The following is a 413,331-nucleotide window of genomic DNA, read 5'->3' on the forward strand; positions in this document are numbered from 1 at the left end:
GCCGTCCAGTACTGGAAGAACATCGACAAGAAGACCGGCGACAAGATCGAGAAGGCCGTGCACGACGCGCGGGGCTGACCAGCATCTTTTGCGTCCCGGGCCGGAGCCACGTCGGGGTGGCTTCGGCCCTCGGCGCGCGCGAGGTCCGGTCGTGGTCAGCGGTGAGACGGACGTGATCGATATGCCCCTGGCGGGAGCCGGTGCCGGATTCGCTTCCCCTCCTTGGTAGCCCAAGGAGCATGCCGCTCGCAGGGCTCCGGCCGAGGCTGTCGCGCATGAGCGCGGTCACCGGAATGCGGTATCTGATCGCTACGGTCCGCACCCGCAGCGTCGACGCCGCTCCGATCCCCCACCGCTCGCCCGCCAGGGTCGCCGGTGTGTCACACCGATACCGACGCGCGCCCAACGGCGCCCTGCCCAGGGATACGACCGGGGACGACACGGACGCGACCAGCGCCGCGCCGCGCGACAGTCGGTGTGCGTTCCCGACCCGCGGCATCAAAGGAGACGAACGATGATCTGCGGCCGCTGTGGATGGTTCACCCCCCTGGCCGCCGCGGACAACGCCCGGCAACACATCGAACGCGACCTTCACGACGGCATCCAGCAGCACCTGGTGGCGCTCTCGCTGCGCGTGGCGATCGAGCGTGGGACTCATTTGGAGAAGACAACATGACTCTGCTCGCACCAAAGCCGGAAGATCTGAGGCCGGAGGAGACCGAGGGACCAGCGCAGGGCAGGGTTCCGGACAATCGGGCCGCCGGCACACCAGAGTCCCTGCGGAGGGACCTCAGTCGGATCCTCGGCGACAGCAAAGTGCTGCACACAATCGCCGACCTCGTGAAGTATGCGTCGGATGCCAGTCCATACCGATTCGTCCCACAGGTTGTCGTGATCGCCGAAGACGTAGCGGATGTTTCCGCAGTCCTCGAGTATGCTCACGAAAACCAGAGGCAGGTAGTATTCCGCGCTGCGGGAACTTCCCTGAATGGCCAGGCACAGGGTGAGGACATCCTCGTCGATGTACGCCGTCACTGGGCCGGCATGGCAGTACTGAACGGTGGCGCTCGGGCGCGGATCAAGCCCGGTACCACAATCGGACGGACTAATGCAACACTCTCTCACTATCGGCGCCTGATGGGACCTGACCCCGCTAGCTCGAGTGTTTGCTGCGTTGGGGGAGTCGTCGCCAACAACGCCTCTGGGATGACCGCCGGAGTCACCCGCAACTCGTACAAGCTGCTGTCTTCTGTCACATTGGTGCTCCCGTCGGGCACGGTTGTGGACACTGCCGACCCGCAAGTGGATGAGAAACTGCTACGCGCCGAGCCCGAACTGTGTGCCGGCTTGCTGGATCTCAAGCACGAGATCGAACAAAACCAAGAACTCGTTTCGCGAATCCGGTCGAAGTATCAGCTGAAAAACACCAGTGGCTATCGACTCGATTCCTTTCTGGATGGTGGTACGCCGGCGGCCATTCTGCGAGGCTTGACGGTCGGCTCAGAAGGGACCCTGGGCTTCATCGCAGAGACAGTGTTCGACACTGTTCCACTCGACCGTTACAAGCACACTGCGATGCTCTTCTTCCCCACGCTGCGGGACGCGGGAGCGGCAGTGCCCCCATTCGCTGAAGCTGGCGCCCGCGCGATCGAGATCATGGACGGCAATACGCTCCGCGCCTGCGCGAGCGTCGAAGGCGTTCCGAGCGACTGGGCGGATCTTCCGCAAGATGTCACTGCCCTGCTCGTGGAGTTCCGCGCACCAGACGAAGACGCCCAGCGGCGGAATGTTGCGGCGGCGCACCGCGTGCTTGCCGAGCTGGATCTCGTGACTCCTGTCGACTCAGTCACCAACGAATTCATCAACGACGCTTCAGTGATCAGTACGTATTGGCATGCTCGTGAAGCATTCATGACGGCCGTCGGCAAGGCTCGCCCCACGGGCACGACGCTGATTACCGAGGACTTCGCTGTTTCGCCCTCGCAGTTGGCGGACGCTTGCGTGGCGCTCAAGGACTTGCAACGTAAGCACGGATTTGATGCCGCAGTGGCCGGCCATGCTGCGCACGGCAACCTGCATTTCCTCCTCGCCTTTGACGCGGCGAATCCTCGAGATGTCGTGCGGTACGCAGAGTTCATGAACGAATTCTGCGACATGGTGGTACGTCGCTTCGACGGTTCACTCAAGGCCGAGCACGCTACCGGCCGTAACATGACACCTTTCCTCCAGATGGAGTGGGGTCCAGACGCCACAGATCTGATGTGGCGAATCAAACAGCTCTTTGATCCGGCCGGCGTGCTTGCGCCGGGCGTTGTGCTCAACCGCGATCCCAACGCACATCTGCGCGGTCTCAAGTCCATCCCCAGCATCGAAGCGATCGCCGATCCCTGCATCGAGTGTGGCTTCTGCGAAGCAGTATGTCCGAGTCGTGATCTCACCACCACTCCGCGGCAGCGGATCGTCCTGCGACGCGAAATGCTTCGCCAACCCATCGGCTCGACAGTGCTGGAGAGCCTTCTCGACTCTTACGGTTACGACGCGGTCGACACCTGCGCCGGAGACTCGACGTGCAAGATCGCTTGTCCGGTCGGCATCGACACGGGGGCCATGATGAAGGGCTTCCGCCATCAGCGGCACTCCGCGCGAGAAGAGCGAAGCGCAGCTCGGGTGGCGAAATCCTATTCGGCAATCGAGTCCGCGGTGCGAGTAGCCCTGGGAGCTGCGGATCATCTCCCGGATCGACTCCTCGAAGATGTAACACAGCTCATCCGAAAGGTGGTCTCTCCAGACCTGATGCCCGAATGGCTGCCCGAGATCCCCGGGCCGGCGAGCCGCCGGCTACCGCAGACGGACCGAACCACAGCGACAGCGGTGTACTACGTTGCCTGCGTCAACCGGATTTTTGCCGGTCCGGACGGTGAAGCCCAGCTTTCGTTGCCGAAAGCGATGGTCGCGCTATCTAACCGAGCCGGAAGGCCGGTATGGATCCCTTCGGACATGGGAGGATCGTGCTGCGCGACCATCTGGCACTCCAAGGGGTACGACGAGGGCAACCGCGTGATGGCGAACCGTATTGTGGAGAAAGCATGGGAGTGGACCGACGAGGGACGGCTTCCGTTCATCTTGGACGCGTCCTCATGCACCCTCGGCGTCAAGGAAGAAGTCAAGCCATACCTGACTCCGAAGAATCGGCGAAAGCACGAGCAACTTGAGGTTCTGGATTCGCTCAGGTGGGCTACGACCGAACTGTTGCCCAATCTCGAAATTACCCAGAAGTCCGCGAGTGCAGTGCTTCATCCCTCTTGCTCGATGCGGCATCTGGGCGACGTCGAGGACTTGCAGCGCCTGGCCGCGGCCTGTGCAGAGGACGTGCAGGTACCGGTCTACGCGGAGTGTTGCGGTTTCGCAGGCGACCGAGGAATGCTGCACAAGGAACTGACGGAAACGGCGACAGTACACGAAGCAGAGGAAGTGCGGTCGCGGGAGTTCAGTGCACACTTGTCGGCAAATCGCACCTGCGAGATCGGCATGCAGCATGCTACGGGTCGTCCGTATTACTCGGTCCTGATTGAGTTGGAACGCGCGAGCAGGCCGCGCCGAGACGCATCGTGAAGAGTGGAGCGTCGCACGCTTCGCAGGTCGAGACCCATAAGTGGAAGCGAGGAACACCATGACGAATAATGTGTCGGCCGACGATATCCGGGCGCGCGCCTTCGCCATGCCGTTCGCAAGCCCCGCGTACACGGCTCCGCCGGACAGGTTCCTGGACCGGAGCTCACTCACGATCAGCTACAGGTCCGATCTCGACGCCGCCGCTGCGCTGGTACCAGAACCCCTGGTCGTCTCGGACCCTATCGTCAGCATCGCCTTCCTCTACATGCGCGCGCCTAAACTGGGCAACTACTATGAGGTCGCACAAAGCATCAAGACTGAACTCAACGGAGAGACGATCAGTTTCCGCCCAGCGATGTTCGCCGGCAGTGTGGCAGCCATTCTGGATGGCCGCGAGATATGGGGACTGCCCAAAAAGTTTGGGCAGCCGATGCTCCGCATCGATCACGATGCTGTCGTGGGCACACTTGAGTACAGCGGGTCGCTGGTGGCGCAAGCAACAATGGGCTACGGGTATGAGCAGATGGGGCGCGAAGAGGCGCTTCAGGCAGCAGCCTCGCCCGGGGCTGTCCTCAAGATAATTCCGCATGTAGACGGGAGTCCGCGCGTCCTAGAACTTGTGCGCTTCGATTACGGAGATGTCGAAGTAAAGGAGGCCTATAAGGGCCCCGCAACCCTTCAACTCTTTGCGCATGCCTTGGCACCCCTGGCGGCGCTGCCAGTGCGCGAGATCATCTCAGCGAACCACACACTATCCGACGTCACGCTCCTGGAAGGTAAAGTTGTGCACGATTACCTCGCATAACGTAATTTATAGTGAGCAGCTGCTGATCAATCTGATCCGACACTTGCTCGATCATCTCGATCATTGCTGGTCGTTCCCCCGAGCTACCCGGCGTGTCGGACCGGTTGCACCGCTCGTCAGATTGTCCCCGGGGAACCCGGGGGTGGTTGCTCGGATTTGGCGACTCGGATCGCCCCGGTGGGTCGACGAAGGCCTGCGCGGGTGGTGTTGTTGCTAGGTGTTGTTGGGCCGGGGTAGCGAGTGTGAGGCGCTCGACCGGCTGCTCGAGGCCGTCCAGTCGGGTGAGAGCCGCGCGCTGGTGGTGCGGGGCGAGCCAGGCGTAGGCAAGACGGCGCTACTTGAGTACCTGGTCGAGCAGGCGTCGCTGTGTCGAGTGGCGCGCGCCGCGGGCGTCCAGTCGGAGATGGAACTGGCGTTCGCCGGCCTGCATCAGCTGTGCGCCCCGATGCTGGACCAGGTCGAGCAGCTCCCCACTCCGCAGCGCGACGCGGTACGCATGGCGTTCGGGCTCAGCGACGGACATGCGCCGGATCGCTTCCTGGTCGGTCTGGCGGTGCTGGGCCTGTTGGCAGAGGCGGCGCGAGAGCGGCCGCTGGTCTGTGTCGTGGACGACGCGCAGTGGCTAGATCGGGCCTCCGTGCAGGCGCTGGCGTTCGTGGCACGCCGCCTGATGGCCGAATCGGTGGCGATGGTCTTCGCGGCACGGGGGCCCGGTGGGGTGGCGGAGCTAGCGGGCCTGCCGGAGCTGCTGGTGGCCGGGTTGCCGGACGATGATGCGCGCGCGTTGCTGGGGTCGGTGCTGCGTGGGCCGGTGGACGAGCGGGTGCTCGACCGGATCCTCGCCGAGACGCGGGGCAACCCGCTGGCGCTGTTGGAGCTGCCGCGTGGGTTGACGCACGCGGAGCTGACCGGCGGCTTCGGGCCGGCAGGCGCGGTGGCGCTGCCGAGGCAGATCGAGGACAGCTTCCGACGGCAGCTTGCGCCGCTCGAGGCCGGCACCCGGCAGCTGGTGCTGGTCGCCGCGGCGGAGCCGGTCGGTGATCCGGTGCTGGTGTGGCGGGCGGCCGAGCGGCTCGGGATCGGCATCGAAGCGGCAGCCCCCGCAGCCGCGGCGGGATTGCTGGAGATCGGTGCCCGAGTGCGGTTTCGGCATCCGCTGGTGCGCTCGGCGATCTACCGGGCGGCCTCGCCGGAGGAGCGGCGGAGCGTGCATCGGGTGCTGGCCGCGGTCACCGATCCCGAAGCGGATCCCGATCGCCGCGCCTGGCACGCCGCCCAGGCGGCACCCGGGCCGGACGAGGACGTCGCCGCGGATCTCGAGCGCTCCGCCGGGCGGGCGCAGGCGCGCGGCGGACTCGCCGCAGCCGCCGCGTTCCTGGAGCGCGCGGCGGAGCTCACCATCGATCCGGCGCGCCGGGGGCAGCGCGCGCTGGCCGCGGCCCACGACATGCACCAGGCCGGCTCCCCCAACGCCGCCCTGAAACTGCTGTCCCTCGCGGAGGCGAGCTCGCTGGACGAACTCCAGCGCGCCCGAGCGGACATGCTGCGCGCCCAGATCGCCTTCACCGTCAACCGCGGCAGCGATGCGCCCCCGTTGCTGCTCAAAGCCGCAAAACGACTGCAACCCCTCGATGTGCGGCTGGCCCGCGAAACCTACCTGGACGCCCTCTACGCGGCGATGTTCGCCGGCCGCCTGGCCACGGGAGGCAGTGTGCGGGAAGTGGCCGAGGCCGCGCTTGCCGCGCCCCCCTCGCCGCAGCCTCCCCGCGCGGCCGACCTACTCCTCGACGGCTTGGCGGTGCGGTACACGGACGGGTACGCCGCCGCTATGCCGATGTTGAGCCGGGCGCTGAGTGCCTTCCGCGCCCCCGACCTCTCCGCTGAGGAAGGTCTCCGCTGGCTCTGGCACGCCCACAGCACCGCCGTGCACCTGTGGGACGACGAGACCTGGGAGGTGCTCGCCACCCGCCATCTCCAGCTCGCCCGGGATGCCGGCGCGCTCACCACACTTCCCGTTGCCCTGAACTCACGCATCGCCGCGCACGTATTCGCCGGTGAGCTGACTGCGGCCGCGGCGCTGGTCGAGGAGCTGCGGGCGGTCACCGAGGCGACCGGGAGCCGCCTCGCGCCGTATGGCGCCCTGCTGCTCGCCGGCTGGCGGGGCGCCGTCTCCGAGGCCGTCGAGCTGATCGAGGCCACTACGACCAAGGTGCTGCGCCGGGGCGAGGGGATCGGGCTGACCGTCGCGGAGTGGGCGAATGCGTTGCTCTGCAACGGCCTCGGCCGGTATGAGGACGCGCTGGCGGCGGCCCGGCAGGCCGGCGAGCACCCGCCGGGGCTGGGCCTGTCAACGTGGGCGGCGCTGGTCGAGCTCATCGAGGCGGCCACCCGCAGCGGACAGCCAGAACACGCCGTCGACGCCCTCGCGCGGCTCTCGGAGACGACCCGCGCCAGCGGCACCGACTGGGCGCTGGGCATCGAGGCCCGCTCCCGCGCGCTGCTGAGCGACGCCGAGGCCGCCGAGAGCGCCTATCGCGAGGCGATCGACCGGCTCGGCCGCACCCGCATCCGCGGCGAGCTCGCACGCGCCCGCCTCCTGTACGGCGAGTGGTTGCGCCGTGCGCGCCGCAGGCTGGATGCACGCGAGCAGCTGCGCACCGCCCACGAGATGTTCACCGAGATGGGAGCGGCGGCGTTCGCCCAGCGCGCCGCGCGCGAGTTGCAGGCCACCGGCGAACGCGTCCGCAAACGCACAACAGAGACCGCCACCGGTCAGCTCACCGCACAGGAGGCCCAGATCGCACGCCTCGCAAGCGAGGGCCTGTCCAATCCCGAGATCGCCGCACGGCTCTTCCTCAGCCCCCGCACCGTCGAGTATCACCTGCGCAAGGTCTTCGGCAAGCTCGGCATCAGCTCGCGGCGACAACTCTCCTGACCCGAAATCAAGCCGGGGACGGGCAGCCGGGTAGTCCGCGCCGAGGTGTGTCCTGCGGATCGTCGGTCGCACCCCCCACCGCCCGCCTCGCCAGGTGACCGGTGTGTCACACCGATACCGACGCGCGCCCGACGCCCTTCTCCCACGTGCTCATGGCGTGCTGCCCAGGGCATGTGACCGGGGACGACACGGACGCGACCGCCGCTGCGCCACGCAACAGTCGGTGTGCGTCCCGACCCGCGGCATCAAAGGAGACGAGCGATGATCTGCGGCCGCTGTGGATGGATCACCCCACCTGACCGCGAAGCGCCGTCCGACAACACACCACCCACAACGCCGGCCACCGTCCCCAGCACAGACTGCTCACCCGACTTCAACGCCAAGGTGAGCAACTCACCAGACAAAAGCCCCGAACGGCTCGCCGCGTCACGCGCCCGGATCCTGGCCGCAGCGGACGACACCCGGCAACGCATCGAACGCGACCTCCACGACGGCGTCCAGCAGCACCTGGTCGCGCTCGAGTTAGGCCTGCGCGCCGCAGAGGCGATCCTGCCGCCCGAGCTGACGCAGGTCCGGACGCAGCTGGCGCACGTGGTCACCGAGCTGGGGCATGTGAGCGAGGACCTGCGGGAGATCTCCAGGGGCATCCACCCGGCGATCCTGTCCGAGGGCGGCCTCGGTCCCGCGCTCAGGACCCTCGCCCGCCGCTCGGTCACTCCGGTGGGACTCGACGTCGACGTCCCGGAACGGCTGCCCCAGCAAATCGAGGCAGCGGCGTACTACGTCGCGTCCGAGGCACTCACCAACGTGGCCAAGCACGCCCGAGCGTCATCGGTCTACATCCATGCGGCCGTGCGTGACGGCAGCCTGTACCTGTCGATTCGTGACGACGGTGCCGGCGGCGCCACGCCGGGCGCGGGCACGGGACTCGTCGGCCTCACCGATCGGGTCGAGGCGCTCCGCGGAAGCATCTCGATCTCCAGCCCTCGCAACGGGGGCACAACGCTGCGGGCCGACCTGCCGGTCGGCCGGTCGCAGGCCGCTGACTGACAGTGATCACCTGACCCGCCCCTGGCAAATCGCAATACGTGTGGAGGCACATCGAGTATGGACTCAGTCGAGGGTGTAACCCACCACAGCGCACAGCTGAATGGAATTAAGCAGCATTGGGTCAGTATCGGGTCAGGCGCGCCGGTCTACCTGCTGCACGGATTTCCCGAAACCTGGTACGCGTGGCGAAAGCAGATCCCCGTTCTTGCCGAACGCTTCACTGTCGTCGCTCCGGACCTGCGCGGCTATGGTGACACCGAAAAGCCGGCCGCTGGATACGACAAGCGGACAATGGCGAACGATGTGCTTGCACTGATGGATCATCTAGGCCACGAGAAGATCGCACTGGTCGGCCACGACCGCGGAGCACGGGTAGGAACACGCTTCGCCAAAGACCACCCCGACCGCATCGACCGGTTCGTGGCGATGGACAACATCCCCACTCGAGTGATCGCCGAGACCTACAACGCAACGCTCGCACGCAAAGGCTACTGGTTCTTCTCCTTCCTTGGCGTACCCGACCTGCCCGAAGCTCTGATTGCCGGACGGGAGGAGTTGTGGCTCACATACTTCTACCGGACCTGGTCTTACAACCCTGACATGCTCTCGCCGGAAGAAATCGCAGTCTACGTTCGCGCCTTCCAGCAACCGGGTGCGGTGCGTGGGTCCTGCATGGACTATCGAGCGGCACCAGAGGACACGGCGCAGGACCTCAAAGATGTCGATAATCTGATCGACTGTCCCACTTTGGCGCTGTGGGGAGCGGACTTCGAAATCGTCGGGAAGGCGTACGACGTGCTCGGCGTTTGGAAGGGACTCGCGCGATATGTTCGCGGCCGCGCAATCTCTGAATGTGGTCACTTGTGCCAGGAAGAACAACCCGCCGTGGTCAACCGAGAGCTCCTCCAATTCCTGGACGACTGGGCCGGCTGAAAGTAGCCGTATCCCGCCGATCACCTGTAGCCCAAACCAACGCGAAAGGACCATGCCATGCGCTTTGCCAGAGTGGGGTCTATCGGCTCCGAAGTACCTGTAGTGCTCCCATCGAACGGCAGCGACGAGGCCTTCGATCTTCGCCCCTTGACACCCGACATCAACGGTGCTTTTTTGGCGGACAACGGGCTTTTGCGTTCCGTCCAGGCTCTCGAGGCAGGGACGCTCGCTCCCATTAAGCTATCCGGCCAGCGGTTGGGTTCGCCCATCGCTCAGCCTCAGTCCATTTACGCCATCGGCCTCAACTATCGAGACCACGCCGCGGAAACGGGCATGGATCTACCTACCGAGCCCCTGGTGTTCCACAAATCTCCCAACAGTATCAGTGGCCCCAACGACGACATCTTGTTCCCACCCGGAACCGAAAAGGGTGACTGGGAAGTCGAGCTCGGTGTTGTGATTGGGCGCCGGGCTGTGCACCTCCGTGACGTCCAGGCAGCCGAATCCGTGATCGCGGGCTATCTGACCCTCAACGATGTCTCGGAACGAACGCTCCAGTTCGATCGCGGCGGCCAGTGGACCAAGGGCAAGTCCTACCCCACCTGGAATCCGGCCGGGCCCTACCTCGTGACCCCGGAAGGGATCCCGAACATCAACTCGGTAAGCCTGACGCTGCGTGTGAACGGCGAGACCATGCAGCACGGAACCACCGCGGACATGGTCTTCGATCCGGCCTCCATCGTGTGCTACCTGAGCCAATTCCTACGGCTGGAGCCTGGCGATCTGATCAACACGGGGACACCAGCAGGTGTGGGGCTAGGCATGTTGCCTCCACGTTTCCTGCACGATGGCGACGTCATTGACGTGGAGGTGGGACAACTTGGGCGGCAGCGGTCTCGGGTGTGCATCCCGGCCGCAGGCGCACGACCCCTGCTCCGCGGAGCCGAAACAGCTCCAATGCAGGGTCTCGGTTCGTAGTGATCACCTCGCAAACCGCAAGAATGGTTCGCACGTGACTAGGTTTCGGTAATCCAGGCTGGCCGCAGAAGAACGAGTCGGAGGAAACGAGTCTCCTCTGCAGTTCGCGCCAAGGATGAGTCATGCACCTGAGGAGACCGTGTGACCTTCAATTCTGCCGGGGAGCACTGGGAGAGATTTTCCCGATCACCGTTCCTTCCAGCGGCGGTGATCGGGATCGTCGCCGCCCTGGCGGCAGGCCTGTTCGCAGGTTCATACGCGTACGCGATGGCCGATCCGACCCCGCGCGATATTCCAATCGCCGTTACCGGCGCCTCGCCCTCCGACGCCACGCAGGTGGCCTTCGTCGCCGGCATGGATCGGGCGATAGATGCGTCGCTGCACCTACACCGGTACGACTCCTACGCCGAGGCCCGCGAGGCGGTCGACCAGCAGCGGGAGTTCGCCATCCTGCAGTTGCCTGCGGGCAGTCCCGAACTGGATGTCTCCAGCGCCTCCGGCTCCTCCGTTGCGCAGCTGCTGACCCAAGTCGCCCCGCAGGTGAGCGCGTCGCTCGGCGTGGCCGTGACAATGCGCGACATCAATCCCTTGCAGGCAGGAGACCCACACGGACTGGCGATCTTCTACATCACGATTGCGTCAGTGGTGGTGGGGTTCGTGGGGGCCGCCCAACTCAGCGTGAACGCAAAAGACCTACGATTCGGGCAGACGCTGGGCTTCACCGCGGGCTACGCAGCGCTGGGCGGATTGACGATCATTGCGGCCGTCGAATGGGGGTTGGGAGCGCTGCGGCTGCCGCTCGCCGAGTCGTGGCTGATCCTGTCGCTGACCATGTTCACCTGCGGCGCGGTCTTCCATATGTTCAACTCCCTGTTCGGGCGATGGGCGCTCGCGCCGACGTGGATTCTCTTGGTGATGCTCGGCAATCCCTCGTCCGGCGGTGCGGTGTCCTGGCCCCTGCTGCCGTCGCTGCTCAGCACAGTAGGCCAGTGGCTGCCACCGGGTGCCGCAGTGAATGCACAGCACACGGCCAGAACCAGAACGCGTTCCCGTTCGTGGTCCTTCTTGCATGGGCAGCGGTCGCATGTGCGGTCTTCGGGTTTCGCCGGCGAACGAGACGCCTTCCGGGCTCCAGGTAGTGCGTTCGGACGCATTCCCCCGCCCTATCAGGTCGCTGTGGCCTACATCTCGATCCGACGCCCGTCTCATCAATCCGCGCCAACCACACTCGGCCGTGCTATTGATCCTAGATCAATTCCAGCGAAGGAGAAATACATGACGCTTGTTGACGCCAACCCGGACGGGCTGCACGCACTGCCCGGAGTGGTGACCCACGTCGTAACCCTGCCTGACCTGGGGCTCGTCTATACGTCCGGGCAGGTGGCCTGGGACAGGGACGGTAACCTGGTGGGCGGGCCCGACTATGCCAAACAGGCAGAGCAGATCGTGCGCAACCTCGACATCGCGCTCGCGTCGGCGGGCGCGACCCGCGACGATCTGATCAAGCAGACGATCTTTGTCGTCGACTACCGTCCGGAACTCGTGCCGCTGATCATGGGCCCGCTCCACGCGGGGGTGCGACGGTGCGCGGCGAGTTCGCTAGTCGGCGTCCAGACCCTTTTCGCCCCGGGCTTCCTCATCGAGATCGAGGCCGTGGCCCGTATTCCCGCGGCGTGATCCGACGCCGGCCCGGCCGGTCTGGGGATGGCTGATTAGATGGTGATCTACCCGATCCGCAACGACGTCGACGGCAACGGGAACCAGCTGATCAACTGGGTCGCGGAACTGGAGACCCCGCAGCGCAGTGGTCGGGACTGGACCCGGGACGGATCGGTCGACGACATGATTGGGCCCTTCGCGGAGGGGGACTTCGACTGGCTGGACGTCCCCGGCCTCATCAGGTCGGCCACCCAGGTCCTGGAGTACCCGATGGTCGACCAGATCCCGGTTGATCGCCTGCATGATCGACGTGGCCGTCTGGTGCCCGTGTCCGGGCACGAGGGCGAGGAACGCGTGCAGTGCCTGCGCGTGCAGCGGCGTGTAGGTGCGGTAGCCGTGCGAGGTGCGTGCGGCGGCCGGAAGGATGCCGGCCGCCTCGTAGTTCCTGACCGCCTGTGTGGACAGACCGTGCGCTCGCGCCAGGTCAACCGGCCTGAGCTGTCCGCTGCTTTGAAGGTTCCGTGTCATCGCTCTGCTGATATCGACGAGAAGTTTCCGCGCTGGTTCAACGATACCGTTTAGCGGTATGACTGCTGGTATCTCAGACGCCGCCCATGTCGTCGAGCCTGCTACCGCCATGGGCTTGCTGCCGGCCAGGCCGCGGCTACTCGCCCTGGGCGAGCCCACCCACGGCGAGGACGATCTGCTCGACATGCGAAACGATCTCTTCCGGCAACTCGTCGAGCAGGAGCGCTACCGGACGATCGCGATCGAGAGCGACTGCATGATGGGCCTGATCGTGGACGACTACGTCACCTCGGGCACCGGCATCCTCGTCGACGTCATGGAGCGCGGCTTCAGCCACGGGTTCGGCGCGTCCGCGGCCAACCGCGAGTTGGTGCTCTGGATGCGCGCGTACAACGACGGCCGGCCCGCGTCGGAGCAACTGCGCTTCGCCGGTTTCGACGGCCCATTGGAGATCACCGGCGCCGCGAGCCCTCGGCAGGCCCTCACCGCACTCCACGGCTACCTCACCGCCTGGGTTGACGCCGACCTGCTTCCCTGCACCGCGGAAACGCTCGACCGCCTGCTCGGCGCTGACGACCGATGGACGAATCCCGCCGCGATGATGGACCCGTCCCAGTCCGTGGGGCAGACGCCCGGCGCCGAACAGCTGCGTCTGCTCGCCGATGATCTGGTGGCCCTGCTCGACGCGCAGACGCCACACCTGATCGCGGCGTCCTCACGGGAGGACTGGCACCGAGCACGCCTGTACGGGCGTACCGCCACCGGGCTGCTGAGCTACCACTTCTGGATGGCCGACACGTCACCGAGCCGCATGGCGAGGCTGCTGGGCCTGCGGGCTTCGATGATGGCCACCAACCTGCTCGCCATCGCCGAACGAGGGCCTGCGCTGGTGTACGCCCACAACGCGCATCTGCAGCGGGACAAGAGCTCGATGCGGCTGGGTGACCTGCCGGTGGAATGGTGGAGCGCCGGCGCGATCGTCAGCGCCCACCTGGGCGCGGAGTACGCCTTCCTCGCCACAGCCCTCGGCACGATTCGCCACCAGGGAGTAGACGCTCCGCCTCCGGACACCATCGAGGGGCTGCTGTACGCGCTCCCGGAGGAGCGTTACATCGTCGACCCCCTCCGACTTGCCCCTGCCCTCGCCAACGTGACGCCCGCTGCCCGGGTGTCCCCCTGGTTCGGTTACTCCCCGCTTGATCCGGCGCACGTGGCCAGCACCGACGGGATCGTGTTCGTCAAGGACGCCCGGCGGAGCTAGCCTCGGGCTTTCACCGAGGTTGATCTTGTGAGCGACACACTGTCCCTCGATGCGCGAACCTGATCCCGTTGTCCGGGTGGCCTCCCGGCACACGGTTGATCCTGCGCAAGGAACGCCCGCACCCCGGGGCGCAGCTGCGCACCACCGACGCCGACGGCATGCGGCTCACCGGGTTCCTCCTCGGCAACCAGGTCGAACTCAACCGCTACCTGGAACTGGCGGAGACACTCATCTCCACGGTGGCGGGCGTGGATGAATTCTGCATCACGAACGTCATGTGGCACCGCGAGCAGCAGCGAACCCGAAGCTGACTGCGGTGTCCGTTCATGCCGCATTGAGTGCGCAATCCCAGCGGCGAGTTGGCTCCTGGTAGGAGGTGCTGTAGGCGCGGGCTGCTGCGTGGAGTTCGGATCGTGCCACATCACCGCTGTTCGGCGCGCCGGCGCGGGCCGCGAGCGATGGGTTGTCATCAGGATCTCGTCCACCGCCGCTACCATGATCCACACGATGCGGCAAACAAGGCGATGCCGACGGAGGGCTGAGCAACCGATGAGCGACCGCGCCGAGCGGCCGGAGGGCCGACGGGGCCTCCGCAATCGGATCCTGCTCACGCTGCTGGTGATCGTGGTGTTTCGTCTCGGGCAGAACCTGCCAACCCCTAATGTGAACGTCCGGGCGCTGGCGGAAGTCCCCAAGGCGGACAACCAACTGCACTGGGTGCTCGATCTGCTCACCGGCGGCGCACTGCTCACGCTGTCGGTCTTCGCGTTCGGCATCTTCCCTTGTCTGGCAGCCACGATGGTCCTGCGCACGCTGATCAACCTGATCCCGCGACTGGCCGCCCTCAAGGCGGAAGGTGAGGCCGGCGCACGTCTGCTCACGCAGTACCGGCGGCGGCTCACAGTCGGGCTCGGCCTCCTCGGGGCCGTCGGCGTGGTGGCGGCCGTCGCCGGCCACACGTCCCCCGGTGCGGCCGGCCAAGGCCGGGACATCCTCGACGACCATGGCGTCCTCCCCCTCGCCGTCATGGTGGTCTGCATTACGGCCGGCACCGCAGTGGTCATGTGGCTGGCCGAGGCTATAACCGACCGAGGATTCGGCGACGGCGTCCGGATCCTGTTGCTCGCCCAGGTCGTGGCGGTGCTACCGGCGGAGTTCCTGCGCCTCGGCCAAGCCAAGGGCGGTGCCGCCATCGCGGTCATGACCGTCGTGGCGCTGTCGGTCGTGGTGGTCACGATCTTCGTGGCGCAGGCGCAGCGCCGCATTCCCGTGCAGTACGCCAGGGAGATGGTCGGCAGGCGGCCGTACGGCGGAGCCTCGTCCTACGTTCCGTTGCGGATCCCCCAGTCGAACGGCCCCGCCGTCCTCGCCTCGATCCTGCTGTACCTGCCGGTGTTGGCGACTCAGTTCTGGCCCGACGCGGCCTGGCTCAAGTGGGCCACCTCCGGGCTGCGCGACGAGGGAACTCCCTGGCGGATGGCGGCCTACTTCGTGCTCGTCTGCCTCTTCGCCTTACTCAGGACCGCGGGCACGATCGATCCCGACCGGTTGGCTCACGAAATAGCCAGGGTGGGCGGATTCGTCCCCGGCGTCCGTCCCGGCAGGCCGACGGCCCAATACCTCGGCTACGTGCACCACCGGATCACCGCCGTCGGATCAGTCTATCTGGGGGGCGTCGCCCTTATTTCCGCCCTGGGGTTGGCACTGCTGGACGCCGGCCCGCGATTCCCCTTCGGCGGTGTGACCATTCTGGTGGTCCTCGTCTTCCTCGTCGGTGTCACGTTGGACACCGCGCAGCAGATCGACGTGCGGCGCGCGCAAAGCGATTATGAAAGGCTCCTGCACTGATCGAAAAACAGTCTGGTGGGAGCGCCGGATCAGAGGAACCGGAAGCGTCTGCCCGCGTCGTCGAGGTCCATCGTGTGATCGCGTCGAGGTGGAAAACGTCGCAGGCCAGGATCGCGTGGGCTACCCGTAGGACGTGCGTCATCCTCCGCGTCAACCGTTGAGGATGTCGGCCTCGTGGTTGTCGTAGACCTGGTTGTCCCCCACCGCGACCGACGAGCTCCTCAGCATGACGCCCGCGCGGCTGCCGAAGATCGTGTTCTCTGCCATGTCGACGGCGCCGTCGCTGTCGACGTAGACGCCGTACCGGCCGTTCTCCCCGATCACGTTTCCGCGCAGGGTGCTCTGCGTGGCCTCGCTGACCACCCGGATGCCGTCCTGCTTGTTGCCGCGGATCTGGTTCTGCTCCACCACGTTGTCCGCGGCGGTCTGGGCGACGCCGATGCCGGACTCTCCGTTGTCATAGACGCGGTTGCCCCGCACGGTGTTGCCGGACGATTCGTTGAGGTTGATGCCCTGCGCGGCATTGCCGAAAGTGTCGTTGCCTTCGATGACGTTCCGATCCGAGCGCAGGTAGAGCACGATCCCGTGGTGCTGGTTGGCGTACACGATGTTGTTGCGGATCACGCTGTCGGCGCAGTCCTCGGCGAGGATGATCCCGTGCTTGCCGTTGTGATGGACCCTGTTGCCCTCGATCACCATCCCGTGGGAATGAGTGTGCGGGTCGACGCCGTACAGGACGTTGTCGTGGAACTCGTTGTCCTGCACCACGAGCCCGCCGACCTCGAAGCTGTAGAGCCCGTAGTAGAGGTGTGACACCACGCTGTTGGTGATCTTGCCGGTGGTGCCCTCGGTGCGCCACGACAGCCCGTAGGACTCCACCTCCCCGTAGCCGAGGTACCGCAGCTCGGCCCGGTCGATGGTCATCGTCGCGCCGTCGCGGGCGAGCAGGAAGCCGCGGCCGTCGGCGTACTCGGTGTCGACCCGTCCCTGCGCGTTATCCCACGAGGTGACGCAGGCGCCGGTGATGTCGATGCTCCCGCCGAACGCCTTCACCGACGCGAACTGGGGCCCGCTGCTGCTCAGCTTCAGCCAGTGCACCGTGGGCGCCGCGATCTGCAGCGACGCCCCGGCCTGCACCACGATGTTCGCCGCCAGCAGCCACTCGCCGGGGGCGACCTCCCGCAGTGCGTCCGGGTCGTTCACGGCCCTGGCCAGCGCCGGCAGCGTCACACCCTCACCGGAGTTGATCTCGATCGTGTTCGTGGGGCGGTCGAAGCGGAAGCCCGGCCGTACGTCCGGGCGCTGCTCGGCAGGGGCGTCCGACGAGATCCGGCTGCATGGCTTGGCGGGGTCCGTCACCGCGTTCGGGGGCGCGTCCTGCCGGACGAGGGCGGGCGGCTCCGGAACCGAGCACGCGCTTGCCAACAGTGCCGCCACTGCGGCCAGCACGGCGAGCGTCATCCAGCGGAGGCCGCGACGGGCCGGGTTCTGCACGTTCATGGGATCTCCGCCCAGCCGTCGTCGCGGCCGGTTGATCGCAGGCATCGTCACGATGCACCGGTTGTGCCGCAGTCGCTGTCGTCGCGGTCCGCCGCGTCCGGCCCGCCCGGCGGCAGCGCATCGGTTCCCGGCGCAAGCGTGAACGCGGCGTAGTCGGCGTGCTGGTCCACCGGGCTCGCCCACGAGCTGTCGTCGCCGCCGAAGAAGGTGGAGAAGAACAGGCCGTCGATGCGCAGCTCGTCGGTGGTGCGGAACTCCAGGCCGGGCCGGTCCAGTACGAGTTGGTCGTCCTGCCACACGGTGATCCGGCCGTCCCTCTCACCGGGGGTGTTCAGCTGGACGCGCTGGCGGATCGTGTTCCACGAACCCGAATCGAACATCCAGCAGCCACGGCCGAGCGAGGTGCCGTGCTCCTCGGACGTCGGGAGGTAGGCGTAGACCTCGCCGTCGCCGTCCGCACGCCACATGTAGCGGGTGGAGAAGCCGTTGGTGCCGTCGGGGATGCGCTTGCCGCTGGTGACGGTGCCGCCGTAGAGGCCGGGGAGCTTCCCACCCTTGACGAAGTCGAAGTCCGCGGGGAACCGGACCTGGTAGCTGAGGTCGAGCACGTCGACCGGCTCGGGGAGCTGCATGTACGCCTGCATCCCCCCTTCCGGGCCGTCGGTTCCGCGGCTCGCCGACCCCGCCGGGTAGGGCACCCGCAGGAGCGTGCCGCCCGGAGCCTCCGGGTCTGTGACGAGCTGGGCGATGTCGAGCCCGAAGTCACCGTCGCTGGAGAACCGGAGCCCGCCGCCGAGGAAGCGCTCCAGGTCAGCGGGCTCGATGCCCGGCCCCACCGCAGACACGGACCCGCCCGGCTGGGCGTCGCCTACCGGCGGCTCCGCGCTGCACCCGGCAGCACCGACGATCAGCACACCGAGCACGGCCGTGGCCGCGCGGCGGGCGAGCGCCTGCCTTTTCGCACGGGTCACGTTCACGGCCGTCACCCCCCTCCCACCGGGATGGGCGGCAGGTGCCGCCTGCGGGTGCCGCCGAACCGGCGCTGCCGGAAGGCGTGCACCTGCTCCAGCACGAGGGCCAGCAGAATCAGCGGCACACCGATTGCCCCGAGGATGTTGAGCGGCGGCAGGCTGAAGTCGTTGACCCCTTGCTGCTCGATCACGCCACGCAGGGCCTCCAACGCGTGGACACTGGAGTTGCTCAGCCGGAACGGGCTGCCCGGCAGGGCGTTGACGCCCACGTCGGTCGCGTCCACCTGGACCTTGTCGGCGTGCACGAGTTCCGGCGAGCGCGAGTGGATGCCCTCGTTGGATCCGGCGATGGTGGTGCCGACGATCGTGGCGGCTGCCGCGACGTCGATCCCGGTGGCGCCGCCGTTGATGGTGCCGCCGACGATCTGGGCACCGGGGCTGGCGCTGCGCACCGCGTCGTACCCGACGTTGTTGGCGACCAGGTCGGTGACGACAACGCCCGTGGTGCCCGCGGAGGCGACGATCCCGTCCCTGCCACCCTCGACCGTCAGCTTCGTGAGCTGGACGTCGCCTGCGCCGCGCTCGACGCGCACGCCTGCCCTCGAGTCGGCGACCTGCACGTCGGTGAGCCGGACTTCCTTGCCGCCGATGGCGACCCCGGCCACCCGGGCGTCCGCGATCGTCGAGGCCCTGAGCTCCAGCCCGTGGGTGCTCTTCTCGACGACGAGACCGCGGCGGCCGCCGGTGGTGCTGAGGCCCTCGATCAGGACGCCGCTGCTGTTGACGTGCGTGAACACGCCGATCGGTTGTTCGGTGGCGGTGAAGTCGGTGACGACCACGTCGGTGACCCGGCTCAGGCGCAGGCCGCCCGCCTTGTCGCCCTCGGTGACGATCCCGGTGACCCGCGCCCCGGTCTGCCCGACGACGGCGAGGCCGTAGACCCCGTTTCCGCTGGTCGAGAACCCGGTGATGGGGCGGTCGGAGTTCTCCCCGGTGACGAGCACGCCGTTGCCGCCGTTGCCCTCGGCGCGCACCCGGTCCATCGTGGTGCCGCGGTCGCCGCTCAGCACGAGGCCGTCGCCCGTCGACTCGCTGACGGTGACCTCTTCGAGGCGCACGTCCGTCGACGCCGAGAGCACGAGCCCGATGGTGTTGCGCTGCACGGTGGTGCGGACGAGGGACCCGGTGCTCCCGGTGTTGAACCGCAGCCCGGCGTTGCCCTCACCGGCACCCACCGCGGGGCTTCCGAGGTCGCTGAACCCCGAGTCGGTGGCGTTGAGCCTGCCGCCGGCCGAGACCTCGACGAAGGGGCGTCCGGCCGCCGTGTCCGGTAGCGGGGCCTTGGTCTCCCGGTCGGCCGAGGTGATCGTGACGCCTGTGAGAGTGAGCCTGCCGCCGCCCGTGAAGATGGACGCGGCGTCACCGGGCTCCGGGCCGCCCGCGAGCTGGATGGTCTTGGTGTCCTCGTCGATCTGGAGGTTGGTGCCGGTGGAGAGCACAACCATGGCGTCGACGAACGCGGTGTCGCCGTCGACCGTGATCCAGTCGTCCGGCAGGTAGCGGTCCAGCGCACCGAACGTCACCGCGCCCGGCGTCCGGGGGACGTTCCGGACGAGCCGTCCCTCGGTGATCACCTCGACGCGGTCGGCCCGGACGATCGCCAGCTTCGCCGGCCGCCCACGGGAATCCCATGACGCCCTGGCCTCCTGGACCGCCGCGGCCTGCTCGGCCTGCGCGGCCGCGAGCTCCTGGGCCCGCTGGATCGCCTCGGCCTGCTCCCGAGCGGCCTGCTCGGCGTGCTTGGCCTGCTCGGCCAGCTCACGGGCGACCTGCTCGGCGTGCTTGGCCGCCTCGGCCTGCTCCCTGGCGATCTGGGCAGGGTCGGGTGACGCCGGTGGCCTGGTGAAGCCGGGGAAGCCGGGGCGGGGCTGGGTGGGGTTCGGAGCCGGAGTCGAGCCGGGCGGATTCGTTCCCGGCGGGTCGTTTCCGGTCGGCGGGTCGGTGGCGGGAGGCGGGTCGTTGCCCGGCGGCGGGTCGGTGGCGGGAGGCGGGTCGTTGCCCGGCGGCGGGTCGGTGCCCGGAGGCTGTGCGGGCAGCGCGCCCGCCGTGCCCGTTGCCACGGCCGGGCCGTCCGCCGAAGCGGCTGCCGCCACACCGGGCGCGGCGAGAGCGAACACCGTCGCGATCGCACATCCCGCGAGCAGCCGCCGGACCAGGGGCCGTCGTGTACGCGAGGCCGTCATGCCGACACCCGCACGATCGGAATCGTGTCGTCCGGTCCCGGACCGCCGGCGGAGCCGGGACCCGGCATCCCCCGCTGGGGGCCTCCTCGACCAGGTGGCCTGCTGCCTGCGGGAACGCCGCGGGCCGAACCTGCATGCGCCGGAACCCGCCGATCGGGAACCGGAGCCCCGTGAACAGGGGCGACCGGGCCGCGTGGGCCCGCCGGAGGCAGGTCGGCAGGCGCGGCGCCGTCGGCCGCCGACGCGGTGCGGACGACCTGGCCGTTCTCGACGGCGACCTGCCGGGTGAGCCAGCGCTGCTTGCGGATCGTGAGCAGGGCCTGCAGCTTGATCAACGCCATGATCCAGGACACGAACACGTAGCCCGGGATGAAGAAGAACGACGAGGGCCGCCGCCGCAGGTGCGGCAGCAGCTTGGCCGAGCGGCTGATCTGCCACCACAGCGCCAGCACACCGGCGAAGATCCAGTTCTGGTTGATCAGCGAGATCGTCATGAAGATCGGGCCGAGCAGCAGCGTGAACGAGCTGATGCCCTTGTCGATCATGGTGAAGGCGAGGAACGGATGCCGCCAGACCCACTTGCGCGAGAGCGCGCGCAGGTCGGAGCGCCAGGTGTTGCGGGCCCAGCGCAGCCGCTGCCGGAAGAAGATCTTCCACGTGTCCGGGAAGGTCGACCACACCTCGGCGGTGCGCTGCATGTAGGTCAGGTGGCCGCGTTCGAGGATGAGCGTGGTGAGGCGCTTGTCGTCGCCGGAGAGGCACTGGACGCCCCAGAACGTCTCGTGCATGAAGTCGTCCTCGATCTCCAGCAGCAGCGCACGCCGGTAGACGGCGGTGCGGCCGGAGAGACACGAGACGGCCTTGCCGAGGAGGCTCTGGCTCGCGTTCTCGTCGAAGTACCGGTGGTCGAGGAACATGTCGGTGATGCGGGCGAGGAAGCCCTTCGAACCGTAGACGCTCTGCCGGGTGCCGACACCGCCGATCCGCGGGTCGGCGAACGGCTTGCACACCTCGGCGGCGACGTCCGGCGCCCAGATCGTGTCCGAGTCCACCAGCGCGACCAACTCGGTGCGCGATGCGCGCCAGCCCTTGCGCAGGGCGTCGCGTTTACCGGGGACGTCGGTGATGACGACCTCGACGGGGTAGCGGCGCGCGATCTCCTGGCAGACGGTGTCCGACTCGTCGATGACGAGGATGACCTGTTCGACCCCGTTGGCCAGCCAGGACTCGATCGCGGTGGCGAAGACCTCCGGATCCTCCTGGTAGGTCGGCACCACCACGCTCATCGACAATCGGTGGTTGTTGACCACCGGCCGGTATAGCACTGCCGGGATGCGCCGTACCAGCCAGAATCCCCAGCGGATCAGGCCGAGCACGCCGAGCGGCGTGCCCAGCACGTAGTAGTAAAGCGGGAGGGTCATGCCAGTTCGACATCCGAGGTCGTCCGCTCCGAAACCGCCTCGACCTCACGCTTGACCACTGCTTCGAGTCGGTCGTTGGTTTCGACCACGGCACGCAGCAGCGGCATGTCGACGCCGACGCCGTCCGCGTAGCCGAGGAACCCGTTGGTGTCCTTGGGCAGGCACACACCGCCGTACGGGGCACCGCCGCGGATGCCGTATTGGGGGTTGATCGAGCCCTCGGCCGATAGCGCGACGGTGGCCGCGATCGGGTCGAGGTCGAGCCTGACCTCCTGGGCGACGAGCCACATCTCGTTCCAGAAGCTGATCTTGGTGGCGTTGAAGATGTTGTGCGCGCACTTGATGAACTCGGCCTCGGCCGGCTCGGAGAACGTGCGCAGCTCACCCCCGAACGGCGACAGCAGGTCCTGCAGCAGGGCCACCGTCTGCGGATCACGGCTCGCTATCACCGTCATCCACGGGTTGGCGAAGTCCTGCGCCGCCGAGACCGCGCGCAGGAACTCCGGGTTGGACGCCAGCCCGAACCCCTCCCCTGCGGTCAGCCCCGAGCTCTCCTCCAGAACGGAGCGCACCAGCCCCTCGGTGGTGCCCGGCGACACCGTGGACCGCACCACAACCGTGTGCCGGGCAGGCGAGGCGGCCAGCGCCCGGCCGACGGACGCCGTGCCGGCGGTGAACGCCGATAGGTCGTAACGCCGCCCGTCGTTCGGCGTGGGGAGAGTCAGGAACACGAACGAGTCCCGCTCGGCGGAGAGGTCCAACTCGGTCCGCGCGTCCAGACCGCGCTCAACCAGCTCGTGTACGCGCGCCACGGACGTGTCGATGAAGGTCACGTGGTGCCCGGCGCCGACGAAACCCTCGCCCGTGGCCGCGCCGACCACGCCAGAACCGATGATGAAGATCCTTGACGGCTGCATGGACTGACCTCCCCCATTTCGGGCAATCCCCCTGATCGCCCCACAAGGGAATGTTCGCGCAGTCCCAGACGGACGGGAGCGCAGGTCCGATTGGTGACATTCCGTAATGGGTGCAACCCCTGTTGCGCCCCGGGCGGAGCTCGTTCGCAGGTCAGCGCGTCGTAAGAACCGCTCGCGGCGGCGCCGCCACCGCTGTGAACGTCCGCCAATCAGGAGCCAGAAGACTTGCAGTCACTGTGGGTAATCGTCTGATTTCACTCGCACGGAGCATTTTCTGGAACTTCTCGCTAAAATGCGTAACCTTTTCGAGAGGACCGTTTATCGCTCCAATCTCGCCGCTAGGCGTGGCCCGCGGGTTGCTCGGCGCAGACGAAAGGCGGCCCGGCGACAAATCGTTCCGAGCGCGCAACCTGAGGTGGCTCCGTTCGCTGGACCGGTCCAGCGGACGATCACAAAGAGTGCTCCACCCTCAGCGCGTAGAGGACGACAGCGGCCGTGGCATCGGGAGCGTCACCCCGAGTCGGGTTGGACTGGACGTAGCTGCCGCTCTTGAAGTACCAGCCCGACCCGCGCTCGGGGATGTTCGCCGCGAGCCGCCCGTTGTAGAAGATCTCGACGCTTCCGCCGGCCGCGGTGATCCTCAGGTCGTACGGCGTGCCGAGCTCGTACGCGGGGTCGATGACCACCTCGCCGTCGCCGTCGTCGTACTCGGCGATCAGGCGAACGCCTTCGAGGCGCACCTCGACGACGTCGTCCTCGGCATCGTGGATCTGTGCCGTCACGACGTGCGGCTTCATGTCAGGCAGGCGCGTCACGGCCTGCCGGACGTCGAGGGTGTGGGTGCCGCGCGTGTTCGACCAGCTCGCAAGCTCACCGTTCGCCATCTCACGCAGTTCGGAGCGCGGATAGTTGCTGCCCTCCGTGGTCACCCCGCCCGCGTTGGCCGTGAAGACCACGCCGTCGCCTGCGTCGGTCAGGCGGAACCAGGGGTCACTGAATGTGTCGAGGTCCGGCGGGTAGACGTCGTCCGGGTCGCCCTCGCGGCCGGTGGGGAGCGTGAGGTACCAGTTGTCCAGGTCGAGCACCTCTGCCGGGTACTGGGCACCACTCGTGGGCGGAGCACTCGGCGCCGCACTCGGCGCCGGCTCCGGTGTGGGCGCGACGGTCGGCTGTGGCGGGGGCGGGCCTCCGCAGGCGGTGAGCGCCAGCGCAAGGGCGCCGGCGAACAGGGCTATCCGGCGCACGGTTCCGTCCACGTTCACCTTTCGGCAAGCGCCGGTCGCGCGAAAGCCGTCTGCGCGAACGGCCACGGGACGTCCCCGCGGGCGCGTCAGAGTAGCCGTGCGTCTCCAAGCCCTGCGACCCGCGATCTTCATCGGGGCATGCCGCCCGAGCGGCACGGGTGGTCCGCCGGATCGTCTCGGGCTCGTTCACCGTGCGCAGGGGCCTATTTTGATCAGGCCGTGGTGCGCAGGCATGAACTCACGGACGAGCACTGGCAGGTGATCGAGCGTAGGGGTGCGGCCACAACGGGACCTTCCCGCCAACCACGGGATTCACCGCGAGCCCCCAGGCCAGGTAGCAGGCGGCCACACCGTCGGCGATCAGGACCCAACCACCTGCGGTGCTGAGTGCCTGCGAAGCCGGCGAGCCGACGAAGTTGGCGAGGCCGAAGAACAAGTAACCCACGGCCAACAACACGAACGCGAGAAACGCCGGCATGTTGATGTACCAGGCCGCCCACGACAGCATGAACGTGAAGACGCACCATAGGAGCAGCCACGTCCCGAACGCCGCGGCGAACGCCGCGGGGGCCATCTCGACGGCAAGGAACCTGAGCATGAGGGCGGTGGTCAGGAGGAACGCCGAGTAGAACAGTGCGAAACTACCGCCGAAGACGTTGTTCGCACGGAGCTCCATGAGTCCGCCGATGAGCAGCCCGAACGCACCTGTGCCGAACGCGACCGCTGCGAAGACCCCAACCGCGTCGGCAGTGATGAGTCCCGAGTTGGGGATGCCGAGCATCAGGACGGAGAACCCGAAGGTCCCGACTGCGAGCGGTATCCCCACACCGGCTTCGGGCTTGAAACCGACTATCCGTTCTTCCGGCGGCGCGCTTACCGCGGTGGTCTGCGTCGACATCCCGAAACCTCCTACCTTGCGAGAAGCTCCTTGAGAGCCTGATCGATGAACGCGGTATCGGTGGGATTCACGCCACCCCCGGCGAAGTGCCCCCACACACCCGGGATGACCCGCAACTCGGCGTTGGGCATGTGCGAGACCGCGAACTCCTCGTCCTCGGGCGGGAAGTACAGGTCCTTCTCTGCCGGCATTACGATGGCCTTCGCTCGGATCGAGGCCAGCGCGCGCAGATGGTCTCCCGCGAACCCCGGCGTCCGACCGATGTCGCCGTTCTGCCAGGTCCATAACATCGTCAACAGGTTGTTGGCGTCCTTTGCCAGGAAGAGACCCTCCCAGAACCCGACGAGGAAATCCTCCAGCGTGGCGAAGTCGAAAGGATCCTTCTTATAGAGCTGCTGCCAGTAGAAGGCCTGCGAGAGACCCCAGCCGGCGTAGACTCGCCCCACGGCGCGCAGCCCCTTGACGGGCTGCTTGTCGTACATGCCCTCCTGCCAGGCCGCGTCGGTTATGATCGCGTACTTGACGCCTTCGAGGAACACGATGTTGTGCTCGGCAGTCTTCGAGGAGCCGCAGAAGGGAAGAATCCGCTGCACCATGTCGGGATAGCTGACCGCCCACTGGTAGGTCTGGCCAGCGCCCATGGACCAACCAGTGACGAGAGCGAGCGACTCGATACCGAAGTGATTCGCCACCAGTCGGCGCTGCTGCTCGACATTGTCGTAGAATGTGACTTTGGGGAAACGACTCCCCTGGTGCGGCGGGGGAGTGTTGCTCGGCGACGTCGACAAGCCATTGCCAAGCATGTTGGGGACGATGATGAAGTACCTCGAGGGATCGAGCGCCATGCCCTCACCGATCAGCCATTCATTGTCGTAGTGCTGTCCCGAGTACCATGTCGGGTAGACGATGGCGTTCGACTTGTCCTCGTTCAGCGTCCCGTACGTCTTGTACGCGAGTTTGGCATCGCGCAGTGTCTGTCCGGTACTGAGCCGGACGTCACCCAACTCGTAGATCTCGTAATCCACCATCTGAATCTCCTGTCTGCCTCCAGCCGATGGCAAAACGTCGGACGGCACGAGCCACCCTCTGAGACATGAACACGGACTACCCCGCAGGCGATGGACTCCTATAGCACCTTGGAGGCCAGTTGTCAAGGCTCATCTGTCTCGGACGCAGGCCGGGACCGAGGGGCGCTGTACTTCAAGCTCTTCTTCGAGGAGGTTCGCGACAGGGGTGGTGGACAGCGGCGGATCCGCCGGCCGACTTGATTTCCTTGGCAACACCTCCCACGGCCGCCCGCTGCCGCCCGGTAAGAAAACCGCGGCCCCTTCGCACGCAAGGGCCGCCGAGGACGCCCTACAGGACGCGCTGCTGGCCGCGTGGCAAGGTCTCGGAGGATTCGAGGGGCGCGCCTCGATCCGCAAATGGCTCTACCGCATCGCCATCAACCGGTGCCTCAACGTGCTTCGCTCAGCCGACCGACGCCCGGCCAAGGCGTGGGACATGCCCGCGGTTGAACCGCCCGAGCCGACCTGGCTGGGCGAAGTCGCGTGGCTCGAGCCGTTTCCCGACGCCCTGCTCAAAGGAGCGATCGACATGCCGCTCGGACCCGAGGCCCGGATAGAAGCCTGATCTAGGACTCGGCGCGATACTCGGCCAGCGCACGCAGCACCGGGATAGCGTCAAGCTGCCCCGGCTCCAAAGCGCGCCAGTCCACGCCGCCCGGCGGCTTTCGGGGCGGGCAGGCAATGACCCGTTCCGGTGACACGATGTAGTCCACCGTGAAGTCGTGCGGCCGTTGCGGCAACGGTTCGTCAAGCAGCTGGAGCTCGTGGACTGTAGTGACGATGATCGTCTGCGGCCGCAACAAGCCATGTTCGACGAGCAAGGCTACTTCGATATCGGTAGCCGCTCCTTTGCCAATCCGGACGCCGTCACGGTTAACTGCCAGGCTGCCACAAATCACGAAGTCGATCGGCGGCATGGTGTCGACAGCCACCGTCGGCGCAACTTCAGCGGCGCGGTAGCGGTCGGCCAGACGCTCCGGGCTGACTTTAAACACGGCCGGGTCAAGGCGATAGAACGGCTTCGACCGCGCCAGTTTCGGCACCGCCATAAACAGCAACTTACCATCCCGAAGCGCATGCGCCCGTACTGGCTGCTGCGCTCGGTCGGGGTTGGCTTTGACGCTACGTGCCCGTCGCCAGCCTGGCAGATTCCGCACCCGATCAGCCGCCGCGTCGCTGCCGACGAAATTGGGAATACGGCCACGCGCCCCACCCGGTGAGGCTCCGGCCGCGTCAAGCGCCGACCAAACCCGTTCCCGAAGCTCAGCCTTCTGCGCCCGTTCGTCTGGCACTTGGTACCGCACCTCGTTTCAAGCTCGAACCATCAGGCCAAGCAACCGGTCATGGACGTCTTGGACGGCGGCCGTGTCGCGCCACGGATACAACTCTCGAGCCGCACCGAACACCACTGACATACCGCCACCACCCCGGCTCTGTTCCAGCAGGTCAATCGCCCGGTGCAACGTCGGGCCGGCCGCGTCAAGCTGCCGTTGCCGGATGTAGCTGAGCGCCAAGTTGCCAAGCACCAGCGAACGGGTCTTCTGTCGGTCGTGCAGCAGGCCGACCGTGCCCGCCAGCAAGGATTCGGCCCGTTCCGGGTGGCCAAGGAAAAGGTAGCAGGAACCGGCCAGACGGCCGAACTGCGCCGGAGAGAACACGTCGGCGGCCACGTCATCCGGCCGCATTTTGCCGAACGCGGTTTCTGCCGAGCTCAGGGCTTGTTCGCACTGGCGGTACTCGCCAAGCATGGCGAACGCCTCGCCGATGTGGAGCTGGGCCAAGCCATACAGGGCATAGCTAACCGGCTGACTCTGGTAGGCGGCGGCCTGCGCCCCGATGAGGCCTGCCCGGGGGTCACGGCGCTCCTCCAAGCCGTACAAGTGGACGTAGGCCTTGCGCAGTTCGGCGTGCGCGATGGCGACCGGGTCACCGCACTCCGTCGCGTGCCCGATTGCGGCCTCACAGTAAGTCGTGGCCGCCGCACCATCCCGGCGGCCGGAGGCGTCCCAGACCAGTTGGCTGAGCCAACTGCCGTTGCGTGTGCTCGTTGCCGCCCTGCGCCAGCAGGAACATCGCCGAATCGTGGCTCTGCCCGGCTTCGGCCACGAGCGCGGTGGACGGCTCGGTTTCGTAGCGCTTGGCGATAGCGGCTACCTGGGTCGTCAGCGAGCGGATGGCCGCCGGGTCAACCCGGCCGGAACCCGGGCGCACGAACCCGCGGGACGCCACGTCGATCGGTTCCGGTACCAACAGTTCGGCGAGCCGGTCAGCGGACACGCCGAGCATGCGAGCCAGCTTCGGACCTATCCAGGCCTCCGGCTCAGTGACGCCGGACTCCCAACGGGCGACGGTCGTCCGATCATTGCCCAAGGCGTAGGACAGCGACTCTTGCGTGAAGCCAGCCGCTTTGCGTTGCGCTTGCAAGCGCGGACGTCGACCATACATCCCCGCTCAGCCCCCAAGATCGGACGAAGTTCCGAAAGCCCACGGTAGCGGACCCCCTGGCCAGACGGGTTGATGCGACGGCCGCGCAACAAACTCGCGACACGCGTGCCATGTCACCCATGGCCTGCCGCCGGTTGGCTGAGGCCATGGCTCCGGAAGCGGCCGACGGCAACCAGCAGAGCCAGCCGCCGGAGCAATTGACACCGACCAGCGCGGGATGCCCCGACTGCCCGCGCTGGTCGGTTCCAGGTCGGCACGACGTCGCCAGGTACGGGGATAGCGGCATGGGCAAGGCTCCCGAGATAGACCCGATCGTGGCATTTATGGCCAGCGATGGAGGTATCGTTACCCGCATCCTGACGGAACACGTCAGCGACCGTTCCGGCCGTTGCAGGGTTTGCGGCTTGGGCGCGCAAAGTGGAAACCAGGAATGGCCGTGCCGGTTGCACGGCTACGCTTCGCTGGCGTCGAAACTGCTGCCAGCCACGAAGCGGCAGAAGCCCGAAAGCGCCCGGCCTGCCAAGCGGGTTGAGGCTACGGCGCCAGTGCCTCCCTTAGGCGGCGACTTCGCGTGGCGTCGTGACGCTGACGCGACGTCGACCAACCGTTCATCCGGCGGATAGCCGTGTACGGCCCGTTCACGACTCCGGTCACTGACCAGTTTGACGAAGGATGGGCGCACCAGGTGCCCGACCTCTACGCCACCAACCCTTTGCCGGGTTATCGCGTCCGCACCCTGTGCAGCCGGTCGATTACCCCGGCTTCGATGACAACGCCCGAAGGCAAGCCGTGTCCTTACTGCGCCGCCAAACTCGGCGGTGTGCGGCAAGATAATTCTCGGCACCGCTAGATCAGACCAGTTCTATCCAACCCTCTACGACAGTAAGCCTTCCCAGTAGTAGCAGGTCTGGGTGGCTCGGGCGACACGCCTAGGACGCGAAGATGATCAGGATGGGCGTAGGATCTCGGTAGAAGAGGCGGTCCGGCTGCGTCGGGTCACCCTCTGTCCCTGCCGCATCGGCATGATCACCACCGCGGCGGCCTTGGTCCTGCTCCACCACGAGCACGACCGGAAAACGTGATCAACACAGCAGAACGCCAGCTACTGAGAATGGTTCTGTGAGCACTGTCCGTCCCTGCTGGAACAGCGTGGGGAGCCGCTCCCGTGTCGTCGTTCCCTGGGTGGCCGGGACTGGTGCCGAGCCGACCGCCACGCCCTTGCCTCCGCAGCCCCCGGGCGAGAGCACCTGTCACACCCAGCTCTCGCACGAGCGCCCGTCACCCGTTGGCGACTCCTCCTCTACAGTGGATCACGCCTGCGCTACGTTTTGCGCAGCACTCGCCTGCCGGAGGTTGACATGGCCGAGCCCAGCTGGCTCGAAAAGAAGATCGCTGAGAACGCGCAAGCCGGCGAGAGTCAGCCTTGGACTCTCGACCTCAGCAAGCCTTCGGTAGCGCGCGTCTACGACTACCTGCTCGGCGGCCACAACTACTTCGAGGTCGACCGGGCCGCAGCCGACGCGCTGAACGCGAAGTACGACAACGGGGCCACCGAAGTCTGTGTAACCAATCGGCGGGCCCTCCAGCGGGCCGTGCGCTACCTCGCCGCCGAGGCCGGCATCCGGCAGTTCATCGACATCGGGTCAGGTCTGCCGACACAGGAGAACGTGCACGAGATCGCGCACCAGCTGGACCCGACCGCGCGGGTCGTCTACGTCGACAAGGACCCGATCGTCCTCGCCCACGGCCGCGCCCTGCTGGCGGACAACCGCACCACGTCAGTGGCCCAGGCAGACGCCACCGACCCGGACTCGATCCTCGACTCCCCGGACACCACCGACCTGGTCGACCTCGACAAGCCGTGGGCAGTGCTCATGGCGAGCGTCCTGCACCACCTCACGGACAGCGAAGACCCGGCCGGGGTCACGCGGCGCCTCATCGAGAGGATGCCGTCAGGGTCCTACCTGTTCACGGTCAACCTGCTGCGCGAGGACCATCCGCAGGCCGACGCGCAACTGGAGGCCGAGGTCGTCTCGCAGGTCGGTAGCGGATACATGCGCACCTGGGATCAGCTCCGCGCCTACTACGAGGGCCTGGAGATGGTCGAACCCGGCCTCGTGTACGCGAACGAGTGGCGCCCCACCGATCCCACCAAGGCCGAAGGGCCGTGGGCCACGGTGCTCGTGGCCGGACTGGGCAAGAAGCCCTGACGGCCTCCGCGCCGTTTTCGTCTTCGGGTGAGCACACGGCGCCGGAGGTGGGGTCTCCCCCGGCCGAAATGCGACGACTCGGCCGATGATCAGTTATTCGAGATGTTCGCGCGGGTCCACTCGATGGCCTTCTCGAAGAAGACATGACCGTTGGGATGCAGGTTGATGTTGTGGCCGGTCTCGCGGACGATCAGGCTGTCGTAGCTGGAGACCTGCGGAAAGAGCAGCGGCTCCGCATTCCACGGGCTGAGCGGCGATGAGCACGGGATGAGCTGGCAGAAGACGAGGTCGTTCTCGCCCATCACGTTGAGCACCGGCTTGCGGAAGTTGAGTGTGGAGAGCAGTGGCAGGCCGATGGTGGCCAGATCCGTCGTACTCTGCACGTCCTTGGTCGCCTCATCGATCGCGACGACCTGGGGATCGACCGATGGGCCGTAATAGAAGTCGCCGCGTTGCCCTGGGATGGTGGTCAGATAGCCAGGGTCCAGCCCGCTGAAACGCCCCCCTTCCAACCACGCCGGGTGGGAGAACGTCACCAAGATCTCGACCAGGCCAGGTAGGTCGGGGCCTCGGGAAACGCCGGTGGCGATGACGCCGTCAACGAGATTCGGATCGGCCCCCACCGCGGCGTAGGTGACCAGTGTTCCGTAGCTGTGCCCGACGAGCACTACCTTCTCGAAGGACTGCCCCAGCGATCCGGTGCGCAGCGCCTGGGCGACTTGGCGCACGACCTCGGCGTGCGAGAGCAGTGACATCTCCAGCGAGGCGGGGCGATTGCTGCCGCCTGTCCCCAACTTGTCGAGCCTGAACGTGGAGATTCCGGCATCGCGCATCGCGCGGACGTAGGAATAGCGCTCCGGCTGGTAGGGAAAGTCCCAATAGCTGCTGTTGTAGGTGGCCCCGGGAACAAGCAGATGCACGACCCTGTCGCCTGCGGCGGCGCACAGTTCGCCGGAGACACGGGCCGGGCTGCTGACGACGAGCGGAACGTTGGTGGCGGTGAACGCGGTGCGGCGGCAGTCCTGTTCATCCTCGACAGTGGGGACGGCGACCGCGGCCAGCGACGCACCTGCCAAGCCGACCGAGCAGAACGCAACGGCTAATCCGATCACAGCCGCTCTGAATTTGTGGCGCACGGAAACCTCGCAGGATCAGCGTTGGTGGGCGGGTCACGACGTGGCAGGGACGCGGCGTCTCATGCGGGCCCGCGCAGCGCGCAACAGCACACCCGGTTGGGCAAGGGAGTTGGGGTGGGCGAGCATCGTCGTGACCATGCTCAGTCGCCGGTTGAGCTCCCGGTCGTCCGCCGACGTCATGAAGATCAGGTCGGCGATGCCGGCGAGGAGCCGGTACCCGGGCGGGTAGGGCCCGTCGATGTGGGGAAGCGCGAGGTCGGCTGTGGTGGAGATCTGCCACGCTGCATCGATGACGACTCGGATCGCCGTGAAGTAGTCGGTGGCGGGCTCGTCGAGGCGCGGATCGCGGCGCAGGTATGCCGACAGCGCCGAGGCGTGCAGTGCGGCCGCGGCCATACCCTGGCCGTAGACCGGGTTGAACGACGCCACGGCATCGCCGACCGCGATCAAGCCGGCGGGCAGCCGGTCGAAAGCGTGGAAGTCTCGGCGTCTGCTGTCGGCCTGGTGGTAGGTCACGACGTCGCTGATTCGCTCGCCGTTTTCTGCGAGGTCGCCGAACACGGCCGGGAAGTCCCGGCGGCACCGGGTGGTGAAATCGGCCGGGTCGCGGCTGGGCCGGTCATCGCCGTACCCGGCCACCAGCATGATCCAGCGGTCGCCCTCGACGGCGGTGATCCCGCCGATCCGCGCGGCGCGCCCGGGCGCCGGCAGGGTCTGCGAGAACGCGACGTCGATGTCGCTGATCTGTGGGTCGCGGCGGAACAGCGCGGTTGCGTAGGTGAGCTTGATGGGCATCCGACGCATGGGCGGGGTGGGCAGTCCATGCTCGGTAAGCCAGTCTCCGAGCCTGCTGGAACGGCCCATGGCGTCGACCACCAGGTCAGCGGGCTCGGTCAGCGTCTCGTCGGCCCGGTCGGTGTCGGAGGGCGTGTCGGGGGCGGGGTCGGCGGCGCCCGGGTGGTAGCGCACACCGGACACCCGGCCCCCGGTCATCACGAGCCCGGCCGCCCGCCCACGCACAATCTGCACGTTCGGAATCCGCGCGACCCGCGCGCGTACGAGCCCTTCCAGGAACGGTCGCGTGGTCGAGAGCGCCCTGCCGCGGATGGTCAGATCGTTCGCGTACCGCCGCAGGGTCCCGTTGACGTAGTGGCGGACAGCGGAGTGATCAGGGACCAGGGCGCCGGCGGCGACGGCGTCGTCGGCGAAGCCAGGAAACCACCGCTCCAGCTGCAGCTGCCCCGACGGGAGCAGGGCGTGCACGTGGGCGCCCTGCGGCACGCCCGGTCGCGCCTCGACGCCACCCGCTGCTCCGATGTCGTCGCGTTCGATGATGACGACCTCGTCGGCGTGGTCGCTCAGGACCCTGGCGGCCAGCAGCCCCGCCATGCTTCCGCCGAGAACCACCGCGCGGCCCATCACCTGTCGCGGATGATCCGGCACGTGCGTCGTGCTGAGCTCTGCAAAGGCGCGGGACGGATTCGGCACCGGTTTCCTCTTCACAGACGGATTGCGAGTGGTCGAAGTAGCGTGCGGTGCAGCCGCAGCGGGACGGCGCCCCGCCCAGCGGACGTGAGGTCGCGCCGGGTGGGGTGATTGTCCAGGTACCGACTGTGATGGTGATTTGATCACATGGAGCCCCTGACGGGTGACCCAGGTCTCCACCAGACACCGGTAGTGGTTGGGCTGGTCGGCGTACGCCAGGTTGCTCTCGGCGTCGGCGGCGAGATCGTCAGCGTTCAGTCAGGAAGACCGTCTCACCATCGCCCTCACGATGCCTCGGCCTGCCGCACCAACGCCCCCAACGCCGACCGGTCGGGCACATCGAGCTTCGTGCAGGCCCGGTAGATGTGGCCCTCCACGGTGCGGACGGAGACCACCAGACGCTTCGCGATCTCCAGGTTCGACAGCCCGGTCGCCACGAGCGCCGCGATCTCCCGCTCCCGCGCGGTAATGGGCAGCCGTCGGGCCGTCGCCCGCAGCGCGGGGGTGCGGGCCGGGCCGCAACTGTTAACCCACCGCTGTGCCCGGCCCGCCGCAACGTGCGCCGAGCCCTTGAGCCCGGCGCGCTGGTAGACCTCGGCGGCCTGCGCAGCGGCGTCGGCGGCGAGCAGCAAGGCGCCCAGCTCGCCCCACCGCACGGACACGTCGTCCAGGCGCCCGCCGTCCGCCGCGGCGAGTGCCGCACTGTGAAGCGCGGCCAGCTCGCAGCGGGGGCCCTCGACCTGGCAGGCGAGCTCGGCGAGCCTGCCCGCGACGTCCCGGGCACCGAACCGCACCGCGGTGTGCAGCGCTTCCACCTCGGCGGCCAGCCGTCCAGATCCGCGGGCGAGGGATGCCGCCTCGTGCGCCGCGGCGACGGCCTCGGTGAGAACGCCCTCCGCCGCCGCCCCCCACGCCGCGGCCAGCGCGAGCTCAGGGGCGAACAGCGCGACCGTGGGCCCGTATCGGGCCCGGGCCTGCTCCAGCGCCACCTGAGCGGCCTCGGCGTCGCCCGCCATGCCGTGCGCCGCGGCCATCGCGACGAATGCCCGGAACCCCCAGTTGTCGGGGTCGTTGCCGTGCAGCCCCGCTGCCGCCTCGCGCAGCAGGTCCACCGCGGACGTCAGCTCCCCCCGGTCGAGCGCCACCACGGCTTCGATCAGCGTGCCCTTCTCGCGGAGCACGGGCACCGACCCCGCGGCGGCACGGTACCGGCGCGCAGCATCGGCGGCCTCGGTGATCAGCCCGGCCTGCCGCAGTGCATGAACGTGGCCGAACCACACCATCGGACGCAGGTGGGCCGCGTCGGGCGACCGCGCTGCCGCGTCGAGCGCGACGGGCAGCACCGCCCGCACCTCCTCCGCCCTGCCCAGCGATCCGAGTGCGCCGACGAGTGCGGCCGCCGCCCGCGCGCCCATCGGGGTGCCGCGGCCGGCGACCCGGCGGGCGGTCCGCTCCGCCTCCACGGGCCGACCGGCGAGCAGGGCGAACGCGGCGCCGGTCGTCTCGGCCTCGTCCTCGCCTGCCACCCGGTGCAGCGCCCGTTCGGCTTCCTCGGGGCGCCCGACCCCGAACCGGTGGGTGGCGGTCGCGATCGCGGCGTCGAGCCGCTGTGCGCCGGTCGCCGCCGAGGCGCTGGCCGCGGCGGCCAGCGCCTCGGCCGCCCCCGCACGCCCCTGCCCGGCAAGGGCCTTCCCCAGCGTCAGCTCGGCATCGACACCTACCCCTGCCCTGGCCAGCCGGTCAGCGAGGGGCAGCTCGCCCCTGCGGAGCGCCTCGGCGGCCGCAGCGGCGAACAGGTCCGGGTCCGGGGCGACGTCGCTGTCGAGCACGAGCCCGGCGCGCCGGACGATGTCACCGCCTGCCGGCGAGAAGGCCAGCACGCCACGCAGGCGACGCGCCCGCACTGACTGCATCGCTGACCGGAGCACGTACCCGTGCAGTGGAACAGTCAGCCGGGCCCGCAGCCTGCCGTCGGAACCGGCGGCGACGCTGACCAGCTGCCGCTGCTCCACCTCCTCCCACGCTGCCGGTTCGACCAGCCCGTCGAGCAGGCCGACGTCCAGCGGCTCGGCCAGCGCCAGCAGCTCCAACACATGCCGGACCGGCGCGCTCAATGGCCCCATCCGCACCGCGACGAGCTCCATCAGTGACGCGGCCGGCTGCGGCTCGCCCTGCCACCGCCACACCCCGAGGGTCGTGGCGAGCCTGCCGGCAGCACGCTCGTCCTCGACGAGATGGCGCAGGTACTGGGCGTTGCCTGCCGTCGTCTCCCAGAGCCGGGCCGCGGTGTGGCTCTCCACGGGCCCCTCGAGCACGGCGGTCAGCAGCTCGGTGACGTCGTCGAGTGACAGCGCCACCAGATCGAGCCGGGCCAGCAGACCGTCCTTCCACAGGGCGGTGATCGCATCCGGGGCCGGCACGCCGGCGCGCAGGGTGACAACCAGCCGGGCCGCGGACCTCGTGGCGATGCCGTGCACGAAGGCGGCCGACCAGTCGTCGAGCAGGTGCGCGTCGTCGATCCCGAGCACCATCCCGGCCTGTCCGGCGGCGAGCAACTGCTCGACGGCGGCGTGGGGCGCGGGGGCCGATCCGATGGAGATCAGGTGCGCGAACGGGCCAAGCGGTACGTTGCTCGCCGCCGCCGTCGCGACGGCCCAGCCGGTCGTCGCGCCCCGCCGGGACGCTGCGTCGAGCACCTCCAATGCGAGCCTCGTCCGGCCGACCCCAGCGCCTCCGGCCACGACCACACCGGCCCGCCCGCCGTCCGGGTCGATCGCCGTGGCGGCGCTGCCGAGCTCGCCGCTGCGGCCGACTATCGGCCAGCGCCCCGCGACATCCACACCCCATGCGGTGCCGGCACGAATTCTCGACGTCGATCTCGGCGTACATGTCGCTGCGCGTGACACAGCCACCCCTCCCCCTCGAATGGCCCCCGCCCACGCAATAGAGGGGATCCGGTCGCCGCGGATACATCGTTTGGCGGCACGACCGGTGGAGGGATTTCGGCCGCGGCTCAGCGGCAGTCGTAGGTGAACCCCCCTGCCGCCTCGACCGGGTTCGGAGCCAGCACCCGGAGCGTGGCGGTCGCGGCGTAGCGCCCTGTGCCACTGAGGGTCCACAGGAGGTGGACGTCGCTCGTCGAGGTCCCATCCGGAACCGTCTGGGTCAGCATCGCGGTGCTTTCGCCGTCGCTGCGGAACCACTGGTAGGTGATCGTCCCGGCGCGCCCGTTCGTCTGGACCTTTCCAACGACGTCGACGGTCACGTCGCACGCCGGTCCCGGCTCGGCGGCAGGCGCGACGGCCGCCTCCAGCACCGCCAGCTCATCGGGTTGGCGCTGAAGCAGATAGAAGAGGACAGCGGCGACGATGACGAGGACGGTGCCGAGCACCCCGCCCAGCGAGCGGCGCGCGCGGCGGCGCGGCGCGCGAGTCCGGGTCCCGGGCGGCTGTGGCGGGGTCGGCGACGTGGTGGCCACGCCGGGACCGAACCGGACGGTCACGCCGTCGGCGCCCGCCGGTGGCTGTGCCGGTGCCGGTGCCGGTGCCGGTGCCGGTGGCGGTGGCCGCCGACCGCCCGCAGCGACCGTGACGGCGGTGTCGGGGCTGGTGATCCCCAGCACCGAGCGCGCCGAGGCGGCGAGCTCGCCCACGGTCGGGTAGCGCTCTCCCGGATCCTTGGCCATCCCCGTCGCGACGACCGCGTCGAAGCCGGCCGGCACGCCCGGGCGTCCGGTGCTCGGCTGCGGTGGCGGTCTGTGCAGGTGGGCACCCATCAGGGCGGGCAGGTCACCGGTGAACGGCGGGCCCGCCGTCAGCGCCTCGTAGAGCACGCAGGCGAGCGAGTACACGTCCGACCGTGGATCGCCCTCAACCCCGTCGAGGCGTTCCGGGGCGATGTAGCTCGGCGAACCCGGCAGAGCGCCCTTCCGCGTCAGCACCGCGGCTTCCGGGCCGACGGCTCCGGTGCGCGGCCGAGCGATCCCGAAGTCGAGCAAGGAGACGAAGACCGTCGAGGGATCGACCACCGAGCCGTCGGTGTTGCTCAGCATCATGTTCGACGGCTTGACGTCGCGGTGCACGAGCCCGTGGTGGTGTGCGGCGTCGAGCGCCTGGGCGACCTGGCCGATCACCGCCACGGCGGCATCGGGCGGCATCGGGCCGTACTCGCGCAGCCAGGCACCGAGGTCGACGCCCTCGACCAGCCGCATGTCCAGGTACAGCTGCCCGTCGATCTCACCGAAGCCGTGGATCGGGACGACGTGCGCCTCGTTGATCCGCGCCGCGCTGCGGCATTCGCGGCGGAACCGCGCTGCGTACTCCTCGTCGGCGCTGAGGTTCGCCCGCAGCACCTTGAGCGCGACGACCCGATCTGTCACGGAGTCGTGCGCGCGATACACCTCGCCCATCCCGCCCCGGCCCAGCAACCTGTCGATCCGGTACGGGCCGAACGCCTCCTGGGTCATCGGGCCGGCTCCGCGACGCGGATCCGGGCCACGACCTGGTCCAGCTCGTCGTCCTGGTCGGCGTCGTCGGCGTGCACGCGCAGCAGGGTCACCGACTCGTCGGTCCCGCCGGTCGGCTCTGAGTCCGCCGCGGTGACGAGGACGGCGGCCGCACTCTCGGCGTCCTCGTCCGCGGCCTCGACGGGTACGCCGGCCCTCCGCAAGGCCGCGATCGCGGCGGCGGCCTGGCGCGCCGCCCGCTTGCCGGCCGCGCCGCCGACGACGAGCTCGTCCTCGCGCGCGAGCGCGAGCTGCGACCCCAGCCGTACCGCCGCGCGGCCGCCCACGTCCCCGTCGACCAGCACGACGACCCTGGGGGCCGCCGGCGATCCGGTGCCCAACCGCACCTCCACGCCGGCCACACCGGCAGGCCTCGGCAACCCGGTGCCGGTGCCGGTTCGCCCCGGCGGGGCCGCCGCGACGACGAGGTCCGCGCCGATCGTCCCGGCGAGCGCGGCGAGCTCCGCCGCCGGATCGGCGGCGAACCGGACGATCACCGAGGCGCGGATCCGACCGTCGGACTCGAGTCTGGTGACGAGCCCGCGCAGCTCGTCACCGGCGGCCGCGATCACCGCGAGCTCGCCGGTCACCCCGCTGCCGACCTCGAGCCGCGGCGGAGCCGGCAGCAGCCGGCAGAGCACGACGCGGACGGGGTCCTCACGGCCGGCCAGCTGGGTGGCCAGTTCGGCGAACTCGGCCGCGCGTTCACCGGGCAACGCGACGAGCACGGTGTAGGCCTCGGCGTCGCCCGCCTCGGCCCGGTCGGCGGCGTCGATCTCCCGCTGGATCACCCGGTCCGGGTAGGTGATCCGCACGAGCGGGCCGGTCATTGCCGTCGTGATCAGCGCCATGATCACCATGAGGGTGAACATCGTCTGGTCGAGCAGCCCGAGCTGGACCCCGACCTGGAGGATCACGATCTCGGTCAGCCCACGGGTGTTCATCAGCAGGCCGATCGTCGTGGCCTGCCGCCGGGGCATCCGCTGGGTGCGGGCGGCGACCATGGCGGCGAGGAACTTGCCGGCGATCGCGGCGGCCATGATCAGGCCGAGCTGCCAGAGGCCGGCGACGCCGACCCTCGCGACGTCGACCTGCAGGCCCGCGACGACGAAGAAGACCGGCAGCAGCAACAGCAGGCTCACCTGCTCCAGGCGTTCGAGGATCTCCCTCGTGAGCCCGGCAGCCCCGCGGCGCGGCATGATCGCGCCGAACACGAACGCCCCGAAGATGGCGTGCACGCCGATCTCCTCGGTGACGAAGGCGCTGAGCAGCAGCCCGACCAACACCGCGGCGAGCATGTCCGGGGTGAGCCTGCCCGCGCGGTCGTACCACCCCGTCATGCGGGCGAGCAACGGCCGCAGCACGAGGAACGCCAGCACCGCGAACACCACCGTGAGACCGAGGATCCGGGCCACCCCCGCGACGTCGCCGCCCGCGGCCACGGCGACCACCACCGCGAGCAGCACCCACCCCATGACGTCGTCGATCACAGCGCAGGCCAGCGCGAGCACGCCCACCTGAGTCCGATGCATGCCGCGCTCGGCGAGGATGCGCGCGAGCACGGGCAACGCCGTGATCGACATGGCGACCCCGAGGAAGAGCACGAACCCGAGCATCGGAACCGGCCGGTCCCCCACGGTGTCGTGGAGCGGGTACAACACGACCGCGACCCCTGCGCCGAGCGCGAACGGCACGACCATCGAGCTCACGGCCACCGCGCTCGCCGCGCGCCCCCGCCCCCGGATCAGCGACATGTCGACCTCGAGGCCGACGATGAACATGAAGAGCACGAGCCCGAGTTGGGCGATCACCGCGAGGGCGCCGCGCACCTCCATCGGGAACAGCAGCATGTCGAGATCGCCCGGCAACAACCCGAGGAGGGTGGGCCCCAGCGCGATCCCGGCAGCGATCTCGCCGAGCACCGCAGGCTGGCCGAACCTGCGGAACAGCCGGCCCGCGAGCCGCGCGGCCGCGACGACGACGGCGACGTCGAGCAGCACGAACGCAATGACGACCTTCGTATCCATGACGGCGCCCCCTCCGGCTAGCGTGGGCGTCGATCACGAGCCCGCCGCCGACTCTCCGGTAATCAGGGCAGCAGGAAACGAGTAGTCGACTACGCTAGATCGTCCCGCCGGGCCGTCCGAGTCTTGCCGCATGATCGAGCATGCGACGCCTGACGGCGCGGTGCGCCGTGCGTGAGGACACCATCCTCCTCCCGGGCGCGGACCGCGCCGCCGCGTCCGACCCCACCGGAGCATCACAGCCGGGCGACCTCACGACCGAACTGATCGAGACCGACTGGTGGTCCGACGAGGCCGTAGCGCGTGCCGGGATCCCGGTGGTCGACGTCCCGTTCGTGTCGGTCGGCGGCGGCATCGGGTCGTTCGTCACTGCGGACTACCTGCGCATCTGCGGGGTGCCCACATCGGCGATCCGCGTGCTCACCCAGCTCGAACACCCGTGGGAGAGCTACGAGTACCTCACCAGGGTCTCCCAGATCCCTCGCGGGGAGCGGCTGCGCTCCGACTCCGCGTCCTGCCCTGACAACATCTGGGGCTTCCCGAGCTACGCCGTCCGCGAGGCGATCGCGGACCGGTCGCTGCGCCCACTCCTGCAGGTGGCGGTCGAGCCGATCTTCGCCGACTACTACACGCCGCGGGCCGGGCATGCGTTTGCGTCGATGGAGAAGGAGTACCACCGGATCTCCTACCCCGACATGGTCGTCAAGGGCCAGGTGCGGATGGTGCGCCGCCGGATCGGCGGCGGGTACTTCACGATCCTCACGCCGCCGGAGAACACCAGCCGCACCCGTCGCATCGCGTATCGCAGCACGTACGTGCACGTGGCGGTCGGCTATCCCGGCCTGAAGTTCCTGCCCGACCTGATGGAGTACCGGGAACGCCACCGCGACTACGGCAGCGTGGTCAACGCCTACGAACCGCACGAGCAGATCTACGGCAGGCTACGAGCCAAGCCCGGGGTCGTCCTCGTGCGCGGGGGCGGGATCGTGGCTTCGCGAGTCCTGCAGCGACTGATCGACGACCGCGACGCGCATGGCCTGCAGACCCAGATCCAGCACGTCTTCCGCACCTTCGTCACCGGCTCGCACGGCCCGAACATCTGGATGCGCCGCCGCGGTCGTGACGGCTGGGCCTACCAGGGCTTCAACTACCCGAAGTCCGTGTGGGGTGGGCAGCTCAAGTCGCGGGTGCGCAAGCTGGAGGGCAAGGAACGCGCGGACCTCTACAAGATCTTCGGCGGCACCAACACTCCGGTCCGCAGGTCATGGCAGGAGCAGCTGAGACGGGGCCGCCGCGAAGGGTGGTACCGCGCGTTCCAGGGCGAGATCACCGCGATGGAGCCGCACGGTTCCGGCCAGGTCAGGGTCGAGCTCAAGACGGAGAACGGCCCCCAGCAGATGACGGTGCTCGGGGTCATCGACTGCACCGGCCTCGAAGCCGACATCGCTGAGCACCGGGTACTCGCCGACCTGCTCGACCACGGCGGCGCTGGACGCAACCCGCTGGACCGACTGGACGTCGACCGCACGTTCGAGGTCCGTGGCACCCGCAGCGATCCCGGCCGGTGCTACGCCTCGGGAACCGCCACGCTGGGCGGCTATTTCCCCGGCGTGGACACGTTCCTCGGCCTGCAGATCGCGGCCCAGGAGATCGCGGACGACCTGGCGCGGGACGGCTTCTGCAAGCGTCTCGGCCCGTTGCGGTCCACCCGCCAGTGGTGGCGGTGGGCACGCGGAAAGCACATCTGAAGGGACACGACGATGCTTCCCACGCTGAACGGGCGAATCCAGACCCGCATATTCCTGCTGACCGTCATCGGCGGTCTCTGGACCCTGCTGATCAGCCCGGTGCTGCCGGGCATCGGCGGTGGCCTTCCCGAGATCTACCGGATGACCTTCACCGTCCTGCTTACCACCCTCGTCCTCGGCGTCGGTTGGGAGTTCATCTACCACTTCATCCAGCAGTTCCGCTGGGAGAAGGACTGGCCGACGTTCTTCGGGCTGATCACCGTCCTCAACGAGGGGGCGCTGGTGTGGGTCCTGCTGGTGCTCGGCGTCGTGCCGGGGCTTGCCGGCGGCGTTCCCTTCGCCGCGTTCGCGATCCTGTTCGCGACGACCTGGGTTCTGGTGTGGCTCGTCGCGAACGGGCCGATGCGGGTGCCGTTCGTGCACTGGCGGTTCCGCGGCGGAAGGTTGGTGTGATGACCGACTTCGACGGGCTCCGCTGCGCGGTGCGGCCAGGGGCGGGCCTCGTCGCTCGCTTCCCCGGAATCGTGTGCGTCGCCCAGGTCGCCGACGACCAGCAGGCGCTGAGCCACCTGGGCGCGCTGGTCGAGCTGTGCCGCGAGACCGCGGGCAGCTCACCGGGACGCGTGCTGGCCAGGCGGCTCGCGAGTTGGCTCGGCGGCATCGGTGACGGCATCGAGCAGCTCCGGTTCGGCGCGGTGTCGGCCACCGCCGACGACGGGCTGGCTGTGTTCCTCGTCGGCGGGGTACGCCTGCTGATCCCCGAGCTGGACACCGAGATCTCCGGAACGGACGCGGCATCGTGGACCGACCGGCTGCTGGTGCGGCCCGAAGCCCCGGTGCAGCTGACGCTCGACGGTGCCGCGCAACCGGCCGGCCCCGGTTCCGAGATGTACGACCTGCGGGCGGGTGTCGTGCCCGGCGCCGGCGTCGTGCTGCGGCACGCGGACACGCTGCCCGGTCACGACGTCGTGGTGCCGGCATTGGCCGCGTTGCGGCAGGCGGAGGCGCCCTCACCGGTGCATCCGCCCCCACCGCTGTCCCCGCCGCCGGCCCCGCCCGTGACGACGGCCCCGCCCGTGACGACGGCCCCGCCCGTGACCACGGCTCCGCCCGTCGCACCGGCGGCGCGGCCGATGCTCGCGCCTCCGCTGCGTGCCGAGCAGATCCTCGGGGCCACCGAAGATGAGCCACGGCCACCTCTTGCGTCCGGCCACAGCGGGATCCATCACCACGAGCCGGCCGGCCCGGGTGGCGACGGCGCGGCCGAGGCTCCCCAGGCGCAGGGCCATCTCTGCTCGCGAGGACATCTGAACGACCCGCGGTCACATTTCTGCGTGCTGTGCGGCATCCGGATGAACGAGCGCACCGGCCTGCTGGTGATCGGCGACCGCCCGCCTCTCGGGCTGCTGGTGTTCGACAGCGGAACGACCTACACGGTCGACGCCGAGTACCTGATCGGCCGAATGCCCGACGCCGACGAACGGGTGCGCAGCGGTGCGCTGCGGCCGATCGCGGTGGACGACCACACCGGCTCGATGTCACGGGTGCATGCCGAGATACGGCTCGAGGGGTGGGACATCATGATCGTCGACAGCGGGTCCAGCAACGGCACGTTCGTCGCGCCGCCAGGAGAGGGCTTCGAGCAACTCGCCCCGGGCGAGTCGCGCCGGCTTGTGCCCGGCACGAAGGTCCGGCTCGGGGAAGCCACGTTCGTGTTCGAGTCGCCGTCGGGTGTCCGGTGACCGCCGCGAGCGCGACGCCGGCCGCGATCGCCGACTACGAGATCGTCCGGATGCTCGCGGAGGGCAACAACGGCCGCTTCTACCTCGCCCGGCCACCGGCCCGGCTGGGCCTGGCCGAGGAGTTCGTCGCGCTGAAGGTCTTCGGGGACCGGATCGGCGAGCAGGCCTACGAGCGTGGCGTCCGGGAGCTGCGGGCGTTCGCCGCGGTCCGGTCCCCGCACCTGGTGCGGGTCTTCGACGCCGTCCTCGACGACCGGTTCGCCTACGCGATGGAGTACCTGCCGCTCGGCTCCCTCGCCGCGCCTGCCCAGCCGCTGCCGATGCCCACGGTGATGGTCGTGCTGGAGCACGCCGCGCGCGCGGCGCACGCGCTGCACGAGGCCGGCCTCGCCCACGGCGACATCACACCGACGAACGTCCTGCTGGCCGACGAGGGCGACGGCCGCATCGGGGGCAGGTTGTCCGACCTCGGGCTCGCCCGGCTGCTCAGCCCGGGCAACACGCTCACCGGGCTGGGCCGGGCGACCTCGGTCGAGTTCATGGACCCCGACCTGCTCGCCGGTGCACGCCCGTCGCGGCGGACCGAGATCTGGGCCCTCGGCGCCACCGTGCACCGTGCCCTGTCCGGGGCCGGGCTGTTCGGGGAGCTGCCCGACGCGCAACCCCTGCTGGCCATCCGCAAGGTGCTCGCAGGCGCGCCCCAGCTGCACCCAGGGCTGCCGCCCGAGGTCGCCGAGCTCGTCGGCGAGTGCCTCGCCGCCGGCGACGCCCGGATCACCAGCGCACGCGAGGTAGCCGACCGGCTCGCTCAGATGAGCAGCACGTAACCGGCCACCAGGGCGGCGAGCACCAGCAGGACGATCACGAGCAGCCAGATCCGTCCACCCCCGGACCGGTCCTTCCGTGCCTCGGCCACCCGCCAGTTCGGGGGAGGCGGGGGCGGCGCGCTCGGGGGGTTCGGGGGCTGGGCCGGGTGTGGCACCGGGTGCCTCCCGGGCAGAGGGGTGGCGCGAGATCCCGTCGACCCGGCCCCGCGCACCGTGGGGTGTTCCTGGAGCGACGGTGGCGGGGCTGCGACCGGCCGACCGGCCGGACGGACGGGAGGTGCCTGCCGCACCGTCTGCTGGTCGGCCTGCTCCGGGACGCGGTGCGGTACAGGCGGTGGCGGCGGGAGCGAGGATGGCGCTCCCGGTCGAATCGTGCGCATGTCGGGCGGGACCGGCACCCGCGACGGCGCGGCCTGCGCAGCCGGGCCGGGCGCCGATGGCGCTCCCGGTCGAATCGTGCGCATGTCAGGCGGGACCGGCACCCGCGACGGCGCGGCCTGCGCAGCCAGGCCGGGCGTCGATGGTCTGGCGCTCAGCGCACGGCGGGCGGCCTCGGCGAGCGCGCCCGCCGTTGGGTAGCGATCGGCCGAGCGCTTCGCCATGGCGGTCGCGATGACCTCGTCGAACGACCCGGGCACGCCCCCGCGGCGGGTGGAGGGTCCGGGTGGCGGGCTGTTCAGGTGGGCGGTCATGCGCGGCGCCAGGCCGTCGAGAGGGAACGGCCGCTCACCGGTGAGGCACTCGTACAACATGCACCCGAGGGAGTAAACGTCCGCGCGGCCGTCCACTGGCATCTCGAGGAACCGCTCCGGCGCCATGTAGTCGAGGCTGCCCAGCGTGGTGCCGGCCCGGGTCAGCGCAGCGGCCGTCTCGCCGGACGTCGCTCTCGCGATCCCGAAGTCGACGAGGTAGGCGAACCGGGCCGGGCCGGCGACGTCCGTACTCAGCAACACGTTCGACGGCTTGACGTCGCGGTGCACCAGGCCGGAGCGGTGCGCGGCGTCGAGCGCGCCGGCCACCTGGGAGACGACGTCGACGGCCTCCGCCGGCGTCATCGGCCCGCTGCGATCGATCAGGTCGCCGAGGTCCTCGCCCTCGACGTAGCGCATGTCGAGGTAGAGCCGCCCGTCGATCTGACCCCAGTTGTGGATCGGGATGACGTGCGGATCGGTCAGACGAGCCGTCACCCGGGACTCGCGGAGGAACCGCTCCCGGAACGCCGGGTCGTCCCCCAACTCCTCGAGCAGCAGTTTCAGCGCTACGACGCGGTCCTGCTCGACGTGGTAGGCCCGGAAGACCTCCCCCATCCCGCCGCGACCGAGAAGCTGGTCGAGTCGGTAGGGTCCGAACAGCCGACCGGCCTCGGCCTCGACGTTCACGGTGGTCGCTCCTTCTCCTGGTGATCTACGGGCCCGCGTCAGTCGTCGACGGGCGCGCCGTCGTCCCCGTTGTCCTCGTCGGCGGGCGCGCCGTCGTCCCCGTTGTCCTCGTCGGCGGGCGCGCCGTCGTCCCCGTTGTCCTCGTCGGCGGGCGCGCCGTCGTCCCCGTCGTCGGACGAGGTGTCCGGCTCGGGCTCGTCGGCCTCTTCTCTGCGCAAGATCGGGTCGGGCTCCGGCTCGGTCGTGGGCTCCGGCTCGGGCTCGTCGCCCACATCGAGGTCGGCCCGGTCGTCCAGCCCATCGGACACGTCGGTCTCCACGCTGCGCACGATCGGGCCGGGCGGGGACGTGGGCGGGGACGTGGGCGGGGACGTAGGCGGCTCCGACGTAGGCGGCTCCGACGTAGGCGGCTCCGACGTAGGCGGCTCCGACGTAGGCGGCTCCGACGTAGGCGGCTCCGACGTAGGCGGCTCCGACGTAGGCGGCTCCGACGTAGGCGGCTCCGACGTAGGCGGCTCCGACTCCGACCCGGAATCCGACCCCGACTCCGACCCCGACTCGGAATCAGACCCGGAATCCGACTCCGACACGAAATCCGACTCGGGTTCCGGCTCCGGCTCCGGCTCGGGCTCCGGCTCCGGCTCCGGCTCCGGCTCCGGCTCCGGCTCCGGGCCGGGGCCTGGGTCGGTCCCGCCACCGGCGGGGGCCGGGGCCGGCGGGACAACCGCGGCGCCACCGGGATCTGCTCCGGCACCGGGGTTGGGCTCGGGCTCGGCCGCGACCTGCGGTTCGGCGGGAGCCGGCTCCGGCACCGGCACCGGGGCGGCGACCTCGTCCGCGGGGACGGGCAGCGGAGCGGCGGAAGTCGGCGCGACCGGGGGGAGCGCGGCGGCCTCCGCATTCACGACGCGGCTGTCCTGCATGAGGCCGATGCCGGCGATCACACCGCCCGCAATGAGGAGCCCCAGCGTGGTGGCCGCGACCGTCAACCGCACCCGCCCGCCGCGGCCCAGCACCGTCGCTCCGATCGCGGTCCCGCCGACCGCCCCGGCAGCCACCGGAAGCAGCAAGGCCAGCAGGGCGGCGCGGCGGGCCAGGCGGCCCGTGCCCCGCTCCTCCCAGTCCTCGCCGTACCCGGCCACCGCCGCGGCCTCCAACTCGGCGAGGAACACCTCCGCATCCGGGGGACGGTCGGCCGGGTTCTTCGCCAGGCCACGAAGCGCGAGGTCCCGCAGCGGCTCGGGAACCTGCTCGATCGGGACCGGTGACTGCTCGTGCATGTGGCGCAGCGTCGCCATGTCCTGAGCCGCGAACGGTGGCCGCGCGGTGAGGCATTCGATGAACGTCGCGGTGGCGGAATAGATGTCCCCCGTCGGGCTGGCAGCTCCGCCTGCCCACTGCTCCGGAGGCATGTAGGCGGGGGTGCCGGACCCGTCACCTGCTCCGCCGGCCCTGGTCCCTACTCCGAAGTCGACCAGCTTGCTCTCGCCGTTCAAGTCGACCAGCACGTTCTCCGGCTTGTAGTCCCGGTGCACCACGCCCGCCGCGTGCGCCGCGCCGAGGCCGAGCAACGAGCCCTTCAGTACCGACAGCGCCGATTCCGGCTCGGTGGGGCCGTGCGCGACAAGGGTGGACCGCAGCGACGTCCCCGGAACCAACTCCATCACGATCGCCGCTCCGTCGCGGCTCTCCACGTACTGGTAGAGCCGGACGACGTGCCGGGAGTCGAGCCCGGCGAGCAGCCGCGCCTCGGCGCGGAACGCCTCCCGGAACGCCTCGTCGGCCAGCAGATCGTCACCCAGGTACTTGATCGCGACGTTCGCGCCGGTGCCGTCGTCGGTCGCATGCACCACCGTGCCGCCTCCGCCGCGCCCCAACTCGCGCACGTAGGTGAACCCAGGAACGCTCCAGATCGCAGGCATGGTGTACGACTCCAGGTGAGAAAGGCCTGGGCCGAGTGTTGAAGGGCGCTCCTCCGTTAGCACGCGTAGTGCGCTACTCGTTCCGCGCACAGCGCACCCGCACATGCGCAACGGCACGATCAACTCAATGCCGAGTCCTGGCTCTCCTCGGTCATGCCTGCGGCCTGCGAGTCGGGCGCAGGTCCCCGTCCTGACGCCACGCTGTCGACGGCGCCGGCCCGGTCAGCGGCTGGCGAGGAGTGCGGCCAGTTTGGCCTGCGCCACCTCGAGCAGCGGGCCGAGCGCTTCCGGCTCGATGCTCAGGCACTCGGCGATGAGCGGGTCGGGCAGATGCGCGTCACGCAACCGCAGGGCGAGCGAGTGCACCGGGGTCAACAGCTGCATCGCCTCGTCCCGGGGCAGGCCGCCTGCTGGTGGATCGGGTGGCATCCCTTGAGGGTGTACCCGCAGTCAAGGTGCAGCGCAGGTAGCTGCCTACTCATGCTCGCGACGGCGGGAGGTACCACCAAGGCGAGCATGGTTCTTCCCGCCGTGAGCCGCCGATCGATTTGGCCGAGGGCACCGGCCCTCCGCACTTCGCCCTCGGCATGCGGTCCGGGCTGACGGTAACCCGACCGGCGCGGTACCGGTCAGCTCTGCCCAGACCCGCCCGGGCTACGCTCCGCGCTGTGCCCGGGGACTGGCCGCTCGTCGGTCGCACCGAGGAGTTGCGGCTGCTCGCCGAGCGCCCCGCCGGCGCCGTTCTCGCCGGGGCGGCCGGGGTCGGCAAGACCCGTCTGGCCAGGGAGATGGTGGCCAACGCAGGCGCGAGCGTCGTCACCCGCTGGGTGACGGCCACGGCTTCCGCTCGGGATCTGCCGTTCGGTGCGTTCGGTGCCGTGCTCGACGGTGTACTGCCACCGGCGGCCAACCTGCTGGGCCACGCGGTCGAGGCCGTCCGGACCGGCGCCCGGCCGTCCGGGACGCTGGTCGCCGTCGACGACGCGCACCTGCTCGACGATCACTCGGCCGCCGTGGTGCACCAGCTAGTGGTGCGCGGCGTAGCGACCGTCGTGCTGACGCTGCGCAGCGGCGAGCCGACACCCGACGCGATCACGGCCCTGTGGAAGGACGGCCATCTGCCTCGCCTGGAGCTGCAGCCGCTCTCCGCGGTCGAGACCACCGTGCTGCTGGAGGCGGTGCTGCAGGGTGCGGTGGAACGGTCCGTCGCCCGCCGGCTCTGGGAACTCACCCAGGGCAACGCCCTGTACCTGCGGGAGCTGGTCGCCGGGGAGCAGGAGGCCGGCCGGCTGCGCCCGCTGGACGGGCTATGGCTCTGGTCGGGCCGCCCGACGCTCTCCCCGGGCCTGGCCGAACTGGTGCAAGCCAGGATCGGCTCGCTTTCGGACGCCGAGCGTGACGTCGTGGAACTGCTGGCATTTGGCGAGCCGCTGGACCCGGCCCTCCTCTGCAAGCTCGCCGGTAACGACGCCGTGGAGCGTGCCGAGGTCCGTGGGCTGGTCGTCGTGGACGTCGTGCGTGACGAGGTCCGACTGGCCCACCCGCTGTTCGGCGAGGTGCAGCGGGCCCGGTGCGGGGTGCTGCGAGCCCGGCGGCTGCGCGGGCGGATCGCCGAAGCGCTCGCGGGCGCGGGCGGTGCGCAGGCCGAGGTGCTGCGCCGGGGCGTTCTCGCCATGGAGTCCGATCTGACACCGGACCCCGACCTGCTCACCGTCGCCGCCAGGACGGCGGCTGGGCGTGCCGACGCGCGGCTCGCCGAGCGGCTGGCGCGCGCGGCCATCGCTGCCGGTGGCGGCTTCGCACCCCGGCTCACTCTGGCTTCCGTGATCGTCGGGCACGCGGGCGGGGCCGACGAGGAGCTTGCCGAACTCACCGCGAACGCACGCACCGACACCGAGCACGTCCAGGCGGCCGCATTGCAGGTCGACGCCTACGCCTTCATGACCGGTCGGCCCGAGCTGGCCGGTGCCGTGCTGGCCCGCGCTCAGGGCGCCGTGGCCGGGCGGGCCGCCTCGACCGAGCTGGACGCGCTGCGCGCCGCCGTCGACGCCTTCCGCAATGGCGGCGCCGCGACCGCTGCGCTGGCCGCCGCCACCCTCGCCGAACCAGGGCTCTCCGACTCCGGGGTCGCCCACGCGAGCTGGGCGCTGGTGGCTGCACACGGGCTGCGCGGCCGGCTCGACGGGCTCGAACTGGCTGAGCAGAGCGGCGTGGCCGCCGCGCGGCGCTCGCTGGACCTGGGCTGGATGGAGATTCCGATACGGGCATGGCACGGGATGGCGCTGCTCCTGGCCGGACGGCTGGCCGAGGTGGAGCTGATCGGCCGGGAGCTCACGGAGCGGTTCGGTGAGATGCCACTCGCCAACGGTGCGTGCAGCCTGGTCAACGGCCGCGTGGCGCTGACCCGTGGCCACGTCGCCGAAGCGCTCCGGCTGCTGAGGGAAGCCCGCGCCGGGCTCGCCCCGTTCGGCCCCGCAGGCGGCTGGATGTTCGCATGCCTGGCCGACATGACGATCGCACTGGCCCAGTCCGGCAGCCGCGGGCCGGCCCGGCAGACGTTTGCCGAACTCGCAGCGCTCCCACCCACCGGGCTGGCAGCGCTCGCTGTGGAAGGTGCGCTCGCGGCCGCATGGGTGGAGGCCGCTGACGGCGCGCTCAGCACCGCGGTTGCCCACACCCGGCACGCCGCCGAGCTGGCCGCGGACCGCGGCGCCCAGGAGGTCATGGCGCTGCACACCGCGGTGCGCTTCGGTGACCGCACATCGGCCGAACGCCTCGCAGCGCTCGCCACCAGGGTGGACGGCCCGTTCGCCGCCGTTGCCGCCGCGCACGCGGCGGGCCTCGCCACCGACAACGGTGCCGCTCTGACCGCGGCCTCCCGTGAGTTCGAGGAGATCGGGGTGCTGCAGCACGCCGCGGACGCCGCCGCGCACGCCGCCGCTGCCTACACCCGAAAGGGGCTGCGGGGCTCGGCACGCACCGCCGCCGCCAGAGCCACCGCGCTGGCCGAACGGTGCCCTGGCGCGTCCAGCCCGGCGCTACGCGGGGCTGCAACTCCGCTGCCGTTCACCGAGCGCGAGCGCGAGATCGCCATGCTGGTCGCCGCCGGCCTGACGAACCAGGCGATCGCCACGCGGCTGACCGTCTCCGTGCGCACGGTCGAAGGACACATCTACCGGGCCTGTGGCAAGGTCGGGGTCAACGACCGGGCCGCACTCGCCGCGCTTCTGCGGGACGGTTCCGAACGCTGACCCGATCCCGGAGTCCTCGCCGACCGCCAGCCCAACCACGACCGTTCCGCAGGCGAGACGCATCAGGGGGTGACGTCGCCCGTCCACTCGCCCAGGCCCTCCAGGTCGCGCACCCGAGCCACGAGCCCCAAGAGCGTCTGGATACTTTCCGGGGAGAGGTCGGCGGCGGCCATGGCGACGGCGCGCACCTCGGGACGGTTCAGCGCCGCGATCAGCTCGAGGTTCCGCTCCAGCTGTGCGGCCACCTGGTCGTTGAAGAAGTAGGCGACCGAGACTCCGAACGCCGCCGCGATGGCCTCCAGCGCCCGCACCTGAGGGCTCTTTCCGGGCGTGCGGCGCAGCGCATGCACGTACGAGGCGGAGATCGTGTGGCCTGCCGCCTTGGCGCGCTCGGCGATCTCCTCGTGCGTGTACTCCCGGTACTGCCCGGGCGGGCGCACGGTGGCGAACAGGTAGTCGATCTTCTCCGGGAGGGTGCGCCTGGCCGGAGGGACGGGGCCGTCGGTGCTCACCGCGCCATCAGTCCCCTCCCCGTCCGCAGCGGCCGCTCCACGGGAACCACCGCCCTCAACCGCCTCAGTCGATAAGGATGAACTACTTCATCCTCTACTGTGACTGGGGCAAGGCTAGCAACCCGCCGGGCCGGATCGCGTCACGACGGCGCCTGCGTGAGCGCCGCGGCGGCACCGAGGGCGAGGGCCATGAGCGCGACCTCGTAGCCGGCCCAGCGCAGCAGCGGAGTGCGCGACGCCGCCATCCGACGGCGGGTGAGCCAGCCGAGCGCGCCGATCGCGGCGAGCGCGGCGGTTTTGGCCAGCACGATCTGCCCCCAGCCGGTGCCGGGAAGCATCTCCCAGCCGGCCTCCCAGCCACCGTGTCCTGCCCAGTGCCCTGCGGCGACGTGGACCGCTGTGGTCAGCCCGCCAGTGGCCGCCACGCCGACGATGCAGGCCGTGGCGACCTGCGAGTACCGGGGCAGCACGGCAACGAGAAGCCCGCGGTGTGGCGCGACCAGCACCAGCAGCGCGCCGAGTCCGCCCACCCATGCCGCGGCGGCGGCGACGTGGACTCCGACGCCGATCACGCTGACGAGCTGATACCGATCGGCAGCGGCAGCATGCCCGGTGACGGCGGGCGTGATCATCGCGAACGCGGATCCGGACAGGAGGGCCCGTGGCGGGACCAGCGCTGGTCGGCGCAACCGGACGACCGCACCGGCGAGCACGATCGCCGCCGCGACGGCGGTCAGGAGCATCCCCTGCCCCGCGCCGATGCCCGTCGACCACGCCGCCAGCTCGGCCACGCCGACCGCGGTGACCGGGCCGGCGGCGGCATCCGCCACTTGAAGAACGATCAGCAGGACGGTGGCGGCCAGCCAGCAGGCGGCGGCGATCACGGTCAGCCGGTCGACCCGGGCGAGCACCGCGGGGGCCCGCTTGTGGCCGGCCGGGAGCATCACGCCGAGCAGGGCGAGCCCGACAACCGCCACCCCGGCCACGACCATGACCGAGCGCGACACCGCGAGCCCTCCCCCGGCGCCGGCCGCTCCCGGGGAAGCGGTGAGCACGCCGGCAGCCAGGGTCGTGGTCACCGCGAGCCCGGTCCACAGGGCCGGCAGCGCCGGGACCGGCCGGGCCGGCACGAACTGCCCCTTCAGCACTGCAACCCCTCGTTGATGCACTCGACCACCTCCGCCATCAGTCCGGGTGGCATGCCGTTGACGAAGTCGCCGTGGTCGGTGGCCGGGTTGTGCTGCTGGTCCGGGAAGGAGTCGAGGGCGAAGGTGCGGCCAGGGGGCTGGTCGTAGGCGAGGATCATCCGCAGTTGCGGGACCGCCACCGTGTCGTTCTGGCAGGCGCCGGTCTGCTCGTCGGGGAACTCGATGTGGCTGCGGTGGTCCTCGGAGTCGAGGCGCTCCCCATCCCAGCAGGACGGGAAGTCGAGCACTCGCAGCAACCGGCTCCCGCTGGGGCAGAGCGGGTACTGCGTGCTGGCCCGGTCCTCGAAACCGCGGCACGTCCACTGCGCGCGGATATTCGCGTCGCCGTTGGTGACCGCCTTCGCGTCGCCGGTGATCACCCGCAGCAGCTGGGGCATGGGCTCCACCGAGCCGGACGCGCTGCCCAGGAACTGCAGGACGACGTTCGCGGGCTGCAGGATCTCCCCTTCGTTGCCGTCCAGGCCGCCCCCGTCATCGTTCGCGTCGGGACCGACTCCGGTCGTGTCCCGCAACACCGGCCAGAAGAACGTGGAGCGGTCGTCGAACGAGCAAGTGGTCGTGGACTCCAGCAGGTCCCCGCCCGAGGTGAACGCATCGGTGGCGACTGAGCCTACGTAGTCGTGCATGTGCTGCGCGCCGTTGACCTTCCCCGGTGCGACGATCCAGTTGTCACTGTTGCGCAGGCCGGGCTCCGGCGTCCCGCACTGGGCAACGTAGCTCCCGGTGGAGGCGGCAGCCCGCGCCACGGGCTCGGCGAGGACGTCGGTGACGTCGCCGATGTCGGCGAAATCGTTGCGCCCGGGAGGCGCAGCGTCCTCCCGGCCAGGGAACTGCTCTGCATCCCCGTTCCCGTCGTTGTTGTTCCCGTCGTTGTTGTTCCCGTCGCCGTTGTCTCCATTATTGTTTCCGTTGTCGTTATTGTTCCCATTCCCGTTGTCGTTGTTGTTTCCGTTGTCATTGTTGTTATTGCTACTGCCGCTACCCTGCTCGTTGTCGGCATTCTTGTTGTCGGCGCCATCTTGCCCGTTCGCGTCGGCTCCGCTGTTCCTGTCGCCCCTGTTGTCCCCGCTGTCTCCGTCGTCGCGGCTGACGGCGGCCAGGGCTAGGACGTGGTCGGGGGCGGGATCGAGCGCCGCGAAGCCGGCCGCGACGGCTGTGGACCGGGACGGCGACTCCGGCGGGGTCGCGGTCGTGGCGCGCGTCAGGATCGGAGGCAGGACCACAACCGCGACCAGGAGGATCGCGAAGGCCACCGGGCCGGTGGCCCGGCCCGGCGCACGACTGCGCGGGTGCGGGCCGCGTGGGCGTGCGCGCGGCGGCGGAGGTGGGCCGGGAAACGGCGGCGGTGCGGGGTAGCGCCGGGCGGGGTGCCCCGCGGCCGGGCCGGCCGGCGCCGGGCGGGAGCGGCCCCGCACGACCATGTCGAGCAGGGTGCCGGCGCCGATCACCGCGGCGAACGCCACCACGGCCGCGAGGTACGACGAGAGCGATGCGTCCCGGACCGCCGCCACCACAGCACCGAACGCCCCGGCGGAGGCCGGCGCGGCGCTCGTGTTCGCGGCGGGCGCTGGAGATGACGGCGGGGTGGGAGTACCGGGAGGTGCCGGGAGCGCCGCGAAGTCCACCATGCCAGTGCTCTCGAGGTACTCGTGGTGGCGGGTCACGAAGGTGGCCGCGGTGGTGGCGAACTCGCGGACGAGATCGTTGCGGGTGCCGGAGCGCACCTGCGCGACGACCGGGAGCACGTTGCCGTGCGCGAGCCGCAGGAGGTTGACCGCGGTGCGGTCGTAGTCCGGGCCACTCGCTGCGGTGATCTGCTCCATCCAGGTCTGCTGCTGGGACGAGGGTTGGCTGGGCAGTGTGACGCCGAGCTGGTCGGCGGTCTGACGCACGATCGCGTCCAGCTCGGTGTGCTCGGTGGCCAGCCGCCGTCCCACGTCGGCCACTACGGCCCGGCCGGCCCGCTGCTGCATCTGCTGCCCGGTCGGGATCTCCCACAGGCCGGCCTGGCGCACCTTGACCAGCAGATCGACGTCCGACGGCGCGAGCGGACCGAACTCGGTCTGTGCCACGTCCGGGGTCACCGGTCGGGTCTCGTTCGGCCTCGACCCGCCGGAGCTGAACACGGCGACCGCCACGATGACGGCCAGCACGAGCGCACCGGCCCACCGGACCGCTCGTGAGACAGGTGGTCGCACGGCTTCCCTTCTCCTCTGCGTCTGTATCAGCTGCTGAGAGCTGGCGTCCTAGAACTGCTCGGTGCCTTAGAACTGCTCCGTGTGGAGTCGGTGATCCGGCACGCCCAGATCGCCGAGGTCGCGGGCGACACGCTCGACGAAGGTGGGGGGACCGCAGACGAAGCAGTCGACGCCGGCCCGGTGCGCCGCGGACGGTAGGACGGCCTGCAGCAATGGCGCGTCGACGTCGCCGGCGGCGCCCGTCCAGCCGGGCGGCGGCCGCCGGACGACCTCGAGCACCGCGAGATCCAACCGGGTGGCGAGGTGGGCCAGCTCGCCGCGGAAGAACAGCTCGCCCGGCTCGCGGGCGCCGCGGACGAGCAGCAGAGGGCGTCGGTCGCGGCGGTCGGCGAGCGTGCGGAGCATGCTCATCATCGGTGTGATGCCGACGCCCGAGGCGATCATCACCGCACCGGCGCCCGGCTGCGGGAGCAGGTCGACGCTGCACGATCCGTACGGGCCGTCGATCCACGCCGGGGTGCCCGGGGTCAACCGCCGCAGCATCGTGCCGAAGTCGCCGGTGGAGCGGACGGTGAACTCGCACGCACCGCTCTCCGCCGACGAGGCGATGGTGAACGGATGCTCCTCCGCGTCGGGGGTGCCGCGACGCGACAGGCGTAGCCACGCGAACTGGCCAGGGGCAAATTGCAGTGGGGCGCCGCGTGGGTCGAGCACCACCGTGCAGACACTGTCGGACTCCAGGCGCACCTCGCGTACGACGTGCTCGCTCGAACGCGTTGCCATGCCGTGCCAGCGGTGCACCAGCGAGGCGACAAGTGCGGCCGCGAGCCATGCCAGCACCCACTGCATGACGGGGTCCTGCACAAGGTCGTCGATCAGCAAGACGTGCAGTGCGGACAACATGGCAGCGGCCACGGCCAGCACCAGGTGCGCCCACCGCCACAGCTCGTAGTCCCGTCGCACCTTCGCGCGGTGGACGCCGAGTGCGATCACCCCTGCGAGCGCGAGGGACGCGCCGACCGCCGCGCGGGCGCGCGGCGGCGCGTCCACCCAGCCCAGCAAGGCCAGGTTCCGCGGATTTGCGGCGATGACCACCGCGATGTGGACCAGGACGCTCACCGCGGACAGGACACCCAGGGCGCGGTGGGCGCTCAGCAATGCCGTGATGCCCGTCGCTCTCGACAGCGCCCGCAGCCGCGACACCAGGACGAACGTGCCGACCAGCGCCGACAATGCGAACAGGCCGGTCAGATCGACCAGCTGGGCCCACGTCGGGCCGCCGATCATCACGCGCACCAGCAACGGCGTGAGCAGCAGCACCGCGAACCCGGCCAGCCACCGGCGCACCAGCTGCGCCGAGTCGAGGGCGGCAGCCACCGAACCGGGCGGCGCCGCCATCCGGCGAGACCGGCCATGGCGGAACCCCATCGTGCTGGTCACCAGGGCTCACCCCTCCGCGCGAGGCCGCCGCGCCGACCGATGGCCGTCCCAGTAGCCACCCCAGTAGCCATCTCAGTAGCCATCGCCGGACCCGTAACCAGAACCCGGGCTCGGCGCCCGGCTCGGCTGGACGTTGCCAGCGGCTCCACCCTGAGGAGCGCGAGTCGCGCTGCCACCGCTCTGCGTGTCCTGCGGCGGCGAGCCGCTCGACCCGTTCGACCGGGCGGTGCCCGCGCCGGCACCGGTCGGAGCGTCACTGCCGGCGCCAGTGCCGGTAGCGGCCTCGGCCTGCACGATCAGGGTTCCGGTCATCTCGGGGTGCAGCGTGCAGCTGTACGCGTAACGCCCAGGCTTCGTGGGCGCAACGAAGGTGGTCGTCTGATTCTGGGCGATGTTGTCGGTGGCGAAGGAGCCGTCGTCGGCGGTGACGTTGTGGGGCGCAGTGTCGGTGTTCTGCACCTCGACAGTGGCGCCCGGCGCCACGGTGACCGGCTGCCCGAACGCGAAGTTGGCGATCGTGATCGATGCGTTGGCAGCCGTTGCAGCGGGCTCTTCCACCTGCACGCCGTTGTCGCGGGCCGCCCCGGAGCCGGCGCCGGCTGCGCTGTCGGAGTTGCTGTTGGCGTTGTTGTTGGAGTTGTTGCTGCTTGCGGCGAGTTCCTCCGGGCTGATCCCGAGTGCGTCGAGCAGCTGGCGCAGAAAGTCGAGGACCGCGTTCCGCTCCACAGCCCCTGCGCTGTCGTCGGCCACGCTGTCGTCGGCCGCACCGTTGCCAGCCGCACCGTTGCCAGCCGCACCGTTGCCAGCCGCACCGTTGCCAGCCGCACCGTTGGTGGAGACACCGGTGTCGGCGGAGGCACTGTCGTGGCCCGCGGAGGCGCCGTTGTGGCCGGCGGAGGCACCGCCTCCGGAGTTGCTGGGCGAAGCGCTGCTGGTGGACGGAGCACTGTCGCCGGAGGACGCGCCGGTGCCGGACGAACTCCCGGTGCCGGACGCCAGCACCGCATTCGCAGTGGTCGGCGCGGCCCCCGGCCCCGCCGTCGGCACCTCGCCGCCGGCCATGACGAGGAACACCACGGCTGCGGCGGCCAGGGCGGCCATCACCCACCGTCGGTTCTTCTTCGGATCCATCGCATCGGCCCCAGGTCCTCGGGCTCAAGGTGGCCCGCAGTAGAGGATGTGAAGATCTAAGCCGTACATTATCAAGGATAATGGTGAATCGGTAGAGGTCAGGGCGGAGCCGGCGGCGGGGTGGTCGGTCGAGGCGCACCGAACCCGTCGGCGACGAGGGCCGCGAGGAAGTACCAGGCGTCTCGGGTACTGCCCTGCCACAGCGCCGGGTCGATCCGGCCACCGGTCGCGAGATGCGGGTCCGGAGGGATGTCGACCACGGCCCGGCACCGGGCCGCGAAGTGCGACCGGATGCGGTCGTGGGCGACGTCGGGGCTGTACCGGTCTCCGCACAGCGCGACCACGGCCTGCTCCGCCACGGCCTGATATCCGGAGTCGGCCAGGAAGTCGAGCGTCCGGCTGGCCCGGTTCGCACCGTCGACGGTCGGTGAGCCGACGATCACCAGGCTGTCCGCGGTGGCCAGGGTGGCCTCCATGGCCGAGTGGACCATCCCGGTGCCCGAGTCGGTGATGATGATGTTGTAGTAGCGGACCAGCAGGTCGGTGACCTCGAGGTACTCCTCGGCCGAGAACGCCTCGCCCATCATCGGTTCCTGCTCGCTGCCCAGCACGTGCAGCCGGCCGGCGGACCGGACGTATCGGGTGAGCTCGCCGACCGAGCCGAGACGCGGCATGTCCTCGTACAGGTCGCGCACGGTCGGACCGCCGGGCCCGGTCAGGCGCTCGGACAGCGTGCCGGCGTCCGGGTTGGCGTCGAGCGCGACGACGCGGTCGCCGCGCACCTCGGCGAACCCCAGACCCAGGCAGGCCGCGACGGTGGTTTTGCCGACTCCGCCCTTGACCGAAACCACGGCGACCCGGTGCGGGGCGAGCAGCGGCCGCCGGATGCGGTGGATCAGTTCGAGCCGGGCCGCCTCCTGCGGGCTCTGCCCGGGGTTGATCCGCCCGCCCGTCAACGCGAACAGCGCGGACCGCCACCCCGGATCGGTCGGGGCCGGACGCAGCCGGCGGATGAGCGTCGAGTCGGTGAGCTCGTCCGTGACCGGGCCGAACGCGGCTGCGGTACCGAACCCCGAGCCCGGTGCGAGGCCGGACGGCGGGGGGAGCCGGCTCCAGCCCGGCACCGCGACGCCCGGAGGCGGAGCGGGAGCCCACCCGCCGCCCGCACCGGGGGCGGCCGGGACCACGGGGATGGGCTGCGTGGGGGGATCCTCCTCGACGTGGTGGTGGGGCCAGAACGGACGCGACAACCGCGGTCCGGGCGCGGCGGTAGGCACCCCGCCTTCCCGTTCCCGCTGGTCGGCCCGGATGGTCGGACGGTGCACGGGCACACGGAGGGCTGCTGCCGGACCGAAAGCGGGGCCCGCAGCCGCATCCATGGCCGGGTCCGGGGTGGGGATGCGCGCACTCGAGCCGGCTCTCGTGTCCATCACGAGCCCTGCTCGCCGGCGTCGGCGCTCAGGTCGTCGGGCTCATCGCCGTCCGGAAGAGGCGGGACGACGATGACGGCACCGATGTCCACACGCCACCGGTCTCGGCCGGCCAGCAGCGGGATCAGCAGCTCGTACCAGTAGGAGTCGAGGCCCTCCCACTGCGGGTGAGCAGGCGCCGGCGCGCCTGCCGGGAACGGGAGGAGGTCCCGAGAGGTGTGGGTGCGCGATCCTGCTGGCACGTCAGCCCGCCGTCGGAACGGGGTGACCCGCACCCGGACGTGCACCAGCACCCCGTTCGGGCCCAGGCGGACGATCGTGCCCGGCAACGCGAGCTCGGCCCGCTGCCGGCCGCGGCCCGCCCAGCCTGCGACGGCCAGATCCTCCTCACGTGCGGACGGGGCCGCGTACGACGAGAGCGCCCGTCCTCGGCGTGCCGGGTCCGCCTCGTCCCAGGACAGGAAGTCCGCGGCGAACGCCGCCGCCAGCGCACCGGCGTCGGCGATCTCGCCTCGACTTCGCTGCGCGGACGTGGCGTGCGGTTCCCCCGTCAACCCGTCAGGACGCGCCTGCCGGTATCCGGCCGCTCGCGGCGGGGCGCCGGCTCGGTACGCCGACTGCCCCGGGTACAGCGGCGGGACCGGGCGCGGCCGGGCCGGCAGCGCGGGGTTCTGCGGCGGTGGTGCCGGGGGCTCCGGTGGCCGCGGGCGGTGCCGCGCCCGTGGCCACCGCCAGGGACCCGGCTCGCCCTGACCGGACCCCATTCCGGTACTCATCCCCGCGTGCCATCACCACGTCCGGCGGTGGCGCCCACGCGCTCCAGCACCGCCGCGATGCTCTCGATGGCGCGGTCGTCGGCGCCCGATCCGGCACGGTCGGCGGGACCGGTGCTCTCACCCGGACGCCGCCCGCTCAGCACGGACTGCTGACCCCGCACACTCTCCTGCGCGCTGTCGTCGACGCCTGTCGAGCCGGCTCCGTCGAGGCGGCCGCCGGCCTGAGCGCCGGAGTCGTCCGGCTGCGCCTGTGAATCCGTGCAGCTCGCCTGCGCGCCCCCGACCTGGCTGCCCTGACTCGAACGAGCCGATCCGGTGCCCAGCCCGGCGTTGCCGGATGCTTCGCCCGTCGCGTCCGCCTGCGAGGCACCCACGCCGTCGGACGGTACGAACCCCTCGTCGGCCAGCGCCGCAGCGAGACGGCGGCCCGCAGCGTTGGTGTTCCCGGCCAGCGCATCCGCCAGCGCCTGCGCCAGCTCGTCGGCCGATGCAGTGGCCGTGTCGCTGCCGGACCGCGACACACCGCCCGTCGCCGCATCGCCCACGCGCTGCTCGGCATTGGAGCCCGCGGAGGCGGCGCCGTCCTGCGCCGCGGCGCGAGCCCGGGACGCGAGCGTGCCGGACCCGGACGACTCGCCCGACCCATTGGCCTCAGCGCTGTCCAGCACGCTGCTCAACGATGTCGATGTACGCGGCGCCGCGGCGGCGTCCACGCAGTTCACCGGCGACACACTGACGACAGGGGGTGCCGCGACAACAGGCGGTGCCCCGATCGTCGAAAGGCCGCCCACCGCGGCCCCGGCCGCTGCCAGAGCGACGACCACGAAGCTCCTTGTGGCCAAACTCAGCACCCCCTCGCGGTATCCTCAGTGATGGACATAATGATCTTTTTCATCCTCTATCCAGGATCTCGTGGGTGTCAACGGGCGCGGCAGAATCCGCTGTTGCGCTACAGGGTCGGTGGCCGCCGGCGGTCGGCCGCGGCGTAGCGCTCGATCATCCCGGCCACGACGGCCGCGGCCACCGGATCGAGCCGGGCGAGGCCGATCACCAGAGCGGCCACCGGGTCGGCCAGCCTGGCCGCGAGGTCGAGGTCCGCGCGCACCTTCGCCTGGGCCGGCCCGCGCAGCAGGGACGACGGGTCCACCCCCCGCGCCTCCGCGGCATCGGCCAGCTCGCTCACCGTCAGGCTCCCGACGTCGCTGATGCCCGCGTCCGCACCCGGCGGGTCGCCTGTTGCGGTGCCGTGCTCCGGGACGGGCGACGGCGCGCGGCGCACCGGCGGAGTCATGGTGGTCCAGACGGCGCTGTGATCTCCGGTGTCGTCGCCGACCGATCGATGCGCCCTGGTCATGGTCCTCCCCGCCGGTCTGTGCCGTCGTGCGCTCCTGCTCGAACGAGCCGACCCAACATCACCGCGGCCGACGCCTGAGCGGGCGGCTGCGACACTCGGTGACGCTACGACTTCCCGCCGTGGGGTGGGCCCGATTCGGATAATTGGCAGTGGTGGTGGCAGCCGGGCCTCCTTGCTGAGGCGTCCGCGCACGCGCCTGCCGCCCGACGGCGCAACTTCCCCCAGATCCACCAACCGTGCATTGACCAGGACCCGCGGCAGCCGTAGGACATGCGCCGGGACGGGTGTCCCGTCGGCGTTCGGCCTACCCTGGCGGGCGCCGACTCCAGGGCGGCCCCGTCCCGGGATCCCCTATGCGACCAGCGGCGGAGCAGGGCGGTACCTCGGAGGACGGCACCGACGTGCCGCCCGCTGTAGACATGCGCGTGGTAGGAACCGCGCGGATGGCCGGCTGGTCCGGAGTGCTCTTCGCGCTGTTGTTCGTCGTGGCGCTCGTCCTTGTGCAGCAGGCGCCCGGCCTTGCCGCTCCGGACGGCGACTACCAGGCGTTCTACGCGCGGGGCTCCGGCAGCGTGCTCGTGGCACTCGGCCTGTACGTCGTCCCGTTCGCCGGGATCGCCTGCCTCTGGCACATGATCGCGACGCGGACGCTGCTGCAGGTGCTCCGTCCGCGGTCGTGGTCGGAGATCCCGCACTGGCTGAACCTCGCCTCCGGCATCACGTTCGTGTGCATGCTGTTCGGCGGCACCGCCGCTGTGGGGGCGATCGCGCTGCTGACCGAGTTCTCCGCCGCGCCGCTGCCGCCGCCCGACGTGGCGCGGGCCCTCAATTCCGTCGGCTACGCGCTGGTCTTCGTCTTCGGGGTGCGCGCAGCGGGCATGTACATGATCACGGCGACCGGGCTTGCGCGTTCCGCCAAGATCCTGCCGCGCTGGCTTGCGCTGGTGAGCTATCTCGTAGCGGCGTTCCTGCTGGTCAGCGTCACCTTCCATCCCGCGATCCTGCTGGTGTTCCCGGCGTGGGTGCTGCTGATGAGCGGCCTGCTGCTGGTGCGCCCGCCGACAGGGAGAACACCATGACCGCACTCATCGGCCTCGACGAGATCCCCGGCCCCCGCGGGCTGCCGCTGCTCGGGAACCTCTTCGACATCGATGCCCACAGCCCCTTGGAGCAGATGGCGCGGATGGCCGGGGAGTACGGCCCGCTGTACAAGATCACGATCCCCAGCGGGGTCCGCTTGCTCGTCTCCGGCGCGGAGCTCGTCGACGAGGTCTGCGACGACACCCGCTTCGACAAGCTCGTCAGCGGTGGACTGGCGAACCTGCGCAGTAGCGCGGTCGGCGTCGGGCTGTTCACCTCCGACACCGACGACCCGCTGTGGCACCGGGCGCACAACATCCTGATATCGCCGTTCAGTCTGCAGTCGATGCGCGACTACATGCCGAAGATGCTCGACATCGCCGAGCAGCTGATGGAGAAGTGGGCGCGGCTCAACCCGGACGAGGACGTCGACGTCCCGGCCGACATGACGCGGCTGACGCTCGACACGATCGCGCTCTGCGGGTTCGGCTACCGGTTCAACTCGTTCTACCGCGACACGCCGCACCCGTTCGTCGACGCGATGGTGCGCACCCTCCTCGAGGCGCAGAACCGAGCCCGGAGGCTGCCGATCCAGAACCGGCTCAACATCCGCGCACAGCGGCAGGTGGAGGAGGACCAGGCGTTCATGGACGACCTGGTCGGCAAGCTGATCGTCGAACGCCGGGAGCAGGGCGACACGGCCGACAACACCGACATGCTCGGCCGCATGCTCACCGGCGTCGACAAGCAGTCCGGGGAGAAGCTGCCGGACGAGAACATCCGGGCCCAGTGCGTCACGTTCCTCATCGCCGGGCACGAGACGACGTCCGGTCTGCTGTCGTTCGCCGTCTACTACCTGATGAAGAACCCGGCCTTCCTGCAGCGGGCGCGCGCCGAGGTCGACGAGGTGCTCGGCAACACCGCGACGCCGACGTTCGAGCAGGTGCACCGGCTGCGCTACATCAGGCAGGTGCTCGACGAGTCACTGCGGCTCTGGCCAACGGCTCCCGGCTTCACCCGCTACCCCTTGGAAGACACGGTCATCGGCGGCCGGTACACGATCCCCGCCCGCACGCCGCTCACCGTGCTCAGCATGGCGCTGCACCGCCAGACCTCGGTCTGGGGACCGGACGCCGAGGACTTCAACCCGGACCACATGGCCGCGGAGCGGGTGGCGGCCCTGCCCCCGAACGCCTACAAGCCCTTCGGCACGGGGCAACGGGCGTGCATCGGCCGGCAGTTCGCGCTGCAGGAGGCAGCGCTCGTGCTCGGGATGCTCGTGCAGCGCTTCGAGCTGATCGACCACCTCGACTACCAGCTCAAGACCAAGACGACACTCACCATCAAGCCCGACGAGTTCCGGATCCAGGTGCGGCCGCGGCCGGACGTGTGGCTCGACACCACGGCGGCGCCGGCTCAGACCGACGGCGCGGCGACCCGCGCTGCCGAACCGGCCGCCCCGAGCGCGCCGCTGGTCGCCGCGCACGGGACGCCACTCTCGGTGTTGTTCGGGTCGAACCTCGGCGCGGCGGAGGCGATCGCCACCCGGCTGGCCCAGGAGGGCACCGAGCGCGGGTTCCGCGTCACGCTCGGCGCGCTCGACGACCACGTCGACGACCTCCCGGAGGGGGCCGCGATCGTGGTGTCCTCGTCCTACAACGGGACCCCGCCCGACAACGCGGCAGCGTTCTGCCGGTGGATCCGCACCGCCGACCCGAGGGCCGCCGCTGGCCTCGCGTACACGGTGTTCGGCTGCGGCAGCACGGAGTGGGCCAGCACCTACCAGGCCGTGCCCGCGCTGCTCGACGCCGAGCTGGATGCGCACGGCGGCCGCCGCGTGCACCCCCGGGGCGCCGGCGACGCCGCCGGGGACTTCGACGCCCAGTACCGCGACTGGCACGGTGGCCTCTGGCCCGACCTCGCCGCTGCGCTGGGCCTCCCGGCCGAGGTCGGCGCCACCGTCGACGCGGGGCCGCGGCTGTCGGTCACGCTGACGAACCGGCAGCTGACCAACCCGGTGATCACCTCCTACCGGGCCCGCCCCGGCCGGGTCACCGCCAACCACGAGCTGCTCATGGGCAGCAACGGGAAACCCGCCGAGCGATCCACCCGGCACATCGAGATCGCGCTGCCCGCGGACACGGCCTACGAAGCGGGCGACCATCTCGGAGTGCTACCGCGCAACAGCATCGACCTGCTCCGCCGGGTCATGACCCGGTTCGGGCTCGACGCAGGCCAGTACGCCACGATCATCCCGCGCAGCGGTTCGCACACCCACCTGCCGATCGACGAGCCGACGCCGCTCCTGGGGGTGCTGGGCTGCTGCGTGGAGCTGCAGGACGTCGCGACGCGCGGCGACATCGAGACGCTGGCGCGCTACACCGACGACCCCGCCCAGAAGGCGATGCTCGAGTCGCTGACGGGCGACGACGAGCACAGCCGCGCCCGCTACGCCGAGCAGGTGGGCAGCGTGAACCGCTCGGTGCTCGACCTGCTCGAGGAGTTCCCGGCCTGCGCGGTGCCGTTCGAGATCTACCTCGACATGCTGTCCCCGCTGCGCCCACGCTATTACTCGATCTCGTCGTCGCCGCTGGTGGATCCAGGGGTCTGCAGCGTCACCGCCGGGGTGCTCACCGCCCCGGCCCGGTCCGGGGTCGGCGCGTTCACCGGCGTCTGCTCGGGCTACCTCGCCCTCCTCCCAGAGGACGCGACGGCGTTCGTGTTCGTCCGCAAGCCCACGATCCCGTTCAAACCCCCGGAGAACCCGCACATCCCGATGATCATGATCGGGGCAGGGACCGGGGTCGCCCCGTTCCGCGGGTTCCTGCAGGAACGGGCCGCGCAGCGCGCGCAGGGCGTGCCCGTCGCGCGGTCGCTGCTGTTCTTCGGCTGCCGCCACCCGGACAGCGACGTCCTCTACGCCGACGAGCTGCGCAGCTTCGAGGAGATGGGCGTGGTGCGGGTGGAGAACGCGTTCTCCCGCGCGGACACGCGGTGCCGCTACGTGCAGGACGCGATCCTCGACTGCGCCGACGAGGTGTGGCAGCTCCTGCAGGAGGACGCCGTGGTCATGGTGTGCGGCAACGCCAACACGATGGCACCGCCCACGCGGTCGGCGATCCAGCAGATCTTCCGCGAGCACACGGGAACGAGCGAGTCCGACGCGGCCGCATGGTTCGCCGGGCTGCGCAGCGCAGACAGGTTCCTCGAGGACATCTGGGGCGGCTGACCCCGGTCTAGAGGAGCGCCGGCGGCGGGTCAGGCGTTCTTGGGCGGCACCACTGGAATCGGCGCCGTCGGCGCGTCGGCGGTGCCGGGCTGCGCAGGCGTCGCGCGGTTCGGAGCGCGGTACGCCAGCCGGGACGGGAGATCGAACAGCCACGGGGCGCCGGCCGCCACGAGCACCCGGCGGGTCAACAGGCACACCGGCGCCACCACCACAGCTATCACCAGCGGGGCCGCGTACTGGGCCGCGACCGGGAGGGCGAGGTGCTGCACGCCGGTCATGATCGCGGCCACGAAGAAGATGTGGATCAGGTAGACGGGCAGTGTATGCCGCCCGAGGAGGGTCAGCGGGCGCCCGATCCGGTACCGGGCGATCCACGCGGCGAACAGCACGCCGAAGGTCACCGCGAGGACATTGAGGGCGAGGGCGACCCCGGGGATCCCGCGGACGTTCAGCACGACCGAGGCCGCGGCGCCCCCGGCAGCGGCGACGGCCGCGAGGACCACCTTCAGGCCGCTGCTCGACCGGGCCACGCTCTCGATCCGGTGACGGGCGTGGTAGCCGAGGAGGAAGAAGAACAGGTAGCGGGCCATGAACGTCCACGAGAAGCTCTCGAACTGCACGATCTCGGCTCCCACCAGCGCCGACAGCACTCCCGAGGCGCCGAGCTGCAGCCACATCGGAGCGCGCCGGATCAGCTTGCCGACCACCGAGAACACCGCGAGCGCGTAGAGGAACCACATGCCCGGCCCGGGGAGCACCAGCGCCCAGGCAAGCCCCATCGGGTTCGCCGAGTCGTAGGGGTCCGTGACACCGGGCAGCGCCAGCCAGAACAGGAACCGGATGAACGTCCACAGGACGTAGAGGTAGACGAAGAGCGCGACGCGCTTGTGCAGCACCGTGCGCCACGGGGCCGCGAGCGGGGCGGCGGCGAACAGCCCGGACGCGACGAAGAACAGCGGCATGCGAAACGAGGCGAGTGCGGTGTTCGCCGCGACCAGAGGCGCCGGGGCCAGGCCCGCGTTGTCGAGGAACCACATGGTGTGGTGGACCACCACGAGCAGGATGGAAATGGCTTTCGCCGCGTCGACCCACTCCACACGGGAGCCCACCGGCCGCAGCCGGTCCGTCGCAACTGCCTGTGTCATCGTCCACCCATCGGTTGGCGATCAACGGCGCCCGCGCGTCCAGCCCACGTTCAGCCGCCTGCGTTCCAGGCGGCGTGATCGCCGCGGGTGGGGAGTCCCGCGACGGCGTCCGCTGCCGTTGTTGGAGGGAACCGTGCCATGCGCTTCCTGTGACACCGCTGAAAGCCCTCGTGGCACCGCTCCAGAGCGTAGGGGCCGCGCCGACGGCCGCGGGCACCGGTGGCGAGCGGCGTCCAGGCGCCCAGTAGGGCCGAGTTGTTCAGGGCGCTTTAGACCTAGCTTCTGTCTCGCAGCGCGGGGAGCGTCTCGTCGAGCCAGTCACGCAGCTCGGGCGCGGGCGCCACCCCGTAGCGGCGGGCGACGATCTCCCCGCGTCGCAGCATCAGGAGCGTGGGGACCGAACGCACCGCGAGTCGCTCCGTCTCCCCCGGCGCGCCGAGCACATCCACCTCCACCAGCTTGAGCTCGCCAGGCCGCGTGAGGGCAAACTCCTCGACGACAGGGCGCGCCAGCCAGCTGAGCCCGCACCAGGGGGCCCACACCTCGACGAGTACAGGCAGCGAGGACTGCTCGGCCACCGCTGCGAAGTCGTCGTCGCGCGCGGCGGCGATCCAGGGAAGGGCGTGCCGGCATCTCCCGCACACCGGCACGCCCGTCCCCGCTGCGGGTACCCGGTTGCGCCGTCCGCAGCGGGGGCACCCGACGACGCCAGAGCGTGTCTCGGCCGTCGCGACGCTCGCAGCCAACCGTCGGAAGATCTGCTCCAGCACCGCCAGGCACTCGTCCCACGTCACCTCGACGACGACGAGCGGATCGCGTGCCGGCGCGGTGACGACGGGGCCCTCCGGAGTCATTCGCCCGGGTGCGGTGGCAGGGGGAAGCGGAGGGTCGCGGCGGTGACGTGCTCGCGCAGCGGCGTGCCCGCCGCGACGTGCTCAAGGCTCAGGACCGGCAGCCCGTCAGCGTCCAGCCGCAGGATCCGGTCGACCGTCTCGGTTTCCAGCATCGGGGTCCTTTCAGCTGACCGGCAGCTCGCCGAGGGTGATCGTCAACGTGTGCGGCTCGGCGGTCGGTGGGCGGGTGATGGTGAGCCGGATGACGTCACCCGGCTGGTGGGTGGCGACCGCGCTCTGCAGGTCCTGCGCCGTCCGGACCGGCGTGTCGTCGACCTGGATGATCAGGTCGCCCACCTGCACACCCGCGCGGGCGGCCGGGCCGTTCGGGTCGGGCGCGGCAACTCCGGCCCCGACCGGCTGCCGCTGCTGGTCGGTCACGGTGACGGCTCTGATCCCCAGCGAGGCCCGCCCGGAGTGCACCACCCGGCCGTGGTCGACGATCTGTTGGGCCAGGTTCTGGACGATGTCGCCCGGAATAGCGAAGCCGAGCCCGGGCGCCGCCCCGCCGATCCCCTGGTTCACCGCGGCGAGGGTGGGCATGCCCACGACCTCACGGCTGAGGTTCACAAGGGCGCCGCCGCTGTTGCCCGGGTTGATCGGAGCGCTGGTCTGGATGGTCTGGCGCAGGACGGTGCCGGGGATGCCGTTCTCCGGATCCGGCGGCTCGGCGACGGTGCGGCCCAGCGCCGACACGATGCCCTGGGTCACGCTGCTCTCCAGCCCGAGCGGGCTGCCCATCGCCATCACGATCTGGCCGACCCTCAGGTCAGCGGTCTTGCCGAACCGCGCCGGGACCAGCCCAGTCGGGTCCTGCACGCGGATCACCGCGACGTCCTCGATCGGGTAGGAGTACACGAGTGTGGCTTGGCGGACCCTGCTGCTGTTGGCCAGCCGGACCTCAAATGCCGTCGCCTTCCCCACAACGTGGGCATTGGTGACGATGTGCCCCTGGTTGTCGAACACCACCCCGGAGCCGACGCCCCCGGGCTGGCTGATCTCCACGACCGAGGGGAGAACGTCCGAGACGACCGAGGTGAACTCCGCCTCGACCGCCTCGGCCGCTCCGGGCAGCCGAGGTGCCGGTGTGTCCTGGGCAGTGGTGCACCCTGCCAATCCCATCGCAACCACCAGCATCGCTAGCATGGTGCGGCGCGCGGGGGTTCGTCGTGCAGGCCTCATCGGTCCGCCTCCGGTTCCGGGCAACAGAAGACCGGCGCCCTGCACCGGCGGCCCTCACCGTGCCAGCGCGATGCGCCCCGCTGCTCGGCCCCGCGTGGCCGAACTACCGGTCCGCTGTCGACCCGGCGGGTCGAGGATGTGGCGGCGGGGCCTCAAGAGCATCCCCAGCGCCCACCCCGTGGGGTGCCGCGGGAGCATTCCGGCGAATGGCCACGCAAATGTCGCGCGTCGCGCATTCCGTTACGCGTGAAATTGTTGTCGGCAATTTCGCTGGCAGTGCCCAGCTGGCAAATGTCCGGACCGACCCCCCAATTTAGGGGGCCGGCCCCCCTGGCTGGGGCTACCGGCTAGTCCGCACGTCTCGGAATGGTGGGGCCCGTCTGTCCGGCTCGAGGAGGATTTCCATGCCGCTCGGCTCCGAGCTGTGCCGACGCCTTGCCGCGGCCATGCTATTCATGCTGAGCGGTCTCGTGCCGGTACTGGGTCTCACACCCGAGGCGGCAGCCTGCCAAGAGGCGCGGGCCGCCGCGGGCGACCCGCGCTGCACGCCTGCCGGGCCAACGCCTCTCCTCCCCGTCGCGGAACCCGGAACCGCAGGTGGCGATGTAGATGGCGGGGCGGACGGCGGTGCGGACGGCGGTGCGGGCACAGCACAGACCAACGCTCCGTCAGGCGGCGAGACCGAGCCCACCACCACCTCGCCGACCACGTCGCCGCCGACCACCTCGCCGAGCACATCGGCCACTGCGCCCGGCGACAGCTCCGACGGCAACACTTCGCCGGACCCCACGGCCTCCTCGAGCCCGACAGGTTCGACAGGTTCGACGGGCAACAGCGTCGTCGGCGCGGACGGCGGAACCACGGCCGCCGAAACCCACGGCTGGGGTCTGCCCAGCCGCGTCGAAGGGTTTGACGGCCCGCTCGGGCCGGAGTGGAACCTCTACAACGGCCCCGGTCACGCAGGCAAGGGCCGCCGGTCCCCCGACGCCGTCAGCATGGCCAACGGCATCATGACGATCACTGGCGATTCATCGGGCAAAACCGAGGGTATGGGCTGGGAGCCGGGCGCGAAGTACGGCCGCTGGGAGGGCCGTGTGCAGGCCCCGGCCTCCGATCCCAGCTACAACGCGCTGTTGCTGCTGTGGCCCGACGCCGAGGACTTCCCCGTCGGCGGCGAGGTCGACTTCATGGAGATGATGGACCACACCCGGCAGGAGACACATCTGTTCCTGCACTACGGAGCCAACAACTCGCAGGTCAGCGGCAAGGTGAAGATCGACGCCACGAAGTGGCACAACTGGGCCGTCGAGTGGGCTCCCACCCACATCGCCGCGTTCGTCGACGGCGTCGAGTGGTGGCGCACGACGAACACCTCGATCCTCCCGCCGCGCCCGATGCACCTGTGCATCCAGCTCGACTGGTTCCCCAAGGGGGGATCGGTGCGGCAGTCGTACATGCACGTGGACTGGGTGAAGTACTACCCGCTGGACGGCTCCGGGACGGTCACCGCCAGCGGGACCGAGGGGGGCACGACAGTCGGCGGCACCGGTGCCGGCGTGACGACGACTCCACCGACAGGAAGCGGGAAGACCACCCGCACGACGACGCCTCCCACCGCCACGCCCACGACGACACCCACCACGCCCACGCCGACACCCACCACGACCCCGACCACAACCCCGACCACAACCCAGCCAGCAGTGACCCCGCAGACCACGACCCCGCGAGTCGCGCCATAAATGCGAGCGAGTCGCGGGATCCGTGCGCGCGAGTCGTGCTCTGCGTGCGCGCGAGTCGGGGCCTGAGTGCGCGCGAGTCGGGGCCTGAGTGCGCGCGAGTCGGGGCCTGAGTGCGCGCGACTCGCGGTGTGAGAGCACCTCTGTCTCCGACCGGGCGGCAGGGTTCCGCCGGGATCCCTCAGCCGGATTCGCGCTGATCGACTACCCGGCGGGACCCTGGGGCCTGCTGCGCGGGAGCGCCCGGAACTGCGGGGGCTCAGGAACTCACGGGACTACGAGCCGGCCGTTCAGGCTGACGAGCGGCGCCGCAGTTCCGGCCGGGGGTGCCCCGGCACCGCTCGTCGGAGCGACCGCCCCGCCTGCGGGTCCGGCCTGTGTCGTGGCAGCCGGCGGTGACGTGGTGGTCTGTGCAGGCGGGGACGTCGGTGGCGGCGGAGACGACGGGGGCGGTGATGGCGGCGGCGACTGAGGGGGTGGCGCCTGGCTAGGAGGCGGTGCCTGGCTGGACGGGGCCTGGCTGGACGGGGCCTGGCTGGACGGGGCCTGGCTGGGCGGCACCTGGCTGGACGGGGCCTGCGTGGGCGGCGCCTGGCTCGGCCGGGGCACCTCAGCAGGTGGTGGCACCGGGCTGGTCGGCAGTTCCGCCGCCGGCGGCGCGGGCGCACCCTCGCCGAGGGGCGCGGGGAGAAGATCCGGTGCCGCGGCGGCGGGCAACGGCGGGTTCGCCGCGACGATCGCGGGTGTCAGGTCGGCAGGCGGAGCGCGGAACTCCTCGTCCGGCGGTGGCTTGTCGACGGACGCGCCGGGTGGCGGGGCCGGAGGGACCGGCACGATCCCGGGACGCATGCTGCCGGGCAGGGCGGTCGGCCGCGTCGCACCGAGGTAGTCGTCGCCGCTCCACCGGGAATGGGCCACCTGGACGGGCTTGCCGCGCCTCGGTGCGTTCACCATCCGCCCGTCGCCGAGGTAGAGCCCGACGTGGTGCACGTCGCTCGGCACGCCGTAGAAGACGAGGTCGCCGGGCTGGAGTTCCGCGTCCGACGGCACGTGCGGCCCGGCCCAGAACTGGGTGTGCGCGGTGCGGGGCAGCGGGACACCCGCCTCCTTGTAGGACTCGGTGGTGAGCCCCGAGCAGTCGAAGCCGCGCTCGCCGTTCGCCGGCCCGTCCCCACCCCACACGTAGGGCAGTCCGATCTGCGCCATGGCGAACGCGATCGCGACCCGCACCCGGACGAGGTTGGGCGCGGCGTCGGTGAAGACGGCTTGGGTGCCCGCGGCAGTGCCGGCGTCGGCGCCGGCGGTCCCGTCCTCCCCTGCGGGCGTGAGCCGCACGGGCCCCTCGGCGGAACCTGGCTGCTGGGCGGCCTGTGCGGACTGCGCGAGGGCCGGGACGAACGCCGGGTTCGCGTGCGCTCCGAGCACCCCGCCGACGACTGCGCTCAGCACTGATCCGCAGACGAGCCAGATCCGCCAACCGGGGCTTTGCTGTCGCCGCCCGCCATGCTGATCGGTCACGGCCCGTCCACCGGGACGACCGGGGGCGGCAGGTCAGCCTTGACGACCGTCACGCTGTTCGGGGTCGATGCCAGCAAGAACACGACCGGCGCCTTTTCCTCCGCGAGCAGGGCCACCGGATCGGTGCCGGTGCGCTCTAGGGGGCTGTCGGCGAGCACGTATTCACTGCGCCAGGGGCTGTTCGCGTGGATGACGATGAGCGATCGGGGAGGATCTTGCTGCGACCGCTCGCCGGCTAGGGCGACGCGGGCCGGGTGCTGGGCCCCGAGCACGAGCACGAGCACGCCAGGTGTTCGGCTGCTATCGGTCCACAACCCGATCTCCGGGCCCGCCGGGATCGCCGGCAGACCGCCGCCCACCGGCGTGCCGACAGGCACGAGGAGCTCCGGAGGCTGGTTCAGCACCATGGCGGCGAACGGCAACGGCGGGGGTGGCGGTGGGGCTGGCGTTGTTGTCGTCGTTGTCGTCGTTGTCGTCGTTGTTGGCGGCTGTGTTGTCGTCGACGAGGGGACGACCTGCGGGTCGGGTTCGTTCGAGACAGGTTCGTTCGGGGCGGTCTCGATCGGAACGGGATCGACCGGCCCCGGATCCACCAGGCCCGGATCCACAGGCACCGGCTCCACCGGCAGCGGCTCCACCGGCTGTGGATCCAACGGCACCGGCTCCAGCAGCGGCTCGCCGAACGAGCCCGGCTCAGGCAGTAGCTGCGGAGCCGGGTCGGCCGGCGGGTACACGAACTCCATCGTCGGGAGCCCAGGCAGGAGACCCGCGCGGGCGCCGTCGACGCCGGACGCGGCAGCCGCCGGGTCCGGCGTCTGGACGGCCGCGGCCAGCCCGAACCCGACGATGAGGGTGGACATGGCCAGGCCAACCGCGGCGATCCGCCGCTGCAGGCGCAGTCCGTGGCGTGCGCGGTGGGGAGACGGGATGGCCGTCCCCGGGTACTGGAAGCGGACCCACGAGCGGCCGGCGACGGTGTTGCGGCCCCGATCGAGCGCCGCGGGCGGGGGTGGGGCTGCGGCGCGGACGATGTCGCCGTTCGCGGCGACCCACCAGAGCCGGGCCGGGAAGCTCCCGAGGCTCGGGACGGGGCAGTCGCGACCCGCCGCTCGGGGCTGCACGACGTCCGGGGCCGACGGCGCCCGGAGCTGAAGGGGACGGGGACGCAGGGGAACGAGCGCACCGGACGCCGGATCCTGCGGACCGGGCGGCGGAGACGCCGAGGTCCCCGGCCGCGGGCGCGGCGATGACCCCATCGGCCCCCCTTGCAGTGTCGGCTAGCTCGTACGGAGAGCCTCACGCGGGGACGACCGCGGGTCGAGCTTCATCAGAGGGGGCCGGGGGCCCCCAAAACTGGGGGTACCAGCCACGCGGCAGGGCGGCCGTCAGGTCGCGTGGCGCACTGCCTCGGTGGCGGGCTCGCACCACCACTGGCCACCTGCGACCGCCAAGAACACCGCCGAGACCAGCTCTTCCGGCTCGCCGGACTTCAGCAGGTAGCCCACCGCGCCGACCCTCTTCGCTTCGCGCACCACCGGCCCGTCGACGGAGCTGCTGAGGATGAGTACCCGGAGCTCGGGCGCCAGCGCCAGCAGCGCCGCCGTCGCGGCGATGCCGTCCACGTGGGGCATCCGCACGTCCATCAGCACGACGTCGGGAAGCAGCTCAAGGACGGCCGCCGCGGCCTGAAGAGCGCCGCTGCACGTGCCCACGACCGCCAGCTCCGGGACCGACGCGAGGAGGGCGGCCAGGGCGAGCCGGATGGCTTCGACATCGTCGACGACGAGTATGCGGATCACGGGGGCTCCGGTCGGGAGAGCTGTCTGCCGGCGAACCGCGGCGGGATTTTTGCAAGCATGATCGTCACCCCGGCGGACCAACAGTACCGAAAGCTGGGCGTCCGCAGTAGCGGCCCCTGCGCTTTTCCCAAACACAAGGCAAGGGACGCGAACGCATTCTCGAAATGGGTTTCGACGAACCCGCATCGAATGCTTCCGGCCCCAGCGGAACCCCCAAGTCGCGGGGTAGGAGATCCCCCCACTCGCGGCTGCGTCCTTGCTGCGCGCCGCCATCACAGTTGCCGGCACTGCCACAGGTCGGCTTGGACGGCATCCAGGGGAGCCCGATGTTCGAGATTTTCGGAACGACGACGCCACCGGCCCCCGCACGTGTCCTCCGGGTCGAGAACCGCCGGGTGATCGAGGCTCGCGCACCCGACTGACCGCCACGGCAAGGGACGCCGCACGCCACGAGCAGCACTACGAAGCCGCGCCCCTCGATCGCAGTCCCGGGGGCCATGTCCGGCCCAACCAGCCAACCGGAGCCCGTGTCTCGGTCATCGCGAGCCGAGTCCTCGTCCCCGGCCATCCCCGACTCCACCACCGAATCGACAGCCGGCTCCGAAAGGCCGGCAGGAGGCAGCGGAACATGTCCAGATCGAGTCTCATGCACTTCCGGGTGCACCAGGCCCGCCGGCGCCCACCACGGGCGACCGCACCTCCGGCCGGAGTGTTCTACGGACGGCACCGGGCGCATCGCAACGGTGCACACTCGTTCGCGCGCGGTGGCAAGCGCGTGCTCGCGGCGCTCACGGCGCTGCTCCTGCCCCTCGGGGTGATGGCGGCGACCGCGGGCACCGCAGCCGCGCAGGCACCGGTCGGCGCCGGCTTCACGGTCACTGCGTCCGACCTCGCGTTCATCCTCAAGCAGATCAAGATCGCGGAGAACCACTCCGCAACGCTGGCGTCGCTCGCCGGCAACCCCGATCCCTGCGCCGGTCTCCTCGGCAACGGGGCGAACCAGGTCCCGGGCCCGCTGGTGTCCTACGGCCTCCGCACGCTGGACGGGACCTGCAACAACCTGCAGCCCGGCCGCAACAAGTTCGGCGCGGCGGACCAGTTCTTCCCGCGCGCCGGCATCGCGACGTTCCAGGGCGCCGAGCCGGTTCCCCCGGGCTTCCCCGGCGCCGGATCACCGACCTCCTACACCCAGAAGAAGGGTCTCGTCTTCGACAGCGAGCCCCGCGTGGTCAGCAACCTGATCGTGGACCAGACCTCGACGAACCCGGCAGCCGTCTCGGCCGCCGGGTTCCCTGTGCGCACGCAGGGCAGCGAGGGCGTGTTCGTCTGCGGTGCGCCGGGAGCCCCGCCACCGCCGGACTGCGTGCCTGAGCACGAGACACTGTTCATCCCCAACGTCACCACCGACGTCGGCCTGTCCCCGCCGTTCAACGGCCTGTTCACGCTGTTCGGGCAGTTCTTCGACCACGGCCTGGACTTCGTGCGGAAGTCCGGCGGCCAGGTGTTCGTCCCGCTCCGCAATGACGACCCGCTCGTCGCCGGCCCCGACCACATCTTCGGCAACGGCGACGACCTGCCGCCCGACCTGCGGTTCATGGTGGTCACCAGGGCGACCAACGGGCCCGGCCCGGACGGGCGCGTCGGGGACGACCCGGCCACACCCGCCGACGAGAGCGCCGACGACGTGCAGAACGGGTCGAACGGCGTGTCGCCGTTCGTCGACCAGAACCAGACCTACTCCTCTCACCCCTCGCACCAGGTCTTCCTGCGCGAGTACGTGAACAACACCGCGACCCCGTCGGTGCCGGTCTCGACCGGCTCGCTGCTCCACCAGCCCGACGGCGGTATGGGGACGTGGGGCCAGCTCAAGCAGCAGGCCGCCACCCTGCTGGGCCTGCGGCTCGCGGACCAGGACGTGGCGAACGTCCCGATGCTCGCCGCCGACCCCTACGGCAAGTTCATCCCCGGCCCGAACGGGCTGCCGCAGTACGTGACCGCAACCGGTCTCGTGGAGGGCAACAAGGCGGCCCCGGTTCCGGTGCCGGCAAACGCGCTGCGGATCAACGCGGCGTTCCTCGACGACATCGCCCACCACGCGGTTCCGGGCGTGAACCGGGCCACCGGCCTGCCGCAGACCCCTGACGGCGACCCGGGCACCGGGGACGACGGCAACCCCGCCACCTACGACGACGAGATGCTGAACGCGCACTTCGTCGCCGGTGACGGGCGGGTGAACGAGAACATCGGCCTGACCGCCGTCCACCAGATCTTCCACTCCGAGCACGACCGGCTCATCGGCGACATCAAGAACACGCTGTCGAACGATACGTCGCCGGCAGGCGTCGCGGCGCTCGCCGAGTGGAAGTCGCTCACCGGCGCCGCCGGCTGGAACGGCGAGCGGCTGTTCCAGGCGGCGAAGTTCGTGACCGAGATGGAGTACCAGCACCTCGTGTTCGAGGAGTTCGGCCGCAAGGTGCAGCCCCTCATCGAGCCCTTCAGCGGGTACCACGACGACGTCGACCCGGCGATCACGGCCGAGTTCGCGCACGCCGTCTACCGGTTCGGCCACTCGATGCTGACCGACGCCATCGACCGCTTCACCGAGAACCCGGACGGGAGCAAGAACAGGTTCGACATCTCACTGCTCGACGGGTTCCTCAACCCGCCTGCTTACGGTCAGGGCCCGGGTGGCACGCCGCTCACCTCGCAGCAGGCAGGCGGCGCGGTCCTCATGGGCATGTCGGACCAGGTCGGCAACGAGATCGACGAGTTCGTCACCGACACCCTCCGCAACAACCTGCTCGGCCTGCCGCTGGACCTGCCGACCGTCAACATCACCAGGGCCCGCGACACCGGCATTCCGAGCCTGAACAACCTGCGCAAGCAGGTGTTCGCGGCCACCAACGACTCAGCAATGCAGCCCTACGCAAGCTGGACCGACTTCGGGCTCGGGATCAAGCACCCCGAGTCTCTGGTCAACTTCGTGGCCGCGTACGGCAACCACCCGACGATCGTCGCCGCCCCGGACCTCGCGGCGAAGCGGGCCGCGGCTCAGCTGATCGTCGACCCGCCGATCGGAACCGACCCGGCGCTGATCCCGTCCGACCGCTTCGCGTTCATGGACAGCGCGCTGCAGCCGGACAACCCGCAGACGCCCGAGGTCGAGAACGTCGACTGGCGCAACTCCGGCGGCAACTCCATCACCGGTGTCGGCGACATCGACCTGTGGATGGGCGGGCTCGCGGAGAAGACCAACCTGTTCGGCGGTCTGCTCGGAAGCACGTTCAACTATGTGTTCGAGCGCCAGCTCACCGACCTGCAGAACGGTGACCGGCTCTACTACCTCGCCCGCACGCCCGGCATGAGCCTGCGGGCGACTCTCGAGGCCAACTCGTTCGCTGAGATGATCATGCGCAACACGACGGCGCACACCCTGAAGGCCGACGCGTTCGCCACGGCGGACTGCAAGTTCGAGCTCTCGAACCTGAAGAACAACCCGGCGGGCTACGCCACTGACGGTTCGACGGTCGCGGACGACCCGAACTCCGAGTGCGAGGAGCAGAAGCTGCTCATCCGCTCGCCGGACGGGACCATCCGCTATCGCACCACCAACACCGTCGACCCTCCTGGCATCAACGGCCAGGCGGTGTTCAACGGCACGGCGGACGCGAACCCCGTCTACGGCGGGGTCGACAACGACACCTTCCTCGGCAACGCCGGCAACGACCGGATCGAGGGTGGTGACGGCGCCGATGTCGCGATCGGCGGCGACGGCAACGACATCATCACCGACCTCGCGGGCGACGACGTCCCCAAGGGTGGTCCCGGCAACGACGCGATCGACTCGGGTCCTGGCCTGGACATCATCCTCGCGGGCGACGGGAAGGACTTCACCAACGGTGGCCTCAACACCAACGAGACGTTCGGCGGCAACGGCGACGACTTCGTGCGGGCCGGTGAAGGTGCCGACACCGTGTTCGGCGACGCAGGAGAAGACTGGATCCAGGGCGGCGCGGGCGCCGACCTGTTGCAGGGTGACAGCGGCGCGCCGTTCTTCGACGACCCGAACACACCCGGCAACGACGTGATCAACGGTCAGGACGGCGACGACGACTACGACGCCGAGGGCGGCGACGACATCATGCTCGCCGGCCCCGGGATCGAGCGGAACGCCGGTGCCGGTGGGTACGACTGGGCGGCCTTCCAGTACGACCAGCTCCCCGCCGACGCCGATTTGAACCTGAAGATCGTCGCGGAGCCGCTCCCGGTCGACGTCCTGCGGGACCGCAACCAGGAGAACGAGGCGCTCTCGGGCGCGGGCCTGAACGACACCCTCCGTGGTGACGACCTACCCCCGGCCGACGTCGCAGGCGGCGGCTTCACCGGTTGCAACGTGCTCGACCAGGCCGGTGTGAACCGGATCGCCGGGCTGTCCGCCTTGGTCACGTCGTTCCCCCGGGACGCGGCAACCATCATCGCCTCATCCCAGGCCCACAACTGCCCGATCACCGGCACGGTGTGGGGTGAGGGCAACATCCTGCTCGGCGGTGGCGGCAGCGACCTGCTCGAGGGGCGTGGCGCCGACGACATCCTCGACGGCGACCGGTACCTGACGGTGCGCCTATCCGTCCGGACGAATCCGGCCGACCCGGCCACCGAGATCGGCACCACCGACCTCATGGAGCACACCTTCCAGACAGGAAACCCGAAGACCCTGCAGCAGGCCGTGTTCGCCGGGGAGATCGATCCCGGCAACATCGTGATCGTGCGCGAGATCCTGGTCGGCCCCGCCGCCATCGACACCGCGCTGTTCTCCGGCCCGGCCGCCGACTACGACGTCACGGTCAGCCCGGACAACACCGTCGTGACGGTCGCGCACACGCGCGGCACCGCCACCGACGGTGTGGACACGCTGCGGAACGTCGACAGGCTGCAGTTCGCCGATGGCACCATCAGCGCGTTCCCGAACCGGCCCGCCACAGCCGGTCCGACGCTGCTCAACCTCGGGACGAACCCGGCAGTGCCGGGCAACCCGGCGCGGCTCACGCCGCAGGAGAACGCTCCGGTGATCGTGAACACGGCGGGGATCATCGACCCCGACGGGACCGCGGGTGCCACGTTCACCTTCCAGTGGCAGCAGCGCGCGGCCGGCTCGACCGCGGCCTTCGTGAACGTCTCGCCGCACGCCAGTGTCGCCAACCGCGGTACCGCTGCGACGTTCACGCCGCTGCAGACCGCGACCGGCTTCGTCGGCGAGGTCGGACGCGAGCTTCGGGTTGTCATCAGCTACACCGACAACCTGGGGAACCCGGAAACGGTCACCACCGCGCCGATGATCGTCGGCGATGTCTACGCCGGCACTGCAGGCAACGACACGTTCACCGGGACGGCCGCGGAGGACCAGGCGCGTGGCCAGGCCGGCGCAGACACCCTGAACACGGGTGACGGCAACGACCTCGTCTCCGGCGACGCGGGTGACGACAACATCAACACCGGCAACGGTGACGACGTCATCGAGTTCACCGGTGCGGGCGACGGATTCGACATCATCGCCGGGGCCGCGGGGACGGACAAGGTCGTGGCGAAGGCCAACGGCACGGTCATCGGTGTCCGCGGAGCGAACGCGCTGACGGGCGTCGAGCAGGTGAACGCGAACGGCTTCACCGGAGTCCGGATCCAGGGTTCGGCCGCGGTCGACACCCTGAGCCTTTCGACGGTGACGCTCACCGGAATCACCAGCATCGACGGTGGTGGCGGGAACGACACGATCACTGGCAGCGCCGGAAACGACACGTTCCGCTTCACGACGGGGATGGCGACAGACCAGATCAACGGGTTCGACGCCAACCCGGACGCCGGCCAGGACAAGCTCGACATCTCCGGGCTCGGAGTCACGGGCGCGAACTTCACCCAGCGGGTGACGATCGGTCCTTCCGGCGCCGACACAGGGATCATCATTCGCAACGCCGGCGGCACGACCATCGGCACCATCAGGCTTAACGGCGTCAGTCCAGGAAACGGGGTGAACCAGGTCAACCAGAGTGACTTCGTCCTGGCCCCGTAGGACCCGGCGTAGTCGAGACCCCGTGGGGGCCGCGGTTCGCCGCGGCCCCCACGGCCGTACGCGCAGTCGGCCGTCGAAATGTGGAGGTCCCGGCCATGACATGTCCAGGTAGGAGCCGCCCGGCGGTCCCTCCCGGTCGGGTGACGGGGATAGCCTCCGCCGCTATGCAACACCTCTGTGCAGCCCGGAACGCGTCGTCGCGGCGGACGTTTCTGGGGCTGCTGGGGGTCGGCGCGGCGGCCGTGCTGTCCGGGTGCGCCGGGGACCCGCCCGGTCCACCGCCACCCCCTCCCCTGCCACCGGTGCCCGCCCCACGTCCGGGGCCGTCCCAGCTGCTGGACCGCGGGCCCGCCGATGGTCCTCGGGCGCGGATCGCGCTGACCATCGACGACGGGACGTGCGCCGACTGCGTCGCCGGGTACGGCGAGTTCGCCCAGCGCTCCGGGACGCACCTCACGTTCAGCCCGAACGGCGTGCTCGACGGGGCGTGGCGCCCCCAGGCGCGGGCGTTGGCCCCCTTGATCGCAACCGGCCACGTCCAGATGATCAACCACACGTGGAGTCACCCGAGACTGAGCACGCTTCCCGAGGCGAAGGTCCGTGAGGAGCTCGAGCGCAACGACGAGTGGGTCGTGAAGCTGTTCGGGGTCACCACCCGGCCGTACTACCGGCCGCCCTTCGGGGAGCGCGACACCGCTGTGGACACGATCGCCGGGAGCCTGGGCTACACGCGCTCCGTGCAGTGGAGCGGGTCCTACGGCGACTCCCTGGACGTCACACCCGAGTTCCTCATGGAACAGGCGCGGAAGAGCTTCTGGCCCGGAGCGATCGTGCTCGGGCACGCCAACCGGCCGACGGTGCTGGGTCTGTTCGACGAACTCCTGTCGCTGTTGCGACAGCGCCGGCTCGAACCGGTGACCCTCGACGAGATGTTCGGCACGAGCCGCGCCGTGGGGGCGTGAGCCCGCGGCACCGGCCGGCATGACCGGCCGCGGTTGTATGGGAGCGAGAGTTCTGTCGCTCCCACGCCACTCCCCGCGATCACGCACGGGCCCCGGCCTGATCTCAGGAAGGCCCCTAGCCCCCGGCCAGGCTCTGTTCGCCGACGCTGTCGAACAGCGGGGCCATCATCGGCGTCAGCCACGCGCTGTAGGCGGTCGAGATGTGGCTCTCGTCGCGGTACACGAGTATCCCGTTCACGATCGCGGGACAGTCCTCTATCGTGCAGAACCAGGGAGTCGGCTCTACTGCCGTGACCCCGGCCGCGGAGAGCGTCTCCGCCATCGTCTCGTGCCTGCCCTGGTAGGGCCAGACGAGACGGCGCTCGGCAGTGCACGCCCCGACGTCGTCGAGGTTGTTCGCCACGCACTCTGGCATGTTCCGTCCCGGATAGGGCGTGTCGAGGATGTACACCACCCGGATCGGCTGAGCCTGCAGCCGCCTGATGGTCACCACGGTGTCCTCGGCCCAGCGCATGTTGTTGACCGTGCTCCCCGGGACGCTGTCGCTCTGTCCGATCACGACCGCGTCGGGGCGCAGGTCGGTGATTCTGCCTACGACCTTCTCGCGCCACTGCGAGCACTCCGTGTACGGACGGCGGAGCACTGAGCTCTCGACGTCGTACGCGGCGAGCGGGCAGGCTGCCTTCGTCCACGTGACGAGCCGCCAGTTCTTCTGCTTCGCCGCGCTGTGGAGGGCCGGGAACCACTGCTGGGCGTGGGAGTCCCCGGCGAGGACCATCGTGCGCGACCCCTCGGGGTCGCCGTAGATGCAAGGCTTCAGCTCGGTCTCAAGGTAGCCGAGGTGGCAGCCATCCTCGCTGGTCCGGGGATGGTCCGTCGGGACGTCCGCGAGCGGGGGCGTGAGGTTGCTGGGCACGGACGTCGCCACCGTTGCAGCGGCGATGGCATCCTGCACGGCACTGGTGTCCGCCTCCGGGAGCGCGAGGGTGGGCGCCGCGGCGCCGCCGCCGACGAGCGAGGGGAGCGTCGCGAGGATGAGGGCGGCGATGCTGCCTACCGCCGTCGAAAGGACGGCTCCGGTGCGCATCCAGATCGACACGCGCAGCCGCCGGAACCGGACGGGCGACTCCACGACCCAGTAGGTCAGCACGGCGAGCCACAGCCCGAGGACCATGAGCTCGGCCTTCTCCCACCACTCGAACCGCCGGCCGTACATCACTGGAACGAGGACGACCAGTGGCCAGTGCCAGAGGTACCAGCCGTAGGAGACTCGGCCGATGCCCTGCATCGGGCGCCTGCGAAGCACGACCTCGGCGGTACCCGCGGCCGTCCGGCAACCGGCGGCGATGACCGCCGCCGCGCCGAGCACCGGGACGAGGGCCGCGGTCCCGGGGAAGGGTGTCTCGTTGGAGTACGCGAACCCTGACCAGAGGATCGCCCCGAGCCCCGCCCACGACAGCACGACCGCGGCCCACCCGGGTATCGCGACGAGGCGCGCGCCCGCGACGGCCAGCAGGGCGCCGAGCCCCAGCTCCCACGCCCGGGTGTGCAGCGAGAAGTAGGCCAGTGGCGCGTTGGCGGCCGTCTCGACGATCGACCAGTTCAGCGAGGCCGCGCAGACCACCACCAGGACGCAGGCGAGCAGCACCCGCAGCCGGCGCCGGGCGGCGAGCCCGCAGAGAACGACGAGGACCGGCCACAGGAAGTAGAACTGCTCCTCCACTGCCAGGCTCCAGAAATGCTGGAGCGGCGACTCGGGGCCGCCTGCCTGCTGGTAGTTCACGCCCTCAGCCGCCAGTCGGTAGTTGATGGCGTAGATCGCCGTGAACACAGCTGCCCACGCGGTGTCCGCGAGCTGGAAGATCGAACCCCACAGCCGGGCCACGACCAGGGTGACCACCAGGACCAGCGCCGCCGGTGGCAGCAACCGGCGGATGCGGCCGGCGTAGAACGCGCCGAGCCGGATCCGGCCGCCCCGCGCGAGCTCGCGCAGCAGGCCTCCGTTGATGAGGAACCCCGAGATCACGAAGAACACGTCGACCCCGACGTAGCCGCCGGTCACCCCCGGGAGCTCGGCGTGGTAGAGCACCACGAGGAGCACGGCGACCGCCCGAAGCCCCTGGATGTCCGGGCGGAACTCGCGCAGCCCGAGCACTGCCGCGGCAGGTCGCGGTGCTCGGGCCGCCTTTGCCTTCTGGGGCACTCTCCGGTGCAGGACGGGCGCTGGTGTCGGGCCGGGACCCCACCCCACACCGCCCGCCGGGGGAACCCGGAACGCGGCCGGGATGCTCATGCGTTCGCGGGTGGCGCGATGGCCGGGCGCGGGTCCGTCCTCGGTCTGCGGCTCTTGGCGGTACCGAGGGACATGAACAACAGCGGCAGGTGCACGTACGCCCCGAGGACGGCGAGGCCGATCATGGCCCAGTACTCGGAGAAGCCGTAGGTGAGGGTGCCGCGCACCAGGCCGACGTAGATCAGCACCTGGGTGGCGCCGACGTAGATCTGCATGGTTCGTCTGATCGTGACCGCCACCGGGGTGGCCTTGCCGCTGGTCGAGCCGGTCGCGACCCACTCCCTGGTGCGGCCGGTGAGCAGGTGCAGGATCGCCACCGCGTGCGCGTAGGAGTACATCAGCTGCACCCGCAGAACGTCGATGCGCCAGTGGCCCTTCATCACCGAGGGCAGGATCACGAACCACAGGCACAGCGCGCCGAGGAGCCAGATGCTGTTCATCGGCTCGATCCACTGTGGCAGCAGGTAGAGCATCGCGAGCGCCGGCAGCGGCGCCATGAATGCGTTCAGCGCCGTCGAGATGTAGTAGAGGAAGCCCGACCAGAAGCAGGCGCGCTGACGGAAGCTGATCTGGTCGGCGGCGTGGAACGACTGGTTGGCCAGCAAGCTCATCGCCCCGGTGCACCAGCGGTACTGCTGGTTGAGGAAGCCTCCGAGGGTGTCGGGGCACAGACCCTTCGACACGATGATCGGCACGTACCGCACGTAGTAGCCGGCCTTCATGAGGTTGACGCCCGTGTGCACGTCCTCGGAATGGCCGATCTGCGCGAAACCACCCGCGTCCACAAGTGCCGAGCGGCGGTAGAGGGCGCAGGTGCCGACGCAGATCGCGGCGCGCGAACGGTCCCGCGCGGGCTGGATCCAGCGGTAGAACAGCTCCTGGGTCGCCCCGGCGCAGCGCCGGAACCAGTGCATTCCCGGCTTGGCGTCGAAGAACTGCGGGGACTGCACGATCCCGACGTCGGGCTCGGCGAAGTACGGAATGAGCTCCGACAAATAGTCGGGACGCGGCACGAAGTCCGCGTCGAAGATCGCGATGATCTCCCCGTCGCTCTGCTCGTATCCGAACCGCAGGTTGCCCGCCTTCTTCAGCCGGCCCGCGTCCGGCCGGGTGCTGTACTCGAACCCGAAACGCTCGGCGAGCTGGCGTACGTCGGCCCTGACGCCGTCGTCGAGGACGAGGACGCGCAGCGGTCCCGGCCACTCCAGCTTGCTGACGTGCGTGTAGGTGTTGCGGAGCACCTCCAGCGGCTCGCCTGCGGTCGGGAGGAAGACGTCGATGGCGGGGTGCCACGCGGGCGCGTATTCGAGCACTCGGAGGTCGTGGTCGAGGAGCGAAATGCGTTTCTTACGTCCGTTGCTGGCCAGCGACACAATGAGCGTCACTGTGTACAGCGACATCGGGAGCAGGAACAGCAGCAACCGCGTGTCAGCGGTGGCGAAACGCGCGATGCTCCACGCGATCAGCGAGAAGGACAGTGCCTGCGCCACCAGCAGCCAGCGGTGCTGGCGGCCCATGTACCAGTACTTCTCCTTGTCCGTGGGCGGCGCGGGCAGCGTGTAGGGCGGACGGTTGCGCCGGGGCGCGGACCACAGCCGCGTCACCGTTCACCTCCTCTGCCGGGGGCACCGACACCGAGGGTGTGCACCGTCCAACCGGCTGCGCGCCAGGCACTGCGGTCAAGGCCGTGGGGGTCAAGGCCGTGGGGGTCAAGGCCGTGGGGGTCAAGGCCGTGGCGGGCGTCGAGGAGGCGGGGCGTGCGCACCGCCGTCGCGAGCCGGATGGGATCGAGCTCGCGGTCCTCCGCCCATTCGGTGAGATGCAGGACGACGTCGGCGTGCTCACACGCCTTCACCACGTCGATCGCGTACTCCTGGGTCGGGAAACGCGGCCCTGGCGTTCTCCAGGACGGCCGGGTCGTGCACCCGCACCAGGCCACCCTCGAGTTGGATGGCAGCGGCGACGTGCAGCGGCAGGGGAATCGCGCACGTCGTCGCTGCCGGGCTCGAACGCGGCGCCTAGTACGCCCACGCGCCGGCCCCCGAAGGTGCCGGCGACCAGGGTGCAGCCGGGGCTTTCATGGGGTTCACCTCCTGCTCAGTGGGAGGCAGGGCATGTCTCACGACGCGTCCCGCGGGACCGTGACGCTGCCCCGCATGCGTCGTGGAGTCGTCGCCGAGCGAGGCGTCCAGCCTGCCGCCCGTGATTCGCGAGCGCGCCCCCCAAAATTGGGGTGTGCGCATCGTGATCCGGGGAGTAACGAACCCGGCACGCATCGCGAACCTGCGGCTGCTACGGGACACACAGTGGACGAAGGACGGTGGCTCCGAATGCGTGCAGCCATGAGTGCAGCCGTTGGTTCAACGACCTCTTTGGACGAAATCCGGATCATGGTTGTGGATGACCATCGAGCCTTTGCTGATCTTCTGTCGTTCGCTGTGTCCACACAACCCAAAATGACGTGCGTCGGCACCGCGACGAGCGCGGCGGAGGGCGTGGCCATGGCTGTCGACCTGCGCCCCGACGTAATCGTGATGGACATCGAGATGCCCCGGCAGGACGGCCTCGCCGCCACCCGGCGGATCCGGGAGATCGCACCCGACACGGTGATCGTCGTCGTGTCCGCCCACCGCGATCCACAATGGGTGGTCCGGGCGGCCCAGGCCGGCGCCTCCGCGTTCGTCCCGAAGGACGGCTCCCTGGACGAGATGCTCGACGTCCTCCGGCGTGTCCGGCACGGATCGATGCTGGTCGCGCCGTCGGCGTTCGGCGGCAACGCACCACCCCCCCGTTGGGCGGCGGCCGGGGAGCGCCATTTGGTCCCGGCGCTCACCCACCGGGAGAGCGAGGTGCTGGCCTGTCTCGGCAAGGGGCTGGCCCCGAAGGCGATCGCGCGGGTGCTGGGAATCAGCGTCCACACGTGCCGGGGATACGTGAAGGCACTGCTCGGAAAGCTCGGGGTGCGCTCTCAGCTCGAGGCGGTCGTGAAGGCCCAGCAGCTGGGCCTCCTCGACGCCGCTGATGGATAGGCAGACCTTGCCCGGCGCGAGCCGGGTGCGCCGCGAGCTCATGGCGTTCGTCGGGGTCGGGTTACTGGTCCTGATCATAATCTCGAGCGGCGCGGCGCTGATTATCAAACAGGTGGCCGAGCGCCACGCACTGCGTGAGGACGAAAAGATCACGCAACAGCTGGCCGAGTTCGTCGTCGCCCCCGCACTCGACGCGGTGCTGAATGGGAATGCCGCGCAGCGGGGCGAGCTGGACCGAATGTTGGACAGCCGGATGCGCGACGGCTCGATCACCGAGATGAACGTCTGGACCGCCGAGGGCCGCGTCGTGTACTCCGACAACCCGGCGGTGATCGGCAGGCTGTACGAGCCTCCCGCCGAGGTCGTCGCCGCCGTCCTGTTCGGCGAGACCCGCTCCACCCTCGATTGGACGCCGGAGGCGGGCCCACCGCCGTCGGGGCCCCAGGTCGAGGTTTACGTGCCTTTGCGCATACCCGGCCGCGTCCTGGCCTTCGAGGTGTATTTCGACTACCGGACCGCGGAGCAACAGTCGGCCCAGCTCACGGCGCAGGTCGTGCCGCTGGTCGTCGGCGCGCTGGTGCTGCTGCAGCTGGTGCAGATCCCGATCGCGGTGTCGCTGGCCCGCCGGGTGCGCCGGCACGAGGCGGACCGGACGCTGTTGCTGGAACGGGCCCTCTCAGCGTCGGAGTGGGAGCGCAAGGAGATCGCCTCGGGCATCCATGACGGGGTGGTCCAGGACCTGGCCGGGGTCGGCTACGCCATGGGGGCGTTGAGCCGGTACGTGCCACCGGAGCGCCAGGAGATGGCGGACCGGCTGGGCGCGACGGTGCGGGCTTCGGTGGCGGCGCTGCGCCGGCTGATGGTGGACATCTACCCGCCCGATCTCACCGGCTCCGGGCTGGCTGCCGCGGTCACGCAGCTCGCGGAGCCGTTGCGCGGGGCCGGGATGACCGTGCACGTGGAGATCGAGCCGCTTCCCGCGGTCGATCCGGAAGCGGCCGCGGCGTTGTACCGGACCGCGCGGGAGACGCTGACCAACGTCGTGAAGCACGCGGGGGCGTCGGTCGTGCACGTGTGGCTGGGCGTGGACGACGAGCAGCGGTGGCGCGGGGGCGACACGGTCCGGTTGCGCGTGACCGACGACGGGACAGGGCCGCCGCCGCGGCCGTTGGAGCGGCGCGAAGACGGCCACATGGGGCTGAAGATGCTCTATGACCGGCTGGTCGAGATGGGCGGTGACCTGACGCTGCGGCCGGGGCCCGGCGGCGGAACCGTGGCCGAGGCGCGCGTGCCGACGCGGGTCGCTGGGTACCCGATCCCGGCAGTCGCACACCCGCGCGGCTCGCAGAAGCCCCGCAATCTGGGGGGTGACCTGTCCCCCAGGAGCGGCTCCTCCGCCGCGGCGGACAACGGCAATCTCGACCCCGTCACGGCTTCAGCCAGCGCCAACGTCAGGATTCCCATGCCGCGCAGTTCTCCCGAGGCTCCCGCCCCCGGCGGGAACGTCGACGACGCGCAATCGGCGCGGTCGGGCCGCCGCTCGTGGCCGGGCTGGAAGGGGACCGCCCTCTTCGCCGGTGTGCTCGCGCTGTCCGCGGCGACGGGCGCGAAGCTCACCAGCCCCGCGCCGCCCGAGGAAGCCCCTCCTGCGTCGATCACCCAGGTGGTCCTCCAGGCCGGCGAGGACCCGGCAGCAGCTCTCGCGGCCGAGGCCGTCCCCGTACCGGCACCCGGCTCGGCAGCAGCAACGGCAGCCGCACCGGCACCGGAAGCCGGGCGCACCCCGATCGGGACCATGGGCATTCCGGCGCCGATCCTCGCGGCGTACCAGAAGGCAGCGGGGGCAGCGCAGCTCTCCGACCCCGACTGCGGGATCACGTGGCCGTTGCTGGCCGCGATCGGGCGGATCGAGTCCGGGCACTCCCGCGGCGGCCAGGTGGACACCGCGGGGTCCACGCTCTCCCCGATTCTGGGGCCGGTGCTCGCAGGCGGGCCCGGTGTGGCCGCCATCGGTGACAGCGACGGCGGCCGGCTGGACGGCGACGACCGCTGGGACCGAGCCGTGGGGCCGATGCAGTTCATCCCGTCCACCTGGGCGGGGTACGCCACGGACGGCAACGCCGACGGCGTGGCCAGTCCGCACAACGTGTACGACGCCGCCGCCACGGCCGGCCGCTATCTGTGTGCGGGCGGATCGGACCTGCGTACCTCGTCCGGAGCCGCCGAGGCGGTGTACCGGTACAACCACTCCTCCGAGTACGTGCGGTGGGTGCTGGCATACGCCGCCGGGTACGCCCGAGGCGTCTTCTCCCTCCCGGTCGCCCCGACGCCTTCAGACATCTCGGTGAGCCCGCCCACCGTCGCTCCGCAGGCACCGGCCGCTGTTGCCATGTTCGTCCCCGGACCACCGGTGCCTCCCCCGGCCGCTCTTGCCCCGGCCGCTCCTGCCCCGGCCGCCCCTGCCCCGGCCGCCCCTGCCCCGGCCGGCGCCCCGGATGCGCCCGATCCGGCCGCCGCCGCACCGGGTGCCCCGGCCCCGGTTGCCCCGGCCGACCCGGCCGCGCCCGGGCCCGAGGTCCAGACCCCGCCCGTGGCGGCGGGCCCACCCAACCCGGCCCCGCCGCCCGTCACCAACCCGCCCGCCGCGGTGCCGCCGGAGACCGACGGTGGGCCGTTGACATCGACTCCGCCTGCCACCCCGACCACCCCTCCGGAACAGCCGGCGCCACCGACGTCCACACCGCCGCCCGCCTCGCCGAACCCGGCACCGCCTCAGCCCTCCGCGGGGACCGATCCCGCCGTCGTGCCGCCCGCTGCCCCTGGGCTCGCGCCGGTCTGCGCCTCGGCCGCCCCCTCCGACCCGGCATCGATCGCGCCCGATACCTGCCCCTTGACAGGAACGGGCCCCACGACAGGAACAGACCCCACGACAGGAACAGCCCCATGACCGCGCACAGCTTGAACCGCCGGGAACTCGTCAAAGTCTCCCTGCTCGGCGCCGCCGCACTCGCGCTTCCGCTCGAGCGGGTTGTGCGCGCCAAGTCGATCTCGACCATCCCCAGGGACAAGCTGCCGAGACCGTTCACGGTGCCCTTCGCCAAGCCACCGGTGCTGGCTCCGGTCAGCTCTGACGCGACCACCGACTACTACGAGATCACCCAGCGCCAGGAGACCCTGCAGATCCTGCCCGGCTTCCAGACCCCGGTGTTCACCTACAACGGGACGCTGCCGGGGCCGACGATCATCGTGCCGAAGGGCCGCGAGACCGTGGTGCGCCAGATCAACGAACTGCCGGCCACCCACCCCACCCTGGCCTACGTCCCGTCGACCTCCACGCACCTGCACGGGTCGGCGTCGCTCCCGCAGTTCGACGGCTACGCCAACGACGTCACTCTGCCCGGCCAGTGGAAGGACTACCGCTACCCGAACAACCAGGCGGCGCGCACGCTCTGGTACCACGACCACGGGGTGCACCACACCAGCGAGAACGTCTACTCCGGACTCGCCGCCCAGTACCACCTCATCGACCCGGCGGAGACGCTCCCCCTCCCCACGGGGGAGTTCGACGTCCCGCTCATCATCAGCGACGCGATGTTCGCCGCCGACGGCTCGCTGAAGTACGACGACAAGCTCCACTCCGGACTCTGGGGCGACGTGATCCTGGTAAACGGGCGACCGTGGCCCGTTATGAAGGTCAAGCGGCGCAAGTACCGCTTCCGGATCCTCAACGCGTCGACCTCCCGGGGCTACCGCCTCGCGCTCTCGACCGGCGATCCGCTCACCGTGATCGCCACGGACGGCGGGCTGATGCCGGCGCCCCAACAGGTCGCCCAGCTGCGCCATGGCATGGCCGAGCGCTACGAGGTCGTGATCGACTTCGCGAACTACGCGGTCGGGCAGCTTGTCACCCTGCGCAACCTGGGCGTGGAGAACTCGATCGACTACGACGATACGAACAAGGTGATGGCCTTCGATGTCACCGCCGACCCGTTCGACCCGGCCGGCAACGAGGTGCCTGCCGTGCTCAGCCCCAACGACCCGACGATGTTGCTCACCCCGGCGATGTCCACGAGAACCCGGAGGTTCCGGGTCAAGAAGGACGGCGAGATCTGGGAGATCGGCGACATGACGTGGGCGGACGTCGTCGCCTCCGACTTCCGCGCGACGTTCGCCAATCCGGCGGCGAACGCCGTGGAGATCTGGGAGATCGAGAACAGCTCGGGCGGCTGGTTCCACCCGGTGCACATCCACCTGGTCGACTTCCAGATCCTCGCCCGCAACGGGCTTCCCCCGCGGCCCGAGGAAAAGGGGCCGAAGGACGTGGTCTACGTCGGCGAGGGCGAGACGGTGCGGCTGATCATGAAGTTCGAGCACCAGACCGGCCGCTACATGATGCATTGCCACAATCTGCCGCACGAGGACCACGACATGATGACCCAGTTCGAGGTCGGCATGAACGGTCCGAGCCCGTTCGCTGCGCCGGCGCAGCCGCTGCCTGCGCCGCCGTTGCCTGGGACGGCGGCCCTGTGAGCGCCCTCGCGGACGTCCGCCCGGCCGCGCATCCCGCCTCCCGCAGTAGATGGGCCGACGCCGCTGCCCTCGGCATGGTGCTGGCCGGCGCGGGCCACGTCGTCGCGGCGCTGGAGCACCTCGACCACGGGCTGGTGTTCGCCGCGTTCTTCCTCACGGTCGGCGTGGCCCAGCTCGGACTCGGCCCGGCGCTGCGCAAGGGTCCCCGCCCGGCGACCGTCGGGGTGGTGCTCGCCGGCACGATCGGGCTCCTGCTCCTCTACGTCGTGAGCCGGACGGTCGTCCTCGACCTCGGGCCGCACAGCGACCGCCCCGAGGACCCGGACGCCCTGGGCACCGCAGTGGTGATCGTCGAGCTCGTCACGGTCACCGCATTGCCCACTCTGTTGCCGGCGCCATGGCGCCGGGCCGCGGTCGACACGATCCTCGCGGTCGGGGCGGCGGTGTGGCTCGCATGGTTCACGGGCCTGATCGGCTGAACGGAGGCGGTCGGATCACGCCGTTCCGGGTCGTCGCGGTCGTGGCCGTCGTCCTGGCGGGGCTGCTCGTCACCGGGCTGCTCCCGGTCGAGCTGGTCCGGGTCAGCTCGGTCAGCATGGCGCCCACCCTGCACGCAGGCGATCGGGTGCTGCTCGTCCACGACACCGGGGGGCTCCGGCGCGGCGACCTCGTCGCCCTCTCCGATCCGGACGGATCCGGGCTGCTGGTCAAGCGGGTCCTGGCCCTGGGCGGCGACCGGTTCGCGATCGAGGACGGGGTGGTCGTGGTCAACGGCGCCGCCGTCGTCGAGCCCTACGCCGACCAGTCCCGGATCGACGGTGTTTATGCCGGCCCGCTGCCGGTGCCCCGGGGAAGCGTGTACGTGCTGGGCGACAACCGCGGCGAGTCGGTGGACTCGCTGACGTTCGGGCCCGCGCCGGAGGACTCGGTGGTCGGTCGGGTCACGTTCCGGCTCTGGCCGTCACCGGGCCGGCTCTGACGCCTGCCGCCTGGGCAGCCGGTCAGGCGAGGTAGACCGGGACGCCGGTGTGGCGTGCGTTCACCGCGACGAGCGCGCGCGTGGCCCGCTCCACGACGATCTCCAGCGACTCCCCGATGTGCGCGTGCAGGAGCTTCTGCGCCGTCTCCAGCCGGCCTTCCACGAGCCGCTCGGCGATCTCGACGTGCTCGGCGATCGAGGTCTCGATGCGCCCGGGGATGATGAAGTCGTACATCCGGACCCGCCGGATACGTCGGCTGACGTCCACCAGCACCGCCACGAGTTCGGCGTTTCCCGAGGCTCGCAGCAGGGCCGCGTGGTACCGCTCGTCCTCGAGCACGAACTCCGCCGACGGGTCGGGCGGGGCGGCCCGCAGCCCGTACCAGTGCTCCAGCTCGGCACCCAGCACGGCCGCGTCGTGCCGGACGCCGGGGTTCTCGATGCTGCGGCTGATCCCGCGCAGCTCGACGGCGATCCGGACCTCGTAGAGGTCCCGCACCCGCGACATGCTGGGCACCACAACCGAGTAGCCGTAGTCCTCGCGCTGCACGAGGCCGTCGGCCACCAGCCGCGTCAGTGCGTCGCGTACCGGGGTGCGGGACACGCCGAACCGCTTCGACAGCTTCGGCTCGGTGAGCCGCTCCGCGGGCGGCACCCGGCCGTCGAGGAGCGCGTCACGCAGCGAGGTGTACACCTGCTCCCGCAGCGGGACGACACGCCCTGCGCCCGGGCGGCCCGAGGGGATACCTGTCAAATGACGTTCCCCCGTGGCTCAGATGGCCATCGCGGAACGGACGTCGGTGACCGAGCCGGTGCCACCCGTGCCCTCCGCCGTGACGCGCCCCGACGCGAGCACGTAGTAATGGCCCGCGGCGTCGAGGGCGAACCCGACGTGCTGCTCGACGAGCAGGACCGACAGCCCGCCCCGGCGGGTGAGGTCGAGGATCGCCTGTTCGATCTCGGCCACCACCGACGGCTGGATGCCCTCGGTCGGCTCGTCGAGGATCAGCATCCGCGGTCGTGTGATCAGCGCCCTGGCGATCGCGAGTTGCTGGCGTTGCCCTCCGGAGAGCAGGCCGGCCCTCCTGCCGAGGAGGCTGCGCAGCGCGGGGAACAGGTCGAGCGCCTCGTCGACGAGCGCCCCGCCGCCCGTCCGCCCGTCGGCGACGACCTGGAGGTTCTCCATCGTCGTCATCTGCCCGAAGGACTGCTGTCCCTGGGGGACGTACGCGAGTCCGCGCCGCACCCGCTTGTGCGGCGCCGTGCCGGTGACGTCCTCGCCGTCCAGGAGGATCCGGCCGGAGCGGGTGGGCAGCAGCCCGACGGCGGCGCGAAGCAGGGTGGTCTTCCCGGCGCCGTTGTGGCCCATCACCGCCACCACGCCGTCGGGCGGCACCTCGATCGTGACGCCGTGGATCACGGAGGTGCGGCCGTAACCGACCTCCACATCGGACATGGTGAGCACTAAACGCCCTCCCCGAGCACGGTCTCCAGCTCGGCCTTGCTTACCCGCCCCGCCGGCTGCCATCCCTCAGCGGTGTGGCGGCCGGGCCCGAGGTAGACCTCCTGCACACGCGGGTCGGCCTGCACCTGCTTGACGCTCCCCTCGGCGAGCACCGTGCCGGCGTGCAGCACGGTGACCGACGAGGCGAACGAGCGCATGAAGTCCATGTCGTGCTCGACCACCACAACCGTCCGGTCTGCGCCGATCCGCTGCAGGAGCTTTCCGGTTTGTTCCTTCTCCTCGGCGCTCATGCCGGCCACCGGCTCGTCGAGCATGAGCAGCCGGGCGTCCTGCACCAGCAGCATCCCGATCTCCAGCCACTGCTTCTGCCCGTGGGCGAGGATCCCGGCCGGGGCGTCGAGGAGATCGGTGAGCCCGATCGTCTCCAGTGTCTCCGCCACCTCGTCGGGGATGCCGCGCCTACGCCGCATCAGGGTGAGCGGGCCGCGCCGGTGGCCCGCGGCGATGTCGAGGTTCTGCAGCACCGAGAGCTCCTCGAACACCGTGGCCGTCTGGAAGGTGCGCCCCACCCCGAGCCGCGCGATGCGGTGGACCTTCCGCCCGACGAGCTCGTGCCCGGCGTAACGGGCCGACCCCGTGGCCGGAGTAAGGCCGGAGACCGCGTCGATGAGCGTGGTCTTGCCTGCCCCGTTCGGTCCGATGAGGAATCGCAGGTCGCCGGGAAGCACGGACAGGTCCACGGAGTCGACGGCGACGAACCCGTCGAAGCTCACGCTGAGGCCCGTGACCTCCAGGTAGTCGGCTTCCATCAATCCCCTCCCGTCGCGGCCGGGACCGCGGGTGTGGCGGTTACGGGCTGCGCCCGCCCTCCCGGCGTGACGCGGCGGCGCCACAGCCCGCCGAGCGAGGCGAGCCCACCCGGCAGGAACGCGATCACCAGCATGAACAGCAGGCCCTGGATGTAGGTCCAGCCCGACGGGAGCTGCTCCGAGAGCGTGCTGCCCGCCCACGCGACCGCGATGGCACCGAGCGCGGGCCCGAACAGGGTGGTACGGCCCCCGATCGCGACACCGATGAGCATCCCGATCGAGGGGACGATGCCGACGTCGTTGGGCGAGACGATGCCGACGATCGGCACGAACAGCGCACCCGCGACGCCCGCCATCAGCGCGGCGACGACGAACGCCACGGTCTTGACGGTGGCCGGGTCGTAGCCGAGGAAGCGCACCCGCTCCTCGGCGTCGCGGCAGGCGACGAGCAGCTCCCCGTAGCGGCTGACCATCAGCTGGCGGGCGATCACCAGCATCAGGAGCAGCACTGCCGCCGCGATGAAGAACAGCATCATCCGGTTCGCGGGGTCGGCGAGGGCGAACCCGAAGAACCCACGGAAGCCGGAGAGCCCGGTCGACCCGCCGGTGCCGGTCGGGTTGCCGATCAGCAGGATCGCGAAGGCTGCCGCAAGCGCCTGCGACAGGATCGCGAAGTACGCGCCGCGCACCCTCCGGCGGAATGTCGCGAGCCCCAGTATGGCGGCGAGCGCGGCGGGGAGCATCAGGATCGCCAGCAGCGTGACCATTTCGGAGCGCATCGGCTCCCACCACCAGGGCACGCCGTCCGACGAGATCAGCGCCATGAAGTCGGGCACCTTGCCCGGCCCCGCGTCGGCGAGCTTGAGGTGCATCGCCATCAGGTACGCGCCGAGGCCGAAGAACACGCCCTGGCCCAGCGTCAGCATCCCGCCGCGGCCCCAGGCGAGCCCGATTCCCACCGCCACGATGGCGAAACAGAGGTAGCGCCCGAGTTGGTCGAGCCGGAACGGCGACAGCGCGAGTGGCGCCACCACGAACAGCAGCAGCGCGCCGACGGCGAAACCGCCGAGCACCGCCCATCGGGAGGTAAGGAGCCTGCTCACGCCAGGCTCCTTGTCCGGACGGTGAATATGCCCTGCGGGCGGGCTTGGAGGAACGCGACGATCAGCGCGAACACCAGCACTTTCGCGATCGATGCCGTCGTCGAGTACTCGAGGAAGCTCTGCACGATTCCCAGCAGGAACGCGGCGATGACCGCCCCCTTGATCTGCCCGATGCCGCCGACGACCACCACCAGGAACGCGTCGACGATGTAGGACGTGCCGAGGTTGGGTGAGATCGAACCCATCAGCGTCAGGGCCACCCCGGCGACCCCGGCGAGACCGGAGCCGATGAAGAAGGTGAGCCGGTCGGTGGCGCGGGTGGAGATGCCGGCCGTCTCGGCGAGCGGCCGGTTCTGGACGGTCGCCCTGATCCGGCGGCCCAGCGGCGTGAACCGCAGCGCCGCCGCGAGCGCGACGAACGCGGCGATCGCGAGCGCCAGGATGAACAGCCGCGTCCGCGGGAAGGAGAACCCGAGGACCTCCACCGGGCCCGACAACCACGTCGGCGCGGGCACGTCGACGCCTGCGGTGCCGAACACGTCCCTGGCCAGTTGCTGCAGCACCAGCGAGACGCCCCAGGTGACCAGCAGGGTGTCGAGCGGGCGGTGGTACATGCGGCGCAGCAGCGTGGCCTCCAGTACCACCCCGAGCAGGCCACCGACGACGAACGCGATCGGCAGCGACACGAACAGCGAGAGCCCTGCCGAGCCCAGCACGTTCTGGGTGACGTAGGCGGTGTAGGCGCCGGCCATGATGAACTCGCCGTGCGCCATGTTGATCACGCCCATCTGGCCGAACGTGAGCGCCAGGCCGAGGGCGGCGAGCAGCAGAATCGAGCCTCCGGAGAGGCCGTTGAACACCTGGGTGACGATGATCTCCACGTCGGGCTCCCTTCCGGACACGCCCTCGACCTAAGGAGCGTCCTGAACAACTCCGGCCGGGAGACGTCCCGGCCGGCCAGGTGGCACGACGGTCAGCCGGACAGGCTGCCGGCCCAGGGGTAGGTCGCCAGGTACGGATCGGGCTCGATCGGGTTGCCGGAGGACCACTCGGTGTAGATCAGCCCGTCGGGGCCGATCTTGCCGATGAGCGCGGTCTTGGCGATGTGGTGGTTCTCCCCGTTCACCGTGACCGTGCCTTCCGGGGCGTCGTAGCTGACGCCGTCGGCCGCGGTGCGCACGGCGTCCACCTCGAACGACCCGGCCTTCTCGACCATGCCCTTCCACAGCCACAGCGACGTGTAGGCCGCCTCCATCGGGTCGGAGGTGACCCGGCCGGCCCCGTACTCGGCCTTGAAGGCCTGCACGAACTGCTGGTTCGTGGGCGAGTCGAGGGTTTGGTAGTAGTTCCAGGCCACCGGCTGGCCGACGATGTTGTCGACGCCGATGCCGCCGACCTCCTCCTCGGCGATCGACACGCTGACCACGGGCATCGCGGCCGGCGTGAGGCCGAGGTTCTTGTACTCCTTGAAGAAGGCCACGTTCGAGTCGCCGTTGAGGGTGTTGAACACCGCGTCGGCCCCGGCGTCGCGGACCTTGGCGACGATCGTGGCGAAGTCGGTATGGCCCAGCGGGGCGTACTCCTCGCCGCGGATCTCCATGCCGTTGGCCGCCGCGTACGCCTTGATGATCTTGTTGGCGGTCTGCGGGAAGACGTAGTCGCTGCCGACCAGGAACAGGCTCGTCGCGCCCTGCTGCTTGAGGTAGTCGAGCGCCGGGATGATCTGCTGGTTGGTGGTCGCGCCGGTGTAGAAGATGTTCTTCGACGCCTCTAGTCCCTCGTACTGCACCGGGTAGAAGAGCAGCGCGTTGTTGCTCTCGAACACCGGCAGCATCGCCTTGCGCGACGAGGACGTCCAGCCTCCGAACACCGCGGCTACGCAGTCGCTGCGGATCAGCTTCTGCGCCTTCTCGGCGAAGATCGTCGGCTCCGACGCGCCGTCCTCCGCGACAACGGTCAACTGCTTGCCCATCACCCCGCCCGCGGCGTTGATCTGCTGGGCGGCGAGCGACAGCGAGTCGAACACCGTGTTCTCGCTGATCGCCATCGTGCCCGAGCGCGAGTTCAGGAAGCCGATCTTCACCTCGCTGCCCGACGTGTCCACACAGGACGCCGCGGCAGGCGCCCCGGCGCCCCCGGAGTCACCGACGCGCGCTCCGCACGCGGTGAGGGCGAGGCAGCTGGCCAGGAGCGCCACGGCAGCGGCCCTCCGACTGGCACGAACAGGACTCATCACGAATGCCTTCCACGTCGTCGCCGACTGCGGCAGCGTCGAGGCTTTGCCCGCGCGCTCAGGCCCCGAACTGAGCAGCAAATTGGCCTCTGATCTGCTGGATACGCTCTTGTATCCACGGCGGCGTACACTATGGACAGTGTGTTTCCGGCTTCCGCGGCCCACGTAACCGTGAGGTTGCGGGCTTGCCGCGAGGCCGGTCGTCGAGTTGCCGGCCGGACCCGCCCGCCATCCCAGGCTCTGCACACAGATACGCACCGGCCGGGGTCGTGAGAAGGACATGAGAGCTGCTCAGGCAAGATCGAACAGCTCTGGTGCAACTCTGACGCCCCGCCCACGCCCAGCCGGTCGACCGTGACCATCGTGCAGCACTCGATGTCTCGGACGTAGCGGAGGAACGTGTCGGCGATCGAGGAGAACGAGGAGACGCGGGCGGCCATAACCCGATCCTCGGGCCGGGCGCCGGATCACGGAAGTACGCACCTTCGGATCACCGAGTTACCGCGGCGGAACCAGGTGCCCGGTCTCGCGGTCCCGGTCAGCAGCCGCGCAAGTCGCCACGGCCCCGGCTCGCGTCGAACGAGATGTGGACGTGGTCGAAGTGGTTGGCGGTGACGCCGCCGCGGTCCTCCATGGCCGACCAGCCGCTGCCGTAGTTGATCCGCTGCTCCCAGATCACGTACTTGATCCCGAGCTCGTCCATGTTCTTCAGCGCGCAGTTGGCGAGGGAATCACCGGTGGCGCGGTTGACCATGAAGTCGACGGCGAGTCCGCCGGGGTGGTCGGAGGTGCCCGCCCGGCCCGCGACGCCGTACATGTCCGGCTCGCCGTAGCGGCAGCCGAGAAACTGGGCGGCCGTGCGGACGTGTGACCTCACGGCGCCGAGGCCGGGCGTCTTGATTCCGCAGTCCCCGCCGACCGCGGCCCGCGCCGCGTCGGCGCGCTGCCGCGCCTCAGCCTCGGCGCGCTGCTGCGCCGCGCGCTCCTCGGCGGCGGCGCGCTCGGCGTCGATCCGCGCGATGATCTGCTCCGCGAGCTGAACGGCCTTGACGAGGTCGCTCGCGTCGACGACGTCCGGGTCCGGGTCCACCGGCTCGACGGCCGACCGGACCCGGACGCCGTCGGCTGCGGCGGCAAGCACCGCCTGGGCGGCGAGGATGTCGGTGGGCGCCGGGGCCTGCGCGGCCGGGACGACGGGTGCGTCCACCAGCGCTGCGGACGACGCTGGGGACGCCGCCCCGACCAGGGCGAAGGCGCCGCCGGTGACGGCGACGACGGCGGCACCCCGCCGTAGCGGGGTCTCGACGGACCGGTGCGCACCTGCGCCCGTGCGCCGGCGGCCGACAGCCACCGGAATCGGGCCCTGGTGCGCGCCTCGGCCCCGGGGGGAGCGATGCCGAGCCACGACCAACCTTCCGGACCGACGGCCAGGTAGGACGTCCGGCTTCGGGGAGCCGGCGAGTGGGAAGTCCCGTGTCCTGTTCGTGACCTTGCCGTCATCTATCCGAGAGGGAACGTAAGCAACCGACGGCCGGTTCGCGCGTCCTAGGCGGTTCCGATGGGACGAGAGTGCACTGAGGAGCGACGAGCGGCAGGACGGCTCGCCCGTTCGGGGGAAATCGGCTACACCGCTGCGACCAGCGGCGATGCCGGTTCAGCGACCGAACAGGCGGGCCCGTCTAGCCGGACGATGCGCCGACCGCCCCGCGTCACCCGCGTCCACGCAGATGTCCTTGACCGCGGTGATCGGCGCGTCAGTCATGGCTTGTCCCTAGGATCGATCTCCCGGCTCCCCGGGTGGGGCCGTCAGCGCTGCTCCCGGTACCGCACAACGCGCCCGTTCAGCGGCTGCACGTCACGCGAGTTGCCGTCCGGGAAGAAGGCCTGGTGGCGCTCGACGGTCTCCTGGGCCACCCGCACGGGCTCCTTCAGCACCAGCCACGAGACGCCCTCGGTGAACGGCGCGGTGGTGAGCGAGCCGTCGTAGCGGAAGGTGGACAGGTCGGAGGGCAATGCGGCGGCGAGGTCACCGCTCACCTCGAACTCCTCGCCGCATTCCTGCGGCATCTCGCGCAGCACGGCGTCCTGATACGTGCCGCCGCTCCCGCCGCCCGCGAGGAATAGGCCGAGCACGAGCGTCTGGCCGTCCGGGCCGCGGTGCACGAAGTGCTGCTCGATGGGGAACCGGCGGTCGTCGAGCACGTGCTCGGACTGGGAGTGGAAGTGGAACTGGAGCAGTTCGTAGCGCACGCCGTCGAGCTCGACGGCTGCCGCGCCCGCCGGGACCTCGGCCTCCACGACCTCCTCGTGGTGGCGGAGGTTGCAGCCGTTCGGGTCGTCCTGGTCCTTGCGCACGTAGTGGACGTGGACGTCGACGTGGTCGGGGTAGTCGACGACCAGCTCGGGGAGATCGGGGGCGGAGACCGCCTTGTGGGAGCGGATGTGGATCGGACTCTGGCGAGGTGTCGTCGCGAGTGCCGCAGCCCCGGTCGGCACCACCATGGCGGCCGCGACGACCGCGGGAACGCCGATCAGGAACCTTCGTCTCGTTTGCACTGTCTGTCGCCTCCATACTGTATGCACGGACTTGTCCTGAGGCGACGCTACATCGAGTGATGGGCGGAACGCGAGTGCGGGCGGCGATCACCGAACCCGGAGACCCTCAGTCGCGGATATATTCGCAGGTAGAAGCGATCAGCTACGCAGGGGGCCGAACCGCCGAAGGGCCAGTTGGTCGAGTTGCAAAGAGACGAATGGAGGTAGCTCGACAGGGCCATGTGCGCCGGGCTCGGTGACGCTCCGCAGCGGCGCCGGGGACTCACATGAACTGCGGGGCTTCGGCCCGGACGCCGCGTCCACGCGCAGCCGAGCTGACCGCCCCAGGCGAGACGCCGACCACTCGCTTGAACGCGCGGCTGAACGCGGCCTCCGACTGGTAGCCGAGCCGGCCGGCGACCTCGGCGACGGTGGCCCCGTCCTCCGTGAGCCAGGTGCGGGCCACCTGCATGCGCCAGCGCGTCACGTAGTGCATGGCGGGCTCGTCCACGAGTTCGGTGAAGCGGGCGGCGAACGCCGAGCGCGACATCGCGAGCTCGCTCGCCAGCGACGCGACCGTCCAGTCGCGGGCGGGGTCGCGGTGGATCAGGGAGATCGCGCGCCCGATCTGCCGGTCGCGCAGCGCGCCGAGCCACCCGCGCTGGGCCGCGGGGTCGAGCTCGATCCAGGCGCGCAGCGTCTGGATGACGAGAATGTCCGACAGCCGCGTGATGACGGCCTCGCCGCCCGGACGCACCTCGGCCGCCTCGGCCGCGACGAGCCGCAGCGTGCTCTGCATCCACTCCGCGTGCGGCCCCCTCGTGGGTTCGACGTGGATCACCTCGGGCAGCAGCGGGATGATGTGATGCGCGGCCGGGTGATCGAGGCGCACCGCCCCGCAGACCACGGTGGTCGGCGCGCCCCCGCCGCCGTAGCGCAGCACCGCGTACTTGTTGTGGAACTCGTGGTCGATGCTCAGCACGTCGGGCGCGACCGTGCCAGGCGCGCTGCGCAGGGTGTGGCCCTGGCCGTGCGTGACGAGCGCGAGGTCACCGGGCTGCAGCACCCGCGGCTCGTCCCCCGCCACCTCCAGAAGGAGGCGGCCCACGGTGACGATGTGGAACCAGAGGCAGTCCGGCCAGTCCGGCATGGTCAGTCCCCACGGCGCCGTCAGCTCGGAACGGCAGTAGAAGCTGCCGGTCACGCGCAGGAAGTGCAGCGCCTCCCCGAGCGGGTCCTCCGAGTCGAGCGGGTTGAAGTCCATCATGGCTCCGAGTGTGCGGCTCGCCTGCCAGCCCGTCCATGACTCCTGGACGAATGAGCAAGAAACCGCGATATGCGGGTATGGAGAGTCCGATCCGGGGCCGCCAAAGTGGACGCCAGCACAGAGAACCGAAACCACTCCAGGAGGACGAGATGATCGCAGTCATGGGTGCCACCGGCCAGGTCGGGCGGCAGATCGTGGAGAGCCTGCTCGCGCAGGGCCGGCCGGTCCGCGCCATCGGGCGCAACCCCAAGGCGCTGGCCGAGCTGGCCGAGGCCGGCGCCGAGATCGCCGCGGGCGACGCGGGCGACGCCGGCTTCCTCGCCGAGGCCTTCCGCGGCGCGGACGTGGTGCACACGCTGCAGCCCTACAACCCGGCTTCGTCCGACTTCCGCGGCGAGCAGGCGCGGCTGGGCGAGGCGATCGTCACCGCGGTGCAGAAGTCCGGCGTGCGCCGGGTCGTGGTGCTCAGCAGCCTCGGCGCGGACCTCCCGGAGGGCACGGGGTTCATCGCGGCGAGCCTGCACGCGCAGGAGCAGCGCCTCGGCCGGCTCACCGGCGTCGACCTGCTGCTGCTTCGGCCCACGCTGTTCCTCGAGAGCATCCTCGCCGGCCTGCCGTTCGTGGAGGCGATGGGGGTCAACGCCGACGCGGTCGACCCGGACGTCCCCGTGCCGATGATCGCCACCAAGGACGTCGCCGCGGCCGCCGTCGATGCGCTGCTGTCGGACGAGTGGCACGGCGTGGAGGTGCGTGAGCTGCTCGGCGCGCGCGACTACACCTACTCCGAGGCCACCCGCATCCTCGGCGCCGCGATCGGCCGGCCCGACCTGCAGTACGTCCGGCTGCCCGACGAGGACATGATCGGCGCGCTCATGGAGGCGGGTTTCTCACCGGACACCGCCGCGCTCCACGTCGAAATGGGACGAGCGCTGTCGAATGGGATCATCGTGCGGCCCGGGGGGCGCACCCCCGCGAACACGACGCCCACCCGCTTCGAGGATGTCGTGTCCGAGCTCCTCCCCACCCCTTCGGAGGCGTCGTGATCGCGAGTGTGCTACCCGTCCTGACCGTGCTCGGCATCGTGGGCAGCGGACTGATCGCCGGTGCGTTCTTCGCCTTCTCCACATCGGTGATGCCGGGCCTGGCACGGCTCCCGAAGCCCATGGGCGCGCTGGCCATGCAGGAGGCCAACCGCGCGATCCTCAACCCGTTGTTCCTCGCCGTCTTCGCCGGCACGGCGCTGGTCTGCGTGCTCGTTGCGGTTGCCGCGATCGTGACGGGAGCGAGCGGCACGATCTGGCTGGTGCTGGGCGCCGTGGTCTTCGTCGTCGGGGCGTTCATCGAGACCCTCGCGATCAACGTGCCGATGAACAACCGGCTCGACGTCTCCGACCCGGACTCGCCCGAGGGCGCCGCGATCTGGACCGAATACCTCTCCCGCTGGACGGCCTGGAACCACTTCCGGACCGTGACCGCGGCCCTCGCCACCGCGTTGCTCGCCATCGGGCTCATCTGACCGCGAGCCCAGAGATCCACGAGCGTAGGTGCGACGAAACTCGTCGCACCTACGCTCGACGTATTGTCATGCGACATGTGGCTGGTGAGCGGTGTGGACGAGGAGCACCGGTTCCGCGAGTGGAGCGAGGCCGTCGGTTACTACCGCCAGATGGTCGGCGACTGGATCGGCACCCACGGCGACACCGGCGGCGTCGCCCGTTCCCTCGACGGGCTCGCTACTGGCGAGTCCCACCAGGCGGTGTTCGCAGATCCCGAAGGCGGCACCGTGGAGTTCCGGATGGGCTGGGAGACCGCACAGGTGGGTCTGGACCACTACACCGCCTGCTGACACTCCTCTCGCGCACGACCCGACGGCCGCGCAACCGCGGCGGCCTGCTGGGATGTCGGTGATGCTCGACGTGTTCGTACTGGCCTTCGGTCTGGGCCTGGTCTTCAACGCCGCGCCGGGCGCGGTGTCCACCGAGTCGCTGCGCCGCGGTGTGCGCGGGGGTTTCCGCCCCGCGTTCGGCGTCCAAGTCGGGTCGCTCGTCGGGGACGCCACCTGGGCGGTGCTCGGACTGGCCGGGCTCGGTGCGCTGTTCGCCGTGCCCGCCCTGCGAGTGCCGCTGACCGTCGGCGGCTGCCTCCTGCTCGCGTGGCTGGGTGTATCCGGGGTGCGCGACGGCCTGCGGAGCACTGCGGGACCCGATATGGCAACCGTCGATCCGCGGGGCCGCGGCGCGCTGGGCACCGGCGTGAGCATGTCGCTGAGCAACCCGCTCAACGTCGTCTACTGGTCCGGCGCCGCGGGTGCGGTGAGCGGCGCGCTCGGGGACGACGCAACGACCGGCAGCCTGCTCGTCTTCTTCGCTGGGTTCATGGCGTCGTCGCTGCTCTGGTGCTTCGTCTGCGCGGGCGCGATCGCGTTGCTGCGCCGGGTGCTGCCGCCGCTCGCCGTACGGATCGTGGACCTGGCGTGCGGCGCCGCGCTACTCGCCTTCGCCGCGCTCCTGCTGCAGAGACTCGTCACCGACGGCTGATCACTCGGCAGGGACGGCCGTGCAGCCGGGATCGTCCGGCTGCACGGCCGAGCGGCTACGCCTTCGTGCTGTCGGAGCGCGCCCCCGTGGTCGCGACGCTCTGGCAACGAAAACTCGAACGCTTCCGCAGATGCTCTGATCCGTTTTGTTGATCACTGCGTCGGGGGCGTCTCACGCGTCCACCTCCGCGGCGAGCCGCTGCAGGTAGGTGGCGAATCGGGCGCGGTCCTCGACCTCCCAGGACGCCGTTAGCCGGGTGAACGTCTCCTGCTGCACCCGCGCGCCGCCTCGATCAGCTCGCGGCCGGACTCGGTGAGCCGCAGGACGCTGCGCCGGGCGTCGCCGCTGCCCCGCGCACGCTCGACGTATCCGCGTTCCGCCGCCGCCGCGACCAGGTTCGACGCCCTCCTGCGGCGGCTCCGCGACCGCCCGGACGTCCGGTTCGGCTCCGGGCTCGAGCACGGATGGGACCGCGAGATCAACCAGTTCACTGGAGGTCGGGCGTTTACGTCGGCGACCGCGACGGCCACAGGTACGAGTTCTTCACGGCCGTGTCCGACTGACCGCAGCTCAGTGCCGAGTGGGCGGCGTTCGTCACGGGCGTCAAGCGGCGAGTTCGCCCTCGGCTGGCAGACCCGCCGAGTACGGTGTCGGCGTGGCTGCTGACGTGCTGACCGAGGAGGACGACCCCATCGCGGGGCCGCACGCGTGCACCCGGTGCTCGGCCGAATCGCTGCTGAGCGTCGTCGGGTTCTGCGCGGCGTGCGTGGCCGACATGGGCCTGCGGCACCCCGACGAGTACCAGGCCTTCAAGACCGACGTCGCGAAGACATACGGCCGGAAGTAACCGCAAGCTAGCCGTCAAGCTAGCCGTCGCGGCGCCGTCGCCGGAGCAATCCGTAGAGGTGCTCCAGCAACACCCGCGTGTCCCTGCCCGCCGCGGCGGCGAGCCAGCGTTCGTGAATCGCGCGCTCCACAGGGTCTGTCTCGGGCTCCTCAAGTGGGCCCGAATGGCCTTCCCATGCCTTCAGCAGCATTCGAACCCCCAGGTTTCGAATGCCATCGATTGTGCAGTTCGGTCGGCGCTGCCGCGTCCGCCGCCAGGAGGCACCGCGCCTAGTCCTCCCGGACCAGCTAGCTTCGCTAGAAGGCGTAACGCAGGATCCGGCCGACGTCCCGGAAGCCGGGCAGGTGCGCCATCATCCGCATCGCCAGCCGGCCCTTCAGCGGAAGCTCGTCGTTGCCGGGGAGTGCCACGCTGCGCAGGTCGTCGAGGAGCACCAGGCCGTCGTGCGAGCTCTCCAGCGAGCGCGGGTCGCCGATTCCCCAATGCAGGGTCGCACCCGAGTTCCGCACCGCGGGCACGAGCTTCTGCAGCCGGATACCCAGCGGCCCGTAACAGTCGAAAAGCAACTGGCCGCGGGGGAACCGGGCCGTGATCCGCTGGATCAGCGCCTTCCCGTCCTCCTCACGGAGGTACATCGTCAGGCCCTCGAAGACCGCGACGGTCGGCCGGTCGGCGGGCACGGCGTCGAGCCAGCCGTCGTCGGTGACGGACGCCCCGATCGTCCGGTAGTCGGCGGCGGCGGGGGGCGGCAGGAGCCGCTCGCGCAGGGCGATGACCTCGGGGTAGTCGACGTCGACCCAGCGCACCGACGGTGCCGGGGCGAGCCGGTGCGCCCGCGTGTCGAGGCCGCACGCGAGGTGCAACACGGTGGCCTCCGGCTCGGCGGCCAGGAACTCGCTGGTCCAGTTGTCGAGCGTGCGGGCACGCAGCGCCACGCCGGCGGCCGTGCTGTCGTCGATCCCGGCCTTGCGGAAGTCGTAGTCGATGCCCTCCACGGCGCGGTCCGCCTCGACGTCGCCGAGGATGGGACGCCGGGCGCGACTGTCGATCGCCCGCGACCAGAGCGTCGCCAGCAAGGTCTCCTGCGCGCCGGTGAGGGTGATCTTCTCGCGGCTCATGATGCATAGCATGGCGACTCACTTACGGTGACCAGACACGACAGGCCGTGACCGTTCCGCTATCTTGTCCGGCGGATCCCAAATGCGCCCCGGCTCCCCGCCGGCCCCGACTCCCCGCCCGGCACGGGGCGCAGATCCGGAAGGCAGGTCGTGTCTCGGCACCGCTCCCCCGGCGGCCGGTACGCGCCCCCGCGCCCAGAGACGAGCGCGGTCGCGCTGTCCGGCGTGCGCGGCACCCAGCCGGCGCGGCACCGCGCCCTGAGCGAGTCCGCCGTACGCAACGGCATGTCGGCGGCCGCAGCGGCGGGCGGGGTGCTCGCCGTGGTGGTGCCCGCCGTCGCCGTCACTACCCCTGCCGCCGCCCCGCCCGCCGCCGAGGACGCCACCGTGCTGCGGCTCGCCGCAGAGGAGGAGGCCACCGCGAGCGCGGCGGAGGTGCAAGCGGCGACCGGGGTGCGGATGATCACGAGCATCGTGCCGGTCGCGGACATGCCGGAGCCGGACCCGCCGGAGGTCGACGTCTCCGAACTGCTGAAAGCGGTGGGCCTGGCCGACGTCGCCCGCCAGGCCGACGAGCAGCGCCTCGCCCGCGAAGCCGCGGCACGCTGCGACGCCGATCTCGACGGCCTCGGGCGCGTCAAGCCATGGGTGCGGGACGCCGCGCGCTTCTTGAGCTGCCAGTTCGACGAGCCGACGCTGATCGGGGTGAGCCGCCGCAGCCGCGACTCCGACCACCCGACGGGACTGGCGCTCGACCTCATGGTCCGCGGCGAGCGGGGCGACCGGATCGCCCAGTGCGCGCTGTCCAACCAGGAGGCGCTCGGGATCAGCTACGTGATCTGGAAGCAGCGCGTCAACTACGGCGACGGCTGGGAGCGCATGGAAGACCGCGGCAGCGCCACCGAGAACCACTTCGACCACGTGCACATCTCGTTCGAGCGTCGAGCCCCCCGCGGAATCCCCCTCGCGGAGCTCTGCGACTAGCGATCCGGCCGTGCCACACGGACTGTGAGCCACGCCGCACGCTCGGCCTGTCACGCCCGCATCGCGTCCGTCGTCCTATGGCTGACGCTCTTGAGTGTGGCTTTCCAGGCGTCCGGGGATCGCTACTCGCCGATCCGGCCTGGGCTCCCGTTGCGGCCCACGCGCCAGATGTTCACCACTGACGGGCGCGGCTGGGTGCCGGGGCCATCGGGGAAGGTGGTCTTCGGCGTCTCGGGGCTGGCGTCGTCGAGGTCGCCGGGGTGCTGCGGCGAGATGAGCACGAAGTCGGACGTGATCACCGGCCCGCAGCACTCGGCACCCGCGGGCACACTCGCGAACAGCGTGGTGCGCCCGCGCGTCTCACCCTCCAGCGAGACGCCGTACAGGCCGTCGTTGATGTTCAGCGCCAGGCCGGAGTCCGTGGAGATCCACAGGTTGCCGTGGCCGTCGAACGCGATGTTGTCCGGCGAGGTGATCGGGCTGACCTGGCTCTTGTCGTACCCGCCGAAGTAGGTGCTCGGGTCGTTGGGGTCGCCGCAGACCAGCAGGATCGACCAGCGGAAGCCGGTGGCGGTGGGGTCGTTGTCGTCCTCCACCAGCTCAAGCACGTGCCCGTGCGCGTTGTTGTTGCGCGGGTTGGCCTCGTCGGCCGGGGCGGTGCGAGTGGCACCCGCCTTGCCGCGGTCGGTGTTGTTGGTGAGCGCGATGAACACGTGACCCGAGTGCGGGTTCGCCTCGACGTCCTCGGGGCGGTCCATCTTCGTGGCGCCTGCCTTGTCGGCGGCCTGGCGCGTGAAGACGTACACCTCCTGCGCCGTCATACCGTCGACGAAGGAGCGGTCGCCCGCCGCGAGCGGGATCCACTCGCCACCGCCGTCGAACGCGCCGTCGGCAGGAAGGCGGCCGCTGCCGTCGATCTCGGCGGCCGGGCTGTCGCCGTTGAACCGCGCCACGTAGAGCGTGCCCTGCGTGAGCAGCGTGCGGTTGTGCTCGCGGGCGCGGCTGCTCTCACCCTTCATCATCTTGGCGTCGGAGACGAACTTGTAGACGTAGTCGAACCGCTCGTCGTCGCCCATGTACGCGACCGCACGCCCGTCCCGGGCGAGGCGGATGGTGGCGCCCTCGTGCTTGAACCGGCCGAGGGCCGTGTGCTTGACGGGCGTCGCGTCGGGGTCGTGCGGGTCGACCTCGACGATCCAGCCGAAGCGGTTGGGCTCGTTCGGTTCCTGCGTCATGTCGAACCGCGATTCGAGGCGCTCCCACTTGCGGTCGGATGCCTCCTCGGTGATGCCGTAGCGCTGCGCCCTCCCGGCGACGGTCGGGTCAGCGACGGCCGCGTTGGCGAAGTACTGGTTGAAGTTCTCCTCACCGGACAGGAACGTGCCCCACGGCGTGACGCCACCGGCGCAGTTGTTGAGCGTGCCGAGCACGCGGGTGCCGCTCTCGTCGGCAGAGGTCTTGAGCAGGTCCGAGCCGGCAGCTGGGCCGTCGAGCACGAACTCCGACGTCGCCGTGTAGCGGCGGTTGTACTTCTCGTCGAGCACGGCTGCCATCCGGCCGGTCTTGCGGTCACGCTCCACCACGACCACCGACAGCCCGTGCGCGGCGAGGCCGATGCGGATCTGCTCGTCGGTGGGGTCGTCCTCGTCGTAGCCGCGGAACATCAGCGGCTCGATCGTGTACTCGTGGCTCGAGAACATGAGGTAGCGCTCGCCCGAGCCACGCAGGGGCACGAGCCCGCAGAAGTCGTTGTTGTAGCCGAACTGGCCGGCCTGCGCCTCCGCGGTCTGGTTCTCGAAGTCGAACGCAGGCGCGCCGGGGACGACCGGGTCGCCCCAGCGGATCACGACGTTGTGGTCATATCCGGGAGCCAGGGTGATCGCGTCAGTGGTGTTCGCCGCGACGGGCTCATAGTTCAGCCCACGGGGGCGCCGAGCGCCGGCGGCGGCAGGTGCGACCGGGGACGCGGCCGCCTGGCCGGCGAACGCGGTGGTGGCCCCGGCGGCGATGCTCAGCACGGCGCCCGCGCGCAGCACGCCGCGGCGGCTGACGGCCCTGGCGAGGACGTCGCCGAAGTACTCGTTGTCCGAGCGGTTCGGCTCCTCGTGCGCGCACGCGTTGCCGCAGCGGTAGCGGCAGGTGAGCCCCTGCCGTCCCGCGTGTCGCTCGGTCAGCAGCGGCAACGGGACGGGGCCGGAACGGCGGTCGGCTTCATCCGGGCAGGGCTGACTCACGATCTTCCTCCTGGGGGAGCTCGGGAAACGGGGTCACCCCAAGGAGTGATGGGGTTCGGCCGGGTGGCGTCGAGATGGATCCGGGATGAACGACGCAGAAGGACCCTATGCGACAAATCACCCGCCCTCCAGATGCGCCGGCGTCGCCTCGTGACCCTTCCGGCCACCGGTCGTCCTGGTCTGCTTCATCTCCGCCTCGTAGACATGCCTTCGCCCGTCCATCGTCTTGTCGCGGACCCGCTTCTCCATCTCCTTGAACGCGGCGTAGTAGCCCTCATCGAACTCCTCGACGATCTGGAACGTCCAGCGCCCCGGCAGGACGTTGGCGCCGAGCAGTTCCTCCTCGACCTGCTGGGCCAGCTCCTCGTAACCGGCGACGCGGAGCCCCTCGACGACCTCGTCGAGCAGCAGGTCGGCACGCCCGACGAGCTGGTGGAGCGAGTAGAGGTGACCGCGGACGCGCTCGATGTACTCGAGCGCCTCCGAGAGCTTGCCGTTGGCCTCCACCAGTTCGTCGCTCGCACCGTCCGGGCGGGAGTGGGCGGCGTCGACGGAGCGGGGATCGTTCTGCACGGCGGCTGCTTCCCCAACGACCGCGCCGCCAAACCCGCCGCATCGCCCACAGCGAACACCTACCGCCAGCAGCGAACAACCCTCGGCGACGGGCGGCGCCGCCCCTAGCGTCGGACGGACCACAAGGAGAGGAACCGCCGTGATCACCGTCCGCGTGCCGTCCGGGCCCGAACCACACCTGAGCCGTCCCGTGCCGGAACCGCCGTACCGGCCGCAGCCGCTGCCGCCCGCCGTCCGTGCACCCGTGCTGCACACGCCTGTCCCGGGGCCGGGGGCCGATCCGGTCATCGACCGGCTGCTCCAGGAGCGCATCGTCTTCCTCGGCCGCGAGGTCGACGACGAGATCGCCAACCGGATCAGCGCCCAGCTCCTGCTGCTCGCCGCGCAGGACCCCGACGCCGACATCACCATGTACATCAACTCGCCGGGCGGCTCCGTCACAGCGGGCATGGCCATCTACGACACCATGCACCTGATCAGGCCCGACGTCGCCACCTGGGCCGTCGGGTTCGCGGCGTCGATGGGGCAGTTCCTGCTCTCGGCAGGCACGCCGGGCAAGCGCTATGCGCTGCCGCACGCGCGCATCCTCATGCACCAGCCGTCCGCCGGGATGGGCGGCAACGCCACCGACATCGCGATCCGCGCCGGGGTCTACGGAGACATGAAACGCGAGATCGCCGAGCTGATCGCCCGCCATTCCGGGCAGCCGTTCGAGACGATCACCGCGGACTCCGACCGCGACCGCTGGTTCACTGCCGAGCAAGCACGCGAGTACGGCCTCGTGGACCACGTCGCGCAGGGCTGAAAGTCCCATTCGCCAGGGAACGTACCTCGGGGTCGCCTACCACCTCGGCCTCCCGCACACCGAGCTGCCGGCACGGCGGCCACGGCAGACACGACCACCGAGGTCGGCCTGATCACCCCGTTCGACCAGCTGGAGAAGGCCGACCAGATGGCCAAGTGACGCGCATCTCTCGGGGCGGCTAGCGTTGCGGTCTCGCGAACTTCTGCATCGATGGAGAGGGTGCGATCATGCGCGTCGGCGTGCTCACCGGTGGTGGCGACTGCCCCGGACTCAACGCGGTCATCAGGGCGATCGTCCGCAAGGGCGTCCCGGAGTACGGATACTCGTTCCTCGGCTTCCGGGACGGCTGGCGGGGACCGCTCGAGGCGCTCACCAAGCCGCTCGACATCCCCGCCGTGCGCGGCCTGCTCCCGCGTGGCGGCACGATCCTCGGCTCGTCGCGCACCAACCCGTTCGCCGTGGAAGGGGGCGTCGAGAGGATCAAGCGCAACCTGCAGAACCTGGGAGTCGACGCCCTGATAGCGATCGGCGGCGAGGACACCCTCGGCGTCGCCACCAAGCTGCACGAGATGGGCGTCAACGTCATCGGGGTGCCGAAGACGATCGACAACGACCTCGCCGGCACCGACTACACCTTCGGCTTCGACACAGCGGTGAACATCGCGACCGAGGCCATCGACCGGCTCCACACGACCGCCGAGTCGCACCACCGCGTCTTGATCGTCGAGGTCATGGGGCGGCACGCGGGCTGGATCGCCCTGCACTCCGGCATGGCGGGCGGCGCCAATGCCATCCTCATCCCCGAGGTGCGCTTCGACATCGACCAGGTGTGCCAGTGGGTCGAGTCGCGGTTCCGGCTCGACTACGCGCCGATCATCGTCGTCGCCGAGGGCGCGATGCCGAAGGAGGGCGACGAGGTGCTGCGCAGCGGCGAGAAGGACGCCTTCGGGCACGTCCGGCTGGGTGGGATCGGCGACTGGCTGGCCCGCGAGATCGAGTCGCGCACCGGCAAGGAGGCTCGTACCACGGTGCTCGGGCACGTCCAGCGCGGCGGCACCCCGACCGCCCGTGACCGCTGGCTCGCCACCCGCTTCGGCCTGCACGCCATCGACGCGGTCCACGACGGCAACTGGGGGCATATGACAGCCCTGCGCGGCACCGACGTCGTGACCGTGCCGCTCGCGGAGGCGACGAAGGCGCTCAAGCTCGTCGATCCGGGCCTGTACGCGGAGGCCGAGGTCTTCTTCGGCTGAGGTCTTCTTCGGCTGACGTCTTCTTCGGCTGAGTGTCGCCGAGCGACTTCATCCGGCCGCAACAACCGCGCAACAGTGCCGTCCGGCGAGGTCCTCACCATCGATGCATGCGGCGACCTCTCACGCGGCTGGCATGCCACGGCCAGTGCCGGTCAGGCGGGGCGCGTCAGCCCCACCACAACGAGCTGCTCCGGGTCGAGACCGACCCGGAGGCGCTCGTCGACCTTTTCGAGATGGCCGTGACCTGGGCGGAGCTGGAGTACTCGGCGGAGACGACGATCCCCCCGCACGAGTGGCTCGACTTCGCCGAACGGCACCGCTGGCAGAACCCGGAGCGAATGCAGCGCGTCTTCGGCCTGGCCACGGACATCGCGATGCGGGCCACCCCCGGCCCGATGGCACCGGCGGCACTGGAGATGGCGGCAGGCTCAGGCATCTGCCCGACCCTCGACCCAGTCGACCCACCCCGCCCCCGCCTCCGCCTGGCCGGCGGGTAAACCCTTCCGCGAGTTGCTGGAAAAGTGCGCGCGAGTCGCGCGAAAAATGAGCGCGAGTCGGGGCGTGAGTGCGCGCGAGTCGGGGCGTGAGTGCGCGCGAGTCGGGGCGTGAGTGCGCGCGAGTCGAGCCCATGAATCTCCTGGCACGACCAGGACTGTCCTGCTCAGCGTGCGGTTCGCATGCGGTCCTGCCGCGACTCGGACGCATCCAGACCCCGACTCGCGCGCACCCAGACCCCGACTCGCGCGCATTTATCTAGCGACTCGCGGGTGTGTGGGTGGGGGTTAGTGTGGGAGGCCGGTTACTCGGAAGTCGGGTAGGCGCAGGGCCACCTCGCGGGTTGAGCCTGCGCTCAGGGCCAGTTCGCCCGTGTCGTCCAGCACCCCCACCACCGCGGCGGCCAGGTCGCGCTCGGCGAACGCCGTGAGGCATTCGCTCTCGCGGCCGGGCGGCACGCACAGCAGGAAGCCGAAGCTCGGGAAGCAGTTCAGCCACCGTGTGAGCGGCACACCTGCCGGCGTGGGCACGGCGTCGAGGTCGACCGTCACACCCAGGTCGTCGCACTCCAGCAGCATCGCGAGCGACCCGACGAGCCCGGCCATGCTGATGTCCTTCGCCGCCACGCACACCCCGGCGCGAGCCAGCGCTCCGAGGAGCCGGACGTCGCCTGCACAGCGCTCGCCGCGGCTGCGGAAGGCGGGGAAGAACGGGAAATCCGCGCGCATCTCGCCGTCCAGCGCCGCCGCGACCACCAGCGACTGGCCCGGCGCCGCGTGCGTCACGGACAGTGGGGCGGGCGCGTGCCCCACCCCGAACGCCGAGACGGCCGGCGGGCCGTCGTGCACGGTGAGGTGCCCCCCGACGATCGGCACCCGGTAGATCAGCGCGGCCTCGCGCATCCCGGCGAGCACCTCGCGGGCCACCGCCTCGGACGCCACCACGGTGTCGACGATGCCGAGCGGCTCGGCGCCCATCGCGGCGAGGTCGTTGACGTTCGTGAGGACCGCGGCGAAGCCCGCGCCGTGCGGGTCGGCGGCCACGAAAGGCGGGAAGATCGCCTCCCCGCACGCCACCACCCGGGTACCGGCCGCCTCGACGACCGCGCCGTCGTCGCCAGGGCCGCCGAGCCAGTCGGTGCCGCCGGTGGCATCGGGCCCGAGCACATCGCCGACCAGCCCGATCTCGGCCTTGGCGCGCAGCCCGGAGTTCGCGAGCACCGATTCGACGATCGTGGAGAGCGACTCCGGGGCGGCCACATCGGTCATGCGCGCACCGTGAACCACACGGCGCGGGCCTGGGCGGGGCCGGCGTTGTGCCACTCGTGCGGGCGGTCGGTGGGGTAATGCAACGCGTCGCCCGCGTGCAGCCGGTAGTCCTCCCCGGCCACCTCCACCTCCAACGCTCCCTCCAGAACGAGCAGCACCTCCTCGCCGGGGCGCAGCGCGCGCAGTTCGCCGCTGCCGCCGCCCGGCTCGACCACGCCCATCACGCCGGCCGCCCGCAGCACGCCCGTCGGGTACGCGACCGACTCGGCCACCACCCCGTCGGCCGCGGGCGCCCACTCCGGCGGAGGCTCCGGACGTTCGTCGGCCCGGATCAGTGTGGCGACGCGCACGGGCGGGCCGCCCTCGTCGACGAAATGCCCGATGGGCATACGGAGCGCGCCGGCGAGCTTCAGGAGTGTGGTGATGGTGGGGACCATGTCGCCGCGCTCCACCTTGTGGATCGCAGCCGCCGAGACGTCCGCCCGCGCCGAGAGCTGCTGCAGCGACAGCCCTTGCTGCTGACGCGCTTCCCTGACCTTGGGCCCGATGGCGCCGACGATGGGTTCCCACGCACCTCGCTCCGCCGCCGCCATGTCCACCATCTTAAACGGGGTCTCCCCTATCGTGGAGACGAGGCGATCAAAGGAGCTGGAGCCGGCTAGACGATGCCCTGACGGGTCGCGGTGTAGACGATCTCAGTGCGGCGGCGGACGTCGAGCTTGTCGCGCAGGTTGCGCACGTGGAACTTCACCGTGGCCTCGCTGATGACGAGCCTGCGCCCGATCTCGCGGTTCGACATGCCCACCGCCAGCAGCCGCAGCACCTGATTCTCCCGCTCGGTCAGCATCGCGCCGCCGAGGCCGCGGACCGGCGGGCGGTCCTCGTCGCGGATCGGGTCGAGCGCGGGGCCGGGCGCCTGCGCTCCCGAGTCGAACACGCTCTCACCGCGCAGCAACGCGTGGACCGCCCTGACGATGTCGGCCGTGTCGGCGCCCTTGCGCACGTAACCGTGCACGCCGAGGCGGACGGTGCGCATCATGACGTCCCGGTCGCGGCACCCCGTCAGCACGAGCACTCGCACGCCCCGGTGGCGCTCCAGCAGCATCCGCGCGAGCTCGACGCCCGCGGCGTCGCCGCGGCCGAGATCGACGTCGAGGATGACCAGGTCGGGCGGGCAGCGGTCGGCGATCACCAGCGCGTCACGGGGGGTGGCGGCCTCGCCGACCACGGCGAGGTGCGGGTCGGAGGCGAAGAGCTGGCGCAGGCCGAACCGGACGATGGCCTCCCCGTCCACGACCAGGAGGCGCGCCGTCCGGCGCGGCGCGGATGAGGCTGTCGTGGGATCGAGAACGCTACGGGCGTCGAGCAGCGCTTCCGCAGTCATCGGACAACCTCCCTGACATCGTCGGCGGTGGTAGGGCGAAGTTATGGACGGCCACGTTGCGTGGACGTTGCACGCGCAAGGGGCCTGTCTTGCTGCATGTGGAGCACGTGGGTGATGATGGGCCGCCGTCCTGGGCCGATCACGCTCGGAGTGCCGATGACGACTCATGATGCACGCGGCGCGAGCGGGCCGCCAGACTCCCGCCACCCCGTCGAGCACGCCCACCTGCTCCACCAGGTGTTCGACGCCGTGCTGGCGGGCGAACCCGGCCCGATGATGCCGCGCGCGCTCGTGTCCGAGTCGTGGCAGCGGAGCCTCGCAGCGCAGATCGACCCCGACCAGCGCACCCCGCCCGTGGTCGTGCAGGACGCCGAGCTGCCCGATCTGCGCACGGCGCACCCGCTCAACGCGGTGATGCCGCTCCTGCGCAGCACACTCGTCAGCATCGCGGACGAGGCGATGCACGTCATGCTCGTCACCGACGCCGACGGCATCATCCTCTGGCGCGAGGGCGCCGCCCGGCTGTTGGTCTCTGCCGACCAGGTCGGGCTGCAGCCGGGCACCCGCTGGACCGAGGACGCCATCGGCACCAACGCGATGGGCACCACCCTGGCCGTCGACGCGCCGGTGACGATCCACTCGGCCGAGCACCTCGTGCGCACCTACCACGCGTGGACCTGCGCCGCCGCGCCCGTGCACGACCCCGACACCGGCGACATCCTCGGTGCCATCGACATCAGCGGCCCCCTGCACACGGTGCACCCGGCGATGGTCCAGCTCGTGTCCGCGACGGCCCAGCTCGCCGAGAACCAGCTCCGCGTGCGCCTCGCCATCGCCGACGAGCGGCTGCGCGTGCGGAACATGCCGCACCTCACGAGCCTGCGCGGAAAGGCCGGCGCGCTCGTCACGGCGAGCGGGCGGATCATCGCGGGCGAGCCGTACGGCGCCTGGCCGGAGCGGGTGGCGCTGCTGCCGGGCGCCGACCGGGTCCGGCTCGAGGACGGCCGCGAGATGATGGTCGAGCCGCTGGCCGAGGGCTTCCTGCTGCACGCTCCGCGCAAGGGCGCGGCCGCCCCGAATCGGTCGGCGCTGTCGTTGCGCTTCATGACCGACGGCGCCCCGAGCGTCCTGCTGAACGGCACGGCGATACCGGTCACGCTGCGCCCCGCCGAGCTGCTCACGGCGCTCGCGCTGAACCCCGACGGCCTCAGCGCAGAGCAGCTCGCCCTCCTGCTCTACGGCGACGACGGCAACCCGACGACCGTGCGCGGCGAGGTGCTGCGGCTGCGCACGCTCATCGGCTCCGACGTGCTGCGCACCCGGCCCTACCGGCTCGCCGCGACCGTCGACGCCGACTTCCATGCCGTCCGGCGGGCGCTGCGCGCGCGGCAGCCCGCCGAGGCGCTGCGCGCGTGCGGTGGGCAGCTGCTCCCCCGCTCCGACGCCCCTGCAATCCGCGACCTGCGTGACGAGCTGGAAGCCGGGTTGCGCCGCGCTGTGCTCGATATCTACGACCCCGACCTGATGGGGGAGTTCATCGCCCACCCGCTCGGGCGCGGCGACATCGAGGCGCACGACCGGCTGCTCGACATGCTCCCCGCGAGCGACAGCAGACGCCCGGAGATCAGAACCCGATTGAGCCGCCTGCTCTCGGAGGCTTGACCCGTCATCGCTCCGGGGCGCGCTGGGGTGCCGGCGTCCAGCCATCCTCCGCGACGCCACCGGGGACCGGGGCGTTCCCGTCGTACGGCGTGCGGGTGAAGACGAACGTCGCCAGGTTCAGCGCCACCTCGTCCAGGCGGAGCGTCTCGCCCGCGAAGTAGCCGTCCATGCCCACCCACGTGCCGTCCGGCCCCGGGCGGAAGCGGCTGCTGCGGCCCGGCCTGCCCAGGCCACCCAGATGCAGCAGCCCGCCCGGCACGGCCCGCAGCACGTACGGGGCCGGGCCCCAGAACCACGGGCCGAGCAGCTCCACCGGCACCGGAGGCGGGCTGGGCGCCCACGCCGCAGCGATGCGGGGTTCGGCGGCCCTGACGTCGGCGAGCAGGCCTGCGGCCAGCCCGTTGTCCAGCCCGGAGGTGGTATTGGCGAGCATGAGTGCGCCCGTGCCCTCGGTGCGGTCCACCCACAGGCCGGCGAGGAACCCCGGCATCGAGCCGCCGTGCCCGACGAGCACGGTGCCAACCGGGGCGTCCGGGGGCCGCTGGACCTGCACCCCCAGCCCGTAGGCCATCCACGCCGGTGCCGACGAGTCGACGCCGGCGGGGACCGTCATCTCCTCGACGGTGTCGGGCGAGAGCACCCCGCCGGTGTCGCCGAGCAGGAAGACGCCGAGCCGGGCCAGGTCGTCCGCGGTCGCCCAGAGCTGGCCCGCCGGCGCCATCGCGACGGCGTCGTGCTCCGGCTCGACCTGCACGACGTCGGCCCACGGGTGCACGGCGTAACCCTGCGCGGCGCGGCCTGACGGGCGCGGGGTCGTGCGCCGCATGCCGAGCGGGACGAGCACCTCGTCCCTCGCGACCTCGGCCCACGCCCGCCCGCGCGCCGTGGCGACGAGTTCACCGAGCACCCCGAACCCGAGGTTCGAGTAATGGAAGCGCCGCGCCGCCGGCAGCACGACGTCGGCCTCGGAGAGCCCCAGCTCGTCCAATGTGGTGCCGGGAGTGCGCTCCCACCACTGCCCCGGGCTCTCCGCGCCGGCGCCCGCGAGGTGCGACAGGAGCTGGCCGATCGTCCTGTCACCGAACGGGGTGCCGGTGAGGTGCTTCTCGAGGGGGTCGTCGAGATCGAGCCGGCCCTCGTCGCGCAGGCGCAGCACAGTGATGGCGGTGATCGTCTTGCTGATCGAGCCCAGCCGGTACTGGACGTCCCGGTGCGGCTCGCTGACCGCACCGCGGCCTGCCGACCAGACCAGCTCCCCGTCCCTCACGACACCCGCGACGAGCGACGGCGCGCGGCCCTCGGCCTGGACGCGGGCGGTGCGGGCGAGCAGGGTGCGGGTGGTGGTGGGGAGCAGCGGAGCCATGGGCAAACGCTAGCTCCAGGGCTGCGAAGATCGAGCGCCACACTTGACATTGGACCTCCGCCGGGTTTCCTATGGGATACAAGCAAACACTCTAGTGAACGCCGGGGGTTTCCGCGCATGATCGCCGTGGCGAGCTTGATCATGGAGCTGCAGAGCGTCGGCCTCCGGATCGAGACGGAGCTCGAGACATCGCGCAAGGGCGGCGCCGGCCCGACCGACTCGGGGATGCTCTGGATCGAGGGCGTCCCGGTCACCGTTCCGCCCAGCGACTCGTCGCCGTACTCGCTCCGCGCGGAGGACGACGGCCAGGGCGTCTACCGTGACGGCGTCAAGATCGCCTCCGTGGCAGGCACCGCCCGGCCCCGGTTCTACGACCTCACCACGGCCGACGGGATCCCGTACAACCACATCGCGCTGTTGCACCTCGACTCACTGGCGTCCACGGTGGTGCAGGCCTGCAACTACTGGGGCAACTCCGACCAGTGCGGCTTCTGCGGCATCGGCCTCTCCCTGGCCGCCGGGCACACCATCGCGAAGAAGACGCCCGAGATGCTCGCCGAGGTGGCCGTCGCCGCGAAGGAGCTCGACGGCGCGGTCGACGCCACCCTGACCACCGGCTCGTCCGTGGCACCCGACCGCGGCGCGCTCTACGTGGCCCGCTGCGGGCAGGCCGTCAAGGAGGCCGCCGGGCTGCCGGTCGAGGTGCAGTTCGAGCCGCCGCGGGACCTGTCGGTGATCGACCAGGTGCACGACATGGGCGTGGACGCGCTCGGCATCCACGTGGAGTCGTTCGACCCCGCAGTGCTCGCCCGCGTGGCGCCCGGCAAGTTCCGCACCGGCATCGAGACGTACTTCCGCACGTGGGAGCACGCCGTGTCGCTGTTCGGCGAGGGTCGGGTGTCCACCTACGTGATCCTCGGGATGGGCGAGGACCCCGGCCTGACCGTCGAGATGTGCCGGCGCGCGGTCGACATCGGCGTGTACCCCTTCGTCGTGCCGCTACGGCCGGTGTCCGGCTCGCTGATGGCGGACGTCCCGGCGCCGTCGCGGGAGTACACGGAGCCGATCTACCGGCAGGTCGCGCATTTCCTCGCCGAGCGCGGGCTCGGCGCCGACACGGCCGTAGCGGGCTGCGCCCGGTGCCAGGCGTGCTCGTCGCTGAACCTCGTGCAGCAGTCGAGCTCGCCCTGCGGAAGCACGGCCTCGGCGGCCGCTCCGCTCCTGCAGATCGGGAAGCGGCCCACATGAGCGAGCTTGCGAGCCAGTCATCGGCACAGCGCTCGCGCGAAGCGCCGCCGGAGCGCAGCGGTGGCGAGCGGTGAGCGCCCCCGCGCGGATACGACCGACCCGGCCTGTGAACGCGCTGGTCGGAGTCGACCCCGTGCACTGCCGCCCCGCCTTCGACGCCGCCGGGCGCGCGGAGCACCACCGCATCCGGCACGAGGTGTTCGTGACCGAGCAGCGCCTGTTCCCCGACTCCGACGTCGACGCCAACGACGCGCGCACCGACGTCGTGCACGTCCTCGGGCTGCACGACGGACGCCCCGCGGGGACCGTCCGGTTGTATCCGATCGGCCCGGGCGAGTGGCTGGGCGACCGCCTCGCCGTGCTGCCCGAGTACCGCACCGCCGGGATCGGGGCGCCGCTCGTGCGGTTCGCCGTCGCCGCCGCGGAGGCCCGGGGTGGGCGGCTGATGGGCGCGCACGTGCAGGTGGCCAACGAGCGGTTCTTCCACCGGCTGGGCTGGCGCACCGACGGCCCGGTGGAGACCTACGTCGGCCACTCGCACGTGCCGATGAGCATCGACCTGGGCGCGGGGTTGTGCCCGTGGCTCACCGGATGATCACGCACTGGAGCGTCGTTCCACACTGACGCTCCCCTCCGATCCCGCGACTCGCTCGCACTTTTCCAGCGACTCGCGCGGGAGAGCTTTGCCCCCCTCCCCGCGAGTCGCTGCATTCGTGCGTGTGAGTTGCTGCGCTCGTTATTCCACCGTCACGCTCTTCGCCAGGTTGCGGGGCTTGTCGACGTCGCGGTTCAGGGCCACCGCGGCGTGGTAGGCCAGGATCTGCAGCGGGATCGACATCAGGATCGGGTCCAGCTCCGGCTCGCTCTGCGGGATCACGATCGTCCGGTCGGCGAGGTCGGCGGGCAGCTCCCGGTGCGCCACCGCGACCACCGGGCCCTTGCGGGCCTTGATCTCCGAGAGCGTCGAGGTGTTCTTGTCGAGCAGGTCGTCGTCGGGGACGATCGCGACCGTCGGCATCTCCGGGCTGATCAGCGCCAGCGGGCCGTGCTTGAGCTCGGCCGACGGATAGGCCTCGGCGTGCACGTAGGAGATCTCCTTGAGCTTCTGCGCGCCCTCCCGCGCCACTGGCCAGCCCCGGCGGCGGCCGACGAACATCACGCTGTGGCTGCCCGCGATCCCCTTCGCGACCTCGGCGATCGCGTCCGACTGGCCGAGGATCTCGGTGATCTGGCCGGGCAGGGCGTTGAGGCCGGCGATGATGCGCCGGCCCTGTGCGGGCGAGAGGTCCCTGATCCGGCCCAGGTGCAGGGCCAGCAGCGCGAACGCCGCGACGGTCGAGGTGAACGACTTGGTGGCCGCCACCGACATCTCGGGGCCGGCGTGCAGGTAGATCCCGCCGTCCACCTGGCGCGCGATCGTCGAGCCCACCACGTTGACGATGCCGATCACGCGGCCGCCCTTACGCTGCAGCTCCTGCACCGCGGCGAGCGTGTCGATGGTCTCGCCGGACTGACTGACCGCGACGTACAGCGTGTCCGGCTCGACCACCGGGTTGCGGTAGCGGAACTCCGAGGCGGCCTCGGCGGACGCGGGGACGCGCGCGAGGTCCTCGATCAGCTGCGCGCCCAGCTCACCGGCGTAGCAGGCGGAGCCACACCCGAGGATCTTCACGCGTTTGATCTCACGGGCCTCGCGCACGGTCAGGTTGAGCCCGCCGAGGTGCGCGGTGTCGAACCGCTCGTCGATGCGCCCCATGAGCGCGCGCTCGATGGTGCGCGGCTGCTCCTGGATCTCCTTGATCAGGTAATGCGCGTGGTCGCCGATCTCCGCCCCGACGACGTCCCAGTCGATGGTGGACGGGCTCTTGGCCGTGGAGCGGTCGTCGAGGGTGTAGGTGCGGTAGCCGCCGGCGGTGATCGTCGCGAGCTCGCCGTCGTCGAGGTAGACGACCTGGCGGGTGTAGCCGATCAGCGCCGCGACGTCGGACGCCACGAACATCTCCCGCTCGCCGACACCCAGCAGCACCGGGCTGCCATTGCGGGCGACGACGATCCGGTCGGGGTGCTCGGCGTCGAGCACGGCGAGCCCGTACGCGCCCACGACCTGACGCAGCGCCTGCCGCACCGCCTGCTCGAGGTCGCCCGCACCGGCCGTGAACGCCGCCGCGACCAGGTGCGCGACGACCTCGGTGTCGGTCTGCGAGACGAACTCGACGCCGTCCGCGCTGAGCTTGGCGCGCAGCTCGTCGGCGTTCTCGATGATGCCGTTGTGCACCACGGCGATCCGGCCGGCGGCGTCGACGTGCGGGTGCGCGTTGGTCTCGTTGGGCTCACCGTGGGTGGCCCAGCGGGTGTGCCCGATCCCGGGCGAGCCCTTGAACCGGGCGGGCAGGTCAGCTGCCAGCTCCGCGACCCGGCCGCTGACCTTGCGCACCTTCAGCCCGGCCTTGGTGCTCACCGCCAGCCCGGCGCTGTCGTAGCCGCGGTACTCCAGCCGTCCCAGTCCCTCGAGCAGGATCGGGGCGGCGTCCTGGGGCCCCACGTATCCGACGATGCCGCACACAAGCGTTCCTCTCAGCCGTAGACCATCCGCCGCAACTGGCGCTCCGACAACGCCGGCGGGGCGACCCGCCGCGTCGCCAGCTCTGCGCTCAGCGCCGCGAATATCTGCTCGTTCCTGAGCCCGCGACGTTTCAGCTCCGCGTGCCTTCGCCGGACGAACGCCGGGAGGTCCTCGGAGAAGTAGCCCACGACCTCCGCGACCACGCGGGCCGCTTCACCCGCATTGAGTGGGGTGCTGCGGACGAGATGCGCGACGAGGTCGTCGTAGGGGCCTGCGGGCACGAGACGAGATAGTGCCCCCGCCGGGCCGTGAGTTTCAAATTTCCTGCCCGATATCGGGCAGAAACAGACCGGACTACGGGCTTCCGGTGGTCCTGCGGAGCACCACGTCGTAGCCGTTCTGGTAGGTGATCTCGTACCGCCCGGACGCCACCAGCTGCTGCACCACCTGCAGTGACCAGCCCGGCGGCCTCAGGTCGAGGTACCGGCCCTGCGCCTCCACGGCGTCGAACGAGAGCAGGACGTCGGGATCCTCGGCGTAGATGCAGCGGATCGGGTCGTCCGCGAGCTGCCTGCAGCCCGGGATCGAGGAGCGACGGTTGTGGCTGGTGATGCCCTCGACGCCGTAAGGACCGACGTTGATCAGCGGCACGACCTCCAGCCCGGGTGGGGCGGTGGCGTAGACCTGGCGCACCATGGCCACCTCGTCCGGGTAGACGATCATATAGGCGTCGTTGCCGCCGCGGATCAGGACGATCGAGCCGAACAGCAGGGCCATCCCCGCCGCGAGCAGGTACTTCATCCGGGGCCGCCAGCGCACCAGCGCGCGGAGGGCGTCGACGCCGAGGATCGCGAGGATCGGCAACCCGTACAGGACGATGCGCAGGAACAGCTCACCGCCGTAGCTCTGCGGTGTCGCCGCAAACGCCATGGGCACGGCGGCGAGCGCGATCGGCACGAGGTCACGCTTGCGCCGCCAGTACACCCACGCCCCGGCGATCGCGAGCAGCCAGGTGAGCGAGGGGACGACGACTCGGAGCACCTTGACCGCGACCTGGCCGAAGTCGCCCTCGATGCGGCTGATGACGTTCTGCTCGAAGGCGCCGCCGGTGTCGTCGCTGCCGGTGACGAGGCTGAGTTGGGTCATCCAGACCTCGCGCGCACCGATGACGAAGTACACGGTGACGGCCAGGACTGCGACGAGCACCAACCCGCGACCGCGGAACCGGCCGACGAGGGCCAGCACCACGAGCTGGCCGATGATCGCGAACGGGGTCAGCTGGTGCTCTGGCGCAACCGCGATCACGCACAGCGAGGCGCAGAAGTAGATCAGCAGCAACTGCCGGGGCGGCAGGTCCGGCCGGTTCGGTGGCGTCATCGCCGCCACCACCCATCTTCGCCACAACGGCAGTTGCCGCGTGTCCGGGGGCCGGGCGGGCCAGCCCGGCACAGCGGCCAGGTCGACGCGGCGGGTGGCGAGCGGCCCCAGCACCTGTGACAGCACCGTCAGCATCAGCACGATGCCGATCGCCTGCGGGGAGAAGTAGTCCTGCTCGATCCAGTTCAGGCCCAGGAACAGCCACGCGGCGACCCAGGGAGCGCGGGTGCCCCCGAGCATCGACTGCGCCAGCGCGTACACCCCGATCGCCCACACTCCGACGATCACCGGCGGGAACCACCGCAGCACATCGTCGAGCTGCGTCGCGCCGCTTGCGTCGCGGAAGAACGCCCACTGCGCGAAGAACGCAGGCCAGGAGAACCGTGCGTCGACATCCGTCGGTGGATGGCCGCCGGTGACCGAGACAGCGTCGACGAACCCGGCGATCAGCCACGCCGTGGTGAAGCGGGCGGCGGGCTCCACGACGGACGGCATCCCGAACGAGCACAGGATCAGCACCGCGGTTGCCCCGCCGAGCATCGGGACGCGCGGGCGCGGCGACCACAGCTCGACGACACAGGCGCCGACGGCGCACAGCAGCGACGCCCAGGCCGCCGGCCCAAGCACCCGCGCGAGCCCCCAGCCGTCCAGTGCCGCCAGGTTCGTGGTGGCCGCGGCCAGCGGCAGCAGCGCGACGGCCGCGACCGCGAGTACCGGCGAGAGCCAGCCGAAGAACCCCAGCCCACGAGCGGGCGCTGCTATCGCAGAAGGTGCGGCGGCGACGTGCTGATCCGTCATCCGATCGCGGGCCGGGGCTCGTTCACACCTCGACATTAGCGGGGAGCGCCGGGTCGGCTTTCAGCGCGACGCCGGAGAGCCCGAGCCGCCGCGCCTCCGCCATGAGCATCACCAGCGTCGTGGCCGCTGCCGCGTACCCGGTGCCGTGCGGCGGGCGAATGTTGGACAGGCAGTTGCGCTCCGAGTCCCGCCGCCCCCGCCGCGCGTCGAACGTGAAGTAGATGCCCAGTGAGTCGGTCGAGCTCATGCCCGGCCGTTCCCCCACCAGCACGACCACGCTCCGCGCGCCGACCGCGGCCGTGATCTCGTCGCCCAGCGCCACCCTGGCCTGGGTGGCGACGACGACAGGTGCCACCCGCCACCCGTCGAGGCGGGCGAGCACCTCGCGCAGCATCGGCACGCCGTGGGTCTGCAGCGCGAGTGGCGAGAGGCCGTCGGCCAGCACGAGCACGACGTCGTACGCACCCGCGGGGAGGTCGTCGTCAGCGAGGCGCCTGCCCAGGTCGGGTCGGGTCAGGTACTCCGCGCGGTCGCGGGCCAGGCTCGTCGCGTGCAGCACCTCGACGCCCAGCTCACGCGCCTGGGCGGTGACGGCGTCGACGTCGAGAGGGAGGTGCACGGCGTCGCGGGCGGCGGCGTGCGCGGCACGCAGCTCCAGCAGATCGGCGGTGGGCAGCGCGTCACCGGCGCGGCCGAGCGCAACACGGGCGCGCGTGGCCGCCCGGAGCGCGGCGAGCGGGTCGCCGCTCATCGCACTCCCTCGCTGCCCTCGGTCGGCTTCGCCGGGCGCAGTCATGATGGCGCGCTCGCAAACTCACGCGCTGGGCGCAGGCGCTGTGTCGATGATTCGCGCGCAAGCTCGTTCACCGGACGCCCGCCGTGAGCGCCCGCAGCGCTGCCGAATCGGTGCCCAGCTCCCGGATCCGGCCGTCGCCGCTCATCAGCTCCATGCGGGTCAACCAGTCGGCGAACTCCGGGGCGGGGGTCAGCCCGAGCACCTGGCGGGCGTAGAGCGCGTCGTGGAAGGACAGGGACTGGTAGTGCAGCATCACGTCGTCGCCGCCGGGCACGCAGATCACGAACGAGCAGCCCGCCACGCCGAGCAGGGTGAGCAGCGTGTCGGTGTCGTCCGCGTCGGCCTCGGCGTGGTTCGTGTAGCAGACGTCCACGCCCATCGGCACGCCGAGCAGCTTCCCGCAGAAGTGGTCCTCCAGGCCCGCCCGGGTGATCTGCTTGCCGTCGTACAAGTACTCCGGCCCGATGAACCCCACCACGGTGTTGACCAGCAGCGGGTCGAACGCCCTGGCCACGGCGTAGGCCCGGGCCTCGAGGGTCTGCTGGTCCACCCCGTGGTGGGCGTCGGCCGACAGCGCGGCACCCTGCCCGGTCTCGAAGTAGGTGCAGTTCGTGCCGACGGTGCCGCGGTCCAGCGCCAGCGCGGCCTCGTGGGCCTCCCGCAGCAGCGCCAGCGTGACCCCGAACCCCGCGTTCGCGGCCTCGGTGCCGGCGATCGACTGGAAGACCAGGTCGACCGGCGCACCCCGCTCCATGATCTCGATCGACGTCGTGACGTGCGCGAGCACGCAGCTCTGCGTCGGGATGTCGTAGCGGGCTCGCACGTCGTCGACGAGCTGCAACAGCTCGGTCGTGCGTGCGGGGCTGTCGGTGGCCGGGTTGATCCCGATCACGGCGTCGCCGCAGCCCAGCAGCAGCCCGTCGACGATCGAGGCCGTGATGCCGGCGGGGTCGTCGGTGGGGTGGTTGGGCTGCAGCCGCGTGGCCATCGTGCCCGGCCGCCCGAGCGTCGACCGGAACGCCGTGACCACCGGGGTGCGCCGCGCCACCGCGATCAGGTCCTGCACGCGCATCAGCTTCGACACCGCCGCGACCATCTCCGGCGTGAGCCCGGGCGCGAGCACTGTGGTGTCGGTGCCGGGACGCAGGATGTGGTCGCGGAACTCGCCGACGGTCATCGCCGCGACCGGCGCGAACGCACCGGCGTCGTGCGAGTCGACGATCAGGCGCGTGACTTCGTCGTCGTCGTACGGGACGACCTGCTCCTCCAGAAAGGTGGCGAGCGGCAGGCCGGCCAGCACCATCTGCGCCGCCACCCGCTCCTGCTCCGACGCCGCCGCCACCCCGGCCAGCACGTCCCCCGACCGCTGCGGGGTGGCAGCCGCCAGAAGTGCCTTCAGGTCCGCGAACTCGTAGGTGTGGCCGCCGAGGGTGCTGCGGCGTCTCGTCATCGCTGGCCTCCCATGACGCGAACGGTAGGAACGGCCCGTTACCGCTGCGTTTCGTGCGGCTTGGAGGGTGCTCCTAGGCCGCCGGTTCGAGCTCCCCCGCCTGCCACAGCCGCGCGTACTGCCCGCCCGCGGCGAGCAGCTCCTCGTGCGGGCCGACCTCGACGATCCGGCCGCCGTCGAGCACGACGATGCGGTCGGCCCGCGCCGCCGTGGCGAGCCGGTGGGCCACGACGAACGCCGTGCGTCGCGAGGTGACCCGGTCGCCCGCGGCGAGCACGGCGGCCTCCGTGGCCGGGTCGAGCGCGGCCGTGGCCTCGTCGAACAGGAGGATGTCGGGGTCGGCCAGCTCGGCGCGGGCAAGCGCCACGAGCTGCCGCTGCCCGGCCGAGAGCCCCTGCCCCCGCTCGCCGACCGGGTGGCGGAAGCCGCCCGGCAGCCCGCGCACCAGGTCCAGCGCCCCGACGGCCCGCGCGGCCGCCTCGATCTCAGCAGGGGTGGCTCCCGGCCGCGCGTAGGCGATGTTGGCGGCGACGTCGCCGGTGAACAGGTGCGGCTCCTGCGGCACGATCCCGAGCCTGCGGCGGTACTCGGCGAGCGGGAAGCGCCGGACGTCCACGCCGTCGACGAGCACCGTGCCCGACCCGGCGTCGTAGAACCTCGCGAGCAGCTTGACCATGGTGGACTTGCCCGCGCCCGTGGCACCGACGAACGCGACGGTCTCGCCAGGCGCCACCCGCAGCGACACGTGCTCCAGCGCCGGGCCGGCGGCGCCGTCGTAGCTGAACCCGACGTCGCGCAGCTCCACCTCCCCGCGCAGCCGCGCCGGGACGTGCACCGGCTCGCCGAGCGGCTCCGGCGGCACGGAGGTCGGAGTGCGCAGCAGGTCGGAGATGCGGCTCAGGCCCACCCTCGCCTGCTGGTAGCCGTCGAAGACCTGCGAGAGCTGCTGCACCGGCAAGAAGAACAGGCCCAGGTACAGCAGGAACGCCGTGAGCACACCGGGCGTGAGGTCGCCTGCTGCGACCCGCGCCGCCCCGACGCCGAGCACCGCGGCCTGCGCGACGTCCGACAGCAGCGCGACGAACGGGAAGTAGGTGGCGATGTAGCGTTGCGCGCGCAGCCGCGACATGCGGTAGGCGAGGCTCCGCTCGCCGAACGCGCTGGCGCTGTGCTGCTCGCGCACGTACACCTGCGCGACGCGGACGCCGGTGACGTTCTCCTGCAGGTCGGCGTTGACGACGCTGACCCGCTCCCGTGCCTCCGCGTACGCGACGGACGAGACGCGCCGGAAGATCACCGTGGCCGCCACCAGCACCGGCAGCACGGCGAGCGCCACCAGCGCCAGCGCCGCGTCGGTGACGAGCAGCGCCACCGCAACCCCGACGATCGTCAGCAGGCTGACCACGGCCTGCGCGAGCCCCGTCTGCAGGAACGTCGAGAGCGCGTCGACGTCGGTGGTCATCCGGGTCATGATCCGGCCGGACAGCTCGCGCTCGTAGTAGTCGAGCCCCAGCCGCTGGAGATGGGCGTAGCTGCGCACCCGCAGCAGGTAGAGCAGGCTCTCGCCGCCCCGCGCCGTGACGACGGTCTGCGCGGCCACGACGAACCAGCCCACCGCCACCAGCCCCAGGCCGAGCAGCGCTGCCGTGAGCAGCACCTCGGACATCCCGGCGGTGATGCCCCCGTCGACTGCCATCCGCACGACGCTCGGGAAGGCGAGGGTGCCGAGCGCGTCGAGCGCCACGAGCACGATGCCCAGCGCCAGCAGCGCGCGCACCGGCCGCAGCAGGCGGGCGAGGCGGAAGCCGGGATCGGGGGCCGTGGGGTCCTCTCCGCCAAGGCGAGGCTGTTCCGTGGCCGGCGGGAGCGCCTCCACGGCGGCGAGCAACTCCGGGGTCGGGGCCATCGCGCCCGCCATCGATCCCGGCCCACCTCGACCGATCGCCGCCCCGGCCGCCGCCCGCGCCGCGGACCCCGGGGCCGCTTCCACGGACACCTCGTCGGGTTCCTGCCACAGCTCCGGCGTGGCCCCGCTCCCCACCAGGGGCAGCGGGGTCCGCAGCGGACCGTCGCCGACAGCCAGTAGCTCCCGGAACAGCGGCGAGCGGGCCGTCAGCTCCGCCTCGGTGCCGACGTCGACCACCTGTCCGGCGTCGAGCACGGCGATGCGGTCGGCCAGCGCGAGTGTGGAGCGGCGGTGCGCGATCAGGAGCGTGGTGCGGCCCGCCGTGAGCTCGCGCAGCGTCTGGTGGATCGCCGCCTCGGTGGTGTTGTCGACCGCGGAGGTGGCGTCGTCGAGCACGAGCACCCGCGGGTCGGTGAGCACCGCCCGCGCGAGGGCGACCCGCTGGCGCTGGCCACCCGACAGCGTCAGCCCGCGCTCACCGACGACCGTGTCGTAGCCGTCGGGGAGGATCTCGACGAACGCGTCGACCTGCGCCGCCCGCGCCGCCGCCCGCACGTCCTCGTCGCTCGCGCCGGGGCGGCCGTAGGCGATGTTGGCGCGGATGGTGTCGGAGAACAGGAACGCCTCCTCGAACACCACCCCCAGCTCCCTGCGCAGGTCGGCGAGCCGGAGCTGGGGCAGCGGCACCCCGCCGAGGCGCAGCTCGCCGTCCTGCGGGTCGTAGAAGCGTGGGAGCAGCAGCGCCACCGTGGACTTGCCGGACCCCGCCGTGCCGACCAGCGCGAGCGTCTCCCCCGGCTCGATGCGCAGCGAGACGCCGTCGAGCACCGGCTCCCGGCGCGAGTAGCCGAACGTGACCTGGTTCAGCTCGATCGAGAGCGGCCCCTGCGGGAGCGTGCTCGGTTCGGCGGGGTCGACGACATCCGGCTGGGAGTCGATCAGGTCGTGCACCCGCTCGACGCCCGCCCTGGCCAGCTGCGCGCTCACCACCAGCGATCCGAGCAGCCGGGCGGGCCCCACGAGCTGAGCGACGTAGGTGGTGAACGCGAGGAACGTGCCGAGGCTGATCGAGCCGGTGAGGGCGAGCCAGCCGCCGAAGCCGATCACGCCGACCTGGCCGAGCGTGGGCAGCGCCAGCAGCGTGGGGTTGAGGCGGGCGGTGAGCCGCGCCGCCCGCATCCGCTCCGCGAACAGCCGCGCGGCGCCGCGCTCCAGCGTGGCCGTCTCGCGGGCCTCCTGGCCGAACCCCTTCACGACCCGGACGCCCGTGACGGTCTCCTCGACCTGCTGCGCGATGTCGGCCGCCCGCTGCTGCGCCGACCAGGTGGCCGGGAAGAGTGTGCCCCTCGTGCGCAGCGTGATCCAGCCCGCCGCCGGCAGCATCACCAGCGCAACCACCGTGAGCAGCGGCGAGAGCCACAGCATCGCCCCGACGGAGACGACCACCAGCACGACGGCGCCGAGCGTCAGCGGCGCCATCGAGAGCAGCTGCTGCACGAGCTGCAGGTCGGTGATGGCCCGCGAGACGACCTGCCCGGTGCGCAGGGCGTCCTGGCGCTGGCCGTCGAGGCGCTGGACGGCGGCGAACACCTGCTGCCGCAGGTCGTGCTGGACGTCGAGGGCCAGCCGGCCCGCGAGGTAGCGCCGCCCGAACGCCGCGCCGAAGCGCACCAGCGCGAGCCCGACGACGGCGATGACGATCGCCCCGAGCACGGCCGTGGACCCGGCGACCGCGTCGTCGACGGCCACGCGGGTGAGCAGCGGCCCGATCGCCTCCAGGCTGACCCCGAACACCGACGCCGCCAGCGCCCCGACGGCCACCCAGCGGTGGCGCATGCAGGCGTGGACGAGCCGGCGGATCCAACCGGGGGAAGGGGAGTCGGGCACGGCATACACCGTATGCCGATCCTCCGACACCCACCCGCCGGTTCAGGAGCCCTACGTCACGTCGCGGCGGTCTGCCACCACCCATGCCGTCGCCGCCACCGCCGCCGTCCACGCCGTGAGCACCAGCAGCGCGCCCCACCACGGCGGTGGGGCCGTGACGTTCGCCAGCGTCTCGACGACGACCGTGCCGATGTCGGGGCCGGCCAGCACCCGCGCCGGGATGTCGTAGATCGCGACGTCGCCCGCGTTGCCCGGGAGGTACGCCGAGAGGCGCCGCACGTCCAGTGAGTCCGCGTTGCGCAGCAGCGTCGAGATGAGCAGCTCCCCGAGGAGCACGTACACCAGCGCGCCGACCAGCGCGCTCACCTGGTTGCTCACCGCGGTGCCGAGCGCGGCGCCGAGGGCGCCCCAGAGGGCGGAGACGGCCATCCCGATCAGCGTGACGGCCAGCAGCGCGCCCGTCGTCGGGAACGCGGAGCCCGCCTCGCCCACCAGCCCGGCCAGCACGCCGAGCACCACGGTGGCCAGGGCGTAGACCATCCCCACGACGGCCGACGTCGCCATCTTCGCGAGCAGCACCAGCGAGCGCCGCGCCGACGTCACGTACGTCGTGGTGATCGTCCGGTGCCGGAACTCCGAAGCGGCGCTCACGATCCCCTGCACCATCGAGAACACGGTGGTCAGCCCGAGCGCGTACGCCAGCGAGCCGATCAGCAACGGGAGCCTGCCATCCTCGGCGGGGATCGCCGCGGTGAACAGCCCGCCGAACACGTTGATCAGCACCGACAGCAGCCCCGCGGGGATGAACAGGCCCCACCAGAGCCGGGTCGACGTGGTCTTGCGCAGCTCGGCGCGCAGCAGCCCCATCACCGGTGCGCCACCTCCCACGGCTGGGCGGTGAGCTGGAAGAAGAGCTGCTCCAGGTCGATCTTCTCGTGCACCATCCCGTAGATCGCCACCCCGGCGCCGAGCGCGACGTCGCCGACGTGCACGGGGTCGGCTCCCGCGATGCCGAGCCAGCCCTCCGGCAGAGTGTCGATCTCCAGGACGCCGGTGCGCGCCAGCGCGTCGGCCAGCCGATCCGGGGCCGCGCAGCGCACCAGAACCCGCGCCCGCCGCGAGCTCTGCAACTGCGCGAGCGACCCCTGGAAGACACACCGCCCCCGGCTGATCACCACCAGGTGGTCGGCCGTCTGCTCCACCTCCGCGAGCAGGTGGCTCGAGACGAGCACACTGCGGCCCTGCCGGGCGAAGCCGCGCAGGAACGCCCGCATCCAGGCGATGCCCTCCGGGTCGAGGCCGTTGCCTGGCTCGTCGAGGACGAGTACCTGCGGGTCGCCCAGCAGCGCCACCGCCAGCGCGAGTCGCTGCCGCATGCCGAGTGAGTACCCGCCGACCTTGCGGTCGCCCGCGTCGAGGAGCCCTACCGTGCCGAGCACGTGGTCGGCCGACGCGTCCGGCACGCCGATCGCCGCCGCGCACGCCAGCAGGTGCTTGCGCGCCGTGCGGGCCGGGTGGAAGCCCTGGGCCTCCAGCACCGCCCCCACCACCCGCGCCGGGTTCGCCAGCTCGGCGAACGGCATCCCGTTGATCCTCGCCTCACCCGCGGTGGGTGTGACGAGCCCGAGCACCATCCGCAGGGTCGTGGTCTTGCCGGACCCGTTCGGCCCGAGGAACCCGGTGACCGCCCCGGGCTCGACGGTGAACGTCAGCCCGTCGACCGCGTTGACCGGCCCGAAGCTCTTGCTCAGCTCGCTGACGGTGACGCGGCCGTTGGGCTCATTCACCCCGCCGGCTGCCGTCGCCCATGGGTCGTTCACAGGTCCTAGTGTCGGTCCTCGGCCGTCTCGACCGCGGCCGCGGGGGCGGCCTCCTCGGTCTCGGCGGGCTCGGTCTTCTCGGCGGGCTCGGTCGTCTCTCCGGGCTCGGTCTTCTCGGCGGGCTCGGCCTTCTCGGCGGGCTCAGCCTTCTCGGCGGGCTCGGCCTTCCCTGCCCGCTCAGCCTCGACCGCCGGCTCAGCCTTCTCGGCCGACCCAGCCTTCTCCGCCGGGGCAGCGGCAGCGACGGGCGGGACGATCGGCAGCTCCGGGTCCGTCGACGGCGCGATCTCCGCGGGCGGCCCGTCGATCGCCGCGATCACGGCCTTCGCCCACGCCGCATGCTCGACGTCGTTGAGCACGGCGGCGCCGCGGCCGCGGCCCCCCGGCCCGAAGCGGGGCGGCAGCTCGGCGATGCGCATCCGGTGCCGGGCGGCCTCCTCGCGCACCACGGCGTCGAGCGCGGCGGCCGGGCCGGTCTTGGCGCCGCGGGCGAGCGTGCCCACGACAGCGCCGGACGGCAGCGCGGCCATCAGCTGCCGTAGCGCGATGTCCAGTCCCGGGGTGCGACGGGCGATGTCCTCGACCCCGACCAGGCAGCTGACGAGCGCGGCGGGCTCCTCCTCGGTGAGCGCGGCCAGCTCGGGAAGCTGGCGGGCGAGCACGTCGGAGATGCCCGCCCCGGCCCGGGAGAGGTTGATGACGCGCCACGCCTCGCGGCGGCGCAGCATCTCGTGCACGACCCCGACGTAGCCGACGTCGCGGGTGGTGGCGCCGATGCCCTGGCTCGCGGAGTCGCCGAGGACGATCCACAGCGGACCGGTGGCCTGCTTCGCGTCCAGATTGGCCGCGGCCCAGTCGTCGGCGAAGGCGCGGATCTGAAGCCTGCGCGCCGACGCTCCCGGGAGCACTCCACCGAGGAACCGCTCGCCACCGGCCTTCACGCGCCGCGCGGCCGCGCGCATCCGGGGAACCTGCAGGGATGAGCTCATGGGGGACTCCGGCGGTCGGCGATGCCGTTGCGGCACGGGAAGATCGGGGGGCCGCCACCGTAGCCAGCCCGGGCCACCGGCGGCCGACCGGGGGGATCACCGTAGCCGATTGATCGAAGAGGTTCTCCGGCTCGTCATCGATCGTTAGTATTCGATCGCCCGGGTGTGCTCCGGGACACAATTGACTGGATCGCCGGGAGGCCAGATGCCCAGCCAGCTCGCCGACTTCACCGCGATTCTGACCCGCTGGGAGCACGAGCACCCCGACGCGCCCGCGCTCACCTACGCGGGCACCACCCGCTCGTGGTCGGAGCTGGCCCGCCGGGTGCGGCAGAACGCCGCCGCTCAACGAGCGGCCGGGCTCGTCCCGGGCGACCGCGTCGCCGTGCTCGACCTCAACCACCCGTCCTGTTTGGAGCTCACGCTCGCCTGCGCGCAGGTGGGCACAGCCAATGCCGTGGTCAACTTCCGGCTGGCCCCTCCGGAGATCGTCTACGTCGTCAACGACGCCAAGGCCCGCGTGCTGTTCGTCGGTCCGGAGTTCGCCGCGGCCGTCGCGCAGGTGCGCGAGAAGCTGCCGTCGGTCGAGCAGGTGATCCACGTCGGCGGAGAGGCCGACGAGTACGAGGCCTGGCTGGCGGCACACGAGCCCGACCCCGAGGTCCACCCCGCCGCCCCCGACGACTCCTTCGTGCAGCTCTACACGTCGGGCACCACCGGCTTCCCCAAGGGCGCGATGCTCACCCACCGCAGCATGCTGGCGCACTCCGCCAACGTCGCCGTCGACTTCCACCTCGACGGCGATTCGCGCGTGCAGGTCGCGATGCCGCTGTTCCACGTCGGCGGCACGAGCTACGCCCTGCTCGCGATCAGCTACGGCGCCCACATCTTCATGCTGCGGATGCCCGACCCCGCGGCGATCGCCGAGGGGCTCGAGTCGCAGCGGATCACCCACACTTTCCTCGTGCCGGCGCTCCTGGCGGCGATCACGCAGGTGCCGGGCGTGGCCGAGCGCGACTTCTCCTCGCTGCAGGCCCTGTCCTACGGCGCCTCACCCATGCCGCTACCCGTGATGCGCGCCTGCCTGAAGCTCTTCCCCGGCGTGATGCACCAGGTGTACGGCATGACTGAGGCGTCCGGCATGGTCACCGCGCTCGGCCCCGCCGACCACGACGACCCGGCCGTCGCGCACCGGCTCGTCTCGGCGGGCACGCCGATCCACGGCGTCGAGATCGAGATCCGCGACCCCGCCACCGGGGCACCCGTGCCCACGGGCGAACCCGGCGAGATCTGGGTGCGCGGCGAACAGCTCATGGGCGGGTACTGGGGCAAACCCGACGCCACGGCCGCGGCCATCACCCCGGACGGCTGGCTGCGCAGCGGCGACGGCGCGCACATGGACGCCGACGGGTACGTCTACATCACCGACCGCATCAAGGACATGGTCATCAGCGGCGGCGAGAACATCTATCCGGCCGAGATCGAGCGCGTGCTCGCAGAGCACCCGAGCATCGTCGACGTCGCCGTGATCGGCGTGCCGGACGAGCGCTGGGGCGAGGTGCCGAAGGCGATCGTGGTGCCCGCCGACGGGGCGACGGTCGACGCCGACGCGCTGATCGCGTACTGCCGCGAGCACCTGGCCGCGTTCAAGTGCCCCAAGTCCGTGGACGTGCTCGACGAGCTGCCGCGCAACCTCACGGGCAAGGTGCTCAAGAAGCAGCTGCGCGCCCCGTACTGGGAGGGCAAGGAACGCCGCGTGGTGTGACGGGACCCAGAAGTCAGAAGCCCCACGCCGTGATGGGCGGCAGGGTGCCGGTACGCACGCCGTCCATCACGTAGTTCTCGTGCGGCACCATGGGGTCGGGCAGGTCGTGCAGCGGGAACCACCGCACGTCTGCCGCCTTGGCCGCCTCCATCAACCTGGGCTCGCCCGACCAGCTCCGGCAGCCGAAGAAGAAGTCCACCCGCTCGTCGATCGGCTGGTGGTTGCCGTGCGTCCGGTGCATCACGGTGAGCGGCTCCAGGTCGGCCGGGGTGATCTCCACGCCGATCTCCTCCGCGGCCTCCCGGCACGCGGCCGCGTGCACCGACTCGTCGGCCTCGACGTGCCCGGCGGCCGCCACGGCCCAGTACCCGTCGCGGTAGCCGGTGCCCTGGCGCAATTGCAGGAGCACCTCGTCACCCCGGTCGACGGTGCGGAGCAGGAGCACGTACGCGGCTGGGACGACGCAGAACCTCACGGGCGCGGAGCTTAAGCGGCGCTCACGCACCAGCTCGCGTTCCCGCGCATCGGTTGTGGCCGGTGCGTCGGTGTGGCAACTGGTGCGTGAGCGGTCCGGCCGGTGTGGGGCTGCCGCAGTCGGTGGTGGAGTCAACGCCCGGTCTCGCCGTCGATCAACTCGCGGAGGATGTCGGCGTGGCCCGCGTGCCTGCCGGTCTCGATCGTGTGGGTGAGTGCCCAGCGGACGCTGGGAGCGGGACGCCCCGGCCGCGGTCGAGGGACTGGGCCGGCGAGATCGACGCAGCCGTCGAGCACGTCGTTCGCGCGCTCGACCGTCTCCCGATAGCGGGCCACAACGGCGGCGATGCCGTCCGCCGGTGCGGCCCGGAACGTCGCCTGCCAGTCGGTGACATCGTCACCGAGGAAGATCGAGCGCTCGACGAAGGTCAGGTGGTTGAGCAGACCGAGCAGGTTCGTGCCCGACGGCACCGCGGCCGTCCGGGCCTGCGATTCGCGTGCGCCGTCGACCTTCGCGGCGATCGAAGTGCGGAGGTAGTCAAGGAATCCGCGCAGGACCTCGGTCTCGCTGCTTCCGGTCCGGGTCGGTGGGGTATCACGGCGGCGGTTGCGGCGCGCGGTAGTGGGCACGGCGGGGTCCTTCCAGCGTCCGGTGGCTTCTGACGGACGGGTCAGACGGTGCGGCGGACGACCAGGACATGGTCGATCACCTCGGCGGTGCGCCCGCCCGGTCCGGTCGCGATCCTGCGGGGTGTGTCGGCCCGCTCGACCGTCCATGTCGCCGAGTCCAGATCGATGCCCGCGGCGACCTCCCCGCGGGCGCGGGTACCGGACGTCGGGATCCTGGTTCCACGACCACGGCGCAGTCTGGCCCCGTGGACCGCGAAACGGACGACGTGCTCGACGCGGTAGGCCGCGGCTTCGCGCGCTGCGCCGACACCGCGGCATCACCCTCGCGACCTCGCAACGACGACCGGCGTGTCGGAGAGCACCCTGTCCCGGCTGGAGAGCGGGCAGCGCCGCGCGACCCCTGGAGCTGCTGCTGCCGTTGGCGCGCATCTACAACATTCCGTTGGACGACCTCGTCGGCGCCCCGCGCACCGGCGACCCCCGCATCCACCTCACGCCGATCCAGAGGTTCGGGATGACCTTCGTGCCGCTTTCCCGGCGGCCAGGCGGGGTACAGGCGTTCAAAATGATCATCCCCGCCCAGCCGGAACCGCTCGAACCGACCCCACAGACCCACGACGGCTTCGAATGGCTGTACGTGCTCAACGGACACCTGCGGCTGGCCCTCGGCGACCGCGACCTGACACTGCCGCCCGGCGAGGCAGCCGAATTCGACACGTCCTTGCCACATTGGCTGGGCAGCGCCGACGGCGGCGTGGTCGAGCTACTCATCCTGTTCGACCCGCACGGGATGCGCACACACATTCACGCCGACCCACACCGGCCGTCTCACAGCGGAAGCCTGCGGTGAACTCAGCGAAAGACTAGCGACAGATTTCAGCGTTCGCGGCCGACAGCGAGCGTTGCGCAAGAAGTCTTTAACAAGAACTCATGAGCAAGGTTCCTTGTGCACAACTCCACGAGAACTTGACTCGCGAGTAACCCTGCGTTAGACCCAGCCCATGCTGCTGTCGACTCAGCTCCAGTACGGCGACGACCCCGTCCAGAACGCGGAGCAGGTGGTCGCCATGGAAGCGGCCGGGCTCGACGTCGTCTGGGTCGCGGAGGCGTACAGCTTCGACGCGGTCTCGCTGATGGGCTACCTGGCCGCGCGCACCGAGCGGGTGCAGATCGGTTCCGGGATCCTGCCGATCTACACCCGCACCCCCACCCTCACCGCGATGACGGCCGCCGGCCTCGACGCGCTGTCGGGCGGGCGCGCGATCCTCGGGCTCGGCGCATCCGGACCGCAGGTCATCGAGGGCTTCCACGGCGTCCCGTACGACAAGCCGATCGCCAGGACGCGCGAGATCATCCAGATCTGCCGCAAAGTCTGGCGCCGGGAGCGGGTCACCAACGAGGGCATCTACCCGATTCCGGTGCCGGAGGGCCGGGGCACCGGGCTCGGCAAGCCGCTCAAGCTGATCAACCACCCCCGCCGGGCCGACATCCCGATCTGGGTGGCGTCGCTGGGCGTCAAGAACGTCGAGATGACGGCCGAGCTGGCAGACGGCTGGCTGCCGCACGTGCTCATGCCGGAGAACATGCGCGCGGTCTTCGGGCCCGCGCTCGACGCCGGGTTCGCGAAGCGTTCCCCCGAGCTGGGCCCGCTGCAGATCACCGGCGGCGGCATCCTCGCGCTCGACGAGGAGATGTTCGAGCCGGCCCGCCAGCTCGCGCGCGCCATGTACGCGCTCTACATCGGCGGGATGGGCGCGCGCGGCCGCAACTTCTACAACACCGTCTTCGCCCGCCAGGGCTACGCCGACGAGGCGAAACTCGTGCAGGACCTGTACCTCGACGGCAAGAAGGAGGAGGCCGCCGCCGCGCTGCCCGAGGACTTCATCGATCGGGCCACGCTGATCGGCCCGGCGGGGCACGTGCAGGAGCGGATCGCCGCCCTGCGGGAGGCAGGCGTCACCCACCTGCACGTCAACCCGGTCGGCAACGACGTGCCGAAGCTGCTCAGCCAGGTCAAGGAGTGGGCGTAGGCGCGCCTCAGGCGACCTCCCCCGATGCCCGGAAAGCCACGTACAGGTCACCTGACGCCCTGATGCGGCTTTCCGGGCGTTCGAGGTATGCGCGCAGCGGCGCTCAGGGGGACCCCGTGCACACCACGGATCGTCACCACATCACACTCTAAGGTGACTACCTCCCCGACCCCGAGGAGCGCCCGTTGTCCGAACCCGCCATCGCCGTGTCCGACCGACCGGTGGCGCCGCACCAGTACCGGTACGTGGAGACGCACGCGTGGTGGCTGGGCACGTTCGGACCGCACCAGCACCTGAGCGAGCACCGGCTGCGCCACTGGGTCCCCGCCCGGGCGGAATGCCCGTGGGTGCTGGAGCGGGAACTGACGGGCGCGCAGACCTGGCTGACGGGTTCGGCCGAGGAAGCCATCGCCGACGGCTTCGACCTGCGCGACATCGCCCCAGTCGGCCGGTTCACCGCCCCGTACGGCGAGTTCGACACCGACCTCGGCTCCGACTTCGACGACTTCGAGACCGTGTTCCACGGTGCCATGCACGGCGTCTCCTACGAGAGCCCGTGTGCGCCCGCACCGCGGCCGCCGCGACGCGGGAGCTGGCAGTCGCCCACCGTCGGATTCCTCCAGGGGCTGCCGCGCGACGCGGATGCGCTCCTCGCCCGTCTCCGCGAGGACAACCCGGGCAGCTGGTTCGGCCCCTTCAACGCCGCCGTCACCGCGCTGCGCACGACGCTCGTGCCTGCCGAGCTGCGGGCCGCCTTCTACCGCGCGCTCACCGCATTGCCCGGCGTCAGCCTCGACGAGGACGCGGTGAACGTCGACGGGCACGCCTGCCTCGCGATCGTCCACGACGCCGGCCGCACGCGCACCGAGCTCATGATCGACCCGGCCGACGGTCAGTTCGCCGGAGAGCGCGACACGCTCCGCGACGACTCCCGCTGCGGGCTGCGAGCCGGAACGGTGATCAGCACCACGGCCGTGCGCACGGATGTCGTCGATCACCCAGGGGCCCGTCCGGCGGCCTGACCGGCTCCATACCAGCTGTGTCCGGTGCCTGAACCGGTGCAGCAGCGTGCCGCCTGTGCGCGATACCCGGCTCGCAACCGCGAGGACTAACCTGGCGAGCAGTCCTCGGCGAAGACGATGCGATCCGATCAAGGCGGTTTTCAGCGTGTCCAGCAGCAGTACGTCCAGTCCCGCAGGCCAGTTCGGCCCCAACGAATGGCTCGTCGAGGAGATGTACCAACGCTTCCTCGACGACCCCTCCGCTGTCGACCCGGCATGGCACGAGTTCTTCGCCGACTACCGTTCCGCCGACACGACCGACACGACCGACACCACCCGCACGACCGAGACGACTCGCACGACCGAGACCACCGCCGCCCGCGCCGACACCGGCACCGGGTCCGCGCGTTCGTCCGCTCCCACCGCGCCCGCGCCCAGCCCGTCGGCTGACCCGGCCGAGGCCACCGGGCGGCGCCGGGCCGCCGACCGCGCCGCGATGACGCCGCCCCCCGCTACCGAGAGCGGGACCAACGGCTCCGGTAGGTCCGCCACGTTGAGTACCAGCGACAAGCCCGCCGCCGGCAGCACCTCCCGGGCGGCCCGCCCCACCCAGGCGGCGCCCACCGCGGCCGAGGGCGTGTCGAGCCCGCTGCGCGGCGCCGCGGGCGCCGTCGTCAAGAACATGAACGCCTCGCTCACCGTGCCGACGGCCACGAGCGTGCGCGCGGTGCCGGCGAAGCTGCTCGCCGACAACCGCGTCGTGATCAACAACCAGCTCAAGCGCACCCGCGGTGGGAAGATCTCCTTCACCCACCTCATCGGGTTCGCGGTGGTCAAGGCGCTCGCCGAGTTCCCGGTGATGAACCGCCACTTCGTGGAGGAGGACGGCAAGCCCACTGTCGTCCAGCCCGAGCACGTCAACCTCGGGCTCGCGATCGACCTGCCGAGCAAGAACGGCCAGCGCTCGCTGGTGGTCGTGTCGATCAAGGGCTCCGAGGCGATGAACTTCGCGCAGTTCTGGTCGTCCTATGAGGACATCGTGCGCAAGGCCCGGGCCGGCAACCTCCAGGCCGACGACTTCGCAGGCACCACCATCAGCCTCACCAACCCGGGCACGCTCGGCACCAATCACTCGGTGCCGCGGCTGATGCAGGGCCAGGGCGCGATCATCGGTGTCGGCGCGATGGAGTACCCGGCCGCGTTCCAGGGCGCGAGCGAGGAGCGGCTCGCCGAGCTGGGCGTCAGCAAGATCATCACCCTCACGTCCACATACGACCACCGCATCATCCAGGGCGCCGAGTCCGGCGACTTCCTGCGCCGCGTCCATGCGCTGCTGCTCGGCGAGGACGGCTTCTACGACCAGATCTTCGCCTCGCTGCGGGTGCCCTACGAGCCCGTCCGCTGGGTCAAGGACATCCCCGAGGGCGCGGTCGACAAGACCGCCCGCGTCATCGAGCTGATCGACGCCTACCGCACCCGCGGCCACCTGATGGCCGACACCGACCCGCTCAACTACCGCCAGCGACGCCACCCCGACCTCGACGTCCTCTCCCACGGGCTCACTCTGTGGGACCTCGACCGCGAGTTCGCCGTCGGCGGGTTCGCCGGGTCCGAGCGGATGAAGCTGCGTGACGTGCTGGGCGTGCTGCGTGACGCCTACTGCCGCACCATCGGCACCGAGTACATGCACATCGCCGACCCCGCGCAGCGCGCCTGGCTCCAGCAACGCATCGAGGTGACGCACCAGAAGCCGAACTCGGCCGAGCAGAAGTACATCCTCTCCAAGCTCAACGCGGCCGAGGCGTTCGAGACGTTCTTGCAGACCAAGTACGTCGGACAGAAGCGCTTCTCCCTGGAGGGCGGCGAGACCGTCATCCCCCTGCTCGACGCCGTGCTGGACAAGGCCGCCGAGCACGAACTCGACGAGGTCGTCATCGGCATGCCGCACCGCGGGCGGCTCAACGTGCTGGCCAACATCGTCGGCAAGCCGATCAGCCAGATCTTCCGCGAGTTCGAGGGCAACCTCGACCCGGGCCAGGCCCACGGCTCCGGCGACGTGAAGTACCACCTCGGCGCCGAGGGCAAGTACTTCCGGATGTTCGGCGACGGCGAGACGGTTGTGTCGCTCGCGTCCAACCCGTCGCACCTGGAGGCCGTCGACCCCGTGCTCGAGGGCATCGTGCGGGCCAAGCAGGACCTGATCGACAAGGGCGACGGCGGCTTCACCGTGCTGCCGCTGATGCTGCACGGCGACGCAGCGTTCGCGGGCCAGGGTGTGGTGGCCGAGACGCTCAACCTCGCCAAGCTGCGCGGCTACCGCACCGGCGGCACGGTCCACGTGGTCATCAACAACCAGGTCGGGTTCACCACCGCGCCCGAGCACTCGCGCTCGTCGCAATACTCCACCGACGTCGCGAAGATGATCGACGCCCCGGTCTTCCATGTGAACGGCGACGACCCGGAGGCCTGCGTCTGGGTGGCCAAGCTGGCCGTCGAGTACCGCGAGCGCTGGAAGAACGACGTCGTGATCGACATGATCTGCTACCGCCGCCGCGGCCACAACGAGGGCGACGACCCCTCGATGACCCAGCCGGCGATGTACGACATCATCGACGCGAAGCGGAGCGTCCGGAAGATCTACACCGAGTCGCTGATCGGCCGCGGGGACATCACCGTGGAAGAGGCCGAGCACGCGCTCAGGGACTTCTCCAACCAGCTCGAACACGTCTTCAACGAGGTCCGGGAGCTGGAGCGCACCCCGCCCGCACCGAGCCCGTCGGTCGAGAAGGAGCAGTCGGTCCCCATCGACCTCGACACCTCGGTGCCGCTCGAGGTCGTCCACCGCATCGGCGACGTGCACGTCGACCTGCCCGATGGCTTCTCCGTGCACCAGCGCGTCAAGCCGGTGCTCCAGCGGCGCTACCAGATGTCGCGAGAAGGCAACGTCGACTGGGCGTTCGGCGAGCTGCTCGCGCTCGGCTCGCTGCTGATGGACGGCAAGCTCGTCCGGCTCTCCGGACAGGACACCCGGCGCGGCACGTTCGTGCAACGGCACTCCGTGGTGATCGACCGAAAGACGGGCGCCGAGTACTACCCCCTGCGCAACCTCAGCCAGGACCAGGAGCGCTTCCTGCCCTACGACTCCGCGCTCTCGGAGTTCGCGGCCGTCGGCTTCGAGTACGGCTACTCGGTGGCCAACCTCAACGCGTTCGTCGCGTGGGAAGCCCAGTTCGGTGACTTCGTCAACGGTGCGCAGTCGATCATCGACGAGTTCATCTCGTCCGGTGAGGCGAAGTGGGGCCAGACGGCCGACCTCGCGCTGCTGCTGCCGCACGGCCTGGAGGGCCAGGGCCCGGACCACTCCTCGGGTCGCATCGAGCGGTTCCTCCAGCTGTGCGCCGAGGGTTCGATGACGGTCGCGCTGCCGACGGAGCCTGCCAACTACTTCCACCTGCTGCGACGCCACGCCATGGACGGGGTGCGCCGCCCGCTCGTGGTGTTCACGCCGAAGTGGATGCTGCGCGCCCGGCAGGCGGTCAGCCAGCTCAACGACTTCACCGGGGGGCGCTTCCGGCCTGTCATCGACGACCCGCATTTCCGGGAGCAGGACGGGCCCGCCGCCGGCGTGCGCAAGGTGCTCCTGTGCAGCGGCAAGGTGTACTACGAGCTGGCCGCCGCCCGCGACAAGCGGGAGATCGCGGACACCGCGATCGTCCGCATCGAGCAGCTGTACCCGGTCCCGGACCGCCAGCTCTCGTCGGTACTCGACCGCTACCCCAACGCGGAGGACATCCGCTGGGTGCAGGAGGAGCCGGCCAACCAGGGCGCATGGCCGTTCTTCGGGCTGGAGCTGCCGGAGAAGCTGCCGCGGCTCGCCGGGTTCAAGCGGGTGTCGCGGCGCCGGATGGCCGCGCCGGCACCGGGCTCGTCCAAGGTGCACGAGGTGGAGCAGGCGGCCCTGATCGACGCGGCCTTCGCGGGCTAGAGCGGGCAGCGTGTACTTCACCGACCGCGGCATCGAGGAGCTCGCCGAGCGGCGGGGCGAGGAGCAGGTCAGCGTCGAGTGGCTCGCTGACCGGCTCCGCACCTTCGTCGACCTCAATCCGGCGTTCGAGGACGCCGTCGAGCGCCTGGCGAGCTTCCTCGCGCGCGACGACTCGGACGACCCGGACGCCTGACCCGGCGAGGGCGCTCAGGCGACGGAGCATTACCTAGCCCGCAGCAACTCACGCGCACGAATCCAGCGACTCGCGCGCAGCACCGGTCCTGAATGCGGCTTTGCTGACGTTACGGGACCGCCGACGCGGAAGATCGGCACGTGAACGATCACCTCGAAGCGGTGGCGTCGGTCAGCCTTTCCGGGCACGATCGGGGCGGTGCGGGGCCGACCGACCGGGGGGGAGGTTCCGAACGGGCGTGAGCGGCGCTCGTTCGGACAGCTCACGCTCGCCATTTTCGCCGCCTTCACGGGGTTCATGACGGTCGTGCCGGCGAGTGGGGTGGTCGGCCCGGCCGGCTCCGAGCAGGCAGGCCCGAGCCCGCCGAGCGACGTCGTGCCGCTGCTGCGGCTCGCCCACGGCCCACGTGTGATGCCACCCCTCCTGCGGCAACCGCCGCTCGCCGCGTTCGCGGTGCGTCCGGCTCCAGCGGTCTCCCCCGCGCCGGCGCTGCCACCGATTCTCGTGCTGCCCCCGATTCCTGCCGTGCCGCCGGTACCTGCGGTGCTCGACGAGTCGATGGTCGACACCACCGCGCTGCCCAGCATGGCCGCCCGGGCGGCGATCGCGTTCGCCCTGGCCCAGCGCGGCCTGCCGTACGTGTGGGGCGGGGACGGCCCGCAGAGAGGGGAGGCGGGCTTCGACTGCTCCGGCCTGACCACAGCCGCCTACGCCTACGCGGGCGTGATCCTGCCGCGCACGGCGCACACGCAGTTCTACGCGGGGCCGCACGTACCGGCGGGGGCGCCGCTGCTGCCCGGCGACCTGGTGTTCTACGGCGTGCCGGAGCGCGTGCATCACGTCGGGCTGTACGTGGGGTACGGCCGGATGGTGAATGCGCCGACCTTCGGGCAGCCAGTGCGGCTCGCATGGGTCCGCTACCCCGGCGACGACTACCTCGGCGCCACCCGCCCTGGCGTCGGACGGAACGGCCCCGGCCTGCTGCCCCGCGCGGACCTGCCCCGCGAGGTGCCACCCGTGCCGGCACCGGAGGTGCCGCCCGGGCCCACCGAGTTCCCGGCGCCACCGGCCCCCGACCCGCCGCCGCGCGCCAGCACCACGACGACCATCACGACCACCACCACAACCACGGCGGGTCAGAGCGCGCCGGCCGCGCCCGAACCGGGTCGGAGCGGACTCACCAGCGCGACCCCGGGCAGCACGCCCAGCAGCCAGGGCGGAAGGCCCATCACCACCCGGGAAGCCACGCCGACCGGGACAACCGGCCCAGCTCCGGCGCCCACCAGCGCCGCTCCGAGCAGCACCACCGCCCCCGCCTCGCCGCCGAGCACCACCACAAATGCGACGGCGAAGGCAGCGCCCACCCCCGACACAGCGCCCAAGTCAGCCACGGCGCCCACGTCCGACACAGCGCCCACGTCAGACACAGCGCCGTCAAGCACAGCGCCCACCCGGTCACCCACCCCGGCCCCCACGAGCACCGCGGCGAACAGCGGCACATCGGCGAAGGCAGCACCGACCTCGCCGGGCTCGACCGCCCCGAAACCCACCACCACACCCACCACCACACCCACCACAACGGCGCCGAGCCGGCCCGCCGGAGCCCTCGCGGCACCCGGCGACCGGCTCACCCTCCCCGGCGAGCGGAAACTGCGACTCGTGCGCGTCGAACCCGGCCCCCACGGGCTGCCGGCCGCACCCGCGGATCCCGGCGCCGCCGGCGTCACCGGCGGCCGCGCCGTCACGCTGCCCCCGGGCGAACCGGACGACGAGCTCGTCGCCGGAGCAGCCCTGCAGATCGACCGGGGTGGCAAGCCCGTGACGCTGACCGTCACCTCCCGCCGCACGGTCGATGCCGCCACCGCACAGGGCATCGCGACCGCCGACCCCAACCGGCTCGTCCTCCTCAGGACCGACGGGGACGGCAGCGTACTGGTGGTCGTGGCGCAGTAGGCCCGGTCAGCGCCGCGGCAGTCCGAAGCGGCGCCTGCGCACGGCCTCCTGCAGCTCCGCCGCGCGCAGCTCGACCTCGGCGTCGTACCGCTCGAGGTCGGCAGGGTCGGCGCTCGGGTCGGGCTCGGGGCGGCGGCGCAGCGTCATCCACGACTCCACCCAGAGGGCCTCGAGCGCCGCCTCCCAGTGCAGCTCGACAGCGACGCGGGTGAGGGCGGCGCGCTCGACCGCCCGGACCATGTCCTCCTCCAACCCGACCAGCTCGCGGTTGAGCCGGGTCGCGCGTTCGCGGTCGCGCTCCTGGAGGGCGTTGGCGGCGGCAGTGATGCCCGCGATGATCTCCTTGTACTCGCGGGCTGCGGTGTAGTCGCGGGGCGCGCTGTAGTAGGGAGCGTCGGTCACGACGGCTCCTCCAGCGACGGCACGATGACCACCTCCGGGATCGAATGCTGCGCGCGGTCGAAGAACAACCCGCGCCCTGCGCGCGACGACCAGTTCAACAGCATCCCCGGCACCAGCGCCTGCAACTCGGAGCCCTGGACGTCGAGCGCGACCCAGGCGCCGAGGTCGTCGATCGACGCGCTCATCATCAGCAGCGCCCGCAACCGCGGAACGCTGCGCCACCAGCCCAGCACGTGCACACCGGTCTCGGGGCCGAAGCGCATCAGCTTGCGCATGGCCTCGGTGCCGTCGCGTTCCAGGACGGTGTCAGCTGCGTCGGCCGCGTAGAGCACAAGGGCCACGGGTCTGCGGGGCGCGGCACCGCTGAGGCGATCCGTGACGTCCCTGGCCATCGCCTCGATGCGGGCGCGCAGGCGATTGAGCGACACGGTCTCCACCGGCTGCCCGGCCGCGGCGACGACCTCGGCCAGCTGCGCGGCGGGCTCCACCGCCTCGGCGACCAACGGGGCGATCACCACGTCCACGTCGCCCGGCGGGAACTGGCCGGCCAGCGACCCGGCGGCGGCGCCGAGCACCTGCATCGCCGCCTGCCCCACGGAGGCGAGGACCCCGACGTTGCGACCGGGCGCGTCGGGCAGCCCGACGGCGGCCGCGCTCCCGGCGACGTCGATGCACTGCCCGACGAGTGCCTTGGGCGCGCCGTCGCGGGGCAGGTCGGCGGCGAGGTCGATGAAGCGCGGCGACCGGCTCCCGTCGAACAGCCGCGGTTCGGAGGCGCCGTCGGGCTGCGAGGCGTACCTCTCGTGGAGGAGGCGCTGCACCTCGTTGACGGAGCCGCGGGCGGTGGCGTCCGGGATGCGCACGATCTCGTTGCCGTGTTTGATGCCGGATTCGTGGTTGAGCACGGCGTGCCAGCGCGGCAGGTCAAGGGTGGCGTCGTTCAGCTCGACGAGCACCCGCCGTGCCCGCGGCAGCGCGATCCGCAGCACGAACTGCTCGAAGATCGCCGGACGCCCCCAGAACGCCTCGATGCCGGAGACGTCCTGGCTGGCCAGCACCAGGTGGATGCCCTGGGACCGGCCGCGGCGGGCGACGTCCTCCAGCAGCAGGGTGGCCGCGCGCGTCACGGCGTCGCGTTCGCTGAAGAGGTACTGGAACTCGTCGATCACCGCGACGATCCGCGGCCAGCGCTCATCCGGCGCCTCGCGGCGCAGCTCCTCCAGCTTCGTGACCTCGTGTGATTTGGCGGCCTCGGCGCGGCGGCGCATCTCGTCGGCGAGGAACTGCAGGAGGGCGAGGCCGAACTCGCGGTCGGTGTTGATGTTGACCCCGACGAGGCGGGCGTGCGGGAGCCACGTGGGGTCCCGGCGCCCGGGCGCGAACTGCGCGAACGACACGCCCTCCTTGAAGTCGAGGAGATAGAACTCCAGCTCGTCAGGGCTGTACCGGGTGGCCATCGAACTGATCATGGTGAGCAACAGGTTCGTCTTGCCCGACCCGCTGGGCCCGCCGATCAGCGCGTGCGGCGAGGAGTCGGCCAGTATCATCTGGACCGGCTTCCCGTCGGAGAACCCGACCGGCGCGCTCAAGCCGCTGATCGAGTTCTGCTGGCCCCACTGCCCCTGCGGGGGGAGGAGGTCGGCAAACGTGCCGATCCGGCTGCGCAAGCGTTCGTGCTCGTCGGCGATGGCATGCGCGGCCCGGGTGACGTCGGCAGCGGCCAGCGGTGGGTCCGGGTGCACCGTGACATACCGCCCGGTCATGGACGAGCTGCCGGTGCCGTCGTCGCCGACGTGCACCGTCTCGACGGGGGCGTTCACGGTCATCGGCACGTCGAGCAGCACGAGCTGCACACCGCAGGCCAGCCCGCCCCGGGCAACCCGCTGGAGCTGGCGGTGGTCGTCCTCCTTGAGAGCCTGCCGGTTCCCGACGAGCACCGCGACAATCCACGGCTCCGTGCGTTCACCCGTGGCCTGGGCGAGCGCGCGCAGCGACGGGTGGCCGTCGACGAGCACTCGCGTGTGGACCCGGCGGATGCGGTCCGACAGCCCCTCGAGCAGCTGCGCCAGCCGCGCGGGGTCGTGCACGGTCAACAGCCCGGTGCGGGTGAGCGGGTAGAGCCCCGGCAGCGCGCCGGTGAACTGCCCGACGTCCCAGACGTGCAACTGCACCATGCCCGGCCGGAAATGAGTCATGACGCGCAGCAGCAGGCTCTCCACGAGCCCCTCGGCGCGCTCGCGGCCGTCGTGGGTGGAGGTGATCTGCAGGTGCGACTCGTCGAGCAGAGGCACCGCGACGGGGAACGCGGGTTCGGCCGACCCGATCCGCCCGGTCCCGATCGACCAGAGCCCCGGGATCGGCTCGGAGCCGTCGGCCTTGCCGACCTGCCCCAGCCAGTGGGCCGGCGGGCGCCCGGCGGCGTCGGGGGCTGCATCGGCGACGATGTCGGCGAGCAGGTCCGGTTGGCTGGCCAGCCACCTCCGGAACGCTGCCGTGCGGTCGGCCCGCATCCGTTCCAGCGGCCCGGCGAGGTGCGGGTTGGCGAATACCCTCGTCATCTCCGGGTCTGCCTGCGCGGCGTCGAGCCCTTGGGCCCGCAGCCAGCTCTCCACCATGGCCTCGGCGTGCGCGCGCACGGCCGCGTCACGGGCGCCCTCGGCTGCACCCAACGCCCGCGCGACGGCAGCGCAGAGCGCCTCGAACGCCTCGCTGATCCGCTCCTGCCTGCGACCCCGCCCCTGCGCCATGACCAGTGCCCTTAGATCCGCGCGCTGATGTCGGCGACGGCTGCGACCCCGCCGGTGATGAACGCGAGCCCACGCTCCAGCTCGTCGGCCGCCCGGACCAGCTCGGGGGGCAGCAGCGGCGTGGTGTGCTGCTCCCCCAGCCCGTCGAGGACGGCGACCGCATCGGCGATTCGGTCTCGCGCCGCCTCCGCATGCTGGTAGGCGCTGCCGAGCTGCTCGGTGACACCTGCGAGCACCTCCCGGATCTCTCCGAGATCACTCACGGGGGATCACAGCCGGTTCGCCACGTTCTCGGAGGCCTGGATCGCCGCCTGCACCGCTTGCTGCACCTCGCTGATGCTCCCCACGGCCTGGGCCAGCAGCCCGTTGGCCTCCGACACGTCCGCCTGCGCGCTGCCCTCGGTGACTCGCAACAACGCCCCCTGCGCCTGCTCCAGTGACGAGTACGCCTGCTGCAGTGCCCCTAGGCTCTCCGAGGCCTTGTCGTTGGCCAGCGCGATGCCGGCCCGGACCTCTTCGATGCTCGCCATTCGCGGATACTCCTGATCGTTCCGTGCCCATTACACCCTGCGCTGTTACGCCCCAACAGTGCGAAGACGAATCTAGCGTCCCTTCACTCGACCGGACGCAGCGGTGACGATCCGTTATCGATGCTGCGAGCCCAGGTCATCACCCTTATGGTCGACGGACCAAGATCTCCGGCGCGACGAGGAGCGGGGGAAGCCGATGACGATGTCGAGGGCCGAGGAGGCCACTCCACCGGTCGGGCTCAGGGCCAGACTGAAGCAGGTAGGACCGGGGCTGCTCGCCGCCGCAGCGGGCGTCGGGTCGGGCGACCTGGTGGCCACAATGGTCGCGGGCTCGCAGTACGGCTACGCGCTGCTGTGGGCGGCGGTGGTCGGCGCCGCCCTCAAGCTCGCGCTCGCCGAGGGCGTGGGACGCTGGCACCTCGCGTCCGGCTCGACCCTCCTCGACGGCTGGCGCCGCCTCGGTTACTGGGCCACCGTCTTCTTCGGTGTCTACATCGTCATCTGGGGGTTCATCTACGGCGCCACGGCGATGTCGGCCGTCGGGCTCCCGCTCAACGCCCTGTTCGGCGGGCTGGACGTCCGCTACTGGGCGATGATCGCCGGCGTCCTCGGCCTGGCGCTGGTCTGGGTGCAGCGCTACCAGGTCTTCGAGAAGCTCGTGACCGTGCTGGTGCTGATCAAGTTCGTCACCGTCGTCTCCGTGGCGATCCTGGTGGCACCCGACCTGGCCGCGCTCGCCAACGGGCTCGTGCCGCAGCTGCCCGACGGCTCGGTGGTCTACGTGCTCGGGCTGATCGGCGGTGTCGGCGGCACGATCACGATGGCGGCCTACGGCTACTGGATGATCGCGAAGGGCTGGAAGGGCACCGGCTGGCTCTCGGTCATGCGGCTGGACAACGCCGTCGGCTACATCATGACCGCGATCTTCGTGATCGCGATGCTCATAGTCGGCGCCGAGATGCTCTTCGGCCAGGACATCGTCTCCGGTGACAAGGGTTTGCTCGTGCTGGGCACCGAGCTCGGCACGCGGTACGGCGAGTGGGCCCGGATCCTCTTCCTCGTCGGGTTCCTCGCGGTGACGACCACGTCGCTGCTCGGCGTCTGGAACGGCGTCAGCCTGCTCTTCACGGACTGGACCCGGATCATCCGGCTCCCGCACGGGAAGAAGGCCGAGGTCGGTGCGGGCGAGAACGCGGCCGACGTCACCCACACCGGCGTCACCCACACCGACGTCACCCACACCGACGTCACCCTCCCGGATGCCACCGAGACCGGCTACACGGCCACGGCAGCCGAGCGCAGCCTCCCGTTCCGGGCGTACCTGCTGTGGCTGACGATCCCGCCGATGTCGCTGCTGTTCTTCGACTCGCCATTCGTGCTCACGCTCGTCTACGGCGTGCTGGGCGCGGCGTTCATGCCGTTCCTCGGCATCACGCTGCTCCTGCTACTGAACTCGCGGCGGGTGGCCCGCGAGGGGCGGTCCGGCTGGCTCTCCAACGTGCTGCTGGTCGCGGCTTCGTCGCTGTTCGTCGTGCTGCTGGTGACGGAGCTGGTCAGACGCTTCGGCTGAGCGCGAGCCTTGCGCTCAGACCATGGTCATGAGCATCGCTGACATCGCCACCGCCGCCACCAGGTGGCCCACGGCTCCGGCCTGCGGTGTGTGCACGGCCAGCGCGCGCTGCACCAGCACCACGCCGCGTGCGTTGTGCCCGTCGCACGGCTCCTGCTCCCGGCGGCAGCGGTCGGCGCAGCGCAGGGCGTGCCAGGCGAAGTAGCCGGTGAACGCCATCGCCGTCACCGCGACGAGCCCCGACGCCGGGCCGCCGCCGTGCGACATGTGGCCCGTTGAGTGGTCGGCGGCGAGCATGAACAGCATCGCCCCGCTGCCGACCACGTGGTGCACGGCGTCACCGCCCGTCGAGCGGGTGCGTAGGACGAGCATGGCGAACCACACCGCGATGACCACGTAGACGGCCATCCACACCGGTTCGGGGACCGGGTCGCCGAGCGGGGAGGCCATGGCCGCCATCCCGAGCGCCATCGCCGCGTGCGACGCCTCGCCGACGACGTCGCGACGGCGCACCGCGAGACGGACGAGGTGCAGGCCTGCCGCAGCGAGGCAGGCGAGCGCGAGCGCGGCCGACCCCCAGTTCATGCGTCCTCCCGGCGGGCGACGTGATCGATCGAGACGATAGGTCAGGAGCAGGCCGCAGCTCCATACCGTGCGGGGGTAGCACGGTCCGCAGCGGCTTCGGGAGACCGTGTGACGAGCAGGTGTCTCTGCCGGGTTGGGTCTTGCGACGGGGCGGTCGGACGGTCGAAGGTGTGCCCTTCCCCGTGTGTGGGCGAGATCGGCGGAGGTTGGGCGATGACGGACTCGCGGGTGGTGCGCGCGGCGCTGCTCCAGGCGAAGTGGACTGGTGACACGGCCTCGATGATCGAGGTGCACGAGTCCTACGCGCGGGCGGCGGCCGAGCAGGGTGCACAGATCATGGGCTTCCAGGAGGTCTTCAACGCGCCGTACTTCTGCCAGGTGCAGGAGGCGGAGCACTACCGCTGGGCCGAGCCCGTGCCGGACGGGCCCACCGTGGAGCGCATGCAGGCGCTCGCCCGGGAGACCGGGATGGTGCTCGTGGTGCCGGTCTTCGAGATCGAGAGCGCGGGCAACTACTACAACACCGCCGCGGTGATCGACGCCGACGGCAGCTACCTCGGCAAGTACCGCAAGCACCACATCCCGCAGGTGAAGGGCTTCTGGGAGAAGTACTACTTCAAGCCGGGCAACCTCGGCTGGCCGGTGTTCGACACCGCTGTCGGCAAGGTGGGCGTCTACATCTGCTACGACCGGCACTTCCCCGAAGGCTGGCGGGCGCTGGGCCTGGCCGGCGCGGAGATCGTCTACAACCCCAGCGCCACCAGCCGCGGGCTCTCGTCCTACCTCTGGAAGCTGGAGCAGCCCGCCTCCGCCGTGGCCAACGAGTACTTCGTCGCGGCGATCAACCGGGTGGGTGTGGAGGAGTACGGCGACAACGACTTCTACGGCACCAGCTACTTCGTCGACCCGCGCGGGCAGTTCGTCGGCGAGGTCGCGAGTGGCTCGGAAGAGGAGCTGGTGGTCCGCGACCTCGATCTCGCGATGATCGACGAGGTGCGCCAGCAGTGGGCGTTCTACCGCGACCGCCGCCCCGACGCCTACGGCCCGCTGGTGGAGTCGTGAGCGAGCTTGCGAGCTCACCATCGGACGCAGCAGCGCCGCGAACGCGGCCGACGAGCGCCAGCGAGGAGGATTCGTGAGCGACCTGCTGGCCCGCACACGGGCGGTGCTCCCGTCGTGGCTCGCGCTCTACTACGCCGAGCCGATCGAGATCGACCGAGGCGAGGGCCGCCGCGTCTGGGACGCCGACGGCAACTGCTACCTGGACTTCTTCGGCGGCATCCTCACCACGATGACCGCGCACGCGCTGCCGGAGGTCACGAAGGCCGTCAGCGACCAGGCCGGGCGCATCATCCACAGCTCTACGCTCTACCTGAACCGCCCGATGGTGGAGCTGGCCGAGCAGATCGCCGCGGTGTCGGATATCCCGGACGCGAAGGTCTTCCTGACGACCAGCGGCACCGAGGCCAACGACACGGCGCTACTGCTGGCCAGCTCGCTGCGCGGGTCCAACCAGATCCTTGCGCTGCGCAACAGCTACCACGGACGGTCGTTCTCCACCGTCGCGATCACGGGCAACCGGTCGTGGTCGCCGACGTCGCTCTCGCCGTTCCAGGTCTACTACGTGCACGGCGGGCAGCAGTACCGCTCGCCCTTCGCCGGCCTCTCCGACGGCGAGTACATCGCCGCGTGCGTCGCGGACCTGAAGGAGCTGCTCGACCACGCGGGCGGCGACATCGCGGCGCTCATCGCGGAGCCGATCCAGGGTGTCGGCGGGTTCACCTCAGGCCCGGACGGGCTGCTTGGCGCGTTCGCCGAGGTGCTGCGCGAGCGGGGCATCCTGTGGATCTCCGACGAGGTGCAGACCGGCTGGGGTCGCACCGGGGAACACTTCTGGGGCTGGCAGGCGCACCGTGACGATCGACACAGGGCAACGCCGGACATCGTCACGTTCGCGAAGGGCGTCGGGAACGGGCTGTCGATGGGCGGCGTGATCGCCCGCCCCGAGGTGATGGACTGCCTGCACGCCAACTCGATCTCGACGTTCGGCGGCTCGCCGCTCACCGCCGCGGGGGCGCTCGCGAACCTGCGCTACCTGCTCGACCACAAGCTGCAGGACAACGCCGCCCGCCAGGGCCCCACGCTGCTCGCCGGCCTGCGCGAGATGGGCTCCCCGATCGTGGGGGACGTCCGCGGCAAGGGCCTGATGATCGGCGTCGAGTTGGTGCGGCCGGACACGGGATCTCCCGGCGAACCCGCCCCCGAACTGGCGAGCGCCGTGCTGGAGGCGGCCAAGCGGCGCGGCCTGCTCGTCGGCAAGGGCGGGCTGCACGGCAACGTGCTGCGCATCGCGCCGCCGCTCACGCTCACCACCGACGAGGCCCTCGAAGGCCTCGAGGCGCTGGTGGCATCGATCGAGGAGGTCACCCCGTGACGACGACAATCATCCGCAACGGGCTGGTGATCACCGCGTCCGACGAGATCGGCGCGGACGTCCTGGTCGACGGGGAGCAGGTGGTCGCGCTGGCGGCCACCGGGTCGGCCGTCGCGCAAGGCTGGTCCGCCGACACCGAGCTCGACGCCACCGGCATGTACGTGGTGCCGGGCGGGGTGGACGGGCACACGCACATGGAGATGCCGTTCGGCGGCACCTACGCTGCCGACACGTTCGAGACCGGCACCCGCGCCGCGGCATGGGGCGGCACCACGACGATCGTCGACTTCGCGATCCAGCAGGTGGGTGGCTCGCTGCGCGAGGGCCTCGACGCGTGGCACGCGAAGGCCGACGGCAACTGCGCGATCGACTACTCGTTCCACATGATCCTCGCGGACGTCAACGAGGGCTCGCTCAAGGAGATGGAGGCCCTCGTCGGTGAGGGCGTGACCAGCTTCAAGCTGTTCATGGCCTACCCGGGTGTGTTCTACAGCGACGACGGCAAGATCCTGCGCGCGCTGCAGAAGGGCGCCGAGACCGGCGGACTGATCATGATGCACGCCGAGAACGGCATCGCGATCGACGTGCTGGTGGAGCAGGCGCTTGCCAAGGGCCACACCGATCCGCGCTTCCACGGCGAGGTGCGCCACGCGCTGCTCGAAGCCGAGGCCACCCACCGGGCGATCAAGCTCGCGCAGGTGGCGGGCGCGCCGATCTACATCGTCCACCTCTCGGCTGCGCAGGCCCTGGCCCAGGTGACCGCGGCCCGCGACGAGGGCTACAACGCGTTCGCCGAGACCTGCCCGCAGTACCTGTTCCTCTCCACCGACGACCTCGCGAAGCCCGGCTTCGAGGGCGCGAAGTACGTCTGCTCCACACCCCTGCGCCCCGCCGAGCACCAGGCGGCGCTCTGGCGCGGGCTGCGCACCGACGACCTCTCCGTGGTGTCCACCGACCACTGCCCGTTCTGCTTCAAGGGACAGAAGGAGATGGGCATCGGGGACTTCTCGAAGATCCCCAACGGCCTGCCCGGCGTCGAGACGCGGATGGACCTGCTGCACCAGGGTGTGGTCGAGGGGCACATCTCGCGGAAGCGCTGGATCGAGATCGCCTGCGCCACTCCCGCGAAGATGTTCGGGCTCTACCCGCGCAAGGGCACGATCGCCCCGGGCGCCGACGCCGACATCGTGATCTACGACCCGGCCGCGAAGCAGGTGCACTCGGCCGAGACGCACCACATGGCCGTCGACTACTCCTGCTACGAGGGCCGGGAGACCACCGGCAAGGTGCGCACGGTGCTCTCTCGGGGCCGCGTGATCGTCGACGCCGGGGAGTACCGCGGCGCGGCGGGTGACGGCCAGTTCCTCAAGCGCGACACCTGCCAGTACCTGCGGTGACGGGCATGGACATCGGCCTGGTCCTGCAGACCGACCCGCCCGCGCAGAAGGTCGTCGACCTGATGGTGCGGGCGGAGGAGCTCGGGTTCAGCCACGGCTGGACGTTCGACTCGCACGTGCTGTGGCAGGAGCCCTACGTCATCTACCCGCGGATCCTGGAGCGGACGTCCCGGATGATCGTCGGGCCGATGGTGACCAACCCGGGCACCCGCGACTGGACTGTCATCGCCTCGCTGCACGCCACGCTGGGCGACATGTTCGGCAACCGGACGATCTGCGGCATCGGCAGGGGCGACTCCGCTGTGCGCGTGCAGGGCCGCCCGCCGACGACGCTGGCGCGGCTCGAGGCGTCGATCCATGTGATCCGCGAGCTGGCAGAGGGTCGTGCCGTCGACATGGACGGCACGACCGTGCAGATCCCGTGGGTGCCCGACGGCGCAGCGCTGCCCGTCTGGATGGCCGGATACGGGCCCAAGGCGCTCGACCTCGTCGGGCGGGCTGCCGACGGGTTCATCCTCCAGCTCGCCGACCCCTATCTCGTCGAGTGGACGATAAAGACCGTGCGCGCGTCGGCAGCGGCAGCAGGCCGTGACCCGGCGGCGATCACGATGTGCGTGGCGGCGCCGGCCTACGTGGGCGATGGCAGCGCCGAGTTCTGGGCACACGCACGGGACCAGTGCCGCTGGTTCGGCGGGATGGTCGGCAACCACGTGGCCGACCTCGTGACGCGCTACGGGGAGACCTCGGCCGCCGTCCCGGCGGAGCTGACCGGCTACATCAAGGACCGCGACGGGTACGACTACTCCCACCACGGCCGCGCCGGGAACCGCTCCACCGACTTCGTGCCGGACGAGGTGGTCGACCGGTTCTGCCTCCTCGGCCCACCCGCCGCGCAGCTGGAGAAGCTGGCCGTGCTCCGCGAGCTGGGCGTGGACCAGTTCGCGATCTACGCGATGCACGACGCTCGAGAGGAGACGATCGAGGCGTACGGGGCGGCGGTGATCCCGGCGCTCTGAGCACTGAGTCGGTGGAACTGTGGCTGAGGCCCGGATGGCTGAGCGACAGAACGACCGGATCGCCGGCGAGCAGGTGACGCTGCGACGAGCGACGAGTTGGTCGCGGCCCTACTGCCCGCACAGAGGCAGGGCCAGGGGCCGGGCCAGCGGGGTGACGCACGCCCGCGAACACCTCGCCCAGCGCATATGTGCCGGGCTCTCACACCGTGCGGATCGTCCCCATCATCGCCATGTCCTCGTGCTCGAGGTTGTGGCAGTGGAAGACGAACCGCCCGGCGTGGTCGGAGAACCGCACGGCCACCTCGACCACCTCGGCGGGCCGCAGGTCCACTGTGTCCTTCCACCCGGAGTCGTAGGGTCCGGCGCCGCCTGAGCCGCGGCGCAGTACCTGGAACGGGTCGAGGTGGACGTGCACGGGGTGGTGCACGTCGGTGACGAACCGCCAGAGCTCCACCTCCCCCAGGGGGATGTCGGCGAGCGACGCGCTCGGGTCGAAGGAGGTGCCGTTGATCGTCCAGCCGCGGTGGTCGCGGACGGCGCCGCGGGTGAACCGGAACGTCCGCTCGGTCGCGCCTGGCGGCGGCACGAGCGGCTCGATCTCCGAGAGCCGCTCCGGCACCCGGCTGTCGTCGGGGGCGGTGCGGACCACGCGGAACCGCATGACATCGGCGGTGGGTCCCGCGCCTAGGCCGTTGATCATCGTCACCTCGGCGCCCACCGGGAGCACCGAGAAGTCCACGACCACGTCGAACCGCTCTCCCGCCGCGACCTCGATCGCCTGGTGCTCGACGGGTGCGGCGAGCAACCCGCTGTCGGAGCCGATCTGCACGAGCGGCAGGTCCGGCGCCCCGGGCACGGTGAGCGCCAGCCGGAAGCGGCGGGCGTTGGCCGAATTGAGCAGCCGGAGGCGATAGCGCGCGGCATCCACCTCGTGCACCGGCCACGGTGCCCCGTTGACCAGCACGACGTCGCCGAGCACACCCTCCATCCAGTCGTCCTCGACGCCCGGGAGCGAGCGCATGCCCTGGTCGAGCCCCGGATAGCGGAAGGAGGCGTCGTCGGCGAACGAGCGGTCGCAGATCATCAGCGGCAGCTCCCGGTCGCCGCGGGGCAGCGGGAGCGCATCCTCCTCGTCGTCGCGCACGATGTGGAAGCCGGCGAGCCCGCGGTAGACGGCCGGGGCGGTGAAGTCCATTCGGTGGTCGTGGTACCAGAGCGTCGCCGCCCGCTGGTCGGTCGGGTAGTGGTGCTCCCGCACGCCCGCGGCCTGCTTCGCCGCGGGGTCCCCGACCATGCCGTGGCCCGACCAGTCGCTCGAGTCGCCGACCGGCAGCACGAGGTCGAGCGGCCAGCCGTCGGAGTCGGCCGGGGTGTGCCCGCCGTGCAGGTGCACGACCGTCGGCACGGGCAACTCGTTGCGGTGCTGCACGACGACCGGGCGGCCTCGGCGCGTCTCGAACGTCGGGCCGGGGAAAATCCCGTCGTAGCCCAGGATCGGCGTGCGCGTTCCGGGGATGATCTCCACCTCGGCGACGCGCTGCGTCACGCGGTAGAGATCGGCACCGCTGGGGTGGACGCCGACGGGCCGCGCGGTCGGCGGCACCGGCAGCGGCACCCGGAACGGTTCGGGCAACGGCATCCGGCTCACCAGCTGCTCCCCGGTCGAGCCCGTGGCGGAGCCGAGGCTGCAGCCGGAGAGCGCCGTGAGGGCGGCGGCGCCGCCGAGGATGCCGAGGAAGCCGCGACGGGAGAGCCGTGGCGCGCTCATTTGGTGCCCCGCGGCCGGGCCGCCAGCGGCGACCACGCCCAGCCCGCCAGCAGCACCGACGTCGTCACGATCACAACCCCGAGCGGGACGTGCAGCTCGAGCTGGCGCGCGAAGCCCGCGGCGATCTGAAACCCGACGGCCAGGAACAACAGCACGGACACCGGCAGTATCCAGATTCTGCCGCGCCCACCCAGCACGTAGGCCAAGGCCACCCCGATCAGGACCAGCGCGCCGAGCGCGAGCAGCTCCCCGACGAGGCCGTGCGCGGTGATCGCGTCGATGTCACCGGTGAGGAATAGGCCGGCCAGCACGGGTTGCGCGAGCACGGCCAGCACGAAGACGAGGGTCACGATCCGCAGCGCCCAGAGCGAGGCCCGGGGGCTGCGGACGCGGGCTACCGGAGGGACGAGTGTATCCACGGGCCTGACGCTATAGGTAGACAACCTACATATGTATCAGGGATGTCCCTGATCCGGAACCTGATGTGCGGGGCCATGGGGTAGGTAGGATCCCTACACGTGAGACCCGACGCCGTCCGCGGCCATCTCGACGGGCTGATCCTTGCCGTGCTGGAGGACGAGCCCCGGCACGGCTACGCGATCATCGAGGCGCTGCAGGCCCGCAGCGGTGGCGCGCTCGACCTGCCCACCGGCACCGTCTACCCCGCGCTCCGGCGGTTGGAGCGCGCGGCGCTGCTCTCCGGCACGTGGAGCACGGTCGCCGGCCGCGAGCGCCGCACCTACACGCTCACCCGCGCGGGTCGCCACGCGCTCGCGGGCCAGCGCGCGGAGTGGCACGAGTTCAGCGCCGTCATGGACGCCGTGCTGCGGCCCGTCCGCGCGGCCGGTGAGGCGTCATGACCGTCACTGTCACCGACCCCGTCACGGCCCACGTCGCCGAACTGGAACGCGTGCTGCGCGGCCCCGGCCGGGTGCGCCGGAGCATGATCCGCGAGGTGCGCGACGGGCTGCACGACGCCGTCGCCGCCTACCGGGACGGCGGCCTCGACCATGAGCGGGCGGCCCGGCGGGCCGTGCGCGACTTCGGGCCGATCCGCGAGATCGCCCCGCAGTTCCAGGCCGAGCTCGCCGCCCGGCAGGGCCGGTGGACGGCCGTGCTGATCATGGTTGTGTTCCCCGGCATGGTGCTCGGGTGGGACCTTGTCTGGCGCAGCAGCGCCGGCGCGCACGTCGAACCGACCCCGTTGCTCACCCTGGTGCTGGCCCGCGTGCAGGACGCCTCGGCCATGCTGGTCGCGGCCGCCGCCGTCGCCCTGCTCGCAGCGAGCTTCCACCGCACCGCCCCGCCCCGGCTGGTCACGTCGCTTGTCGGCATGGTCGCCTGCGCCGGGGCGGTCGTGTGCGGTAGCACCGGTGTCGTGATGAACCTCTTCAAAGCGCCTTCGGCCGCCGAGATGGCCGCCGCCAACCAGTACACGGTGCCGGCGGCCGTCGTGAGCGGTCTGGTGTTCACGGTCGTCATCTGGAGCGCTGTGCGGACCCTACGGGTGGCCCGGGCCATCTGATCGGGAAACCCGGACACCACGTGTCAGGTTCAGGGTTGATGGTGGTGCCATGACTACCGAGAACAAGCCCCTCGCCGGACGCGTCGCACTGGTCGCGGGAGCGACGCGCGGCGCGGGCCGGGGCATCGCGGTGGAGCTGGGCGCGGCGGGCGCCACCGTCTACGTGACCGGCCGGACCACCCGGGAGGAGCGCAGCGACTACAACCGCCCCGAGACGATCGAGGAGACCGCCGAGCTCGTCACCGCGGCGGGCGGCACCGGGATCGCGGTGCAAACCGACCACCTCGTGCCCGAGCAGGTCGACTCGCTGGTGCAGCGGATCGACGCCGAGCAGGGCCACCTCGACATTTTGGTGAACGACATCTTCGGCGGCGACTTCCTCGCCGAGTGGAACGCGCCGGTCTGGAAGCACTCGCTCGAGGACGGCATGAAGCTCCTGCGGCTCGCGATCGACACCCACATCATCACGTCGAAGTACGCGTTCCCGCTGCTCATCCGCAACCCTGGCGCAATCGTTGTCGAGATCACCGACGGCACCGCGGAGTACAACGCGGAGAACTACCGCCTCAACGTCTACTACGACCTGGCCAAGGTCACGCCGATCCGGCTCGCCCGCAGCTGGGCGCACGAGCTGCGCGACCACGAGGCCACCGCTGTCGCCGTGACGCCGGGCTGGCTGCGCTCCGAGGTGATGCTCGATGTCTACGAGGTGACGGAGGAGAACTGGCGCGATGCGCTGGCAAAGGTGCCCCACTTCGCCATCTCCGAGACGCCGCGGTTCATCGGGCGCGGGCTCGCCGCTCTCGCCGCCGACCCCGACCGGGCACGCTGGAACGGCAAGTCGACCTCCAGTGGCGAGCTGGGGAAGGTCTACAACGTCACGGACCTCGACGGCTCGCAGCCGGACGCCTGGCCGTACGTGGTGGAGGTGCAGGACGCCGGGAAGCCGGCGGACACCACGGGCTACCGCTGACCGCTAGGGCGTGTCCGGTGGATCTTGTTCGATGAGAGCCGTGATGCAGGTGGTTCCTGGCGGCGCCGCCGGATCGCTCTCATACCGGGCGTATCCGGGCGATCCGGCGGTGTCGACAGGGGCCGCCTGGGCGCGGCTATCACGGACGAAGATCCGCCGGACACGCCCTAGTGTCCGAGCAGCACTTTCGTCGCATTTTGGCGCACGAAAGTGCCGCTCGAACAGAGGCGGGTGAACTCAGCCCAGGTTGTTCTGCTGGAGCCAGGCCGTGGCAACCGACTCAACCGTGTTGTTGGCCGCGTCGTTGAGCTTCCGGTTCATCTCGATCAGGCCCTCGGTGGTGAGCTTCGCGGAGATCGCGTTCAGCGTCTGCTGCACGCCGTCGCTGGCCTTCTGCTTGTTGATCAGCGGGAGCACTCGCTGCGCGGCGAAGTTGTTCTGCGGGTCCTCCAGAGCCACCCAGCCGCGGTCGGCGATGGTGGGGTCGGTGGTGAAGAGGTCGGCCGCCTGAATGGTGCCGTCGGCGAGCGCCGCCACGGTGGTCGGTCCGCCCGCATCGAGCGAGCGGAAGTCGGAGAACTTGCAGTTGTAGATCCGCTCCAGGCCGGGGAGCCCGTAGGGGCGCTCGGTGAACTCCGGCGGCCCACCGAAGACGAGCTGACCGCAGTTCGGGGCGAGATCGGCGATCGAGCGGGCGTTGTACTGCTGAGCCGTCTCCGAGGTCACCACCACCGCGTCCTTGTTCTCGGCCTGCGACTGCTCGAGAACGGTGAGGCTGGGCGGCATGTGCTGCTGGAGCTCGGCGTACACGGCGTCGGCCGAGGTGGCCGTGGTCTGCGGGTTGACCTCCTGCAGGAGGTTGCCCGAGTACTCGGGAATCAGGTCGATCGAGCCGTCCTCCAGCGCCGGGAAGTACAGCTCGCGGCTGCCGATCCCGAACTGCCGCTCGACGGTGACGCCCTTGGCCGTCAGCGCCTGTGCGTAGATCTCGGCGAGGACCCGGCTCTCCGGGAAGTTGGCCGAGCCGACGCGAATGGTTTCGGCCGCGGCGGGCGGCTGGGCGGCCGAGCCGCCGGACGAACCGGCGAGCGGATCGCCGCCGCCACCGCATGCCGTGACGACCAGGGCCATCGCTCCGGCCAGTACGGCGAGTGTGCGCTTCATGCGGTTCCTCCTGCGACTACGGGGGTGGGTCGACGGGATCCTGTGCGCATGGGAGCTGTGCGCAGGCCCGGCGAGACGATCAACCGCTGCAGGCCGGCGAGCAGTCCTTCGACCACCAGTGCCAGTGCGGCGATGAGGACAGCGCCCGCGACCATGCGCGGGTAGTCGTTGAGCGCGAGGCCGTCGATCAGGAAGCGGCCGAGGCCGCCCAGAGAGATGTAGGCCCCGATCGCCGCGGTGGCGATGACCTGCAGCGTGGCGGTGCGGAGGCCGCCGATGATCAGCGGCAGCGCGATGGGCAGCTCGACCTTCAGCAGGACCTCGCGCTCGCGCATGCCGACTCCGCGGGCGGCGTCGACGACGGCCGGATCGGCGTTGCGCACCCCGGCGTACGTGCCGGCCAAGAGCGGCGGAACCCCGAGGATCAGCAGCGTGACCGTGAGCGGCAGGAGCCCGATGCCGGTGAGCAGCACCAGGAGGATCAGCAGGCCCAGCTCGGGCAGCGCCCGCAGGCCGTTGGCGATGCCGACCAGCAGGAAGCTCCCGCGGCCGGTGTGGCCGATCACGGCGCCGAGTGGGATCGCGATGACCGCCGCGAGCACCAACGCGAGCGCGGTGTAGCGCAGGTGCTCGGCGAGCCGGGCCGGGACGCCGCTGCTGCCCTGCCAATGCTGGGGGTCGGCAAACCAGGCGAGCACTTCCGCGAAGAGGTTCACGCGCGGGTCCCCGCTCCGGCCCTGCTCCAGGGTGTGGCGATGCGGCCCAACCCGAGCAGGAGCGCGTCACCGATCAGGGCGAGCAGCATGATCAGCACGATCCCGGTGACGATCTCGGTGGGGAAGTTGAGCTGGAACCCCTCGGTGAACAGCTCGCCGAGACCCCCGACGCCGATCAGTGCACCCACGCTCACCAGGCTGATGTTCGAGACCGTCGCCACCCGCAGCCCGGCGATCAGCACCGGCACCGCGAGCGGGAGCTCCACGTCGATGAACCTCCGGACCGGCTTGTAGCCGAGCGCGGTGGCAGCGGCCACCACGAGCCCTGGCACGGCGGCCAGCGCGTCGGCGACCGTGCGCACGAGCAGCGCGACAGTGTAGATCGTGAGCGCGACGATGATGTTGACCTCGGACAGGATCCGGGTGCCGAGGATGCCGGGCAGCACGACGAACAGCGCCAGCGACGGCACCGTGTAGAGCACCCCGGCCGCCGGGATGAGCACCGCCCGCGCCGGCCGGTACCGGCTGGCCAGCCACCCGAGCGGGACGGCGAGCAGCAGACCGACGACAACCGGGATCAACGCCAGCCGCAGATGCTCGACGAGGAGGAGGATGATCCGCTCGCTGTTACGCGGGATCCATTGCCAGACCACGAAGACCGGTTCCCCTCAGGCCGCGGCCTCGTCGCGCCGCACGTCGTCCAGCGCGCGCAGCACGTCGTCCGCGGTGATGGCGCCCGCGACCCGCCCGTCGGCGTCGACCGCGACTCCGCGCCCGGACGGGGACGAGAGCGCCGCGTCGAGCGCGCTGCGCAGCGAGCCGGAGCCCACGTCGTACAGCGAGCCGCCGGGCACCAGGTGCTCGGTGTCGACGGTGACGGCGCCGTTGACGTGCGCGCCGTGCAGCCACCCCTGCGGATGCTGCTCCGCGTCGACGACGAGCACCCACTCGTCCTGCGGCGGCACCGGGTCGCCGACTGCGACCGTGGACAGCTGGCCGAGCGGGATCGTGTCGGACGAGAGGAAGCCGAGCCCGCGGTAGCCGCGGTCGCGGCCCACGAAGTTGTCGACGAAGTCGTCGACCGGTCGTGCGAGCAGCTGGCCGGGCTCGTCGTACTGGGCGAGCACACCGCCGACGCGCAGCACCGCGACCTTGTCGCCCAGCTTGACCGCCTCGTCGATGTCGTGGGTGACGAACAGGATCGTCTTGCCCAGCTCCGACTGCAGCCGCAGGAGCTCGTCCTGCAGGTTCTCCCGCACCACGGGGTCGACGGCGCTGAACGGCTCGTCCATCAGCAAGATCGGCGGGTCGGCAGCGAGCGCCCGCGCCACCCCGACGCGCTGCTGCTGACCCCCCGAGAGCTGCGACGGGTAGCGCTTCGCCATCTCCGGCGCCAGCCCGACCAGCTCCATGAGTTCGGCCGCCCGCTTGCGGGCCTTCGCCTTGCTCCAGCCCAGCAGCATCGGGACGGTGGCGATGTTGTCGAGGATGGTGCGGTGCGGGAAGAGCCCGGCCTGCTGGATGACGTAGCCGATGCCGCGCCGCAGCTCCGCGGCGTCGCTGGACATGATGTCGCGACCGTCGACCGTGATGGTGCCCTCGCTCGGCTCGATCATGCGGTTCACCATCCGCAACGACGTGGTCTTGCCGCAGCCGGACGGTCCGACGAGGACGGTGATCCGCCCGGCATCGACGGTGAGGTCGAGGTTGTCGACCGCGACTGTGCCGTCGGGGAAGCGCTTGGTCACGCCCCGGAACTCGATCATCCGGGAGACCTCCGTGTTCACCGACGACCCCTTGCCGGTCGTCGCATCGCAGCGAGGCTAACCCGACGCACCGACAGTTGCGACTGATGTGATCTGAACGCGATACCCGGGCGTTGCCGGATGTCCTCGTGGGGCGCCACTTTGAGGGTCCTAGGGCCCCCCGGCGGACGAGGCGGGGGTGGCCAGGCGCCCACCGGCCAGTATCTCGCGCAATCGGCCGGCCGGCACCGGACGGGAGAAGAGCCAGCCCTGGTAGGCGTCCACCCCGATGCCGCGCAGCACGTGGAACTGCTCGGCGGTCTCGACGCCCTCCGCCACCGTCGTGCGGCCCATCGCCCGCGCCATGTCCACGACCGCACGGGCCACGGCGAAGTCGGCGGGGTCGTCCGCGATGCCCGTGACGAAGGCGCGGTCGATCTTGACGGTCTGAGCAGGCAGCTCCTTGAGCCGGGCGAGCGAGGAGTACCCGGTGCCGAAGTCGTCCACAGCGAACCGGACGCCGCGCTCGGTGAGCTCGGCCATGGCGGCGAGCGCATGCGCGGGCAACGCGACGAGGCTCGTCTCGACGAGCTCCAGCACGAGCTGGTCCCACGGCAGCCCGGCCTCGGCCACGGCATCGCTGACCACGGAGAGGAAGTCGGCATCACCTGGCAGCAGCCCGGCGAGGTTGACGGCGAGGGCGGGCCTGCGGCCACGATGCTCCGGCCAGCCCGCCGCCTCGCGCACCGCCGTGCGCAGGACCCAGAGGTCGAGGTCCCGCAGGAGCCCGCTGCGCTGCGCGACGGGCAGGAAGTCGCCGGGCGGGATGAGCCCGCGCTCCGGGTGCCGCCACCTCACCAGCGCCTCCGCCGAGAGCACCGTGCCGTCCGGGCCGACGACCGGCTGGTAGTCGAGCACGAGCCCGTCGCCTGCGATCGCGGCGCGCAGCTCGGCCTCCACCTCGAGCACCCTCGTCGCCGAAGAGACGACGCCGTCGGTGGCCATCCCGATGCCGCCGCGGCTTTGGCGGCGCTTGGCGTCGAGCATGGCGGCCTCGGCGAACCGCAGCAGGTCGGCGGCCCGCACGTCGCCGGTCGGCACCGGGGTGGCGAGACCGACGGTCGCTGTCATCTGCACGGGCCTCCCGTGCACGGTGAGCGTGGTCCGCAGCAGGTCGGCGACGGTGCGCGCGAGCAGGTCGGGGCCGCCGACCTCGGTGTGGTCGATGCAGATCACCACGAACTCGTCGGCGCCCAGCCGGGCGGCGGTGCACCCCACGGGCAGCTCGCGCTGCAGCCGCCCGGCCAGCGACACCAGCAGATCGTCGCCCGCGTCGTGGCCGAGGGAGGAGTTGACGCGCGCGAAGTCGTCGAGGTCGCCGCAGACCACCGCGACGCGGTCGCCCGTCGGTCCGGCAAGCAGCCGGTCCACCATCTCCAGGCAGGCCGCGCGGTTGGGGAGCCGGGTCAGCTCGTCCACCGTCCCCGCGCTGCGCAGCAGCTCCGCCGCACGACGGCGGTCGGAGATGTCGGTGCAGACGACGAGCCAGAACCAGCCGCCGTCGTCGGCCGACGTGGCCGACACCGCGACCTCGCACCACACGGTCGTGCCGTCCCCGCGCAGCAGCGGCACCGCGTCCACCCGGTAGCCGTGCCGTGCGCCGGGCGGCACCGGCCGCAGCCATCCCGGCAACTTCGCGGGGCCACCCAGGCCTGCCATGTCGAGCTGCGGGACCGAGAGCACCTCAGCCGCCATGCCCCGCAACCGCTCCAGCGGGATGTCCAGCAACCGGCACAGGCCGGCGTTCGCGTCGACGACACGGCCGGTCGGGTCCAGCAGCGCGACGCCGCCCGGCAGGAGCGCCATGAGGTCCGCGAAGCGCTGGCCGGAGCGTTCGACCATGCGCTGTGCGATGCGGTCCGCGCTGATGTCGTGGACGACGCCGACGAGCCGCACCGGGGTGCCGTCCTCGGCGCGTTCCACCTCGGCCCGGCAGCTCAGCATCCGGTCGCCGGGCAGCTGCAGCTCGATGTGGTGGTCGCCGACGGGCGCGCCGATGCGCAGGTCGTCGGAGAGCTGGGCGACCTGGTGGCCCTCCAGGGGCACCCGTCCGCTGCCGTCGGGGTCGACGCCAACGGATCGGTACAGCTCGTCGAGGGTCTCGCTGCGTTTGAGCGTGGCCGTCGCGAGGTCGTAGGTCCACGTGCCCACACGGGCCAGGCGCTCCAGCTCGCACGTCCAGCCGGGGTCGACGACCGGGGCCGCACTCGGCGCAGGTGCGGAGTCCAGTTCGACCAGCACGACCGCGGTCAGCTCGGCGGCCGCGAGCGGCCAGCGCACGACGCGCACGCGCACCGCGCTTCCGTCGGGCCGCATCAGCCGGGCGTCGGTGTCCGGGCCTGCGACCAGATGCGGGATCCGCAGGCCGAGCACGGGCCGGTCGCCGTTCTCGCGCCCGGCGAGCCGCACGAAGGCGGCGTTGACGCGCACCACTCGCTCCTCGCGGTCGCACACGAGCGCGGGCACGGCGGGCAGCGGGAAGGCATCAGGCGCCTGGCGCGGCGCGACCGGCTGGGGCGCGCGGTAGGGCGGCGGGTGGACACCGTTGCCGAGCAAGGCGTCCCGGAACGCGGTCGGGACACGCGGCCCCTGCCCCACGGCGTCCGGCGGGCCGGCTGCCGGAGCCGTCCGCTCCCCGTCGACGGGTGCGGCCGTCTCCGACACCGCCCTGGCCACCCGGCTGGCGAACAGCGCGGCCTGCGGGTGCACGTCGGCGCCGAACACCGCCTGCCGGGAACGCCGCAGGTCCGTGCGGATCACCGCGTCGGCTATGGGGGGCCGGCCACCCGCCGGCTCGGAAACCGAGTCACCGGCACGCCCCTCGCCCAAGCGGTGTCCGACCTCTCCCACGAGCTTCTCCCCAGCGTGTGGCGACGTCCCTCACACCTTCAACGACGCTCGTCGCCACACGATCTGGGTGCTCCCCCCGAACGGCCTATACCTCGCCCCGCGGACGCTAACCCGCAGGTCAGCACGCTGCGTGACGAACGTGGCCACCCAAGGACGAAGGCGCAGGCCGGAGCGTCGCAATTGCGTTACCCCGCGTCAGATGTCCGTCCCGCAGCTGCGGCGACCGCCGCCGACACGGCGGGCGCGACACGCGGGTCGAACGGGCTCGGCACGATCTTGTCGGCGCTCAGGTCGTCGCTCGCGACCGAGAAGATGGCTTCGGCGGCGGCGAGCTTCATGGCCTCGGTGATGCGCCGGGCGCCCGCGTCGAGCGCTCCGCGGAAGACCCCGGGGAACGCGAGCACGTTGTTGATCTGGTTCGGGAAGTCGCTGCGCCCCGTCGCCACGATCGCCGCATGCCGCGCAGCGACGTCCGGGTGCACCTCGGGGTCGGGGTTCGAGAGGGCGAACACGAACGCGCCCGGCGCTATCGCGGTGAGCAGCTCCTCCGGCAGGAGCGCGCAGGAGAGCCCGATGAACACGTCGGCGCCGTCGAGTGCCTCGGCGACCCCACCGGAGACGCCACGCGGGTTGGTGACAGCAGCGAGCGCGGCCTTCTCGCCCGTGAGGCCCTCCCGGCCTGCGACGAGCACGCCGCGCGAGTCGAGCACGGTGACGTCCGGGACGCCCGCGGCCAGCAGGATGCGCGCGCACGCGACACCGGCGGCGCCCGCGCCCGAGATGACGACCCGCAGCCCGCTGAGCTCCCGGCCCTGGACGGCGGCGGCACCGCGCAGCGCCGCCAGCACCACGATCGCGGTGCCGTGCTGGTCGTCGTGCATGACGGGGCAGTCGAGCGCGTCGACGAGCCTTCGCTCCAGCTCGAAGCAGCGCGGGGCGGCGATGTCCTCCAGGTTCACCGCGCCGAAGCTCGGGCGCAGCCGCACCAGCGTCTCGACGATCTCGTCGACGTCGGTGGTGTCGAGCACGAGCGGGATGGAGTCGAGGCCGGCGAACGACTTGAAGAGCGCGGACTTGCCCTCCATCACCGGGAGCGCGGCCCGCGGGCCGATGTCGCCGAGCCCGAGCACCGCCGTGCCGTCGCTCACGACGGCGACCAGCCGGTTCGTCCACGTGTAGCGGGCGGCGAGCGAGGAGTCGGCGGCGATGGCGCGGCTGACCTCGGCGACCCCCGGCGTGTAGGCGACGGCCAGGTCGCGGGCGTTCTCCAGTGGCACGGTGAGGCCGGTGGCCAGCTTCCCGCCGTCGTGGGCGGCGAAGATCTCCTCACGGCTCGGGGCGGCAGCAGGCATGGTGCGGTCAGGGACGATCGTCATGCGGGGATCCACTTCTCGTGCGGGCTCAGGTGGGCGCTCGCTCGCCGCGCACCGGAGCCCGCGGCTGTGGGCCGCGTCGCGGTGCCGGACGGCCTCTCGCGGGCGCCGGCAGGATGAGGCAGGCGCTCCGACGAGGTTCGGCTGTCGGGTTCCTGACATGGTAACCCAGTCCCGATCACCGGAAGATCGCGATCCCGTCACCCGGCCGGCGCCCTGGTCATTCCGGACGAGCAGGATCCGCCGATCACCCCTGTCGGCGAATTCCATTTGGACCATCCGGAAGCTTGACCACGCACCGGCCGCCGGATTCAGCGAGTTCGCCAAGACAACTAGATGGCAGTCATCCAATGCGCCTACACTGACCCGCCCAAGAGCCAATCGTTCGGCCCTGAAAGTCGAGCCGACGTGACAAAATGGGCAGCTCATGTCCAATGTGACATCATCGGCGCGTCCGACGCAGCCGTATCCGGCCGGGCCCGCCTCACGTCGACCTCATCCAAGGGCTGCCGCGGCCCGAGAATCGAGGTGGATTCGTGACCTGGTCGGTCTGCGCACCGGGAGCCGTCGCTACGAACCGCAACCGGTGGCTCGGGGTGAGCGATGGCTGACGCGCCGGCGATGCCCTTGTCGGGCACGCCACTGAAAGACCGGTTCCTCGGCGTCGACGTGGCACGGGGAGTAGCCCTGCTGAGCATGCTCGCGGCGAACATCTTCGTCGTCGTCTACGACGACGGCGCCGACACACCGACACTCGCAGGGATGACGGTGACCGGGCGCTCCGCGACCATGTTCGTGACGGTGGCCGGCATCAGCCTGGCATTCCTCACCGGCGGCCGGCACCCGATGGATGGCCGTAGTCGCCGGGCGGCCGCTGTGGGCATCGCGGTGCGGGCCTTGGCGATCGGGGCCATCGGTCTCGCGGTCGGCTACGTCGCCGGGAGCAACCTCAACGTGATCCTCCCCTACTACGCGCTGTTCTTCCTGCTGGCGATCCCGTTCGTCGACCTCCGGCCGCGGACGCTGGCGATCATCGCCGGCGGGCTGGCCGTGATCGGCCCGCTCATCCTCCTGTGGGCGTCCTACCTGGGCTTCGAAGGAACCGACGGCCGAAGCGTGACGTTCACCGATGCCGTCACCAATCCGACCGGCTTCGTCCTGGAGCTCTTCCTCGGCTCCTATCCGGCCGTCGTCTACATGGTCTACGTCCTTGCAGGCATGGCGATCGGGCGACTCGATCTGTCCTCCACGGTGGTGGCAACCCGGCTTATGGTCGGCGGGCTCGTCATGGCGGTCGTCGCGTGGGTCGTGTCCTCGGTGATACTTTTCAAACTGGGCGGCCTGCAGCAATTGATCGACGCGGCCGGGCCGGAAACGGATCCGAAGACGATCACCAATGACACGCTCTGGGATGCGGGCCGCGTGGATTCGTGGTGGTGGCTGGCAATTCGAAGCCATCACGCGGCGACGCCGATCGACGCCGTGCACAGCCTCGGCTGCGCAATCGCCGTCCTCGGTATCGTGTTGCTCGTCACCAAACTGCCCATCGGTCGACACCTCTTGTGGCCGGTGGGCGTGGCCGGCGCCATGACCCTGACGATCTACTCCACACACGCTCTGGTCCAGGGCTCGGGTTGGCTGCTGGACGATCACCCGATCGTTCTGTACGTCCTGTCCGTAGCCGGTGCGCTCGTCTTCGCCGTGCTATGGCGCCACTTCTTCGGCCAAGGACCGCTGGAGCGGGTCGTCTCGTTGGTGTCGGGCCGAGCACGCCGCGCAGCGATGGGATGGCGCTGGACCGACCGGAGCGATTCGAACACGCGGGCGGGGGGCCGGTGAGCGCCCGAGGCCTCGGCCTCAGCGGGGGCCGATCCGGCGGGGCTCCGGCCAGAGCCGCCACCGCACCACGGCCAGCACCTCCGCGGGGCCGAGCCTGCGCGAGTCGGTGGACCCGAACGGGTTGTCCCCGACCACCCACCACCCGGCGCCTGCCGGGCGGGCGGCCCGCTTGACCGAGAGCTGCCCCGGGCGCGCGGCCCACCGGACCAGCACCACGTCCCCTACCTGGACAAGTGCCCCGAACCGGACGATCACCACGTCCCCGTCGTGGAGAGTGGGCGACATCGACGGCCCCCTGACCGCGACCCTCCGCCAGCGCACATGACCTCCGTCTCCCCGGTTCCCCCGCTGTGACCAATGCCCAGCGCGAGTAGTGTCGGGACAGCCAGAACGATCACTCAGGGAGGACCCCATGCGGCTGCTGTCCCGCATCATCCGCCCGCGGCTGGAGGCCACCGCGCACTGCGACCTCCCGTGCGGCGTGTACGACCCGGCGCAGGCCCGTATCGAGGCCGAGTCGGTGAAGGCGATCCAGGAGAAGTACCAGGGCAACGAGGACCCGGAGTTCCGTGCACGGGCGCTCGACATCAAGGAGCAGCGCGCGGACCTGGTCAAGCACCACCTCTGGGTGCTGTGGACCGACTACTTCAAGCCCCCGCACTTCGAGAAGTACCCGGACCTTCACGAGCTGTTCAACAAGGCCACCAAGAAGGCGGGTGGTGGTCCCGGTGGCGCCAAGTCCTCCACGGACCCGGCCACCGGGCAGGAGCTGCTGGACCTCATCGCCCAGATCGACAAGATCTTCTGGGAGACCAAGGCGGCTGCCTGATCACAGGCCCAAAAGCGGCGCTGACCAGCGGGAACGACCTCCCGTCGGTCAGCGTCGTTTCTCGTTGTCGGGTGCCCTTCCACGCCGGCAGCGGCGGGCGGCAAACAACGCGGGGATCGCTCACGCGCCCGCTCTCGTGAGCGCGCCCGGGCGCTAAGCGCCCGCGCCGATCAACCGCATCGCCGAGCTCAGGCGGTGCTCCCCCCGTTCCGCGGCGCGGGCGGCGCCCTCCTTGCGCACCCGGGCCAGCTCGCCCGGGTCCGCGAGCAGCTCGACCGTCCGCTCGCGGATCGGGCGGAGCGTCTCGATCACCGCGTCCGCCACGGCCTCCTTCAGCGCGCCGTACGACGTGAACTCGCCGGCCAGATCCGCCGGACGGCAACCGCGGCAGCCGGCCAGGATCTCCAGCAGGTTGGCCACCCTGGGACGCTCCTCCGGCGCGTACGCGACGTCGGTGAACCCGTCCGTCACCGCCCGCCGCACCTTGCGCCGGATCAGGTCGGGCTCGTCCAGCATGAACACCACCCCGGCCGCGTCCCGCGCCGACTTCGACATCTTGCGCGCCGGGTCGGCCAGGTCGCGCACCCGCGCGCCAGTCAGCGGGAGCACCGCCCGCGGCACCGTGAACACCTCGCCGTAGATGCTGTTGAACCGCCGGGCCAGCGCCCGCGCAAGCTCGACGTGCTGGTTCTGGTCCTCGCCCACCGGGACCTCCTCGGCGCCCTGCAGCAGGATGTCCGCGGCCATCAGCACCGGATACGTCAGCAGGCTCAGCCGCACGCCCGGCTGCCCGCTGCCCTTCTCCTTGAACTGGATCATCCGCGCGGCCTCGCCGTAGCTGCAGGTGCACTCCAGGATCCAGGTCAGCGAACCCAGTTCGCGCGCCAGATCCGACTGCACGAACACCTGCTCGGCCGGAATCCCGGACGCCACCAGCACGGCCAGCATCTCGCTGGTCCGCGCCCGCAGCCGGCCCGGGTTGTGGGTCGTCGTCATCGCGTGCAGGTCGGACACGAAGTACCGGTCGTCCGGGCCGCCGTCGGACACCCAACGCTGGATCGCGCCCAGGTGGTTGCCGAGCTGAGTGTGGCCGGACGGGGTGATCCCGGAGAGGCGCATCGATGTTTCCTCGGGTCGGTGGCCACCCCGCCACGGGGCCCCCGGACACGACGAAGGCCGCCTACGCGGGCGGCCTTGGAGGGTTGCTGGATGTCAGCGCACGTCGGAGGAGCCGCCTGCCGACGGCCACCAGGAGTTCCCGATCAAGCGCACCGCGACAGCCTAGCAGCGGACACCTGACGACTCCGCCGATGAGTGCGCGGCCCTCGATCACGCGGTCGAACTGCGCATGGACCTCTCGCCCGCGTCGGGCTGGTCGAAGACCGTGCGCAGCAAGGGATCGCGCGCAGCAAGGTCAGAACCCAGGGCTGTGCCGACCTCGGCACCCGGGTGGCCAGATTCCCGGCCGTCTCACATCCCGACGCCACGCCGCTGACCAGCAACAACGCGGTACAACACGTCTGTGGACGCAACCGGCGCCCGCTTCTCGTTTCAACCCGCGACGGGATGTGGCAGGGGTCTGCTCCGGGGTCTTCGCTCCGGGTCGATCCACGCGGGCGGGATGAACTCCGGCAGCCCATCCCGGATGCGCACGATCCACTCCGAGTGATGGAGCAACCGATGATGCGCCCGGCACGCCATTACGAGGTTCTGCAGCGCGGTCGGCCCACCCTCCTGCCAGGGCAGCACATGATGCACCTCGCTCCACGAGGGCGGCCGCCCGCAGCCGGGGAACTCACACCCCGCGCCACGCGCGGCCACCGCCCGGCGCAGCCCGTCGGGGATGGTGCGGGTCAGCCGACCGACATCCAGCGGCTGGCCCTTCCCGCCCATCACCACCGGAACCACCGCGGCGTCACAGGCCAGCATCCGCAACGACTCCGGGGCGACGGTGCCACCGAAGTCGAGCACCGCGGCCCGGCACCGGTTCTCCAAGTCCTCCAACCGCACCAACACGTTCAGATGCGGCCGAGTGCCGCCGGTGTGCGGCAGGTCGCCGCGGTCCAGCACATGCCCACAAACCTCGGCCAGCGCTTCGGCCTGCCGCTCCGCCGGACTCCGGAGATCATCGCCGGTCAGCGGCTTGGCCGCCGCCGGGCCTCGAACCGCTCCCACCCCAGCAGATCACCCAGCGCCCCGGCCGCCGACTTGTAACCGCGCTCGGCGAACACACCCTGTCGATTTACAGCGGCCACCAGAGCGACCGCGGCCCGATCCATCCGCCGCGCCATCCGCTCCGACGCCGCCAGCGCCGCGATCAACTCATCCGCCCCGGCACCCGGCCCGAGCGCGTCCAGCGCGTCAGCCGCCTCGTCGAGGAGGCGCTTCACGGCGGCGACCGACCCGCAACCCGGCCGCGCTCCGCCGTCACAACACCGCAACACGATGGCGGTGAGGATGATCTCGGCCGGGCGCCGTCGCCGGACCTCTCTAGCCGTTGACGGAACCGGCGGCGAGAAGCAGCACCCGACCACGCGTGACCGGCATGGGTGGCGACAGCCATCCAGGACATGCCCTAGCAGGCCGACGCCCTGACGTCCGGGCGGCGCGCGAACTCCGGCGCATGCTCAGGCCGCAACCCCACGCCGATCAGATAGGCCGGCACGAACGACGCCTTCGGCACCTTCCGCATCAGCGTGACCAGCGGCTTCGGCGGTCCCATCCGTCGCCCGTCCAGCATCGGCATCACGATGCCGCGATGCATGATCCGCTGGAGGGTCTGCACGGCGATGGTGGGCAGGAGCCTGCGGGTGCGGACCCGCGCCAGCTCCCGTGGCGTCGCCGCGCCCCGCAGCAGCGGCGCCGCCAGGAGGGTCGCGGCGGCCACCGCGTCCTGAACAGCGAGGTTGATGCCGACGCCGCCGATCGGCGACATCGCGTGCGCGGCGTCGCCGATGCACAGCAGCCCGTCGACGTGCCACCGCGGCAGCCGGTTGAGCCGCACGTCGAGGTGCTTTACGTCGTCCATCGACGCGAGCTCGTCGACGCGGTCGCCCAGCCAGGGGATGAGCGTGGCGATGTCCTTCCGGAACGCCTCGAGCCCCCGCGCGCGCAGCGCCCCATCGGTGCCCTTCTGCTGGAACCACCCGATCTGGAGGAAGTCCTCGCGGGGGATCACCAGCCCGAACTGGCTCCGACCCGTGGCAGGGGTCAGTGCGCCGAGGTCGTCGCCCGCGCGGCCCGGGAGCCGGAGCCACCAGGCGTCCAGGGGCACCGGGAGCTCCCTGGGCCGCAGGCCGCTCTCGCGGCGGGCGACCGACCAGCGCCCGTCGCAGGCCACGGTGAGGTCGGCGCGGATCTCGCCGGTCTCGCCGTCCTCCGTGCGGTAGCGGACGCCGCTGACGCGCCCACCCTCCCGGAGCAGGCCGGTCACCTCCGTGCGCATCCGCAGGGTGTACGTGGGCTCCTCGGCCCCTGCGGCCGCCAGCAGGTTGAGCAGGTCCCATTGCGGCACCATCGCGATGTATGGATGGCGCACCTGCAGCCTGCGTACGCCCTCGCCAGCAGCAACCCCAGCACGAGCCCCGCCGGTCCGCCGCCGACGACAACGCACGTCGTGCGCTCCCCCATGGCCCCTCCCCGTATTTCATCGTTTGCTGAATAAATCTACGGTAGCCCTCCTTGCGCACGGTGTCGAGGTCCGCGGGCCGTCCGCGCGCGGGTTAGGGTCTCCGTGTGACTACCGGCCGAGTGTTCCTGCTCCGCCATGGCGAGACGGAGTGGTCGCGGACCGGCCGACATACCGGCCGAACCGACGTCCCGCTCACCGAGCACGGCCGCGAGCTGGCGAAAGCCGCCGGCCAGCTGCTGCGAGACCTGCTCGGGGACAGACCACCGGCCCTCGTCCTGACCAGCCCGCGCAGACGGGCGCGCGACACGGCCGAGCTGGCCGGGCTCACGGTGGACGCCGTCGACGAGCGACTCGTCGAGTGGGACTACGGCGACAACGAGGGCCTGACCACACCGGAGATCCAGGAGACGACACCCGGCTGGACGGTCTGGACCCATCCCAGTCCCGGCGGGGAGACGGTCGAGCAGGTGGCTGCCCGCGCGGACGCCGTGCTCGCCGACGTCCAGGCCAGGCTCGGCGACGGCGACGCGGTGTTCATCGGGCACGGGCACTTCAGCCGTGTGCTCGTCGCCCGCTGGATCGACCTCCCCGCCACCGCGGGCGTCCGGTTCTCGATGGAGCCCGCCGCGCTGGCGGTGCTCGGCCACGAGCGGAGTGTGCCGCGGATCGACCACCTCAACCTGCGGTCGGTCGCGTGACCGTCCAGCGCGTGCGCCGCGTGCAGCTGGAGGACGTCCCGGCCGTCGTCGCACTGGTGCACGAGCTCGCCGACTACGAGCGCGAGCCCGCCTCCTGCACCCTCACCGACGAGCAGCTGCGTGCTGCCCTCTTCGGTCCGGAGCCCGCGCTCTTCGGGCACGTGGCAGAGGTCGACGGGGCCGACGGCCCCGAGGTCGTCGGGTGCGCGCTCTGGTTTCTGAACTTCTCCACATGGCGCGGCGTGCACGGCGTGTACCTCGAGGACCTCTACGTCCGCCCTGAGCACCGCGGAACGGGCCTGGGGAAGGCGCTGCTGGCCGCGCTGGCCGCCGTCTGCATCGAGCGCGGCTACGCCCGCCTGGAGTGGGCGGTGCTCGACTGGAACGAGCCCTCGATCCGCTTCTACCGCTCCATCGGGGCCGCACCGAACGACGGGTGGACCACGTTCCGCCTCGACGACGAGCCGCTGGCGGCGCTGGGAGCGCTCAGCGCGCTCCTTGTCCCATCGACCACACCCGGGACTGCTCACTGATCAGCAGCATGAACGTGCCGCCGACGAACACGCCGGCGACGATGCCGGCCACGAGTTGGTGGGACGGGCCCAGCAGGCTGTAGACGACCGGGAGCAGTAACAGTTGGGTGACGATCGCGGGCGTGCGCGCCCAGCGCTTCCCAACGACCAGCCCGACGCCGACGGCGACGAGCCCCGCGCCGACGATCAGGAAGTAGCCGGCCTGACCGAACAGGTTGCCAGGATGTTCGGCGCTCAGCGCCCCGACGATGAGCACCACCGCGAACCCGATGGCCACCAGGGCCTCCACGCCCACCAGCACACCGGCCAGCCGGACCTGCGGTGGCGGTCCCGCCTGCCGCGGCTCCTCGGATGTCACACGGCCAGGATAGGCCGCGGGCCGTACTCCCCCGGACGGCCGACGGCGTTGCCCGGTACGCGGGCACACCACTCGGGTGGATGCCAGCCACGGGCGGTTCCGCAGGGTGCCAAAAGCGCTACGGGTCGTCGTGCGAGACGCGCAGCTCGTCGCAGCCGAGCGGCAGCCGTCACCCAGATTGGTGACGCTCTGCGGCCATTCACCGCTGCTCGTGGACCGTCGAGCCGATAAGGGCTCGCACCAGGGCAAACGTTGGCCCATGGTTGGTCACGGACAAGCGAGCGATCGCGAGGGACTTCTCGCATGGTCCGTCAGGACCCGGGTAATCCGGGGCCTGTCGGGCGGGACGAGGTTGATCGCTCATCGTGATGATTCCGACGGTCGGTAGGCGGGTAGTAACTCGACGTGTTGGAGATCGTTTGCGATGAGTGGGTGAGAGCACTCACTCGAGTCAGCCTTGTCCCTTGAAGATCGAGCGCGCTCGTGAAATCCTTCACAAGCGCGGAAACACCGTGATGGACGACGATCGGCGCGACCCCGATCGCGCAAGTACTAAGGAGCCGAGAGACCATGGATTGGCGTCACCGCGCTATCTGCCGCGACGAGGACCCCGAGCTGTTCTTCCCCGTGGGGACGAGCGGCCCTGCGTTGCTGCAGATCGCCGAGGCCAAGACCGTCTGCCGGCGCTGCCCCGTGGTCACCGAGTGCCTCACCTGGGCGCTTGAGAGTGGCCAGGACGCAGGCGTCTGGGGCGGCATGAGCGAGGACGAGCGGCGGGCGCTCAAGCGCCGCAATGCACGCACCCGCGCCCGCACGGCCTGAGCATTTAGACGGTCTGAGCATTTCAGACGGCCTCAGCGTTTCATACGTCCTGAGCATCTTCAGCTAGCGCCTCACTCCCCAACCCGCACCCTCCAACCGAACACATGCTCCCCAACCACGGGCCCGAAGCCGGACTGCACCCGGCTCCGGGCCCGCGGTCGTTCCACCGGGCGCGCTCGAGGGCAGCACCGGAGGGGGCGGGCCTGCCGACCCGGACGGCGACCACGCAACCGGAACGGCGACCTCTACCCGGAGAGGTTAGCGCCCCTTTAACGAGAGCCTGATGACGGCCTCCGTTCCCCCGCCTGGGCGGTGCCGCACCTCCAGCGCGGAGTTGAGCTCCGAGTCGAGCAGCGTGCGCACGATCTGCAGCCCGAGCCCGGGTGAGCGCTCCAGGTCGGCCAAGGACGCGATCCCCCGCCCGTCGTCAGCCACCACCACGTCCAGCGTGCTCGCCGAGCGCTGCGCCGACACCACGACCTCACCGGCGCGGCCCGGCTCGAAGGCGTGGGCCAGTGCGTTGTGCACCAGTTCCGTGAGCACGAGCACCAGCGGAGTAGCGAGCGCGGCCGAGAGGGTGCCGAAGGTGCCCTCTCGGCGCACCTTGGCTCGCGACTCCGCGGTGGCGCCGTCTCCGATCGCGGGCAGCACCTTGTCGACCAGCTCGTCGAGGTCGACCCGCTCGGCCACCGAGGTCGACAGCGCCTCGTGCACGAGTGCGATGGAGTTGACACGTCGCATGCTCTCCGCGAGCGCCCGGCGGGCTTCCGGGATCGCCGTACGGCGAGCCTGCAGGCGCAGCAGCGCCGCCACCGTTTGGAGGTTGTTCTTGACCCGGTGGTGGATCTCCCGGATCGTCGCGTCCTTCGACAGTAGCGCCATGTCCCGGCGGCGCAGGTCGGTGACGTCACGCACCAGCACGAGCGCGCCCGCAGCGTCGCCGCGGGGACGCAGCGGGAGGGCGCGCACCAGCATCACGGCGCCGCGCGCGTGCACCTCCATCCGCAGCGAGTGCCGCCCGTCCAGCGCGGCTCCGATCCGGCCGGCCACCTCGGCGGCGTCGAACGGGTCGGCCACCAGCTCCCGCGTGGTGAGCGAGAGCGCCACGCCGACGAGGTCGCTCGCGTGACCCATGCGGTGGTAGGCCGAGAGCGCGTTGGGGCTCGCGTAGGCCACCAGGCCGTGCGCGTCGAGGCGGATCAGGCCGTCGCCGGCGCGCGGGCTCGTGTCGGCACCTACTACGGACGCCCGCGGCGGGAACGTGCCGTCGGCCACCATCTGGCACAGGTCCGAGGCGCTGCCGAGGTAGGCGATCTCCAGCGGGCTCGGCACCCGCGGCATGGCGAGGTTGGTGTCGCGCGACAGCACGGCGACGACGGAACGCCCGTGGCGCACCGGGATCGTCTCCCGGCGCACCGGCACCTCCAGGTGCCACCGCGGGTTCTCCTCGCGGCAGATGCGGCCCTCGACGACCGCCCGGCGCAGCTGGGGGTTGTCGGCCGCCGTGACGCGGGCGGCGACGATGTCCTCCGGATGTGCCGTCGGCGCGGTGGTGGGCCGGGCTTGCGCCACACACAGGAACTCGGTGTTGCCGACCAGCGGGATCCACAGCAGGAAGTCGGCGAACGACATGTCGGCGAGCAGTTGCCACTCCGCGACCACGCGCTGGAGGTGCTCGACGGCGCCGCCGGTCAGCTCCGTGTGCTCCGCGAGCAACTCACTCAGCGTGGACACCCGATGCCTCCCAGTCCGTGCCCGTACGAATCTCATCCAACCACGTGGGAGGATCGAGCCATCCCTGGACGCATGAGGAGGTAGCCATGTCCAAGCGCGCACGCAAGCGCCGCGACCGCAGCAAGAAGGGCGCGAACCACGGCAAGAAGCCCAACACCTGAGACGTGACGCGCGAAGCCGCTGCGGGAACGGCGCCTCCCGGTGCCGTTCCCCGGCGGTCAGCCGCGCTGCTCGATGCGCGCGCTGCGCACCTCGACTGTTGTGGTGCCCTCGGGGCCCATCTCCACCGTGACCTCGGCCTGCTCCAGCACCGCTACTCGGATTTGCTGGCGCAGCCGGTCCTTCAGCCCGGCGGGCGCGTGCTCCCCGCCGCACTTCGCGGCCAGCAACCGCTTGAGCTTCTCGTCGATGCCGTACTCCGACAGGCACGGCCCACACTCGTCCAGGTGCTGGGCGAGCAGCCGCCTGCGGCCCTCGTCGCACTCGTTGTCGAGGAAGACCCACACCTCGGCGAGGACCTCGGAGCAGTCGGTCTCGTGGTGGTTTCCGCAGCTCATCGTTGGCCCTCGCTAGCGCTCTGTAGACGCTTCGCGCCACGGCTCGTAGCCGACTCGCTCGCAATCTCGCTCATGAGGAGACCTCCTCGTCCTGCCGTCCACGCAGGAACCCACGGTCACGTGCGGTGTCGGTGAGCATGTCCCGCAGCTGGCGCCTGCCCCGGTGCAGCCGGGACATCACCGTGCCTATGGGAGTGCCCATGATGTCAGCGATCTCCTTGTAGGCGAAGCCCTCGACATCGGCGAGGTACACCGCCATCCGGAAGTCGTCCGGCAGCTGCTGCAGCGCCGCCTTCACGTCGTTGTCCGGCAGCCGGTCGAGCGCTTCCATCTCGGCGGACGGCAGCCCCTGCGAGGTGTGCTCACCGGCCTGGGCGATCTGCCAGTCCGTGATTTCCTCGGTGGGCGCCTGCACCGGCTGGCGCTGACGCTTGCGGTAGCCGTTGATGTAGGTGTTGGTGAGGATGCGGTAGAGCCACGCCTTGAGGTTCGTGCCCGCGCGGAACGTCCGAAAAGCCGAGTAGGCCTTCAGGTAGGTCTCCTGCACCAGGTCCTCGGCGTCGGACGGGTTGCGGGTCATCCGCAACGCGGCACCGTAGAGCTGGTCGATCAGCGGCATCGCGTCGCGCTCGAAGCGCGCCGCGCGATCCTCCGCCGTCTCGTGCGACTCCTCTACCTGGCCTGCTTCGCCCGGGGCAGCGTCGACCTGACCATCGACATGACCGTCCGTGGCCGCGTCGGCCTGCTCGAACTCGGTCCGGGCAGCCCCCGCCGCATTCTGCTCGGTGCCGGGCACCGCGCTCCTCTCGCGCCGGGCCGCGCGCCTGGCGACCTCGGGGACGGCCACCGCTGCGGCGGCCGCATGATGCGACGAGCCTACGCCGCCCGGCCTCCCCCGGCCCGCGGGACGCCGCCTCGAAGCAGGACGCCGGGGGTCAATCAGTGCCTGTACCACGGACGCTTCAACGCGGGACCCCGCCGGGTGATTCCCCTTGCAACCGTTGCGGGAGACTAACGTCCGCCCCGTGGCAGGGAAGGGGACGCCGGCGACCGCGCTCCTCGTCAAGAAGGGTGTGGCGCACCGCGTGCACAGCTACACCCATGGCGACGGGCAGGCGTACGGCCCTGAGGCGGCCGAGCGGCTGGGGCTCGATCCCGAGCGGGTGTTCAAGACCCTCGTCGCGGACGTGGACGGCGCGCTCACCGTCGGGGTGGTCCCGGTGGCCGCGACGCTCGACCTCAAGGCGCTCGCCGCCGCCGTCGGGGGCAAGCGGGCGAAGATGGCGGACGTGACAGCAGCCGAGCGCGCCACCGGCTACGTAGCAGGCGGAATCTCGCCGTTGGGCCAGCGCAAACACCTCCCCACCGTCGTCGACGCGTCGGCGGAGCGGTTCGAGACGGTGTTCTGCAGCGGGGGCAGGCGCGGGCTGGAGATCGAGTTGGCGCCCGCCGACCTGGTGCTTCTGGCGGGCGCTCGGGTGGCCCCCATCGCCGGCTGACCCATGGCCGGCTGACCCCCGGCGCGGGAAGTCACCCCGCCGGCGCTAGGAGGGTCCTGAACAACTCCGCCCGTAGCGAGCGGCGTCCAGGTGGGTGCATCGCAAGGCGGGCGATCGGGCCGATACCGCTGTTGTATCGGGCCGATCGTCCAACGCCGCGAGGTGCCCGCCTGGGCGGCGCGCAGTAGGGCCGAGTTGTTCAGGGCGCTCCTAGCACGAGCCCGGCGAGCCAGTCGGTCACCGCCGCCCGCAGCCCGGGGGTGTCGGACTTCAGGGAGTGGTCGCCGCGCAGCAGCACCACGTCGCGGCCGGGGGCGGGCTCGGGGCGGCCGAACGGGTCGGTCAGCCCCTGCACCACGAGCACGGGGACCGTCGGGGCGGCCAGCTCCGGGAGTCGGTCCTTCTCCGGCTTCCCCGGCGGGTGGACAGGGAACGCGAGGCAGAGCACACCGACCGCCCCGCCGTCCGCGGCGGTGCGGCAGGCTACCCGGGCTCCAGAGCTGCGCCCGCCGAAGACCAGCGGGAGCGGCCACTCCGCGCGCACGTGCTCGACGACCGCTAGCCACGCGGCGTCCAGCTGTGCCGCGGGGGCGGGCGCGCGGCGGCCCGCGACGCGGTATGGCTGCTCCACCAGCACGACGTGCAGCCCGGCGGCGACCGCAGCGCCGGCGGCCGTGACGAGGTCAGGTGCGCTCACCCCGCCGCCGGCGCCGTGCCCGAGGATCAGGGTGGCCCGCGCGTCCCCGTCGGCCTCCCGGCGGATGATCCGGGCGGCCCCGTGGGGTGTGGCGACCTCGGTGCCCGCGCTCATTTCGGGTTCGGCCCGGCGAGCAGGTCGAGCTGCAAGGGCTCCCGGACCTCCTCGGGTGGCAGCTCCGCGACCAGCTGCGGGCCGTTGTTGCGCACGCTGTTGACCAGCGGCGACACCGGGCGCAGCTCCAGCGCCGACACCAGGTCGAGGGACGGCGGGCGCAGCAGCTCGGTCACGGCGTCGGCGTCGGCGCGCGTGTCCGGGTCGAGCCAGGCGTCCCACGCGGACGGCGGGAGCACCAGCGGCATCCGGTCGTGCACCTGCGCCAGCGGCCCGACGGCTGCGGTCGTGAGGACCGTCGCGGTCACGAGCCCGTCCGGGTACTCGTTGTCGGGATCGTCCTTGGGCTTCCAGTACTCCCACAGCCCGGCCATCGCGAGCGAGCTGCCGTCGGCGTAGTGGGTGTAGTACGGCTGCTTGTGCCCTGCTGTTGAGGTCTGGGGCCCGCGCTGCCACTCGAACCAGCCGTCGGCGGGGATGAGGCAGCGCCGGGAGTTCAGCGCGCGCTTGAAGGCGGGCTTCTCGGCCGCCGACTCGGAGCGCGCGTTGATCATGCGGGCCCCGCTCTTGGGATCCTTCGCCCATGACGGAACGAGCCCCCAGCGCACCATCCGCAGTGTGCGCTCGGTGCGGTCCGGGTCGGGCGTGCCCTCCTCGTCGCGGGGGTGGCGCTCGACGACCGTGATGATCTGCTTGGTTGGCGCGACGTTGTAGTCGGTCTTCGCCGCGCCGTCGGTGACGTCGACCGCGCGGAACTCGTCGGCGAGGTCGGCTGGAGCCTTGATCGAGGCGTATCGGCCGCACATGCGTCCATCGTCCCAGCCGGGCGGCCGCTCGGCACACAGCCCGCGCTCGGTCGTCGCGGAACGGCTCTGGCAGCGCCTGGTGGCGGCTACCCTCAAGGCATGCCCGAGCCGGACGAGGAGAGCCTCGAGTCCCGCGTCCGCAACCTCGAGGACGAGGTCCGCGTCTCCCGATCCGACGCCGCCGCAGCCCGTGTACTGGCAGGTGGCGCCGACCGCGAGGTGTCGGACGTGCGTTCGGAGCTGCGAGCCCACAACCAGGTGCTCAACGCGCTGCGTGAGACCCAGCTGGAGCAGGGGCAACAGATCGCCGAGCTGCGATCGGAGCTGCGCTTGGAGGTCGGGCAGCTGCGTTCGGAGATGCAGCAGGGCTTCGGGACGCTGCACACCGGGATGGCGCAGATCACGGCCCTCCTCACGACTCGTGACGACGGCGAGTCCGGCTGAGCGCTGGTCAGCGCTCCAGCTCCGCGTGCCGCTCCAGGAACTTCGCGATGTCGTCGGGCTCGTCCGCGAGCCGCGCCAGCCGGACCGTCACCTCCGGCGCCGCCGCGGCCCTGGCGTTCAGCCCCTGCACTCCAAGGTTCAATCGGCGTCATCCGATCTCCAGCACGGCCTTGCCCGGCACCCGCCGCTCCAGCAGGGCCTGCGCGACGTCGACGACGTGGTGCCAGTCCTCGCGGAGCCCGATCTGCGGGTCCAGCTCGCCGCGAGCGACCAGGTCCAGCAGGACATCCAGTTCGGGTCCAACGCCCTCTCCGCACGGCCTGCAACGCGGTGATCCCCGCCGCCGGCAGCGCCGCCAGCGTCGGGGCGAATGGCGGTACCGTCCAAGACCTGTTCCCATAACCTCTGGTTGTGGATGTGCGGGTGCTGGACCTGCGGTACTTCGTCGCCGTCGCTGAGGAGCTGAGCTTCACGCGCGCGGCCGAGCGCCTCTTCGTCTCGCAGCCCGCGCTGAGCAAGCAGATCCGCCAGCTGGAGACCCAGCTGCGGGCCGAGCTCTTCACCCGCGGCCACCGCCAGGTGGCGCTCACAGCGGCGGGCGCGGCGCTCCTGCCACGCGCCAGGGCTCTCATCGCGGAGTGGAAGAACGCAGTCGAGGACGTTCACACGGCGGCAGCGGCCGACCAGCACGTGCTCACGGTCGGGTTCCACACCCGGATCGGCCGCGGGCTCGTCCCGGCCATCACCGCGACGATGCAGGAGCGGCTCCCGGGGTGGGCGCTGAAGTTCCGGCAGGTGCCCTGGGACGACCCCGCGGTGGGGCTCGCGGGCGGCGGCGTCGACGTGGCGGTGGCGTGGCTGCCGGTGCCCGCCGGGTTGTCGAGCCGCACGATCGCCACGGAGGAGCGCTGGGTTGCGATGGCAACATGGCATCCGCTCGCCGAGCGTCCGAGTGTGACCTTCGCCGACATCCAGGACGAGGTCTTCGTCGCGCTGCCGGCGTCGGCGGGCGGGATGCGGGACTTCTGGCTCGCCGCCGACCAGCGCACGTCCCCACCCAGGGTCGCTGCCGAGGCGACCACGGCCGACGAGGCGTTCGAGATCGTTGCGGCCGGTCGAGCGATGGTGCTGCTGTCGGAGGGGAACTCCGAGCTGTACGGCCGGGACGACGTCGTGCACCGCCCGGTGACCGACCTGCCGCCCGCCGAGCTGGCCGTCATCTGGCGCACAGGCGACCGGCGTACTGCCGTGCGGGTGGTCGCCGACACCTGTTTCGCGTGCGCGACGGCTGCCGGTGCGACAGCTTCGTGACCGGATGCGGGACTATTGGCCCGTGACCGACACCTGGGCCGCCCCGATCGCCTCCGGACCCGTCCGCGGTCGTGTGTCCGTGCCCGGCTCCAAGTCCGTGACGAACCGCGCTCTCCTGCTGGCCGCGCTGTCCGGCGGCGCCGCCACCGTGTCCGGGGCTCCGGCGTCCCGCGACACCGCGCTGATGGTCGGTGCCCTGCGCGCGCTCGGCGTCCCGGTCCAGGTGGACGGCGAGCAGGTCTCGTTCGGCGCTCACGACGGGCTGCGCGGCGGCGGCCCAGCACACCCGAGCCGGATCGACTGCGGCCTCGCGGGCACCGTGATGCGGTTCGTTCCCCCGGCCGCGGCGCTGGCCGACGGGCTTGTGGGCTTCGACGGCGACCCGCGCGCCCGGGAGCGCCCGATGGGCACGGTGCTCGACGCGCTGCGTGCGCTCGGGGCGGGCGTCGACGGCGACAGCCTGCCGTTCGTGCTGCACGGCACCGGCGTCGTGCCCGGCGGTGACGTCGTCATCGACGCTTCGGCGTCGTCGCAGTTCGTGTCCGGCCTGCTGCTGTCCGGCGCGCGCTACGACAAGGGAGTCACGGTGCACCACGACGGCAAGCCGGTGCCGTCGCTCCCGCACATCGAGATGACGGTGGCGATGCTGCGCGAGGCGGGCGTCCAGGTCGACGACAGCGAACCCGACACCTGGCGCGTGACGCCGGGCCCGATCGCCGCGCGCGACTGGGCGGTGGAGCCGGACCTGTCGAACGCCGGAGTCTTCCTCGCCGCTGCGGCAGTCACGGGGGGCGAGGTGACCGTGATCGGCTGGCCTGAGGACTCCACGCAGCCCGGCACCGAGATCCTGTCCGTGCTGGCCCAGGCCGGGTGCGAGGTCACCGCAGGCCCGGACGGGATGACCGTGCGCGGCCCCGCGGAGCTGGCAGGAGTCGACGTCGACCTGCATGACGCGAGCGAGCTGACGCCCACGGTCGCCGCCGTCGCCGCGCTCGCCGGCGGCCCGTCTCACATCCGCGGCGTGGCACACATCAGGGGCCATGAGACCGACCGGCTGGCCGCGCTCGCCACCGAGCTGAACGCGCTCGGCGGCGAGGTGACCGAGACCCCGGACGGGCTGGAGATCCGGCCCGTGCCGCTCACCGGGCGCTCCGACCGGCCGTGGGGCGCCTACGCCGACCACCGGATGGCCACGGCGGGCGCGCTCGTCGGCCTGGTCGTGCCCGGTGTCGAGGTGGACGACATCGGCTCCACGGGCAAGACCATGCCGGACTTCCCTGCACGCTGGGCGGCGCTGCTCGGGTGAGTCGCTGCCGGTGAGTTCGCGCGAGTACGACGAGTCCGACGTCCGGGTCCGCCCTGGCCGCCGGGGGTCGCGGCCACGCACCAAACGCCGCCCCGACCACGCCGACGCGGCCGAGGCGATGGTCACCACGGTCGACCGCGGCCGCTGGACGTGTGCGCCCGACGGCGACTCGACCCGCCCGCCCGTCACGGCCATGCGGGCCCGGGAGCTGGGCCGCACGCCGATCGTCGTGGGCGACCGGGTCGGTCTCGTCGGCGACCTGTCCGGCGCCCCGGACACCATCGCCCGGATCGTGCGGGTGGAGGAGCGCAGCACCGTGCTGCGCCGCACGGCGGACGACACCGACCCGTTCGAGCGGGTGGTGGTCGCCAACGCCGAGCAGCTCGTGATCGTCACGGCCGTGGCCGACCCGGTGCCGCGCACCGGCTTCGTCGACCGCTGCCTCGTCGCCGCCTACGCGGGCGGCCTCGCGCCGGTGCTCTGCCTGACTAAGACCGACCTCGCCGACCCGGAGCCGTTCGCCGCGCAGTACCGCGAACTGGACATCCCCGTGCTCGTCACCCGCCGCGACCGCGAGCCGACGGAGCTCGCCGAGGTGCTCGCCGGGCGCGTCTCGGCTCTGGTCGGGCATTCGGGCGTGGGCAAGTCCACGCTGGTCAACGCGCTGGTGCCGGACGCCGAGCGGGCCGTCGGCGCCGTGTCGGCCGTCGGGAAGGGCCGGCACACCACCACCGCCGCGCTCGCCCTCCCGCTCCCCGAGGACTGCGGCGGCGGGTGGGTCGTCGACACGCCGGGCATCCGCTCGTTCGGGCTCGCGCACGTCACCCCGGACGACATCCCTGCCGCGTTCGACGACCTCGCTGCCGCGATCGAGGACTGCCCCAGAGGCTGTGGCCACCTCGGCCCGCCCGCGGACCCCGAATGCGCACTCGACAGCCTCGTGGAGAAGGGGCAGCTGCGTCCGGCGCGGCTCGCCGCGCTGCGGAGGGTCCTGGTAGCCCTCCGACCAGGCTGATGAGAGGCTCGACGTCATGACCACCGGGGAGGGATCGTCGCCGCTGCGGATCGGCAACACCGAACGCACAGCCGCGATGAAGGCACTGGACGAGCACCTCGAGGCAGGACGGCTCGGTGTCGAGGAGTACGCGGACCGGTCCGCCAAAGCCGCCAACGCAGTCGTCGCCGGTGAACTCGCCGATCTCTTCACCGACCTACCGGAACCGCACCCGGCGCTACCCGGCACACCCGCCGCTCCGCCGCCGACCGCGCCGCTGCCCGTGACGCCGCCGACAGGCGAGGTCGCGCCTGCGGCGGGGAGCGCGCTCGACACGTGGGGCCCGCGGCTCGTCGCCGTCGCGCCGCTGGTGGCGATCGCGCTGTTCTTCATCACCCGGCAGTGGGTGTTCTTCCTGCTGATCCCGGTGGCGGGGGCGCTGTTCTACGGCCGGCGACGGTAAGGGCTCACTCCCCAGACGGGCCCGTACGCCACAGGCTCTGCACACATCCACGCGCCGGGCGCGTATGTGTGTGCAGAGCCTGGCGCAGCGTCAGGGCCGGTCGACGAGGAACGCCACCTCGGACGGGTCGTACCAGGCCAGGTCATGATCCTCGGCCTCGCCGATCAGGAACTCCGCGTCCAGGTCGCCCATGTCGGCCGCGTCCACCGCGCCGGCCGCCTGACGCACGGCGTACTCGGCCTCCTCCGTGTCGATGTGCACCGAGGCGATCACCTCGAACGGCACGGAGCCCGCGATCCGTACGGCGCCGTCGTCGAGGTCGGGCCGCAGCGTCACGTCCAGGTCGGCCGCAACCACCACCCGCCGCGCGGGCGTGCCTTCCTCGCCGAGGCCGAACTCCACCGACAGCAGCCGCAGCGAGGCCCGCGCGGCCTCGTTCATGGCGGCGTACTCGAGCTCCTCGTCGTCGCCGCTGGTGTATGCCTCGCGCAGGGCAGGCGTGAGCGCGAACGCCGTGCCGCCGATGGGGTCCAGCCGGCCGGTCTTGACCAGCGTCCGGAGCATCGGCCAGGTCGCCGGGACGTAGACCCTCATCGCAGGACCTCGCTGCACTCGGCCCGCGGTGAGGGCAGGCACTGTGTCGATGATTCGCTCGCAAGCTCGCTCACGTGGGTCATGACGGCACCGTCGACAGGAGCTCGTCGAGCGACTCGTCCACCATGCCTGCGAGCACGTCGAGGTCGGGCATCGCGTCGCGGTCGCCGTTGAAGCCGTAGTAGACGCCGCCGTCGTAAGAGGTGAGCCCGATTGCGAGAGCCTGGCCCTTCGCCAGCGGCACCACCGGGAACATCTCGAGCATCCGGGCGCCCGCTGCGTAGAGCGGGAACTGGGGTCCCGGCACGTTCGTCACCACCAAGTTGAAGAGCCGCTTCGAGAACCCGCTCGCCGCGCGCGCCCCCAGTGCATGCAGCGTAGGCGGGGCGAACCCGCCAATCCGGACCAGGGTGTCGGCCCCGACCGACTGGCCGTTCGAGGTGTGCTCGCGCATCGCGTGTGAGACCTGGTGCAGCCGGACCACCGGGCTGGGCTCACCGACCGGCAGGTCGACCAGGAAGGAGGAGACCCGGTTGCCCAGCGAGCCCGACGTGGCCGAGCTGGGCACGTCGGCCTCGCCGCGCACCGAGAGCGGCACCATCGCCCGCACCGTCGACGACGGCGTGACCGGCTCCCCGCGCGAGAGCAGCCAGCTGCGCAGGGCCCCGGAGACGACGCTCAGCACCACGTCGTTGACGGTGCAGCCGTGCGCGGCGCGGACCCGCCGGTAGGCCTCCAGCTGCGTGCGGGCGACCGCGAATCGGCGCTGTGTGGAGATGTCGACGTTGAGCGGGGAGCCGGGGGCGCCCATGCTGGCCGTCCACGCGATCGAGAACAGCTTGCCGGCAGCGCCCGCGACCTTGCCGACCGTGGCCATCGCGTCGCCCGCCGCCACGCGGGCGTTCTCCACGATCTCCCCCGGCCGGGACACCGCCTCTGCGACAGCGCCGAGCACCAGCTCCGCGGGGCTCGGCTCCGGCCGCGGCATCCACAGCTCCTCGGGCCGCACCCGGACCTCGGTGGAGACGTCGAGGATGACCTGGCCGATGTCGATCGCGCTGATGCCGTCGACCATGGCCTGGTGGGTCTTGGTGATTACGGCGGCGCGCCCGCGCGCGAGCCCCTCGACCAGGTACATCTCCCACAGCGGCCGGGTGTGGTCGAGCGGGCGGGACATCAGGCGGGCCACCAGCTCGGTGAGCTGCTCGTCCGAACCGGGCTTGGGGAGCCCGGAGCGACGGACGTGGTAGGCCACGTCGAATTCGGGATCGTCGATCCACACCGGCCGCGCGAGGTTGCCCGGCACGTACCGCACCTTCTGCCGGTAGCGCGGCACCAGCGCGATCCGTTGCTCGACCAGCTCGACCAGCCGGTCGTAGTCGAACCCCCCGCCCCGCGGCCGACGGAAGATCGACACCGCTCCGACGTGCATCGGAGTGGTGGGTTGCTCAAGGTAGAGGAACGAGGCGTCGAGGGCGGAGAGCCGGGGCGGCATGGACCGATCCTAAGCTGGGGAGGTGGGTGACGACCGGACGAAGCAGTCGACGCAGGTGGGAGGGCGCTCACCCAAGGACACCTTCATCACCGTGTACGGGCGCAAGCCCGTGCTGGAGGCGCTCGACGACGGCGCGCTGCGCGTCGACAAGGTCGTGGTAGCCGAGGGCCTGCGGGGCGAGCCCGTTCAGGCCATCCTCGCGGCGGCCCGCGACCGTGGCGTGACTGTGCAGCGGGCCTCGGCGCACCGGGTGAAGGTGCTCGCCGGCAACGGGCGGCACGACCAGGGAGTGCTCGCCGACGTCGTCGCGCCGCGCATGGCGCCGGTCGCCGAGTTCCTCGACGGCCTCGCCCCCGGCGCACCATCGGCCGTGCTCGTGCTGGACCGGCTCACCAACCCCGCCAACGTCGGCATGATCCTGCGCAGCGCCACCGCCGCAGGGCTCGACGGGGTGCTGCTCCCCCGCCGCGGCCTGCCCGCGATCGACCCGCTCGTGGTGAAGGCGTCGGCAGGTGTCGCGTTCCGGGCGCCCGTCCTTCGGTCAGGCACGGTCGAGGAGGGCTGTTCCGCCCTCGCCGACGCCGGTTTCGCCCTGTTCGGCCTGGACGCGAGCGGCTCGTCGCTGATGGACGCCGACCTGCCACCACGCGTCGCGCTCGTGCTCGGCAACGAGACCGACGGGCTGACCGACTCGGTGCGCCCCCTGCTCGACGGCCTGCTGGCCATCCCGATGCACGGCGGTGTCGAGTCGCTGGGGGTGGCGAGCGCCGGAGCGGTGGCGGCGTTCGAGCTGTCCCGCCGCCGCCACCCGTGAGCCGGCCCGGACCCGCCCTAGGCTCGGGTCATGGTGCAGCGCCGGTTCCCCCGCCCGTCCGAGCTGAGGCCGCTGTTGCGGCCCGCGCCGTACGTCCGCGACTCCGACGAGCGGCGGCTGCTGCGCGCGGCGAGCATCGCCGACCTGCGCCGCATCGCCCGGCGCCGCACCCCGCGGGCGGTGTTCGACTACACCGACGGGGCCGCCGACGGCGAGCTGTCGCTCCACCGCGCCATGGATGCCTACGCACGCGTCGAGTTCACGCCCACCGTGCTGCGAGACGTCTCCGCCACCGACACGAGCCGGGAGATCCTCGGGAAGCGCGCGAACCTGCCCTTCGCGTTCGCCCCGACCGGCTTCACGCGGATGATGCACCACGAGGGCGAGCGGGCCGTCGCGTCCGTCGCGCAGCAGGTCGGCATCCCGTACACACTCTCGACGATGGGCACCACCACCATCGAGGAGGTCGCCGCGGCCGCGCCCGACGCGCGCCGGTGGTTTCAGCTCTACCTATGGCGTGACCGGGCCGTGGCCAAGGACCTCGTGCAGCGCGCGGCGGACGCCGGCTACGACACGCTCCTGCTCACCGTCGACACCCCGGTCGGCGGGGCGCGGTTGCGCGACGTCCGCAACGGGCTGACGATCCCGCCTGCGCTCTCGCTGCGCACGTTCGTGGACGGGGCGCGGCACCCGCACTGGTGGTTCAACCTGCTCACCACGGAGCCGCTGCGGTTCGCGAGCCTCGAATCGACCGACGGCACGGTCGCCGACATGGTCAACCGCGTCTTCGACCCCGCGCTCACGATGGACGATGTCGACTGGCTGCGCGGCGCATGGGCGGGGAAGCTCGTGATCAAGGGCGTGCAGAACGTCGACGACGCCGTGCGGGTCGTCGACGCCGGTGCCGACGCCGTGGTGCTGTCCAACCACGGCGGCCGCCAGCTCGACCGGGCGCCCGTTCCGCTGGAGCTGGTCGAGCCCACCGTGCAGGCCCTCGGCGACCGCGCCGAAGTGCTCGTCGACACCGGCATCACCCATGGCGCCGACGTCCTGGCCGCCGTCGCGCTCGGGGCGCGGGGGGCGTTGATCGGGCGCGCCTACCTGTACGGGCTGATGGCGGCCGGGCGCCTCGGCGTGGAGAAGGCGGTGACGATCCTCGCGGGCGAGATCGTGCGGACGCTGCAGCTCATCGGCGTGGGCAGCGTCGACGAGCTGCGGCCCGAGCACGTCCGGCTCCGCCCGAATGGATGACGGCGGGCTGGTGTGAGGCGCGCGGGACCGGGGACTCCGATGACATGGGTTTCATGGACAAAATCAAGCAAGCGCTGAACCAGCATGACGACAAGGTCGATCAGGGACTCGACAAGGCAGGTGAGGCGGCCAAGGGCCGGTTCGCCGGGCACGACGAGCAGATCGACCAGGGTGTCGACCGGCTGCAGGGGATGACCGGCGAGGGCGACACGACGGAGACGCTCGGCGGCGGGGACGCCGACGACAACAAGAACACCGAGACCGACGCCCGCCGGGACTGATCAGAGCTGATCAGGCGGTAGGCAGGTCGAGCAGGACCTCCAACTCGGAGACGGTGCCGTCGATCGTGCGGTGGCGCACGACGACCGCGCCCGCCAGCCGGGCGCCGCGCACGTTGCGGTCGGCGTCGTCCACGACGACACACTCCGCCACCGGCACCCCGAGCCGCTCCGCGACCCGCCGGTAGATCTCCGGGTCCGGCTTGCGCACGCCGAGCGCCGGCCCGAGCACCACGAGGTCGAACACCGCCCGGCACTCGTCCGGGACGGAGGGCGAGTCGGACACGAGCGCGGTGGCGACCCCGGCCCCGGCGGCGCGCCGGACCGCGTCCAGCACCTCAGGCCCCTCGGTGATCACCCCGGCGTAGTCCATCAGCAACCCACGCAGCGGCACCGGCGGGACGCTACTCCGCCCGCCGTTCGCCGGGGCCTGAGGAGCGCCCTCCTCGCCGAACGCCCGGATGACGGCCAGCAGGTACTCCGGGACGGCTCGCGCTGCCTCGGGTCCGGGTTCGGGCAGCCGGTCCCGCACGTCAGCCGCCACCGCGGCGGACGCCGCGCGCAGGAGCGCCCGCCCCCGAGGGGTGATCGTCGCGCACACCACGCGCCGGTCAGTGCCGTCGCGCTCCCGCCTCAACGCGCCCATCGCCTCGAGCCGGTCCATCACCGGTGTCAGCGTGGCGGGGCTGACGCCGACATGCGCGGCGAGGTCCCGCTGCGAGACCGCGCCACGGTCCACCACGGCGGCGAGGATGCGCACGGCGGTCGCACCGAGCCCCTCGACGGCGGCGGCGCGCTCGGTGGCCCGCTGCACCTCCCGGCCCGCCAGGACGAGCAGCCGCTCCAGAGCCGGGAACCCGGGTTCGACCAGGTGCAGGTGGGCCGGGTGGGTCATGGCAGCACCGTAGGCGAGAGCCCGCGACGCCGGTGCCCGTTCCGGACATTAACCCGGAATCGGCACGAACAGGCTGAACCGTACGAGGCCGTACGGGATGGCGGCGACCGTTTTCGTCGTGGCCCCAGCACGGGCGCCCGCATCGCACGGTCGGTACATGACGATCACGGCCCCGCACCCCGCCCCCCAACGCGCCCCGGAGCGCGCGCCCCGCCCGCGGTTGCGGCGGGTGAGCTACGAGCCGGAACCCGGCGCGGAGCCGACCGATTCGCTACCCACCGGGCAGCACACGAACTTCGGGCCACCGGCACTCGTGCCCGGTGCCCGCGAGCGGAGCGAAGCACACCACGAGATCCTGCGGATCCTGCTGACCGCGTTGGAGGTGCTGGACCGGCGCCGCCCGGCCGCCCAGCTCGCCGGCTGCTTCGCGCCCGCGCCGCTGCGCTGCTGGCAGGTGGCGGTCATGCGGCGGCGGCCCCGCTCGCCGGCGCGCCCCGGCCGCATGCTGCTGTGCATGCCCCGCTCCGGGGTGGCCGAGACGGCCCTGCCCTGCCACATGGACGGGCGCGTGCACGCGCTCGCCGCCCGGTTCGAGCACAGCGCCACCGGATGGCGGTGCACCGCCATCCGGATCGGCTGAGCAGAAGTGCGTCAGGGCTTGTGGGTCAGGGACGGGCCGCGGTGGGCGAGCCGTGGCACTGCTTGTACTTGCGCCCCGACCCGCACGGGCACGGCCGGTTGCGCGACGGCTGCGCGGCGCCGCTCACCGTGGCCTCACCGCGGCTGCCCTCGCCGCGAGGCGCGCCGCCGTTGCCCGACGAGCGCGTGCGGGTGGCCGTGCCGTCCTCCGCCGGGCCGCTGTAGCGCAGGTCCGTGGGACGGGTGCCGCGGAACGCCGACGGGAGGACCTCAGTGGTGGCCTCGGCGTCGACCGGCACGGGCGCCGGACCGCCCAGCGGACGCTGCTGGACCGGACGGCCGCGCTGAGGACCGGTCTGCTGCGGGGCGGGCGCCTGCCGGCCTGCGGCCACCGGCTGCGGGGCGCCCTGCTGGACCCCTCCCTGCTGACCCGCTGCCTGCTGAACCGCTGCCTGCTGGACCGCTGCCTGCTGGACCGCTCCCTGCTGGACCGCTCCCTGCTGCGCGGCCTCCTCGGGCTGCGGCGCGGCCTGCACGGCGGCGTTGAACAGGTAGCCGACCGTCTCCTCCTTGATGCCCTCCGACATCGCCTTGAACATGTCGAAGCCCTCGCGCTGGTACTCGATCAGCGGGTCGCGCTGGGCCATCGCCCGCAGGCCGATGCCGTCCTTGAGGTAGTCCATCTCGTAGAGGTGCTCGCGCCACTTGCGGTCGATCACCGTGAGCAACACCTGCCGCTCCAGCTCCCGCATGCCCCCGAGCGGGGCGATCAGGGCGTCGACCTCGGCCTCACGGCGGGCGTACGCCTCCTTCGCGTCGGCCAGGATCGCCTCGGCGAGCGAGTCCTTGGTGAAGTCGCCGTGCTCGTCCTCGGCGAGCTCCTCCCAGCTGATCCCGACCGGGTAGATGGAGCGCAGCGCCGTCCAGAGCTGCTCGAGGTCCCAGTCCTCGGAGTAGCCCTCCGCGGTGGCGCCCTCGACGTAGGCGCGGGTGACGTCCTCGAGCATGTGCGCGATCTGTTCCTCGATGTCCTCACCAGCGAGGACGCGGCGGCGCTCGTCGTAGATGACGGTGCGCTGCTTGTTGAGCACCTCGTCGTACTTGAGGACGTTCTTGCGGATCTCGAAGTTCTGCTGCTCGACCTGCGTCTGCGCGCTGCGGATGGCCTTGGTGACCATGCCCGCCTCGATCGGCACGTCGTCCGGCAGGTTGAAGCGGTTCATGATCGACTCGACGACCTGGCCGTTGAACCGGCGCATGAGCTCGTCGCCGAGGGACAGGTAGAACCGCGACTCGCCCTCGTCGCCCTGGCGGCCCGACCGGCCGCGCAGCTGGTTGTCGATGCGTCGCGACTCGTGGCGCTCGGTGCCGAGCACGTAGAGCCCGCCCGCGTTCTTGACCTCCTCGGCCTCCGCGGCGACCTGCTCGCGCATCGCGGCGACGACCCCGTCCCACGCGGCCTCGTACTCCTCGCGCCGCTCCACCGGGTCGAGGCCGCGGCGACGCAGCTCCAGGTCGGCGAGGAACTCGGTGTTGCCGCCGAGCATGATGTCGGTACCGCGACCGGCCATGTTGGTGGCCACCGTGACCGCGCCGGCGTGACCCGCCTGGGCGATGATCGCGGCCTCGCGCTCGTGGTGCTTCGCGTTGAGCACCTCGTGCGGCACCTGCAGCTGCACGAGCAGCTTGGACAGGTACTCCGACTTCTCGACGCTCGTGGTGCCCACCAGCACGGGCTGGCCCTTGCGGTGCTTCTCGGCGATGTCGCCGGCCACGGCCGCGAACTTCGCCTCCTCGGTCTTGTAGATCAGGTCCGGCTGGTCCACCCGCTGCATCGGCCGGTTGGTGGGGATCGACACCACACCCAGCTTGTAGATCTGGTGCAGCTCGGCCGCCTCAGTCTGGGCGGTACCGGTCATGCCCGAGAGCGTGTTGTAGAGGCGGAAGTAGTTCTGCAGCGTGATGGTGGCCAGGGTCTGGTTCTCGGCCTTGACCTCCACACCCTCCTTGGCCTCGATGGCCTGGTGCATGCCCTCGTTGTAGCGGCGCCCGGCCAGCACGCGGCCGGTGAACTCGTCGACGATCAGGACCTCGTCGCTGCGGACGATGTAGTCCTTGTCCTTCTTGAACAGCTCCTTGGCCTTGAGCGCGTTGTTCAGATAGCCGACGAGCGGGGTGTTGACCGCCTCATAGAGGTTGTCGATGCCGAGCTGGTCCTCGACCAACGCGACGCCCTCCTCGGTGACGCCGACCGTGCGCTTGCGCTCGTCGACCTCGTAGTGGAGGTCCTTCTCGAGCATCGGCGCCATGCGCGCGAACTCCTGGTACCAGCGGGCGCTCTGCTCCGCCGGGCCAGAGATGATCAGCGGCGTGCGCGCCTCATCGATGAGGATGGAGTCGGCCTCGTCGACGATCGCGAAGTTGTGCCCGCGCTGCACCATGTCGGCGGCCTTCCAGGCCATGTTGTCGCGCAGGTAGTCGAAGCCGAACTCGTTGTTCGTTCCGTAGGTGATGTCGGCGGCGTACTGCTCGCGGCGCACCGCGGGCGGCATCTCCGAGAGGATCACCCCGACCTTCAGGCCGAGGAAACGGTGGATGCGGCCCATGTTCTCCGAGTCGCGGCGGGCCAGGTAGTCGTTGGTGGTGACCACGTGCACGCCGTCGCCGGAGAGGGCGTTGAGGTAGGCGGGGAACACGGACGTGAGCGTCTTGCCCTCACCGGTCTTCATCTCGGCGATGTTGCCCAGGTGCAGCGCCATCCCACCCATGAGCTGCACGGGGAAGGCCCGCTGACCGAGGGTACGCACGGCCGCCTCGCGGACCACGGCGAACGCCTCGAACATCAGGACGTCGAGCGACTCGCCGGCCTCGTAGCGCTCACGGAACTCCTCGGTCTTGGCCCTCAGCTCCTCGTCGGCGAGGGCCTGCATCTCCGGCTCGAGCGCGTCGATGTCCTTGGCGTCACGCGCCAGCCGCTTCACCAGCTTGGTCTCGCCGGCGCGGAGCAGACGGTTCAGGAGCGGCACGGATGGACCTCATTCACCTCGCGGTCAGGACGCAGCCCGCGCACGCGCGGAGCTGCCCGGCCCAGGGTAGCGAAGCTATGGGCCGCCTCCTTAACAACGCCGGAAGGGCGGCACACGTTCCGGATACCGAGCGCATGCCACCCTTCCAGGCGAAACGGGAGTCAGGCCTCGAGCCGGATCATTCCGTAGTCGTAACCCTTGCGCCGATACACGACGCAGGGACGGCCCGAGTCGGCGTCGGCGAAGAGGTAGAAGTCGTGACCGACCAGCTCCATGCGCGACAACGCGTCGTCGACGCTCATCGGGGCGGCCGTGTGCACCTTGCGCCGGACGATCCGTCCGGGCGCCTGCTCGTCGGGCGGGAGGTACTCGTCGTGGCCGCGCGGACCGGGGACGTCGACGGTCTCGTCGACGGTCTCGTCGGCCGTCTGGTCGTCGGTCTCGTCGTCGCTGACAGAAGGCAGTTCATCGAGCACGGCGACGCCGCCGCCGGCGACGCCGCGGCCCACCAGCTCACGCGTCCGCTTGCCGTTGACCCGGCGGCGGTCGTGCGATCGGCGCAACCGCGCCTCCAGCTTGGCCACAGCCGCGTCCAGCGCTGCGTAGAAGTCCTGTGCGCAGGCCTCCGCTCTCGCGATCGGTCCGCACCCCCTACCCGTGATCTCGACCCGCTGACAGCTCTTGAGTTGGCGTCTGTTCGGCTCATGGAAGAGCTCGACCTCCATGCCGACGATCTTGTGGTCGTACCTCTCGAGACGGGCGAGCTTCTCGGCGACATGGACCCGGAAGTGTTCAGGCACTTCCACGTTCCGGCCGGTGACAACGATCTCCACGCAGACTTCCCTCGCTTTCGGCGTCGGGTTGTTGGCGTTCGCAGACGGCGGCGGGGACAGCAGGTCCCATCCCCGAGCGCTCGATCGGTGGATCCTCCTGATAGGGGGCGTCGGCGGATGCGGTGAACGGTAACGCGCATCACGGTTCGGCAACAGTCCCGGGAACAGATGCCCCCCTGGCTGGGTGAAAACGATGAACGGCGTCCCCGCCGACACCCATTTGCGGGTACGGTTCCGCGTCCTGTTCATGATCGTGACCTTGTGCCGGGGCACGTATCGGTGCCTTGGTCGCATCGCACAGCACCAGCGCCCCGTACGCCGCCACGCCGGCGGCGGCCAGCGCGTTCCGGCAGGCGGCGAGGGTCGCGCCGGTTGTGATCACGTCGTCGACGAGCACCACGACGGCGCCCTCCGGCGGTAGCCGCTCCCGCCGCACTCGCATCCGGCCCGCGAGGTTCGCGGCCCGCTGCCCGGCGTCGAGGCCGACGGAGTCGCGCACCCCGCCGGCGAGCGACAGGGGGCGAGCGACCCGCACATCGGGACGGGCGGCGGCCAGCAGGCGGCACAGCCTGAGCACGTGGTCGCCACCGCGGGCGCGCGCCGCGGCGCGCCGGGACGGGGCCGGCACCAGCCGGACGTCGGCTGCGGCCCCGCCCGCCGGCGGCGGCACCAGCCCGTCGAGCGCCACCGCGAGCAGGGTCGCGAGCGGTGCGGCGAGGTCGCGCCTGCCACGTTCCTTGTAGCGCAGCAGCGCGGATCGCAGCGGGCCCGTGTAGCGCCCGACCGCCAGCACCTCCGGCCCGCCCGGAAGCCATGGCGTGGACGACGGCCCGAGCCGCGTACGGCAGGCCGCGCACCACGGCGGGGACGGGGCGCCGCACGCCGCGCACTCCGCGGGCAGCACGAGATCGACGAGCGCGGCCAAGAGCTCCCGGAACCCCACCCGTCCAGCGTGCCCGCCCGCAGACACCGGGCGGGTGAGCGAGAGGCAAGCTGTCCACACCCCTTGACCGCCGCCCGGCTTCGCCGGGTCAGCCGGGATAGAACGGCACCCCGTCGGGCGCGCCGCCGATCACCTGGCGCCAGGCGGCTTGGTCGCCTCCCGCGAAACTCCAGACGCCCGACTGGTCGGTGACGAGGAGTGGCCGGTTGGCAGCCACGGCTATCGCGGTGAGCGGGGGGGTGAGGTTGTTGCCGAGTACCTGGGCCACGACCAGCCCGTCGACCGACACCTGACCGACCAGCAGGTCAGGCCCGCGGGTGATCGCGACGATGGACTCCGCCGACCGCCAGTCCGCCGCAACGACCTCACCGAGTTCGGCCGGGCGCAGCCTGCGGATGTTCCGGATCGCGACCTCGCCGTCGATGCTGCGGGCCACCGCGCCCGTGTAGAGCGACCCGCCGACGACAGCGGCCACCCGCATGCCGTCGCGGGACAGGCGCAGGTCGGCGATCGGGCCGAGCGCAGCCAGCTCGTCGGCGTTCACCTGGGCGGTGCGCGCGGATCCGGCGCCGTCGACGAGCACCCGTGCGACGACCGAGGAGTCGAGGACGGTCCACACCTCGGTGCCCGTGGGCGTCCACGAGGGCCTGCTCATGCTGTCCGCCGCGAGCGGTGCCGCCTCGACGCCGCCCTCCCCGCCGCCGCCGCTGATCAGCAGCCGCCGCTGGCCGCCCTGCCACGTGACGGCCGCGATCCGATGCCCGTCCCCGGTGGACGCCGCCGACTCCACGTCGAACGCGCCGTTCCCCATCGGGCCGGGCAGCGCCGAGCCGGGCTCGGCACCGGTGAGCTGGCGCACATGGCCGCCGGCGACGACCAGCCCCGGCACGTCGGCGCCCGCCTGCATCTCCGCGTAGAGGGAGGAGAAGTCCTCGCGTGTGAGATCCGGCCTGCCGGCGAGCAGCGGCTCGCCGTCGGCCAGCAGCCGCACCCGGGAGACGTTGACCTCTGCCAGGGAGAGCACGACCTGCGCGGCCAGCAGCGAGCGGGACTGCTCGTCGAGGTCGCCGAGCCGCGTGAGGTCGACGATCACCGCACCGTCGGTGCTGAACGTGACGTTCGAGCGCAGCTGCGCGCCCGGCGGGAGCTGCGAGACCGCCGCGCCCAGGAGCGCCCCCGATGGGCCGGCCAGGAGCAGCTCCACCACGCGCGCAGCCTGCGCCCTGGCCGGCACGCTCGGCACGTACCGCAGGTCGGCGACGACGAGCCTGCGCACCGGATCCACGAACCAGATGCGCACCGACCGGTAGTTGTCCCGGAAGATCGACATCGGGAGCACCACCCCGGCCGGGAGGCTCGAGATCCGCCACTGGCCGTCGCTGCGCTGCACCGTGACGTCCTGCTGGAAGACCGACTGGCCCGGCTCGAACGAGCCCGACGAGGTGACGCGCCCGATCGCGGTGCCGCGGATGCGGATCGTCGTCACGCCGGTGTTCGGGTCCTGCGCGCCGGGAGCGGGCACGGTGTCGAACTGCCCGTCGAGCACGGTCAGGTTCGCGGCGTCGTCCCACGCAGCGGCCTGCGCCGCGAGGAACCGTCGCGCGGCGCCGTGCTTCTCGGTGCTGCTGCCGGAGGCGAAGACGAAGTCCCGGACGAGGTCGAGCGGGTTGCTGCCGTCCACCGGGCCCGGCGGGAGCGGCGCGCCGTCGCCCTCGCTGACCTGACGCAGTACCTGCACGGGCGAGCTCAGCGGGACGTTCGCGCATCCCGCCACGCCCACCGTCGCGAGGAGCAGCGCGAGCGCCGACACCCAGCGGCGTGCGTTCACCGCCCGGCTCCCGAAGTGCCGGTGGGCGGAACGGTCACCATGGGCCACCCGACGGGCGGCGTGGGCACCGAGCCTGCGGACCCCGGGGCGGGCGCCGGTCGCTCCTCGGGGCCGAGCCGGAGCGGGCTCGACTCGACGAGCCCGCCGACGAACCGGGGCAGCGTCAGCCGGAACGCGGCGCCCTTCCCGATCTCGCCCCACGCCTGCAGCCAGCCGCCGTGCAGCCGGGCGTCCTCGATGGCGATCGAGAGCCCCAGCCCGCTGCCGCCGCTGCGCCGCGCGCGCGACTCCTCCGCCCGCCAGAACCGGTTGAAGACCAGCGCCGCCTCCCCCGGTCGGAGCCCGACGCCGTGGTCACGGACCAGTACCGCGACGGTCCGCTCGTCCTGCCCGAGCACCACCTGGACCGGGCGCCCCTCGCCGTGGTCGATGGCGTTGGCCACGAGGTTGCGGACGATCCGCTCGACCCGCCGCGGGTCGACCTCGGCGTAGACACCGGTCGGGAGGTCCAGCACGAGCGGGGTGCCGGTCTCGTCGGCGAACCCGCGCACGGCCTCGATGGCCCGCACGACCACCCCGTGCACGTCGACGCGCTCGGCACCCAGCTCGGCCACACCCGCGTCCAGCCTGCTGATCTCCAGCAGGTCACCGAGCAGCGCCTCGAACCGGTCGAGCTCGGTGACGAGCAGCTCGGAGCTGCGCCGCAGCGCGGGCAGCATCTCCTCGCGCGAGGCGTGCAGCACGTCCGCCGCCATCCGCACGGTGGTGAGCGGGGTGCGCAGCTCGTGGCTCACGTCCGAGGTGAACCGGCGCTGCAGCGCACCGAACTCCTCGAGCTGGCGGATCTGGCTCTGGATGCTGGTGGCCATCTCGTTGTAGGACTCCCCGAGGCGCGCCACCTCGTCCTCGCCCTGCACAGGCATCCGCTCGTCGAGGTGGCCGTCGGCGAACCGCTCCGCGATCTCGGCCGCCTGCCGGACCGGCCGCACCACCTGCCGCGTCACGATGCCCGCGATGCCGGCGAGCAGCAACAGCAGCACGAGCCCGCCGACGATCAGCGTGCTCTGCACCAGCCCGAGCGTGCGCTGCTCGGCTGTGAGCGGGAAGAGCAGGTAGAACTCCAGCTCGCCGTTGGCGGTGCGCACCGGCTGCCCGACGATCAGTGTGGGCACCTCGACGCCCTGCTCCGTCAGCGTGACGTACTTCCGGGAGAGCGTGCCCTGGGCGACCGTGTCCCGAAGGTCGGATGCCACGTCCTCCACGGGCCCTGCCGACACCTGGGCTCCGGTGTTGTCACGGCTCGTGGTGAGCACGGCGCGGAACTCACCGGCCGACGTCCCCGACTGGTCGGCGGCAGCGCTGGCGTTGGTGAGCCGGTCGAGGGCGTTGTTGATCTCGCCCTGGGCACCTTCGCGGTCCGGGTCGACGCCGGACAGGTCGCGCTCGAGGAGCACCGCACCCGCCTCGGTGCGAAGCAGCGCGTCGGTCTCCTTGCCCTCCACCACCCGCGACGCGATCTGCGTCTGCAGCACGAGGCCGAGAACCACGATGACGGTCGTCGAGAGCGCGAGCGTACTGATCACGACCCGCAGCTGCAGCGAGCGCCGCCAGACCGCGTTGAACGCGTCCACGAGCTCGACGGTGAGCTGGCGGACCTGCGCGACGCCGCGGCGCGCGTGCTCCGCCAGCGGGAACACGGTCATGGCGGGCAACACATCCGGGAGATCACGGCGGGCCGGCCTTGTACCCCACGCCGCGCACTGTCAGCACCACCTCGGGGTGCTCGGGGTCGCGCTCCACCTTGGACCGCAGGCGCTGCACGTGGACGTTCACGAGCCGGGTGTCGGCCGCGTGCCGGTAGCCCCACACCTGCTCCAGCAGCACCTCGCGGGTGAACACCTGCCGGGGCTTGCGGGCCAGCGCGACGAGCAGGTCGAACTCGAGCGGCGTGAGCGCGATCTGCTCCCCGCCCCGTTCCACCTGGTGCGCGGGCACGTCGATCGTGACGTCGCCGATCGAGAGCTGCTCGGCAGGCTCGGCCTCCGTGCGGCGGACCCGGGCCCGGATGCGGGCGATGAGCTCCTTCGGCTTGAACGGCTTCACCACGTAGTCGTCGGCGCCCGACTCGAGCCCGAGCACGATGTCGACGGTGTCGCTCTTGGCCGTGAGCATCACGATCGGCACACCCGACTCGGAGCGGATGGCCCGGCAGACGTCGATGCCGTTCATGCCGGGGAGCATCAGATCCAGCAGGACGACGTCGGGCCGCAGCTCGCGGACGGCGGGCAGCGCCCGGGTGCCGTCGGCCACGACTGCGGTGTCGAACCCCTCACCCCGCAGCACGATCGTCAGCATCTCGGCCAACGCCGGGTCGTCGTCGACCACCAGAACGCGCGACTTCATGCGCGCAGCATCCCACTGCTGACCTTCCGTGCGCCTCGGACCCGTTGGTTCGCCTTATCTGCGCGCGCGGATAAGGGTGGTCGATAGCCTCGTCTACCCGCGCAACCTTGCCGCGAGCGCACCGGCGTCGACGGCGTCCGTGCCGTCCACCACGCTCCACGGCGACAGCCAGGACGCGGCCGCGAGCTGCGCGTAGACCGCACCGGTGCGCTCCTGCAGGCCCGAGTCGGCCTCGAACGCGTCGCGGGCGCGGCCCGCCTCCGTCCGCTCCCGGTGCACGGCCCGCGCGGCGGCGACTGCGCGGGGCACGGCTACCAGGAGCTGGTGGTCGGGCACCGGGATGCCGAAGCGCTCCACCTCGAGCTCGCGGGTCCACCCCACGAACTCCCCGCCGACGTCCTCGTGCCTGCGCGCGGCCCCGTATGCGGCGTTCGAGGCGATGTACCGGTCCACCAGCACCACGTCGTGCGCCGCCGTCGCCGCCCGGAGGTCCGCGGCCGCGGCCCGGCGGTCCAGCGCGAAGAGCAGCGCCATGCCGTGCACCGACCCGGAAAGGTCGCCCAGCCGCCCGTAGAGCGCCTCGCGCGCCAGCTCCGCGTGCACGTCGGCGCCGTAGCGGGGGAACGCGAACCGGGCGACCGACGCGCCGGCCTCGGCGAGGGCCGCGCACAGCGCGTCGGACAGCGTGCGCTTGCCCGCGCCGTCCAGCCCTTCGATCGCGACCATGCGCCCCACGGCCCGGGAGCTTAGGCCTCCACCTGACGGCACCTCATGCCTTGCCCTCCGCGACCCGGTAGCTCAGATGGGTGGCGAGCGGCGTGGCCGTCGCAGCGGTCTGCTCCAGCTCGAACTGCTCGCCGACCGGGCGCTCGAACAGCCGCGTTCCGCTCCCGAGGAGCACCGGCACCACGTGCAGCCGGATCTCGTCGACCAACCCGGCCGCGAGGCACTGCTGCACGACGTCGGCGCCGCCGTTCACCACGACGTCCAACTCGCCCGCCGTCTCCCTCGCCAGCTCGACGGCGCGGCCGGTGCCTTCGGTGACGAACGTGAATGTCGTCGGGCCCTTGACCAGCACGTCGGCCGGGCGGCTGGTCACCACGAAGACCGGCATGCCGAATGCGCCGTCCGCACCCCACAGGCCGATGCCGACGTCGAACATGCGCCTGCCGATGACGACTGCGCCCGCGCCTGTGAACACCCGCTCGGCGGCGGCACGGTCCGCTTCCGTCGGGGTCTCGCCGTCGAACCCGAGCCAGCGGTGCAGACGCACGCCCGCGTTGCCGAACGGCCGCTCGACGCTCACGCCAGTGCCTGCCACGTACCCGTCGACGGACGGGCTCATCTCCACGACCACGTTGCCCACGTCAGGCTCCTTCCAGTCTCCTGGCGTGCAGACCGCCCGGCGGTCCGGAACTCATCGACGGCCACGCAAACGCCTGTCAGGCGATACTGCGCTCCAGGCGCGCTGCGACCTGCCGGTACCTGCTCACCGGAATCAGGTGCACCCCCGCGAACGCGCCACTGCGGCGGACCGCCTCGATCTGTGCGCAGGCGGCGTCGACACCGGCCTCCGGATCAGCTCGCACCCGCTCGACCAGCGCGTCCGGGATCTCGATGTCCGGGATCGTCGCCCGCAGCCGCTCGGCCATCCGGGCGCTGGCGAGCACCATCACCCCCGCGTGGACGGGCAGAGCGACCGGGTTCGCCTCGCGCCACCGCAGCAGCGCCTCCATCGAGTAGCTGACCTGCACGAACACGAAGTCAGCCGCCGACTTCCAGCGCGGGAGCGGCCGGTGCGGCGAGGCCGTTACGCCCACGCGGAACGGCCCGGTGCCGGCGAACTCGGGCCGGTCGGTGGCCGCGCGCGCCTCGTCGATCATCGCGCGGACGGTCAGCTCGCTCGTGCGGTCGCCCGCGGTGGGCTTGTCGCCGTGGACGAAGAGGAACTGGTCCACGCCGTACGCGGCGGCCGTGAGCAGGTCGCGCCGGAACCCGAGCAGGTTGCGGTCGCGCGAGTTCACGCAGGCGACGCTCCGGCCGCCCATCGCCTCCACCTCGTGGGCCACCGCGATGCTGGAGACGGTGGCCCGGCCGATGTGGTTGTCGGGGATGAGGAACGATTCGGCCACCGGGGTAAGCACCCCGATCTGGTGGCGGACGTGGCGCAGGTCAGGACGTGTGGGCGGCTCGATCTCGCAGATGAGGCGGAAGTCCGTCACGGTAACCGTCTGGTCCGTTCTTCGTCGTGGTCATGCGATGGCGCGGACCGTGCTCCACGTCGCCGCGAAGCCCGGGTGCAGGGGCAAGTTATCGAGGTCGTCCGCCGGGACCCAGCGCACCTCCAGCGTCTCCCCCGTCAGGCCGGTGGGCAGCTCGGCCTTGGCCGCCTGCGCGACGACGGTGGTGTAGGACCAGCCGCCGTGGTCGTCGACGTACGAGCCGGTGACGGTGTACGAGCCGGGCGCGACCCCGGCCTCCTCCCCGGCCTCGCGCTGGGCGGCCTCCTCGGCCGTTTCGCCGCGGTTGCGGGCCCCGCCGAGCAGCCCCCAGGTGCCGCCGTAGTGGCTCCAGACCGCGCGGTGCTGCAGGAGCACCAAGTCGCCGTGGCGCAGCAGCAGGCCGGCCGCGCCGAAGAGGCCCCAATGGCGGTGGCCGAGCGCGCACCGCGTCCAGCCGTCGCCGTCACCACGGTGAACAACCACTCCGCCACAGTAATGCCGCATCAGGGGAAGATCCCGCGGATCCGCGGGGCCGTCGAATGATCCCGGTTGCCCGAACTGTGCCTGACGTGCGGTTCTGTCGCACACCGCGCTCGTTCGCGAGGGTTAACGTCGAAAGGGGGGAGGAGCGCGGAGGAGCGAAGTGACCGAGTGGGACGGGCAGGGACTGCCGCCGGTGGCTGCAGCACGGGCGCGCCGGGCGGCAGCGGGCGGGCCGTGGACGTCCCTGCTCTCGGCACCGGCGGCGGCCGGTCTCCGGGTGGCCGGGTTCGAGCCCGTCGGCGAGGTGATGGGCTCGATCGTCCAGCAGATCGGCTGGACCGGGTACGGCGGCTGCGGCATCTACGGCAGCTACGGGGGCTACGCGCTCTGGGCCGCTCCGACGATCACTTCGTCAGCTCCGACGCGTTTCGCGGGCTTCGCTCCCTACGTCGACGCACTCCACCGCGGCTACGGCACGGCCATGAGCCGGATGACGCAGGAGGCCGCGGTGATCGGCGCCGACGGTGTCGTCGGGGTCGACCTCACGATGTCCCACCTCGACGCGGGCGCGCGGGAGTTCACCGCGCTGGGCACCGCCGTGCGGGCGCCGGGCGGCACGAGGCCGCGCCGCGTGTTCAGCACTCACCTGCCCGGGCAGGACGTCGCGAAACTCGTGGTGGCCGGGTGGATGCCGACCGACCTCGTCTACGGCATCTCGGTGGCCATCCGGCACGACGACTGGCAGACCCGCCGGGAGTCGTCATGGGGTGCGGGCAACACCGAGGTCTCCGGCTACACCGAGCTGATCACCCACACCCGCGCCGATGCCCGGCGACGCTTCGGCAAGCAGGTGCACGAGTCCGGTGCCGACGGCGCGATCGTGTCGTCGATGGACCTGCAGGCGTGGGAGATCGAGCCGAGCGACAACCACCGCGACCACATCGCCGAGGCGGTCGTCTTCGGCACTGCCCTGTTGCGCTTCCACACCGGCGCCGCGGCACCGACGCGGACGTTGACGTTCCTACCACTGCGCTGACCAGCTTGGAGAACCCGTGACCGCCGACCCGACAGAGATGCACGTCCCCGAGGACGCGATGCGCCGCCTCGCCGAGATGCGCCCCGGCCAGGCAACCAGCCTGTTCACCTCAGATTTGTCGGTGAACGAGTTCCTGCTCGTGCGGGAGGCCGGGTTCCGGCCGCTGGGGCTGGTACTCGGATCGAGCGTCTACCACATCGGCTTCCAGATGGGGCGGTGGAGCCAGAACCAGGAGCTCACCACGCTGTCACAGGCGATGTACCACGCTCGTGAGCTCGCCATGACCCGCATGGAGGCAGAGGCCGACCAGCTGGGCGCCGACGGGATCGTCGGGGTCCGGCTGGAGATCGAGTTCAAGGAGTTCGGGAACGACCTCGCCGAGTTCATCGCCGTCGGCACCGCGGTGAAGGCCGACGCGCCACGGACGCCGGAGGGGATGTCGTGGCGCAACAACCACGGCCAGCCCTTCACGTCCGACCTGTCCGGACAGGACTTCTGGACGCTCGTGCAGGCCGGATACGCGCCGCTGGGCATGGTGATGGGCACGTGCGTCTACCACATCGCCCACCAGCGGTTCTGGCAGGCGATGGGCAACGTCGGGCAGAACGTCGAGCTGCTGCAGTTCACGGAGGCGCTCTACGACGCCCGCGAACTAGCGATGAGCCGCATGCAGGCGGAGGCCGAGCAGCTACACGCCGAGGGGATCGTCGGGGTGCAGCTCCGCTCGCACGGGCACCGGTGGGGCGGGCACACCACAGAGTTCTTCGCCATCGGCACCGCCGTGCGGCCGCTGCGCCCCGACCACCGCATCCCGACCCCACAACTCGTGCTGCCACTCACGGATCGGTGAGCGCGCGATGACCGTCGAACCGAGCGGCCTCGGACCGCTGGGCGACATACAGCTGCTCGCCACCACGCTGCGCTCCGACCGTACCGACGTCGCCTCCTACGCGAGGCTGCTCTCCGGGGCGCTCGCGGGCGCGCTCCCGAGCGGGATGGTCGAGGTGGAGTACCGCCGTGGGCTGGCCGACCGGATGGCCGGGCGGGGCGGGCGCCCGGTGGCGGTTGTGGTGCACGGCGACGACCGACAGCTGGCGCTGCGCGAGGGCGCGCACGGTGACGTCGAGGCGGAGGTGCGCCGCGTCGTGCGGGACGTCGTGATCAGCCGCCGCACCGTCGGCCTGGAGCAGTGGCTGCAGGCCCTCGCCGAGGACCTCACCCGGGTCGCTGCCCGCCACGCCACCGCCCGTGCCGCGCTGGAGCGATTGCTCGCTGGCGGCGTCTGACCGCCCTGCATGCAGGCTCCGCAATGCAGACTCCGCAATGCAGGCTCCGCCGCCCGCGGCGGTGCACGGGCGGCGGGCCGGTCAGCGACTCAGTACCGGTAGTGCTCGGGCTTGAACGGGCCCTCGACGTCCACACCGATGTACTCGGCCTGGTCCTTGGTGAGCTTGGTCAGCTCCCCGCCCAGCGCCTGCACGTGGATCTTGGCGACCTTCTCGTCCAGGACCTTCGGCAGCCGGTAGACGTCCTTGTTGTACTCCTCGAACTTGGTGAACAGCTCGATCTGGGCGATCACCTGGTTGGAGAAGCTGTTCGACATCACGAACGACGGGTGCCCGGTGGCGTTGCCCAGGTTCATCAGGCGGCCCTCCGACAGCACGATGATCGAGTGGCCGTCCGGGAAGACCCACTCGTCGACCTGCGGCTTGATGTTGAGCTTGCGGATGCCCGGGTAACGGGCGAGGCCGGCCATGTCGATCTCGTTGTCGAAGTGGCCGACGTTGCCGATGATCGCCTGGTGCTTCGTGCGGGCCATCAGGTCCGCGCTGACGATGTCCTTGTTGCCCGTGGTGGTGATGATGACGTCGGCCTTGTCCACCACGTCCTCGAGGCGCGCGACCTGGTAGCCCTCGAGCAGCGCCTGGAGCGCGCAGATCGGGTCGACCTCGGTGACGATCACGCGGGCGCCCTGCCCGGAGAGCGCCTCGGCCGAGCCCTTGCCCACGTCGCCGAAACCGCAGACGAGGGCGACCTTGCCGCCGATCAGCACGTCCGTGGCCCGGTTGATGCCGTCGATCAGCGAGTGGCGGATGCCGTACTTGTTGTCGAACTTGCTCTTCGTGACCGAGTCGTTGACGTTGATCGCCGGGAACAGCAGCATGCCCTGCTCGGCGAGCTGGTAGAGCCGGTGCACGCCGGTGGTGGTCTCCTCGGTGACGCCGCGGATGTCGGACGCCACCGTGGTCCAGCGCTGCGGGTCCTCGGCGAGCGAGCGGCGCAGCGTCTCCAGGATGATCCGGTACTCGTCGGAGACCGTCAGATCCTCGTCCTCGACGGTCGGGACGACGCCGGTCTTCTCGTACTCGACGCCCTTGTGCACGAGCAGGGTGGCGTCACCGCCGTCGTCGAGGATCATGTTCGGGCCGACGACGTTGCCGTCAGCGTCGGTGAACTTGAACAGCTGCTCGGTGCACCACCAGTACTCCTCCAGCGTCTCGCCCTTCCAGGCGAACACCGGCACACCCTTGGGCTCCTCGGCCGTGCCGTTCGGGCCGATCACGGTGGCGGCAGCGGCGTGGTCCTGCGTGGAGAAGATGTTGCAGCTCACCCAGCGCACCTCGGCGCCGAGGCTGACGAGCGTCTCGATCAGCACCGCGGTCTGCACGGTCATGTGCAGCGAGCCTGCGATGCGGGCGCCGTGCAGGGGACGGGCCTCGGCGTACTCGCGCCGCAGCTCCATGAGACCGGGCATCTCGTGCTCGGCGAGGCGGATCTCCTTGCGGCCGAACTCGCCCAGGTCCAGGTCGGCGACGGCGAAGTCGAAGCCGCCTCGGGTCTGCAGCCGACCGTTCGGTCCGGTCGTGGTGTCGGCAGTGGCGGTCATGGGGTGGTAACGCCTCCTTGATGAGCTCGTCCGGGCGGCCACGCTTCTGGTTGCCGGAACCACGGACGGTGAGGGATCGACGCCCGTCGCGGCGCGCGACGGCCCGCCGAACGGGGCGAACACGAGAAGGGCACCGGCCGACGCGGAGCGTGGGCCGAGCGGGATGACGGTGTCATGTCCTGCCCTCCTCGTGCGAGGTGCAGGCGCCCTTACGTTCATGCAACGGCCAGGTGGTCGAGCGTGGCGGACTTCAGTCCGTCGCAGCGCCTCTCGACCCCGACTACACGGTTGCCCCACCAAGGATTCCGACCCTCGGCACGACTGTCAACTCGGCCGGCGCACCGGCACGTGCTGCTCGTCACACCCGCAACGCAGGGCCGCCGCCACCCCGTCACAGGGGTGACATCGCACTCGACGACAGGAACGACGATGGCCCTCCCCACCCCCGTCCTCCGCCTCATCGGCGGGCTGGCCGTGTCCACGGCGCTGCTCGGCGTCCTCCCCGGTCAAGCTCTCGCCGCGGCGCCCGCCCCGCCGACGCCTCCCCCCATCCGGCCGGACTCTGCCCCCGCCGCGACCCCTGTTCCCGCCCGGCCGGCCCCTGCCGCCAACCCGACCCCGTCCCCCACCGTTTTCGCGACGCCCGCACAGGTGCCGGGACCCGGCGTCCCGCAGGATCCGCAGGTCGTCCGCGTCCCCCAGGGCGCCCCGGCGACCGGCGGCGGCAGCACGGAGGGGCCGGACGCCGCGCTGGTCGCCATCGGCGCGATCGGGCTCGCCGGGGCCGCAGGTGCGGCCGGCGCGGCCGTCACGCGCCGCCGCCGGAACTCCGCAGCGGACTGAGATCAGCGGCGTGAGATCCCTGCCGGGCGCCCGGACCCTGCTCGCGCTCGCCGTCGTGCTGGCGCTGGCCGGGTCCGGGGCGCTGGCGCTCGCGGCGACGGGCGCACCCGGCCCGGGGCGCCTCACACCGCCCCCGACCATCCCGGTCGCGCCGCCGCAGGCCGGGCCCATCGTGCTGGCGCCTTCGCCCCCGGTCGCGCTCGACGTTCCGGCGATCGGGGTGCGCACCCCGCTGCTGACACTCGGCCTCAACGCGGACGGCACGGTCGAGGTGCCACCACTGGAGTCCGACGAGCCCGGTTGGTACGACGGCTCGCCGACCCCCGGCGAGATCGGGCCGGCGGTGATCCTCGGGCACGTCGACTCGCTGCGTTCCGGTCCGGCTGTGTTCTACGACCTCGCGGCGCTGCTGCCCGGCGACACGATCGGCGTGGCCCGCGCGGACGGGACCACGGTCACGTTCCGCGTCGACGAGGTGGCCCGGTACCCGAAACGCGCGTTCCCCACCGAGGCCGTGTACGGCGACCTCGACCATGCGGGCCTGCGCCTCATCACCTGCGGCGGCGCCTTCGACAGGTCCGCGGGCAGCTACGAGGACAACATCGTCGTCTACGCTTCGGCCGCATCCGCAGGAACCGCCCGATGAGAACCGCGGCCGAGCGCACCCCGCCGCCGTCCTTCGAGGCGTTCGTGCTGGTCCACGGCCCCGAACTGCTGGCCTTCGCACGGCGGCTCACCATGGACCACCACCGCGCCGAGGACATCGTTCAGGACGTCCTCGCCAGGGTCGGGCTGTCCTGGTCGCGCGTCTCCCACGCCAAGGACGTGCGTGCGTACGTCTTCAAGGCGGTGCTGAACGACTTTCTCTCGTGGCGGCGCAGGCTCTCGTCGCGGGAACGCCCCGCCGCTGACCCGCTGCCTGCGACCGGGAGCCCCGCACCCGGCGTCGAGGAGCGGGTTGTGCTGCGCGACGAGCTGCAGACCGTCCTCGCGCGGCTCACGCCCGTGCAGCGCGCCGTCGTCGTGCTGCGCTACCACCAGGACCTGCCCGACGCCGAGATCGCCCGGCTCATCGGCTGCCGCGAGGCCACAGTGCGATCACACGCCAAACGCGCGCTGGCGGCGCTTCGCGCCGGCGCGGACGTCCGGATCAGCGAAGGGAGCCTGCCGTGACCGACACCGAGGACTCGCTGCGGGCCTGCCTGCACGACCGCGCCCTCGACCAGGGCATCTCCGCACCGGAACTGCTCGCCGGCGTCCGGGAGCGCCACCGCACGTTGCACCGCAGGCGCGAGCGCCTCGCTATCGTGGCCGCCGCAGCCGCTGCCGTGCTGGTGGTCGGCGCAACGGCAGTGCTCACGGCCCCAGCACCGGAGGTGGCGCCGGCGCAGCAGCCCACGGTGGCCCCGGCTGCACCGAGTCCCGACCGCCCGGCGCAGACCCGCGCCCCCGACTCCGCACTCACCCCGCCGCCCTCCCCGCCGACCACCGCTCCGGTGCCCCGGCCGGGAGCCGCCCCCGTGCCGACCGCCGCGGTGCCGCCGCAGGTGGTGCCCCAGAACCCCGCGCCGGCGACCAAGGCAACGCCACCGCCCCAACGCCCCCTCTCCACACCGGCACCCGCGCGGTGACGCCCCCTGAACCCGCCAGCGACTCGCGCGCACTTTCCCAGCGACTCGCGGGTACCCGCCCGCGAGTTCTCAGCTGAGCAGGTGGTCCCGTAGCAGCGCCTCGGCCGCCGGCGTGCGGCCGCGGGCCGCGAGCAGCCCGGCGGGCGCCACCGCGAAATCGGCGTCCACGACGACCGGGACGTCCGCGAGGGCGGGCGCGAGCACCGGGTCGGCGCGCAGGGTCGCCACCACCGCGGCCAGCCCGCCCGACCGGTCGCGCTGGCGGAACACCCCGCCCGAGAGCACGACGAGCCCGACAGCCTTCCCCGCGTCGGCGTGCACGCGCAGGTGCCTGCGCACGGCGATCACGGTGGCGAGCGCGGCGATGCGGCGGTCCTCCGCGGCGCTCCCCGGGTCGCGCGGGACGTAGCCGACCTCGCTCGCCATCCGCGCCACGGTAGGGCCGAGCAGGTCGGCCTCCACCGGGTCGACGATGCCCTCGGCCTGCCCCTCGACGAGCACCCCGCACGCCGCGGCGCGCACGCCGAGGTCGCCCTCCACGGTGCGGCGCGCCTCGGATCCGGCCGCCGAATGGACGTCGGTGGTGGCGCACCCGACGTCCACGAGCAGCACCCGCGCGTCACAGATCCGGGCGAGCTCGGTGGCGGCGTGACCGACGGCGTCGGGCGTCACGACCCGCACGAGCTTGCGGAACCGCGGCGCGACCGTGGGGCCGCGGCCTCCGATGGCGTGGCGCCGGTACAGCTGCGCGAGGGCCTCCCGTGCCGGACCCGGCACGACCTCCCCACGCCGGGGCAGCACGTTGTCGCAGGCCAGCACGCGGCGCCCGGTGGCGCGCAGCAGCGCGAGCGCGTCCTCGCGAGCCGCGGCGTTGCCGGCGAGGAGGATCGGGTGCCGGATGCGGGCCCTGGCGAGCCGGCCCGCGTTGTGCAGCAACGCGGACGGGTCGTCGCCGTCGGCCCCGCCCATCAGCAGGACGACTCCCGGGCGCGCGCTGCGCAGCTGCCGGACGTCAGAGATCTCCAGTGGCCCGGCGTGTACGTGGACGACGTGTGCACCCGCAGAGGTCGCCACCCGATGCCCCGCCTCCGTGGCCACCAGCCGCTCCGACCCGACGACCGCCAGGCGGAGCCCGCCACCCGCCGATGAGCACGCGAGCAGCTCGGGCTCGTCTCCCGACCGTGCGGCCGCCGACACCGCGCGCACGGCCGCGTCCATGCCGGTGAGCACGTCGCCGGTGGTGGTGGGGTGCTCGGCGAAACCGCCGAGCGCGCCGTCGGGGTGGACGAGAACGGCCTTCGTCCAGGTCGACCCCACATCGAGGCAGACCGCGGCGGCCTCGTCGGCGGGGGTCATGGCGACCGAGCCTAACCGCTGGTGAGCCGAAAGGCCTGTACCCGAACGGCGCTCTCCCACTCTGATGGTCAAGACACCCGTCCGGAGGTAACTTCCGCAGTGACCCACGGCATAGATCGCTCTGGAGGGCCCATGCTCGGATTGATGCAGGACCGGCCACTGGCACTGCCCCACGTCTTCCACCGGGCCGAGCAGTACTTCGGGCACAAGCCACTGGTCACCGCCGAGGTCGACGGGGAGCGCACCACCACGATCGCGGAGTGGGCCGAGCGGGTGCGCCGGCTCGCGACCGTGCTCGACACCCTCGACGTCAGCGCGGACGGCCGCGTCGGGACGTTCGGCTGGAACACCGCGCGCCACCTGGAGCTGTACATGGCGGCCCCGTGCAGCGGTCGCGTGCTGCACACGCTCAACATCCGGCTGTTCCCCGAGCAGCTCGTCTACATCGCGAACCACGCCGAGGACGAGGTCGTGTTCGTCGACCGGTCGCTGCTTCCGCTGCTGTGGCCGCTGGTGGACAGGTTCGAGACGGTCCGCCACTACGTGGTCATCGACGACGGCGCCGACGTACCGGTGCCCGACGACCCGCGTGTGCACGACTACGAGGCACTGCTCGCGGCGGCGACCCCGTTCGCGGGCGACTTCGTCGTCGCGGACGAGAACACGGCCGCCGCGATGTGCTACACGTCGGGCACCACCGGCAACCCGAAGGGTGTGGTCTACAGCCACCGCTCCGCGGTGCTCCACGCGCTGATCACGCTCATCGCCGACGGCGCAGCGCTCTCCGAGCACGACGTCGTGATGCCCGTCGTGCCGATGTTCCACGCCAACGCCTGGGGCCTCCCCTACGGTTGCCTGCTCGCCGGGTCGAGCATCGTGTTCCCCGGTCCCAACATGACTCCGCAGGCGGTCGCACGCCTCCTGGAGCGCCACCGCGTCACGGTCACCGGCGGGGTGCCGACGATCTGGATGGGGATGCTGCCGCTGCTCGCCGACCACGATCTCACTCCGCTGCGAACAATCCTCTGCGGCGGCTCCGCCGTGCCGAGGGCGCTCTCCGAGTCCTACCGGGAGGCGATCGGCGTGCCGATGCTGCACGCCTGGGGCATGACCGAGACCAGCCCGATCGCCACCATGTCGGTCCTGCGCAGCCACCACGCCGAGCTGGCCGAGGCCGAGCGCGCCGACCTGCGCGCCCGCCAGGGCCAGCCGGTACCGCTCGTCGACCTCCGGCTGGTCGACCCGGGCACCGGCGAGATCCAGCCGTGGGACGACGTGACCAGCGGCGAGATCCAGGCGGCCGGGCCGTGGATCGCGGCCGAGTACTACCGAGGCGAGGGTGGCGGCGCGCAGTTCACCGAGGACGGATGGCTGCGCACCGGGGACGTCGCCGCGGTCGACCGGTACGGTTCCGTCCGCCTCGTCGACCGGACGAAGGACCTGATCAAGTCGGGCGGCGAGTGGATCGGCTCGGTCGAGCTGGAGAACGAGATCATGGCCCACCCCAAGGTGGCAGAGGCCGCGGTCATCGCCATCCCGCACGAGAAGTGGGTCGAGCGGCCACTGGCGTGCGTGGTCGTCAAACCGGGTGAGACGCTCACCGCGGAGGAGGTCATCGCTCACCTTGAGCCACGGGTCGCGAAGTGGTGGCTCCCCGATGCGGTGGAGTTCATCGACGAGGTGCCGAAGACCAGCGTGGGGAAGTTCTCCAAGAAGACCCTGCGTGAGAAGTTCGGTGGCTACCAGGTGCCCGGGCAGACGCCGGTCACCTAGACGCTCCCGCAGCGCTCCGCGACTGCACCACCGACGACCATCAGACCGCTCACTCCGTGGCCGGGGGACCCCGAGCTCGCCGCGCTGCGGATCGCCTACCGCGACATCGCGACGATCAGCGCGTCGCCGGAGGAGGAGGACTCGTGGCGGCCGACGCGGCGCACGCTCGGGTCATGCCCGCGGTCCTTCCGATCAGCGCGGTCGCCGAGCGTGTTCTGGCGGCGCCACCGCGTTGCGCGCACACCCGGCTCGTGTGCGTCGACGGCCCGTCCGGTTCGGGGAAGACGTCATTCGCGGGGCGCCTCGCCGCGGCACTGGGCGGCCCGCCCGTGCTGCACATGGACGACATCTACCCGGGCTGGGACGGGCTCGCCGCCGTCGTTCCACTGCTGCGCGACCGGATCGTCGAGCCCCTCGCGGCGGGCCTACCAGCGCGCTACCGGCGCTACGACTGGGAGCGCCGCGAGTACGCCGAGGAGCACGATCTCGGCACGCCGCCGCTGCTCGTCGTGGAGGGGGTGGGGGCCGGCTCCCGACCGACGGCGGGCCGCACGGCGCTGCTGGTGTGGATGGAGGCGCCGCGGGAGGAGCGCTTCCGCCGGGGCATCGCGCGCGACGGCGAGAGCTACCGCCCGCATTGGGAGCGCTGGGCCCGCCAGGAGCTGGCGCACTTCGCGGCCGACGACACGGAGGCCCGGGCGGACCTGCGGCTGGACGGAGCGCCGACGGTGGCGCTGGACGTGGAGCACGAGGTGGCTCTGCTGACCTGACCGCCATCTGCCGGGGCGGCCTCAGGCTCTGCACACACAGGCTCTGCACACACATACGCGTCCACCTACTCGCGCGCGGGCCGTGAGATCCGCACCTGAGCTGTTGGATCTTGAGTTCCCCGCTCTCATGTCCATCTCACGGCCGCCTGGTGCGTATGTGTGTGCAGAGCCTGCAAGCGCCACAGAACTCAGGGCGGGGTGGGGCGCTCGTACCGGCTCACCTTCAGCTCGCCCGTCGACCACACCAGCTGGTCATTGCGTGAGGCGGGCCACCAGGCCGCGCAGCTCCGCGGTGGCCGTGGCCGGGTCCCCGCCGGCGCCCACGTGGGTCAGGAACAGCCGCGGGCCGTGCCCGGTGCCCTCGCCCAGCTCCCACCGCAGCGTGCCGCCGCCCGCCGCCGGATATTCGAGCACGTCGCCGTCGCGCACGGCGTCGGCAGGCGCCTCGGCCTCCAGCGCCTTCCAGACGTCCTGGGCCGGGCGGGTCAGCTGGCGTTCGATACGCGCGGTCGCGCCCTCGACGACCGGGGTCTCGAGCCCGAACTCGGCCACGTACCGCTCGTGCATCGCGATGTGGTCGACGCCGGGGTCCTCGCCCGCACGGCCGTCGAGGGCGAGGCCGAGGGCTGCGATACAGGTGTGCCAGCCCGCGGCGAAGCTCGCGGCGCCCGCGCGGTCGGCGAAGGTGTGCACCAGGACCAGCCGGGTGCCGTAGCCGTCGGGGTGCAGCTCCAACCGCAGGTGGTCATCGTCCCACGTGAAGGCGAAGAGCCGCGGCTCGTCGAGGTCGGTGACGATGCCGGCCGAGCCGAAGCCGAACTCCACCGCCCCGCCCTCGCGCAGGTCGGGGGTGACCGTGGTGGGGAACCACTCCGCGAGCCGCTCGGGCTCGGTCACCGCCCGCCACACCTTCTCCGGGCTCTGCTTGAGGCGGCGTTCCATCCGCAGCACGGAACGGCCGTCGTCGCCGGTGTGCACGCTCTGGGTCATCATTCCTCCGAGTCGTCCGCGTCGAGGTGGCGTTCGAGGGCGTCGAGGCGGTCGGCCCACATCCAGCGGTAGGGCGCGAGCCACACGTCCACCTCGGCGAGCGGCGCGGGGTCGAGCTCGTACCAGCGGCGCTGGGCATCGACCCGCACCTTCACGAGCCCGGCCTCGCGCAGCACCCGCAGATGCTTGGACGTGCCGGGCTGGCTCAGGCCCAGCTCGGCCGTCAGTTCCCCGACGAGCCGCGGGCGCTCCCGCAGCAGGTCGAGAATCCGTCTGCGGGTGGGCTCGGCGAGCACCTCGAACGTCACGACGCGAACATACTTGCGAAGCTATATAGCTGCAAGGGCATTTAACCGCGATACGTCTCCGGTCGCCGTTCCCGCAGGTGGGCGAGCACCCGTCGGGCCGAGCCCACCGCCGCGGCCACGTCCACCTCGGCGATCGCGATCCCGGCCTTCGACCAGGTGCGCGCCAGGATCCCGCCGTCCGGCCCGACGACCTTGGCCTGGCCGAGGAACCGCATGCGGCCTGCCGCGCCCGTGAGGTTGGACGACACGAGCACCACCTGGTTCTCCGCGGCCCGTGACCGGTCGTAGAGGTCGAAGAGCTTCGCCTGCCGGTCGTCGGCCATACGCGGAGCGCGGTTCGTGACGCTCGTCGGCCACGCAGACAGACACGCGAGCACCTCGGCCCCGTCGAGGGCGAGGCTGCGGGCCGACTCGGGAAACGTCTTATCGTGGTCGACGAGCATCCCGAGCCGCCCCACCGGCGAGTCGAACGCCGAGAACCCCGACCCCGCCGCGTACACCCGGGACTCGCCCGGTGGCTGGTGCACCTTGCGGTGCAGCCCGAGCACCCCGTCCCCCGTCACGCAGGCGGCCGTGTTGTACCTGCGGTCGCCGTCGGCCTCGCAGAACCCGAGGCAGACCACCATCTCCCCGGCCAAGGCGGCGACCTCTGCCAGCTCGGGCCCGTCAGGGTCGAGTGCGGGGGGCAGTGCGTTCGGGTCGGGGTCGGCGATGTCGTCGAGGTAGCCGCCGAGGGCGGCGTCAGGTAACACGAGCAACCCCACACGGTCGCGGCGGGCGTGCTCGATCAGGGTGCCGATGCGAGCGAGGTCGAACTCCAGGTCACGCCCGAAGCTCGCGGCGACGGCGCCGATCTTGGTCACCCCCACCACGCCACCATCGCACAGACCCCGGCGACGGCCACTGCGGTCAGGCCACCGCCGCGACCGGCATCGGCGGCCCGGCCGCGCCGTACGCCTCCGGGCGCCGGTTGCTCAGGTGTCCCATGCTGCGGCGGGCTTCTTCGAGGGCAGCGGCCACGTCGATCTCCGCGACGGCCGTGCCCGCGGCCTGCCCGGTCGCCGCGACGATCTCGCCACCGGCGTCGACGACCTTGGCGTTGGCGACGAACCGCAGGCGGCCGAACGTTCCCGACTGGTTGGCGGCGAGCCAGACGATCTGGTTCTCGAGCGCGCGGGCCCGGTCGAACAGGTCGAAGCGGCGGGTCCAGCGGTCCTGCGCGGGGTCGGGGTGCGGGTCGGTGGCGCTCAGCGGCCACGCGGAGATCGACACGACGATCTCCGCACCGTCGAGCGCGAGTGCCCGGGCGGCCTCCGGGAAGGCCTTGTCGTAGCAGATCTGCATGCCGAGCCTGCCGACCGGCGAGTCGAACGCGGCGAAGCGGTCGCCGCGGCCGAAGCTCAGCCCTTCGCCGAGCGGCTGGTGCACCTTGCGGTAGCCGGCGAGCACGCCGTCGCCCGTGACACACGCCGCGCTGTTGTACAACCTGCCGTCGTCGCCCTGCTCGCAGTAGCCGGCCACCACGACCATGTCTCCCGCGATCTTCGCCAGCCGCGCGATCTCCGGACCGTCGGGGCGGAGAGCGGGCGGCGGCTCCCCCGGGCCGGTCAGGCTCTCCAGGTATCCGCCGAGGCACGCCTCGGGCAGGGCGAGCAGCCGCACGCCGGCCGCACGCGCGTCGGCGACGATCGTGGAGACACGGGCGAAGTCCTCCTCGAGGTCCCGCCCGAACGGGGCCGCCACAGCGGCCATACGCAGCTTTGCCATCTCTCGTGCTCCGATCTGTCATGGACGGGTGACGGGGCCGCGGGTGGAGGCCCGCCACCGCCATTGGTTCCGCCGGGGGGCACCGACGACGGGGCGGGGGCCGCGTCCGCGACCCCCGCCCCGTCCGCCAGCCGACTGCTCAGAACATGTAGGTCGAGTTGATGATCGCGCCCTTGCGGGCGTAGTGGATCAACGCGTCCTGCACGTCGAGAGGGTGCGTCGGGATGACGCCCTCGATGAGGTCCTCCTCGCGGGCGCCGTGCAGCGACAGCCCGAAGCGGCAGCAGTAGACCTTGCCGCCCTCCTGGATGAACGTGCCGAGCGAGTTGTTGATGTTGTGCTCGCCGGGGAAAGCCGAGTTGCCCGTCGTCGGGAAACCGCGGGTGGCGAGGCAGTTCAGCGAGCCGGGGCCGTAGAAGTAGATGGCCGACTCGAAGCCCTTCCGCAGGGCCCTGGTGGCCTGCAGGATCGCCACGAAGCTCACCGACGACTCGTGCGCGATGCCGTGCACGAGCGTGAAGTAGGTCTCTCCGTTCTCGGCCTGGTAGTCGGGGAAGACCTTCGTCCCGCCGTAGATGGTCGAGCCCTCGGGCAGCGCGGGGTGCTGGATCTCCTCGAGGCTCTGCTTCTCGAGGTCGGTCAGATCGGCCATGGGTCGCTCCTTCTCCTTGTTCTCATCGGGTGTGGCGGACTCACGCGACGGTGCGCGGGGCGATCCAGTCCTCGTCGTCGTGCGGTGAGGTCTGGTACGGGGTGCCTGCGAGCCAGTGCAGGCCGGTGTGCACAGTGCGGTGCTGGTGAGCGACGATCTGGCGCGCCAGGTGCTCGGCGTCCGCACCGATGCCGGAGAAGCGCCCTGAACCCCACGTGTGCTGCCACGGGAGCCCGAGGAAGTAGAGACCGGGGTAGCTCGTCACACCCCGGTCGTGGGTGGGGTAGCCGCGGCCGTCGAAGACCGGCAGCTCGATCCAGCGGTGGTCGCGACCGAACCCCGTCGCCCAGACCACCGACGTGATGCCGGCGGCCTCCAGGTCCAGCGCATCCGGCTCCTCGGCGGGTTCCCACACCGGCACGTACCGGGCCTCGGCCGGCGCGTCGATGCCGTTGGCCGCGATGTAGGCGTCCACCGAGTCTTTGATGCCCTCGCTGACCGCGTCGGCGGCGTCGAGGTTGGCGCACAGGTCGGGGGTGAACCGCAGCCGGGGTCCGTCGATGCCCGCGAGGTGACCGTAGAGCCGCATCCCGTCACGGGCGAACTTCCGCAGGTCGATGTCGCGCCCGCCGTCCCGGCCGGTGACGTAGTGGTTCACGCGGAAACGCACGGCATCGGCGTCGGCGAACTCGGTGACGGCCTTGCGGTAGTAGCCCATGTCGTGCAGCCAGGCCACGACGTCGCGGCCGCGGTAGAAGCGGGCGACGCGCGGGGCGCTGCCGGTGGCGAGGTGCACGCGGCGCCCGGCGAGGTGCAGGTCCTCGGCGATCTGGCAGCCGGACTGGCCCGTGCCCACGACGAGCACCGCGCCTGGAGGCAGGGCGTCCGGGCTGCGGTACTCCGAGGAGTGGACCTGGACGACACCTGCGGGCAGCCGCTCGGCCATCCGGGGCCGCATCGGCACCTGGTACGGGCCCGCGGCCACGACGACCTGGTCGGCCGAGAGCCGGCCGGCCGTCGTGTGCAGCTCGAAGCCACCCTCCCGGCGGGCACGCAGCCGGGTGGCGGCGACGCCCTCGGCGAGCGGCACGTCGAAGGACGCCGCGTACCGCTCCAGGTAGGCGACGATCTCGTCGCGGACCATGAACCCGTCAGGGTCGGGCCCGGCGTACGGGAACCCCGGGAGATCGCATTGCCAGTTAGGCGTGACCAGGCAGAACGAGTCCCAGCGTCGGTTTCGCCACTCGCCCGCGACCCGGTCGCGCTCCAGCACCACGTGTTCGATCGCGCGGCGCCCCAGCCACCAGCTCACGGAGAGCCCGGCCTGGCCCCCGCCGACCACGACGACGGGGAGGTGCGCCCCATCCATCACTGCGTGCGTGGAGTCGATCACACAAAGGAGTAGACCGCTCGCGTGCTACCGAACGGTTACCTCCGGAACGCGCTGGCGTTAGCGCATGTTGCGAGTGCTTTTCCTGCAGTGGCCGGCGCCCGAGCCGTCAGCCGGCGACGGCCGTGCGGTCCAGGTCCGGCTCGAGGTAGATGAGCCGGGCCTCGGGCACCGCCGCGCGCACGCGCGCCTCGGCCTCGTCGATGGCGCGGACCACGGCCTCCAGCGGCAGCCCGGGCCCCAGCGCGATCTTCGCAGCGACGAGCAGCTCCTCCGGGCCGATGTACTGGGTCCTGATGTGGATGACCCGCTGCACGTCGCCGGACTGCAGCGCATCGGTGATCCGCCGCAGCACCGGCTGGACGGCACCCTCGCCGATGAGCAGGCTCTTCATCTCGATGATCAGGATGATCGCGATGATGCCGAGCAGGACACCGATGCAGATCGTGCCGAGCGCGTCGAAGACCGGGTTACCGGTGAGCACGCTCAGTCCGACGCCGAGCAGCGCGAGGACGAGACCGACGAGCGCGCCGAGGTCCTCCAGGAGCACGACGGGCAGCTCCGGCACCTTCGACTGCCGGATGAACTGCCACCAGGTGCCGTTGCCCTTGAGCGGGCGCGACTCGTGGATCGCGGTGCGGAACGAGAACGACTCCAGCACGATCGCGACGAGCAGGATCACGACCGCGACGAGCGGTGACGTCAGCGGCTCGGGGTGCTCCAGCTTGTGGATGCCCTCATAGAGCGCGAACACCGAGCCGAGGGTGAACAGCAGCAGGGCTACGACGAACGAGTAGAAGTACCGATCGCGGCCGTAGCCGAACGGGTGCTCGGGGGTGGCGGCGCGGCGTGCGGTTCGCCCGCCCAGAAGCAGCAAGGCCTGGTTGGACGTGTCGGCCACCGAGTGCACCGACTCCGCGAGCATCGAGGACGACCCGGTGATCAGATACCCGATGAACTTCGCGATCGCGATCCCGGCGTTGGCGAGTAGCGCCGCCACGATCGCCCTGGTTCCCCCGCCTGCAGCCACTGCACGCTCCTCGCCCGATCCGCCCGGTTCCGCTCGCGGACATTAGTCCGGTGCCGAACGGATGCCGACCGCGGGCAGGATGGCCTGGTCGACGATTGCGGCGAGCCGTTCCGCGTCGGGGCCTCGCCGGTGTCGAGGGCGTGCTTGATCACGAGCGCCTCGCCGATGTCCTCCACCACGGGCGTGACGAGGCGGGCGTCGAGGTGCCCGAGCCGGGCGTAGTGGCGCAGCACGGTGGCCGTGAACCGGCTGCCGGCCGGGTCGAAGACTCGGGCGTAGAGGGCCTTGACGAGCTCGGGATGGCGGCCGCGTTCGGCGAGGATAGCCTGCACCGCCCGCGCGGAGGGGTGCTGTGACCACTCGATCATCAGCTCGAGTGCCCTGGTCAGGTCGCCACGCAGGTCGTCCGCCGCAGGTGACGGCACCTCGACGGGATAGCCGGCCGCAATGGCGTCGATGAGGAGCTCCTCCGGGCTCGCCCAGCGCCGGTAGAGCGACGTCTTCGCGGTGCCTGCCCGCCGGGCGATCCCCTCCATGGTGAGCCTGCCGAGGCCCACCTCCTGGAGCTCATCGAGCACGGCCTCCTGCACCGAGCCGACCGCCCTGGCCCGGCCGAGGCCCTGCTGCGCAGGCTGACCTACGGCGGCCGGTGACGACCGCGGAAACGCGACCCCTGCCCCGAGCACGAGACGGCTGCGCTCGAGAGCCCGACGCGCGCGCGGACGCGGCCCCGGCGCAGAGGTCAGGGGACGTCATTGCCTAGGGGAGCGCCCTGAACAACTCGGCCCTACTGCGCGACGTCCAGGCAGGCACCTCGCGGCGTTGGACGATCGGCCCGATACAACAGCGGTATCGCCCCGATCGTCCGCCTTGCGATGCACCCACCTGGACGCCGCTCGCTACGGGCGGAGTTGTTCAGGACCCTCCCAAGCCGTCGCTCGCCAGGAACAGCTGAGTGTCGTCGGCCCGCGGCACCACGGCCACCTCGGTGTCGGACGCCGCGAGCCACAGCGACGCGCCCCGGCTCAGCTCCAGCTCACGGCGGGGCGAACGCACGCACACCGATCCCGAGGTGCACAGCAGGATCCGCGGCCCGCCCTCCGGCACCGGGGTCGGCTGCGCAGCGGCGGTGGCCGCGTCGAACCGGCGCAGCAGGAACTCCTCGGCCGGGGTGTCGTAGCGGAACCAGCCGTCCTCCGCCGCGCCCGTGAGCACCGGCGGTGGCGCGGCGTCGAAGTCGAGTACCCGCAGCAGTTCCGGCACGTCGACGTGCTTGGGCGTGAGTCCGCCGCGCAGCACGTTGTCCGAGTTGGCCATCAGCTCGATGCCGGCGCCTGCGAGGTAGGCGTGCAGGTTGCCGGCCGGGAGGTAGAGCGCTTCACCAGGCTCGATCGTCACGCGGTTGAGCAGCAGTGCAGCGAGCACCCCGGCGTCACCCGGGTACAGCTCCGACAGCTCAAGCACCGTCCGGGCCTCGGTGGAGAACTCTCCGTCGCCGCCTGCGAGCTTGACGCAGCCCTCCTGCAGCGCGGGCACCAGCGTGTCCAGCATCCCCTGCGGCAGCGTGATCCAGGTGGTGAAGAGGGCCCGAAGCCCGTCGGCGTCGGGCTGGCCGGTGAGCAGCTCGGCGTGCCCGTCGAGCTCGGGCACGTCCAGCGCCCGCAGCAGCCGCACGGTTGCGGCCGGTTCCCGGAACCCGACGAGCGCGTGGAACGTCGTGAGCGCGCAGATCAGCTCGGGCTTGTGGTTGGGGTCGCGGTAGTTGCGGTCGGGCGCGTCACGCGCGATGCCGGCAGCGTCCTCGCTGGCGAACCCGGTGCGCGCCTGGTCGAGGCTGGGGTGGGCCTGCAGGGACAGCGGCTCGTCGGCGGCGAGCACCTTCAGCAGGAACGGGAGCGTCCCGTCCCACCGTTGGGCGCGATCACGGCCGAGCAGCTGCTTCGGGTCGGTGCGCAAGGCGTCGAGCAGCGAGGTGCGCCCGCCGTCGGCGTGCACGAGGTGCGACGGGTCGGCCGGGTGCGCACCGAACCAGAGCTCCGCCTGCGGGTGCGCCGACGGCACCGGCTGGCCGAGCAGGTCGGCGATCACCGTGCGCGACCCCCACGCGTAGGCCCGCACCGGGTTGTCCAGCAGCTCCACGTCCTGTCGCTCTCCTCAGGCCGGCTCGATCGTGCGGGTGGCCAACCCCAGGTACACCGAGGCCACGTCCAGGCGTGAAGCCAGCAGGGCCGCCCGCAGCAGTGCGGCGTGCCGCACTCCGCGGGCCACCTCGTCGACCGGGTGCTGCACGTCTGCCGACGGCCAGCCGCGGCCCGTGCGCCGGAGCGTCACCTGACCGGGGTCATCTTCTCCGGTCGCGAGGAGCACCAGGCGCACGGGGGGCGCCTCCGGCCCGCCGTCCGGGTCGGCGAAGGGGTCGCGGAAGATGTCGGCCCCCGCGGCGCCGCGATCGAGCGCCCTGACCAGCGCGGTCGCCGTGGCAGCCTCGGCGACCTCGCCGGGGAACGCCACGACACCCGCGTGCGTGGCGAGCGCGACCGCGCCGTGCCGGGCCACTGCCGCGGCCAGCCGGTCGGTCCCCCACAGCAGCGGCGTGTGGTCGGCTAGGCGCAGCGCCAGTGACTTCGCCGGGTTCATGAACGGCTCGTGGCTGGGCTGGTTCCGCTCCGCCTCGGCGTCGAGAGCGTCGGCGAGCACCTCGAGCCCCGGGTCGAGCGGGGACCCGTCGGACGGCCCCGTGATCAGGTCGAGGGCGCCGAGCGCGGAGAGCCCGACGGCCAGCGCGCGCGGGAGGTCGAGCCCCGGCGGCACGGGGATGCGCGGCTCCACCAGCCGCGCCCGGCCGGCTCCTGCCGACGCGACCGGCCCCTCGCCGGGTGCCGAGAGCACCACCTCGGCGCCGCGCCGGACAGCGCGGACGACGCTGTCGGCCAGGTCGCTGTCGGTCGCCTCCGCGGTGTGCGCCACCACCACGTCGAGCGGCCCGATCCAGGACGGCACGGAGTCGGTCACGACCACCGGCACGGCCGACGTGGGCCCCAGCAGCGCCGCCAGGATCCCTGCCGCGGTGGCCGACGCGCCGGGCCTGCGCAGCAGCACCAGCGCGCGCGGGCGCGTCCCGGCCAGCTGGGGGACGCCGGCCTCCTCCGCGGCCTGTGCCGCCGACCGGACCTGCGCCCCCGCGGTCGCGGCCGACCGCAGCACGCCGCCCGTGTCGAGCGCCGCGAGCGCTCGCGGGTCGGCGAGCAGGGTGTCGTCCAGCACGGTCAATCGCCGGCCCTGCTGGTGCTCGCGGAGTCTGCAGGCGGGATCGCCTCGTCCAGCAGGAGCACCGGGATGCCGTCGACGACCGGGAAGCCGCGTCCGCACGACGTGCAGGTGAGCACGTCCGCATCGGGGTCGGTGGGCGTGCCGGCCCGGAGTGGCGCGTGGTCGTCGGAGGGGCAGGCCAGGATGTCCATCAGCTGGGGGTCGAGCTCTACGGCCACGGTCTCCTCTTCCTCCGTGCAGGCGCTCCCCTCGATGCTGCCAGTGCAGCGCGGGGTCCGCCGGGTCCGTCGATCGGCTACCGCCGCCTGCGCGACGAAAAGGCGGCCGGGTCGGGCCAATCAGATTAGGCGCGGACGACCGCCAGCACCTCGTCGCGCAGTACGGCCACGGCCGTCGCGTCGGCCGCCTCGACGTTGAGCCGCAGCAGCGGCTCGGTGTTGGAGGCGCGCAGGTTGAACCACGAGCCCTCCGGCAGGCTCACGGTGAGCCCGTCGAGCTCGTCGAACTCGACGCCGTCGCGACCCGCGTAGCGCTCTTTGATGGCGGCGACCCGCCCGGCCTGGTCCTGCACCGTGGAGTTGACCTCGCCGGACGACGCGTACCGCTCGTAGGACGACATCAGCTCCGAGAGCGGGCCATCCTGCTCGCCGAGTGCGGCGAGCACGTGCAGGGCCGCGAGCATCCCGGAGTCGGCGTTCCAGAACTCGCGGAAGTAGTAGTGCGCGGAGTGCTCCCCGCCGAAGACCGCACCGGTCTCGGCCATCGTCTGCTTGATGAAGGAGTGCCCCACCCGCGTGCGGACGGGGGTGCCGCCCAGCTCGGTGACGATCTCCGGCACGGCCCGCGACGTGATCAGGTTGTGGATCACGGCGGCGCCGGGCGCCTTGGCCAGCTCGCGCGCGGCGACCAGCGCGGTGATCGCGCTCGGGCTCACCGGCTCCCCGCGCTCGTCCACGACGAAGCAGCGGTCGGCGTCGCCGTCGAACGCCACGCCGATGTCGGCGCCCTCGGTGACCATGCGCTTCTGCAGGTCGACGAGGTTGGCCGGGTCGAGCGGGTTGGCCTCGTGGTTGGGGAAGGTGCCGTCGAGCTCGAAGTACATCGGCACGACGTCGAACGGCAGCGCCTCGAACACCGCGGGAACCGTGTGCCCGCCCATGCCGTTGCCCGCGTCGACGACGACCTGCAGCCGGCGGCTGCCAGAGAGGTCCACGAGCCCGTGCAGGAAGGCGGCGTACTCGGCGAGCAGGTCCCTGGTGGTGACGGTGCCACCGCCCGGCCCGGCCGGCACACCGGCCTCGACGACCGCGCGGATCGCGGCGAGCCCGGTGTCCTGCCCGATCGGGGTGGCGCCTGCCCGGCAGAGCTTGATGCCGTTGTACCGGGCTGGGTTGTGGCTCGCGGTGAACATCGCGCCCGGCAGGCCGAGCGTGCCGGAGGCGAAGTAGAGCATGTCGGTGCTGGCCAGGCCGATCGAAAGGACGTCGAGGCCCTGCCCTGTGACGCCGTCGGCGAACGCCGCTGTGAGGTCCGGCGAGCTGTCGCGCATGTCGTGCCCTACGACCACTGCCGTGGGCCGGGCCGCCGGCTCCGCCTCGTCGAGCAGGAGCCGGGCCACTGCGGCGCCGATGTCACGGACGGTCGGGGCGTCGAGTTGTTCGCCTACGACACCACGGATGTCGTAGGCCTTCACGATCGCGGACAGGTCTGCCACGGGGGGAGACCCTAGCGGTCGCCCGGTAGGCCGTGTCCCGTGGATCGCGCCCGACGCGGTGGCGTCCCCGAGCGAGGCAGATTGCCCTGAGCGAGGCAACGGCAGGTCCTCGGTCCGGTTCAGTCCTCGCCCGCGCCTGGCAGCACGCGGAGATGGCCGCGGCGGCCGGTGCCCGTCGTCGGGGTGGCCTCGACGGGGCGATCCACCCGGCCGGCTTCGCGCACGGCCTCGGCGAGCGCGGTGAGGTCGTCGCTGCTGGGCTGGGGCGGGGCGAACTCGCCCTCGAAGCGCACGAGCTCCCAGCCGCGCGGTGCGGTCAGCCGGTGCGCGTGTCGGGTACACAGGTCGTAGGAGTGCGGCTCGGCCTGCGTGGCAAGCGGACCCACGACCGCCGTGGAGTCGGCGTAGACGTAGGTGAGCGTGGCCACCGCGAGCTCGGTGCACCCGGTCCGCGAACACCGCCGCACACTCAGCACGGTTGGACGATACCTCTCGCACGGCAGTTCCCCCGAGCGCGACGCGCGGCGACTCAGCCGTCGGGAGGCGGCCCGGGGGGCCCGGCGACGTAGGATTCAGCGGGTGACCACAGCCCGCCGCACGCTGCGCAGCTCGCCCCGCAGGCGCGACCGCAGGGGCAGGGGCCTGCGGGGGCTGATGTACCCGGCCACCACGCCGGCGTCGCGCACCCGGGCCGAGAAGTTCGACGCGCTGGTGCTGGAGGCCCTGGAGCCGATCGAGCAGCGCTGGGGCTCCGAGCTCGCCGACCTCGACCTCGCCGTCGACGAGGTCCCGGAGGTGGACGAGACCTCGCCCGACGACGTGGTGTGGGGCCAGGGTGTGCTCGCGGACGTGGGTGTGCCGCTCGCCCAGCTCGTGCCGGCGGGCGTGGATCCGGAGGGGCTGCCGTCGCGGGCCCGGATCGTGATCTACCGCAGGCCGCTGGAGGCGCGGGCGCGGGGCGGGGCCGACCTCGCCGACCTGCTGCACGAGGTGCTCGTCGAGCAGGTGGCTGAGTACCTCAACATCGAGCCTGACGCTGTGGACGGCGGCGAGCTAGGAGGGTCCTGAACAACTCCGCCCGTAGCGAGCGGCGTCCAGGTGGGTGCATCGCAAGGCGCGACGATCGGGCCGATACCGCTGTTGTATCGGCCCGATCGTCCAACGCCGCGAGGTGCCCGCCTGGGCGTCGCGCAGTAGGGCAGAGTTGTTCAGGGCGCTCCCAGAGCCCGTCGAACATGCTGCGATGGGAAAGCGACAGAGCCACGTCCACGCTCCGGGGGAAGCATGGACGTGGCTCTGTCACCGGCCCGTCAGTACAGGGTCAGCCGACCGCGCGCCGCAGCCTCCTGCGCTCACGCTCGGACAGCCCACCCCAGATTCCGAAGCGCTCGTCGTGAGACAGCGCGTACTCCAGGCACTCGGCCCGTACCTCGCACCCTGAGCAGATGCGCTTGGCCTCGCGAGTGGAGCCGCCCTTCTCCGGGAAGAACGCCTCCGGGTCGGTCTGCGCGCACAGGGCGCGTTCCTGCCAGTCTTGCTCTTCGGATTCGTCGTGGTCGAACCCGACCACCGCCTCCCCGAAAGGGTCAGCGGCCGGGTACGGCACCCCAGCGGTCGTGTCGACCAATTCCATCGCGGCTGTGATCACGTTCACTCGCCCACCTCCCCGCGCGCCCGGCGAATGGCTGCAGCAGAAGCCTACTGGCCCCGAATGACAGCGATGTAAGTACAGCCCTGTCAGTTCCGGCTTGGCAAGCGGAAGCTGCCGACCGGGTGATGCACTGCACCCGGTCGGTAGGAGGTCCGCCGCCGTGAGTCAGCACAATGGGGATGTGCCAGACGTGTCGAGCCGGGTCAGCCCGTGGTTCCTCCTCCTCGTGGCTGTCGCGGTCGGGGGTGGTGTCCTCGCAGCGCTCGGCACCCCCGAGCTCGCCACCGGGCCGTCCGTCGTCCTGACCTCGGGGATCGTGCTCCTCGTGCTGGGCGGATGGGCGGTGTCGCTGTGCCTGCACGAGTTCGGCCACGCGGCCGTCGCGTACCGCGGGGGCGACCGGACGGTCCGCGAGAAGGGTTATCTCACCCTCGACATCCGCCGGTACACCGACGTCGGGCTGTCGTTCGTGCTCCCGGTCGTGTTCCTCCTACTGGGCGGCATCCCGTTACCGGGCGGAGCGGTCTGGATCAACCACGGCCTCATTCGTTCGCGCGCGATGCGAAGTCTCGTGTCGCTCGCCGGCCCGCTCACCAACCTCGTACTCGGTGCGCTGCTCTCCGTGGCGGTTGTGCTGGTGCCGATGCCACTCGGGCTCGCCGTCGGGCTCATGACACTCGCGTTCTTCCAGGTGCTGGCGTTCGTGCTCAACATCCTCCCGATCCCCGGCCTCGACGGCTTCGGCGTGCTGGAGCCCTTTCTGTCGCCGCCCGCCCGGCAGCTGGCGGCGCGGGTGCGGCCATGGGCGCCGATCGTGCTGTTCCTGCTGATCATCGGCCTGCCCGGGGTCGCCCAGCTGTTCTTCGACCTGGGCTATGCCGTGTTCACGCTGGTGGGCGGCGACCCGAGGTACGCATCCGTAGGCCGCGCGGTCCTGATGTTCTGGCGGTAGCTGGGTCGTCGGACCTTGTCCGGAGATTCGGCGGCGCCCTGATCGACTCCTGCGGAGCAATTCGCGCCGAACCTGGGACTGGGTGAGGGAGCCAGGAAACCCGCCGGCAAGGTTGAGCGGCAGAGGTCTGAGGTCTGAGGTCTGAGGTCTCCACGATCCGTGATCGCGACGGAGCGATCACGAGGTGAAGGGACCCGGCGATGGCTGACGCAGCTGCGAGAGCTGGATGCTCGGCCACGGACGCCGTCCGCGACGATCACTCACCGCCAAGGATCAGAACCCGCCGTCCCAGGATCGCCGCGTGGAGCTGTAAATCGTTACGCGCCGCTGCAGAGAAGACCCCAGGTTCTCCGATCGTCGCACCAGCGTTCACTATTGCAAAAATTTCGGGCGAAGATCATGACAGGGGTCAATGACTCGCACACTGGCCAGTGACCACGCAGCCCCACGGAATCCCTCGGCGCATAACGACGATTCGGCGACTTTGGTCGGGGACGGACCAGCCGATCGTCCGCCTGCATGGTGCCCCCGTGAACACCGGTGCCCCGTGAACGCCGGCTCCCCCGGAGCCCACGGTCCTGCCGGTCACGGACTGACCACCGGCCCGGACGGGCGGCCCGGACCGGTCGGCATTCGCTACGCCGCGGCGGACAGCCTGCTGCGGGCAGCCAGCACCATCGCCGGCACCGTGTCCGCGCCATCGGGCAGGGCGTCGAGCGGCCACCAGCGCAGGTCGTCGGACTCGTCGCTGATCACCGGCTCGGCGCCGGCGGGCGCCCGTACGAGGTAGCGGACGTCCAGGTGCCGGGTCGGCACCCCCAGCGAGCAGGTGATCGGGTGCACGTCCACGTGCAGCACACCCGGTTCGAGCACCAGCCCAGGGATGCCCGACTCCTCGGTGGCCTCCCGTAGCGCGGCCTCGGCGAGCGAGGCGTCACCCGGCTCGCAGTGCCCGCCGAGCTGGATCCACAGCCCGACCCGCGGGTGCAGCGTGAGCAGCGTGTGCTCGCCTTCCGCGTCCAGCACGAGGGCGGACGCCGTGAGATGGCCGGGCACGCACGAGCGCGAGCAGGCGTCGTCGGGGCGGGCGGCGACGAACGCGAGCAGGGCCTGGCGGAGGGACCGCTGGCCGGGCTCGGCAGGCTGCCAGGCCTCCAGTTCCGCGGCCGCGACGGCGGGTGCTACCACTCGACCAGTCCCGTACCGGCATCGCGCGGCGGGCGTGGCTGCAGCGGCTGCGTCGGCACCCCGACCGCCAGGGCGCCGAGCGGCTGCCAGTCGGGCGGGAGATCCAGCGCCGCGCGCACGACGTCCGGCGCGAAGATCGTGGACCCCACCCAGCAGGACCCGAGGCCCTCGGCTGCGAGCGCCACCAGCAGTGACTGCACCGCCGCCCCGCCCGCGACGGTGAACATGGTGCGTTCGCCGATCCGGCGCGCGTCGTCCGGGTAGGTGTGCATCCCGTCGCCCGTGCGGAAGGCGAGCACCAGCTCGGGCGCCCGGCGCAGCAGGTCGCCGCGCCGCATCCGGCGCTCGATCTCCTCGGCCGGGCGGCCGTCGGCCTCCAGGTGCTCCCGCCACCGGTGCGCCATCGCGTCGAGCAGGGCCGTGCGCCGCTGCCGGTCGCGGACCCAGGCGAACCGGATGGGCGTGGAGTGGTGCGGGGCGGGCGCGGTGAGCGCCACCCCGACCGCCCGCCGGAGCGCCGCCTCGTCGACGGGGTCAGCGGTGAAGTCCCGGGTGCTGCGGCGCAGCAGTACGGCTTCGCGCCGCCCGCGGTCGATGGCCTCGTCGGTACCGAGCCAGAACATGTCCTCGTCGAGCGGGCGCACGAGCTCGCGGGCCGTGGAGCCGTCGTCGACGGGGCGCAGGCCGCGCACGACAGCCACTGGGAGGCCGCCGAGCTTGCCCTTCACCAGGTCGGCGGCTCCGGCCAGCTCGTCGGCCATCGCGACCTCGGTGACCAGCAGCTCGTTGCCCTCGGCGTCGTGGCTGCCCTCGTAGCGATGCAGCACGGCGAGCCCGGCCGAGCCGATGGCCACGTCGGTCTGCCCGACCCGCCAGGTGCGGCCCATCGTGTCGGTCACGACCACGGCGACGTCGACGCCCATGCGGGCTGCGAGGTCGGCGCGCAGCCGGGCCGCGCTGGCGTCCGGGTCGGCGGGCAGGAGCGCGAGCTCGTCGCGCCGCACGTTCGAGCCGTCGATGCCGGCCGCCGCCTGCACGATGCCGAGCTTCCCGGCGACGATCATCGTGCGCCCGCGCCTGGCGAGCACGCGCTCGGTCTCGGCGTCCACCAGCTCCCGGCGCAGCGCGTCGCGAGCCTCTGGGTCGGCCGGCGCGGGCACGAGCCTGCCCTCGACCTTCGAGAACACCTTCGACGTCACCACGACGACGTCCCCGTCGCTGATCCAGGGCGCGGCCGCTGCGACCGCGGCACCCAGGTCGTCGCCGGGGCGGAACTCGGGCAGCCCGCGCACGGGCAGCACCGAGATGCCGTCCGGGGCGGCGTGGTCGGGCACCTGCTCAGGCAACCGCGACACCCGCCAGCTCGAGCGCGCGCCGCGCCATCTCGGCGGTGGCGCCCACGTCGGTCATCAGCAGCGGCACCGCCTGCACCTGCACACCCGGCACGTCGGCCGCGTCGCCCGTGTGCACGAGCCAGCCGTCCAGCACGCCCCCGTCGGCGCGCGCGCCGTACAGCCGCGCCACGGCCTCGGCGCTGGTCTCCACCCCGATCGCCGTGAGGCAGGCGTCGGCCATCCCGCGCAGCGGCCGCCCGCCCACGATCGGCGACAGCCCGACGACCTTGGCGCGCGTCTCGCGCAGGGCGTCGCGGACGCCGGGCACGTCGAGCACGGTGCCGATGCTCACCACCGGGTTGGACGGGGCGAGCAGCACGGCGTCGGCGTCGCGGATGGCGTCGCGGGCGGCCGGGAGCACACTCGCCTTGTCGGCGCCGATCGACACGAAGGCGTGCGCTCGCGGCTCGGCCTTGTGGCGCACCCACCACTCCTGGAAGTGGATCGCCTTGCGCGCCTTCTCGCTGGTGGCCGGGTCGTCGACGATCACGTGCGTCTCGACGCTGTCGTCGGTGGCCGGGAGCAGCGTGACGCCGGGCTGCCAGCGTGTGGACAGCGCCGCGGCCACGTCGGAGAGCGGGTAACCGGCGCGCAGCGCGTTGGTGCGCACGAGGTGGGTGGCGATGTCGCGGTCGCCGAGGCCGAACCAGGTGGGCTCGGCGCCGTAGCCGGCGAGCTCGTCGCGCACCACCCAGCTCTCGCCCGCCCGGCCCCAGCCGCGCTCGGGGTCGATGCCGCCGCCGAGCGTGTAGAGGCAGGTATCGAGGTCGGGGCAGATGCGCAGGCCGTGCATCCAGATGTCGTCGCCGACGTTGACGACGGCGGTGATCTCGTGCTCGGACTCCCCCGGCCCGACGGGGGGCAGCCCCAGCGCCGCCTTCACCCCGAGCAGGAAGCGGGCACCACCGACACCGCCGACGAGGACCGTCACTCTCACCTCGGCGAGCCTACGCGGCGTGATCGCGCCCAGGCGTTCCCCGCCCCGGATGCCGGCAAAGGACGGGGCTTCAGATCGCCCTGTAGTCCCTTGGGGAGTACCTCGGGCCGAATCTTGGACGGCGGAAGCCTGACACCTCCACGTACCGCACCGCCCGCTGCCGCTGCGGGGCGTACGGCGCCAGGACGCCGAGCATCGTGGCGTCGTCGATGGGCCTGCCGACCAACGCCCAGCCGACGACGGTCGGGATGTGGAAGTCGCCGACGCTCACGGCGTCCACGTCGCCCCAGACCCGCTGGGCGACCTCGGCCGCCGTCCACACGCCGATGCCGGGCACCTTGCGCAGGAGCTCCCGCCCGGCCTCGCCGCCGAGTTCCCAGGCCAGGTCACAGGCCCGCTCCAGGCGATGGGCCACCGCGGCGCTCGCGAGGATCGCCCGCCGCCGAGCGAGGTCCACGCCCGCCCGGTGCCACTCCCAGTCGGGGATCGCGCGCACCTGCGCGGGGGTCGGGGGCACCCGCATGCCCTCCGGCGCCGGGCCGGGCGCCGGGTCGCCGAAGCGGCGGCACAGCTCGCGCCACGAGCGCCACGCCTCGGTGCCCGTGACCTTCTGTTCCAGCACGCTCGGCACGAGCGCGTCCCACACCCGCATCGACGCACCGAACCGCAGTCCCGGCATCCGCCGGGCGGCGTCGGCCACCAGGGGGTGGTGGGCCACGAACTCCTCGGGCCGGTCGTGCACGCCCAGCAGCGCAGGCACCCCGTCGAGCGCCCACTGCGCGCCCGGGCCCCACCCCTGCACGACCACCGTGCCGTCGGGGCGGCGGTGCAGCCGGGTGGTCGCGGCGCCGTCGGGTGTGGTGCCGACCCGCCAGATCGCCGAGCCCTCACCGGCCGAACGCATCGTCGGGTCGCCCCGGCCGCGACGCAGGGGCGCGAGGACACCGGAGAGGTCCAGCCGGAAGTCCGGCCGCCACTCGCGGACGCTCGCGCCGTCGGCCACGTCGGTCAGACGTCCGGGGAGAAACGCACGGCGTGCGGGGGCAGCACGACGTCGGGCCAGATGCGCATGCCGCCCCGCAGCTCGCAGTGCGCCCCGACGACCGCACGGTCGCCGACCACCGTCTCCGTGACGAGCGCGCCCTCGTCCACACGCGCGCCCGCGCCGATCACCGCGTGCTCCACCACCGCATTCTCGCCGACGACGGCACCGTCGAAGAGCATCGAGCCCTCGACGCGCGCGCCCGCGCCGACCCGCACCCCTCTGCCGACGGTCGTGCCGCCGAACACGAGCGCGCCCTCGGCGACCTCGGCGCCGTCGAGCAGCAGCGCCTCACCGACGGGCCCGGGCAGCGCGGCCGACGGGGCCACGCCGCGCACGAGGTCGGCCGAACCGTGGATCAGGTCGGCGGGGGTGCCCATGTCGCGCCAGTAGGCGGTGTCGACGTGCCCGGACACCCGCGCGCCTGCGGCCAGCAGCTCGGGGAACGTCTCGCGCTCCACCGACACCGGCCGCCCCTCGGGGATGGACTCGATCACCGAGCGGCGGAAGACATAGCAACCGGCGTTGATCTGGTCGGTGGGCGGGTCCTCGGTCTTCTCCAGGAACTCCAGCACCTGCCCGTCCTCGGCGGTGGGTACGCAGCCGTACGCGCGCGGGTCCTGCACCCGCACCAGGTGCAGCGTCACGTCCGCGCTCGTGCGCCGGTGCGTGTCGACGACCGCACCGAGGTCGGTGCCGCACAGCACGTCGCCATTGAAGACGAGCACGTCCTCGCTGCTCAGGTACTTGGCGACGTTGCGGATGCCACCGCCGGTTCCCAGTGGCTGGTCCTCCACCACGTACTCGATGTCCAGCCCGAGCGCCGCCCCGTCCCCGAAGTGGTCGGAGAAGGTCTCGGCGAGGTAGGAGGTGCCGAGCACGACCCGACCGACGCCCGCCGCACGGATCCGGGACAGCAGGTGCGCCAGGAACGGCACGCCGGCCGTCGGCAGCATCGGCTTGGGGGCGGAGAGCGTCAGCGGGCGTAGGCGCGTCCCCTTGCCGCCGACCAGCACCACTGCCTCTACGTCGTCCAGCACGCGTTCTCCTCCAACTCCTCGTTCGGTTTCCAGCTCGCGTCCTCGCGCGGCTCACCCGCGCCGCAACCGACCGGTGAGCGCGAGTAGCGCCCTCGCCGAGACGCGGCCGCGGTCGTGCACGTAGCGGCGGAGGCCGTCCGCGTGCGGCTCAAGGATGCCGTGCCCGTTCCAGGACGTTTCGCCGCCCTCGACGTACGCGTTCGCCGCCGGCTCGTGGACGACGAGCCAACCTGCGCGGACGAGCCGCTCGCCGAGGTCCACGTCGCCCATGTCGCCGGGGCCGCCCAGATATCGGGGGTCGAGCCCGTCCACCGAGTCCCACGCGGACCGGCGCATCAACACGGCCGCCGTCGACAGCCAGCCGACCGGGCCCTCACCGGGAACGCCGACCGGGACGCGCCCGCGCGCAGCCGCGAGCATCGTGGGCAGCTCCCCGCCGGACGGCACTGCGCCTGCGGCGCCGAGCAGCCGGGGACCCACCAGGCCGGCGCGCGGATGCCGGGCCGCGGCGCGCAGCAGCACGTCGAGCGAGCCGGGAGCCCAGCACGCACCCGGCTCGGCGATCACCACCCATCCGACGGAATCCGGCAGCCCTGCGACGGCGCGGTTGACGGCGGCCGGGCGACCCACGTCCTCGACGAGCCGCACCACCTCGACGCCCTCCGGCGCCCGCGCAGCCGCCGCGGTGTCGGCCACGACGGCCCGCAGCGGACAGGCGCAGGCGGCCGCGAGCGAGCCGAGCAGCCGACCGGGATCGGGCTGCCCCGAACGCGTGACGGTGACGACCGCGGTCTGGCCGCCGTACACGGGCACGATGTCGCCCTTCACGGCGCCGGACGATAAGCCATGCCGCGCCGCATCCATGCAGGTACGGCCCTTTCGTCCGGTGCGCTGCTTCGCCGTCAGTCGTCGGCGGGGTCCTCGCCGTCCAGCTCCGCCATCGCGGCCACCGCGGCCGTGTCTCCTGCGTCGATCGCGATCTGCAGGTAGTAGCGCGCCTCGTCGCCGCGGCCCTCGTCCAGGAGGAAGCGGCCCAGCGTGTACGCCCATCCGGGTTCGGCGTGCCGCTCGGCCGCGCGGAACTCGACCTCGGCGCGGGCCGAGTCGCCCCGCGTGGACAGCAGGAACTGCCCGTACGCCGTGTGTGCGCACAGCCCGCCGAGCTCCGCGGCCCGCCGGTAGTAGCCCTCGGCGTCGTCGTCGCGGCCCTGCGCGGCGCGGACGTCGGCCAGCGCCACGATCGTGTCGGGTCGGTGCTCGTCGGCGTACGCCTCGGCAGCGGCGGCCGCCGCGGGAAGGTCGCCCGCCTCCAGGTGCAGCTGGATGATGTTGGCAGCGGCCTGCATGTCGCCGGTGTCGGCCACGTGCGCGAGCACTTGCACGGCCTCGGACAGCCTGCCCTCGTCGCGCATCAGGATCGCGAGGTCGTTGGCGGCCGCGACCTCGCCGTGCTCGACGGCCAGCCGCAGCATCTCCTCGGCGCGCTCGTTGTCACCCAGTTCCGCGAGCGCCACACCCAGCCGCCCGGCGAACCGCACGTGCCCCTGCTGGACGAGGGGGGTGAGCCACTCGTCGGCGGCGCGCCAGCTCCCGCTGTCGAGGTACGCACGGACCAGCAGGTCGGGAGCGGAGTACTCCCCCGCCGCGACGGCGTGCCGCAGCACCTCCACCGCGTCCAGCGCCCGGCCCGCCGCGAGAAGGGCAGCGCCTTCCGTGGCGAGGGGTTCCGGTGGCGACGCTGCCGGCTCGGTCATCGACGTTCCCTCCTTCGAGCGGACCGATCGTGCCACCGTGGCCTCACGTCGTCACGCGCGGTAGGTGGCAATGATCCGCCGGTAGGCGAACCGGCGCACGCTCTCGGGGACGAGCCGGTAACCGCCGCGTACGAGCACGTTGCGCACGAACTGGGCCCTCGTCGTGAACCGGAAGGCGCGGAACCTGCGCTGGATGGCGAGCTCGGCGCGCAGCTGGGCGCGCCCGCCCCGCCGGGCGTAGGCGCCGGCCCCGACGCGGTACTTGACCAGCGGCTCGGCCACGTTGGCCACCCGCGCGCCCGCGACGATCATCTTGACCCAGAGGAGGTAGTCCTCCATCAGCGCGAAGTCGGTGTAGCCGCCGACCGCCTTCACGACCGCACGGCGGTACACCACGGTCGGGTGGTTGAACGGGTCGGCGAACCGGGCCCGCGCGCGGATGTCGTCCGGGTCGGTCGGCGGGGTCCGGGTGCCGATGACGTCGTCGGGGTGGGTGCCGAACTCCAGCAGCCCCGAGCCCACGATGTCCACGCCCGACTCGATGATCGGCATCTGGACGGCGAACCGGTGCGGGAGCGAGATGTCGTCGGCGTCCATGCGCGCGACGACGTCGTACTTGCACGCTGCGAGCCCCGCGTCGAGCGCCGGGCCGAGCCCCACGTTCTTCTCGAGCTCGACGACCTCCACCGGCACGGGGCTCGCCGCGGCCAGCTCCGCGATGCGGGCCGCGAGGGCCGGCGGCACCGGACCGTCACGCACGATGACGACCTGGTCCGGTTGGCGGGTCTGCTCGTGCACCGACGAGCGAAACGCATCGCTGAGGAAGTCGGGCCGGTCACCGGCCCAGACCGGCAACAACAGCGACAGCTGCTCGGGCAACGCGGGCTCCCCTCTCCACCCAGGCCGCGCACCTAGGTGACGCTGTGTTACGACGGCGGCGATCACAGGTCATCCGCGACACGCGCTCTGTACGACGGACGGCGCGCGCCCGGTGATGCACCCTAGGAGACGACGACGGCCGGAAGTGGAGGTACTCCGTGGAGGGTGGGGGGCGCCGATCCGTGTCCTCGTCGAGCACGCCTGGCAACCCGTACGGGCGCCGCCAACCGGCCGGGTACTCCACGAGGGCGAGTGTCGCAGGCGCCGGCGAGGGCCGCCAGGACAGCGGTCCTCCCCGGCGGCAGCCGCCCCGCCGGCCGCGGGCCACCGGGTCCAAGCCCCCGCGCCCGCCGAAGCGGCGGCCTACCCTGCGGCAGCGGCTCAGGACGGCCACCGTGATCGGCTCGACGCTGGTGATGGTGCTGACCGGCACCGCCTGGGGCCTCTACCGCGACTTCACCGCCGGGATCATTACTACCGACGTCATCTCCGGGGGCAACAACGACGGAGCGCAGAACATCCTCCTGGTCGGAGTGGACAGCCGCACGGACGCGCAGGGCAACCCGCTGCCGGACGAGGTGCAGCGGATGCTCAGCAGCGGCCCCGACATCGGCGTGCTGAACTCCGACACGATCATCCTGCTGCACGTGCCCGATGGCGGCGGCGCCGCGGTCGCCTTCTCGATCCCGCGCGACAGCTACGTCAACATTCCCGGCTACCGCCGAGACAAGATCAACGCGGCGTACCCGGCGACGAAGGCGCTGGCCGCCGACCGGCTCGTGCGCGACGGTGTGCGCGACCGGCGCCAAGTCGAGACGGAGTCGGCCCAGGAGGGCCGCAGCACGCTGATCCGCACCGTGGAGCAGCTCGCGGGCCAGCAGATCGACCACTACGCCGAGATCAACCTGCTCGGCTTCTACAACCTCACCACCGCGATCGGCGGCGTCGACGTCTGCCTGCGCGAACCGGTGCACGAGGTGCTCTCCGGCGCCGACTTCCCTGCAGGCCCGCAGACGATCTCCGGGGCGGCCGCGCTGGCGTTCGTACGGCAGCGGCACGGGCTGCCCGACGGCGACCTCTCCCGGATCCGCCGCCAGCAGGTGTTCCTCGGCGCGGTCGCCGACAAGGTCCTCTCCGCCGGCACGCTCACGTCCCCCACCACGCTGAACGCACTCGTCGAGGTCGCGCAGGAGTCACTCGTGATCGACAGCGGCTGGGACCTCCTCTCGTTCGCGCAGCAAGCCGCCGACCTCGCGGCCGGGAACCTCGAGTTCGTCACGATCCCGACGACCGGGCAGGAGTCCAACGCGCGTGGCGACGTGGTGCTGGTCGACCCGCGGGACGTCAGCGCGTTCGTCGAGCAGCGGATCGCGCAGCAGGAGGCCGCCGCCGAGGCCGCGCGCAACGCCCCGCCGCCACCCTCGCAGCCGCCGCCGACCGTCGACGTGATCGCGGCGCGGTACGTCGTCGACGTACGCAATGGCTCTGACCTCCCCGGGTTGGCCGGGAAAGTCGCCTCGCGGATGCGCGAACTCGGCTTCGCCGGCGGCACCGTCGACAACACCGAGCCCACGCCGACGTCCGTGGTGCGCTACACCAATCCTGACTCCGACGCCGCGCACGCGGTGGCCGAGCAGCTCGGCGACATCGACGTGGAGCACGACGACACGGTCACCCGCGGCCACCTGCACGTGGTGCTCGGCGCCGACTTCGACGCCGCGGTGCTCCCCGCCGGCACCACCGCGACACCGCCGCCCCCGCCCAGCGAGCCCGCGCCGACCGACCCGATCACGGCGGCCGGAGTTCCCTGCATCGACTGACCTACGGTGGGCGCGTGACACTCACCTCAGCCCTGCTGGGCCCCTTGCGAACGGGCAGCGCCGCCGCCCGTCCGTTGATCACCTACTACGACGACGCCACGGGCGAGCGCATCGAGCTGAGCGGCACCACCACCGCCAACTGGGCGGCGAAGGCGGCCAACCTGCTGCGCGAGGAGTGCGACGTCGAACCGGGCGCCCGGATCGCGCTGCTCCTGCCCGCGCACTGGCAGACCGCCGCCGTGCTGCTCGCCGCGTGGTGGTGCGGCGCTGAGGTCGTCGCGGAGCCGGCGGACGCCGACTGGGTGCTCTGCGACGCCGACCGCATCGGACTCGCGCTGGCCGCCGAGCCCTCGGGCGGTGTGGTGGCGCTGTCGCTCGACGCGTTCGGCAAGGGCATCTCCGGCCTCCCGAGCGGGGCGATCGACTTCGCCACGGAGGTGCGGCTGCAGGGCGATGACTTCGCCCCGTGGTCGCCCGTGCCGGACGACGCGCCGGCGCTGGCCGGGGCCACCGTGGCCGAGGTGCTGGCCGCCGCCCGGGCCCGCGCGGGCGAGCTGGGCCTCGGCCGGACCGACCGGGTGCTCTCCACGCTGGAGTGGAACACCGCGGAGGGCCTGATGGACGGCCTGCTCGCGGTGCTGGCGGCGGAGGCGTCGCTGGTGCAGGTGCGGGGCGCCGACGAGGCGGCGCTGGAGCGCAAGGCGACAACGGAACGCACAACGATCCGCCTGAGCTAACCGCGTGGGTCGAGGCGGAGGAGGCCGACGGCTGAGTCGGATGCAGCACGAGACGCCCGCGACCTCCGAGACCTGTTACCCCGAAGTGCGTAGTGACCCGCAGCAGGGCCGCGAGTGCGCGGGCAGCCGCGACCGGCGTGGCGCGGTAGCCCGTTAACAAACCTCGGACTGACCACGATGGACAGGCACGGACCAGCGGTATCGGGTGGATCGCCGTGCTCGATGCCCCGATCCCACGCTGCTGATGGAGGCGAGATCGCCGTGTTCTACATCGCCGTGTTCTACTATGCCGCCCTGGCCGTGGCCGTCGTCCTGGTGTTGGTCATCCTCGCCGTGCTCACGCTCACGCTCTGGGGCGTGCTGTAGCGCGTACCCCGGCCCTCAGCCTGAGACCAGCCCCTGCTAGGCGCATGACGCCCTTCGGCGCCTCTCGGTGTCAACACCGGGCTACTTTCCTCGGCTCGTAGGCTTCGTCGCGATGGGTCCGGGAAGTGAATTGCCCGAAGAGTCGGCCGTCGGGGTCGGGCCGGCCGCGCTGGACTGCAGGGTCACCTCACTTGAGCAGGGAACGCGCCATCACCATTCGCTGGATCTGGTTGGTGCCCTCGTAGATCTGGGTGATCTTCGCGTCGCGCATCATGCGCTCCACCGGGAAGTCCTTCGTGTAGCCGGCGCCGCCGAGCAGCTGCACGGCGTCGGTCGTCACGCTCATCGCCGTGTCGGAGGCGAAGCACTTCGCCGCACTCGAGATGAAGCCGAGGTTGGGTTCGCCGCGCTCCGCGCGCGAGGTGGCGACGTAGACGAGCTGGCGCGCGGCCTCCACCTTCATCGCCATGTCGGCGAGCATGAACTGCAGGCCCTGGAACTCGGCCAGGTGCTTGCCGAACTGCTTGCGCTCCTTGACGTAGGCGGTCGCGATGTCGAGGGCGCCCTGTGCGATGCCGACCGCCTGCGCGCCGATCGTCGGGCGGGTGTGGTCCAGCGTCGCGAGCGCGGTCTTGAAGCCGGTGCCCTCGGCCCCGATGATCCGGTCGGCGGGGATCGTGCAGTCCTGGAAGTAGATCTCCCGCGTCGGGGAGCCGTTGATGCCGAGCTTGCGTTCCTTGGGGCCCACCTCGAAGCCGGGGTCGTCGCGGTGCACGACGAACGCGGAGATGCCGTTGGCCTTCTTCTCGGGGTCGGTAACCGCCATCACCGTGTACCAGGTGGACTCGCCGGCGTTGGTGATCCAGCACTTGGTGCCGTTGAGCACCCAGCTGTCGCCGTCCCTGCGCGCGCGGGTCTTCATCGACGCCGCGTCGGAGCCCGCCTCCCGCTCCGACAGCGCGTAGCTGATCATCGCGTCGCCTGCCGCGATGGACGGGAACACCTGCTGCTTCAGCTCGCGCGACGCCGAGAGCAGGATCGGCGTGAGACCCAGCCCGTTGACCCCCGGGATCAACGACGAGGACGCGCAGACCCGCGCCACCTCTTCGATCACGATGCAGCCTGCGAGCTCGTCGGCGCCCTGGCCGCCGTACTCCTCGGGAATCGTGACGGCGTGGAACCCGGCCTTGACCAGCGCGTTCTGCGCCTCGACGGGATAGCGGCCCTGCTCGTCGACCTCGGCGGCGTACGGCGCGATCTCCTTCTCCGCGAGGGCGCGCACCGCCTCCCGCAGGGCCTCGTGCTCGTCGCTGAGCCGGTAGGTGTCGAAGTCCGGGTCCATACCGGTCAGCTTAACGGCACTGCGTGCCATCGATCAAGCAGCTTGCTACCCTGCGTGCCATGACCGGCGCCACTCGACGCGGACGTTCGCCCGAGGGCCGCGCGGAGGTCCGGCGGGAACTGATGGCCGCCGCCGTCGGCCTGTTCCGCACGCGCGGCTACGAGGAGACCACCGTCGACGACATCGCGGCCGCCGCCGGCGTCGGGCGCCGCACGTTCTTCCGCTACTTCCGCGGCAAGGAGGACGCCGTCTCCCCCGACCACGAGGCCGGGCTGGCGCGCATCGAGGAGGTCTTCGAGAGCGCGCACCCCAGCGAGCCGGCCGCGTCGCTCGTGCTCAGGGCGGGCGAGACCGTCTTCGACCTCTACGCCGACAACCCAGCCCTGTCCGTCGAGCGCTTCCGGCTCACGCACGAGGTGCCGGCGCTGCGCGACCGGGAGTCGGCGAGCGTCGACCACTACCGGCGGCTGATCACCCGTCACCTCCGGCGCCGCTTCACCGACGAGCCCGACGGCGAGATGCGTGCCGCCGTCATCGGGGCCGCGGTCGTGGCCGCGCACAACCTGGCCCTCCGGGCCTGGCTCGCCGACGGTGCCCCGGCCGACGGGTTGGAGGCTTGCAAGGAGCGGTTCCGCAGGCTCGGCGGCATGCTGCCCGGCGAGCCCGCGGAGCGCGACGGGCTACACGCGGTGGCGAAGCGGCTGGAGGACGCGGTCGAGCGCCTCGGGCTCTGAGCGGCCGGCACGGTTCATGCCGCACCGTGGCGTGCGAGCGGCTTCACCGCGCCCTGGGACGGAACTGTCGGAGTACGCCGGGCTGCCACGACGATTGCGGCGGCCAGCAGCGCGGTGACGGCGAGCGTCGCCCCGACGGCCGCCCACGTAGCAGCATCGGGGTGGACGAGCGGTTGGCCACGCATCGCCTGCCACGCGGTGATCGCGAACAGCCCGGCGTAGCCCAGGATGACCACTCCGGTCAGCCGGGCACGCACACGTTCGCTGCGCAACCACGTGACGCGAGCCGCGAGGGCCCCGAGAATCAGCACCGCGAGCACGAAGACCTGGATCGCGTGCAGGCCGATGAAGTGCGGGACGCGCAGGTCACCACCCACCACGCTCCAGTTCGTGATCGGCATGCCGCCGCCGTCCGGAACTCCCACCCCGTGCTGCCCCGAGAGCCTGACGGCGTTGCCGTACGCGTCCTGCGCCATCCGCGGGCCCTCCGAACTCGAACCGACGATGAAAAACGCCACGAACATCCCGGCGGCGGCCAACGCGATCCCCGCGCGCAGCGCCCACGTGAGCGCGGGTTCGCCGACGCGCTGGAAGAGCAGCATCACGGCGATGATCAGGCTCGCCCCGAAGAGCCCGATCACGCCGCTCTGGAAGACCTGCTGGCCGATCGCGTTGAACGGGTCGGTGTTGGTGTTGAAGTGGCTGTAGGTGCCGCGGGCGGCCTGCACGGCGATGAATCCGACGTCCACGAGCCCGGTGACGGCGAAGACGGTTCCGAGCGTCCACATGGTGCGCCTGGCCCGGCGCAGCTTCGGCAGCATCCACGCGAGCGTCGCCCCGTAGATGACGAACGACACGCCGAACTTGAACGGCTTCGCCCAGATCGACTCGTGCATGAGCTGGCGGCCGTCGACGAGGAGGCCGACACTCGCGACGACGACGAGGCAGGTCATCGCCGCGACCATGATCATCAACGGCCGATGCCACGACCGGTACTCGGTGAAAGAGATGGACAAGGGTCCCCCCACTGCAGCGGCCGCTCGCGCGACCTCGTGATCCGACGCCGTCGATGCTCGTGCGATCCGCGTCGAAGATCACTGGGGCTCGCGCCCCGGACCAGGTAGGGAGACCCCCCGACAAAGGCAGAGGTCCGGACATGCGTGATCCCCGGGCCGCAGCGGACGCTGCGCAAGCCGAGCTGGACGGGCTCGGGCCCGGGGATCACGGGTGACTGCCTGGGATTCGCCGGCACCACACCGGCTTCCACTTTGGCCGTCGGAACGTGTCCTGTGGTGCTAGCGGACAGCCACCTCACGAGTCCTGTAGCTATTCAACGCTGGACCACCTCCTTTCACGTGTACGGCAACAGTACGACCGCCGCGCCGCTGCGCGCCACGTGATTTGTCAGCCGCCGACCGTGGCCCGCAGCGCCGCGTCCTTCGCGAGCACCGAGTCGGCGAGGTCTTCCTGGAACCGCACCATCCGCGCGAGCAACGCGGGGTCGCCGGTCGCGAGAATCCGCACGGCGAGCAGCCCGGCGTTGCGCGCCCCGCCGACGGCCACGGTCGCCACTGGAACCCCCGCCGGCATCTGGACGATCGACAGCAGCGAGTCCAGCCCGTCGAGCTTGGCGAGTGGCACCGGCACGCCGATCACCGGGAGCGGGGTGGCCGCCGCGACCATGCCCGGCAGGTGCGCGGACCCGCCGGCCCCGGCGATCACGACCCGCAGGCCCCGCGCGGCCGCACCGGCCGCGTAGTCGAGCATGCGCTGCGGGGTGCGGTGCGCGGAGTACACGCCGACCTCGAACGGCACCTCGAACTCGGCGAGCGCGTCGGCAGCGGCCTTCATCACCGGCCAGTCCGAGTCGCTGCCCATGATCACGCCGACCAGCGGTTCAGGCATGTTGGACCTCTCGCTCCGGGACGCCCCCATCCGACGCACGCCCGCCCGACGCGCCGCTGTGCGGGGACCACCCGTCCGGCCACTCAGCGGTCGAGAGCCAGGTGGCGGCGAGCGCGGCGCGGCGGCGCACCTCGGCCATGTCGGATCCGAGCACCGTGACGTGCCCGACCTTGCGCGCCGGACGCTCGGCCTTCCCGTACAGGTGCACCTTCACGTCCGGGAAGCGGGCGAACAGGTGGTGCACCCGCTCGTCGAGGCTCATCGCGGGCGGCTCCGCGGCGCCCAGCACGTTGGACATCACCGCCGCCGGTGCGGTGGCCGTGGTGGCCCCGAGGGGATAGTCGAGCACCGCGCGCAGGTGCTGCTCGAACTGCGAGGTGACCGAGCCCTCGATCGTCCAGTGCCCGGAGTTGTGCGGGCGCATCGCCAGCTCGTTGACGATCAGCGAGCCGTCGGTGTGTTCGAAGAGCTCCACCGCGAGCAGGCCGGTGACGCCCAGCTCGCCCGCGATCCGCAGCGCGAGCTGCTGCGCGCCGGCGGCGACGTCCTCGTCGAGGCCGGGGGCGGGCGCGAGGACCTGCACGCACTGCCCGTCCTCCTGCACCGTCTCCACGACCGGCCATACCGCGGCCTGTCCGTACGGGGAGCGCGCCACGAGCGCGGCCAGCTCGCGGCGCATCGGCACGGCCTGCTCGACCATCAGCGGCGTGCCTGCAGCCAGCAGCTCGGCCACGAGCTCGGGCGCGGGGGCGTCGAGCATCCAGACGCCGCGGCCGTCGTAGCCGCCGCGGACGGCCTTGAGCACCACCGGCCACCCGTGCTCCGCACCGAACCGCTCGACGTCGGCAGGGTCGGTGACCTCGGTGAACTCGGGGATGGCAGCACCGATCGAGGCGAGCCTACGGCGCATCACGAGCTTGTCCTGGGCGTGCAGCAGCGCGTCCGGACCGGGATGGACCGCCACGCCGTCGGCGACGAGCGCGCGGAGGTGCTCCTGCGGCACCTGCTCGTGGTCGAACGTGACGGCCGACGTGCCGCGGGCGAACGCGCGCATCGCGTCGAGGTCGGTGACCGCGCCGATGCGGACGTCGCGGCAGACGAGTGCGGCAGGGTCACCGGCGTCGACAGCGAGCACCCGCAGCGACTGCCCGAGGGCGATCGCGGCCTGGTGGGTCATGCGGGCCAGCTGCCCCGCGCCGACCATGCCGACGACGGGGAGTTGGGGGGAATCGAGCGCGTCCACGGTGGTCAAACACTACCTGCACCGGTCGGCGGACCGGGCGTCTGGCACGATCGAGCAGGTGTCAGTGGTCGAGTCGGCGCTCGCGATCATCCCTCAGCCGTATCGCGACGTGGCGATCAAGCACCGTGAACTGGTGAAGTTCGCACTCGTCGGCGGCACCACATGGGTGATCGATACCGCGGTGTTCCTGTTCCTCAAGAGCACGGTGCTGGACGAGAAGCCGCTCACGGCGAAGATCATCGCGGTGCTCGTGGCGACGATTCTCTCGTACGTGCTCAACCGCGAGTGGTCCTTCCGCACCCGGGGCGGGCGCGAGCGCCACCACGAGGCCGCGCTGTTCTTCCTGATCAGCGGCATCGGTGTGGCGGTCTACACCGCGCCACTCGCCATCTCGCGTTACGTCTTCGACCTGCAGGAGCCGGCCGTGAGCCTGCTCACCCAGGAGATCGCCGACTTCGTCAGCGGCCAGATCCTCGGCGTGCTCGCCGGCATGGCGTTCCGCTGGTGGGCCTTCCGCCGCTACGTGTTCCCCGACAAGGGCGCGCGCCGCCAGGTCCCGACGGGCTGACCGGGCAGGCCGTCAGCGGGGGATGGTCGCCGGGCGCGGGGCCGTCACCACGTCGTCGGCGCGAGCGGCGGGCAGGAAGATCGTGAACACCGGGGGCCGGGCCCTGGAGAGCTCCAGCCGCCCCCCGTCGGCCTCGACCAGCGCGCGAGCGAGCGCAAGGCCGAGCCCCGTGGACGACCCGACCGAGACACCCCGGTCGAACACGTGCGGCACCAGCTCCTCCGGCACTCCGGGCCCGATGTCGGCGACCTCGATGACCAGGCTGTTCTCCGTGGCGCGTGCGCTGAGCGTGACCGTGCCTGCCCCGTGCTGGAGCGCGTTGTCCACCAGCGCCCCGACGGCCTCCCGGATGCGGGCGGGCGTGACCCGGGCGAGCAGGCCGTCGGGCACGCGGAACTTCAGGGTGCGGCCTGCGGCGCGCAGCGCGGGACGCCACTCGTCCGCGACGACGGTGAGGCCCTCCTTGAGGTCCTGTGGCTCGGCCCCGGCCGCGCGGGCCGCCCTGGCCGCCTCCAGCAACTCGTCCAGCACACCGGACAGCCGCTCGGTCTGCTCCAGCGCGGCGAGCGCCTCCTCTCGGGCCGTGGGGTCGGGGTGGGACGCCAGGACGTCGAGCCGCAGCTGAAGCGCGGTCAGTCGGCTCCGCAGCTGGTGGGACACGTCGCCGACCAGCGCGCGCTCCCGCTGCACCAGCTCGGCGAGCGCGATCGCGGAGCCGTCGAGCACGTCCGACACGCGGTCCAGCTCCGGGATCCCGTGCCGCTCCTTCACGCTGCGAAAGTCGCCGGCGCCTAGGCGCGCGGCGCGGTCGGCGACGCCGCGCAACGGCTCGGCCAGGCGGCGGGCTGTGACCGTGGCCACCACCGCCCCGGTGGCGACCGACAGCACCACGAGCAGCAGGACCACGAGTGTGACCTGCACCTGCTCGGTGCGCATCGACGAGAGCGGCTCCTCGATGGTGAGCGTGCCGCCCGGGCCGAACGGCAGCCGCACCGACATCGGGTCCGCTCCGACGTCCCTGCCGATGATGAAGTCGGGCTGCCCCGCCTGCTCCACGATCAGGCGGCCGTCGGGCGGCACGGCCAGCCGGATGGCGGTGGTGTCGATCTTGTTCGGTTCACCAGGTGTGTCGAGCCCGTGGGCGATCTGCTCGAGCCGTGTGGTCAGAAAGGCCCGGTGCAGGTCCTCCACGAGCTGCCAGGTGGTGATCGCAAGCGGGCCGCCGAGCACCAGCGCGGTGATCGCGACTACGAGCAACGTTGACTGAAGGATCCGACGACGCATTGTTCGGCGCCGTCAGTCGTGATTGAACCGGAAGCCGACGCCGCGCACCGTGGCGATCCGGCGCTCACCGCCGATCTTGCGGCGCAGCCAGGACATGTGCATGTCCAGCGTCTTGGAGGTCTTCATCTCCGGGTCGTTCCAGACCTCACGCAGGATCTCCTCGCGCGTGACCACCTGGCCCGCGCGGAGCAGTAGCACACGCAGCAGTTCGAACTCCTTGTTGGCAAGGCCCACCTCGGTGCCGTCGACGAGAACCCGGCGGCCCGACAGCTCCATCCGCACTCCCCCGACCTCGACGGCCTCCGGGGTGAGCCTGCGCAGCAGCGCCCGAACCCTGGCCAGTAGCTCGGCCAGGCGGAACGGCTTCCCGACGTAGTCGTCGGCGCCGGCGTCGAGGCCGACCACGAAGTCCACCTCGTCGGTTCGGGCAGTGAGCATCAGCACCGGGAGGTCGGGCGCGTCGAGCCGCACCCGGCGGCAGACCTCGAGGCCGTCCATGCCGGGCAGCCCGAGGTCGAGCACGAGGAGGTCGACGTGTCCGCGCCGCACGCGGTCCAGCGCGGCGACGCCGTCGATCGCAACCTCGACCTCGTAGCCCTCACGTTGCAGGGCGCGGGAGAGCGGCTCCGCGATAGCGCCGTCGTCCTCGGCGAGCAGGACGGTGGTCATGTCCGCAGCCTAGGCCGTATCGCCCCTGGTCGGCTGGGAACCAGCCCGCATGCCCTATCCGACCGGTACGCCCCCTTGGCCGGTGCGCGGTCAGGAGGAGCCCGCATGGCAGGGTGTCGAGACGTGACCACCACCTTCGTCCTCGTCCACGGAGCGTTCTGCAGCTCGGCGGTGTGGGCGCCGACGGCCCGCGAGCTCGCCCTGCGCGGGCACCGGACCGTGGCCGTCGACCTCCCGGGGCACGGCCTCGGCGCGACGATCCCCACCGGGTACCTGGGCCCGCAGGACCTCTCCGCCCTCGCCAAGGCCCCGAGTGGCATGGCCGGCATCAGCACAGCCGACGACGTCGCGGCCGTCTCCGAGGTCGTACGCCGGGCCGCCGAGCACGGCCCGGTCGTCCTGGTCGGCGCCAGCCGCGGCGGGCTGACCGTCACCGCGGTCGCCAACGTCGTGCCGGACCTGCTCCAGCGGATCGTCTACGTCTCCGCGTGGTGCTGCGTCGACGCCACGGCGAGCGAGTACTCGGCGGCCCCGGAGCACGCCGGGAGCCTCCTCGCCGAGGTCGGCGGCGCGATCGCCGTCGCGAACCCGGCGGACATCGGCGCGATCCGCCTCAACTGGCGCACGGGCGACCCGGGGCACCTCGACATCCTGCAGGCCGCTGTGCTGGCCGACGGCACCCGCGAGGAGCTGATCGCCTACCTGCACACCCAGGAGCCGGACGAGGCGCTCGTCGTCGACGAGCAGGCCGTCCGCGCCGACGCCGCCACCTGGGGCCGTGTCCCGCACACCTACGTGCGCCTCACCGAGGACCGGGCGATGCCGCTCGCGCTGCAGGACCGGTTCATCGCGGAGGCCGACGCGCTGACGCCCGAGAACCCGTTCGACGTGCACTCGGTGGCCAGCAGCCACCTGCGGTTCCAGATCCATCCCGCCGAGACGGTGGAGATCCTCGACGGCCTGGCGCCCCGTTCCTGACCGGGTGCGGCAGGCTCTGCGGACGTGGACAGCGATCTGGAGCTCGCCCTGCGGTTGGCCGACGCGGCCGACGCGATCACCATCGACCGGTTCCGTGCCGCGGATCTGCAGGTCACGCGCAAGCCGGACCGCACGCCCGTCACCGACGCCGACACTACAGCCGAGGACGCGCTGCGGCGGCTGATCGCGACCGAGCGCCCCGGCGACGCCGTGCTCGGCGAGGAGCGCGGCGGCGAGGTGCCGGAGTCGGGGCGTGGGTGGGTCCTCGACCCGATCGACGGCACGAAGAACTTCTCTCGCGGCATGCCGGCGTGGGCGAGCCTGATCGCGCTGACGGTGCACGGTGAGCCCGTGGTCGGCGTGGCGAGCGCTCCCGCGCTGGGCAAGCGCTGGTGGGCGGCCACGGGCGCGGGCGCCTGGACGTCGGATGCGCCGGGCGGGCCGCCACGCCGCATCGCCGTGTCCGGGGTCACCGACCTCGGCGACGCCTACCTGTCCACCACCGACCTCCAGACGTTCGGGGAGCAGGGCACGCGTGAGCGCTACCTGCGGCTCGTCGACGCGTGCTGGGTGAGCCGCGCGTTCGGCGACTTCTGGCAGCACTGCCTGGTGGCGGAGGGTGTGATCGACGTGGCCGTCGACCCGGAGGCGAACGCCTGGGACCTCGCGGCGCTGGTACCGATCCTCGCCGAGGCGGGCGGCAAACTCACCGACCTCACGGGCACGCCGACGTTCGCGGGCGGCGACGGGATCTCCTCCAACGGGCGTGTCCACGAGGCCGTGCTGCAGATCGTGGGGCGCTGACGATGGCACCGGAGCTTGCCTTCGAGGACTTCGCGCCCGGTCGCGTCTTCGACCTCGGCACGGTGGTGGTGGACCGCGAGGAGATGGTGGCGTTCGCCCGCCGCTTCGACCCGCAGCCCTTCCACGTGGACGAGCAGGCGGGGAAGGAGTCGGTGTTCGGCGCGCTCGCGGCGTCCGGCTGGTTCACGGCCGGGCTGTGGATGCGCACTTACGTGGACGCGGTGCTCACCCGCGCGGCCGCACTCGGGTCGCCCGGCGGCGAGGAGATCGCCTGGCCGGCACCGGTGTTCGCGGGTGACGAGCTGCGCGCCTCGATGGAGGTGGTGGAGGCGCGCGTGTCGCGCAGCCGGCCGACGATGGGCCTGGTGAAGCTGCGCGGTTGGATGCACCGCGGCGACGAGGTGGTGTTCCGCAGCACGTTCACCGGGATGTTCGGCACCCGGGAGCGAGTCGCGCCGTCCTAGTCGGCGAGCCGCGCGATGTCGATCGTGAGCGGGAACGGCTCGGTGACGACCAGCTTGCCCGTGACAGCCCGCTGGCTCTCGACGTAGCCGTCGCCCGGGGCGCCGAGGCCGAAAACCGTGATCGACGGGGCGGGCGGGTCGAGGTCGACGACCCAGTAGTGCGGAATCCCCGCATCGGCGTACTCGAACGTCTTGAAATGCAGATCGACCTTGCGGGAACCGGGCGAGATGATCTCGACGGCGAGGATGACCTCATCGGCGGGAGCGCGCTTCTCCGAGCCGCCGGTGCGCGCCACCACGACATCAGGGGCGCGAACGGTGGGCAACGCCTCTGCTTGCACGAGAACCTCGAAATCGGCGACCGCCTCCCACGACGGCGGGCACTGCGAGTCGATCTGTCCCACCAGGCGCGTCATCGCCTTCTGGTGCATCCGGGCCGGTTTCGGCGACACGACGAGCACGCCCTCCTGCAGCTCGTAGTGCGCCGAGCTGTCCTCGGGCAGGGCGTCCCAGTCCTCCAGGGACAAGAGTCCTCGGGGAAACGGCATCGCCACGCGCGCACCTCCTCGGTCGATCACGCACAGTCTGCCGCACCGGACCGACAGTTCCCGCTCCCCGCGCCGTAACCCCCAGGGCCGCTCAGCCCGCCAGTGCCCGCACCACCCGCGACGGCGACGGGCGGCCCAGTCGCTCGGCCATCCACACGCTGGTGGCGACGAGGGTGTCGAGGTCCACGCCGTGGGCGACGCCGAGGCCGTCGAGCATCCAGACGAGGTCCTCGGTGGCGAGGTTGCCGGTGGCCGACTCCGCGTAGGGGCAGCCACCGAGCCCGCCCGCGCTCGCGTCCACGGTGGTGACGCCCCGGCGCAGCGCGGCGAGGGTGTTGGACAGGGCCTGCCCATAGGTGTCGTGGAAGTGCACCGCGAGCTGGCGGATCGGGGCGCCCGCTGCGACACAGGCGTCGAGCACGGCGTCGACGTGGCCGGGGGTGCCGGTGCCGATGGTGTCGCCGAGGGAGAGCTGGTGGCAGCCCATCTCCGCGAGCCTGCGCGCTACAGCGGCCACCTGGTCGGGGGGAACCGGGCCCTCCCACGGGTCGCCGAAGCACATCGACAGGTACCCGCGCACCCGCAGACCCCCGGCGAGTGCGCGCCTGACGACCGGCTCGAACATCGTGAACTGCTCGTCGAGGGTGCGGTTGAGGTTGCGCTTCGCGAAGGTCTCCGTCGCGCTCGCGAAGATCGCGATGTGCTGCACACCCGCGTCCAGGGCGCGGTCGAGGCCGCGCTCGTTGGGCACGAGCACCGGGTAGTCGACGCCCTCGGTGCGCACCAGCCGGCGCAGCAGCAGGTCGGAGGCGTCGGCGAGCTGTGGCACCCACTTCGGGTGCACGAAGCTCGTGGCCTCCAGAACCCGTAGCCCCGCCCCGGCGAGTCGGTGCAGGAACTCCGCCTTCACCTCGGTGGGCAGCACAGCCGACTCGTTCTGCAGTCCGTCGCGCGCACCCACCTCGTAGATCGTGACCTGCTCCGGCAGCCCGGCGGCCAGCACCGTCATCGGCAGGGCCCTAGGGGACTTCATCGGCCACCTCGCTGTAGAGCATTGCGTGCACCCGTTCCACGCCGGGGACGTCCTCGAACTCCAGCGGCTCGTCCGACGCCGACTCGATGACGAGTGTGCCCGACCCGACCAGACGTTCGAGCAGCGTGTGGCGGAACTGCACGCTGTTGATGCGGCTCATGGGGATGTCGATTCCCTGCCTCGTGAACACCCCCTCCCGCACCAGCACACGCCGGTTCGTCACCACGAAGTGCGTGGTGCGCCAGCGGACGACGGGCACGACGGTGAACCTGATGATCAGCGCGAGCCCGACGACGCCGAGCACCAGCCACACCCACGGCGCCCAGCTCTGCGCGCTCACCAGAGCGGCGAGGAAGCTCCCCGCCGCGACCACGAGGAGCAACACGAGCACGGGCAGCACCAGCATCTTCCAGTGCGGGTGCTTGTGGATGACCACCTGCTCGCCCTCGACGAGCACCTCGTCCGGGTAGGCCACCCGGCTGAGAGTAGTGCTCAGACGGACGGCCGCAGGTGAACCACGTCACCTGCGGCCACGGCGCGTCGGTGGCCGGCCGGGTCGAGCAGGAGCAGGCGTCCGTCGGGGTCGACGTCCTCCGCGATGCCGTGCAACGCGGCGCCCCCTGGCAGCTCCACCCGCACCTCGGACCCCAGGGTGGCGCAAGCCGCTCGGTAATCGGCGCGCAGCCGCGTGGCGTCGGCGTCTCCGCGTCCCGCGCGCCAGCGCGACTCCCGCTCGGCGAGGTGGGTGAGCAGCGCGGTGAGCACCTGCTCGCGGTCGACGATCGCGCCCTCGGCGGCCAGCGAGGTGGCGCCGGGCTGGTCGGGCGGCGCCGCTCCGACGTTCATGCCGATCCCGACCACGACGGCGGGCCGCGCGGCGTCGGCCACCTCGGCGAGGATCCCGGCCGCCTTGCGCTGCTGCGCGCCGAGCAGCAGGTCGTTGGGCCACTTCAGGCCGGTAGGCACCGAGGTCAGCTCACGCACGGTGTCGAGCACCGCGAGACCGGCGAGCAGCGGCAGCCACGCGAATCGCGACGCTGGGATGCCGACGGGTCGCAGCAGCACGCTGAGGGTGATGCCCGAGCCGGGCGGGGCCACCCAGCTGCGGGCGAGCCGGCCCCGGCCCGCTTCCTGGTGCTCGGCGACGAGGACCGTGCGGTCCGGAGCGCCCGCAGCCGCCGCGGCGAGGAGGTCGGCGTTGGTGGAGCCGGTGCGTTCGACGAGGTCGAGCCGCGCCCACGGCCCCTTGAGCCCGCCGCGCAGCCGGTCCACGTCCAGCGGCTGGGCGGTCCGGTTCATGCCAGAGGACGCTACCGCCGCGCGATGCCTGATCAGGGCGTTCGAGTGGCACCGGCGGCGGGCGGCGGCATCCGGTCGGCGGACGTGACCGGACCCCGCCGGGCGTGACGCTCGTCGCGGCCCCGAACGGCCGACGCTGGCTAGGCTAAGCGGCCATGAGCGCAGCAACGGAGCCGCTCGGCGACGCGCCCGGCGGCGCCGCCGACGAGCCCGACATCCACACGACCGCAGGCAAGCTGGCCGACCTCTACCAGCGGATCGACGGGGCTGTGCACGCCGGTTCCGAAGTCGCGGTTGAGCGCCAGCACGCCAAGGGCCGCCAGACGGCCCGCGAGCGCATCGAGCAGCTTCTCGATCCCGGGTCGTTCGTCGAGCTCGACGCCCTCACCCGGCACCGCTCCACGAATTTCGGGATGCAGGAGAAGCGCCCCTTCGGCGACGGGGTGGTCACGGGCACGGGCACGATCGACGGCCGCCCGGTGGCGGTGTTCAGCCAGGACGCCACGGTGTTCGGCGGCGCGCTCGGCGAGGTCTACGGCGAGAAGATCGTCAAGGTGATGGACCTCGCCACCAAGATCGGCTGCCCGGTCATCGGGATCAACGACGGCGGCGGCGCGCGCATCCAGGAGGGTGTGGTCGCGCTCGGCCTCTACGGCGAGATCTTCGTGCGCAACGTGCGCAGCTCCGGGGTCGTGCCGCAGATCTCGCTGGTGATGGGCCCGTGCGCGGGCGGGGCGGTGTACTCCCCCGCGATCACCGACTTCACGGTGATGGTCGACGGCACCAGCCACATGTTCATCACCGGCCCGGACATCATCAAGACGGTCACCGGCGAGGAGGTCGACTTCGAGGACCTCGGTGGCGGCCGCACGCACAACACCAAGTCCGGTGTTGCCCACTACCTCGCCGACGACGAGGCCGACGCGTTCTCCTACGTCAAGGAACTGCTGTCGTTCCTGCCGTCGAACAACCTGTCGGAGCCGCCCGCCTACCCGGCCCCGGAGCCGACGGCGGGTTCGATCGCCGACGGGCTCACCGACACCGACCTCGAGCTCGACTCGATCATCCCGGACTCGCCGAACCAGCCCTACGACATCCGCGAGGTCGTGAACCGGGTCGTGGACGACGGCGAGTTCCTCGAGGTCCACGAGCTGTTCGCGCCCAACATCGTGGTCGGGTTCGCCCGGATCGATGGCACGTCGGTCGGGATCGTGGCGAACCAGCCCACGCAGTTCGCCGGCTGCCTCGATATCGACGCCTCGGAGAAGGCCGCTCGGTTCGTCCGCACCTGCGACGCGTTCAACGTGCCCGTGGTGACGTTCGTGGACGTCCCTGGCTTCCTGCCCGGCACCGAGCAGGAGTGGAACGGGATCATCCGCCGCGGTGCGAAGCTGATCTACGCCTACGCTGAGGCCACCGTCCCGAAGATCACCGTGATCACGCGCAAGGCGTACGGCGGCGCGTACGACGTGATGGGGTCCAAGCACCTCGGCGCCGACGTGAACGTGGCCTGGCCGACCGCCCAGATCGCCGTCACCGGCTCCGCGGGCGCGGTGAGCATCCTCTACCGCAAGGAGCTCGCGAACTTCGAGGGCGACGAGCTGGCGGCCCGCCGCGCGGAGCTGCAGCAGGAGTACGAGGACACCCTCGCCAACCCCTACATCGCCGCCGACCGCGGCTACATCGACGGCGTGATCCCGCCGTCGCACACCCGCGGGTATGTCGGACGGGCCCTGCGGCTGCTGGCGACCAAGCGCGAAGCCGTACCGGCGCGCAAGCACGGGAACATTCCCCTGTGACGGAGCGGAGCGGAGTCCCCGCGGACACTGTGAGCGACGCGCGAGCGGCCACACCCGAGGAGCGCCGGGCCCTGTTCCGGGTGGTGCGCGGCGAGCCGGACGACGCCGAGCTCGCCGCGCTGACCGTGGCGCTCGCCACCACCACGTCCGCGCCTGCGCCTGCACCGGCCGCCCGCGACCGCTGGTCGGACCCCTCGGTCCGGTTCCGCACCCCGCTGCGTCCCGGCCCCGGCGCCTGGAAGGCCTCGGCCTGGCCCAGGTAGGGGCAGTAGTCAGCGGGGCACGGCAGTGCGGGCGAGCGCGTGCTCGACGAGCGCCACCAGGGCGGCGCTGCCCGACTCCGGGTCTCTGGCATCCATCCACACCAGCGGGCAGTCCGGCGGCAGCGCGAGCGCGTCGCGGACGGTCTCCTGGTCGTACTCGTCCGCGCCGGGGAAGCGATTCACCCCCACGACGAACGGAAGCCGCCGGTTCTCGAAGTAGTCGATGGCCGCGAAGCAGTCGTCCACCCGGCGCAGGTCCACCAGCACCACGGCGCCGACCGCCCCGCGGGCGAGCTCGTCCCACATGAACCAGAACCGCGACTGTCCAGGCGTCCCGAACAGGTACAGGATCAGCGACTCGTCCACCGTCATTCGACCGAAGTCCATGGCGACGGTCGTCGTGGTCTTGCCCGGCACCGCGTCGGCGTCGTCGACACCGATCGACGCCGCCGTCATCGCCTGCTCCGTGAGAAATGGCGGAATCTCCGAGAGAGAGCGCACGAGCGTCGTCTTGCCCACTCCGAACCCGCCGGCGATCAGCACCTTCAGCGGGATCAGCTCATCCGGCTCACCGTGCACGCAGTCCCTCCAAGAGCCTTTCGAGAATTTCCGGAGCGGGACCGCCACCGGAGCTCGACGGGGGCAGGTGCACCGCGAGGTATCCGGCGTCGACCAGGTCGCTGACCAGGACACGCGCCACACCGACCGGAACGCCGAGCATCGCGCCGATCTCGACGATCGAGATCGGCCGCTCGGCCAGCTCGACCGTCGCGCGGTACTCGAGTCGGAGATCGCCGGCCCGCCCCCCTGCGGACGTCGCCGTCGCCGTCACGAGCGTCTCGACCGGCATGTCCGGGCCGCGACTGGAGCGGGTACGACCACCGGTGAGGGCGTACACGGGCACCACCCGGCCGCCCTGCATCTGGTCGGCTCCGCCGTAGTCGTCGAACTCGGCCACGCTATTCGCCCGCGCTCGTGCGCGGCGCGGGAGTGAGCGCGTGCCCGACCCGGCTCGCGAGCATCGTCATCTCGTAGCCAACCATGCCCATGTCGCAGCGCCGGTCGGCGAACACCGCCAGCGCCGCGCCCTGGCTGACCGAGGTCACGAAGAGGTAGCCGCCCGCCATCTCGAGGATGGTCTGGGTGACCGGCCCGGCGCTGAGCAGATGCGCAGTGCCCCGCGCAAGGCTGACCAGTCCGGACGCGGCGGCGGCGAGCTGGTCGCCGAGCGCTACGCCGACCCCGGGCGACGTCGCGAGCCGGAGGCCATCGCCCGAGACGACAACACCGTGGACCACACCGGGCGTGTCCCGGACGAACTCGACGAGAAGCCAGTCGAGCTGCCCCCGCTGCCCATTCATGCGCCTTCTCCTGTCCGGTCCACCGAGTTCTCGACGCTCGCCTGCGCGGCCTGCCTGCTCGCCTGGTAACGCGACAGGGCGCTGGCTGCTCCCCCGTCCTCCCGCGGGACGGGCTCCCCGTCCTCGACGTCGGACGGGCGCTGCAGTTCGGGGGCCAGGTGGGCCTGGGGAACCCGGCGGCGCAACGTGCGTCCCCCGGATCCCCGCGCAGAGCCCGGCGAAGCCGGCCCGGGCGGGGGCTCGCCGGTGTGCTGACGCTGGTTGGGCAGCGGATGGGGGGTGACGGGAGCAGCGGGCCGCTGTCCGTTCTCCTCGGCCGGCGCCCTCGCCGGGGCAGGCAGGACGCCGCTGCGCCCGCCGTCGGATCCCACGGGCGCGTTCTGGGAGTCGCCGCCCGCCGACTCCGGGTTCCACCAGCCGCGCCAGCCGGAGTCGCCCCGCTCCGGGTCCGCGGCTGACGCGAAGGGCGGCGGTGCCGTCCAGCCGGCCGACGGGTTCTGTCGCGCGTTCTCGGGAGCGCGCGGCGGGAGCGCGTCGACGCCGGAGATGCCGGTCCGTTCGGGCGACCCGGCGGCGAGGGCCTGGCTCGGCGCCAGGAGCGGAGCTGTGGCGAAGCTGTCGAGCCGGGGAGACCGGTCCGCGACGCGAGACCGCGGCGCGGCCACCCCGGCGTCGGGCCGGGGCCGGGCTGGCCCCGGACCGGACCGGGCGAAGAGGTCGGCCGGAAGGGCGACCACCGCCGTGACACCCGATCCGGGTGTGTTGCTGAGCGACACCTGGATGCCGTGGCGCGCGGCGAGCCGGGCCACCACGTGGAAGCCGAGGCGCTGCGCGACGGCCAGGTCCACGTCGCGGGGCTGTTCGAGCAGCTCGTTGGCGGTGGCGAGGTCAGCGGGCGGCATCCCCACACCCCAGTCCTCGACGGTCAGCAGGTACCCGCCGTCCGGCCGCCGGTCCGGGCGGGCCCGGACGTTCACGGAGGTGTCCGGCGGCGAGAAGCGCACCGCGTTCTCGGTCAGCTCGGCCAGGAGGTGCGTCAGATCGGCGACGGTGCGTCCCGCCACGGCGACCCGGTCGTCCACGTCGAAGACGACCCGGTCGAGGTCCTCGGTCTCGGCGATGGCCGCGCGCACGACGTCCTGTAGCGGCACTGGCGCCGACCACGTTCGCGGCGGCTGTTCGCCCGCGAGGACCAGCAGGCTCTCCGCATTACGCCGGACCCTGGTGGCCAGATGGTCGAGCGTGAACAGGTGCGAGAGGGCGTCCGGGTCCTGCTCCTTCTCTTCCAGCTCGTTGATGATGGCCAGCTGGCGGTAGAGCATGCTCTGGTTGCGGCGCGCGAGGTTGACCAGCATCTCCGAGGTGAACCGGCGCCGACCGATCTCCGCGTCAGCGGTCAGGAGCTGCCGCCCCAGCGACTCCTTCTCGACCTGCTCGTCCTCCGTGATCCGCCAGAAAATCACCATCCCCACACAGGCCATGAGCACGGCGACGCCGTGGATCGCCGACCAGAGCCACGGGTTCGCCTGGCCCGCGGCGTGCGCGAAGATCCGGTCGCCGAGCCAGGCCGAGCCTGCGCCGTGGCTGATGACGGTGAACGCCACGTTCCAGAGGAACGGGACCCAGTCCTGGTAGAGCGCGATGAAGCCGATGATGATGAAGAAGTGGAAGTGGGCTTCGATGGTGCCCGCGGTGAGCACCACCAGCCCCGCTGAGCAGAAGACCAGCCCACCCGTCACGAAGAACGACGCCAGCCGCCGCCGTCCGACGAGGTGGCCGAGCACGAGGCCGCACACGGGGGCGATCAGCGCGTAGCCGACGACGGACACCGGGTTGCCGAGCGCCAGACCGAGCACCAGCATCCCGGGCAGGTGTAGCAGCAGCACCCATTCCAGGAGCCGGTGGCGCCGTTGCCAGGATTTGTCGTCGAGCGTGTTGCCCCGTGGCAGGTAGGCGAGCAGCCGGGGGCCCATCCAGCCCTGGTTGTCACCATCGTTGCCCTCGACGGGAAGGCCCGTCGGCGCTGGCGTCTGCATTGCTAGTCTTGCTCCATCCGGCACGCACGGCGCCCGCTCCGTAGTTCGGAGCGGCACGCTACAAGTTGCTATAGGCGCCCGGTGAATGGCGGAACGAAGATCCCGCCTATTGGTCTAGGCACCACGCGCTCCACTGCTGCAGATGGCGGCTCCGCTGGGCGCGTCACGTGCTTGTCCGCCACTGCCGGGAGCGACGTGGTCGCGATCCGACGCATCAGAAGGACGGTCGGCGCGTCACGGTGGCCGTTGGGCGCAGAGCGGCCCTGTCCGGTATCTGCAATGCAGACCCGGAATAGCCCTTATGTCGTTCCGGCGTGATTCGTGACGAATCCACCACTGCTCGCCGGTTCCGGGCCGCACCCTCCTCAAGGGTTGGTCAAGTTCCTTCCCCCTCTGGCGTGACCCGGACCACACTCTGATGACCGGCCAGGGTGACGGGTCGTCCAGGGGGGACGGAGGGACTCACGGCCGGTGAGGGAGGGAACCGACATGGACACCGACACGATCGTCCGCATCGGCCTCATCCTGCTGATCCTGATCGCCGTGGTGATCGCGCTGCTCAGCAGGCGAGGCTCCCGCAACCGCCGCTACGACCGAGCGGGCGCCCGCAGGCGCCGGTCAGAACGCCGCGACTCCACCAACCACGAGACCATCACCAACGCCGGATTCTGGGCATGGAACGACTCCGGCGGTGGGGGCGGCGACTCCGGAGGGAGCGGCGACGGCGGAGGCGGCGGGGGCTGCTGAGGCAGAGGCAGATCGTGGGCCGACCCCGGGGTCGGCCCACGATCTGCGTCCCGGCGTCGATGGCGAGCCCGGTTGCGGAGTGACCCCGGCGCCGCCGCCGTAGGGTGGCACGTCGTGCTCGTAGTGCTGGCTTCGGCCTCCCCCGCCCGTCTCGCCGTGCTCCGCTCGGCGGGCCTCGACCCGCTCGTCGAGGTCGCGGACGTCGACGAGGAGGGCTTGCTCGCGTCGATCCCGGACGCGTCGGCCGCCGAGAAGGTCGTGCACCTCGCCGGGGCGAAAGTGACCTCGGTCGCCCGGCGGATCGGCGCCCAGCACCCCGACGCGCTGCTGATCGGATGTGACTCCATGCTGATGTTCGACGGGGAGCTCGTCGGCAAGCCCGGGAGCGTCGCCGCCGCCCGCAAGCGCTGGCGGGCCATGGCAGGCGGCACCGGAGAGCTGTACACGGGGCACTGCGTGCTCCGGCTGGCCGACGGCGAGATCGACCGGGTCGCCGAGGCGGCCGCCGTCACGACCGTGCGGTTCGCCGACCCGAGTGAGGCCGAGCTGGAGGCCTACCTCGCCACCGGCGAGCCGGTGAACGTCGCGGGCGCCTTCACGCTGGACGGGCGAGGCGCGTGGTTCGTCGACGGCATCGACGGCGACCCCTCGAACGTCATCGGGATCAGCCTGCCGCTGGTGCGGCGCCTTTTCGCATCGGTCGACGTGCATGTCACGGACCTCTGGCGCCGGGCGGGGTGATCGGACGCCCGGCTGCGGCATGGCTATTCCGCTACCGGCAGATCACGCGGAAGCGGCGTTGCTGCAACCCCCGAAGTCGGCGACTAACCTCACAACCATGGCTCTGGAGAACGACACCGACCCGAAGCTCGGGGAGTACGCGCATCCCGAGCGCCTCGTCACCACGGCGTGGCTGGCCGAGAACCTCGGGACGGACGGCCTCGTCGTCGTCGAGTCCGACGAGGACGTCCTGCTCTACGACACGGGGCACATCCCGGGCGCGGTGAAGGTCGACTGGCACACCGAGCTGAACGACCCGGTCACCCGCGACTACGTCGACGGCGAGCGTTTCGCCGAGATCTGCGCCGAGCGCGGAATCACCCGCGACACCACCGTGGTCTTCTATGGCGACCGCAACAACTGGTGGGCCACCTACGCGCTCTGGGTGTTCGCCCTCTTCGGGCACCCCGACGTCCGCATCCTCGACGGCGGCCGCGCCAAGTGGGTGGCGGAGGGCCGTGACCTGACCACCGAACAGCCGAAGCCTGCGCCCGTGGAGTACCCGGTCGTCACGCGCGACGACGCCACGATCCGCGCCTTCAAGGACGACGTGCTCGCACATCTGGGCAAGCCGCTGGTGGATGTGCGCTCGCCCGGCGAGTACTCCGGTGAGCTGCTGCACATGCCCGACTACCCGCAGGAGGGCGCCGTCCGCGGCGGGCACATCCCCGGCGCGGCGAGCGTGCCGTGGGCGCGCGCGGCCGCCGAGGACGCCACGTTCAAGCCGCGGGCCGACCTGGAGGCGATCTACCTGCAGGAGCAGGGCCTCTCCCCCGACGACGACGTGGTGGCGTACTGCCGCATCGGCGAGCGTTCCAGCCACACCTGGTTCGTGCTCACCCACCTGCTCGGCTTCGGCAAGGTCCGCAACTACGACGGCAGCTGGACGGAATGGGGTAACTCCGTGCGGGTGCCGATCGTGCAGGGCTCGGAGCGGGGCGGTGCCGAGAGGAGCAGTGCCGAGAGGGGTAGGGCATGACGATGCCACCCCAGCTCAAGGAGCTGGTCGAGGACTTCGCGGAGGTCGGCCCGAAGGACCGGCTGCAGCTGCTCCTCGAGCTGTCGCAGGAGCTGCCGGACCTGCCCGAGCGCTACGCCGACGCGGCGGAGACGATGGAGCAGGTGCACGAGTGCCAGTCGCCGCTGTTCCTGGCGGTCGAGGTGGATCCCGGCCCGGAGCGGCACGTGCACCTGTTCTTCTCCGCCCCGCTGGAGGCGCCGACCACCCGGGGCTTCGCCTCGATCATGCACACCGGCCTCGACGGTGAGCCCGCCGCCGACGTGCTGGCCGTTCCGGACGACTTCTACACCGACCTGGGCCTCGCCCAGGCCGTCAGCCCGCTGCGGCTGCGCGGGATGGTCGCGATGCTCGCCCGGATCAAGAAACAGGTCCGCACCGCGACTGCCTGACCTCGCACAGCGAGCACACTGCTCCGCTCGGACTAGTGAACATCTGGCCATCCGGCGCAGCCGCCGACGCGATCGGCGGCTGCAGGAGGGCCGGCCTGCGCAGGAACCTCAAGTCCTTGTGAAGAAGGTTCCGTGTGGCACAGGCCACCGCAACACTGTGAACCGTCTCATAAGGACGGCGCAGGAGGTGTTCGATGGCCCTCACCGCAGCTACAGCTGGGACCTGGGGCATCAGCGGTCCCGAGTTCCTGCTGATCTACCTGGCCATCGCGGTTGCGGTCCTGGTGGCAGGCACCCGCGCCCGGAGAGCGCTCGCCGATCCCGAGGCCACGATCCGGGCCGGTGACCTCACCGCCCACCCGCACGACGTCGCCTACCTCAACGCCGGCCCCGAGCTCGCCGTCTACTCCGCGCTGAGCGCCATGCACCTGCGCGGCACGATCGCCGGCTCCGGTGGCGGCAACGTCCGGGCCGCCGGGCGCCTCACGCCCGACACCGACGGCCTCGAGAAGGCCATCCACTTCGCGGCCGCGAGCCCGGTGCACCGCAGACGGCTCCCGTTCCACCGGCCGGTGCAGACCGCGCTCGTGATCGTCGATCAGCGCCTGGTGACCGGTGGCCTGCTGCTCTCTGACGAGCAGCGGCGGCAGATCAGACGCGTGGGCCTCTGGATGCTCGGCGTGGCCGGGCTGGGACTCGTCCGCCTCCTCGCCGGGATCGCCGAGGCGCAACCGGTCGGCTTCCTGCTCGCAGCATTCGTCGCCGTGACGGTCGTCGCCGCCGTGCAGCTGGCCAGGGCGCCGCGGCGCACCCGGCTGGGCGACCGCACGCTCGCCCAGCTGCGCTCGGAGCACCACTCGCTGGCCCCGTCGCTGCGACCGGACTGGCACGTCTACGGCCCCGGAGGGGCAGCGCTCTCCATCGGGGTCTTCGGAACAAGTGCGCTCTGGGCGTCCGACCCGGCCTTCGCGCACGAGATCGCAGCGCAGCGCGTCACCGCGGGCGGCTCCGGCGACGGCGGCGGTGGGGGATCCACCGACGGCGGCGGTGGCGGTGGCGGCGGGGGGTGCGGTGGCGGCGGCTGCGGGGGGTGAGTCGCCGCCACCGCTGCCGGCCGGCGTAGGGGTCGGCTGGCGTCCCGAGATCGCCGGCTGGGTGGCCGACCGAGCCGCCCCCGCGTTCTGCGAGGTCATCGCCGAGAGCTTCGCTCCCGCAGTTCCGCCTCGAGGGGTGGCGGAGCTGCGGGAGCGCGGAATACCCGTGGTGCCGCACGGCGTGCGGCTCTCCCTCGGCGGGGCCGAACCGGTCGAGGCGGCGCGGGTCGCGCACCTCGCGGCGTGCGCGGCGGCGCTGTCGGCGCCGCTCGTGAGCGAGCACGTCGCGTTCGTGCGCGCAGGCGGCCGCGACGCCGGCCACCTGCTGCCGGTGCCGCGCTCCCGGGACGCGCTCGACGTGCTCACCGCGAACGTCCGGCGCTTGCAGGCCGAGCTCGACGTCCCGCTCGCGCTGGAGCCGATCGCGGCGCTCTTCGACTGGCCGGACGACGAGTACTCCGAACCCGACTTCCTCCGGGAGCTCCTCGAGCGGACCGGCGCGCTGCTGCTGCTCGACGTGGCGAACGTCCACGCGAACGCGCTGAACCGCGGGCAGGACCCGGAGGCCATCCTCGACCGGCTGCCGCTCGACCGCGTCGCGTACGTCCACGTGGCAGGCGGCGCCGAGCACCCCGACGACCCGGGGCTCTATCACGACACCCACACCGATCCGGTGCCTCCCGCCGTGCTGGGTCTGCTGGAGCGGCTCGTCGAGCGGGTGCCCGGCCCGGCCGTGATGCTGGAGCGCGACGGGCGCTACCCGCCTGGCGCCGAGCTGACCGCGGAGCTGGAGGTCATCGCCACCGCCGCCGGGCTGCCCCGGTGACGGGGAACCTCGCTGAGCGCCAGGCCGCGCTCGTCGCCGCGCTGGTGGCCGGCGGGCCGCTCCCACCCGGTTTCGACCCGGTACGTCTCGCCGCCACCCGCCGCGCGCTGCTGCGCAAACGGGCCGCGGACGCCGCGCGGCTCTGGCCGCTGCTGGCCGGGTCCCTCGGCGCCGACTGGCCGCGGGTGTTCGCGGCGCACCAGGACGGCCACGAGCCCGTCGGGGCGCTACGCGACGGCTGGGACGTCGCGGTGGCGCTGCGCGAGTGCGGCGAACTGGCCGCCTCCGCTGCCGCGGAGCTCGCAGGGCGCGAGGCGACGATGCGCTACGACGGGCGAGGTGCGCCGCGTCGGCGCAGCCTGGCCGGCCGGGCGATGGCCGCGCTCCGGCGGCGATGACGGTATTTCCGGCAACGCGGCGCCGTCGGCAGTGTCGTGGCATGTTCGCGGCGTTGGCTATGCCACATTCGAAGGGGACGGCGAGCCCAGCAGGGGCACTTAGACTCCGCCTAACCGACTGCGCCGGGGCATGGGGTCCCCGGGCATCCACGACAGGGAGGCCGACGTGCCGCGCTTGAGCAAGGTCCTCGTGGCCAACCGCGGGGAGATCGCGGTCCGGGTCATCCGCGCCTGCCGCGACGCCGGGCTGCAGAGCGTGGCCGTCTACGCCGACCCCGACCGGGACGCACCCTTCGTCGGCCTGGCCGACGAGGCGTTCGCGCTCGGCGGCGACACGGCGGCCGAGTCCTACTTGAACTTCGGCAAGGTCATCGACGCGGCGAAGCGGGCGGGCGCCGACGGCATCCACCCCGGCTACGGCTTCCTGTCGGAGAACGCCGACTTCGCCGAGGCCGTGATCGACGCCGGCATCACGTGGATCGGGCCCACTCCGCAGGCCATCCGCGACCTCGGCGACAAGGTCACCGCGCGGCACATCGCGATGCGCGCGGGCGCCCCGCTCGTGCCCGGCACGTCCGACCCGGTCTCCGGCCCGGAGGAGGTCGAGGCCTTCGCCGAGGAGTACGGCCTCCCGATCGCGATCAAGGCGGCGTTCGGCGGCGGCGGGCGCGGCATGAAGGTGGCGCGCGAAAAGCGCGAGATCGGCGAGCTGTACGAGTCGGCGGTGCGCGAGGCCACCGCGGCGTTCGGCCGCGGCGAGTGCTTCGTGGAGCGCTACCTCGACAAGCCGCGCCACGTCGAGGCGCAGGTGCTCGCCGACACCCACGGCAACGTCATCGTCGTCGGCACCCGCGACTGCTCGCTGCAACGCCGGTTCCAGAAGCTCGTGGAGGAGGCGCCCGCGCCGTTCCTGTCCGACGAGCAGCGCGCCACGATCCACGAGGCGTCGAAGGCCATCTGCAAGGAGGCCGGCTATCACGGCGCGGGCACCGTCGAGTTCCTGGTCGGGCAGGACGGGCTGATCTCGTTCCTCGAGGTCAACACCCGGCTGCAGGTGGAACACCCGGTGTCGGAGGAGACCTCGGGCCTCGACCTCGTGCGTGAGCAGTTCCGCATCGCGGAGGGCGAGGTGCTGAACCTCCTGGAGGACCCGGAGCCGCGCGGGCACTCGATCGAGTTCCGGATCAACGGCGAGGACGCGGGCCGCAACTTTCTCCCCGCCCCTGGCACGGTCACCGCGCTCACCTTCCCGGCCGGGCCGGGCGTGCGCGTTGACGCAGGCGTCGAGACCGGGTCGGTGATCGGCGGCCAGTTCGACTCGCTGCTGGCCAAGCTGATCGTCACCGGCTCCGACCGCGCGCAGGCCCTCGAACGCTCCCGCCGCGCGCTGGCCGAGTTCCAGGTGGAGGGCATGGCCACCGTGCTGCCGTTCCACCGGCTCGTGGTCGAGGACCCGGCGTTCGCCGCCGCGTCGGAGGAGGACTTCACCGTCCACACCCGCTGGATCGAGACCGAGTGGGACAACACCGTCGCGCCGTTCGAGAGCGGTGCGGGCGCCGACACCCAGGACGCCCCGCGCCAGACCGTGGTCGTCGAGGTCGGGGGCAGGCGGCTGGAGGTGTCGCTGCCCGGTGACCTCGCCCTCGGCGGGGGTAGCGGCCCGGCCGCGGCGAAGGCACCGCCGCGCAAGCGGGGCGGCGGCAAGGGCGCCACGAAGGTCTCCGGCGACGCCGTCACGGCGCCGATGCAGGGCACGATCATCAAGGTCGCGGTGGCCGACGGGGACACAGTGGCCGCGGGCGACCTGGTGGTGGTGCTGGAGGCCATGAAGATGGAGAACCCCGTCACCGCCCATAAGGACGGCACGATCACGGGCCTCTCCGCCGACACCGGCACGTCCGTCTCGCAGGGCACCGTCATCTGCGAGATCAAGGACTGAGACCGTCTACGGGTGGAACCCGTCGAGATCAATGCCGGCTCCTGGTACCTGCGCGCGCTGAGCGCCGGCAGTGCTGTCCCTGGCGACGCCGCCGCCTTGCTCCGCAGCGGCGTTGGCCGGCCAGAAGCGCGTTGGAGAATCGACGATCGTCCGGCCGTGCTCGCGTCCTGCGCCGACCCGGAGATCCGCCGCTGGCGGCGCCGCCCGCCGGCGGTGCTCGCCGAGGCCGACGCCTACGTCCGGCAGCGCGCCGTGGAATGGGCCCGCGACCAGCGCTACACGTGGGCGGTGTGCGACCCGACCACGGGCGTGATGCTCGGCGAGGTCGAACTGGCCGGGCTCGACCTGTACCAGGGGGTCGCCGACGCCGCATGCTGGGCGCTGCCGCAGGCCCGGGGCCGCGGGATGATCACGACGGCGGTGTCGGCCATGCTCCGGTTCGCCTTCGACGGGCTGGGCCTGCACCGCGTGTCGTACGCGTGGGCGGACGGCAACACCGCCTCCGGGCGCGTGGCGGAGAAGTGCGGCTTCGCGCTGGAGGGCACTCAGCGCTCGGCCTGGCTGGTGGACGGGAAGCGCATGGACGTCCACATGGCGGGCCGGTTGGCGACGCATCGTTGACGATCTCCGCCGCGGCGGCTTACCGTCGGCTGGCCAGGCGATTCCACTGCGCTCCACACCGTGCTGAACAAGTGCATAGCGGAACGGCAGTGACGCAACCCGTGTGACCACCAGACCACGGGGCCCGGTTCCTTTCCGCCACGCGGCGGTCCTCGGACCACCAGCCGCGCCGCGGAGCCGTTCGCCACGCAGGCTCAGGCCGCGCCGCGAACACGCCCCCGTTCAGATCGGCGACCAGGATCCGACATGCCCCCTGACATCTACGTCACCACGCACATCCACACCGACGGCCCGATACCGGGCCCCCACTCCCTACTCACCCTCACCTCGGCCGCGCACCTGCGTGACGGAGGTCCGATCCTCGAGTTCACCACCAATGTGCGTGAACTGCCCGGTGCCACTCTCCACCCGGTCGCCCTCCAGCTCTGGAGGCGGCGGGCGGAGGACTGGCTCTCCACCCGCCGGGCCAGCCGTCCACCCGCCATCGCGATGACCGACTACGCCCGCTGGATCGAGGCTCTGCCAGGGCGCCCGGTATTCGTCGCCGACACTGCAGATCCGGACTACGTGTTCCTCTACTGGTACCTGCAGCGCTTCACCGGGCTCTGGCCCTTCGCCGGCACCCTCACCGACGCGGGCCTCCACGCCCGCATCGACTGCTCGACCCTCTGCCCGCTGGTCGGGTGCCGGACGCCGGAAGCGTCCCTGGCCCGCACCAGCTGAAGAGGCCCGACCGCTCCCGGTTGGCAGGAAAGCCACCTTCCTTGCGTCAGGCGCAAGGAAGGTGGCTTTCCTTGCGTTCGGGGGCGGGCGTTTGCGATCGCATCCGAAGTTCGCCGTTCGGGCCCCTTCTCGCTACCTCCGACCTAGCTTCTTCCCCGACACCCTGCCTGGGAGGACACCGTGGCCGAGCCAGCCCCCGAATTCGACCAGCAGCCCGAGACGCCGCGGCATGTGCTCACCGCCGTCGAGTTCGACGTGCTGTGGGAACGGCTCGGGCTCGGCCCCACACCCGTCGTGCTGCGGCTGGAGTCGCCCGGCCGCACCCACGCCGAGCGCCGCGCGATCGAGGCCGCCGGCTGGCAGGCGCTGCGCGTGCGCGGGCTCGCCGGGCCCAGCGGCCCCGACCCGGAGCTGAGCCGCCTGCTGAACCTCCTGGCCCGCCCGGCCGGTCAGCTGGAGCTGCGGGCCTGGTGGGGCCGGAGCGTGCGGGCGGTGGCCGCCGGACGGCCCGGCACAGGCGCGCTCGCCGTCTGCCAGGACGCCACCGTGGCCCTCACCCGGTGCAACTCGCTCCCGTCCGGGCTGCTCGCCGTGCTGCCGGCGGCGGGCGCGGGCGCCGGGCGGGCATGCACCGTGCCGACGGACACCCTCGCGGCCGCCCTCACGGCGCCGCCCGCGCAGCGGCGAGCCGTGCTCCTCGGCCGGGACGTGCCACCCGGCGAGGCCGGGCTGCTGGTGCGCATGCTCGCGGGCACCGAGCGGCGCGCGCAGATCGTGGCGCTCGCGGCAGACCGCTGGGGGGTCCTGCACCGCTCGGGAGGCGTGCTCGGCGTCCTGGACGGGCCGCGCGGGCGCTACCTCCTGACCCGCACCACCGGTGACGACGGCGTCGACTGGAGCACCCTCGCCCCCACGGACGACCGGCGGCTGCGCCACCGGTTGTCCGAGCTGCTCGGCGCCGCGACCGCCGCGGTGGGCGGAAGCTGACTACTCCGACGCCTTCGACGCCAGCCCGCGGCCGGCGACGGCACCCGCCACCCCGGCGAGCACGGTCACGCCGGCGAGCAGGATCGTCACGAAGCCGAGCCCACCGACGAGGAGACCGATCGCGGCGGACGTGAGGCCCAGCGCCAGGCCGGTGCGGGCCACCGCGGCGCCTCCGAGGTCACGGGTGATGTACCGGGCGGCCCCTGCGGTCAGCAGGATCGCGAGCAGCCCGCTGAACGGGGCGATCACGCCGAGCGGCGGCAGCACGAAGAAGGCGGCGTCATCCACGAGCTGCGCGCCGAGCCCGGCGAGCAGCACGGCGCCGGCGGGCACGCGGGAGGTGGCAGGCAGAGTCGACATGACTCGATCGTGCGCGCGCAAAGCCGCTCACCCATCCGGGATGGCCCCGATCCGTACCCCGAGATTCGGGCGTACCCGGCCCGGCCACGACACGGACCGAGCGGGCACCGGCCGTCAATCATGATCGGGTTGACGCCGGGGCCGCCGGTGATCACGATCGGGGGTGACCTCACAACGGCCTAGGCCCGATCGACGACCGGCAGCGCCCGGTCGCGGGCGGCAGGGAGCAACCCCGTGCCCACCCCTTCGCGCGTCTTCGCGCAGCTCAACGCCCCCGACCGGCCCGCGGCGCCGAAGCGCCTGATGAGCCGGGCCGTGGTGCTCGGCGGGAGCATGGCCGGGCTGCTTGCCGCCCGTGTCCTCAGCGACCACGCCGACGAGGTGCTCCTCGTCGAGCGGGACGGCGACACCGGGTTCGAACCGCGGCCGGGAGTGCCGCAGGGCACCCAGGTGCACGCGCTGCTGCCCGCCGGCGGACAGCAGCTCGAACGGTGGTTCCCCGGCTTCGGGGAGGAGGCCATCGCCGCGGGCGCCGTGGTCCCCCCTGCCGAAGACGTTCGCCAGTACGTCAACGGCAACCTGCACCCCAACGCCCCCGTGCTGTCTGGCGCCGGCGTCACGCTGGTGACGACGCGGCCGTTCCTCGAGGGCATGGTGCGGGCGCGCGTGTCGGCGATCCCCAACGTCCACACGGTGCGCGGGCGCGCGGACGGCCTGGAGATCGGCGGCGGCCGCGTCACCGGGGTGCACTACCACCCCGAGGACGGCGAGCCGTTGACCGAACCTGCCGACATGGTGGTCGACGCCATGGGCCGGTCCAGCAGGCTCGGTGACTGGCTCGCCGACGCAGGCTGGGCGCGCCCGCCGCTGCGCCGGATGCCGATCCGGCTCAACTACGCCACAGCGATGTTCAAGCGGGACCCGCAGGTGAGCCCGGTGGCCGTGGTGGTCTCGCAGGACCGTCCGGCACCCGGCCGCGTCGCCCGGATCGGCGGCGTCAACGCGGTCGAGGGTGACCGCTGGATCATGCTGATCGCCGGCTACGCCGACGACCGGCCCAGCCGCGACCCGGCCGACTTCGCCGCCCGGTGCCGGCGGGACTTCCCGTCGGTGTTCGGGGACATCGCCGAGAACGCCGAGATGATCGGCGACGTGGTCACCTACCACCAGGCCGACAGCAGGCGGCGGGACTACCACGAGCTGGACCGGCTGCCCGCCGGCCTCGTGGCCGCGGGCGACGCGGTGGCGTCGTTCAACCCCGTCTACGGCCAGGGGATGACGTCGGCCGCGCTGCACGCGTCCTGCCTCTCGGCCTACCTGAACAGCGGCCCGCGCCTAGACGAGCCCGCGCGGACCTACTTCGCGGACGTCCGGGTGATCGTGGACGCGGCATGGCAGATCTCCACCACGGCCGACCTCGCGCTGCCCCACGTCGACGGCCCCTACCCCCGCGGCTACCGGGTCGTCTCGGGGATCGGCAACATGGTCTTCGCGACGTCGGCGGTGGACCAGGAGCTCAACCGGCGGATGACCATGGTCACCACCATGCTCGCGCACCCCAGCTCGCTGGCCCACCCGACCGTGTTGGTGCGGGCGCTGCTGGGCCGGCTCCGGCGCCGACCGGCCACGGCATGAGGGCCGTCCGTCAGTCCAGGTCGCCGTGGCGCATCAGCTGCCGGCCGGCCTCGGTGATCGAGCCTGACAGCGACGGGTAGACCGAGAACGTGTGGGCCAGGTCGGCCACCGTCAGCCCGTTCTGCACGGCCATCGCGATCGGCAGGATCAGCTCGCTGGCCACCGGAGCCACCACAACGCCGCCGACCACCACCCCCGTGGCCGGGCGGCAGAAGAGCTTCACGAACCCGCGGCGCAGGCCCTGCATCTTCGCCCGCGGGTTGGTGGAGAGCGGCATCATGATCGTGCGCGCCGGCACCTCACCCGCGTCGATCGCGCGCTGGCTGATGCCCACGGTGGCGATCTCCGGGCGGGTGAACACCGCCGCCGCCACCGTCTTGAGCTTGATCGGGGCGACACCCTCGCCGAGCGCATGCCACATCGCGATCCGGCCCTGCATCGCGGCAACGGACGCGAGCATCAGCACGCCGGTGCAGTCACCGGCGGCGTAGACACCGGGGACCGAGGTGCGCGAGACGCGGTCGACCGGGATAAACCCGCCCCGGTCGGTCTCGACGCCGATCTTCTCCAGGCCGATGTCGGTGGTGTTGGGCACGGAGCCGACCGTCATGAGCGCGTGCGAGCCCGTGACCGTGCGCCCGTCGGCGAGGGTCACCAGCACACCGTCGCCGTCGCGCTTGACCGAGTCGGCGCGGGCCTGCGCCAGGATCTCGACGCCACGCTCGGCGAAGACGTCCTGCAGCACCGCCGCAGCGTCGGCGTCCTCACCGGGGAGCACGCGGTCGCGGCTGGATACGAGCGTGACCCGGGCCCCCATCTCCACGTACGCCGAGACGAACTCGGCGCCCGTGACGCCGGAACCGACCACCACCAGGTGCTCCGGCAGCTCCTGCAGGTCGTAGAGCTGGCGCCAGTTGAGGATGCGCTCGCCGTCGGGCACCGCGCCCGGCAGCACCCGCGGGGTGGCGCCCGTGGCAACGAGCACGACATCCGCAGGCAGTTCCTCGCGGCCGCCGTCGAGCTTGCGTACCTCGATCAGGTGAGGCGCGCGGGCGGACGGCTCGTCGGTGAACGCCGCCGAGCCGCGGACGATGCGCACGCCCTCCCGCTCGACCCGGGCCCGGACGTCGGCGGACTGCGCGAGCGCGAGCGCCTTCACCCGGGCGTGCACGGTGGGCAGGTCGACCCCGATGGCCTTCAGATCGGCGGTGATGCCCAGGTCAGGCGCCCTGTGTAGGTCGACCCGGATGCCGGCCGAGGAGATGAGTGTCTTGGACGGGACGCAGTCGTGGAGCACGCAGGCGCCGCCCATGCCGTCCTGCTCGACGATGGTGACGTCACTGCCGTGCTGGGCCGCGACGAGGGCAGCCTCGTAGCCCGCAGGGCCGCCACCCATGATCACGATCCGCGTCACGAGTGTGCTCCTCCGCATTCGTCCGGTTCCCCGAGCACCGTACGCGGGCGGGTCGGCTCTACGCTGTTGCGGTGCCGCTGTACGCCGCCTACGGGTCGAACATGGACCCGGCGCAGATGAAGGAGCGGGCTCCGCACTCGCCGATGGCGGGATCCGGATGGCTCGTTGGCTGGCGACTGACCTTTGGCGGTGAGGACTACGGCTGGGAGGGCGCGCTTTCCACTGTGGTCGAGGAACCCAGCTCGCAGGTCTTCGTCGTGCTCTACGACGTCTCCGACCTGGACGCCGACCGGCTCGACCGCTGGGAAGGCGGCGAACTCGGGCTGCACAAGAAGCTGCGGCTGAGGGTGCACACACTCGAGGGCGACGTGCTGGCGTGGATCTACGTGCTCGACGCGTACGAGGGCGGCGAGCCCAGCGCCCGCTACCTGGGTGTGATCGCCGACGCGGCGGAGCAGGCAGGCGCCCCCGACGACTACGTCGCCGCCCTGAGAAGCCGCCCAAGCCGCAAGTCCCTGTAACCGCGAGTCGGGGCGTGAGTGCGCGCGAGTCGGGGCGTGAGTGCGCGCGAGTCGGGGCGTGGGTGCGCGCGAGTCGGCGGCGAGCCCAGACGCGATCAGCGCCGATGCGACGGGCGTCAGAACGAGCGTGGCGCATCAGCGTGCCCGACGGCGCTCGCCGGGCTCGCGGTGCCGGCGGCCTCGGAGCGCTCGCTTCGCCCGCCTCCCGACGTCGACGCCCCGCTGGCCGAACGCTTGCTCGAGCCTCGCCTCGAACTGCTCCGGTCGACCCAGGTCCTCGGCACCGGCTCTGATCACGATCCAGCCCCGGCGCCGGAGGTCCTCGGCGCGCGCCTGGTCCTCGGCTTCCCTCCCAGCGTGGTACGCGTGCCCGTCGTACTCGACGACGATGCGCAGCTCCGGCCAGGCGTAGTCGAGACGGTAGATCTCAAGGCCGTCCGGCCCGAACAGGGACCAATTGACCTGTGGCACCGGGAACCCGGCGTCGACGATCCGCCACAGGAACCAGCTCTCGGCCGGTGAGGCGGCCTCACCGGTGGCGAGGTCCAGCAGCTGCACGCCGCGTCGCGTGCCGCGCGGGTCAGACCGATGCTCGATCCGACGGGCGATGGCCGCCCGGTAGTGCTCGCGCCGACTCGGCTCGACCATCGCCAGAGCCTCGTCCATCACGGCTAGTGCGTCGGACGGGCCGCTCCGGCACAGCATGTCCGTCAGCACGCGCTCGAAGCAGAGCACCGGTAGCCCCTGACGCTCCTCCCGGTCGGCGTCGAGCATCCCGCCGTTGTGCACGATGAGGCCGGCCCGCGACCGCAGCCAGTGGCCGTAGGGAACGATCAGGTGCACGGGCAGCGGTTCGACGCTGCGGCAACCGTGCATGTGGGCGGCCGTCGGGCCGGCCAATACCGCATCTGGTCCGCCGAGCAGCACAGCCGCCGCGGCAAGTGTGAGCGGATCGGAAGCTCGGGTGCCGTCGATGAGCACGCCCTCCCATGGCGCGCGCCACCGTCCTGACTCGTGCCGGCGGCGCACCTCCTGGAAGCCGAACGCGGCGATGGCGTCCTGCCGGGAGATGGCGCCATGCCGCGCGGTGCTCGTGGTTTCCACGTCCACCACGATCTCCGCCGCCACTAGCGGTGACAGGCCGATCTCGGATCTGTGGACAACTCAGCCAAGATGTGGACAACCAGCGCTCGCCGCGCGGCCTATGCACTCAGAGCCCGACTCGGGTGCACTCAGACCCCGACTCGCGCGCACCCACACCCCGACTCGCGCGCACCCACACCCCGACTCGCGGGATGGTCAGGGGTTGAGGAGGTGGTGGGTTTCCTTGCTTAGGGCGGTCAGGCTCGCCTCCGCCTTTGTCTTCGCCTCCGCTAACCCGGCTTTGTCCGTCACCGGCTCTACTACCTCCAGGTACGCCTTCAGCTTCGGCTCCGTGCCCGACGGGCGCACCACCAGCCGCTCGCCGGCGCGGCGCAGTACCAGCACGTCGGGGGCGGGAAACTCGGTCTCCCAGCCGTCCGGGGGTGTGGCGCGCACGCGGGCGGCCGCTGCGTCGCGCTCAGCAGGCTCCATCCGCAGCGAGATGCCCTCGGTGAGGTGCACCCCGTGCGCGACGGCCAGCTCGTCGAGTCGGTCCTGCAGGCCGAGCCCGGCCGCCTTCAGGCCCGCCGCGAGGTCGCAGGCCAGCACGGCGGCGGCGATCCCGTCCTTGTCGCGGACGGCGTCGGGGTCGACGCAGTAGCCGAGCGCCTCCTCGTAGCCGTACACGAGCCCCGGCCCGCCGCGGACGATCCACTTGAAGCCGGTCAGCGTCTCCGCGTAGCGGGCGCCGTGGGCCGCGGCCACCGCACGCAGCATCGACGACGACACGACGGTGGTGGCCACGAGCGGGTCGGTGTACCCGCCCGAGCGCAGGAGGTGGTCGCCGAGCAGGACGCCGGTCTCGTCGCCGCTGAGCATCCGCCAGCCCGCTGAGGTGGGCACCGCAAGGGCGCACCGGTCGGCGTCCGGGTCGAGGGCGATCGCGAGGTCGGCGCCGGTCTCGGCGGCGAGCGCCAGCAGCGCGTCCGTGGCGCCTGGCTCCTCGGGGTTGGGGAAGGAGACCGTCGGGAAGTCGGGGTCGGGCACGGCCTGCGCCGCCACGACGTGCACGTCGGTGAACCCGGCCCGGTGCAGCGCGTGCACCGCCGTCGCGCCGCCCACGCCGTGCATGGGTGTGAGCGCCACCCTCAGCTGTCGCGCCGGGCCGCGCGGCAGGCGGGCGACCCGGTCCAGATACGCCTCCGTGACGTCGGCCTCGGACACCGCGGAAGACATCGGGATCGCGACGGCCGCGGGGGCGCCGCTGATCGCCGCCTCGATCTCCGCGTCCGACGGCGGCGCGAGCTGGGCGCCGTCGGCGAGGTAGACCTTGTAGCCGTTGTCGGCGGGCGGGTTGTGCGAGGCCGTGATCTGCACGCCCGCCACGGCTCCGAGCCCCCGGACGGCGAAGGCCAGCACCGGCGTGGGCAACGGTTCGGGGAGCACCCGCACGTCGAAGCCCGCGCCCGCGAACACCCGGGCCGCCGCCGTCGCGAACGCCTCCGAGCCGTGCCGCGCGTCGCGGCCCACCACCACGGTGCCGCGTTCGCCGCCGCGGGCCAGCCAGGCGGCGAGCCCGGCCGTCGCGCGCTGGACGACGGCCACGTTCATCCCGGACGGTCCCGCGCGCACCGGCCCGCGCAGCCCCGCCGTGCCGAACTGCAGCATCCCGGACATGCGGTCGGCGAGTTCCTCCGCAGCGCCCGCCGTGCCGACCATCGCCGCGGCCAGCACCCGCTGCAGCTCCGTGCGGGTGGCCGGGTCGGGGTCGTCGGCGATCCAGCGCATGGCCGCGTCGCGCAGCCCCGGCTCCAGTGCCACCGCGGTCGTCAGGCCTTCGCGATCAGGTTGCGCAGCAGCTCACCCATCCGCCCGGCCGCCGCCGCACCGGCGGCCAGCACCTCGTGGTGATCGAGCGGCTCGCCCGTCATGCCTGCGGCGAGGTTCGTGACGAGCGACAGCCCGAACACCTCGACACCCTCGGCACGCGCGGCGATGGCCTCCAGCACAGTGGACATCCCGACGAGATCGGCGCCGAGCCCGCGCAGCATCCGGATCTCGGCGGGGGTCTCGAAATGGGGCCCGGGCAACCCCGCGTAGACGCCTTCGGTGAGCTCCGGGTCGATCTCGCGGGCCAGCGCGCGCATGCGCGGCGAGTACAGGTCGGTGAGATCGGTGAACCGCGGCCCGACCAGCGGCGACCGGCTGGTGAGGTTGAGATGGTCCGAGATCAGCACGGGCTCGCCGACGTACATGCCCTCCCGGATGCCGCCCGCGGCGTTGGTGAGCACCACTGTGCGGCAGCCCGCCGCCGCGGCCGTGCGGATGCCGTGCACGACGGGCTCGATGCCGTGGCCCTCGTAGAGGTGGGTGCGGCCGAGCAGCACCAGCGCCCTGCGCTCGCCGACCGCCACCGAGCGAACCGTGCCGCTGTGCCCTGCGACGCCCGGTGGGCGGAACCCCGGCAGCTCGGCCATCCCCAGCTCGTGCTCCGGTTCGCCGATCACGTCAGCCGCCGGACGCCACCCGGAGCCGAGCACCACTGCGACGTCGTGGGCGTCGACGCCCGTTGCTGCTGCGATGGCCGCGGCGGCGGCGGCCGGGGAGGCGTCGGCGGTCATGGGCCGCAGCCTACGTCGATCGACCGGGGAGCCCGGTCAGGCGGTGGTGGGCGTGAAGCCGCGGGCGAGCACGGTGAACAGCTCGGACGACGTCGGCCCGGCTGCGCGCTCGGGCACGGTCAGCGTGACAGTCCACGCGCCCTTGGCCACGGGCACCACACGCCGCCACGACGTGCGGTTGTCGACGGCGTAGCTGAGCTGCACACCGCCGTCTCCCATCGGGGTCGGCGCTTCCAGCACCGTGCCCGGCACTGCTTGCCCCTCTTCCACGGACGCGGCGCGCTGCACCGTCAGCTCCTCGCTGCCGTCCGGACTCACGAAGCTCACGGACGGCTCGCCGCTCGCGGGCGGCTGGTTCTGATACATCTCCCACCCGCGCGGCACGGGCACGGAGAAGCCCAGCCCGTCGCTGTGCTGCTCGACAGCGGTGTTGCTCGCGGTGACGTTGAGCGTGGTGAGCGGCGACTGGCCGCCGAGGGCCCTGGTGACCGACCACCCGCCGAAGACTCCGACCAGCACGACCGCGGCACCGGCGAGCACCAGCGCGACCGCCGCCCCACCCGACACGGTGGCCGGCGCGGCGGGGCGCCGGGAACGGGACTGCCGGGCGGGTCCTGGCGGGCGCGTGGGCCCTGGCAGCGGGCCGGGCGACGGTGCGAGCGGCGCCGCCCCGACGGGAGCGCGGGCGCCGGTCGGGGCGGGTGGCAGCGGTGCGGGCGGCAGGCGGGATGCCGAGCGGGCCCCGGTGAGCTCCGTGCGAGCCGGTGCAGGCAGGGGGATCCCGGCACCGATCGTGGGGGCGTCGGGCGAGCCGGGGTAGAGCGGGTCGTCCGGGTCGTCGATGAGGGGCCGCAGCCGGGAGCGGACCTCCTCCAGTGACATGCGCGCGTCCGGCTGCTTGCGCATCAGCGCCATGATCACGTCGACGACGGGTCCGGCGCCGCGCGGCCGGGGCACCTCGCCGTCCACGACCTCGGTGATGGTGGCGACCGGGTCGCCGTTCACGTCGTAGGGCGGGCGGCCCTCGACGGCCGCGAAGAGCGTGGCGCCCAGGCCCCACAGGTCCGCAGCGGGCGTGACGGGCTGACCTGCCGCCACCTCGGGTGCGATGTAGGCGGGGGAACCGAGCACGAGGCCCACGCTCGTCATGGGGGCGTCGGCGATGTTGCGGGCGATGCCGAAGTCGGTGAGCTTCACACGGCCGTCGTCGGCCACCAGGACGTTGCCCGGCTTCACGTCGCGATGTGTGATGCCGCTGCGGTGCGCGGCGCGCAGACCGCCCGCGGTGGCGAAGCCGACCACGGCGACCTGCTGGATGGTGAGCGTGCCGTGCTCGCCGATCATGGTGGCGAGGTTGCGCGACGGCACGAGCTCCATCACGACCATCGGCTCGCCTGCGACGTCGACGACGTCGAAGACCGTGATGATGTTGGGGTGGGACAGGCCGCCGAGGGCGCGGGCCTCTCGCATGATGCGCTCGCGCGCCTCGGCCATCTCCTGGTCCGGCACCCCTGGCGGGACCTTCAGCTCCTTGACGGCGACGCGCCGCTGCAGCACCTCGTCGTAGCCCGACCAGACCGTGCCCATGGCTCCAGCGCCGAGGAGGTCGGACAGCGTGTACCGGCCGCCGATGCGGCGTACGTTGTCGGCATCCGGGCCATCCTCTGACACCCACCCATTCTGACGAGTCCCCGATCACCCTGCGCTGTCGGCCCCCCGAGTCCCCGGATCGGGCGGTCTCGCGCGAGTACGGTGTCGACGTCGCCGAAGCGGGTAGCTCCATTGTCATGGCGTCAGTGCGAGCGACACCGGACGAACCAGTCCATATGCGGCGAGCGGCGACAGCATCCTTCTGCCGTAGCGCCCTGCGACCGTTCGTCAGCGCATTCGGGCCCGCCCGCAGCAGATCTGCGACCCCTCGCCGAGGACTCGCGCCCGAACCCCGTTTTGGCATGGTCTACCGCCGTCCGGGTGAGCACCATTGCAATATGCACGTGAACGCAGTCTCGCCGCGCGGCCCAGTGCTGCGCCGCGTCGAGGCGGATCGTCCGGAGGTCGGCCGGTCCGGTGATGCCCGGTGACCCTGCTCGAGGAGCACACCGACCTGGTGCCGACCGCAGGCCTCGCCGTGGCTGATCTCGGCGCCGGCAGTGGCCCCGGCTGGTTCGAGGCCTGGCTCGCCGCCCATCGCTCCGACGTGGTGGCATGGCGGCGTTCGATCCACGCCGTACCGGAGCTCGGCCGGGCCGAGCACCGCACCACGGAGCTGATCGCTCAGCTCCTGATGGATGCCGGGCTCGAGCCCCGCACACTCCCGTCGGGCACCGGGCTGGTCTGCGACATCGGCTACGGCGACCGGTGCGTCGCGCTGCGTGCCGACCTCGACGCCCTACCCCTCCGCGAGGACACCGGGCTCCCGTTCGCGTCCACCGTCGACGGCGTCATGCACGCCTGCGGGCACGACGCCCATGCGGCGATGGTGCTCGGCGCCGGCCTCGCCCTGGCCTCGGCGCCCGCGCTCCCCGGCCGCGTCCGGCTGATCTTCCAGCCCGCGGAGGAGGTGCAGCCGGGCGGCGCGATCGACATGGTCGCCGACGGCGCCATGGAGGGTGTCGACCGCATCTTCGCGCTCCACTGCGACCCGCGCCTCGAGGTGGGCAAGCTGGGCACCCGGGTCGGGCCGCTCACCTCGGCGTGCGACGTTCTCGAGGTCCGGCTCACCTCGCCCGGTGGCCACACCTCCCGCCCGCACCTCACGGCCGACCTCGTCGAGGCCATCGGGCTGCTCATCACGCAGCTGCCGCTGCTGCTCACCCGCCAGGTCGATCCCCGTTCCGGCACAGTGCTGGTGTGGGGGGCCGTGCAGGCGGGCGAAGCCGCCAACGCCATCCCGCAGCATGGGGTGCTGCGCGGCACGCTGCGCACCGCCGACCACGCCACGTGGGGCCAGCTCGAGGAGAAGGTCCGCGCCCTCGTCGCGTCGCTGCTCGCGCCCACCGGCGTCGGCTACGTGCTCGAGCACATCCGCGGCGTGCCGCCGGTCGTCAACGAGGCGGTGAGTGCCGGAATGCTCGCCGATGCAGCCGTCGCCGTCCACGGCCCGGACGCCTCGGCGGGCACCGAGCAGTCGAGCGGCGGTGAGGACTTCGCGTGGTACCTGGAGCACGTTCCGGGCGCCATGGCGCGACTCGGGGTGTGGTCGGGGCACGGCCGGATGTACGACATCCACCAGCCGACGTTCACGCTGGACGAGCGGGCGCTCCCGTTCGGTGTGCGGGTGCTGACCCACGCGACACTGGCGGCCCTCACCGCGCCCTGAGCGGGTTCTCCACAGCTGCATCCACTTGCCCACAGTTGGGGATGGAGCCGATCACCTCTTCGTCATGGCGGCCTTGATCTGTTCCTCCCACATCGCGGCGATGCGCTGGTAGCCCGCCGCGTTGGGGTGCAGCCCGTCCGCGAGATCCGTGCGGGTGAGCAGCTCGGAGGTGTCGGCGTAGCTGACCGACCAGCCTTCCATCCGGTGCTCGGCGACCATGGCCGCGGCCAGCGCGTCGAACTCGGCGCGCGCTCGGGCGCGTACGGACAGCGGGGCCCAGATGCCCGCCACGATCACGTGGGCGTCCGACGCCTCGTGGATCGCGTCGAGCACCACGTCGAGGCGCTGCGCAGCGACCTGCGCACTCGCGCCCTGAATCAGGTCGTTGGTGCCCGCGTGCAGCAGCACGACGTCTGGGCGCGCCTCCCGCACCCACCCGGCCACCTGCGGCGCCATCCGGGCGAGCGTCCAACCGCCGTGCCCCTCGTGGTCGCGGTCCGGCACCGAGGCCGGGCCGTCCTGCTGGGAGCCCACCAGTTCGACGGCGATCCCGTGGGCCGCCATGCGCTGCTGCAGCGGCCCCCGGTAGCCGGCCGTCGAGGTGCTGCCCGTGCCGACGGTGCTGGACGCGCCGAGCGGCATGATCCGCAACGGCTCGGTGGCCGCTGCTCCGCTGGCCGCGCCCGCCCGCGCCGGCGTGGACGGCCGCGCGGTGCCGCTCCCGGCCTGCGCACCGGTCAGCAACATCCCGGTGCAGGCGAGCACCAGTGCCCCGCGCACGAACCCGCTAAGCCTCACGTTCCCCCGCCCGAGACCACTTGTCGTGATCAGGTCCCGTGTTCGGGTTCGGTCGGCGCAGCACCGGCGTTACCGGACCGAGACCTGTCACCATGATCCTCGTGGCCCGGCTGCTGATCGTCCACCACACGCCCTCCCCCGCAACGGCGGAACTGCTCGACGCCGCGGTGAGCGGCGCGTCCGACCCGGAGATCACAGGTGTGGAGGTGGTGCGGCGCGCAGCGCTCGCCGCCACGGCGTCCGACCTGCTCGCCGCCGACGGAGTGGTGCTCGGCACCCCGGCCAACATCGGCTACATGTCAGGAGCGCTGAAGCACTTCTTCGACACCGTCTACTACGTCTGCCGCGATGACACCCGCGGCCTGCCTTACGGGTTCTACGTCCATGGCAACCTCGGCGTAGAGGGTGCGGTGCGGGCGATCGGCTCGATCGCCGACGGAATGGGCTGGACGCGCGTGGCAGCCCCGGTCGAGGTGATGGGAGCGCCGGACCGCGCTGCGCTCGCGGCGGTGCAGGAGCTGGGCGCGGTGGTGGCCGCGACGATCGCGCCGGAGCAGGAGGGCTAGGTCCTGAACAGCTCCCAGGGCACAGCCTCGTGCCGGCGCGTCCGAACGGGAAAGTAACCTGCCGCGATGGTCCGCCCCAAGGTCCACGACGAGGCGCTGCGCCGCCGACTGCTGGAGCGGGCCGGGGCGATGCTGTCGGCAGGCGGGCCGGCCGCGCTGAGCCTGCGCACCCTCGCCCATGACTGCGGCACGTCCACCACCGCCGTGTACTCGCTGTTCGGCGGCAAGCCGGCGCTGCTGAACGCAGTGCTGGAGGAGGCCCTGCTCCGGTTCACCGCGCACCTCGCCGTCGTGCCTGGTGACGACCCCGTCGCCGACCTCGTGCGGCTGGGTGCCGCCTACCGGCTCGGCGCGCTCGCCGACCCACACCTGTTCGACGCGATGTTCACCGGTGAGCTGCAGCCCGTCGGCGCGCAGGCGGCGCTCGGCCGGCTTCGCGAGCTGGTGGAACGGGCAGTGGAGGACAAGGCGCTGCGACCCGACCTGGACCCCGCCACGGCCGCCGTCACGCTGTGGGCCACCGTGCACGGCTGGGTCTCGCTGCAGCGCCGCGGCCTGCTCCCGGACGACCCCGCCCCGCGGCTCGAGGAGGCCCTGCACACCGTGCTCGACGGCTGGCGCGCGCCGGTGACGATCTGACCGCGCACTCCCACTGCGAGCAGAGCACCTGGTTCACGGGGCTGCGTCACTCCGCCGGGCCGAACACCACTCCCAGATAGGCGTCGAAGGCCGCGACCGCGTCGTCGGGTGCGAGCTGTCCACTCAGAACCTGTACGCCGAGCCCCTCAAGCATTGCGAGGAGCCCTGTGGCGGCGGGCTCCGGGGCGAGCGGGCCACCGTCGATCTGCGCAGCGAAATACTCGCGGAGCGCCCGGGCGTTGTCCCTCAGCTCGCCGCCAAGCTCGGGGCGCACGGTCGCGTAGCTGATGAACTCCAGTGCGACCCGACCCTCCCGGGTTCGCTGCTCGTCGAGCGGTAGGAGCTGCAGGAACAGGGCCCGCAGCATCGCGCGGGCAGACAGTTCGCCCACGCCGCTGAGCCGCTCCTCCACGCCGGCGCTGATCCGCTCGAGCGCGAACCGCATCATCTCGTCCTTGCTGCGGAAGTAGTGCTGCACCATCCCGACCGAAACCCCGGCCTCGGCCGCGACGTGCCGCACGCTCGCCTCCTCCAGTCCGCTGCGCGCGATGACGGCCAGCACGGCGTCCGCTATCAGCGCGCGCCGCTCCGCATGGTCCACCTGCTTCGGCACGCCCGTGACAGTACATCCGTATTGACTCCCAAGCATCGTTGCCATACGGTCGTATTGTATTGCGAAGGAGGTAGTCATGCTTTTCAGCCCCGTTCTCCCCATCGGAGGTCCGGTCACCGCTGTGACCGCCCCGGATGGCGGGCCGGCCTGGATGGCCGCGAACTACGAGACGGCCGCGACCGTGCTGACCGATCCACGCTTCGGCGTGGAGCAGCCCGGCGCTTCCGATGCGGACAACCACACTCTGTTCCGGGACGGCGCCACGCACCGCCGGCTCCGCACCCTGGTCTCGAGAGCGTTCACCCCAGCGCGGGTCGCAGCACTGGCGCCCCGCACCCGCGAGCTGGCGGATCACGCCGTCGCCGCGATGGTTGCCGCCGGCCCGCCCGCCGACCTGGTCGAGGACCTCGCGGCCCCCCTGTCGGCGACCGTGATCGCCGAGCTGCTCGGCGTGCGCATCGACGACCGCGCGGAGTTCCGCCGACTGGCCGACGGCGCGCTCATGGCCGATCCGGGAGACCAGGCTGCGCTCGTCTCCGGCTGGGAGGCGTTCACGGCGTACGCGGCCGAGTTGGTCGAGGCGCGCCGGACCGAGCCAGGCGAGGACCTGCTGAGCGGCCTGATAGCCGTACGTGACGCCGAGGAGGGCCGACTGAGCGAGGACGAGCTCGTCGGGATGGTGGTCGTGCTGGTCGGCGCCGGCTATGTCAGCTCGCGCAACGCCATCGCGGTCGGCGCGGTCCACCTGACCGGGCGGCTCGACACGGTCGACGAGCAGGTTGTCGAGGAGGCGCTCCGGCTGGCCAGCGGGCTCACCGGCGATCCGATGCCGCGGTGGGCGAGGGAGGAGGTCGAGCTCGGCGGCGTCACCATCGCCGCGGGGGACCGGGTGCTCGTGTCCCTGGCCGCCGCCAACCGGGATCCCGCCGCGTTTGCCGACCCGGATGCCTTCCGGCCCGGCCGGCCGGCGCACCTGGCGTTCGGCCGCGGCCCGCACCACTGCCTCGGCGCCGCCGTGGCCAGGCTGGAGCTGCAAGCCGCACTGACCGCCCTGGCCCGCGGGCTGCCCGGGCTGCGGCTCGAAGAGATCCCGTGGACGCACGGCCACGTGGACTCGGGCCCGAGCGCGCTGCCGGTGACGTGGTGAACGCGCTGCTGCAGCGGGCCGCCCGCTCCGAGGCCGACAGCTGGGTGAGCCTGGCGCGGTGGGTGTGGCGCCGCCCGGACGTCGAGCCGGGCGGCCGGGCCTTCGCCTACCGCGGGCCGATGATGCCCGCGGTGATCGTCTTTACCGCGGTGTCGGCGCTGGAGATCGTGGCGCTCGACGTGATCGTGCCGTGGAGCCCGGCGTTCACGTGGCTACGGATCCTGGTGCTGGTCGTGGGGGTGTGGGGGCTCCTGTTCGCGCTCGGGTTCCTGGCGGGGATCACGGTGCACCCGCACGTCGTCGGGCCGTCCGGGGTGCGCGTGCGCAGCGCCCGCGCGGTCGACGTCCAGCTGCCCCGGATGTCGGTCGCGCGGGTCCGCCAGGTCCGGCGGTCCCGTGACGGAAAGTCCGTGCAGGTCGAGAACGGCGTGCTGTACCTACCCGTCGGGAACCAGACGAACGTCGAGATCGCGCTGGACGGGCAGGTCGAGGCGGAGGTGCCCGGTCACGGCGTCGTTCCGCTCACCGCGGTGCACCTGTACGCCGACGACGCCGCCGGGTTCGCCCGCGCGGTTCGGGAAGACGGGGGACAGCTTTCAACCGCCGTTGTCGAGGGCCTCTCAGACCGCGCCGAACTGCCGGTCCCCCGCGTCACCCAGGCCGGGGACGATGAAGGCCGAGTCGTTCAGGCGGTCGTCGATGCTCGCCGTGATCACCCGCACCGGCAGCCCGCTCGACCGTAGCCGCTCGATCCCCTCGGGGGCGGCGAGGGCGCAGATCGCGGTGACGTCCGAGGCGCCACGCTCGGTGAGCAGCTCGATCGTGTGGGCCATCGAGCCGCCGGTGGCCAGCATCGGGTCGAGCACGAACACCGGGCGGCCGATAAGCGACTCGGGCAGCGACTCCATGTACGGCACGGGCTTGTGGGTCTGCTCGTCGCGGGCGAGCCCGACGAATCCCATCTGCGCTTCCGGCATCAGCCCGAGCGCGGCATCCGCCATGCCCAGCCCGGCACGCAGCACCGGCACGAGGAGCGGCGGGTCGGCCAGCCGGTACCCGAGCGTGCGCGCGACGGGGGTGTGCAGCGGCGCGCTTGCCAACGGGGCGTCCCGGGTGGCCTCGTAGATCAGCATCAGGGTGAGGTCGGCGAGCGCGGCGCGGAAGGCCGGGTTGCTCGTGCGCGCGTCCCGCATGTCGGAAAGTCGCGCCTTGGCCAGGGGATGGTCGACGACCTGCACGTCCATGCGCAGAGGCTAAACCGGAGCGGCGGGTCAGGCTCTGGCGAGTGCGTTCTGTTCGGCGGCCGCGCGCTGGTCGTACTCGGCGCGGGCCGCGGCGATCGCGTTCTGATGCGTCTCGGTCCAGGTGACGAGCGCCTGGATCGTCTCGTGAAGCGTGCCGCCCATGTCGGTCAGCTCGTAGTCGACGCGCGGCGGCACGACGGGGTGGACGGTGCGGCGCACGAGCCCGTCGCGCTCCAGCTGGCGCAGGGTGACGGTGAGCATGCGCTGACTGACGCCGTCGATCTCGCGGCGGAGCTCGGTGAACCGCAGGGTGCGGCGGTCGAGCAGCGCGATGACCAGCAACGACCACTTGTCGGCTATCCGGTCGAGGATCTGGCGGACCTCGCAGTCCTCCCGCGTATCCCACTGGTACGCGTCGCCGTAGGCAGCGTCGGTGCCGCAGCAGTGCGTCGGTTCCTTCGAAGTGCCTTCTTCCACGAGTGCCAATAGTGACGCACGATGCGGTCGGTTACAAGACAGAACCAAGTCAGGTCGACCGAACGAGGAGCGAACCGGTGCCCCTATCCCCGTCCCCCAAACTCGACGAGCGGCTGAGCCGCCGCGGCTGGGGATTGCTGCTCGTCCTGTGCGGCGCGATCTTCCTCGAGGGCATCGACGTCTCGATGATGGGTGTTGCGCTGCCCTCCATCCGCGCAGAGCTGGGCATGTCCACCAGCGAGCTGCAGTGGGTGGTGAGCGCCTACGTGCTCGGCTACGGCGGGTTCGTCCTGCTCGGCGGGCGCGCGGCCGACCTGCTGGGCCGCCGCCGGATGTTCCTGGGCTGGCTCGTGGTGTTCGTGGCCTTCTCCGGCCTCGGCGGGCTCGCCTCCGAGGGCTGGGTGCTGATCCTCGCCCGGTTCGTCACGGGCGTGGCGGCGGCCTTCATGGCGCCCGCCGGCCTGTCCATCATCACCACGACGTTCGCCGCGGGCCACGCCCGCAACCGCGCCGTGCTCGTCTACGCCGGCGCAGGCGCGGGCGGGTTCTCGCTCGGCATGGTCGTCGGCGGGCTCCTGACGGCCATCGACTGGCGCTGGGTCTTCTTCGCGCCGGTGGTGATGGCCACCGTGATCCTCGTGGCAGCCGTGCTGCTGATCCCCCGGGAGGAGCGCCCGGCGCGGACATCGGGCGGGTTCGACGTCGTGGGCACCGCGACGCTCACCGGTGCGATGGTGCTGCTGGTCGTCACCGTGGTGCGCGCCCCGGACGTCGACGGCCCGCTCACGCTCGCGACACTCGCCGCGAGCCTGCTCCTGCTCGGGGTGTTCGTCGCGATCGAGCGGCGCTCGGCTGCCCCGCTCGTGCGCCTGGGCATCCTGCGCTCGGCGCCCCTGCTGCGGGCCAATGCGGGCGCGATGCTGCTGGTGGGCTCGTTCATGGCCTTCCAGTTCACCGTGGTCCTCTACCTGCAGGAGCTGCGCGGCTGGACGGAGATCGAGACGGGGCTCGCGCTCGCGGTGGCCGGCATCGACGCCGTGCTCGCCCCGACCCTGACGCCGTGGCTGGTCAACAAGTTCGGCAACGCGCGGGTTCTGGTCGGTGGCCTGGCGCTTGCGGTGGTGTCGTACCTACTGTTCCTGCCGGTCGGGGCGGACTGGAGCTTCCTGGTGATGCTCCCGGCGCTGCTCGTGCTCGGCGTCGCGTTCGCGCTCGCGTACGGCCCGCTGACGATCGCCGCCACCGAGAACGTCGACGACGAGGAGCAGGGCCTTGCTAGCGCGCTACTCAGCACGTCGTTCCAGTTCGGCGCCGCGCTCGGGCTGGCGGCGGTGGCCGCGGTGATCGTCGCGAACACGGCGGCCGGGACACCGGAGGCCGTGCTGGAGGGCTTCCGCGCCGGCCTGGTGGTGCCGCTGGTGGCCGGGGTGCTCGGTGTGGTGCTGACGGCGCCCGGCCTGCGCGGGACCCGAGAGAGAGCGCCGGAAGCGACGGCGGCGTAGCCCCGAGACGAACGCCTGGAGAGCCACATTCATCGCGTCAGGTCATCTGCCGCCCTGATGTGGCTTTCCAGGCATCGGGCCGGAGGTCACGAACCTCACGATTGCCCTCCCCAGGGCCTCGCCTGCGTCCTCCTGCAGGAAGTGGCCCGCACCCTCGATCGTCGGGTGGTCTTCACCCGCCGCTCCCGGGATGCTCCTGCGCAGCACCGGCTCCATCGCGGCGGTGATCGGGTCGCCGTCGCTGAACGCGCAGAGGAACGGCAGATCGCTGCTCGTCAGTGCGGCCCACGCCGCCCGGTTGGCCGCGCTCGCCGGGTCGTCCGGGCGCGTCGGCACGAGCGTCGGCATAGCCCTCGGCCCGGCCTTGAACGACTCGTCGGGGAACGGGGCGTCGTATGCGGCGCGTACCTCCGGGGTCAGCCGCGTGCGGCAGCCGGCCTGCACGAGCCGCGCGACGTCGAGCGTCTCCGCCTTCTCGACGGCCCGCCGGAACTGCCACCAGACCTCGGGCATGTCGTGGTCGCCGGTGGGAAGCCCGGTGTTCGCGGCCACCACGGCGGCGAACCGGTCGGCGTGCTCGCCCACCAGACGCAGCCCGATCAACCCGCCCCAGTCCTGCCCCACGAGCGTGACGCCGTGCAGGTCGAGCACATCGAACAGCAGCGCCCGAACCCACTCGACGTGGCGGGCGTAGCTGTGGTCGGCGGGATCGGCGGGCTTGTCGGAGCGGCCGAACCCGACGAGGTCAGGGGCCACCACCCGCAGCCCGGCGGCGGTCAGCGCGGGGATCGTGGTGCGGTAGAGGAACGACCAGCTCGGCTCGCCGTGCAGGAGCACGACGACGGGGCCGTCCGCGGGGCCGTCCTCCACCCACGCCATCCGCAGCACACCGCCGTCCTGGTCGGGCACGTCGTCGTAGTGGGGCGGAAGGTCGAACCCGGGAAGGGCACCGAACCGCGGTTCAGGAGTCCGAAGAACGCGCATGACCGGGATCCTGGCACCGCCACGAGCCGGGCGACGGCACATACGTCACCCGAACCGCACACACCGTCGTGACCATGCGTGCTGACCCCATTGGGTTATGTCCTCACCTTGAGCGATCGTTTCGCCCGCCGGCGTCACCCGGTCGGGGAGGCCTTGTCCGGGGCCGCTTCGCCCCCCGCCAGGGCCGCCCTGCGCGGCCTTCCGCGCCTCTGGACGCTCCGAGGATTCAGGCACGCCCGGTGATGACACTCAGTGCCGCGACCGTCACCGTCACCTGCTTGACCCCGCCGAATGGGGCCGACGCGTCTCCGAGAGCCCACGGTCGGTGATCACCTCTCAGATTTCACCCTGACCCGAACGGGTGGTATGCCACAGACACTGTCACACCGGAGGCCCCGTCGACGCTGTACTAGATGACTAGGAGGTGATCCGGTGCCGGAGAACACGACTTCCAACGAGGCGACGCTGGTCGCAGCGGCGGAGAAGCTCACGCAGTGCGACGGATACGTCGTGCTGGCTGTCGACCCCCAGACGGGGGAGATCGACGCGCACGGCCCGTTCGACGGGCTGACGGCCACCGTCAAGGCCGACCAGCTCCGCCGCGACTTCGATCGCGGTGGCCTGGAGGACGTGACGGTCGGCGTCGTCAGGCTGCACAGCTCCACCTGATACAGCTCCGCCGGCTACAAGAACGACAGATCCACAGCACGACCCGACGTACAGCTCGTCAGCACGTGCAGCACGGCTCCACCGCATTACGTTGCTCCCCCATGTACTCGCCACCGCCCGTCGCTCCTCCCGCGCGGCGGGCGGTGTGCTCTCCGGGGTCGTGCCACGCTTGGCGCCCAGGAGCGCCCTGAACAACTCGGCCCTACTGGGCGATGCCGCTCGCTACGGGCGGAGTTGTTCAGGATCCCTAGACTCGCCGCGTGACAACGACCGACCTTCGCTCCGTCGACGGCCGCGCAGCCGGGTTCGCCGACGCCGTCCGCGACGATGCGGCGCTGCGGCGCTTCCTGCACGGCCTTCCCGGCGTCGACCAGGCGGGCGTCGAGCGGCGGGCGGCCGCCCTGGCCACGCGCAGCATCAAGAAGGAGTCGAAACTACAGGCGATCGACATGGCGATCTCGATGATCGACCTGACGACGCTGGAGGGCGCCGACACGCCCGGCAAGGTGAGGTCGCTCTGCGCGCAGGCCCGGCGACCCGACCCGGGCTACCCCGACGTGCCGCCGGTCGCCGCGGTCTGCGTCTACCCCGACCTCGCGGGCGTTGCTGTGGAGGCGCTGCGTGGATCGGGTGTCGCGGTGGCCGCGGTCGCCACGGCGTTCCCGTCCGGACGGTCGTCGCGGGCGGTCAAGCTGGCCGACACCGCGCTCGCCGTCGAGGCGGGGGCGGGCGAGATCGACATGGTGATCGACCGGGGTGCGTTCCTCACCGGCCGCTACGGCGCGGTCTACGAGGAGATCCTCGCGGTGAAGGAGGCGTGCGGGAGCGCGCACCTCAAGGTCATCCTCGAGACCGGCGAGCTGGCCGGCTACGACGACGTGCGCCGCGCGTCCTGGCTCGCGCTGCTCGCGGGCGCCGACGTGATCAAGACCTCCACGGGCAAGATCTCCCCGGCGGCCACGCTGCCCGTGGTGCAGGTGATGCTGCAGGCCGTGCGCGACTGGCACCTCGCCACCGGCGAGCACCGCGGGGTCAAGGCGGCGGGCGGGATCCGCACGTCGAAGGACGCCATCCGCCACCTCGTGGCCGTCAACGAGATCGCCGGTCCTGCCTGGCTCACCCCCGGCCTGTTCCGGTTCGGAGCGTCGGCGCTGCTGGGCGACCTGCTGCGGCAGCGGCGCACCCAGCTGGAGGGCCACTACGCCGACCGCGACCACATCGGAGGATCCTGATCATGGAGTGGACCTACGCACCGGCGCCGGAGTCGGCCTCGCTCGCGAACCTCAAGCAGGCCTACCGCCCGTTCGTCGACGGCGAGTTCGTCGACGGCGGCGGTGAGCCGCTCAAGACGCTCAACCCCGCCACCGAGGAGGTGCTCGCCGAGGTCGGCACGGCAAGCACCGAGGACGTCGACCGGGCAGTCGCAGCGGCCCGCCGCGCGTACGAGCAGGTGTGGGGGCCGATGCCGGGCGCCGAGCGGGCCAAGTACCTCTACCGGATCGCCCGGGTGGTGGCCGAGCGCGCCCGTGAGCTGGCCGTGCTGGAGACGCTGGACAACGGCAAGCCGATCCGCGAGTCCCGCGACGTGGACGTGCCCACCGCGTCGGCGCATCTGTTCCACCACGCCGGCTGGGCCGACAAGCTCGAGTACGCCGGCCTCGGGCCGCACCCGCGCCCGCTCGGCGTGGTCGGCGCCGTGATCCCGTGGAACTTCCCGCTGCTCATGGCGGCGTGGAAGATCGCGCCGGCGCTCGCGTGCGGCAACACGATCGTGCTGAAGCCCGCCGAGACCACCCCGCTCACCGCGCTGGTGCTCGCCGAGATCGCCGCCGACGCCGGGCTGCCGCCGGGTGTGCTCAACGTGCTGCCGGGCGCCGGTGACGTCGGCGCGGCCCTGGTGGGCGACGGCGGACTGGACAAGGTGGCCTTCACCGGGTCCACCGACGTGGGTAAGGAGATCCAGCGCCGCCTCGCAGGCACCGGCCGCCACCTCACCCTGGAGCTGGGCGGCAAGGCGGCCAACATCGTCTACGACGACGCCCCGCTCGACCAGGCCGTCGACGGCGTCGTCGACGGGATCTTCTTCAACCAGGGACACGTCTGCTGCGCCGGGTCGCGGCTGCTGGTGCAGGAGTCGATCGCCGAGGAGTTCGCCGAACTGCTGCGCGCCCGCATCGAGACGCTGCGCGTCGGCGATCCGCTGGACAAGAACACCGACGTCGGGGCCATCAACTCCCGGGCCCAGCTCGACCGGATCGTCGAGCTTGTGGCCGCGGGCGACGCCGAGGGCGCGCAGCGCTGGACCAGCTCGTGCCCGCTGCCGGAGCGCGGCCTGTTCTTCCCGCCCACCGTGTTCTCCGGCGTGGAGCAGACGATGCGGGTCGCACGGGAGGAGATCTTCGGGCCGGTGCTGTCCGTGCTCACCTTCCGCACCCCGGACGAGGCCGTCGCGAAGGCGAACAACACCCCCTACGGGCTCTCGGCCGGGGTCTGGACCGAGAAGGGCGCCAAGGCGCTGTGGACGGCACAGCGCATGCGCGCAGGCGTGGTGTGGACCAACACGTTCAACCGCTTCGACCCCACTGCGCCTTTCGGCGGCTACCGCGAGAGCGGATTCGGCCGGGAGGGCGGGCGGGCCGGGCTCGAGGCCTATCTGGCGGAGTGAACCTGGCGGACTGAACCTGGCGGACTGAACCTGGCGGACTGAACGTGGCGGACTGAACCTGGGCGGAGTGAACCTGGGCGGAGTGAACCTGGCGGAGTTGACCGTCAGCCCGCGGTGATCGCGTAGAGCGTGGTGCCGACGGCCGTGACCACGGGCCCGTCCGGCGACACCACCGGGCCGGCGCGGCCGGCGCTGGTGGGCGCTCGGGGCAGGTCGACCTGCCAGAGGGACGTCCCGGCGTAGGCGTCGAGGGCGATCGCGCTGCTCTGCCGGGCGTCGGGACCGACGGCCGCGTCGGCGACCACGTGCACGACACGATCCGCGACCGCGGGCGGGCCGATGCTCGTGGCCTCGCCACCGGTCTCCTCGGCGGCGGTCCACGTCCAGAGCGGGTCGCCGGCCGCGGAGTCCCATGCCGTGACGCGGCCGCCGCCCGCCGCGTACACGGTGTCGCGGCCGACCGTCAGCTCGGTGAGCCCTGCGCCGTGCAGCCCCTGCCAGCGCCCGACGCCCGTCCGCGGATCCAGCGCGACGACCAGCGGCGCCGCCGGGTCGGCGTGGTCGCCGACGTAGAGCGCCTCGCCGGAGGGTGCCGCGACCGCTGCCGGGACCGGACCGCCGGCGAACGGACGATCCCAGAGCAGCTCGCCGGACACGGGGTCCAGGCTCAGGAGCCTTCCGGCGCCCGCGAGGTGCACGGCGTCGCTCGTCAGCACCCCGCGCAGCCCGGGCGCCAGACCCGTGTCGCGGTGCGGCCGCTGCCACCGCTGCTCCCCGGTGCCGAGGTCGAGCCAGCGCACCAGCCGGGAGTCCGCGCCGCCTTCGGCGAAGTCGAAAGCCTCGACGAGCACCCCGCCCGGACCGGCGGCGAGCAGGGCCCCGTCGTGCTCCCAGTGGCGGCCGCCGGTGCCGGCGTCCAGCGCGTACGTGCGGGCGCCGTCCGACGCGACCACCGCCCCGCCGATCACCGCCAGCGCGCCGACCAGCCCGTCGACGGCGTGCGTCCACTGCGGCCGCCCGCCCGCGGCGTCCACGGCATGGACGGTCGCGTCGGCGCTCCCCGCGTAGACGCGGGTGCCGTCAGCTGCGAGCACCAGCACGTCCTCGCGGGCCGTGTAGGTCCAGCGCACGCGCGGTCGGGCCCGTTCGGCCTCCGCCTCGCCGAGCCGCGTCCCCACTGCGACCGCGGCGACGGCCCCGCCGATCGCCGCGAGCACCGCGCCGACCAGCACGGCCCGCCGTCCGACGCGCCCCGCCGGGACCCCGGACGGCGCCACCCGCGCAGGCGGCAGGGGCGCCGGCTGCTGCGGCAGGAGCGCCGGCACCCCCGGGGGGAGCCAGCCCTCGCGGGGGATCGCGGGCTCGGGGTGGAGGGCCGCCACCATCTCGGCCGCCGAGGGCCGGGCAGCCGGATCCCGCACGAGGCAGCGCGCCACGACGCCGCGCACCGGTTCGGCCAGCGCCCCGAGGTCGGGGGCGTCGTCGAGGATGCGGCGCATCACGGCGACCGGGCCGCCCTCCCCGAACGGCCCCCGTCCGGTCGCCGCGAGCACCAGCACGGCGCCGAGGGAGAACACGTCGGACGCCGGGCCGAGCTCCGTCCCGTCGGCCTGCTCGGGTGACATGAACCCGGGTGTGCCGATCATCATCCCGGTGCTGGTCATCCCAGCCCCGTCGACGGCTCGCGCGATCCCGAAGTCGATCAGCCGGGCCCCGTCGGCCGCGAGCAGCACGTTCGACGGTTTGACGTCTCGGTGCAGCAGCCCCATGCCGTGGATCGCGACGAGCGCCCGCGTCAGCCCGGCGGCGAGCAGGTGCACGGTCTCGGCAGGGAGCGGACCGGCGGCCCGGACGGCGTGGTCGAGCGCAGGGCCTGCCACGTACTCGGTGGCGAGCCACGGGGCCGGGGCGTCCGGGTCGGCGTCGAGCACCGCCGCCGTCCACGGCCCGGTGACGCGTCTGCTCACCTCCACCTCCCGCGCGAACCGCGCGCGGAAGCGGTCGTCGTGGGCGAGCCCGGGGTGCACGATCTTCACGGCCACGAGCGCGCCGTCCTCGCCGTGGGCGAGGAAGACCTGCCCCATCCCGCCCGCGCCGAGCCTGCCGAGCAGCCGATATGGCCCGACGACGGCCGGGTCGTGCGCCTGCAGGACGGTCACGCCGCTCCCTTCCTCGACATCCCTCAGGCGCCGGCGCTCGCCAGCGCCTCGATGCGCGCCGAACCGCCCACGTAGACGGTGCCGTTCTCCGCCGCCAGCGCCGCCACCCGGCCGGACGGCCCCGCGTACTCCCAGCGCCGGACGCCGAGTGCGGCGTCCATGGCGTAGAGGCGGCCGTTCCCGGCCCCGCAGTAGACGAGCCCGGCGTCGAGCACCGGGCCGACGTCGGCCGCCGCCCCGTCCACGGTGGGGTCGGGCTGCGCCCAGCGGGGCCGGCCACTGGTGATGTCGAGAGCGTGGATCCGCTGGTCATCGCCGCGCACGAACACGAGGTCACCGGCCGGCACTATCGCGCGGGTCAGGGCCCCCGCCGCGGCCCCGCGGCTCCCGACCGGCGCCTCCCACCGCGGCGCTCCGGTGCCGGCGTCGAGCGCCACGAGGGGGCCCGTGTAGATCGCCATGTAGACAGTGCCGTCCGCCACCGCGATCGACGCGGTCGTGTCGGCGCCCGACCCGAACTGCCACCGCACCCGGCCGCTCCCGACGTCGAGCGCCGTGACGTTCGAGCCCCAGGTCACGTAGGCGGTGCTGCCGGCGACCACGGGGCTCGCGGCGAACCGGAACGCGGCGCCGGGGCCGTTCGTCGCCGGTACGTCGTAGCGCCAGCGGCGGACGCCGGTGCGGGCGTCGACGGCGTGCAGCGAACCAGCCAGTGTTATGCAGACGGTGCTGCGCGCGGCGGTCATCTCGGCCCCGACGAGCGCGGTGAGCACGGTGCCCGCCTCGGGAGTGGCGGCCCAGCGCTGCGCCCCGTCGTCGGTGTCGATCGCCGCCACGGCCCCGTTCGTCTCCAGCAGCGCGAACCCGTCGCCGAGCGCCAGCCCGCGGTGCGTGACGCCGGATGCGTCGATGTAGCCGCCCGCGCCCTGGGCGACCCACCTGGTCGCGCCGGTGGCGGCGTCGAGCGCGTGCAGGGCGTCTCCGAGGACCGCGTAGAGAGTGCCTGCCCGCACGGCGAGCGCCTCGACGGGCCCGGGAGGCTGGATCGACCACAGGGCCCGCGGGCCGGACCCGACGGAAGCGGGCGCCGTCGCCGAGACGGTCTCCGGCCTGCGGTTCGCGGTCACCGCGTAGGCCAGCGCTCCCGCGCCGAGCCCCACCGCGACCGCACCGGCCCCGACGAGCAGCGCGCGCCTGCCGATCCGCGCCGCCGCCGCTCCCGCCGCCCGGACCGGGGCGGGCACCGGGAGCTGCCGGGTGCCCTCGACCCGAGTGCGGTCCTCCCCGGCGCCGTCCGCCGCCGGGGAGAGCGCCATGACGGGCGCCGGCAGCCAGCCCGACGACGGTGGCGGCGGCAGCGGGTCGAGCAGCACCGCCAGCTCCGCGGCGGTGGGGCGATCGGCCGGGTTCTTCACCAGGCAGGCGGTGATCGGCTCGCGCAGCACGGGAGGGAGGGCATCGAGGTGCGGCTCCTCGTCGGCGATGCGCCGAAGCAGCACCAGCGGGGTGCCCTCGCCGAACGGGCCTGCGCCGGTGAGGGCGTGGACGACCACCGCACCCATCGAGAACATGTCGGACGCCGGGCCCACCTCGTCGCCCGCGACCTGCTCGGGCGACATGAACGCCGGTGTCCCGAACACCACGCCGGTGGCGGGCAGGTCGGGCGCGTCCGCGGCGCGCGAGATCCCGAAGTCGATCAGCCGCGGCCGGTCGGCGAGCAGCACGTTCGACGGCTTCACGTCCCGATGCACCACGTCCGCCCCGTGGACGACGGCGAGCGCCCGCGCGAGCCCTCCGGCGAGCAGGTGCGCGGTGGCGGCCGGCAGTGGACCCGCCCCGGCCACCGCACGGTCGAGTGACGGTCCCGCCACGTACTCCGTGGCGAGCCACGGCGCCGGGGCGTCGGGGTCGGCGTCGAGCACAGCGGCCACCCACGGGCCGCTGATCTGCCTGGTCGCGGCGACCTCGTGGCGGAACCGGCTGCGGAACCCCTCGTCGTGGGCGAGCGCGGGGTGCACCACCTTCAGCGCGAGGACCCGGCCCTCGCGGTCGGCCGCGAGGTACACCTGACCCATCCCGCCCGCCCCGAGCCTGCCGAGAAGGCGGTACGGCCCGATCGAGCGTGGGTCGTGCCCCTGCAACGGCTGCACGCGTCCCCCCGACTGCTTCGCGATGATCCGTCGGCACGCACGGTAACGCCCCTTCACCCGTCCCGGTGATCGGAGGTGCTCCGTTCGCAGCCCGGTCACGTGACTGATTCGAGGCGGCCGCCCGGTTCCTAGCGTCGGAGTCACGATCACCGACCCCTGGGAGGGGACCCCGATGACAACTCTGAGCCCCACCGGCGACGGCCCGCTGCGCGTGACGGTCGTCGTCGGCAGCACACGTGAGGGCCGGTTCGGCACCACGGTGTCCGACTGGTTCGTGCAGGAGGCCCGGCAGCACCCCGACCTTGCCATCGACGTGCTGGACCTCGTCGACGTGGCGCTGCCCGACCGGCTCACCGGCTACGGGCAGCCACTGCCGCCGGAGGTGACGGCCGTGACTCCGCGGCTGGCGAGCGCCGACGCGTTCGTCGTGGTCACGCCGGAGTACAACCACAGCTACCCCGCGCCGCTCAAGACCCTCATCGACTGGCACATGGAGCAGTGGCAGGCCAAGCCGGTGGCGTTCGTGTCCTACGGAGGCATGAGCGGCGGGCTGCGTGCGGTGGAGCACCTGCGCGGCGTCTTCGCCGAACTGCACGCCGTGACCATGCGCGACACGGTCAGCTTCCACGGCGCCTGGGCCCGCTTCGACGGCGACGGCCGCCCGATCGAGGCGGCCGAGTGCGCCGGGGCGGCCAAGACGATGCTCGACCAGCTCGTCTGGTGGGCCCGGGCGCTGCGTGACGCGCGGGCAACCCGGCCGTACGTGACCGCGTGAGGTCGTCTTGACCTCAAGAGAGCTTCAACTCCTACCGTCAGGCTTCCAATCGCTCGAGGAGGACTGACGGCATGGTCACGGATGCGGTGGTCCCCCAACGGACCCGGTGGGCACCGGTCGTCGCCCTCGGGCTCGCCATGCTCGTGGTGACGTCGGAGGTGACGATCGCGGCCGTCACCCTGCCCGGGCTCGGCGCCGACCTCGCGGTCACAGCGTCGACCACGGCGTGGGTGCTGCTCGCCTACGCGCTGCCGATGGCCGCCGTCGCGATCCCGGCCGGGCGGTGGGCGGACGGCGCCGACATCCGTGCGGTGTTCGCGTTGGCGATGATCGGCATCGCTCTCGCGAGCGTGCTGACCGCGACCGCCCCGGCGTTCTGGGTGGTGGTGGTCGGCCGGCTTGCGCAAGGGGCGGCGGGAGCACTGATCGTGGCGACCTACATGCCGATCATCACGGCGAGCGTGCTGCCACAGCAGCGCGGGCAGGCGATCGGGTTCGTCGTCACGATCATGACGATCGGGGCGATGGCGGGTGTGCCGCTCGGCGGGCTCGTCGCGGGGGCGTTCAGCTGGCGCGAGGTCTTCCTGATGAAGCTGCCGCTGCTCGTCGTGGTGCTGTGGGCCGGGCTGCGCGGCATCCCGCGCACCCCCGACCGCGGCCTGCCCCTCCCCGGCTTGGCACTGGTGCGCGAAGGTCTGCTGCTCGGCGGCGCGATCGCGGCCGTGCTGCTGGCGTTCGAGGAGGTCGACGAACGCCCGACCGTCGCAGCGGTTCTGGCGGTGGCGGGCGTCGCGCTGGGGGTGTGGTGGTCGCGGCTCGCGGCGTCGCGGCCGGTGCTCGCGGTGGTCAGGCGCCCCGCGTACGCCGTCACGCTCGTCTCGCTGCTGGCCACCAGCTTCACCGGCGGACTCATCGCGTTCCTGCTGCCCTACTTCGTCGCCGACGTCGTGGGCGGCACCGCCCAGCTGACCGGGGTCGCGCTCCTGTTCTTCGTCGGGGCCATGGCCCTCGTGTCCGGCGCGGCCGGGGCGATGACCGACAGGATCGGCACCGGCCGGATCGCGATCATCGGGAGCGCCATAGGGGTCGTCGGGATGCTGACGATGCTCACGCTCGACGCGGGCTCGGGTCTGGTCGACATGGGCTGGCGGCTGGTCGTGCTAGGCATCGGAACCGCCCTTTTCGGCACCTCGGTCAACACCGCGATGCTGAAGAACGCGCCGGCCGGGTCCGAGGGCGTCGCGGGCGGCATCGGCATGACCGTGCGCACGATCGCGATGACCATCGGCCCCGCGGTCTCCGCCCTCGCCTGGACGGTCGCGGGCGGCGGTGTCGCCGGGTTCCGCGCCGGGGTCGTGGTGATCACCGCGGCCGCCGTCGTCGGACTGGTGGCGTTGCTGGTGCCGGTGCGCGGTGAACGAGCATGAACGAGTGGCTGCCCGGCCGGGACACCGAGCTGGCCGAGGTCGAGCGGTTGCTCGCGGGGGCCAGGGCCGGACGGAGCGCCGCGCTCGTGGTGCGCGGCGAGGCGGGGATCGGCAAGTCCGCGCTGCTCGACCGGGCACGGTCCGCGGCCGGCGACATGGTGGTGCTTGCCCGCGTCGGCATCGAGACCGAGTCCCAGCTTCCGTACGCCGCGCTGCATCTGCTGCTCAAGGACGTCGTCGGAGGCGTCGACGAGCTTCCGCCGGTCCAGACCGCCGCGCTGCGGTCGGCGTTCGGGCTGGCCGCGCCGGGGCCTGCGCCGGACCGCTTCCTCGTCGGGCTCGCGGTGCTGACGCTCCTCGCGGAGCTGGCCGCCGAGCGTCCGGTGCTGGTCGTGCTCGACGACGCGCACTGGTTCGACCACGCGTCGGCGGAGGCGCTGCTGTTCGCGGCGCGCCGCCTCGACGCCGAGTCGGTGGTGATGCTCTTCGCCGCCCGCACCGGGCATGCACCCGCGTTCCCGGCGCCCGGCCTTGCCGAGCTCGCCCTCAGCAGGCTCGACGACGACACCGCCCGTCAGGTGCTCGACGCCGGGGCGGCCGACCTGCCCAAACACGTCAAGGAACTGCTACTGCGGGAGGCGGCGGGCAACCCGCTGGCGCTGCGCGAGCTGCCGGCCGCGCACCGGTCGGACCGGGCGCCGGTGTTCCCGCTCGGCCCTCCGGACGCGGGGCGCGGCGGGACGGCGCCGACCCACAGCGCCGTGGAGCGTGAGTTCGCCGCCCGGATCGCGGCGCTCCCGGAGACCGCGCGCACGTTGCTGCTGGTGGCCGCGGCCGACGGCACCTGCGACACGGCTGTGGTGTTCGCCGCTGCCGCGCGGCTCGGCGCCGGACCGCAGGACATGGAGACCGTGGAGCGCGAGCGCCTGATCGTGTTCGGCGACGGGTGCCTCGGCTTCGCCCACCCGCTGGTGCGCACGGCGTCATACGGCAGCGCGACCTTCGTGGCCAAGCAAGCGGCCCACCGCGCGCTCGCCGACGTGCTCGACGCGCTGCCCGAGATGGACCGGCGCAACTGGCACCGGGCCGCGGCCAGCATCGGGCCGGACGAGGAGGTGGCGCTCGCGCTGGAGGAGAGCGCCGTGAGGGCCCACGAGCGGGGCAGCCACGAGGCGGTCGCGGCGGCCTACGAGCGGGCAGGCGCGCTCAGCCCGGACGGGGCCTCGAAGGTGCGGCGGCTGGTGCTCGCGGCCGAGGCCGCTGCGGTGGCGGGACACAGCGACTGGGCGGAGACGATCGCCTCCTGCGTGACTCTGCACGCGACCGACCCTGTGTCCCGCGCCCGCCTCGCGATGGTCCGAGCCTGCCTCGCCGACCAGGCGGGTCGGCCCGAGGACACCCACCGCCTGCTGCTCGACGCGGCCGAGCCGGTCGCCGCCGCCGACCCGGAGCTGGCCGCCGAGATGCTGCTGTGGGTCGTCGAGGCGGGCTGGGCTGCCCGCGACCGCACCGTCGTCGAGCGGGCCGCCGCGACCGCCGTCGCGCTGCGGCTGCCCGGACCGCCGCTGCGCGCCCACGCCGCCCTCGCGATCGCCCAGCTCGAGGACGACCCCGACGCGGCGCTGCCCGACGCCGTCGCAGCGCTGGCTGAGCTCGCCGGCTGCTCGGGCGCGGGCAGCCCACGGGCGACGGCGAGCCTCGCGCTCTGGCACCTGCTCCTCGGCGCGGACACCGTCGCCCACCAGCTGGCCACCGCCGCCGAGCGGGAGAGCCGCGCGGCGGGGACGCTGGGCGTCCTCCCCCGGGTGCTGGCCGCGCTCGCAACGGCCCGCTGGCACCTCGGCCGCTGGCCGGACGCCGCGGCCACCGCAAGCGAGGGCCTGCGGATCGCCCGGGACACGGGCCAGGACCAGAGCATCGGCGAGCTGTCGGTCGTGCTGGCGCACGTCGCGGCCGCCGAGGGCGACGAGGTGCGCACCGCGGCCGTGCTCGCCGACCTCGACGGGCGCAGGCTGCCGCCGGAGTTCGGCGCGAACGCGGCGTCGGCCCGCAGCCTGCTCGACCTCGGGCTCGGCCGGTTCGAGGCCGCCGCCGACCGGCTGGCCGGGGCGGCCACCTGCCCGCGCCTGCGGCGCTCGCTCCCCGACCTCGTCGAAGCTGCGATCCGCAGCGGCCGCCGCGCCGAGGCGCTGGACGCCACCGAGCGGTTCGAGCGCTGGGCCGGGCACACCGGCGAGACCTGGGCGCGGGCCGTCGCGCTGCGGTGCCGCGCGCTCGTCCATCCCGGCGACGGCGCCGCTGCGCTCTTCGCCGAGGCCGCGGCGCTGCACCGGGCGGACGGGGAACACCCCTTCGAGCAGGCGCGCACCGACCTGCTGCACGGCGAGTGGCTGCGCAGGGCACGCCGGCGCAGCGAGGCGAGAGGGCCGCTGCGGGCGGCCGTGGAGGCGTTCGAGGGGCTGGGCGCCCGGCCGTGGGCCGACCGGGCACGCGCCGAGCTACGCGCCACCGGCGAGACCAGGACCGTCGCCCGGCCCGGCCCCGACGTGCTGGCCGACCTCACCCCGCAGGAGATGCAGGTCGTCCGGCTCGCGGCGGCGGGTTTGTCCAACCGGGACATCGGGGCGCAGCTGTTCCTGAGCCCGCGGACGGTGGGCTACCACCTCTACAAGGCGTTTCCCAAGCTCGGGGTGGCGTCGCGGGCGCAGCTCGTGCGGCTCGACCTGCCTGCGTAGCGCCGTGCGATCAGGCCGTACGGGCGCTGGGCAGGTCGAACTCCCCGCCGCGCAGACCGTCGAGGAAACACTCGACCTCGAAAGCGGTGAACCGCAGCCGCGCCCCGTCCGAACGCCGGATCGTCAGCCCGCCGTCAGTGCGAAGGGCGAGCTGCAGACCCGCCGCCTGGACCAGCCGGTCGGGCCCCGCAAGGAGCGCATCACAGAACGCGCGCCACTCCTCCTTGGTCAGCGAGAGCACCGGCCCCCGGCCCAGGTCTTTCGTGTCACGGACCCGGTAGACGCCCCCGTCCACCCGCACCTCGACGCATCCGGATGCGTTGTCGCTGCGGCGGGCCTTGACCCACCGGCCTTGTGCGAGTCCGGGCGTGCGAGGTCCTGCTGTCATGCGAACTCCTGAGCTGCGGCTTTGATCATCGCCACGGATTCTACGGCGTCGAGGGCCGCGTCCTCGGCGCCCGCGTGAGCAAGACGATGTTCATGCACGGCGATCGGATCGTCCACAAACTGCACACCCGTGACCATGTCGAGCCAGACCAGGTCGGGCAGACGGGTGCTCGCGAAGCCGAGGACGTGGAAGGACGGGGTGCCGAGCACCGGATGCCCCGGGTGCGTGAACGGGATGACTCGCACCAGGAGGCGGGGCCCGAGCTCCTCGACCCGTTCGACGAGGTGGTCGCCCGGTGCGGGGAGTACGTGCTCAGCAGCGCCCTGTGCGCACCACCGGGAAGGGTCTGCCCGGTGTGCCTCCCCCGCCCGGTGCCCACGCGGCGCCAACCGCGCATGTCACCCCGCGCGCCTGCGCGGGCTACTGGCGGCGATGCGGCCGAGCCGAGGCCCGCGGCTGCGCGTCGCGTGAGAGCCGGACGTGCCGCTCGTCTGTAGCCTGCTCCCGTGGGCACCCCAACCGAGCGGCTGGCCGTCGCCAAGACCTACAAGCTGTACGTGGGCGGCGCGTTCCCGCGGTCGGAGTCCGGCCGCACCTACCCCGTCACCGACTCCGGTGGGCGGCTGCTCGCGCACGCCGCCCTCGCCTCCCGTAAGGACGTCCGCGATGCCGTGAGCGCCGCGCGGGCCGCGTTCCCCGGCTGGTCAGGCGCCACCGCCTACAACCGGGGGCAGGTGCTCTACCGCGTCGCGGAGATGCTGCAGGGCCGCCACGAGCAGTTCACCGACGCCGTCGCGGCGGCCGAGGACGTCCCGCGCGACCGCGCCGCCGCGCTGGTGGACGCCACGGTCGACCGGTGGGTCTGGTACGCCGGGTGGACCGACAAGATCACGGGCCTGCTCGGGTCGGTGAACCCGGTGGCCGGGCCGTTGCTGTCGTGGTCAACCCCGGAGCCCACCGGCGTGGTGGCGGTGCTCGCGCCGCAGTCCTCCTCCCTGCTCGGGCTGGTGGACGTCCTCGCGCCGGTGCTCGCCACCGGCTGCACGGCCGTGGTCGTGGCGTCCGAGGCACGGCCGCTGCCGGCGATCGAGCTGGCCGAGGTGCTCGCCACGTCCGACCTGCCCGGCGGGGTCGCCAACCTGCTCACCGGCCGCGCCGGGGAGCTGGGGCCGTGGCTCGCCGCGCACGCCGAGGTGCAGGCGATCGACCTGATGGGCGCACCGGCCGACACGGCGGCGGAGCTCGAGGCGTCGGCCGCCGCCACCGTCAAACGCGTGTTGCCACGCCCGGCCACCGAACCGGACCCCACGCGCGCACCCGGCGTAACGCGCCTGCGCGCCTGGACCGAGATCAAGACGGTCTGGCACCCGGTAGGGCGCTGACCACCGCGAGTCCTAGGCTTCCCCCGTGGCCAGCGACATCGTCCCGATCCAGCTCTCGCTCACCGAGGGCGACCTCGTCACGCTGTGGGCCCCGCGGTGGCGGGAGGACGGCGAGGAATGGGAAGCGTTCCTCGGCGACGACGACTCCCTGTTCGCCTTCCCCGAGGTCACCCAGCTCGCCGCGTTCGTCCGCACGGCCACCGAGCACGACCTGACCGACCACCCTGCCTGGTCGGTGGTGCCGGACCTGACCGTCCCCGAGCTGACACCCGAGGAGACGCAGCGCTACGACATCGTCGGCGTGCCCGAGCTCGCCGCGGAGGACCCCGACACCTGGTCGGTCGGGGAGCTGGCGGAGATCACCGAGATGGTCCGCTCGATCGCCGACGTCTGCGAGCTGGACGGGGTCACCGAGGTTCTCGACGCAGCGCCGGCCTTCGCGCTGCTGCGCCAGGGCACGCTGCCGTTCGTCGGGCGCGAGGGCGCGCGGCTGTGGACGCAGATGCTGGAGACGATCGCCGAGCGCTGGGACGACGTCATCGACGCGCTCGACGACCTGGTCGACACGCCCGAGGTCGACCCGGCGGCGCTGGCCGCGGCGGAGAAGGAGGTCATCGTCGCCGACGACGCCGACACACCGCAGGGCGCCGCGGCCGACGAGGAGGACGACGAGGAGGAGGACGAGCCGGCGACCTTCTGGGAGGAGGTCGGCATCGACCCCATCCGGATCACCACCCCCGACGCCGAGTACCTGACGCTGCGCTGCTACCTGGACGACGCGCCGGTGTTCCTCGGCTCCGACGGCCGGATCGACGTGTTCTCGGGCGAGCGCGCGCTCGCCCGCTGGATCGGCGAGGACGGCGCCGACGGGCACGACCTGGTCGCCGCCTCGACGTGGCCGGAGATCGTCGAGCGCGCCGGGGTGGGCGAGCTCGAGGTGGTGGTCGACGAGGTGAACGCCTACACCCTCACCGGCCTCGCCGACGACCTCGCCGAGGGCCCGCTCGCCGTCGACCCCTCACAGCTCGACCTGGCCAGGGAGCTGCTGCTCGACGTGGGCGAGTGGGCGGGCGACAGCGAGCCGAAGGAGGCACTGGCCGAGTCGCAGGCGCTGGGCTGGCTCATCTCGTTCGTCACGAAACCCGACCCGACCCGCCTGGCGCCCAGCCCGCCGTTCAACCGGGAAGCCGTCCGCTTCGGCGAGCTGGTTGACGAGATGACGAAGCGGTTCCGCGAGCACTAGTCCCTCGGCCTCCGGGGGTCTCGGGGCGGGCCGATGAGGTTTGTGCTGCCTCGCCGGTCACGACGGCGGTGCCGGGGCGTCCGCCGCTCCGCTCCGTCTCGTGTCCCCGACATCCGAGGAGCCCCCGTGCGAGAGCTGCGGGTCGACATGTTCAGCACCGTTGACGGGTTCGGCGGCCCCGGGCCGCGATCGGCCCCGTACTGGGGCTACGGCGCGCCGGGTCTGTTCGAATGGATGCACGCACAGCTCGCCGAAGACCACGTCATGGTCATGGGCGCGACGTCGTACCGGTTGATGTCCGAGATCGTCGCGAACGGCGACGACCCGACGTTTGCCCGCATGGCGGAGCTTCCCAAGATCGTGTTCTCGAAGACGATCCAACCGCCCCTGACGTGGGCGAACACGACGATCATCAGCGAGCCGGTCGAGACGGCCATGCCCGAGTTGAAGGCGATGGCCGACGGCCTGCCGATGCGCACCATCGGCAGCCCGTCCCTGGTTCGCAGCCTCTTCCGACTCGGTCTGGTCGACCGGGTCCTGGTGATGCGGGTGGACGCCCTTCGAGCGGACGAGATCGACGTGATGGGGGTTGGGCGGGGTCTGGACCCCGCTCATGTCGATTTCGTGCGGTCCAGGGCGCGGCTGAGCTGTTCTAGGATGCGGTCGGGGCGGTGCAGGATGTCGAGTTTCGTGTACCGGTAGATGCGCCAGCCCTTGTCGACCAGTGCCGTGTAGCGGCCGACGTCGTGCAGCACCACGGCCGGGTCGGTGTGCCCCTCGCCCTCGTACTCGACGCCGATGAGGTACTCCGGGTAGGCCAGATCGAGCCACACTGCGCTGCGCGCCCGCTCGTCCTGCACCACCCACTGCGCTTCGGGCCGCGGCAGGCCGCACTGCACCATGACCATCCGCAGCCGCGTCTCCATCGGCGAGCCGGCCCGCCAGTCGGCGTGCGCGAGCACCTCGGCGACGCCGTCGTTCCCCCGCACCCCGGCGTAGCGCACGGCGAAGTGCCGCAGCAGGTCCGGCGCGAACCGGTGCCGGTTGGCCAGGGCATCGACGGCGACGACCCGCTCCACGAGGGCACCCCGGCGGGCGAGGTCGTAGGCGGTGCGGACCGGGCTCGTGACCTGCACCCCGCCGACCTCCCGGACCTCTCCGGGCGCCAGCCGCTCGCGGTGCACGAGCAGCCCGTCCGGGCTGCGCTGTCCCCGGTGGAGCACGGTGACCTCGGCCGGGGCGTTCTTCGGCCCGCAGGACGCCCCGAGCAGTTCGGCCGCGGAGTAGCCCGACAGCACCCCGCGCCCCTCGATGTAGCGGTACGCGGCGTGCGAGCGCAGCGCCAGGTCGGGCTGCGGCTCGTCGGGCGTGGTGACGTACGTGTCGGGGAACAGCCGCAGGAACCCCGGCCCGCGCAGCCGATCCCGGGTGACAAGCCCCGCCGCGACGGCCGCCGACCCGCGAAACGCGACAGGCCAGCCAGGAACACCAGACACGCCCCGAGGATGGATCTCTCGGCCCAGCTTGCGGGCGGGTTCCGCGAAACTGCCGCGAGATCGACCTCAGCGGGGTTCCGAGGCTGGAGTTCGCCCACCCCGTCGATCTCGCGGGTCCAGCCCCCCGGAGGACGCGGCCCGACCCCACCCGACCAGCCCGCCCCCGAACACCCAAGCCCGGCGGACGATCCAGCCGACGACGAACCACCGTTCTGAGTCGACCCAGACATGGCCGACACGCTGGACCCGCGGCAACAACGTCCGTACGTCCAGAGTCAGTACAGCTAGCCGGCCAGGCCCGCCTCGCGGGCGAGCAGGCCGAGCTGCGTGCGGTTGGAGCAGCCGAGCTTGTCCAGCGCCCGCGAGACGTACCCCTTCACCGTGGCCTCGGTCAGGAAGAGCCGTTTCGCCACCTCCGCGTTCGAGCAGCCCTCGCCGAGCAGCGCCACCACGTCCCGCTCCCGTTCGGTCAGCGGCGCCAGCCTGGCCTGCGCCCGGCGCCGGGTCGTGTGCTCGTCGGCCGACCGGTCGACGAGCCGGCCGGCCGCCGAGCGGGAGAGCACGGTGTGCCCGGCCGCGGCCACCCGCACCAGGCCGGCCAGGTCGTGGGGCGGCGTCGACTTGAGCAGGTAGCCCGCCGCCCCGGCCCGCAGCGCACGGTGCACGTGCTCGTCGCCGTCGAACGTCGTGAGCGCGACGACGGGCGGCGGGTCCGGGAGGGCGACGATCCGCGCGATGGCCGTGATCCCGTCGACGCCGGGCATCCGCAGGTCCATGAGCACGACGTCGGGCGAGTGCAGCACGACCCCCTCCACGGCCTCGGCCCCGTCGGCCGCGGTGGCGACGACCTCTATCCCCGCGGCGCCGAGGATCGTGCGCAGGTGGGCGCACACCATGGGCTCGTCGTCGGCCACCAGGACCCGGACCGTCATCGCACCTCCACGGGCAGGTCGGCCCTGACCTCGAAACCTCCGCCGGCGCGCGGCCCCGCGTGCAGCACGCCGCCGATCACTTCCACGCGCTCCCGCAGCCCGCGCAGCCCGCTCCCCGAGCCGGACCCTGCGAGTGCCGGGTCGGGTGGTGCCGGTGCGGCGGTGTTGCCCACCGAGACCGTCACGCCGTCGGCGCCGTAGCGCACCTCGACCTGCACGTCCGCGCCGGGCGCGTGCTTGTGCACGTTCGTCAGCGCCTCCTGCACGACGCGGTGGGCCGTACGCAACACGGCCGGCGGGACCCCGTCGTCCGGCCCGTGCTGCACGAGCTCCACCGGGACCCCCGCGGCCACCGATGCATCGACGAGCTCACGCAGCTCCCGGCGCGGCGCGGGCGGCCCGACCGCGGGCGACGCCCCGCCGGGCACCCGGCCGAAGACCCCGACCAGCTCGCGCAGCTCGTCGAGCGCCTGCATCCCGGCGACGCGCAACGCGTCGGCCGCCTGCCGGACCGCCGGGTCGTTCGCCGTGACCTCGAGCGCCCCGGCCTGCATCACCATCAGGCTCACCCGGTGGGTCACGACGTCGTGCATCTCGGCGGCGAGCCGGGCGCGCTCCTCGGCCCTGGCCTGCTCGGCGAGCAGCTGCTGCTCGCGCTCGGTGCGCTCGGCCTTCTCCCGCAGACCCGCGAGCAGGGTGCGCCTGGCGGCGAAGTAGCGGCCCGCGAGCGCGGGCACGGCCGTGTAGAGCAGGCCCAGCGGCACCGTCACCCACGACGGGTCCCACGGGCGGGTCGCCAGGAGCGTGATCACACCGACGAGCACCCACGTGGAGCGCCGGTCGCGCAGCTGCACGACCGTGGCCACGACCACACCGACGGTGGGCGGGATGAACGGGTCGCCCGTGAGTACCGGCGTGGCCACGAGGAGGCCCGGCGCGACCAGCTCGCTCCCGATCAGGACGAGGGACCCGGCGATCATCGTCCACATGACTGCGAGCGGGTAGCGGAACACCAGCACGAGCGACAGGTCCAGCACGAGCCGGACGACGAGCGCCGCCGCCGGTCCCGCCGGCCCCGTACTCTGCGATCCGAGCAGGAAGAGCAGCACGTCGAAGGCGGCGAAGAGCACCGCCGCCCCCACGACGAGCGCGACCGTGACCGGTCGCGGCCGTTCGACCTCCCGCACCCGGCCACGGTAACCGCGACGAGCCCCTGACGATCACCCTCGGCCGTGGGGTCGGGCACCTACTTTCGTCGGGTGCGGTTCCCTCCGTCGAGGACTGCCGCGCCGAGCGGTGATCCCATGTGATCGAGACATGACAACCGAGACCACCGACCCGCTCGTGCGGGTCGAAGCGGGGGGCCGCGGGCGGGACGGGGACTTCGCCCGCGGCCCCGTCCTCCTGATCGCCGCAGCAGTGGCGGCCGTCCTGGCGATCGCGAGCGAGAGCGCGGGCTACTTCTTCGACGAGCTGTACTTCCTCGTCGCGGGGCGCGACCACCTCGCGTGGGGCTACTTCGACCAGCCGCCGCTCGTGCCCGCGCTGGCCGGGCTGCTCGACCGGGTCGCGCCGGGGTCGCTGCTGGTGTTCCGGCTCCCGGTGACGCTCGGCGCCGCGCTCACCGTCGTGCTGGCAGCGCTGATCGCGCGGGAGCTGGGCGGCGGCCGCGGTGCGCAGGTGCTGGCCGCGGGTGCCGTCGCCGTGTCCGGGACCGTCCTGATGAGCCACTACCTCGCGACCTACACCGTCGACCCGGTGCTCTGGACGCTGCTGCTGTGGCTACTGGCCCGCTGGGTGCGCACCCGCTCGGACCGGCTGCTGCTGCTCGCCGGGGTCGTCACAGCGGTGAGTCTCCAGACGAAGTTCCTCGTGCCCGCGCTGTGGGCAGCGGTCGCGGTCGGCGTGCTCCTGTGCGGACCGCGGGAGATGCTGCGCAGACCGGCGCTCTGGGCCGGCGCGGCAGTTGCCGTCGTCGCCACCGTGCCGACGCTGCTGTGGCAGGCGGCGAACGGCTGGCCGTACGCGCAGATGGGCGCGGTCGTGCGCGACGAGTGGCCGGGCACTACAGGGTTCGTCCTCGGCGTTGTGCTGTTCGCGGGTCTGGTCGGCGCGCCGCTTGTGCTCGTCGGGCTCATCAGGGTGGGCATCGCGCTCGCCCGGCCGCCGCACCGGCATCCGGCCGCCTGGCTCGCGGTCGCGCTCGTCGGCGTGTGCGTGGCGTTCGCGCTCTCCGGAGGCCGCTCCTACTACACCCTCGCGATCCTCCCCGCGCTCGTCGCGCTCGGTGCCGTCAAGCTGACCGCGTGGGCGCGCGGCCGGGCCCGGCGGACCCGCGGGACGCTCGCGGCGCTCGGGTTCACGGTGGGCGCGGCGGCACTGCTGCTGAGCGTCCCTGTCCTGCCGGCCGCGTGGCTGGCCCAGATCCCCGGCGCGCCCGCTGCGGCCGTCGAGGCAGGGGAACGGGTGATGGAACCCGGTGCGATGGCGGCGACCGCCGCGTACCAGGCGCTGCCGGACGGAACTCGCCGGCAGACGGCCCTGTTCGCCCAGATCTACCCGCTCGCGGCGGCGGTCGACGTGCTCGGCGAGCGCGCGGGAGGCCCACCCGCCTACAGCCCGCACCGCGGCTACGGCTATTTCGCCCCACCCCCGGAGTCGCAGACGAACGCGCTGTGGGTCGGTTTCGAGACTGTGCCGGACACCTTCCGGCGGTACTTCGCGGACTGCGCGCCACGACCCGTCGACGGCCTGGAGGTGTGGCTCTGCACGGGCCGGACGACGCCGTGGGCGGCGATGTGGCCCTCCATCCGCAGCCGCTGACGCGCGCGAGGCGACACGCCGAGCTGGTACAGAAGCGTGACCTAGTTGCTGCGATCGTGTGACCGCCAGTCGGGTCAGGCGAGCAGCGCTGCGTAACCGGGCTTGATGACGTCGTTGATCATCGCCAGCCGCTCGTCGAAGCCGAGGAACGACGACTTCATAGCGTTGACCGTGAACCACTGAAGGTCGGCCCAGCCGTAGCCGAAGGTGTCGACGAGCGCGGTCATCTCGCTGGCCAGCGACACGTCCGACATCAGCCGGTTGTCGGTGTTCACCGTGACCCGGAACCGCAGCTCCGTGAGCAGGCCTATCGGGTGGTCCGCGAGCGACTTGGCCGCGCCCGTGTGCACGTTCGACGTCGGGCACATCTCCAGCGGGATGCGCTTGTCCCGCACGTACGCGGCGAGCAGACCGAGCCTCGGGGTGCCGTCGGCGCCGAGGGTGATGTCGTCGACGATCCGGACGCCGTGGCCGAGCCGGTCGGCCCCGCACCACTGCAGCGCCTCCCAGATCGACGGCAGCCCGAACGCCTCGCCCGCATGGATCGTGAAGTGCGCGTTCTGCTGGCGGAGGTACTCGAACGCGTCGAGGTGGCGGGTGGGCGGGAAGCCGGCCTCGGCGCCCGCGATGTCGAACCCCACCACTCCGAGGTCCCGGTACCGCACGGCCAGGTCGGCGATCTCCCGCGAACGGGCGGCGTGCCGCATGGCCGTGAGCAGGCAGCCCACCCGGATCCGCCTGCCACGCGCGGCCGCCCGTTCCGTGCCGACCCGGAAGCCCTCCAGCACCGCTTCGACGACGCCGTCGAGCTCCAAGCCCTGCTCCACGTGCAGCTCGGGGGCGAACCGAACCTCGGCGTAGACCACCCCGTCGGCCGCGAGGTCCTCGGCGCATTCCGCGGCCACCCGGACCAGCGCGTCCTCGGTCTGCATGACCCCGACCGTGTGGCCGAACGTCTCCAGGTACCGCACCAGCGACCCGGAGTGGGATGCGGCCAGGAACCACCCGCCCAGCTCGGCTGGATCCGTGCTGGGCAGCCCCGCGTAACCAGTGGCGTCCGCCAGCTCGACGACGGTGGCCGGGCGCAGCCCGCCGTCGAGGTGGTCGTGGAGGAGGACCTTGGGCGCGTCCCGGATGGTGTCGATGGTCAGAGGCGCAGGCACGCGGATCACGCTAGAACACCCAACCGGACATCTCCGGTCAGGGCAGCGCACGCTAGGCCGATCGGGCTACCGCACGTCCGATCGGGGAGCCGCGGAAGAGTGATCTGCAACGCTCGCTACCCTCGTTGGGCACTCCCCGATGTCCGGCTCAGAGGAAGCTCCCCGCGCCATGAGCAATGACTCCACGCTTTCCTTCGACCGCATGCGCGGCATGCTGGTGCGCGCCGCGGAGATCCGCGACAGCGAGCAGCAGCAGATCTTCGACTCGCTCGACGAGATCCATGCGCGCCTTGCCACGCTGGACGCCCTTGGCACCGTGCGCAAGCGGCTCACCGAGCTTCCCGACCGCACCGAGGTCAGCGTCCTGGCGGAGCGCCTCGACGAGACGGTCGCCAAGCTGGACGCCCAGGACTCGGCGATCGCCTCCGTCCTGCGGGCCGTCGAGGCGATGCCGGACAAGATGGCCAAGCCGATCGCGCAGCTCGACGGCAGGCTCGACGGGATGGCCGGCCGCCTGGAGGGCGTGTCGGGCCGCATGGACGGCCTCGACGACCGCCTCGGCGGCCTGCACAAGCGCCTCGACGACCTCGACAACCGCCTCGACCGCCACGAGATGCGGCTCGACGCGATGCCGTCGTCGGTGGGCACGCCGATCAAGGAGCGCATCGACGGCGTCGAGCGCATGGTCCGCGAGCAGCTCGACACAGCGCTGCGCTCGGTCGACGAGTCCGGCGAGGGCCTGCGCAACCTGCTCGGCGACACCAGCGTCGGCCTGCACCGCCGGCTCGAGGACCTCGCCGCCCGCCCTGCGGTCGACCCGACGGCGCCGCTGGACGGGCTCGCGCAGCAGCTGGAGTCCCTGGCCTCGCGCCTGGACAGCCTCTCGGTCCGGCTCGACACCCTGGAGAACGGGCTGTCCGGCCGCATGGAGGAGAAGTTCGGCAAGCTCGACGCCACGCTCGTGCAGCGCCCGGACGCCCACTCGCTGCAGTCACTGGTGGAGCAGGCCAACGCCGAGTCCGAGCGCCGCAACGCCGGCCAGCTCGACGAGGCCATGGCCACCTTCGCGGAGCTGATCCTCGGCCGCGGCCCGTCGGTTCACCAGATGCCCCCGCCTCCGCCGCGCCCGACCCAGCGGCGCGCGCGGGCCAAGGTCACGGTGAAGTCCCCGAACGGCGCCTCCGTGGTCGACACGGTGACGGACGACCCGGACGACTGAGCAGGCACCCTCTCCGTTCCGCCTGGAAAGCCACATCAGGGCAGCTACCGCCCTGATGTGGCTTTCCTGGCGTTCGGGGGCCTGCTCGTCGCGAACGAACGGGCCGTGAGTTAACAGCCCTGTAACACTAGGTGTCTCGCGCAGCAATACCGCCCAAGTCATCATGTCGTCATGACGACTTCCTCGGTCAGTCGTGCGAGCAGCGAACCGCTGCACGTCCAGCTCAAGCGAGCGCTCCTGGCCGACGTCAAGGCGCGCGGGCTGCGCCCGGGTGACCGGCTCCCGTCAGAACCTGAGATCGGCGACACCTACCGGGTATCGCGCGCGACCGTCCGCCAGGCGATCAGTGCGCTGGTGACCGAGGGCGTGCTGCACCGCATCCAGGGCAAGGGCACCTTCCTCGCTGACACCGGCACCACCGTCCCGCAGCTGAGCTCGCGCGGCGCGCTCACCTCGTTCACCCGCAACCTGCTCAGCCAGGGACACGTGCCCTCGGTCCGCACCCTGGTCTCCCACCGCCGGCCGCCACCCATGGCCGGCATCAGCGACCCGGCCGATGCCTTCGGCGGCGAGTGCCGGTACCTGCTTCGCACCCTGCTCGCCGACGGCAGACCCATCGGTCTACAGGAGACCTGGATCCCCGTCGCCGTACTCCGCGGCGCCGACGACGTCCTCGATGCCGATGTCCTTGCAGGCGGCTCGCTCTACGAGGCGCTGCGCGCTGCCCCCCTGAAACTCGCACTCCACAGTGGAGTGGAGACGGTCGGCGTCGCGCGCGCCGACGCGCTGTGCGCCGAGCTGATCGACTGCCAGGTCGACGACCCGGTCCTGCTCGGCCAGCGCTACGCCTACCTGCCCGACACGACGGTGGCCGAGTACTCGCGGATGCGCTACCGCGAGGACCGCTACGAGTACCGGATCGAGATGGGAGAGCTCCAGCCACTCAACGGCTGACCCCACGCGCGACACCCCGGCACTCCCCAACCCGTTCGCCCTAGCGCCGAGGGCTTCTTCGGCGTGCCCGAACTCCAATCCCCAGGAGCCGCCATGTCCGCCCCATCCCCCCTCGTGCGCCGCACCGCCTGGTGCGCGATCCCCATCGCCGCCGCACTCGCGCTCAGCGGCTGCACGCAGGCCGAGGTCGCCGCGCCCGCAGACACGTCCGCGTCGTCGGCTGCCGGCGCCGGCGTCGCCCCGGAGGAGGTCGCCGTCAGCGGGAAGGTCACCGAGACCGTCGGGCCCAACGGCGCCACCGGCGTCGGCACCGACCATCTCGTCCTCTCCGACGCCGACATCGCGCAGCTGCGCAACGGGAACTTCTCGGCCGCCCTCCTGCTACAGACGAACAGCGCGTGGGCCGACGCCGTCACGAAGGGGGCGCGCGAGCGGCTCGACCAGCTCGGCATCCGGCTCTCGGCGACGAGCAACTCGGCCTACAGTGCGGCGGACCAGGCCAACGCCGTGCGGACCGTGCTCGCCGACAAGCCCAGCGCCATCCTGGCCTGGCCGATCAACCCGGCCGAGCTCGCGCCGTCGCTGCGGCAGGCCGCGCAGGCAGGCTCGAAGCTCGCCTTCATCAGCAACATCCCCGATGGCTTCCAGCACGGCACCGACTACGTCGGCGTGGTGGGCGACGACCTGTACGGGATGGGCAAGGTGACGGCCGACGGGCTCGCTTCGGCGATCGGCGGTAGCGGCGACATCGGCTTCATCTACTTCAGCGCGAACGCCTACGTCGTGAACCAGCGCGACGCCGCGTTCCGCACCGCGATCGAGAACGACTACCCGAACATCCACATCGTGGCCAAGCAGGGCTTCTCCGACCCGTCGCAGGTGTTCGAGGTGGCACGCACGATGCTGCTGCAGAACCCGAGCATCAAGGCGATCTACGCGCCCTGGTCCGAGCCGGCCGCCGGCGTGATCCAGGCGCTCAACACCGCGAACCGCAATGACGTCTACGTCGGCACGATGGACCTCTCCAACACCGTCGCGCTCTCACTCGCGCAGGGCGGGGCCGTACGGGCGCTGGCGATCGACGACCCGTACGGCATCGGCGCTGCGATGGCGAACGAGGTGGGGCTCGCGCTCCTCGGCAAGGAGGTGCCGGCCTACGTCCAGGTCGGCGCGATGTCCGTGACCAAGGACAACCTCCTTCAGGCCTACTCCGATTACTACCGCTCCGAGCCCGACCCGCAGGTGGTGGCGGCGGTGAACCAGTGAGCACGCAGCAGGTTCTCGAGCGGGCCGGGACGGCTCCCGGCCCGCTCGGCGAGGCGGTGGCCCGCCTGCGCCGGGCCCCGTGGTCGGGCGCCGCTGTCTACGTCGGGTTCGTGCTGGTATTCGCCTACTTCGCGATCACCCTGGCCGACCGCGGCTTCCTGACCGGCCACAACTTCCTGACGATCCTCCAGCAGACCGCCCCCATCACCGTGATGGCCTGTGCGACGGTGTTCGTCCTGTCCGCCGCGGAGATCGACCTCTCGATCGGCGCGGTGGTGGCGCTCTCGGCAGTGGTCGGGGCGCAGGCCGTCAACGCCTTCGGGGCGCCCGTCGGCGCCGCCGTCGGGTTCGCCGTCGGCGTGCTGGCCGGGCTGCTCAACGGAACGCTCGTGGTGGCGCTGCGGGTGCCGTCGTTCCTCATCACGCTGGGCACGACAGAGCTCTTCGCCGGGGCGACCGAGATTTTCTCCCACCTGCAGGACATCCCCGTCAGCAACGTCGGTTTCGCGACGATCTTCGGCTCGGGCGCGTTCGCGTCGCTGCCGGTGGCTCTGCTGTGGAGCGTGGCGGCGCTGGTGGTCGCCCACCTCACCCTGCGCTGGACGGCTTTCGGCCAGCGGGTGCTCGCGACCGGCGACAACCGGATCAGCGCGCGGGCGGTCGGGATCAACACCTCCCGGGTCCGGATCGCGGTGCTCGCGGTAAGCGGTGGCGCGGCCGGGCTCGCCGGCCTGATCTACACCGGGCAGATCCAGGGCGCGATCTACACCCTCGGCGTCAACGACATGCTCGCGACGCTCGCCGCCGTCGTCATCGGCGGGACGACGCTGCGCGGCGGCTACGGTTCGGTCGTCGGCGCCTTCGTCGGGTCGATCCTCATGGGCGTGATCCGAAACGGACTGCTGCTCGCCGGGCTCACGGCCTCCCAGCAGACGCTCGTCACGGGCCTGATCATCGTTCTCGCCGTTGCGATCAGCCAGCGGGAGAAGGCATGACGACCACAGCGGACAGTACGACCGACAGTGCCACCGGCCTGCGGGTCGAGGGCCTCTACAAGTCCTACGCGGGAGTGCACGCGCTGGCCGACGTCGGGTTCGCGCTGCAGCCCGGGCAGGTCACCGCGCTCGTCGGCGACAACGGCGCCGGGAAGTCGACGCTCGTGAAGTGCCTGTCCGGACTGGTGCAGCCCGACGAGGGGCAGATCATCGTCGACGGCCGCCCCGCGGCGATGCACAGCCCCCGCGACGCCGCCGCGCTGGGCATCGAGACCGTGCACCAGGACCTGGCGCTGGTCCAGCACAGCACGGTGGCGCAGAACCTCTATCTGAACCGTGAGATCCGCACGAAGATCCCGGTGCTGCGCCAGCTCGGCTGGCTCGACCACCGCGCGATGCAGCGCCGCACCGAGGAGATCCTGCGTGAGCTGGGCATCCGCGTGCCGTCGGCGAAGGCCAGGGTCCGCGACCTGTCCGGCGGGCAGCGGCAGTGCATCGCGATCGGTCGGGCCGTCGGCTGGAGCCAGCGGATCGTCCTGCTGGACGAGCCGACCGCCGCGCTCGGCGTCGCCCAGACCGCCCTCGTCCTCGAACTGGTCCGCAAGCTCGCCGACCGCGGCGTCGCGGTCCTCGTGATCACCCACAACATGGAGCACGTCATGCAGGTCTGCGACCAGGTGCTCGTACTGCGGCTGGGGCGACTTGTCGCCGACAGGGCCGTGTCCGAACTCGACAGCACCGCCCTCGTCGAGTACATCACCGGACTGCGCAGCGATTTCGCGACGACCACGAACGGCGGGGACCGCGCGGAGCCCGCTGTGGGCGGGGAGCGCGCGTGAGCCTCGGAATCCCGCACCCGACCGACCGCCTCGCCGCCCTGTTCGACCGGCGAGGCCCGCTCATCGGCAACCTGCACCTCCCGCCGCTTCCCGGCGCGCCCGCCTACGCGGGGCAGTCGCTGGACGACATCTGCGCGCTTGCCGTCGAGGACACTCTGACGCTGGTGCGCAGCGGGTTCGACGGCATCATCGTCGAGAACGCCGGTGACCTGCCCTACGCGCGGCCCGAGCACATCGGCCCGGAGACGGTCGCCGCGCTCACCGTGGTGACACGCGAGGTGCGACGTGCGGCCGGCGTGCCCGTCGGGGTCATATGCGTGGCGAACGCGGTGGTCCCGAGCCTGGCCGTCGCGAAGGCGGCCGGCGCCGAGTTCGTGCGCGCCAACATCTGGGTCACCAGCTATGTCGCCAACGAAGGGCAGCTCGACGGAGTGGCCGCGGAGGCGTTGCGCTACGCGGCGTCGATCGGGGCGCGCGACGTGCTGGTGCTCGCGGACGTCAAGGTCAAGTTCGGCGCGCACACCCTCACCGCGGACCGCTCGCTCGCCGAGGTGTCCCGCGACATCCAGATGTACTGCGCCGACGCCGTCGTCGTGACCGGGACCCGGACCGGCTCGCCAACCGGGCCGGAGGACGTCCGTGAGGTGACGGGCGCGGTCGACCTGCCGGTGCTCGTCGGCAGTGGACTCGCGCCCGACAACGCGGCAGAGCTGCTCGCCGTGGCCGACGGCGCGATCGTCGGGGCGTTCGTGAAGCGCGACGGGAAGTGGTGGAACCCGGTGGACCCGGCCCGCGCCGAGGCTCTGGTCGCCGCCGCCCGGGCCGCCGAGCCCGCTGGCGGTCGCCCGTGAGCGACAGGCCCCTGGACCTGCTCGTGGTGGGCGACGCCGACGTCGACGTGTACGTGCGCGCCCCGCGCCGGCCGGGACCGGGCGAGAAGGTGCTCGGACAGCTGCTCGGAGTGCACCCGGGCGGTATGGGCGTGAACGTCGCCTGCGCGGCGGCCCGCCTCGGCCTGCGGGCCGGGATGGTCGCCGCGATCGGCGACGACGCGCACGGCCGGATGGCGCTCGACCACTACCGGGAGCTGGGCGTCGACGCGCAGTACGTGCGGCAGATCCCGGCGATCGCTACGTACGTCAGCGTCGTCACCCTCGACGAGGCAGGCGAGAAGTCCCTCGTCGTCGCCGACGGCGGCGCGCTGTTCCCGCCGGCGGACCTGCTGGCCGACGTCGACCTCGCCGCGGCGCGGGCCGTGCACCTGGTGCCCTTCGACCTCGAACGCGCCATCTGGACGGCCGAGGCCGGCCGCCGGGCCGGCGCGCTGGTCTCCGTGGACCTCGAGCCCACGATGGTCACCGACCGCCTTGCGGTGACCCGCCTGCTGCAGGTCACCGACCTGCTGTTCTGCAACCACTACACCGCGCTGGCCTTCGGGGAGACGATCGAGGAGGGGATCGCCGCGTTGCGCGCGCAGGGCGCCCCCGTCGTCGTGATGACGGCCGGGGCGGACGGAGCCGTCGTGCACGAGGGCACCGACTGTGTGCGGGTGCCCGCCGCGCCGGCCACCGTCGTCGATACGACGGGCGCAGGCGACTGCTTCGCAGCCGGGTTCCTCGGCGCCCGGCTGCACGGGGCCGACCTCGCCGCCGCGGCCCGCACCGGCGCCGCGGTCGCGGCCGCGGCCATCGGGTCGATAGGCGGAAGCGCGGGCGTCCGGCCGGTGGCGTGGACGTGACCGGCGTGCCGTCATACAGCGTCGCTCTGCTCGCACCCCGCGATCCCGCATCGGGCAGCGGCTGGCAGCGGATCCTCGACCAGGAGGGCGTGCCGCACCACCTCGCGACATCCGCGGCCGACCTGCCCGGAAGCGCCCTGCTCCTCGGCGAGGGTGAGCTGCCCGAGTGGGCCGCCGAGCACATCCGCGCGGGCGGGGTCGGGGTGCTCAGCGGGGCGCGGGCCCTGCCAGACCACGAACCCGGCCTCGCTCAGCGGGTGCGGGCGGTGATCAGCGGGTTCACCACACCCGGTGGACGCTGGGCCGCCGCGCCCGGTCCGGTCACGCTGCTTCCCCGCGGGACCCACCCCGCCCGACCGGGCGCCGGTAGCTTCCGAGTGCACGAGGACCGCGTCCCCAAGTACGACAGTGACCCGGATGTGCTGCCCGTGCTCGCGACGCACGGCATCGGGCGCGGGACGCTGCTCTACTCGCCCGTCGCGCTGACCGAGCTGCTGATGGCCGAGGGCGACCGCCTGCGGCGCTTCAGCGAACTGTCACTCGTGACCGAGCGAGTGAGCGCGATCGACAAGGCCGACGTCGCCGACACGCTGCTGGCGCTGCTGCGGGCGGGGTTCCGGCGCGCGGGGCTGCCGTTGGTGCGGCTGGGCCGCTACCCGGGCGGCGCACCCTCGGTGCTCATCGTGCGCGTCGACGTGGACGGCGCGTTCGCGCCCCGCACGCAGATGCTGCTCGACGCGACCACAGCCGCCGACCTTCCGGCGTCCTTCTTCGTGAACGCCGACCTGTGCCGGGCCCACCCGGGCCTGCCGGAGGAGTGGCCGGCGGCGGTGGAGGTCGGCCAGCACGCGGACGTGCACACGGCGTTCGACACGGTCGATGAGAACCTGCGCAACCTCAGGGCGGGCGCCGCATGGGTGGAGGAGCGGACGGGCCGCACAGTCCGGTCGTTCGTCGCACCCCGCGGGCTGTGGAACCCCGCGCTCGGAACGGCGCTGCGCACCCTCGGCTACCCGTACTCGTCGGACTTCGGCCTGGACTTCGACTCGCTGCCGTTCCGCGACAGCTCCGGGCTCCTGCAGGTGCCGGTGCACCCGTACTCACCCGAGCGGGCCCGGCGCTGGGCCGACGAGACCGGCGAGGCCCCGCTCGGGGCGGCGGAGACCGCGGCCTACTACGAGGCCGTGGCCCGCCGGCAGATCGCACTCGGCCGCCCGGTGCACATCTACGGCCACCCGGAGGTGCTCGGCCAGATGGCCGGCGTCGTGGTGCCCGCGCTGGCCGCCCTCGCGCGAGCCGCCGGGCTCGCTGTCCGCACGCTCGGCGAGTACGCGGCGTTCTGGCAGCGGCGTGAGCAGATGCGCCTCGCCGCGGCCTACGACGACGCCACCGGAGTGCTGGAGCTGAAGACCGCGGCGGGTGAGCGCGACGGCGTCACGATTGTCGTCGAGCCGAGCGCCACAACGTCGAAGGTCGTGCTCGACGGGACCGCGTATCCGGTGGTCCCCGGTAGAGAACTGGTACTGGAAGGAACTCGATGACCACCCCGCACAACCGTGAGCCTGCGCTCCTCTTTCTCGACTCGGCCGACCTCGGCGAGGCCCGCCGGGCCGCGGCGTCCGGGATCGTCAGCGGCATCACGACCAACCCGTCGATCATGGCGCTGCCCCGCGAGGCACAGCCGGGGCACCTGCTCCAACTGCTCGCGACATTCGGCGACGGGCCGGTCTTCTACCAGCTGACGGCGCGCGATCCCGGCGAGGCAGAGGCCGAGGTCCGCCGTGTCGACGAGCTGATCGGCCGGTACCGGGACCGGGTCGTGTTCAAGCTCCCGGCCCAGGAGTGGTTCTACGCACTGGGGGCCCGGCTGGTGACGGCCGGGCGGGAGGTGGCGTTCACGGCGGTGTACTCCCCGGGCCAGGCACTCGCCGCCGCGGCCGCCGGGGCGCGCTGGCTGATCCCTTACGTCGACCGCGCCGCGCGGCTGGACCCCGGAGCTGGTCCGGTGGTGCCCCGGCTGGCCGCCGTCGCGCCGCCCGGGCTCCGGATCCTCGCTGCCAGCGTCAAGTCGCCGGAGCAGGCGGTACAGGCCGTGGTGGACGGCGCGGCCGGGGTGACGACCACATGGCCGGTGATCGCGGGCCTGATGAACCACCCGCTGACGGACTCAGCAGTCGACGCCTTCGCCGAAGCGCTCGACGAGCTCGCGACGTCGGGCCGCTGACCGAGCCGCAGCGGGCTCACAACCGGAAGTGATCCGCCGGGACACTGGTGTCCCGCCGTCAATGCATGAACGAGAACGGGCCCGGGCGCCGAGCGTCCGGGCCCGCGTCGCACGCGGGCGTCCCCGCCGGACCTTGCTGGGGCCGGCCGACTGTTCGGGACTGCTCAGGGGTTGAGCGGAACGTGTCGCGGTAGTCGCGCGGGCTGACGCCGATCCGGCTGACGAAATGCCGACGCAGCGATTGCGTCGAGCCGAAGCCGGCTGCATACGCCACCTGGGTCACCGTCAGATTCGAGTTCTCCAGCAGTTCCCGTGCGCGTTCGACCCGCCGGCGCGCGATCCAGCCCGCCACGCTGTCACCGGTCTCGGTTCGGAACCGCCGCTCCAGCGTCCGCGGGCTCATGTTCGCCCGCGCCGCCACCTGCTGCAGCGTCAGCGGCTCGGCGATGTTCTCGATCAGCCAGTGCATGACGGGTGACAGCGAGCCCGACAGTGGCCGGGTGGTGGCCTTGGCGTACTGCGCCTGACCGCCGGCGCGGTGTGGCGGGCTGATGAGCACCCTGGACACGTCATTGGCATACGCCTGGCCATGGTCCTGCCGCAGGACGTACAGGCAGAGGTCCGCGGCCGCGAGCATGCCGCCGGACGACAGGATCTGGCCGTCGTCGACGTACATCTCGTCCTCCATGAGATGGGCGCGCGGGAACGCCGCGCGAAACTCATCGGCGAGCGCCCAGTGCGTGGTGACACGGCGGCCGTCGAGTACTCCGGCCTGGCCGAGAACGAACACCCCCGCGCACAGCGACACCAGCCGTGCCCCCGCCTCGGCGGCCTTCGCCACGGCCGACAGGAGTGTCGGGTCTTGGGGCGCCCACGGTTCCTCGAGACCGGGCACGACGACGGTGTCGGCGTCGGCGATCCACTCGACCGGGCTCAGGTCGCCGATCGTGAAGCCGAGCGAGGTCGGCGCCGCAGTGGGTCCACAGAGCACGATGTCGTACGGCGTCTCCGGCTCATGACGGATCTTCGCGAACACCGAGGGGCGACGGCCGAACGCCTGCGCCGCGACCGCGAGGTCGAGGACGAACGTCCCACTCAGCACGACGATCGCAACGCGATGGCGCCCCACCTTGCTCCTCCTTGGCCCGATCTGTCCGAAGTATGACGGGCAGCGTGGCGCCGGGGCGCCGGCGGTCGTTCGACACTGATGGCCAACGAGCCCGAAAGGACGACCATGGCACCGGACACCATCGTTCTCATCCACGGCTTCTGGGTCACCCCCAGGAGCTGGGAGAACTGGATCACCTATTACGAGGCCAAGGGCTACCGGGTGCTGGCTCCCGGGTATCCGGGTTTCGAGGTCGAGGTCGAGGCGCTGCGGGCCAACCCGCAGGTCATCGTCGACGTGACCGTCCCGGCGATCATCGAGAAGCTCGAGGGAACGATCCGCGAGCTGGACACACCGCCGATCATCGTCGGTCATTCCGCCGGTGGCGCGTTCACCCAGATCCTGCTCGACCGCGGCTACGGTGCCGCGGGCGTCGCGCTCAACTCGGCGCCGACCGAGGGGGTGCGGGTCGTGCCGCTGTCCCAAGTGAAGTCGACGTTCCCGGTTCTGAAGAGCCCGGCAAACCGGCACAAGGCCGTCGGGCTTGACTTCGAGGGTTGGAAGTACGCGTTCACGAACACGTTCACCGAAGAGGAGGCCCGGGTCCTCTACGAGCGCTATCACGTCCCTGCCAACGGCGGGATCCTGTGGGGAAGCGTCCTCGCCAACTTCCAGCCCGGGCACCAGGACACCTGGGTCGACTACCACAACGACAAGCGAGCACCGTTGTTGTTCGTCTCGGGTTCGGAGGACCACCTCATGCCGCCGGCGGTCCAGCGGTCCAACGCCAAGCATTACCAGTCCAACACGATCACCGAGATCAAGGAGTATGAGGGATACGCGCACCTGCTGCCCGCGCAGAAGGGCTCGGAGCGGATTGCCGACGACGTCCTGAACTGGGCCGTGGAGCACGCTCGTTGATCGTCACGCATATCGGCGGACCGACCGTACTGGTCGAGCTCGGCGGCTGGCGCCTGCTCACCGACCCGACGTTCGACCCGGCCGAAGGTCACTACCGCTTCGGCTGGGGCACCTCCTCCAACAAGCTCGCCGGCCCGGCGGTGGCTGCAGCCGACCTGGCGCCGATCGACGCGGTACTGCTGACCCACGATCACCATGGCGACAACCTCGACGCCGCCGGGCGGGCGCTGCTCCCGTCCGCCGGCGCAGTGCTGACCACGGTGAGCGGAGCCCGCCGACTCGGCCTCTCGCATGCGCGCGGCCTCACCGCCGGTTCGCGCAGCCTTCTCGAGGCGCCCGGAAAGCCTTCGATCGAGGTGACCGCCACCCCGGCACGGCACGGACCCCCGCTGTCCCGCACGATCGTCGGCGACGTGGTCGGGTTCATGCTGCGCTGCAACGGTCGGGTTCTCTGGATCACCGGGGACACCGTGCTACACCGGGGCCTGAAAGCGGTTGCCGGTCGGCTGCAGGTCGACGTCGCGATCGTCCACATGGGCGGCGTGCGCTTCCCGATCACCGGGCCGGTGCGCTACACGTTGACCGCTCGGCGTGCGGTGGACCTGCTGACCGTCGTCCGTCCCCGGGTCGTGGTCCCGGTGCATTACGAGGGCTGGTCCCACTTCAAGGACGGTCGGGTCGCCGCTGAGCGAGCGATCGAGAACGCCCCCGAGGAGGTCCGCCGCTCCGTGCGCTGGCTCCCGATCGGCGAGCCTGCCCACATCGAGTGATCGGATTGCAGATCGGTTCGCGCGACCGGGGCCATCGACCGGCCCCGGTAGCGCCGATCCGACGGTGTCGCGGCCGGCCGCCCCGCTGGGCTACGCGCCCCTGATCGTGTCCAGCAGCAACGGGCCGCGGGCGGGGCGCTCCGCCGTGATCTCCAGCCCACTGTGGAGCGCGGCGCGGGCGCCCTCGACGGCGTGGGGCGTATCGGTGTGCAGCTCCAGCAGCGGCTGCCCCGCCTCGACCTCGTCGCCCAGCCCGGCGAGCAGCCGCACCCCGGCTGCGGCCTGCACGGCGTCCTCCTTGCGGGCGCGACCGGCGCCCAGCCGCCACGCGGCCACCCCGACCGCCAACGCGTCGAGGCGGGCCAGCACGCCCGAGCGGTCGGCGACCACTTCCTCCACGTGCTTCGCCACCGGCAGGTCGGCGCTCGGGTCCCCGCCCTGGGCGGCGATCATCCGCTCCCACACCGGGTAGGCCTTGCCGGACGCGAGCACCTGCGCGGGGTCGACGTCGGTGATCCCGGCGAGCGCGAGCATCTCCCGCGCCAGCGCCACCGTCAGCTCCACGACGTCGGACGGGCCGCCGCCCTGCAGCACCTCCACCGACTCGGCGACTTCGAGCGCGTTGCCGATCGCCCGGCCGAGCGGCACGGACATGTCGGTGAGCAGCGCGGTGGTGGCGAGGCCGTGCGCGCCGCCGATCCGCACCATCGTCTCGGCGAGCTCCCGGGCCAGCGGCTCGGTCTTCATGAACGCACCCGAGCCGACCTTGACGTCGAGCACGAGCCCGCCGGTGCCCTCGGCGATCTTCTTGCTCATGATCGAGCTCGCGATCAGCGGGATCGACTCCACGGTGCTGGTGACGTCGCGCAGCGCGTAGAGCTTGCGGTCGGCGGGCGCGAGCGTCGGCGTGGTGGCGCAGACGACCGCTCCGACGTCGGCGAGCTGCGCCGCGATCTCCTCCAGCGACAGCGCGGCGCGCCAGCCGGGGATCGACTCCAGCTTGTCGAGGGTGCCGCCGGTGTGCCCGAGCCCGCGGCCGGACAGCTGCGGCACCGCCGCCCCGCAGGCCGCGACGAGCGGCGCGAGCGGCAGCGTGATCTTGTCGCCGACCCCGCCCGTGGAGTGTTTGTCCACCAGCGGCCGCCCGACGTCCCCGAGGGCGAGCACCTCCCCGGAGTCGATCATCGCCTGGGTCCAGCGGGCGATCTCGTCGGCGTCCATGCCGTTGAGCAGGATCGCCATCGCGAGCGCTGCCATCTGCTCGTCGGCGACATCGCCGCGTGTGTAGGCGTCGACGACCCAGTCGATCTGCTGCTCGGAGAGACGGTGGCCATCGCGCTTGGCGCGGATCACGTCAACGGCGGAGTGCATGGGCCGACCCTATGTCGGGGCCGGGAGGTGCTCCGGACCGAAGGCGTCGGGGAGGATCTCCCGCAACGGGCGGATCCCGTGGGGTGTGTCGAGCAGGCATTCCGGCCCGCCGAACTCGTAGAGCACCTGCCGGCAGCGCCCGCACGGCATGAGCAGCTCGCCGGTGCCCGAGCGGCACGCCACGGCCGTGAACCGGCCGCCGCCGGTCAGCCGCAGCTGCCCGGCCATCGTGCACTCGGCGCACAGCCCCAGTCCGTACGAGGCGTTCTCGACGTTGCATCCGGTGACGACCCGCCCGTCGTCGCAGAGGGCGGCGGCGCCGACCTGGAGGTTCGAGTACGGCGCGTAGGCGGTGGCCGCTGCTTCGACGGCGGCCGACCGCAGAGCGTCCCAATCTGTCCTTGAAGTCAACGACTCAGTCACCTTCTCCCCGCCGGTACTCCACGCCGATGGCAGCCGGTGGGCGTAGCCGTTGCGACGCCACCGCGAGCACCAGCAGCGTCACGAGCTGCGGCGCGTAGGAGGCGAACTCCCGCGGGACCTCGGGGATCACCATGTAGACGCCGTAGACGACCGCCCCCGCGCCCAGGGCGAACAGCGCGGGCATCCAGCGCCTGCGGGCCACCCAGAGCACGGCGATGATCAGCGCGAGGATCGAGGTGCCGTAGAGCAGCGCGTGCACGGCCTCGCCGCCCGCGCGCAGCTGCACGCCGTCGACGTAGCCGAAGAGCGCCGAGCCTGCTAGCAGGCCACCTGGCCGCCAGTTGCCGAAGATCATCGCGGCGAGGCCGATGTAGCCGCGCCCGCCGGTCTGGCCCTCGAGATAGCCGAGCTGGCCGGGGTTGAGCGTGAGAGCCGCACCGCCCAGGCCTGCCAGCCCGCCGGAGATGATCACGGCGGCGTACTTGTACCGAAACACGTTGACGCCGAGCGACTCCGCGGCGACCGGGTTCTCGCCGCAGGAGCGCAGCCGCAGCCCGAAGCGGGTGCGCCAGAGCACGAAGTAGCTGATCGGCACGAGCGCGAACGCGACGATCACGAGCGGCGTCAGCCCGCTCACCAGGCCACCGAGGATCCCTGCTATGTCCGACAGCAGCACCCGCTGCTGGGACTCCAATTGGGCGAGCCAGTCCGCGAGCGGCTGGACGGAGAACGTCTGGAAGCCCTCGACATGCGGCGACTGGCGCGGGTTGTGCGACACCGGGAAGAACAGCAGCGTCGAAAGGTACTTCGTCACGCCCATGCCGAGCAGCGTGATCGCCACACCGGAGACGATGTGGTTCACGTTGAACGTCACGGTGGCGATGGCGTGCAACAGCCCGCCGAGCGCGCCGAAGATCGTGCCGCCGATCACCGCGGCCCACGGTCCCCACTGGTAGCCGGCCCAAGCGGCGCCCCAGGTCCCGAGGATCATCATGCCTTCGAGACCGATGTTGATGATCCCGGAGCGTTCGGACCAGAGGCCGCCGAGCCCGGCGAGCAGGATGGGAAGCAGGAGTAGCACGGCCGCCTGGGTGGTGCCTCGCGACGTGAGCTGGACCTGCCCGGTCAGGGTGGTGGTGAGCGTGAGCACCCCGATCCCGACCGCGACGATGCCCGCGGCCACGATCCAGCGCGGCAGCCCGCGCCTGGTCTGCCCGGCCGCCGGCGGGGCGACCAGCGGTGTGCTCGTCGTCGTCATGACGAGACCTCCACGGGCGCAGGGGCAGGTTCCCGTAGCTGTGCGGCCACCCGGCGCTGCTCGGCGGCCAGCTCGTAGCGGCGCACGATCTCGTAGGCGACGACGACGGACAGCACGACGGAACCCTGCATGATCAGCACGATCTCCCGCGGCACACCCACGTTGTCGAGGGCCAGCGCCGACTTGTCCAGGAACGCCCAGAGCAGCGCGCCGAGCGCGATGCCGAACGGGTGGTTGCGGCCGAGCAGCGCGACCGCGATGCCGGTGAACCCGTAGCCCTGCGGCGAGGTGAGGGTGTAGGCGACGTCGCGGCCCAACAGCTCCGGCAGGCCCACCAGCCCGGCGACGGCCCCGGACAGCACCAGCGCGATGATCACCATGCGGCGCGCGTTGACGCCGCCTGCGGTGGCGGCGGTCGGGGACTCGCCGGAGGCCTTCAGCTCGAACCCGAACCGGGTGTGGTTCAGCAGGAACCAGTACCCGAGGCCGAGTGCCGCGGCGAGAAACACCATCCCGAAGAGCGTGCCGCTGGACCCGAACGGGATACCCGGGAACTGTCCGCTCGGCTCGATGGGGTTGGTGGAGATGTTGTTGCCCTGCAACACGCCGAACGAGTCGGGACGGATCAGGAAGGCGATCAGACCGGTCGCGATGAAGTTCAGCATGATCGTCGAGATGACCTCGCTGACGCCCCGGTAGGCCTTCAGCACGGCTGCTATGCCCGCCCAGAGCGCCCCGACCAGCGCCGCGACGACGATGATCACGATCGTGTGCAGCACGGGCGGCAGGACGAGCGCGCCCCCGACGATCGCGGCCGCGCAGGCCGCGAGCCGGAACTGGCCCTCGACGCCGATGTTGAACAGCTTCATCTGGAAGCCGATCGCCACCGCGAGGGCCGCGAGGTAGTAGATCGCGCCGCTGTTGACGATGTCGATCGCGGTGGTGCCCTCGCCGATCTGGCCGATCATCACGCGCAGTGCGGTGATGGGCGAGTCGCCGCTGATGAGCAGAGCGACCGCGCACAGCAGCGCCGCGAAGACGATCGCCAGCGCAGGCGGCAGCAGGATGGTGCGCAGGCGGGTCATGCGGCCTGTCCGTCCGCGCCGGTCATCGCCGCTCCCAGTTCCTCGGGCGTGACGGTGGCGGGGTCGGCGTCGGCGACCAGCCGCCCGCGCAACATCACCTTGATCGAGTCCGACAGGCCGATCAGCTCATCGAGGTCGGCGCTGATCAGCAGCACGGCGAGGCCACGGGCGCGAGCCCTGCGCAGCTCCTCCCAGATCCCGGCCTGCGCCCCGACGTCGACGCCGCGGGTGGGGTGGGACGCGATGAGCAGCACCGGGTCGCCGGAGAGCTCCCGCCCGACCACGAGCTTCTGCTGGTTGCCGCCGGAGAGCGCCGCGGCCGGTACGTCGACGCTGGGCGTCCGCACGTCGAACTCGGCGACGATGCGTTCGGTGTCGCGCCGCGCGGCCGCCCGGTCGAGGAGGCCCAGGAACCCGCCGCGGGCGACGGGCCTGCGGCTCTGGTAGCCGAGGATGCGGTTGGCCCAGAGCGGCTGGGTGGCGAGGAGCCCGTGGCGGGTGCGGTCCTCGGGCACGTAGCCGATTCCCGCCTCGCGGCGCTCCAGGGTGTGCGCGCGGGTGATGTCCTTGCCCGCCAGCACGATCCGGCCCCCGCCGGCCCGGCGCATCCCCATGATCGTCTCGACCAGCTCGGTCTGGCCGTTGCCCTCGACGCCCGCGATGCCGAGCACCTCCCCGGCGCGCACCACGAGGCCGACTCCGGAGAGCAACGGCCGCCCGCCGCCGTCGCCTGCCAGGTCCAGCCCCTCCACGCGGAGCACCTCGCGGTCGGTGACCGTGGACTCGCGCGTCTCCGGGCTGGGCAGCTCGCTGCCGACCATCATCTCGGCGAGACTGCGGCTGGTGACCGACCTCGGGTCGGCCGTGCCCACGGACGTCCCTCTGCGGATCACCGTGATGGTGTCGGCGATGGCGAGCACCTCATCGAGCTTGTGGGAGATGAAGATGAAGGTGTAGCCCGCTGCCCGCATCGCGCGCAGGGTCGAGAACAGCTCGTCGACCTCCTGGGGCACCAGCACCGCCGTCGGCTCGTCGAGGATCACCGTCCGCGCCCCGCGGTAGAGGACCTTGACGATCTCGACGCGCTGCCGGTCGGCGACACCCAGACGCTCCACGAGCACGTCAGGAGCCACGTTGAGGCCGACGGTGCGCGCCAGCTCCGCGATCCGCCGCCGGGCCGCGGCGCCGATACCGTGCACCGCCTCGGCGCCCAGCAGGATGTTCTCGGCGACGGTGAGGTTGTCGGCCAGCATGAAGTGCTGGTGCACCATCCCGATCCCGGCCTTGATCGCGTCGGCCGGGGAGCGGAAGCGCACGGGTTCCCCGTTGACGGCGATCGTGCCCTCGTCGGGGGCCTGCATGCCGTAGAGGATCTTCATCAGCGTCGACTTACCGGCGCCGTTCTCCCCGCACAGGGCGTGCACCTCGCCGCGGCGCACCGCCAGGTGGATGTCGCTGTTGGCGACCACACCGGGGAACCGCTTGGTGATACCGCTCAGCTCGACGGCGTACTCGGCCTCGGGTCCGGCCATTCCTGGAGAACCTTTCGCGGGTGGACGCGGAGCGGGGGGCCGGGCCCTGCTGCGGGTCCGGCCCCCCGATCGTGCCCGACGGTCAGGACGACGGAGTCGACTGGACCGTGATGTCGCCGTTGATGATCGCGGCCTTGTAGGCGTCGAGGTCCGCGGTGATGTCGGCGATCTTCCCGCCCGTGGTGGCGTAGCCGACGCCGTCGACCTTCAGGTCGAACACCGTCGGCAGCGACTGCAGGTTGCCGGCGGCGGAGGCGTTGATGTAGTCGAACACCGCCACGTCCACGCGCTTGAGCATCGACGTGATGATCACATCGCGAACGCCGGTGTACGCCGGAATGTTGTACTGGTCGGAGTCGACGCCGATGGCCGACTTGCCCGCGGCCTTGACCGCCTGGAAGACACCCTGGCCGGAGCCGCCCGCGGCGTGGTAGATCACGTCGGCGCCGCCGTCGAGCTGGCCGGTGGTGACGACCTGACCCTTCGCCGGGTCGTTGAACCCGGTGAAGTCACCGGCGGGGGTGAGGTAGTCGACGTCGACCTGGATGTTCGGTGCCACGGCCTTCGCGCCCTGGATGTAGCCCGCCTCGAACTTCTGGATCAGCGGCTGCTCCACCCCACCGACGAAGCCGATCTTGCACGACTGCGTCTTGAGCGCGGCGGCCGCACCTACGAGGAACGAGCCCTGCTCCTCGGCGAAGACCAGCGGCGTGACGTTCGGCAGGTCGACCGAGCTGTCGTCGACGATCGCGAACTGGGTGTTCGGGCTCTCCGTCGCGACCGTCTCCAGCGCGGTGGCGTACTTGAAGCCCACGGCGATGATCGGGTTGTAGCCCTCGGTGACGAGCTGGCGCAGGCGCGTGGCGGCGGCGTCCTCGCTCTCGTTCGGGGCGGCTGTGAGCTCCTTGGTGCTCGCCTTGGGCAGGCCCAGCTCGCTCACCGCGCGGTCGAGACCGGCGCCGGCCGAGTCGTTGAACGACCCGTCGCCGCGGCCGCCGATGTCGAACGCCAGCCCGACCTTGAGGCCACTCGCGTCCGCGTTCGGCAGGGGCGCCGCGGTGTTCGCGGCACCGCCGGCCACCGCAGGAGCAGCGTTGCGCTCGCACCCGGTGCCCGTACCTGCTGCGCCCGGCTGGGGCGTTCCGGTGTCACGGGCGCAGCCCACCATCACCAGTGCACTGGTCAGCACGGCTGCTGCCAGCACGAATCCTCGTCTGATCCGCACCGAAGACCTCTCTTTTCCGGCCGGCACGATCACGGCCAGCACGACGGTGGGGAACCGTAACCGAGAGATCGCGGCGTTCACATGGCCGAAGCGGCGGCGTGACCGAATCGTCGGCTCCGTTGCGTGAGCAGAATGTCACCAGTCGTGGCCGAATGGGCACGTCCCGCGACCACCGCCATACCCGTGAGTAGCTTCCACTCGTTGACCCGTCGAGGCATCGGCCCTGATCACGGCGGGCGCGGAGCGGAACGGGGCAACCAGATGGACGAGGCAGAAACGATCATCGCGACCACGCCGGAACGGGAGTGGACGCTGATCACCGACATCACGCGGAAGGGCGAGTGGAGCCCGGAGTGCCGCGGCGGCCGCCTCCAGCCATAGCGAGCGGCGCACCACAACTCAGCCACACTCAGCCCCCGACTCGCGCGCACTTCTGCAGCGACTCGCGGGGCCCGTCCATCGCGGAACGGTAGCCGCCCCGCCCTATCGGTGATCACAGTCGTATCGTCGACGTGTGCGGTGGGCCGGGGTGGTGGCGCTCTTGGCGGCACTCGTCGTGCCCGGTGTCGCCGCGTCCCCCACCGGCTGCGGCGGGCAGCAGGCGCCCCCGCCGCCCGCCGCCGCGGACGAGGTCGACGGCCCGGCCGCAGCTCCCGTCCCGTGGCCCGACGAGCCCATCGGCGGGCCGCGGATGGGCGCCTGCGACGAGGTCGGCACGACCGGCGCCCCGCACGTCACGGCGGCGGGCTGGGTGCTGGCCGATCTCGACACCGGCGCCGTCCTCGCCGCCAGAGCGCCGCACGCGCGGCACCGGCCGGCGTCGACGTTGAAGGTGCTCACCGCGCTCGTCGCCGTCCGGCGTCTCGACCCGGATGCCGTCGTGGCAGGCACGGCCCAGGACGAGGCGATCGAGGGCAGCAAGGCAGGCATCGGCGCGGGCGGGCAGTACACCGTCCGCCAGTTGCTGGCCGGGCTCCTGCTGAACTCCGGCAACGACACCGCGGAGGCGCTCGCCCGCGCCCTCGGAGGCGACGCGGCCACCCTCGCCGCCATGACCGAGACCGCCCACGACCTGGGCGCTCTCGACACCCGGCCGGCCACGTCATCAGGGCTCGACGGCCCCGGCATGTCGTCGTCCGCCTACGACCTGGCGCTCCTGTTCCGGGCGGCGATGCGGGAGCCGCTCTTCGCGCAGACGATCGCGACCCGCTCGATCGACTTCCCCGGTTACGGCGAGCACCCCGGCTTCGTGCTCCACAACAGCAGCAAGCTGCTCGCCCGCTACCCCGGCGCGATCGGCGGCAAGACCGGCTTCACCGATGCCGCGCGCCACACCCTCGTCGGGGCGGCCGAGCACAACGGGCGGCGACTGGTGGTGGCGATGGTGCGCGGCGAGCAGTCGCCCGAGCCGATGTGGCAGCAGGCCACAGCGCTGTTCGACTGGGGCTTCGCGGTGCCCGCAGAGCGCGCGCCGGTCGGCGAGCTCGTGGACGCAGCACCGGTGCCACCGGTGGCCGCACCGGTGCCACCGGCTGCCGTCGCGGCAGCGGGCGGCTCGGGGGCGCCCACGACGTCCCACTCAACGCCGGTGCCGCCCGAGGTCGTGCCGATCGGCCTGAGTGCGATTGCGCTGTCGGCGATGGTGGTGGGCGGCGTCGCGATGTTCCGCCGTTCCCGCCGCTGACCCTTACTCGGCATCAGGCGCCCAGTGCGCCTGGCACCTCATGGGATCCGTCGTGCAACAGGCAGGCCACGCGTCTCCCTCGCTCTGCCCCTGGCGGGGCGAGCCTGGGGTGTACCTGCGCGCATTCCGGCATCGTGTGGGGGCAGCGGGTGCGGAACGGGCAGCCGCTCGGCAGCGCCTGCAGGTCCGGCGGGGAGCCTGGGATGCCCGCGAGCGGGCGGCGCGGGCCGTGCAACGGCGGAAACGACTGCAGCAGCCCCGCCGAGTAAGGGTGGCGGGGCCGCCGGTAGATGTCGTCGGCGCCCGCCTCTTCCACGATCTCCCCTGCGTACATGATCGCGATGTGGTCGGCGACCTCGATCAGCAGCGAGACGTCGTGGGTGATGAAGACGACCGCGAAGCCGAGGCGGTCGCGCAGGTCCATGATCTGTTCGAGGATCTGCCGCTGCATCACGACGTCCAGCGCGGTGGTCGGCTCGTCGAGGATGAGCACCCGGGGTTCGAGCGCCAGCGCCATCGCGATCATCACGCGCTGGCGCATGCCGCCGGAGAGCTGGTGCGGGAACGCCCGGATCCGGTCGGGTGCGATGCCGACCATCGTGAGCAGCTCACGCGCCCTGGCCTCGCGCTCGGCCCGGGTCGACCGGGGGCGGTGGGCGGCGATGGCGTCCGTGAGCTGACGTCCCACCCGGTAGACGGGGTTCAGCGAGTTCATCGCGCCCTGGAACACGATCGCCGTGTCCTGCCAGCGCGACGCCCGCAGCTCCGCCTCCGGCAGCCGGAGGATGTCGACGGGATCGGCGTCGCCGGGTGGGTGGTAGCGCACCTCGCCGCCTGTGATCAGTCCCGGCGGCGGCAGGAGCCGGGTGGCCGCGTAGACGAGCGTCGACTTCCCGCAGCCGGACTCCCCCGCGATCCCCAGCACCTCGCCCTCCCGCAGGGTCAGCGAGATGCCGCGGAGCGCGTGCACCGGGTCGGCGCCGTAGCCGTAGTCGACGTGCAGGTCGCGGATCTCGAGGATCAGCGCGCGGCCGGACCGCGCAGTGGCGGGCGGGGAGGACAGGATGTCGGCGGTCATGAGACGGTCTCCTCGACCTTGCTCGCAGCGGCCGGCCGTGCGGGGGCCACGACCGGCGTGAACCCGATCCGCGGCGCGATTCCCCGCTTCCGCATGGACCGCGCGCTCACCCCGACCGAGCGCAGCCGCGGGTTCACGAACTCGTCGATCCCGAAGTTGATCAGTGTGAACGCCGTGCCGAGCAGCGCGATGCACAGCCCCGCAGGCACGAACCACCACCACGCACCGCGGGCCAGCGCCTGGTTGGACTGGGCCCAGAACAGCACCGTGCCCCAGTTCCAGTCCGAGATCGACGTGACGCCGATGAACGCGAGCGTGATCTGGGAGAGGATCGCGAACGTCACCGTGCCGACGAAGCTCGACGCGATCACCGCCGTGAGGTTCGGCAGCGTCTCGAACCACACGATCCGCCACGTCGACTCGCCGTTCGCCCGTGCCGCCTCGACGAAGTCGCGCCGGCGCAGGGAGAGCGTCTGCGCCCGCAGCACCCGGGCACCCCAGCCCCAGCTCGTGGCCGCGAGCACGACCGCGACCGTGAACCCGCCCGCCTCCGGCAGCTGCCCGGTGATCAGGATGATCAGCGGCAGCGCGGGGATGACGAGGAAGATGTTCGACAGCGCCGAGAGCACCTCGTCGGCGAGCCCGCCGAGGAAGCCCGCGCTGACGCCCACGAGCACCGCCAGCACCGTGGCCCCGACACCGGCGACGAGCCCGACCACGAGCACGCCGCGCGTCCCCACCAGGAGCTGGGAGAACACGTCCTGCCCGGCGTGGGTGGTGCCGAGCCAGTGCGCTCCGCTCGGCGGCCGCAGCACGTCGCGGGAGATCGCGCTCGGGTCGTAGGGGGCGATCCACGGGCCGACCACCGCGAGCACGGCGAACCCGGCGAGGATCGCGAGCCCGGTGATGCACTTCGCGTTGCGCAGGAACACCAGGCGCCTGCGGGTCGCGGCGACCGGCTCACCCGCAACCACGGTGTCGGCGCCGACCGGAAGGGCGGACATTGCTCAGGCCTCCTGTCGCGTGCGTGGGTCGAGCACGACGTACGCGACGTCGGCGAGCATGTTCGCCACGAGCACCGAGAGCGTGATGATGAGGAAGATGCCCTGCATGAGCGGGTAGTCGTTGCCTCCGACCGCCTGGAACAGCAGGTACCCGACCCCCGGGTAGGAGAAGACCTTCTCCATCACGAGCGTCCCGGAGACGATGAACCCGAGCGACAGCGCGAACCCGGAGACCTGCGGCAGCACCGCGTTGCGGGCGGCATAGCCGAGCATCACCCGGCCCTCGGAGAGGCCCTTGGCCTGCGCAACCGTGACATAGTCCTCGGAGGTCACCGTGACCATCATGTTGCGCATCCCGAGGATCCACCCCGCCACCGACGTGAGCACGATCGTGATCGCGGGCAGCGCCGAGTGCTCCAGCACGGACAGCACGAACTCGGGGTAGGGCCCTGGCGTGAGCCCGCCGTCGTATCCGCCGGAGACCGGGAAGATCGGCCACGCCACGGCGAACACCGCGATCGCGATCAGCCCCAGCCAGAAGTACGGCACCGCCGAGAGGAACGCGGTGACCGGCAGCACCCCGTCGGCCCACGTGCCGCGCCGCCAGCCGATCAGCACGCCGATGAACGAGCCGAGCAGGAAGCTGACAACCGACGCCACCCCGACCAGCCCGACCGTCCACGGCAGCGACTGGGAGATGACCTCGCTGACCGGCGTCGGGAAGAAGGTGAAGGAGAGGCCGAGCTCGCCACGGAAGAGCTGGCCCCAGTACTCGACGTACTGGCTCCAGATGCTCGCCTCGTGGTCGAGCCCGAACAGCACGTAGAGCGCCTGGATGGAGTCGCTGTTGATCTGCCCCTGGTAGCGGCTGATCAGCGCCTGCACGGGGTCGCCCGGCATGATCCGCGGGATGAGGAAGTTGAGGGTGATCGCCGCCCACGCCGTCAGGAGGTAGAAGGCACCGCGGCGCAGCACGAACCTCACGCCGCCACCTCCTGGCGGGCCGCGCCGAGATCCGGGAGCCCGGCGTGCTCGTCCGGGTCCGCGTAGCCCCAGCACGCGACGCTCCGGCCGGCGCCGATGCCGGTCAGCGCGGGCACGGACGTGCGGCACAGGTCCGTGGCGAACGGGCACCGCGGGTGGAACCGGCAGCCTGCTGGCGGGCGCACCATGTTCGGCGGCTCGCCGCGCGCCCCAGAACTCCATGTCGCGGTGCGCCGCTCCCCCACAAGCTGGTCCGGGTCGGGCGCGGAGCGCACGAGGAGCTGCGTGTACGGGTGCGCCGGGCGCTGGGTCACAGACTCGGCGTCGCCGCTCTCGACGGCCCGGCCCGCGTAGAGCACCCGGATCTCGTCGGCGAAGTACCGAGCCGACGCGATGTCGTGGGTGATGTAGAGGATCGCGATCCCGAGCCGGTCACGCAGGTCGCGCAGCAGGTTGAGGATGCCGATCCGGATCGACACGTCGAGCATCGAGATCGGCTCGTCGGCCAGCAGCACCTCGGGCTCGGCCGCGAGCGCCCGCGCGATGGCAACCCGCTGGCGCTGCCCGCCCGACAGCTCGTGCGGGAACTTGTCGACGAACCGGTCGGGCCGCAGCTGCACCCGGTCGAGCAGCGACCGCAGCGCGGCCTCCCGCTCGGCCCCGTGCAGCTCGGGCCGATGGATGCGCAGCGACCGCGTGAGCGTGTACCGCACGGTGTGCACGGGGTTCAGCGAGGCGAACGGGTCCTGGAAGATCATCTGGACGCGCCGGCAGTACGCCCGGAACGCCCGCCCGCGGCGCGCGGTCACGGGTTCGCCGTGCAGAAGCACGCTCCCCCGCGTCGGCAGGTGCAGCCGCGCGAGCAGCCGGGCCGCGGTGGACTTGCCCGACCCCGACTCGCCGACGAGCGCCACCACCTGGCCGGCGCGCAGGGCGAGGTCGAGGTCGTCCAGGGCGTGCACCGCAGCACCGCGGCGGCCGCCCACGGAGAAATGTTTGGTCAGCCCGGCCGCCGCCAGCACCACATCACCGGAAGTGTCGGCGTGGGGCGGTGGGGCCGGATCGGCGAGCTCGGTCATCGGTCACCGGATCCAGAAGAAGAGGAGAAGGGGTGGAGCGCGGCTCCCGGGCCGCCGCAGATGCAACCCGGGAGCCGCTCGATCAGGACCCGGTGGGCCGCAGCCGCATCAGGATCATCGACGCCTGCGGCCCGGTGGGCTGCGGCGACGAGTACAGGTCGGCCTCGGTGGGCCAGCCCGTCCAGTTGCGTGTGGAGTACTCCGCCGCGTTGGGCCGGGAGATCATCGCGATCGCCGGGGCCTGCTCGACGAAGATCCGCTGGATGGTGTGCAGCGCCGCCTCACGAGCCGCGGCGTCGGATGCGGAGGCGTACGTGGCGAACGCCTGCGTCGCCTCGGCGTTCTGGAACCGCCCGTAGTTCCAGGTCGCGGTCTCGCCGAGCGGGCGGTACTGCGCCCCGTCGAACATGTTGGAGTACATGTCCCACGGCGTGGAGCCGCCGTTGGTCCAGTGCAGCGTCGCCTGGAAGTCGCCCTGGTTCACCGCGTTCGTCCAGGCGTCGGTGTTCATCGTCTCGACGCGCGCGGTGATGCCCAGCTGGGCGACGGCGTCGGCCACCAGCTGAAGCGACGTCAGGTAGTCCGACCAGCCAGCCGGGTCGACGAGCGTGAACTCCACCGGGTTGCCCGCAGGATCGCGCAGGGTCTGCCCGTCGAGCACGTACCCGGCGTCGGCGAGCACCCGCCGCGCACCCTCGACGTCCACCTCGTAGGCCCGCCCGGCGTACTGACCCGCGACGTAGTCGTCACCGGCCGGCATCGGCATGCCCGTCACGTTGGTGAGCGGGTCGAACGCACCCGACGTGGCGAGCGTCGAGACGTCCTCGCGGCTCACCACCATGTCCACGGCCTTGCGCACCGCTGCGTCGTTGAACGGGGCCTGCTCGGCGTTCAGGAAGAGCGCGTCGACCGCGAGCCCGGACGGCGCGATGAAGTGGTGGTGCTCCGGGTCGGCCCCGATGTAGACGGTGTCGATGTCGGCGATGAACGTCCACCCCCACTGCGCGTCGCCGGAGACGAGCGCGTTCGTGAGGGCGTCGTTGTCGTTGTAGGACGTGTAGCGCAGCTCGGGGACCTGCGGCTGCCCGCCCCAGTATCCCTGGCGCGGCACGAGCCGCACGGCCTGCGGCGTCCACGAGTCGAGGACGTACGGGCCGGTGCCGACCGGCTGCTGGTTGAGGTCGGTGGTCGGTTCGGCGATGTTCTGCCAGATGTGGCGCGGCACGACGAACAGGTTGAGGATCTTGTTCTGGTTCACGAACTGGGGCGAGGTGAACGTCGCGGTCGCCGTGTTGCCGGAGGTGGTGATCTCGGCGAAGGGCAGCGCGTCCTCGTTGAGCGCCGCGTTGTCCTTGCGGATCTGGAGCGAGAACGCGATGTCCTCGGCGGTGAACGGCCGCCCGTCCGACCACGTCACGCCGTCGCGGGCGGTGAGCGTCACCGCCGTCGAGTCGGCGTTCCACTCCCACGCGGTCGCGAGCCACGGCGTGGGCCGGTCGCTCGGGCGCACCGCGTTGACCTGAGCGAGCGGCTCGTAGATGGCGAACGCGTATCCGAGCGAGCGGGCCGACGACGTGTTGAGGAACGGGTTGGAGTTGTTGGTCTGCGGCCCGTTCGGCATTCCGATCGTCAGCGGGCCGCCGCCCCCGCCCCCGCCCGACCCCCCGGCCGGCGGGCCTGCCGAACAACCGCTGAGAACGAGCGCCGTGGCCGCCAGACCGACGGCGACGGTCCGTAGCTTCGAAAATCTCACCTGTTCCTCCTCGCACTGGACTGGTCGAGCGGTGCTTTCGATATGAGCCGCAGGTCGCGTACCGAGCGACCGGCACGCAGGACGTGCTCACCCGCCGGGACGAACCACCCGCCGGCAGCGGGGTCCCACACCTCGAAGGCGCGCCGCGGCACCCGGACAGGGACGCGTGCGGACGCCCCCGCAGGCACATGCACGGCGGCGAACCCGCCGAGCCAGCGCACCGGCCGCTCCGGACCCCCGGGGTCCGCGGGCGGCTCCACGTACACCTGGACGACCTCGTGGCCGTCCCGCGCTCCCGTGTTGCGCACGGTGACGGTGACCGTGACGTCGCCGGCCTCGGCCGGCTCGGCGGTGACGTCCTCGTAGCTCCACGTCGTCCAGCCCAGGCCGTGGCCGAAGCAGGCGGCGGGCTCGCGCCCGTCCTTCTCCCACGACCGGTAGCCGACGTGCAGGCCCTCGACGTACTCGATCACGCCGTCGCGTGGCACCGCGTGCGGCACCGGGACGTCCTCGGCGCGCGCGGGCAGCGTCCAGGGCAGCCGCCCGGACGGCTCAGTCACGCCGAGCAGCACGTCGGCCAGCGCCGTGCCGCACTCCTGCCCGGCGAGCCACGCCCAGAGCACCGTCGGCGCCTCGGCGAGCCACGGGAGCAGCACGGGAGCCCCGGCGTTGACGACCACAACCGTGCGCGGGTTCGCCGCGCACACGCGCCGGACGAACTCGTCCTGGTTGCCGGGCAGGTCGAGGTCCCGGCGGTCGAAGCCCTCGGACTCGACCTCCTCGGTGGTGCCGACCACCACAACGGCGACGTCCGCCGCGGCCGCTTCCGCCACCGCGGCGGCCATCTCGTCCTCGGCCGTCGGCCCCGGCAGGCGGTGCGCGAGCAGTGCCCGCACGAACGAGGCGTAGCCGACCGGGTGCACGACCTGCAGCTCCGCCCGCAGCTCCGCCGTGCCCGTGCCGCTCACCCGCACCACCGGCGTGACCGGGTGGTTGTGGCCGGAGGAGAGGATCACGCCCTCGTCCACCTCGGCCGCCGATGTCGACGCGAGCTGCCCGGCTATCAGCACCTCGTGGCGGCCGACCGTGCCGACACCCAGCTCGTGCTCGCCCGGCTCCGGGAGCCGGACGGCCGCGGTCAGCCGAGCCGTCACGGCGTCCGGGCGCACGTGCTGCAGCCAGCCGTTCCAGGCGGGGTCGGTCCAGGTATCGAGGGTCGTGCCCGCAGCGTCCAGCAGCTCGACGCGCACGCCCGGCTCGCCGGTGACCGGGTCAGCGCAGCGGCCCGCGACGTCGAGCGGGGGAGGGGTGAGCCGCGCCCGCGCCCCGGCCTGTACGACCAGCCGCACGCCGGCCGGGAGCGCGTCGCGCAGCGCACCCGCGGGGTCGGTTGCCCGGTCGGGGCGCACGTAGCCGGACCCGCCGCCCTGTGTGAACGGCTGCGTCGCGGCCGGGCCGAGCAGTGCGACCGTGGCGCCTTCTGCCAGCGGCAGCGGGAGGAGCCCCGCATCGTCCTTGAGCACCACGGTCGCCCGGGCCGCCAGCTCGCGCAGGAACGGCTCCGCGGCCGGGGCCGCCGGCGCCGGCGACTCGCCCTGCGCGCCGAGTGCGCCGACCCTCGTGGCCAGCAGGAGAAGCCGACGCACCTTGTCGTCGAGCAGCTCGGCTGGCACCTCGCCGGAGCGGACGGCGGCGAGCAGCCCGTCGCCCCACGGCCCGTCCGGTCCCGGCATCTGGAGGTCGAGCCCGCCGCGCACGGCCGGGCCGACGGACTGCGTGGCGACCCAGTCGCTGACCAGCACGCCGTCGAAACCCCACTCGTCCTTGAGCAGTCCGTGCAGCAGGGGCGCGTGCTCCAGCACCGGCGCCGCGAGGCCGAACGCGTCCAGCCCGCTGTAGGCGCCCATCACGCTCCACGCACCCGAGCCGCGCACCACCCGCTCGAACGGCGCGAGGTAGCACTCCCGCAGCGCGCGCTCGTCGACCCGGGCGACGTAGCTCGTCCGCTCGGTCTCCGAGTCGTTGGCGACGAAGTGCTTGACCGACATCCCGACGCCGCGCTCCTGCGCCGCCTCGACGAGCGCCGCAGCGATCTCGCCGGACAGGAGCGGGTCCTCCGAGTAGCACTCGAAGTGCCGCCCACCGACTGGCGTGCGCTGGAGGTTGACCTGCGGGGCGAGCACCACGTCCACGCCGTGGCGGCGGGCCTCGGCGGCGAACAGAGCGCCGGCCCGGTCGGCCAGCCCGACGTCCCACGTGGCGGCGAGCGCGCTCGGCGCGGGGAAGGACGCTGAGGTCTCGTCCGGGTCCGCTCCCCGACCGCGCACGCCTGCCGGGCCGTCCGACATGACCATCGCGCGCAGCCCGATGCGGGGGACCGCGGCAGTCGTCCATATGCCCGTGCCGATGACGAGCGCGACCTTCTCCTCCACGGTCAGCGTGGCGACGAGGTGCTCCAGCACGGGGTCGCCGGCTGCGGGTGGCGTCGTGCTGGTGAGCGTCAACGCAGCTCCGTCTTCGTTGTCGGATCTCGCGGGGAGAGTGGCTCAGAACACTTACTGACTTGTCAGTAACCAAGCGCGGTCACAGTATCGTGCGCTCATGACCGGAGCAAGAACGGGAATTCCGGAGCCGTCCGCCGGGGGTGGGGGACGGGTTCACCGGCCCCGAGCAGGCACGGCGCAGCGGCGTGACGAGATCCTGCGGGCCGCGCTGCGGACGTTCGGCTCGAAGGGCTACCACAACGGTTCGCTCGCCGAGGTCGCCGACCAGGTCGGGATCACCCACGCCGGCGTGCTGCACCACTTCGGCTCGAAGGACCAGTTGCTCATCGCGGCGCTGGAGTTCCGCGACCGCGTCGACGTCGAGCACCTCGAGGGCCAGCACATCCCTGGCGGGATCGACCTCTTCCGCCACCTGCGACTGACCGCACGGCTCAACGCCGAGCGCCGCGGGATCGTGCAGGCCTACTCGGTGCTGACCGGCGAGGCCGTCACCGAGGGCCACCCGGCGAGCGACTGGGTGCGCAACCGGTTCACGGTGCTGCGGGGGGAGATCACCGAGGCGCTGCGCGCGGTGGTGCTGGACGACGCCGGGGACGAGTCGGCCGACGTCGACGAGGCGGTGCTGGAACGCGCGGCCAGCGCGATCATCGCCGTGATGGACGGGCTACAGAACCAGTGGCTGCTCGACCCGGACGCTGTCGACCTGGCCGACAGCACGGCATTCGCAATCGAGGCGATCCTGGAATCGACGAGAGCGACGGCGCGACGGCGTTGACGGTCGGGATCCGCGGCTCCTGGGCCGTCACCGGCGGCGGTTCAGCAGCAGGCGGGCGCTCAGCAGACCCGTCACCAATCCCGCGCCGAGCAGGCCCAGCGCGGTGCGGCCGGTCGGGCCGGAACGGACCGTCACCTCGGAGCGGATCACCGCCGGTCCGGGCACCTCGGCGGGCTCCTCCTGCTCGTTCTCCCGCGCCGTCGCCGCCCACGCCGTCACGAACAGCACGAAGCGCGAGGCGAAGTACGCGAACACCATGAGGCCGAGCAACGGGCCGAACACCGCTCCGCTGGGCGACTCGAGCACGACGCTCAGGTAGATCTGCATGACCTGCTTGAGCACCTCGAAGCCGACCGCGCCGAGCAGTGCCGCCCTGGCCGCGCTGCGGAAGGTCGCGTGTTCGCGTGGGAGCAGGACGATCACCCACAGGAAGATCAGCCAGTTGGCCGCGATGCCCAGCAGGAACCCGAGAACCCCGAGCATGAACCGGGCCCACCCCTCGTCGGCGAGACCCAAGAACTCGAGAACTCCGGCGGCGAACCCGGACGCGATCCCGGTGATCGCGAACGACGCCACGAGCGCGACGCCCAGCCCGAGCAGCGACAGCATGTCGAACAGCAGCCGCTTGGGCAGCGGCGGGGTCTTCGGCACCTGCGCCCACTGCTCGGACAGCGCCTCACGCAGGTTCGTCATCCACCCGACGCCGGAGTAGAGCGCGCCGAGCAGACCGAAGCTGAAGATCGACGCGCGGGACGCGACGGCCTGGTCGATGATCGGATTGATGATCGTGTCGAGGCCGGCGGGCATGTTCTTGGAGATGCCGTCCCGCAGCTCCTGCATCAACGCCGGGTTGAACGCCAGAACGTACCCGGCGACACCGAAGCCGACCATCAGCAGCGGCACCAGCGATAACACGCTGAAGAACGTGACGGCTGCCGCGTAGTGGTCGCCGTGCCGCTCGGTGTAGCGCGCGGCGGCCCGCAGCACGTGGTCAAGCCACTCGTGGCGCTCCCGCAACTGCGCGAGCTTCGACGGCTTCTCGGCCTTTTTCAGGCCATCATCGGGAGCTGGCGCAGCCACGCTGGTCACCTCAGAAGGTTGGGCGGCAGGACGCTGAGCGTCTACCCGTTCCCGATCCCCCTCAAGAGTGAACCCTCATCGGGCGGGCGGCAGGAACCCGACCTTCGTGTGCACGTCGGCCAGCGTCGCGCCCGCCACCTCACGCGCCCTGGCGGCGCCGCGGGCGAGCACGGCGTCCAGCTCGGCGGGGTCGTCGAGGTATGTGCGCACCCGCTCGCGCAGCGGCGTGACGAACTCGGCGACGACCTCGGCGAGGTCCTTCTTGAGGTCGCCGTAGCCGCGCCCGGCGTACTCGGCCTCGAGCTCCGAGACCTTGCGGTCCGTGAGCGCCGAGTAGATCGTCAGCAGGTTGGAGATGCCGGGCTTGGCCTCGGGGTCGAAGCGGATCTCGCGTTCGGCATCGGTGACGGCCGAGCGGATCTTCTTGGCACTGACCTTCGGGTCGTCGAGCAGGTCAACGATGCCCGACGGGCTCGACGCCGACTTACTCATCTTCGCCGAGGGGTCCTGCAGGTCCTGGATCTTCGCGATGCCCGGCGGGATGAACGGCTCCGGCACGGTGAGCGCCTTGCCGAAGCGGGAGTTGAAGCGCCGCGCGAGGTCGCGGGTCAGCTCGACGTGCTGGCGCTGGTCCTCGCCGACAGGCACCCGATCGGCCTGGTAGAGCAGGATGTCGGCGGCCTGCAGGACCGGGTAGGTGAACAGGCCGACGGTGGCGCGGTCGGCCCCCTGCTTCGACGACTTGTCCTTGAACTGCGTCATCCGGCTGGCCTCGCCGAACCCCGTGAGGCACTCCAGCACCCACGACAGCTGCGGGTGCTCCGGCACCTGGGACTGCACGAAGATCGTGCAGCGGTCGGGGTCCAGGCCCAGCGCCATCAGCTGCGCCACCGCGTTGCGGGTGCGGCCGGCGAGCGTCTTCGGGTCGTGCTCGACGGTGATGGCGTGCAGGTCGGGGACGAAGTAGAACGCGTCGTGGTCCTCCTGCAAGGCGACCCACTGCCGGACCGCACCGAGGTAGTTGCCCAGGTGGAACGACTCCGCGGTCGGCTGGATGCCGGACAGCACCCGCGGACGGCGGTCGGTGGCGGCGGTCATGCCTCGATTGTTCCAGGCCGCCGCGACCGGATTGCGCCTCGGGCGAGTGTCACACGCCCGGGTCCTCGGGCTGCTCTGGCTCCTCGCTCCGCGGCTCCGGGGTCACCCGCTGCACCTGGACCGTGCGGTTGTCGAGGTCGATCGGACCGAGCTGCCACTGCTCGCCGTCGCCCGCCTCGCTCGACTCGTCACGGATCTTCGGACCGGGGAAGAGCTCACCCAGAACGCCCATGCCCCCACCGTACGCGCGCAACTCACCCGCGCGCAGACCCCGACTCGCGCGCACCCAGACCCCGACTCGCGGGTATCACGGCAGAACCTCCGCGAGTCGGGGCGTGAGTGCGCGCGAGTCGGGGCGTGAGTGCGCGCGAGTTGCGGTCAGCGGACGCGGACCACCGTCATGCCGGCGGGGGTTGGGCCGTCCATCGCCGCCAAAGCCGCGCCGGCCTCGTCCAGGCCGACCACCTGTCCCACGAGCGACGCCGGGTCCAGACCTGTCCGCTCGACGAGGTCGAGCATCGACGGGTACTCGTGCGCCGCGATGCCGTGGGAGCCGTGCAGCGACAGCTCCCACGCGAGCACGCGGTCCATCGGCAGCGGCGGTGTCGCGGCCTCCCCGAGCAGTAACCCGACCTGGACGTGCCTCCCGCGCCGCCGCAACGAGAGCACCGACGCGACTGCCGTTGCGGGTGAGCCGAGGGCGTCGACGGACACGTGCGCTCCGCCGCCGGTCACCTCCTGGACGCGGGCGGCGACGGCCGCGGGATCCTGGTCCTGCGCCGTGTCCAGCACCTCCGTGGCGCCGCGCTCCTTCGCGAGCGCCAGCGCGTCGGGCGAGACGTCTACCGCCACCACCTGCGCCCGGAGCGCGGACGCGAGCAGCACCGCCGACAGCCCGACCCCGCCGCAGCCGTGCACGGCGAGCCACTCGCCCGGCGCGAGCCGGCCGTGCGCCGTCAGCGCCCGGTACGCGGTGGCGAACCGGCAGCCGAGCCCGGCGGCCGCCACGAAGTCCATCCCGTCCGGGAGCCGCACCAGGTTGAAGTCGGCGCCGCGCACGACGACCTGCTCGGCGAACGAGCCGTGGTGGGTGAACCCGGGCTGGGTCTGGTCCGGGCAGACCTGCGGGTCGCCCGCCCGGCAGCACGCGCAGACGCCGCACCCGCAGACGAACGGCGCCGTCACCCGGTCGCCTGCCTGCCACGTCCGCACGTCCGCGCCCACCCGCGCGACGACCCCGGCGAACTCGTGCCCCGGCACGTGCGGGAGCGCGACCGGGTCGTGGCCGCGCCACGCGTGCCAGTCCGACCGGCAGACGCCCGTGGCGTGCACGTCCAGCACCACGCCGTCCGGTGGGCAGTCCGGCTCGGGCACCTTCCGAATCGTCAGCGGGCCGCCGTAGGCGTCGAAGACGACCGCTCGCACGTCAGGCCGAGGTCAGCGGCAGCAGCCGAGGTGCCGGACGTTGCGCGGGCGTCAGCCGCGCCACGGGTTCGCGATAGGTCGTGCTGCGCTGGCGCACCGGACGGCCCGCCGCCGCGGCGATCGAGGCCAGCTCACCAACCGTGCGCGCGGAGCCGTTCTCCGACCCGGCCATCCGGCTGATCGTCTCCTCCATGAGCGTGCCGCCCATGTCGTCGGCTCCGCCCTGCAGCACCTTCGCGGCCAGCTCGTCGCCGAGCTTCACCCACGAGACCTGCACATGGTCGATCCGGCCGTGCAGCGCGAGCCGGGCGAACGCATGCACCGCGCGGTTGTCGCGCGTGGTGGGGCCGGGGCGCGCGATGCCTGCCAGGTAGATCGGGGCGTTGTGGTGCACGAACGGCAGCGGGACGAACTCGGTGAACGACGCGGCGCCCGCATCGAGGGACCTGTCCTGCTGCGCGGCCAGCGTGCGCAGGTGGCCCAGCCAGTGCCGCGGCTCGTCGACGTGCCCGTACATCATCGTGGACGAGGACGGGATGCCGAGCCGGTGCGCCGTGCCGACGACGTCAAGCCACTGCGCGGCCGGGAGCTTGCCCTTGGTCAGCACCCACCGGACCTCGTCGTCGAGGATCTCGGCGGCGGTGCCGGGGATGGAGCCCAGCCCCGCCTCGCGCAGCTCGGTGAGCCATTCCTCGACCGACACGCCCGCCTTCGCCGCGGCGCTCACGATCTCCATCGGGCTGAACGCGTGCACGTGCATGTCCGGGACGGCGGCCTTCACCGCGCGCACGAGGTCGGCGTAGAAGGTGACGGGCAGCTGCGGGTCGATCCCGCCCTGCATGCAGACCTCGGTGGCGCCGTCCTCCGCCGCCTCCACCGCGCGGGCGGCCACCTCGTCGAGCGAGAGCCGGAAGGCGTCGGCGTCGCGCTCACGCTGGGCGAACGCGCAGAACCGGCAGCCGACGTAGCAGACGTTCGAGAAGTTGATGTTGCGGTTGACGACGTAGCTGACCTCCTCGCCCACCACGTCCGCGCGCACGGCGTCGGCGAGGCGGGTGAGCTCCTCGAGCGCGGCGCCGTCGGAGGTGAGGACGGCCATCGCCGCGGCCTCGTGCGCCGGATCCAGAAGCGCCGCAGGGTCGGATGCGGCGAGCGCGAGACCGGCGCGGACGTCCGAGTCGAGCCGCTCGGGGGCGCGCTGCTGGTGGGCGGCCAGCTCGGAGCGCAGCTCGTCCCAGTCGCCGTAGACGGAAGCGAAGTCACCGCGGCGGTCGGACGTGCGGCCGTCGGTGTCGATCGTGGTGTTGAGGTCGATGCGTCCGGTCGACGCGGAACCACCGTCCGGCTCCTGCCACGGCCGGCCGGCCACCACTGCACTCTCGTCGGCCAGGCCCGTCTCCGGGTCGGCCAGCGCGGCGACGTGGGCGTGCAGGCGCGCGTCGATCCACGGTGAGCCCGCCAGCACGTACTTCGGGTACGCGGTGAGCCGCTCGCGCATGGTGAACCCGGCCGCCGCCGTGTGCGTGGCCAGCTCGTCGATCGCAGGCCAGGGACGCTCCGGGCTGACATGGTCGGCCGTGACGGGCGAGACCCCACCCCAGTCGTCGATGCCGGCCCGCAGCATCAGCCCGTACTGCTTCCCGACGAGGTTGGGCGGCGCCTGGATGCGCATCTTCGGGCCGAGGACGAGCCTGGCCGTGGCGATCGTGGCCGCGAGGTCGTGCAGGTCGGCGTCCGGGACGTTCGCCATCGCGGTGTCGGGCTTCGCGCGGAAGTTCTGGACGATCACCTCCTGCACGTGCCCGTGCGCCCTGGCCGCGGCGCGGATGGCGAAGATCGACTCGGCCCGCTCGGTGCGGTTCTCGCCGATCCCGATCAGGATCCCGGTGGTGTACGGGACGCCGACGCGACCGGCGTCGGTGATGGCCCGGATACGAACCGCGGGCTCCTTGTCCGGGCTGCCGTAGTGCGGCCCGCCCGGTTCGCTCCACAGCCGGGTGGCCGTGGTCTCGAGCATCATCCCCATGCTCACGGCGGCCGGCTTGAGGCGCGTGAGCTCGTCCCACGAGAGCACTCCCGGGTTGAGGTGCGGCAGCAGCCCGGTCTCCTCCAGCACCGCGATCGCGGACGCCCGGACGTAGTCGAGCGTGGAGGAGTAGCCGCGGGCCTCCAGCCACTCCCGGGCGGCCGGCCAGCGCTCCTCAGGGCGGTCGCCGAGGGTGAACAGCGCTTCCTTGCACCCGAGCGCCGCGCCCTGCCGGGCGATCTCCAGCACCTCGTCGCGTTCCAGGAACGCGGCGGGCAGCCGGTGCGGCACCGTCGCGAACGTGCAGTAGTGACAGCGGTCACGACACAGGCGGGTCAGGGGGATGAACACGTTGCGCGAGTACGTGACGACACCCGGACGGCCCTCGGCCACGAGCCCGGCGTCCCGCACCCGCGACGCCGCGTCGAGCAGCTTGTCGAGCGCCTCCCCGCGGGCCGCGAGCAGCACGGACGCCTCCGTGACGTCCAGCACCGCCCCGTCGCGGGCCCGCCGCAGGGCGCGTCGGAGTGCCGCGTCGGTCGGCGCAGGCTCAGAGTGCGAATCGGCCATGGACGAACACTAGGTCGGCCGGACATGCGAGGTCGACAGATCGCTGCCCCGGGACACATCACAGCACCCAGGGGACCTGAGGGGGAATATCGGGGCATGGTCCTGCGGATGTCGACGGTCCTACTGTGCCTCGCGGCGTTGACCGGGTGCACCGCATCCCCCGCACCCACGAACCGCACCATCACGATGCCGACCGCCGACGGCGAGCGCACCTCGCTCGTCCACCGTCCGGGCACCGCTGGAGCCGGCGCCCCGCTCGTGATCGTGCTGCACGGATCGGGCGGGTCGGGCGCGGAGGCGGAGGCCGACCTGGGCTGGAACGCGGTCGCCGACCGGGAGGGTTTCGTCGTCGCCTACCCCGACGGGCTCAACGGCACGTGGAACGGCGGAGCCTGCTGCGGCACGGCGCGCAGGAACGGCGTTGACGACGTGGGGTTCCTGCGGGCACTCACGAGCCGGCTCACCGCGGAGGACGGGATCGACCAGGATCGGGTCTACGCCGTGGGTTTCTCGAACGGCGGAATCCTCGCCTACGCGTGGGCGTGCACACGCCCCGGCGACCTGGCCGGGATCGGCCCGGTCGCGGGCGCGGTGCTCGTGGGCTGCCCGGCCCCGGCGCCGCTGAAGGTCGTGGCCGTGCACGGCGCCGCCGACGACCGCGTCCCGTTCGCCGGCGGCCCGGGCGCGGGCGGCGCGCAGTACCCGAGCGTCGACGGATCGTTGGCCCCGTTCCTGGCGGCGGACGGGTGCGCCTCCCCGCCGGAGAAGGCGGGCGGGACCAGCACGTGGACCTGCCGGGAGGACAGGGTGGTGCGCGAGGTGATCGACGGCGGCGGCCACGCCTGGCCCGACGGGACGGCGGACTTCCTGTGGTCGCGCCTGCGGTGAGGTCCCGCAGTCCGAGTGGTCCCGTCCGGTGGCGACATACCGGCTCATTTACTTGCTGCCGGTGTCAGGGAAATATTCCAGAAGTCGGCGTAGCGGCCACCGCGGCGCAGCAGCTCGTCGTGGCTGCCTTCCTCCACGATCCGGCCGCCGTCTAGAAAGACAACCCGATCGGCGCGTCGGACGGTCCGCATCCGATGCGCGACCATCACCACCGTCCGGCCCGCCATCAGGCGCTCGATGCCCTCGTGGGCGGCGGCCTCGTTCACCGGGTCCAGTGCGGAGGTCACCTCGTCCAACAGCACGATGGGCGCGTTCTTCAGCAGCGCTCGCGCGATCGAGACACGTTGGCGCTCACCACCCGACAGTCGTGCGCCGCCCTCGCCGACATTCGTCGCCCATCCGCCGGGCAGTCGCTCGATCACCTCGTCCAAGCGCGCCGCGGTCGCCGATCTGCGCCATCAACACCTCCGAGCCGGCGCCGACACACTTCTATGCCACGTCAGCCGGTTCGCCGCCCGTGACGGTGACCAGTTCCGTGAACGTACTTGGGAATACTGCGTGGGCGATCCCGCCGGCCGCCCACACCTCGTCGTACGCCGCCAGCGCGCGGTCGACCAGCGTGCGCAGCGGCGCCAGGTGCCCGACCGGAGCCACGCCACCGATGACCTGCCCGGTCGACTCCCGCACGAACTCCGGCGACGCGCGCCGCACCCGCTGGGCGCCGAGCAACGCGGCGACCTTAGCGGTGTCCACTCGGTGCGCACCGGAGGTCAGTACGAGCAGCGGCTCTGCCCTGTCCTCGGCGAGGACCAGCTCGAAGACCAGCGAGTTCGCGATCTGGCCGACCTCGACGCCCAGCGCTGCGGCCGCGGCGGCGGCTGTGGTGACGGCGTCGGGAAGCACCTGCAGCCGGGCGACCCGCGCCGGGTCGGCGCCGCCGGCGGTGAGGGCCGCCACGACGAGATCCACGTTGCGGTGCGTCGCTGCGCGCTCCTGGCTCATGCGGGGATGAGACCACAGCCCCGAGTGCGTGTCCGGCGGATATTGCGCCCTAACGATCCTTGGTCGCTAGCCCGGCGCCTTCGTGATACGCGTGCCCGTGAGCTGGCTGCCGTCGGCCGTGTGCAGCACGCAGATGACGTCCCGCGTGGTGAAGGCCGACGACGAGTCCGCGCGCGCCTCGAACGCCGCCTGCGACGGGACGAGCGCGGCTACCGCCAACCGGTCCTTGTCCGGCCCGCCGATCAGCGCCGAGCCGAACGTCAGTGAGCAGGCGCCGGACGCGAAGTCGGCGAACTGCGCCTGCCCCGGGTACGGCAGGTCACGGCTGATGCCGAACGGGTTGAAGGTCTCGAAGACCTCCAGGTCGTGCGGGCCGTCACAGCTCACGGTGGCGCCGGACGGGAACGACCGGCCGGGCGCGAGCTGACCTGGCAGGCAGGCTTGGGTGAAGGTGTCGAAAAGCGGGATGTCGCCGCCCGCGCCGTAGGTGAAGGTGGTGACGGCGGGGCCCGCGCGCCCGAGCAGGTAACCGCCCACCGCCCCGAGGACGAGCCCCAGCACGAGAGCCGCGGCCACCACCCACCACCAGCGCCGCCCGCGAGGGGCGGCGGTGACGGGCGGGGCGGTGGCCGGCTCGCCGTCCTCGGGTCCGGTGGCCGCACTCCCGGCACCCCCCGACGAGAGCAGGGCAATCGCCTGCTGACCGCCCAATCGGGCCTGCTGGTCGCGCTGGAGCAGCCCGGAGATCACAGCGCCGAGCGGGCCGCGGGTGCGCAGCGCCGGCACGTCGGCGTGCAGCACCGCGGCGATCGTGGCGGCCTTGGTCTCGCGCCCGAACGGGCTGCGGCCCTCCACGGCGTGGAACAGGGTGGCGCCCAGCGCCCACATGTCCGACGCCGGTGTGGCCGGCGCGCCTTCCAGCCGCTCCGGCGACATGTAGGCGGGCGAGCCGACGACGGCGCCGCTCATCGTCAGGCGGGGGTCGTCGGCGGCCTGGGCGATGCCGAAGTCCGCCAGCCGAACCCGCCCGGCCGGCCCGAGCATGACGTTGCTCGGCTTGACGTCACGGTGCACCACACCGCTCTCGTGGGCCGTGCGCAGCGCCGAGAGCAGCTGCAACGCCACGGTGGTCGTCGAGCGATCGTCGAGCGGGCCGCGGGCGGCCACCACCTCGGCGAGCGTCGGCGCCTCGACCAGCTCCATGACGATGTGGTCCACACCGTCGTCGGTCACGACGTCGTACACGGTGACCACGCCTGGGTCGTTGAGCCGTCCGGCCGTCCGCGCCTCCCGCAGCAGCCGCTCCCGGAACAGCGCGCGCTCCTCGCGGCTGAGCGCCTGAGGCAGGTGCAGCTCCTTCACTGCGACCAGGCGCCCCATCACGCGGTCCTCGGCGCGCCACACCACACCCATGCCACCGCGGCCCAGCTCGGCAAGCACCACATAGCGCCCGCCGATCACGCGGGTCGGGGTAACTCGATTCATACCGGTCCGTAGGTCACCGTGATCGGAGCATGGTACGGCCAGCGCGCCTGCCCTTTATGCGTCGCGACCCGGTTGCCGCTGACGTTGACGGAGCTGACCGTGAGGCCGACCGAAAGCACGCTCGCAGAGCCCCTCAGGCGCAGTTGGTGCCCGGTAGCGGGCTCAGGAACTGGTCGGACGCCCACTGGTTGCCCGTCAGCTCGCGGAAACCGTCGGTGACCACTCTCGTGCCGTCGACCCGGTCGCCCCTGCGCAGCGTCCGGACGGTCGCGGCCTGCGGGCTCGGGCCGTTGCGCACGTTCAGCTCGTTTGCCACAACCTCGAGCTGGCAGCCTGTGGAGCCAGTTGCGCTCGTGGCCGTCGGGAGCGCCCCACCGCGGTCGAAGATCGCGATCAGCGCCAGCACAGTGCCCGCGATCAGGACGAACGTCCAGCCCTTGAACGACGACGACTTGAGCTTGGGGATCTTGTACCTGGCCACGGCCGAACCTCTCCGAAGGTGGTGCGTCCACGGTATCGGACATGGGGTGTCCATGGTCACGAACGGCTGTGACCAGCGCGCCACCGCGACCCGGTGTGGCGGTGTTGCCGAAGGGATAGCGTGTCGAGGCGGGAGCGGTGCGCTCCACATCCGACATCCGGTCACGAGCAACGAGGCAGGCCCGAAGCAACGATGAAGGTCATCTACACCTACACCGACGAGGCACCTGCGCTCGCCACGCACTCGCTCCTGCCGATCATCGAGGCGTTCGCGGGCAAGGCGGGTGTCGCGGTCGAGACGCGCGACATCTCGCTCGCCGGCCGGATCCTGGCCGCGTTCGACCTCGTGCCCGACGCCCTCGGCGAACTCGGTGAGCTGGCGAAGACGCCCGAAGCCAACATCATCAAGCTGCCCAACATCTCGGCGTCGATCCCGCAGCTCAAGGCCGCGATCAAGGAGCTCCAGGGTGCGGGCTACGACGTGCCCGACTACCCGGAGGACCCGCGGACCGACGCGGAAAAGGCCGCGCGCGCCGCGTACGACTCCGTGAAGGGCAGCGCGGTGAACCCCGTGCTCCGCGAGGGCAACTCCGACCGCCGCGCCCCGGCGTCGGTGAAGAACTTCGCGAAGAAGCACCCGCACTCGATGGGCGAGTGGTCGTCCGACTCGGCGTCGCGCGTCACGACGATGGACGACGGCGACTTCCGGCACTCGGAGGTCTCGGTCACCCTCGCCGCTCCCACCGACGTGCGGATCGAGCACGTGGCCGCGGACGGCACCGTCACGGTCCTCAAGCCGGAGTTCCCCGTGCAGGCCGGGGAGATCGTCGACGCCGCCGTGATGCGCAAGGCGGCCCTGACGGCGTTCCTCGCCGAGCAGGTCGCCGCGGCCAGGGACGCGGGCGTCCTGTTCTCGGTGCACCTCAAGGCCACGATGATGAAGGTGTCGGACCCGATCCTGTTCGGGCACGCCGTGCAGACGTACTTCGCCGACGTCTTCGCCCAGTACGGCGACGACCTCGCGTCCGTGGGCGCCGACCCCGAGGACGGCCTCGCCTCCGTGCTCACGGCGCTGGAGAAGTTGCCCGCGGAGAAGCGCGAGGCGATCGAGAAGGCCATCACCGCCACCTACGACGGCGGCCCCGGCCTGGCGATGGTCGACTCCGACCGCGGCATCACGAACCTGCACGTGCCGAGCGACGTGATCATCGACGCGTCAATGCCCGCGGCGATCCGCTCGTCGGGGAAGATGTGGAACGCGGCGGGTGAGCTGCAGGACACCGACTTCGTCATCCCGGACTCCTCCTACGCCGCGCTCTACGCCGAGACGATCGCGTTCTGCCGCGAGCACGGCGCGTTCGACCCGTCCACGATGGGCACCACGCCGAACGTGGGCCTGATGGCGCAGAAGGCCGAGGAGTACGGCAGCCACGACAAGACGTTCGAGATCGGCGCGCCCGGCACCGTCCGCGTGGTGGACGGCTCCGGCACCACGATCCTGCAGCACGAGGTCGCCGAGGGCGACGTATGGCGGGCCTGCCAGACCAAGGACGCCCCGATCCGCAACTGGGTGCAGCTCGCCGTCTCCCGCGCCCGCGCCACCGGCGCCCCGGCCGTCTTCTGGCTCGACGAGACCCGCGGCCACGACGCCGAGGTGATCGCGAAGGTGCGCGCGTACCTGGCCGAGGAGGACACCGACGGCCTGACGATCGAGATCCTGCCCGTCGCCGAGGCCACCCGGTACACGCTGGAGCGGGCCAAGCGCGGCGAGGAGACGATCTCCGTCACCGGCAACGTGCTCCGCGACTACCTGACCGACCTCTTCCCGATCCTCGAGCTGGGCACCAGCGCGAAGATGCTCTCGATCGTCCCGCTGATGAACGGCGGCGGCCTGTTCGAGACCGGGGCGGGCGGCTCGGCGCCCAAGCACGTGCAGCAGCTGGTCAAGGAGAACCACCTGCGCTGGGACTCCCTCGGTGAGTTCCTCGCGCTCGCCGTCTCGCTGGAGTTCCTGGCCGAGAAGGACGGCAACCCGCGGGCGGCCGTGCTGGGCAAGGCGCTCGACGACGCCACGGGGCGGCTGCTGGAGGAGGGCAGGTCGCCCTCGCGCCGCGCGGGCCAGCTGGACAACCGCGGCAGCCACTTCTACCTGGCTCTCTACTGGGCGCAAGCGCTGACCGAGCAGGGCGAGGACGCCGAGCTCGCGAAGGTCTTCGCGCCGCTGGCGGACCGGCTCGGCGCTGACGAGGAGAAGATCGTGGGCGAGCTGAACGGCGTGCAGGGGCAGCCGGTAGAGCTGGGCGGCTACTACTTCGTCGACAAGGCCAAGGCCGACGAGGTGATGCGGCCGAGCCCGACGTTCAACGCCGCGCTCGCGGCCTTCTGAGCCACACGCACATACGGCGGCGCCGGTCGGGGACTTCTTCTCCCCGACCGGCGCCGCCGTATGTGGGCTGCTCAGAGTCTGCTGCGGTAGCGAGCGGCCACCGCGGTGATCCACAGCATCGCGGCGATGGTGCCGACCGCCAGCGTGAGCGAACCGGCCGTGCCGCCGCTCATCGCCCAGCCGACGCCGACCAGCATCACGGTGCCCGCGATCCGCGAGGCGACGGCGAGGCGACGGTGGCCCGTCCGGCCGAAGTGGCGGCCGAGCACGTAGCAGGCGGCGATGAGGCCTGCGAAGGCGATCGTGCCCGCGATCATGTGCCCGACCGAGTGCCAGCTCATCGACGCCGGCATGCCGGCCGGCGTGCCCACGGGGAACCCGTCGGCCGGGTCCATGACGAGCAGAGCGGCGGCGATCATCCCGAGCCCGTTGACCGCGACCAGGCGGGGTGCCCACCGCCCGCCCGGGGTGCCGGTCATGGCCCGGCGCAGCCCGACCGCTCCGACGACCGTCAGCACGCCGGCGACCAGGAAGTTCGTGATCTGCACCCAGCCGAGGTCGCCGGTGCTCAGCGCACTCAGCGGGTGCCGGGTCAGGTCAAACCCCTCGCGCGTGGCGGCCTGGACGAGCGACACCGCCGCCCAGAGCGGCCCTGCGACGGTCAGGCAGGTGAGCAGCGTGCGTGTGCTCGGCGTGATGGAGGTTTCGCCCGGGTGCTGGATGGCGGTCATGGGAGGTGCCCTTCTCGGGTTGTCGTCGGTACTCGCCAACACGTCGATCGCGCGATGTGACAGGGAACGGCCGCATTCCCTGTCACTAGGCTCAGGCGACGCGTGGGCACGGCGACAGCCGCGAAGGACCAGACAGGCGACAGCGAAGGAGAGACCCGTGCGCTACCTCATGATCTCCACCGGCGGAGACGCCCCCGACGAGAAGCTCTTCACCGAGATGGGCAAGTTCATCGAGGAACTGACCGCGGCCGGCGTCCTGCTGGCGACCGGCGGCCTCGAACCCAGCGGGATCCGGATGACGTCCTCCGGCGACGAGATCACCGTGACCGACGGGCCGTTCGCCGAGGCCAAAGAGGCCGCTGCGGGGTTCGCGCTCGTCGAGGTCCGCTCCAAGGAGGAGGCGCTCGAGCTGGCCCGCCGGTTCCGCAAGATCGTCGGTGACGGCGAGAGCGTGATCCAGCAGGTGTTCGGTCCCTGACCGGCCCTCGACGCCCATGGACGCCCGGCGGACCGTCGACGCGGTCTGGAAGTTCGAGTCGGCCCGGATCATCGCCGGGCTGACTCGGATGGTGCACGACGTCGGCCTCGCCGAGGAGCTGGCCCAGGACGCCCTGGTCGCGGCGCTGGAGCAGTGGCCGTCCGGCGGCGTCCCGGACAACCCCGGCGCCTGGCTGATGGCCGTCGCGAAGCGGCGGGCGATCGACCACATCCGGCGGTCGCAGCGCCTCGACCACACCGGCGAGGACCCTGCCGACGCCCGGGCCGATGAGCGGGGGAACGAGCCGGAGCGCGAGCAGGACGACGTCCTCCGGCTGATGTTCCTGTCCTGCCACCCCGTGCTCCCGACGGAGGCGCGGGTCGCGCTCACGCTGCGCCTGCTCGGCGGCCTGACGGCCGCGGAGATCGCCCGCGCGTTCCTCGTCACGAAGCAGACGATCGCCCGGCGCATCGCCGAGGCGAAGCGGACGCTCGCGCAGCGGCAGGTCCCGTTCGAGCTGCCCACGGGCGCCGAGCTCGCCGAGCGGCTCGCGTCGGTGCTCGAGGTCGTGTACCTGGTCTTCAACGAGGGGTACTCGGCGACCGCCGGGGACGACCTGATCCGCCCCGAGCTGTGCCAGGAGGCGCTGCGGCTGGGCAGGCAGCTGGCCGAGCTGGCACCGCACGAGGCCGAGGTGCACGGGCTCGTCGCGCTGATGGAGATCCAGGCGTCCCGCTCGGCGGCTCGGACCGGTCCGTCGGGTGCGCCGGTGCAGCTGCACGAGCAGAACCGGGGCCTGTGGGACCCACTCCACATCCGCAGGGGGTTCGCCGCGATGCTGCGGGCCCGGGACGCCGGTGGCCCTCCGGGGCCGTACGTGCTGCAGGCGGCGATCGCCGTGTGCCACGCCCAGGCCCGCACCGCGGAGGACACCGACTGGCAGCAGATCGCCACCCTGTACGGCGCGCTCGTCCAGTTGCTCCCGACGCCGGTCGTGCAGCTCAACCGTGCTGTCGCGGTCGGGAGGGCGCAGGGCCCAGAGGCCGGGCTCGCCCTCGTCGACGCGCTGGTCGCGGACCCCACCCTGCGCGACTACCACCTACTCCCGGGCGTCCGGGGGGATCTGCTGACCCGGCTGGGACGCAACGCCGAGGCGCGGCTGGAGTTCCAGCGGGCCGCGTCCCTTACCAGGAACGCCGCGGAGAACGCCTTCCTGCACCGCCGCGCCGACGAGATCGCCCCGGGCGGCGGGCCGGGGCTGACGCTCGGGGAGGCCGTACGCGACTTCCTCGGCCGCGCCGACCTCGACCCGGGGACGATCCGGTCCTACGGGCAGACGCTGCGGCGGCTGCGGCTCGCCCTCGGCGACGGGCTGCCGCTGGCGTCCCTCACGGCAGACCACGTCGAGAGGGTGCTCACCACGGCCTGGGCCGGCGCGGCGCCCCGCACCTGGAACCGGCACCGGTCGGCGGTCCGGTCGTTCGGTGCGTGGGCGGCACTGCCGGATCTCGCGGCAGGCGTCGACCGGCGGGCCGACGACCGTCCACCGGCCCCGTCGATCGAGCCCGCGCAGATCGAGGCGCTCTGGAGCAGCGCCGACGTACCGCTGCGTGAGCGCACCCTGTGGATATTGCTGCACGAGTCCGGCGCTCCGGTGCACTCCGTCCTGTCCCTGAACGTCGAGGACCTCGACCTCGACGACCGCCGCGCCCGTGCGAGCGGCTCGTGGGTGAACTGGCGGTCGGGCACCGCCCGGCTGCTTCCCGGGCTCGTGGCCGGGCGTCATCGAGGCCCGGTGTTCCTGGCCGACCGTCGGCCGGGCTCGGCCCGGATGCCGGCCGCGGCCGACCTGTGCCCGGAAACCGGCCGCCGCCGGCTGTCCTACGAGCGGGCCGAGTACCTGTTCAAGCAGGCCACACGGAAACTCGATCCCTCGGGAGACGGCTACACCCTGCGGCAGCTCAAGCCTTCGGCTGACCAATAGGTCGGATTGGTCATGTATGGCGAGATAGGCTCGACGGGCAGGTTCCGAAACAGCGTGGGGTGGTCACGGTGGTCGGCTTGGTGCTCCTCGTCCTGCTGGTCGTTGCGCTGGTGGCCGGACTGATGGCTGGTGGACGAGAGTCGGCGGACCACATCGACACCTGGACGGCTCGGGCCGCTCTCGTGCTGGTGCTCCTCGGCGACGTCGGGGTGGCCTTCATCGCGACGCCCTTCGGGGCGGACGATCTTCCGGTCCTCATGGGGTTCGCCGCCGCACCGCTGGTGCTCACCGCCGTACCGCTCGCGATGCGCGCCCCGCCACTCGCGTCGCGGATTCTCACGGCGGTGTGTGCGCTGCTGCTCACGCTGTATGTCGCGATCACCGGGCTGTCGATCGGGCTGCTCTTCGCGCCGGCCGCCCTCGCACTCGTGCAGCTCGCCGCCCTCCGGGCGCGGCGGCCCGTCATCGGCGCGGCAGCAGCGCGATGAGCACTGCACCCGTCACGAGGTGCATGGTCACGAGCGTCAGGACACTCGCCGCGCCCATGCCGCCGACCAGCGGGTTCACCAGCGACAGCGCGAGCACGGCCACTGCGACCACCGTCCACGTGCGGCGCGGGCGGGCCGTCCGGCGTTCGAGCAGGGCGAGCAGCGCCCAGCCGGACAGGCCGGCGAACAGCGGGCCTGCGGCCACGGCGACCGGCCCGACGGGCGCCACCACCCCGCCGATGGGAGCGGCGGCGAGGTCGATCCCCGCGATCGGCACGGCTAGCACCCAGACCGCCAGCGCGGCCAGCACGGCGGTGAGGACGGCGGCGGCACGCCGCGGCCAGGACGCACGAGCGCACGCTCATCGCCCGCGAGATGCACGACGTGCTCGCACACCGCCTGTCGCTGGTCGCAGCGTCGGCGGGAGCGCTGGAGTACCGGCCCGACGCGTCGCCCGAGCAGGTCGCGAAGGCTGCGGGCGTCGTACGAGCCGGCGTGCACCAGGCGCTCGACGAGCTTCGCGAGGTGATCGGCGTACTGCGCGCGGACGGCAGCGACCCGGCCGTGGACGAGCCGCAGCCCGTGCTCGCCGACCTGCCGGCGCTGCTCGGCGAGACCGCGGCCGCCGGCAGCGAGGTGCACCTCGACGACAGAGTCGCCGCGTCGACGGCCACGCCGGACACCACCGGCCGCGCCGCCTACCGGATCGTCCAGGAAGGGCTCACCAACGCCCGCAAACACGCACCCGGTGAACCCGTCCACGTACTGCTCGATGGGGGTCCGGGCGACGGGCTCCTGATCGACATCCGCAACCCACTCCCCGACCGGCCGCCAGCGGCCCCACCCGGCAGCGGCACCGGGCTCATCGGGCTCGCCGAGCGGGCACAGCTCGCGGGCGGACGGCTCGGCCACGAGATCACCGCGGACGGGGAGTACCGGCTGCACGCGGCGCTACCGTGGCCCCGGTGAACGATCTCGTCCGGGTGCTCGTCGTCGACGACGACCCGCTGGTGCGCGGCGCCCTTGTGATGATGCTGGACGGCGCCGACGGCATCTCCGTCATCGGCGAGGCGGGCGACGGCGACGAGGTGCCCGCCGTCGTCGACGCGCACGCCGCGCACGTCGTGCTGATGGACCTGCGCATGCCGCGGGTGAACGGGATCGCCGCCACCCGCAGGCTGCGGGCCCGCCCGCACCCGCCCGAGGTGGTTGTGCTGACCACCTTCGACACCGACGAGAACGTGCTGCGGGCCCTGCGCGCGGGTGCGAGCGGGTTCCTCCTGAAGGACACCCCGCCACCGCGGATCGTCGAGGCGGTCCGCCGGGTGGCCGCAGGCGACCCGATCCTCTCCCCCGGCGTCACCCGTCGGCTGATGGACCGCGTCAGCGCCGACGCGGGCAACCACGACCGCGCCCGCGCGGCGCTCGCAGCACTGAGTCCACGCGAGCACGAGGTGGCGCTGGAGGTGGCGCGCGGCCGTTCCAACGCCGAGATCGCCGCAGGCCTGGGAATGACCGTAGCGACGGTGAAGGCCCACGTCTCGCACGTGCTCACGAAACTCGCGCTGGGCAACCGCACCCAGATCGCCCTGCTGGTCCACGACGCCGAACTGGCCTGACCCCAACTCGTACGCACCCACACCCCGACTCGCGCGCACCCACACCCCGACTCGCGGGATCTCCCGCTTTCGCGCCGCGAGTCGGGCGCTGAGTGCGCGCGAGTCGGGCGCTGGGTGCGCGCGAGTCGGGCGCTGAGTGCGCGGGGATTTGGCCGGAAACTCGGTTGCGGGGCGGTTTAGTGTTGATCAACGTGCTCGCGCCTTACCCGCAGCTGGTTCGCGCGGGCTACCGCCGTTACGCGAGCTACCGCCAGGCCACCCTCGCCGGGCTCGCGACCAACACCGTGTTCGGCCTGCTGCGTGCCGCCGTCCTCGGCGCCGTGCTGGCCGAGCGCGGCACGGTTGCGGGTTACGACATCGCCACCGCGATCACGTATGTCTGGCTCGGCCAGGGCCTGATCAGTGTCGTGATGCTGTGGGGTGACCAGGAGCTGGCTCGTCGGGTCCGCACCGGCGATGTCGTGGTCGACCTCGGGCGCCCGTGGGACCTGCAGGCTGCGATGCTCGCCACCGACCTCGGCCGGGCGGGCCACGCCGTGCTGCTGCGGCTGGTGCCGCCCGCCGCGTTCGGCGCACTGTTCTTCCCGTTCCGCTGGCCGGAGCGGCCCCAGACGTGGCTGCTGTTCGCCGTGTCGGTCGCGCTCGCCGTGGTGGTCAGCTTCGGCATCCGGTTCCTGCTCAATGCGAGCGCGTTCTGGCTCCTTGACGTTCGGGGCGTGCTCGGCGTGTGGGGAATCGTCGGCGGCGTGCTGAGCGGGTTGGTGGTGCCGCTCGCGTGGTTCCCCGCGTGGGCGCAGGCGATGCTCGTGTGGACGCCTTTCCCCGCGCTCTTCCAGACCCCGATCGACGTGTTCACCGAGCGCGGCGACGGCCTCGGCCTCCTGGCCACCCAGCTCGCGTGGGCCGCATTCCTGCTGCTGCTCGGGCGCCTGGTACTCACCCGCGGGGCGCGGAGGCTGGTGGTGCAGGGTGGATAGGCCAGGGAGCGTCTACCCGCGCATCATCGCCTCGCGCGTGCGCAGCCAGCTCGCGTACCCGGTCTCGTTCGCCCTCGACGTCGTCGCGCAGTTCGCGGGGCAGTGCATCGAGCTGGTCGTCATCCTCGTGGTGTTCACGCAGGTGTCCTCGCTCGGCGGGTTCTCTATGAGTGAGGTGCTGCTGATCTTCGGGATCGCCGGCACGGCGTTCGGGCTCGCCGACCTGTGCGTCGGCCAGATCGACGAGCTGCCGAACCACATCCGCACCGGCGAGCTCGACGTCATGCTGCTGCGCCCGCTCGGCACGCTCCCGCAGCTGCTCTCGGCGGACGTCTCGCTCAAGCGGGTCGGCCGCGTGGCGACCGGGCTGGTGGTGCTCGGCTGGTCGCTCGCCACCGTGGGGATCGACTGGACGCCGGAACGGGCGCTCCTCGCGGTCGTCGCCCCGATCGCCGGTGCGGTGATCCTCTCGGCGATCTGGGTCGCCGCCAACGCCGTCTCGTTCTGGCTGGTGGACGGGCGGGAGGTGGCGAACTCGGTCACCTACGGCTCGAGCCTCTCCACCTCGTACCCGATCACGATCTACGGGCCGTGGCTGCGTCGGGCCATGTGCTACGCGGTGCCCGCCGCGTTCGTCGCGTACTTCCCCGCACTCGCGCTGCTGGGCCGGCCCGACCCGCTCGGGCTCCCGGCGTTCCTGCAATGGACCTCGCCGCTCGTCGCGGCCGCCGCGGTGGCCGTGGCCGGGCTGGTCTGGCGCACCGGTGTCCGGCACTACCAGGGGACGGGGTCATGAGCCTGATCATCGAGACCGAGGCGCTGCGGCGCGAGTTCCTCGTCGGCGCCCGGCTGCACCGCCGCCGCGTCACGGCCGTCGAGGACGTGACGCTGGGCGTGGCGCGCGGCGAGGCCGTCGGCTTTCTCGGGCCGAACGGCGCCGGCAAGTCGACGACGATCAAGATGCTGACCGGTGTGCTCGTGCCGACGTCCGGGCGGGCGCAGGTGTGCGGCCTCGACCCGGTGCGCAGGCGCCGCGAGCTGGCCCGGCGCATCGGCGTCGTGTTCGGGCAGCGCAGCCAGCTGTGGTGGGACCTCCCTCTCGCCGAGAGCTTCGCCCTGCACGCCGCCATCCACCGCGTCCCGGCTGCGCAACATCGCGAGCGGCTGGCGGAGTGTGTCGAGCTGCTCGACATGGGCGCGTTCCTGGCCACCCCGGTGCGGCAGCTCTCGCTCGGCCAGCGGATGCGGGGGGAGGTCACCGCGGCGCTCCTGCACGCCCCGGAGCTGCTCGTGCTCGACGAGCCGACGATCGGGCTCGACCTCGCGAGCAAGGAGCGGCTGCGCTCGTTCCTCTCGGCCGTGAACGCGCGTGGAGACATGACGCTGCTGCTCACCACCCACGACCTGCCCGACGTCGAGAGGCTGTGCCGCCGGGTGGTGGTGATAGATCAGGGCCGCGTGCTCGTGGACGACGAATTGGCCGCTCTGCGGCGGAAGTTCGCAGGCAATCGCACGCTGGTCGTCGAGCTCACCGAGCCCGCGCCGCCGCTGCTCGGCCTCCCTGGCGTCGTCGACGTGACCGTGGAGGCCCAGGGGCTGCGCCAGCGCCTGGAGTTCACGGCAGGCGCGACCACCGCCGCGGAGCTGATCACCACGGTGGCACAGCGGGTGGAACTGCGGGACGTGACGGTGAACGAGCCGTCGATCGAGGACCTGGTGCGCACGCTCTACGCGCGCTGATCCGTTCCCTCCGACGCCGCGACCCCCGGCATCCGGCCGCCGCGGAACGCGTCGACGAACAGCGCGTGGTCGGCGCGGACCTGCGCCGCGTAGTCATGGGCGAACCCGACCACCCACGCCACGAACTCGTCCTCCCGGCCGGCGACGACGTGCATGATCGCCTCCTCGGTCTGGAACGGCACCAGGGAGTGGTCGGCGTCGGAGTCGGCCACGCAGTGCACCTTGGCGGTGGCCCGCCCGAGGTAGTCGACGACCGGCGCGATCTCGGCGGGCTCGGTGAGCTCCGACCAGTCCAGATCGGACTGGTAGGGAGACACCTCGCTGACGACGAAGCCGACGCCGTCGAGGTCGGTCCAGCCCACCAGCGGGTCGGCGTGCGCCTGCAGCGCCCGCTGCGACACGACCGTGCGGTGGCCGTGGTGGTGGAACGCCCCCGCGATCGCCGGGTCGGTCACCACCCGCGACGGCGCCGCCACGTTGCCCTGCTTCATCGACAGCACGACGTCGTTGTCCAGCGCCTGGTTGTAGCCCTCGATCAGCACGGTGTAGGCCGGGAGCCCGGCGCTTCCGATGCCGAATCCGGACCGCCCGGCCACGTCCTTCACCGAATACGCCACGCCGCGCAGCCGCTTCGACGGCGGAATCGTGTCGAGATACCGCTCGAACGCGTCGAGCACGGTCGAGCGCTCCCCGTCGTCGAGCCGGCGCAGGCCGGGCACCTCGCGCAGCATGCGGTCGAAGCCCTCGGCCTCGGTGACGGTGTCCAGCAGCCCGACGCGGGTGCGCAGCTTCGCCAGCTGCAGCACTTCGTGAACCACCCCGTCCGTGGTGGCGAGGCGCAGCGAGAAGCTCCGGTCGTCGACCTGGTCGACGAACCAGTGCACCTGGTCGAGGTATGCCCGCACGTACCGCTCGACGAGCATCGTGATGTCGGCGTCGGAGATCGCCTTCCGCCAGCCGAGCAGGGCAAGGCTCGCGGCGAACCGCGTGACGTCCCAGGTGAAATGCCCTACGTAGGCCTCGTCGAAGTCGTTGACGTCGAAGATCAGCACCCCGTCGCCGTCCATGTAGGTGCCGAAGTTCTCCGCGTGCAGGTCGCCCTGGATCCACACGCGGCTCGTCCGCTCGTCGGCCCACGGGTCCTCGCGATCGGCCACGTCCGCGTAGAACAGGCAGGCACTGCCGCGGTAGAACGCGAACGGGTCGGCGGCCATCTTGCGGAACTTCGTGCGGAAGGCCGCCGGGTCGGCCGCCATCAGGTCGGAGAAGGCATCCGCGAGCGTGGCGACGATCTGCTCGGAGCGGTCGGTCATGCCCCGATCATGCCGGTAAGTCGACGGGCGGCGCGCCGTTCGGGAGTGGCGCCCGCAGCGCGCGGAGGCGGAGGACGCCGCACTGAACTGCTCGAGCCAGTTGAAGCACCCACTCGGCTGCGCATGTCGCGGCGCTTGGTACCCGACACTTGGGCGGTGACAGGACCTGGTCGAGAACCGGAAAGGTCGACGCCGTTCGGTGAAGAGCGCGATCCCGCGCGGGTCGTCCTGTTCAGCGATGCGGTCATCGCCATCGCCGTCACTCTGCTCGTCCTGGAGATCCGCCCGCCGCCGGACAGCCGGAATCTACTCCAAGGCCTCGCCATGCTCTGGCGACGCGGCCCGTGATCGTCGGCTGCTCGCCGGCAGCATCGATTCCGCGGGTGCGAAAGCCGTCGGCCGGCGCTTCCAGCTCGCCCTCGTCTGGCTCGCCACCGGAACCCTGCTGGGCATCTTGGTTCCTCCGCTCGGCGTGGCGGTGATCGCCGCCTTCATCCCCTACTACTGGCTGCCGATCCGGGGCGAGATCGCCCGGATGAGGCGCCGGCGTGGCGTCGACGGTCAGGCGTGACACAGGCGCCCCGGCGCCCTGTCCCGGCCTGTTGATCGGTCTCTTCTACGTCATGTTCGCCGGCGGGGCGGTACGGCGCTGTAGCTTCGCCGTATGGTCGGTAATCCCCCGATCACGCCGGGAAGTCGACGGGAGCCGCGCCGTTTGGGAGCGGCACCCGCAGCGTTCGCAACTGCATGGCGAGCAGCGAGTAGTAGCCGACCAGCGTGGTCAGTTCGACCGCGCCTGCCTCGCCGAGCGCGCCGGTGATGGCGGCCCAGTTCTCGTCGTCCAGGTCGCCGGTCTCGAGAAGCTGGCCGACGGCCGCCGCCGCGGCCCGTTCGGCGCGGTCGGCCGGCTCGACCGGGCCGCCGGTACGCACCGCCGCCACCAGCTCGTCGGGCAAGCCCGCGGCCGCGGCGAGCGGGGCGTGCGCGTGCCACTCGTAGGCGCTGCGGTGGTGGGCGGCCACCAGCAGCGTGGCCAGCTCGCGGACCCGCTCAGGCAGCACACTCCGATATCTCAGCGCCGCGCCCACACCCTGCAGCGCAGCACCGGAACGCGGCGCCCTCAGCATCGCGTCGAAGGGGCCCTGCAGGCTGCCGTCAGGGTCGCGCTGCACCCGGCCCGGGGGATCGGACAGCGCGGCGAGCACCTCACGCTGCTCGGCGTCGAGCTCGTCGGGACGCAGCGGGCGCAGCCGCCGCTGCGTCATGATCCGCCGTTGAGCAGGCTCGCCGTGATCTGGACGGCCACGATCGACATCACCACGCCGAACCCGCCGTAGCAGAGCACGTCGATCGGGCGGCTGCGGATCGCGAGCAGCCCCACGCGGTCGGTGGGCAGCACCGCGCGCAGCACGGCGGCGACGATCATCGCCCCGCCGAGGAGCACCGCGCCCTCGCGCCAGTGCTGGGTGAGCACCCGGACCATCCCCGCCGCCGCGATGAGCAGCACCAGCGCGAGCGGTGCATGCAGCGGGAGCTTCGAGCGGAGTGGTGTTCCGGTCATACCCCGACACTCCGTTCGGTATCGATGGTCACGCCGGCAAGCTCCGTTCGGTATCGATGCTCACGCCGGCAAGCTCCGTTCGGCCGCTTCCACCACGTTCGTCAGCAGCATCCCGCGCGTCATCGGGCCGACGCCGCCGGGCATCGGCGCGAGCAGCCCGGCCACCTCGGCCACGTCCGGGGCGACGTCGCCGACCAGCCCGGCGTCGGTGCGCGTGACGCCCACGTCGAGCACCGCGGCCCCCGGCTTGACCATGTCGGCCGTGATCAGCCCCCGCACGCCCGCCGCGGCAACCACCACGTCGGCGCGTCGCACCTCGGCCGCGAGGTCGCGGGTGCCGGTGTGGCAGAGCGTCACGGTGGCGTTCTCGCTGCGCCGGGTGAGTAGCAGCCCGAGCGGCCTGCCCACCGTGACGCCACGGCCGACCACCGTGACGCGCGCCCCGTTGAGCTCCACGCCGTAGCGGCGGCACAGCTCGACGATCCCGCGCGGTGTGCACGGCAGCGGGCCCGGCTCGCCGAGGACGAGCCGGCCGAGGCTCACCGGCGCCAGCCCGTCGGCGTCCTTCGCGGGGTCGATCCGCTCCAGCGCGGCGCCGGCGTCGAGGCCCTTCGGCAAGGGGAGCTGCACGATGAAGCCGGTGCAGGCGGGATCGGCGTTGAGCTCGTCGATGGCGCGCTCCACCTCGGCCTGGGTGGCGTCGGCCGGCAGCTCCCGCTGGATGGAGGTGATCCCGACCTTCGCGCAGTCGCGGTGCTTCCCCCGCACATACGCGCGCGAGCCGGGGTCGTCGCCGACCAGCAGTGTTCCCAGACCCGGCGTCACACCGGCGGCCTGCAGCTTCTCGACCCGTCCCGTCAGCTCGCCGAGGATCTCCGTCAGCGTCGCCTTGCCGTCCATCACCGTCGCCGTCACACCCCCATCCTCGCAGTCGGCGCGAGTGGCGGGAGCAGTCGTGCGGGGAAAGGCTCAGGTGACACGCAGTCCGTTGGCCGCAGCGAACGCGATGGCCTGCTCGACGTCGATGGTGGCGCCGGTCAACCGGGCCTGCACGAGCCCGTCCGGGTCGATGCGGGCGCCGCGCAGGTCGGCGCCCTCCAGGCGGGTGTGCAGCAGGCGCGCCCCGGTGAGGTCGGCGCCCTGCAGGTCGGCCTCACGGAGGTCGGACTCGACGAGGTTGGCCTCACGCAGGCGCAGCCCGGACAGATCGGTCTTGCGGAGGTCGGCGCGGCCGAGCGCGACGAGCGTCAGGTCGCAGTCGGTGAGGGTGATCGGGCGGAGCCGGCAGTCCATGAGCGACGAGCCCAGCAGCGAACAGCCCCGGAACGCCGACCCCTGCAGCGTGGCCCGGTGGATCGTGCAGGTGCGGAACGCGGTGCCGCGATGCGTGGACTCGCCCAGGTCGGCGTCGGTGAAGTCGCACTCGGCGAACGAGCACGACTCGGTGACCAGCCCGCGCAGATCGGCCTCGGTGAACCGGCATCGGACGAACCGGCGCCTCCGCCACGGCTCCTCGCCCGCCCTGACGTCGGAGAGGTCCAGGTCGGTGTACTCGGCGTCGTCGTCCACGGCGGCGAGCCTTCCACCCGACCCCGACGGTCCTGCCGGGCCATCGCACCCGCCCATTCCTTGCACCGGTCGTTGCCGTTCTCGGTGCCCGCTCACCACAGGCTCTGCACACATATACGCACCGGGTGCCGCCGTGAGATGAACATCAGAGCGGTTCAGTCACGATCAAGTAGCTCTCCTGCTCATCTCACTGCCCCGCGGGCGAAAGGCTGGACGCGTATGTGTGTGCAGAGCCTGGTTGGGGTCCCGCCCCTGCGGTCGGCGTCTAGGGTCTCGCCGCCGACGACATATTGACTTTGTCTGACCTGGGTGTTCGTCGTTATCTCATTCGATGTCACCCAAGATCAGTCTCAACTCGTGTCATCAGGCCGAAGAGAGCAGTTGCCTGGCAGCGGGATTCGGCCGTTGCCCCAAGTGAGATCCGAAGGCCCTCCTCACCCCAAGATCGTCACAGCCGTGCCGCTGTTCTCAAGCGCGGTCACACGTCCCAGGTGACCGGGAGGCTCTTCACCCCGTAGATGTCCGCGGTCTCCGGGCGCAGGCCAACCTCTTCAGCCGGTACGGCCAGGCGCAGCGTGGGGAAGCGGTTGACCAGCGCGGGGAACGCGACCCGCATCTCGACGCGGGCCAGCTGCTGGCCCAGGCACTGGTGAATGCCGTGGCCGAAGGCCAGGTGCCCGCCGTCCTGCCTGCTGAGGTCGAGCACGTGGGGATCGGCGAAGCGCTCGGGGTCGCGGTTGGCGGTGTGGTACGACGCGATGACCGCCGTACCGGCCTTGATGGTCTGGCCGCCCAACTCGACGTCCTCCAGCGCCGTCCTCATGAACGTCTTGGCGACGGTCAGATACCGCAGCAGCTCCTCCACGGCCCGGTCGGCGAGCGCGGGGTCGGCGCGCAGCGCGGCCAGCTGCGCCGGGTTGCGCAGCAGCGCGAAGGTGCCCAGCGCCAGCATGTTCGCGGTGGTGTCGAGCCCGGCCGCCAGCAGGATCAGGCTCATCCCCCTCAGCTCCTCATCGGTCAGATCGCTGTCGGTGAGGTCGCTGAGCACGTCGTCGGTGGGGTTCGCCCGCTTGGCAGCCACCAGCTCCGCGAGGTAGGTCTGGGTCGCGGTGTAGGCCGCGATCATGTCCTCGTCGCTGGTCTCCCCGTTCATGAACGATTCGACGTTCTTCTGGAAGGAGCCTCGGTCCTGGTAGGGCACCCCGAGCAGCTCACAGATCATGATGGCGGGGATGGGCGTGGCGAATGCGGTCACCAGGTCCGTCGGCGGCCCGGCCTTCTCCATGGCGTCCAGGTGCTCGGCGGTGATCTGCTCGACGCGCTCGGTGAGCAGTCGCATCCGTCGTACGGTGAACTTGCCCACCAGCGGTTTCCGATAGCGGCTGTGCTGTGGCTCGTCCATGAGGAGGAACTCGCCGGGCGGCGCCGGAGGGACCTCGAAGCCGGAGTAGTCGATCAACGGGTGATGGAGCATGAGCTCCTTGCGGGAGCTGAACCGCGAGTCGGCCAGGACCGTCCGGACCAGGTCGTATCCGGTGATCAGCCAGCCCTGGTGCCCGTCGGGGAAGGGGTAGCGGCTGATCGGGCCGTGCTCGCGGGCCTGGATCAGCTCCTTGGGCGGATCGAAGGGGCAGCCGGGCTGACGCGCCGTCGGCATGGTCGTGACGGTGTGGACGGATTCACTCATCGCCATTCCTCATATCGTGGTAGTACGTGTTGCATTCAGAGTGGCTGCCTTATCGGCAGAAGGACGCTTGCCCAGGTGTATGGCGACAATTGACAAGGCGGACGCCAATTTCGATCCGGCCGTACTGGGCCTCGATCGCCACCGACCCCACCCCCGAGGGGGTCGGTGGCGTCGTGGTCCGCGGCATGGCTTTTCCTCAGGAACGTCGGATCGTGATGCCGCCGAACGAGGTGCGCGCGCGCACCTCGACGGTCTCGTCGGACGCCGAGGGGCCGGTGGTGTTGTCCAGTTGGTTGTGCACCTGCCCGAACTTGGTGTTCACGTCCAGCCGTGCGGCGGTGCCCTCGGCGATGCCGATCTCCAGGTCGCCCATCGCGGTCCCGAGCTCGACCGAGCCACGGGCCACCTCGCCGAGGCGAATGCTGCCGTTGGACGTCTTCGCCTCGACACCCGCGCCGGCCCGGTCGACGGAGATGTCGCCGTTCGCCGAGCGCACTCGCACGTCGCCGGTGGCCGCGGCGATCGTCGTGTCGCCGTTGGAGTTCTTGACGACCACGGAGCCCTCGACCTCGCCGATGCGGACCTTCCCGGAGCCGGTGTAGATCTCGGCGTTGCCCGCGACGCCGTCCGCGGTGACGTGACCGGCGGCGGTGTCCACACGCAACGGACCGGTCCGCTCGAGCCGGACGTGCCCGGCGGAGGTCTCGAACCTGCACTCCCCGAGCCGGCCCGTGCCGCTGAGGTCCCCCACCTGCACCTCACCGGACAGCTGCGAACCGCCGGGCAGGTCGATGGACACCTCCACAGACCTGGTCTTGCGGGAGAAGTCGAAACCGCGCGCTTTCGGCCCCTTGACCTGGAGCACCCCGTTCACATAGTCGACGCGGACCCGCTGGGCGGCCTGCACGTCCGACTCATCGGATTCGTCGCTCGGGCGCACGTCGACGGTGGTGTCGGTGCGGTCGCTCGCGGTGATCCGCACATTGCCGACGCCGAGCTCGAGCGTGACGGAAATCGGTTCGGGTGTCTCGAAATTGGGCATGGCTGTCCCCTCATCGTGGGCAGGTGACACGTCCCCGCAGGTCGGGGACGTGGTGTGGTGGAGCGCGGTGCGGCTAGCGCACCCAGCCGGTGAAGCGCTGCTGGGTCCGTTTGCCGCTGCCGCGCTGCTCGGGGCGCTGGTCGCGGTCGGAGCGCTGCAGCGCGGCCGAGGCCGCACGGACCAACCAGGCGTTCACCGAACGCCCCTCCCTGGCGGCGGCCTCCTCGACCGCGGCCTTGAGCTGCTCCGGGAGGCGCACGTTGATCCGCGAGCTCGGGCCGTCCTCGGCGATCAGTGCGCCGCCATCCGCCGTTGCCGGATCGTCCTCGGCCGCGTCCTCGACCGGCTCGGCGGGCGGCGCGGTCACGACGAAGTTCGGGTCGCGTCCGCGCAGGCGCAACTCCACCGAACCCGGGGCCAGGTCCCGGGTGATCTCGTCCGCGGCGGCAGACAACGCATCCAGCAACGTCATCCGGATCGCCGACTCCAGCGACCCGGTCAGGCGCTCGACCAACGCACGAGCCTCGTCGCCGCCGGCTTCGGCGAGGGTGGCGAACTCACGTCCGAGGTTGCTCACGTGCGGGGTCAAGTCCATGGCGTGACAATGGCACAGCCATGGCACCAATGCAAGCCATAGTGGCTCAGATCGGGTGCCACGTGACACCATCTGGCACGTCTTGGACGAAAAGCGCTGGTCAGGAGCGGCCGCGGCGGAAGACAGGCCGCGGCGGCTGGATCAGCGGAAGTCGCGGGACTTCACCGGCACGGCGAGGACAAGCCGCTGCAACCGGTCGGCCACCAGGTTGAGCACCCCCTCCGGGCTGCGCTCCAGCCGCCCGCGCACCAGCAGCGCCGTGCTGCCGATCGCCACCGTGCGATAGCGGGCCCACAGCCCCTCCGAGCAGGTGACGTTGAGCATGCCGCTCTCGTCCTCGAGGTTCACGAACGTGACGCCGCGGGCGGTGGCGGGCCGCTGCCGGTGCGTCACGAGGCCGCCGACCAGCACCCGGGGCATGACGTGCTCTGGATCGCCGGGCGGGACGTGCCTGGCGACCGCGTCCAGCCGGTCGATGCGGACGGCGCCGAGCGCGTCGAGCCGTTCGCGCAGGTGAGCCATGGGGTGGTTGTCCGGTGAGACGCCGGTGGCCCACACGTCGGCGGAGGTGATCTCGACGTCGGTGAGGCCGGGCAGGGCGGGCGCGTCCAGCCCCACCGCGGTGCCGGGCAGCTGCTCAGGGCGCACGGCGGCCACCACGCCCGCGGCCCACAGGGCGGAGCGGCGGTCCACGCCGAAGGAGCCGAACGCGCCCGCCGTCGCGAGCGCCTCGGCCTGCGGGACGGTGAGCCGCACCCGGCGGGCGAGGTCGGCGAGATCGCCGAAGCGGCCGCCGCGCTCACGCTCGGCCTCGATCTCCTCGGCCAGGTCGTGGCCGATGCCGCGCACCTCGGCCAGGCCGAGCCGGATCGCCTGACCACCGGTGCTCAGCGCGTCGGGCTGCAGCACGGCGTCCGCCGCGCCGAGGTTGACGTCGGGGCCGCGGGTGAGCACCCCGTGCCGCCGAGCGTCGGCGACCAGCGACTGCGGCGAGTAGAAGCCCATCGGCTGCGCGTTGAGCAGCGCCGCGCAGAACGCCGCCGGGTAGTAGAGCTTGAACCAGGCGCTGGAGTAGACGAGCGAGGCGAAGCTGATCGCGTGGCTCTCCGGGAACCCGAAGTTCGCGAACGCCACCATCTTCGCGAAGATCCCCTCGGCGACCTCGCCGGTGACGTCGTTGGCTGCCATGCCGACGAAGAACCGGTCGCGCAGCCGCTCCATCTTCTCCTCCGACCGCTTCGCGCCCATCGCGCGGCGCAGTTCGTCGGCGTCGGCGGCGGAGAACCCGGCGACGTCCACGGCGATCTGCATGAGCTGCTCCTGGAACAGCGGCACGCCGAGCGTCTTGTCCAACGCGTTCGACAGCAGGGGGTGGTCGTGCTTCCACTCGGCGCCATTGCGGCGGCGGATGTAAGGGTGCACCGAACCACCCTGGATGGGGCCGGGCCGGATGAGCGCCACCTCGACCACCAGGTCGTAGAACTTCTCCGGCCGCAGCCGGGGCAGCGTGGCCATCTGCGCCCGCGACTCCACCTGGAACACCCCGACGGAGTCGGCGCGCGCCAGCATCTCGTAGACCTTCGGGTCGTCCTGCCCGAGCTCGTGCAGCTCGATCTTGCGCCCGTGGTGCTCGGCGACCAGGTCGATCATCAGGTGCAGCGCGGTGAGCATGCCCAGCCCGAGCAGGTCGAACTTGACCAGCCCGGCGTAGGCGCAGTCGTCCTTGTCCCACTGGACGACCGTGCGGCCCGGCATCCGCGCCCACTCCACGGGCACCACCTCCGACACCGGCCGGTCGCAGATGACCATGCCCCCGGAGTGGATGCCGAGATGGCGGGGGAAGCCGAGCAGCTCGTTGGCCAGCCCGACGACCTGGTCGGGCATCCCGGCGGGCGCGGCGGCCGTCTCGCCGACCGGCCCGTACCAGCGCTCGATCTGCTTGCTCCACGCGTCCTGCTGGCCCGGGGAGAACCCGAGCGCCTTCGCCATGTCCCGCACCGCGGAACGCGGCCGGTAGGTGATCACGTTGGCCACCTGCGCCGCGCAGCCACGGCCGTAGGTTTCGTAGACGTACTGGATGGCCTCCTCGCGCCGGCCCGACTCGATGTCCAGGTCGATGTCCGGGTAGCCCTCGCGGGCCGGGGAGAGGAACCGCTCGAACAGGAGGCCGTGGCGCACGGCGTCGACGTTGGTGATGCCCAGCGCATAGCAGACCGCCGAGTTGGCCGCCGAGCCGCGGCCCTGGCAGAGGATGTCGGACTTGCGGCAGAACTCGACGATGTCGTGGACGATCAGGAAGTAGCCGGCGAAGTTCCGCATCCGGATGATCGCGAACTCGCGGTGGACCGTCTCGAGCGCCTCCCCGTACTCGGCGTGGCTGCCGTAGCGCTGCGCCATGCCCCGCATGACCAGCTCCCACAGCCAGCTCTCCTCGGTGTGGCCCGGGGGAGTGGGGAACGGCGGCAGCTCGGGCCGCACCAGGTCGATCGGGAACGCGCACGCCGCCCCGATCTCGGCGGCCATCGCCACCGCGCCCGGGTAGCGCGCGTCGAACCGGCCTGCCATCTCCGCCCCGGAACGCAGGTGGGCGGTGCCGGCGGGCGGGAGCCAGCCGTCCATCTCGTCGAGGCTGCGCCGGGCCCGCACCGCCGCCAGCGCCGTGGCCAGCGGGAACCGCGGCGCCGTGGCGTAGTGCGCCGCCGTGGACGCCACCGTGGGGAGGCCGGTGTCGCGGGCCAGCTCGGCGAGAGCGTCGTTCAGCTCGGTGTCGGTGGGCAGCCCCGCATAGGTGAGCTCGACGGCCACGTGGTCGGCCCCGAACCGCTCGACGAGCCTGCGCAGCTCCTTGCCCGCGGCGTCCCGCCCCCCGCTCCGCAGCGCCTGACGCACCGTGCCCTTGCGGCAGCCGGTGAGCACCAGGACCTGGCCTGCGGTGTCGGCGACGATCTCGTCGAAGTCGTAGACCGGGCGCCCCTTCTCCTGCCCGCGCAGCTGCGCGGCGCTGATGGTGCGGCACAGCGCGCGGTAGCCGTCGGGGTCGCGGGCGAGCAGCAGCAGGTGGCTCCCCTCCGGGTCGGCCACCCCGTTCTGCGCGGCGGTCAGCCCGACGGACAGCTCCGAGCCGAAGGCCGTGCGCACGCCCAGCTCGGCCGCCGCCTCGGCGAACCGCACCACCCCGTACATGCCGTCGTGGTCGGTGAGCGCGATCGCGTCCAGCCCCAGCCGCGCCGCCTCCTCCACCAGCTCTTCCGGGTGGCTCGCGCCGTCGAGGAAGCTGAAGTTGGAGTGGCAGTGCAGCTCCGCGTACGGGACGTGCGACTCGGGCCGCGGCAGCTGCGGCGGCGGCGTGTACGGCTCCCGCTTGCGCGACCACGCCGGGCTGTCCCCGCCGTCGGCATCCGGACCGCCGACGAGGCTCCCGCCGTCGTGCGGACGCCCGGAGAGCACCGCCTCCAGCTCGCTCCACGGCACGTCGGGGTTGTTCCAGCCCATGCCAGAATTCGAACACGTGTTCGATGATCGGCTCAACCACCCGCCAGGGGGAACCTCGTCACGCGACCGGCGACACCGGGTGTGCCAGGGTGGCTGACGTGATCGTGTGGGTGAACGGCGCGTTCGGCAGCGGCAAGACCACCCTCGTCGGCGAACTGCACCGGAGGCTGCCCGACGCCCTGGTCTTCGACCCGGAGCACATCGGGTACGTCCTGCGCGAGATCGTCGAGGCACCCACGGGCAACTTCCAGGACCTCCCGCTGTGGCGGCGGCAGGTCGCGGCCATGGCCGTCGGGCTGGTCGAGGAGTACCGGAGGCCGCTGCTCGTGCCGATGACGCTGGTGACCGCCGGCTACGCCGAGGAGATCTTCGAGACGGTGCGGCAGGCCGGGATCCCCGCCCGGCACTTCTACCTCGACGTCCCGGCCAACGAGCTGGCCCGCCGGATGGACACCCGCACCCTCCTGCCGGGCGACCCCGAGCGCGACGCGGCCGTCCGGGCCTGGTGCAAGGCGCAGATCGAGCTCTGCGCGCAAGCCAAGGAGCAGCTCCCACCCGACACGACCGTGCTCGACGGCCTGCAGCCGGTGGCCAGCCTGGCCACAGCCGTGCTGGCGGAGGTTAGCGACTGAGCGCCACCACGGCCGGGAGGTGCTCGGCGATCGTGCGCATGAGCGCCGCCTTCGGCTTCGCCCCGACGATCTGTGCGACGACCCCGCCCCGGACGTACAGGTTGAGGGTCGGCATCCCGAGCACGCCCGCTGCGACGGCGGTGGCCGGGTTCTCGTCGACGTCGAGCTGGGCGACGAGCAGCCGCCCCTCCTGCTCGGCAGCGATCTCCGCGAGCACCGGCTTGATCATCCGGCAGGGCGGGCACCAATCGGCCGTGAAGTCGAGCAGCACGGGCAGCTCGGCGCGCAGCACCAGCCGATCGAACGTGGCATCGGTGACGGTGGTGATCATGTGGTCTCCCTCGTGGTGATGGCGCACCGCGGAACGGGCGGGGTGCCGAGCTGGGCGGCGAGCTCGTCGCGGACCGCGTGCAACCGCCCGAGCCACGCGTCGACCTCGGCGATCTTGCGCCGCTGTATCTCCTGCGAGGCCAGGCAGCTCACGCCCGTCGGATGGCCCGCTCGCAGGCACTCGACGAACGGACGGGTCTCCTCCAACGCGAACCCGAGGTCCACCAGCGACCGGATCTCGGCGACGACCCGCAGGTCGTGGTCGTCGTACTCGCGGTAGCCGTTGGCCCGGCGGCGCGCCGGCAGCAGCCCCATGTCCTCGTAGTGGCGCAGCGTCCGGGTGCTCACCCCGGCCCGGCGGCCCAGCTCTCCGATCCGCACGGCTCCGACGCTAAACCTTGACGCCGACGGCAATGCCAACCGCAATTTACGCCCGCACCGGGCACACTGCCGGAATGAGGACGATCTGGGCGGTCCTGCTGGTGGCGGTGACGGCGCTGGGGTGCGGCACGACGACGGCCCCCGCTCCAGCGCCTCCACCCGAGACCGCGCCCACGCCCACGCCGCAGCCGGACCCCGGGCTCCCCGCCCGACTCGTCGCCGACGTCACCGGCGCCGGCGCGCTGGTGCACCTCATCGAGCTGCAGCGCATCGCCGAGGCCAACGGCGGCAACCGCGCTCTGGGCACACCGGGCTACGACGCGAGCGTCGAGTACGTCGCGGGGGTGCTGCGCGACGCCGGCTACGACGTGCAGACGCCCGGCTTCACCATCCGCCGGTTCTCGGCCCAGGAACAGCGGCTGACAGTCGACGGCGGCCCCGTCGACGTGACGGCGCTGGTCTATTCGCCCGCGACCCCGCAGGGCGGGGTGACCGGCCCGCTCACGGTGATGACCGGGCAGGGCTGCGTACCCACCGACGCGGCCGCGGTGACACCGGGATCGGTCGCGCTCGTCCGCCGCGGCACCTGCACCTTCGCCCAGAAGGTGGCGGGCGCCGTGGCGGCGGGCGCCGCAGCCGTCATCGTGATCAACACCGACGATGTGCCGCTCGCCGACGGAAGCCTCGGGGAGCAGACCACCGGCGCGGTGCCGACGGGTGGGGTGAGCCGCTCGGCTGGGGACGCCCTGGCCGGGCGCGCCGGCGCATCCGTGACCCTCACGCTCGCCACGACCGTGGAGGAGACCCAGAGCCGCAACGTGCTGGCCCAGACCCGCACCGGCGACCCCGGCGAGGTCGTGGTGGCAGGCGGCCACCTCGACTCCGTGCCGGAAGGTCCCGGCATCAACGACAACGGCTCCGGAACGGCCGCGCTGCTGGAGACCGCCGTGCGTCTCGGCGGCGCACCGCCCGTCACCAACGCAGTGCGGTTCGCCTTCTGGGGCGCCGAGGAGGTCGGCCTCGTCGGCTCCAGCCGGTACGTGCAGGGGCTCTCTGAGGAGGAGCGCGCCCGGATCGCGCTCTACCTCAACCTCGACATGGTGGCCTCCCCCAACACCTCCTACATGGTCTACGACGGCGACGACTCCGACCGCGAGGGTGCGGGCGCGGGGCCGCCCGGCTCCGCCGCAGTGGAACGTGCGCTCATCGAGGGCCTCGCAGGCGCCGGGGTGACGGCATCGAGCACGGACTTCACGGGCAGATCCGACTACGGCCCCTTCATCGCGGCCGGAATCCCCTCGGGCGGGCTGTTCACCGGGGCGGGAGAGCCGAAGACATCCGAGCAGGCGATGCTCCACGGCGGCACCGCGGGCCAGCCGTACGACGCCTGCTATCACCAGGCCTGCGACCGGGTCGAGGCGATCGACCACACGGCTCTCGACCGCAACAGCGACGCGGTGGCCGCGGCCGTGGCCCGGTTCGCGCTGTCGACGGAAGAGCTCGCGAACGGCTGAGCTCCCAAGCCGGACCGTCTAGCAGAATCGGCTGACTATCCGTCCCGCGGAACGGGAACGCCGAAGACTCCCGCCGGCAGCGAGGGCGTCGGCTGGGGTGGTGGATCACTTGACGAGCGGAGGCGCACGGTTCCCTCTGCAGGGAACACACCGCCGGATCGGCTGCACGAGTCGATGCCGGACAGCTCGCGCAGTCTTTGCACACGATCAAGGACGAACACCATGAGCACACACCGCACCATTGGCGTACTGGGCGCGGGACCGGTGGGACAGGCGGTCGCCGACAAGGCCATCCGCCACGGCCATGAGGTGCTCATCGGCAACAGCCGGGGCCCCAAGACTCTCGAAGCCCTTGTTGACAGGCTGGGGCCGCAGGCCCGCGCAGTAACGGCTGAGGAGGCGGCGGAGCCAGAGCTCGTTTTCCTCTCGGTGCCGTTCTTCGCCGCGCCGGAACTGACGGGCACCACCACCTGGGCCGGGAAGATCGTCGTCGACACGACGAATCAGTTCGCAGCGGCCAACCCCTACCGGGGCCGGTACGACGTCGGTGACCTCACGGGCAGCGAGTGGGTTGCCAGCCACCTTCCCGGCGCCCGGGTCGTGAAGGCTCTCAACACGCTGTACGGCCCGTTCATCGCCGCGGACCCCCGGCATGCCGAAGGACGGCTAGTGGCCTTCTATGCGGGCGACGACGCCGACGCGAAGGCAGCCGTGGCCGGCTTGCTGGACGAATTCGGGTTCGCCGCCCTGGACCTTGGCGGTCTGCGTGAGGGCGGGCGGCTGATGCAGCTGGACGGTGTACTCAGCGGAAAGCACCTGCTGCTGCAGGACGTCGGCTGACGCCCCGGCCAAGCCCCACACCAGCGCGCGGGAGGAGAATCATGAACCGTCGTGTCGCCTACACCCGTGGCGGGTTGCCCGCCGACGTCCTGACCGTCACCGAAGAGCCGGAGCCGGCAGCGCCCGAGCGCGGCCAAGTCCTCATCCGCACCACGGCCTTCCCGGTGCACCCTGGTGATCTCCAGGCCATCGAGGCCTACCCAGGGAAGGCGGCAACGCCGGTTCCGGCCGGCGTGGAGGCCACCGGCGTGGTGGAGGCGATCGGCCCGGGAACGCGCGTGGCGTCGGATGTCGAGGTCGGCGGCCGAGTAACGGTCTTCCCCCAGCCCGGGGCGTGGTCCCAGTGGATCGTGGCGGATGCCGACGTGGTCGTGGCCGTACCGGACGAGCTGCCGGACGAGGTCGCCGCGCAGATGCTGGTGAACCCGCTCACCACGGTGATGCTGCGCCGTGAGGCGGAGGAGCACCAGGCCTTCGGATACGACGGTTTTCTGGTGCAGACCGCCGCAGGCTCGTCGGTCGGGCGGCTGGTGACGGGCGTGTCCCAGTTCCACAACCTGGCGCTCGTCAACCTCGTCCGCAGCGAGCGCGGTGCCGCAGAGCTGCGCAAGCGGTTCCCGGACGTGCCGGTCGTGGCGACAGAGCATCCGGGCTGGGCCGACGAGGTCCGCAAGGCAGTCGGCGGCCGTCCGATAAGTGCGGCCTTCGACCCAATCGGCGGGAAGCTGGCGGAGAGCCTTCTGGACCTGTTGACGCCGGGCGGGAAGCTGGTCAGTTACGGGCTGATCGCCGAGGAGCCGATCTCGGTGCATACGTCGACGCTGCTGAACAAGGCGCTGACGCTGCGGGGCAAGCACATCGGCCGGTGGCTGTCCGAGGCCTCCGCCGAGAGGCGGGCATCCGACGTTGCCACCGCGAAGCAGATCGCGCTGGCGCTCCAGGACCAGTTCGACGTGGCCGCAACGTACGGCCTTGGCGAGCTGGTCAACGCCGTGGAGCACGCGGTACGGCCCGGCAAGGTCGGCACCGTCCTCGTCCGCCCCTAGTAGCCGCCGCTACCTGTGACGGCCACAGCGACGGTGGGCATGTCCGGAACTCCGGGCGTTTCGCCGGCGCGCTCAGCGAGGAGCTTGGCCGTCGAGATATGTGGTGGACTTGCGGCGCGGAGTACTAGGTACTAGGTAGGCGGCGCACCCGAAGCTGGACGTGCCGGGGGACGGCGGACGGCGCCTTGGGGCGGTGTCAGCCTCCGGACCACCGTCGCGGGCCGGCCGGCGACGACGGTGTAAGGCTCCACGTCGTGGCGCACCAGCGAACCGCCTGCGACGACCGCGTGCTCGCCGATGGTGCACGGCCCGAGCACCAGGACGTGGGAGGCCAGCCAGACGCCGTCTTCGATGACGATGTCGTGGCCGGTGCGGGGGATCGCGAGTTGCCGTTCCCTACCGAACTTCTCCATGTCGTGCCCGCCCGCCAACACGGCGACGAAGTGCCCGAAGAAGGCGTACTCACCGACCGTGATGGTGCCGCCGCCGGTGTTGAACAGGGCGTTGTTGACCACTGCGGTGGGGTGGATCTGCAGGCGTGCGCGGTCGCTGTGCACGCGGTACCGGTACAGCGCGTCGAGCTGCTCCTTCTCCAACTGTTCGGCCAGCGACTCGGCCACCAGCCGGTCGACCCTGCCGCGGAGCATCCGATCCAGGAGTTTCATCAGCAGCTCCTCATCAGAGTGGCGGAGCTTGGGGGTTCAGCTTGGAGCGGCACGCGTCCGAGGACAAGTGGGGGTCGTCCGTTCGGCGCTGCCGGCGGGGCCGTGCTGCTCGCCGCCGTGACCCGAGGTCGCCTGAGCTATCAGCGCTACCGGGACGAGGCCGAGCAGCTCGATCTCCACCCCCCTGCGCACCGGCTTGCTAGTCGTAGACGCCCGTGACCCACCACCTCCCCTCGCGGGCGAGCAGGAGGAGCGGCGGCCCTCCGGACACGTCCACCTGCAGCCGACCGGCATCGATGCCGTCGGGCGCCCACCACCGCTGTCGCACCGGCCAGACCCCGGCCCACCCGACCACCGGCTGCGGCTCCCCGCCGTCGACCACGACGTGCACCGGTGGCGCGGAGAGCAGGTCGGGCGCGGTGAGCCGCACCGGCCGGCCGGCGGCGTCGATCAGCTCGGCCGGGAGGGGCTGCGGGGGCACGACCGCCGGGGACGGCGCGGGCGCCCGGCCCGGCCACGACGGCGGCGCATCGGGCACTGCGGCCCGCCCGCTGGACGAGCGCGGGACGGCGACGCGGCGCCGCCGGTTGGTGGGACGCCTCCGCTCGCCCTCCGCGTTGTCGGCGGTGCTGTCGGCGGCCTGACCGACGGGTGAGACGCGGCCGGTGCGCCGGATGACGTCGTCCGGCCACCCGGCGGGCGCGACGAGCGGCCCGGCCGCATTCCCCGCCGGCCGATGTGCCCCCCGCCCCGGCCCAGCCTCGTCCGGGCCGGGTTCCCCACCCGGCTCGAACCCGGCCACACGCGACCGCCGGTCCTCGATACGGCTCACGCCGCCACCACCCGGCTCCGGTGCGCCCCAGGCCACAGCCGGCCCCGCTGCCTGGTCCCCGTCGCCGCGGCCGACAGGCTCCCCCGCTCCCTGGTGGACCGCGGGGGCAGCGAGCCCGAGGTCACGGTCGTCGCCCCACGGCACGAACCGGATCTGTCCGGCAGGGTCGCGGCCGCCCACCAGCACGGCGGTGACCACCGATTCCGGCCCGAGCAGCGCCTGCACCCTGACCAACGCACGGCCGGCGCGCTCGTCGGACTCCCCGACGTCGCCCCACAGCCCGAGCTGCAGGGCGCCTGCGGTGACCGTCTCCTCCGGCACCAGCCACAGCCGCCCCACTGCGCCCGCGCCTCCTCCCCCGGGCGAGCTTGCGAGCCCGCCATCAGACGCAGCAGCCTTGGCGAACGCCGCCGCCGCGGAGCGGCGGCGGTTAGTGAGCCATGCGTCGAGCTGCCAGCGGACGCGGTCGACGGTGCCCGACGGCGTGAGCGGCTCGGCGCAGCGCCACACGCGGCGCAGCTCCTCACCCCCCACCGTGCGCGCGACGACACCGAGCCGCGTGCACGAGAGCCCGTGGGAGGCCAGCGTGCGGTGCAGCCGCTCGGCCAGCCCGCGGGCAGCGAAGGCCGCGGCGTCGACGCGGTCGACGGGTGGGTCCAGCTCCACCTCGACGGTGAGCTCCTCCGGCGGCGTGCGGCGCACCGGCGGGCGCGGGTCGAGGCCGCGGGCGAGCCGGTGGCAGAGCACGGCGTCGGCCCCGAACCGGGACCCGACGTCCTCCGCGTCGAGCGCCGCGAACGCCCCCAAGCTGCGCAGGCCCAGCCTGCGCAGCAGCCCGACCAGCTCGGAGCGGTCGACGTCGGGCTCGCGGTCCAGCTCCTCGACGCCGAGCGACGCGAGGAACGGGGGTGTGTCGCCCGGCGCGACGGCGAGGCCGCGGCGGGCCGCGAGCACCGCGGCGAAGAGCCCGTCGGCGATCCCGACCTGGCACTCGGCGCCGGTGCGGGCGGCGACCTGGTCGACCAGCGCCTCCGCGGCCGCCTGCTCGCCGCCGTACCACCCCACCGGGCCGCGCGCCGGCAACGCCACCAACCCCGGCCGCACGACCTCCACACCCGGAGCCAGCTCCTCCACCGCGACGACCACCGGCTCGAACGCGCGAGCGTCGCGATCGGGGTCGCGGTCGAGCACCGCCAGCTCGGGGCACCGCGCCTGCGCCTCCCGCCTGCGCAGCCCGCGGCGCACCCCTTGCGACCGGGCGAGCGCGGAGCAGGCCAGCACCCGGCCCGCCACGACCACCGCCGCCGGCCGGTGCGCCGGGACGTGCGCCGCCATGGCCGCCGCAATGACCGGCCAGTCGGGCGACCACAGCGCGAGCACCCGGGCGACTCCCGGCTCCTTCTCCTCCTCCACCGGCGCCGGCATCCTCACCCCACCGCCTGCACCGTGTCGGGGGCGGTGTCCGCCGCGACCAGAGACGATGCGACCGGGGACGCCGCGGTCACCCGGCCGCCGCGGGCCGGGAGCAGCATCCGGGCCGACCGTCCGCCCGGGGCGATGCCCCGCCCGCGCATCCGCACCCTGACCTCCCGGGCACGCAGCCGCCCCGCGCCTGCTGCGAGCCCGTGCCACCGGGCCTCGGCGCAGCTCAGCTCGACGTCCGCACCGTCCCACTGGCCGAGCGCCACCAGCACGGCACCGCGCTGCCGGGCCCTGGCCTCCAGCCGCCGCCGGTCGGCCGCCCGCACGGCCGGACGGCCACCGAGAGACACGACCACGACGTCCAGCCCGTCGAGCAGCGCGGTGGTCACGCCCAGCAGGTCAGTGCCCGGATGTGGCACCAGCGCCAGCCGCTCCAACTGCATCCCGGCCTCCGCAGCGGCCAGCAGCCCGAGCTCCGGCTTCCCGACCACCCCGACCCACGCCCCCTCCGCCGAGCTCTCGGCGATCAGCGCGAGCAGCAGCGACGTGGTGGCCGGCGCGGACGGGAGGGCGACCGTGGTGCCCCGGCGCAGGCCGCCGCCCGGCAGCAGCCCCGCCAGCGGCTCGGCGACCGGGAGGACCCGGCCGTCGAGCCCTGGAACGGGGACGGCAAGCGGCTGTACGTTCTCCGTGCGGCCCTCCGCGCGGCGCAGCAACCCCCTGGCGAGCTCCAGCCGGCTCGCGGGATCAGCCCGCGCTTCCGCCGCGCCGGTTGCCACTGCTCCACCCACACATGCCTCCCCGACGGGGTCCGCGCCGCGGGGAAGTCGGCGAGTCGAACACATGTTCGAGATTAGCTGGCGCCTCCTCGACGCGCAAGCCGAGTTCGGGCCGTGCGCTGACGACGGGCGGGCGCGGCACCGGGAGCAGCGGCACCGGGAGCAGCGGCACCGGGAGCAGCGGCACCGGCCGCCGCGTGCAGCGCCGCCCACTGCTGCGCGGTCAGGTCCCGCGGGCGCACCGCCGGCTCGAGACCCTGCGCGAGCGCCCACCGCCCGGCCCCCGGCATGGACCGCAGCGCCGGGAGCAACCGGTCGCCGCTGAACGCCTGCCGCACCAACTGCTGGTACGCGGCCCGCTCAGCGGTCGCGACCAGCGCCTCCTCCCGCCTGCGCATCACGAGAATGCCCCCGTCCACGGCGGGACGGGGCCGGAAGGCGACCGACGACACGCGGCCGGCGAGGGCGAACTCGTACCACGGCCACCAGCTCGCCGTAAGCAGTGTGGTGCCGCCGACCGCGGCCCGTTTGCGCGCGACCTCCCATTGCAGCAACAGCACCGCGCTCGTCCAGGCTCGCTGCCCGAGCAGGTGCCGCAGCAGTGGTGTGGTGATGCCGAACGGCACGTTCGAGACGACATGGTGCGCGCTGTCGAGCCGGAACCGCAGCATGTCGGCGTGCACGATCCGGACACGGTCACCGAACGTGCGGCGGAGGTTCGCGACGCGGCCGGGGTCCAGCTCGACGGCGGTGACCGGGCCGGGCCGGGCGGCGAGCTGCCGCGTCAGGGCGCCGTCACCGGCGCCGAGTTCGAGGACGGGCCCGGCCGGAACCAGCCCCGCGATGCGCGTGACCACGCGCCTGTCGACGAGGAAGTTCTGACCGAGTTCGTGGCGGCCGCCAACGGCATGGCGGTGTGAGGGCATGACTGACCTGCGCTTCGCGTCGACCGGGAAGGGAATCCGGATCGGACGGCGCGCGCACGGCGGAACGAGCCCCCGAGGGGGCGAGGATCAGCGGCGCGGCGTCCGAGAGACGAAGCGCAGCCGCGTAAAGCCGAAGCCGTAACCCATGGCGACCACGGTAGCGGTGGCCGCCACCGGTTTTCAGTGGGCGAAGTGCCGGGTGCCGGTCAGGTAGAGGGGGATGCCCGCGGCGGCTGCAGCCTCCGCTACCAGGTTGTCGCGCACCGATCCACCCGGCTGCACGACCGCCCGGACACCCGCCTCGAGCAGCACTTCCAGGCCGTCGGGGAAGGGGAAGAACGCGTCGGACGCCGCCACCGAGCCGCGGGCCCGGTCGCCGGCGCGCGCGACCGCTAGCCGTGCCGCGTCCACTCGGTTGACCTGGCCCATCCCGACCCCGACTGCCGCCCCGCCGGACGCCAGCAGGATCGCGTTCGACTTGACCGACCGGCACGCCCGCCACGCGAACGCGAGGTCGGCGAGCACCTCGTCGGACACCGGCTCGCCGGTGGCGAGCGTCCAGGCCGCGGGGTCGTCACCGGGTGCGTCGAGCACGTCGCGCTGCTGTAGGAGCAACCCGCCGGAGATCGTCCGCATCTCGGCCCCGCCCCGGCCCGGCGCCACCGGAAGCCGCAGCACCCGCACGTTCTTCTTCCGGGTGAGCACCTCCAGCGCGCCGTCCGCGAACCCCGGCGCAACGACGACCTCGGTGAACACCTCGGCCACCTGCTCCGCCATGGCCACGCTGACCTCGGTGTTGGCCGCGATCACCCCACCGAACGCGCTCACCGGGTCGGTGGCGTGGGCCTTGCGGTGTGCCTCGGCGATGTCGGTGCCCACCGCGATGCCGCACGGGTTGGCGTGCTTGATGATCGCGACACACGGGGTGTCGTGGTCGTGCGCCGCCCGCCACGCCGCGTCGGCGTCGACGTAGTTGTTGTAGGACATCTCCTTGCCGTGCAACTGCTCGGCGGCCGCGAGGCCGGGCTGCCCGGAGACGTAGAGCGCCGCCTGCTGGTGCGGGTTCTCGCCGTACCGCAGGGTGGCCGAGCGCTCCCACGTGGCGCCCACCCACGACGGGAACACGCCCCCGTCGGCCTCGGGCGCCAGCACACTCCCCATCCACGACGCCACCGCCACGTCGTAGCTGGCCGTGTGCCGGAAGGCGGCCGCCGCGAGCCGCCTGCGGTCGGCCACGTCGAACCCGCCGTTCTTGACCCGCTCGAGCACCCAGTCGTAGCGCGCGGGCTCGACGACCACCGCCACGCTGTCGTGGTTCTTCGCCGACGCCCGCACCATGGCGGGCCCTCCGATGTCGATCTGCTCGACGCACTCGTCAGGTGTGGCTCCGGATGCCACCGTCTCCGTGAACGGGTAGAGGTTCGACACGAGCAGGTCGAACGGGGCGATGTCCAGCTCGGCGAGCTGCGCCAGATGCTCCGGCTTGCGGGTGTCGGCGAGCAGTCCGGCGTGCACTCGCGGGTGCAGCGTCTTCACCCGCCCGTCGAGGCACTCCGGGAAGCCGGTGAGCTGCTCAACGGGGGTGACCGGCACGCCGGCGTCGGCGATGCGCTGGGCCGTGGAGCCGGTGGAGACGATCTCGACGCCCATCGCATGCAGCCCCGTGGCCAGGCTGAGCAGGCCTGTCTTGTCGTAGACGCTGATCAGCGCCCGCTTGACCGGGCGACGCTCACGCGGCGCGGACACTTCGCTCGCAAGCTCGCTCGGCACCAACGGTTCACTAGCAAGCTCGCTCACGGGATGGTCACCTCTCGTCCGGTCACGGTGGCCCCTTTCCGGGCCAGCGCGGCGACGACGCCCACGAGAAGGCGTCGCTCTTCGATCTTGATGCGTTCGTGCAGCGCCTCGACGGTGTCGTCAGGCTCGACGGGCACTGCGCTCTGGGCCAGCACGGGGCCGGTGTCCACGCCGTCGTCGACGATGTGGACGGTCGCCCCCGTGACCTTCACGCCGTACGCGAGGGCGTCGGCCACTCCCCGGACGCCGGGGAAGGACGGCAGCAGCGCCGGATGGGTGTTGATCATCGGCGCGCCTGCGGCCGTGAGGAAACCGGGCCCCAGGATCTTCATGAAACCGGCGCTGATCACGAGGTCCGGCCGGTGCTCGGCGACGGCCTTGGCGATGGCGGCGTCCCAGTCGGCGCGGTCGGTATGGTCGGCCACGCGCACGGAGAAGGTCGGCACACCGGCTCGCTCGGCGCGGGCGAGCCCCTCGATCCCGGTGCGGTCGGCCCCCACTGCGACGACTTGGGCCGGGTAACCGGGCTCGGCGGCCGCGTCGAGCAGCGCCTGGAGGAGGGTGCCCGATCCGGAGACAAGCACGACCACCCGGGCCGGATCGGGGATCTCGACCCGGTACGAACGGCTCTGCGACGCGGGCAAGCGGGAGCTCCTCGACGGGTCCTGGAATCGGCTCTGACCCGTTCCAGGGTAGGCCGCGGCGCAGGTCACACCGCCTCCGGCGCCCCCTGTGCCAGCCGGACGGCCACGAGCGAGGCCCCGCTCAGGGCTAGGAGCGCCCTGAACAGGACCCTCCTAGGCGTCCTCCTCGGGCTCATGGCGCTCGGCCGCCTCCTTGGCTCGCTGCGCCACCAGATCCGCGACGGTTCGGGGGCCGCGTTGCTCCGGAACGGCCGGGGATTCGGGCGGGGCCGGGGTCTCCCCGCGCTTGCGCTGCCACGGCCAGCGCCGTTTCGCGCGCGGGCTCGCGGCGGCCTCGTCCGGGCGCGGCTGGGGCACGATGCGGCGGGGCTGGGCCTTCGGCGCCGCCGGCTCGCTGGTCGCCCGCTGGTGGGCGACCGGTTCCTCGGGCGAGACGTCTGGCTCCTCGGGCGGGGCGTCCGACTCCGGTTGCGCGTCGGCCACCTGCTCCCCGTCGTCGCCGGCCTCGACAGGACCGGCGAGTTCGGCGAGTTCGGCGAGTTCGGCCTCCGGGGCCGCCTCGTCCGGCTCGTCCGGCCGCCCGTTCCGGGGCTCGTCCTCGTCCGCAGCCGGCGGCTCCTCGGCCCCCGCCTGACGCAGGACGGCCGTGAGCACGAGCGGCACACCGACCCACAGCAGCACGGACGGCACGACGAGCTCGACGGGCAGTCGCACCGGGTCGAACGGCCCGGCGGCGAGCCGGCCACCGGCGAGCACGGCCAGCACGCCGGTGGCGAGCGCCGTCAGGACCACGGTGGCGATGGCGGCGGGGAACTGATGGTCGCCCGCCGTCCGGCGGACGGTGCGCCCGGCCAGAACCCCGACGGCCACCGGGAGCACGAACACCGCCAGCGCCCACACTGGCGGCGTGTTGACCGGGACGGCGGCGAGCAGCGGGAACGACGAGGGCTCCGCGCCCTGCGCGACGAACGGCGACGCCCCCGCCGTCCCGACGGCGACACCTGGCCCGAGCGCCCAGCTCAGCCCGGCCAGCACCGCGTTCGGGAAGTAGGCGATCGCGAGCAGGGTGACGCCGATCCCCGCGGCCGCGCCCGGCGCGAGCTGCGTGAATGCGGCCGCCACCTCGGGAGCCCGTACCACGAGGGCCGTGAACAGGACAAGGGCCCCGGTGCAGGCGAGGCCGGCCAGCACGACCGCGGTGCCGCGCAGGGCGGGCAGCAGCCAGGCGGGGAGCCTGCGTGCGCTATCCGTGGGCACCCCGCAGGTCCGCAGCACACCCACGACCGCCCCGGTGCCCGCGACGAGCCCGCCGCCGACCATCGCCGACCACGGCGTGACGAGCACCTCGGCGGCCCTCGGCAGCAGAGCGCTCCCCAGCACGGCGACCGCGGCGTGCGCCCCGGCGACCGTCGCGACGACGGCCCCGGCGTCGGTGCGGAACCGCCCGCCGAGCCGTCGCACAGCCCAGCCGGACCCGAGGACGGCCACGACGACCACACACGCCGTCGGCAGCAGCGGCAGCATGCTGAGAGGCTGGCCCTGCAGGGTGAGCGGGATCTGGTGGGCGGCGAGCCAGAGCGGGATCGCCGCGGCGAACGCCCCGTTGACCGACAGCCCGGCACCGCCGGTGAGGATCACGGCCGCGGCGGCCGGCACGAGCAGCGCGTAGCTGATGAGGACCGTGCCCATCGCGCCGGCCAGCAGCAGGCGCAACCTGTCGAAACCGTCGACGCCGCCCGCCCCGGGACGGCTGGACCCGTCGTCCGGTACGGCGGTCGTCGGGTCGTGGTCGGGGCCGGCGAGAGCGCGGGTCACGCCCCCAGGGTCGCAGTGAGCGGCGCGGGGGCCGAGCAGGCACGCCGAGCGATCGGCGTCCGTTAGGAGGGTCCTGGACAACTCCGCCCGTAGCGCAGCAGTAGGGCCGAGTTGTTCAGGGCGCTCCTCTAGTCAAGTGGCGGGCGGTGCTCAGCCCTGCGGTCGCTCACCCGGCTGGATGAACCGGGTCTGGTCCGCGCCCTCACCCTGGTTGTCTCCCTTGCCGCCGGATTCCGGCCTGCCGTGGGCCGCGCCCCGCTCGGGCTGCGGAATCGCGGTCGTGGCCTCGCCGGACGACCCGGCCCCGCTCGGCGCGGCCGGACCACCGGGCTGCCCGGGCGGCGGGATCTGCTGGCCCCAGCCGCCCGCCTGGCCCTGCGGCTGCTGGCCGTAGCCGGCAGGCGGGTAGCCCGGCTGCTGCTGCCCGTAGCCCGGCTGGCCGCCGTACTGGCCCGGCTGCCCCTGCTGGCCGTACCCGGACGGCTGCTGGCCGCCGTAGCCCTGCTGGCCGTAGCCCCCTTGCGGGTACTGGCCGTACCCGCCCTGCTGGCCGTACCCCTGCGGGTACTGGCCGTAGCCCGAGGGCTGCCCGTAGTCGGGCGGCGCGCTCGGGCGCGGCGCCGGGGCCTTGACGATGCCCACGTCGAGCAGCATCGCCCCGACCACCACAACGGCCACCAGGAACGCGACGACCACCGCAGCGATCAGGATGCCGGAGCCGCCGTTGCCGATCACGAACACGAGGAACTGCAGCGCACCGGTGGTGGCGGCGACGGCGGCGGGCACGAGCACCCGGCCGATCTTCGGCAGCACGGCCGTGCCCGCGAGCAGCCCGCCGCCGATGACCAGGGAGGAGAACGCCGGGAGGATGAAGCCGAACGAGCTGTCGAAGAAGCCGAGCACCGCGAACACGACGGCCAGACCGGCGCCCGCGAGGGCAAGCAGCCGGGCCGGGCCGGGCTCGAGCTGGTGGTCGGCGGGGGTGGCCGCGGCGGCCGACTCCGCGGGAGCGCCCGCAGACGAGGACGACCCCGCGTACGACGGCGGCGCCCCTGCCGGGGCGGCGGGCCCAGGCGACGACGGCGTGGGCGGCGTTCCGGGCGGTCCTGGCTGTTGAGTCATCGATCGAACTCCCTCCGTGCGGACTCCCGCGGTCCAGCGCAGGCGGATGCCAGAACGCTAGTGCATCCCGTCGTACCCCCCGTGCCCGGGCGATGTCAGGTGATGATCATGGTTCGGCCGTCTCATGCAGCCCGCCCTCGACGGTCCACCACCTGGTGATCCCGATCCGCTGCAGGAACGACCAGTCGTGGCTCGCCACGATGAGCGCCCCTCGGTAGGCCACCAGCGCTTCGGCGAGGCAGTCAACGCTTGCCAGATCGAGGTTGTTCGTCGGCTCGTCGAGCAGCGTGATCGCCGGACGGCGCATGAGCAAGCCTGCCAGGCCGGTCAGCACGGCCTCGCCGCCGGAGAGCGTGCCCACCCGGCGGTCGAGGTCGGTCGGCAAGTCGAACCGGGCGAGCGCGGCGGCCGCCCGCTCCTCGACGTCCCAGCCGTCGCCGACGGCCGGGATCGCGGTGGGGTCACCGGCCTCCACGGCATGTAGCGCGGCCCGCTGCTCCGCGATGCCGAGCAGCTCGGCGACGGTGCGGTGGGTGTCGAGCGCGACATCCTGCGGCAGGTACCCGACCTCGCCTGCCGTGCTGATCGTGCCCGCCGCGGGTGTGAGGCGGCCGGCGATGAGGCGCAGCAGCGTCGACTTGCCCGACCCGTTGGCGCCGACGAGAGCGGTGCGGCCCGCGCCGAACGCGACATCGAAGCCGCTGAGCACAGGGGCACCGTCCGGCCAGGCGAAGGCCAGGCCGGAACAGACGATGGTAGGAGCAGGCACGGTGACACCTCGGGCGGAAGCCGGACCCACCCGGGCAGAGCCGCAGGGCGGGATGGAGGTGTCAGCTGCGCACGATCCCACGGTACCAACAGCAGGAAAGCCACTTCCCGCCATGAGATGGCAGCAAAGTGGCTTTCCGGCAAGGGGCTTACCGGCCTACAGCCCGGAGACGATCTCCCGCATCAGGGCGGCCGTCTCGCTCGGGGTCTTCCCGACCCGCACGCCCGCGGCCTCCAGGGCCTCCTTCTTGGCCTGCGCGGTGCCCGCCGAGCCCGAGACGATCGCGCCGGCGTGGCCCATCGTCTTGCCCTCAGGCGCGGTGAATCCCGCGACGTACCCGACGACCGGCTTGGTGACGTTGGCCTTCACGAAGTCGGCTGCGCGCTCCTCGGCGTCGCCGCCGATCTCGCCGATCATCACGATCGCCTTGGTCTCGGGGTCGGCCTCGAAGGCCTCGAGGGCGTCGATGTGCGTAGTGCCGATGACCGGGTCGCCGCCGATGCCGATGGCCGAGGAGAAACCGAAGTCCCGCAGCTCGTACATCATCTGGTAGGTCAGCGTGCCCGACTTCGACACCAGCCCGATCGGGCCGGCGCCGGCGATGTCGGCAGGGATGATGCCCGCGTTGGACTTGCCGGGAGAGATGATGCCCGGGCAGTTCGGGCCGATGATCCGGGTGCGGTTGCCCTTCGCCACGGTGTGCGCCCAGGCGTAGGCGGAGTCGTGCACCGGGATGCCCTCGGTGATGACAACCGCGAGCGGGATTTCCGCGTCGATCGCCTCGACCATCGCGTCCTTGGCGAACCTCGGCGGCACGAAGACGACGCTGACGTCCGCGCCGGTCTCCTTCATCGCCTCCTCGACCGTGCCGAACACGGTGAGGTCCTTACCGCCGATCGACACCGACGTGCCGGCCTTGCGAGCGTTCACGCCGCCCACGATGTTCGTGCCCGCCGCCAACATCTTGGCGGTGTGCTTGGTGCCCTCGGAGCCGGTGATGCCCTGGACGATGACCTTGCTGTTCTCGTTGAGGAAGATCGACATCTCTCAGGCTCCCGCCGCTGCCAGCTCGGCGGCCTTGTCGGCCGCGTCGTCCATCGTGCCCACCTGCGTGACCAACGGGTGGTTCGCCTCGTCGAGGATCCGGCGGCCCTCGACCACGTTGTTGCCGTCCAGGCGCACCACGAGGGGCTTCGTCGCGCCGTCGCCAAGGATCTTCAGCGCCTCGACGATGCCGCTGGCCACCGCGTCACAGGCGGTGATGCCACCGAAGACGTTCACGAACACACTCTTGACGTCGGGGTCGCCGAGGATGACGTCGAGACCAGCGGCCATCACCTCGGCCGACGCGCCGCCGCCGATGTCGAGGAAGTTGGCGGGCTTCACGCCACCGTGCTTCTCCCCCGCGTACGCCACCACGTCCAGCGTGGACATGACCAGGCCCGCGCCGTTGCCGATGATGCCGACCTCGCCGTCGAGCTTGACGTAGTTGAGGTCCTTCGCCTTCGCCTTGGCCTCGAGCGGGTCCTCCGTGCGCTGGTCGACCAGCTCGGCGTGGCCCGGGTGGCGGAAGCCGGCGTTCTCGTCGAGCGTGACCTTGCCGTCCAGCGCGACGACCTTGTCCTGCGGGTCGCGGACCAGGGGATTCACCTCGACCAGCGTGGCGTCCTCGGAGACGAAGGTCTCCCACAGCTTCACGATCACGTCCGCGGCCTGGTCGGCCACGGCGGCCGGAATCTTGCCCTGGGCAACGATCTCCGCGGCCTTGGCCTTGTCGACACCCGCGATCGGGTCGACCGGCACCCGCGCCAGCGCCTCCGGGCGCTCGACGGCGAGCTGCTCGATCTCCATGCCGCCCTCCGCCGAGCACATGGCGAGGAAGGTGCGGTTCGAGCGGTCGAGCAGGAAGGAGAAGTAGTACTCCTCCGCGATCTCGCTCGCCTCGGTCACCAGCACGCGGTGGACGGTGTGGCCCTTGATGTCCATGCCGAGGATCGCCTCGGCCTTCTCCTTGGTCTCCTCCGGCGTGGTGGCGAGCTTGACGCCACCCGCCTTGCCGCGCCCGCCGGTCTTCACCTGGGCCTTGACGACGACGGCCGTACCCAGCTCGGCGGCCGCCGCCGCGGCCTCATCGGCCGTCTCCACCGTCCGGCCCGGAAGGACCGGAACTCCGTGCGCGGCGAAGAGGTCCTTCGCCTGGTACTCGTACAGGTCCACTCGGCTATCTCCCTGCCCACTCCGCTGTGCCGCGGGCCGGAGCCCGCGAAATCCGCTGCCGCAGCGACCCTAGCGACGCCAACCGCACCGCCTCTGACCTGCCCTGGTGACACCTATCACCCCTTATGGAGCATCGGTGGCTCGGAGCTCGCAGACAACCCGCGTCCGTGCGGAAGCGGCAAACATCACCTACCGTCTATACATGGAGCTGGTCCGCTCTGGCCTGGACCGCCTGGCCTCGACGGCCGCGCTGGTCCAGGCCACCGCCACCGAGGTCGGGAAGGCGGGCGCGTACGCCGCACGCACGTTCGGTGCCCCGGCGGGCATGCGCGGACTGGCCGTCGAGTGGGCGTGGTTCGCGGCACACCTGGCCGTGTACCCGGCCGGGCTCCTGCGCGAGCAGCTCCGCGACTCGTCCGGATACCGCACGGACTCCCTGCCGCCGGTGCGGCGCAGCCTCGTCGTCACCGATGTGGCGGCCGCCGGGACACCGATCCTCCTGCTGCACGGGATCATGGACAACCGCTCGGTGTTCACGGTCTTCCGCCGCACGCTGCGCCGGCGCGGCTTCGGCACCGTGCACGCGGTGAACTACAGCCTCCTGACCGGCGACATCCGCACCGCCGCCCACGAGCTGCGCAGGCACGTCGAGCAACTGCTGGAGCTCACCGGCGCCGAGAAGGTGCACATCGTCGGCCACTCGCTCGGCGGCATGATCGCGCGCTACTACGTGCAGCGCATGGGCGGCGCTGCCACCGTCGACACCCTTGTGACGCTCGGGACCCCACACCAGGGCACCCTCACCGCCTACCTCATACCCACCACGCTGGCCCGGCAGCTGCGCCCCGGCTCGGACGTGCTGGAGGAGCTCGCCCGGCCGGCGCCCGGCTGCTCGACCCGGTTCCTCGTCGTATGGAGCCGGATGGACCAGATGGTGATACCGCAGCGCAACGGCCGACTGTCGCACCCGGACCTGGAGGTCGAGGAGTTCGAGGTGTGTGACGTCGGTCATCTTTCACTGCCCATTGATTCACGTTCGGTCCACTGGGTCGTCACCGGGTTGGCCCGGACGGAGCAGGGAGACGGCTCGTTCCGCGCAGCTCACTCCGCGTCGCCCCGACGATCGCGCACGGTGCGTGAACGTTCCTCCCCCGCGTCCTGAACAGGGTTGGTCGACATCGGACACGCCGGCAGGCGATTTGCCCGCCCTGGCGAGCGCCCGCTACCGTCTCGTGGTCACGGCTCGATCACGGCAGCAGTAGTGGCAAACCCCGAACGCCACTGCGGGATCCCCAGCCCGCGCTGTCGCGACCGGGACATGGCCACCAGGTCAGACGTCGAGAAGGGCAGGTCTTGGCGCGCCACCGCTCCCCAAGCGGCGCCCAGGCGGACGACCCGGATCGCACGATGCGATTGCGCGTCGTAGCGGCCCCGGGCGTGCACCGGCTCCCGCCGCCACCTCCGACGTCGCACCGCGGACGGGCCACCGTCGCCGCGGCCGCCGCCGGCGGGGTCGCGGTGCCCGGCGTGCACAAGCTCCCGCCGCCTCCTCGTGCGTCGCACCGCGGAAGGGCGCCCGTCGTCGCGGCCGCCGCCGGGGCGGCCGTAGTGCCTGGCGTGCACCGGGTCCCGCCGCCATCTCCGGCGTCGCACCACCGACGCGCCCCCGTCCCTGCGGCCAGAGCGGCCGCAGTGCCCGATGTGCGCCGCGTCCCAGCTTCACCTCCTGCGTCTTCACCTCCTGCGTCTTCACCTCCTGCGTCTTCACCTCCTGCGTCGCACCGCAGAGGGGCCACCGTCGCCGCCGGAGCGGCCGCGGTGCCCGGTGTGCACCACCTCCCGCCGCCGCCACCGGCGTCGCTCCACCGACGAGCCACCGTCGCCGCGGTGGCCGCCGGAGCGGTTGTGGCGGCCGGCCAGACCCTGGTGAACCCGCTCGGCCAGGCGCCGCAGCCCGTGAGCACGCTCCTGCCCGTCGCGGAGGTCACGCGCGCCGCGCAGGCCGACCTCGCCACGGACGCGATCGGCGGCGACCAGCTCCTGCCCGACCCGCTCTCCCTCGAGGCACTGGACCCCGGGGCGCAGGTGGACGTCCAGAACCTCGCGAAGGCCGTCGACATCGGCCGCGAGCTCTCCCGCCAGGCCACGATCATCGACGCCGCGCTCGCGAACGGCGCCCCCGAGGCGAGCCTGTACGGCGACGTGGCGTACGTCCGGCCGACGATCGCCCACCTGACCTCCGTGTTCGGCACGCGGTGGGGCACCGCACACCAGGGCATCGACCTGGCCGGCCCGATCGGCACGCCGATCTACGCGGTGACGGACGGGGTGGTGGAGGAGGCCGGGCCGGCGACCGGCTTCGGGTTGTGGGTGGTGCTGCGCCACTCCGACGGCTCGCAGAGCGTGTACGGGCACGTCAACCGGATGTTCGTGAAGAAGGGCGACCGTGTCGAGGCAGGCGAGGAGATCGCCGAGATCGGCAACCGTGGCTACTCGACGGGCCCGCACCTGCACCTGGAGATCTGGCAGGCCGACGGCACGAAGATCAACCCGGTGCCCTGGTTCCGGAAGCGCGGGATCGAGTTCTGACCCTGGCCCGGCGCCGGACCCTGCCGATCAATGACCGCGGGCGAGCGCGCGGAGGTCGGCTTCGAGTGGCCAGGGCCGCTCCAGGCGGAGCACGCCGTCGGGGGCCGTGGCGTACTCCCGGTAGGAGCCGTCGACCAGCTCGAACGCCGACGCCCGCACCTCCCCGACGCCGTCGTGCAGGTCGACCCGCAGGTAGAACGCGATGCCCGCCTCGGCGTAGTCGGTGTGCTTCACGATCCGGTCCTGCCGGAAGTTGCCGGGCGAGGTGACCTCGGCCAGCAGCAGGACGTCGTCGGCGTCCACGTACAGCACGTCGAGGCCGGACCTGGCGACCACCACGTCGGGGATCCTGATGTGGTCCTGCCACAACCGGACGTTGCCGCCGGGAAGAGCCTCCCACCGCCCGTCGGGACATGTCGTTCGGAGCAAGTGCGTGAGCTCGTACACCAGGCGGTGGTGCGGCACCGACGACAGTGGGCTCACGACGAGCATTCCGTCGACGAGCTCGATGCGCGCCGGTGTCTCGGGGAGCGCGAAGTACTCGTCCTCGGTCCAGGGACCGCCGTGCGCGAAAACGGCCTCGTAGAGGGTGTCGACGGACATGGTGGGCCTCCCCCGGTCAGTGTCACACGTCATTGGACGGAAGCCGAGCGCCGACGGTTCCACCGGTCCGACCGGTGCTACAACTTCTGCAGCGGTACCCCGCCGATCAGCATCAGCCGCACGGTGCCCGCGCTGCCGAAGTCGATCGTGACCGTCGCCTTCACACCGGCCCCGTCCGAAGCGATGACCGTGCCGAGGCCGTACTTGTCGTGGTTGACGCGGTCGCCCACCTCGAGGTGGATGGTGGCCGTGAGCTTGCGCTCCGGCACCCGCCAGTCGCCGCGGTCGGTGGCCGCGGGCCGCCTGCCGAAGCCGAACCGGCCGACCGGCGCCGAGCGCTCGGGTTCCGAGCGCCGCCACTCGACGAGGTCGTCGGGCACCTCGGCGAGGAAGCGCGACGCCGGGTTGGCGTTGGGCTGCCCGAACGACGAGCGGATCATCGCCCGGGACAGGTAGAGCCGCTCCCGGGCGCGAGTGATGCCCACGTACGCCAGCCGCCGCTCCTCCGCCAGCTCGGCGGGGTCGCCCATGGCTCGCATGTGCGGGAACACCCCGTCCTCCCAGCCGGTGAGGAACACAACGGGGAACTCCAGGCCCTTCGCGGTGTGCAGGGTCATCAGCGTGACCATGCCCTCGTCGTTGTCGGGGATCGAGTCGGCGTCGGCCACCAACGCGACCCGCTCCAGGAACGCCGCGAGGGAGCCAGGGGCGGGCGCGCCCACCTCGACGTCGGAGTCGTCCAGGTCCGCGACCGCGGCATCGCCTGCGAACTCCCTCGCCACCGTGACGAGCTCGGCGAGGTTCTCCAGCCGCGAGCCGTCCTGCGGGTCCTCGCTGGCCTCGAGCTCGGCGGTGTAGCCGGTCTTCGCGTAGATCGCCTCGAGGATCTCGGCGGTCTCCTCGCCCCGCTCCACCAGCTCGTCGAGGTCGTCGAGGATGCGGACGAACGCGGCGATGCAGCGCTGCGAGCGCGTGGCCAGGCCCGGCAGCCGCTCCGGCTGCTCCGCGGCGGTCCGCAGCGCGGCGGCGAAGGAGATGCGCTCGCGGTCGGCGTAGCCGGCCACCAGCTCCTCGGCGCGGTCACCGATCCCCCGCTTCGGGACGTTGAGAATGCGCCGGAGGCTGACGGTGTCCTCAGGGTTGGAGAGCACCCGCAGGTACGCGAGCGCGTCGCGCACCTCCTTGCGCTCGTAGAACCGCACACCGCCAACGACCTTGTACGGCAGCCCGACGCGCAGGAAGACGTCCTCGAAGACGCGCGACTGGGAGTTGGTGCGGTAGAAGACGGCGACGTCCGAGTTCCGGATCTCCCCCGAGTCGACCAGCCGGTCGATCTCCTGGGCGACGAACGCGGCCTCGTCGTGCTCGTTGTCGGCGACGTAGCCGATGACCTTGTGCCCGTCGCCCTGCTCCGACCACAACCGCTTGTCGCGACGGTTGGGGTTGCGCGCGATGACGGCGTTGGCGGCCGAGAGGATGCGCTGGCTGGAGCGGTAGTTCTGCTCCAGCAGGATCGTGCGGGCGTTGGGGAAGTCCTGCTCGAACTCGATGATGTTGCGGATGCTGGCGCCCCGGAAGGCGTAGATCGACTGGTCCGAGTCGCCCACGACGCACAGCTCGCCGGGCTCCGCACGCGGCGCGGCGGGCGCCACCAGCTCGCGCACGAGCTGGTACTGCGCGTGGTTGGTGTCCTGGTACTCGTCGACGAGCACGTGCCGGAACCGGCGCCGGTAGTACTCGGCCACCGCGGGCAGCCGCTGGAGCAGCGCGACCGTCTCCATGATCAGGTCGTCGAAGTCGAACGCGTTGGCCGTGCGCAGGCGCGCCTGGTACACGGCGTAGACCTCGGCCACCTTGCGCTCGTAGTCGTTGGTGGCGCGCGCCGCGCCGTCGTCGGGCGAGAGCAGCTCGTTCTTGAGATTGGAGATCTGCGCGGCGAGCCCGCGGGCCGCGAACTTCTTGGGGTCGAGCTCCAGGTCGCGCGCCACCAGCCCGACGAGCCTGCGCGTGTCGTCGGCGTCGTAGACGGAGAACGCCGAACGCACGCCGAGGTGCTTTGCCTCACGGCGCAGGATGCGGACGCACATCGAGTGGAAGGTGGAGACCCACATCGCGTTGGCCCGGCGCCCGACGAGCGCGTCGACGCGCTCCTTCATCTCCGCGGCTGCCTTGTTGGTGAAGGTGATCGACATGATCTCGCCGGGGTGCACCCCGCGCTCGGCCAGCAGCCAGGCGATGCGATGAGTGAGCACCCTTGTCTTGCCCGATCCCGCCCCAGCGACGATCAGCAGCGGCGACCCCGCGTGGACCACCGCCTCGCGCTGGCGCGGGTTGAGCCCCTCCAGGAGTGCCGCACCGCGTTCGGTGCGGGCCTGGACGGGGTTCTCTGTCGGCAGTTCGAACAGGGCACTCACCGTGCAACCTCGCTGCGCTCGGTCGACGCTTCGCGGGCTCGCAGTGTTGATGATTCGGTCGCAAGCTCCCTCATTGTGTTCGAAAGAGTACCGCCGGGTCCCGACACGCTCGGGATGTGGCACACTGCTGGTGTGGCACTGACCAGCAGGCGATTTTTCTACGGGTACCGGACACCGGTTCCCGTGGCCAGCTGACAGCGCCCACCACGCCCCGGAGTCCTTCGGACCCGGGGCGTTTTCGCGTCTCGGGCCGGAGACAGAACGCAGGAGGAGACCCGTGACCGCGACAACCAGCGGAGAGTCCACCACCGACGACATCATCCCGGCCGAGGCCGAGATCGCCCAGCTGCGCGTCGAGATCGACGATCTGGACGCGGAGATCCTGAGACTGGTCAAGCGCCGCACCGAGGTCTCGCGCCGCATCGGCAAAGCCCGGATGGCCGCGGGCGGCCCCCGCATCGTCTACAACCGGGAGATGGCAGTGCTGGCCCGGTTCCGCGATCTCGGCGCCGAGGGCAGGGAGCTGGGGATGCTCCTGCTCCGCCTCGGCCGTGGCCACCTCGGCAGCCGTTCCGGACACTGAGCCTCGGACCGGTGCACTGCGCAAGCGGTCACCACGCATTGACGCCCCGAACGCGCGCGGCGCAGAACGCCACTTCCGTGGCACTCTGGACGCATGGGCGCTGTGTTCGGGATCGTTGCAGCAGTTGTGGCTCTCGTGGGCCTGCTGGCCGCGCTGGGGCACGTCGGTTACCTGGCGATGCTCAACAACGCGGCCAAGAAGCGCGGGCTCTCCGGCGGCACCACCACCGACTATGTCAACAGCCGATGGAAGGTCGCGGGCGGCACGGCGGGCGTCGCGCTGCTGGGCCTGCTGCTGACCTCGGCCAACTCGGTGCCGGTCGACCTCATCGGCCTGCTGATCGGCGGCGGCGCGGGGCTCTACGCCAAGCAGGCGCTCGACTCCACGCGCAGCCGCTTCCGCAGCCTCCACTGACCGATCCGGTCCTTGATCGGCCCGTTCTTGATCGGCTCAGTCGGTGATCGGCGCAGTGCGGGGCGGACGTCCCGAGACCGGGTAGCCCCAACCGCGCGGCCGCGCGCTCGTACAGTGCCGCGGTGGGCACCCTCTCCAGCGATCCCGTTCGTCGGGCGACCGTCCGCGACGATGTGTCGCGGGTCCTCGTCGTCACCGCACACCCCGACGACGTCGACTTCGGCGCGGCCGCCACAATCGCATCCTGGACGAAGGCCGGCATCGAGGTCGGATACTGCATCTGCACGTCCGGTGACGCCGGTGGCTTCGACGACACCCCGCGCGAAGAGATGGGACCGTTGCGGGAGGCCGAGCAGCGGGCCGCGGCCGCCGTGCTCGGAGTGCAGGACGTCCGGTTCCTCCGTTACCCGGACGGTCGCCTGACCCCGAGCCTCGAGCTGCGCCGCGACATCAGCCGCGAGATCCGCCGCTTCCGGCCGGAACGCGTCCTGACGCAGTCGCCGGAGATCTTGTGGCGGCGTCTCGGCGCGTCCCACCCCGATCACCGGGCGGTGGGCGAGGCGGCGCTGGCGGCGGTCTACCCGGACTCGCGCAACCCGTTCGCCCACCCCGAGTTGCTGGCCGACGAGGGCCTGGAGGCGTGGGCCGTCGGCGAGCTCTGGATGATGGGCGCACCCGACGACCGCGTCGACCACCTCGTCGACGTGACCGATACTTTCGACCGGAAGATCGCTGCACTCCGTGAGCACCGGTCACAGACCGCGCACATGGACGATCTCGAGACCCGAATTCGTACATGGCACGCAGCCTGGGCCGAACGGTTCGGATGGGGCGACGGGCGGCTCGCAGAGGCGTTTCAGGTTGTCTCAATCGGATGAGCGGTCTGGATCGATCGACGAACGGATATAGACCAAACGGGTGAACTGAGACGAGCGGATGAATGACACTTGGTATGCGTTCTCAGCATCCGGTAGACATTCGCTCGTCCGTTCACTCCAAGGGAGGACGTCCCGCTGTGGCTCAGATGGTGTCCCGAGGTGGGCCAGGCATGACCGGTGCCGGTGTGGTCACCGTCGCCGACCTGCTGAACCGCAACGCCCCGGTCCCCGCCGCGTTCGACGACGAGGAAGACACCGGGCGCGGCATCTCCGTCGGTAGCCTCCTGCGCCGCGAAGGCCGCGCACCGCACACCATCGATCGGCCGATCCAGCCGCGGGCGCACCAGCAGGCCGACGACTACGCCGACGACGAGCCCGTCACCGACCGCCACGCGCGCTTGCGTCGCGGCACGATCGCCGCGGGCACGCTCCTCGCTGCGGGCTCCGTGATCACCGCCGCGATCATCACCGACGTCGGCCCCACGGCCGGCACGGGCGCGCTGGACCCGCCCACGGACGGGACGTACCCCGGTCAGGGGCTGCTCGACCCGAGCAGCCCGCTCGCCCCGCCGGTCGGCACGGTGCAGCTCGACCAGGCCGCCTCCATCAGCTCGCTCGACCCGGGCACCCCGGCCCCGACCTCCTGGGTCCCGATCGCGTTCCCGAGCGCCCTCGCGGGTGTGCCGACGGGCACTGCAGCGGCAGCCGCGGCCGACGCCGCCGCAGGAGCGGCCGCCGCAGCAGCAGCGGCAGGCGCCGCTGACACCGGTGGCACTGCCGGCACCGGCTCGGGCGGTACCGCGAGCGCGGGTGGCGGGGGCGGCGACGGAAGCTCAGCCCCGTCCGGAGGCGGGGGCGGCGGCAGCGCCCCGGCCGAGCAGAAGGGCGTCGTCGGCAGCGTCGGCGACGGGCTCGGCAACACCGCGAACGGGGTCGGCGCCGCGGTCGGCGGCCCGGTCGGCGACACGGTCGGCGGGCTGGGCGACACCCTCAACAAGACCACCGACACGCTGGACGGCGCCGTCAGCGGTCTCCTGGGCGGCGGTAGCAGCAACAGCTCGGCCGACACGAAGTCGGCGCGTTCGTCCTCGTCCTCGTCCTCCTCCAAGAGCTCCGGCTCGAACGACGACTCCTCCTCATCGTCCGCTCCCCAGGACGAGAAGTCGTCGGGCGACAGCGGTAGCTCTGGCAAGTCGTCGGGCGGCCTCCTCGGCACCGTCGGCGACCTCGCAGGCGGCTTGCTCGGCTGACCGCCACCCCGGCGGGCGCAAGGGGTGGCGCGTCGCCGCCCCTGCCCCGCCGGGCCACCTAGACCAGCCTGCGGTCCGACGCCCAGCGGGAGAGCTCGTAGCGGTTGGATAGCTGGGTCTTGCGCAGCACGCTCGACACGTGGGTCTCCACGGTCTTCACCGAGATGAACAGCTCCCCGGCGATCTCCTTGTACGCGTAGCCGCGTGCGAGTAGCCGCAGCACGTCCCGCTCGCGGCGGGTCAGCAGGTCGAGCTCGGGGTCGCCGGGCGGGGCGGCGCCGGGCCGGTCGGAGAACACGTCGAGCACGAAGCCCGCGAGGCGCGGGGAGAACACCGCGTCGCCCGCCTGCACCCGGCGCACCGCATCGGCCAGCTCCCGGCCCGAGATCGTCTTCGTGACGTAGCCGCGGGCCCCGGCCCGGATCACGGCGATGACGTCCTCGGCCGCGTCGGACACCGACAGGGCCAGGAACACCACGTCGGGCAGCTCGGGGCGGATCTGACGCAGCACCTCGGCACCGCCGCCGTCGGGCATGTGGACGTCCAGCAGCACGACATCGGGACGCACGTGCCGGATCCCGGCCACCGCCTCGTCGACGGAGCCGGCCTCACCCGCAACCGTGAGGTCCGGGATGCCGCGCTCCAGCTCGGCGCGCACCCCCGCCCGGAACAGCCCGTGGTCGTCGACCAGGAAGACGCGGATCGGGGCGGCATCGCCGCCGGTGTCGGTGCTGGAGTCGGTCATCTCTTCGCTTCCTTCTCGGCCTGCGGTTCCGGCCGGCCCTCGCCATCGGTGAGCCCGTCCACGGGCATGCTCAGATGCACCTCGGTGCCCTCGCCCGGGGCGCTGCGCAGCTTCACCGAGCCCCCGTGCCTGGCCATCCTGGCGTGTACCGAGTCGGCCAGCCCGTGCCGGTCGCCCGGCACGGCGTCCGGGTCGAACCCGACGCCGCGGTCGCGCACGAACACGTGCACCTCCTCGGGCTCCACCTCCACGTAGACGCTGAAATCGCTCACCTCGGCGTGCTTGGCCGCGTTGACCATGGCCTCCCGGGCTGCGAGCACGAGCGCGCGCAGCCCGTCGTCGAGCGGACGGTCGCCGACCACGACAGGACGGACGTCGATCGCGTAGGTGTCCTCCACCTCGGCCGCGGCCGTCGTGATCGCGTCGGCCAGCCCGGCGTCCAGCGCCGGTTCGCCCGAGGCGCGTCCGGAGCGGCCGTAGCCCGTGGGGCCGTACAGCCAGTGCCGCAGCTCGCGCTCCTGCCCGCGGGCCAGCCGCAGCACCTCGCGCGGCTGGTCGGCCTGGCGCTGGATCAGCGCCAGTGTCTGGAGCACGGAGTCGTGCAGGTGCGCGGCGATCTCGGCCCGCTCGGTCTCGACAATGCGCTCGCGGCGCTCCTCGCCGAGTTCGCGCATCAGCCGCACCCACCACGGGACGGTGAGCACGCCGACGCCGACCAGCGTGGCCAGCACCGCGAGCAGACCGAACTGCACCTGCGAGAGGTCGAGGTTGCCCAGAAGGAACACCAGGATCCCCGTGGCGACGAACAGCGCGCCTGCCACGACCCGAAGCACCCCGGTGCGTCCGCCGCCGGCGACCCCGGTGACGCCCGAGCGCGCGCCCGCCGTCCAGCGCCTGCGCTGCGACTCGTCGGCCTCCCGCCAGACGACCGCGGCACCGATGGCAGCGACCCCGAGCGGACCCACGATCCAGCCCACGAACGTGTTGCCGAGCGCGGCCGCGGCGAGCCCGGCACCGATCCCGAGCGCGGCGAGGCCGAGTGCCTGCTGGCGTTCAGTGCGCCCGAGCACGCGGGGCACGTCACGCGGCTCCTGCCGCACGAAGATCCAGAGCAGCCCGTAGGCGATCACCCCGGCGCCGTTGATGGCGGAGAGCACCACGAAGGCGGCGCGCACCCAGAGCACGTTGACCCCGAGGTGGTCGGCCACCCCGCCGGCCACACCCGCGACGAAGCGGCCGCTGCGCCTGCGCAGCATCGGCGGCGTGCCCGACGGCGTCGGCGCGGGCTGCGGCGGAGCGGCCGCGGGAACCGTTGTCACGCACCCATGGTCACACGCGGGGGAAGGAGGGACATCGGGGAAACCTCCGGGGCGGCTCGGGGCCATCCCCTATGCCGCAGGCTCCGGCCGGACGGCAGTCTGTGTTCCAGGAAGACCGGGGCCGGAAGCCGGATGTGCCGGCGGGGCGGGTAGGAGAGGGTGGCGGCTGATGAGTCGCACGGACGTGCAGGACACGCTGCGGGAGATGTGGGAGACACGTCCCGCTCGACCGCGGAACGACCGGCAGGTGGCCGGCGTCGCCGCGGCGATCGCGCGGCGCTACGACATCGACCCGGTGCTCGTACGGGTGGGTTTCGTCGTAGCGGCCTTCTCCGGGATCGGCGCGGCGCTCTACATAGCGGGATGGATCCTCCTGCCGGAGGAGCCCGCCGTTCCGGGGGCGCCTGCCAAGGCGCGCAACCCGCACGGCCTGATCCTGATCGGGCTCGGCATCGCGGCGGTGATCACACTCGGGACAGTGTTCGGCGGCAACGGGCCGGACTTCGTGCTGCCCCTGATCGCGGTGGCCTGCCTGCTGTACCTGCTGCATCGCAGCCGTGGTGTCCGGGGACACCAGTCGCAGGCGGGAGCCACCGCGCCGCCCGTGGCCGGGCAAGCGCCGGCCGCCGGGACGCCGGGGGCGCCGTCCGCCGCGGCCACGAGCACCGGAACCGCTGCGGGCTCGGACCCGCTCACGGTGCCGACGTCCACCGCGACGCCCCCGGCGTGGGACCCGCTCGGTGCGGCCCCGTTCGCCTGGGACCTGCCGGAGCCGTCGGCCCCGCCGCCGCCTCCGCCACCGCGGAAGCTGCCGGTCACCTCGGTGACGCTCGGCCTCGCGCTGCTGGCGGGCGGGATCACGGCGGTGATCATGTTGCTGGCCGGGACGCTGACGCTCGCCAACCTGCCCGTGGTGCTGGGTGTGCTGCTCGCCGTCATCGGGACGGGCCTGGTGTTCGGGGCGTTCGTGCGGGCAGGCCGCGGCCTGATCCCGTTCGCGCTGATTCTGAGCGCGCTGACCTGGGGCGCCGTATCCGCCCCGTTGGACCGCTGGCAGAGCCACGGCATGGGTGACCTGCACGCCGCGCCGACGGCACTCGCCCAGCTGCAGCCGACCTACCAGCGCACTGCCGGCGACGTCGAGCTCGACCTGCGCAACCTCGATCTCGCGGTCGTGCCGGGAGGCAACTCCGAGGCAGTGCGGACGTCGGTGTCGGTCGGTGCGGGAGACGTGGACATCTGGGTGCCGCCGAACGCCGACGTGACCTTCACCGGCGAGGCGGGGCTCGGGGACGTCCAGTTCGGTGACCAGATGCAGTCCGGACCGGGCTCACAGGTCAAGGTCGTCAACGACCTGGGAGCGGACGGCGTCGCGAGTGGACGCCCGCTCGTCATCAACGCCGAGATCGGAGCCGGGAACGTGGAGGTGCACCGTGGCTGACGAACGGGAGACGGTGGCGCGGCGGCGCGGGCCGGACGCGGTGACGCTGATGTTCGGGGTGCTCGCGCTGGGGATGTCGGCGGCCGCGTTCGTCGGTGAGGTGCCGTCGCTGGCGGGCTTCGACCCACGGTGGCTGCTCGCGGCGGGCGCGGCTGTGGTCGGGCTTCTCCTGCTGGTGGGAAGCCTGCGGGGGCGCGGGCGGACGTAGGAGCGCCCTGGACCCTCCCAGGAAGCGACGAGAACGACCGGACGGTGATCGGGGGACCACCGGATCCGGATGGGCCGCAGCTGGGGAGCCAGCGGCCACCACAGGGCGGCACCGGAGGCGGAAGGCTCCGGTGCCGCCCCTCGTCGTGGGTGCCTCAGGCCTGCTCGACCGGCACGAACCCGGCGGCGTCGAGGATCTCGGGGACACCCCGCTCGTAACCGATGGCCATCACGTGCACCCCGGCCACCCCGGGCACCTCCCGCAACGCCGCCACGGTCTCAGCACAAGCGGCCATGCCTTCCGCGGCCACCCGCTCCGGCGGGACGCCCCGGAGTCTGCGCTCCAGCGCCGGCGGCACGACCACGCCGGGGATGCCGGCCATGAACTCCAGAGCGCGCAGCGAGCGGATCGGGCCGACGCCGGCGAGGATCCCGCACTGCTCGGCCAGCCCGAGGTCGCGCACCCGGCCCATCCACTGCGCAAACGCGTCGACGTCGAACACGAACTGGGTCTGCACGAACTCGGCGCCGTCCGCGACCTTCTCCGCCAGCCGCTCCGGAGTGCCCGCCCCGGTGTCGACGGCGCCGAGCAGGAACCGCGGCGCCGGGTCGACGGCCCGCCCGGAGAGCAGTACCCCCTCGTCGCGCAGGGCACGCGCCGTGGTCATCAGGGTGCTGGAGCTCAGGTCGAAGACGGGGGTGGCGTCGGCGTGGTCGCCGCGCTCGGGCCGGTCGCCCGTCATCAGCACGAGGTTGGGGACACCGAGCGCGCCCGCGGACAGCAGGTCGGACTGCAGCGCGATGCGGTTGCGGTCGCGGCAGGTCATCTGCATGACCGGCTCGAGCCCCTCGGCCAGCGCCACCACGCTGCCGGCCAGGCTCCCCACCCGCACCTGCGCGCCCTGGTTGTCGGTGATATTGGCGGCGTCCACCCAGCCGCGCAGGAGCGCTGCGGACGCGCGGATCGCGGCCGTGTCGGCGCCGCGCGGGGGCCCGACCTCGGCGGTGACGGCGAACCGTCCGGTGCGCAGCGCGTCGGCGAGCCGTCCCGGCAGGCCTGCCGGGAGCGCTACTCCCACTCGATGGTGCCCGGTGGCTTGCTGGTGACGTCCAGGACCACGCGGTTGACCTCGGCCACCTCGTTCGTGATCCGCGTGGAGATGCGCTCCAGCACGTCGTATGGCAGCCGCGTCCAGTCGGCGGTCATGGCGTCCTCGCTCGACACCGGGCGCAGCACGACGGGGTGCCCGTAGGTGCGGCCGTCACCCTGCACCCCCACCGAGCGGACGTCGGCGAGCAGCACCACCGGGCACTGCCAGATGTCGCGGTCGAGCCCGGCGGCCGTCAGCTCCTCGCGGGCGATGGCGTCGGCCGCGCGCAGCGTCTCCAACCGGTCGTGGGTGACCTCGCCGATGATCCGGATGCCGAGGCCGGGGCCGGGGAACGGCTGGCGCTGCACGATCGCCTCGGGTAGCCCCAGCTCGGCGCCGACCCGGCGGACCTCGTCCTTGAACAGCGCCCGCAGCGGCTCGACCAGCGCGAACTCGATGTCGTCCGGGAGCCCGCCGACGTTGTGGTGGCTCTTGATCGTGGCCGTGCCCGAACCGCCCCCGCTCTCGACGACGTCGGGGTAGAGGGTGCCCTGCACGAGGAACCCGACGTGCTCCTGCTCGGCGACCTCGGCCGTCGCGGCCTCGAAGACCCGGATGAACTCCCGGCCGATGATCTTGCGCTTCTCCTCGGGGTCGGTCACCCCGGCCAGCGCTTCGAGGAAGCGGTCCGCGGCGTCCACGGTGTGCAGCTTGGCGCCGGTGGCGGCGACGAAGTCGCGCTCGACCTGCTCACGCTCGCCGGCCCGCAGGAGTCCGTGGTCGACGAACACACAGGTCAGCCGGTCGCCGATGGCCCGCTGCACGAGGGCGGCGGCCACCGCGGAGTCGACCCCGCCCGACAGCCCGCAGATCGCCCGGCCCTCGCCCACCTGGGCCCGCACGGCGGCGATCGTGTCGTCGATGATCGACGACGTGGTCCAGCCGGGCGCGATGCCCGCCATGTCGTGCAGGAACCGGCGCAGCACCTCCCGGCCGTACGGGGAATGCCCGACCTCGGGGTGGTACTGCACACCCGCGAGCCGCCGCTCCCGGTCCTCGAACGCCGCTACCGCCGCCCGCTCGGACGACGCCGTGACCGTGAATCCCTCGGGCGCCCGCACCACGGAGTCGCCGTGGCTCATCCACACCGGGTGGCATGCGGGGAGCCCGTCGTGGAGCGCTCCCTCGCCGCGAAGGGTCAGCTCGGTGCGGCCGTACTCGCGGGTGCCGTCTGGAGCGACCTCACCGCCCAGCGCCCCCGCCATGGCCTGGAACCCGTAGCAGAGCCCGAGCACCGGGATCCCCGCGGTGAACAGGTCCGGGTCGACGCTCGGCGCGCCCGGCTCGTACACACTCGACGGCCCCCCGGACAGGATCAGCGCGGCGGGCTTGCGAGCGACGATGTCCTCGACCGGGGTGTCGCCCGGCACGATCTCGGAGTAGACCTGCGCTTCCCGCACACGACGGGCGATGAGCTGGGCGTACTGGGCCCCGTAGTCGATGACGAGGACGGTGGGGGGTTGCACCCGCACCACGATAGTCGCCGCGGTTCGCCCCTCCGGGACGAGCGGCACGCTCTTCAGATCACGGGACTCATCGCCGGCGACCCCTCGTCGGCGGGCGTGGACAGACTCGAACGAACCGGGCTCGTGGAGACTGTGGCGCGGCTTCGGCGATGGAAGACCGCTGGGTGGCAGTAGGACCGGGCCACACGCGTCAACTCCGGCCGCGGGGCGGCGGGCTCAGAGCGGCATCGCGGGAAGTGGCTCGGTGTACAGCCAATCGGCGAAGAACCGGGAGAGATCGGTGCCCCCGTGAAGCCCGGCGAGCGCAACGAACCGCTCGGTCGTCACCGATCCGTGCCGGTACCGCCCTGTCCAGGCCTGCAGCAGACCGAAGAAGCGCTGGTCGCCGATCCGCAGGCGCAGTGCGTGGAGGGCCAGGGCGCCACGCTTGTACACGCGCGGGTCGAACAGCCGGCCGACGCCGGGGTCGGCGAGCACCAGGTCGGCGGGCTGGGCCGCCACAGCCTCGTGCCACCGCAGGGCATGCGCGCGGACGGGCGGGCCGCCCGACACCTCTGACCACAGCCACTCCGCGTAGGTCGCGAAGCCCTCGTTGAGCCAGATGTGGCGCCAGTCGGCGATCGTCAGGGAGTTGCCGAACCACTGGTGCGCCAGCTCGTGCACCAGCAGCCGCTCGTGGGTCCGCCTCCCATCGACGTGGTTGGCGCCGAAGATCGACATACCCTGGGCCTCGATCGGGTCGTCCAGTTCGTCGTCGGTGACCACCACGATGTAGTTGCCGAACGGGTAGGGCCCGAAGAACCCCTCGCACGCCTCCATGATCGTCCCGTGCCGCCCGAGGTCGCGCGCGGCGTCCTTGCGCAGGCGCGCCGGCACCGCGGCCACCTGTCGCACCCGCCCGTCGGCCAACTCCAGCTCCTCGTAACGGCCTATCTGCACACTGACCAGGTAGCTCGCGGTCGGCTCGGGGCGCTCGTAGACCCAGGTCCGGCTGCCTGCGGAGTGCCGCAGCAGGGTAGGCACGCCGGTCGCCAGCACCGTGTAGGGCGCTTCGGCCGTGACGGCGATCCGGTAGGTGGCCTTGTCCGCGGGGTGGTCGTTGCACGGGAACCAGGACGGCGCCCCGACGGGCTGGCTGGCCACGAGCGCACCGTCGGTCAGCTCGTCCCAGCCGATGTCGCCCCACGGGCCGCCGATGGGCCGCGGGTTGCCGACGTAACGCACGTCGACGAGGAACGTGGCCCCGGAGGGCACCGGCCGAGCCGGGGTGACGTGCAGCTTCCCGCCGCGAAGGGTGAACCTCGCCTGCCGCCCGTCGACGCTCACCTGGGGGACCTTGAACGCGCCGAAGTCCAGGCTGAACCGGCCCAGCGCTTGTCCGGCCACCGCCGTCAGCACGGCCCTCCCCGCGAGCCGGTTGGCGCGGACCTTGTAGGTGAGGTCGATGTCGTAGTGCCTGACCCGGTAGCCGCCGTTGCCGTGCTCGGGGAGATAGGAGTCGGCGGAGTGGCAGGTGCCGACCGGCTGCCCAGCCTTCGGGCCCACTCCTACCGTCCTCCGCCCGAGGGCCACGAGGTGATCGGGTTGCCGAGCCAGCGGGTGTCGGCGGGGACGGCATCGCCGCGGGTGACCAGGGATCCCGGGCCGACCGTGGTGCGCGCGCCGATCCCCGCGCCCGGCAGGACGATCCCGTGGGGTCCCAGCGTCGCGCCCTCGTCGAACCGCACCCCGTCCATGCTCATGATCCGATCGTGGAAGAGATGGGTCTGAACGACGCACCCACGGTTGACCGTGGCGCCGTCGCCGAGCCGAACGAGGTCCGACTCCGGCAGCCAGTAGGTCTCCAGCCACACGCCTCGGCCGACCTTCGCGCCCATCGTGCGCAGCCAGGCAGAGAGCACCGGAGTGCCGCTCGTCCGACGCGAGGAGCGGCCAGGGCAGCGCATCACGGTCGACCTTGCCGGACGTGCGCGTGGGCAGTTCGTCGACCACCGCGAGCAGTGGGACGAGCGCGGCCGGCAGCCGGTCACGTAGCCGGTACGCCGCATTGTCGATGTCGAACTCGGGGCCCTCCGGGGCGACGTACCCGACCAGAACCTGGTTGCCCGCCCCGGTCCGGCGTACAGCGGCCGCGGCGGCGCGCACACCGGGCAGCGCCTGCAACGCGGCGTCGACCTCGCCGAGCTCGATCCGCCTGCCACCCAGCTTCACCTGCTCGTCGGCCCGGCCGAGGAACAGCAGCCCGTCCTCCTCGGCGCGGACGACATCGCCGCTGCGGTACGCGCGCGCCCAGCCGAGCGACGGCATGGGGGCGAACTTCTGGGCGTCCTTGGCCACGTCGAGGTAGCGGGCGAGACCAACACCTCCGATCACCAGCTCGCCCGTCCCGCCCATCGCGACAGGTTCGCCCTGGGCGTCGACGACCGCGAGCTGCCAGCCGTCGAGTGGGAGCCCGATGCGCACCGGGCCGTCGGGGGTGAGCTGGGCGGCGCAGGCGACAACGGTCGCCTCGGTCGGACCGTAGGTGTTCCACACCTCGCGTCCCTCCACGGCGACCCGCTCGACGAGCTCGGGCGGGCACGCCCTCGCCCCCGAAGATCATCAGCCGGACGTCCTCGAGCGCGTCGGCGGGCCAGAGCGCGGCGAGCGTCGGCACCGTGGAGACGACCGTGATCCGCTGGGCCGCGAGCCACGGGCCGAGATCGACGCCGGTGCGCACCAGCGACCGCGGGGCAGGCACGAGGCATGCGCCGTGCCGCCATGCCAGCCACATCTCCTCGCACGACGCGTCGAACGCCGTCGAGAGCCCCGCGAGCACACGGTCGCCCGGCCCGATCGGTTCGTCCGCGAGGAACAACCTCGCCTCGGCATCGACGAATGCGGCCGCGCTGGAGTGCCGGACCGCGACGCCCTTCGGGGTGCCCGTGGAGCCGGACGTGAAGATGATCCACGCGTCGTCACCGGGATCGGGCCGGCCCGGCCGGCCCACCGGGGCCCGGCGCATCGTGAGCACCCCGTCCTCGCCGAGCAGCCCGTCCTGCAGCACACAGCACACGTCGGCCTCGCCGAACACCAGCGTCGCCCGTTCGGTGGGGTCATCGGAATCCACCGGCACGTACGCGGCTCCCGCCGAGAGCACAGCGAGGATCGCGATGAAGAGCTCGACGGTGCCGGAGGAGATGCGCACCCCGACCCGGTCGCCACGGCCGACCCCGGCGGCTGCCGGCCTGCGGCGCACCATGTCGACCTCGTCGGCGAGCCTGCGGTAGGTGAGCACCACACCGCCGGCGTCGAGTGCGGCGTCGTTCGGGTGCTGCTCGGCGGTCGCAGCGAGCACGTCGAGCAGCGTGCGCTCGCGCGGCACAACATCCGAGGTGTAGAGGGCGGGCCTCGCGGCGGAGCCGATCCGGGCGGCCGCCGGTATCACTCGATGCCTCGGGCGATCGGCCGGATCCGGACGGGTGACACATGGCGGGCCGCCTGGCAGCGCATCTCTCACACCTTCCCGGTGCACGGCGCCGCAGCATCACATCCGGGGCCGTCGACCCTGACGGCGCACCCGGGCACGGCGAACCAGCACAAGGTAAACGTGAGATGACGTGGAAGGCCCCGGTTGGTGCTGGACCTCACCCGGCCCGGAACCCGGCCTGTCCCCATCGCAGGTGCGGAGAGCTCGGAGCTGTCCGGACCCAGGTATCCGCAGCTAGCGGGTATGCACTGAGTCCAGCCCACCGGTACCGCAGATGGGCGGTGGGGGTATCGAACAATGCCCGCTAGAAGACAAAACTGGAGTAACCGACGGCGTCACGCTCAAGGCCGCCCCGAAGGGGCCTCCTCGGCCCCACCCGACAGCGCGGCGCCCGCCGCTCAGGGGCAGGAGTTCACGTCGCCCCAGAAGTCCCGATGAGAGGTGCCAGACCGATGAGTGAGTTCCTCACGGCTGTACTGGTCATAGTCACGGCCACGTTGCTCGAGCGGCTCGTGCTCCGCTTGGTGCGCTCCATCAGGGCGAATCGCCCGCGTGTCCTCGCCTGACACCGACACCCACGGCCCGGGGAAGCCCGGCCGTGGGATCGGCGGGCTCCTTCGCCCAGGGGAACAGCTGGTCAGCACCCTGTTTCAGCCGCGGACGGTCAGCCCGACCCGCTGGAACTCCTTGAGGTCGCTGTAACCCGTCTTCGCCATGGCGCGGCGCAGCGCACCGAACAGGTTGACGGTGCCGTACGGGCTGCTCGCCGGACCGAAGAGCAGTTCCTTCAGGTCCAGCTCGCCAGGCGCGAAGCCGGAGACCTCCGATCGCGGAAGCGACGGATGCGCGGCCGCGGACGTCCAGTAGAGCCCCTGACCGGGCGCATCGGACGCCTCCGAGAGCTGCTCGCCGAGCATCACGGCGTCCGCCCCGCAGGCGATGGCCTTCGCCATGTCGCCGGAGCCGGCCATGCCGCCGTCGGCGATCACGTGGACGTAGCGGCCGCCGGTTTCGTCGAGGTAGTCGCGCCGGGCGGCTGCGGCGTCGACGATCGCCGTGGCCATCGGCACCCCGATGCCCAACACGTCGTCTGTGGTGGTGGCCGACGACTCTCCGTACCCGACGATCACGCCCGCCGCGCCGGTGCGCATGAGGTGCATCGCAGTGCGGTAGTCGCCCACCCCACCCGCGACGACCGGGACGTCGAGTGAGTTGATGAACTCCTTGAGGTTGAGCGGCTCGCCCCCCGAGACGTGCTCGGCCGAGATGATCGTGCCCTGCACGACGAGGATCTCGACGCCCGCGGCGAGCAGGTCGGGTGTCAGCTCGCGGGCCCGCTGCGGGCTCACGCGGGCCGCGACGGTGACCCCGGCCTCGCGCACGGTCTTCAGCGCCTCTGCGAGCAGCGCGGGCTGGATGGGCGCGGAGTGCAGCTCCTGCAGGGTCCGCACGGCGGCCGACGGGTCCTCGTCGGCCGCGGCGTCGAGCACGCGTTCCAGAGCCCCGTCGGCGTCGGCGTGCCGGGCCCACAGACCCTCGGCGTTGAGCACGGCGAGCCCGCCGAGCTGGCCGATCCGCACCGCGCTAGCCGGCGAAACCACCGCGTCGGTCGGGTGGGTTACCAGCGGGATCTCGAAGTGGTACGCGTCGAGCTGCCAGGCGGTCGAGACCTCCTGGGAGCTGCGCGTCCGCCGCGAGGGCACGATCTCGACCTGCGACAGGTCGTAGCTGCGACGGGCCTCCCGGCCCATCCCGATCTCCACGAGGTCACGCACGGGTGACCACAGTAGAGCCGCCCCTAACGGGCCGCGTAGTTGGGCGCCTCCACCGTCATGGTGATGTCGTGCGGGTGGCTCTCCTTGAGCCCCGCCGCGGTGATCCGTACCAACTGCGCCTGCTGCAACTGGGGGATCGTCTGCGCCCCCGCATAGCCCATGCCGGACCGGAGCCCGCCGGTGAGCTGGTGGACGACCTGCGCCAGCGGCCCGCGGAACGGGATGCGGCCCTCGATGCCCTCCGGCACGAGCTTGTCCTCGCTCAGCACGTCGTCCTGGGCGTAGCGGTCCTTGGAGTAGGACTTCGCGTCGCCGCGCGACTGCATGGCGCCGAGCGAGCCCATGCCCCGGTAGGTCTTGAACTGCTTGCCGCCGACGAGCACCAGCTCGCCGGGCGACTCGGCAGTGCCCGCGAGCAGGCTGCCCAGCATCACCGTGGACGCCCCGGCCGCGATGGCCTTCGAGATGTCGCCCGAGTACTGGATGCCGCCGTCGCCGATCACCGGCACACCCGCGGCGGCGCACGCCTGCGCGGCCTCGTAGATGGCGGTGATCTGCGGGGCACCGACGCCGGCCACCACCCGCGTGGTGCAGATCGAGCCCGGCCCGACGCCCACCTTGACCGCGTCCGCCCCGGCCTCTACGAGCGCGGCCGCGCCGGCCCTCGTGGCGACGTTGCCGCCGACCACGTCGACGTTGTGGCCCACCTCGGCGCGCAGCTTGGCGACGGTCTCGAGCACGCGGCGGGAGTGGCCGTGCGCCGTGTCGACCATGATCACGTCGGCACCGGCCTCGACGAGCTGCATCGCCCGCGCGTAGCCCCCCTCGCCCACCCCGACGGCCGCGGCCACGACGAGCCGCCCATCCGGGTCCTTGGTGGCGAGGGGGTACTTCTCGGTCTTGTTGAAGTCCTTGATCGTGATCAGACCGCGGAGGATGCCGTTGCCGTCGATGATCGGCAGCTTCTCCAGCTTGTGTCGGCGCAGGAGGCCGAGGGCCGCCTCCGCCGTGACGCCGACGCGCGCGGTGATCAGCGGCGCGTGCGTCATCACCTCGTGCACGGGACGGGAGTGGTCCATCTCGAACCGCATGTCCCGATTCGTGATGATCCCGACGAGCCGACCGCCTGCGTCGGTGACCGGCACGCCCGAGATCCGGTACTTCGCGCACAGGGCGTCGACGTCGGCGAGCGTGGCGTCGGGCGCGCAGGTGACCGGGTCGGTGACCATCCCTGCCTCGGACCGCTTGACCACCTCGACCTGTGCGGCCTGCTGCTCCGGCGAGAGGTTCCGGTGCAGCACGCCCAGCCCGCCTGCCCGCGCCATCGCGATCGCCATGCGGGCTTCGGTGACCGTGTCCATCGGGGAGGACACGATCGGCACCTTCAGCCGGACCCGGCGCGTGACCTGCGTGCTCGTGTCCACCGCGCTCGGAATCACGTCGGACTCCGCCGGAAGCAGCAGTACGTCGTCGAAGGTAAGGCCGATCATCGCGAACTTGGGGGGAAGACCTGCCGCCTCGCTCGTCATCTCCACCATCCCGTCCTGCCCGCACGGCCCGGAGGTGTCGCGCGGAACCCTTCCAGCCATGGTATCGGCGCGAACCTGGCGGACGCCGGGGGTCGGGCGAGGCCGTGCTCATACCGTGCCTGGACCGGGACCACACCGCGCCCCGAGGTGCCCGAACCGCGCCGCCGCCCGGTCGCGACCAGCCCGAACGCCCGTGCGCCGTCCACCGCAGCGAGGCCCGCGGTCGCAGTGCGGTCCACTCGACCGAGGTTGCGGGCGGGTATCGTCGGTCACGTGTCCCGAGATGCCCTGCCACCGGACCCGTTCGCCGGTGATCCGCACGACCCGGCGCTGTCCCTGGACGGCCCGGAAGCCGGCGACGAGGACGTCCTGAGTGACGCCGAGCGCGACGAGGTGGTTGCCGACCTCGCCGACCTCGCCGTCTACCAGGCGCTGCTGGAGGCCCGCGGCGTGCGCGGCATCGTCGTCGACTGCGGCGACTGCGGCGAGCAGCATTTCCACGAGTGGAGCCTGCTGCGCGCCAGCCTGCAGCAGTTGCTCGACGAGGGCCAGATGCGCCCGCACGAGCCCGCCTTCGACCCGGACCCCACCAACTACGTCACCTGGGAGTACTGCCGGGGCTACGCCGACGCGGTGCTCTCCGACTCCTGACGCCCGGGCTCCTACCGAACGCACGAGAACGGCCCCCGATCCGCGGATCGGGGGCCGTTCTCGTCGTTCTGGCCAGTTGCTGCTCTGCTCAGTTGCTGGTCGGCTGGGCCCCGTCGCCGGACGCAGTGGCCCCGGTGCTGCCCGAGGTACTGCTGCCGCTGCTGCTCGGCGTGGTGTTGCCACTCTGGCCCGGTGTGCCCGGTGTGCCCGGTGTGGTGGTGGGCTCGGCGCGCCCGCCCTCCGACGTGGACGTCGGCGGGGTCGGGCTGCCGGTCGGGGCCGTGGTCGTCGGGCCGCCCTCGCCGGTGGCGGGGTCCAGCGTGGGCGTGGAGCCCAAGGACGACGAGTCCGGCGCGACGGCCGCCCGGCGCGGGTCCTCCGTACCGGGGACGCTCGGCGCGGGGCTGAGCGGCGTGCCAGAGGCCTCCGGCCCGGTCGATCCGGTCGGCCCCGGCGTGCTCGTGACCTGCGAGCTGGTGTCGGTCTGGGTGCCGCTGTGCGGCGAGGGCCGAACCGGGGAGGAAGCCCCCGTGGGAACCTGCCGGGACGGCTGCGTGACCAGCGGCGAGCCGGGGTCGGTGGGCTGACCGGGGGGCGTCTCCGCCGCCTTGGCGACGAGGAAGTCCTGCGTCTCGGCGAGCTGGATGCGGCCCTCCTCGGGACGCACGACCGCGAGGTCGGCCTCGGCTTGCGCAAGCTCCCGCGCGGCGCGCACGGGCTCGCCCGCGACCAGCGCCTGCTTCGCGGTGGCGATGCGCTCCTCCACCCGATGCGCGGCCTGGACCGACTCGGCGCGCTCGGCGTAGAGGACCTTCGAGACGGCCCAGAGCGCATCGTTCGGCTGCGCGTTGTACGAGCCGACCGACAGCCCGCCGATCGCGAGCACGATGAACGCGGCTGCGGCCGCAATCGGGGCGAGATGCCTGGCGCGCCGCGACCGGGGCCGGGTAGCCACAACCGCGGACACCGCGGTGTCGACGTCGACGAGCTCGGGGATCGGCTCGGCGTCCACGTCGGCCTTCCACGCGGCCAGGATGGCAGCCACGCGGTCGTCGGCGTCGTAGCCGCCGATGCCCGGAGAGGAAACCGTCATCCCGGCGGCGAGCGCGTTGATCAGCTCGTCGTCGGCCTGAACGGCGACGAGGTCGATCGGGTCCTCGATGTCGTCGAACGGCACCGGACGGGTGTTCATACCGCGCGGGTGGAAGCCATTAGAGCCATTAGAGCCGTTTGAGCCGTGGCGGCCGGAGTCGAAGCGGTCGCCGCCTCCGCCGAACGGGTTGTCAGACACTTAGACCACCTCCTCCTCTGGCATCGACTTGCGAAGCCGGGCCAAAGCCCTGTGCTGCGCCACACGGACGGCTCCCGGGGTGGAGCCCACCGCTTCCGCCGTCTCCTCGGCGGAGAGCCCCACGACCACTCGCAGGACCAGTATTTCGCGCTGCTTGTCGGGGAGCGTGTCGAGCAGGCGGGCAATCTCGCCCGACAGCTCGACGCGCAGCGCGCGCTGCTCGGGTCCGTCTGCGGCTTCCACCGAGTCCGGCACATCCGCAACCGGTTCCGAGCGGTTGCGCGTGGCGGCGCGGTGCGCGTCGATCACCTTGTGTGACGCGATTCCGTAGACGAACGCCAGGAACGGACGGCCCTGGACGCGGTACCCGGGCAAGGCCGTGAGCACGGCCAAACACACCTCCTGCGCGACGTCGTCGGCCGAGACCGACGAACGGTCCATTCGGCCCAGCCGCGCCCTGCAGTAACGCACGACCATCGGCCGAATGATGGCGATCACGGCCCCGACGGCCTGGGGATCGCCCGCCATGGCGCGGGTCACCAGTTCGTCGGGAACGTCTGTCGTCTCACTCATCGCGCACCGTGGTCCGGGCGTTACGCAACATGTTCGGCATCATCCGTTCGAGAGGCTGATCACGGACAGTGCTCAACCATGTCCTCAGTGCGGACTACCGTAGCGAAGTCGCACGGTAGACCGGGACGGGCTCCTCGTCGAAGGAGAAGACGCACGGGAGTGACCGTAGTTGCCAGAACGGCTCGACAGCCACCCATACGGCCGCCGTCGGCATCGCGGGAGAGTGACACCGCGTTGATGTCGGACGCGTGGCTGCGCAGAAGCAGCCACGGCGCCCGCAGAACTGCCCGGGGCCCGCCCGGGATGGAGGTATGTACGTGGTCTTGCGGGTGCTACTCGGCGTGCGGCCAGGCGCCCTACTACAGCGCCTTCGAGCAGCACCCGTGGAAAGGCCCAGGGGTCAGGAGACGAGCCCGCGGCGGAAGCCGTGGGCGACGGCCTGAGCCCGGTCCCGCACACCGAGCTTGCGGAACAGCCGGCGAGCGTGGGTCTTGACCGTGTCCTCCGACAGGTAGAGCTCGCGGCCGATCTGCCCGTTGCTCTTGCCCTGGCTCATCCCCCGCAGCACCTGAAGCTCGCGCTCCGTCAGCTGCACGCCGGGGTCCGTCGGCGCCCGCGGAGTGGGCACCGCGGTGCTCGCCAGGGTGTGCGCGAGCGCGGCCACCAGCTCGGGACGCGACGCGTCCCAGCGGAGGTAACCACGGGCGCCGCCGGCGATGGCCGCCGCGATGCTGCCCGCGTCGTCAGGGGCTCCGAACACGATGACGTTCGCCTGCGGGTGGGCGGCCACCAGCCGCCGCGTGGCCTCGACCCCAGTGGGCACGGCACGCTGGGTGCCGACCAGGACCACGTCCACAGGCTGCCGGGAGAACCGCGCCAGCAACTCGTCCCCGTGGGCAACGCAATCGATCCGGTGCACCCCCGGCACCGCGGACATCACGCGGGTCAGGCCTTCGCGGACGCTGCGACGATCGTCGCAGATGAGTACCGTCGTCACGACGATTCCTTCCTGCAGCTTCCTGCAGCCGGGTGATGTGTCACCCCCCGCATCGGCGGGTGACCGGCTCACCTTGACACGATCAGGGCCGCGATGTGCCCTCCATTCGAGATTGTTGCGCCGAGTGGCGCTCGTCATGTGGGTGACGTGGGACCGAATGGATTAACGACGTTACCCGGAGCCCTGCAGGTACCACCCTCCGCTCCCCCACCAGGAGCCTCCCAACCGGGTCACAGCGTTGCTCGATGACGCTCAACGTGGTGATTCCGGCGTGTCGTCGGCGTGCCGTGTCCCCCGACAGGATGGTCATCGATTTATCCGCCGACCGGACGCGTCGATCGTTTGCGTTCGGGGGCCCTCCGGAGGCCTGCTGGACGAGGTCAGCAGCCGCCATCCGGGCGGGCCACACGAGCGGCAGGAGCCCGAGGCGCTCGGCTTCGTTGCCTGCAGCATCGAGCTCGGCAAGAGCATCGGCGGCGTTACCGCCCGCGACGGACATGGCCACCGCGAGCACGATCCTGGACTTGATCACGTGCCTGGTCGAACCTCCCCGAACGGCGAGGTCGAACGCGTCCTGCGCGGGCGCCACCGCGGCCTCGGCGTCCCCGCGAAGCAGCGCCGACTCGGCGCACACCCAGCCGATCCGCGCCCTCGGCCGCCACGACGGATGGCCGGCGGCGGCCTTCTCTGCCATGTCGAGCAGCCGGCGGGTCCCTTCCGGGTCGCCGGTGCCGAGCGCGTCGGCCGCCAGCCCGACCAGCGCGTCGATCCTGGCGGCCAGCGCGTCCCAACCGGGATGTAGCTCCAGGTCTCCGGTGTCGGCGCGCTCCGGGCCGGGCGCGGCGGCCGAAGCGGCGAGCCGTAGCCCGAGCGCGTCGAGTGGGCGGGCTTCGGCGTGTCCGCCGAGCTGGCGGCGGTGCGCCGCGAGCGTGACGGCGGCGTGCGCCGCGACGGTCGCGGGCACCCGGGCGTCCGCGAGGAGCCTCTGCAGCACAGCGGCGGCGGCCGCGTAGCGCCCCTGCCCGCCCATGGCCACGGCCACGAGCCAGCGATCGTGCGGCGAGACGCCGGCGCGCACGCGAACGGGAGCCCCCGGATCGGTCCCGAACGCGACCTGCGCGTTCACGCGGGCACGGTCCCGGCGATCGCCGCCATGGCCTGCGGGAGCGAGCCGAGTCGTTCGGCCCGCGGCGGCAGTGTCGCCGCCTCCCAGCCGGGGCCCGCGGCGAACGCGCGCGCGAGCGGCCGGGCCGGGGGCAGCTGGGCCAGTACGGCCGCGTCAGCGGTGTCGCCGACCTGTGCCCAGAGCACGACGGCGGCGGGCGCGGTCCGTCGGACGGCCGCGATGAGCGCGTCCGCCGGGAGGTTCGCACCGAGGTAGCGGTGGGCGACGCCGCGATGGGCGAGCGCCACGGCGAGTGCCACGATCGGCAGCGTATGCAGTTCGCCCGGCATCGCGGCCAGCAGCACCGGGCGCGCACCCGCGGCGGGCGGGGCCGCGCGCCGGTGCGCGCCGAACACCGCGAGCACGCACTCGCTGACAAGGTGCTCGACCTCCGCTCCGGCTCCCGTGTGGGCCCACCGGTCAGCTATGGCGGCCAGCACGGGCCGCACGAGGTCGTCCCAGGTGAGCTCGATGCCGTCCGCGGCGAGCGACTCGGCGAGCAGCCCGCTGACGGCCGGACCGTCGAGGGCGAGCGCCGCGCGGGCCAGCCCGCGGGCCGCGGCGCCTGCGCCGGCGAGCCGGAGCGCACCGCCGCCCG

Annotated in this window: 374 protein-coding genes and 9 pseudogenes; 158 read left to right on the plus strand and 225 right to left on the minus strand. The window is 71.8% G+C overall.

Features of this window, described 5'->3' with window-relative positions; genetic code table 11:
* The first annotated feature begins 514 nt into the window (after window positions 1–514).
* From ABD143_RS00005 to ABD143_RS00040, 8 genes are all read left to right on the plus strand, one after another.
* Window positions 515–676 carry a histidine kinase gene (locus ABD143_RS00005; RefSeq protein ID WP_343969197.1) on the plus strand — a complete coding sequence of 54 codons (162 nt, stop codon included), beginning with the start codon at window positions 515–517 and terminating at the stop codon, window positions 674–676.
* Window positions 673–3,612, plus strand: coding sequence for an FAD-binding and (Fe-S)-binding domain-containing protein (locus ABD143_RS00010; protein ID WP_343969200.1), 2,940 nt, complete (start codon window positions 673–675; stop codon window positions 3,610–3,612). The genes ABD143_RS00005 and ABD143_RS00010 overlap by 4 nt, the downstream gene beginning before the upstream one ends.
* A gap of 58 nt (window positions 3,613–3,670) precedes the next feature.
* The gene (locus tag ABD143_RS00015; RefSeq protein WP_343969203.1) at window positions 3,671–4,417 is read left to right on the plus strand and encodes an acetoacetate decarboxylase; all 747 of its coding nucleotides are present in this window, start codon (window positions 3,671–3,673) and stop codon (window positions 4,415–4,417) included.
* Window positions 4,418–4,634: 217 nt separating this feature from the next.
* Window positions 4,635–7,352, plus strand: a complete 2,718-nt coding sequence (locus ABD143_RS00020) for an ATP-binding protein (RefSeq protein ID WP_343969206.1) — start codon at window positions 4,635–4,637, stop codon at window positions 7,350–7,352.
* 384 nt (window positions 7,353–7,736) lie between these two features.
* Window positions 7,737–8,402, plus strand: a complete 666-nt coding sequence (locus tag ABD143_RS00025) for a sensor histidine kinase (RefSeq protein ID WP_343969209.1) — start codon at window positions 7,737–7,739, stop codon at window positions 8,400–8,402.
* A 57-nt stretch (window positions 8,403–8,459) separates the two neighbouring features.
* Entirely contained in the window at window positions 8,460–9,335 is an 876-nt protein-coding gene (locus ABD143_RS00030) for an alpha/beta fold hydrolase (RefSeq protein ID WP_343969212.1), read from the plus strand.
* 57 nt (window positions 9,336–9,392) lie between these two features.
* A complete protein-coding gene (locus ABD143_RS00035) occupies window positions 9,393–10,313 on the plus strand; it encodes a fumarylacetoacetate hydrolase family protein (protein ID WP_343969215.1) in 921 nt (306 codons plus the stop codon).
* Window positions 10,314–10,454: 141 nt separating this feature from the next.
* Window positions 10,455–11,990 (plus strand): Rid family hydrolase, encoded by a 1,536-nt coding sequence (locus ABD143_RS00040; protein WP_343969218.1) that lies wholly within the window; start codon window positions 10,455–10,457, stop codon window positions 11,988–11,990.
* 264 nt (window positions 11,991–12,254) lie between these two features.
* Here the strand turns inward: ABD143_RS00040 and ABD143_RS00045 are convergent.
* A pseudogene (locus tag ABD143_RS00045) lies at window positions 12,255–12,500 on the minus strand (MerR family DNA-binding transcriptional regulator); the annotation flags it as partial.
* Window positions 12,501–12,558: 58 nt separating this feature from the next.
* On the opposite strand from ABD143_RS00045, the gene ABD143_RS00050 reads away from it, so the two are divergent.
* From ABD143_RS00050 to secY, 3 genes are all read left to right on the plus strand, one after another.
* Window positions 12,559–13,761, plus strand: a complete 1,203-nt coding sequence (locus ABD143_RS00050; protein ID WP_343969221.1) for an erythromycin esterase family protein — start codon at window positions 12,559–12,561, stop codon at window positions 13,759–13,761.
* A 68-nt stretch (window positions 13,762–13,829) separates the two neighbouring features.
* Complete coding sequence (locus tag ABD143_RS00055) at window positions 13,830–14,072, plus strand: hypothetical protein (protein ID WP_343969224.1); 243 nt, start codon at window positions 13,830–13,832, stop codon at window positions 14,070–14,072.
* Between the two features lie 238 nt (window positions 14,073–14,310).
* The gene (gene secY, locus ABD143_RS00060; protein ID WP_343969227.1) at window positions 14,311–15,609 is read left to right on the plus strand and encodes a preprotein translocase subunit SecY; all 1,299 of its coding nucleotides are present in this window, start codon (window positions 14,311–14,313) and stop codon (window positions 15,607–15,609) included.
* A gap of 150 nt (window positions 15,610–15,759) precedes the next feature.
* Here secY and ABD143_RS00065 read toward each other — a convergent pair whose 3' ends face one another.
* The 8 genes from ABD143_RS00065 to ABD143_RS00100 all read right to left on the minus strand — a co-directional run bounded on the left by ABD143_RS00065 (window position 15,760) and on the right by ABD143_RS00100 (window position 25,831).
* Complete coding sequence (locus ABD143_RS00065) at window positions 15,760–17,109, minus strand: right-handed parallel beta-helix repeat-containing protein (protein ID WP_343969229.1); 1,350 nt, start codon at window positions 17,107–17,109, stop codon at window positions 15,760–15,762.
* A 47-nt stretch (window positions 17,110–17,156) separates the two neighbouring features.
* Complete coding sequence (locus tag ABD143_RS00070) at window positions 17,157–18,086, minus strand: polysaccharide lyase (protein ID WP_343969232.1); 930 nt, start codon at window positions 18,084–18,086, stop codon at window positions 17,157–17,159.
* 5 nt (window positions 18,087–18,091) lie between these two features.
* Window positions 18,092–20,323 carry a right-handed parallel beta-helix repeat-containing protein gene (locus ABD143_RS00075; RefSeq protein WP_343969235.1) on the minus strand — a complete coding sequence of 744 codons (2,232 nt, stop codon included), beginning with the start codon at window positions 20,321–20,323 and terminating at the stop codon, window positions 18,092–18,094.
* Window positions 20,320–21,744, minus strand: a complete 1,425-nt coding sequence (locus ABD143_RS00080; protein ID WP_343969238.1) for a glycosyltransferase — start codon at window positions 21,742–21,744, stop codon at window positions 20,320–20,322. The genes ABD143_RS00075 and ABD143_RS00080 overlap by 4 nt, the downstream gene beginning before the upstream one ends.
* Window positions 21,741–22,661: a Rossmann-fold NAD(P)-binding domain-containing protein gene (locus ABD143_RS00085; protein ID WP_343969240.1), complete on the minus strand. Its 921-nt coding sequence runs from the start codon at window positions 22,659–22,661 to the stop codon at window positions 21,741–21,743. The genes ABD143_RS00080 and ABD143_RS00085 overlap by 4 nt, the downstream gene beginning before the upstream one ends.
* 449 nt (window positions 22,662–23,110) lie before the next feature.
* Complete coding sequence (locus tag ABD143_RS00090) at window positions 23,111–23,917, minus strand: polysaccharide lyase family 7 protein (RefSeq protein ID WP_343969242.1); 807 nt, start codon at window positions 23,915–23,917, stop codon at window positions 23,111–23,113.
* 226 nt (window positions 23,918–24,143) lie between these two features.
* Window positions 24,144–24,803 (minus strand): acetate uptake transporter, encoded by a 660-nt coding sequence (locus tag ABD143_RS00095; RefSeq protein WP_343969245.1) that lies wholly within the window; start codon window positions 24,801–24,803, stop codon window positions 24,144–24,146.
* 11 nt (window positions 24,804–24,814) lie between these two features.
* Entirely contained in the window at window positions 24,815–25,831 is a 1,017-nt protein-coding gene (locus ABD143_RS00100; protein WP_343969248.1) for an alpha/beta fold hydrolase, read from the minus strand.
* A gap of 205 nt (window positions 25,832–26,036) precedes the next feature.
* On the opposite strand from ABD143_RS00100, the gene ABD143_RS00105 reads away from it, so the two are divergent.
* Window positions 26,037–26,435 carry a sigma factor gene (locus tag ABD143_RS00105; protein WP_343969251.1) on the plus strand — a complete coding sequence of 133 codons (399 nt, stop codon included), beginning with the start codon at window positions 26,037–26,039 and terminating at the stop codon, window positions 26,433–26,435.
* A 1-nt stretch (window position 26,436) separates the two neighbouring features.
* On the opposite strand, the gene ABD143_RS00110 is transcribed toward ABD143_RS00105, so the two are convergent.
* The 3 genes from ABD143_RS00110 to ABD143_RS00120 are packed head-to-tail and all read right to left on the minus strand — an operon-like array spanning window position 26,437 to window position 28,315.
* Window positions 26,437–27,162 (minus strand): 5-formyltetrahydrofolate cyclo-ligase, encoded by a 726-nt coding sequence (locus tag ABD143_RS00110; RefSeq protein WP_343969254.1) that lies wholly within the window; start codon window positions 27,160–27,162, stop codon window positions 26,437–26,439.
* Window positions 27,163–27,180: 18 nt separating this feature from the next.
* Window positions 27,181–27,885 (minus strand): NsdA family TPR-like regulatory protein, encoded by a 705-nt coding sequence (locus ABD143_RS00115; RefSeq protein ID WP_486362828.1) that lies wholly within the window; start codon window positions 27,883–27,885, stop codon window positions 27,181–27,183.
* Window positions 27,830–28,315 (minus strand): helix-turn-helix transcriptional regulator, encoded by a 486-nt coding sequence (locus tag ABD143_RS00120; protein ID WP_343969259.1) that lies wholly within the window; start codon window positions 28,313–28,315, stop codon window positions 27,830–27,832. Before ABD143_RS00120 ends, ABD143_RS00115 begins: the two co-directional genes overlap by 56 nt.
* Before the next feature lie 986 nt (window positions 28,316–29,301).
* On the opposite strand from ABD143_RS00120, the pseudogene ABD143_RS00125 reads away from it, so the two are divergent.
* Together ABD143_RS00125 and ABD143_RS00130 are read left to right on the plus strand one after the other, a co-directional pair.
* Window positions 29,302–29,397 (plus strand): annotated as a pseudogene (locus ABD143_RS00125) (IS5/IS1182 family transposase); the annotation flags it as partial.
* Between the two features lie 276 nt (window positions 29,398–29,673).
* The gene (locus ABD143_RS00130; protein WP_343969262.1) at window positions 29,674–30,525 is read left to right on the plus strand and encodes an SAM-dependent methyltransferase; all 852 of its coding nucleotides are present in this window, start codon (window positions 29,674–29,676) and stop codon (window positions 30,523–30,525) included.
* Between the two features lie 89 nt (window positions 30,526–30,614).
* Here the strand turns inward: ABD143_RS00130 and ABD143_RS00135 are convergent, their stop codons facing one another.
* The 5 genes from ABD143_RS00135 to ABD143_RS00155 all read right to left on the minus strand — a co-directional run bounded on the left by ABD143_RS00135 (window position 30,615) and on the right by ABD143_RS00155 (window position 39,677).
* A complete protein-coding gene (locus ABD143_RS00135; protein ID WP_343969265.1) occupies window positions 30,615–31,661 on the minus strand; it encodes an alpha/beta hydrolase in 1,047 nt (348 codons plus the stop codon).
* A gap of 33 nt (window positions 31,662–31,694) precedes the next feature.
* Complete coding sequence (locus ABD143_RS00140; RefSeq protein ID WP_343969268.1) at window positions 31,695–33,104, minus strand: FAD-dependent oxidoreductase; 1,410 nt, start codon at window positions 33,102–33,104, stop codon at window positions 31,695–31,697.
* Window positions 33,105–33,430: 326 nt separating this feature from the next.
* Window positions 33,431–35,986, minus strand: a complete 2,556-nt coding sequence (locus tag ABD143_RS00145) for a helix-turn-helix transcriptional regulator (protein ID WP_343969270.1) — start codon at window positions 35,984–35,986, stop codon at window positions 33,431–33,433.
* Window positions 35,987–36,159: 173 nt separating this feature from the next.
* On the minus strand, window positions 36,160–37,611 hold the full coding sequence (locus ABD143_RS00150; protein WP_343969273.1) for a serine/threonine-protein kinase: 1,452 nt from the start codon (window positions 37,609–37,611) through the stop codon (window positions 36,160–36,162).
* Window positions 37,608–39,677: a cation:proton antiporter domain-containing protein gene (locus tag ABD143_RS00155; protein WP_343969276.1), complete on the minus strand. Its 2,070-nt coding sequence runs from the start codon at window positions 39,675–39,677 to the stop codon at window positions 37,608–37,610. Before ABD143_RS00155 ends, ABD143_RS00150 begins: the two co-directional genes overlap by 4 nt.
* A 140-nt stretch (window positions 39,678–39,817) precedes the next feature.
* Between ABD143_RS00155 and ABD143_RS00160 the strand changes: the two genes are divergently transcribed.
* From ABD143_RS00160 to ABD143_RS00175, 4 genes are read left to right on the plus strand one after another with little or no spacing between them, the layout of a single operon-like run.
* The gene (locus ABD143_RS00160) at window positions 39,818–41,422 is read left to right on the plus strand and encodes an FAD/NAD(P)-binding protein (RefSeq protein WP_343969279.1); all 1,605 of its coding nucleotides are present in this window, start codon (window positions 39,818–39,820) and stop codon (window positions 41,420–41,422) included.
* A 12-nt stretch (window positions 41,423–41,434) separates the two neighbouring features.
* Window positions 41,435–41,875, plus strand: a complete 441-nt coding sequence (locus tag ABD143_RS00165) for a hypothetical protein (protein ID WP_343969281.1) — start codon at window positions 41,435–41,437, stop codon at window positions 41,873–41,875.
* On the plus strand, window positions 41,875–43,164 hold the full coding sequence (locus ABD143_RS00170; RefSeq protein ID WP_343969283.1) for an FHA domain-containing protein: 1,290 nt from the start codon (window positions 41,875–41,877) through the stop codon (window positions 43,162–43,164). The genes ABD143_RS00165 and ABD143_RS00170 overlap by 1 nt, the downstream gene beginning before the upstream one ends.
* The gene (locus ABD143_RS00175) at window positions 43,161–43,991 is read left to right on the plus strand and encodes a protein kinase domain-containing protein (protein WP_343969286.1); all 831 of its coding nucleotides are present in this window, start codon (window positions 43,161–43,163) and stop codon (window positions 43,989–43,991) included. Before ABD143_RS00170 ends, ABD143_RS00175 begins: the two co-directional genes overlap by 4 nt.
* Here the strand turns inward: ABD143_RS00175 and ABD143_RS00180 are convergent.
* The 4 genes and pseudogenes from ABD143_RS00180 to ABD143_RS00190 form a co-directional block, all read right to left on the minus strand.
* The gene (locus ABD143_RS00180) at window positions 43,973–45,370 is read right to left on the minus strand and encodes a serine/threonine-protein kinase (RefSeq protein WP_343969289.1); all 1,398 of its coding nucleotides are present in this window, start codon (window positions 45,368–45,370) and stop codon (window positions 43,973–43,975) included. The genes ABD143_RS00175 and ABD143_RS00180 overlap by 19 nt on opposite strands.
* Window positions 45,371–45,395: 25 nt before the next feature.
* On the minus strand, window positions 45,396–46,271 hold the full coding sequence (locus ABD143_RS38070; RefSeq protein WP_425563735.1) for a pentapeptide repeat-containing protein: 876 nt from the start codon (window positions 46,269–46,271) through the stop codon (window positions 45,396–45,398).
* A 292-nt stretch (window positions 46,272–46,563) separates the two neighbouring features.
* Window positions 46,564–47,397 (minus strand): annotated as a pseudogene (locus ABD143_RS38075) (serine/threonine-protein kinase); the annotation flags it as partial.
* Between the two features lie 117 nt (window positions 47,398–47,514).
* Window positions 47,515–47,721, minus strand: a complete 207-nt coding sequence (locus tag ABD143_RS00190) for a hypothetical protein (RefSeq protein ID WP_343969294.1) — start codon at window positions 47,719–47,721, stop codon at window positions 47,515–47,517.
* Between the two features lie 239 nt (window positions 47,722–47,960).
* On the opposite strand from ABD143_RS00190, the gene ABD143_RS00195 reads away from it, so the two are divergent.
* On the plus strand, window positions 47,961–50,543 hold the full coding sequence (locus ABD143_RS00195) for a helix-turn-helix transcriptional regulator (protein ID WP_343969297.1): 2,583 nt from the start codon (window positions 47,961–47,963) through the stop codon (window positions 50,541–50,543).
* Window positions 50,544–50,605: 62 nt separating this feature from the next.
* Here the strand turns inward: ABD143_RS00195 and ABD143_RS00200 are convergent, their stop codons facing one another.
* The 9 genes from ABD143_RS00200 to ABD143_RS00240 form a co-directional block, all read right to left on the minus strand.
* Complete coding sequence (locus ABD143_RS00200) at window positions 50,606–51,055, minus strand: helix-turn-helix domain-containing protein (RefSeq protein WP_343969300.1); 450 nt, start codon at window positions 51,053–51,055, stop codon at window positions 50,606–50,608.
* Between the two features lie 140 nt (window positions 51,056–51,195).
* Window positions 51,196–52,203 (minus strand): CopD family protein, encoded by a 1,008-nt coding sequence (locus tag ABD143_RS00205; protein ID WP_343969303.1) that lies wholly within the window; start codon window positions 52,201–52,203, stop codon window positions 51,196–51,198.
* Complete coding sequence (locus tag ABD143_RS00210) at window positions 52,197–54,461, minus strand: DUF1996 domain-containing protein (protein ID WP_343969306.1); 2,265 nt, start codon at window positions 54,459–54,461, stop codon at window positions 52,197–52,199. The genes ABD143_RS00205 and ABD143_RS00210 overlap by 7 nt, the downstream gene beginning before the upstream one ends.
* Before the next feature lie 66 nt (window positions 54,462–54,527).
* Window positions 54,528–55,901, minus strand: a complete 1,374-nt coding sequence (locus ABD143_RS00215; protein ID WP_343969308.1) for a ferric reductase-like transmembrane domain-containing protein — start codon at window positions 55,899–55,901, stop codon at window positions 54,528–54,530.
* 72 nt (window positions 55,902–55,973) lie between these two features.
* Window positions 55,974–56,963: a cupredoxin domain-containing protein gene (locus ABD143_RS00220; protein ID WP_343969310.1), complete on the minus strand. Its 990-nt coding sequence runs from the start codon at window positions 56,961–56,963 to the stop codon at window positions 55,974–55,976.
* A 167-nt stretch (window positions 56,964–57,130) separates the two neighbouring features.
* Window positions 57,131–58,357, minus strand: coding sequence for a MinD/ParA family ATP-binding protein (locus ABD143_RS00225; RefSeq protein WP_343969312.1), 1,227 nt, complete (start codon window positions 58,355–58,357; stop codon window positions 57,131–57,133).
* Window positions 58,358–58,461: 104 nt separating this feature from the next.
* Window positions 58,462–59,016: a hypothetical protein gene (locus tag ABD143_RS00230; RefSeq protein ID WP_343969315.1), complete on the minus strand. Its 555-nt coding sequence runs from the start codon at window positions 59,014–59,016 to the stop codon at window positions 58,462–58,464.
* Window positions 59,017–59,234: 218 nt separating this feature from the next.
* The gene (locus tag ABD143_RS00235) at window positions 59,235–59,906 is read right to left on the minus strand and encodes a hypothetical protein (protein ID WP_343969318.1); all 672 of its coding nucleotides are present in this window, start codon (window positions 59,904–59,906) and stop codon (window positions 59,235–59,237) included.
* Between the two features lie 281 nt (window positions 59,907–60,187).
* Window positions 60,188–60,592 carry a hypothetical protein gene (locus ABD143_RS00240; RefSeq protein ID WP_343969321.1) on the minus strand — a complete coding sequence of 135 codons (405 nt, stop codon included), beginning with the start codon at window positions 60,590–60,592 and terminating at the stop codon, window positions 60,188–60,190.
* A gap of 353 nt (window positions 60,593–60,945) precedes the next feature.
* Here ABD143_RS00240 and ABD143_RS00245 point away from each other — a divergent pair, with 353 nt between their 5' ends.
* On the plus strand, window positions 60,946–61,671 hold the full coding sequence (locus ABD143_RS00245) for a hypothetical protein (protein ID WP_343969323.1): 726 nt from the start codon (window positions 60,946–60,948) through the stop codon (window positions 61,669–61,671).
* Window positions 61,668–64,901, plus strand: a complete 3,234-nt coding sequence (locus ABD143_RS00250) for a bifunctional cytochrome P450/NADPH--P450 reductase (RefSeq protein WP_343969326.1) — start codon at window positions 61,668–61,670, stop codon at window positions 64,899–64,901. The genes ABD143_RS00245 and ABD143_RS00250 overlap by 4 nt, the downstream gene beginning before the upstream one ends.
* 29 nt (window positions 64,902–64,930) lie before the next feature.
* On the opposite strand, the gene ABD143_RS00255 is transcribed toward ABD143_RS00250, so the two are convergent.
* The 4 genes from ABD143_RS00255 to ABD143_RS00270 all read right to left on the minus strand — a co-directional run bounded on the left by ABD143_RS00255 (window position 64,931) and on the right by ABD143_RS00270 (window position 68,076).
* Complete coding sequence (locus tag ABD143_RS00255; RefSeq protein WP_343969329.1) at window positions 64,931–66,046, minus strand: acyltransferase family protein; 1,116 nt, start codon at window positions 66,044–66,046, stop codon at window positions 64,931–64,933.
* Window positions 66,047–66,321: 275 nt separating this feature from the next.
* The gene (locus tag ABD143_RS00260) at window positions 66,322–66,900 is read right to left on the minus strand and encodes a thioredoxin family protein (RefSeq protein ID WP_343969332.1); all 579 of its coding nucleotides are present in this window, start codon (window positions 66,898–66,900) and stop codon (window positions 66,322–66,324) included.
* Window positions 66,897–67,052, minus strand: a complete 156-nt coding sequence (locus ABD143_RS00265) for a hypothetical protein (protein WP_343969335.1) — start codon at window positions 67,050–67,052, stop codon at window positions 66,897–66,899. Before ABD143_RS00265 ends, ABD143_RS00260 begins: the two co-directional genes overlap by 4 nt.
* 10 nt (window positions 67,053–67,062) lie before the next feature.
* Window positions 67,063–68,076 (minus strand): S1C family serine protease, encoded by a 1,014-nt coding sequence (locus ABD143_RS00270; protein ID WP_343969338.1) that lies wholly within the window; start codon window positions 68,074–68,076, stop codon window positions 67,063–67,065.
* A gap of 449 nt (window positions 68,077–68,525) precedes the next feature.
* Here ABD143_RS00270 and ABD143_RS00275 point away from each other — a divergent pair, with 449 nt between their 5' ends.
* The gene (locus ABD143_RS00275) at window positions 68,526–69,860 is read left to right on the plus strand and encodes a glycoside hydrolase family 16 protein (RefSeq protein WP_343969340.1); all 1,335 of its coding nucleotides are present in this window, start codon (window positions 68,526–68,528) and stop codon (window positions 69,858–69,860) included.
* Window positions 69,861–70,124: 264 nt separating this feature from the next.
* Here the strand turns inward: ABD143_RS00275 and ABD143_RS00280 are convergent, their stop codons facing one another.
* The 3 genes from ABD143_RS00280 to ABD143_RS00290 all read right to left on the minus strand — a co-directional run bounded on the left by ABD143_RS00280 (window position 70,125) and on the right by ABD143_RS00290 (window position 73,174).
* Window positions 70,125–71,375 (minus strand): C40 family peptidase, encoded by a 1,251-nt coding sequence (locus ABD143_RS00280; RefSeq protein ID WP_343969342.1) that lies wholly within the window; start codon window positions 71,373–71,375, stop codon window positions 70,125–70,127.
* Window positions 71,372–72,631 (minus strand): hypothetical protein, encoded by a 1,260-nt coding sequence (locus ABD143_RS00285; protein ID WP_343969344.1) that lies wholly within the window; start codon window positions 72,629–72,631, stop codon window positions 71,372–71,374. Before ABD143_RS00285 ends, ABD143_RS00280 begins: the two co-directional genes overlap by 4 nt.
* A 129-nt stretch (window positions 72,632–72,760) precedes the next feature.
* On the minus strand, window positions 72,761–73,174 hold the full coding sequence (locus ABD143_RS00290) for a response regulator (RefSeq protein WP_343969347.1): 414 nt from the start codon (window positions 73,172–73,174) through the stop codon (window positions 72,761–72,763).
* Between the two features lie 628 nt (window positions 73,175–73,802).
* On the opposite strand from ABD143_RS00290, the gene ABD143_RS00295 reads away from it, so the two are divergent.
* Both ABD143_RS00295 and ABD143_RS00300 read left to right on the plus strand, forming a co-directional pair.
* Window positions 73,803–79,238 carry a peroxidase family protein gene (locus ABD143_RS00295; protein ID WP_343969350.1) on the plus strand — a complete coding sequence of 1,812 codons (5,436 nt, stop codon included), beginning with the start codon at window positions 73,803–73,805 and terminating at the stop codon, window positions 79,236–79,238.
* A gap of 302 nt (window positions 79,239–79,540) precedes the next feature.
* Window positions 79,541–80,200 carry a polysaccharide deacetylase family protein gene (locus ABD143_RS00300; protein ID WP_343969352.1) on the plus strand — a complete coding sequence of 220 codons (660 nt, stop codon included), beginning with the start codon at window positions 79,541–79,543 and terminating at the stop codon, window positions 80,198–80,200.
* A gap of 115 nt (window positions 80,201–80,315) precedes the next feature.
* On the opposite strand, the gene ABD143_RS00305 is transcribed toward ABD143_RS00300, so the two are convergent.
* Window positions 80,316–82,493, minus strand: a complete 2,178-nt coding sequence (locus ABD143_RS00305; RefSeq protein ID WP_343969355.1) for an acyltransferase family protein — start codon at window positions 82,491–82,493, stop codon at window positions 80,316–80,318.
* Entirely contained in the window at window positions 82,490–84,097 is a 1,608-nt protein-coding gene (locus ABD143_RS00310; protein ID WP_343969358.1) for a glycosyltransferase family 2 protein, read from the minus strand. Before ABD143_RS00310 ends, ABD143_RS00305 begins: the two co-directional genes overlap by 4 nt.
* A gap of 786 nt (window positions 84,098–84,883) precedes the next feature.
* On the opposite strand from ABD143_RS00310, the gene ABD143_RS00315 reads away from it, so the two are divergent.
* From ABD143_RS00315 to lepB, 5 genes are read left to right on the plus strand one after another with little or no spacing between them, the layout of a single operon-like run.
* Complete coding sequence (locus ABD143_RS00315; RefSeq protein WP_343969361.1) at window positions 84,884–85,522, plus strand: response regulator; 639 nt, start codon at window positions 84,884–84,886, stop codon at window positions 85,520–85,522.
* Window positions 85,515–88,469 (plus strand): ATP-binding protein, encoded by a 2,955-nt coding sequence (locus ABD143_RS00320; protein WP_343969364.1) that lies wholly within the window; start codon window positions 85,515–85,517, stop codon window positions 88,467–88,469. Before ABD143_RS00315 ends, ABD143_RS00320 begins: the two co-directional genes overlap by 8 nt.
* Window positions 88,466–90,052 carry a multicopper oxidase family protein gene (locus ABD143_RS00325; protein WP_343969367.1) on the plus strand — a complete coding sequence of 529 codons (1,587 nt, stop codon included), beginning with the start codon at window positions 88,466–88,468 and terminating at the stop codon, window positions 90,050–90,052. The genes ABD143_RS00320 and ABD143_RS00325 overlap by 4 nt, the downstream gene beginning before the upstream one ends.
* Window positions 90,049–90,531: a hypothetical protein gene (locus ABD143_RS00330; protein WP_343969370.1), complete on the plus strand. Its 483-nt coding sequence runs from the start codon at window positions 90,049–90,051 to the stop codon at window positions 90,529–90,531. Before ABD143_RS00325 ends, ABD143_RS00330 begins: the two co-directional genes overlap by 4 nt.
* Window positions 90,532–90,572: 41 nt before the next feature.
* Window positions 90,573–91,031, plus strand: a complete 459-nt coding sequence (gene lepB, locus ABD143_RS00335; RefSeq protein ID WP_343969372.1) for a signal peptidase I — start codon at window positions 90,573–90,575, stop codon at window positions 91,029–91,031.
* A 22-nt stretch (window positions 91,032–91,053) separates the two neighbouring features.
* Here the strand turns inward: lepB and ABD143_RS00340 are convergent, their stop codons facing one another.
* The 9 genes from ABD143_RS00340 to ABD143_RS00380 all read right to left on the minus strand — a co-directional run bounded on the left by ABD143_RS00340 (window position 91,054) and on the right by ABD143_RS00380 (window position 100,443).
* Window positions 91,054–91,785: a GntR family transcriptional regulator gene (locus ABD143_RS00340; protein WP_343969375.1), complete on the minus strand. Its 732-nt coding sequence runs from the start codon at window positions 91,783–91,785 to the stop codon at window positions 91,054–91,056.
* A gap of 18 nt (window positions 91,786–91,803) precedes the next feature.
* Window positions 91,804–92,487 (minus strand): urea ABC transporter ATP-binding subunit UrtE, encoded by a 684-nt coding sequence (urtE, locus tag ABD143_RS00345; RefSeq protein WP_343969378.1) that lies wholly within the window; start codon window positions 92,485–92,487, stop codon window positions 91,804–91,806.
* 8 nt (window positions 92,488–92,495) lie between these two features.
* Entirely contained in the window at window positions 92,496–93,305 is an 810-nt protein-coding gene (gene urtD, locus ABD143_RS00350; protein ID WP_343969381.1) for an urea ABC transporter ATP-binding protein UrtD, read from the minus strand.
* The gene (gene urtC / locus ABD143_RS00355) at window positions 93,305–94,408 is read right to left on the minus strand and encodes an urea ABC transporter permease subunit UrtC (RefSeq protein WP_343969384.1); all 1,104 of its coding nucleotides are present in this window, start codon (window positions 94,406–94,408) and stop codon (window positions 93,305–93,307) included. Before urtC ends, urtD begins: the two co-directional genes overlap by 1 nt.
* A complete protein-coding gene (gene urtB / locus ABD143_RS00360; RefSeq protein ID WP_343969387.1) occupies window positions 94,405–95,310 on the minus strand; it encodes an urea ABC transporter permease subunit UrtB in 906 nt (301 codons plus the stop codon). Before urtB ends, urtC begins: the two co-directional genes overlap by 4 nt.
* 71 nt (window positions 95,311–95,381) lie before the next feature.
* Entirely contained in the window at window positions 95,382–96,605 is a 1,224-nt protein-coding gene (urtA, locus tag ABD143_RS00365) for an urea ABC transporter substrate-binding protein (protein WP_343969390.1), read from the minus strand.
* A 574-nt stretch (window positions 96,606–97,179) separates the two neighbouring features.
* Entirely contained in the window at window positions 97,180–97,992 is an 813-nt protein-coding gene (locus ABD143_RS00370) for a VldE C-terminal domain-containing protein (protein WP_343969393.1), read from the minus strand.
* Between the two features lie 455 nt (window positions 97,993–98,447).
* The gene (locus tag ABD143_RS00375) at window positions 98,448–99,197 is read right to left on the minus strand and encodes a carbonic anhydrase family protein (protein ID WP_343969396.1); all 750 of its coding nucleotides are present in this window, start codon (window positions 99,195–99,197) and stop codon (window positions 98,448–98,450) included.
* 262 nt (window positions 99,198–99,459) lie between these two features.
* The gene (locus ABD143_RS00380; protein WP_343969399.1) at window positions 99,460–100,443 is read right to left on the minus strand and encodes an AraC family transcriptional regulator; all 984 of its coding nucleotides are present in this window, start codon (window positions 100,441–100,443) and stop codon (window positions 99,460–99,462) included.
* Window positions 100,444–100,592: 149 nt separating this feature from the next.
* Between ABD143_RS00380 and ABD143_RS00385 the strand changes: the two genes are divergently transcribed.
* From ABD143_RS00385 to ABD143_RS00405, 5 genes are all read left to right on the plus strand, one after another.
* On the plus strand, window positions 100,593–101,486 hold the full coding sequence (locus tag ABD143_RS00385) for an NAD(P)H-binding protein (protein ID WP_343969402.1): 894 nt from the start codon (window positions 100,593–100,595) through the stop codon (window positions 101,484–101,486).
* Window positions 101,483–101,959 (plus strand): anthrone oxygenase family protein, encoded by a 477-nt coding sequence (locus ABD143_RS00390; RefSeq protein WP_343969405.1) that lies wholly within the window; start codon window positions 101,483–101,485, stop codon window positions 101,957–101,959. The genes ABD143_RS00385 and ABD143_RS00390 overlap by 4 nt, the downstream gene beginning before the upstream one ends.
* Before the next feature lie 75 nt (window positions 101,960–102,034).
* Window positions 102,035–102,289, plus strand: coding sequence for a hypothetical protein (locus ABD143_RS00395; RefSeq protein ID WP_343969408.1), 255 nt, complete (start codon window positions 102,035–102,037; stop codon window positions 102,287–102,289).
* 61 nt (window positions 102,290–102,350) lie between these two features.
* The gene (locus ABD143_RS00400; protein ID WP_343969410.1) at window positions 102,351–102,980 is read left to right on the plus strand and encodes a LysE family transporter; all 630 of its coding nucleotides are present in this window, start codon (window positions 102,351–102,353) and stop codon (window positions 102,978–102,980) included.
* Between the two features lie 655 nt (window positions 102,981–103,635).
* On the plus strand, window positions 103,636–103,827 hold the full coding sequence (locus ABD143_RS00405) for a hypothetical protein (protein WP_343969414.1): 192 nt from the start codon (window positions 103,636–103,638) through the stop codon (window positions 103,825–103,827).
* Window positions 103,828–104,123: 296 nt separating this feature from the next.
* Here ABD143_RS00405 and ABD143_RS00410 read toward each other — a convergent pair whose 3' ends face one another.
* Window positions 104,124–104,945, minus strand: coding sequence for a class I SAM-dependent methyltransferase (locus tag ABD143_RS00410; RefSeq protein ID WP_343969417.1), 822 nt, complete (start codon window positions 104,943–104,945; stop codon window positions 104,124–104,126).
* 150 nt (window positions 104,946–105,095) lie between these two features.
* Here ABD143_RS00410 and ABD143_RS00415 point away from each other — a divergent pair, with 150 nt between their 5' ends.
* Window positions 105,096–105,929 carry a VldE C-terminal domain-containing protein gene (locus tag ABD143_RS00415; RefSeq protein WP_343969420.1) on the plus strand — a complete coding sequence of 278 codons (834 nt, stop codon included), beginning with the start codon at window positions 105,096–105,098 and terminating at the stop codon, window positions 105,927–105,929.
* Between the two features lie 122 nt (window positions 105,930–106,051).
* Here the strand turns inward: ABD143_RS00415 and ABD143_RS00420 are convergent, their stop codons facing one another.
* Both ABD143_RS00420 and ABD143_RS00425 read right to left on the minus strand, forming a co-directional pair.
* Window positions 106,052–108,163, minus strand: coding sequence for a PhoX family protein (locus ABD143_RS00420; RefSeq protein ID WP_379659631.1), 2,112 nt, complete (start codon window positions 108,161–108,163; stop codon window positions 106,052–106,054).
* A 117-nt stretch (window positions 108,164–108,280) separates the two neighbouring features.
* Complete coding sequence (locus ABD143_RS00425) at window positions 108,281–108,736, minus strand: hypothetical protein (RefSeq protein ID WP_343969422.1); 456 nt, start codon at window positions 108,734–108,736, stop codon at window positions 108,281–108,283.
* Between the two features lie 244 nt (window positions 108,737–108,980).
* Here ABD143_RS00425 and ABD143_RS00430 point away from each other — a divergent pair, with 244 nt between their 5' ends.
* The 3 genes from ABD143_RS00430 to ABD143_RS00440 all read left to right on the plus strand — a co-directional run bounded on the left by ABD143_RS00430 (window position 108,981) and on the right by ABD143_RS00440 (window position 111,291).
* Complete coding sequence (locus ABD143_RS00430) at window positions 108,981–109,541, plus strand: ClpP family protease (RefSeq protein ID WP_343970218.1); 561 nt, start codon at window positions 108,981–108,983, stop codon at window positions 109,539–109,541.
* Window positions 109,542–109,768: 227 nt separating this feature from the next.
* A complete protein-coding gene (locus ABD143_RS00435; RefSeq protein ID WP_343969425.1) occupies window positions 109,769–110,794 on the plus strand; it encodes a 6-phosphofructokinase in 1,026 nt (341 codons plus the stop codon).
* 107 nt (window positions 110,795–110,901) lie between these two features.
* The gene (locus tag ABD143_RS00440; protein ID WP_343969428.1) at window positions 110,902–111,291 is read left to right on the plus strand and encodes a hypothetical protein; all 390 of its coding nucleotides are present in this window, start codon (window positions 110,902–110,904) and stop codon (window positions 111,289–111,291) included.
* A gap of 285 nt (window positions 111,292–111,576) precedes the next feature.
* Here the strand turns inward: ABD143_RS00440 and ABD143_RS00445 are convergent, their stop codons facing one another.
* The 3 genes from ABD143_RS00445 to ABD143_RS00455 form a co-directional block, all read right to left on the minus strand.
* Window positions 111,577–112,557, minus strand: coding sequence for an AIR synthase related protein (locus ABD143_RS00445; RefSeq protein WP_343969431.1), 981 nt, complete (start codon window positions 112,555–112,557; stop codon window positions 111,577–111,579).
* Window positions 112,554–113,150 carry a helix-turn-helix domain-containing protein gene (locus ABD143_RS00450; RefSeq protein ID WP_343969434.1) on the minus strand — a complete coding sequence of 199 codons (597 nt, stop codon included), beginning with the start codon at window positions 113,148–113,150 and terminating at the stop codon, window positions 112,554–112,556. The genes ABD143_RS00445 and ABD143_RS00450 overlap by 4 nt, the downstream gene beginning before the upstream one ends.
* Window positions 113,151–113,215: 65 nt before the next feature.
* Window positions 113,216–113,941 carry a LuxR C-terminal-related transcriptional regulator gene (locus ABD143_RS00455; protein ID WP_343969437.1) on the minus strand — a complete coding sequence of 242 codons (726 nt, stop codon included), beginning with the start codon at window positions 113,939–113,941 and terminating at the stop codon, window positions 113,216–113,218.
* A 156-nt stretch (window positions 113,942–114,097) separates the two neighbouring features.
* Here ABD143_RS00455 and ABD143_RS00460 point away from each other — a divergent pair, with 156 nt between their 5' ends.
* Complete coding sequence (locus ABD143_RS00460; RefSeq protein ID WP_343969440.1) at window positions 114,098–115,603, plus strand: GAF domain-containing protein; 1,506 nt, start codon at window positions 114,098–114,100, stop codon at window positions 115,601–115,603.
* A 4-nt stretch (window positions 115,604–115,607) separates the two neighbouring features.
* On the opposite strand, the gene ABD143_RS00465 is transcribed toward ABD143_RS00460, so the two are convergent.
* Window positions 115,608–116,966, minus strand: coding sequence for a serine hydrolase domain-containing protein (locus tag ABD143_RS00465; protein ID WP_343969443.1), 1,359 nt, complete (start codon window positions 116,964–116,966; stop codon window positions 115,608–115,610).
* Between the two features lie 117 nt (window positions 116,967–117,083).
* Here ABD143_RS00465 and ABD143_RS00470 point away from each other — a divergent pair, with 117 nt between their 5' ends.
* Together ABD143_RS00470 and ABD143_RS00475 are read left to right on the plus strand one after the other, a co-directional pair.
* Complete coding sequence (locus ABD143_RS00470) at window positions 117,084–118,214, plus strand: MSMEG_0568 family radical SAM protein (RefSeq protein ID WP_343969446.1); 1,131 nt, start codon at window positions 117,084–117,086, stop codon at window positions 118,212–118,214.
* A gap of 106 nt (window positions 118,215–118,320) precedes the next feature.
* Window positions 118,321–118,809, plus strand: a complete 489-nt coding sequence (locus ABD143_RS00475) for an MSMEG_0567/Sll0786 family nitrogen starvation N-acetyltransferase (RefSeq protein WP_343969449.1) — start codon at window positions 118,321–118,323, stop codon at window positions 118,807–118,809.
* A 141-nt stretch (window positions 118,810–118,950) separates the two neighbouring features.
* Here the strand turns inward: ABD143_RS00475 and glmS are convergent, their stop codons facing one another.
* From glmS to ABD143_RS00520, 9 genes are all read right to left on the minus strand, one after another.
* Window positions 118,951–120,777, minus strand: coding sequence for a glutamine--fructose-6-phosphate transaminase (isomerizing) (gene glmS, locus ABD143_RS00480; protein WP_343969452.1), 1,827 nt, complete (start codon window positions 120,775–120,777; stop codon window positions 118,951–118,953).
* Window positions 120,778–120,788: 11 nt separating this feature from the next.
* The gene (locus ABD143_RS00485; protein WP_343969455.1) at window positions 120,789–121,058 is read right to left on the minus strand and encodes a hypothetical protein; all 270 of its coding nucleotides are present in this window, start codon (window positions 121,056–121,058) and stop codon (window positions 120,789–120,791) included.
* 73 nt (window positions 121,059–121,131) lie between these two features.
* Window positions 121,132–122,952 (minus strand): hypothetical protein, encoded by a 1,821-nt coding sequence (locus tag ABD143_RS00490; protein ID WP_343969458.1) that lies wholly within the window; start codon window positions 122,950–122,952, stop codon window positions 121,132–121,134.
* 22 nt (window positions 122,953–122,974) lie between these two features.
* Window positions 122,975–123,703: an ethanolamine ammonia-lyase subunit EutC gene (gene eutC / locus ABD143_RS00495; protein ID WP_343969461.1), complete on the minus strand. Its 729-nt coding sequence runs from the start codon at window positions 123,701–123,703 to the stop codon at window positions 122,975–122,977.
* Window positions 123,704–123,815: 112 nt separating this feature from the next.
* Window positions 123,816–125,198: an ethanolamine ammonia-lyase subunit EutB gene (locus ABD143_RS00500; protein ID WP_343969464.1), complete on the minus strand. Its 1,383-nt coding sequence runs from the start codon at window positions 125,196–125,198 to the stop codon at window positions 123,816–123,818.
* Window positions 125,199–125,271: 73 nt separating this feature from the next.
* The gene (locus ABD143_RS00505; RefSeq protein ID WP_343970221.1) at window positions 125,272–128,940 is read right to left on the minus strand and encodes an ABC transporter ATP-binding protein; all 3,669 of its coding nucleotides are present in this window, start codon (window positions 128,938–128,940) and stop codon (window positions 125,272–125,274) included.
* Window positions 128,941–129,042: 102 nt separating this feature from the next.
* On the minus strand, window positions 129,043–129,879 hold the full coding sequence (locus tag ABD143_RS00510) for an ABC transporter permease (RefSeq protein ID WP_343969467.1): 837 nt from the start codon (window positions 129,877–129,879) through the stop codon (window positions 129,043–129,045).
* Window positions 129,858–130,811, minus strand: a complete 954-nt coding sequence (locus tag ABD143_RS00515; RefSeq protein ID WP_343969470.1) for an ABC transporter ATP-binding protein — start codon at window positions 130,809–130,811, stop codon at window positions 129,858–129,860. Before ABD143_RS00515 ends, ABD143_RS00510 begins: the two co-directional genes overlap by 22 nt.
* A gap of 5 nt (window positions 130,812–130,816) precedes the next feature.
* Window positions 130,817–131,800 carry an SGNH/GDSL hydrolase family protein gene (locus ABD143_RS00520; protein WP_343969473.1) on the minus strand — a complete coding sequence of 328 codons (984 nt, stop codon included), beginning with the start codon at window positions 131,798–131,800 and terminating at the stop codon, window positions 130,817–130,819.
* 205 nt (window positions 131,801–132,005) lie between these two features.
* On the opposite strand from ABD143_RS00520, the gene ABD143_RS00525 reads away from it, so the two are divergent.
* Window positions 132,006–133,565: a long-chain-fatty-acid--CoA ligase gene (locus ABD143_RS00525; protein WP_343969476.1), complete on the plus strand. Its 1,560-nt coding sequence runs from the start codon at window positions 132,006–132,008 to the stop codon at window positions 133,563–133,565.
* 13 nt (window positions 133,566–133,578) lie between these two features.
* Here ABD143_RS00525 and ABD143_RS00530 read toward each other — a convergent pair whose 3' ends face one another.
* The gene (locus tag ABD143_RS00530) at window positions 133,579–134,040 is read right to left on the minus strand and encodes an NUDIX domain-containing protein (RefSeq protein ID WP_343969479.1); all 462 of its coding nucleotides are present in this window, start codon (window positions 134,038–134,040) and stop codon (window positions 133,579–133,581) included.
* Window positions 134,041–134,171: 131 nt separating this feature from the next.
* Window positions 134,172–134,669, minus strand: coding sequence for a DinB family protein (locus ABD143_RS00535; RefSeq protein ID WP_343969482.1), 498 nt, complete (start codon window positions 134,667–134,669; stop codon window positions 134,172–134,174).
* Window positions 134,670–134,914: 245 nt separating this feature from the next.
* On the opposite strand from ABD143_RS00535, the pseudogene ABD143_RS00545 reads away from it, so the two are divergent.
* From ABD143_RS00545 to ABD143_RS38080, 6 genes and pseudogenes are all read left to right on the plus strand, one after another.
* Window positions 134,915–135,519: pseudogene (locus ABD143_RS00545) on the plus strand (helix-turn-helix domain-containing protein).
* Between the two features lie 151 nt (window positions 135,520–135,670).
* Window positions 135,671–136,699, plus strand: a complete 1,029-nt coding sequence (locus ABD143_RS00550) for an LLM class F420-dependent oxidoreductase (RefSeq protein WP_343969485.1) — start codon at window positions 135,671–135,673, stop codon at window positions 136,697–136,699.
* A gap of 185 nt (window positions 136,700–136,884) precedes the next feature.
* A complete protein-coding gene (locus ABD143_RS00555) occupies window positions 136,885–137,721 on the plus strand; it encodes a hypothetical protein (RefSeq protein WP_343969488.1) in 837 nt (278 codons plus the stop codon).
* 211 nt (window positions 137,722–137,932) lie between these two features.
* On the plus strand, window positions 137,933–141,685 hold the full coding sequence (locus ABD143_RS00560; protein ID WP_379659651.1) for a multifunctional oxoglutarate decarboxylase/oxoglutarate dehydrogenase thiamine pyrophosphate-binding subunit/dihydrolipoyllysine-residue succinyltransferase subunit: 3,753 nt from the start codon (window positions 137,933–137,935) through the stop codon (window positions 141,683–141,685).
* A 10-nt stretch (window positions 141,686–141,695) separates the two neighbouring features.
* Window positions 141,696–141,878: a DUF6104 family protein gene (locus ABD143_RS00565; RefSeq protein WP_343969495.1), complete on the plus strand. Its 183-nt coding sequence runs from the start codon at window positions 141,696–141,698 to the stop codon at window positions 141,876–141,878.
* Between the two features lie 579 nt (window positions 141,879–142,457).
* Window positions 142,458–142,832 (plus strand): annotated as a pseudogene (locus ABD143_RS38080) (C40 family peptidase); the annotation flags it as partial.
* A 1,005-nt stretch (window positions 142,833–143,837) separates the two neighbouring features.
* On the opposite strand, the gene ABD143_RS00575 reads toward ABD143_RS38080, so the two are convergent.
* Genes ABD143_RS00575 through ABD143_RS00590 form a run of 4 tightly spaced genes read right to left on the minus strand, consistent with a single transcriptional unit; the run spans window position 143,838 to window position 147,510 of the window.
* Window positions 143,838–144,233 carry a hypothetical protein gene (locus ABD143_RS00575; RefSeq protein WP_343969501.1) on the minus strand — a complete coding sequence of 132 codons (396 nt, stop codon included), beginning with the start codon at window positions 144,231–144,233 and terminating at the stop codon, window positions 143,838–143,840.
* Window positions 144,230–146,980, minus strand: a complete 2,751-nt coding sequence (locus ABD143_RS00580; protein WP_343969504.1) for an FtsK/SpoIIIE domain-containing protein — start codon at window positions 146,978–146,980, stop codon at window positions 144,230–144,232. The genes ABD143_RS00575 and ABD143_RS00580 overlap by 4 nt, the downstream gene beginning before the upstream one ends.
* A gap of 11 nt (window positions 146,981–146,991) precedes the next feature.
* Window positions 146,992–147,243: a hypothetical protein gene (locus ABD143_RS00585; RefSeq protein ID WP_343969507.1), complete on the minus strand. Its 252-nt coding sequence runs from the start codon at window positions 147,241–147,243 to the stop codon at window positions 146,992–146,994.
* A gap of 6 nt (window positions 147,244–147,249) precedes the next feature.
* Window positions 147,250–147,510 (minus strand): hypothetical protein, encoded by a 261-nt coding sequence (locus ABD143_RS00590; protein ID WP_343969511.1) that lies wholly within the window; start codon window positions 147,508–147,510, stop codon window positions 147,250–147,252.
* A 196-nt stretch (window positions 147,511–147,706) separates the two neighbouring features.
* On the opposite strand from ABD143_RS00590, the gene ABD143_RS00595 reads away from it, so the two are divergent.
* Window positions 147,707–149,080 (plus strand): Nramp family divalent metal transporter, encoded by a 1,374-nt coding sequence (locus ABD143_RS00595; RefSeq protein WP_343969514.1) that lies wholly within the window; start codon window positions 147,707–147,709, stop codon window positions 149,078–149,080.
* A gap of 15 nt (window positions 149,081–149,095) precedes the next feature.
* On the opposite strand, the gene ABD143_RS00600 is transcribed toward ABD143_RS00595, so the two are convergent.
* Window positions 149,096–149,665 carry a DUF5134 domain-containing protein gene (locus tag ABD143_RS00600; RefSeq protein ID WP_343969517.1) on the minus strand — a complete coding sequence of 190 codons (570 nt, stop codon included), beginning with the start codon at window positions 149,663–149,665 and terminating at the stop codon, window positions 149,096–149,098.
* Between the two features lie 213 nt (window positions 149,666–149,878).
* Between ABD143_RS00600 and ABD143_RS00605 the strand changes: the two genes are divergently transcribed.
* The 4 genes from ABD143_RS00605 (at window position 149,879) to ABD143_RS00620 (ending at window position 154,512) form a co-directional block, all read left to right on the plus strand.
* On the plus strand, window positions 149,879–150,727 hold the full coding sequence (locus ABD143_RS00605) for a nitrilase-related carbon-nitrogen hydrolase (RefSeq protein WP_343969520.1): 849 nt from the start codon (window positions 149,879–149,881) through the stop codon (window positions 150,725–150,727).
* A gap of 73 nt (window positions 150,728–150,800) precedes the next feature.
* Complete coding sequence (locus ABD143_RS00610; protein ID WP_343969523.1) at window positions 150,801–152,099, plus strand: aspartate aminotransferase family protein; 1,299 nt, start codon at window positions 150,801–150,803, stop codon at window positions 152,097–152,099.
* Window positions 152,096–153,496 (plus strand): dihydropyrimidinase, encoded by a 1,401-nt coding sequence (gene hydA / locus ABD143_RS00615; protein ID WP_343969526.1) that lies wholly within the window; start codon window positions 152,096–152,098, stop codon window positions 153,494–153,496. The genes ABD143_RS00610 and hydA overlap by 4 nt, the downstream gene beginning before the upstream one ends.
* 5 nt (window positions 153,497–153,501) lie before the next feature.
* Window positions 153,502–154,512 carry a TIGR03842 family LLM class F420-dependent oxidoreductase gene (locus ABD143_RS00620; protein WP_343969529.1) on the plus strand — a complete coding sequence of 337 codons (1,011 nt, stop codon included), beginning with the start codon at window positions 153,502–153,504 and terminating at the stop codon, window positions 154,510–154,512.
* Between the two features lie 199 nt (window positions 154,513–154,711).
* Here ABD143_RS00620 and ABD143_RS00625 read toward each other — a convergent pair whose 3' ends face one another.
* Together ABD143_RS00625 and ABD143_RS00630 are read right to left on the minus strand one after the other, a co-directional pair.
* Window positions 154,712–156,280, minus strand: coding sequence for a multicopper oxidase family protein (locus ABD143_RS00625; RefSeq protein ID WP_343969533.1), 1,569 nt, complete (start codon window positions 156,278–156,280; stop codon window positions 154,712–154,714).
* Window positions 156,277–156,699, minus strand: a complete 423-nt coding sequence (locus ABD143_RS00630; RefSeq protein WP_343969536.1) for a hypothetical protein — start codon at window positions 156,697–156,699, stop codon at window positions 156,277–156,279. The genes ABD143_RS00625 and ABD143_RS00630 overlap by 4 nt, the downstream gene beginning before the upstream one ends.
* Window positions 156,700–156,798: 99 nt before the next feature.
* Here ABD143_RS00630 and ABD143_RS00635 point away from each other — a divergent pair, with 99 nt between their 5' ends.
* Genes ABD143_RS00635 through ABD143_RS00645 form a run of 3 tightly spaced genes read left to right on the plus strand, consistent with a single transcriptional unit; the run spans window position 156,799 to window position 158,778 of the window.
* Window positions 156,799–157,140 (plus strand): PadR family transcriptional regulator, encoded by a 342-nt coding sequence (locus ABD143_RS00635; RefSeq protein WP_343969539.1) that lies wholly within the window; start codon window positions 156,799–156,801, stop codon window positions 157,138–157,140.
* A complete protein-coding gene (locus ABD143_RS00640) occupies window positions 157,137–157,805 on the plus strand; it encodes a permease prefix domain 1-containing protein (RefSeq protein WP_343969542.1) in 669 nt (222 codons plus the stop codon). The genes ABD143_RS00635 and ABD143_RS00640 overlap by 4 nt, the downstream gene beginning before the upstream one ends.
* A gap of 49 nt (window positions 157,806–157,854) precedes the next feature.
* Entirely contained in the window at window positions 157,855–158,778 is a 924-nt protein-coding gene (locus ABD143_RS00645; protein WP_343969545.1) for an SDR family oxidoreductase, read from the plus strand.
* A 237-nt stretch (window positions 158,779–159,015) separates the two neighbouring features.
* Here ABD143_RS00645 and ABD143_RS00650 read toward each other — a convergent pair whose 3' ends face one another.
* From ABD143_RS00650 to ABD143_RS00675, 6 genes are all read right to left on the minus strand, one after another.
* On the minus strand, window positions 159,016–159,942 hold the full coding sequence (locus ABD143_RS00650) for an ABC transporter substrate-binding protein (RefSeq protein WP_343969547.1): 927 nt from the start codon (window positions 159,940–159,942) through the stop codon (window positions 159,016–159,018).
* Entirely contained in the window at window positions 159,939–160,658 is a 720-nt protein-coding gene (locus ABD143_RS00655) for an ABC transporter permease (protein WP_343969550.1), read from the minus strand. Before ABD143_RS00655 ends, ABD143_RS00650 begins: the two co-directional genes overlap by 4 nt.
* Window positions 160,655–161,311, minus strand: coding sequence for an ABC transporter permease (locus ABD143_RS00660; protein WP_343969553.1), 657 nt, complete (start codon window positions 161,309–161,311; stop codon window positions 160,655–160,657). The genes ABD143_RS00655 and ABD143_RS00660 overlap by 4 nt, the downstream gene beginning before the upstream one ends.
* A gap of 15 nt (window positions 161,312–161,326) precedes the next feature.
* Entirely contained in the window at window positions 161,327–162,424 is a 1,098-nt protein-coding gene (locus ABD143_RS00665; RefSeq protein ID WP_343970224.1) for an ABC transporter ATP-binding protein, read from the minus strand.
* A 150-nt stretch (window positions 162,425–162,574) separates the two neighbouring features.
* Entirely contained in the window at window positions 162,575–165,223 is a 2,649-nt protein-coding gene (locus ABD143_RS00670) for a putative bifunctional diguanylate cyclase/phosphodiesterase (protein WP_343969556.1), read from the minus strand.
* A 275-nt stretch (window positions 165,224–165,498) separates the two neighbouring features.
* Complete coding sequence (locus ABD143_RS00675; protein WP_343969559.1) at window positions 165,499–166,689, minus strand: NAD(P)-dependent malic enzyme; 1,191 nt, start codon at window positions 166,687–166,689, stop codon at window positions 165,499–165,501.
* 600 nt (window positions 166,690–167,289) lie between these two features.
* Between ABD143_RS00675 and ABD143_RS00680 the strand changes: the two genes are divergently transcribed.
* Entirely contained in the window at window positions 167,290–168,525 is a 1,236-nt protein-coding gene (locus ABD143_RS00680) for a heparan-alpha-glucosaminide N-acetyltransferase domain-containing protein (protein ID WP_343969562.1), read from the plus strand.
* Window positions 168,526–168,543: 18 nt separating this feature from the next.
* On the opposite strand, the gene ABD143_RS00685 is transcribed toward ABD143_RS00680, so the two are convergent.
* Window positions 168,544–168,846 carry a S26 family signal peptidase gene (locus tag ABD143_RS00685; protein WP_343969565.1) on the minus strand — a complete coding sequence of 101 codons (303 nt, stop codon included), beginning with the start codon at window positions 168,844–168,846 and terminating at the stop codon, window positions 168,544–168,546.
* A 91-nt stretch (window positions 168,847–168,937) separates the two neighbouring features.
* On the opposite strand from ABD143_RS00685, the gene sodN reads away from it, so the two are divergent.
* Entirely contained in the window at window positions 168,938–169,354 is a 417-nt protein-coding gene (gene sodN / locus ABD143_RS00690) for a superoxide dismutase, Ni (RefSeq protein WP_425563733.1), read from the plus strand.
* Window positions 169,355–169,507: 153 nt separating this feature from the next.
* Here the strand turns inward: sodN and trpS (ABD143_RS00695) are convergent, their stop codons facing one another.
* The 5 genes and pseudogenes from trpS (ABD143_RS00695) to ABD143_RS00710 form a co-directional block, all read right to left on the minus strand.
* Window positions 169,508–170,473, minus strand: a complete 966-nt coding sequence (gene trpS / locus ABD143_RS00695; RefSeq protein ID WP_343969568.1) for a tryptophan--tRNA ligase — start codon at window positions 170,471–170,473, stop codon at window positions 169,508–169,510.
* A 202-nt stretch (window positions 170,474–170,675) separates the two neighbouring features.
* Window positions 170,676–170,832: pseudogene (locus tag ABD143_RS38085) on the minus strand (IS256 family transposase); the annotation flags it as partial.
* A 73-nt stretch (window positions 170,833–170,905) separates the two neighbouring features.
* Window positions 170,906–171,529, minus strand: coding sequence for an HNH endonuclease signature motif containing protein (locus ABD143_RS00700; protein ID WP_343969571.1), 624 nt, complete (start codon window positions 171,527–171,529; stop codon window positions 170,906–170,908).
* Window positions 171,490–171,744, minus strand: coding sequence for a hypothetical protein (locus tag ABD143_RS00705; RefSeq protein ID WP_343969574.1), 255 nt, complete (start codon window positions 171,742–171,744; stop codon window positions 171,490–171,492). Before ABD143_RS00705 ends, ABD143_RS00700 begins: the two co-directional genes overlap by 40 nt.
* A 185-nt stretch (window positions 171,745–171,929) precedes the next feature.
* Window positions 171,930–172,984, minus strand: a pseudogene (locus tag ABD143_RS00710) (FAD-dependent monooxygenase).
* 105 nt (window positions 172,985–173,089) lie between these two features.
* Here ABD143_RS00710 and ABD143_RS00715 point away from each other — a divergent pair.
* Entirely contained in the window at window positions 173,090–173,683 is a 594-nt protein-coding gene (locus ABD143_RS00715; RefSeq protein ID WP_343969577.1) for an acid phosphatase, read from the plus strand.
* The gene (locus ABD143_RS00720) at window positions 173,680–174,216 is read left to right on the plus strand and encodes a GNAT family N-acetyltransferase (protein ID WP_343969580.1); all 537 of its coding nucleotides are present in this window, start codon (window positions 173,680–173,682) and stop codon (window positions 174,214–174,216) included. Before ABD143_RS00715 ends, ABD143_RS00720 begins: the two co-directional genes overlap by 4 nt.
* On the opposite strand, the gene ABD143_RS00725 is transcribed toward ABD143_RS00720, so the two are convergent.
* The gene (locus ABD143_RS00725) at window positions 174,170–174,574 is read right to left on the minus strand and encodes a hypothetical protein (RefSeq protein ID WP_343969583.1); all 405 of its coding nucleotides are present in this window, start codon (window positions 174,572–174,574) and stop codon (window positions 174,170–174,172) included. The two genes, ABD143_RS00720 and ABD143_RS00725, sit on opposite strands and share 47 nt — an antisense overlap.
* A 570-nt stretch (window positions 174,575–175,144) precedes the next feature.
* On the opposite strand from ABD143_RS00725, the gene ABD143_RS00730 reads away from it, so the two are divergent.
* Entirely contained in the window at window positions 175,145–175,396 is a 252-nt protein-coding gene (locus ABD143_RS00730; protein WP_075950692.1) for a WhiB family transcriptional regulator, read from the plus strand.
* A gap of 258 nt (window positions 175,397–175,654) precedes the next feature.
* Here ABD143_RS00730 and ABD143_RS00735 read toward each other — a convergent pair whose 3' ends face one another.
* The gene (locus tag ABD143_RS00735; protein WP_343969586.1) at window positions 175,655–177,130 is read right to left on the minus strand and encodes a histidine kinase N-terminal domain-containing protein; all 1,476 of its coding nucleotides are present in this window, start codon (window positions 177,128–177,130) and stop codon (window positions 175,655–175,657) included.
* Window positions 177,131–177,216: 86 nt separating this feature from the next.
* Here ABD143_RS00735 and ABD143_RS38090 point away from each other — a divergent pair, with 86 nt between their 5' ends.
* Window positions 177,217–177,291 carry a 50S ribosomal protein bL37 gene (locus ABD143_RS38090; protein ID WP_379659652.1) on the plus strand — a complete coding sequence of 25 codons (75 nt, stop codon included), beginning with the start codon at window positions 177,217–177,219 and terminating at the stop codon, window positions 177,289–177,291.
* Window positions 177,292–177,348: 57 nt separating this feature from the next.
* Here the strand turns inward: ABD143_RS38090 and rsrA are convergent, their stop codons facing one another.
* Window positions 177,349–177,687, minus strand: coding sequence for a mycothiol system anti-sigma-R factor (gene rsrA, locus ABD143_RS00740; protein WP_343969589.1), 339 nt, complete (start codon window positions 177,685–177,687; stop codon window positions 177,349–177,351).
* 70 nt (window positions 177,688–177,757) lie between these two features.
* A complete protein-coding gene (locus tag ABD143_RS00745; RefSeq protein ID WP_343969592.1) occupies window positions 177,758–178,483 on the minus strand; it encodes a sigma-70 family RNA polymerase sigma factor in 726 nt (241 codons plus the stop codon).
* Between the two features lie 229 nt (window positions 178,484–178,712).
* On the opposite strand from ABD143_RS00745, the gene ybaK reads away from it, so the two are divergent.
* A complete protein-coding gene (gene ybaK, locus ABD143_RS00750; RefSeq protein WP_343969595.1) occupies window positions 178,713–179,186 on the plus strand; it encodes a Cys-tRNA(Pro) deacylase in 474 nt (157 codons plus the stop codon).
* A 199-nt stretch (window positions 179,187–179,385) separates the two neighbouring features.
* Here ybaK and ABD143_RS00755 read toward each other — a convergent pair whose 3' ends face one another.
* A complete protein-coding gene (locus ABD143_RS00755) occupies window positions 179,386–179,997 on the minus strand; it encodes an alpha/beta hydrolase family protein (protein WP_343969598.1) in 612 nt (203 codons plus the stop codon).
* On the minus strand, window positions 179,994–180,803 hold the full coding sequence (locus tag ABD143_RS00760; RefSeq protein ID WP_343969601.1) for an SOS response-associated peptidase: 810 nt from the start codon (window positions 180,801–180,803) through the stop codon (window positions 179,994–179,996). Before ABD143_RS00760 ends, ABD143_RS00755 begins: the two co-directional genes overlap by 4 nt.
* Window positions 180,804–180,902: 99 nt before the next feature.
* Between ABD143_RS00760 and ABD143_RS00765 the strand changes: the two genes are divergently transcribed.
* A complete protein-coding gene (locus tag ABD143_RS00765; protein ID WP_343969604.1) occupies window positions 180,903–181,247 on the plus strand; it encodes a hypothetical protein in 345 nt (114 codons plus the stop codon).
* Between the two features lie 7 nt (window positions 181,248–181,254).
* On the opposite strand, the gene ABD143_RS00770 is transcribed toward ABD143_RS00765, so the two are convergent.
* A complete protein-coding gene (locus ABD143_RS00770) occupies window positions 181,255–181,389 on the minus strand; it encodes a hypothetical protein (RefSeq protein ID WP_343969606.1) in 135 nt (44 codons plus the stop codon).
* A gap of 6 nt (window positions 181,390–181,395) precedes the next feature.
* The gene (locus ABD143_RS00775) at window positions 181,396–181,647 is read right to left on the minus strand and encodes a hypothetical protein (protein ID WP_343969609.1); all 252 of its coding nucleotides are present in this window, start codon (window positions 181,645–181,647) and stop codon (window positions 181,396–181,398) included.
* An 11-nt stretch (window positions 181,648–181,658) separates the two neighbouring features.
* Here ABD143_RS00775 and ABD143_RS00780 point away from each other — a divergent pair, with 11 nt between their 5' ends.
* From ABD143_RS00780 to ABD143_RS00795, 4 genes are read left to right on the plus strand one after another with little or no spacing between them, the layout of a single operon-like run.
* Complete coding sequence (locus tag ABD143_RS00780; protein WP_343969612.1) at window positions 181,659–182,558, plus strand: LysR family transcriptional regulator; 900 nt, start codon at window positions 181,659–181,661, stop codon at window positions 182,556–182,558.
* A 22-nt stretch (window positions 182,559–182,580) separates the two neighbouring features.
* The gene (gene aroA / locus ABD143_RS00785) at window positions 182,581–183,864 is read left to right on the plus strand and encodes a 3-phosphoshikimate 1-carboxyvinyltransferase (protein ID WP_343969615.1); all 1,284 of its coding nucleotides are present in this window, start codon (window positions 182,581–182,583) and stop codon (window positions 183,862–183,864) included.
* A gap of 4 nt (window positions 183,865–183,868) precedes the next feature.
* On the plus strand, window positions 183,869–184,879 hold the full coding sequence (gene rsgA, locus ABD143_RS00790) for a ribosome small subunit-dependent GTPase A (RefSeq protein WP_379659653.1): 1,011 nt from the start codon (window positions 183,869–183,871) through the stop codon (window positions 184,877–184,879).
* Window positions 184,880–184,895: 16 nt separating this feature from the next.
* Window positions 184,896–185,321 (plus strand): DUF1707 SHOCT-like domain-containing protein, encoded by a 426-nt coding sequence (locus ABD143_RS00795; protein WP_343969621.1) that lies wholly within the window; start codon window positions 184,896–184,898, stop codon window positions 185,319–185,321.
* 90 nt (window positions 185,322–185,411) lie between these two features.
* On the opposite strand, the gene ABD143_RS00800 is transcribed toward ABD143_RS00795, so the two are convergent.
* Complete coding sequence (locus ABD143_RS00800; RefSeq protein WP_343969624.1) at window positions 185,412–185,915, minus strand: DUF6912 family protein; 504 nt, start codon at window positions 185,913–185,915, stop codon at window positions 185,412–185,414.
* A gap of 79 nt (window positions 185,916–185,994) precedes the next feature.
* Window positions 185,995–187,410 (minus strand): WS/DGAT/MGAT family O-acyltransferase, encoded by a 1,416-nt coding sequence (locus ABD143_RS00805; RefSeq protein ID WP_343969627.1) that lies wholly within the window; start codon window positions 187,408–187,410, stop codon window positions 185,995–185,997.
* A gap of 22 nt (window positions 187,411–187,432) precedes the next feature.
* On the opposite strand from ABD143_RS00805, the gene ABD143_RS00810 reads away from it, so the two are divergent.
* From ABD143_RS00810 to ABD143_RS00820, 3 genes are read left to right on the plus strand one after another with little or no spacing between them, the layout of a single operon-like run.
* The gene (locus ABD143_RS00810) at window positions 187,433–188,224 is read left to right on the plus strand and encodes a TrmH family RNA methyltransferase (RefSeq protein ID WP_343969630.1); all 792 of its coding nucleotides are present in this window, start codon (window positions 187,433–187,435) and stop codon (window positions 188,222–188,224) included.
* Between the two features lie 30 nt (window positions 188,225–188,254).
* Window positions 188,255–189,475, plus strand: coding sequence for an alpha-hydroxy acid oxidase (locus ABD143_RS00815; protein ID WP_343969632.1), 1,221 nt, complete (start codon window positions 188,255–188,257; stop codon window positions 189,473–189,475).
* 53 nt (window positions 189,476–189,528) lie between these two features.
* Window positions 189,529–189,756 carry an antitoxin gene (locus tag ABD143_RS00820; RefSeq protein ID WP_343969635.1) on the plus strand — a complete coding sequence of 76 codons (228 nt, stop codon included), beginning with the start codon at window positions 189,529–189,531 and terminating at the stop codon, window positions 189,754–189,756.
* 10 nt (window positions 189,757–189,766) lie between these two features.
* Here ABD143_RS00820 and ABD143_RS00825 read toward each other — a convergent pair whose 3' ends face one another.
* Window positions 189,767–190,648: an HAD-IA family hydrolase gene (locus ABD143_RS00825; protein WP_343969638.1), complete on the minus strand. Its 882-nt coding sequence runs from the start codon at window positions 190,646–190,648 to the stop codon at window positions 189,767–189,769.
* A 157-nt stretch (window positions 190,649–190,805) separates the two neighbouring features.
* On the opposite strand from ABD143_RS00825, the gene ABD143_RS00830 reads away from it, so the two are divergent.
* Entirely contained in the window at window positions 190,806–191,288 is a 483-nt protein-coding gene (locus ABD143_RS00830) for an Rv3235 family protein (RefSeq protein WP_343969641.1), read from the plus strand.
* A gap of 25 nt (window positions 191,289–191,313) precedes the next feature.
* Here ABD143_RS00830 and secA read toward each other — a convergent pair whose 3' ends face one another.
* The 10 genes from secA to ABD143_RS00880 all read right to left on the minus strand — a co-directional run bounded on the left by secA (window position 191,314) and on the right by ABD143_RS00880 (window position 203,025).
* Window positions 191,314–194,313, minus strand: coding sequence for a preprotein translocase subunit SecA (gene secA, locus ABD143_RS00835; protein WP_343969643.1), 3,000 nt, complete (start codon window positions 194,311–194,313; stop codon window positions 191,314–191,316).
* A 161-nt stretch (window positions 194,314–194,474) separates the two neighbouring features.
* Complete coding sequence (gene hpf / locus ABD143_RS00840; protein WP_343969646.1) at window positions 194,475–195,146, minus strand: ribosome hibernation-promoting factor, HPF/YfiA family; 672 nt, start codon at window positions 195,144–195,146, stop codon at window positions 194,475–194,477.
* A gap of 139 nt (window positions 195,147–195,285) precedes the next feature.
* A complete protein-coding gene (locus ABD143_RS00845; RefSeq protein WP_343969649.1) occupies window positions 195,286–196,089 on the minus strand; it encodes a ComF family protein in 804 nt (267 codons plus the stop codon).
* A gap of 88 nt (window positions 196,090–196,177) precedes the next feature.
* Window positions 196,178–197,917 carry an LpqB family beta-propeller domain-containing protein gene (locus ABD143_RS00850; protein ID WP_343969652.1) on the minus strand — a complete coding sequence of 580 codons (1,740 nt, stop codon included), beginning with the start codon at window positions 197,915–197,917 and terminating at the stop codon, window positions 196,178–196,180.
* Window positions 197,914–199,620 (minus strand): MtrAB system histidine kinase MtrB, encoded by a 1,707-nt coding sequence (mtrB, locus tag ABD143_RS00855; RefSeq protein ID WP_343969655.1) that lies wholly within the window; start codon window positions 199,618–199,620, stop codon window positions 197,914–197,916. Before mtrB ends, ABD143_RS00850 begins: the two co-directional genes overlap by 4 nt.
* Window positions 199,621–199,642: 22 nt before the next feature.
* A complete protein-coding gene (gene mtrA / locus ABD143_RS00860; RefSeq protein WP_343969658.1) occupies window positions 199,643–200,320 on the minus strand; it encodes an MtrAB system response regulator MtrA in 678 nt (225 codons plus the stop codon).
* Window positions 200,321–200,413: 93 nt separating this feature from the next.
* Complete coding sequence (locus ABD143_RS00865; RefSeq protein ID WP_343969663.1) at window positions 200,414–201,055, minus strand: dTMP kinase; 642 nt, start codon at window positions 201,053–201,055, stop codon at window positions 200,414–200,416.
* Window positions 201,056–201,089: 34 nt separating this feature from the next.
* On the minus strand, window positions 201,090–201,686 hold the full coding sequence (locus ABD143_RS00870) for a dihydrofolate reductase family protein (protein WP_343969666.1): 597 nt from the start codon (window positions 201,684–201,686) through the stop codon (window positions 201,090–201,092).
* Window positions 201,687–201,762: 76 nt separating this feature from the next.
* Window positions 201,763–202,542 carry a methylenetetrahydrofolate reductase gene (locus ABD143_RS00875; protein ID WP_343969669.1) on the minus strand — a complete coding sequence of 260 codons (780 nt, stop codon included), beginning with the start codon at window positions 202,540–202,542 and terminating at the stop codon, window positions 201,763–201,765.
* A 30-nt stretch (window positions 202,543–202,572) separates the two neighbouring features.
* A complete protein-coding gene (locus tag ABD143_RS00880; protein ID WP_343969672.1) occupies window positions 202,573–203,025 on the minus strand; it encodes an NUDIX hydrolase in 453 nt (150 codons plus the stop codon).
* A 160-nt stretch (window positions 203,026–203,185) separates the two neighbouring features.
* Between ABD143_RS00880 and ABD143_RS00885 the strand changes: the two genes are divergently transcribed.
* From ABD143_RS00885 to ABD143_RS00895, 3 genes are read left to right on the plus strand one after another with little or no spacing between them, the layout of a single operon-like run.
* Window positions 203,186–204,061 (plus strand): heavy metal-binding domain-containing protein, encoded by an 876-nt coding sequence (locus ABD143_RS00885; RefSeq protein ID WP_343969675.1) that lies wholly within the window; start codon window positions 203,186–203,188, stop codon window positions 204,059–204,061.
* Window positions 204,062–204,077: 16 nt separating this feature from the next.
* Window positions 204,078–204,911 (plus strand): heavy metal-binding domain-containing protein, encoded by an 834-nt coding sequence (locus ABD143_RS00890; RefSeq protein WP_343969677.1) that lies wholly within the window; start codon window positions 204,078–204,080, stop codon window positions 204,909–204,911.
* A gap of 7 nt (window positions 204,912–204,918) precedes the next feature.
* Window positions 204,919–205,347 (plus strand): hypothetical protein, encoded by a 429-nt coding sequence (locus ABD143_RS00895; protein WP_343969679.1) that lies wholly within the window; start codon window positions 204,919–204,921, stop codon window positions 205,345–205,347.
* Between the two features lie 89 nt (window positions 205,348–205,436).
* On the opposite strand, the gene ahcY is transcribed toward ABD143_RS00895, so the two are convergent.
* Entirely contained in the window at window positions 205,437–206,948 is a 1,512-nt protein-coding gene (gene ahcY / locus ABD143_RS00900; protein WP_343969682.1) for an adenosylhomocysteinase, read from the minus strand.
* 429 nt (window positions 206,949–207,377) lie between these two features.
* On the opposite strand from ahcY, the gene ABD143_RS00905 reads away from it, so the two are divergent.
* Genes ABD143_RS00905 through ABD143_RS00920 form a run of 4 tightly spaced genes read left to right on the plus strand, consistent with a single transcriptional unit; the run spans window position 207,378 to window position 209,422 of the window.
* Window positions 207,378–207,791, plus strand: a complete 414-nt coding sequence (locus ABD143_RS00905; protein WP_343969685.1) for a hypothetical protein — start codon at window positions 207,378–207,380, stop codon at window positions 207,789–207,791.
* 10 nt (window positions 207,792–207,801) lie between these two features.
* Window positions 207,802–208,437: a class F sortase gene (locus ABD143_RS00910; protein ID WP_343969689.1), complete on the plus strand. Its 636-nt coding sequence runs from the start codon at window positions 207,802–207,804 to the stop codon at window positions 208,435–208,437.
* Window positions 208,434–208,964: an RNA polymerase sigma factor gene (locus ABD143_RS00915; RefSeq protein ID WP_343969692.1), complete on the plus strand. Its 531-nt coding sequence runs from the start codon at window positions 208,434–208,436 to the stop codon at window positions 208,962–208,964. Before ABD143_RS00910 ends, ABD143_RS00915 begins: the two co-directional genes overlap by 4 nt.
* On the plus strand, window positions 208,961–209,422 hold the full coding sequence (locus tag ABD143_RS00920; protein WP_343969695.1) for a hypothetical protein: 462 nt from the start codon (window positions 208,961–208,963) through the stop codon (window positions 209,420–209,422). Before ABD143_RS00915 ends, ABD143_RS00920 begins: the two co-directional genes overlap by 4 nt.
* A 69-nt stretch (window positions 209,423–209,491) precedes the next feature.
* Here the strand turns inward: ABD143_RS00920 and ABD143_RS00925 are convergent, their stop codons facing one another.
* Window positions 209,492–210,778 (minus strand): glutamate mutase L, encoded by a 1,287-nt coding sequence (locus tag ABD143_RS00925; protein WP_343969698.1) that lies wholly within the window; start codon window positions 210,776–210,778, stop codon window positions 209,492–209,494.
* Between the two features lie 144 nt (window positions 210,779–210,922).
* On the opposite strand from ABD143_RS00925, the gene ABD143_RS00930 reads away from it, so the two are divergent.
* Together ABD143_RS00930 and ABD143_RS00935 are read left to right on the plus strand one after the other, a co-directional pair.
* Window positions 210,923–212,551: a long-chain fatty acid--CoA ligase gene (locus tag ABD143_RS00930; protein ID WP_343969700.1), complete on the plus strand. Its 1,629-nt coding sequence runs from the start codon at window positions 210,923–210,925 to the stop codon at window positions 212,549–212,551.
* Between the two features lie 173 nt (window positions 212,552–212,724).
* The gene (locus tag ABD143_RS00935; protein WP_343969703.1) at window positions 212,725–213,321 is read left to right on the plus strand and encodes a nucleoside/nucleotide kinase family protein; all 597 of its coding nucleotides are present in this window, start codon (window positions 212,725–212,727) and stop codon (window positions 213,319–213,321) included.
* A gap of 252 nt (window positions 213,322–213,573) precedes the next feature.
* Here the strand turns inward: ABD143_RS00935 and ABD143_RS00940 are convergent, their stop codons facing one another.
* The 13 genes from ABD143_RS00940 to ABD143_RS01000 form a co-directional block, all read right to left on the minus strand.
* Window positions 213,574–214,311 (minus strand): SRPBCC family protein, encoded by a 738-nt coding sequence (locus ABD143_RS00940; protein WP_343969707.1) that lies wholly within the window; start codon window positions 214,309–214,311, stop codon window positions 213,574–213,576.
* A complete protein-coding gene (locus tag ABD143_RS00945) occupies window positions 214,311–214,619 on the minus strand; it encodes an ArsR/SmtB family transcription factor (protein WP_343969710.1) in 309 nt (102 codons plus the stop codon). Before ABD143_RS00945 ends, ABD143_RS00940 begins: the two co-directional genes overlap by 1 nt.
* Before the next feature lie 41 nt (window positions 214,620–214,660).
* Window positions 214,661–215,488 (minus strand): carbon-nitrogen hydrolase family protein, encoded by an 828-nt coding sequence (locus ABD143_RS00950; protein WP_343970230.1) that lies wholly within the window; start codon window positions 215,486–215,488, stop codon window positions 214,661–214,663.
* A 40-nt stretch (window positions 215,489–215,528) separates the two neighbouring features.
* Window positions 215,529–216,386 (minus strand): carbon-nitrogen hydrolase family protein, encoded by an 858-nt coding sequence (locus ABD143_RS00955; RefSeq protein WP_343969713.1) that lies wholly within the window; start codon window positions 216,384–216,386, stop codon window positions 215,529–215,531.
* Window positions 216,387–216,525: 139 nt separating this feature from the next.
* On the minus strand, window positions 216,526–217,038 hold the full coding sequence (locus ABD143_RS00960; protein ID WP_169399708.1) for an MSMEG_0572/Sll0783 family nitrogen starvation response protein: 513 nt from the start codon (window positions 217,036–217,038) through the stop codon (window positions 216,526–216,528).
* A 40-nt stretch (window positions 217,039–217,078) separates the two neighbouring features.
* Complete coding sequence (locus ABD143_RS00965) at window positions 217,079–218,431, minus strand: MSMEG_0569 family flavin-dependent oxidoreductase (RefSeq protein WP_425563734.1); 1,353 nt, start codon at window positions 218,429–218,431, stop codon at window positions 217,079–217,081.
* Between the two features lie 106 nt (window positions 218,432–218,537).
* Window positions 218,538–219,458 carry a cation diffusion facilitator family transporter gene (locus ABD143_RS00970; RefSeq protein WP_343969720.1) on the minus strand — a complete coding sequence of 307 codons (921 nt, stop codon included), beginning with the start codon at window positions 219,456–219,458 and terminating at the stop codon, window positions 218,538–218,540.
* Window positions 219,371–220,144, minus strand: coding sequence for a TetR/AcrR family transcriptional regulator (locus tag ABD143_RS00975; RefSeq protein WP_343969722.1), 774 nt, complete (start codon window positions 220,142–220,144; stop codon window positions 219,371–219,373). The genes ABD143_RS00970 and ABD143_RS00975 overlap by 88 nt, the downstream gene beginning before the upstream one ends.
* Window positions 220,145–220,373: 229 nt before the next feature.
* The gene (gene manA, locus ABD143_RS00980) at window positions 220,374–221,597 is read right to left on the minus strand and encodes a mannose-6-phosphate isomerase, class I (RefSeq protein ID WP_343969725.1); all 1,224 of its coding nucleotides are present in this window, start codon (window positions 221,595–221,597) and stop codon (window positions 220,374–220,376) included.
* A 15-nt stretch (window positions 221,598–221,612) separates the two neighbouring features.
* Window positions 221,613–222,722 carry an SIS domain-containing protein gene (locus ABD143_RS00985; protein WP_343969728.1) on the minus strand — a complete coding sequence of 370 codons (1,110 nt, stop codon included), beginning with the start codon at window positions 222,720–222,722 and terminating at the stop codon, window positions 221,613–221,615.
* Window positions 222,723–222,724: 2 nt separating this feature from the next.
* Window positions 222,725–222,946: a Trm112 family protein gene (locus tag ABD143_RS00990; protein ID WP_343969731.1), complete on the minus strand. Its 222-nt coding sequence runs from the start codon at window positions 222,944–222,946 to the stop codon at window positions 222,725–222,727.
* 125 nt (window positions 222,947–223,071) lie between these two features.
* A complete protein-coding gene (locus ABD143_RS00995) occupies window positions 223,072–224,442 on the minus strand; it encodes a phosphomannomutase/phosphoglucomutase (protein ID WP_343969734.1) in 1,371 nt (456 codons plus the stop codon).
* A 119-nt stretch (window positions 224,443–224,561) separates the two neighbouring features.
* A complete protein-coding gene (locus ABD143_RS01000) occupies window positions 224,562–224,918 on the minus strand; it encodes a DUF3499 domain-containing protein (protein ID WP_343969737.1) in 357 nt (118 codons plus the stop codon).
* A gap of 103 nt (window positions 224,919–225,021) precedes the next feature.
* On the opposite strand from ABD143_RS01000, the gene ABD143_RS01005 reads away from it, so the two are divergent.
* Window positions 225,022–225,510 carry a metallopeptidase family protein gene (locus ABD143_RS01005; RefSeq protein ID WP_343969740.1) on the plus strand — a complete coding sequence of 163 codons (489 nt, stop codon included), beginning with the start codon at window positions 225,022–225,024 and terminating at the stop codon, window positions 225,508–225,510.
* A gap of 253 nt (window positions 225,511–225,763) precedes the next feature.
* Here the strand turns inward: ABD143_RS01005 and ABD143_RS01010 are convergent, their stop codons facing one another.
* Window positions 225,764–226,096, minus strand: a complete 333-nt coding sequence (locus ABD143_RS01010) for a WhiB family transcriptional regulator (RefSeq protein WP_343969743.1) — start codon at window positions 226,094–226,096, stop codon at window positions 225,764–225,766.
* A 178-nt stretch (window positions 226,097–226,274) separates the two neighbouring features.
* On the opposite strand from ABD143_RS01010, the gene ABD143_RS01015 reads away from it, so the two are divergent.
* Window positions 226,275–227,045 carry a site-2 protease family protein gene (locus tag ABD143_RS01015; protein WP_343969745.1) on the plus strand — a complete coding sequence of 257 codons (771 nt, stop codon included), beginning with the start codon at window positions 226,275–226,277 and terminating at the stop codon, window positions 227,043–227,045.
* A gap of 636 nt (window positions 227,046–227,681) precedes the next feature.
* On the opposite strand, the gene ABD143_RS01020 is transcribed toward ABD143_RS01015, so the two are convergent.
* From ABD143_RS01020 to ABD143_RS01055, 8 genes are all read right to left on the minus strand, one after another.
* Window positions 227,682–228,233: an NUDIX hydrolase gene (locus ABD143_RS01020; protein ID WP_343969748.1), complete on the minus strand. Its 552-nt coding sequence runs from the start codon at window positions 228,231–228,233 to the stop codon at window positions 227,682–227,684.
* On the minus strand, window positions 228,227–229,567 hold the full coding sequence (locus ABD143_RS01025) for a coenzyme F420-0:L-glutamate ligase (RefSeq protein WP_343970235.1): 1,341 nt from the start codon (window positions 229,565–229,567) through the stop codon (window positions 228,227–228,229). The genes ABD143_RS01020 and ABD143_RS01025 overlap by 7 nt, the downstream gene beginning before the upstream one ends.
* Window positions 229,568–229,571: 4 nt before the next feature.
* Window positions 229,572–230,564, minus strand: coding sequence for a 2-phospho-L-lactate transferase (gene cofD / locus ABD143_RS01030; protein ID WP_343969751.1), 993 nt, complete (start codon window positions 230,562–230,564; stop codon window positions 229,572–229,574).
* Window positions 230,565–230,634: 70 nt separating this feature from the next.
* Complete coding sequence (locus ABD143_RS01035) at window positions 230,635–231,567, minus strand: DNA-3-methyladenine glycosylase family protein (RefSeq protein WP_379659634.1); 933 nt, start codon at window positions 231,565–231,567, stop codon at window positions 230,635–230,637.
* A gap of 5 nt (window positions 231,568–231,572) precedes the next feature.
* Window positions 231,573–232,643, minus strand: coding sequence for a mannose-1-phosphate guanylyltransferase (manB, locus tag ABD143_RS01040; RefSeq protein ID WP_343970241.1), 1,071 nt, complete (start codon window positions 232,641–232,643; stop codon window positions 231,573–231,575).
* A gap of 54 nt (window positions 232,644–232,697) precedes the next feature.
* Window positions 232,698–233,474 carry a glycosyltransferase family protein gene (locus ABD143_RS01045; RefSeq protein ID WP_343969755.1) on the minus strand — a complete coding sequence of 259 codons (777 nt, stop codon included), beginning with the start codon at window positions 233,472–233,474 and terminating at the stop codon, window positions 232,698–232,700.
* 74 nt (window positions 233,475–233,548) lie between these two features.
* The gene (locus ABD143_RS01050; RefSeq protein WP_343969758.1) at window positions 233,549–234,400 is read right to left on the minus strand and encodes a hypothetical protein; all 852 of its coding nucleotides are present in this window, start codon (window positions 234,398–234,400) and stop codon (window positions 233,549–233,551) included.
* 51 nt (window positions 234,401–234,451) lie between these two features.
* Window positions 234,452–235,279 carry a glycosyltransferase gene (locus ABD143_RS01055; RefSeq protein ID WP_343969761.1) on the minus strand — a complete coding sequence of 276 codons (828 nt, stop codon included), beginning with the start codon at window positions 235,277–235,279 and terminating at the stop codon, window positions 234,452–234,454.
* Between the two features lie 395 nt (window positions 235,280–235,674).
* Here ABD143_RS01055 and ABD143_RS01060 point away from each other — a divergent pair, with 395 nt between their 5' ends.
* The 3 genes from ABD143_RS01060 (at window position 235,675) to ABD143_RS01070 (ending at window position 238,202) form a co-directional block, all read left to right on the plus strand.
* Window positions 235,675–237,099, plus strand: a complete 1,425-nt coding sequence (locus ABD143_RS01060; RefSeq protein ID WP_343969763.1) for an LCP family protein — start codon at window positions 235,675–235,677, stop codon at window positions 237,097–237,099.
* A 14-nt stretch (window positions 237,100–237,113) separates the two neighbouring features.
* Window positions 237,114–237,836, plus strand: coding sequence for a TIGR03089 family protein (locus ABD143_RS01065; protein ID WP_343969767.1), 723 nt, complete (start codon window positions 237,114–237,116; stop codon window positions 237,834–237,836).
* Between the two features lie 222 nt (window positions 237,837–238,058).
* Window positions 238,059–238,202 carry a hypothetical protein gene (locus ABD143_RS01070; protein WP_343969770.1) on the plus strand — a complete coding sequence of 48 codons (144 nt, stop codon included), beginning with the start codon at window positions 238,059–238,061 and terminating at the stop codon, window positions 238,200–238,202.
* A 187-nt stretch (window positions 238,203–238,389) separates the two neighbouring features.
* Here the strand turns inward: ABD143_RS01070 and ABD143_RS01075 are convergent, their stop codons facing one another.
* The gene (locus tag ABD143_RS01075) at window positions 238,390–239,544 is read right to left on the minus strand and encodes an acyl-CoA dehydrogenase family protein (RefSeq protein ID WP_343969772.1); all 1,155 of its coding nucleotides are present in this window, start codon (window positions 239,542–239,544) and stop codon (window positions 238,390–238,392) included.
* 59 nt (window positions 239,545–239,603) lie between these two features.
* Between ABD143_RS01075 and ABD143_RS01080 the strand changes: the two genes are divergently transcribed.
* Entirely contained in the window at window positions 239,604–240,278 is a 675-nt protein-coding gene (locus tag ABD143_RS01080; protein WP_343969775.1) for a TetR family transcriptional regulator, read from the plus strand.
* 14 nt (window positions 240,279–240,292) lie between these two features.
* On the opposite strand, the gene ABD143_RS01085 is transcribed toward ABD143_RS01080, so the two are convergent.
* From ABD143_RS01085 to ABD143_RS01095, 3 genes are all read right to left on the minus strand, one after another.
* Window positions 240,293–241,294, minus strand: a complete 1,002-nt coding sequence (locus ABD143_RS01085) for a hypothetical protein (protein ID WP_343969778.1) — start codon at window positions 241,292–241,294, stop codon at window positions 240,293–240,295.
* Between the two features lie 388 nt (window positions 241,295–241,682).
* Complete coding sequence (gene purE / locus ABD143_RS01090; RefSeq protein WP_343969781.1) at window positions 241,683–242,183, minus strand: 5-(carboxyamino)imidazole ribonucleotide mutase; 501 nt, start codon at window positions 242,181–242,183, stop codon at window positions 241,683–241,685.
* Window positions 242,176–243,435: a 5-(carboxyamino)imidazole ribonucleotide synthase gene (locus ABD143_RS01095; RefSeq protein WP_343969784.1), complete on the minus strand. Its 1,260-nt coding sequence runs from the start codon at window positions 243,433–243,435 to the stop codon at window positions 242,176–242,178. Before ABD143_RS01095 ends, purE begins: the two co-directional genes overlap by 8 nt.
* 49 nt (window positions 243,436–243,484) lie before the next feature.
* On the opposite strand from ABD143_RS01095, the gene ABD143_RS01100 reads away from it, so the two are divergent.
* On the plus strand, window positions 243,485–243,994 hold the full coding sequence (locus ABD143_RS01100; RefSeq protein ID WP_343969787.1) for a GtrA family protein: 510 nt from the start codon (window positions 243,485–243,487) through the stop codon (window positions 243,992–243,994).
* 12 nt (window positions 243,995–244,006) lie between these two features.
* Here the strand turns inward: ABD143_RS01100 and ABD143_RS01105 are convergent, their stop codons facing one another.
* Together ABD143_RS01105 and ABD143_RS01110 are read right to left on the minus strand one after the other, a co-directional pair.
* Window positions 244,007–245,278, minus strand: a complete 1,272-nt coding sequence (locus tag ABD143_RS01105) for an ATP-binding protein (protein WP_343969790.1) — start codon at window positions 245,276–245,278, stop codon at window positions 244,007–244,009.
* Window positions 245,279–245,290: 12 nt separating this feature from the next.
* Window positions 245,291–245,947 carry a response regulator transcription factor gene (locus ABD143_RS01110; RefSeq protein WP_343969793.1) on the minus strand — a complete coding sequence of 219 codons (657 nt, stop codon included), beginning with the start codon at window positions 245,945–245,947 and terminating at the stop codon, window positions 245,291–245,293.
* 123 nt (window positions 245,948–246,070) lie between these two features.
* On the opposite strand from ABD143_RS01110, the gene ABD143_RS01115 reads away from it, so the two are divergent.
* From ABD143_RS01115 to ABD143_RS01125, 3 genes are read left to right on the plus strand one after another with little or no spacing between them, the layout of a single operon-like run.
* Window positions 246,071–246,925, plus strand: coding sequence for an alpha/beta fold hydrolase (locus ABD143_RS01115; RefSeq protein ID WP_343969796.1), 855 nt, complete (start codon window positions 246,071–246,073; stop codon window positions 246,923–246,925).
* A gap of 24 nt (window positions 246,926–246,949) precedes the next feature.
* A complete protein-coding gene (gene hisN, locus ABD143_RS01120) occupies window positions 246,950–247,729 on the plus strand; it encodes a histidinol-phosphatase (protein ID WP_343969799.1) in 780 nt (259 codons plus the stop codon).
* A gap of 2 nt (window positions 247,730–247,731) precedes the next feature.
* Window positions 247,732–248,193: a MaoC family dehydratase gene (locus ABD143_RS01125; protein WP_343969802.1), complete on the plus strand. Its 462-nt coding sequence runs from the start codon at window positions 247,732–247,734 to the stop codon at window positions 248,191–248,193.
* Here the strand turns inward: ABD143_RS01125 and ABD143_RS01130 are convergent.
* From ABD143_RS01130 to ABD143_RS01145, 4 genes are all read right to left on the minus strand, one after another.
* The gene (locus ABD143_RS01130; RefSeq protein WP_343969804.1) at window positions 248,190–248,741 is read right to left on the minus strand and encodes a Uma2 family endonuclease; all 552 of its coding nucleotides are present in this window, start codon (window positions 248,739–248,741) and stop codon (window positions 248,190–248,192) included. The two genes, ABD143_RS01125 and ABD143_RS01130, sit on opposite strands and share 4 nt — an antisense overlap.
* Before the next feature lie 91 nt (window positions 248,742–248,832).
* Entirely contained in the window at window positions 248,833–249,774 is a 942-nt protein-coding gene (locus ABD143_RS01135) for a hydroxymethylglutaryl-CoA lyase (RefSeq protein ID WP_343969807.1), read from the minus strand.
* On the minus strand, window positions 249,761–250,249 hold the full coding sequence (locus tag ABD143_RS01140; protein ID WP_343969811.1) for a PH domain-containing protein: 489 nt from the start codon (window positions 250,247–250,249) through the stop codon (window positions 249,761–249,763). The genes ABD143_RS01135 and ABD143_RS01140 overlap by 14 nt, the downstream gene beginning before the upstream one ends.
* A gap of 17 nt (window positions 250,250–250,266) precedes the next feature.
* Complete coding sequence (locus ABD143_RS01145) at window positions 250,267–251,073, minus strand: biotin--[acetyl-CoA-carboxylase] ligase (protein ID WP_343969814.1); 807 nt, start codon at window positions 251,071–251,073, stop codon at window positions 250,267–250,269.
* A gap of 155 nt (window positions 251,074–251,228) precedes the next feature.
* Between ABD143_RS01145 and ABD143_RS01150 the strand changes: the two genes are divergently transcribed.
* Both ABD143_RS01150 and ABD143_RS01155 read left to right on the plus strand, forming a co-directional pair.
* Window positions 251,229–252,872 (plus strand): acyl-CoA carboxylase subunit beta, encoded by a 1,644-nt coding sequence (locus tag ABD143_RS01150; protein ID WP_343969817.1) that lies wholly within the window; start codon window positions 251,229–251,231, stop codon window positions 252,870–252,872.
* Window positions 252,869–253,135, plus strand: a complete 267-nt coding sequence (locus ABD143_RS01155; protein ID WP_379659635.1) for an acyl-CoA carboxylase subunit epsilon — start codon at window positions 252,869–252,871, stop codon at window positions 253,133–253,135. The genes ABD143_RS01150 and ABD143_RS01155 overlap by 4 nt, the downstream gene beginning before the upstream one ends.
* A 9-nt stretch (window positions 253,136–253,144) precedes the next feature.
* On the opposite strand, the gene ABD143_RS01160 is transcribed toward ABD143_RS01155, so the two are convergent.
* From ABD143_RS01160 to ABD143_RS01175, 4 genes are read right to left on the minus strand one after another with little or no spacing between them, the layout of a single operon-like run.
* Window positions 253,145–253,714: a GTP-binding protein gene (locus tag ABD143_RS01160; RefSeq protein WP_343969820.1), complete on the minus strand. Its 570-nt coding sequence runs from the start codon at window positions 253,712–253,714 to the stop codon at window positions 253,145–253,147.
* Window positions 253,704–254,093 carry a DUF742 domain-containing protein gene (locus ABD143_RS01165; protein WP_343969823.1) on the minus strand — a complete coding sequence of 130 codons (390 nt, stop codon included), beginning with the start codon at window positions 254,091–254,093 and terminating at the stop codon, window positions 253,704–253,706. The genes ABD143_RS01160 and ABD143_RS01165 overlap by 11 nt, the downstream gene beginning before the upstream one ends.
* Before the next feature lies 1 nt (window position 254,094).
* The gene (locus ABD143_RS01170) at window positions 254,095–254,496 is read right to left on the minus strand and encodes a roadblock/LC7 domain-containing protein (protein WP_343969826.1); all 402 of its coding nucleotides are present in this window, start codon (window positions 254,494–254,496) and stop codon (window positions 254,095–254,097) included.
* Window positions 254,493–256,532, minus strand: a complete 2,040-nt coding sequence (locus ABD143_RS01175; RefSeq protein WP_343969829.1) for an ATP-binding protein — start codon at window positions 256,530–256,532, stop codon at window positions 254,493–254,495. Before ABD143_RS01175 ends, ABD143_RS01170 begins: the two co-directional genes overlap by 4 nt.
* A gap of 489 nt (window positions 256,533–257,021) precedes the next feature.
* On the opposite strand from ABD143_RS01175, the gene ABD143_RS01180 reads away from it, so the two are divergent.
* From ABD143_RS01180 to ABD143_RS01230, 11 genes are all read left to right on the plus strand, one after another.
* Window positions 257,022–257,279, plus strand: a complete 258-nt coding sequence (locus ABD143_RS01180) for a hypothetical protein (RefSeq protein WP_343969831.1) — start codon at window positions 257,022–257,024, stop codon at window positions 257,277–257,279.
* Between the two features lie 114 nt (window positions 257,280–257,393).
* Window positions 257,394–258,020, plus strand: a complete 627-nt coding sequence (locus tag ABD143_RS01185) for a Maf family protein (RefSeq protein WP_343969834.1) — start codon at window positions 257,394–257,396, stop codon at window positions 258,018–258,020.
* 97 nt (window positions 258,021–258,117) lie between these two features.
* Window positions 258,118–259,038: a sulfurtransferase gene (locus ABD143_RS01190; protein WP_343969837.1), complete on the plus strand. Its 921-nt coding sequence runs from the start codon at window positions 258,118–258,120 to the stop codon at window positions 259,036–259,038.
* Window positions 259,035–259,469, plus strand: a complete 435-nt coding sequence (locus tag ABD143_RS01195; protein WP_343969840.1) for a SufE family protein — start codon at window positions 259,035–259,037, stop codon at window positions 259,467–259,469. Before ABD143_RS01190 ends, ABD143_RS01195 begins: the two co-directional genes overlap by 4 nt.
* A gap of 194 nt (window positions 259,470–259,663) precedes the next feature.
* A complete protein-coding gene (locus tag ABD143_RS01200) occupies window positions 259,664–260,563 on the plus strand; it encodes a TIGR04222 domain-containing membrane protein (protein ID WP_343969843.1) in 900 nt (299 codons plus the stop codon).
* Complete coding sequence (locus ABD143_RS01205) at window positions 260,541–261,389, plus strand: MbnB/TglH/ChrH family RiPP precursor modification enzyme (protein WP_379659636.1); 849 nt, start codon at window positions 260,541–260,543, stop codon at window positions 261,387–261,389. The genes ABD143_RS01200 and ABD143_RS01205 overlap by 23 nt, the downstream gene beginning before the upstream one ends.
* Window positions 261,386–261,787 (plus strand): SCO6045 C-terminal-like domain-containing protein, encoded by a 402-nt coding sequence (locus ABD143_RS01210; protein ID WP_343969846.1) that lies wholly within the window; start codon window positions 261,386–261,388, stop codon window positions 261,785–261,787. The genes ABD143_RS01205 and ABD143_RS01210 overlap by 4 nt, the downstream gene beginning before the upstream one ends.
* A 130-nt stretch (window positions 261,788–261,917) precedes the next feature.
* Window positions 261,918–263,726, plus strand: a complete 1,809-nt coding sequence (locus tag ABD143_RS01215; RefSeq protein WP_343969849.1) for an acetyl/propionyl/methylcrotonyl-CoA carboxylase subunit alpha — start codon at window positions 261,918–261,920, stop codon at window positions 263,724–263,726.
* Window positions 263,727–263,738: 12 nt separating this feature from the next.
* Window positions 263,739–264,347: a GNAT family N-acetyltransferase gene (locus ABD143_RS01220; RefSeq protein WP_343969851.1), complete on the plus strand. Its 609-nt coding sequence runs from the start codon at window positions 263,739–263,741 to the stop codon at window positions 264,345–264,347.
* A 246-nt stretch (window positions 264,348–264,593) separates the two neighbouring features.
* Window positions 264,594–265,070, plus strand: a complete 477-nt coding sequence (locus tag ABD143_RS01225; RefSeq protein WP_343969854.1) for a hypothetical protein — start codon at window positions 264,594–264,596, stop codon at window positions 265,068–265,070.
* A 180-nt stretch (window positions 265,071–265,250) separates the two neighbouring features.
* A complete protein-coding gene (locus ABD143_RS01230; RefSeq protein ID WP_343969857.1) occupies window positions 265,251–266,057 on the plus strand; it encodes an ESX secretion-associated protein EspG in 807 nt (268 codons plus the stop codon).
* On the opposite strand, the gene ABD143_RS01235 is transcribed toward ABD143_RS01230, so the two are convergent.
* Entirely contained in the window at window positions 266,058–266,417 is a 360-nt protein-coding gene (locus ABD143_RS01235) for a hypothetical protein (RefSeq protein ID WP_343969860.1), read from the minus strand.
* Between the two features lie 234 nt (window positions 266,418–266,651).
* On the opposite strand from ABD143_RS01235, the gene ABD143_RS01240 reads away from it, so the two are divergent.
* Entirely contained in the window at window positions 266,652–268,052 is a 1,401-nt protein-coding gene (locus tag ABD143_RS01240) for an FAD-dependent oxidoreductase (RefSeq protein WP_343969863.1), read from the plus strand.
* A 10-nt stretch (window positions 268,053–268,062) separates the two neighbouring features.
* Here ABD143_RS01240 and ABD143_RS01245 read toward each other — a convergent pair whose 3' ends face one another.
* Window positions 268,063–269,466, minus strand: a complete 1,404-nt coding sequence (locus tag ABD143_RS01245; protein ID WP_343969866.1) for an NAD(P)H-quinone dehydrogenase — start codon at window positions 269,464–269,466, stop codon at window positions 268,063–268,065.
* A gap of 71 nt (window positions 269,467–269,537) precedes the next feature.
* Between ABD143_RS01245 and ABD143_RS01250 the strand changes: the two genes are divergently transcribed.
* Entirely contained in the window at window positions 269,538–269,987 is a 450-nt protein-coding gene (locus tag ABD143_RS01250) for a gamma-glutamylcyclotransferase family protein (RefSeq protein WP_343969869.1), read from the plus strand.
* 135 nt (window positions 269,988–270,122) lie between these two features.
* Here the strand turns inward: ABD143_RS01250 and ABD143_RS01255 are convergent, their stop codons facing one another.
* The 4 genes from ABD143_RS01255 to ABD143_RS01270 form a co-directional block, all read right to left on the minus strand.
* Window positions 270,123–271,091 carry a DUF559 domain-containing protein gene (locus ABD143_RS01255; protein ID WP_343969872.1) on the minus strand — a complete coding sequence of 323 codons (969 nt, stop codon included), beginning with the start codon at window positions 271,089–271,091 and terminating at the stop codon, window positions 270,123–270,125.
* A gap of 195 nt (window positions 271,092–271,286) precedes the next feature.
* Window positions 271,287–272,858 carry a phospho-sugar mutase gene (locus ABD143_RS01260; RefSeq protein ID WP_343970250.1) on the minus strand — a complete coding sequence of 524 codons (1,572 nt, stop codon included), beginning with the start codon at window positions 272,856–272,858 and terminating at the stop codon, window positions 271,287–271,289.
* Between the two features lie 41 nt (window positions 272,859–272,899).
* Window positions 272,900–273,691: a purine-nucleoside phosphorylase gene (locus tag ABD143_RS01265; RefSeq protein ID WP_343969875.1), complete on the minus strand. Its 792-nt coding sequence runs from the start codon at window positions 273,689–273,691 to the stop codon at window positions 272,900–272,902.
* A gap of 36 nt (window positions 273,692–273,727) precedes the next feature.
* The gene (locus ABD143_RS01270; RefSeq protein WP_343969878.1) at window positions 273,728–275,362 is read right to left on the minus strand and encodes a serine/threonine-protein kinase; all 1,635 of its coding nucleotides are present in this window, start codon (window positions 275,360–275,362) and stop codon (window positions 273,728–273,730) included.
* A 406-nt stretch (window positions 275,363–275,768) separates the two neighbouring features.
* Between ABD143_RS01270 and ABD143_RS01275 the strand changes: the two genes are divergently transcribed.
* Window positions 275,769–277,010 carry an amidohydrolase gene (locus ABD143_RS01275; RefSeq protein WP_343969881.1) on the plus strand — a complete coding sequence of 414 codons (1,242 nt, stop codon included), beginning with the start codon at window positions 275,769–275,771 and terminating at the stop codon, window positions 277,008–277,010.
* A 51-nt stretch (window positions 277,011–277,061) separates the two neighbouring features.
* Here ABD143_RS01275 and ABD143_RS01280 read toward each other — a convergent pair whose 3' ends face one another.
* Complete coding sequence (locus ABD143_RS01280; RefSeq protein ID WP_343969884.1) at window positions 277,062–277,808, minus strand: SGNH/GDSL hydrolase family protein; 747 nt, start codon at window positions 277,806–277,808, stop codon at window positions 277,062–277,064.
* A 101-nt stretch (window positions 277,809–277,909) separates the two neighbouring features.
* Here ABD143_RS01280 and ABD143_RS01285 point away from each other — a divergent pair, with 101 nt between their 5' ends.
* The gene (locus ABD143_RS01285) at window positions 277,910–278,374 is read left to right on the plus strand and encodes a flavodoxin family protein (protein WP_343969886.1); all 465 of its coding nucleotides are present in this window, start codon (window positions 277,910–277,912) and stop codon (window positions 278,372–278,374) included.
* Window positions 278,375–278,440: 66 nt separating this feature from the next.
* Entirely contained in the window at window positions 278,441–279,013 is a 573-nt protein-coding gene (locus ABD143_RS01290) for a TetR/AcrR family transcriptional regulator (protein WP_343969888.1), read from the plus strand.
* 46 nt (window positions 279,014–279,059) lie between these two features.
* On the opposite strand, the gene ABD143_RS01295 is transcribed toward ABD143_RS01290, so the two are convergent.
* Window positions 279,060–279,626 carry a TetR/AcrR family transcriptional regulator gene (locus tag ABD143_RS01295; protein WP_343969891.1) on the minus strand — a complete coding sequence of 189 codons (567 nt, stop codon included), beginning with the start codon at window positions 279,624–279,626 and terminating at the stop codon, window positions 279,060–279,062.
* 76 nt (window positions 279,627–279,702) lie between these two features.
* Between ABD143_RS01295 and ABD143_RS01300 the strand changes: the two genes are divergently transcribed.
* Window positions 279,703–280,773 carry a cytochrome P450 gene (locus ABD143_RS01300; RefSeq protein WP_343969894.1) on the plus strand — a complete coding sequence of 357 codons (1,071 nt, stop codon included), beginning with the start codon at window positions 279,703–279,705 and terminating at the stop codon, window positions 280,771–280,773.
* 620 nt (window positions 280,774–281,393) lie between these two features.
* Here ABD143_RS01300 and upp read toward each other — a convergent pair.
* Window positions 281,394–282,017, minus strand: coding sequence for a uracil phosphoribosyltransferase (upp, locus tag ABD143_RS01305; RefSeq protein ID WP_343969897.1), 624 nt, complete (start codon window positions 282,015–282,017; stop codon window positions 281,394–281,396).
* Window positions 282,018–282,044: 27 nt separating this feature from the next.
* Window positions 282,045–282,494: a winged helix-turn-helix transcriptional regulator gene (locus ABD143_RS01310; RefSeq protein WP_343969900.1), complete on the minus strand. Its 450-nt coding sequence runs from the start codon at window positions 282,492–282,494 to the stop codon at window positions 282,045–282,047.
* A gap of 77 nt (window positions 282,495–282,571) precedes the next feature.
* Between ABD143_RS01310 and ABD143_RS01315 the strand changes: the two genes are divergently transcribed.
* Window positions 282,572–283,996: an MFS transporter gene (locus ABD143_RS01315; RefSeq protein WP_343969903.1), complete on the plus strand. Its 1,425-nt coding sequence runs from the start codon at window positions 282,572–282,574 to the stop codon at window positions 283,994–283,996.
* A gap of 42 nt (window positions 283,997–284,038) precedes the next feature.
* Here the strand turns inward: ABD143_RS01315 and ABD143_RS01320 are convergent, their stop codons facing one another.
* Window positions 284,039–284,980 carry a haloalkane dehalogenase gene (locus tag ABD143_RS01320; protein ID WP_343969906.1) on the minus strand — a complete coding sequence of 314 codons (942 nt, stop codon included), beginning with the start codon at window positions 284,978–284,980 and terminating at the stop codon, window positions 284,039–284,041.
* A 432-nt stretch (window positions 284,981–285,412) separates the two neighbouring features.
* Between ABD143_RS01320 and ABD143_RS01325 the strand changes: the two genes are divergently transcribed.
* The 3 genes from ABD143_RS01325 (at window position 285,413) to ABD143_RS01335 (ending at window position 288,314) form a co-directional block, all read left to right on the plus strand.
* Window positions 285,413–285,649, plus strand: a complete 237-nt coding sequence (locus ABD143_RS01325) for a hypothetical protein (protein ID WP_343969909.1) — start codon at window positions 285,413–285,415, stop codon at window positions 285,647–285,649.
* 260 nt (window positions 285,650–285,909) lie between these two features.
* Complete coding sequence (deoC, locus tag ABD143_RS01330; protein ID WP_343969912.1) at window positions 285,910–286,881, plus strand: deoxyribose-phosphate aldolase; 972 nt, start codon at window positions 285,910–285,912, stop codon at window positions 286,879–286,881.
* Window positions 286,881–288,314 carry an aldehyde dehydrogenase family protein gene (locus tag ABD143_RS01335; protein ID WP_343970252.1) on the plus strand — a complete coding sequence of 478 codons (1,434 nt, stop codon included), beginning with the start codon at window positions 286,881–286,883 and terminating at the stop codon, window positions 288,312–288,314. The genes deoC and ABD143_RS01335 overlap by 1 nt, the downstream gene beginning before the upstream one ends.
* Window positions 288,315–288,418: 104 nt before the next feature.
* Here ABD143_RS01335 and ABD143_RS01340 read toward each other — a convergent pair whose 3' ends face one another.
* Window positions 288,419–290,473, minus strand: coding sequence for a protein kinase domain-containing protein (locus ABD143_RS01340; RefSeq protein WP_343969915.1), 2,055 nt, complete (start codon window positions 290,471–290,473; stop codon window positions 288,419–288,421).
* A 23-nt stretch (window positions 290,474–290,496) separates the two neighbouring features.
* A complete protein-coding gene (locus ABD143_RS01345; protein ID WP_343969918.1) occupies window positions 290,497–292,623 on the minus strand; it encodes a serine/threonine-protein kinase in 2,127 nt (708 codons plus the stop codon).
* A gap of 172 nt (window positions 292,624–292,795) precedes the next feature.
* Here ABD143_RS01345 and ABD143_RS01350 point away from each other — a divergent pair, with 172 nt between their 5' ends.
* From ABD143_RS01350 to ABD143_RS01360, 3 genes are all read left to right on the plus strand, one after another.
* On the plus strand, window positions 292,796–293,398 hold the full coding sequence (locus ABD143_RS01350; RefSeq protein WP_343969921.1) for an NADPH-dependent FMN reductase: 603 nt from the start codon (window positions 292,796–292,798) through the stop codon (window positions 293,396–293,398).
* Window positions 293,399–293,469: 71 nt separating this feature from the next.
* Entirely contained in the window at window positions 293,470–294,825 is a 1,356-nt protein-coding gene (locus ABD143_RS01355; protein ID WP_343969924.1) for an MFS transporter, read from the plus strand.
* Window positions 294,822–297,560: an ATP-binding protein gene (locus ABD143_RS01360; protein WP_343969927.1), complete on the plus strand. Its 2,739-nt coding sequence runs from the start codon at window positions 294,822–294,824 to the stop codon at window positions 297,558–297,560. Before ABD143_RS01355 ends, ABD143_RS01360 begins: the two co-directional genes overlap by 4 nt.
* 10 nt (window positions 297,561–297,570) lie before the next feature.
* Here the strand turns inward: ABD143_RS01360 and ABD143_RS01365 are convergent, their stop codons facing one another.
* Together ABD143_RS01365 and ABD143_RS01370 are read right to left on the minus strand one after the other, a co-directional pair.
* Window positions 297,571–297,948 (minus strand): DUF397 domain-containing protein, encoded by a 378-nt coding sequence (locus ABD143_RS01365; RefSeq protein WP_343969930.1) that lies wholly within the window; start codon window positions 297,946–297,948, stop codon window positions 297,571–297,573.
* A complete protein-coding gene (locus ABD143_RS01370; RefSeq protein WP_343969933.1) occupies window positions 297,945–298,337 on the minus strand; it encodes a Scr1 family TA system antitoxin-like transcriptional regulator in 393 nt (130 codons plus the stop codon). Before ABD143_RS01370 ends, ABD143_RS01365 begins: the two co-directional genes overlap by 4 nt.
* A gap of 117 nt (window positions 298,338–298,454) precedes the next feature.
* Between ABD143_RS01370 and ABD143_RS01375 the strand changes: the two genes are divergently transcribed.
* The 3 genes from ABD143_RS01375 (at window position 298,455) to ABD143_RS01385 (ending at window position 301,275) form a co-directional block, all read left to right on the plus strand.
* A complete protein-coding gene (locus ABD143_RS01375; RefSeq protein ID WP_343969936.1) occupies window positions 298,455–299,330 on the plus strand; it encodes an aldehyde dehydrogenase family protein in 876 nt (291 codons plus the stop codon).
* Window positions 299,331–299,355: 25 nt separating this feature from the next.
* Window positions 299,356–300,573 carry a primosomal protein gene (locus ABD143_RS01380; RefSeq protein ID WP_343969939.1) on the plus strand — a complete coding sequence of 406 codons (1,218 nt, stop codon included), beginning with the start codon at window positions 299,356–299,358 and terminating at the stop codon, window positions 300,571–300,573.
* A 126-nt stretch (window positions 300,574–300,699) separates the two neighbouring features.
* On the plus strand, window positions 300,700–301,275 hold the full coding sequence (locus tag ABD143_RS01385) for a dihydrofolate reductase family protein (protein ID WP_343969942.1): 576 nt from the start codon (window positions 300,700–300,702) through the stop codon (window positions 301,273–301,275).
* On the opposite strand, the gene ABD143_RS01390 is transcribed toward ABD143_RS01385, so the two are convergent.
* From ABD143_RS01390 to ABD143_RS01400, 3 genes are all read right to left on the minus strand, one after another.
* Window positions 301,185–302,069, minus strand: coding sequence for a hypothetical protein (locus tag ABD143_RS01390; RefSeq protein ID WP_343969945.1), 885 nt, complete (start codon window positions 302,067–302,069; stop codon window positions 301,185–301,187). The genes ABD143_RS01385 and ABD143_RS01390 overlap by 91 nt on opposite strands.
* A gap of 284 nt (window positions 302,070–302,353) precedes the next feature.
* Window positions 302,354–303,001 carry a response regulator transcription factor gene (locus ABD143_RS01395; protein WP_343969948.1) on the minus strand — a complete coding sequence of 216 codons (648 nt, stop codon included), beginning with the start codon at window positions 302,999–303,001 and terminating at the stop codon, window positions 302,354–302,356.
* On the minus strand, window positions 302,998–304,188 hold the full coding sequence (locus ABD143_RS01400; RefSeq protein WP_343969951.1) for a sensor histidine kinase: 1,191 nt from the start codon (window positions 304,186–304,188) through the stop codon (window positions 302,998–303,000). The genes ABD143_RS01395 and ABD143_RS01400 overlap by 4 nt, the downstream gene beginning before the upstream one ends.
* A gap of 130 nt (window positions 304,189–304,318) precedes the next feature.
* Here ABD143_RS01400 and ABD143_RS01405 point away from each other — a divergent pair, with 130 nt between their 5' ends.
* Window positions 304,319–305,824: an ArnT family glycosyltransferase gene (locus tag ABD143_RS01405; RefSeq protein ID WP_343969954.1), complete on the plus strand. Its 1,506-nt coding sequence runs from the start codon at window positions 304,319–304,321 to the stop codon at window positions 305,822–305,824.
* A gap of 74 nt (window positions 305,825–305,898) precedes the next feature.
* On the opposite strand, the gene ABD143_RS01410 is transcribed toward ABD143_RS01405, so the two are convergent.
* Entirely contained in the window at window positions 305,899–306,987 is a 1,089-nt protein-coding gene (locus tag ABD143_RS01410; RefSeq protein WP_343969956.1) for an adenosine deaminase, read from the minus strand.
* Window positions 306,988–307,156: 169 nt separating this feature from the next.
* On the opposite strand from ABD143_RS01410, the gene ABD143_RS01415 reads away from it, so the two are divergent.
* From ABD143_RS01415 to ABD143_RS01455, 9 genes are all read left to right on the plus strand, one after another.
* Entirely contained in the window at window positions 307,157–308,206 is a 1,050-nt protein-coding gene (locus ABD143_RS01415; RefSeq protein ID WP_343969959.1) for a PA containing protein, read from the plus strand.
* Between the two features lie 171 nt (window positions 308,207–308,377).
* Entirely contained in the window at window positions 308,378–309,160 is a 783-nt protein-coding gene (locus tag ABD143_RS01420) for a GntR family transcriptional regulator (RefSeq protein WP_343969962.1), read from the plus strand.
* 93 nt (window positions 309,161–309,253) lie between these two features.
* Window positions 309,254–310,426: a substrate-binding domain-containing protein gene (locus tag ABD143_RS01425; RefSeq protein ID WP_343969966.1), complete on the plus strand. Its 1,173-nt coding sequence runs from the start codon at window positions 309,254–309,256 to the stop codon at window positions 310,424–310,426.
* Window positions 310,423–311,421: an ABC transporter permease gene (locus ABD143_RS01430; protein WP_343969969.1), complete on the plus strand. Its 999-nt coding sequence runs from the start codon at window positions 310,423–310,425 to the stop codon at window positions 311,419–311,421. Before ABD143_RS01425 ends, ABD143_RS01430 begins: the two co-directional genes overlap by 4 nt.
* Entirely contained in the window at window positions 311,418–312,260 is an 843-nt protein-coding gene (locus ABD143_RS01435; RefSeq protein ID WP_343969972.1) for an ATP-binding cassette domain-containing protein, read from the plus strand. Before ABD143_RS01430 ends, ABD143_RS01435 begins: the two co-directional genes overlap by 4 nt.
* Window positions 312,257–313,111 carry a BtpA/SgcQ family protein gene (locus ABD143_RS01440; RefSeq protein ID WP_343969975.1) on the plus strand — a complete coding sequence of 285 codons (855 nt, stop codon included), beginning with the start codon at window positions 312,257–312,259 and terminating at the stop codon, window positions 313,109–313,111. Before ABD143_RS01435 ends, ABD143_RS01440 begins: the two co-directional genes overlap by 4 nt.
* Window positions 313,108–313,998, plus strand: a complete 891-nt coding sequence (locus tag ABD143_RS01445; RefSeq protein ID WP_343969978.1) for a carbohydrate kinase family protein — start codon at window positions 313,108–313,110, stop codon at window positions 313,996–313,998. Before ABD143_RS01440 ends, ABD143_RS01445 begins: the two co-directional genes overlap by 4 nt.
* Window positions 313,999–314,003: 5 nt before the next feature.
* A complete protein-coding gene (locus ABD143_RS01450) occupies window positions 314,004–315,539 on the plus strand; it encodes a polysaccharide deacetylase family protein (RefSeq protein ID WP_343969981.1) in 1,536 nt (511 codons plus the stop codon).
* Entirely contained in the window at window positions 315,536–316,222 is a 687-nt protein-coding gene (locus tag ABD143_RS01455) for a transaldolase family protein (RefSeq protein WP_343969984.1), read from the plus strand. The genes ABD143_RS01450 and ABD143_RS01455 overlap by 4 nt, the downstream gene beginning before the upstream one ends.
* 58 nt (window positions 316,223–316,280) lie before the next feature.
* On the opposite strand, the gene ABD143_RS01460 is transcribed toward ABD143_RS01455, so the two are convergent.
* Entirely contained in the window at window positions 316,281–317,351 is a 1,071-nt protein-coding gene (locus ABD143_RS01460) for a GlxA family transcriptional regulator (RefSeq protein WP_343969987.1), read from the minus strand.
* 105 nt (window positions 317,352–317,456) lie between these two features.
* On the opposite strand from ABD143_RS01460, the gene ABD143_RS01465 reads away from it, so the two are divergent.
* Both ABD143_RS01465 and ABD143_RS01470 read left to right on the plus strand, forming a co-directional pair.
* Window positions 317,457–318,251, plus strand: coding sequence for an alpha/beta hydrolase (locus ABD143_RS01465; RefSeq protein ID WP_343969990.1), 795 nt, complete (start codon window positions 317,457–317,459; stop codon window positions 318,249–318,251).
* Window positions 318,248–319,021 carry an MBL fold metallo-hydrolase gene (locus tag ABD143_RS01470; RefSeq protein WP_343969993.1) on the plus strand — a complete coding sequence of 258 codons (774 nt, stop codon included), beginning with the start codon at window positions 318,248–318,250 and terminating at the stop codon, window positions 319,019–319,021. The genes ABD143_RS01465 and ABD143_RS01470 overlap by 4 nt, the downstream gene beginning before the upstream one ends.
* A 90-nt stretch (window positions 319,022–319,111) precedes the next feature.
* Here the strand turns inward: ABD143_RS01470 and ABD143_RS01475 are convergent, their stop codons facing one another.
* The 6 genes from ABD143_RS01475 to ABD143_RS01500 all read right to left on the minus strand — a co-directional run bounded on the left by ABD143_RS01475 (window position 319,112) and on the right by ABD143_RS01500 (window position 325,894).
* On the minus strand, window positions 319,112–320,392 hold the full coding sequence (locus ABD143_RS01475) for a thymidine phosphorylase (RefSeq protein ID WP_343969996.1): 1,281 nt from the start codon (window positions 320,390–320,392) through the stop codon (window positions 319,112–319,114).
* Between the two features lie 9 nt (window positions 320,393–320,401).
* The gene (locus ABD143_RS01480; RefSeq protein ID WP_343969999.1) at window positions 320,402–320,803 is read right to left on the minus strand and encodes a cytidine deaminase; all 402 of its coding nucleotides are present in this window, start codon (window positions 320,801–320,803) and stop codon (window positions 320,402–320,404) included.
* Window positions 320,804–320,807: 4 nt separating this feature from the next.
* Window positions 320,808–322,073 (minus strand): ABC transporter permease, encoded by a 1,266-nt coding sequence (locus ABD143_RS01485; protein ID WP_343970002.1) that lies wholly within the window; start codon window positions 322,071–322,073, stop codon window positions 320,808–320,810.
* Window positions 322,070–323,158 (minus strand): ABC transporter permease, encoded by a 1,089-nt coding sequence (locus ABD143_RS01490; protein ID WP_343970005.1) that lies wholly within the window; start codon window positions 323,156–323,158, stop codon window positions 322,070–322,072. The genes ABD143_RS01485 and ABD143_RS01490 overlap by 4 nt, the downstream gene beginning before the upstream one ends.
* Window positions 323,155–324,690 (minus strand): ABC transporter ATP-binding protein, encoded by a 1,536-nt coding sequence (locus ABD143_RS01495; RefSeq protein ID WP_343970008.1) that lies wholly within the window; start codon window positions 324,688–324,690, stop codon window positions 323,155–323,157. The genes ABD143_RS01490 and ABD143_RS01495 overlap by 4 nt, the downstream gene beginning before the upstream one ends.
* Window positions 324,691–324,772: 82 nt before the next feature.
* Entirely contained in the window at window positions 324,773–325,894 is a 1,122-nt protein-coding gene (locus ABD143_RS01500) for a BMP family lipoprotein (RefSeq protein WP_343970011.1), read from the minus strand.
* A 535-nt stretch (window positions 325,895–326,429) separates the two neighbouring features.
* On the opposite strand from ABD143_RS01500, the gene ABD143_RS01505 reads away from it, so the two are divergent.
* Window positions 326,430–327,599: a D-alanyl-D-alanine carboxypeptidase family protein gene (locus ABD143_RS01505; protein ID WP_343970014.1), complete on the plus strand. Its 1,170-nt coding sequence runs from the start codon at window positions 326,430–326,432 to the stop codon at window positions 327,597–327,599.
* A 13-nt stretch (window positions 327,600–327,612) separates the two neighbouring features.
* Here ABD143_RS01505 and ABD143_RS01510 read toward each other — a convergent pair whose 3' ends face one another.
* The 6 genes from ABD143_RS01510 to ABD143_RS01535 all read right to left on the minus strand — a co-directional run bounded on the left by ABD143_RS01510 (window position 327,613) and on the right by ABD143_RS01535 (window position 336,001).
* Complete coding sequence (locus ABD143_RS01510; RefSeq protein WP_343970016.1) at window positions 327,613–328,677, minus strand: ABC transporter ATP-binding protein; 1,065 nt, start codon at window positions 328,675–328,677, stop codon at window positions 327,613–327,615.
* Window positions 328,674–329,681: an ABC transporter permease gene (locus tag ABD143_RS01515; RefSeq protein WP_343970018.1), complete on the minus strand. Its 1,008-nt coding sequence runs from the start codon at window positions 329,679–329,681 to the stop codon at window positions 328,674–328,676. Before ABD143_RS01515 ends, ABD143_RS01510 begins: the two co-directional genes overlap by 4 nt.
* A 3-nt stretch (window positions 329,682–329,684) precedes the next feature.
* The gene (locus ABD143_RS01520; protein WP_343970021.1) at window positions 329,685–330,665 is read right to left on the minus strand and encodes an ABC transporter permease; all 981 of its coding nucleotides are present in this window, start codon (window positions 330,663–330,665) and stop codon (window positions 329,685–329,687) included.
* On the minus strand, window positions 330,662–331,744 hold the full coding sequence (locus tag ABD143_RS01525; protein WP_343970024.1) for an ABC transporter ATP-binding protein: 1,083 nt from the start codon (window positions 331,742–331,744) through the stop codon (window positions 330,662–330,664). The genes ABD143_RS01520 and ABD143_RS01525 overlap by 4 nt, the downstream gene beginning before the upstream one ends.
* 82 nt (window positions 331,745–331,826) lie before the next feature.
* Window positions 331,827–333,497 carry an ABC transporter substrate-binding protein gene (locus ABD143_RS01530; RefSeq protein WP_343970027.1) on the minus strand — a complete coding sequence of 557 codons (1,671 nt, stop codon included), beginning with the start codon at window positions 333,495–333,497 and terminating at the stop codon, window positions 331,827–331,829.
* On the minus strand, window positions 333,494–336,001 hold the full coding sequence (locus tag ABD143_RS01535; RefSeq protein ID WP_343970030.1) for a beta-d-glucosidase: 2,508 nt from the start codon (window positions 335,999–336,001) through the stop codon (window positions 333,494–333,496). Before ABD143_RS01535 ends, ABD143_RS01530 begins: the two co-directional genes overlap by 4 nt.
* Before the next feature lie 97 nt (window positions 336,002–336,098).
* Between ABD143_RS01535 and ABD143_RS01540 the strand changes: the two genes are divergently transcribed.
* A complete protein-coding gene (locus ABD143_RS01540) occupies window positions 336,099–336,776 on the plus strand; it encodes a TetR/AcrR family transcriptional regulator (protein WP_343970033.1) in 678 nt (225 codons plus the stop codon).
* Between the two features lie 27 nt (window positions 336,777–336,803).
* On the opposite strand, the gene yhjD is transcribed toward ABD143_RS01540, so the two are convergent.
* The 5 genes from yhjD to ABD143_RS01565 form a co-directional block, all read right to left on the minus strand.
* Window positions 336,804–337,856, minus strand: a complete 1,053-nt coding sequence (gene yhjD, locus ABD143_RS01545; protein ID WP_343970036.1) for an inner membrane protein YhjD — start codon at window positions 337,854–337,856, stop codon at window positions 336,804–336,806.
* A gap of 75 nt (window positions 337,857–337,931) precedes the next feature.
* A complete protein-coding gene (trpS, locus tag ABD143_RS01550; RefSeq protein ID WP_343970038.1) occupies window positions 337,932–338,954 on the minus strand; it encodes a tryptophan--tRNA ligase in 1,023 nt (340 codons plus the stop codon).
* A gap of 49 nt (window positions 338,955–339,003) precedes the next feature.
* Window positions 339,004–339,186, minus strand: a complete 183-nt coding sequence (locus tag ABD143_RS01555; RefSeq protein WP_343970040.1) for a hypothetical protein — start codon at window positions 339,184–339,186, stop codon at window positions 339,004–339,006.
* Window positions 339,187–339,332: 146 nt separating this feature from the next.
* The gene (locus ABD143_RS01560) at window positions 339,333–340,379 is read right to left on the minus strand and encodes a zinc-dependent alcohol dehydrogenase family protein (RefSeq protein ID WP_343970043.1); all 1,047 of its coding nucleotides are present in this window, start codon (window positions 340,377–340,379) and stop codon (window positions 339,333–339,335) included.
* A gap of 1 nt (window position 340,380) precedes the next feature.
* On the minus strand, window positions 340,381–342,975 hold the full coding sequence (locus ABD143_RS01565) for a bifunctional FO biosynthesis protein CofGH (protein WP_343970046.1): 2,595 nt from the start codon (window positions 342,973–342,975) through the stop codon (window positions 340,381–340,383).
* A 108-nt stretch (window positions 342,976–343,083) separates the two neighbouring features.
* Between ABD143_RS01565 and ABD143_RS01570 the strand changes: the two genes are divergently transcribed.
* The gene (locus ABD143_RS01570) at window positions 343,084–343,863 is read left to right on the plus strand and encodes a CE1 family esterase (protein ID WP_343970049.1); all 780 of its coding nucleotides are present in this window, start codon (window positions 343,084–343,086) and stop codon (window positions 343,861–343,863) included.
* Between the two features lie 44 nt (window positions 343,864–343,907).
* Here the strand turns inward: ABD143_RS01570 and ABD143_RS01575 are convergent, their stop codons facing one another.
* The 4 genes from ABD143_RS01575 to ABD143_RS01590 form a co-directional block, all read right to left on the minus strand.
* Window positions 343,908–344,294 (minus strand): ATP-binding cassette domain-containing protein, encoded by a 387-nt coding sequence (locus tag ABD143_RS01575; protein WP_379659638.1) that lies wholly within the window; start codon window positions 344,292–344,294, stop codon window positions 343,908–343,910.
* Between the two features lie 58 nt (window positions 344,295–344,352).
* The gene (locus ABD143_RS01580) at window positions 344,353–344,865 is read right to left on the minus strand and encodes a YbaK/EbsC family protein (protein WP_343970052.1); all 513 of its coding nucleotides are present in this window, start codon (window positions 344,863–344,865) and stop codon (window positions 344,353–344,355) included.
* A gap of 66 nt (window positions 344,866–344,931) precedes the next feature.
* A complete protein-coding gene (locus ABD143_RS01585; RefSeq protein WP_343970055.1) occupies window positions 344,932–346,350 on the minus strand; it encodes a serine/threonine-protein kinase in 1,419 nt (472 codons plus the stop codon).
* A 133-nt stretch (window positions 346,351–346,483) separates the two neighbouring features.
* On the minus strand, window positions 346,484–346,831 hold the full coding sequence (locus ABD143_RS01590) for an SH3 domain-containing protein (protein WP_343970057.1): 348 nt from the start codon (window positions 346,829–346,831) through the stop codon (window positions 346,484–346,486).
* Window positions 346,832–347,023: 192 nt separating this feature from the next.
* Between ABD143_RS01590 and ABD143_RS01595 the strand changes: the two genes are divergently transcribed.
* The gene (locus tag ABD143_RS01595; protein ID WP_343970060.1) at window positions 347,024–349,216 is read left to right on the plus strand and encodes an NADP-dependent isocitrate dehydrogenase; all 2,193 of its coding nucleotides are present in this window, start codon (window positions 347,024–347,026) and stop codon (window positions 349,214–349,216) included.
* Between the two features lie 71 nt (window positions 349,217–349,287).
* Here ABD143_RS01595 and ABD143_RS01600 read toward each other — a convergent pair whose 3' ends face one another.
* The gene (locus ABD143_RS01600) at window positions 349,288–349,947 is read right to left on the minus strand and encodes a DUF998 domain-containing protein (protein WP_343970063.1); all 660 of its coding nucleotides are present in this window, start codon (window positions 349,945–349,947) and stop codon (window positions 349,288–349,290) included.
* Between the two features lie 157 nt (window positions 349,948–350,104).
* On the opposite strand from ABD143_RS01600, the gene ABD143_RS01605 reads away from it, so the two are divergent.
* The 3 genes from ABD143_RS01605 to ABD143_RS01615 all read left to right on the plus strand — a co-directional run bounded on the left by ABD143_RS01605 (window position 350,105) and on the right by ABD143_RS01615 (window position 352,897).
* Window positions 350,105–350,425: a YciI family protein gene (locus tag ABD143_RS01605; protein WP_343970066.1), complete on the plus strand. Its 321-nt coding sequence runs from the start codon at window positions 350,105–350,107 to the stop codon at window positions 350,423–350,425.
* A 16-nt stretch (window positions 350,426–350,441) separates the two neighbouring features.
* The gene (locus ABD143_RS01610; RefSeq protein ID WP_343970069.1) at window positions 350,442–352,409 is read left to right on the plus strand and encodes a sigma-70 family RNA polymerase sigma factor; all 1,968 of its coding nucleotides are present in this window, start codon (window positions 350,442–350,444) and stop codon (window positions 352,407–352,409) included.
* A 68-nt stretch (window positions 352,410–352,477) separates the two neighbouring features.
* A complete protein-coding gene (locus tag ABD143_RS01615) occupies window positions 352,478–352,897 on the plus strand; it encodes a hypothetical protein (protein WP_343970072.1) in 420 nt (139 codons plus the stop codon).
* Here ABD143_RS01615 and ABD143_RS01620 read toward each other — a convergent pair.
* Window positions 352,872–353,207 carry a DUF6069 family protein gene (locus ABD143_RS01620; protein WP_343970075.1) on the minus strand — a complete coding sequence of 112 codons (336 nt, stop codon included), beginning with the start codon at window positions 353,205–353,207 and terminating at the stop codon, window positions 352,872–352,874. The genes ABD143_RS01615 and ABD143_RS01620 overlap by 26 nt on opposite strands.
* 53 nt (window positions 353,208–353,260) lie before the next feature.
* On the opposite strand from ABD143_RS01620, the gene ABD143_RS01625 reads away from it, so the two are divergent.
* The 5 genes from ABD143_RS01625 to ABD143_RS01645 all read left to right on the plus strand — a co-directional run bounded on the left by ABD143_RS01625 (window position 353,261) and on the right by ABD143_RS01645 (window position 357,233).
* Window positions 353,261–353,866, plus strand: coding sequence for a sensor histidine kinase (locus ABD143_RS01625; protein WP_343970255.1), 606 nt, complete (start codon window positions 353,261–353,263; stop codon window positions 353,864–353,866).
* Complete coding sequence (locus ABD143_RS01630) at window positions 353,863–354,516, plus strand: response regulator transcription factor (protein ID WP_343970078.1); 654 nt, start codon at window positions 353,863–353,865, stop codon at window positions 354,514–354,516. The genes ABD143_RS01625 and ABD143_RS01630 overlap by 4 nt, the downstream gene beginning before the upstream one ends.
* A 191-nt stretch (window positions 354,517–354,707) precedes the next feature.
* Window positions 354,708–355,493, plus strand: a complete 786-nt coding sequence (locus ABD143_RS01635) for an ABC transporter permease (protein WP_343970081.1) — start codon at window positions 354,708–354,710, stop codon at window positions 355,491–355,493.
* A complete protein-coding gene (locus ABD143_RS01640) occupies window positions 355,486–356,289 on the plus strand; it encodes an ABC transporter permease (RefSeq protein ID WP_343970084.1) in 804 nt (267 codons plus the stop codon). Before ABD143_RS01635 ends, ABD143_RS01640 begins: the two co-directional genes overlap by 8 nt.
* The gene (locus ABD143_RS01645; protein ID WP_343970087.1) at window positions 356,286–357,233 is read left to right on the plus strand and encodes an ABC transporter ATP-binding protein; all 948 of its coding nucleotides are present in this window, start codon (window positions 356,286–356,288) and stop codon (window positions 357,231–357,233) included. Before ABD143_RS01640 ends, ABD143_RS01645 begins: the two co-directional genes overlap by 4 nt.
* On the opposite strand, the gene ABD143_RS01650 is transcribed toward ABD143_RS01645, so the two are convergent.
* Window positions 357,221–358,546: a DUF2252 domain-containing protein gene (locus ABD143_RS01650; protein ID WP_343970090.1), complete on the minus strand. Its 1,326-nt coding sequence runs from the start codon at window positions 358,544–358,546 to the stop codon at window positions 357,221–357,223. The two genes, ABD143_RS01645 and ABD143_RS01650, sit on opposite strands and share 13 nt — an antisense overlap.
* A gap of 123 nt (window positions 358,547–358,669) precedes the next feature.
* Between ABD143_RS01650 and ABD143_RS38095 the strand changes: the two genes are divergently transcribed.
* Complete coding sequence (locus ABD143_RS38095) at window positions 358,670–358,894, plus strand: TMEM175 family protein (protein WP_379659640.1); 225 nt, start codon at window positions 358,670–358,672, stop codon at window positions 358,892–358,894.
* 335 nt (window positions 358,895–359,229) lie between these two features.
* On the opposite strand, the gene ABD143_RS01660 is transcribed toward ABD143_RS38095, so the two are convergent.
* The 8 genes from ABD143_RS01660 to ABD143_RS01695 form a co-directional block, all read right to left on the minus strand.
* The gene (locus tag ABD143_RS01660; RefSeq protein ID WP_343970096.1) at window positions 359,230–359,811 is read right to left on the minus strand and encodes a carboxymuconolactone decarboxylase family protein; all 582 of its coding nucleotides are present in this window, start codon (window positions 359,809–359,811) and stop codon (window positions 359,230–359,232) included.
* Window positions 359,808–360,107 carry a DUF3017 domain-containing protein gene (locus tag ABD143_RS01665; protein WP_343970099.1) on the minus strand — a complete coding sequence of 100 codons (300 nt, stop codon included), beginning with the start codon at window positions 360,105–360,107 and terminating at the stop codon, window positions 359,808–359,810. The genes ABD143_RS01660 and ABD143_RS01665 overlap by 4 nt, the downstream gene beginning before the upstream one ends.
* 60 nt (window positions 360,108–360,167) lie before the next feature.
* The gene (locus ABD143_RS01670) at window positions 360,168–361,022 is read right to left on the minus strand and encodes a bifunctional methylenetetrahydrofolate dehydrogenase/methenyltetrahydrofolate cyclohydrolase (protein ID WP_343970102.1); all 855 of its coding nucleotides are present in this window, start codon (window positions 361,020–361,022) and stop codon (window positions 360,168–360,170) included.
* Between the two features lie 54 nt (window positions 361,023–361,076).
* Complete coding sequence (locus tag ABD143_RS01675) at window positions 361,077–361,676, minus strand: pentapeptide repeat-containing protein (RefSeq protein WP_343970105.1); 600 nt, start codon at window positions 361,674–361,676, stop codon at window positions 361,077–361,079.
* A gap of 478 nt (window positions 361,677–362,154) precedes the next feature.
* Window positions 362,155–363,363 (minus strand): cytochrome P450, encoded by a 1,209-nt coding sequence (locus ABD143_RS01680; protein WP_343970107.1) that lies wholly within the window; start codon window positions 363,361–363,363, stop codon window positions 362,155–362,157.
* 196 nt (window positions 363,364–363,559) lie between these two features.
* Entirely contained in the window at window positions 363,560–364,405 is an 846-nt protein-coding gene (locus ABD143_RS01685; RefSeq protein WP_343970110.1) for a DUF4097 family beta strand repeat-containing protein, read from the minus strand.
* Between the two features lie 73 nt (window positions 364,406–364,478).
* Window positions 364,479–365,000 (minus strand): YlcI/YnfO family protein, encoded by a 522-nt coding sequence (locus tag ABD143_RS01690; RefSeq protein ID WP_343970112.1) that lies wholly within the window; start codon window positions 364,998–365,000, stop codon window positions 364,479–364,481.
* Between the two features lie 141 nt (window positions 365,001–365,141).
* Window positions 365,142–368,492: an error-prone DNA polymerase gene (locus ABD143_RS01695; RefSeq protein ID WP_343970115.1), complete on the minus strand. Its 3,351-nt coding sequence runs from the start codon at window positions 368,490–368,492 to the stop codon at window positions 365,142–365,144.
* A gap of 89 nt (window positions 368,493–368,581) precedes the next feature.
* Between ABD143_RS01695 and ABD143_RS01700 the strand changes: the two genes are divergently transcribed.
* Window positions 368,582–369,124, plus strand: coding sequence for a P-loop nucleotide/nucleoside kinase family protein (locus tag ABD143_RS01700; protein WP_343970118.1), 543 nt, complete (start codon window positions 368,582–368,584; stop codon window positions 369,122–369,124).
* Here ABD143_RS01700 and ABD143_RS01705 read toward each other — a convergent pair.
* Together ABD143_RS01705 and ABD143_RS01710 are read right to left on the minus strand one after the other, a co-directional pair.
* Window positions 369,114–369,455, minus strand: a complete 342-nt coding sequence (locus ABD143_RS01705) for a thioredoxin family protein (protein ID WP_343970120.1) — start codon at window positions 369,453–369,455, stop codon at window positions 369,114–369,116. The genes ABD143_RS01700 and ABD143_RS01705 overlap by 11 nt on opposite strands.
* Complete coding sequence (locus tag ABD143_RS01710; RefSeq protein ID WP_343970123.1) at window positions 369,452–369,835, minus strand: MerR family transcriptional regulator; 384 nt, start codon at window positions 369,833–369,835, stop codon at window positions 369,452–369,454. The genes ABD143_RS01705 and ABD143_RS01710 overlap by 4 nt, the downstream gene beginning before the upstream one ends.
* Before the next feature lie 74 nt (window positions 369,836–369,909).
* On the opposite strand from ABD143_RS01710, the gene ABD143_RS01715 reads away from it, so the two are divergent.
* The 3 genes from ABD143_RS01715 (at window position 369,910) to ABD143_RS01725 (ending at window position 373,235) form a co-directional block, all read left to right on the plus strand.
* Window positions 369,910–371,349 (plus strand): M28 family peptidase, encoded by a 1,440-nt coding sequence (locus ABD143_RS01715; RefSeq protein ID WP_343970126.1) that lies wholly within the window; start codon window positions 369,910–369,912, stop codon window positions 371,347–371,349.
* Window positions 371,350–371,571: 222 nt separating this feature from the next.
* Entirely contained in the window at window positions 371,572–372,189 is a 618-nt protein-coding gene (locus ABD143_RS01720) for an NADPH-dependent F420 reductase (protein WP_343970129.1), read from the plus strand.
* Between the two features lie 41 nt (window positions 372,190–372,230).
* A complete protein-coding gene (locus ABD143_RS01725) occupies window positions 372,231–373,235 on the plus strand; it encodes a zinc-binding dehydrogenase (protein WP_343970132.1) in 1,005 nt (334 codons plus the stop codon).
* A 131-nt stretch (window positions 373,236–373,366) separates the two neighbouring features.
* Here the strand turns inward: ABD143_RS01725 and ABD143_RS01730 are convergent, their stop codons facing one another.
* The 11 genes and pseudogenes from ABD143_RS01730 to sucC form a co-directional block, all read right to left on the minus strand.
* Window positions 373,367–373,900, minus strand: coding sequence for an acyltransferase (locus ABD143_RS01730; RefSeq protein WP_343970134.1), 534 nt, complete (start codon window positions 373,898–373,900; stop codon window positions 373,367–373,369).
* Window positions 373,901–374,099: 199 nt separating this feature from the next.
* Entirely contained in the window at window positions 374,100–376,157 is a 2,058-nt protein-coding gene (locus ABD143_RS38460) for a DNA polymerase Y family protein (protein WP_486362827.1), read from the minus strand.
* Between the two features lie 2 nt (window positions 376,158–376,159).
* Window positions 376,160–376,945 (minus strand): hypothetical protein, encoded by a 786-nt coding sequence (locus ABD143_RS01740; RefSeq protein WP_343970136.1) that lies wholly within the window; start codon window positions 376,943–376,945, stop codon window positions 376,160–376,162.
* Window positions 376,946–377,118: 173 nt separating this feature from the next.
* A pseudogene (gene erm, locus ABD143_RS01745) lies at window positions 377,119–377,859 on the minus strand (23S ribosomal RNA methyltransferase Erm); the annotation flags it as partial.
* A 180-nt stretch (window positions 377,860–378,039) separates the two neighbouring features.
* Complete coding sequence (gene purH, locus ABD143_RS01750) at window positions 378,040–379,605, minus strand: bifunctional phosphoribosylaminoimidazolecarboxamide formyltransferase/IMP cyclohydrolase (protein WP_343970258.1); 1,566 nt, start codon at window positions 379,603–379,605, stop codon at window positions 378,040–378,042.
* Between the two features lie 47 nt (window positions 379,606–379,652).
* Window positions 379,653–380,300 carry a phosphoribosylglycinamide formyltransferase gene (gene purN / locus ABD143_RS01755; RefSeq protein WP_343970142.1) on the minus strand — a complete coding sequence of 216 codons (648 nt, stop codon included), beginning with the start codon at window positions 380,298–380,300 and terminating at the stop codon, window positions 379,653–379,655.
* A 153-nt stretch (window positions 380,301–380,453) separates the two neighbouring features.
* Window positions 380,454–382,115 (minus strand): cell division protein PerM, encoded by a 1,662-nt coding sequence (locus ABD143_RS01760; protein WP_343970145.1) that lies wholly within the window; start codon window positions 382,113–382,115, stop codon window positions 380,454–380,456.
* A gap of 150 nt (window positions 382,116–382,265) precedes the next feature.
* Complete coding sequence (locus tag ABD143_RS01765; RefSeq protein WP_343970148.1) at window positions 382,266–383,237, minus strand: DUF5336 domain-containing protein; 972 nt, start codon at window positions 383,235–383,237, stop codon at window positions 382,266–382,268.
* Window positions 383,238–383,343: 106 nt separating this feature from the next.
* A complete protein-coding gene (locus tag ABD143_RS01770) occupies window positions 383,344–384,006 on the minus strand; it encodes an ATP-binding cassette domain-containing protein (RefSeq protein ID WP_343970151.1) in 663 nt (220 codons plus the stop codon).
* Between the two features lie 156 nt (window positions 384,007–384,162).
* Window positions 384,163–385,050, minus strand: coding sequence for a succinate--CoA ligase subunit alpha (gene sucD / locus ABD143_RS01775; protein ID WP_343970153.1), 888 nt, complete (start codon window positions 385,048–385,050; stop codon window positions 384,163–384,165).
* A 3-nt stretch (window positions 385,051–385,053) separates the two neighbouring features.
* Window positions 385,054–386,223, minus strand: coding sequence for an ADP-forming succinate--CoA ligase subunit beta (gene sucC / locus ABD143_RS01780; RefSeq protein ID WP_343970156.1), 1,170 nt, complete (start codon window positions 386,221–386,223; stop codon window positions 385,054–385,056).
* A 202-nt stretch (window positions 386,224–386,425) separates the two neighbouring features.
* Here sucC and ABD143_RS01785 point away from each other — a divergent pair, with 202 nt between their 5' ends.
* Window positions 386,426–387,385, plus strand: a complete 960-nt coding sequence (locus ABD143_RS01785; RefSeq protein ID WP_343970159.1) for an alpha/beta fold hydrolase — start codon at window positions 386,426–386,428, stop codon at window positions 387,383–387,385.
* 656 nt (window positions 387,386–388,041) lie between these two features.
* Window positions 388,042–388,812, plus strand: a complete 771-nt coding sequence (locus ABD143_RS01790; protein WP_343970161.1) for a M23 family metallopeptidase — start codon at window positions 388,042–388,044, stop codon at window positions 388,810–388,812.
* A gap of 27 nt (window positions 388,813–388,839) precedes the next feature.
* Here the strand turns inward: ABD143_RS01790 and ABD143_RS01795 are convergent, their stop codons facing one another.
* On the minus strand, window positions 388,840–389,415 hold the full coding sequence (locus ABD143_RS01795; RefSeq protein ID WP_343970164.1) for a Uma2 family endonuclease: 576 nt from the start codon (window positions 389,413–389,415) through the stop codon (window positions 388,840–388,842).
* 77 nt (window positions 389,416–389,492) lie between these two features.
* A complete protein-coding gene (pcrA, locus tag ABD143_RS01800; RefSeq protein WP_343970167.1) occupies window positions 389,493–391,829 on the minus strand; it encodes a DNA helicase PcrA in 2,337 nt (778 codons plus the stop codon).
* A 277-nt stretch (window positions 391,830–392,106) separates the two neighbouring features.
* On the opposite strand from pcrA, the gene ABD143_RS01805 reads away from it, so the two are divergent.
* From ABD143_RS01805 to ABD143_RS01820, 4 genes are all read left to right on the plus strand, one after another.
* Entirely contained in the window at window positions 392,107–392,412 is a 306-nt protein-coding gene (locus ABD143_RS01805) for a chorismate mutase (protein ID WP_343970169.1), read from the plus strand.
* A gap of 93 nt (window positions 392,413–392,505) precedes the next feature.
* Complete coding sequence (locus ABD143_RS01810; protein ID WP_343970172.1) at window positions 392,506–392,826, plus strand: hypothetical protein; 321 nt, start codon at window positions 392,506–392,508, stop codon at window positions 392,824–392,826.
* Window positions 392,827–392,948: 122 nt separating this feature from the next.
* A complete protein-coding gene (locus ABD143_RS01815; protein WP_343970175.1) occupies window positions 392,949–393,704 on the plus strand; it encodes a PIG-L deacetylase family protein in 756 nt (251 codons plus the stop codon).
* Window positions 393,705–393,874: 170 nt separating this feature from the next.
* Window positions 393,875–394,954: a hypothetical protein gene (locus tag ABD143_RS01820; protein WP_343970178.1), complete on the plus strand. Its 1,080-nt coding sequence runs from the start codon at window positions 393,875–393,877 to the stop codon at window positions 394,952–394,954.
* Window positions 394,955–395,012: 58 nt separating this feature from the next.
* Here the strand turns inward: ABD143_RS01820 and ABD143_RS01825 are convergent, their stop codons facing one another.
* Both ABD143_RS01825 and ABD143_RS01830 read right to left on the minus strand, forming a co-directional pair.
* On the minus strand, window positions 395,013–395,699 hold the full coding sequence (locus tag ABD143_RS01825) for a response regulator (protein WP_343970181.1): 687 nt from the start codon (window positions 395,697–395,699) through the stop codon (window positions 395,013–395,015).
* The gene (locus ABD143_RS01830) at window positions 395,696–397,084 is read right to left on the minus strand and encodes an ATP-binding protein (protein ID WP_379659645.1); all 1,389 of its coding nucleotides are present in this window, start codon (window positions 397,082–397,084) and stop codon (window positions 395,696–395,698) included. The genes ABD143_RS01825 and ABD143_RS01830 overlap by 4 nt, the downstream gene beginning before the upstream one ends.
* Window positions 397,085–397,187: 103 nt before the next feature.
* On the opposite strand from ABD143_RS01830, the gene ABD143_RS01835 reads away from it, so the two are divergent.
* Together ABD143_RS01835 and ABD143_RS01840 are read left to right on the plus strand one after the other, a co-directional pair.
* On the plus strand, window positions 397,188–398,459 hold the full coding sequence (locus ABD143_RS01835) for a PspC domain-containing protein (protein ID WP_343970185.1): 1,272 nt from the start codon (window positions 397,188–397,190) through the stop codon (window positions 398,457–398,459).
* On the plus strand, window positions 398,452–398,667 hold the full coding sequence (locus tag ABD143_RS01840; protein WP_343970187.1) for a hypothetical protein: 216 nt from the start codon (window positions 398,452–398,454) through the stop codon (window positions 398,665–398,667). The genes ABD143_RS01835 and ABD143_RS01840 overlap by 8 nt, the downstream gene beginning before the upstream one ends.
* A gap of 154 nt (window positions 398,668–398,821) precedes the next feature.
* Here the strand turns inward: ABD143_RS01840 and ABD143_RS01845 are convergent, their stop codons facing one another.
* The 7 genes and pseudogenes from ABD143_RS01845 to guaB form a co-directional block, all read right to left on the minus strand.
* Window positions 398,822–399,745 carry a methylenetetrahydrofolate reductase gene (locus ABD143_RS01845; protein WP_343970191.1) on the minus strand — a complete coding sequence of 308 codons (924 nt, stop codon included), beginning with the start codon at window positions 399,743–399,745 and terminating at the stop codon, window positions 398,822–398,824.
* On the minus strand, window positions 399,736–401,283 hold the full coding sequence (guaA, locus tag ABD143_RS01850) for a glutamine-hydrolyzing GMP synthase (protein WP_343970194.1): 1,548 nt from the start codon (window positions 401,281–401,283) through the stop codon (window positions 399,736–399,738). The genes ABD143_RS01845 and guaA overlap by 10 nt, the downstream gene beginning before the upstream one ends.
* Window positions 401,284–401,499: 216 nt before the next feature.
* The gene (locus ABD143_RS01855; RefSeq protein ID WP_343970261.1) at window positions 401,500–402,828 is read right to left on the minus strand and encodes a M1 family metallopeptidase; all 1,329 of its coding nucleotides are present in this window, start codon (window positions 402,826–402,828) and stop codon (window positions 401,500–401,502) included.
* Window positions 402,829–402,830: 2 nt separating this feature from the next.
* The gene (locus ABD143_RS01860) at window positions 402,831–403,184 is read right to left on the minus strand and encodes a hypothetical protein (RefSeq protein ID WP_343970267.1); all 354 of its coding nucleotides are present in this window, start codon (window positions 403,182–403,184) and stop codon (window positions 402,831–402,833) included.
* 13 nt (window positions 403,185–403,197) lie between these two features.
* Window positions 403,198–404,689: pseudogene (locus ABD143_RS01865) on the minus strand (amino acid adenylation domain-containing protein); the annotation flags it as partial.
* 713 nt (window positions 404,690–405,402) lie between these two features.
* Window positions 405,403–406,527 carry a GuaB3 family IMP dehydrogenase-related protein gene (locus ABD143_RS01870; protein ID WP_343970197.1) on the minus strand — a complete coding sequence of 375 codons (1,125 nt, stop codon included), beginning with the start codon at window positions 406,525–406,527 and terminating at the stop codon, window positions 405,403–405,405.
* A gap of 23 nt (window positions 406,528–406,550) precedes the next feature.
* On the minus strand, window positions 406,551–408,056 hold the full coding sequence (gene guaB / locus ABD143_RS01875) for an IMP dehydrogenase (RefSeq protein ID WP_343970264.1): 1,506 nt from the start codon (window positions 408,054–408,056) through the stop codon (window positions 406,551–406,553).
* Between the two features lie 273 nt (window positions 408,057–408,329).
* Here guaB and ABD143_RS01880 point away from each other — a divergent pair, with 273 nt between their 5' ends.
* A complete protein-coding gene (locus ABD143_RS01880) occupies window positions 408,330–408,707 on the plus strand; it encodes a DUF5319 domain-containing protein (protein WP_343970200.1) in 378 nt (125 codons plus the stop codon).
* Between the two features lie 88 nt (window positions 408,708–408,795).
* Here ABD143_RS01880 and ABD143_RS01885 read toward each other — a convergent pair whose 3' ends face one another.
* The 5 genes from ABD143_RS01885 to ABD143_RS01905 all read right to left on the minus strand — a co-directional run.
* Window positions 408,796–409,998, minus strand: a complete 1,203-nt coding sequence (locus ABD143_RS01885) for an anti-sigma-D factor RsdA (RefSeq protein WP_343970203.1) — start codon at window positions 409,996–409,998, stop codon at window positions 408,796–408,798.
* Window positions 409,999–410,571, minus strand: a complete 573-nt coding sequence (locus tag ABD143_RS01890; protein WP_343970206.1) for a sigma-70 family RNA polymerase sigma factor — start codon at window positions 410,569–410,571, stop codon at window positions 409,999–410,001.
* Window positions 410,572–410,971: 400 nt separating this feature from the next.
* Window positions 410,972–411,568 carry a response regulator transcription factor gene (locus tag ABD143_RS01895; RefSeq protein ID WP_075942692.1) on the minus strand — a complete coding sequence of 199 codons (597 nt, stop codon included), beginning with the start codon at window positions 411,566–411,568 and terminating at the stop codon, window positions 410,972–410,974.
* Window positions 411,569–411,650: 82 nt separating this feature from the next.
* Window positions 411,651–412,694, minus strand: a complete 1,044-nt coding sequence (locus ABD143_RS01900) for a hypothetical protein (protein ID WP_343970209.1) — start codon at window positions 412,692–412,694, stop codon at window positions 411,651–411,653.
* On the minus strand, window positions 412,691–413,331 hold a 641-nt coding region (locus ABD143_RS01905), incomplete at its 5' end, for a B12-binding domain-containing protein (RefSeq protein WP_343970212.1). The genes ABD143_RS01905 and ABD143_RS01900, both read right to left, overlap by 4 nt.

This window comes from Pseudonocardia aurantiaca (genome assembly GCF_039526725.1).
GTDB lineage: Bacteria > Actinomycetota > Actinomycetes > Mycobacteriales > Pseudonocardiaceae > Pseudonocardia > Pseudonocardia aurantiaca.

Excerpts from the sequence above, each read along its gene's own strand:
- ABD143_RS00005 (WP_343969197.1), top strand. The coding sequence starts at position 515 with ATGATCTGCGGCCGCTGTGGATGGTTCACCCCCCTGGCCGCCGCGGAC.
- ABD143_RS00010 (WP_343969200.1), top strand. The coding sequence starts at position 673 with ATGACTCTGCTCGCACCAAAGCCGGAAGATCTGAGGCCGGAGGAGACC.
- ABD143_RS00015 (WP_343969203.1), top strand. The coding sequence starts at position 3,671 with ATGACGAATAATGTGTCGGCCGACGATATCCGGGCGCGCGCCTTCGCC.
- ABD143_RS00030 (WP_343969212.1), top strand. The coding sequence starts at position 8,460 with ATGGACTCAGTCGAGGGTGTAACCCACCACAGCGCACAGCTGAATGGA.
- ABD143_RS00035 (WP_343969215.1), top strand. The coding sequence starts at position 9,393 with ATGCGCTTTGCCAGAGTGGGGTCTATCGGCTCCGAAGTACCTGTAGTG.
- ABD143_RS00050 (WP_343969221.1), top strand. The coding sequence starts at position 12,559 with ATGACTGCTGGTATCTCAGACGCCGCCCATGTCGTCGAGCCTGCTACC.
- secY (WP_343969227.1), top strand. The coding sequence starts at position 14,311 with ATGAGCGACCGCGCCGAGCGGCCGGAGGGCCGACGGGGCCTCCGCAAT.
- ABD143_RS00065 (WP_343969229.1), bottom strand. The coding sequence starts at position 17,109 with ATGAACGTGCAGAACCCGGCCCGTCGCGGCCTCCGCTGGATGACGCTC.
- ABD143_RS00075 (WP_343969235.1), bottom strand. The coding sequence starts at position 20,323 with ATGACGGCCTCGCGTACACGACGGCCCCTGGTCCGGCGGCTGCTCGCG.
- ABD143_RS00080 (WP_343969238.1), bottom strand. The coding sequence starts at position 21,744 with ATGACCCTCCCGCTTTACTACTACGTGCTGGGCACGCCGCTCGGCGTG.
- ABD143_RS00085 (WP_343969240.1), bottom strand. The coding sequence starts at position 22,661 with ATGCAGCCGTCAAGGATCTTCATCATCGGTTCTGGCGTGGTCGGCGCG.
- ABD143_RS00095 (WP_343969245.1), bottom strand. The coding sequence starts at position 24,803 with ATGTCGACGCAGACCACCGCGGTAAGCGCGCCGCCGGAAGAACGGATA.
- ABD143_RS00100 (WP_343969248.1), bottom strand. The coding sequence starts at position 25,831 with ATGGTGGATTACGAGATCTACGAGTTGGGTGACGTCCGGCTCAGTACC.
- ABD143_RS00120 (WP_343969259.1), bottom strand. The coding sequence starts at position 28,315 with ATGTATGGTCGACGTCCGCGCTTGCAAGCGCAACGCAAAGCGGCTGGC.
- ABD143_RS00130 (WP_343969262.1), top strand. The coding sequence starts at position 29,674 with ATGGCCGAGCCCAGCTGGCTCGAAAAGAAGATCGCTGAGAACGCGCAA.
- ABD143_RS00150 (WP_343969273.1), bottom strand. The coding sequence starts at position 37,611 with ATGACCCAGGAGGCGTTCGGCCCGTACCGGATCGACAGGTTGCTGGGC.
- ABD143_RS00155 (WP_343969276.1), bottom strand. The coding sequence starts at position 39,677 with ATGGATACGAAGGTCGTCATTGCGTTCGTGCTGCTCGACGTCGCCGTC.
- ABD143_RS00160 (WP_343969279.1), top strand. The coding sequence starts at position 39,818 with ATGCGACGCCTGACGGCGCGGTGCGCCGTGCGTGAGGACACCATCCTC.
- ABD143_RS00165 (WP_343969281.1), top strand. The coding sequence starts at position 41,435 with ATGCTTCCCACGCTGAACGGGCGAATCCAGACCCGCATATTCCTGCTG.
- ABD143_RS00170 (WP_343969283.1), top strand. The coding sequence starts at position 41,875 with ATGACCGACTTCGACGGGCTCCGCTGCGCGGTGCGGCCAGGGGCGGGC.
- ABD143_RS38070 (WP_425563735.1), bottom strand. The coding sequence starts at position 46,271 with ATGCGGAGGCCGCCGCGCTCCCCCCGGTCGCGCCGACTTCCGCCGCTC.
- ABD143_RS00190 (WP_343969294.1), bottom strand. The coding sequence starts at position 47,721 with ATGCCACCCGATCCACCAGCAGGCGGCCTGCCCCGGGACGAGGCGATG.
- ABD143_RS00220 (WP_343969310.1), bottom strand. The coding sequence starts at position 56,963 with ATGGCCGGCGGCGAGGTGCCGACGGCGGGGCCGGGGGCCGCGCCGACC.
- ABD143_RS00240 (WP_343969321.1), bottom strand. The coding sequence starts at position 60,592 with ATGACCAGGGCGCATCGATCGGTCGGCGACGACACCGGAGATCACAGC.
- ABD143_RS00245 (WP_343969323.1), top strand. The coding sequence starts at position 60,946 with ATGCGACCAGCGGCGGAGCAGGGCGGTACCTCGGAGGACGGCACCGAC.
- ABD143_RS00250 (WP_343969326.1), top strand. The coding sequence starts at position 61,668 with ATGACCGCACTCATCGGCCTCGACGAGATCCCCGGCCCCCGCGGGCTG.
- ABD143_RS00255 (WP_343969329.1), bottom strand. The coding sequence starts at position 66,046 with ATGACACAGGCAGTTGCGACGGACCGGCTGCGGCCGGTGGGCTCCCGT.
- ABD143_RS00260 (WP_343969332.1), bottom strand. The coding sequence starts at position 66,900 with ATGACTCCGGAGGGCCCCGTCGTCACCGCGCCGGCACGCGATCCGCTC.
- ABD143_RS00265 (WP_343969335.1), bottom strand. The coding sequence starts at position 67,052 with ATGCTGGAAACCGAGACGGTCGACCGGATCCTGCGGCTGGACGCTGAC.
- ABD143_RS00270 (WP_343969338.1), bottom strand. The coding sequence starts at position 68,076 with ATGCTGGTGGTTGCGATGGGATTGGCAGGGTGCACCACTGCCCAGGAC.
- ABD143_RS00275 (WP_343969340.1), top strand. The coding sequence starts at position 68,526 with ATGCCGCTCGGCTCCGAGCTGTGCCGACGCCTTGCCGCGGCCATGCTA.
- ABD143_RS00285 (WP_343969344.1), bottom strand. The coding sequence starts at position 72,631 with ATGGGGTCATCGCCGCGCCCGCGGCCGGGGACCTCGGCGTCTCCGCCG.
- ABD143_RS00295 (WP_343969350.1), top strand. The coding sequence starts at position 73,803 with ATGTCCAGATCGAGTCTCATGCACTTCCGGGTGCACCAGGCCCGCCGG.
- ABD143_RS00305 (WP_343969355.1), bottom strand. The coding sequence starts at position 82,493 with ATGAGCATCCCGGCCGCGTTCCGGGTTCCCCCGGCGGGCGGTGTGGGG.
- ABD143_RS00315 (WP_343969361.1), top strand. The coding sequence starts at position 84,884 with ATGGTTGTGGATGACCATCGAGCCTTTGCTGATCTTCTGTCGTTCGCT.
- ABD143_RS00320 (WP_343969364.1), top strand. The coding sequence starts at position 85,515 with ATGGATAGGCAGACCTTGCCCGGCGCGAGCCGGGTGCGCCGCGAGCTC.
- ABD143_RS00325 (WP_343969367.1), top strand. The coding sequence starts at position 88,466 with ATGACCGCGCACAGCTTGAACCGCCGGGAACTCGTCAAAGTCTCCCTG.
- urtE (WP_343969378.1), bottom strand. The coding sequence starts at position 92,487 with ATGTCCGATGTGGAGGTCGGTTACGGCCGCACCTCCGTGATCCACGGC.
- urtD (WP_343969381.1), bottom strand. The coding sequence starts at position 93,305 with ATGGAAGCCGACTACCTGGAGGTCACGGGCCTCAGCGTGAGCTTCGAC.
- ABD143_RS00380 (WP_343969399.1), bottom strand. The coding sequence starts at position 100,443 with ATGATGGACTTCAACCCGCTCGACTCGGAGGACCCGCTCGGGGAGGCG.
- ABD143_RS00385 (WP_343969402.1), top strand. The coding sequence starts at position 100,593 with ATGATCGCAGTCATGGGTGCCACCGGCCAGGTCGGGCGGCAGATCGTG.
- ABD143_RS00395 (WP_343969408.1), top strand. The coding sequence starts at position 102,035 with ATGTGGCTGGTGAGCGGTGTGGACGAGGAGCACCGGTTCCGCGAGTGG.
- ABD143_RS00400 (WP_343969410.1), top strand. The coding sequence starts at position 102,351 with ATGCTCGACGTGTTCGTACTGGCCTTCGGTCTGGGCCTGGTCTTCAAC.
- ABD143_RS00410 (WP_343969417.1), bottom strand. The coding sequence starts at position 104,945 with ATGAGCCGCGAGAAGATCACCCTCACCGGCGCGCAGGAGACCTTGCTG.
- ABD143_RS00435 (WP_343969425.1), top strand. The coding sequence starts at position 109,769 with ATGCGCGTCGGCGTGCTCACCGGTGGTGGCGACTGCCCCGGACTCAAC.
- ABD143_RS00440 (WP_343969428.1), top strand. The coding sequence starts at position 110,902 with ATGCGGCGACCTCTCACGCGGCTGGCATGCCACGGCCAGTGCCGGTCA.
- ABD143_RS00445 (WP_343969431.1), bottom strand. The coding sequence starts at position 112,557 with ATGACCGATGTGGCCGCCCCGGAGTCGCTCTCCACGATCGTCGAATCG.
- ABD143_RS00450 (WP_343969434.1), bottom strand. The coding sequence starts at position 113,150 with ATGGCGGCGGCGGAGCGAGGTGCGTGGGAACCCATCGTCGGCGCCATC.
- ABD143_RS00455 (WP_343969437.1), bottom strand. The coding sequence starts at position 113,941 with ATGACTGCGGAAGCGCTGCTCGACGCCCGTAGCGTTCTCGATCCCACG.
- ABD143_RS00460 (WP_343969440.1), top strand. The coding sequence starts at position 114,098 with ATGACGACTCATGATGCACGCGGCGCGAGCGGGCCGCCAGACTCCCGC.
- ABD143_RS00465 (WP_343969443.1), bottom strand. The coding sequence starts at position 116,966 with ATGGCTCCGCTGCTCCCCACCACCACCCGCACCCTGCTCGCCCGCACC.
- ABD143_RS00470 (WP_343969446.1), top strand. The coding sequence starts at position 117,084 with ATGATCGCCGTGGCGAGCTTGATCATGGAGCTGCAGAGCGTCGGCCTC.
- ABD143_RS00490 (WP_343969458.1), bottom strand. The coding sequence starts at position 122,952 with ATGACGGATCAGCACGTCGCCGCCGCACCTTCTGCGATAGCAGCGCCC.
- eutC (WP_343969461.1), bottom strand. The coding sequence starts at position 123,703 with ATGAGCGGCGACCCGCTCGCCGCGCTCCGGGCGGCCACGCGCGCCCGT.
- ABD143_RS00500 (WP_343969464.1), bottom strand. The coding sequence starts at position 125,198 with ATGACGAGACGCCGCAGCACCCTCGGCGGCCACACCTACGAGTTCGCG.
- ABD143_RS00505 (WP_343970221.1), bottom strand. The coding sequence starts at position 128,940 with ATGCGCCACCGCTGGGTGGCCGTCGGGGCGCTGGCGGCGTCGGTGTTC.
- ABD143_RS00520 (WP_343969473.1), bottom strand. The coding sequence starts at position 131,800 with ATGAGCTCATCCCTGCAGGTTCCCCGGATGCGCGCGGCCGCGCGGCGC.
- ABD143_RS00525 (WP_343969476.1), top strand. The coding sequence starts at position 132,006 with ATGCCCAGCCAGCTCGCCGACTTCACCGCGATTCTGACCCGCTGGGAG.
- ABD143_RS00550 (WP_343969485.1), top strand. The coding sequence starts at position 135,671 with ATGCTGCTGTCGACTCAGCTCCAGTACGGCGACGACCCCGTCCAGAAC.
- ABD143_RS00560 (WP_379659651.1), top strand. The coding sequence starts at position 137,933 with ATGTACCAACGCTTCCTCGACGACCCCTCCGCTGTCGACCCGGCATGG.
- ABD143_RS00580 (WP_343969504.1), bottom strand. The coding sequence starts at position 146,980 with ATGGCGCAGGGGCGGGGTCGCAGGCAGGAGCGGATCAGCGAGGCGTTC.
- ABD143_RS00590 (WP_343969511.1), bottom strand. The coding sequence starts at position 147,510 with ATGGCGAGCATCGAAGAGGTCCGGGCCGGCATCGCGCTGGCCAACGAC.
- ABD143_RS00595 (WP_343969514.1), top strand. The coding sequence starts at position 147,707 with ATGACGATGTCGAGGGCCGAGGAGGCCACTCCACCGGTCGGGCTCAGG.
- ABD143_RS00600 (WP_343969517.1), bottom strand. The coding sequence starts at position 149,665 with ATGAACTGGGGGTCGGCCGCGCTCGCGCTCGCCTGCCTCGCTGCGGCA.
- ABD143_RS00605 (WP_343969520.1), top strand. The coding sequence starts at position 149,879 with ATGACGGACTCGCGGGTGGTGCGCGCGGCGCTGCTCCAGGCGAAGTGG.
- ABD143_RS00620 (WP_343969529.1), top strand. The coding sequence starts at position 153,502 with ATGGACATCGGCCTGGTCCTGCAGACCGACCCGCCCGCGCAGAAGGTC.
- ABD143_RS00625 (WP_343969533.1), bottom strand. The coding sequence starts at position 156,280 with ATGAGCGCGCCACGGCTCTCCCGTCGCGGCTTCCTCGGCATCCTCGGC.
- ABD143_RS00640 (WP_343969542.1), top strand. The coding sequence starts at position 157,137 with ATGACCGTCACTGTCACCGACCCCGTCACGGCCCACGTCGCCGAACTG.
- ABD143_RS00645 (WP_343969545.1), top strand. The coding sequence starts at position 157,855 with ATGACTACCGAGAACAAGCCCCTCGCCGGACGCGTCGCACTGGTCGCG.
- ABD143_RS00650 (WP_343969547.1), bottom strand. The coding sequence starts at position 159,942 with ATGAAGCGCACACTCGCCGTACTGGCCGGAGCGATGGCCCTGGTCGTC.
- ABD143_RS00665 (WP_343970224.1), bottom strand. The coding sequence starts at position 162,424 with ATGATCGAGTTCCGGGGCGTGACCAAGCGCTTCCCCGACGGCACAGTC.
- ABD143_RS00675 (WP_343969559.1), bottom strand. The coding sequence starts at position 166,689 with ATGACGATCGTCCCTGACCGCACCATGCCTGCTGCCGCCCCGAGCCGT.
- ABD143_RS00680 (WP_343969562.1), top strand. The coding sequence starts at position 167,290 with ATGGCTGACGCGCCGGCGATGCCCTTGTCGGGCACGCCACTGAAAGAC.
- sodN (WP_425563733.1), top strand. The coding sequence starts at position 168,938 with ATGCGGCTGCTGTCCCGCATCATCCGCCCGCGGCTGGAGGCCACCGCG.
- trpS (WP_343969568.1), bottom strand. The coding sequence starts at position 170,473 with ATGCGCCTCTCCGGGATCACCCCGTCCGGCCACACTCAGCTCGGCAAC.
- ABD143_RS00730 (WP_075950692.1), top strand. The coding sequence starts at position 175,145 with ATGGATTGGCGTCACCGCGCTATCTGCCGCGACGAGGACCCCGAGCTG.
- rsrA (WP_343969589.1), bottom strand. The coding sequence starts at position 177,687 with ATGAGCTGCGGAAACCACCACGAGACCGACTGCTCCGAGGTCCTCGCC.
- ABD143_RS00755 (WP_343969598.1), bottom strand. The coding sequence starts at position 179,997 with ATGAGCGCGGGCACCGAGGTCGCCACACCCCACGGGGCCGCCCGGATC.
- ABD143_RS00760 (WP_343969601.1), bottom strand. The coding sequence starts at position 180,803 with ATGTGCGGCCGATACGCCTCGATCAAGGCTCCAGCCGACCTCGCCGAC.
- ABD143_RS00765 (WP_343969604.1), top strand. The coding sequence starts at position 180,903 with ATGCCCGAGCCGGACGAGGAGAGCCTCGAGTCCCGCGTCCGCAACCTC.
- ABD143_RS00775 (WP_343969609.1), bottom strand. The coding sequence starts at position 181,647 with ATGGGAACAGGTCTTGGACGGTACCGCCATTCGCCCCGACGCTGGCGG.
- ABD143_RS00795 (WP_343969621.1), top strand. The coding sequence starts at position 184,896 with ATGACCACCGGGGAGGGATCGTCGCCGCTGCGGATCGGCAACACCGAA.
- ABD143_RS00800 (WP_343969624.1), bottom strand. The coding sequence starts at position 185,915 with ATGAGGGTCTACGTCCCGGCGACCTGGCCGATGCTCCGGACGCTGGTC.
- ABD143_RS00805 (WP_343969627.1), bottom strand. The coding sequence starts at position 187,410 with ATGCCGCCCCGGCTCTCCGCCCTCGACGCCTCGTTCCTCTACCTTGAG.
- ABD143_RS00815 (WP_343969632.1), top strand. The coding sequence starts at position 188,255 with ATGGTGCAGCGCCGGTTCCCCCGCCCGTCCGAGCTGAGGCCGCTGTTG.
- ABD143_RS00820 (WP_343969635.1), top strand. The coding sequence starts at position 189,529 with ATGGACAAAATCAAGCAAGCGCTGAACCAGCATGACGACAAGGTCGAT.
- ABD143_RS00825 (WP_343969638.1), bottom strand. The coding sequence starts at position 190,648 with ATGACCCACCCGGCCCACCTGCACCTGGTCGAACCCGGGTTCCCGGCT.
- ABD143_RS00830 (WP_343969641.1), top strand. The coding sequence starts at position 190,806 with ATGACGATCACGGCCCCGCACCCCGCCCCCCAACGCGCCCCGGAGCGC.
- mtrB (WP_343969655.1), bottom strand. The coding sequence starts at position 199,620 with ATGACCGTGTTCCCGCTGGCGGAGCACGCGCGCCGCGGCGTCGCGCAG.
- mtrA (WP_343969658.1), bottom strand. The coding sequence starts at position 200,320 with ATGAAGTCGCGCGTTCTGGTGGTCGACGACGACCCGGCGTTGGCCGAG.
- ABD143_RS00895 (WP_343969679.1), top strand. The coding sequence starts at position 204,919 with ATGACCGTCGAACCGAGCGGCCTCGGACCGCTGGGCGACATACAGCTG.
- ahcY (WP_343969682.1), bottom strand. The coding sequence starts at position 206,948 with ATGACCGCCACTGCCGACACCACGACCGGACCGAACGGTCGGCTGCAG.
- ABD143_RS00905 (WP_343969685.1), top strand. The coding sequence starts at position 207,378 with ATGGCCCTCCCCACCCCCGTCCTCCGCCTCATCGGCGGGCTGGCCGTG.
- ABD143_RS00915 (WP_343969692.1), top strand. The coding sequence starts at position 208,434 with ATGAGAACCGCGGCCGAGCGCACCCCGCCGCCGTCCTTCGAGGCGTTC.
- ABD143_RS00925 (WP_343969698.1), bottom strand. The coding sequence starts at position 210,778 with ATGACCCCCGCCGACGAGGCCGCCGCGGTCTGCCTCGATGTGGGGTCG.
- ABD143_RS00930 (WP_343969700.1), top strand. The coding sequence starts at position 210,923 with ATGCAGGACCGGCCACTGGCACTGCCCCACGTCTTCCACCGGGCCGAG.
- ABD143_RS00935 (WP_343969703.1), top strand. The coding sequence starts at position 212,725 with ATGCCCGCGGTCCTTCCGATCAGCGCGGTCGCCGAGCGTGTTCTGGCG.
- ABD143_RS00940 (WP_343969707.1), bottom strand. The coding sequence starts at position 214,311 with ATGACCCAGAGCGTGCACACCGGCGACGACGGCCGTTCCGTGCTGCGG.
- ABD143_RS00955 (WP_343969713.1), bottom strand. The coding sequence starts at position 216,386 with ATGGCAAAGCTGCGTATGGCCGCTGTGGCGGCCCCGTTCGGGCGGGAC.
- ABD143_RS00960 (WP_169399708.1), bottom strand. The coding sequence starts at position 217,038 with ATGGCCGATCTGACCGACCTCGAGAAGCAGAGCCTCGAGGAGATCCAG.
- ABD143_RS01050 (WP_343969758.1), bottom strand. The coding sequence starts at position 234,400 with ATGACCGAGCCGGCAGCGTCGCCACCGGAACCCCTCGCCACGGAAGGC.
- ABD143_RS01070 (WP_343969770.1), top strand. The coding sequence starts at position 238,059 with ATGCCCCGATCCCACGCTGCTGATGGAGGCGAGATCGCCGTGTTCTAC.
- ABD143_RS01075 (WP_343969772.1), bottom strand. The coding sequence starts at position 239,544 with ATGGACCCGGACTTCGACACCTACCGGCTCAGCGACGAGCACGAGGCC.
- ABD143_RS01080 (WP_343969775.1), top strand. The coding sequence starts at position 239,604 with ATGACCGGCGCCACTCGACGCGGACGTTCGCCCGAGGGCCGCGCGGAG.
- purE (WP_343969781.1), bottom strand. The coding sequence starts at position 242,183 with ATGCCTGAACCGCTGGTCGGCGTGATCATGGGCAGCGACTCGGACTGG.
- ABD143_RS01105 (WP_343969790.1), bottom strand. The coding sequence starts at position 245,278 with ATGCGTCGTCGGATCCTTCAGTCAACGTTGCTCGTAGTCGCGATCACC.
- ABD143_RS01110 (WP_343969793.1), bottom strand. The coding sequence starts at position 245,947 with ATGACCACCGTCCTGCTCGCCGAGGACGACGGCGCTATCGCGGAGCCG.
- ABD143_RS01125 (WP_343969802.1), top strand. The coding sequence starts at position 247,732 with ATGGCACCGGAGCTTGCCTTCGAGGACTTCGCGCCCGGTCGCGTCTTC.
- ABD143_RS01130 (WP_343969804.1), bottom strand. The coding sequence starts at position 248,741 with ATGCCGTTTCCCCGAGGACTCTTGTCCCTGGAGGACTGGGACGCCCTG.
- ABD143_RS01135 (WP_343969807.1), bottom strand. The coding sequence starts at position 249,774 with ATGAAGTCCCCTAGGGCCCTGCCGATGACGGTGCTGGCCGCCGGGCTG.
- ABD143_RS01145 (WP_343969814.1), bottom strand. The coding sequence starts at position 251,073 with ATGAACCGGACCGCCCAGCCGCTGGACGTGGACCGGCTGCGCGGCGGG.
- ABD143_RS01150 (WP_343969817.1), top strand. The coding sequence starts at position 251,229 with ATGAGCGCAGCAACGGAGCCGCTCGGCGACGCGCCCGGCGGCGCCGCC.
- ABD143_RS01170 (WP_343969826.1), bottom strand. The coding sequence starts at position 254,496 with ATGAATGGGCAGCGGGGGCAGCTCGACTGGCTTCTCGTCGAGTTCGTC.
- ABD143_RS01175 (WP_343969829.1), bottom strand. The coding sequence starts at position 256,532 with ATGCAGACGCCAGCGCCGACGGGCCTTCCCGTCGAGGGCAACGATGGT.
- ABD143_RS01180 (WP_343969831.1), top strand. The coding sequence starts at position 257,022 with ATGGACACCGACACGATCGTCCGCATCGGCCTCATCCTGCTGATCCTG.
- ABD143_RS01190 (WP_343969837.1), top strand. The coding sequence starts at position 258,118 with ATGGCTCTGGAGAACGACACCGACCCGAAGCTCGGGGAGTACGCGCAT.
- ABD143_RS01195 (WP_343969840.1), top strand. The coding sequence starts at position 259,035 with ATGACGATGCCACCCCAGCTCAAGGAGCTGGTCGAGGACTTCGCGGAG.
- ABD143_RS01200 (WP_343969843.1), top strand. The coding sequence starts at position 259,664 with ATGGCCCTCACCGCAGCTACAGCTGGGACCTGGGGCATCAGCGGTCCC.
- ABD143_RS01215 (WP_343969849.1), top strand. The coding sequence starts at position 261,918 with ATGGGGTCCCCGGGCATCCACGACAGGGAGGCCGACGTGCCGCGCTTG.
- ABD143_RS01225 (WP_343969854.1), top strand. The coding sequence starts at position 264,594 with ATGCCCCCTGACATCTACGTCACCACGCACATCCACACCGACGGCCCG.
- ABD143_RS01235 (WP_343969860.1), bottom strand. The coding sequence starts at position 266,417 with ATGTCGACTCTGCCTGCCACCTCCCGCGTGCCCGCCGGCGCCGTGCTG.
- ABD143_RS01260 (WP_343970250.1), bottom strand. The coding sequence starts at position 272,858 with ATGCGCTGGATCGCCGACGACCCCGACCCGGCCACCCGCACGGAGCTG.
- ABD143_RS01265 (WP_343969875.1), bottom strand. The coding sequence starts at position 273,691 with ATGACCGCCGACGCCTCCCCGGCCGCCGCCGCCGCGGCCATCGCAGCA.
- ABD143_RS01290 (WP_343969888.1), top strand. The coding sequence starts at position 278,441 with ATGGTCCGCCCCAAGGTCCACGACGAGGCGCTGCGCCGCCGACTGCTG.
- ABD143_RS01300 (WP_343969894.1), top strand. The coding sequence starts at position 279,703 with ATGCTTTTCAGCCCCGTTCTCCCCATCGGAGGTCCGGTCACCGCTGTG.
- upp (WP_343969897.1), bottom strand. The coding sequence starts at position 282,017 with ATGGACGTGCAGGTCGTCGACCATCCCCTGGCCAAGGCGCGACTTTCC.
- ABD143_RS01320 (WP_343969906.1), bottom strand. The coding sequence starts at position 284,980 with ATGCGCGTTCTTCGGACTCCTGAACCGCGGTTCGGTGCCCTTCCCGGG.
- ABD143_RS01350 (WP_343969921.1), top strand. The coding sequence starts at position 292,796 with ATGACAACTCTGAGCCCCACCGGCGACGGCCCGCTGCGCGTGACGGTC.
- ABD143_RS01355 (WP_343969924.1), top strand. The coding sequence starts at position 293,470 with ATGGTCACGGATGCGGTGGTCCCCCAACGGACCCGGTGGGCACCGGTC.
- ABD143_RS01360 (WP_343969927.1), top strand. The coding sequence starts at position 294,822 with ATGAACGAGTGGCTGCCCGGCCGGGACACCGAGCTGGCCGAGGTCGAG.
- ABD143_RS01365 (WP_343969930.1), bottom strand. The coding sequence starts at position 297,948 with ATGACAGCAGGACCTCGCACGCCCGGACTCGCACAAGGCCGGTGGGTC.
- ABD143_RS01395 (WP_343969948.1), bottom strand. The coding sequence starts at position 303,001 with ATGACGGTCCGGGTCCTGGTGGCCGACGACGAGCCCATGGTGTGCGCC.
- ABD143_RS01405 (WP_343969954.1), top strand. The coding sequence starts at position 304,319 with ATGACAACCGAGACCACCGACCCGCTCGTGCGGGTCGAAGCGGGGGGC.
- ABD143_RS01415 (WP_343969959.1), top strand. The coding sequence starts at position 307,157 with ATGAGCAATGACTCCACGCTTTCCTTCGACCGCATGCGCGGCATGCTG.
- ABD143_RS01420 (WP_343969962.1), top strand. The coding sequence starts at position 308,378 with ATGACGACTTCCTCGGTCAGTCGTGCGAGCAGCGAACCGCTGCACGTC.
- ABD143_RS01425 (WP_343969966.1), top strand. The coding sequence starts at position 309,254 with ATGTCCGCCCCATCCCCCCTCGTGCGCCGCACCGCCTGGTGCGCGATC.
- ABD143_RS01435 (WP_343969972.1), top strand. The coding sequence starts at position 311,418 with ATGACGACCACAGCGGACAGTACGACCGACAGTGCCACCGGCCTGCGG.
- ABD143_RS01455 (WP_343969984.1), top strand. The coding sequence starts at position 315,536 with ATGACCACCCCGCACAACCGTGAGCCTGCGCTCCTCTTTCTCGACTCG.
- ABD143_RS01465 (WP_343969990.1), top strand. The coding sequence starts at position 317,457 with ATGGCACCGGACACCATCGTTCTCATCCACGGCTTCTGGGTCACCCCC.
- ABD143_RS01475 (WP_343969996.1), bottom strand. The coding sequence starts at position 320,392 with ATGCACTCCGCCGTTGACGTGATCCGCGCCAAGCGCGATGGCCACCGT.
- ABD143_RS01485 (WP_343970002.1), bottom strand. The coding sequence starts at position 322,073 with ATGACGACGACGAGCACACCGCTGGTCGCCCCGCCGGCGGCCGGGCAG.
- ABD143_RS01490 (WP_343970005.1), bottom strand. The coding sequence starts at position 323,158 with ATGACCCGCCTGCGCACCATCCTGCTGCCGCCTGCGCTGGCGATCGTC.
- ABD143_RS01495 (WP_343970008.1), bottom strand. The coding sequence starts at position 324,690 with ATGGCCGGACCCGAGGCCGAGTACGCCGTCGAGCTGAGCGGTATCACC.
- ABD143_RS01510 (WP_343970016.1), bottom strand. The coding sequence starts at position 328,677 with ATGACCGCCGACATCCTGTCCTCCCCGCCCGCCACTGCGCGGTCCGGC.
- ABD143_RS01515 (WP_343970018.1), bottom strand. The coding sequence starts at position 329,681 with ATGTCCGCCCTTCCGGTCGGCGCCGACACCGTGGTTGCGGGTGAGCCG.
- ABD143_RS01525 (WP_343970024.1), bottom strand. The coding sequence starts at position 331,744 with ATGACCGAGCTCGCCGATCCGGCCCCACCGCCCCACGCCGACACTTCC.
- ABD143_RS01540 (WP_343970033.1), top strand. The coding sequence starts at position 336,099 with ATGACCGGAGCAAGAACGGGAATTCCGGAGCCGTCCGCCGGGGGTGGG.
- trpS (WP_343970038.1), bottom strand. The coding sequence starts at position 338,954 with ATGACCGCCGCCACCGACCGCCGTCCGCGGGTGCTGTCCGGCATCCAG.
- ABD143_RS01555 (WP_343970040.1), bottom strand. The coding sequence starts at position 339,186 with ATGGGCGTTCTGGGTGAGCTCTTCCCCGGTCCGAAGATCCGTGACGAG.
- ABD143_RS01565 (WP_343970046.1), bottom strand. The coding sequence starts at position 342,975 with ATGGCCGATTCGCACTCTGAGCCTGCGCCGACCGACGCGGCACTCCGA.
- ABD143_RS01570 (WP_343970049.1), top strand. The coding sequence starts at position 343,084 with ATGTCGACGGTCCTACTGTGCCTCGCGGCGTTGACCGGGTGCACCGCA.
- ABD143_RS01580 (WP_343970052.1), bottom strand. The coding sequence starts at position 344,865 with ATGAGCCAGGAGCGCGCAGCGACGCACCGCAACGTGGATCTCGTCGTG.
- ABD143_RS01585 (WP_343970055.1), bottom strand. The coding sequence starts at position 346,350 with ATGAATCGAGTTACCCCGACCCGCGTGATCGGCGGGCGCTATGTGGTG.
- ABD143_RS01595 (WP_343970060.1), top strand. The coding sequence starts at position 347,024 with ATGAAGGTCATCTACACCTACACCGACGAGGCACCTGCGCTCGCCACG.
- ABD143_RS01600 (WP_343970063.1), bottom strand. The coding sequence starts at position 349,947 with ATGACCGCCATCCAGCACCCGGGCGAAACCTCCATCACGCCGAGCACA.
- ABD143_RS01610 (WP_343970069.1), top strand. The coding sequence starts at position 350,442 with ATGGACGCCCGGCGGACCGTCGACGCGGTCTGGAAGTTCGAGTCGGCC.
- ABD143_RS01645 (WP_343970087.1), top strand. The coding sequence starts at position 356,286 with ATGAGCCTGATCATCGAGACCGAGGCGCTGCGGCGCGAGTTCCTCGTC.
- ABD143_RS01650 (WP_343970090.1), bottom strand. The coding sequence starts at position 358,546 with ATGACCGACCGCTCCGAGCAGATCGTCGCCACGCTCGCGGATGCCTTC.
- ABD143_RS38095 (WP_379659640.1), top strand. The coding sequence starts at position 358,670 with ATGTCGCGGCGCTTGGTACCCGACACTTGGGCGGTGACAGGACCTGGT.
- ABD143_RS01660 (WP_343970096.1), bottom strand. The coding sequence starts at position 359,811 with ATGACGCAGCGGCGGCTGCGCCCGCTGCGTCCCGACGAGCTCGACGCC.
- ABD143_RS01665 (WP_343970099.1), bottom strand. The coding sequence starts at position 360,107 with ATGACCGGAACACCACTCCGCTCGAAGCTCCCGCTGCATGCACCGCTC.
- ABD143_RS01680 (WP_343970107.1), bottom strand. The coding sequence starts at position 363,363 with ATGAGTGAATCCGTCCACACCGTCACGACCATGCCGACGGCGCGTCAG.
- ABD143_RS01685 (WP_343970110.1), bottom strand. The coding sequence starts at position 364,405 with ATGCCCAATTTCGAGACACCCGAACCGATTTCCGTCACGCTCGAGCTC.
- ABD143_RS01690 (WP_343970112.1), bottom strand. The coding sequence starts at position 365,000 with ATGGACTTGACCCCGCACGTGAGCAACCTCGGACGTGAGTTCGCCACC.
- ABD143_RS01695 (WP_343970115.1), bottom strand. The coding sequence starts at position 368,492 with ATGGGCTGGAACAACCCCGACGTGCCGTGGAGCGAGCTGGAGGCGGTG.
- ABD143_RS01705 (WP_343970120.1), bottom strand. The coding sequence starts at position 369,455 with ATGATCACCACCGTCACCGATGCCACGTTCGATCGGCTGGTGCTGCGC.
- ABD143_RS01715 (WP_343970126.1), top strand. The coding sequence starts at position 369,910 with ATGAGGACGATCTGGGCGGTCCTGCTGGTGGCGGTGACGGCGCTGGGG.
- ABD143_RS01720 (WP_343970129.1), top strand. The coding sequence starts at position 371,572 with ATGAGCACACACCGCACCATTGGCGTACTGGGCGCGGGACCGGTGGGA.
- ABD143_RS01725 (WP_343970132.1), top strand. The coding sequence starts at position 372,231 with ATGAACCGTCGTGTCGCCTACACCCGTGGCGGGTTGCCCGCCGACGTC.
- ABD143_RS01730 (WP_343970134.1), bottom strand. The coding sequence starts at position 373,900 with ATGAAACTCCTGGATCGGATGCTCCGCGGCAGGGTCGACCGGCTGGTG.
- ABD143_RS38460 (WP_486362827.1), bottom strand. The coding sequence starts at position 376,157 with ATGCCGGCGCCGGTGGAGGAGGAGAAGGAGCCGGGAGTCGCCCGGGTG.
- ABD143_RS01765 (WP_343970148.1), bottom strand. The coding sequence starts at position 383,237 with ATGACTCAACAGCCAGGACCGCCCGGAACGCCGCCCACGCCGTCGTCG.
- sucD (WP_343970153.1), bottom strand. The coding sequence starts at position 385,050 with ATGTCGATCTTCCTCAACGAGAACAGCAAGGTCATCGTCCAGGGCATC.
- ABD143_RS01785 (WP_343970159.1), top strand. The coding sequence starts at position 386,426 with ATGGAGCTGGTCCGCTCTGGCCTGGACCGCCTGGCCTCGACGGCCGCG.
- ABD143_RS01795 (WP_343970164.1), bottom strand. The coding sequence starts at position 389,415 with ATGTCCGTCGACACCCTCTACGAGGCCGTTTTCGCGCACGGCGGTCCC.
- ABD143_RS01810 (WP_343970172.1), top strand. The coding sequence starts at position 392,506 with ATGGGCGCTGTGTTCGGGATCGTTGCAGCAGTTGTGGCTCTCGTGGGC.
- ABD143_RS01820 (WP_343970178.1), top strand. The coding sequence starts at position 393,875 with ATGACCGGTGCCGGTGTGGTCACCGTCGCCGACCTGCTGAACCGCAAC.
- ABD143_RS01825 (WP_343970181.1), bottom strand. The coding sequence starts at position 395,699 with ATGACCGACTCCAGCACCGACACCGGCGGCGATGCCGCCCCGATCCGC.
- ABD143_RS01830 (WP_379659645.1), bottom strand. The coding sequence starts at position 397,084 with ATGGCCCCGAGCCGCCCCGGAGGTTTCCCCGATGTCCCTCCTTCCCCC.
- ABD143_RS01835 (WP_343970185.1), top strand. The coding sequence starts at position 397,188 with ATGAGTCGCACGGACGTGCAGGACACGCTGCGGGAGATGTGGGAGACA.
- guaB (WP_343970264.1), bottom strand. The coding sequence starts at position 408,056 with ATGACGAGCGAGGCGGCAGGTCTTCCCCCCAAGTTCGCGATGATCGGC.
- ABD143_RS01890 (WP_343970206.1), bottom strand. The coding sequence starts at position 410,571 with ATGAGTGAGACGACAGACGTTCCCGACGAACTGGTGACCCGCGCCATG.